Origin of the sequence: Hymenobacter sp. CRA2 (assembly GCF_002007105.1) — a bacterium.
Classification (GTDB): domain Bacteria; phylum Bacteroidota; class Bacteroidia; order Cytophagales; family Hymenobacteraceae; genus Solirubrum.
The window spans coordinates 1-461,373 of sequence record NZ_MVBC01000001.1 but is presented as its reverse complement, the minus strand read 5'-3'; the positions used below and the strand labels follow the sequence as shown (position 1 = coordinate 461,373).

Below are 461,373 nucleotides of genomic sequence, written 5' to 3'. Positions count from 1 at the left end.
CAGGCCACCGGTAAGGCTTCGGCGGTGGGCAGGGCCAGCAGCCGCTCGGCCACGCGGTACTGCTGCAGCCGGGGCAAAAACTCAGTCGGCGTCTCCAGCAGCAAACCAGTACTATCCTCCAGCTCAGGGAAATGCCGGTCGAGCTGCCGGGCCACGCGCGCGTCGTCGAGGCGCCGCAGCGGCCAGAGGGCCAGGACAAGCAGGGACACGCCCGCCGCGCCGACACCGGCAAGCAACGCCCCGGCGGCCGGCCACCGAAGCCACGCGCCGGCTAGGCCCAGCGCCAGGCCGGCGGCCACCGCCAGCCACGAGAGCAGCGTGCGCCGCTGGTAGCGTTGGCGGGCGGCGCGCAACTGCTGCCGCGCCTGAAGCATCGTCGGGGAATCCTGAACCAACGGCGTCATACGGAAGCGGGAGCTAAGGCTGGGCGCCGACGGGCAAGCAGGCGTTCGAGAGCAAACAGCAGCCCGGCGGCCAACGCGGCCCACGGGCGCAAATCGGTGTAGGCCGTGCGGGGGCGTAGCTGGGGCTCCGTTAGGCGGCTGGCCGGCCCTGTAAGTTGATCGGCTGACAGGGTTCGGAATTCCGCCACCGGCGCGGGCGCAGGCGCCAGCAATTCAAGTAGTAGGGCCGGCAGCTCACCCGCATCGGGCAGGCTGCTCCACTGCGGGTGCAGGCGGGTGTATAGCTGATACGTGCCGCCCTGCCCGTTCGGAGTAAGCGTAAGCACTGGCTGGCTGGTGGCGTCGTTCCACAGCACGGCTGCGGGCGCCGCCGAGGCCGCTGCGCGACGGTGTAGTTGCAGTGGGGCCGTGGTGCCCGGTGGCTGGAAGGTAGTCGTGAGAACCTGGCCCGGGCCGACAGCATCGCGCCATAGCTGCAGGCCTTGTGGTATGCGAGCGGCTACGGCGCTGGGCACCGGCGCATCGCTCAACCAAAACAGCCAATCCAGCGAGTCGACGGCGGGTGTGGCGGGCAGCGGCCGTTCCTGGAGCTGCAAGCCCGCAGGTAAGGCCGAGGCGGCCGCGCGCAGGGCGGCCCGCAGATAGCGCGCATCCTCGCGGCGCGTGGTGGCGTCGTAGTACAAGCCGACGCGCAGCGGAAGTTGCACCTTTACATTTGGTTGCGGCGCCGTGGTACTGTCAATGACTGCCGGTTTGATGACTTGGGAACCGCCCTGTTGCTGGAGGTCCAGCGCCGGTAAGCCCGGCAGCGTCACACGGGCAGTGGGCTCAGCCGGCCAGGGTTGCTGCACAGTGCGGAAGGTGGTGCGCAGGTTGTTGCCACGCCCGACGGTCAGGCGTAGCATATTCGGGGTCGGGCGGCTGGCAGCCTGCAGCCAAGCCCCGCTGTCGGGTGCTGTGGGCACTAGTTGCCAGTGCACCCGCGGCGGCAGCGCCGGGCGCGTCCCGCGGAAGTGGGCCCGGTTGGCGGAGGTGTACAGGTAAATCGGCTGCCCCAGAAAACTATCCACGGCTTCGGCGGCGCGGGGCCAGTACCAATCGGTAGCAGTGCGGGTGGCGTGCCGGGCCGCCGCGCGAATGGCCTGCGTATCGGCCAGCAGCGGAAAGCCCGGGGCAAACGCCCGCAGCTCCGCCCCGCGGCGGCGCAGCGAATCCACCGCCGGGCGCAACACCGCCCAGGCCGGAGCGGCCAATACCTCGGGGCTAACCAGAACCTGCGGCCGGGCCGGGCGCGGCGGCTGCGCCCAGCGCGGGCCGGCCAGCAGCGCCGCCACCAGCCCCACAATCAGCAGGCGTAGCAGCAATAGGGGCCATTGCGTGAGGTACAGGCGCCGCATCCGCCGGCTGGCCCCGGCCGTCAGCCAGCGCAGCGCCCCCACCGGCACCACACGCCCCGGCTGCCGGTTCCACAGGTGGATGGCCAGCGGCAACAGCAGCCCCGCAAGGGCTAGCAGCGCAGCAGGGGAGGCGAAGTAGAGCACGAGTGGGGTAAAACTAAGCGAGTGGACTGATGGTAAGGATGCTTGGCGCAGGAGGGCTAGGCCGGCTGGCCCTGGCGGCGGCGCAACACGGTCCGCAGAGCCTGCCCCGGTGGCTCGTCTGTGAGGAGCCGGTGGTAATCGAGGCCGTGGCCGCGCACGGCCTGCTCGGTGCGCCGCAGCCAGGCCTGCAGCTGCTCCTGGTAGAGCGGGCGCTGGGCCGGGTCGAGTTGCAGGCGCTGGCCGGTTTCGAGGTCTTCGAGGGTGGCCGCGGCCGGATAATCCAGCGTTATTTCGTTGGGCGCCAGCAGGTGCAGCGCTACTACGTCGCCGCCGGCGGCGCGCAGCTGGGTGAGCAGGCGTTCCAGCGGCGAGGCCTCGTCCAGGTCATACAGGTCCGACACCACCACGGTAAGCGTGGAGCCCTGCCGACGCAGCAGCGGTCCGATGGTGGCCGCATCGGTAGGCAGCGTGCCCGTGCCGGTAGCGGCCGTGAGGGCGTGGTACAGGCGGGGCAGCTGGCTGGTATCGGCGCGCGGGGCAATGCTGTGCAGGCCCGCGCCGTGCAGAATAAATAACCCGACCGCGTCGCCCTGCTGCTGCGCTACGTAGGCCAGGCCCGCCAACAGCAGCCGGGCGTAAGCCAGCTTGCTCACGCCTTGCGCGTCGAGGTGGTTCATGGAGGCGCTGGCATCGAGCACGAGGCGCACGGTCAGGCGCGTATCTACGTCCGACTCGCGCAGGTAGTAGCGGTCGGAGCGGGCGGCCAGGCGCCAGTCGAGGCGGCGCAGGTCGTCGCCGGGCTGGTAGGGGCGGTACTGGCTGAACTCCAGCCCCGCGCCGCGCTGCCGGCTGGGGTGCAGCCCGGCCTGGGCACCATCGGCAATCAGCCGGGCGACCAAGGGCAGGTTGCGCAGGGCAAGCAGGCTAGCGGCGTCGAGCATAAACCGCAGAGGAAACGGGGAAAGGAAACGAATGAAAACAGGTGGCCGGGTGGGCGGCCTCGCGGCACGAATCGTGGGGCCATGCCGACAGCGCCGCGCACCGATTAGGGGGCTGGGAAGTGCTTGAGCAGGGCCGCCACGGCGTCGTCGGGCGTGAGGCGGTCGGCTTCGGCCTGGAAGTTCAGCAGCAGGCGGTGGCGCAGCACCGGCGCGGCCAGCTGGCGCACATCCTCCAGCGTGGCGGCGAAGCGGCCGTGGAGCAGGGCGCGGGCTTTGGCGCAGAGCACCAGCGCCTGCCCGGCGCGCGGACCGGCGCCCCAGCGGCCGTAGTCTTGGATGAACTTCACCGGCGAGCCATCGGGGCGGGTGGCGCGCACCACCTGCGTCACGTAGCGCAGCAGCTCAGGGCTGATGCTCACCTCGCGCACCAGTTGGCGCAGCTGCCGCAGCTCCTCGGCCCCGATGGCCGGGGTGGGCTGCTGCCCCTTGGTACCCGTGGTGCCCTGCAGAATGGCCAGCTCCTCCTGCTCCGACGGGTAACCGATGCGGATGTAGAGCAGAAAACGGTCGAGCTGGGCTTCAGGCAGCGGGTAGGTGCCGGCCTGCTCGATGGGGTTCTGGGTGGCCAGCAGGAAGAACGGGTCGGGCAGCGGGTGCGTCTGGCCGGCGTAGGTTACCTCAAATTCCTGCATCACCTCCAGCAGGGCGGCCTGCGTTTTGGGCGGCGTGCGGTTGATTTCGTCAGCCAGTACGAGGTTGGCAAAGATGGGCCCGCGCATGAACTGAAAGGTGCGGTGCCCGGTGGCGTGGTCTTCTTCCAGCACCTCGGTGCCGAGAATGTCGGTGGGCATCAGGTCGGGGGTGAACTGAATGCGGCGGAACGACAAATCGGTGGCGGCGGCCAGGGTGCGCACCAGCAGCGTCTTGGCCAGGCCGGGCACGCCTTCGAGCAGGGCGTGCCCACCGGCCAGCAGGGCCACCAGCACTTCGTCGAGTACTTCGGTCTGGCCCACGATGACCTTGCCGATTTCCTGGCGCAGGCGCGGTAGCTTATCGAGAAGGCGGTGGAGTTCGGGTTCGGTCATGGCGGAGGGGCGCGTGGCGGGCACCCGGGCGTCGGGTCAAAAAAGATTACCGAGCAGCTGGTTGGCCGCTCGTGTCGCCGCTGGGGTCAGCGGCGCGGAATGTCGTGAATGTACTGCCGGATGGTTTGCTAAAGCCGGGAAGCTGCCGATGCCCGGTTCGTAGCCGCTGCACGGCCACCCCAGAACAGCGGTGCGCAGGCAAGGACGAGCCGGGCGCGCGGCCGTTGCGTGGCAGTGGGGCAAACAGAGCATAGAAGATGAGCTGGGCACGCATAGCACGGGCGCGCTCCTACGCCGTGAGGGCGTATAGGAGGATGTTCACGCCAAACTTGGTGTTGTCTTCGGCCAGGAAACGTTTGTTGCGAAAGTCGTAGTCCCACTCGCAGCCGTAATCCTTGTTGGAGTACAGCACCCCGATGCGGCCCTTCATTTCCACGGCTTTGAGGTAATCGTGGATCAAATCGTCGCCCCAGCCGTTCAGCTCGAAAGTAGTAGCCGGCGGCCCTTCCTTGAACTTAAAGAACTGCGAGTAGAGCGGGTGCGTGTTGGGCAGTTTCTTCAGCGCCCCCGTGCCAAAGCACTGGCGCATCTGCTCCTCGAAGGAGCGGGCAAACAGCCCGTCGATGTCGTGGTTGCAGTCGTCGACGAACACGAAGCCGCCGCCGCGCACGTACTGTTCGAAGTTCTTTTTCTCGGCGGCCGTAAACTGCACCAGCCGGTGGCCCGAAAGGTAGCAGAAGGGGTAGCTGAACAGCTCGGGGCTGTCGAGGGCCACCACTTTTTCCTTGAGGTTGACCTTCACGGTGGTGTACTCGATAAGCGAATGCAGCAGGTTGGCTGGCATGCGTTCATCTACCGCGTCCCAGTCGCCGGAACGGTAGCTGAGGCGCACGAAGGTGAAGGGCGTAGGCATGAGAAAAACAGGATGCTGAACGTAATTGGCCAACGGACGCAAAGCAGCTGGTCAGGGACGTACGCCGGTTATCGACAATTTTGCGTCCCTAAGCTACGTTCGGGGAGAGTACTGCTGGTGGTGCCGCCCCAAAATTGCCTCGTTCGGCCGGCCAGGGAGGGGGCGCAGGCCAGTCGCCTGCCAGCTTCGAGCCACTGCGCCTGCCAGATGCGTACTGTCGACCGCTCAATTATGTGATTGCGCCGTACACAACGCCCGCGGACCTTCGCAGCTTCATTTCTTCTGCTATGCTCATGAAACGGTTTCGGACCTTACTGACCTTGGGTGGCCTGCTGGCGGGGCTGCCCGCGGCTCAGGCCCAGTATTTTGGCATCAAAGGCGGCCTGAACGCGGCCGTGCTCGATGGCCAGCAAATCAGCCAGAACACCAAGTACAAGACGTCCTTCCACGGCGGGGTGTTCTACAACTACAACCTCATCGGGCCGCTGTCGTTGCGCCCGGAGCTGCAGTACTCCATGCAGGGCTCGGAGTTTAAGTCGGCGCAGGAAGACTTCACCACCAAGCTGCACTACCTGGCCATTCCGGTGCTGCTCGACCTGAAAATCGGGCCCGTGCACGTGCAGGGCGGGCCGCAGTTTGGCGTGCTGCTACGCGCTGAACAGGACGGCAAACGGTTCTTGGGCTACTCCGTGAGCGGGGACGAGGAATACGGTAGCGTCGGCGGGCAGATTACCAATCAGTTTAAGCGGCAGGACTTTAGCCTCTGCGCCGGGGCCGAAATCGACCTGGGCCGGACCTTTACCGTGGGCGGCCGCTTCAACGCGGGCCTCAACGACATTGCCGATTACAAGGACATCCGCTCGGCCAACGACCCGCGCCTCAAGAACCGCGTAATCCAGGGCTACCTCGCCCTCCGCTTCGGCGGCGACCGATAATCAGCGCGCGGCCGGGGATTGGGCCGCGAGCTGGTTGTAGCGGCGCATCACCTGGTACAGGTTCGCGAAGCGGTAGCCCTTCAGGTCGCGCTGCACGCTGTCGGCCAGGGCGGGCTGCCCGGCCAGCAGCGGTACCACCTGCACCCGGTACGTATCGGCCTTCACCTGCACCAGGTCACCGGTGGCGTCGCGCACGTACCAGCGGTTCGGCACCACGGCACCGTTGCGCACCCAGATGAACACCGGCACGGCCCCGTCGAGCACGCGGCGGGCCATGCGCGGGCTGGGCTGCCCGGCTTCCAGCACGGTTTCGTAGTAGGCCTGCCGCGCCGCCACGGAGTGGATATGGCTGACCGACATAAACTTCTGCAGCTGGTCTTTGTGGCGTAGGGGCTGCTGGTCGAAGTACGGCATCAGCCCCGTGAAGGACAGGCCGTCGTAGGGTAGGTACAACTGCTGTGTTTCGCCGTCGGCTGTGGTCAGCGTGCCCAGGCTGAAGTGGTAAAACCGGTACGGGTAGCTGGCCGTGTCGGGCGCCTGGGCGGCCGCCGCACCGCCGAGCGTCAGCAGGGGAAGTAAAAACGATAAACGAAGCATCCGGCAACAAAAAAGCTTCCGCCGCGCCCGGTACAGGCGCGGCGGAAGCCGAAGATAGGGCCCAGCCGACCTTAGATGGCGTCGGACAGGCTGGTGAAGGTGAAGTCCCGAATCTTGAGCGGGGGCACCAGGTTGCCGCCCAGGCGCTGGGCGCGGCCCACGGCCTCCACGTTGTTGAGCATAATCACCGGCGACTCGTTGAAGCGCATGTTCTTGATCGGGTGCTTGATCTTGCCGTTTTCGATGTAGAACGTCCCGTCGCGCGTCAGGCCCGTCACTAGCAAGGACTGCGGGTCCACGTCGCGGATGTACCACAGGCGCGTCACCAGAATGCCCTTCTGCGTGCTCTTGATCAGCTCCTCAATGCTTTGCGTACCGCCTTCCATCACGAAGTTGCCGGTGAAGCCCGTGGGCTGCGCCTTGCTTTTCTGGGCCCAGTAGCGCGAGTAGTACAGGTTTTTGACCACGCCCTTCTCGATGATGGGCAGCTTTTTCACCGGCAGGCCCTCGTTGTCGAAGGTGCCGCCGGGGGCCTGCGGATTGGTGGGGTCGATGTAAATGCTCACGCGCGGGTCGAACATCTTCTCGCCCGTGCGGGTGCCGCCGCCTTTCTTGCTTAGGAACGAGCGGCCTTCATCGGCTTCGCGCGCGTCAAAGGCCCACACCAGTCGGTTGATCAGGCCTTCATCCGACACCAGCGCGGCGGGCTCCAGAATCACGGTGTACTTGCCCGGCTCGATGGCCTTGGCCGCTACCGAAGCCGCCGCTTTGGTGGCAGCGCGCTGCGTCAGGGCCTGGGCGTCGAACTTGCCGATGTCGGTATAGTCGGCTACGGCGTAGCCCGAACCGGTGCCGTCGGGCGTGCGCACCGTCACCGAGAAGTCCAGGTTGGTAAACTGCTGGTAGGCTTCCAAGCCCTTGGAGTTGCGGATGGCGGCGAAGCTGCTGCCGTCTTCCAGGTAGCCGGCGGCCGTGAGCTTCTTCTCCTGGCACAGGGCAATACTGTCGCCGGCGGCCTTGGCGCGGAAGTCGGGCGTAATGCCGGCCGTGCTCTGGGCAAACGACGGCGCCGTGAGGTACTGCTGCGGCCCGAGGCGCGGCATGTACTCGGGGTCTTCGGGGGCGAGGCGGGCAATTTCCTCGGCGCGCTGCACGCAGCGGCGCAGCGTCGCGTCGTCGAACTGGTTGCACGTAGCCACGCCCGAGCGTTTGCCAAACCAGCACTGCACGGCCAGCGACACGTTATCGGTGTTGCCGGCGGTGCTCACCGTGTTGCGGGCGTAGCGCACGTTGCCGCGAGTGGTGCCGTTGAGGTTGGCCTCGCACTCATCGGCCGTGGTGAAGCTCATGACCTTCTTCAGAATGGTCTGCGCTTCGTCTTTGGACAGCATCATGGCGGATCAGATTTTGCGGGCGGTATTGATGACGTTCACGCCGTTGAAGCGCGTGGTGGCCGAGCCGTGGCTCACGGCCGAGCTCTGCGAGGGTTGGCCCTTGCCGTCGTTGAAGAAGCCCGCGAAACGGTAGTCCGATTCGTCGCAGGTGGCGGCGCAGCTGTTCCAGAATTCCTGGGTGTTGGCCTGGTAGGCCACGTCTTCCAGCATCCCCGTGATTTTGCCCTTCTCGATGGCGTAGAACACCTGCCCGCCGAACTGGAAGTTGTAGCGCTGCTGGTCGATGGAGAACGAGCCGTTGCCGGCGATGTAAATGCCCTTGTCCACGTTCTTCACCAGTTCGTCCACCGAGAGCTTCTGCTTGCCCGGTTGCAGGCTCACGTTGGGCATGCGCTGGAACTGCACGTCCTGCCACGACTGGGAGTAGCAGCACCCGTCCGACTCGTTCTGGCCCACAATGTGCGCCTGGTCCCGGATTTTCTCGTAGTCCACCAGCTGGCCCTCTTTGATGAGCATCCACTGCTTGGTCTTCACGCCTTCGTCGTCGTAGCCCACGGCACCCAGGGAGCCCTGTTGTAGCTTGTCGGCCTGAATGTTAACGACTTTGGAGCCGTAGGGCTTGCCCTGCTTTTTCCACTCCAGCGTGGCAAACGAAGTACCGGCGTAGTTGGCCTCGTAGCCCAGCACGCGGTCCAGCTCCAGCGGGTGCCCCACCGATTCGTGAATGGTCAGCCCAAGGTGATGCGGGTCGAGCACGAGGTCGTACTTGCCCGGCGTCACTGAGGTAGCCGTGATTTTTTGCTTGGCCTGACGGGCGGCAGCGGCAGCATCCTCCAGCATGTCGTAGCTGTTTTTGTAGCCCACTACATCGGAGCCCTGCGGACCGGCCACCTTGTCCTGCGCCTTGGGCGTGAGGTACTCGTAGCCCAGGCCCATCGGGGCGCTCAGGGCCTGGCGCTGCCGGAACTTGCCCGAGGCACGGTCGACTACGGTTACGCCGAAGGTCGGCCAGATGCGGTGCACATCCTGGTCGATGTAAGACCCGTCGGTGGAGGCGAAGTACTTCTGCTCATTCACCTGAAACAGCGCCGAGTTGACGAAGCTCGCGCCATTCTCCAGCGCTTTGGCGTTGGCCGCGAGCAGCAAGTCCACTTTGTCTTTGATGGGCACCTCGAAGGCGTTCTGCTGAATAGGCGCTTTCCACGACACCTCGCCGTAGCCCTTCTGCGGGGCCAGCTTCACCGGCTCCTTTTGCACCTTGGAGTTAGCCTTGGCAATCTGCACAGCTTGCTGTGCCGCCTTCGCCAACCCCGCTTCCGATACGTTGTTGGTGGCTGCGAAGCCCCAGGTGCCGTTGGCAATGACGCGCACGCCCGCCCCGAAGCTTTCCGTGCTGGCAATGTTCTGCACCTGCTTCTCGCGGGTGAAAAGTCCCTGGTTCAGGTAGCGGCCGATGCGCACGTCGGCGTAGCTGGCGCCGGCCGATTTGGCCGCATTCAGCGCCGCGTCGGCCAGGCGCTTGTTTACGGCCGCGTCCATCACGGGCTCCAGCAACCGGGCCGGGTCCACCAGGGTTTCGCCGAAGCTGGGCATGCCAGGCAGCAAAAAGGCACCGGCTGCTGCGAGGCCCGTCAGGCCCACAAAATCACGTCTGTTCACAGTTTTAGGGGAGAAGGGTTGAGAGAAGTCGTATTGGAAAGGCGCAGGCGCTGCGGCCAGGGCTGCACAGCGCCCCCACAGCGAGGTGAAAAGTATAGGCGTTAAGTTATATAAGTTGGGTAAGAAATGTCCCGCCTGGCCGGGCCAAACGGAACATTCAGTGAGTAAAGTTGCCGAATACTCTAAAGTCAAAGGCTAAAGCCAGTTCCCCTCCTCAGCTGAGTAGGGGCTGGGGGTGGTTGGCCAGTCATCAGAACGTCCGACAAAGCCCGTCGTCGTCATGTCGAGCGCAGCCGAGACATCTCGCGGGCTGATGGCGGATAGTAACCTTACCACCCCCAGCCCCTTCTCAGCTGAGGAGGGGAGCTAGCTCTAGTCTTGCTCCGTAACTAAACCACTGCTGACCTCTTACGGCCAAATAAAAAGCCCCCGGACCAGCGGCCCGGGGACTCTTCGGTTTGGAACAAGGAGCAAGCAAACTTACACCGCGTCGGACAGACTGGTGAAGGTGAAGTCGCGGATCTTGAGCGGGGGCACGAAGTTGCCACCCAGGCGCTGCGGCCGCCCAATGGCTTCCAGGTTGTTGAGCATGATGATGGGCGACTCGTTGAAGCGAAAGTTTTTCACCGGGTGCTTGATCTTGCCGTTCTCGATGTAGAACGTTCCGTCGCGCGTCAGCCCGGTATAGAGCAGCGTCTGCGGGTCCACGGGGCGGATGTACCACAGGCGCGTCACCAGAATGCCTTTCTGGGTGCTCTTGATTAGGTCTTCGGTGCTAGCCGTGCCGCCCATCATGATGAAGCCGCTGGGCGGGGCAATGTCCGGAATACCCTGTTTCTGGGCCCAGAAGCGCGAGGAGTACATGTTTTTCACCACCCCCTTCTCAATCCACGTCACCTTCTGGCGCGGGCGACCGTCGCCGGCAAACGCGAGGCCGGGAATGTCGGGGCTGGCCGGGTCGGAGTAGATGGTCACGCGCTCATCGAAGAGCTTTTCGCCCTTCTTGTTGCCGCCGCCTTTCTTACTCAGGAACGAGCGGCCTTCGTCGGCCGAGCGGGCGTCGAAGGCCTGCATCAGCGCGCCCAGCAGCGAGGCGTCGGTGTTGGCGACCAGCGCCGCTGGCTCCAGAATTACGGTGTACTTGCCCGGCTCGATGGCCTTGGCCGTTACCGAAGCCGCGGCTTTGCCGGCGGCAATTTGGGTAAGGCGGCCCGCATCGAATTTGCTGATGTCGGTGTAGTCGGCCGCGGCGTAGCCCGAGCCCAGGCCGTCGGGGGTGCGCACCGTCACCGAGAAGTCCAGGTTGGTAAACTGCTGGTAGGCTTCCAGGCCTTTCTTGTTGCGCTTGGCCACGAAGCCGGCTTCGTCCTCGAGGAAGGCGGCTGAGCTGAGCTTTTTCTGGTCGCAGTAGCTGATGCTCTTGCCGGCCTGCTGGGCGCGGAAGTCGGGGTTGATGCCGGCCGTGTTCTGGGCAAAGGCCGGCGTGCTCACGTACTGCTGGGCTCCCAGCATGGGCACGTACTCGGGGCTTTCGGGGGCGAGGCGGGCAATTTCCTCGGCGCGCTGCACGCAGCGGCGCAGCGTCGCGTCGTCGAACTGGTTGCAGGTAGCCACGCCCGAGCGTTTGCCGAAGCGGGCCTCCACGGCCAGCGACACGTTGTCGACGGCGCCAGCGGTGCTCACCGTGTTGCGGGCGGTACGGATGTTGCCGCCGGTGGTGCCGGTGAGGGTCGCCTCGCACTCATCGGCGGTGCTGAAGCCCAGTACCTTGGTCAGGATAGCCTGGGCTTCGTCTTTAGAGATTATAGCCATTGATAGACTGTCGGAAGAAGAGAGAAGGGGAATGCGCCTGCTTACACCTTGCGGGCGGTGTTGATGACGTTCACGCCGTTGAAGCGCGTGGTGGCCGAGCCGTGGCTCACGGCCGATACCTGCGAGGGCTGGCCCTTGCCGTCGAAGAACGAGCCGAACAGGCGGTAATCCGACTGGTCGCAGGTGGCGGCGCAGCTGTTCCAGAATTCCTGCGTGTTGGCCTGATAGGCCACGTCCTCGATCTGGCCGGCAATTTTGCCCTTCTCAATGGCGTAGAACACCGTGCCGCCGAACTGAAAGTTGTAGCGCTGCTGGTCGATGGAGAACGAGCCGCGACCGGCGATGTAGATGCCCTTGTCCACGCCCTTGATCATGTCGTCCACGCTCAGTTTCTGGGCATTGGGCTTCAGGCTTACGTTGGCCATGCGCTGGAACTGCACGTCCTGCCACGACTGTGCGTAGCAGCACCCGTCCGATTCGTTCTGGCCCACGATGTGCGCCTGGTCCCGAATCTTCTGGTAATCCACCAGCTGGCCATCCTTGATGATGTCCCACTGCTTGGTTTTCACGCCCTCGTCGTCGTAGCCCACGGCGCCGAGCGAGCCTACCTGCGTCTTGTCGGCAATGATGTTGACGACTTTGGAGCCGTAGGGCTTGTTCTGCTTTTTCCAGTCGAGCGTGGCGAAGCTCGTGCCGGCGTAGTTAGCCTCGTAGCCCAGCACGCGGTCCAGCTCCGTGGCGTGGCCGATGCTTTCGTGGATGGTCAGGCCCAGGTGGTTGGGGTCGAGCACGAGGTCGTACTTGCCCGGCGTCACGGAGGTAGCCGTCAGCTTCCCTTTAGCCTGCTGAGCCGCCAGGGCAGCATCTTCCAGGATATCGTAGCTGTATTTGTAGCCGACGAGGCCGGTACCGGCCGGGCCGGCAATCTTGTCCTGCGCCTTGGGCACCATGTACTCGTAGCCCATACCCATGGGCGAGCTGAGCGCCTCGCGGGTGCGGAACTTGCCCGAAGCGCGGTCGATGGCCGTCACGCCGAAGGTCGGCCAGATGCGGTGCACATCCTGGTCGATGTAGGAGCCGTCGGTCGAGGCGAAGTACTTCTGCTCATTTACTTGAAACAGCGCCGAGTTGACGAAGCTGGCGCCGCCGTCTAGGGCCTTGGCGTTGGCGGCCAGTAGCAGGTCTACCTTATCTTTTACCGGCACCTCGAAGGCGTTCTGCTGGATCGGGGTCTTCCACGACACCTCGCCGTAGCCCTTCTGCGGAGCCAGCTTCACCGGCTCCTTCTGCACCTTGGCGTTGGCTTTGGCAATCTGCACGGCCGTTTGGGCGGCTTTGGCCAGGCCGGCTTCCGACACGTTGTTGGTGGCCGCAAAGCCCCAGGTACCGTTGGCAATGACGCGCACGCCCGCCCCAAAACTCTCGCCGTTGGCAATGTTCTGCACCTGCTTTTCGCGGGTGAAGATGCTCTGGTTCAGGTAGCGGCCGATGCGCACGTCGGCGTAGCTGGCGCCGGCCGATTTGGCCGCGTTCAGCGCCGCGTCGGCCAGGCGCTTGTTCACGGCCGCATCCATGGTGGATTCGAGCAGGCGCGCCGCGTCGACGGGCGTGCCCCCGAAGCCGGGAAAGCTCGGCAGGAACAGGGCGCCGACCCCAAGGCCGGTCAGCCCGACAAAATCACGTCTTTTCAAGAGGGTAGAAGATTTGGGATAAGCGGAAGGGTGTGGGAAATGTAAGAAAAAGGACGGGGCCAGAATACCAGGGCTGCACTAATTGCAAGGGCAGGCTGCAGATATATGACAATCGATAATCTTTTCTGGTGGAGTTTATTTGTTCAATCTCCACACTTTAAGAAATGCTATTGCGTGCCCATCCGCTTGCCAGCCGCGGCAACGCCCGCCGAACCAACCTAGCTTACTGCACCAGCGCCAGCAGCGCCGCCGAAATAGCGGGCCACGGCTGGTCCAAATCGATGGTAACGACGCGCACCGGAAAGCCGCCGAGGGTATAGCGCAGATCCACCTCCTGCGTGGCGGCGGGGTACAGCAGCATGCCTTCCAGTGCCTGGCCCGGCCGGGGCGGCTGGTTTTGCAGATAGGCGTACAGTTGGTACAGGTGCGGCGAAATCAGCCGCTGCCGGTCATAGTGCGGCTTTAGAGCGGCGGCGTAGTACTTCGTGTCGAGAATGATTTTGCGGTCGGGCGCTTCCAGCGAGGTATCGGTAATCATGCTCGGCAGCAGGGCCAGGTCTTCGGGCCGCTCGGCCTCAGCCTGCCAGCCAATGGTTTCGGAGCTGACGCGGTAGCGGCGCTGCTCCAGGCGGTAGAAGTTGCGCACGAACCGCTCGAACAGCCCCGCCATCAGCGCCTCGTCGCGGCGGAAATCGTGGAAGCGGGTACGGCCCTCGGCGTCGGTATCCGGTAGGGCCGTGCGGTAAATCAGCGTGCAGATGTTCAGCAGAAAGCCTTCAGTGCCCGGTAAATGCAGGCGGCGCACGGCGCGCAGCTCGTTGCGGGTGAGGGGGGAAGGTTGAATGCCGGCCGGAAAGCGGCTGCGTACCCGGCGCGCTTCCTGGCGCAGCGCAGTGGGCAAGTGCCGGGTGCGGCCCAGCACTTCCAGCGTGCCCGCGAGCAGGCGGTTCAGGGGTGTGTTCGGGCCAAGTTCGTCGTAGGCGCACACGGCGCGGCCGTGGCGCAGCAGGTCGCGCGTGAGGGTGGGCGTGAGCAGCACCCGCCCGCGCAACTCCGTTAGCTCTTCCTCGCGCTCGGCGTAGCCCAGCGGCAGGCCTTTCTGCAGCAGGCGCCGCGTGCCCACGAGCAACATCTGGGTGAGCAACTCCAGCGGGCGGTGGAAGCTGGCCGTGTCTACGTGCTGCCACTCGCCGGGCTCCGGCAGGCGGTTCCAGGCGTAGCAAAGCAGGTAGTACAGGTTCTGAATTGGGACCACGGCTTACTGCGGCTTAATCCGGCTGACAGGGATTTGGTAGATAATCAGGACTTCAGCCACAGTGGAATAACGCTCGGACATCATCCTGAACAGGGCGAAGGGCCTTGGCACATCAGGTCGTTACCGTTCCAGGGTGAGAAGGTCCTTCGGCTAGCGCCTCAGGATGACCTTTTACTTCGTTTACTGCTGTTCTGAAAAGTTTCGGCGGCCCAAAACCAGCAGAACGATTTAGACCGACAGCAGCCGCTGCTTGTGCTGGATGGCGAGGCTGGGCTGGTCAAACCAGTAGTCATCCAGCAGCGGCGCTATTTCCTGCTCCAGAATCAGGTTCAGCCACGCCGGGGCCTGCGCCGGGTGCGCGGGTGGCTGGCAGAAGTAGCTGTGACCCAACTGAAAATCGGGGCCCAGCTCCGGGTCGTCGGCAATGACTTGATTCAATTCGTTCAGGCGCAGCAACAGCCGGGCCGTCACTACTTTGGGCACGCCGCGCTCGGTGAGCAGCTGGCGCAGCGGCTGGCCAAACTCCGGCTGCATCCCCACGAAGGCGAAGCGGCGGCGCAGGGCGTAGTCAAGTGGGGCCAGTGAGCGGTCCGCCGTGTTCATCGTACCGATGAGGTACAGGTTGGTCGGCACGAAGAAGCGCGGGGCGTCGGCTGGGGCGTAGGGCAGGCGCACGGCGTGCTGGGGGCCGCGCTTATCGGGCTCCAGCAGCACCAGCAGTTCGCCGAAGATGCGGTTGAGGTGGCCGCGGTTGATTTCGTCGATGAGCAGCACGAAGGGGCGCTCCGGTTCTTGGGCGGCGCGGCGGCATACGTCGGGCAGCACGCCGTCGGTGAGGCGGAAGCCGCCGTGGCCGTCGGGCCGGAAGCCCTGCACGAAGTCCTCGTAGCTGTAGCTCGGGTGAAACTGTACCAGCTCAATGCGGGCATCGTCCTGGGCCTCCAGCAGTAGCCAGGCCAGGCGGCGGGCCAGGAAGGTCTTGCCGGTGCCGGGTGGGCCCTGCAGAATCAGGTTTTGCTTGCGCTCCAGGCCCGCCAGCGCGTCGTCGAGCTTGGTTTCGGAAATGAACAGCTCGCGCCGGGCCATAGCGCGGGTATACGGGTCGGCGGGGGCTGGCTCGTACGTGCTGACGGGCTCGGCCACCAGCGGCTCGGGGCTGGGCTGCGCAACGGGGCGGGTGGCCGGCAAGGGCACTTCGCCATCGGCCAGACCGGTGTAGAGCTGCTGCATGTCGGCCTGCGCGGCCATGTCGCCGTCGTGAGGCGAGTTGGCCAGCACCGGGCGCTTGGTCGTCACGGTGAAGCTGAGCTGCTCCAGAAACTGGTTGGTGGGCGCGCCAGCGGGCAGGGGCCACGCGGCCTCGGGCTGCTTCAGGGCCAGGCGCAGCGCCAGCTCGGCCACCGGGCGCGGGGGGTAGCGCCGACCCTTAAACACCAGGTCGTACACCGTGCTCGGCGTCAGCTCCAGCCCGGCACGGTCGATGTGGCGCAGGGCGCGCAGGACGTGGTCACGAGTAAGGGCAGAAAGGTCGGGAGGGGCGGCGGACATGCAGGCGGTAAGGTAGGAGCAAAACGCCAACGGCGCGCCGGTAGTTCGGTTTTGGAACCATCGGAGCAGGGCAAAAAAGCATTTTCCCGAGCGGCTTTGACAGAGCTCCGAGGGCAGCCTCCTACACGCAAACTGCCCCGCCACCTGGCGTCGGGCCAAGTAGCGGGGCAGGGCAAGCAAAAGCTGGTTTACTTCGCGTGGCGTTCGGGGCTGTGCGCCTTGTCGGGCGTCACTTTCTTGGCCTGCGGGCTTTCTTCGGTGGTATTTACGCGTTTGTCTTCCTGCTTTTTGCGGGTCGGATCATCGTGTTGCGGGGTCGAAGGCACGTTGTTCTTAGACATGGCTGTGGTTGGTTTAGGAATGAAACCATGCCTGGGTGTACGCGGTGTGGGGGCAGTTGTTTTGTGCAGCGGCTGACTTTCAGCAGGAATGGTCGGGCTGGTTGGAATGGTCGCGGCTTTGACTATAGGCCCCGGATGCGCAGCAGGCGGTGCAGCGGGCTGTTCGGGCGCAGCAGGGGGCGCAGCGCGGCCCAAGTAAGGTACTGGTCGTAAATGAACAGCTTCTCCTCCGATTCATGCTCGTGGTAAAGGGCCCTGATGCCGGTGGGTTCGATGGTCAGGCGGGCGGAGGCTAAGGGGAGTTGTCCGCCGCTCCACCATCGGGTCCGGTGCTGAGTCAAGGCCGTATCGGCCAGAGCCTGTCGGGTGAGCAGGCGTTGCAGACTGCCGGGCCGGAACTGCTGCACCAATAACAGCTCGCGGCCGGTGCGCAGGTCGAGCAGGTGGCAGCGGGTGGTTTCCTCGTAGTAGCGCGTGCCTTCGGGTTCGACCCGGTCGTCGTGCGTATAGGCCAGCAGGCCGGCCTCGTTGAGCGTCACATCAATGAAGTCGCGGTAGAGTGTATGGCCGTATGACTTAGGCAGCCGGGCCAGGCGGGCGCGGCGCCGGGCGGCTGGCACGGGGCATTGCAGCCGGGCCAGCGCGGGCCGGAGCGTATCCGGGCCGAGCAGGTGCAGGTAGGTCCGCTGTATGGTGGAAGAGTCGCCGGTGCCATCGGCCCGCCAAACCCTGGCGGCTCCCCAGCTTTCTTCTTCCAGCAACTCGTAGCGTACGCCGTCGGTGTAATCTTCGCGTAGCTGCACCCGTACGGGCTGCGTCTGGCCTTCCGGGTAGTACCAGCCGGTAAGCAGCGGCCGGCCCGGCGGCTGCTCGGCGCACAGCCTTGGCACCCAGCGGCGGTTATACTGGTCCTGGTAGTCCCAGCCATAGGTTTCCAGCCACTGCTCCGGGTGAAACTGCTCCGCGTTACCTAAATAGCCGCCTCGCGCTGTAGCGCGGTAGTAGAAGCTGCCCTTCAGCTTGGCTTCCCACACGGTATCCGGGTACGCGGCTACACTCAACTCCGTCCATAGCCTGACTTCAGCCAGCACCGGGCGGCCGTCTACCGTGCCCACGTAGCGGTGGTAGCCCAACTGCGCTGCCGAGGGCAGAGGAGGGGGCGGCGTGAGTTTCGGCCGCAGGGCCGGTTGGGTGGCAGCGGGCGGCGCGGCAACTGGTGCCTTGCGGGTAGACGGGGCCTCGCAGCCGGTAGCAGCGACCAGCCCGAGCAGCAAGGGTGCCTGCCGCCAGCTAGGGCGGCCGGTAAGTATGTAGAGCATACGTAACACTTTCATTGGGAAAAGATAAATAGAACGTCAGGCCAAAGTTTGGCAAGAATTCCAGCCGGACACTCCGAATTCCTGCCAAGCCTTGGTAAGTATTTCGGCCGGGTGCTCTGAATTCTTTCCACCCGAACGCCGCCCACCTGCGGTCAATCGGCCCGGTGCTCCCGGCGGATGCCCAGCTTCTTCATGCGGGCTTCCAACGTCTTGGCGTTGATGTCGAGCAACACAGCGGCGCCCTGCGGGCCGCTGACGCGGCCGCCGGTGTGCTGCAGCGCCGCCAGGATATGGTCGCGCTCCTGGTCGCGCAGGGTCTTGATGGCGCCGGCCGCAAACGGGGCCGCCGCCGCCGGGGTGGCCGGGGCGGCCGTAAAGCCGGCAAACTCCAGAAACGGCCCGCTGCTGGCAATGACGGCGCGCTCCACCACGTGCTCCAGCTCGCGGATGTTGCCCGGCCAGGGGTAGCGCTGCAGGGCTTTCAGGTCGCGGGCGCGCAGGCCGCGTACGGGCTTGCCGAGCTTCTTGGTGAAGCGCTCCAGGAAGTGGCGCACCAGGGGCTCCACGTCTTCGGGCCGCTCGCGCAGGGCGGGCAGGTGAATGGGAAACACGTCGAGGCGGTAGTAGAGGTCGGCGCGGAAGCGGCCGGCGGCTACCTCGTCCTCCAGCACGCGGTTGGTGGCCGCAATGACGCGCACATCGGTGCGGATGACGCGGCGCCCGCCGATGCGCTCGAACTCTTTTTCCTGGAGCACGCGCAGCAGCTTGGCCTGCAAATCCAGCGGCAGCTCCCCGATTTCATCCAGGAATATGGTACCGCCGTCGGCCAGCTCAAACTTACCGATGCGCCTATCGTGGGCCCCGGTGAAGGCGCCCTTCTCGTGCCCGAACAGCTCCGACTCGATGAGCTGGGCCGGCAAGGCCGCGCAGTTGATTTTGATGAGGGCGCGCTCCTTGCGCGGAGAGAAGTTGTGCAAGGCGCGGGCTACCAGTTCTTTGCCGGTGCCCGTTTCGCCGGTGATGAGCACGGTGGTATCGGTAGGAGCCACCTGCTCCACGCGCCTGAATACCTGCTGCATCACCTGGCTGCCGCCCACGAAGTCGCCGAAGCGGGCCGCCGCGGTGGTGTTGATTTCGTCGATGAGGTAGGTTCGTTCCCGCTCCAGCTGGGCACGCAGGGCCTCGATCTGCTCGAAGGCAAACACGTTCTGAATGGCCAGCCGAATCTGCGGGGCCAAGCTCATAATCAGTTCCAGGGACTCCTCGTTGAAGGCAAAGGGCTGCTGGCTCGACATGATGAGGGCTGCCAGTTGGTCGTGGCCCAGGTCCAGGGGCGTGCAGAGAATGGAGCGGGTGCCGCGCTGCTCCTTGGCGTAGCGCAGCATGGCGTAGCGCTCGGTCAGCTCGTCGAATTCTTCGCCCACGTAGAGGCCGGGACGGGTAACTAGCTCCACGGCCTCTTCCCGAGCCTGCTCCGCCCCGGGCTGCTCGTCCCAGCGGCCTTCGTCGAGCAAGCCAAACTGCCCGTCGGGGCCCTTGGCAAACTCGGCCAGGGCCCGCACCGGCGAGTTGGGTACGCGGATGCGCACGCCGAAAAAGTCGCAGGGCACCACGCGGTTGATTTCGGTGGCAATAGCGCGGAACAGCTCCTCGCGCTCCTTGATGCTGAGCAGGGCGTTGTTGAGGGCCAGCTGCATGGTCTTTTCCTGCTCGCGCCGGGCTATATCCTCGAATGCCAGCGTGTTGGTGACGGCCACGGCCACCAGGCTGCCAATTTTTTCCAGCAGGTCGGTGTCCATAGGGCCGAACTGCGGGCGCCGCCGCGCCACCAGGGACAGCAGCCCGATCAACTGCCCGCTGGTACGCAGGGGCACCACCACGAAGTAGCGCATACCCTTGTCCATGAGGGCGCAGAAGGGCAGATACTGCGGGTATTGCTGCAGTAGTTCTTCCAGGTCATACTGGTGCAGGTGGGGCTGACGTACGAATTGCTCGATGGGCGTGCCCTCGATGGGGGCCCGAGTGGGTTTGCCCGTGCCGGGCAGGTTGGTGAGGGATTGGTTGGGCAGCAGAATCTCGCCGAGGTAGTCGCGCATGAACACGCGGCGGTACTGGTGTTCGGCGTCGAGGGTAATGATGGTAATGGCGTCGAAAGGGAAAATCAGCCGCAGCTTTTCCGTGACGGTGCGAAACAACGCCTCCTTGTTGCGGGTCGTCGCAATGGCGTCGTTGAGGTAGAGCAGCAGGGAGTCGTCTTGATCGGGCATCGGCTTCTTTCCTTAAATATCAGGAGCAATAAACGAGGAAATTCTGAAATATGAGGAAAATATACATGGTCGAGTTAGGTGCTCGGTAACTCGTCATTAAAATAAAATGCGTGTTTTTGAGGTGTTTAAGGCGGTTTTTAAAGAAAGTTTTAATCCGCGTAACCCCTTGGCACAAGCTTGGGTAATACCGGGTCGACCTTCATCAGTCATCCGCTATGTTCTTTCGACCTAAACATGCCGCGCCGTTCCTGCTGACCCTCGGGTTGCTGTCGGCTGGTGCTGCTCACGCGCAAACCCCGCTCACTGCGGCCACCGTCGGGGATTCGCTGACGCTGGAGTCTACCATCCGCACGGTGCTGGATGCCAACCCCAGTATCAACGCCCTGCAAGAGGAAGTAAACCAGGCCCAGGCCCGCCTGGCCGAAACGCGCACTTACCTGCGGCCGGTGGTAAACGGTACCGGCACGTACACCCGCATCGACCCGGTGGTGAAGCTGCCCTTCAACGGAGAGGTGCTGCAGTTTGCCCCCAACAATAACTACGACCTGCACGTGGCCGCGCAGTACACGCTGCTGGACCTGGGCCGCACCCGCGCCAACATCGACCTGTCGCAGAGCCGCATCGTGTCGGCCACGGACCAGATCAACGTGACCCGCCGCGACCTGGCCTTTGCCGCGGCGCAGAGCTACTACAGCATCCTGTTTGCCCGCGAAGCCATCCGGGTGCAGGACGCGCAGATTGCCTCCCTGCAGCAGCACCAGCGGGAAATGGAGAAGCGTGTGCAGGGCGGCGTCAGCACCAATTTCGACGTGACTACGACGAAGGTGCGCATCGCGCAGGCGCAGAACACCAAGATTGACCTGCAGAACCAGTTGCGCAACCAGGAGGTACAGCTGGCCCGCCTGCTGCACCGCCCCGAAAACGAGGTGACGCCCATTCGCGGCCGCTTCGAGTACAACCCGCAGGCCGTGGACGTCAACGCCGCCCTGGCCCGGGGCGCCGAAAACCGCCCCGAGGTGAAGCTGGCCAAGGACGCCGAGCAGACGGCCATTGCCCAGCAGCGCGTGGTGGAAACCAATAACCGCCCCTCGCTCAATGTGCTGGGCCAGGCCGGCGCCAAAAACGGCTACATCCTGCCCAACATCGAGCGGATGCGCTTCAACACGGTGCTCGGCGCACAGCTGAACGTGCCCATTTACGACGGCAACCGCAACAAAGTGCAGCGCGTGGGGGCTGAGTCGGCCGTGAAAGGCGCGCAAGCCCGCATCCAGGACACGCAGGAGCAAGTGCGCGCCGACGTGCAGCAGGCCGTGAACAACATGCAGTCGAGCACGGCCCGCTACGACAACTCGCAGGTGCAGATCGAGCAGGCCACCGACGCGCTGACCCGCGCCAAGGCCCGTTACCGCTACGGCGTGGGCAACAACCTCGACGTGCTCGACGCCGAAACGCAGCTGGCCCAGGCCCGCCTGGCCCGCCTGCAGGCCATCTACAACTACACACTGGGTCAGTACCAACTCCGCCGCGCCACCGGCGAGCAAATCTGGTAACATGCACCTGTCTAAGATTCTCTGCCCGCTGGATTTTTCGGCCGCCTCGGGGCCCCTGGTGGCCTATGCCGCCGCCCTGGCCGGTGCTACCGGTGCCGAGCTGTGCCTGCTGCACGTGCAGGAGCCGCAGCCCGTACTCAGCGACGCCGACCTGCCTGAGGCCGCGCTGGAATTGGCTCGTTATCAGCTCATCACCGAACAAGCCGGCGCCCCGCGCGTAACTACCCGGTTGCGGCAGGGAGAGGCCTCCTGCGAAATCACGCGCGAGGCGCGGGACGGGGGCTTTGACCTCATCGTCATCGGGTCGCACGGCCAGACGGGCCTCACACGCTTCCTGATGGGCAACACCGCTGAGCACGTCGTGCGCACCGCCCTGTGTGCCACGCTGCTCGTCAAACCGCAGGGCGACGCCGCGTACCGGCAGTCGGCCTGACGGCCGTAGCCAAGCCGGTCGGCGATTCACAAGACGCACCACCCGGCTTGCTGCTCAACCCCCTTATTACTCGACAAGACTTTTCACTCAACGCTCCGCATAGATAATGGCAACGCAAGAACCGGTGGTAGAACGCCAAATTTCGCAGCCTGGCGGCCCGGCCCAGCCCGCCGTTGACACCGCTTACGACGAGCCCGAAGGCCGCTCGAAGCGCCCGATTATTCTGATCATCCTGGCGCTGGTGCTCCTGGTAGGCGGCTACTTCGGCTACCAGCGCTACCAGTTTGGCCAAACCCACGAAGAAACCGACGACGCCCAGGTAGAAGGCGACGTGTACCCGGTACTGCCCCGCGTGGGCGGCCCCGTGCTGGAGGTAAAAGTGGACGACAACATGCCGGTGAAGAAGGGTGACGTGCTCGTGACCATCGACCCTGCTGACTACCAGCAGCGCGTAAATGCGGCTCAGGCCGCCCTGCTGGCTGCCCAGGCCAACGTGACGGCCGCCCGCGCCGCCGTAGGTACGGCTTCGGCCAACGTACGCACCGCTCAGGCCACCATTGGGGTGAGCGACGCCGCCCGCGCCCGCCTGCAGAAAGACCTGCAGCGCAGCGAGTTCCTGCGCAAGGAGGACATCATCCCGCAGAGCGAGTACGACGCGGTGCAGGCTAACCTGAAGTCGACCAGCGCCCAGCGTGCCACGGCCCAGGAGCAAGTATCGGTAGCCCGCCAGCAAGTGGCCGCCGCTCAGCAGCAGGTAGCCGTGGCCGAGGCCGTGGTGAAGCAGCGTCAGGCCGACCTCGACAACGCGCAGCTGCAGCTCAGCTACACTGCCATCAAGGCGCCGGCCGACGGCACGGTGAGCCGCAAGGGCGTGCAGCCCGGCCAGGTAGTATCGCCCGGTCAGCAGCTGTTCGGCATCGTGGCCAGCAGCCGCACCTGGGTTATTGCCAACTTCAAGGAAACCCAGCTGGAAAACATGCGCGTGGGCCAGAAGGTCAACGTGGAGGTGGACGCTTACCCGAACGAGGAGTTTGAGGGCCACATCGAGTCGCTCTCGCCCGCCACGGGTGCCCGCTTCGCCCTGCTGCCCCCCGACAACGCCTCCGGCAACTTCGTGAAAGTAACCCAGCGCGTGCCCGTGAAAATCGTGCTCGACAAAGTGGACGCTGAGCACCCGCTGCGCGCCGGCATGAGCGTGACGGCGACGGTGGCGACAAAGTAGTGAGTTTGTGAAATGGTGAAATAGTGAGTTTGACGTTCGAATGCGGCGCTTGCTATTTCACCACTTCCCTTATTTCCTCGCTCTTTTGCGGGCGGTTGCCAGTACGGAAACTAGCTCAACATATTCTTGTTGAAGGCTGTGCAGGCGCAGAGGTGATAAAATTCCAGCGTCACTGAGTAGCTCTAGCCAAAACAGAGTCTCATCGGCTTCTTCCACGCAAATGCAAAGCTTGGCGTACCACTCGGCACTAGAGCGGCCCCGACAGGCGGCTCGGAAATTGGCTGCTACTGAAGTGGAAGATCTGAGTAGTTGCTTGCCCAGTATGGTGGCTTCGCCAGTGCGCGGCAGTTGTTGATACAAACGAATTACACGTAGGGCGGCTTGTTTCGTGCGCGCTCGGTACGCTTCGTTGAACGATACGTTGGGGATAATATCCTCTTCCATAAGGTGAATAGCGTGTTTCTCTTACTCAAGTAAGAACATAAACTCACCATCTCACCATCTCTCCATTTCACCACATGGAAACCGGATTTACCAAGTGGATCATCGTCATTACGGTGGTGATGTGCTGCTTGCTGGAGCTCATTGATACCAGCATCGTGAACGTGGCCCTGACCCAGATGATGGGTAACCTCTCGGCCACGCAGCAGGAAGTCAGCTGGGTAGTAGCGTCCTACGCCATTGCCAACGTTATCGTGATTCCGATGACGGGCTTCCTGGCCGAGCAGTTCGGCCGCAAAAATTACTACCTGTTCTCGGTGATTCTGTTCACGCTGGCCTCCATGGCCTGCGGGCAGAGCACCAACATCTGGGAGCTGGTAGCCTTCCGCTTCATCCAGGGCGTGGGCGGCGGCGCGCTGATGGCCACTTCGCAGGCCATCCTCATCGACACTTTCCCGCCTCACCAATTGCCGTTGGGGCAGGCCTTGTTCGGCATGGGCGTTATTATCGGCCCCACCATCGGTCCCACGCTCGGCGGCTTCATCGTGGATAACTACGACTGGCCCTGGATTTTCTACGTGAACGTGCCGGTGGGCGTCATGGCCAGCATTTTTACGGCCACGTTTATCCGCGACCCGGAGCGCATCAAGAATGCCATCCGGCGGCCCATTGGCGAAATCGACTGGCTGGGCATTTTCCTGCTGGTACTGGGCGTGGGCTCCTTGCAATACGTGCTGGAGCAGGGCGAATCCAACGACTGGTTTGAGGATGAAATCATCCTGCTGTTCACGGCCCTGACCATCATCGGCATGGCGGGTTTCATCTGGCGCGAGCTGACGGCCAAAGCCCCCATCGTGGACCTGCGGGTCCTCGGCAAGAGCCGCAACTTGGCCGTGGGTGCCTTCCTCTCGTTTATCCTCGGGTTTGGTCTGTTCGCCTCGGTGTTCGTCTTCCCGATTTTCTGCCAGCGCATCCTCGGCTTCACGGCTGCCCAAACGGGCTACCTGCTGCTGCCTGGCGCCCTACTTACCGGCTTCATGATGCCCATGGTCGGCAAAATGATCCAAGGCGGGGTGTCGCAAAAGTTTATGCTGCCGGTGGGTTTCGTGGTGTTCTTCATCTTCTCGTACTGGATGAGCACGCAGATTTCGCCTACCGCCGGCGAGAGTGACTTTTTCTGGCCGCTGATGCTGCGCGGTTTTGGTCTGGCGCTGCTCTTCCTGCCCATCACCACCATGTCGTTGGCCGGCCTCAGCGGCAAGGATGCGGGCCAGGCCGCTGGTCTGACCGGCATGATTCGCCAGCTCGGCGGCTCGTTCGGGGTGGCCCTCATCGGTACCTTCCTGGAGCGCAAAACCATGCAGAACCGCGTGGGCCTGCTGCCCAACATCTCGATGTACGACCCCGAAACGCAGCAGCGCGTGCAGGGCCTGATTGCCAACTTCATGTCCAAAGGCGCCGATATGTTCCAGGCCCAGCGTCAGGCCTACGCCGCGCTGGAAGGCATGCTGATGAAGCAGACGGCCCTCATCACCTACTCGCAGACTTTCCTGATGATCGGGGCCTTCTTTATCCTCTGCATCCCGCTCATCTTCCTCATCAAGCGTCCCAAGCCCGGTGAGAAAGTCGACCTAAATGCGGCGCACTAAAGCCAGTTTGCGAGTTAATGAGTTAGGAAGTTTGTGAGTTGATGCGTTTGACCAACAAAAAGCCCCGGCCGTTTTCGGCCGGGGCTTTTTGTTGGTAGCTAGGCGAAGCTAGAGCGTCAGAACGACATAACTCTTAAACTCAATAGCTTCTCAAGTCTTAAGCTATTGATACTGAATATAGAGCGGCTTGGGCGTCAGCTCGGTCAGTACCTCGGTGGGCGTCATGATGTGGTGGGGCTTGGGGCGGCCGTCGTACTCGTAGAAGAGCTTGAAGCCCGTGTACTGCACCGGCTCGGCCTGGATGTAGTCGCGGTACGAATCCTTTTTCAGGACGGGGTTGCCGTGGCCGTCCATGTGCATGACCACCTGCACGCGCGGGTCCAGCTTGATGTTCTTGTAGTTGGTAATCATCTTCCGGGTGAAGCGGTGCACCGTCAGGACTTTCGGCGGCAGCTTGTTCTCGCTCACGAGGCGCGACAGGTAATTGATGGTCCAGTTCACGTCCTTGGCGTCGAGGGTGCCGATGCGCTGGTTGGGACGCACGCCCGGCATGGTAGCCAGCGAGAATTCCGGGTCGATGCCGAGGTGGACGTCGGGCTGCTTGAGGTACTGCTCCAGCTTGGGCACCTCCACTTGCAGGGTGCTGTGGCCGGGCTGCACGTCCAGGAACAGGATGCACTTATGCTCCCGGGCCCAGGAAATGACTTCTTCGATGGTGGCCTTGGAGTTCATCAGGCGCCACTTGCCGTCCTTGCCGGGCGTGCCCTGGGCCGTGATGGTTACGTTGTGCAGAGCGGCCTGCACGGGGATGCTCGGGTCGGCGGCCTGCCACTCCTTCAGCACGCCCGCAAACTTGCGGAACATCTGCTCCTTCGGCTCGCGGCCCAGGATGCCCATGCCCTTCGAGCGGATGTTGCCATAAAAGGCTACGATGCGGTGACCCGGCAGGAGGGCGCCCGGCAGCTGCCCGTTGACCTTGGCAATGGAGTCGGCCTTGAGCGAGTCGCGGCGCATGGCTTCCATTTTCAGCTTCACCGTGTCCACGACGGCGGCCTTGGCGGAGTCTGCCGAGGCAGTGGCGGTGCCCGACGCTTCATTGTCGGAGCGGCTGCCGCAGCCGGGCAGCAGCAAAGGGGCAAGAAGTAAGCCCAGGGCGGGCAGCAGTGGCGCGGCAACGCGCGAAAGAAGCGGAAAACGGGTCACTCGAAAGGGCTGAGAAGGCAGTAAACACCGTAAAGTTAGGGCATTTCGCCCGATTGCCGAGGTGCAATATTTCCAGAGGAGTAGACCAGCGTTGTTGGCATAAGCTTCTAAAACAGGCTGTTAAAGAGTTTTAATGCTGCTGCCGGCTATACCTGCTGCGGCTACGCCAGCGCTGTGAGCGGAAATCAAAACGGCCTGCCGGCATCAAGCCAACGGGCCGCTAAATGGCAGTCATAGAGGGTATTGTATAGGGTCAGGGGGTAAAACAAGCATCTGCCTGTAGACCTCAGTCGACAGGCAGATGCTTTAGAGTAATTACTTCGTAGCGAAGGAAATAGGCAGCGTATACGCTACCGCTACTGGGCGCCCGTTCTGCGTGCCCGGCTGCCAGCGACCGGATAGACTTTGTACGGCCTGCAAGGCGGCGGTATCCATCTGCTTGGCCAGAGCCTGCTGTTTTGCCGGTGCCTCGACGCCCTTATTCACCCGCAGGTCGCGCAGGGTGCCATCGGGCATTATCGTGAAGCCAATAAACACCTTGCCTTGGAGCCCGGCGGCCTTGGCCGCTTCCGGATACACCACCCGGCTGCCCAGGTCGCGCATGAGCTGCATCATGCCGCCCGGGTACTCAGGCATGCGTTCTACATAGGTGTACACGCGGTCGGCCGGGTCGTTGGCTGATTTGATCGGGGCGGGCGGGGGCGGCGGCGTAGCGGGTGCAGGAGGCGGCGGAGGGGGCGGGGGCGGCCCGAAGGCATTCATCTGCTCGCAGGCTACCAGGCCCAATAGGGCGCTGGCTACGGGCACAATGGCCCATTTGCGCCAAGCCCGGGTAAGCGGGAGGTGATGTAGCATGGCAATACGGTTAAGGGTTTGGGAAGTGGTAAAAGCATGGGCCAGAGTAGGCGCCGCCCACTGCTGCGTGGCCCGCCGGGCCAGCAGTCGGGCGTACCCGCTGGCTTGGCTGCCCGAGTGACGCAGGGCTGCAGCGTCGGCCAGATACTCGTGGGTGAGGAGCAGGGCCCGCAGGTAGAGGTACAGCAGCGGGTTAAACCACAGCGCTACCTGCCAGAGCTGCAGCCAAAGACGGTCGGCGGTGTGCCCCTGGCGGACGTGGGCCAGCTCGTGCTGTAACACCTGGGCAGCTTCGTCGGGCTGCAGGGCGGCGGTATCGTCCCAGAAGATGGTGCGGCCGAAGGAACTGGTGGGCAACTGCCCACCGGTGAGCCGCAGCGTGTACCCAGAGTGCGCGGTAGCGGGCAGTTGGCGCGCCTGCCACCACAGCCGGGCCAGCCGGCCGAGCACCACGGCCGCGCAGCCACCGGCGCCGCCCACGTAGGCCACCCATGCCCAGCTCAGCACCGCCGATTCGGGCAGCGCGGTGGCGCCCACGTGCAGTACCGGCAGTACTGCCGTGGGCACGCCTACCACCCGAACGGCCGCGGCTACCGGCCACCACTGCGCCCAGGGCAGCAAAGGCGACAGCGCGGCCAGCATGGGCGTGAGCAGCAGGAAGGCGCGGTTGTAGCCAAAGCAGGCTTCGCGCCGCAGCACCACGTAGTAGAACACCCAGCACGCGCCCAGGCACAGCGTGCTCTGCCACATCCAGTTAAGCAGGTTTGGCGTCGTCATCGGCAGGTTTGTCTAGGTCTTGCTGGGCGTAGCGCAGCAGTTCGTCGAGCTGCTGGGCATCGAGGTTTTCTTCCTTGGCGAAAAAGGACACCAAGCGGCTGAACGAGCCGCCGAAGTAGCCGCCGAGTAGCTTGCGCAGTGAGAAGCGGCGGTACTCATCCTGCCCCACCAGGGCGTGGTAGCGGTGGGTTCGGCCGAAGGCTTCGTGGCCCACGTAGCCTTTCTGCTCCAGGATGCGCACGATGGTCGACACGGTATTGTAAGCCGGCGTCGGCGCGGGCATATCCGGAAGCATGTCCTTCACGAAGGAGGGCCCCCGGCGCCAGAGCACCTGCATCACCTGCTCTTCGGCCCGGGTAAGTTCGGGGAGTTGTTGCATAGTCGATTGTTTGTCGGCTAAACGTATAACTAATTATTTAGTTAATCAACTAAAGATTTAATTTTAGCTACAGATGGGTTTGGCTTCTCGAAACCGGTGCCAAACCTCGACGTGTCAGGGCACGAGAGGTAGCAGCTGTCTTATAGGATTTTAGGGCTTGGGATGGAAATTTTTTGCGCTGGCCGGTGTTGAGGGAAGACCAATCCACCAAACCACTGCCCTGTGCTATTTCATAATTTTCCGCGCTCTGTTAAGCGCCTGACGTGGCTGCTCAGCACCATCCTGCTGGTGGCGCCCGGCGTGGGCTGCCAGAAAGAAGCCGCTACGCCCGCGGCATCGGCTGTCGAGCCTACCGCTGAGCCGCAGGCTTCGCGCCTGCTAAGCAGCACGCTCATCGGCGAGTACAATCAGCAGGCACTGGCGTCGCACGTAAGCACGGTGCCGCTGGCAGCGGTACTGGTGCGCTACCCCATTAAGGTGTACAAGCTCACCTACGCCACCAAAAACACCGACGGGCAAACCATTACCGCCTCCGGGGCGCTGCTGGTGCCGCAGGTACCGGCCGGGCAGCGCCTGCCGCTGCTGAGCTACCAGCACGGCACCATCAGCCCCAGCGCCGAAAACCGCGCGCCTTCCTACTACAGCTCCAGCAGCGAGGTGTACTCGGCCGTGTCGGTGCTGGCTTCCACGGGCTACATCGTGTCGGCGCCCGACTACATCGGTTATGGCGCGGCCAAGAACCACCCACACCCCTACGAGCACGCCGAGTCGCTGGCGTCGGCGTCGTTGGATATGCTGCGGGCGGCCCGCGAGTTTTGCCAGCAGCAGCAACTGGGGCTGAGTGGCAAAAACTTTCTGCTTGGTTACTCCGAGGGCGGCTACGCCACTATGGCCCTGCATCGCCTGATTGAGAAGGCGGCTACCAATGAGTTTACGGTGACGGCCAGCGCGCCCGGCGCCGGGGCCTACCACAAGTCGGCTTTTGCCAACTACATCCTGACCTCGACTCAGCCGCTGAGCTTCCTGAGCAGCTACGTGTGGGTGCTCGATACCTACAACCACGTCTATGGGCTGAACCGCCCCACGTCGTTCTACTTCAACGAGCCTTACGCCAGTCAGCTGCAGGCCAATCCGTTCAGCGACGTGCCGACCCAGGCGGCCCAGCTGTTTACCAGCGGCCTGCGCACGGGCGTCACCAGCGGCTCCGACTCGGCCCTGATCAAGACCTTCCTGGCCAACGACATCTACGACTGGAAGCCCACAGCCCCGGTCGCGCTGTTCCACGGCACCGCCGACGATTACGTGCCGTTCTTCAACTCGCAGGATGCCTACAACGCCATGCGGGCTCGCGGAGCCACGCAGGTAGAGCTGCACCCGATTCAGGGCGGCAACCACTTTACCTCGGCGGCCAACTACACGCTGGAGGCCTTTGCCTTCATCTCGCAGTACAATCAGTAAGCGGCTGCCCGTTGCTGACAAATGAAGCGCCCCGGTCGAGTTTTCGGCCGGGGCGCTTCGTTTGTCAGGCGGCTTGGTGGGTGGCGTTCGGAAGCAAGGCCTGCCGCAGCCAGTAGCCCGTCAGCTCGGCCAGGCCACCCACCAGGCCGCCGATGATGGCCGTCACCAGCACCAACAGCCAGCCGTGGCCGCCCAACGGCAGCAGCTCGGCTACCTGGTGGCTCAGGCGGCCATCGGCGCGCAGGTGCAGCCAGCCGGCCAGCAGCAGCCACGGTAACCCGACCCCCAGGAAACCGGCCAGAAAAGCCCGCCCGCCGGTGCGGGCCAGCACAAAGGCCAGTGCTCCGGCTATTACCGCGGCACTCCACCACGGCAAAAAGAGCTGCGCCAGCGCGGTCAGCAGGAGAGTGGCGAAGAAAAGCATCCAGGAACTGCGCATGACTTATTGGACAGTAAAAGTGATGGGCACCGTGTAGGAAACGCTGACCACGCGCCCGTTTTGCTTGCCGGGCTGCCAGGGCGGCATCTGGCTCACCACGCGCAGCGCCTCTTCGTCGCAGCCCGCGCCGATGCCTTTGGTGACCTGTACATCGGAAATATGCCCGTCGGGGCGGACGATGAAGTTCACGAACACCTTGCCTTCCACCTGCTCGCGCAAGGCGGCAGCCGGGTATTTCACGTGGCGGGTAAAGTATTGGAGCAGGCCTTCCATACCACCTGGCGGCTGAGGCATCTGCTCCACGTAGGTGTACACTTTGTCGTCCAGGGGCTGCTCGGCCGCCGCATTGGGCATGTTGTCCGGCGGCAAACCCGCCAGATCGGTAGGCTGTTGCGGGGGCTCGGCCGGCGGCGGTGGGGCGGCGGGCTGCTCGATGGGCTTGGGCGCTACCGGAGCCGGCTTAGGGTCCTGAAACAGCAGCTTATATCCGGCCAGCAGGGCAATGGCGCCCGCAAACAGCCAGATAAACAGCGTATCGGTGCGACGTGGGGCCTGGGGAGCGGAGTTCATGGCGGCTATTTGGTCTTGGCCGGCGCAAAATTGATGGGCAGGGAGTAGGCTACGCTGGCCACGGCACCGTTCTGCTTGGCCGGGCTCCAGCGCGGCATATCCCGCAGCACGCGCAGCGCCTCGGCGTCGGCGGCCGGCGACAAGCTGCGCGTTACGCGCAGGTCGGCGAGGCGGCCGCTGGGCATCACCACGAAGCGGACGAATACCTTGCCCGTGACGGCACCGGATTGGACCTCGGCCGGTAAGCGCAGGTGCTGGGCCAGGTAAGCTTCGAATGCTGCCAATCCACCGGGCGGCAGGGGCATCTGCTCCGCAAAGTCGTACACGCGGGTAGAGTCGTGCGGGCCGTTGCCCGTGGGTACGGGCGTATCGGCGGGGCGAAGCTGGACAGCTGCCGGCGCTTTTTTAGCCGGAGTGGGTTTCGTTTGGGCGCCGGCAAGGAAAGGCAGCAGGCCCAAGGCGGCAGTGAGCAGCCACGCGGATGGATAACGACGCATTGAAAAAGATAGAAACAGAAAAAAGTTACTTCGCTTGGTGGAGCTGCCAGGTAGCCTGAACCCGTGGGTGCGCCTGCGCGGCCGAAGTCAGGTAAATCAGCTCGTTAAGCTGACCCACGCGCCAGGTTTCCAGCAGGTCGTCATAATAGGCCGAGCCGGGGTTGCCGCTCTGCCCGCCCGGGAAGACGCCGTAGGCTTTGGGCTGCGGCCCCAGGGCCACCACCATGCGCCAGCTCGGCCCGTTGCGCTCCGTGGTAGCGTTGACGATGGCCGCCCCGCCGCCGCAGTCCACGTCCATGCGCCCGAAGCCGGGCAGGCGGGCCAAGTGCATGATGTCGGTGCTCTTCTGGTTGGCCCAATTCCAGTTGGAGCCCAGCGGACCGAATTTGCGCGTGAGTGAGTCGGTGGCAAACTGAAAAGCCTGCAGGGCCAGCTGCGGTAGCGTCTCGCGCTGCGGCGTGCGGCGGTCATCGATCCAGCGCGAGGTGTCCTCTTTGAGAATCAGGTTGTTGGTCCGGTCGCGGGGTGGGTAGCGCATTTCCAGCTGGGTGACTTTCGAGTTGAAGTCGTCTTCCCAGAGCCGCTCCACCAGTTGGTTGTACCACAGATCAAAGATGCTTGGGGCCGCCACGTGCGCGTCGTAGAAGTAGTTCCAGCGGCGCAGCTCGTCGTAGGCTTGGCGCTGGGCGGGCGTGAGCTGCGCGGGCTGCACCAGGGCCAGCAGGCGTGGCAGCATGAGCTGGGCGTTCAGGTTCAGGTTGTCGGTCTGCAGCCGGCGCAGGGAGTCGGGCGTGGCGCGCTGCATCTGCCCGAGGCGGGTATTGATGCGGTGGCCCCGCTCGTAGCTGGCGAAGTTCCAGCCGAGGTAGTAGGGGTAGTCGGGCCCGGCCGGAAACTGGTTGGCCGACGACACGAAGCCGCGCTCGGGGTTCTTCACGTGCGGGTTCTGCGTCTGCGGAATCCAGCCCTGCCAGTCGTGTGCGGGGTTGGAACCGTCCAGAATGAACTTGCCCTGGTCCGGCCACTTCAGCGGAAACTTGCCGTTGGGCCAGATGGCCACGTCGTTCTGGTTGGAGGCGAAGATGAAGTTCTGGGCCGGCGCGGCGTAAGTGCTCAGAGCCGCGGCGTAGTCTTGGTAATTCTGCGCCCGGTTGAGGCGGTAGAAGGTCAGCACCTCGTTGCCGCCCTCGTGGGCCGTCCAGCGCATGGCGTGCCGCACGGGCGTCTGGGCGTTGAAGGGCTTTTCGTCGTGGTCGTACACGATGGGGCCGTGGTGGGTGTAGAGTACCGTATCAAGGCGGTCGGGCAGCCCGCGCACTTTGATGCGCTCCACCACCCGGCGCACCGGCTTCCACTGGCCGGCGTGCCAATATTCGCGCTTGGTGTTGTCCTTGAATTTCAGCTGGTACCAGTCGAGCACGTCGCCGCCCACGTTGGTCACGCCCCAGGCCACGCTTTGGTTGAAGCCAATGATGATGGTGGGCGCACCGGGGATGGTGACGCCGTACACGTTCACACCCGGCGCTACCAGCTGCAGCTGATACCAGATGCTGGGCAGGTTCAGCTGCAGGTGCGGGTCGTTGGCCAGGATGGGCAGGCCCGAAGCCGTGCGGCTGCCACCCAACGCAAAGTTGTTGGAGCCCAGATCGGCGTCGGGTTCGTTCTGGGGTACCTTATCCGAGGCGCCCGCCGCAAATGCCGCCGGCACGGGCGGCACCGCCAGCGGCGTGTAGTCCAGCTTCGTCCCGACGGGCACAATGGGGTCTTCACGGGTGGGGTAATCCGGAAACAGGTCGCGCATCACGGCCGGGCCGTACTTGCCCAGGGCGTTCGATAGGCGCAAATCGTCGGAGCGGCCGCTCAGGTCCCAGGCCATCAGCTGCAGCAGCAGGGCGCATTTCAGCGGCTTCCACGGCTCGGGAGCGTAGTTCAGCAGCTTGTACTCCAGTGGGTAGTCGCGCGGGCTCAGCGCACCGATGTAGGCGTTGACGCCGGCCGTGTAGGCCTCCAGCACCGTGCGCGTGGTCGGTTCGCTCATCATCACGGCCAAGGACTTCTCGGCCCCGTGCGGCAAACCCATGCGGCGCTGAAACCGGTCGTACTCCAGGGCCCGCGCCCCCACGATTTCGGAGATGCGCCCGGCCGCCACGTGGGTCTGAAACTCCATCTGCCAGAGTCGGTCGCGGGCCGTGAAGTAGCCCTGCGCAAAGTACAGGTCGTGGTCGTTCTGGGCGAAGATGTGCGGCACGCGGTGGTCGTCGAAGCGCACCGTCACGGCTTGCTGCAGGCCGGGGAGCTTCAGCGTCTGCTCGCTGGCCAAGTCATCGGGCGCTTCGCCGTTGCGCCAGAAGCCTTCGAAGGGACTCAAAAACTTGCCGAAGGCCGGGATTTCGCCGTGGTTGGTGTTGAGCAACCACACCAGGGCGCTGGTAATCAGGAGGGCCAACACGGCCCGGAGGTAACGCAGCATAGCGGAAGGCGAGGAAATAGGGGCTCAACATCCGACAAAAAAACGCGCCGCGCAAACCGGGGACGGCGGGCGCGGCGCGTAAGGGCTGCTCGGGGCAGCGGCGTTATTGAGCGGCAGCTTTGCCTGAGGGCAGAAACACGCTCAGGCCTAGGCGCACGTCGAGGCTGCCCTTGGGCCGGTACACCGGGCCTGCTTCGCCGGAGCGCCGGTAGCCGGCCGTTACCTCCAGCGCCGCCGTCGGGGCTAGGAAGTAGTTGTAACCCAGGCCCACGTTGTAGCTGCCCACGTTGTCGTGGGTGGTGTAAGGGGTGCCTTCTTGGCCGTTGCTGCTTGTCACGTCGCGGTAGGAATACCAGGTAGTGGACGCCCCCGCATGGGCAAATACGCGGTGCTTGTTCTGCCCGAGGAAGTAGTAGCGCACAAACGGCGAAATGCCAGCGCCAAACGTGCGGCTCCGGAAGCTCGTCGGAAACATGGTGCCGATCCGCTCGCTACGCTCGCGGTTGTAGAACAGCTCTACGCCCGTGCCCAGAACGAAGTTATCAGCCACAAACCAGCCCACCGAGGGGTATGCTGCGGCCGCGAGCGAGGTATTTTTGGCGTCTTGGCGCTGGTAGTTCAGGTCGCCTACAGAAATGCCGATGAGCTTGGCCCCGCGTTCGGTTTGCGCCAGGGCGGGCACCGTCAGGCCGATGGCCAGCAAAGAGAGAAGATAACGTTTCATGCAGCAGCGTCGCACTTAGAATAGCGGGGGAGGGTCGGCCGTACCCGGACCTTACACCCCGGGAATGAATTATTGAGCCGTGGTACCCGAAGGCAAGAAAACGGTGAAGCCGACGCGCACTTTGAGGGCGTTGTCGCTGCGCTGCTCCCAGTAATAGGGGTAGGGCCCACCGGCGTTGTACTCGCTGCGGCCGCGGTAGTACCCCACCGAGGCTTCCAGGGCAGCGTTGGGCGTCAGGAAATAGTTGTAGCCGAGGGCGCCGTGCCAGCCGATACTGTTCTGGCTACCTTTCTGGCCGTAATCCGGCTGGCCCGGCGAAGACGTGTTGTAGCGCATTTGGCGGCGGGAGAAGTCGACCCCAGCCTCGGCAAACAGCCGGTGCTTGCCCTGCCCGATAAAGTAGTAACGCGCAAACGGGGCAATGCCGTACTCTACTTCCCGCTGCGTAGCGGACGAGAGTCTGTACTGCGAGCTGGTGCGGTCGTACCCCAGGTTAAGGGTGGCGCCCAGCGCCAGGTTGTCGACCACGAACCGGCCCACCGACGGGTAAAGCGCGGCGGAAAAGTAGTTATTGCCCTTGCTCTCGTGGCTGTAGTTAAGGTTGCCCGTCGACAGGCCAATCATCGTCGTGCCGCGCTCCGTCTGGGCCAGCGCCGGTAGGGCAAGGGCCGTAGCGGTCAGTAAGAGAAAGAGTTTTTTCATAGGGGAGGACGGTAAAAATAGGTGCCCGGCCAGGTAAGCGGCGGGTGCCCCCGTCACTGAGTAAGAGAAGCTGGCCGTAGCAAAGGTTGCAACCGGCCCGGAGCCGCAGACCAGGGGTGAGTCATCGGAAAGGAGTGACTGCGCAGCAAAGCAACTGCGCACCGCTCATCGGTATTGTGCCGCGGCCATTCAGCGCACAAAAAAGCCGCTCCGGATGGGTACCCGAAGCGGCTCAGAAAGTTCGTTGGGAGCTTAGGCTACAGGTTTTCGGCCTGACGCACCAGGCCGTTGATGCCCCGGTTCTGCAGGCGCTGCCATACGTCGTCGGCTTCGGCGCGCGGCAGGCGCTGGCCCACAATCACGCGGTTCAGCGCACGGCCATTGACGTTGTCCTGGCGTACGGCCACGGCCAGCTGGGCATCCAGGGCTTTGATCTGCGCGGCCAGAGCCTCGGCGTTGCGCAGCTCGCCAAAGGTGCCGGCCTGCACCACGTAGGTGGCTTCGGGCTCGGGCGTGGTGTCGGTTACGGCAATATCGGTGGGTTCGGGTTCCGGTACTTGTACCGTGCCCGCGACGGGACCCAGGGGCGTGTCGTCGGATACTACTTCGGCCACTACCCCGACGGCGCCCATGCGCACGATGTCCAGCGGACGGGCGGCCACTTCGGCCAGGTCCAGGATGCGCTGGTGGCGGTACGGGCCGCGGTCGGTGACCTGCACCACCACGGCTTTGCCGGTTTCGGGGTTGGAAACGCGCAGCTTGGTGCCGAAGGGCAGGGTCTTGTGCGCGCAGGTGTATTTGTTGCGGTCGAAGCGGGAGCCGTTGCTGGTGCGGTGGCCCTGGTGCTCCCGGCCGTACCAGGAGGCGCGGCCGCGCATGACAGTGCTTTTGGCAGCGGTGGCGTTGGGCGTATCGTCGGCGAAGGAGGACAACGAAGTGGCGACCAGCAGCAGGGCCGTCAGCCACGTCATCAGCAAGCCCGAGAGGTTCTGTCGTTGGTTAAACTTCATTCAGTCTCTGCTATGGTGAACAAGCCAAAACTATTGGCCTCTCCGAAATACAATCCAAATACAGTCGGGCTGTAAGCTAGGGAAAATTCTGAAAATTGTGCTTTGTCTGGAAAATTTGCATTAGGCCTTAGTGTGAGTGGGCTCCGAAATCACCTATTGTGTTTACTTTATGGTGATTTTGGATTCTAAATAGAGAAAAAGCGCTAAACCACGGAAATAAGATTATCCGCCGTCGAAAAAAAGCTCGGCCGGTGCTCCGCCTTTTGTCCAAATGCTGGTTGCGCAGGTTGAAAATTTTGCGTATGGGACTAGCAGCCGCCCCGGCGGGGTTTGCGTAGGTTTGCCCTATGGACTTCGGCCGACTTCCGGACGTGCGCGGCATCAGCTTCACGCTGCCGCCCGACCACCCCGACACTACCACCCTGCTAGTCCGCTCCGGTCCGGCCCCGGCGCCCGCCGGTATCTGGGTGGGCTGCCCCACCTGGATCAACAAAGCCTGGCTGGGCTCATGGTACCCGCTGGGCCTGCGCGAAGACCAGCAGCTGAATTACTACGGACGGCAGTTCAACTCCCTGGAAGTCAATGTGACGCACTATCGCATTCCCGATGCGGAGATGGTGCGGCGCTGGCGGGCGGCCGTGCCCGCGCACTTCCGTTTCTGCCCTAAAGTGCCGCAGAGCATCAGCCACGACCGGGAGCTGTACAACGCCGATGACCTGACCAACAGCTTCTGCCGCGCCCTCGAAAACTTGGGCGAGCAGCTTGGTATGGCTTTCCTGCAGATGGGCCCCAACTTCGCTCCGCCGCAACTGACGCGCCTGGAGCGCTACCTGCTCGACTGGCCAGCCCACCTGCCCTTGGCCGTGGAGCTGCGCCACCCCGCTTGGTACCACGACCCGGTGCTGCTGGCCGAAACCGGTGCTCTGCTCGAAGCCCTCGGCAAAACCTGGGTTATCAGCGACGTGGCCGGCCGCCGCGACGTGCTGCACCAGCGCCTGACCACGCCCGTGGCCTTTATCCGCTTCAACGGCCACGCCCTGCATCGCTCCGATTACCTGCGTGCCGATGCCTGGGCCGAGCGGCTGGCGGCTTGGCTGAATGAAGGCTTGCGCGAGGTATACTTCTTTGTCCATCAGCGCGATGTGAACGACGCGCCCACCTGGGCTCAGTACTTTCTGCAGCGGCTCAGCAAGCTCACCAGCCGCGAGCTGCCCGCCCCGCAACTGGTGGTGCAGCCGGTGCAGGGCAAGCTCTTCTGAGCCGCTGAACCGGCAGCAATAATAGCCCAGCCGCCCGGGCAGCAAAACGCGTATGTTGCTAGTCCGTTTTGCCCTGCCGCTTATGCCCTCGTTTGTTACACTCGCGCTGCGCCGCTGGTCCGCTATGTTATTGTTGGGCGCTGCGCTGCCGCAGGCGCGGGCCCAGGCACCCGTAGCCGCCGACCAAGCCCACTGCCTGCTGCTGCCACTCGACCCCGTCGTGCGCGCCCGCGCCGCCGCGCTGGTGGTGGAGGGCGAGGTGCTCAGCCAGCAGGGCTTCTGGGACGCGGCGCACCGGCGCATCTACACCGCCAGCACGGTGCAAGTTTACAAGCTGCTGAAGGGCCAGTGGCGCGCCGGGCAGCAGCTGACGGTCATCACCGAGGGCGGCACAGTGGGTGAGGAGCGGCAAACGCTGACCAATACCCTTACGCTGGCGCCCGGGGCGCAGGGCTTGTTCTTTCTGATGCCGTCGGCTTTCCAGGACCTGGGCCAAGTCGGCTGGACGCCCTACGCCAGCGAGCAGGGCTTCGTGCGCTACGACTTGAGCGTGGGCACTGCCGCCGAGCCTTTCCGCCAGTACCCGCGCCTCGACAACACGTTTTACCAGGCTCAGGCCGGGCTCACGGGGCAGGCGCTGCAGGAACTGGCACCGAACTCCCGCTTGCTCAGCGCCGTGGCGCGGCAACAGGGCACGGCTGCGCGTGGCAATGCTCCCCTCATTAGCAGCCTGGCGCCGACGCAGGTAACGGCCGGCACCAACACGGTGCTGACCATCTCGGGCTCCGGGTTTGGGGCCGCGCCGGGCAGCGTAGCCTTTCGCAACGCCGATGACGGCGGCAGCACTTTCACTACCGCCCTGGGCAGCGACATCGTGAGCTGGAGCGACACCCGCGTGCAGGTGCGGGTGCCCTCGTACACCGCCGACGGCCACCCGGCCGGCACTGGCAACGTGCGCGTGACCACGGCCGACCAGCTGATTGCTACCAGCCTGCAAAGCATTGCGGTGCTCTTTGCCGTTACCAACGTGCAGGAGACCAACTCCGGGCAGGTGTACCAGCCCGTGCACATCAACCAAGACGGCCGCGGTGGCTACACCTTCCGGCCCGACCCCGGCATTGCCCAGAACGCGGCGGCGTTGGCTGCGTTTGGACGGGCCCTGAACAGCTGGCGCTGCCAGACCTTTATGAACTGGCGGTTGGGCAGCACCCGCACCGCCCGCGGCATTGCCTCCGACGACGTCAACGCCCTGGAATTCGACCAGGCGGGCGAGCTGCCCGTGAACGTGCTGGGGCGCACCACCAGCTACTACGTGGGCTGCCGCGCCGCCGATGGTACCGTTCGCTTCTGGGCCAAGGAAATCGACATGCAGTTCGACGACGGCGTGAACTGGCAATTCGGGCCGGGGCTGCCCTCCGCGACGCAGTTTGACTTCGAAACCGTGGTGCTGCACGAGTTGGGCCACGCGCAGCAACTCTCCCACGTCATTGCACCGGGGCTGGCCGTGATGCACTACGCCATCGGGCGGGCGCAGGTCAACCGGACGCTGGACAGCGGCCGCGACATTCAGGGCGGGCACTTGGTGCTGGAACGCAGCGTGCAGCCCGGTACCTGTGGCCCGGCCCCGTTGCAGCCGGCTCCGCTCGATGCCGCCGCCGTGGCCCGCGGAGGCAGCGGTAACGTGGTAATCAGTTGGAACACTATCAGCGAATGCAACCTGGCCGGCTTTGGGGTGGAGCGCAGCACTGACCAGGTAACCTGGACCACTTTAGGCCAGCTACCCAGCCAAAATTCCACGGGCTCGGGTTATTCTTACCAGGATCCGCAGCCCCCGGTGGGGTTGGTGTATTACCGCTTGCGCGTGCGCCACAGCTTGAGCACCGCGGCGCAGAACAGGGACCTGGTTACGGCGCCTATTGCAGCGCGGGCGCAGGCCGGCGCCGTTTTTTCCTTGTTCCCGAACCCTGTGCGCGACAACCTGGTGCAAGTGGAGTTCGACGCTCCTACGCAGGGTAATATGGTCGTGCGCGTGTTCGACGCCATCGGGCGCTACTACGGCGGGCAGCAGATAACGGTGCCGCAGGCCGGCATTAATACGCTGAGTATTCCACTGCCCACGTTGCGCGCCGGTTGGTATCTGCTGCGCTGGACGGCGGGCACTCAGCAGGGTTCGGTGCCCTTCCTGGTAGTGGAGTAGAGGCTGCGGAAGGTCACGATGGGAGGGCCAAAGCCGGATGAGCCGTCACCATTCGGCGGCTCGACGCGTACTTTGACCGCGGCTGCTTCGTTTGGGGTGTGCCTCCTTTTCCCGTTTGCATGAGTAGCCTTCGTCTGCATCTGTGGCCTTTGCTGGCCCTGGTTCTGTTGTGTTCCTTGCCTGCCGCCGCGCAGAAATACCGCACAGCCCTTGGGGTGCGGCTGGGCAGCGACAACTACGGCGTCACGGTCCAGCAGCGCATTTTTGAGAAAACCACCCTGGAGGGCATTGCCATCATCCGCTCGCGCGAAGTGACAGGCACGGTGCTGGCCGAGCGGCACTTCGGCCTGCTCGGGCCCAGCCTGAACTACTACTTCGGCCTCGGCGGCCACGTGGGCGGCCACAAGGACTACGGCACCGTCGGCGGCTTCGACGGGCTGGTGGGGTTGGAGTGGAAACTGCCCATCACGCGCCTCGTCGTGGCGGCCGACTTCAAGCCCAGCGTGGAGTTCAACAACGACGACTGGTTCCGCTTCCCCACGGCGGTATCCTTGCGCTACGTGCTGATCAAGGAAAAAGAAAAGCCCTTCATGGGCGGCCTCTTCGGCGGCGACAAGGACAAGGAACGCAGCAAAAAGAAGTCGAAAACCAAAACCGACAACAGCCGCAAACCGCGGCTGCTGGACAGCATCTTCGGTTCCTAAGCTGTCGGTCAGCAGGGCGTCGTGGCGATGAATGCCTGACTGACTAGCTGTTCAGCGTTAGCCTTAGGCGGTACACGTAGCCTGGTTCCATTCCTCTTAAACACGCAGCCCCGCACCGGCAGAGACCGGTGCGGGGCTGATACAATGAGAAAGCGCAGGCGCCTAGCTCTTGCTGACGCGGCCGCTGCCGGCCACGTGCGAGGTCACGCGCGGCGAACCGGCGTAGTACACGTTGCCCGAGCCGCTGATGCGCGCGTCGAGGGTCTGGGCCACGTTCACGCGGCAGTTGCCCGAGCCGCTGAGCCGGGCCTCGCAGGTTTTGGCCGCCAGCTCGCCGGCCTCGATGCGGCCCGAGCCGCTGATGCCCGCGTTCAGGCTGGTGGTGCTACCGCTGAGCTTCAGGCTGCCCGAGCCGGAGACGTTGGCCTCGATGCTTTCGGCCGTAAGCGGGGCCCGCAGCTGCCCGGAACCACTCACCGCCACTTGCACGCTGCCGCCGCGCAGCATCTGGTCGGCGTGCAGCTGGCCCGAGCCGCTCACGGCCAGCGCCTCAATGCTGGGCATGGTCACGTACACCTTTACCGAGCCCTTAAAGCCGCGCCAGTTGTTCCAGTTCTTTTGCACCGTGCCTACGGTCAGGCGGCCGTTTTCCACCGTGGTTGTCAGCTCTTTCAGGTCCTCGGCGCTTCCACTCACCTCCACTTTCTGGGTGCTGCCCTGCACCAGGATTACCTCGGCCGAGGTAGCCAGGGTCAGTTTGCTGAAAGCTGCTACTTGCCGCACCTCGCGCCCATCGGCGGCTACGGCCTTGGTGGGCATCCCGGCCGGGCGGAAAGCGGGGAGGGTGGCTAGCAGAACCAGCGGCAGGGCAAGGTGGGGGAGGAAACGAGCTTTCATGGCATTGAACGTTTGTGGGTTGTAGTATTCAATATAGCAGATGTATATCACTTGCCGGCCGTTGCCCGTCACCGCCAATATTCTTCAGCAAGCGGGCCAGCCGCAGCTGCCCAGCGGCGGCCGTTTACTGCCGTAGTTCCGCTCTCGTATAGCCGTCGTTATGCCCGCTCCGCTGCTGCTACTGCTCAATTTTGCGCTCAGCGCTTACCTCACCGGGGTTATCTGGACGGTGCAGCTCGTGCATTACCCCGGTTTCGCGCTGGTGCCCGCGGCCGAATTCGGGGCTTATCACCGGGCGCATACTGCCCGCATCAGCTGGGTGGTGATGGCGCCGATGGTGCTGGAGTTGCTGCTGGCCGGCTGGTGGGCCTGGGTGGCGCCGTCGGCCGCCGCGTGGTGGGCGCTGGGGCTGGTGCTGGTTATCTGGGCCGTGACGTTCTTTGTGTCGGTGCCGCTGCACAACCGGCTGGCCTCTGACGGTGCTGCCTACGCTACCGTATACGGGCTGGTGCGCACCAACTGGCTTCGTACCCTGGCCTGGACTGCTCGCTGCGGGCTTCTGGGCTGGGTGTTGGCGCAGCACCTGCTTGCCCGCTGATTCACTTACCTGATCCTTCGCTCATGCTTCCGCCCCTCAATGCTTTTCTGCCCGAACTTCAGTTTCAGACCGCGCGCAGCAGCGGACCGGGCGGGCAGAACGTGAACAAAGTGGAGAGCAAGGTGGAGGTGCGCTTTCGCGTAGCGGATTCGGCCCTGCTCACCGACGAGCAGAAGCAGCGGCTGCAGGAAAAGCTGGCCTCGCGCCTCACCACCGAGGGCGACCTGATTGTGACCTCGCAGGAAGACCGCAGCCAAAGCCGTAACAAGGAGCTGGCCCTGCAGAAATTCTACGAGGTGCTAACCAAAGCCCTGCACCGACCCAAAGCCCGTCGGGCCACCAAGCCCAGCGCCGGGGCCGTGCGCAAACGCCTCGAAAGCAAAAAGAAGAACAGCGAGAAGAAAGCCAACCGCCGCTTCGATGGCTAAATAGTCAACTGACTGATTGCTCAACCAACAGACCACCACAAAAGAAAAAAGACCCTTCCCTTACAGAGAAAGCCTTTTTTGTATAGCCTGCCCAAAACAGGTCAGTATGCTTTAGTCATTCCTTACAGAAGCGTGCCCGACAGCACCGCCGTAGCCACGGAAAAGTAGATGATCAGCCCGGTCACGTCCACCAGCGTGGCCACGAAGGGCGCCGAGGCCGTGGCCGGGTCCAGGCCGAGGCGCTTGAGCAGCATCGGCAGCATGGCCCCCGAGAGGGCGCCCCACAGCACGATGCCCAGCAACGAAATGCCCACCGTCACGGCAATCAGCTGCCAGTACTGCCCGAAGTAGCCCGGGTCGATGACCGTGGCCCAGAGCACGATGCGTAGCGAACCTACTACGCCCAGGATGGTACCTAGCAGAAGCCCGGACATGATTTCGCGCCGCATCACCATCCACCAGTCGCCCAGGGTGAACTCGCCCAGCGACATGGCGCGGATGATCAGCGAAGTGGCCTGCGAACCAGCGTTGCCACCCGCCGAGATGATCAGCGGGATGAACAGCCCGAGCACGGCCGCGCGCTGCAGGTCGTCCTCGAAGTGGTGCATGGCCGAGGTGGTGAGCATCTCGCCCAGCAGCAGAATCACCAGCCAGCCGGCGCGCTTGCGCACCATCTGCCAGATGCTGGTGGCCAGGTACGGCTCATCGAGGGCCTCCGAGCCGCCCAGCTTTTGGATATCCTCGGTGTCTTCTTCCTCGCGGATGGCCAAGATGTCGTCGATGGTCACGATGCCGAAGAGCACGCCTTCCTCGTTGACCACCGGCAAGGCCGTGCGGTCGTTGCGGCGAAACACGTCGATGACTTCTTCCTGGTCCTGCATGGCCCGCAGGCGCACGAAGCGGCGGTCCATCAGGTCGTGCACGTGCTGGGTGGGCTGAGCGAAGAGGAACTCGCGGATGCGGATGTCGTCGATGAGCACGCCGCGGTCGTCGATGACGTACACCACGCTCACCGTCTCGGAGCCGCGGCCGTGCTCCCGGATGTAGTCGAATACCTGCTGCACCGTCCACTCCTCGCGCACGGCGATGTAGTCGGGCGTCATCAGGCGGCCCACCGAGTATTCGGGGTAGCCCAGCAGCTCCAGCGTCACGCGCCGCTCCTTCTCCGACAAAGTCTGAATCAGCTCCCGCACCAGGTCGTCGGGCAGAAACTCCAGCAGGGCCGTGCGGTCGTCCGGCGACATCTCGTTCAGGATGTCGGCAATCTTCTCCTGCGAGAGGCTTTCGAGGAAGTGCCGCTGCACCTCCAAGTCCAGAAACTCGAATACCTCGGTGGCGCGCTTGAGCGGCAGCAGCCGGAAAATAATCAGCTGCTCGTGCTCCTCCCGCTCCTCGATTAGCTCCACCAGCTCCGGCGTGTCAAGACTTCGCAATAGCTTCTTGAGGCGAAACAAGTCGCGCTGTTCGAGCAGGTCCGGAATTTGGGCCAGGGCCAGTTGCTGTTGCGTTGTCATAACTGCGGCAAGAAGGTGTTTCGCTAGGCAAAACGGAGTTTGGTGAAACGGCGCGCAAAAGTACCCGAAGCGCCGAAAATTTCCGACCCTGAAACCATCATTTTCCCCAGAAAATTTCCCTCTGAGCGGTTCCGCTGTTGTTGAGCTGTAAGTAAGCAGTAAGTGCTTGTTTGCAAGCCGGTTGGTGCTGTCGCGGCCGGCGGGCTTCGTGTCCGCTTATGCGTCCCAGCGCGGCCAGGAATAGGGCCCATCTTTGTGCTGCGCCGCCTGCCATCGGGCTTTGCTCACCCGGCCCACCCTTCGCAGCGGTGGTGCGGGCTGCGGGCCGCGCGTGCCACAAGGCCCGGCTCAACCATAGCCTTATTGGGCGAGTACACGTAGTTTTGGCCGTCGCGGGGCCTTTCTGCTCCCTGGCGCTAACGCCTGTTGCCTATGCCTTCAGCCCGTACGTTGCCCAAAGGAACCGCCATGCTTCTCGGCGGCGGCGACGACGACCCGCTGCTCTCGTTGCTGGGCGAAACGCTGCCCGCCGGCGCCCGCGTGGAAATCGTGACCACGGCCGCGCCCAAGCACCCGGTGAAAACCGGGCAAGCCTACGTGGCCGCCGTGGCCGAATTTGGTGACCTGCAGGGCCACCATCTGCGCGTCGACGAGCGGTTTCCCGGCCACCTGCCCGCCACCCTGCGCCGGCTCGAAGAAGCCGATGCCGTAATCTTCACCGGCGGCGACCAGGAGCGCATCACCGAGCACTGGCTGAACACGCCTGCCCTGGAGGTGCTGCGCCGACGCTTTTACCAGGATCCGCACTTCATCGTGGCGGGCACCTCGGCCGGGGCGTCCATGGTGTCAAGCTGCATGATTGTGGCCGGCTACGGGGCCCGTTCGCTCACCAAGGGCGGCATGCACACGGCGCCCGGCTTGAGCCTGCTGCCGCGCGTCATCATCGACCAGCACTTTGCCGAGCGCGGCCGCTTCAATCGGCTGGCCCACGCCGTGTTTCAGCACCCGGCTTCCCTAGGCTTGGGGCTGGGGCAGGAAACGGGCGTCGTCATCCGGGCCGGGCGCGAGGCCGAGGTATTCGGCGACGGGGTGGTGATGGTGGTCGACGGCCGGCAGTTGCGCAACGATAACCTCGGGCGCATCGGACGGGGCGAGCCAGTGGCGGGCGAAAACCTGCGCGTGCACCTGCTGGTAGCCGGCCAGCGGCTGGATATGCGCACGCGGCGGGTGCTGGCCGCGGAATCCATCGGAAACCCCGACATTCGCCGGTGAACGGCTTTTCGGCATCAGTTTCTGCGCGCAATCTGTCAGCTTGTTCCACGTTATTTGCGCCAAGTAGTAATTACTCACTCCCACGAGCAAAATACTCGGCATGCCGCATTGTTAGTTCGTGGTTTCCCCCCTACATTTAGCTCACACAACCCCTTTTCCCTTTTTTTCTCGGGTATGAACCTAAAACATCTACTTCTCGCCGGGGGTGCTCTGCTGGGCGCCACGGCCGCACAGGCCGGCGGTTTCCAGGTCACGCTGGCTGGGCAGAAGAACAACGGCATGGGTGGCGTAGGCACGGGCCTGGCGCTGGACCAAGCTTCCATGTTCTACAACCCCGGTGCGCTGGCTATGGTGCGCGAGCGAGGCGTGCAGATCGGCGTGAATGCCACGATGGCTCGCCAGGCATTCCGTTCGCAGTACGGCGGCGCAGAGCGCCAACTCGACAATACCACCACCACCCCGTTTAACCTGTACGCAGGCTTTGGGCCGGCCGAGGGCAAGTGGAAGGCGGGTATTGCGGTATACACGCCCTTCGGCTCGAAGCTCGACTACGCCGACGGATGGGAAGGCCGTACGTCGCTGACCAGCATCGACCTGACATCCGTTTTCGTGCAGCCCACGGTGAGCTACGCCATTACCGACAACCTGAGCATCGGTGGCGGCTTGGTCGCTCTGGCGTACGGGGCCGTCAACCTGCAGCGCGACATTCAGGACCCGGCCGGTGGCCACATCGAGCTAGATGGCACCACCGACGTGAAATACGGCTGGAATGCCGGTATCTTCTTTAAGCCCAGCGACAAGCTGAGCTTTGGCATCAGCCACCGCTCCAAGGTAGACGCCACCGTGAAAGGCGGCGACGCAACCATCACGGGCGTCACTCCATCGCTGCAGAGCCGCTTTCAGGCCACCAAGTTTGACGTGACGCTGCCGCTGCCCGCCACCACGACCATTGGTATTGGTCTCATGCCCACGGAAAAGCTGACCCTCGGCCTGGACGTGAACTTCGCTACCTGGAGCCGCTACCAGAACCTGACCTTCAACTTCAACGCGCCCATCAACGGCTCGACGGTAAGCTCTTCGCGCCGCGAGTACCAGGACGCACTGACCTTCCGCCTCGGCGGCCAGTACAAGGTGACTGATGCCCTGACCGTACGTGCCGGCGGTAGCTACGACCAGTCGCCGGTGAAAGACGGCTTCCTGACTCCCGAGACGCCGGACAATGACCGCTACGGCGCTACGGCCGGGGTGAGCTACAAGATTGGTGAGCATTTTGGCGTCGACGTTTCGGCCCAATTCCTCACCGTTAAGAAGCGCACGCAGACCTACGAAGAATTGGTGAACAACGGCACGGCCAACGACCGCATTGCCGGGACCTACAAAACCAACATCGTCATCCCCGGCATCGGGCTGAACTATACCTTCTAATTCCTCGCTTCGCACTCTTCTGATCATGTATACTTTTCTGAAAAAAGGTGCGCCGGCGCTGGCTTTGCTGGGCTTGGCGCTGGGCAGCTGCCAGCCGGAGCTCGATGCGCCCAAGGCAGACCGGGGCTCAGCCGATTTCTCGCGCTACATCGCGGTCGGCAACTCCCTGACGGCGGGCTACGGCGACAACGGCTTGTACCGCGAAGGGCAGTTGAGTTCCTACCCGAGCATCCTGGCGCAGCAGTTCAAACTAGTGGGGGGGGGAGAATTCAACCAACCGCTGTTTACCGAGACACAGGCCAACGGCACCGGCTACCTCCGCCTTGCAGGCTTCACGCCGCAGGGGACGCCTATCACCGCTCCTGTAACCACGAACCTGGCCCTGCGCGCCGGCAGCACGGCTGCTCGGCCGCTGTACACCAAGTATACCGACCCGATCAACAACCTCGGCGTGCCGGGCATTCGCATGTCCGACATCGAAACGCCGGGCTACGGCAGCGTGCAGGGCAACCCCTTGTTTGAGCGCATTACCCCGGACGCTACGCCCACGCAAACGTACCGTCAGCGTGTAGCGGCTTCGAACCCCACGTTTTTCTCGTTCTGGCTGGGCAACAACGACGTGCTGGGCTATGCCACCGCCGGCGGAAGCTCCAGCTCCGTTACGCCCCTCAACGACTTTACTGCCAAGGCCAACGCCATTCTGGATGATTTGACGGCAAACGGAGCCAAAGGGATTGTAGGCCTGATTCCGGACGTAACCAATGTGCCGTTCTTTACCACGGTAGGTCCGACCCTGAAAGCTACGCTGGCAGGCAATAGCATTCCTGCAGTAGTGGTCACTACAGGACTCATTGCCCCGCCTGCTCCGGTAACGCGCTTGACCGTGCCGGTGGCTAATATCCGGGACGCCAGTGGAGGCAGTGTGCTGTTTACGCTCACTTTCTCGCCTTATGCAGGGCTGATTGGTCAGCGTACCGGTCGGGTATGGCGCGACCTGTACCGGCAAACCGGCCAACCTGCTGCTGGCCTGTCTCTGTTTTTGCTGGCTGCGCAAGTAGATACTACCCAGCTGTTTGGCTTATCCGCTGGCAACCCTATTCCCAGTACTTTTGTACTGGATGCCACCGAGCAGACGACGGTATCCAATGCCACGAACGGGTTCAACACGGCGCTCCGAAACAAAGCTGCCGCAAAAGGCCTAGCCGTATTTGACGCCAACGCCTTCTTTGCCAGCATCGCTGCCAATGGCTTCGGTATCAACGCCACGACCAATTCGGCCAGCTTCCTGTCGGGCAACCTCTTCTCCCTTGATGGGGTGCACCCCACGCCGCGTGGCTATGCAATTATTGCCAACGAAATGGTTCGGACCATCAACTCGACCTACGGAGCATCTATTCCGTTCGTCAATCCGAACGACTACCGCGGCGTAATCTTCCCGCAGTAATACGTTTTAGATCAGCTAAAAAGCCGCCCCTGCCAACGAGCAGGGGCGGCTTTTTTTGTGCTTTTACCCGGTGCGGCTAGCATGTAGATGTGATGCCTCGCGCTGATAATTTCTTACCGAGGGAGTTATGTGTTGATTGATATAACCCAATCGTGTCTGGTAAAAATTATGAATAAGGTAGTTGGGGCGGCTAGGTTTGCATCACAATCAAACGCCACTCAAACCCAGCCTACCGCTATGAAAACCCTGCGCTTCCCCCTGTACCTGGCCCTGGCGGCCGCCACCGTTCTTTCGGCCTGCGATAAGAAGGATAAGGACAAAGGCGGTGACCCGTCGCCGAAAACCAAGACCGATATGCTGACCGGCAAGGACTGGATCATGACGGCCGAAACAGTCAGCCCGGCCCTCCGGCGGCAAGACGGTACCCTTGTCACCGATGTGTTTGCCACCATGGACGACTGCGACAAGGATGACCTGCTGCGCTTTGAAAAGCCCAGCGCCTATACCCTGAGCGAGGGCGCGAGCAAGTGTGACCCGACCCACCCGCAGAGCTACACCGGCACGTGGTCGTTCAACAGCACCGAAACCATCCTGAGCACCACCCTGCAAGGACAGCCCAACAGCAGCTACAACATCGTGGAGATGAACGACAACACAATGAAGCTGAGTGGGGTGCAGACCTACAACAACGTGGATTACACGTTCACCTTCGTCTTCAGCAAGCACTAGCGTTGCTGCGGTCGCAGTCGGCTACGGCCGCCGGTGCGCTTTGCGTGCGCCGGCGGCCGTAGTTTATTGGGCCGGTACCGCCGCCAGGTGCTCGGCGATGATGCGGGCGTGGTGGCGGCCGTTTTCGATAAACCAGCGGCTGGTGTTCAGCCCGCCGCACACCGTGCCGGCCAGGTACACGCCGGGGCGGTTGGTTTCGAAGGTATCGGGGTGGTAGGTGGGGGTGCAGGCCGTATCGGGCTCGGTGCTGATGCCCAAGGCCTGCAAAAAGCGGTAGTCGGGGCGGTAGCCGGTGAGGGCGTACACGTAGTCGGCGGGCACGGTGAGCGGGCCTTCGGGCGTGAGCAAGTCTACTTCGCCGAGGCGGATGGCCTGCACGGTGGTCTGAAAATGCGCCGCAATGCGGCCTTCGGCAATGCGGTTCAGCAAGTCGGGTCGAATCCAGTACTTCACGGAGGGGCTGACGTCGGCGCCGCGCACCACGAGCGTGGCCTGGGCGCCGGAGCGCGTAAGGGCGAGGGCGGCTTTGGCGGCGGAATTCTTGGCCCCGACGACCACGACGCGTTGGCCGGCGTGCGCGTAGGGCTCCTTGTAGTAGTGGCTCACGTGAGGCAGGTCTTCGCCGGGCACGTTCAGCAGCACGGGCACGTCGTAGAAACCGGTGGCTACCACCACGTAGCGCGTCGTGATTTCGCCTTTTTCGGTCAGCACGCGGTAGGCGCCGGGCTCCCCGACTAGGCCGGTCACGCGCTCGTACAGGCGCAGGGCAAGGCCTTCGGCGCGGGCCACGCGCTGGTAGTAGTCCAGGCCTTCTTCGCGGTGGGGCTTGTAGTTGGCCGTTACGAACGGGTGCCCGCCGATTTCGAGCAGCTCGGGCGTGGAGAAAAACTCCATGTTGGTGGGGTACCCGATAATGGAGTTGACCAGGGCCCCCTTATCGATGACCATGACCGAGAGGCCGCGGCGTTGAATTTCGATGGCGCAGGCCAGGCCCACGGGACCGGCGCCGATAACCACGGCGTCGAAAGCAGATGAAGTCATAAAGCAGGCGTAAGCGCGGCGCAGTCTTGTTAACAGGTGGGTAGGAGCTCGGGTTCAGGCGAAGTGCCCTCAATCTAACATCAGATGCAACGCAACGAGCCGACGGGTGGTCATGCCCGTACCGCAGACCAGATGGCATAGGAAGAACCATTCGGAGTCTGGGTATCTGCCGCGACATCATTTCCTCCTTCTCTTTTACCTCTACCCGTATGAACAGAGTTTTTATGGCAGCCGGCCTCATCATGGCTTTGGTCGGCCTCGGTGCCTGTGATAAGAAAACGGACCCACAACCCACCCGCACCGAGCTATTGACCAGCAAAAACTGGCGCCTTACAGCGTATTCACACACCGTCAACGGTGGCAGTAGCAGATACGACGACTACGCCAGTATCCAGAGCTGCCTCAAGGATGATTCGTACCGCTTCGTGGCCGATAAAAGCCTGATATACTATACCGGTACCAACAACTGCCGGGCCGGCGAGCCGCAGGAGTACAGCGGCGACTGGCGGTTCACCACGGCCGACGAGTCCAAACTTCTGTTTGGCCTGACCAACGATGTAGCCTACGAATACACCATTGCCGAGCTGACGGACACCCGTATGGTGCTCACCTACGACTCCCAGTATAATCTGCCGAATGGCACTACCGTAAACGAAGCCTACCGCATGACTTACTCCGGGCAGTAATGCCCTTGAAAAACACTGAGGAGTGAAGTGGGTATCCAATACCGTCTTGTAGCTTTGGCGAGTCGAATTGTGTTCTGGCACGATACCAAGTGCCATGGTCAAATAAGGTGCCTATCGGGGCTGGCCACTATTGCATAACTTTCTTTCTCATGAAACAAGTAATACTACTCTCTACCTTGGCGGTTGCCGGCCTGCTGGTTTCGTGCGGCAAAAACAACCCCAAGCCCAAGACCGACTCGCAATTGCTGATGGGCCAAACCTGGACGCTGACGGACGAGACCGAGCAGCTAGGCACGGCCGCTCCCGTAAGCACCTTCAACGCTTACGCCGCCTGCAAAAAGGACAACACCCTGAAATTTCAGGCCAGCAGCGTTATGAGTATGGACGAGGGAACTGTGCGGTGCACCCCCACGGCCGCGCAAGGTCTGGAGGGCGTCTGGTCGGTAGCTGGGCAGTACCTGACCTACATGATACTGGGCTACGACGGTGGCTCGTGGGAAATTGAAGAGCTGAACGACGCCCAATTCGTGCTGTCGGCCACTGCTACCACGAACGGCGTGAAGCTTGTTGTCCGCCGAACCTACACGGCTATCTGATCCAGCACTGATCAATAAAAAGAGCGGCCCGTGCCAACGAGCCGCTCTTTTTTGCTTTTAGGTAGCTAAGCACTTAGTGCGCCTCCAGCCAGTTGGTGCCCGTCCCGATTTCCACTTCCAGCGGCACCTGCATGGGCAGCGCGTCGGCCATCAGGCGCTTGATGTGGGGCTGAATGAACTCCACTTCCTCCTTGGGCGCGTCGAACACCAATTCGTCGTGCACCTGCAGAATCATGCGCGTGGCCAGCTTTTCCTGCTGCAGCCAGTCGTGGATGTGAATCATGGCCACCTTGATGATGTCGGCCGCAGTGCCCTGGATGGGAGCGTTGATGGCGTTGCGCTCGGTGTAGCCGCGCAGCGTGGCGTTGCGCGAGTTGATGTCGCGCAGGTAGCGGCGGCGGCCCAGTAGCGTCTCGGCGTATTCCAGGTCGCGGGCCCGGCGGATGCTCTCGTCCATGTACTGCTTCACGGCCGGGAATTCCTGGAAGTAGGCGTCGATCAGGTCGGTGGCTTCCTTGCGGCCGATGCTCAGGCGCTGGGCCAGTCCGAAGGCCGAAATGCCGTAGATGATGCCGAAGTTGGCCGTTTTGGCCTTGCGGCGCATATCCCCATCTACTTGCGCCAGCGGCACGTTGAAGATTTTGCTGGCCGTACTCTGGTGAATGTCGATGCCCTGGCGGAACGACTCAATCATCGTCGGGTCCTGCGAGAAGGAAGCCATGATGCGCAGCTCGATCTGCGAGTAATCGGCCGCCACGAGCAGGTGGTCAGCGTCGCGCGGCACGAAGGCCCGGCGGATTTCCCGGCCCTTCTCCGTGCGAATCGGAATGTTCTGCAGGTTGGGGTTGGTGCTGGAGAGGCGCCCGGTGGCCGTCACGGCTTGGTTGAAGCTGGTGTGGATGCGGCCGTCCGTTTCGCATACCAGCTGCGGCAGGGCATCCACGTAGGTGCTCTTGAGCTTGGTGAGCTGGCGCTGCTCCAGCACCAGGGCGGCAATGGGGTGCTCGGCGGCCAGCACGCTCAGGATTTCCTCGCCGGTGGCGTACTGCCCGGTTTTGGTCTTTTTGGGCTTGCCGCCGAGCTGCAGCTTATCGAAAAGCACTTCGCCGAGCTGCTTGGGCGAGCCGATGTTGAACGGCTCCCCGCTGATCTTGAAAATCTGCTCCTCTACCTCCGTGATGTAGCCCTGCAAGGTGCCGGAGTACTCCGACAAGGCCGAGGCATCGATGCGCACGCCTTCGTACTCGATGTCGGCCAGCACCGGTACCAAGGGGTTTTCCACGTCGTTGAGCAGCGGGAGCAGGCCTTGCTCTTCGAGGCGCGGCTCAAACACGTGCTTGAGCTGCAGGGTCACGTCGGCGTCTTCGCAGGCGTAGTCCTTCACCTCGGCGGGCGGAATGTCGCCCATCGTCTTCTGGTTTTTGCCCTTGGGCCCGATCAGCTCCAGAATGCTGATGGGGGAGTAGTGCAGGTAGGTTTCGGCCAGCACGTCCATGTTGTGGCGCATGTCGGGCTCCAGCAGGTAGTGGGCCAGCATGGTGTCGAATAGCGGCCCGCGCACCGTCACGCCGTAGTGCTTGAGGATGCTCAGGTCGTACTTGATGTTCTGCCCGATCTTGGTCACGTTTTCCGCGTCGAAGAAGGGCCGGAACTCATCGACGATGGCCTGGGCGGCCTCCATGTCGTCGGGGCCCCAAGGCACGGGCACGTAGTAGGCTTCGCCCACGTGCCAGCAGAAGGAGAGGCCCACCAGCCGGGCCGTCATGGTGTCGAGGCCGGTGGTTTCGGTGTCGAAGCTGACTTCCTTCTGCTTGAGCAGGAACTGCACCAGGCTCTTGCGGGCGCCGGGCGAGTCGACGAGGTGGTACTGGTGGGGCACGTCGCCGAGGGTGCGGCGCGAGCCCACAAACTCCGGCTCGTCCAGCTCGATTTCGTCGGCGTCGGCGCCTTCGGCCGAGCGTTTCACGGCGTCGTCGGCCGAGTCGAACAGACCGGGGCCGCCGCTGGCCACTTTGGGGCGGCGGGCACCGCGGGTGCCGCCGGCGCCCGGGGCCGCGCCGGGGCGGCCGGCGTCTTCGAGGATGCGGGCCGCCAGCTGGCGGAATTCCAGCTCCTCAAACAAGGTCTTGAGCGTGTGGCCGTCGGGCTTTTCCAGCGACAGTTCGTCGGGCCGGAAGTCGATGGGTACGGAGGTGTGGATGGTGGCCAGCTCCTTGGACATGAGGCCCTGCTGGGCGTACTGCTCCACGTTTTCGCGCTGCTTGCCCTTGAGTTGGTCGGTATTGGCAATCAGGTTTTCCACCGAGCCAAACTTCTCGATGAGCGTCTTGGCCGTCTTCTCGCCGATGCCCGGAATGCCCGGGATGTTGTCGGAGGCGTCGCCCATCAGCCCGAGGATGTCGATAACTTGCTCCACGCGCTCCACGCCGAACTTTTCCCGCACGCGCTCCACGTCGATGACCTCGGCTGCGTTGCCCATGAAAGCGGGACGGTACTGCTTGATGTTCTCGGTTACGAGCTGGCAGTAGTCCTTATCGGGTGTCATCATGTACACCTCGAAGCCCTGCTTCTCGGCCTGCTGGGCCAGGGTGCCGATGACGTCGTCGGCCTCAAAGCCATCCACCTTGAGAATGGGGATGCGGAAGGCCGTGATGATCTGCTTGATGTAGGGAATGGCCACGCCAATGTCCTCGGGCATGGCCTGGCGGTGAGCTTTGTAATCGGCGTACTGCTCGTGGCGGAAGGTTTTCTTGGCCGCGTCGAAAGCCACGCCGATGTGGGTGGGCTTTTCCTTCTGCAGCACTTCCACCAGCGTGTTGGTGAAGCCCAGGATGGCGCCGGTATTGAGGCCCTTGGAGTTGATGCGCGGGTTTTTGCTGAACGCGAAGTGCGAGCGGTAAATCAGCGCGAAGGCGTCGAGCAGGAAGAGTTTTTTGGGAGCAGCAGCGTCGTCGGTCATAGGAAGGCGAAAGTACGGGACGGCAGCCCGGGATGCACCATCGGCCGAGGCGAAGATGCACCGGCCGGCCACGGTAGGAAACAGCTAATCAGGTACGAATAGAGGCGCATACACCCGGGAAGATTCAGGGCCTCTACCGCGTACGAAAAAGGTGTACTCCTTTTTGGGATGGTTGGGTTCATTCTCCGGATAGCACGGGGCGAAGCAGCGGCCCGCACTGCACCTGACCAACCCAGGGCAGCCGGTAAAGGCGTCCTTAACTATTCAGCGAGCAAGTGCCGGGCACGTAGTAACCAGCAGCAGGCGGCTGCCTACGTGCTGATTGCCCCGTGGGCCGTGCCGCCGCGGCCTGCCGTTATTGCTTCAGTAAACGGCTGGTGGCGCGGTAATTAGGGCCAGTGACTTCCGTCAGGTACACGCCGGCCGGCAAGCTGGTCAGGTCCAGCGTTATGGCCTGACGGGTGGCCGCCGTATGCACCAACACCAATTGCCCTTGCAAGTTGTACAGACGCACCTCTACCGGGCCGGCCACATTCACGGGCACCGACACGTAGTCCGTGGCCGGATTGGGGTGCAGACGCAGGACCGTGCCCGGGGTAGTAGCAGCCGTAGGCGAAGCCGTAACGGTGATGGTGCGCCGCACGCTGGGGGCCGCGTCGTAGGCGGCGCTGCCGTATTGATAGGCTTCTACCTCTACCGTGCCTGCGGCGGGTACGGTGAGGCGGTTTCCGGCCAGCGTGGCCGTGCCCCTTACCACCCGAAAGCGCACCGGTAGCCCGGCCAAAGCGCTGGCTTGCAGGGTGTAGGGTGCGCCGGCTACAAGAGCAGGCGGCGCCGTGAAATTGATGGCGTTGGCCGCGCTGGCTGCGGCGCTCAGGCAGGCCAGCCCGTAGCGGGCTTGCCCGTTGATGTTGCGGAACGAGCCGCCGACGTAGACTTTGCCGTCCTTAACCAGCAAGGCCTTCACCTCCATGTCCAGCGACGATTGGTAGTCGTGCCAGCTGGTGAAGTAGGCCTTCCAGGGGGCGCAGTATCCCGCCACGAGCGAGTCGACGGCCAGCAGGGAGTAGGCGTAGGTGTTGGTGCCCGGCGAGGAGCTGGGAACCGAGGAGGTAGTGGGTCCCATGTACTGCCCGCCGATGTACACCTTGTTGCCTTCCGTGGCTATAGCGTTTGCACGGGGGCTGGCATAAGGGTTGGCCGAGCCCCAGTTGCGCAGGCCAGGGTCCCAGTTGATCAGGGCCGCGGTGCGTCGGTCGAAGGCCACCACGCAGGGTTGGCCTGGAAAGTTGCCCGTGGGGTAGTAAGCGCCGTAGCCGCCCGCGTACACCCGGTTGCCCACCACGGCCACGGCGTTCATCTCGGCAAAGCCATTGACGAAGTAAGCCGTGGACAGCAGGTTGCGGCTGCTGCCCGAGCTCAGCACGACTTCGTACAAGCCAGAGGTGTTGGTGTTGTCGCCGGCGGCGTAGAGCGTATCGCCCGACAGCGCCAGGCCATATACGCGGTAAGTAAGCTGACCGGCGGGCAGCAGCGGCCGCAGCTGGCCCGTACGCGCGTGCACGGCGCCGTAGCCCCAGCGCGGCTGCTGAGCCAGCGACGTGAACGTGCCACCCACGTGCAAGATGCTGTCGGCATCCACAACCAGCGCCCGCACACCTTCCGAAGCCGGCTCGGCGCTGACCTGCCACGCCGTGGGCTGGCCCGTCAGGGTGTCGACTTGCGCTAGGTTGCTGCGCACAGAGGCGCCCAGCCGCGAGAATTTGCCCCCCAGGAACATATTGCGGCCGTACCGGCGTAGTGCCTGCACGGGCCCATTGGGAGCCGGGTTCCAGGCCGTGGGCTGGCCGGTGGCAGCGTTGAAGGCGGCCGCGTAGGAGCGCGGTAGCCCCCCGACAGAGCTGAGCGTGCCGCCGACGTAAAGCGTGTTGTTGCCGACGGTCAGGGTCTGAACGGTACTGTTCGTGTGGGCCGCCCAGGTTTGTAGCGCACCCGTAGCCGCGTCGAAGGCGGCCAGGCGGCGGTGGGGCATTCCCCCGCATTCTTCAAACGTACCCCCCGCGTAGAGAATGCCGTTGCGCAGCGCCAGCGCGTACACGGCGCCCTCCATGGCAATGGGCGTCGCCACAGCGGCACCCGTGGCCGGCTCCAGAATTTGAATGCCAGTGGTATTGCTGGCAAATTGGCCGCCGGCATACAGGCGGTTGTTGTCGATCAGCAAGGCGCGGGTGGGGCCGGGCAGCGCGGCCCGCCACTGCGCAACGGGTTGGGCTGTAGCAGCATCGAGGGCCAGCAGACCGGTGTCCCAGTTGCTGCCCGAGCCCAGCTCTTGGCCGCCCAGGTATACCACCGAGCCCAGCACTGCTGCCGTGTAAAACCGTGAGGACCCTTGGCTATAGGTGATGGTGGGGTTCCACGGGAGCAGGGCGCCGGTGGTCAGGCTGACGGCCGCCGCGTGCGGCCGCGCCGTGTTTTGCACCGTCGTAAAGTCGCCGCAGAGGTAAAGCGCGTTGGCACCCGCCGCAATGGCGTTGACGACGTAGTTGGTGCTGTTCGTCCAGCTCGTGACGGTATTCGTGGTCAGGTCTACGGCACCCAGATTCTGGCGGAAATTGCGCCCGAGGTACTGAAAGCCTCCTGCTACGTAAAGTGTGGAACCCACGCGCGCCAAGCTCTTGACGGAAATGCTGTAGGTGCCGATGCCCGTATAGCCACCCGTGGGGTTGAAGGCCGGGTCGACGGTAAAGTCGGAGAGAACGTGGACGAGGCTGTTGCGCGTATAGGTGCCCACCTGGTCAAACGCGCCGCCGAGGTACCACCCGCCGTTGCCATCGGGGATGCTGGTGTACACCGGGCCATTGATAACGGGAAAACCCGCTTGTAGTGCGCCCGTGGTAGCCTCTACCGGCGCAGCGCCACCCGTGCGGGGGCCTACGTAGTGGAATTGGCCGCCAACGTAGAGCGTAGAGCCGGTATGCTCCAGCGCCGTTACCTCGCCGTCCGTGGTCCAGAGGCTTTCCTGTAGTTGCTGCGCCCGGGTGAAATGCAGTCTGCCAAGCAGCAAGGCAATAAAAATAAGCCACGTACGGGCTGAAGCGAGGTAGATATTTGGCATAGATTGGTGGGTAAGACGGACCAAGATTACAGGTTATGGCAGTCTTAGACAAGTCTGCCGCTGCTCCTCCACCCGAATGCAGTGCTGCCTTCGGGCAGCACTGCATTCGGGTGGTGTCTAAAATGTGGCTTGGTTCCTCCGGAACATCACGCTGAGCCCAGCCGAAGCATTTCTACCGCTCTGCCTGGCTCCCCCTCTCCTTTTTCGGAGAGAGGGCCGGGGGAGGCGCAACGAAGCGCTAGAGATGTTTCGACAGGGCTCAGTATGACCGTTCTCGGTTTTTCAGGCACAACTCCAATAGCTGCTGTCCCGAAATCATTGCCGGAGCGGCATGCTCACGGGTGCGGCAGGAGGCCCTAAATTGGTGCGCTGAAGCAGCCACCAAGCTTGAATCCAGTAAGTAAACTTTGCTACTATTTTGCTTCGCAGTCGTCTTGGTAAAACAGGTTACTATGCTTAGAGCCTGTTGGGGATTTGGCAGGTTAAGCTGCTGCTGAATAGTTCGCTATTGCTCGATTAAGGTGTTGTTCTCTGCACTAAACGTCTTCTCCTTCCCATAGGCACCAATCGATATCTGGTCTACCCGCCGCCCATCCATGCGGCACTTCACGATCTGGTAAGCGAGCAAGCCGGCAATATCCGGTTCGTGGCTGTCGTAGAACTCTCGGCTAGCGGGCCGCAAGAAGGTCACGTACAGCACGGGCGTGTTGCGGCGAACCGTATCCGCATAGGCACGCGCCAGTTTTGTGAATGCCACGCGCGAAAAGCAGGCGTCTTCGTACCCGTTCAGCACCACGAAATGCTCGTACTGGTTTTCGCCGATGGCATTGGTATCGAGTAGGGAGAACGAAGAGGAACATGTAGGGGTATCTGGCGGCGTTTGCTGGCACCCCACATTCAGCAGCAGCAAAGCTGCGAGGAAATATTTCATAGCGACGAACCAGCCCTAGCGGAGAAGTAAATAGCAACGAGCCAGGAAGTTGCGGACTGAGTTCCTGGGCTCCATCCCGCATGATGGTTGGCGGCTATCAACCCCTTACTGACTCGCAGTGGCAAGGTATAGCCTGGCTGCTGCCGGTGCAACGCCAACGGCGCCTGTGCCTGCGGCGCGTGGTGGAAGCGTTGCGCTACATATGCTGCACGGGTTGCCAATGGCGGTGCCTGCCGGCGGCGTTTCCGAAATGGACAGCCGTGTATTACTACTTCCGGCGCTGGCAGCAAGACGGCACGCTGCAGCGCTTGAACCAAGCACTGAACCAGGCGGACCGCCAAGCGCACGGGCAGGCGACTACGCCCGATGTGCTGTGCCTGGACAGCCAAAGCGTCCAGCTCGCCCCGCGCATTGCCGAGCACCGGGGCACGGACGGCGGCAAGTGCATCAACGGGCGTAGGCGGCAGTTGCTGGTCGATGACGGGCGGGTCTGGGCTGGCCGCAGCCGCGCGGCCAACCAGCACGACAGCCGTGGAGCCGCCCCGTTACTCCTGGAGCGCCGGCATTGGGGGCCGCGCCTGACCCCTATGGTCACGGATAGCGCTTACCGCGGCCACTTCGCCGAAGGCTTACGGGCGCGGGGGCTCCGCCATGAGGAGGTGTCTGGCCGGTCCCCTACTGCTCAGGGGGTTGTGCCAATGGGGCCCCGTTGGGTCGTTGAGCGTACGTTTGCATGGCTTAACTTCTTCCGGCGTCTCGTCATGGACTACGAGTACACACCCGAAAGCCACGCCGCCTGGATGCTCTGGGCCAATGTCAGTCTCTGCCTCAACCGGCTACAGTAATTCCCCAACAGGCTCTTAATCGGCCTGAGCACAACTAACACCCAGGCTTCCCATTCGTAAGCACAGCCTATGCGCTACGTTTCCCTCGACCTCGAAATGACCGGCAATCAGCCCGAACGCCACCAGATTATCGAGCTGGCGGCCGTAGTGGAGGATACCAAGCATCCGCGGCCGCTGGCCGAACTGCCGACCTTCCGGCGGGCGGTGCGGCACAGCGAGTACATCGGCACGGCCGGGGCGCTGGCGCTGAACGCGGGCCTGCTGCAGGAGCTGGCCGATGCGCCCGCCGACCAGCCCGACGTGTGCACCGCCGCGGAACTGTTGCCGCAGCTGCGGGAGTGGCTGCTGGCGCAGGGCTTCAAGCCGGATAAAAAAGGCTGCGTAACCGTGACGATGGCCGGCAAAAACATAGCTTCCTTCGACTTGCTCTTTCTGCGGCAGCTACCCGGTTGGGGCGCGCTGGTGCGGGCCGAGCCGGCCATGCTCGACCCGGCGGCATTTTACCTGAACTGGCGCAAGGACTCGCGCCTGCCCACCATGGTCATTTGCAAGGCGCGGGCGAAGTTTGAGGACCAGACCGTGGCTCACCAGGCCGTAGCCGATGCCCTCGATGTCATCCGGTTGCTGCGGCCCTTCTACGAGCTGCCCTTCTACAAACAGGTAGCGCCGGATGACCCTGCTTCCGGGCAGGAGTAAAGGCAGCTATTTTTGGGTATGAAAACCATCATCTGCCGGCTGGCGCTGGGCACGGTATGCAGCCTGGCCTCGGCTGCGGCCGCAGTAGCCCAAACGCCGGCTGCCCGACTCACAGCCGCGGAACACCACGAGGCCATTGCCGCTTTTCAGCGCGAACTGGACGCTGAGTACCGCGACCCGGCTCGGTCGCCGCTGTCGGCGGAGGCGCAGCGCACGTTCACGGGGCTACCGTATTTCCCCGTCGACTACGGCTACTACGTGGAAGCCCACTTGGTGCGCGACTCCATTTCGGCGCCGTTTCTGATGAAAACCAGTACCCTGCGCCAGCCGCTCTACCGCAAGTTTGGCACGCTGCACTTCCGCCTGCAGGGGCAGGAGCTGGCCCTGAATGTGTACGAAAGCCTGGAGCTGAAGCAGAAGCCGGGCTTCGAGGATTACCTGTTTCTGCCCTTTACCGACCCCACCAACGGCCACGGTAGCTACGGTGGCGGCCGCTACCTCGACCTGCGTGCACCCCGCGGCAACACCATCTGGCTGGACTTCAACCGCGCCTACAACCCGTACTGTGCCTATGGCGGCAACTACTCCTGCCCGGTGCCACCCGCCGAGAACCGCCTGCCCGTGCCCATCAAAGCAGGCGTACGCAGCGACCATTAGGTGAAATGGTGAGGTGGCGTTTCAGCTGCCCGAAATGCGCAAACGGCCCCGGTAACCAATGGTACCGGGGCCGTTTGCGCATTCTTGATTTGGGTGTGGCAGATGTCGGTGCAAATGGTACCGCGTGGACGGTAAACTCACCATTTCACTCTTACCAGTTGCCAGAAGCACCGCCGCCGCCGGAGGAGCCGCCCCCGAAGCCGCCGAAGCCGCCTCCTCCGCCGCCACCACCCCAGCCGCCTCCACCGCCGAAGCCTCCGCCCCCGCCAAAGCCGCCACCGGGCAGGAAAATGGGGAAGAAGCCGCCCCCGAAGCCACCGCTACGGCGGCCGCCTCGGCCGCCCCCGCCGCCGCGGCTGCGCAGGATGAGGAAGAGCACCAGCAAGCCGATGACAACCCAGAACGTCCAGCTGCTGCCGCCACCGTCCTGGGCGTAGTCCGCCGAAGGACGCGCATCGGCTTTGTACTCGCCGGCCGCCAGGGCAAAGAGCCGGTCCACGGCGCCGTCGAGGCCCTCGTAGTACTGCTCGGCCTTGAATGCCGGCACAATGACGTTGGTGATGATGCGCTTGGCCAAGGCATCTGGAATAGCGCCTTCCAGCCCGTAGCCGGTGTGGATGTTCACTTTGTGCTCCTGCTGAGCCACGAGGATCAGCAGGCCGTTGTTCTTCTCTTTCTGCCCGATGCCCCAGCTTTCGAACAGCTGCTGGGCGTAGTTGGCAATTTCATCGTTGCCGATGGTGGGCACCGTCACAATGGCCAGCTGCGAGGAAGTGCTGTCGTTGTAAGCCACGAGCTTCTGCTCCAGCGCCTGCTCCTGCGCGGGTGTGAGCAGACCCGCCAAGTCGTTGACGAGGCGGGGCGGCGAGGGACGTGGCGGAATATCCTGGGCCGCTCCGGCACGCATTAGCAGCAGGCACAGGGCCAGCAGCAGCGTGAGCGGCGCCAGGCGGAGGGGGAGAAAGGGCTGGTTCATGGGCGCGGCGGCTTGGGGGCGCCGTAGGAAATGGAGTCGTCCAGCTCGTTCTGGTCGGTGGCGGCGTTATAGGGGAAGTAGCGGCGCAGCTGTTCGCCGGCCAGCTGAATGCCCTGCTGCAGACCCTGCACGTACTGCTGGCGCCGAAACGAGTCGAGCACCAGCTCCTTGGTCCGCTCCCAGAAGTCGTCGGGCACGGCCGAGTTGATGCCCGCGTCGCCGATGACGGCAAACTGCCGCGTGGCCCAGGCCACGTAGAACAGCACGCCGTTGCGCTGCGCCGTCTTGTGCATGCCCAGCTGGCTGAACACCTGCGCGGCCCGGTCCATGGGCTCCGGCGTGGGGCATTCTTCCTCCAGGTGCACCCGTATTTCGCCCGAGGTAGCCAGTTCGGCCTGCCGGATGGCTTCGACGAGGGCGGCTTCCTGCTGGGGCGTGAGGGGGGAAATCATAGACTTGACTGAAGAATGAGGAAACAAGAGGGAAGAAGGAAGCAGGCCGGAACGACCAATTCTTCCTCCTTCATTCTTCCTCATCGAGGTTACTCAAAGTTGACTGTGGGAGCTTTCTGGGCGTTGGCGTCGGCTTCGAAGTAGGGCTTCTGCTGGAAGCCGAACATGCCGGCAAACAGGTTGTTGGGGAAGGAGCGGATGTAGGTATTATACTCGTTGGTAGCGTCGTTGAAGTTCTTGCGCTCCACGTTGATGCGGTTTTCAGTGCCCTCGATCTGGGCCTGCAGCTCCTGGAAGTTGGCGTTGGCTTTCAGGTCGGGGTAGTTTTCCGACACGGCCAGCAGGCGGCCCAGTCCGGCCGATACCTGGCTCTGGGCTTCCTGGAATTTCTTGATGTTTTCGGGCGTGAGCTGGTCGGCCGACAGCTGCACGCTGGTAGCCTTGGCGCGGGCTTCCACCACCTGCGTCAGCGTCGATTTCTCGAAGTTGGCGGCGCCCTTTACGGTGTTTACCAGGTTCGGAATCAGGTCGGAGCGGCGCTGGTAGCTGTTCTGCACGTTGGCCCACTGGCTTTTGACTTTCTGGTCCAGCTCGACCATGCTATTGTAGCCGCACGAGGACTGCGAGAGCAGAATAACCAAGCCCGCGAAGTAGAGAAGGAAACGTTTCATGGAGGTGTAAGTAGGGGATGAGGAGAGAAGGGGTGAGACGTAGAACAAAGGCCGCGTCGGCGGTTATACAGAGCCGAAGCTGCGCTGCAAAGTACGGATTCATCGCAGCGCGGTTATATAGTGCCGGCTCCGGCCGTGAATCCGTATTTTGCAGCGCAGGTCCTACGATGAGGCCGGCAGCGGCCGAATAGATGAGCAGCCCGTGGCCTCATCTGCTCAGCGGCTCTGCCCCCTCATCTACTCATCCCCCTCATCCACCGTCCATGAAAGCCATCATCCCCGTCGCGGGTATCGGGTCGCGCCTGCGGCCGCACACCCACACCCAGCCCAAGTCGCTGGTGCCGGTGGCGGGCACGCCCATCCTGGGCCACATCATCGACCGCCTCGTGGCGGCGGGTATTCAGGATTTTGTGTTCATCGTCGGCTACCTCGGCGAGAAAATCGAGCGGTACGTGCGGCGCTGCTACCCAAAGCTGCGCACCGAGTTTGTGGTGCAGGAGCCGCGCGAGGGCATCGGGCACGCGCTCTGGCTGGCCCGCGACAAGTTTCAGCACGAGCAGGAGCCCGTCCTGATCCAGCTCGGCGACACCATCGTCGATATGGATCTGCGCCAGATCATCAACCAGCCGGGCACGGTGCTGGCCGTGAAGGAAGTGAAGACGCCTTCGGCCTTTGGGGTGGTAGAAACCGGGGCCGGCGGCCGCGTGACCAAGGCCGTGGAGAAGCCGCGCATCCCCAAGTCGAACTACGCCCTCGTGGGCCTGTACCGCATCGACAACCCCGCCTGGCTGGCCTCGGCGCTGGAGCGCATCATCGAGGAAGACCGCCGCACCCAGCACGAGTTCTACCTCACCGACGCGCTGATGGTGATGATTGAGCAGGGCGCCGAAATGACCACTTGGGTGGTGGACAGCTGGTTTGACTGCGGCCGCAAGGACACCCTGCTCGAGGCCAACGCCCGCCTGCTGAACCGCCCCGAGAACCTGGAGCCCACGGAGGAATACAGTTTCCCGAACACGGTCATCATTCCGCCGGTGAGCATCGCGCGCGACTGCCACATTGCCAACAGCATCATCGGCCCGAACGTGGCCATCGGCGAGCGGACCATCATTCAGGACAGCATCCTGCGCAACAGCATCATCGGCTCGTACTCCGAGCTGCGCTCCGCCGTGATGCACGACTGCATCGTGGGCTCCGATGCCTCGTTCCGCGGGCTGAACCACAGTCTGAACATCGGCGACAACACCGAAATCGACTACACCGTGACGGGTAGCTAACGGCTGCCCCGCTGGCAGGGCGAGCAAAGCGAAGCACCCGCCGGAAGGCTTAAGCCCAGCATTTTGCTCGCAGCACCAAGCTAAACACAGCCCCGCCCGAAGAACCTGTAGTTACAGGCACTTCGGGCGGGGCTGTGTTTTCTATACCGCTTTGGGACGGTAGAAATTGCGGCAGCTGGAGTTATGGCGTCAGCATACCCGGCTCGACGTTGACTTCCCACTCGTGCTGCAGCTCCCCGGCGGCGGCATCGGAGCCGGTGAGCCACTCCAGGGCCGTGGTAGGGTCGGCAAAGAACTGCAGCATGCGCTGCAGGCCCGCCTGCCCGACGGGCAACAGGCCTTCCAGAGCCATGAGGTTGTAGGCGTCGTCGGCTACTACGGCCAGGCGCCGCACCGCCGAGCGGGTCAGGGACGGAATCCACGTTTGTTCCAGCCACAGCTGGTCTTCCACCGTGAGCGGGGCCGCGCTCAGCTCCACCAGCCAGCTCGTGGCGCAGTGCTCCAGAGCCAGGTCCAGCAGCGACTCGTGCACGCTCTGAAACAAGCTCAGGCCCGCAAACCGCTCTACCCCATTCCACCGGTGCCGCAGCAGGCCACGGTCCCAGTCGTACTGCACGCACACAAAATCACTGACGGTATAAATCATGTCGAAGGCTGGCGGGGTCCGTTCCTGCTGCTTTACGCAGGCCGCAGAACAGCGGATTGCCAGATAAAAGGGTGTTTTATGACTTTTTGAAGCAAATGCTTAAAGCAAGACGCGGTAGAGACCAGTAAAACGGCCTTCTGTCAGTAGGGGTTCACCAACGAAATAAAATTTTCCTGTGATTTGAGCGTTCCATTCGGCAACCCCACAAGCCCCTTACCAGTACGCTGCATTGCGCCGCCGCGTGGCGGTGCGTATGTTCGGACCGATGCGCATTTCTTTCTTCGTCCGCCACACGCTGCCTGCCGCTGCCCTGCTGCTGGCCGGCTGCTATTCCCGCTCCGATATAGACGCGGGCCAGTCCGACAAACCTAGTTCTCCCGAAGCCCCGGCCACCCAGTCGCCGGCCCAACCGGCGCCGTCGAAGGCAGCTGCTAAACCCGCTACGCCCAGCACCGGAGAAGCCCGCTTCCCCCGGGTCAATGTATTTCTGGAGGTATCCGGTTCCATGCAGGGCTTCATGCCCGCCAGCGGCGCCGATGCCCGCACCACGCAGTTTCAGCAGCAAGTGTCGGAGTGGCTCTCGGGCCTGGAGCGCGACCAGCGCGTGGCGCAACGCGGCTACTTCCGCATTGCCGACCGCCCCCTGACCGACTCCTACAAGGCTCTGAGCGAAACGGTGCGCCGCGGCATCAGCCAGCCGGCCAAAAGCACCAGCATTCCGGCCATCCTCGATACAGTCGCCAACCGCTACCTCGGCGAGGGCACGGTCAGCGTCATCATCTCCGACTTCATCTACTCGCCCGAGCGCGCCGGCGACGTGCCCTACATCAACACCGATATTGCCGATGCGCTGGCCCACAGCCGCCAGGACCTGGCCGTGTCGGTGTACGGCTTCACCTCCGACTTCAAGGGTACGTACTACCCGGCCATGAAAGGTCGCGTGGGTAAGGTGCCGAACTGCTGCGCCGAGCCCATTCCGTATTACATGTGGGTGCTGGGCCCGGCCGAGCTGGTCGGCCGCTTCGACGCCACGCTGATGAAAGGCCTGCAGGGCGAGCAAGCTCACTTTGGATTGCCGGCCCTGGAAGTGCCTAATTCCGTGCTCAGCCGCTTCCAGCGCAAAGGCAGTTGGTTTGTGGCCGATGCGGGCAAGCAGGCTGGGGCGGGTGGCCACGCCGTCGCCATTGAGGAAGCTTCGGCGCAGGAGCCGGCTGAGTTTGTCGTTGGCCTCGACCTGGCGCAGCTGCCGGAGCTGTTTCAGGCCCCGGCGTACCTGCAGAAGAACCTGGCCCTGCGCGGCAATACCACCGAAGCCAAAGTGGTGAAAGTGGAAGCCGCCACTGAGGCAGCCAAGCGCAGCGGCGGCCCCGAAGCCGCCTACACGCACTTCGTAACGGTGCGCGTGACCGGCAAGCCCCGCAGCAAGCAGGACCTGACGCTGGCCTTGCCCGCGGCGCGCCCCACCTGGGTAGAAAAATGGACCACCACCGACGACAGCCGGCCTGGTTCTCAAACCTTTGCCCTCAGCCGGCAGCTCGACGGCCTGCAGAAGCTGCTGGCGGGCCGCCAAGCTGGCACGAATGCTGCCGATGTGCTGCGCGTGCCACTTTCCGTACAACCCGACTGAAGATGTGAGTATAGAGACATGAGAAGTGAGACAACCAAGCCCCATCAGGTTTCTCTGTACTTACTCATGCTTAACATCTGCTTCTCACTTCTCATGTCACATAGTCTCACCTCCATAAAATGAAAGGCTTTTTTCGCGCCCTATACGAAGTCATCGGCTCGCCGCAGCCCTCCTCCGAAGTTCCGGTGTACCGCGAGGTCATCTTCCCCAATATCGGCCTGCTGAACATCGGCATCACGCTGGCGCTGCTGGTGCTCTTCTACCTAGTCATCAACCGCTGGATGCGTGTGGCCACCTTCAGCCGCCCCAGCCACTGGTCGATTATGCTGTTGGTGAATGTCATCATCGCCTTCATCATCGTTATAGCGCAGGTGAAGGGGCAGAACGTGGTGGAGCACTCCTATATGTATTGGCTCGCGCTGCTCAACGCCATCTACGCGGCGCTGTTCTTCTTCCTCTTCTCCCTGGTGTTCCGCAAGCTGTCGGTCAACGCCAGCACCACTCCGTTTTAGACCTGAGTATGGAGACATGAGAGGTGAGACAAAGTCGGTTCGGTTGTGAACGACTCTCACTTCTCACTTCTCGCTTCTCACTTCTCCCTGACATGGCTAAACTCTTTCTTTTCGGCATCGGCGGCACCGGCTCCCGGGTGGTCCGCTCCCTGACGATGCTGCTGGCCGCGGGCGTGGATCTGCCCAACTGCCAGCAGGTGGTGCCTATCATCATCGACCCGGACGCGCAGAACGCGGACATGAACCGCACCGTGCAGCTGCTGCAAACCTATCAGCAGATTCACAAGCGCCTCGGGCCGCGCGAAGAGGGCTTCTTCAAGACCGATATCAGCACGCTCTCCTCCATCAGCCAGGACGTGAACGGCTCGGTGAAGGACACTTTCGTGTTCGATTTCGGCGGCATCAACCGTAGCTTCCGCGACTACCTGGGCTACAACAACCTGCCGGTGGAATCGAAGGCGCTGGTGGAAGCCTTGTTCACCCAGGACAACCTGGAAAGCCCGCTGACCATCGGTTTCCGCGGCTCGCCCAACGTGGGCTCGGTGGTCTTGAACCGCATCGTGGAGTCGCCGGAAATGCGTTTTTTCGCCGACAACTTCCAGCAGGACGACCGGGTATTCTTCATCAGCAGCATCTTCGGCGGCACCGGCGCCTCGGGCTTCCCGCTGCTGCTCAAGAACCTCAAGGACCCGAACACCCGCCTGAGCAACTCCCGCTACCTGCGCGACGCGCTGACCGGGGCCGTGACGGTGATGCCCTACTTCGCCCTGCAGAGCGAGGACAACCAGGTCATCGACTCGAACAACTTCCTCACGAAGACCAAGGCCGCGCTCGGCTACTACGAAAACCACCTGCCGGGCCTCGACGCCCTGTATTACCTGGCCGACACGCCCGACACACCCTACGACAACCAGCCGGGCGGCACCGGGCAGCGCAACAAGGCCCACATCATCGAGCTGCTGGCCGCGCTGAGCATCGTGGACTTCATGAGCTACTCGGCCGGCGACATCCGCTCGAACAACGGCCCGTTGTTCCACGAATTCGGCCTGGAGACGGATACGCCCGACGTGCAGTTCCAGCACCTGCCCACCGAAACCAAGGAGCAGGTGGCCCAAAATCTGACGCAGCTGCTGTACTTCTCGCGCTACCACAAGCAGCACATGGGCTCCGACGAGGCGCCCTACGCGAAGAACCTCAACCTGCAGTACGCGCAGAAAAACGAGCCCATCTTCCGTCAGCTCGAGCAGTTCCTGCACAGCCCCGACTTCGGCGTGGACGCCTGGTTGACTGAGCTGAGCCAGAACCGCCGCTCGTTCCGTCCCTTCAACCTCACCACCGACGACTTCAACCTGATGATTCAGGGCAAGCCGGTGGAAACGGGCTTCTTCAGCAAAGGCATTAGCCGCAACTACCTGCTCGACGCGCTGAACACCCGCGAAAAGAAGGTGCAGGACGCCGACAACTTCCGCAAGCTCATTACGCTGATGTATGACGTCACGGATGAGGCCTTCCGGGACAAGGTGAAGGTGGTGTAGCGCCTCACCCCCCGGCCCCCTCTCCGAAAAGGAGAGGGGGAGCCTGAAGTCAGCAATGATTTTGTTCTGATAGGCTGCGGGGAGACGTCAGCGCACTGCACTTGAAAACAAACAGTAACCTCTAAAACAAAATCCCTCCCGAACACACTCCCTCTCCTTTTCGGAGAGGGGGCCGGGGGGTGAGGCGCATATGCCCAAAGTCCTTCGCCTGCACAACAGCGGCTCGCAGCAAATCCAGGGCTGGCAACAGACCGGTCCGCTCACGAGCACCGAAATCAATACCATCACCGACCCCACGGGCGGCCGTACGCGCAACCTGGCGGTGTCCATCCCGACGCCCTTCGCGCGGATGCACCTCTTTGAAACCGCGTTTGACTTCGTGGCCCGGGAAGGCTCGCGCAACCCCAATTCGGTCTACCACGAGCTGGTGTCGCACTACTGGGACTTGCTGGAGCTGCTCTACAACTACCACCTCTACTCCCAGGCCGGCCGCCGCATCACGTTGCGCCGCTGGAACGCCGAGGCCGAGCTGGGCCGCATGCAGCAGGACCCCAACACCCGCCTGCTGGGCGAAACCCTGCGCCTGTTCTGGCAGGACGAGCGGTTCCGCGAAACGCCCGACCTGTACCTGATTTTCTACGAGTCGCCGGGGCTGCCGGGCGGGCCGCGCCTGCTGGGCGGCACCTCGCCGCTGACCATGCTCTTCACCGCGCCCGCCGTGCCGGTGCTCGACATGGAGCGCCCCCGCGCCGGTGGCCGCTACTTTGATCAGCAGTACGTGGCCCTGGAGCAGCGCGACCCGCAGTTTCAGGACTTCGTGTATGAGCTGTTTTTGACCTTCCCGCGCCTGCAGGACCGCAACTTTGCCCACCGCGTGTTCGGTACGCTCGACCGCAACCGCATCAGCCAGATGCAGCTGACGGGCGACCGGAACGCCCAGCAGTTTGCCACCCGCTACCCCGGCCTCACCGACGCCCAGGGCAACCCGGCCTACGTGCGCAACATCCCGCTGCCCGGCCGCGCCGACCAGACGGCCGTGGTGTCGTCGGACCTGTTCATCCAGCCCACCCGCGACCTGGCACCCGGCGTGGTGAAGCCGCTGGTGCTGCGCCCCAACCTGGCTATGGGCGGCGTGAACTACCTGAACGGCCAGCCCTGGGACGACCGCACCGCCGTGCCCTACGTCGACGAGCAGCCCATGAGCAGCCGCGTACTGCCCGGCAAAGGCTTCAAGTACCCGTACCTGACGGTGGGTGATTTGCTGGCCGACTCCTTGGTGGAGCTGCCCTACGAGCTGAACTCGGAGCGCTACCACACCGGCCGCGTGACCTTCCAGTACGGGGCCGATTCGCAGGGCCGGGCGCGCTTTCCGTACCTGCTGCCGCTGCAGCCGGCCTTCTTCGAGTACTTCACCGAGCACGACTTGGCCGAGCTGCTGCACTTCACCATCGACCTGAACCACGTGCGCGTGTCGCTGAAGGTGCCGGTGCAGCAGGGGCGCTTCATCACCCTGGAGCGCAGCTACTACACCAACCCGCAGAACCCCAAGGACGAGCTGGGGCGCGAGATTCCCGAGAAGGGTCGCATCGTGCGGGCCAACGTGGGGCTGGGCGTGTTCCCGTTCTACAAATTCCGCCAGCAGCCTGAGTACAACGACCTGTACAAGGTGATGCTGGTGGACGCCGACAACGGCCCGGCGCAGCTGCAGAAGCAGTACGCGGTGGAGTTCTTCGTGGGCGGGGAGCGGATAACGGACCAGGGCGCCGCCCGCCGCGCCACCCGCTACGAGCGCACGCGCAAGAGCATCAGCACCGCCGGCAGCACCTACTACGAAGTCACCGGCACGCACTTCGACGTGGCCGAGCTGGTGTGCCCGGCCGGTCCCGGCCTGCCGCCGGCCCGCGGGCTGATGGTGCCGCGCTGGAAGGAGCTGGACCGCGGCACCCGCCGCTTCACTTTCGCCGTTGACTTCGGCACCACCAACACCCACATTGCCTACTCCGACGGCCCGAGCAGCCACCCGCGCCCGCTCAGCATTGGCGAGCTGGACCAGCAGGTCATTTGGCTGCACGCGCCGCTGCCCGACCTGGGCCTCTCGCCCTACCAGCGCTACCGGCAGGGCGCGCAGCAGCTGTGGGCGCAGATTGCCGAGCTGCAGAACCGCGAGTTCGTGCCCTCCTTCGTGGGCGACGGCGGCGCGGCCTACGCCTTCCCGGTGCGCACGGCGGTGTGCGAGACGAGCACCTTCCCCAACGAGCCGGCACGGGTGCTGGGCAACATCAACATCGGCTTCAGCATCAACACCGAAAACACCGCCGAGCTGCCCCAGAACCGCTTCGTGACCAACCTGAAGTGGTCGGCCGAGCTGGACCCGAGCGGCGTGACGCGCATTGAGGCCTTCTTCCGCGAGGTGATGCTGCTGCTCAAGCACAAAGCAGCCCTGAACGGCGGCATCATGGAGGACACCCGCGTGGTGTGGTTTGCCCCGCTGAGCTTCGATGCCTTCCTGCGCAACCAGTTCAAGGACAAGTGGGACCAGGCCTTCCAGCAGGTGTTCCGCACCCGCCGCGACACCCTCACCCTCACCGAATCGGTGGCGCCGTACTACTACCTCACGGCCACGAACCAAGTGGTGCCGAGCCGGGATGAAAACGTGGTCAACATCGACATCGGTGGCGGTACCACCGACCTGCTCGTGTTTGCCGACTCGCGCCCAGCCTACAGCTCCTCGTTCCGCTTCGCCGGCAACGACCTGTGGGGCGACGGGTACGCCCGCGTGCAGGGTGCACCCAAGCAGAACGGCCTGCTGCGCCTCGGCGTGGGCCACGTGGAAAGCCTGCCTGACTCGGAGCAAAACCAGGAGTTCAAGGGCTACCTGCGGGCCGCGCTGAAAAACAACGACTTCGGCTCGGCCGACGTGACTTCCCTGCTTTTCCTCTACGACGACGCCCTGCGCTTCTCGCAGAGCCTGGCGCTGGGCAAGGGCCGGCAGCTGCGGGTGCTGTTTTACCTGCACTACACCAGCATCATCTACCACGTGGGGCAGCTCACCCAGCATCTGGGCCTGAAGCTGCCGCGCTACCTTTGCTTCTCGGGCAAGGGCAGCCTGTACCTGCGCCTGCTGGCCGGGGGCAGCAGCATGGGCGCCATCGAGCGGATTTCCAAGGCCGTGCTCAAGGCCGTGACGGGCGTGGAGCCGCCGCAGAATTTCCGCGTCATCCTGGCCGATAACCCCAAGGAAGCCACCACCAACGGCGGCGTGCTGTTCGAGGAAAGCCAGTCGGCGCCGGACGTGGACAGCATCCAGAACGTGCGCCTGCTGGGGGCCGAAGCCGGGCCGGAAATCGGGGCGCTGCGCCTGAAGCCGCGCGGCGTGGACGCCGACATGCGCACGGCCGTGCTCGACAACATGCGCAAGTTCCTGGAGCTGGTGCTCGTCAACGATGACGTGGCCCCGCTCATGCGCGAAGTCGGCGTGGACATCGACCGGGCCCGCGTGCTGGAGTTCATGCAGCGCGAGGTGGAGGACAGCCTGAACCTGGGCCTGCACCAGCTGGAGCGCACCCTCGGCTCGGAGGAAACCCTGCCTGAAACGCTGTTTTTCCTGCCGCTGAAGCAGTCGTTGTTCAACCTCGGGCGGGATTTGCTGCAAGGCTAACAGAACGTCAAGCTCCCCTCCTCAGATGAGGAGGGGACGCTTTGACGCCAGCCAAAGCCGGGGTGGTTGACGGGCGTCCGCACCGCCAGAACGAAAGCAGCAACCTAAAGCAGAATGAAGTTCAAGACCGGCGCTTTTTTGTGGTTGCTTACGCTCGTTCAGCCTACGCTGCTGCTGGCCGATTCGTGGGCGCCCCCGACTACGCACGACTATTACAGTGCGGATAGCAGCCATTTTGTTCGAGTTGTCCCATTACTTGTTCCTGACAAGTATTACCAATGGCGCAAGGCAAAGCCGAACCGCCAAAAGCGGTTCAGCTCGCGGGACACAACCGTTGTACCGTGTCATGCCATGCTGTATCGGCGCACTGCGAACGGTCCGCAACTGCTGTGGCAGGAAAGCCTGATCAACCGAATAGCCCCGGTAACTGCATTGGTATCGAACGACGGCCGCTACGTGGTAACGTTCGACAATTGGTCTTCAATGGGCTACGGTGTTGATGTAATGGTTGTCTACGATGGTCAAGGCCACCTGCTCAGACGCTACAATCTGGAGCAACTCTCGCCCTTCCCGATCAATCAATACATGCGAAGCATATCATCTATGTGGTGGCGCTGTGATGCAAGCATTGTGTCACCTGAGCGAGTTGCTATTTGCTTCCAGACCCAGGATAAGCAGGTTCAGAATCGCACCTACTCTTTAGCGAAACTTGATTTTGAATAAACTTATCGGGTATGACACACCTAAACGCCTTCTCCAAACTTTGACTTCATGAGGATTCCCCGCCGCCTCACCGCCCTGCTGACGGGCCTGCTACTAACAGCTTCCGCTGCCACCCAAGCTCAGACCGTGCCCGGCCAGGCTACGCTGGAAGAGAAAAAGGTACAGATCTGGTGCGCCACGGCCCGCTTCGTGTACAACGACAACGGCCGCTCCAACCTGAACAATACCCTGCGCTGCGACGGCACGCTCAAGGACTTTGAAAGCAGCATCCGGCCCGACAGCCAGCGGGTGTACTCGCTGGTGTATCAGCCGCTGGAAGGCAAAGGCGTGATGTACAAAGGCCTGGGCTCGGATCAGTCGCGGCTGCAGCGGCTGGCCAAGGAGATTATTACCCGGCTCGGCGGCTCGCCGCAGCGGCGCAAAGACCCCGCCCGCATGGAGCAGCTAAACCGCCTGCAGGCCGCCCTGACGGCCTACGTGGAGCAAGGCACCCCGGTGCCCGGCGACATCGGGCAGGTAGACGCTTCTTCCGCCGGTGGTGCTACTTTCGATTCCACGGCTACCGAGACGCCTGAAAGCCTCTCCGCCGCCGACACCGGCCAGGCCGAAGCGCCAGCCGCCGCATCTTCGCAGTCATCGGCCGGTGAAAGCCCCATGACTAAGCTGTTCGGCCCCATTGCCCTGATCCTGTCCTTGCTGAGCCTGGTGCTCTGGTGGCTGGAGCGGCGGGTGCTGCGCAACCACATCAGCGAGCTGCGCTCCAGCAACCGCCGTCACCGCACCGAGCTGGACTCGATGAAGGGCTTTGGCGGTGGGCAGGAAGCTCCCGCTGACCTGACCTTCAGCCAGCGTAAGCAGGTGGAAGAGCTGGTGGAGCGGCTGGTGCAGCAGCGCCTGGCCGATGTGCAGCCGCACGGCCGGCCCACCGCGGCTCCCGAGCCTGCCATGCCGACAGTAGCTCCTGCCGCGCCGCCGGTCAACCTGCGCAAAAGTCCGCCCGCCACGCCGACACCAGTTCCGCCGCTGGCCCCAACGCCCGCGCCACTCGTGGCACCCGCGCCAGTGCAGCGGCTAGAGGAGGTGCCGCCGTTTGCTGGTCCGGCACCGGTGGCTGCTCCGCCCACACCTTCGCCGCGGGAAGACTTCGACAGCCTCATTGCGCCGGTGCAGCTGCCAGCTCCCGAACCGGCAGCGCCGCCGCAGCCCGAGCCGGTGCCCTTGGGCAAGTTCTACGTGAAGGTGCCCGTCAACGGGGGCTTCTCCGACTACGACCTGCACACCGTGGCCCAGCACGACAGCATCTACGAAATCACGCCCGACCCGCAGCGGCCGGATGTGGCCTCGTTCCGCATCAATCCCGACCAGGCGGTGCACGCCTATGCTATCCAAAGCGCGCAGTACTCCCTGCGCGAGGCTTGCCGCTACCAGCCGCCGACGGGGCCGGCCGCGCGCATCATCACCGACGAGCCGGGGCAGCTGCGCAAAGTGGGCGGCGCGTGGCAGATCGAGCAGAAGGCGGCTATTCGGTTTGAGTAAGCCGGTCGGATGGCTCAGCGGCGGCTGGTCGCCTGAGCGCGACAGAGGGGCCGCGAGCCGGCTCGCGGGCTGAAACGGGCTCCGAACGATTGCGGCCGGGCTTTGGACGCCTGGGACCAGGCTCCGGACGGTTGTGGCCGGGCTATGAATGGCTGCGTCTGGACTTTGGACAATCGGAGCCGGGCTTTGGGCGATTGTGACCAGGCTTTAGACAATCGGGGCCGAGCTTTGGGTAATCGTGACCGGGCTTTGGTCGATTGAGGCTGGGCTTTGGCTTTCGGGCGAAAATCGGGTAAGGGTGTTGAAGAAGAAGTGCGGGCGCCAGCCGGTTGTGCTTCGCCTTAGTTTCGTTGTTCTTAGCTTCGCTTCATGCTTGAAATAATCCTTGAAGTCGCCGTGGTGGCCATCATCGTGGGCCTGCAGATTCTCACGTTTCTGCGGACGCGCACCCAGGTAGCCCGGCTGGCTGAGCTCTACCCGCCCAAGGACACGCTGCGCGTGGAGCGCCGCCTCGTCACGCCCGACGGCACCGTGGACCTGCCCGACTACGCCGCCGACGCCCCGGCCGATGCTTACGCCGTGGACATCATCCGTGCGGATGATACCTCGACCGACTTCCGCGAAATCGTGCAGGACACCAACGCCTACCTGCGCCACAACAAGGGCGCCGCGGCCGATTTCAACATCCTCAAGGATATTGCCACCCGCCAGGGCCAAGGGCCCGACAATGCCGTGCAGGCCAACGTGGCTACGCCGCTGTATCTGGGCTTGCTCGGTACCTTCTTGGGCGTAATTCTGGGTCTGGTCAGCATAGCCCGCCGCGGCGTAACGGATGACACCTCGCTCACGCCCTTCCTCACCGGCGTGCTCATTGCCATGACGGGCTCGTTTATGGGCCTGCTGCTCACCCTCATCGGCAATAACCTGCTGCGTAACGCCCGCCAGCAGCGCGACCAGCGGCAGAACCAATACTTCACCTTCCTGCAGGCCCGGCTGCTGCCCATTCTGCACAACGACATGTCGGCCAGCCTGAGTACCCTGAAGGGCGTGCTCGACGCGTTCAACCAGGACTTTGTGGGCAAGGTGACGCTGTTTGAGCCCATCCTGAACACCATCACTGAGAATATTCGGGTGCAGCGCGACTTCCTGGTGAAGCTGGAGGAAGTTGGCTTCGACAAGATGGCGCAGGCCAATCTGGCCGTGTTCGACAAGGTGCGCGAGTCGGCCGAGCTGTTCGGGCAGTTCACCGCCTACCAGCAGCAGCTCAACCAGATGCTCGACAAGGGCGCCGAGTCGGGCAGGGTAGTAGGTGGCATCCTCGACCGTCTCACCGGCTTCGAGCGCGGCATCAACAACCTGGGCCAGTACATCGGCCAGCACGATAACCTCATTCAGCAGCAGCTCGACTTCTTCCAGCGCCACCAGGTGGAGATGGGCAACCTCGCGGCCCGCTCCGAGCAGTACTTCGACCAAGCCTCCCAGCACCTCACCGAACTGATGCGCCGCCGCCTGGAGCACCACGAACGCGACGCCCAGCGCGCCTACGAGAAGTGGGGCGAGTACTTCGACCGCATCAACCAGGACAATGCCTTCGAGCGCATCATGCGCCAGCTCGACCCGCTCAAGGACGTGAAAGTCAACCAGGAAGTACTGGCCCGCGACGTAACGGCCACCCAGCGCGAATTGCTGCGCAAAATCGACTCCGATACGCAAGTGGATACCAAGCTGCTGGAGCAACTGTCGGTGATGAACCAGATTCTGCGCAGAGCCACGGCCAAAAACCGCTGGCAGCGCGGGATGGACAAGCTCTTCGGCGGGGTGCGCGAGGAGTAGAGGTTGTTTCCCGTGTCAGTTGTTTACTATGTCATCCTGAGCAACGCGAAGGACTTTGCCACGCGTGAACGATCAGCGTTAGGTTCACTATCGGACGTGAGAAGGTCCTTCGGCTAGCGCCGTACGCCAGATGAAGGATGACAGCCGTTTTTTGATTACACCCGATGCCCGGTTCCGACGACCAACAACGCTCCGACTTCTTCTGGCCCAGCTACGTGGACCTGATGACCTCCCTATTTGTGGTCATGCTGGTCTTGTTTGTCTACAGCTTCAAGCTGTTCCGCGACCGGGAAGCCAGTCAGCGCCGGCTGCTGGGCGAGCTGAAGGTGAAAGCCCAGGAGCTGGAGCAGATTCAGCGCATCCGCGAGTCCTTGCGGCGTTTGGAGGGTGACTATTTCCGCTACGACCCGCAAAACGAGCGGTACGAGCTGCGCGTGGACGTGCAGTTCAAGGCTGGCCGCGACGAAATCCAGGAGCAGTACAAGCCCGCCCTGCTGCGCGCCGGCCGCCTGCTGCAGGAGCGCCTGCGCGCCATCCGCACCGATCTGCCGGTGCGCTACCTCGTCATCGTGGAAGGCATGGCAGCCCGCTACCCGCAGGGCGACCCGCGCAACCAGCGCGAGGAGCAGAGTACCTACCAGCTCAGCTACCGCCGGGCCCTGAACCTCTCGAACTTCTGGCAGCAGAACGGCCTGCGCTTCGGGCAGGACCGCACCGTGGAGCTGATCATCGGCGGTAGCGGCTTCTTCGGTACCGGGCGCTACGCCGGCCGCCGCGAGGGCGACAACAAGCGCTTCCTCATTCAGATCATCCCCAAGATTGGGAAGGTGACCACGGCCACGGTGCGGTAAGAACGGCGCGCAGGATTTGGGCCAGGGTGCGCACCACGGCGGCTTGCCTGTTCTTACTACTGCCCGCCGCCGTGTATTTTGCACCGACTCACTACCTCATTCCCTCCGTACTATGCATTCATCCCGACCCCTTCTGGGCGCTACGCTGGCCGTGCTGACGGCCTGCGGTTCGGCCAAGCAGCTGAACCCCTCCCAGAACCTGATAACCGAACGACCCGTGATAGAAAACTCCAATCCGGCCAAAACGCAGGCGCTGGAATACCCCAAAGCCCGCAAGGGCGACCAGGTAGACGACTACTTCGGCACCAAGGTGGCCGACCCGTTCCGCTGGCTGGAAGACGCCGACTCGCCCGAAACCAAAGCCTGGGTGACGGCCGAAAACAAGGTGACCTTCGATTACCTGAGCCGCATCCCGTTCCGTGACCGGATTCGCGAGCGGCTTACCCAGATCTGGAACTACGAGCGGTACGGCGTGCCCCAGCAGGAGGGCGAGTACCTCTACTACCAGAAAAACGACGGCCTGCAAAACCAAGCCGTGCTCTACGTGAAGCGCCCGGGCGAGCAGGGCGACGGCAACGTACTGCTCGATCCGAACAAGTTTTCGGCCGACGGCACCACGGCCTTATCAGGTACGTATTTCTCCAACGACCACAAGTACCTGGCCTACACCACCTCGGGCGGCGGCTCCGACTGGCAGACCATTCACCTGCTCGACCTCAAAACCCGGCAGCCGCTCAAGGACGAGCTGAACTGGGTGAAGGTGTCGGGCGTGGCCTGGGTGAAGGATGGCTTCTATTATAGCGGCTACGACGCGCCCAAAGCCGGCGAAAGTAAGCTGGCCGGCAAAAACGAGTACCACAAGGTGTACTTCCACAAAATCGGCACGCCGCAGTCGGCCGATAAGCTGGTGTACGAGAACAAGCAGATGCCGCTGGGCTTCCGCATTGCCTCGGTAACGGAGGACGAACGGTTCCTGGCGGTGTACCTCACCGACGGCAATGCCGACGGCAACAAGCTGGCCGTGCGCGACCTGACCGACCCGAAACAAGCCGCGAAGTGGACCATTCTGGGCTCTGACTACGAGTCGGATATGAGCGTGGTGGGCAACCTCGGCGGCAAGCTGCTGGTGTACACTAACTACAAGGCTCCGCGCTACCGGGTGCTGGCCGTCGACCCGAGGCAGCCGCAGGAAGCCAGCTGGAAAGACCTGCTGCCGGAATCGGAGCATAAGCTGGAAGGCATCGACCAGGTGGGCGGCAAGCTGGTGGCCAGCTACCTGAAGGACGCCAGCTCGCTGATTAAGGTGTTTGACGAGGAAGGCAAGCTGCTGCGCGACGTGGAGCTGCCCGCCCTGGGCACCGCCAGCGGCTTCGGCGGCCGCCGCACCGACAAGCAGGTGTACTACGCCTTCACCTCATTTACCTACCCGACCACCATCTATCAGTACGACCTGGCCAGCGGCCAGAGCACCGTATGGCGGGCGCCGAAGGTGGACGTGAAGCCCGACGATTACGTCACCACGCAGGTCTTCTACAAGAGCAAGGACGGCACCAAGGTGCCCATGTTCATCACCCACAAGAAGGGCCTGAAGCTCAACGGTCAAAACCCCACTTACCTGTACGCTTACGGCGGCTTCAACGTGAGCCTGACGCCGAGCTTCTCGGTGGCGCGCATGCTGTGGCTGGAAAACGGTGGCATCCTGGCCGTGCCCAACCTGCGCGGCGGCGGCGAGTACGGCGAAGCCTGGCACAAAGCCGGCATGACGCCGAACAAGCAGAACGTGTTCGACGACTTCATCGGCGCGGCCGAGTACCTGAAGGCCCTGAACTACACTTCGGCGGAGAAGCTGGCCATTGCCGGCGGCTCCAACGGCGGCCTGCTGGTGGGCGCCACCATGACGCAGCGCCCCGACCTCTGCCGCGTGGCTTTCCCGGCCGTGGGCGTAATGGACATGTTGCGCTACCAGAAGTTTACCATCGGCTGGAACTGGGCCCCGGAGTACGGCACCTCCGACAACTACCAACAGTTTCAGAACCTGTACCGCTTCTCGCCGCTGCACACGCTGAAGCCCGGCACTGCCTACCCCGCCACCATGATTACCACCGCCGACCACGACGACCGCGTGGTGCCGGCGCACTCGTTTAAGTTCGCGGCTACCCTGCAGGAAGCCAATACCGGCACTTGGCCCCAGCTCATCCGTATCGATGTGAATGCGGGCCATGGCGCGGGCAAGAGCACCAAGCTGCTCATCGACGAGTGGGCCGACGTGTGGTCGTTTGCCTACCAGAACATGGGCGTGAATCCGTACCAGAACGTGAAGTAGGCCGCCAATCCACCGTGGCCGCGGAGAACTGGCGCCGCGCGTACGGCTGGCTCGCGTCACAAAACGAGGGAAGCAGCGTAATCAGTTAACGCCGTGGTTGTATCTTGCGCCGCGAAATTCGCCTGCCTTGACCTTTTCCGCTCCAGATATGAAAAAAATGCTGATGCTCGGCCTCGTGGCCGGCGCTATGCTGTCGGTTTCGGCCTGCAGCAACCCTGACTACGAGAAGAAAGACGACATGACCTCGGCCCCGCTGCCCACGCTGCCTCCGGCCGCCGCCGGCAAAGACTCGGCCGCCGTGGCCCAGCAGCAAGCCGATCAGGAGCTGAGCGCCGTCAACGCCACCAAAGTCATCAAGAAGATGCAGCCGGTGATGTAAGCCGGTTGACCTTGGTCAATACCAATGATGAGCAATGGCCCCAGCGGGTTGTTGCTCATTGTTTTTTGTGGCTACGGTTAGGCCCGTGAAGCGCGGGTAGCCGCGCCGCCCGCTGTCCAGTACTCATTATTAATCGTTAATTCAGCCCATGCTTACCATCCGCCGCGGCACCGAAGCCGATTTGTCCCGTGTCCACGAGCTCATCGTGGAGCTGGCCGTGTACGAGCGCGCCCCCGAGGAAGTCACCAATACGCTCGACGACATGCGCCGCGACGGGTTCGGGCCCGCGCCCATCTTCAGCTTCTTCGTGGCCGAAACCGAGGAACAGGGCGTTCTGGGTATTGCGCTGTTTTACACGGCCTATTCCACCTGGAAGGGCCGCATGCTTTACCTCGAAGACCTGGTGGTGACCGAAGCCGCCCGCGGCACCGGCATCGGGCGCAAGCTGTTTGACGCAGTGGTGGCCGAAGCCCGGCGCACCGGCGCGCACCGCCTGAAGTGGCAGGTGCTGGAGTGGAACGAGCCAGCCATCGGCTTCTACAAGCGCATCGGCGCCAACCTCGACCCGGAGTGGTACAACGGCAACCTGACCGCCGAGCAGTTGCGCGCCTACAGCTGCGACCCGCAGGTAGAAGCGGCCGTCCGAGGCTAACGGAACGCTGCTGCGACGGCTCTGGAGAGGAGCAGTGCGGTCCATGGCCTGTTGCTTACGGATACGCGAAGAACAACAAAGCTGCAGCGCAACGGCATCGGTCTCTCCCTAGAGCCGTACCGCTGCGCTGCAGCTTTGTTATTTCCAATACCAGGAGCGGCCGCTCCGGGCTGGCTTAGTCCAGTACCTCCAGCACCGTGCGGAACGATACGTACTGGCCCGGAAACCGCGTTTCAAGGTTGGCGCTCAGGCCGGGAGCGGCCATGCGCTGGTACTCATCGAGCTGGTCGGTGTTGATGCAGTAGTACTGAGCGGCGTAGGTGTAGCCGTCGTTTTCTTCGTTGAGCAGGCGCAGCAGCTGGCTTTTCACGAAGTAGCCGGTGGCCATCACGTCGGGCATGTGCTCGTCGCGCATGTAGCTCACCCATTCTTCGGCTACTTCCGGGTCGACGCTGCTGGTTACGTTGTAAAGAATCATGAGAAAGGGAAAAGAGTAGACGAGTAGCTGAGTCAATAGGCCGATGAAAGAACGGTCATGCGTTCATCTTTGGCCTAGCTCAGTCACGCGTCGAAAAAATCAGACCCGCATGGGGTCGGCTTGAAAATCTTGAATCCGCTCCCGGATGGCAGCCGGTTTCAGCTGCTCGGTTGCGGCGGCCGTGGCCAGGGCGGGCAGCTCAGCGTCGCCAGCGAAGCGCAGCGACAGAACCTGGCCGAGGGTGAGCCGGGCCTCCAACGGCTGAAAGCGTTGCCCGGTCAGCTCGAAGTAGCGCTGGCGTACTTCCAGTCGGGCCAAGCGGTCCTGCAGCTTCAGGGCGTAGTGCTGGCGCAGCATCACCACGGTCAGCAGGAGCAGCACGGCCAGGGCAACCAAGCAAAACCAGATCCGGGAATCGTCGGAATCGGTGCCGGCCACGGCGGCATAGCGGCGGCCAGTGTATATCGCCAGCACCAGGCTCAGCGGCGTGACGACGAAGTGGTGCAGCCAATAATAGCGGCGGGTGAATTGAGCTGCGGCCATGCGCAAGGGGAAGAAGGGGAGCGTAAAAGTAGGAGCAGAGGCAGTTAGTTTTGACCGCGTTGCCGGGCTTTTTGTTCGTCGCGGGCGGCTTTTTCCCGCTCTTTAGCCAGGTTTTCCTGTGCTTTTTCCCGCTCCTTGTTGGCCTGCATAGGCTTCTGCGTAGGGGCGCTTATCTGGGGCATGGCCGTGGGCTGATTGGGCTGCGAAGGGGCCTGCGCGGTGCCGGGGCGGTTATCCGATGTGGGCGGCGGCACCTGGGCGCGGGCCGGGCTGGTCAGCAGCAGTGCGCCGAGCAGGCCGAGGTATGGTAAGGCTTTCATTGTCAGAGGAAGTAGGTGGTTACCGGTGAATACGCACCGTGCACATCGTCAGTTCCGCATATTACGGAAGCTTTGCCGGAGCTGCTCTTGAGGGACAGCCGCCCGGTAAATAAACCACCCCGACCGTGGGGCCGGGGTGGAAAGACGCAGAAAGCGCCAAAAGGTTAGCTGACTTCCACGTAGTCCAGGTCTTTGCCGTGCGTTTCGGGCAGCGTACTCACGGCCCAGAAGGCCAGCAGCAGCGACACCGCGCCCACAATAGCTCCGCTGCCAATCAGATTGGGCGTGGAGCCGGTGCCGAGGCTGGCCGCCAAGCCGTTGAAAATGGGCACGAGTGCTACCACCGAGCCGCGGGCAAAATTGGGCGCCGTGGTAGCCACGGTGGCCCGCAGGTTGGTGCCGAACTGCTCGGCCGCCACCGTCACAAACAAGGCCCAGAAGCCCACTGAAATGCCCATCACGAAGCACAGGCGGTAAAAGGCCGTGGTGGATGCGCCGTGCAGCAGGTACAGGTACGCCGCCATAACGATGCCGCACAGCAGCAGGAATAGTTGCAGGGCGCGCTTGCGGCTGCGCAGCAGCTGACTCAGGGCGCCGCTGGCAAAGTCGCCGAACACCAGCCCGAAGTAACACCAGAACACGGCCAGCCCGGCCGATACCTCGCCCTGCACGCCCAGCGCGCGGCCAAACTCGGGCGCCAACGTAATCAGGATGCCTACCACGAACCACAGCGGCACGCCAATGAGCAAGCACTTGAGGTACTTCAGCAGCCGCGGACCGTTGGTGAACAGGGCGAAGAAGTTGCCGCGCGAGACATCCTGGTGCTTGGCTTGCTCAAACATGCCCGACTCGAACACGCCCACGCGCAGCAGCAGCAGCGCCAGCCCCAGTGCACCGCCCACGAAGTAGGCGTTGCGCCAGCCCAACTCAGCGCCCACCCAGTAGGCCAGCATGGCGCCCGACACGCCCACGGTGGCCACTATCATGGTGCCGTAGCCACGCTTTTCCTTGGGCAACGTCTCGGATACCAGCGTGATGCCCGCACCCAGCTCCCCGGCCAGCCCGATGCCGGCAATCAGCCGCAGCCAGGCGTACTGCTCGATGCTCTGCACGAAACCGTTGGCAATGTTGGCCAGCGAGTACATGAGGATGGAGCCGAAGAGCACCGAGAGGCGCCCACGCTTATCCCCAAGGATGCCCCAGAGGATGCCGCCGAGCAGCATGCCGCCCATCTGCATGGAAATCAGGTGGGTGCCCTGGCTGGTCAGCTCAGCCGGTGCCGTAATGCCTAACGACTTGAGGCTTTCGACGCGCACGATGCTGAACAGGATCAGGTCGTAGATATCGACGAAGTAGCCGAGGGCAGCTACCACAACCACGGCGCTGAGCAGGCCGGCGGTTTTGGGTGGGGTGGAAACGGGTGGGGGAGAGGTCTGGGCCATGTAAAAAGCGTAGTCGAAACGCAGATTACGAAGATTTACCCACCGGTGCTATCGGAACGCAGCCAACTACAGGGCAAGGTTATTTCCAGGTGAAAGAAGAAATGGCCTGCCTGAATATGGACTGGTTTTTAAGATTCTGCGTTTGCGGCCCGCGTACAGCGGTGCCAATCACCGTCACCAGTTGCGTGCGATGCTCAGTGAAGGCAATAGTGCTAATCAGCTCTGTTTTCCCCTCTTTCAGCTTGAAAGAACACTGCATCAATTGAATAGGCTGACCTTTGACAATTGTGTCTTTGATGCTGTTTAGCTGAAAATCATTGAATGTTTCCCGCAAATAGACAGCGTAAGCAGGGCCCATCTTAGTCAAAGCGCCTTGTCCTTTTAGAGGAATAAAATTCACGACAAGCATATCGTGGTAGTCAGCACGACGCGAATGGGGGTTTCGTAAAATATACTCACGTCCCTTGTGCGGTGATACATGAGCTTGCGCCGTGTCCAAAAGCCGCCAAGTAACAGGTAGTTGTACAGTAGCCATGCCCAAATCAAAGGTTTGCAAGCGCGAGGTTTCGTATGCAGAATTCTGGGTAGAACAACTGCCGAAAAGACACGAGCTGCAGAGTAAGCAACCGAGGAAATAGAGATTCATATTCACAAGCTACGGATGCTCCGCGTCGCAATTGCCGTGGGTGCAGCCGCGGGGCTCAATCTGCACGGTGATGTGGCCGATGTTGAACTCGTCCTGAATCTGGTGCTGCAAGTCGTGCAGGAAGCCGCTGTCGGTGCCGCTGGGGCGCACCAGGTGGGCGGTGAGGGCCGTGTCGCGGGTGCTTAGGGGCCAGATGTGCAGGTCGTGTACGTCCGTGACGCCAGGCTGAGCCAACAGGAAGCTTCGCACGGCGGCCGGGTCGATTTCGGCGGGTACGGCCTGCAGGCTCAGCTGCACCGTTTGGCGCAACAGCCCCCAGGAGCTGACGCCCACAATGGCCAGAATGACGAAGCTGATGGCCGGATCGAGCCATAGCCAGCCAGTGAAGTAGACCAGCGCCCCGCCTACCACCACGCCCACCGACACCAAGGCATCGGTGAGCATGTGCAGGTAGGCGCCGCGCACGTTCACGTCGCCCTTTTGCCCGCGGCTGAACAGCCAGGCCGTGAAGCCGTTGACCACTATGCCCGCGCCGGCCAGCAGCATCACCAGCTGCCCGTTCACGGGCTCGGGGTGGCGCAGGTGGCTGATGGTTTCCCACAGGATAATGCCCAACGCCAGGTAGAGCAGGGCCGCGTTCAGCAGCGCCGCCTGAATGCTGATGCCCTTGAAGCCGTAGGTATAGCGCGCCGAAGTAGGCCGCTTGCCGATGAGCATCGCGCCCCAGGCCAACGCCAGACTCAGCACGTCGGAGAGGTTGTGGCCTGCGTCAGAAAGCAGCGCCGTTGAATTGGCCCACCAGCCGCCGCCGGCTTCGGCAGCCACAAACACGAGGTTCAGCGCAATGCCCCAGCCGAAGGAGCGGCCGACGTTTTCTAAGTCAGCCGGGCCGTGGTGCCCGTGGCTATGGTCGTGGCCGGCGTGGGAGTGATTGTGGTCGTGCGGCATGATAGCAGGAAAAGCTTACTGAATTATTACGCGGCGGGTAGCCTGGCCGGTCGCGTATTCAGCGCGCAGCAGGTACACGCCTGCCGGCAGCGCCGTGGTGGGCAACGTCGTTTCGGCCTGAAAAACGAGCTGCGTCAGGACGATGCGGCCCACTGCATCCACGAGCTGTACGCGGTACGGGCGGGCGGCGTCGAGCCGCACATGCAGCCCGGCGGCCCCGGCCGGATTGGGCCATACGCTTAGCCCGGCGCGGACGGTAGCCGCAGACTGGGCGGCGGTAGTACTAGCAGCAGGCAGCAGCCGAATGAGTGCAGGTTGTAAGATGCCGGCCACTGACAGGAAGCTACCGCCTACCAGCACCACGCCGTCGGGCTGGCGCAGCAAAGTCAGCACCTCGCCGTCGGGCCCGGGCGTGGCCGCGCCGAAGTAAGCGGCATCGAGCGGGCCGGCAGCAAGCACCCGCTGCATAAACGGGGCTTGGGTAGCTGCCTGGTTGCCCAACGAGCCACCGAGCAGCACAGCCCCCGTCGGCTCCAGCGCCAGGGCATTGACGCGGCCAAGGTTGATAGGATTGCTCGGCGTCGGCAGCCCCGAAACGAAGCCGCCATCGGTGCTTCCATTGGCGTTAAAGCGGGCCACATTGATGCTGACCAGGTTATTGGCGCGCACGAAAGACCCCGCGGCTACCAGCCCGCCACCCGCGGTAGGCGCCAGCGCACGTACTATGCCCCCCATTACCGGGTCGGCCAGCACGGTCTGGAAGGTTGGGTCCAGGGTGCCATCGGCGCGCAGGCGGCGGATCAGCTCCAGACGGTTGTTGTAGAAGTTGCCGCCTACTACTACCTCGCCGGTGGGCTGCAGGAGCAGCGCCCCCACCTGCCCTGACCTGGGCACGGCCGCCGTGAAACCAGCATCGAGGGCACCGGTATCGTGCAAGCGTATCAGGTGAAAGCGCGTAGTGCTGGGGCCAGTGAGGGCGAACGAGCCGCCCAGCAGGACCTCGCCATCGGGCTGTAGCCCCAGAGTCTGCACCTCGGCGGCGCTGCTCAGGCCACTGAGCGCGGGCGGCAGAAAGGCGGCGTCTAATTGGCCAGTGGAGCTTAGGCGGGCTACCCCAACACGAGGCTGGCCGCCCACCGTCTGGAAGCGGCCTCCGAGCAACACCCGGCCGCTGGCGTCGAGGGCCAGCGTGTTCAGCACGCCGGTGCCCAGCCCGTCAGCCGGGGCCTGAAAAGTCGTGTCCACCTCGCCTGAGGGCCATAGCCGGGCTACTTGCGGGCTAAACCAGCCGTTGACCTCCGTAAAATTGCCCCCGATGAGCAGGCGGCCATCAGTTTGGCGGGCCAAGGCGCGTACCGTTCCGGTCAGGCCTAGTCCGAAGCGCCAAGCCGCCACGGGCCGACCAGCTGGGCCTCGCAAGGCCACCAAGCATCCGGCCCTACCGGCTAAGCTGCGAAAGTTGCCCCCTAATGCCACCAGTCCCGAAGGCAGGGCCGCAACGGAGTTTATTTGTCCGCCCGCGGCGGGTTGAGCAGCGTCCCAGGTGGTATCGGGTTGGCCGGCAGCGGTATAATGCTGCACCAAGGATTCATTGCCCGTTAGCGAGGGAGCGTACGCAACCAATACCGAGCCGTCGGTCAGGGCGGCAAAGTGCTGGTCGAAGTAGTTCCAGTATTGATTGCCGTTGAGCGCAAGCTCGCGGCCGGGGTAACTCAGCGGATCAAAGGTGGCGTCGGCCGCACCGGATGGTAACAGGCGCACCACACTGCCCGCGCGGCCCGCCGCAACCTGGTTGGTAGCGGCCGCCCCTATCAGGACGTTCCCGCTGCGCTGCAGCACCAATTCCCACACATGCAGGCCCGCCGGCGGGGTAAAGCTCGTATCCAACGAGCCATCGGGCAACAGGCGGAGCAAGCCGCTGGGGGCAAGCGTATTGTTGTAGCTGAGCTGACTGCCGCCCACCAGTATTTTGCCATCGGGCTGCACGGCCAGGGCCCGCACGTTGCTGATGCCGTTGCCCGGCGGTGTGAAGCCGGGGTCGATCTGCCCGTTGGCCAGCAGGCGCACCAAGCCCGCAGGCCCCGTGCCGTTGTAGGGGCCAAATCTGCCGCCCACCAGCACCTTGCTATCGGGCTGCACGGCGGCCGTTGCGGCCAGCGGGTCGCCGGGGGCGGTGAAGTAATCGGGCGGCGCAAACGACGGGTCCGGTTGCCCGGTGGGACCGAGCACCATCAGATTGAAGCCAATGACGGCACCGATGGTCAGCGTTCCGTCGCCGAGCACCAGCACCCGGCCGTTGGGCAGCGCACGCAACGCACGCAGCTGGCGCTGCATAGCCGCCGGAATAGCCGGTGGTTGAAAAGCCGGGTCGCGCTGCCCCGTTGCGTCGTAGTGCGCCAGGCCCGGTACCAGTGAGCCGGCGGCGTAGTCAAAATTGCCGAGCACCCATAAGCCGCCCACGCCGTCGGGCACTGCCGATTTTATCTGCCCGGTGGTGAATATTTCGCTGGGCCGGAAGCTTGGGTCGCGTTGCTGAGCCCGAACCAAGCCCACTGATATGCCAAGCAGTAGAATAGCTGCGCCAAGTCGCCGCGCACTCACCAGAAATAACTGCGGATAATTCATGGCTCAAGATACATATGGCGGGCGGCCACAGGCGCGGCCGCCCGCCAGAGCCGGTATCCTCCGCTTAATTAAAGCTCAGCGGTACCATCAGTTTCACGCTCACGTTGCGGCCCATGTTGAATACGCCCGCGCGGCCGGTCACGTAGTTTACATCGGTGTATTTCAGCCGGCTCAGGTGGTTCTGGTAAGCCACATCGAAAAGGTTGTTGACCGATACCAGCAGCGAAGCCGTCGTGCGGCCTTTGCGGGTGGTGAAGTCGGTGCCAGCGCCCAGGTTCACCAGCGTGTAAGCGGAGGTGGGCGTTTCGGTGTCGAAGGCGCCGAAGATGCGGCGCTGGGCAAAGTTGTGCTCCACCCCGAAGCGCGCGTAGACATTGGCCACGGCCGTCAGGCCCGCCACCTTGCGCAAGTTCACCCGCAGCTCCGATTGCAGCCGGTCGGCCGGCGTGAAGGGCAACCACTTTTCACCTTCGGCCTGATTCAGCCGGCGCGAGCGGACCATGGAGAACGAGTTTTCGAAGTGCAGCCAGTCGAGCGGGTGCGGGTGCAGGTCCACTGTCACCTCACCGCCGTAGAGGTTGGCTGGGCTCTGCCCGTACACAAACACGCGGTACTCCTCACCGTCTTCGGGGTTGGTGCGGGTGGAGTCGCCGGCGGCGGCGTTGCTGATGCGCCGCGGGAAGATGAAGTTCCGGATGCGGTTGTCGAAGGCATCGACGCTGAAGGTGACGTGCTCCGTGTTCAGGCTCAGGCCCAGGTCCGACTGAAAGCTGGTTTCGGCCTTCAATGCTGGGTCGCCCACCTCGTAGCGGGTGGTGCCCTCGTGCACGCCGTTGGAGCCCAGCTCGGCAATGTTCGGCGCCCGGAAGCCGCGCGACACGTTGGCCTTCACCACTAAGTTGTCGGTGAGGCTGAAGGCCCCGCCCAGGCTCCCCGACCAGTTGCGGTAGGTGTTCTTGAACGCGCCAAATTTCTGCTCCGCGCCCGGCGTGCCTGCTGCTACGGGCTGCTCGTCGGCGCCCAGCCACAGGGCATCGGCCGTGATGCCGCGCTGGTCAAAGCGCAGGCCGCCGCTCACGTCCAGCCGGCCGAAGGTGCGCTTGGTCACCCCGAACACGCCGCCGTCGAACAGGCGGTAGGCCGGAATCAGAAATTCCTCGCCCAGGTTCTGGTTTTCCTGCCGCATGCCGCTCACGCCCACGGTGGTCGTCCAGCCGCTGAGCTCAGGCAGGAAGTAGCGCGCCGCGTAGTCAAGGGTGCGCAGCTGAAAGTACAGCGACGGGTCGTCGGGGCGGAGCACGTCGCCGAACTCACGGCGCAGGTTCTGCTGCCAGCCCACGTTCACGGTCAGCCGCGAAGAGCCCAGGATGAAGTTGTTGTCGGTGCCGATGCGCAGGTGGTTGATCTGCTGCCGCGGCACGTCGAGGCCGTAGCCGCGCACGTCGTCCCGGGTCACGATGCGCGAGGCCACCACGTCGTCGCCCACGGCGAAGTCCTTGGTAAACTGCCCGGTGGCCGAGTCGCGCACGCCCTCAATCAGGCCCAGTTCCTGGTTGAAGGAGCTGACGGTGAGGTGCGAGTAGCCCCAGCTTTTGTTCAGGCCCACGTAGCCGCTGCCGTTCAGCTCCCGAAAGCCGGAGTTGTACACGCGGCCGTCGTAGCGGTTGCGGTAGTCGCCGGCCACCTTGCCCGAGCCGCGCACCAGCCAGTTGAAGCCGTTCAGGTTGCCGGCGTTCATCACCGAGTAGCCTTGCTGGTGATTATTGGTCTGGTAGTTGGCCGTGACGGAGCCGAGCACGCGGCCATTGTCCACCGGGTCGGGCGCCACGAAGTTGACCACCCCAGCCATACCATCGGAGCCATATAATAAGGAGCCGGGCCCCTTGATGATTTCGGCCCGGTCGATGCTGTACTCGTCGATTTCGATGCCGTGCTCATCGCCCCACTGCTGGCCTTCCTGCTTGGCGCCGTTGTTCAGGGTGATGACACGGTTGGAGCTCAGCCCGCGGATGACGGGCTTGCTGATGGCCGCGCCGGTGGTAATCTGGTTGACGCCCGGCGTGCGCGCAATGGCGTCGATAATATTGGTGGAGGCGTGCTGATTCAGCTCCTCGCGGTCTACCACCGTGGTGGGCACCGGCGAGCGGCGCAGCTCCGTGGAGGCCGAGACGCCCGTCACCACTACCTGGCCCAGCTCGGTCACGGCCGGGGTCAGGCCGAAGTCCAGCGGCTGGCCGCTGCCCGTGTCCACGGTGCGCACCACGGTGCCATACCCGATGGAGCGCACCTGCACCAGGAAGCGGCCGCGCGGCAGATTAGCAAAGCTGAAGCGGCCGTCGGCGTCGGTAGCGGTGCCTTGTTTCAGGTCGGGAAAGAGCAGCGTCACGCCGGGCAGCGGTTGCTGCGTGGCCTGATCGATGATACGGCCAGTAACTGAGAGGCCGGTAGTGGCCCGGGAAGTGGGCAAGACCGTTTGGGCCCGTGAAAAAGACGAAGTCAGAAGAAAAGCAACGGGCAACAGTAACGAGCGGGACATAACAGTCGGAAAGTCAGCGGAAGGGAAACGGGATGCACCCCGAAGAATGCGCCGCGAAAGGCGGGCAGCGCCCAACGCCTTCCGTGATACTCTATAAGCAGTACCAAATGGCGGAGCCGGGTGCTCGTTGCAGCGCAACCAACAACAGCAGGGGCCGCAGCCCGAAATGGGTGCGTTGGGGGCCGCCAGAGCGGGGTCAATAAAAAAGGAGGGACGGCTCAGGTGCCGTCGGGAAGGGCGCGGACCGGCGTACGCTGTGCCAGGTCGGGGCCCAAAAGCCAATAACTAGCCTCGCAGCGCGGGTGGACCGCGCAGGAAAGTGGCAGCAGGCAGCGTGTTGGTCCACACCGACGCCTGCATGTCGCCCTCGGGCTGCGCATACTGGTATACTACCGGCGTAAGCGTCAGTTCGGCCGCGGGCTGAAACGGCACGTCGTACAGATGGTCGACGGCGCAGTGCTGGTGCTTGGTGGTCAGCACGGCTTTGTCGCCGCGGTGCCGGGGCAGGTGCGCCTCTTCCTTCTCGGTGTGCGCGTGGCGGTGCAGGGCCAATATTGCCGACTCCGGCAGCAGCACCCGCACGAAGCAGAGCAGCAGGAAGGTGGCGATATGGTGGCGGAAGGCGCGCATCAGCAGGACAAAGGTGGCGACAAGTACGGATAAAGTCGGAACTCGGCCAACAGGGAGGCTACATACACGGCGCGGATACCGGGCGTTGCACGCCGCAACTCGGTGCCCCCTGCTTTGCGTATCCGGATTACTGTTCGGTTCACCTTCACCCATTCCCGCCCATGAAACGTCTGCTACTCCGCACCCTGCACCAACTCGCCCAGCACCTGCGCCCCAAAAAGTCCGGCGTCCGGCCCGAGCCCAGCCCCGATGCTCTGTTCGTTTAGCCTGGCCCGAACCCGCTGTTCGCACAGGCGCGGCCCGCGTTGAGCCATAAAGCAGTAGCATCGGACAAGACTCCCAGATTGGGACTTTGCAGCGAGTGTACTTGGAGCCGTTAACTCTTCAGTGACGTGCCGATGGAAGCCCTGCAGTTCGATTCGCTCAACTTGTTTTACGACCCCGCCTTTGGCCTGCTTTACCACCGCTGGCGCGGGCAGCACAACATGCACCGTTTTCGTCCGGCGGTCGAATACCTGCAGCGCTTGGTCCAGCAGTGCGCCGTCGAGTCGTGGGTAGCCGATCTGAACGGCTTGCCCAACATCGGCTTCGATGAACAGGCTTGGCTGAGCGACGAGGTGCTGCCCAGCATTGGTGCTTTGCCGCACCTGCGTCAGATGGCTTTGATACTCAATACCGATACCTACAACCAACTGGCGGTAGAGAGCATTCTGCACGTGGCGGAACAGCACCTGAATTTCGACGTGCAGTTCTTTGCCGATTCGGTGGGCGCCATGGACTGGGTGCTGAATCCCACCTCGCAGCCGGCGGCGCAGGTGAGCCCGCGCATGGTGGCTTGAAGGGTAAGGCAGCGGATTTGACGGCTGTTTTGGCCGGCACTTCGCTCTATCCTCGCCGTACTCTGTCAGGCTGACAGCTTCAGGGCCCGAAAGGGACAAGTGGAACACGATTTGAAACCGGCCCCGCGGCCCGGCTGCTCCCCGCGGGCAGCCGGGCCGCTTTCGTTTGTTCTACTCCAGTCCTTCATACTCACTTCTACCCGCCATGCAGGAAACCGGCAGCATCTCGATTCACACCGAGAATATCTTCCCCATCATTAAGAAATTCCTGTACTCCGACCACGAAATCTTCCTCCGGGAGCTGGTTTCGAACGCCGTCGATGCCACGCAGAAGCTGAAAAGCCTGGCGCAGCTCGGCGAGTACCAGGGCGAAGCCGGGGAGCTGAAAGTGACGGTCAGCGTCGACAAGGACAAGCGTACCATCACCGTGTCGGACCGCGGCATCGGCATGACCGCGGAGGAAATCAAGAAGTACATCAACCAGATTGCCTTCTCCGGCGCCACCGAGTTTGTGGAGAAGTACAAGGAGAAGGACGCCGCGGCCAAGGACCAAATCATTGGTCAGTTTGGCTTGGGCTTCTACTCCGCCTTCATGGTGGCCAAGGAGGTCGAAATCTTCTCCAAGAGCTACAAGGAAAGTACCGAAGCTGCTCGCTGGATCTGCGACGGCTCGACCGAGTTCAGCCTCGAAACCACCGACAAGGCCGAACGCGGCACCGATGTGGTGCTGCAAGTAGCCGAGGACAGCGACGAGTTCCTGGAGCCCCAGCGCCTGCGCGGCATTCTGGAGAAGTACTGCAAGTTTCTGCCCATCGACATCGAGTTCGAAGGCCAGATTATCAACCAGACGCAGCCGCTCTGGACCAAGCAGCCCGCCGACCTCACCGACGAGGACTACACGAGCTTCTACCAGACGCTGTATCCCTTCTCGGAGCCGCCGCTGTTCTGGATTCACCTCAACGTGGATTACCCCTTCAACCTGACGGGCATTCTGTACTTCCCCAAGGTGAAGGACGAGCTGCAGCTGCAGCGCAACAAGATTCAGCTCTACTCGCGCCAGGTGTTCATCACCGACGAGGTGAAGGACGTGGTGCCCGAGTTCCTGATGCTGCTCCACGGCGTGCTCGACTCGCCCGATATTCCGCTGAACGTGTCGCGCAGCTTCCTGCAGGCCGACGCCAACGTGCGGAAAATCAACCAGTACGTGACCAAGAAGGTGGCCGATAAGCTGGCCGAAATCTACCGCAAGGACCGTGCGGGCTTCGAGGAAAAATGGTCGGATATCGGCCTGTTCATCAAGTACGGCATGTTGTCGGACGAGAAGTTCTACGACCGCGCCAAGGACTTCGCCCTGGTGCAGAACGTGGACAAGAAGTTCTTCACGCTCAACGAGTACAAGGAGCACGTACAGGCCAACCAGGTAGACAAGAATGGCCAGACGGTGCTGCTCTACGCCACCGACGCCGAGGCCCAGCACGCCTACGTGGTGGCGGCCCAGGAGCGCGGCTACGACGTGCTTAACCTGAACGGCCCGCTCGATTCACACTTCATCGGCCAGCTGGAGCAGAAACTGGACAAAACCACCTTTAAGCGCGTCGACTCCGAAACCGCGAGCAAACTCATCGAGAAGGACGAAACGACCGAGAGCGTGCTGTCGGACGACGAGAAGACCCGGCTGCAGGAGCTGTTCTCGAAAGCCATCAACAACCCTACCATGCACGTGCAGGTCGATGCTATGTCGCCGCAGGACGCGCCCGTTATCATCACCCTGCCCGAGTTTATGCGCCGCATGAAGGACATGCAGCGTGTGGGTGGCGGGGGCGGCATGGCCATGTTCGGCTCCCTGCCCGATAGCTACACCGTAAGCGTCAACGCCAACAGCGCCGTGGCCCAGCGCGTGCTCAAGGCCGACGAGGAAGCCGCTGGCAAGTTGGCCAAGCAAGCCTTCGACCTCGCGCTTTTGGCACAAGGTATGCTTAAGGGCGAAGCGCTGACCCAGTTTGTGAAGCGGAGCGCTGAGCTGCTGGCAGCTGAGTAATCTTTCTTCCTGTTCCGGAGCGAAGCCGGTCCTGCAACTGCTGCGGTTGTGGGGCCGGCTTCAGTCGTTGGTAAGCCGCGGAGCCGACGTACGGAATGCCCGGAGCACACCTGCCCAGCTACGCTGCTTCACTGGCTCACCGCCGGGCACTATCCGCCCCTATATTTACGTTTCGCTCCCCAGAACCCCCCGCTTGTCTTTGCTAATGCATTTGTTCCGTCTGTCGCCCACGTTGCTGGTGTTGCCATTTGTGCTGCTCAGCGCCTGCGCCAAAAAAACGGTTTCCTTTAACAGCAAGCCCGAGAATACGACCACCGCCAGTCTCACTGGCGTGCGCGATACCCTGGCTACGGCTCGTGACACCACCAACGCGCCGTCGCTGGTTACCGGTAAGAAGCTGACGAAGGAGGAGCAGCGTAAGGCGCTGGAAAAGGAAAAAGCCGCGCAGCGCAAAGCCACGACCAAGAAGAAAAAGACCATCTTCCTGGGTGAGCGGATCAAAAAGGGCTACACCAAATCGGGGCCGAAGGGACGCAACCAGGTAGTGGAAATCTTCTATTACCTGAGGACGCCCAAGCAGCCCAACCCCTACGCGCCGCTGAAGTGGTACTTCAACCCGGCTAAGCGGCGCCTGGAGAAAACCGCTGCCATCGGCGAAATCGACCTGAATAAGTACAAGGTGCTGCACGGCCCCTACAAGAAGATGCAGGGCGGCAAAGTGGTGGAGACGGGGTACTATTCCGTGGGCACCCGCCACTTACGCTGGGAGAGATACGGCCGTGACAACACCCTGGTGAGCAAAGTGCACTACGAGCAGGGGTTCCCCCGCGACGCCAACATCAGCTACTACGACGGGGGCCGAACCATGGTGAAAGAAGTAGTACCCTACATCGACGGCAAGCTGGAGGGCGACTACATCAGCTTCAAAAACGACGGGCAGCCCGACTGGGCCGGGCAGTTCGAGAACGGCAAGAAGGTCGGCACTTGGACCAAGTACTGGGGCTTCCGTAGCCGCCGTCACTATGAGTATCAGTACGGCGACTCCGGCTACGAGCCCGAAGCCGAGCCCGTACTAATCAAAGAGTATAACCGCAACGGCGTGCTCATCTACGAAAAGGGTAAGCTCGACAAGCGCGAAGCCGACGCAAGAAACCCCGCCCTACCGCGCCGCAACTAAGGGCAACGCGCTGAGGCACGGATGACAAACGCCCATTATGACCTTACCTAGAAGGCATCCTCAAAGGCTTCCACCCGGAAGCCATTGGAGTTTGGCGTCAGGCTGAGGATGTCGAAGCGGATGTCGTCGCGCCAGTCGTGGCTGAGGATAAATTGCTCGGCGGCCCGACGGATGCGCTGCCGCTGTGCGGGCGTCACAAACTCTTCCGGGTAGCCGAAGCGCAGATCGGTGCGCACTTTCACTTCCACGAACACCAGCCGCCGTGGTGCGGCTTGTTCCACGATGATGTCTATTTCGGCCCGGCCGTGGCGGTAGTTGCGGGCCCTAAGCTGGTAGCCCCGGGCCAGATAGAAGTCTACAGCGGCTTGCTCACCGGCACTGCCGAGGGTAGGGGAGGGCATACAGCGGATATATTGAGCGGAACGGATACGTCTCCCGTGGAAGCCTGGGCTTCGACGCCGGTGAAGGTAAGTGCCCCGGTCGAACCTGGGACGCCGCCGGATGGTTTCGTAACTTTACTGTGCCTATGGAACCCGACTTCTTTTCCGCCTGCGCTGCCCCCATCGTTGCTCCGGCAGCTCCTGCTTCTGCTGCCCCCGCCGCGGGCACCGCTAACCGGTGCATCACCGTGCAGCGGCTCGGGCGCGTGCCCTACGTACCTACCTGGGACCGACAGGAAGAGTTGCTGGCCGCCACGCTGGCCATCAAGACGCGCAACCGACAAGCCGAAGGCACTGATGCCCAGCCCGAAGCCACGCCTAATTATCTGCTGCTCTGTGAGCACCCGCCGGTATATACCCTGGGCAAAAGCGGCAAGCCCGAGCACCTGTTGCTCGACGAAGCGGGGCTGCAGCACTACGGCGCCACTTTCCACCGCATCAACCGCGGTGGCGACATCACCTACCACGGTCCCGGCCAGCTGGTAGGGTACCCCATTCTCGACTTAGAAAACTTCAAGCCCGACATCCACTTCTACCTGCGCACGCTCGAAGAAGCCGTCATCCGGTTGCTGGCCGACTATGGCCTAGCTGCCGGGCGCATAGCGGGCCTCACGGGCGTATGGCTGGATTTCGAGGAAGGCGCCCCCAATCCGCGGAAAATCTGTGCCATGGGCGTGAAGTGCAGCCGCTGGGTGACCATGCACGGCTTTGCGCTGAACGTCAACACCGATTTGTCGTACTTCGGCCATATCGTGCCCTGCGGCATCGTCGATAAAGCCGTGACCTCGCTGGCCCAAGAGCTTGGTCGTACCGTACCCCTGCGCGAAGTGGAGGACCGGCTGCTACCGCACCTGGCCGAACTCCTCGGCGCTGCCATCGTTGAATAAAAAAAGTAACGGCTCGGCCTCGACCCGTTTCGGGCATTAGTCGCCTGACCTAGCGTTTCAATGAAAGAAGACATCAATTTCGACCCCGTCGAAGGGGTTTCCGTGGCCATCGTTCCCGATGAAGCAGCTGCCGTAGAAATAGGCAAGCCCGGCTGGCTGGTGTACCTGCTGAACCACAACAAGTTCGCCCTGGAGAATGTCATTGTCAGCTCCAATGGCTACGGCATAGATGCGGAGGGCCATACCGTGCGCACCTCTACCCTGCGGCATCATTTCCCCGAAATCGAGGCGCAGTCGGCCGTACCCCTGGAGCCCATCGACCCGGCGCTGTTCCACCTGAACAACCAGTACTGGGTGAGCTACTACCGCGGCACCCAGATTTTCGATAAGAAATTCATCTTCGTTCCCGACTCCATTGTGCCCGATAACTTCATTGCTATTGGGTTGTTGGGCCGGGAAGGCGTCCTGCATAGCTAGCATCACCGGCCTTCGCCGGCAGTTGCGTACCTTTACCCGTCTCACTACCGACCTATGAATCCAACCGGCGTGACACTGGGGCTGGCCTTCCTGTGGGCTTTTTTAGTGGCCCTGTTCGCAGTGCCCTCCGTCATCTACGTGGCGCACCTCAAAAACATGCTCGATCTGCCCAACAAGCGGACCGTGCATGCCGTGCTGACGCCCCGCCTTGGTGGGGTGGCTATTTTCGCGGGCTTTATGTCGGCCCTCACCATTTTCGCCGATTTGGGCAATGGCATTCAGCAACTGCTGGCAGGCTGCATTGTGCTGTTTTTCGTGGGTCTGAAGGATGACTTGGTGTCGATTTCGCCGGCCAAGAAGCTCGTCGGGCAGCTGCTGGCCACGGGCATCGTCATGTTCATGGCCGATGTGCGCATCACCAGCTTTCAGGGCATCTTCGGTATTCACGAGCTGCCGCCGGGCATCAGCTACGCCTTCACGTTCCTGGTTATTGCCGGCATCACCAACGCCATCAATCTGATCGACGGGCTCGACGGTCTGGCTGGTTCCATCGTCATTATTATCGTCAGCACTTACGGCTACTACTTCTACCAGTACGGCGGTTCGGCTTTCGGCAACTACGTGTTCGTTTCGGTCTGCGTAATCGGCGGCATGCTGGGCTTCTTGCGGTACAACTTCCACAAAGCCACCATCTTCATGGGCGATACGGGGTCGTTGCTGTGCGGCTTTATCGTGTCGGTGCTTACCATTCAGTTCATCGAGCTGGGCGTACACACCGAGTTGCCCTTCGGTTCGGCTAACCCGTCCGTAGCCGCTGGCATCCTGTTCGTTCCGCTCTTCGATACCATCCGGGTGTTTACCGTGCGTATCCTGAGTGGTACGTCGCCTTTCACCCCCGATAAAAACCACATCCACCACCGGATCCTCGCTATGGGCTTTCAGCAGATCAGCACTGTGCTGTTGCTGGCCCTGCTCAATACCGTGGTTATCCTGTTCGTTATCAATTTTGCCTACCACGGCAACACCCTGCTGATTGCGGTACTGCTGGGCTTTTCGCTGGTGCTGAGTGTGTTCCTGGGTACTTACCGTAGCCGCAGTGCACAACAAAGAGTGGCTTCGTAAAGCGGGCTTTATCTGCTGCCTGTGGCTGCAATTCCTCTTTGCTGCCACCGTTCAGGCTGCCGAATACCGCCCCCTGCCGCCATCGGCCCCCACCGGTATCAGCAATGAATGGCTGATTTATGAGCCTGCTGACAACAAGCTGGTGCTCTATCTGCCAGGGTATCACGCGCCGGCGCGGGCTTATTATCAATGGGTTACCATCCGGCCCGCCAAGCCCTTTCGGGTCACCTTCGCTGCCCGCCAGAACTTATCCATCTTTCTGGATAACCGGCTGGTATTCCGTGCCCCGCGTACCGCTAACTACACCCTTGACTTAGCGGACCTGCTCCCTGCCGGCAGTAAAAGTGCTGCGCACCTATTGTGTATCTGGCACCCAGAGCAAGCACCCAACTATACCTCTTTCGCCAATGCTGCCCCTGCTGAAGCGAAAGTCGGCCATAGCAGTGCTCGTACTTCTTGGCAGCCGCAGCTTCGGGTTGGAGGGCATCAGGGCGAGGATATATTCCTGTGCTTTTTGCTGCTGATCGGTTTGATGTATGGCGGCATTCGAACTGTTTACCGCCCCGGCTTTGCGCGGATTTACGAGTTGTGGAGTAATACCCCCGGCGAGCAAAGCTTCCTGTCACGCCCTACCATTACGTGGCTCAACGTGCTGCTCGTGCTGGTTTTCTCCCTGTCGCTGGGCCTGTTGATTGTCGCCATTCATACCAATGTTCAAAGCTTAGTGATTCTGCGCCAGCTATTTGCCGTGCAGGAGTCCGGGCTGGTATTGCGGGTCGTAACTTACGCACTGCTCGTGGCGGCCTTCGTTTTATTGAAGGTGATGTACTTGTCAGTTATGGGCTATATCTTTGATGTATCCTCTTTGGTATTAATTCAATACCGGGAGTTTGTTCGCAGCTTGCTGTTCATGGGGCTTTTCCTGCCCGTCGTCATGCTTCTGTACTTGGTCCTGAACCAGACTTGGCCCGAAGGCGTTTTGTGGGTGTCCAACGGTGTGGTTTCGTTGATGTTACTGGCCACCGTGTTTCGGGTGGCCCGTACAGTGCACCGGCGTAGCTCCCTGCTGAATCTGCATTTGTTTTCGTACCTTTGCGCCACCGAAATCATACCCTTGACGGTGCTTCTAAAGTTGCTGATCATCGCTTTCTAAAGCTTCAGCCGATTTCGCCTCCAACGCCTTTCGTATAGCTTAGCTTTACTTTTCTTTCTTCCCTTATGGCCGAGAGTACAGACAAGCCGGGTACGGGTCGGCATGCCAAGCGCATTCGTAGCATCTTGGTGACGCAGCCCAAGCCGGCCAACGACGTGTCGCCCTATTTCGCCATTGCCGAAAAGTACGGCATCAAGGTCGATTTTCGCGAGTTCATCCAGGTTGAGCCGGTTTCCTACAAGGATTTTCGCAAGGAAAAGGTTAACATTCTGGAGCACACGGCGGTAATCTTTACCAGCCGTAACGCCGTTGACCATTTCTTCCGCATTTGCCAGGAAGCCAAGCTGGAAATGCCCGCCGAAATGAAGTACTTCTGTATTTCGGAGCAAACGGCGAATTACCTGCAGAAGTACATCGTTTTGCGCAAGCGCAAGCTGTTCATCGGCCAGCGCACTGCGGCCGATTTATTTGACGTCATCAAGAAGCACAAGAGCGAGAAGTTCCTGTATCCTTGCTCCGATATTCGCAAAGACGACATTCCTGAGTTTATGCGCGCTAACGGCTTCAAGTTCACCGAAGCTGTCATCTACCGCACTGTCGCCAGCGACCTGTCCGATCTGTCGGATGTGAAATACGACTGCTTAGCGTTTTTCAGTCCGTCGGGTATTAGCTCGCTGTTCATCAACTTCCCTGACTTCGTGCAGGACGGTACCCGCATCGCTGCTTTCGGCCCCACCACGGCTAAAGCCGTACGCGACGCCGGTCTGGAATTGGATATTGAAGCTCCGCAACCCAATGCTCCGTCCATGACTGGTGCTATCGAAGCGTACATCCGTTACCACCACGGAGCGGAAATTGCAAAGGAGCAAGCACGCAACAATAAGCAGAAGGCATAGGGCTTTCTAACGTAGTGAGTAACAGGCGGACGGCATAGGAATATGCCGTCCGCCTGTTTTTTTGCGTGGATTTGTTGCGGGGTGATTTTTCTATACATTTGAAAAACTTACGCTGACCCACCCATCAACCGTAACCACCCACCTCTCAATTGTTTCCTATGAAGGGACGTTTACTTGCCACCCTCCTGCTTACCGCAGTGGCAGGCTCGGCCGTTGCCCAGCAACAGCCGCAGTTTAGCCACTATGCCTTCAATGGCATGTACTTAAATCCTGCCTATGCCGGTATCAAAGGGCAAGGGGAGTTTACGGCCATCGGGCGCTACCAGTACTACAACTACAAGGCTACGCTGGACCGCGGCGGGGAACCCAAAACCTATATGCTGTCCGGTTCGCTGCCGGTACGAGCTATTGGAGGTGGTGTAGGGTTCAATGTGTACCGCGACGAAATTGCGCAGTCCGATATTACTTCGGCTTCTCTTTCCTACTCCAAGCACTTTAAAGTCGGCGACGAAGGCCTCTTGGGAGTAGGCGTTCAAGGTATTTACAACAACTGGCACCGTGGGAACTACCGCGCTGTCGACGAAAACGACCCTAACGTACCTGCCAACGGCTCCGACAACAAGTTCGACGCCGGTATCGGGGTGTGGTATGAATCGCCGAGCTGGTACGCCGGCCTGAGCGTGAACAACCTGTTGCGTTCAGAATACAAGTTTCAGAGCGTTACGGGCGGTGAAACGATGCCCGTTAATGCTGAAAACCACGCATACCTAACGGTTGGCTACAATTTCCAGGTAACGGACAACATCGTTTTGACGCCTACTGCAGTAGCTAAAATGGTGTTTGTCGGCAAATTCGGCGACAGCAAAAAATTCTCGTTTGACAATAACTCGCTCGATGCTGGTCTGCGCGCCACCTTCAGCGAAAAGTACTGGGGAGGAGTCGGCTACCGCTACGGGGAATCATTGACCGGTATGATAGGCGGCTCGGTGCTGAAGGATAATGCCTTGCGCATTGGTTATGCATTTGATTGGATAGCATTTAACCAAGATGCTCGTGCCTTTAGCTCGCACGAGATTATGTTGTCGTACCGCCTGCCCAAGCCTGGCTTGGCCGTACGCCCTGCAATTCGCACCCCCCGCTACAGCTTCTAAGCAGCGGAATTCGGCGGTACTTTAAGGTTTCGACGTCCTAGTGCACGGTATTTTTCATACCGTGCACTAAGTCGCTGCCTTATGTCGTTAGTCGGGTTGGCTAACGAATTCGTAGACAAACGAATGACGTTTGGCTAAATGCTTGCTTGCGAAAAGCTTTGTCGCTAAATTTGCCAAGCGCAAAATTGTAATCTTTGGGTATCGCCGCCTGAACAGTCACTTTCACCCTCACATGAACAAGTTTCTTGGTTTGCCCCTCATCGCCTCTGTGGCCTTGATGTTGGGGGCTTGCAGCTTCGGCAAAGGCCCCCAGGGTGACCTGGTAGGAGCTCAGGACCGACCGGAGTTTAACCCGCAGGAGGTGCCCTTCGGGATGGTCCCTTGCCCCGGTGGAACGTTCCACATGGGCCAGACTGACGAAGACATTGCCGCTTCGATGGTCAACATGAATAAGCAGGTAACTATCGCCGGCTTCTACATGGACGAGACGGAGATTACCAACAACGAATACCGTCAGTTCATGAATGCTGTGCTGCAGGACTCGGTTGACGTGTTGGGGCAGGAGTACATCATGACGGAGCTGTACCCCGACACCACGGTGTGGGTACGCGACTTCACCTACCACATGGGTGACCCGCTGATGGAGTACTACTACAGCCACCCAGCCTTCGACGACTACCCGGTGGTGGGCGTAGACTGGTTTGCTGCTAAGTATTTCTGCAACTGGCGTACGAAGAATAAGAATGCCGCTGCTGCCGAAGAAGGTGTAGCTGGTGTGCCTGGCTTCCGCCTACCCTCGGAGGCTGAATGGGAATATGCTGCTCGCGGCGGCCGTGAACTGGCTACCTTCCCGTGGGGCGGTCCTTACCTGCGCAACTCAAAAGGCTGCATGCTGGCGAACTTTAAGCCGGGTCGTGGCGATTATGCGTCTGACGGCTATGCATATACCTCGCCGGTCGGCTCTTACTTCCCGAATGATTTCGGCCTGTACGACATGTCGGGCAACGTAGCCGAATGGTGCGACGACGCTTACATGGAGTCCTCGATGCCGGTAGTATGGGACATGAACCCGACGAACCCGGACGATAACGAACCGCGCAAAGTAGTACGTGGTGGCTCGTGGAAAGACATTGCTTATTTCCTCGAAACCGGCACGCGCAACTTTGAATACCAAGATTCAGCTCGCTCTTACATCGGTTTCCGTTGCGCGCTGATCCAGATTGGTATGGGTACCAACAACAGTTTGTAACCACCTAGGGTTTTCCCTCTTTTTTAAGTCAACCTCCAACACCCACTTTTTTTCAACACTTTAACTAATGGCACAAAAAGGGAACTTCCTGTTCGACGTGGTGATGCCGAAAATCTACGGTATCGGTGCTGCAGTCGTAATCATCGGGGCTCTTTTCAAGATCGAACACTGGCCCGGGGCTGACGTGGCGATTATTGCAGGTCTGGGCACGGAAGCTCTTATCTTCTTCCTGAGTGCATTCCAGCCGCAGCACAAAGAGCCCGATTGGGCGCTGGTATACCCGCAACTGTCGGAAGGCTATGACCCCTCGACGGATAGCGCTTCGTTCGCTGCTACGGACAACTCGAGCAAGGGCCTGACCCGCAAGCTCGACGATATGCTGAAGGATGCCAACGTAACGCCGGACGCTATCAAGTCGCTGGGTGAAGGTCTGAACCGCCTGAGCACCACCACTTCGCAGCTCTCGACGCTGGGTGACGCTACCAACGCTACGGAGGAATACACGCAGCGCGTACGTTCGGCCGCTCAGTCGCTGGACAATATCAACGTGGCCTACAAGCAAACGGCTGAAGCTATGACGGCTATGTCGAGCGCTACGTCTGATGCCAAGGAGTACCACCTGCAAGTGCAGAATGTAACCAAGAACCTCGGTGCCCTGAACGCAGTGTACGAAATGGAACTGCAGGATGCCAACACGCACCTGAAGTCTATGAACAAGTTCTACGGTACGCTGAGCCAAGCCATGGAAAACCTGGTAAGCGCTGGCAAAGACACTGAGCAGTTCAAAGATGAGGTTGCCAAACTGACGGTTAACCTGAACTCGCTGAACCGCGTGTACGGCAACATGCTGAACGCTATGCGCGCTACCAGCTAATTGCTGGCAGCTCTACGACAAGCACGGTTCACACATCCACTTTGGTCTCTTTTTATAGGAATCCATAACAATGGCGGGAGGTAAAGAAACACCGCGGCAAAAGATGATCGGCATGATGTACTTGGTACTGACTGCCCTTCTCGCGCTGCAAGTAAACTCCGCAATTCTGCTCAAGTTCAAGTTTCTTGATGACAGCTTGTCGAACATCAACCAAAAGGTTGATAAAGCTAACGACAGCGCTGTAAAAGGCATTCAAGCCCAAGTCGAGAAGAACCATAACCTGCCCAAAGACGTGGCAGTGTTGAAGCAGGGCGAAGAAGTACGCGAAAAAACCAAACAGGTAGTTTCCTACCTGCAGGGTGTACGCGATAAGCTGCTGGCTGCCACGGAAAATACCAAAGGCGGTAGCGCGTACAAGAACATGAGCATGGAGGACAAAGTCGCCATTACCATGCTTGGTCCCAGCCGCAATGGCTTGGGTTACGAAATGAAGGACAAGCTGAACGGCTACTCGACCTTTATCAAAGGGGTAGTTCCTGGCGCACAAGCTCTGGCTTTGGACGCGAAAGAGGACCCCGGTGTTACGGAGCCTTCGCAGAAAAGCAAAAACTTTGCGGAGCTGAACTTCGAGAATACGCCGCTGGTAGCTGCGCTGGCCGTACTGTCGCAGAAGGAAGCTGAGGTGCTGAAGTACGAGTCGGATGCTCTAGCTGAGCTTTCCAGCCGGGTCGGTGGTCAAATCATCGTATTCGACAAAATCGGTGCTTTTGCTAGCGCGGAGTCGAACACGGTAGCCGCCGGTACCAAGTACAAAGCTGAGCTGTTCCTGACGGCTTCGGCTTCGGGTATGAAGCCTTCGATGACCCTGAACGGTTCGCCGCTGCAGGTTGGTCCCGATGGCAAAGGCAAAATTGAATTCACGGCTACGCCGGGTGCATTCAATGCCGAGGGCATTGCTAAGAAGGAATGGAAGGGTACGGTTCGTATCCGCAATAACGGCCGCGACACGACGTTTAACGTGACGGTACCTTACATGGTAACCAAGCCCGTTATGCAAATCCAGTCGGCTTCGGTGCAGGCGCTGTACTTCAAGTGCGGCAACAAGCTGACGGTGACCGTACCGGCGCTGGGTGCCAACTACAAGCCGGGCTTCTCGGCCTCGGGTGCCCAGGTTATCGCGGGTGCTAAAACGGGTGAGGTAACGCTGGTTCCGAACTCGGGCGAAGTAACCCTGAACGTAAGCAGCAACGGCAACGCTATCGGTTCGCAGACCTTCAAGGTTCGCGCGATTCCTAAGCCGGACATCAAGTGCATGGTTGGTGGCCGTGAGGCTAATGAAAAGCAAGGCACTCCGATTGTTGCAGTACGTAACCTCAGCCTGCGTGCTGTGCCGGATCAAGGCTTTGCCAACTTCCTGCCCGAAGACGCTCGCTACCGCGTAACGCGCTACGAAGTGACTCTGGTACGTGGTCGTCGTCCGGCTATGCAAACCATGACTTTCGACAGCCCGGATGCTAACCTGACCGCCGTCGTTAACTCGGCCCGTGAAGGTGACCGTCTGTTCATCGAAGTGAAAGAAGTGCGTCGCATGAACTTCCGCGGTGAGCAAGAGGAGGTTCGCATGACCAAGACCTTCAACGTTCCGCTGCTCTAATCTTTAGTTGTTGAACCAACTAGCTGCCTTTTTCTTTCTTCTCACATGAACAAGTACACTTCCTTAGCCGCGCTGGCGGTGGGTCTGACGTTGTCGGTATCGGCGTCGGCTCAGGAACAGGCTACTACGGCTAGCAGCAACGGCTCGTATCGTCCTATTCCGAATTCCGATATTATGTTCCGCAAAACCGTGTGGCGTCAGATTGACCTGCGCGAGAAGCAGAACAAACCGATGTTTTCGGAGGGTAAGGAAATCACCCGGGTTATCCTTGACGCGGTAAAGCGTGGTGAGCTACAAGCCTACAAAGGCGACTCGCTGACTTCTACCTTCACCTCGGAAGAAATCAAGAGCAACTCTTCCTTCGCCGAGCAAAACCAAGGCTTGTCGGATGAAGAAAAGGCTGCTGGTCTGAAAGAGGATGACAGCTGGGGCGGCGGTGGCGGCGACGCTTGGGGTGCACCGGCTAAAAGCTCGGGTGCAACTACCAAGAAGCAGCCGAAGCTGGACAAAAACGGCAAGCCGTTGAAGGACAAGAAGGGCAAAATCATCTACGAAACCGTAGCTGTTGCTCCTCCCAAACCGGCTGCGCCGCCCAGCTACGAGTACCGTCCGAAGGATCTGTACCAGCTGGAACTGAAGGAAGATATGATTTTCGACAAGAAGCGGTCGAGAATGTATCACGACATCAAGAGCATCACGCTGGTAGTACCGGCCACGGCTCCTGGTAACGTAGCCGGTATCGATAAGCCGATTGGCACCTTCAAGTACAGCGACCTGGTACGCGTATTCCGCGCCAACCCGGACAAGGCTATCTGGTTCAATCCGCAGAACGACGCTCAGCACAAGAACCTAGCCGACGCTTTTGAGCTCTGGCTGTTCAACTCGTACATCACCAAAGTTTCGAACCCGAGCGATGCTCGTCTGGACGAAATCTACGGTGGCCAGCGGGAAGGTATCCTAGCGGCTTCGCAAGCTGCTTCGGACCTGATCGAGTACGAATACAGCCTCTGGAGCTTCTAAGCTTTGAGCTGAACGCAAAAGCAAAAGGCCCTTACCTGTTTGGTAAGGGCCTTTTGCTTTTTTGGTAGTTATTGGGCTGCCTCGGAGCTTTCCTGCTGAGTGAAGTAATCGAGCAGGACCTTGGTTTTGGCTTTACCGATTTCCGCTATTAGCTCGGCTTCGCTGAGCTCTTTGATTTTCTTTACGGACTTGAATTTGTTGAGCAGCTTATCAGCAGTAACCGGGCCCAGCCCTTTCACATCCGTAAGCTCGGTTTTAAGCGTAGCCGCGTCGCGTCGCGAGCGGTGAAAAGTGATACCGAAACGGTGGGCTTCGTCGCGCATGCGTTGGATCAGGCGCAACGTCTCGCTCTTCTTATCGATGTATAGAGGAAGCGGGTCGTTGGGCACGTAGATTTCCTCAAGGCGCTTGGCAATACCGATGATGGGTATCTGCCCCCAGAGCCCCAGATCCTTCAATGCTTTGACCCCCATACCGAGCTGCCCTTTGCCGCCATCGACAATGATGAGTTGGGGAAGGCTGGCGCCCTCGTCGAGCAGACGGCGGTAGCGGCGGGTCACGATTTCGTACATGGAGTCGAAGTCGTTCGGGCCTACCACGGTCTTGATGTGGAAGTGGCGGTAATCCTTCTTGCTGGGCTTGGCGTTGCGAAAGCACACCATGGCCGCCACGGGGTTGTCGCCCTGGAAGTTGGAGTTATCGAAGCACTCGATGTGCCGCGGCAGGTCTTTGAGGTGCAGGTCTTTCTTAGCCGTTTCCAGAATCCTTACCTCGTTTACGTCCTTGGACTTCTCGTTCATGGACTCCTTCTCCTTGCGCAGGTACAGCACGTTCTTGATGGAGAGGTTGAGCAGCTTGCGCTTATCCCCGATTTCGGGCACGGCTACCTTTACGCCCGGAAGGGGCAGATCCGGCAGCTCGACGTTAACCAGTATTTCTCGGGACTCGCTTTCGAACTCTTGCCGCAGCTGCATTACCATCGGGGCCAAGATTTCGGGGTCGGTTTCATCGAGCTTCTTCTGGACCTCCAGGGACTGGGTCTGGATGATGGAGCCGTTCATCACCTTGAGGTAGTTGATGAAAGCCGACTTTTCGTTGGAGGCAATGCTGAACACGTCGATGTTGGACAGCGACGCGTTGACGACGGTACTCTTAGCCTGGAAATCATCGAGCTTGTCAAGCTTCACCTTGAACTGGTGCGCTAGCTCGTACTGCTGCTCCATAGCCGCCTGCATCATGCGGTCCTTGAAGTAATTTTTGGCTACGGTCAGGTTGCCGGAGAGGATGTTGCGGATCTGCTGAATGTGATGGTTGTAGCTTTCCTCGTCGATGAGGTCCTGGCAAGGACCTTTGCAATTGCCAATGTGATACTCCAGGCACACCTTGTATTTGCCGGCAGCCACGTTTTCGGGGCTCAGGTTGTACGTGCAGGTGCGGAGAGGGTACAAGGCTCGGATAAGCTCCAGGATGACGTTCAGGCCGGTGCCAGTAGCATAGGGGCCGTAGTAGCGCGAACCGTCGTTGATTTTCTGGCGCGTAGGCAGCACCCGCGGAAACCGGTCGTTGGTCACGCAGATGTAGGGGTAGGTCTTACCGTCCTTAAGTAAGATGTTGTACTTGGGCTGGTGCTGCTTGATGAGGTTGTTCTCCAGCAGAAAGGCATCCGACTCCGAATCCACGATGGTGAATTCGATGCGGTGAATGTTCTTGACCAGCTGCTGGGTTTTCTTATTGTGGTCGTTCTTGGTGAAGTAGCTGCTGACGCGCTTGCGCAGGTCGACGGCCTTGCCCACATAAATGATGTGGTCTTCCTCGTCGAAGTACTTGTATATGCCGGGCCGGTGCGGCAGCAGGCGAATTTGCTCTTGCAAGTGGGCTTTGGCAGCCATACAGCGGGAAACGAAAGTCTACAGGAGGATTAAACTACCAAAACAACGGTGGGGTTGGCAGAATTCAACGGCTCATCAGTTCTAGCCAACTAGTAACACCGAAGCGGGTGGGCAACAAAAAGCCCGGCTTCGGGCATAGGGACCGAAGCCGGGCAAAAGATAGGGAGCCTAAAAAAGCGACTTAGATATCTTCCTTATCGATATCCTGCAGATCGGCCTGGTTCAGCTTCTGCTCGTACGGGATGGTGTCGCGCTGCCCGCCGTAGTAGCGCGAGCAGTCGATTTCGAGGCTCAGGGGCTGAGCCGGCTTGGGGAACTCGCCGGTGCTGATGCCAATCTCCTTATTGTTCTTGTACACCTGCTTCATGAAGATGCCGTAGATCGGCAGCGCGAGGCGCGAACCTTGGCCATAGGCACCGGTGCGGAAGTGGATGCTGCGGTCTTCACCACCTACCCACATGCCGCACACCAGGTCGGGCGTCATGCCCATAAACCAGGCGTCGGAGTAGTTCGAGGTAGTGCCCGTCTTGGCGGCCATCTGATAGGGGAACTTGAAGCCGCCGCGCAGGATAATGGACGTGCCACCCTGTTCTTCCACGGCACCGCGCATCATGTAGGTCATCAAGTAGGCCGTTTCTTCGCTCAGGGCTTCCTTGGTCTGCGGTACGAATTCACGCAGTACGTTGCCGTTTTTGTCCTCGATACGCGTCACCATCATTGGGGCTGTCCACACACCTTTGTTGACGAAGGTGCTGTAAGCGCCGGCCAGTTCGTAAATGCTCACGTCGGAGGAGCCGAAGCCCACGGCCGGCACGGCTTCGATGGGGGAGGTGATGCCGAGGCGCTTGGCGTAGGCTACCACGGTTTCAGGACCGAGCTTCTGCACCAGCCAAGCCGTAATGGAGTTCATGGAGCGGGCCAGCGCCTGGCGCAGGGTGAAGGTGCGGCCGGAGAAGCTGCCCTCGAAGTTCTTGGGGGTGTAAGCCGGGCGGCCGGCCACGGCCGGGAAGGTGGTAGCTACGTCGGGGCGCTGGTAGCAGGGCGAGTAGCCCTGGTCGATGGCCGCTACGTACACGAAGGGCTTAAAGGTGGAGCCCGGCTGGCGTTTGCCCTGCTTCACGTGGTCGTACTTGACGTACTTGAAGTTGATGCCGCCTACCCAGGCTTTCACTTGCCCGTTGAGTGGGTTCATGGCCATGAAGCCGGCGTGCAGCAGGCGCTTGTAGTACGCCAGGGAGTCCATCGGCGACATCAGTACTTCCTTTTCGCCACCTTTCCAGGTAAACACCTTCATCCGGTACTTCTTGTTTAGGTAGTACTTGACGGAATCCGGGTTGTCGGGAAAGCGGGCCTGCAGGCTGCGGTACCGTTCCGTGCGCTTGATGGAAGTGCTCAGGAAGTTCGGGATGAGGCGGCCGTTTTCGTCGCGCCAGGGCTGCTGGCCTTTCCAGTGCGCATCAAACCACTTCTGCTGCAGACTCATGTGGTCGGCCACGGCCGTTTCGGCATACTTCTGCATGCGCGAATCGATGGTGGTGTAGATTTTCAGGCCGTCGGCGTACAGATCGTGGTCAGTTTCCTTGGCCCAGGAGCGCAGCATTTTGCTCACTTCCACCCGGAAGTACGGGGCAATGCCTTCGTTCTGGTTTTCGACCTTGTAATCAAGCTTGATAGGTTTGGCCACCGCCGCTGTGTACGTCGCGTCGTCGATGTACTGGTACTTGCGCATCTGGCTGAGCACCCAGTCGCGGCGCTTGCGGCTGCGGGCGGGGTTGCGCACGGGGTTAAACCACGTGGGCCCGTTGACGAGGCCTACCAGCAGGGCCGATTCCTCCAGCTTCAGTTGCTGGGGCTTCTTGTTGAAGAAGGTCTTGGACGCCGTGAAAATGCCGAAGGCATTCGAGCCGTACTCCGCCTGGTTGAGGTACATGCGCAGGATTTCGCGCTTGGTGTAGTTGCGTTCCAGCCGCACCGACAGAATCCATTCCTTGGTCTTGGTGATGAGCATGCGCAGCCCCGGCACGTCGTTGAGCTTGCCGTCGTTGAGGTCTTCGCGGGTGCGGAAGAGCAGCTTGGCCAGCTGTTGCGTGATGGTGGAGCCGCCGCCGCTTTTGCCCAGCGCCCCGCCCGTCAGCACACCACCGGCTACGCGCACCATGGCTTTGGCGTCGATGCCGGAGTGCTCTTCGAAGCGGGAATCCTCGGTAGCGACCAGCGCATCGATCAGGTTCTGCGGCAAGTCCTCGTAACCTACCGGAGTGCGGTTTTCGCGGAAGTACTTGCCCATCAGTACCCCATCGGATGAGTAGACCTCGGAGGCCAGCTCGCTCTTGGGGTTTTCGAGCGTTTTCAGGTTGGGCATGCTGCCGAACAGGTTGAACAAGTTCACGCTGACGGCAAACACGTAGAAAATAGCGCCCACCACGCCGGCGCCGAAGAGTACCCACAGCGTGCGGGTAAGGGCGGCGAAGCGTTCGGGACGGTTGGGCTTGGCCCGGAAACTGGGTTTGGACCGCGAAACGGTAGGGGACATGCCGAAAAATTACGGACGGTAAACGGGCTGGGCGAAGCGCAAATACTCCTCCAGATTGCCGCGCGAAAGCAGCACGGGTAGGTTATCAATACCAATAAGGAAGGATTGGTAACCCGCGTTGCGCAGCTTCATGAGCGGGCCTTGCGGCCCGCGCAGCTTCAGAGCGTAGTTCTGAGCCACTTTGCTAGTGGGCAAGGACTGCACAATCAGCACCTGCTGCGTGGCACCCAGCGCCTGAGACTGAATCTGCAGGTTATTGGCCTTGAAAAAGCGGTTGTTGTAGGCAGTAAGCTGAGCTTGCAGGTCGCTGAACGCGGCGGCATCCTTCGGGTAGGCAATAATTACTGCGTGCGGAGCATTCAGGTTTGCCGTGTAAGGCGAAGGTTCTACGGCCGGAGTAGCCGGCTGCGGAGCTGCGGAATTGGGCGTAGGAGGTGTGCTGGCAGCCGGAGTAGTGCCAGGCTGCGTAGGCGGCTCTGCTGTCGGGGTAGTCGGCTTGGCGTCGGCTTTGGTTGGTTGCCCTTTCGTGGTCGGAGCGGGCTGCGAACCATTCTTGGTAGGTGCAGCGGCGTTCGGGGCCGGCGCCGTGCCGGTAGCAGCCGGCGTAGCGGGGGCGGGCTTGGTGGTCGGTAGCTCGTCGGCGCCGTAGGCAATGCGCATGCGGTTATCCACTTCACCGGGGCGGAAGAAGGACACGGCCGGCTTTTCGGTCGAGGCCAGCGCGCCGGGCAGCATACCCGCTTCGTAGTGGTTGTAGGTCAGCAGCATGCTCTCCACTCGTGGCGCCAGCGGGCTTTCGGGGTACTTCTTCAGAAAAGCCGACAGCACCGGCTTGTGCGCTACCGGCGGTTGCGTCCGGATAACGAGTAGGGCCTGCAGGTACTCGGCCCGGTCATTCAGGTCGGTTTCCGGGTACTGCTTACGAGCCCGCACCAGAGCGGCGGAGGCTTTCTTGAATTCCTGCTGCTTGTAGAGGGCAAAGGCCGAATCCAGGCGCACGGCCATGTGTTCGTTGGCCACCGAGGTACGCCGCAGATACTCGGGGTCGGCCACGAGGCGGGCGTAGGAGGAATTCGGGTATTCCTGCCGCAACCGCTGGGCGTAAGCTTCGGCTTTGGGGTCATTCAGCTCCCTGTAAATCAGGTAGAGCGTATAGTACGTCTCCACCGTGTGCGGGCCCTTGGGGTAGCGCTGCAGCAGCTGCTCGTACGCCTGCGCGGCATTGCCGGGCTCCTTTAGCTGCTGGTTGTAGATAGCCCCTAGCGCGAACAACGCCTCTTCAATCTTGGCCTCGGCCTGCTGCTTTTGTTCCGGGGTAAAGGGTATGGCCCGGCGCAGTTGATTAGCCAGGAAGTTGCGCTCATCCTGGGGCGTGGCTTGCTGGGCCGAAGCCTCACCAGCTGGGTTAATGGCCGAGTTGTTGGCGCCGCCCACAGCTACCGGCGCGCCCCCCGGCGACGGAGCACCGGTAGTAGCCAGGCTGCTCAGACGCCAGTTGTCGGTGAGCGGGCGGTTGCCCCAGCGCCGCTCAAAATCGCCGCGGGCGGTGCTGAGCGAGGTTGGGTTGTCGAAGTACCACTGTCGGCCCGTGGAGCCGGAGGCAAAGGCCAGCGGATCGGCTTCAGGGTTACCCGTACGGCTCAAGTCCTGGCCCGTACCGGTCTGGTTAGTGCCACGGTTGGCTAAGGCAGCCTGCTTTTCCGCATCCTTCTGCATCCGCAGAATCTGGGCGTCGGCATAAGTCAGCAGGCGGCTGCGCAGGGTGGCCGTATCCAGCTTGGCGAGGGTAAGCAGGCTATCCTGGGTTTCCACGATGGTCAGCTGCTGGGCAAAGTCCCGCAGGATGTCGCTGCGCTCCTTGGTAGCCGCGTATTCGGGAGCCGTTTTCGGCAGCATCTGCGTAGTGCTGTCGTAGTAGGCCGCTGCCAGCCGGTACTTCTGCAGGTTCTCGTAATAGATGCGGCCGGTCAGCAGGTAGGCGTAGCCCTTCTGCGCCCGGTTGGTGGTGCTGGCCCGTACCGATTGGTTCAGCAGGTTCAGTGCCTGGTCGTAGTGCTGCTGGCGGTAGTCCAGCCGGGCCATCTCGTAATAGATCTTATCGCGGTACTCCTTGTTCTTGGGGTCCTTCAGCAGCTTGGCGAAGTACCTCTCCAGTCGGGCGCGGTCGGCCAGGTTCAGGTCCGATACCTGCCCCAGCATCAGCTTGGAGAAGAAGTCCAGCTCGTAGGGCGGGTTGCGCTTCAGGATTTTGTTCAGCTCAGCGTAGGCTTCCTTATCCTGCCCGTTGTTCTGGTAAAGCTGGGCCAGTACGTAGCGCGTACGGCTGCGCTCATCCTTCTTGGGAATGTACGGAATGGCCTTTTGCAGATTCTCGATGGCCAGCTTGTCGTTGCCCTGGTGCAGGTAGTACTGGGCGCGGGTCAGAAACAGTTCGCGTGCGTTGGCCTCGGTGCCTTGTTCCTTATCGAGCAGGTCCGATACCGACGAGGCGTTGTCCCATTCGTTGGTGGCCATATAAGTCCGCATGAGCCAGATCAGCGCCTCGTGCCGGGCGTTGGCGTCGGTGCTGACGGTGTTGACGTACTTAAAAGTCTTAGCCGCATCCTCAAACTCCCGCTTGTAATAGCGGGTCTTGCCGATGAGGATGTACGAGTCGTCGGTCCAGTCGCTGCTGCCGCGGCGCTGAATGGGCAATGAAGCCTTTTTCACTACCTCGTCCATGGCGGCCGTCAGCTGCAAGGCCTTCACCGAATCGACTACCGGTAGCAAGGGCAGCACCCGGTTGTAGTCGTTCTGGCGCTCCTTATAGAGCTTGGCTTCCTCAGCGCGCATTTTTTCCCGCGCCAGGAAGTAACCGTTGTCGCGGGCGGTAATGTTCTGGTAAGTACGGGCAATGATGTTGTGGTTCTCAGCGGCGCAGCCGCTAAGCCACGCGGCCGCGCTGGCCACTAGCAGACCATAAACAGTGGGTAAGGCAAAGCGCGCGGAATTCAGCACGGGCAACAGGGCGGTGGATGAACGGATGAGTCGCGGGGAAAACGCTGGTCGGCAGCTGTTTCGTTCGGATTGGCCCCGAGCTTCTACAACGCCGCAAAGCAGCTAAAAGTACGCGAATTTCAACGGCCTACGGGTTTGCTCTACTGATTAGGGCTCATTTAGTGCAGGTTGGCAACGCATATGAACTTCGTGGCGTACCTTTGCAGCCCTTCATTGAAAATTCATGCCCGAGCCGACCTCTCCCGAAGACAAACGCAGCAGCAGCCAGATCGGCCGCTACTCGGGCGTGGGCTTTCAGATGCTGGTAACTATCGGGCTCTGTACCTGGCTCGGCGTCTGGCTCGATGGGCGGTACGGCTGGCGGCCCTGGGCTACCATCGCACTGTCCTTATTCGGCGTCTTTGTCGCCATGTACCAGATCATCAAGGCGGTTTCCAGCGACAAATAGACCTTCTCGCGGCCACTACGGCTGCTCCTTAACCAAGACTACTCGTTCCCGGCCTGCGCCGCTTGCTCCTGATGAACCGCTTCCTTCGCAATCTGCTGATCTTTTCCCTGCTGCTCGGCGCCGGCATTTATGCCTTGCGTGTGCAGTTCGGCGCGGCAGTGGTGCACCCCAGCGCTGGGTGGTTGTTGCTGTTCTTCGCGGTGCTCACCGGCATCACGTTCTGGCTGACCTGGCGCGCTTACCAGCGCAACCCTGAGTCGTTGATGACGGCCTGGTTCAGCACCACGGCCCTGCGCTTGGTACTGGCTTTGGGCACCATTGTAACTTACTTAGTTCGCGGCGGCGCCAAGGCTGGCAACAGCACTTGGACTTTTTTGGGCCTCTTCTTCCTCCTGTATTTTCTCTACACCGGGTTTGAAGTCTGGAACGTCGTGACTAACTTGCGCCCGTTTTCAAAACCGGGCTCCGAGGAGGTATAGTTTTGGATACGTTTTCCCCTAAAGTGTTCTTAATGAAGCGGTTTCTGCTCCTATTCTTCTGGATTCTGACGTTGCCCGTTTTTGCGCAAGAGCATCACGGCGACGTGCCTTCTACCTCGGCCACCCAGGTGGAAGCCACGGAAGAAGGTGAGTTCAAGCCCGGTGAGATGATTCTGCACCACGTGGCTGATGCTCACGAATGGCACTTCGCCACGATTGGCCACTCGCACATCACCCTGCCGCTGCCGGTTATTGCCTACCAGTCCGGCAAAGGCCTGTCGGTATTTTCCTCCAGCAAGCTCGCCCACGGCCAGACCTACGACGGCCTGAAGCTGGAGCACGAGAAGCTGGAAGCTGAAGATGGCAGCAAAGTCTACGACTTCTCCATCACCAAGAACGTGGCTTCCATGCTGCTGAGCGCGGTGATTCTGATTGTGGTATTCTTCGCCGTAGCCAGCGGTTACCAAAAGAACCGCGGCAAAGCTCCGAGCGGCATACAGTCGTTCTTCGAGCCCATCATCGCCTTCATCCGCGACGACGTGGCCAAGATCAACATCGGTCCCAAGTACGAGCGTTACCTGCCGTACCTGCTCACGCTGTTCTTCTTTATCTGGTTCAACAACCTGCTGGGCCTGCTGCCCGGCGCGGCTAACCTGACCGGCAACATCAGCATCACGTTCCTGCTGGCGCTGTTCACGCTGCTCATCACCATCTTCAGCGGCAATAAGAACTACTGGGGCCACATCTTCGCCACGCCCGGCGTGCCGACCTGGCTGCTGCCCATCATGATTCCGGTCGAGCTGATCGGCATCATCACCAAGCCGTTCTCGCTGATGGTGCGTCTGTTCGCCAACATCACGGCTGGTCACATCATCGTGCTGAGCTTCATCTCGCTCATCTTCATCTTCAAGAGCGTGGCCGTGTCGCCGCTGGGCGTGGGCTTCGCGCTCTTCATCAACGTGCTGGAAATGCTGGTGGCCCTGCTGCAGGCTTACCTCTTCACCCTGCTCTCGGCCATGTACATCGGCGGGGCGGTGGAGGAGCACCACCACGACAACGACTTGGGCTTCGGTGGTGACCATACCCATAACCCCGAGTCGGCTGCCGCGCCTCACTAAGACTGACTTTCCCCTTTTTGCTTTTCTGACTTTTTTTCACTCTCCTAACTCCCTCTGTTATGCTGCTCACTCTGTTGCTGCAGGTTGTTAATGCTGTTGGTCTGGCCGTAATGGGCGCCGGCCTGGGTGCTGGTCTGGCTATCCTCGGTGCTGGTCTCGGCATTGGCCGCATCGGCGGCAGCGCCATGGAAGCTATCGGCCGTCAGCCGGAAGCTTCGGGCCGGATCCAAACGGCGATGATCATCGCGGCCGCCCTTATCGAAGGCGCCACCCTGTTCGCCGTCGTAGTCTGCCTGCTGGTAGCCCTGCGTCTGCAATAACAGTCACCCATAAGCGGCCGCCTGTCGCCTTGCTTTGGCAGGGCAGCAGGCGGCCGTGTTGGTGTAACTGACCGGAGCGGCTCCGGTACCTGGCGGGCCTTGGCCTGCCGCTGGCCGCAGCCTATTTCCCACACGCATTGCTCCTAAGGCCATGAATCTGATTACCCCCGATCTGGGTCTGCTGTTCTGGCAGTTTGTCGTGTTCCTGCTGCTGGTGTTCCTGCTGGCAAAGTTTGCGTGGAAGCCCATCCTGGGCGGCCTGCGCGAGCGGGAAGAATCCATCGAAAGCGCCCTGCGCCAGGCCGACCAAGCCAAGCTGGAAATGCAGGCCCTGAAAGCCGGCAACGAAAAGCTGCTGGCCGAAGCCCGGCAGGAGCGTGACCGTATTCTGCACGAAGCCACCTCGATCAGCAACCAGCTCATCGAAACGGCTAAGCAAAAGGCTACGGACGAAGGCGCCCGCCTCATCATGCAGGCCCGCGAAGCCATCCAGAACGAGAAGAACGCTGCCCTGGCCGAAGTGAAAAACACGGCCGCGCAACTGTCTATCGACATTGCCGAGCGCATCCTGCGCCGCGAACTGACGGACTCGGCTGCCCAAAAGCAGCTGGTGACCGACTACCTGCAAGAGGTAAAACTCAACTAGTAGTGAGTATAGAGTATTGAGTAGTTAGGTTTCTCTTTCGGGACGCTCTACTCAGTACTCAATACCAAATACTCAATACCATTCCCCAATGTCTGAACTACGAGTCGCCGCCCGCTACGCCAAGTCCCTGCTGGACCTGGCGAACGAGCAGGGTACGCTGGATGCGGTGAAACAGGACATGGACCTGTTCGGCAACACCTTGGAAGGCAGCCGCGACCTGCGCCTGCTGCTGCGCAACCCCATCGTGCAGCACGACAAGAAGCTGGCCATCCTGCGGCGGCTGTTTGACGGCAAGGTGTCGGACCTCACCATGCGGTTCTTCACCATCATTACCCAAAAAAACCGCGAAAACGCGCTGGAATTTGTGGCCCCGGAGTTCCTGGCCCAGTTCAACAAGCTGCGCGGTATTCAATCGGCGGACGTGACCACGGCCACGCCGCTTACCCCGGAACTCCGCGCCCATGTGGAGCGTCTGGTAAAAGATCAGACCGGCGGCCAGGTGCTGCTCAAGGAGCACGTGGACCCCTCGCTTATCGGCGGGTTTGTGCTGCGCCTCGGCGACCGGCAGATCGATGACTCGGTACGCACGCGCCTCAACCGCCTGCGCGCCACCTTTAAAGAGAACCCCTTCCACGCCCAACTATAAGTCAGCATCATGGCAGAAGTACGTCCGGATGAAGTATCCGCCATTCTGCGGGAGCAGTTGTCCAATTTCAAGACCGAAGCCGAACTCGAAGAAGTCGGTACGGTGCTGCAGGTTGGCGACGGGGTAGCCCGCATCTACGGCCTCTCGAAAGCCCAATCGGGCGAACTGATTGAGTTCGAGAACGGCCTGCAGGCTCTGGTTCTGAACCTCGAAGAAGACAACGTAGGTGCCGTAATGCTCGGCGACTACTCGGGAATCCGCGAGGGCGCAACCGTACGCCGCACCAACAAGATTGCCTCGATCAAAGTAGGTGAGGGCATCGTGGGCCGCGTGGTAAACACGCTGGGCCAGCCCATCGACGGCCGTGGCCCCATTGCCGGCGAGCTGTACGACATGCCGCTGGAGCGCAAGGCTCCGGGCGTAATCTTCCGTCAGCCCGTAAACGAGCCCCTGCAAACCGGTATCAAGGCTATCGACGCCATGATTCCGATTGGCCGTGGCCAGCGCGAGCTGATCATCGGTGACCGTCAGACCGGCAAATCGACCGTAGCCCTCGACGCCATCCTGAACCAGCGCGAGTTCTTCGAGCGCGGTGAGCCCGTGTTCTGCATCTACGTAGCCATCGGCCAGAAGGCCTCGACGGTTGCCCAGATCGTAAACTCGCTGCAGCGCGGCGGCGCTATGGACTACACCGTGGTGGTTTCCGCTTCGGCTTCCGATCCGGCTCCGATGCAGTTCTTTGCTCCGTTCACGGGCGCTGCTATCGGTGAGTTCTTCCGCGACTCGGGCCGTCCGGCTCTGGTGGTGTACGATGACCTCTCCAAGCAGGCTGTCGCTTACCGCGAAGTGTCGCTGCTGCTGCGCCGCCCCCCGGGCCGCGAAGCTTACCCCGGCGACGTATTCTATCTGCACAGCCGCCTGCTGGAGCGCGCCGCTAAGATCAACGCTTCGGACGACATCGCCCGGAACATGAACGACCTGCCCGAGAGCCTGAAAGGCATCGTGAAGGGCGGTGGTTCGCTGACGGCACTGCCCATCATCGAGACCCAGGCGGGTGACGTATCGGCTTACATCCCGACGAACGTAATTTCGATTACGGACGGTCAGATCTTCCTCGAGACGAACCTGTTCAACTCGGGTATCCGTCCGGCCATCAACGTGGGTATCTCGGTATCACGCGTGGGTGGTTCGGCCCAGATCAAGTCGATGAAGAAGGTAGCCGGTACGCTGAAGCTGGACCAAGCTCAGTTCCGCGAACTGGAAGCCTTCGCTAAGTTCGGCTCGGACCTGGACGCTTCGACCAAGCTCACCATCGAACGCGGCCGTCGCAACCTCGAAATCCTGAAGCAGCCGCAGTTCTCGCCGGTGAAGGTGGAAGATCAGGTGGCTATCATCTACGCCGCTACGAACGGCCTCCTGGACCGCATCCCGGTGAACCGCGTGCGCGAGTTCGAGAAGGAGTTCACGCAGGTGATGAACACCCGTCACGCCGACGTGCTGGCTGGCCTGAAAGCCGGTAAGCTCGACGACACCATCACGGGCACCATCCGTCAGGTAATCAACGACCTGGCGTCTTCGTACGCTGCGAAATAGATTGTTAAATGGTTGAATGGCTAAATGGTTGGTCGTTCTGGCAACGCGAGAACAATCAACCATTTAGCCATTTAACAATTCAACCATTCAATGGCTAACCTAAAGGAAATCCGCGGACGCATTCAGTCGGTCAGCTCGACGCAGCAAATCACCAAAGCCATGAAAATGGTGGCGGCGGCTAAGCTGCGCCGCGCGCAGGACAACATCATGCGCATGCGTCCCTACGCCCAGCGGCTCAACGGCATCCTGAGCAACCTCTCGCAGGGAGCTGATGCCGACGTGACCGGCGGCTACGGCGAGCAGCGCGACGTGCGCCGGGTACTCGTCATTGCCATTACTTCCGACCGTGGCCTGGCCGGCGCCTTCAACAGCAACATCATCAAAACGGTGAATCAGCTGATGCAGGAGCGCTACGCTGCGCAGGCGGCCAATGGCGGCGTGAGCATCATGGCCATCGGCCGCAAGGCGCACGACTACTTCGGGCGCCGCGGCGAGCTGGTGGGCAACTACACCCACGTGTTCCAGCAGCTGTCGTTCGACACGGTGCGCGCGGCGGCTGAGGAAGCCATGGCCGGTTTCCGCGCCGGGCAGTTCGACGAGGTGGTGATGGTGTACAACGAGTTCAAGAACGTGGCTACCCAGATTGTGCGCACCGAACAGCTGCTGCCCATTCTGCCGCCCGCCGAGCCCGCGACGACCACTGCCGCCAACGCGAACATGGACTACATCTTCGAGCCGAGCAAGGAGGAAATCGTGCAGACGCTGATTCCGACCTCGCTGAAGATCCAACTCTACAAGGCGGTGCTGGAAAGCAACGCCTCGGAGCACGGCGCCCGCATGACGGCCATGGACAAAGCCACCGAAAACGCCGGTGAGCTGCTTAAGGCCCTCAAGCTGACCTACAACCGGGGCCGTCAGGCCGCCATTACGAACGAGATTCTCGAAATCGTGGGTGGCGCTGAGGCACTGGCGGCCAGCCGCTAGGACCGCATCCGCACTACTCGAGCCGGCCCGCTTCCCATCAGGGAGGGGGGCCGGTTTTGTGTTGAGGCATTGGCTAGGCGGGTTGCGTACCTTGCGGGTCTATGCTGTTACCTAAGCTTCTATCCCGCCGTGGCCGAGCTGTACGGGGTAATCGTGCCCACCGCGGCGGAGGCGGCTCCGGCCGCGGCTTGCTAACCCAAACGGCCCGCTTCCTGCGCAGGAAGCGGGCCGTTTGGCGTTGCAATAGGGGCTAATCTAAGGGCTGCGCTTAGGCCGGCAGGCCGGCGCGGTGCGCGGTCAGCTCGGCAATGGCCTGCTGCAGCTCGGGCACTTGCACCTGCACCTGGCGCACGTCCACGGCTTGCAGGAAGGCATCCACCGGCGTCTGGGTGCTGCCGGCGGCGGTGGCACTCAGGTCTTCGGCGCGGCGGCTGGCCTGGGTGAGCATGCGCTGCAAGGCGCGGTGCTCCTTGGTACCGGGCGTGAGGGCCGATACCAGCGGGGTGAGGCGCGTGACTTCTTCGGTGGCCTGCTGCAGGGCGCTGGCCCGCTCGGTGGCCCGGTCAGCCGATTTGTCGGCGCGCAGGTCGAGCTGCTGGTCGCGCACGGTGAACTCGCGCAGCTCGAGTTGGAGGGCGGCCAGTGCGGCGTCGCACTCGGCCTGGGTACGGAGTAAGCTTACTGGAAAGGACATAAAAGGGGATAGATAAGGTGGCGGAGTTGCCGGCAATAAGGTAGAGCTTGCCCTTGGATTGGCTTCATCCTATTTTAGGAATAGCAGCCACCGGGGCTATACATTTTGGGAAGGCAATGGGCGCGAAGACGAATCACGACTTCGGGTCGACAGCGCCCAGAGCTTCCAACCAGGCTGCTTCGGCCCGGAGCCCAGCTACGCGGGCCGCCAGCAGGTGCCGCGCCGCCGCGGCCCCAGCCGGATCGGAGTCGTCGTTGGCTAGGTCGGTAGCCAGCTCGCCGAGCCAGCGGGCGTAGTGAGCAGCTTCTTTGGGTTCGGCGGGCGTGGGTGCGGCTTGCAATTGGACCAGGCCCCAATGCCGGTGAGCCAGCGCCGCCGCGCGGGCCTGCTGCTGGGCTAGGCGCTGACCCTGCTCCAGCAGCCGCAGGCGGCAGTCGCGCAGGCGCCGGTGCAGCGGTTCCGGGGCGGGCAGCGCCGTGCCGATCGGGGCCGTGCCCAGCGCTTCCGGTGGCGGCAGCGGCTGTAGCGGGGCGTAGATGACCGGCTCGGGCGGGGTGGCTGCTCCTTGGCCCAGCGGCGGGGGTAGGAGGTGGCTGAGCCCGAGCAGGCGCGGCGCCAGCGCTGGGGGCAGGCCTTTGCGTCCGGTCTCCACGTGTGACACGAAGCCAGCGGATACGCCCAGGTAGCGGCCCAGCTGCCGCAGCGACAGTCCAAAATGGGCCCGCACCACGGCCGTGGTGCTCAGCAGAAGGGGAATCGAAGCAGTAGTGGTCATGGTGGGAAGCAATGCAGGCAAAGGGACCGAGCGCCTTGGCTGCATACGATGACAAACGCAACAGGTATAACGTCTATTAAGAACAGAGTGGTCCTTATACGCATTTAGGTATAAACACTCATAATAATATAGCACTTGCTATACCTACATGGGTATAGCAAGTTAGCTAAATATGGCTTTGTTATACCTGTAGCACATAATAGCGTGGCGAACAACCAGCTGACAAGAAAATGTCCTCCTGTTTCCTGGGAATAATGCTCGTTGAGGGGCGTACCTTTGCTGGAATGCCTGTGTGAGATGCCGCTGCACAGCTGGTATGATCTGTTCTTTTACCTGTACCTGCCTTACCTCTGGAAGTGGCGCTCCAACCTGTTGCATGAAACACAACTACTCGCTTACCCGGCGCGGGCTGCGTGCCGTGTGCTTGCTAGTGGCCTATTGGGGCCTATGGCTGTTGCCACGCCAGACCATGGGCCAGGCGCCGACCTGGACCGCCGCCACCAGCGGCAACAACTTTCAGTCGGCCACCAGCGGTACATCCATCATCCAGGCCACGGCCGTCAATGCCGACGGCGACGTATTGGTGACCGGCTATTTTTCGGGCGCCATAACCTTCGGCAACACGGCGCTGACCAGTACTGGCTCCGACGACATGTTCGTAGCCAAGTGGAACGCTGCCACCAGCCGTTGGGCCTGGGCGGCGGCTGGGGGCGGCACGGGCACTGACCGGGGGTACGGGGTTGCCGTGAGCGGCACGAACGTGTACGTAACCGGGTACTTTGGAAGCTCCAGCGCCAGCTTTGCCGGTACGAGCCTGACCAATGCCGGGGGCACCAGCGGCAGCACCGATGTATTCGTGGCCAAGTTCGTGGACAACGGCACCAGCGCAACGGGCACCTGGGCCCGCGGCGGCGGCGGTACCTCCTTTGATCAGAGCAACAGCATTGCGGTGAACGGTACGAGTGTGTACGTGACGGGCCAGTTTACCAGTGGTACCGGTGCCAACTTCGCCAGCACGGCACTGGCTGGCGCGGGCAGCTCCGATGCCTTTGTGGCCAAGTACACCGACAACGGCAGTACGGTGACGGACGGCTGGGCCATCAGCGCCGGCGGCACGGGCAGCGACAATGGGTATGGCATTGCGGCCACCAGTAGCGGCGTATACGTGGCGGGGCAGTTTACCAGCGCCACCAATGCCCGCATCGCCGGCACCACGCTGGCCGGAGCGGGCGGCACCGATCTGTTTGTGGCCAAATACGTGGACAGCGGCAGCAGTGCGGCCGGTACCTGGGCCCGCAGCGGGGGCGGTGCCGGCACCGAAGCCGCGTACGGCATCGCCGTAAACGGTAGCAACGTGTACCTGACGGGGTATTTCAACAGCGCCGCGGGGGCCAGCATTGCTGGCGCCGCCCTCGCGTCTAGTGGCAGTGAGGACCTTTTTGTGGCCAAGTACACCGATAACGGCACGAGCGTGAGCAACGGCTGGGCCCGCAGCGGCGGTGGTCTCGGCACCGACATCGGCCGGAGCGTGGCCGCAAGTGGCACGGGCGTGTACGTGACGGGCCAGTTTGCCAGCGGCAACAGCGCCAGCATCGCCGGTACGACCCTGACCGGCAACGGCACCAGCAACGACGCGTTTGTGGCCAAGTACGTGGACGGCGGCACGAGCGCAACCAACGGCTGGGCCAACAGCGGCGGCGGCATCTTCGGCGACCAGGGCAACGCCATTGCCGCCAACAGCACCGGGGTGTATGCCGGTATCATCACCGGGGCAACGCCCGCCAGCTTTGGCACGGCCCCGCTGCGCCTGGCGCCGGCCAATGCCGGGGTATTGGCCCCGCTCGACCCCGCCACCGGGGCCTGGCGCGACCTGGGCCTGCCCCTGCAGGGCGGCACCTCCGTCACCACCGCCACCGCTACCGACGCGGCCGGCAACGTGTTTGTGACCGGCAACTTCTCGGGTACGGTAGGCTTCGGCAACACCGTGCTGGCCAGTGCGGGCGCCAACGACATGTTTGTGGCCAAATGGAGCGCGGCCAGCAGCACCTGGGCCTGGGCTCAGAGCGGCGGCGGCAGCTCCAACGACCAAGGCCTGGGCATTGCCGTAAACGGCACTAGCGTGTACGTGACCGGCTATTTCACCAGTGCTAGCGGCGCCGTCATTGCCGGTGCCTCACTCGCTGGGGCGGGCAGCAACGATGTGTTCATAGCCAAGTACACGGATAACGGCAGCAGTGCGACCGGCACCTGGGCCTGCAGCGCCGGTGGTACGGGCAACGAACAGGGTAACGCCATTGCGGCTACCAGCGCCGGCGTATACGTGACCGGGCAATTTGCCAGCGGCACCAGTGCCAGTTTTGCCGGCACTACGTTGGCGGGGGCGGGCAGCACCGACCTGTTCGTGGCCAAGTACACCGACAACGGCACGAGCGTGGCCAACGGCTGGGCCCGCAGTGGTGGCGGCGCCAGCGGTGACGTTGGCCTCGGCATTGCCGTGAACGGTACCGCGGTGTACGTAACCGGCTACTACAGCTACACCAGCGCGAGCAGCAACGTGAACATCGCCGGCACCACCCTGACCGGGGCCGGCGGCGCCGACGTGTACGTGGCCAAGTACACCGACAACGGCACGAGCGTGGCCAACGGCTGGGCCACCAGCGGGGGCGGCGGCGGCACCGACCAGGGCAACGGCATTGCCGTGAATGGCACCAATGTGTACGTGACCGGGACCTTCGGCAGCAACAATAGCTTCAGCATCGCCGGCACCTCGCTGCCCGGCGCGGGCTCGAACAATACCGATCTGTTCGTGGTCAAGTACACCGACAACGGTACGAGCGCGGCCAGCGGCTGGGCCACCAGCGGGGGCGGGGCCAATACCCCCGACCTGGGCAACGCCATTGCCGTGAGTGGCACGAGCGTGTACGTAACCGGTAGCTTTTTCCTGCAATCCTTCGGCACCAACATCGCCGGCAGCAGCCTAACCAGTGCCGGCGGCACCGACGTGTACGTAGCCAAGTACGTGGACAACGGCACGAGCTTCAGCAACGGCTGGGTGCAGCGCGGCGGCGGTACCGGCAGCGACGCCGGCTACGGCATTGCCCTGAGCGGCACCCAGCTGTACGTGGCGGGCAGCGTTACGCCGGCGGCTACGTTTGGCGGCACCACGCTAACCCAGCCGGCCGGCGCCCAGATCAACTTCCTGGCGCAGCTGCCCACCGTCGTCGTGCCCACCGTAACGACGGATGCCGCGGCCAACATCACCGCCACCGGCGCCACGCTGGGCGGCAACGTAACGGCCGACGGCGGGGCCAGCGTGACGGAGCGCGGCGTGGTGTACAGCACCACCAGCACCACCCCCACGACGGCCGACACCAAGCTGGCCCTCGGCAACGGCCTGGGCAGCTTCTCGCAGGCCGTAACGGGCCTGGCCGCCAACACCACCTACTACGTGCGGGCCTACGCCCTCAACGCGGCGGGCACCGGCTACGGCAGCGTGCAACCCTTCACCACCCCGGCGGCCCCGCCGGCGGCGCCCGTGGTCCTGACGCCCGCCAACGGCTCGACCCTGAGCACCGACACACCGACTTACAGCGGCACGGCTCCGGTCAACAGCACGGTGGCAGTGTGGGTAGACGGCAACAGCCTCGGCACGACCACGGCCGACGCCAGCGGTAACTGGTCGCTGACCTCGGGCACCACCCTGAGCCCCGGCAGTCACACGGTGTTTGCCACGGCCACCGTGAACGGCGTTAGCAGCGCCAACAGCACCACCAACACGTTTACGGTAGCGCTGCTGCCCACCATCAGCAGCTTCTCGCCGGACCGGGCCGGGGCGGGTATGCCCATCACCCTGACCGGCACCAACCTGGACGGCGCCACGGCCCTGACCATCAACGGTGAGGTGGCTGTTATCGAGTCGAACACGGCTACCACCATTACCTTCCGGGTGCCGGCCCGCGCCACGAGCACCGGCACGAGCAGCGTCATCACGGCTGCGGGCACGGCTTTGAGCACGGCCTTCACCGTGATTATGCCGCCCGGCAACGCGCTGGACCTCGACGGCGACAACGACTACGTGCGCGTGCCGGACAGCGGCGCGCTGGATTTCGGGGCGGGCAACTTCACGGTGGAAGCCTGGGTGCTGAAAAAAGCAGCCTCCACCGGCTACGACAACGGCGCCGCGGCGGGCAAGTGGAACACCGGCGCCGCGCCGGGTACCAACGAGTGGCTGCTGAACCTGACGACCTCGGGCAACGATGACATTCCCTCGTTTTGGTTTGAGAGCGGCACGACGCTCTACACCTGCTCGGCCACGAATACGCCGCTGGCCTTGAACCGCTGGTACCACGTAGCGGGCGTGCGGGAAGGCTCGACCCTCTACATCTACGTCAACGGCGAGCTGAAAAACAGCGTGACCATCGGCTCCGGGCCGGTCAACAACGTCGGGCGCGACCTGCTCATCGGCGCCCTCGAAGCCGGGTACCACTCCAGCTTGCGCATCGACGAAGTGCGGGTGTGGAACGTGGCCCGCACGGCCGCCGAGCTGCAGGCCGGTATGAAGAACATTGTGGCTTTGGGCTCTGCCGGCCTGGTGGCCTACTACAGCTTCGACGAAGGCACGCCCAACGTTAGCAACCCCTTCGGCTTGCCGCTCTACAACGTCAGCGGCAACGCCAACCACGGCAACCTAAACGGCTTTGCCCTGACGGGTACCACCTCCAACTGGGTGAACAGCTACGCCATGGTGGTGCCCACGGCCACGGGCGCCACCAGCGTCACCAGCTCGGGCGCCACGGGCATCGGCTTCACGGCCAACTGGACGGAGCCGGCCCTGGGCACGGTCACCGGCTACGCGGTGGAGGTATCGACGACCAGCACGTTTGCCACGGCCGTCGGTGGTTCGCCTTTCACCGTGGCTGCGCCGGCCACGAGCCTGGCCATCACGGGGCTGCCCAACACGGCTAGCACCTATTACTACCGCGTGCGGGCCCTCAACAGCAACCTGGCCCAGCCCGACCAAGGCGCCCTGTCGAACGCCGTGAGTACGGCCACCCCGCTGCCGGTGACGCTGGTGCAGTTTACGGCTGAGCCCGCTGGTCCCGGCACCGTACGCCTGGCCTGGGCCACTGCCCAGGAGCAACGCAGCGCTTACTTCGACGTGGAACGCAGCCTGAACGGGCAGCACTTCGTGGCCATCGGGCGCGTGGCGGCCGCCGGCACCAGCACGAACCGCCGCACCTACGCGCTGCACGACGAGCAACTGCCGGCCGGCGCATCCTTGTTCTACTACCGCCTGCGCCAGGTCGATACCGATGGTACAGCGGCCTACTCGCCCCTGAAAGCGGTACGCGTGGCCGCCGCTGGCCTAACCCTGGCTCCAAACCCGGCTCACTGCGCCACCATGGTGCGCGGCGCGGCCCCCGGCGCCCCGGTTCAGCTGCTTGACGCCCTGGGCCGCCCGGTGCTGATAACCCACGCCGACGCAGCCGGCACCGCCGCCTGGCAGTTGCCGGCCGGATTACCGGGCGGTGTGTACCTGGTGCGCAGCGGCAGCCAGACTGCACGACTGGTCGTGGAGTAAGCTTCCCTGCGTCCTAAACACAACGCCCCGGCAGATTTCTGTCGGGGCGTTGTGTTTGGTAGCGAGTGGCCGGGCTCAGAGGTGCATGTACTGCCGCTGGGCCAGCTCCTTGCTCGGCTTGGGTGCTTTGGGGTGGGCCTCCAGCAGCGTGAGCACCATGTCGGGGGTGAGCTGGGTGAAGTCCTTGATAACAGCCATGGGAGCCTGGAACTGCTCTGGCTTCAGGCCACTGGCCACGGCAATGCAGCGCATCCCGGCTTTGTAAGCGGCCTGCTCACCCAGAATGGCGTCTTCGAACACCACGCAACGCTCGGGCGGCACGCCCAACTGCCGGGCCGCCACCGTGAACGTATCGGCGTGGGGCTTGCCGCGGTCCACGTCGTCCTTGCCCACCACCACGTCGAAGTGGCGGCGCAGGTCGAGCTGGTCGATGATGTAGCCGATGGTTTCGGAGGCCGAGCCGGTACCCAAGGCCAGCTTGAAGCCGGCAGCACGGGCCGCCTGGAGAAACCCGGTGAGGCCGGGCGTCTCCTTGCGCTTTTCCCAGTAGAGCACGCGGTAGAGAAATTCGCGGCGGTCGGCGTACTGCTTCAGCTCCTTTTCCGGTACCGGGTGGCGAAATACGGTCTTGAGAATGTTGGTGGCCGGCATGCCGTTGAGGCGGCGGAGCAGGGGCAGGGCTTTCGTCTCCAGGCCCAGCTCGCGGAAGAGCAGCTGGAAGGCGCGGGCCTGGTAAGCGGTATTGTCGATGAGGACGCCGTCCATGTCGAAGAGCAGGGCGTGGTCGGAGGCTTGTAAGGGCATGCCAGAAGGAAGAAAGGGCGGACGTAACCAAAGCGTAATGGCTAGCGTGTACGCGGGCAAGGGCACATTGGCTATTGTTGGGCGGGCATTGCGGGTTTGGGCCGTAACTTTGGCGCCCTCATTGGCCCGCGGGCCACGGACCCCTGCTGACCCCTGTGTTACCCATGCGAAATACCTTCCTGACAGGTCTGCTGGCCGCCACGGCGCTGCTGAGCGGCCCGGCGGCTTCGGCCCAGAAAACCAAGCCCCTGCCGCGCCCCAAGCTGGTGGTGGGCATTGTGGTGGACCAGATGCGCTACGACTACCTGTACCGCTACTGGAACAAGTACGGCTCGGACGGCTTCCGGCGCCTGCTCGGCGAGGGCTTCAGCTTCGAGAACTGCCACTACAACTACGTGCCTACCTACACCGGCCCGGGCCACGCCAGCATCTACACGGGCACCACGCCGGCGGTGCACGGCATCATCGGCAACAATTGGCTGGTGCGCGAAGACGGCAAGGCGACCTACGTGACCGAGGACAAGAGCGTGCAGGCGGTGGGCGGCACGGCGGCGGCCGGGCAGATGTCGCCGCGGCACATGCTCACCACCACCATCACCGACGAGCTGCGCCTAGCCACGAACTTTCAGGCCAAGACCATCGGCGTGTGCATCAAGGACCGGGGCTCCATCCTGCCGGCCGGGCACTCGGCCTCGGCGGCGTACTGGTTCGACAACGCCAACGGGGCTTTTATCACCAGCACGTTCTACACCCAGCAGCTGCCCGAGTGGGTGCAGCAGTTCAACAGCCGTAAGCTGGCCCAGCAGTACCTGAGCAAGGCCTGGGAGCCGCTGCTGCCGCTGGCCGCCTACACCGAAAGCACCGCCGACGACGTGGCCTGGGAAGCGGCCTTCCGCGGCGAAGCCAAACCGGTGTTTCCGCACAACCTGCCGGTACTCAGCGGCGTGGCCCCGGCCCAGGCGCCCGCCCCCGCGCCCACGGGTGGCGAGGCCCCGGCCACGGCTGCCGCGGCCAACCTCGACGTAATTCGCTCCACGCCCTTCGGCAACACGCTCACCCTGGACTTCGCCCTCGAAGCCATTCGGGCCGAGCAGCTGGGCCAGCGCGGGCAGACCGATTTTCTGGCCCTGAGCTTTTCCTCGACCGACTACGTGGGTCACCAGTTCGGCCCGAATGCCATCGAGACGGAGGATACGTACCTGCGCCTCGACCGCGACCTGGCCCGCCTGCTGAACTACCTGGACAAGACCGTGGGCAAAGGGCAGGCGCTGGTGTTTCTCTCCGCCGACCACGGCGCGGCGCACTCGCCCGAGTTTCTCAAGAGCCAGCGCATCCCGGCCGGCTCGGTGGGGCCGCGGCTGTGGCGCGACTCGCTGCAGGCCCGCATGGTGCGGCGCTACGGCCCCGGCCAATGGGTGCTCAGCTACGAAAACCAGCAGGTGTACCTGAACCGCCCGCTCATTGCTCAGAAGAAGCTGGAACTGGCTCAGGTGCAGCAGGCCGTCGTCGATATGGCCGTGCAGTTTACGGGCGTGACGCGCGCCGTGGCCGGCGTGGACTTGCAGAAGTCGCACTGGGAAAGCGGCCTGCTGATGTACCTGGAAAACGGCTACCTGCCCAGCCGCTCCGGCGACGTGATGGTGGTGATGGAGCCCGGCTGGCTGGAGTCTTATTCTTACCCGGTGAACAAAGGCACCACCCACGGCTCGTCCGGTGCGTATGATACCCATGTGCCGCTGCTGTTCTGGGGCTGGCGCGTGCCGCAGGGCGAATCGGCATATCCGGCGCGGATTACCGATATTGCACCGACGGTGGCCCGGTTTCTCCATATTCAGGAGCCCGACGGCTGCACCGGTCAACCCTTGCAAGACGTGCTGACCAAGAAAAAATAGCCGCGGCCGCGCTGGCTGGTCGTTTTTTGCCCTCAGCAGACTTTAATTCATCCCTCCTCCCTTACCTAGCTGCCCGCTTTGCACCGCGGCAGCCCGCAGTTACCACAATGGCTCACTTCAACCCCTGGCACGACGTAAACTACGGTTCCAAGGCTCCTGGCATTGTCAACGCCATCATCGAAATTCCCAAAGGCTCCAAGGGCAAGTACGAGCTCGATAAAGACAGCGGCCTGCTCAAGCTGGACCGCGTGCTGTTCTCGGCCGTGCACTACCCCGCCGCCTACGGCTTCATTCCGCAGACCTACTGCGACGACAAAGACCCGCTGGACGTGTTGGTGCTCTGCTCGGTAGATGTGGTACCCATGTGCCTGATCGAAGCCAAGGTCATCGGCGTGATGCAGATGATTGACAACAACGAGGAAGACGACAAAATCATCGCCGTGGCCGCCAACGACGTGTCGATGAACCACTATAACGACATCTCCGAGCTGCCCCCGCACACGCTGCTGGAAATGCGCAAGTTCTTTGAGGACTACAAAGCCCTCGAAAACAAGCAGGTAGTGGTGGAGAAATTCATGGGCCGCGAGGAAGCTTACAAAATCGTGCAGGCCAGCCTCACCCTCTACGACGAGACCTTCCGCCACAAAAACAACCATCAGGCGCAGCTGTCCGTGTTGTAAGCCCTTGGCTGAAGAACTGCCTACCCACGGCCCGCCGGATACGTTCCGGCGGGCCGTGATGCTTTAAAGCAATCAGGCTCCCTGCCGGCCGCTGTCAGGGTGAATATGGCGGGGGAAGTACGTAGCGCGGGGCTGTGGTTTATACCGAAAAACTCATCGGGTAGTCCTCCCAGGCGGTTATTTGCCGAGGTTGCTTGGCTGAGTGCAACACATTTTGGGCAGTGTGGGCGTACACGCGTGTACATCCTTCCCATTGTCCAACCATGACTCAACATACGCCGAAGTCGCCCCTGCGGCGGTTTCTCTACGAAAACGGGTTGTCCCTGGTCATCACGACCATGGTGCTGCTCACGCTGGGCGGGCAGACGCTCACCGGCTGGCACGACTACAACGACGAGCTGAAGCAAATGCACCTGCCCGAGCTGGGCCTGGGCAAATACGTGCGCTCCGGCCACTGGGTGGAGGCCACTTTCGAGAACTGGGAAAGTGAGTTTCTGCAAATGGCCCTGTACGTGGTGCTCACCGTGAAGCTGCGTCAGAAAGGCTCCGCCGAATCCAAGAAGCTCGACGAGGCCGAGGAAGTAGACCGGGAGCCCGACCCCAGCAAACCCGACGCGCCCGGCCCCGTGAAGCAGGGTGGGATAGTGCTATGGCTGTACCAGTACTCGCTCAGTATTGCGTTTTTTGTGCTGTTCCTGTGCGCCTTCGCCCTGCATGCGCAGGGCGGAATGGAGGTGTACAACATCGAGCAGCAGGCCAATGGGGAGCCGACGGTGAGCTACTGGGGCTACCTGGGCACTTCGCGCTTCTGGTTCGAGTCGCTGCAGAACTGGCAGAGCGAGTTTTTGAGCATCGTATCCATTGTGGTGCTCTCCATCTGGCTGCGGCAGAAAGGCTCCCCTGAGTCGAAGCCGGTGGATGCGAGCTACAGCGAAACGGGCAAGTAGCGAGTCAATGAAGCACGAGGAGCGAAGAATCGAGCGGGGCTTCCGATAGTGAATTCCTCATTCCTAGCATCTGCGTCGCAGCGGGCCGTATTTTGCGGTGCTGAACCGCGCCCGTCCGGGCCACTTGCCTGCATGTCCGAGCCCATTGTAGTGCCATCCGCTGAAAACCGCCTTGTGCGGTGGGCCCGGGGCCTGTTTGATGCCGTGCTCTACGGCAACGGCCTCGTGGCCGGAGCCGCGGCGGCGCTGGCGGCGTCTTCGGCGCATTACTGGCAGCGGCCCCTGGCCTGGACAGTACCGGCGCTGGTGCTGGCCGCTACGCTCTTCGTGTACAACCTCAACGGGGCGCGCCGCCACAGCCTGCGCCTGCCGCCCAACGTGCCGCCGCGTCGCCGCTGGATTGTGCTGCACCGGCCGCTGCTGGTGGGGGTGGTAACTGTGTCGGCTCTGGCCCTGCTGCTGCTGTACCTGAGCAGCCCCTACATCGAGCGGCTGACGTGGTTTCTGGGGCACCTGGCGCTGCTCTCGTTGGCGTACTCGTGGCCCGTACTGCCCGCGCGCGAACCGGGCGGCCGCCGCCGCGGCCTGCGCGACTGGCCGGGGCTGAAGTCGCTGCTGATTGCCTATGTGTGGTCGGCCGTGACGGTGTGGCTGCCCGCGCTGTGCCTGGATTTATCCTTGCGTACGCCCGAGGTGGGGCTGCTGTTTGCCCGCCGCTTCGTCTTCATTCTGGCCATTGCCCTGGTGTTCGACCTGCGCGATTTTTCCCGCGACCAGCGCGGGGGTACGCGTACTCTGCCGGTGCTGCTGGGCCGGCAGCCGGGCCGGCTATTGGCCTTGTTGTGCACCCTGGGTTCGGTGGCGCTGATGTTGCCGGGTCTGGGCCTGGCCGGGCAAGCTGTACTGGTAGTACCCGGTTTGCTCACGGCGCTGGTAGTCTGGTTTGCCGACGAAACCCGCTCCGACTACTACTTCGCCGTGCTGGCCGATGGCCTGCTGCTGGTGCAAGCCGCGGCCTTTTTCATGGCCCGCTGAGACGGTTTAAAACGGCTCCGTACGCGTCAGCTCCTGCAGGGCCTGCCCAATGTAGCGGGGCAGGTCGCCAGCGACGAGCCCGGCCTGCCCGGTGTCAGCGGTTGCCAGGTCGCCGGCGCGGCCGTGGGCGTAGATGGCCAGCAGCGCGGCATCGAGGGGCGAGAGGCGCTGATCGGCACGCAGGGCGGTGCACAGGCCGGTGAGGATGTCGCCGCTGCCGCCGGTGGCCATGCCGGGGTTGCCGGTGGTATTGAAGTACAGCTGACCATCGGGTGCGGCCAAACAGGAATAGGCACCTTTGAGCAGCACGTAGCACTGGTACTGCCGGGCAAAGCCGCGCAGCAGCTCCAGGCGGTGGTAATCGTCGCGGGCCTTTTCGGTGAGGCGCTCAAACTCCTTGGGGTGCGGGGTGAGCAGCGTACCGGGCGGCATGAGGTCGAGCAGGCTGCGGTTGGCGCCGAGCAGGTTCAGCGCGTCGGCGTCGAGCACCAGCGGCGCGCGGGCGGTGCACAGCAGCTCTTCCAGGGCCGCGCGGGTCATGTCGTCCTGCCCGATGCCGGGGCCCATGCCCACGGCGTTATAGGGCTTGAGGTCGGGTAGCTCGCTCAGGTGGGTTTTGCAGGTATCCGTCAGGCACATGGCTTCGGGCACGGCCGTCTGTAGCACCGGGTATCCCACGCCTGGCACCTGCACGGTGAGCAGGCCCACGCCGCCGCGCAGGCAGGCATGCGCAGCTAGCACGGCCGCCCCGATTTTGCCCTTACTGCCGGCCAGCAGCAGCGCGTGACCGAAGGTGCCCTTATGGGCAAAAGTGGGCCGGGCAGGCAGCTTGTCAGCCAGCAGCGCGGCATCCACCAGATGCATGTCGGCGGACACCTCAGCCAGAAACTGCGGGCTCAGGCCGATGGGTACCGCGTGCCACTGGCCTACATAGGAAGCGTTCTGCGGCAGCAGCAGCGCCAGCTTCGGCAGCTCAAACGTGACGGTGTGCCGGGCCCGCACCACGGGGCTGTCAGCAGGCTGCGGGGCATTGGTAAACAGGCCCGAGGGCAAATCGATGCTCACGACGCGGGCCTGGGCCGCGTTCAGGTGCTGCACCAGGGCTGCCGCGGCGCCTTCCAGGGGCCGGCTCAGGCCCGTGCCGAACAAGGCATCGATAACCACGGTGCCCGGCTGAATGGGCGGCAGCTCTTGCGGCGGCCAGTCCGCCACCGATACTGCGGCGGGCAACTGGCGACGGTTGGCCTCAAAATCGGCGGAGTGCTTGTCGGCGGGCAGCAGGCCTACCTGTACCTGGTAGCCGCGCTGATGCAGCAGCCGCGCCGCCGCCAGCCCGTCGCCGCCGTTGTTGCCAGGGCCGCAGAGCACCAGTACCGCGCCGGCTTCGGCAGGGGCGAGGCGGGCCGTGAGCCAGTCAACGAAGGCCGTGGCGGCGCGCTCCATCAAGGCCAGGGAGCTAATGCCTTCGTGCTCGATGGTGGCCGCGTCGGCCTGGCGGGTTTGGGCAGCGGTGAGAAGTTTCATGGATCACGGATTTAGACGGATTTTTCGAATTACACGGATTTTGTGGACGATTGATAGCTGAGGGAGCATTTGGCGCGGTGAGGAGGGCTTGGCGGCAGTACCGGGGAACGACGCGGCCTGCGGGGCGGAAGTGGGTGGGCAGGGGCGAAAGTGCGTACGTTTGCCCGCATGCAACGAGGATTCCACGTTTGGCTGGGGCTGCTGGCTGGCCTGGCCGCCTGCCAGTCGGACCCCAACACCACTCAGCCGCCAGCGGCGGCAGCAGCTCCCGCCGCTACTACTGCCTCTGCTTCGGCGGGCTGGGCCGGCAAGGTCGATTCGCTCACGGCCGCGCAGCTGCCACGGCTGGAGAAGCTGCCGGGCCAATTGCTGCAGGCTTGGCGCTGGACCGATGCCCTAGGCGAAAACGTGCTGGTGGTGTACCGCACCAAGCCGGTGTACCGGACCACGCCCGACACCGACATGGAGGGCGCGACGGTGCAGCTGTTTGCCCGCCAGTACGTGCTGGCGGCGGGTGGCCAGTACCAAGAGCTGTGGCGCCTGCGCGACGGAATAGAGGACTGTCCGTTTGACCTGGACCTGGGGCCGCTGCCGGGCTCCACCCGCATTACCGACCTCGATGCGGACGGCCAGACGGAAACCACGCTGGTCTACAAGCTGGCCTGCCGCAGCGACGTGAGCCCCTCCGACCTCAAGCTCATCATGCACGAAGGCAAGGCCAAATACGCCCTGCGCGGCTTCACCGTGGTGCAATACGATTCCGTACCGGTGGCCCAACGCATGCCCGCCAACCCTTGCTGCCTCGATACCATCAGCGCGGCCGAGCTCGACGAGCACTACGAGCTGAACGCCGGCCGCTACGAGAATGAAAAGGACTTCCGCGGAGCGCCCCGGGCCTTTCTGGGGTTTGCCCGCGCCCACTGGCGCCACTGGGCACCCCGCGACCTGGATACCAGCACCGAAGTTGAGTAAACGCCCCGGCGCGACGCCCTACCAGGGCATATGCAATCAAAAAGACTTCGGTAGGCGTCCTACTACCGCATATTAGGTTGTATACGCGCCGTTAGGTGTCCTACCGAGGCATATTCAGTTGTATACGCGCCGGTAGGATGCCTACTAGGACATACTCAACCCGAAACGGGGCGGTAGGCAGCCCACCGTACCAGCTACCGTCAGCGCAGGTTGGGCCGAGAGCTTCCTCGCCCACCACGCGCTTGGCTGCCCGGCGCAGGTGCTGCTGAACCAGCCGGCCCCCGAAACCGTTGCTAACTATTCTGTCATCACTCCGAACCAAACCACACCCCATATGCTGACCTGGGCCGACGTCATCCGCGAAGCCAACAACGGCACTCCTGCCCCCGACCACCGCGTCGAGAAAACCGACGCTGAGTGGCGCCAGCAGCTCACCGACGAGCAATACCACATCACGCGCCAGCACGGCACCGAGCGCCCCGGCACCGGCGAGTACTGCGAAGCCCACGACCCGGGCCTCTACGCCTGCGTGTGCTGCGGCACGCCCGCTTACGACTCGCGCACCAAGTTCGAATCGGGCACGGGCTGGCCGAGCTTCACCGAGCCGGTGAAGGACAACGTAGTGAAATACAAGAAGGACACCAGCTACGGCATGGTGCGCGTGGAAGTGCTATGCAACGTGTGTGACGCCCACCAGGGCCACGTTTTCCCCGATGGGCCGCGCCCCTCGGGCCTGCGCTTCTGCATCAACTCGGCTTCCCTGAAGCTGGTGAGCGAAACCACGCCAGTACAGGGCTAACGGCCACTGCCAGTGCTTGCCGCCCGCCGAATGCGCCCGATGCGCGTTCGGCGGGCGGTATTTTTTTGCGCGGCTGCCGCGGCGCTGCCGAGCTTCCCTGATATTTGCCGACCGGGCCGTTGTCAAGGCCCGGGCAGTATTCCACTCTTATTCGCTTAGCATGCACAAATCTTTACGCTTATGGGGCCTCGCCGCGGCGCTGCTGACGGCCGCTGCCACCCAGGCCCAATCGTTGGACGCCTCCTTGCAAGCCCCGGGCTGGGCCCCGACGGCCAGCCGCCCGGCCGCTACGGTGTCGCAGCTGCAGCAGGTGCTCATTCAGAATGCCTCGGGCACGTCGTGGCTGGATTACTCGCGCGAAGTGTACTCGCGCTACACCGGCGCCAACGCCAACCTGCCCGGCACCGTGCGCAGCGACCGGTGGAGCGGCGGCAACTGGGTGCCGCTGGCGGCCACGCGCCGGCAGTTCACGGCCTCGGGGCAGGTGCTGAACGATACCATCATTTCCTACCAGCTCAGCCCTCAGGGCCAGCCGTATTTCGCCGACGTCAACACCTACAACGCCGCCGACCAGCTCGTCGAAGAAAAGCGCTTTGCCAACGTAGGCATGGGCTGGGAGCAGCTCAAGCGCAACACGCACTCCTACGGCACCAACAACCTGGTGGCGCAGGTGCTGGAAGAAAACTACGCGGGCGGCGCCTACTCACCGGCGGCCCGGCGCCTCTACACCTACGATGCCCAGGGCCGACGCATTGGCTACGAGGCCCAAACGCCCGACTTCGGCGGAAGCGGCTGGGGCAAGCTGCAGCGCATCACCACCACCTACAGCACCAATGCCACGGGGCCCGTGGAGGTAGCCATTGCCGAGCAGGCCACCGTCGACGGCTCGGCTTACGTCAACAGTAGCCGGCAAACTTACCAGTACAACGCGCAGAGCCAGATTGTGCTGCTGACCAGCGAGTCCTGGCAAAACAGCGCCTGGCGGAACAGCTCGCAAACCACCTACACCTACGACGCGCTGGGCAACCCGGCCGTGGCCACCGTGCAAGCCTGGAACGGCACGGGCTACCAGAACTACCAGCGCGCCATCTACACCTACGCGCAGGTAACGGCAGCGCAATCGGCCCGCGCCCTGGTGGCGCAGCTGAGCGTGGCGCCCAACCCCGCGGCTGGTGCGGCCACGGTGCGCTACGTGCTGCCCGCCGCCGGTCAGGCTTCGGTGGAAGTAACGGACATGGTAGGCCGCCGCGTGACCCTGGCGCTGCCCACTACGGCGCAAGCCGCAGGCAGCCATGCCATCGAGCTGCCCGCGCTGCGCGCCGGGCTGTACACGGTGCGGCTGCGCGTAGGCCAGCAGACGCAGCAAACCAAGCTGGTGGTGCAGTAAGCACTCGGCTTAGCCATACATACAAGCCGACAGCGGCCCCGCCCGGTACCGGGCGGGGCCGCTGTGTGTCAGGCCGGCCGGTACGGATCGAGCTTGGCGTTTTCCATGAAGCGCGGCGGCGAGGCCAGCGGCGTAAAGCCAAACTGTGCGTAAAGCGAGTGGGCGTCGCGGGTGCCGAGCAGCCAGCGGCGCAAGCCCTGCAGCTCGGGGTGCTCGGTGATGTGGCGCATGAGCAGCTTGCTCAGGCCTTGGCCGCGGTAGGCATCGAGCACGAACACGTCGCAGAGGTAGGCGAAGGTGGCCCGGTCGCTGATGACGCGGGCGAAGCCGACCTGCTGCCCGTCGAGGGCATACACCCCAAAGCAGAGGGAGTGGCGAATGGAGCGCTCCACCAGCTCGCGGCTGATGCCGGGCGCCCAGTACGAGTGGTTGCTCAGGAAATCGTGAATCAGGTCGACGTCGAGGCGGGCCGCGTCGGTGCTCACGACGAAGGAAGCAGCGGACATAACAAGGAAAAACAGTGCGCCGCAAAGTACGCGCCGCGGCCGAATTAGCGGCCGGCGGTGCGCTACGGCGGAATTGCCGAAATTCGCCGGCCTTTGCGGCACCCCGGCCGGCCCGGCTGCGTTTCAGCCTAAGGCCCAGGCCTTGATTTCCCCATTCCCGTTTCTTTCCCCACCCGACCATGTCCTTGTTATTTAATGATTTTGCCAGCTGGCAGGAGCACTGCTCCCGCACCGGCGAGCCGCTCTGGCAGCCCGTGCTGGCCTACGAAATGGAGCAGAAAGGCCGCGCCGAGGCCGACATCTGGGACGGCCTGCAGCGCGCCTACGACGTGATGTGCGACGCCGTGCGCACCGGCCTGAGCGAGGACATGACCTCGCGCTCGGGTATGATTAAGAACGGCGCGAAGAAAGTGGCCGCCTCGCCCGTGACGGTGCTCTCGCCCGAGTTCAAGATGCTGGTGACCCGCGCGCTGGGCGCCAAGGAGGTCAATTCCTGCATGGGCCGTGTGGTGGCCGCCCCCACGGCCGGCGCCTCGGGTATCTTGCCCGGCATCCTGACCACCGTGCAGGAGCTGCACCGGCTCGACGACCGCCGCATTCTGGAAGGCCTGCTGGTGGCAGCCGGCATTGCCCTGATCATCGAGCAGAACGCCTCGCTGGCCGGCGCCGTGGGCGGCTGCCAGGCCGAAACGGGCAGCGCCGCCGCCATGGGCGCGGGCGCCGTGGTGTATTGCCTGGGCGGCTCGGTGGAGCAGGCTTTTGCCGCCGTGGCCATTACCATTCAGTGCATGCTCGGCCTCGTGTGCGACCCGGTAGCCGGCCTGGTGGAAGTGCCCTGCGTAGTGCGCAACGCCTCGGCTTCTGCCATTGCGTTTTCCTCGGCTCAGATTGCCATTGCCGGCGTCGACCCGGTCATCCCCGTCGACCAGTGCGTGGCGGCCCTGGGCGAAGTGGGGGAGAGCATGGAAACGCGCTACAAGGAAACCGCCCTCGGCGGCCTGGCCAACACGCCCCGCGCCCGGCAAATTGAGCAGAAAGTGCTGGTGCAGGACATTCAGATCCTGCCCGATCAGGGCGAATAGCCGGTAGGAAGGCAGGCACCTCGCTCAGAGAAGCTTGCTGACCATCTTCAATACAAAAAGCCCGCTTCCATAACGGAAGCGGGCTTTTTCGTGGCTGCTAGCAAGAGCAGAAAGTTACGGCTTGACCAGCTTCACCCGCTGCGGCACGCCGCCGAGCGTGAGCTGCAACGAATACACGCCGCCGGGCAAGGCGCCCAAATCATCGAGCAGCAGCTCCGACGAGCCCGCCGGCACCGATACGGTGCGGGTGAGGACGAGGCGGCCGTTAAGGTCGTAGAAGCGTACCAGCGTGGCCGGCTGCGCTACGGGCGAGGCCAGGCGCAACCAGAGCTGCTGCCCAAACGGGTTCGGGTGGGCACTCAAACTGCTGCTGGGCGCCGCGCCGAACTGCACCGTCCGCGGGCCGAAGAAGGCTTCCTCGCCGGTCAGATCGAGCTGGCGCAGGCGGTAGTAGCGCAGGCCCTGCTTGCCGGCTTCGCGGTCCACGAAGTGGTAGCTGCGCGCGGTGCTGGCGTTGGGCGTCGTGCTGGCCACGAAGTCCAGCGGGCGGTAGGCGCGGCCATCAGCCGATACCTGCACCTCAAAGCCGCGGCTGTTCTTTTCCTGGGCCGTGGTCCAGGTCAGCAGCGTCTCCGCACCCTGGCGCTGCGCTTCGAAAGCCACCAGGCTGACGGGCAGCGGGGCGGCAATATCCGAGCCGGTAAACTCGCCGAAGGCCGTCAGGCCGGTTTGCGTCAGCGTGTTGGCGGTAGCGTCGAGCGTGGCCTCCTCAAAGAAGTAGTACAGACCCGTGGCCGGGTCGCGGCGCGACAGGCGCAGGCTGCTCTCCGGGCTGACCGTACCCAGCAGCGCGTCGTCGTAGTACAGGGTCAGGTCGTAGGTAAAGTCCGCGCCGTCGTTGGCGGCGGCCAGCTCCAGGTAGCTGTTGAGGTAGCGCGTGCCCGCACGCGGGCCGCGCGGGTTGGTGCCGGGGTAGTAGCGCGCCGTCAGCGTGGTGGGTAGCGTGCCGGCTGTGCCGTAGGTGATGCTGGCAATCAGGCGGTTGTTGAAGAAGAACTGCTGCGTGGCGCCCGGCGCGTAGCTGCCAGTGGTGGTCAGGGCGTTGGGCTGAACGGTGGGCGTAAACTCGTACGCGCCCAGATCCGGCGCGCCGGCGGCCACCGTGGTGGGGCGGGCCGTACCGCTCAGGTCCTGGCTCACGGCGGGCAGCTGCACGCCGGTGCCGTTCAAGTTGTAGCTGTCCGAGCTGGCCGGGTTGGGCCGTAGGTCGGTGGCCGAGGTGAAGCCCGGTGCCCCCGTCATGGAGCTGGCGTCCTGGCCCGACGCGGTGCGCAGCGCCGTCAGCGTGGCCACGTTGGTGCCGCTGGTGGAGCTGGTGCCCGTGCCGCCGAAGTTGCCTAGCTGGCCCTGCGTACCGCTTACGAAGTAGTCGTTGTAGTTCAGAAGCGTAAAAGCCGCTGCCGGCGCCGTGCTGTAGAAAGCGTAAGCCTTCGACGTGGCCCCGGCCGTTGGGGAGGCCAGCGTATTGACCAGCACGTTGTTGCGCACATCCAGCCCGGTGGCGCCGCTGCCCACGTAGAGCGCCGCCGACAGTGCGTTGCTCGTGCTGCTGAAGCTGCCGCTCAGGTTCACCGAGTTGTGGTACAGGCTGATGCCCCCCGGCGTGGTGCCCAGCAGCCGGATGCCGGTGATGCCCGCGTTGCTGGTGCTCAGCAGCGAGGTCCAGCCCGCTCCGCCGATGCCCGCCACCACGTTGTTGCTCAGGCGCAGGTTGCTGCTGGCCGAGCCGGGGCTCACGTCGATGCCATGGCCGCTGTAGCCGTTGGCGCCACCGGTTACGTTGAGCACCCGGTTGCCGTCCACCACGGCGTCGGTCACGCCGCTGCCCAGGTTCAGGCCGTAGGCGTCGGTGCCGTTGCCGGTCTGCGCCACGCCGTTGATGACGTTGCGCTGCACCGTGGCGAAGGGCACGTTGCTGGCCAGGTTGATGCCGTAGGGCACAGTGCCAGTGGTCGTGGCCACGTTCTGCACGGTGTTGCCGCTTACCTGCGCCCCGTTGGTCAGCGTGCTGCCGAAGGCATTGGTCAGGTAAATGCCCGCCACCGCAATGTTGCCGCTGCCGCTCGTGGCCGGGCCCACGGTGTTGTCGCGCACCACCAGGTTGTCGAGGCCGCCGGCCGAAGCATTGGCCGTGCCCCCAGCGAAGATGCCGTAGCCCACCGACTGAATGGCGTTGTTCTGCATGGTCAGCGCGTCGTTATCGGCGCCGGTATTGGCCGTGCCGATGCCGGCCGTGCTGCCGGCAAATACCCCGAATGTGCCGGTGAAAGTGGTGGCACCGCTCAGGTTCAGGTTCTTCAGGGTGTTGTTGGTGGCGCCGGCTCCCACGCCTTGGCTGGCCACCCATACCACGGCCGTGCCGGTGCTGACGCTGGTGTTGGTCAGCGTCAGGTCGCGCGTGGTGCCGTCGGTGGTATTGGCCCCGTCGAAGGTGACGTAGTCGGCCCCGCTGAGCACCAGTAAGGCCGAATTGGAACTGCCGCTGCTGCCCGAAATAATGGGCTGCACGCCGGCGGCCGGCTTAAACGTCACGGTGTTAGCCGCGCTGGCTCCGGCGACAGGCGCAATGGTTAGCGGGAAGGTTTCGCCGTTGGCGGCGGAGTAGGGCGTCGAGGCCGGATTGGTCAGCGAAAACGTTACCGGGCCACCGACGCCGCGGTAGGCCAGATCGGCCAGTGCTGCCGTGATGGTAGCGTAGCCCGGCGCCGCGTTGCCTTGCCCCACCAGGTAAGTGCCGTTGAGCGGCCCCAGAATCAAGCGCGCGGCCGCCGCACCCGAGAGCGTGGCGTTGTAAGCGGTGCCGGATACGCTCACCTGCGTCAGGGCCGAGGCTACGGTGTTGCCCGGTGTGGCCGTGCCGGGGATGTCGTAGGTCAGAAAGTAGTAGTTGTTGCCCGAGGTCAGTGTGGCGGGCGTGCTCAGCGTCAGCGTGTAGCCGGGCGCACCGATGCTGCCCGAAGTGGGTACCAGCGTAGCCGAGGCCACGCTGAACGTGGCGCTGGTGCTGGCGTACAGGCGGGCGTTGCTGACGTCGGCCGGCTGGGTGCTGCCCAGGTCAATGGAGAGGCTGTTGAGCGTCAGCGCATTCAGGCTGCCCGTAGTCTGTACGTTCAGGCTGGTTACCAGCTGGTTGGTGGTATTCAGCGTGGTGTTGTCGCCGCTTTGGGTGTACGTCACGGCGCTGATGCTCATTCCTGCGGCCGGCGTGAAGGCCCCTTCATCGGCGCCAATATCCGGGGTAGTGGCGTTGCGCGCGTTACCATCGAAGTCCACCGCTACGGTCCCGATGGGTATGCCGCCACTCTCCACCTGCGTGGGCACGGCCGGGTTGATGTGCAGGAAGCCGGCATCGGCGCCCGTGGTGCTCAGGAAGGGTGGGTTTTCCGTCACCGCCGCCGATTCGCGTGCGGGAGTGCTGCCCAATGTGGCCATGCGCGCCTGGTAGCTGGCCAGCGTCTGATCGGCGTTGGTGCCGTCGTAGTAAACCAGGTTAGTGGCCGCGGGCGTACCGGCGTAGTACAGGTTGTTGTTGGTGCTGCCCACCAAGTTGGCGGACGTGGCAGCCCCCGCGCGGCGCAGCGCTACGGCCAAGCCCGTGCCTTTGGGCGTCGTGAGATTTACCAGCACGTTGTTGCGCAAATCAAGCGGGCTTGTAGCAGCGAATAGCGCGCTGCTGCCAAAATTGGCGCCGCTGCTTGTGCCATTCAAATATACCGTGTTGTGATATACGTTCAGCGCCGTACCTGCCGTCAGGTTGATGCCAATCAGCCCATTGAGCGCAGTGCTGGCCGGTGCGCGCAGGGCGCCCACCAGGTTGTTGCTGAAGTTGCAGGTGCTGCTGGTGCCCAGCGCATACATGCCGTACACCGTAGCCGAAGCCGCGGCCGAGGCCACATCATATACCTTGTTGCGCGTCACGTTCAGCGTCGTTCCGCCGGCAAACGCCAGGCCGTAGGCCGTGCCGGTGGCGGTGTGGGTATGGTTCAGGCCACTTACCGTATTCTGCGTCACGTTCACGGTGGTGCCGCCCAAAACCCGGATGCCGTAGATGTTACTGCTGGCGTTGGCCGCGCTGATGCCGCTGATCTGGTTCTGACCAATGGTAGCTGACGTGGCGCCCGCGAGGTAAATGCCGTGCACGAAAGCCGTGCTGGCCGCGCCCACGCTCAGGCCGCTGATAACGTTGGAAGAGGCCGTCACCTGCGTTGGGCTGCCCAGAATGTTGATGGCGGCCAGCGTAGCCGTGCCCGTATTGCTGAGCGTGCTGATGTTGTTGCCACTGATGGTCACGTGCGTAACGTTAGAGGCGGTGCTGCCCTGCGTACCCGCGTAAATGCCGAACACACCCAGCCCCGTGCCGCTGGCCACGCCGCTGCTCAGCCCCGAAATCGTGTTGTTGCTGATGGTCGACACGTTGGTGCCGCCGTTGTCGCCGAAGTCGAAGTTGATGCCGTACACCGAGCCCGTAGCGCTGCTCAGGTTGCTGATGACGTTGCCGTTGATGAGCGCCTGCGGGCGGATAGCGGCACCCGCCGTCTGCCGGATGCCGTAGCCGATGGAGCTGCCGGCCAGCGTAATGTTGCTGATGGTGTTGCCGGTGATGGTGTGCACCGCCGGGCTGGCCGCGGGCGCGCCGCTGTTGTTGTAATAGCCGTAGAACGTACCGCTGGTGCCCGTACGGTTCACGTTGGTCACCGTGTTGTTGGTGAAGGTGATGATGGGCGTCGTCGCGGCGGTGGCCGCGTTGTTCACGAAGTACGTGGTGCCGGTGGTGCTCAAGGCAATGCCGTTGTTGTCCCACACGTTGCCGTCGGCGGCCCACGAAGCCAGGGCGTTGGTAAACAGAAAGCACTGAACCGTTGCCGACGAGCTGGCGGCAATGGTAAAGACGTTGTTGTCCGTGGTCAGAGCCAGCCCCGTGGCAGCCGCCTCGATGCCGCGAATTTCCGTGGTGGAGCCTGTGTTGTTGAGCGTAAATGCGTTGTCGCTGAGCGTGATGGTGCCCGCCGCGCCCGCCCCCAGGCGGATGCCGCGCAGGGAGCGAATGGCCGCGCTGCCGCCCGTACCGCCGGCGTTGTCCACTCGGTTATAGCGCACGCTCAGGTCGTTCTGGTTGCTGGCCTGAATGCCGTAGATGTCGTTGCTGCCCGACGCAATGCCGTTCAGGTTGCGCAGCAGGTTGCCCGAGCCGCTACCGCCCGCGCCGGGCGTCCCGGCTACGGTACCACCCACGTTGTTGCCTTGGTCGTAGTAGGTGTAAGGCGCGGCGTCCACGATGCCCAGCAGCGAAATGCCCTGGTTGGGGCCTTCGATGGTGTTGTTGGTAAAGACATTGCCGGAGTTTGTCGCCGCGGGCGTGAGCCCCGCCGCGCCGAGGGCCGTCAGGTTGGCGCTGGTGGAGTTGGCGCCGTAGATGCCGGTGATGTTGGCATTGGTGCCCAGCGGCCGCTGCATGGTCACCACGCAGTTTTTGATGATGTTGTTCTGGCAGCCGTCGGCTGTGGCCCCCGCGCCGGTACGCCACAGCGCGTAGCCCATTTCCATCTGCAGGGCCGTGGAGTTGTTGCTGCCCGGGTCCAGCAGGTCGATGCCGTCGAAAGTCACGTAGTCAGTCCCGTTCAGGCTCACGATGGCGTCGACGGTGCTGGAGGAGCCGCCCGGCGCCGTAATACGGGGATTGGCGCCGCTACCCGCCCGCTGAAACGTGATGGTGCTGCTAGCCGATGCCCCGCTGATGGCGCCGAGCACTACTTTTTCGGTGTAAGCAGTGCCCGCAGCCACGTTGAAAGTCGTCGCGCACGACACGCCGTTGGTATTCAGTGCCGCCGCCGCGCTGCCAAACGAAGCGAAGTTGGTAGCCGAAGCCGCCGCGCCCGCGTCGATGGTGTAGGTGCCGCACAGGCTGCCGCTGGTGTAGTCGAAAGTGGCCTTGAAGTTGTTGCCGAAGTTGCTGTCGAACCGGTCGCCCAGGTTGGTGGTGATGCGCCAGTACACCTCCAGCACGTAGCGGCCGCGCACGTTCAGCCCGTTGAGCAGGTTTACCGGCCCGGGGTTGTTGTTGCCCTGCGCATTATTGACGTTGGTCCATTTCTGGTCACCGGAGCCGTTCAGGTTTTCGCTGAAGGGCAAGTCCAGCTCCGTGAAAGCCGGCAAACTGCCCGGCGCTACATCCTGCCGGTACACGCGGTAGTTCAGCTTGGCGCCGGTCACGTCGCCGCCGCTGTTTTTGTAGGTTTTGATTTCGCCGCCGCTGAGTAGCAAGCTGCTGCCTGCCGCGAAGGAGCCGAAATTGCTGCCGGCCAGCAGCGCAGCGTTATCGGCGTTTTTGCTGCCGGCCAGGTAGCTGTTGCCCCCGCCGTTGGCGTTGACGACGGCGTAAGACTGAAACATTTCCGCCGTCTGGGCCCAGGCCGAGTGGCTGGTAAGCAGCAGTAACAGCAGCCACCCCGCCCAAGCGCCGGGCCGCTGGCCAAACAGATGACGTGGTAAAGGGAGTAAAGGTGTACGCATGAAGTAGAATGTGGTGAAGTAAAAGCGTTGCCAGCGGCCAGCCTCGCGGTTAGCCGAGCCGCCGGTCGGTCAAGGGGAAGGCCGCCGGCCGCGGGGTAGCCGCATCGGCGAGCCTAATGCCCGGAAAGTGTAGGAGAGAGGAGCCCGCGCCGCGGCGTAGGAAGGCCCGAAAACCTGCCCGAATAGGTGAGGGTGGGTGGAGCGAAGCAGGAAATTCAAGCGTAGCCGCAGTTGTGCAAGCTATTGATTCGCCTGAATATTCGGGAGAAATTCGGTTGGGTTTTTTACATCAATTCCTCGCTGAATGCAACGCGGCCTGGCCAGCGGGGAAGTACAGGTGCCGAGGTTAACTCTGCTTGATACTCCGCAACTCCGGCGACACGGTGAGGCGCGCCAGAAACAGCAGGGCCTCCTGGTAGCGGCTGCGTAGCTCGCAGTACTGTTGCCAGGCTGCGTTCTGATCGGGGCGCAGGGCCAGGCCTGCTTTGGCCAGCTGCTCCACGGCGGCCTCAAACTCCGCCCGGCTCGCTTCTTCCTGGCCGGTGCCGCCGCTGTTCACCACGTTCACCAGGTCGGTGGGCTTGCTGCCGGCGCGGGCTTCGAAAAACCGCTGCACGCGGTTCAGGGCAATGCAGCCGGCCTTGAAGCACACTTCCATCTGGGGGCTGCGGGCGTGCTCCACCGCGCTGAACACCAACGCGGCCGTGTCCAGGATGACGCCGGCGGTGGTCACCCACGAGCGGCCGGGCTGGGGTGAGCGGAAAAACGAGAGAATCGGCAGTGAGGTGTGGCTTTCCTCAATCTCAACAAACCACTCTTCCCAGCGCATCCACGGCTCGTCGTCGTGCAGGTGGCCCGAGCGGTGCAGCCACGTGGTCAGGGCCGTGGCCGAGCTGGGCGAACCGGCCCGCAGCTCCAGACGCGCTACCACCAGTTCGCGCCGCGAAAAGGACTGGTAAATGGTGGGTAGGTAGGAAATCAGCAAGGTGAGCAGCAGCAGGCCCAGGCCAGCTTCGGAATAGGAGAAGGCCGTGGCGGCCACGCCGTGCGTGGGTTCTTCCGAGCCCAACGTAAGCAACGAGCTGTTGCTGATACGGTAGCAACGGAACACGTGGCCCTCATCAAGACCCCAGAAGATGCCGGTGTAGGCTACCGAGAGCAGCCACAGCCAGAAGATGGGCAGCGCCACCAGGGCCACCGGCGCGTAAAGGGCCAGTACCCGGTCGCGCTGCCCGTAAGTGGAAGCCCGGGCCGCTATGGCATCGAACACCCAGCGGATGGCGCGGAACAGCCAGTTGTTGATCAGCACCGATTCGTTGCGCGGCAGCACAAACGAGCGGATGGCCGCAGACATTACGATAACCACAATGAATAAGCCGGCCAGGATTACTACGCCGTGCAAAAGCAATTCCCAGGACATCAGGCAGAAGCGTAGGCCATATACAGTAAGTACAACCTTGTACGCGCCGGCTGGCACACTGTTGGCAGAGGCCCCGGACCCACCCGAATGTGTGATGCGCGCGAGGCGTGGGCCATCTACTTTTGCCTAGTCATCTTTTTACGCCTTGTGTTATGTTCTTCTCCTCGTATCGTTTGCTCCACCAAGGGGCCTGGCTGGGCGGCACCGCGCTGATGCTGGCCGGCTGTTCCGCCTCGCGCGTATCCATGCAGGTACCCGCGCAACTATCGGCCGCCGCGCCCTTGTCCGTCACCGGCAAGCAGGGCTTCAAGCGCAGCTACCAGTTCGGCGATTTTGCCACCACCCAGGTCAAGCCCGGCTGGACGTCGACCAGTAGCTGGAACATCGGGCGGGGCTGGCTGCCGGCGCCGGTCTGGTACGAGCAAAGCCGGGCCAAACGCAAGTTTTCTTTTACCCTGCAACCCACCGGCGCGGCTGCCCCGCTGCAGGTGCAGGGCGCTTACTACGCCCGTAGTCAGGACTTAGTGCTGGCGCCGGCTGCTTCCCGCGTGGGCGTGACGCTGCACCACGAGGAGGTGTACAGCAGCATTATTCAGGCCCCCGGCCAGCAGGTGTGGCAGCTGGTGATGGAAAGCCGGCACGACGCGGGCTCCCGGCCGCAGTTTGCGCAGGGCACGCTCAGCAACGGCGACTCCCTGCTACAGGTGCGGCCCATTGCCCGGCTGATGCGCCGCGACGGGAAACCCATGACTTTGCCCCTGGGCGTGCCCATCGGCTACGAGTTCGTGCGGCCCAACGGCTCGGTAGTGGCCGCTGTGGAGCTGATCGGCCGCGGCCGGGTATGGCTAGCGCCCACCCTGGCACCCGAACTCAAAGGGCCCGTGGCAGCGGCGGTTACCTCCATGCTGCTGCAACAGGAGTAAATGCCAACGGCCGGGCTGCAGCCCGGCCGTTTCTCCTGGTTGTTACTTCTGCCGCTCCTTCCACAGCTGCCGGAACGACTTCGGTGCCAGCTGAATGGCTTCGCGGCGCTTGCTCCAGCCAATCTGGCCCAGCAGGCGGTCCAGCACCCAGTTTTTGGCTGAAGTGGGAGCCACGCCCCACATCCAGCGGTGCTTCATGCCGTACATCCACAGCTTAATGCCGCGCGCTTCCTCCTTGTCGTTAAGGTGCTCTTTTACGGCCTGTTGGCGGTTGAGCAGCAGGATGTTGTGAATCGGAATGCGCACCGGGCACACCGAGGAGCACGCTCCGCAAAGCGAGGAGGCGTAGCTCAGATGCTTGTTGTCAGGCATGCCGGCCAGGTGCGGGGTGATAACCGCGCCGATGGGCCCCGAGTACGTGGTTTCGTAGGTGTGGCCGCCGATGTTCTTGTACACCGGGCACACGTTCAGGCAGGCGCCGCAGCGGATGCACTGCAGGGCCTCGCGCTTGTCGGGCTGGGCCAGCAGGTTGGTGCGGCCGTTGTCGAGCAGCACCACGTACATTTCGTCGGGGCCGTCCTTTTCCAGCGGCTGGCGCGGACCCAGGTACACCGTGTTGTACACCGTCACTTGCTGGCCGGTGCCGCTGGTGCTCAGCAGGGGCCAGAACAGGTCCAGGTCCTGCAAGGTCGGAATCAGCTTTTCAATGCCCACCACCGCAATGTGGGTGCGCGGGAAGGTGGCCGAGAGGCGGGCGTTGCCCTCGTTTTCGGTCACGGCCACGCCGCCTACGTCGGCAATGAGGAAGTTGCCGCCGGTCACGCCCACTTCGGCAGAGGTGTACTTGCTGCGCAGCAGCTTGCGGGCCGTGTACACCAGCTTCTGCGCGTCGTCGGTGGGCTCGATGTGCAGGTGCTTGACGAAGATGTCGGCAATGTCCTTCTTGCTCAGGTGCATGGCCGGCGTCACGATGTGGTAGGGCCGCTCGCCGTTGAGCTGCACGATGTACTCGCCCAGGTCCGTCTCCACCGATTCCACCCCGTGTTTCTCCAGGAAGTGGTTCAGGTGGATTTCCTCGGTGGTCATGCTCTTGGCCTTCACCACCGTGCGAGCACGCTTGCGGGCCACGATTTTGCCGATTTCGCGCAGGGCTTCCTCCGCGTTCTGCGCCCAGATGACCTTGCCGCCGCGCCGGGTGAAGTTCTCCTCCCACTGCAGCAGGTACTGATCGAGGTTATTGATGATCTGTGACTTGCGGTAGGCGGCGCGGGAGCGGGCCAGCTCATGGTCGCGGTACCAGCCCAGGCCCGTCTGCACCGCGGCGTTGTACTTGCCGATGTTGAAGCGGATTTTGCGCCGGTGCTCCAGGTCGAAGGCCTTCTTATCGGAGTCGAGCAGAAACTGGGCAGATTTGGTCGCGGTACTAGGCATGGCAGCACAAGGTCAAACGGTCGGACAACTACTAAGTACAACATAAAAGTGCGGAAGTCCGCGGAGGGTTTGTGCTCCGTGGGCTTCCGCACGCATCTAAGTAAGCTGGTTGGCTAGGCCGAAACGCGCTTAGGGTCTGTTGGAATCTACCACCGGGCGCTGCTCGCGGTTGGCCAGCTCCCAGGCGGTGTAGAACACCAGCCGCGCGCGTTCGGCCAGCTTGTCGAACTCAATCTTGTCCACGTCGTCGGTGGCTTTGTGGTAGTCCTGGTGCAGGCCGCTGGTGTAGAAGATGACCGGCACGCCGTTGCGGGCGAAGTTGTAGTGGTCGGAGCGGTAGTAGAGCTTCTCCTGGTCGTTCGGGTCGTTGTAGAAGTAGTCGAGCTTGAGCTTGGCGTAGGTGGCGTTGGCCGCTTCGCTGAGCGCGTGCAGCTGCGAGCTGAGCTTGTCCGAGCCGATGAGGTAGAGGTAGCGGTCGGCGGGCTTGTGGCGCGGGTCGGTGCGGCCCACCATGTCGATGTTCAGATCGGCCACGGTCTGGGCGAGCGGAAACACCGGGTGGCCGGTGTAGTACTCCGAGCCGAGCAGGCCACGCTCTTCGCCGGCATTGAGCAGAAACAAAATGCTGCGCCGCGGCCCGCGGCCTTCGGCTTTGGCCTGAGCAAAAGCCTGCGCCATTTCCAGCACCGACACCGTGCCCGAGCCGTCGTCGTCGGCCCCGTTGTAAATGGTGTCGTGCTGAATGCCCACGTGGTCGTAGTGCGCCGATACCACCAGCACTTCGTCCTTTTTGTCGGAGCCTTCGAGGTAGCCCAGCACGTCTTCGGAGGCCAGCTCGGTGCGCTCCTGCGGGTGATACAAGCTGAACGACTGCGCCCGGAAAGCGGCCGACGGGGGCGTTTGGCCGCTGAAGCTGCCGAAGATGTACTTGCCCAGTGCGTCGTAGGTGGTATTCAGTAGTGCCAGCCCTACATCCACCGAGGTGAGGTACAGATCAATGCCGCTTGGGGGTGCATCGGTGAGCATGAAGCCCGTCATGGGCTGGGGTACGCGCTCGGTTAGCTCGTAGGTCGGTTCGGCCAGCTGCGCGGCCATTTCGGCGGCCATGGGCTGGAAGCTGCTACCACCCGCGAAGGTGATGACCACTACGCTGCGGGCACCCTTGTCGCGGGCCAGAGCCGCTTTGCGGAAAGCCGAACTCCACTCTGTTTCCTGCTTCGAGCCCGAGAGCAGGTAGTGGCCCCGCTCGTCTACCGGTTCGCCCTGCAGCAGCACCACGTCCTTGCCTTTCACGTCGAGGCCGGCGTAGTCGTTGTAGCGCTCCGTCTCGATGCCGAAGCCCAGAAAGACCGGGTCGGCCTTGGCTTCCGTCAGAAACGCGGAGGGGCCGAAGGCCACGTAGTCGCGGCCGTCGGTGTAGGTGCGGGCGCCCACGCGCAGGGCGCCCGCACCGGTCGGCGCAAATTTTACCACGCCGAAGGGCAGCAGGTAAGGGTTGGCGCCGTTGCTCGTCGGGCCGCGCAGGCCCAGCGCAGCGAACTGCTTGGATAAGTACTCAGCGGCCATTTTCTGGCCTTTTTCGCCCGTAGCCCGGCCCTCGTAGGCATCGGAGGCCAGCACGCTCAGGTGCTGGCGCAGGTCGGCGGCGGTGATGGTGGCCGCGTAGGTAGTGGGGGCACCGCCGGTGGCCGGCGCGGCAGTGCCGGCCGGTGCAGCCTTGGGCGCGGCAGTTTTGGTCTTGGTTTTCACCTTGCGCTGCGCCGCCGCCGGCGAGGCGGCCAGCACAGCGCCAGCTAACAAAAGCGGAAGAAAGAAGCGGTGGAGCATTAGCAGCACGCGAGTAGGATAGGGGGCAGTAAAAACGGAATGGCCGATTGCTGGAGGGCATCCGGCAATCGGCCATTGCACGCGTAATCACCAATTACGGCTTATTCGAGTCCACGACAATGCGGTTGTCGCGGTTGACCAGCTCCCAGGCGGTGTGAAACACCAACTGCCCGCGCTTGGCCATGAGCGGAAACTCAATCTTGTCCACGTCGTCGGTGGCCTGGTGGTAGTCGGCGTGGTCCCCGGTGGTGTAGAAGATGACCGGCACCTTGTGCTTGGCGAAGTTGTAGTGGTCGGAGCGGTAGTACACGCGCTCCGGGTCGTTGGGGTCGTTGTAGCGGTAGCCCAGGTCCAGCTGCGTGTACTGCTTGTTCATCTGCTCGTTGATGGTGTGCAGCTCCGAGCTGAGCTTATCCGAGCCCACCAGCTCCACGTACTGGTCGCCGGCTTTGTGCTTGTCGTCGATGCGGCCGATCATGTCCATGTTCAGGTCGGCAACGGTCTGGGCAAGCGGAAACACGGGGTTGTCCGTGTAGTACTCCGAGCCGAACAGGCCTTCTTCCTCACCGGTCACCGTCAGGAACAGAATGCTGCGGCGCGGACCGTGCCCGTCCTTTTTGGCCTGAACGAAGGCCTGGGCCAGCTCTATCACCGATACCGTACCCGAGCCGTCGTCGTCGGCCCCGTTGTACACCTTGCCGTCCTTGATGCCCAGGTGGTCGTAGTGCGCTGATACCACCAGCAGCTCGTCTTTCTTGTCCGAGCCCTCGAGGTAGCCCATCACGTTTTCGGTGGAGAAGGTTTCCACCTTGCGTGGGGCGCGTACCGTCACTTTCGTGGGCTTGAAGGGTGACTTTACTGGCTGCCCGGCGGCGCCCGTGGCGGCCTGGTACTTGGCCACAGCTTCGGCGTTGGTGCGCAGCAGCTCGTAGCCCACGGCCGGCGACACCGAGAACGACGCGGCGCGGGCCGGGGCCTGCTTGCCCACGAAGTTCATGCGCGGCTGGCTCAGGTAGGGCTTGATGCGGCCCAGAAACTGCGTAAACTTCTCCGCGTCGGGGTTGATGACGAAGATGGAGCGCGGGTTCTTGCGCATGGCCAGCGACTCCTTGGCCCGGCCATCGGCCCACTTGCTGGGCTTACCGTCCTTGCCGAGCAGCGGCTTGCCGTCTTTCATCGGCTCCCCGCCCAGCATGATAATGTCCTTGCCCGTCACATCGAGGCCGGCGTAGTCGTTGTAGCTGCCTTCTTCGATTCCGTAGCCCACGAATACCGGCTCCAGCGTGGCGGCCTGGGTGAAGACGGGGCTGCCGCCCACATAGTAGTCTTCCAGCGGCTTGAAGCTTTTCTTGCCGATCTGCAGCTGCATCTGGTCGTAGGCCCAGCTGCTGCGCTCCATGGTAAAGTGCTGGATGTAGGCGTTGTCCGAGTTCTGCACCGGGCCCGTCAGGCCGAGGTCGGCAAACTGCTTGGCAATATATTCGGCGGCCATCTTCTGGCCTTTCTGCCCTGTTTCGCGGCCCTCGTAGGCGTCGGAGGCCAGGATGGTGAGGTGCTGGCGCAGGTCCTCGGGCGTGATGGTGCTGGCGTAGGTCACCGACCAGTCGGTGGGCGCCGGAGCGGCGGTTGGAGCAGGCGCGGACGCTTTTTCCGTCTTGGTCTTAACCTTGGTTTTGACTTTGGCCTGGGCAAACGCCCCGGGGGGCGTCGTGGCCACGACGCCGGCCAGCGCCAGCGCGGATAGTAAGGATTTGTGCATCTAAAAGAATGACTAGATAGCTAAACGGCTAAATGGCTGGTGGTTTTGGTTTCAGAACCACCAGCCATCTAACCATTCGGCCGTTCAATTAGGGTTTGTTCGAGTCCACCACGATGCGGTTGTCGCGGTTGGCCAGCTCCCAGGCCGAGTAGAATACCAGGCGGGCGCGCTTCTCCATCTTCGCAAACTCAATCTTGTCCACCTCGTCGCCGGCACCGTGGTAGTCGGGGTGCACCCCGTTGAAGAAGAAAGCCACCGGGATTTTGTGCTTGGCGAAGTTGTAGTGGTCGGAGCGGTAGTAGAAGCGGTTCGGGTCGCCGGGGTCGTTGAAGCGGTAGTCCAGGTCAATGGGACCGTACTGCTTGTTGGCGTTTTCCACGATGGTGTGCAGCTCCGAGGAGAGCTTGTCCGAGCCGATGACGTACACGTAGTCGCCTTTGCCCTCGTGCTCCTTATCGGTGCGGCCCACCATGTCGATGTTCAGGTCGGCGATGGTGCGCTCCAGCGGGAAGATGGGGTGGTCGGTGTAGTACTCCGAGCCCAGCAGGCCCTTTTCCTCGCCGGTCACCGTCAGGAACAAGATGCTGCGGCGCGGGCCGTGCCCGTCCTTCTTGGCCTGGGTGAAGGCTTCGGCCATTTCCAGCACCGATACCGTGCCCGAGCCGTCGTCGTCGGCGCCGTTGTGCACCTCGCCGCCGATGATGCCGATGTGGTCGTAGTGGGCCGACACCACCAGGATTTCATCCTTTTTGTCCGAGCCTTCCAGGAAGCCCAGCACGTTTTCGGTGGTGAAGTTCTCGCGCTTTTTCGGAGCCGTTACCGTGAAGGAGGCCGGCTTAAAGGAGCTGGCCGGTTTGCCCGTGGTGGTCTGACCGGCGGCCGTTTCGTACTTGCGCAGGGCAGCCTCGGTGGTGCCCAGCAGCTTGTAGCCCACCGCCGGCGACACGAAGAACGTGGCGGCGCGGGCGTCCTTCTTGTCCATGAAGCTGATGCTCGGCCGGCTCAGGTAAGGCGCCATGCGCGCCGTCGTCTTGCCGAAGTCATCCTTGGGGTTGAAGTTGACGAAGAACACCGAGCGGGCACCTTTCTGGTTAGCCAGGGCCGACTTAGCGCGGTAGTCGTTGCCCCATTTGGTGGGGTTGCCGTCCTTGCTGAGCACGGGTTTGCCGTCCTTTTGCGGCTCGCCCATCAGCACCACCAGGTCCTTGCCTTTCACGTCGAGGCCGGCGTAGTCGTTGTAGCCGCCTTCTTCGATGCCGTAGCCCACAAATACCGGCTGCACGGTAGTGGCCTGCTCGAAGGGCGAGTTGCCGTAGGCGTAGAAGTCTTTCAGCCACTGGTAGCTCTGGCTGCCCACTTTCAGGGTAGCGGTGCCGGGCCAGGTGCTGCGCTCCATGGTGAAGTGCTGCAGGTAGGGGTTGTCCGAGTTCTGCACCGGGCCCACCAAGCCCAATTCCTTGAAGCGGTTGGCAATGTAGTCGGCGGCCATCTTCTGGCCTTTCTCGCCGGTTTCGCGGCCTTCATAGGCATCCGAGGCCAGCACGGTGAGGTGCTTGGTCAGGTCTGCCTGATTGATGCCGGAAGCATAGGTCATGGCGTGGTCCACCGGCACGGGGGCCTGGCGGCCCGGGCCGGGCGCGGCGGTAGCCGGGGCCTCGGTTTTGTCCTTGTCCTTGCGCTTGACCTTGATTTTGCCCTTGCTGGGCGCGTCCTGAGCCACGGCCGGGCCGGCCACCAGGGCCGCCGCGAGCAGCAGCGCGGGCATGAGTTTGTGCGACATACTAATGGAGAAGCTGCCCACCCAGGCAGCCGGGTTGTGGTGAGGAATGGGAGTGAAGTAGCGCCAAAGACTACGCTTGAGCCGTCAGGGTTGCGGCGCTTGGAGGCCCGCTGGCAAAGTTGGGGCCACGCCGCGTTTGCCCCGCGCCATTAAAGCCGGTAGCGGCGCTTCGGCTCCTTATATATAGAAGCGTAGTGCCGGACCATCGGGGCCGGGGTAGCGCTGGTCAGGGCTGCACGATGAGTACGGTGGCGTAAGCGGCTACGCCTTCCTGCCGGCCTACGAAGCCCAGCTTTTCCGTGGTGGTGGCCTTGATGCTGATATCGTCTTCCGGGATGCCCATCACCTCGGCCAGCACCCGCTGCATCTCCGGGATGTGCGGGTTCACCTTGGGCCGCTCCAGGCAGATGGTGGAGTCGATGTTGCCGACCTGGTAGCCACGCTCGCGCAGCAGCTGCATCACGCCCGCCAGCAGGCGCTTGGAGTCGATGCCTTTGTACTGCGGGTCGGTGTCGGGGAAGTGAAAACCAATGTCACGCAGGTTGGCGGCGCCCAGCAAAGCGTCGCAGATGACGTGGATGAGCACGTCGGCGTCGGAGTGGCCGAGCGCGCCGTGGGTGTGCGGAACCTGAATGCCGCCGAGCCAGAACGGCAGCCCTTCTTGCAACTGGTGAACGTCGTAGCCGAAGCCGGTACGGATGCGCATGGGGGAGGGGAGTTGAAGCAGATGGTGGGCACAAGGTACAACGCCCGGCTGTAGTGCCGGGCGCGGCTTGGCGGGCTGCCGCGGCGGTGATAAAAATTAACAATAGACGATAAAGTATTCAGCTGCCCTCTGCGTCTGCCCGCGCAAAGCCGCTTCTGGAACCTTGTCGCACGGATTTATGTCCACGAAAAAACTAATGGAAACTTTGGGTTCACTGAAAGTTTCCGTTGTACCTTTGTGGCGTGAGTATGGAAATCAAGGACCGGATACTGCTGACTGCCGTCGAGTTGTTCATGCGCAACGGCATCCGCAGCGTTTCGATGGACGACATCGCCGCCCAACTCGGCATGTCGAAAAAGACCCTCTACAAGTGGTTCGACAACAAAGACCAGATTGTGCTGGCTACCATGCAGCAGCACCTGGGCAAAGAAGAGTCGGACTGCGAAGTGGCCTTCGCTACCGGCGCCAACGCGCTGGAGGAGAGCTACAACCTGATGCAGTGGCACAAGAGCATGCTCAGCAGCATTAACCCGAGCATCTTTCACGAGCTGCAGAAATACTACCCGGAGGCCTGGGCCCTGTTTGAGCAGCACAAGAACACGTTCATTCTGCGCAAAATCACTGAGAACCTCCACCGTGGCATTGAGGAAGGCCTCTTCCGCCCCGACCTCGACGTGGACGTGCTGGCCCGCCTGCGCCTGGCCGAAATTGAGCTGATGTTCGACGCGCGCATTTTCCCGCCCCGGCAATTTGAAGTGCAGCGCCTGCACACGGCCACCGTCGAGCACTTTCTCTACGGCATTTGCACGCTCAAGGGCCACCGCCTTGTCAATCAGTACCGCCAGCTGACCGAAGCTGAAGTCGGTTAACCCTCACGCTCTCTACACCCATTTCGTTTCGCTATGAACAAAGCGTTTCGCCTACTGCTGCTCCTGGCTGCTTTAGGTTACCTGGGGCTGCACCAGCTACTGGCCCAGACGCCCGCTCCGGGCCAAGCGCCCGTGGCCTCGGGTGTGCCCATGTCGCTGAGCCTGCAACAGGCCGTTGACTTCGCCCTGAAAAACAAATCCTCGCTGATGGCCACGCGCCTGGGCGAGCAGACGGCCCACGCCCGCGTCGGCGAAATCCGCTCGGCGGGCCTGCCGCAGGTCAACGTAACGGCCAACCTGGCCGACAACTTCAAGCTGCAGAAGTCGCTGGTGGATGTGGGCGCCTTCGGGGGCTCTACCGCTACCCAGCTCACCCCCAACGACGTTACCAAAGCCCAGAGCGGGCAGAGCGTCAACCTGCAGCAGGTGCAGGTAGAGCGGGCACCGCTGCCGCCCCAGGCCCTGGCCTTTGGCCTGCAGTGGGCCGGCAACACCAGCGCCTCGGTGTCGCAGCTGCTGTTCGACGGCTCCTACCTGATCGGCCTGAAAGCGGCTAAGGTGTACGAAGACCTGGCCAAGAAGCAAACCCAGCAAGCCGAAATCGACGTGGTGGAGCAGGTGCAGAAAGCCTACTACAGCACGCTGGTGGCCCGCGCCCGGCTGGAGCTGCTGGCCCGCAACGTGCAGCGCCTCGATACCCTGCTGTACCAGACGCAAGCTACTTTTAAGGAGGGCTTCGTGGAGAAGCTCGACGTGGACCGCCTGCGCGTGCAGCGCAACAACTTGGTGGTAGAGCAGCAGAAAGCCCAGCGCCTGACCGAGCTGAGCGTGGCCCTGCTCAAGTTCCAGATGGGGCTGCCCCAGGAACAACCGGTAACGCTGACCGACCAGCTTGACGGTGCCGTGGTCGACGCTTCGGCCCTGCGCCAGCGCCTGGGCGTGGCCAACTTCAACACCGGCAGCGGCGACCGTAGCCTCGGCGGTGTGCCCTCGGCTCCGGCCCCCACCGGCGGCAACGCCGCCGACCAGGCCCGCCAGGACCAGCAGTCGGCCCTCACGGGTGCCCGGCCGTCCCAGGCCGCTGCGGCCTTCAACTACAACAACCGCATCGAGTTCAGCACGCTGGAAACCCAGCAGGCCCTGGCTGGCCTCGACCTGGCCAACCGCCGCGCCGGCGCTTACCCGCGCCTCGTGGCCACGGCCGCTTACGGTTTCAACGGCTCGGCTATCAACCCCAGCAACCTGTTTGCCTTCCGCGGGCCCAACTCGGTGGATGGCAACGGCTTCCCCAACCAGAACTGGTTCGGCTTCGGCAACATCGGCCTGAGCCTGCAAATCCCGGTGTTCGACGGCTTCCGGCGCAAGTATCAGGTGCAGCAGGCCCGCATTCAGCAGCAGACCATTGAGCGCGGCTTCGAGACGCTGCGCCAGAGCATCGACCTGCAGGACGCGCAGAGCCGCACCACGCTGGTCAACGCCTTGGACGTGCTCGACAACCAGCGCGCCAACCTGGACCTGGCCACCGACGTGGCCCGCGTGTCGCGCATCAAGTTTCAGGAGGGCGTAGGCTCGAACCTGGAAGTCATCACCGCCGAAACCGACCTGCGCTCGGCCCAGACCAACTACTACGCCGCCCTCTACGACGTGCTGGTAGCCAAGGTGGACCGCGACAAAGCCACCGGCGAGCTGTTCACTCAGACCAAGAAATAAGGAGCTAGCCACCGGCGCCCCGAGCTAGAGGCGCCGGCCTAGCCAGTTGATTGCCCCGATTCTAGCTCTTACCCCCCAGCTACTAGCTCCTTCTCCAATGAAATACGCATCTTCTTCGGCGCTGCTGTTCCTGGCTTTCCTGGCTTCGTGCGGCGGTGGGAAAGACCCCCAGGCCGAACTGGCCAAGCTCAAGCAGGAACAGGCCACCAACGCTGCCAAAATTGCTGAGCTGGAAGCCAAAGCCGGTCCGGCCGCTGCCACTGAGCTGGCCGCCACGCCCGTATCGGTGATTAGCGTGCAGCCCGAAAACTTTACCAGCTACCTCGAAGTGCAGGGCCGCGCCGACTTCGACCAGAATGCCAATGTCTCGCCCCGCGTGCCGGGCGTGCTCACCAGCATCCGCGTGCAGCGCGGCGACCGGGTGGGCAAAGGCCAGGTTATTGCCACCCAGGATGCGGCCGTGCTCGAATCGGGTATTGCTGAGCTGCGCACCCGCCTGGATCTGGCCCGCACCGTGTACGAAAAGCAGGACCGCCTCTGGAAACAGCAGATCGGTACCGAAATTCAGTACCTGCAGGCCAAGAACAACTACGAGGCCCTGCAGCGTAGCCTGGCTACTCAGCAGCAGCAGCGCGCCATGTACAACGTGGTAGCGCCCTTCAGCGGCACCGTGGACGAGGTGCCGGCCAAAGTAGGCGAAATGGGCAACCCCGGCGTGCCGGTAGTGCGCCTGCTCAGCGGCTCGGGCGGCAAGCTGGTGGCCGATGTGTCGGAAAACTACGCCAACACCATCAAGGCCGGCGACAAAGCCCAGGTGGACATTCCGGACCTGGGCCTGACCAACCTGCCGACGACGGTGCGCACCGTCAGCCGCATCATCAACCCGGCCAGCCGCACCTTCTCGGTGGAGCTGCGCCTCGACGGCTCGGCCGCTCAGCAGCTGCGCCCCAACATGGTGGCTACCGTGCGCATCCAGAACTACAGCAAAAACAGCGCGACCGTTGTGCCGGTTGACCTCGTGCAGCGCGACGACGAGAACAGCTACGTGTTTGTGGTAGAAGACAAAGGCGGCAAGAAAATAGCCGCTAAGCGCGTGGTGAAAACGGGCGCTACCTACAACGGCAAAACCGAAATTACCGGCGGGCTGAACGCCAACGACCAAGTGATTTCGGCCGGTTACCAGAACCTCAACGAGGGCCAGACGGTGTCCCTCGCCGGCACCACGGCCGGGCAAGCGGGCGCCTAGCGCAAGGACCAGCGCCGCCCGGGCAGCTACGGCTGCCGGGCGGCGCGGCCTGACACGACTCACATCCTAGCTTCCGACTTTCCATGCAGGATATCGAAAAAGAGTTTGGACCCACCAGTTGGTCCATTGATAACAAGACCAGCATTTACATCATCACGCTCCTGTTGTGCGTGGCGGGTATCTTCTCCTACATCAAGCTGGGTAAGGAGAAATTCCCGGATATCGTCATTCCGCGCATCATCGTGGCCACGGTGTACCCCGGCACTTCGCCTACGGACATCGAAAACCTGGTGACGCGCCAGCTTGAGAAGGAAATCAAGTCGGTGAACGGGGTGAAGAAAATCAACTCCACCTCGAACCAGGACTACTGCATCGTGGACGTGGAGTTTAACTCCGGCGTGGACGTGCAATACGCCAAGCAGCTCATCAAGGACGCCGTCGACAAAGCCGGCAACGAGCTGCCCAACGACCTGCCCACCCCGCCCACCGTGCAGGAGGTGAACCTCTCGGAGCTGCCCATCATGCAGATCAACCTGGCCGGCAACCTGCCGGCGTCGCAGCTGAAGAAGCTGGCCGACGACTTTCAGGACAGGATTGAGGCTCTGCCCGAAATTACCCGCGTCGACATCATCGGCGCCCTGGAGCAGCAGGTGAACGTGGACGTGGACCTCTACAAGCTCCGCGCTGCCCGCCTGGGCTTCTCGGATATTGAAGGCGCCATTGCCCGCGAGAACATCACCATCTCCGGCGGCACGGTGGACGTGGGCGACCAGAAGCGCGCCGTGCGCGTGGCCGGTCAGTACGTCAACGCCGCTGACATTGCCAACATCCAGGTGAAGAACCTGAGCGGCGCGGCCGTGCGCCTCGGCGACATTGCCACCGTGGAGGATGCCTTCAAGGACCGCGAATCGTACGCCCGCCTCGACGGCAAGCCCTCGATTACGCTGAACGTGATTAAGCGTCAGGGTGAAAACCTCATCGATGCCTCCGACAAAATCAAGCAGATTGTCGAAGACTCGAAGAAGAGCCTCTCCAACGAGCTGCGCGTGACCATCACCGGCGACACGTCGAACGACACCCGCGTGACGCTGCACGACCTGATCAACACCATCGTCATCGGCTTCATCCTGGTAACGGTGATTCTGATGTTCTTCATGGGCACCACCAACGCCCTGTTCGTGGGCTTGTCGGTGCCGCTGTCCATGTTCCTGGCCTTCGTGGTGCTGCCCATGTTCGGCTTTGCGCTGAACATGATTGTGCTCTTCGCCTTCCTGCTGGCGCTGGGTATCGTGGTGGACGACGCCATCGTGGTAATCGAAAACACCCACCGCCTGCTGCACGAGCACCCCAAGCTGACCACGGCCCAGGCCGCCAAGTTTGCCGCCGGCGAGGTATTCGTGCCGGTTCTGGCTGGTACGCTGACCACCGTGGCCCCGTTCGTGCCGCTGATGTTCTGGCCCGGCATCGTGGGTAGCTTCATGTTCTACCTCCCGGTGACGCTGATTCTGACCCTGATGTCCTCGCTCATCGTGGCCTTCATCATGAACCCGGTGTTTGCCGTGTCGTTCATGGAGCGCGAAGACCACCATGCCGAGGATGCCCACAAGCCCAAGCTCACCAAGCCCTTCCTCATCGGGCTGGGCGTGGTGCTGCTGATTGCCCTGATTGGCTACGCAGCCGGTTCGCCTTTCGTCGGCAATCTGTTCATCTTCCTGATCATCTTCGCCTTGCTCGACAAGTTCGTGTTTGTGCACATGATTGCCTGGTTCCAGACCAAGGCGCTGCCGCGCTTCATGAACGGTTACGCCAGCCTAGTGCGCTGGGCCATCGGCCACCCGGCTCTGGTCATGGCAGGCGTGCTCGTGCTGTTCATCGGCTCTTTTGTGGCCGTGGGCATGCGCAGCCCCAAGGTAGACTTCTTCCCGAAGGGCGACCCGAAATTCGTGTACACCTACCTGAAAATGCCGGTAGGTACCCGCGTGGAGGTTACCGACTCGGTGGCCCACGAGCTGGAGCGCCGCATCTACGCCGTCATCGGCACGAAAAACCCCGACGTGGAATCGGTCATCACCAACGTGGCCATTGGCGCCGGCGACCCGAGCGAAGCTACGGCCACGGGCGTGTCGCAGTCGCACCTGGCCAAGGTAGCCGTGGCCTTCAAGGAGCTGAGCGAGCGGGAAGGCCCGAGCACCCGCACCTACATGGACAAAATCCGCGAAGCCGTGAAGGGTATTCCCGGCACCGAAATTTCGGTGGACCAGGAATCGAGCGGCCCGCCCACGGGTAAGGAAATTGCCATCGAGGTAGCCGGCGACGACTATCCGAAATTGGCGGCGCTGTCGAAAGACGTTATTCGCTACGTCAACTCGAAGAACATCGGCGGTATCGAGCAGCTGCGCTCCAACCTGGAGGACCGCAACCCCGAAATTGCCGTGAACATCGACCGCACCCGTGCTAACCGCGAGGGCATCAGCACGGCCCAGATCGGTGTGGAAGTACGCACGGCCATCTACGGTTACGAGGCCAGCAAATTCAAGACCGCCGACGACGAGTATCCCATCCAGGTGCGCTACGCCAAGCCGTACCGCGAAGACGTGGACGCCATCCTGAACTCGCCGCTGACCTTCCGCGACGCTACCGGGCAGATGCGCCAAGTGCCGATTTCGTCCGTGGCTGACGTGAAATACAGCACCACCTACGGCGGCATCAAGCGCAAGGACGTGAAGCGCGTCATCACCATCTCCTCGAACGTGCTGTCGGGCTTTACCGGCCCCGACGTGGTGCGCAACATCGAGACGGCCCTGAAAGCCTACCCGACGCCTCCTGGCTACACCATCAAGATGGGTGGCGCGCAGGAAGACCAGAAGGAAACCTCTGACTTCCTGCCCGTGGCCGGCCTGGGCGCCCTGGCCCTGATCTTCCTGATTCTGGTGGTGCAGTTCAACTCGTTCAGCAAGCCGGTTATCATCCTCTCCGAGGTACTGTTCTCGATTGCGGGCGTGTTCTGGGGCCTGGCCATTACGGGCATGAACATCAGCATCGTGATGACGGGCGTGGGCATCATCGCCCTGGCCGGTATCGTGGTGAAGAACGGGATTCTGCTGGTCGAATTCACCGACATCCTGCGTGCCCAGGGCATGCCGCTGCGCGAAGCCATTGTACTGGCCGGCCGCACCCGCCTGAACCCGGTAATCCTGACAGCTACGGCCGCTACGCTGGGCCTGATTCCGCTGGCCATCGGCCTGAACGTAGACTTCTACGAGCTGTTCAACTCCTTCCACCCCAACTTCTTTATCGGCGGTGAATCGGTAGTATTCTGGGGCCCGCTGGCCTGGACCATCATCTTCGGTCTGGTGTTTGCCACGGTCATTACGCTGGTGGTAGTGCCGGTAATGTACCTGCTGAGCGAAACGCTCAAGGGCAAGGTGACGGGCAAGCACCCGGATGCCAATGTCAAGCAAGTCGTCGACGAAGAAGAGGTGTCTGCCGCCCGTCCGCCGGTGCTGGCCGAATACTAAGCTGCGCTTTACAAGCCCGGCGGTAGCTTGCCGTTGCATTATTGCACGCGGCGCTACTGCCGGGCCGGCAGCCGCCAGCCGGGCGCTGCTACATGCACGTTACTCGTCATGCAACCTTTTCCGCTCAAGCAGACTCCGACCTACGGCCGCCGGCCGTGCGCCGGGGTTCTTGGGCAATTTTTCCCTCTTTTTTCCGTTCACCCGTCGTTTCAACAGCCATGTTAACCCGAACGACTACCACTCCTGGCAGCACAAACATCGAACAGCAAGTGCTCCGCATCATCAGCAAGCGCAAGGCCATCAAGCCCCAGCGCCTGCGTGTTTCCAGTAACCTGAGCCGCGAACTGGGCTTCGATACCGTCGACGTGGTCGATATCATTCTGGAGCTTGAGCGCCGGTTCAAAATCACCATTCCCGACGAGGTGCCCCTGAACACCGTACGCGACTTCGTGCGCTACGTGGCCTCGCACCTGGGTGGCTCCAAAGCCCGCTAAGCCGCGTAACAGCTAACCCTATCGTCTGAAAAACGCTAACGGCCCGCTTCTCTGCACGGAGAGAAGCGGGCCGTTGTCGTATCGGGGCTGTGCTTAGCGGACGTTGCCGCCGGTGTCGCCACCGCGGCCGTCGCTCAGGCGCGGGTCGCGGCTACCCGAAATGCTGGCTGCCGTCACGTTGGGGTTGGGCGTATTGCCTACTTCCGGGTCGTGCGGGGCGTGGATAACCGGGCTGTCGGCGTCGGGTGCCTGGTTGGCGGGGTCGGGGTTGGTACCACCGGGCAGGTCGGCCATACCGGCGCGTTTAGCCGATTCGCTGGCTTCCACGAAAGAGCCGCTGCCGACGCTGTGCTCGGCCTTTTCGAGCGGGGAGTTAGTCGACGAGAGCTGCCGCACGACCGGAGCTTGCGAACCTGAGGTGGACGACTCCGAGGCCGCAACAAAGCTAGCGCCAGCACTTGCGGATTGGGCGCGCGCCTGTTCCCATTCCTCAAACTTGTCCATTTCGGTTTTGAGGGTGCTGGTAAACCAGGCCATCAGGGCCACATCATCCAGCAGGCCGACTACGGGAATAAAGTCGGGCACCAGATCGATGGGGCTCAGGAAATAGATGAGCACAGCCACGGCCGCGAGTACGGTGGGCGTCGGGATGCCGGTGTATTCGCCCGAGGCGGCAAACTTGACGAGGCGGAACAGCGTCTGCAGGCTTTCCCAGGCTTCGTGGGCAATGTGGCCGACGTCCTTCTTGGCACTGGCTTTCTGGTAAGCATCGTTCAGCAGCTGCTTGATGCGCAGGGGCTGACGCAGGTAGCCTTCTGCCTTGCGCAGAAAGCCCTTAAAAAGCGGCGAGGAAGCAATTTGTTCGCCGTCGGCAGGGGAAGTAGCCATGAGTATAATGAGTGAAGAGAGAACAACGCAACAACGGCTGACCACAGAAGCGGCAGCCGGCTGCCGTGCTATACTGTTTCGCGGCAAAATAGTTATCGGACGCTATACTCAGCTGCCGACCCAATGGGCAAAGAAAAAGCCCCTGCCGGGAAGGGCAGGGGCTCGAAGAAGCTGTTGAGAGAAGCTTAATCGTTGAGTACGCGGCCGGCGGCGTAGAAATTGCGGTGGTAGTAAGGCTGCTCCAGCGAGCTGACCATCACGCCGCCGTTGGTGGCCGAGTGGGCAAACTTGCCGTCGCGCAGGTAGATGCCTACATGGTAGATGGGCTGGCCCGGGCCGCGGCGGAAAAATACCAGGTCGCCGGTTTTCATCTCGTCCTTGGCTACGCGCTTGGCGTTGGAGAACATCGAGCGGGAGCTGTGCACCAGGTTGATGCCGTATACCTCCTTAAATACGCGGGTCACGAAGCCGGAGCAATCGGTGCCGCTTTTGCTATTGGAGCCGAAGCGGTACGGCGTGCCGAGCCATTCGGAAATCGTGCGCAGCAGGGATGCATTTTCGGTGTAGTCCACCTTGATGCCGAGGGCTTGCGAGTACTGCCCGAGGTTAAGCGAGTCGCGGGAACTCGGCTCGGAGCCTTCGGGGAAAGAGAAGAGCGAAGCTTCCGCTACGGCTGAGGCGCCGTGTGCCGGGGAAGCTTGCCCTTGGGGGGCATAATCAAAGAAAAAGGAAAGAGCCAGTGAAACAGCGGCGAGGCAACACAAAAAGGTATTCTTCATTGTCCGTCGTGTGGGTGGTGGATTCCGCTCCCGAGCGGCGGCCCCGAGGGACCATAGGCGTACTTTTCTTCTCTAAGTCAGACCGTTTGAGAAGGTGAGAAAAGGAGTTTTTTTCAACTGCCGCGGATAGATTCTATTCGGGCTAGTAGGGTAAAGCTAGCCGCCATCTGGTACGGGTCCAAACTTTTGGGCCGAAAAAGGCTTAAATTCTTATTTTAGTGCTATGCAATGGTTGAAAAGTATTGCTGGGGTTGCCAACCTTTGTCCCTCGGTTTCGTATCCTGTTGTCTTTCAAAGCACTCCTTACGGTGGAGCTTCCCCGCATCGTCGAACACTCGCCCTGGGCCCGCATTGCGCGCTGGAATCTGAAGCAGCCCAACGTGGCCATGGTCCTGGGCAAAACCATTCATCTGAGCGGCGTCACGCGCGAGCAGTTTCTGCGCGAACCGTCGTGGGTGGCGCACGAGATGTGCCACATCCGGCAGGTGCAGGAGCGCGGCCTGTTGCGGTTCCTGTGGGAGTATCTAGTAGAGTCGGCGCGCGTGGGGTACTACGCAAACCGTTTCGAGGTAGAAGCCCGCGAAGCCGGCGCCCGGGATGCGGCGCACTACGCGGCTCTGCTGGCAGTGCCCTTGCCCGACGGCCCGGGCCGCGGCGGTTCTGAGCAGGCCTCGGCTGGCCACAACCGGCCTGACGTGGTAGTATAGGAGAGGAGAAGCCCGGTGGCAGAGCGCGCAAACCCGCAATTTGCTGTAACCCCGCCGCTTGGTTTTACGAATAGTTCTGCAGCAGCTGGCACAACGCCGGCTCATGGTAGAACCCTTCACACTCCGAATATCATGGCTATCCAAGACACCCCCGACTTCAAAGGCAACGGCAGCAGCAACATCCAAGGCCAGCAGCAATCGGCTCCGCAGGGCCAAGGCGGCCTGCTGAGCGGCCTGAACGGCCAGCTGAAAAACTTTGGCGACTCGGCCGCCGGCCAGCTGGGCAAGCTCAGCACCACGCAAAAAGTAGTAGGCGGCCTGGCCCTGGCAGCTGGCATCAGCTGGCTGAGCAAGGCGATGAACAAGCGCAACGCCTAAGCCGGGCTTCGCTCCCGGGTCTGAAAACGCAAATCGGCCCGTTTCCGAAAGGAAACGGGCCGATTTGTTTGGAGCCTGCTATTGGACTCGAACCAACGACCTGCTCATTACGAATGAGCTGCTCTACCAACTGAGCTAAGCAGGCTTCTGACCAGCTGAGCCGATGTGCTCAACGGGAGTGCAAATATAATGCGGCGAGGGAAATGCCGCGCAAGTGCTTTTGAAAATTTTCGCGTAAAAATAGAGAGCCGGCCCTTGTTGCCGGTGTAACCATCTCTGTCTCTTTATGAAACACTCTGCTTCCAATGATGCCATGCAGGCCCTGGTGAGCGGCCTGAGCGGGTCTGTCGTGCTGACGCTGGTGCACCAGGCGGCGCGTGAAGCCACGCCCGATGCGCCCCGCATGGATATTCTGGGTATGCGCGGGCTGCGCAAGCTGCTGTCGGCGGCTGAGCTGCCGCAGCCCAAGCGCCAGACGGCCTACAACATCACCATGGCCGGCGACCTGCTTGTCAACGGGCTGTACTACAGTCTGGTCGGGACGGGACGGGATGCCTGGCTGCGCGGAGCGGCGCTGGGCGTAACGGCCGGAGTAGGAGGCGTGGTGCTGCCGGGCCCCATGGGCCTAGGCAATGGCCCGAGCAACCGTACCACCCAAACCAAGCTGATGACGGTGGCCTGGTATACCATTGGGGGGCTGGTAGCGGCGGGCGTGTCGCGCTGGTGGGCGCGGGCCGGGCGGCGCTGAGTCGCTCGAACGGCCACCGGCCCATATCTTGCGGGCTATGAAAGTGCTTCGTATGCCCCAAAGACAATCCTGGCTCCTGCTGGCTTTGTTATGTGCTTTGCCGCAGTTGGCCTGGGCCGATCCGGATTACGGCGACCTGTATGCGTTGCTTGGCATTTTGGCCGGGGTCGTTTTGCTGCTCGTTATCGTGGGCGTCTGGATGGCCGTGGCGCATTACCGTTCGGGGCGTCCCGGCGTGGGTGTCGGCAACGGCATCCTGATGGTGCTGGCGGCCCTAGCGCTGCTTAGTGGTGACTCGTGGGTGAGTGTAATAGCCGCCGGCTATCTGGGGCTTAGTGCCTGGTTGCTGGCCCGTAAGCAATTGCGCTCAGATGAGCCGGTGTCGGAGTGGTGGGCGGCAGTTGGCCTGATAGGGTTCAGCTGGCTGGTGAGCTACGCATTGGTATTGGTGCCGGGTTATATGCAGCACCGGGCAACAGGCGGGCTCGGCGCTAAAGCAGCGGTACACCTATTGATCTTCGCATTGCAGCTGTTGGGTTGGGTGCCACTGATCAGGCAATTCTACGCGCGGCAGCCTGTACTCTGGGCCTCCGAAGCCGTAGCCACGAGCCTGCGGGTAGCCGGCAAGGCCACTGCGGTATCGGCCGCCGTATCGCTGCTTATGGCACGCACCGTTCTGGTTCATCCCGAATACTGGCGCGAGTTCCTGTTGCCCTTGCTCGGCAACGAGCTGCTGTTGGGCCTGAGCGTGGGAGCGACTATGCTCGGCGTAGCGTGGTGGCGGCAGCGACGAGCTGCCGTGCGCTAAGCAGCCGGGGCCTGTTACCTTTGCCGGCACATGAAGGCATTGCGCAAACTCCTGGTCGGCACCCTAGGCTTCGAGCGGTACATCCGCCTCGCCAGCCGCGTATACCTGCGCCTCGTTGGGCTGGGCTGGGGCAAGACCAAGTACCCCGAGTTGTTTTTTCTGGAGCAGCTGGTAAAGCCCGGTTACGTGTGCCTCGACATCGGCGCCAACCTCGGCTACTATTCCGTGGCCTTGTCGCGGCTGGTAGGGCCCGCGGGCAAGGTGCTGGCCGTGGAGCCGGTGCCGCTGTTTCAGCGCATCTGGGAAGACAACGTGCAGGTAAGTGGGCACGACAACCTCATGCTGTTGCCCTACGCCCTCGGCGGCAAAAATGACGTCGTGCGCATGGGTACGCCTGCCCGCAACGGCCTGCTGCACCACGGCATGACCAAGGTGGCCGACAGCAGCCCCACTGAGCAGTATGGGCAGTACTACGACGTGCAGATGCGCGTGCCCGATGAATTACTGGCCGACTTTGACCGCCTCGACTTCATCAAGTGCGACGTGGAAGGCTTTGAGTACGAAGTGTTCCGGCACATGCAAGGCACGTTGCGCCGCCACCGTCCCCTTATCCAGACCGAACTGAACGGCCTCGACAACCGCCGCCGCGTGGCCGAGCTGCTGGCCGAGCTGGGCTACCGGCCGTACGTGCTGGAAACCCAGAGCGGCTCGCCGCGGTTAGTACCTTGTCCGCCGGCTGTGCTTATGGGCCCTGCCGACCGCGACTTTTACTTCCAACCCGACGCTGAACCCGCGCGCTGATGAGTTTCCTGACCTTCCTGTTTGTTTCTTTTCTCCTGTTCTGGGTGCTGCGCCTGGTGCTGCCGTACCTGCTGCGCTACGCCCTCACCTCGCTGGTAAAAAAGCAAATGGGGGCCGGCGGCATGCCATTCGGCGCGCCCTTCGAAGGGCAGGCACCGCCCCGCTACGAGCAAGCGGCCGAGTCCGCGGACCATGTGCGCGTGGATTACGTGCCGCCCAAGACCAAACGTCAGCCCAAAGCGGATTTCCGCGGCGGCGACTACGTAGACTTCGAGGAAGTAAAATAATCGGACTACCTTCGGGCTTCAGCCCGGCTGGCCTGTGCCGGCCGGGCTTTTTCATGACCGCCGATGGCCCGCAGCTTGGCTATGAACGGCCGTGAATAACCCCGACGGGGGGCTCTGATTGCCGCAAGGCCTGGCGTCCCAAGGTGGTTGTTCAGCCGTCAGCATAGCTACTCTGGGGCGTCCGCGGTCAGCCTACTGACTACCAACTACCGACTACCCTACATGCCCTCAGCTGTTTCGCCGACGCCGGCTACCGCGGCGCCCGCGCCCCTGTGGCGTCGTTTGCTGCCGCACGTGCTGGCCGTAGCCTTCCTGCTCCTGCTGGCCGTTTTGTATTTCTCGCCCATCGTGTTCGGCGGCAAAACCCTCAGCCAGCACGACATCGTGCAGTTCAACGGCGGGGCGCGCGAAGCGCTGCTCTACCGCGAGCAAACCGGGCAGGAAGCCCTGTGGACCAACTCCATGTTCTCGGGCATGCCCACCTACCTGATCAGCACCCGCTTCCCGGGTGATATGTCGGTGTATCTGAGCCATTTGTTTACGGTGGGGCTGCCGCCGGTGGTGGCCAACCTGTTTGCGGCCCTGTTCTGCGGTTACCTGCTGTTCGCGGCCTTGGGCATGCGTCCCTTGGTGTCGCTGATCGGAGCCGTGGCGGTGGGTTTCACCAGCTACAACCTCATCATCCTGGCCGCCGGGCACAACTCCAAGTCTTACGCCCTGGCCTACGCGCCGCTGGTGCTGGCGGGGCTGCTGGTCACGTTCCGGCGCCACCGGCTCATCGGGGCGGTGCTGTTTGCCCTGGGCCTGACGATGAACATCCGGGCCAATCACCTGCAGATTACTTACTACCTGCTGCTGCTGGTGCTGGTGTTCGGCATCGTGGAGCTGGTGTTTGCCGTGCGCGAAAAACGCATGGCCGACTTTCTGAAAAACACGGCTCTGCTGGCTGTAGGTGCCCTGCTGGCGGTAGGCGTGAGCTTTGGCCGCCTATATACTACAGCCTCGTACGGCAAGTATAGCATCCGGGGCAAGTCGGAGCTGAAGACGCCGGCTCCCACGGCACCAGGCCAGCCGGCCGCCGCGCCCGCGGAGGAAGGTGGCTCGGGCCTCGACCACGACTACGCCTTCTCCTACAGCTACGGCATCGGGGAAACCATCACGCTGCTGGTGCCGAACTACTACGGGGGCGCTTCATCGGGTAAGCTCGACGAGGACTCCAATACGGGCAAGGCGCTGAGCGGCCTGGGCGTGCCGCCGGTGCAGCTGGAGCAATACCTACAGAACATCCCGACCTACTGGGGCGACCAGCCCATCACCAGCGGCCCGGTATACGTGGGCGCGGTGGTGTGCCTGTTGTTCGTGCTCGGCGTGATGGTGGCCGACCGCCGCACGCGTACCTGGCTGCTGGCGGCCACCATCCTGTCCATCGTGCTGGCCTGGGGCAAGAACTTCGCCTCCTTCAACGACTTGATGTTCGACTTCTTCCCGGGCTACAACAAGTTCCGGGCCGTGTCGATGGCGCTGACCATTGCCCAGCTGGCCATGCCGCTGCTGGCCGTGCTGGCCCTGGCCCGCGTGCTGCGCGCCCAGGTTCCGGCCGCCGCGCCGCTGGTGGCCGGCCTACCCGCCGCCCGGAAGGATACGCCCGAAACAGCCGAGCTGCGACGCAAGCTGCTGCTGGCCACGGGCATCACGGCGGGCCTCTGCCTGCTGGCGCTGGTGCTCGGCCTCGGCAGCGACTTTGCCGCGCCCATCGACTCGCAGCTGCAGCAGAGCGGCTTCCCGGTGGATGCCATTCGCCTGGACCGTGCTGCTCTGATGCGCACCGACGTGTTCCGCTCCATCTTCTTCACCGTGGCCACGGCCGGCGTGCTGTGGTTCTACCTCAGCCGCAAGCTCACCCTGACGGCGGCTGCCTCGCTGGTAGGCCTGCTCACCCTGGCCGACCTGTGGATGGTGGACAAACGCTACTTGGGCGAGTCGAACTTCACTACTGAAACGGTGACCCAGCAGTTTGTGCCCTCCAAGGCCGACGAGCAGATTCTGGCCGACAAGACCCTGCACTTCCGGGTGCTGAACCTGAACAACCCCTTCAACGAGGCTCAGACTTCGTACTTCCACAAGAGCATCGGCGGTTACCATGGGGCCAAGCTGCGCCGCTACCAGGAGCTGATCGAGCGGCAGATTTCGCAGAATAACCCGCGCGTGCTCAACATGCTCAACACGCGCTACGTCATCACCCCGCCCGACCAGCAGACCGGCCAGACGCAGGCCCAGCTGAACCCTGGTGCCCTAGGCAACGCGTGGTTTGTGACGACCATTCAGCCGGTGCAGAACCCCGACCAGGAAATTGCCGCGCTCAGCAACTTCGATCCGGTGACGACGGCCGTGGTGGACGTGAGCAAGTTCCCGCAGGCCAAGACCAGCTACGACGCCGTGGGCTCCGGCATCAAGCTGACCAGCTACTCGCCCAACGAGCTGAAGTACCAGGCCAACGCGGTGCAGGACGGCTTCGCGGTGTTTTCGGAAATCTACTACGCCGACGGCTGGAACGCTTACATCGACGGCAAGCTGGTGCCGCACCTGCGCGCCAACTACGTGCTGCGCGCCCTGCCCATTCCGGCCGGCCAGCACACTATCGATTTCAAGTTCGAGCCGAAGGAGTACAGCATCGGCAACACGGTGTCGCTGGTGTCGTCCATTCTGCTGTTCGTGGTGCTGATTGGTGGTGTGGTGTACGCCCTGCGCCAGCGCTCCACGCCCGGTAACACGCCGGCTGCTGAAGACGAGCTGCTGGCCGCGTAAAGCCGCTCCCCCAGCTGAGCCCGATTCCGTTTTCGTATCAGCAGCGCAGGGCTCCGGTCCTGCGCTGTTGCTTTTAAGATGAGCCTCGTTCCACCGCCCGTTTTGCTCGAGCTGCCCGAACCCGTGGCTGAGCGCCGCGGCGTGCGGCTGCGGCTGCTGCGCGACGATCTGCGGCATCCCGAGCTGCCCGGGAACAAGTGGCGCAAGCTCAAGTACAACCTGCTGGAGGCGCAACGGCAAGGTGCCGATACGCTGCTCACCTTTGGCGGAGCGTATTCCAACCACCTGGCGGCCGTAGCGGCGGCGGGGCGGTTGCAAGGCTTCCGCACCATCGGGGTAGTGCGGGGCGAAGCGACGACTACGCTCAGCCCAACGCTGCAGCAATGCCGGGCCAATGGTATGCAGCTGCATTTTGTGAGTCGGGAAGAGTACCGGCAGCGTGCCGAAGCGGACTACGTGGCGGCGTTACTAGCTGAACTCGGGCCGGCCTACGTGGTGCCCGAGGGCGGCTCCAATGCGCTGGCCCTGCGTGGGTGCGCCGAGCTGGTGCAGGAGCTGGACGCGGCTGGCGAAGCCTACGACGCGCTGGCTGTGGCCTGCGGCACGGGCGGCACGCTGTCCGGGCTGCTCACCGGCCTGGATGGTCGCCGGGCGGCGGTGGGCGTAGCCGCGCTCAAAGGCGCGGAATTCCTGCGCGCCGATGTGGACGCCTTGACCGAGCAGGCGGTGGGGAAACGCTATACCAACTACCACTTGCACCTCAATGCGCATTTCGGCGGCTACGCCAAGTATTCGGCCGAGCTGCTAGTCTTCATCGGGGCGTTTTACCAGCGTCACCATGTCGTATTGGACCCCGTGTACACTGGTAAGCTGCTGGCCGGCACGCTGCAAGTAATCGAAGCCGGGTACTTTGCGCGGGGTAGCACGGTAGTTGCCATTCACACCGGCGGGCTGCAGGGCTGGGCCGGCTTTCAGCAGCGCTTCGGCGCCGCGCCGCCCGGGCCCGTATAGCTCCGCAGTTGTTGCCTGATTTCCCTGACTTCATGCCCCTCGTTCGTTTGCTGCGGCGTCTGGTGCCGCTCCTGTTCCTGCTGGCCCTGGGCTGGTTTCTGTGGCGCAAAGTCTCGTCTTCGCTCAGCGACCTGAACCCGCTGAACCCCACGCCCCGCGTAACGGTCAGCCACAACACGGTGCTCGAAAAAATCGAAGGCCTGGGCAAAATGGAGCTGGTGCGCTACCAGTTCAAGGACATCGTGGAGTACAAGAAAAGCACTTACCGCTTTCTGCCCGATGCCAAGGTGGCGCTGATTGTGGCCGGCGAGGCCGTGGGCTGCCTGGATCTGCGCCAGGTAAAGGCTACGGATGTGGTGTTCGAAGGCGACTCGCTGGTGCGCGTGGCACTGCCCAAGCCCGAACTCTGCACTTGGCGCGTCGACCACGGCCGCAGCAAGGTATACAGCGTGGAAAACGGCTTCTGGCAGGACGCCGAGCTGGTGGATGAGAGCTACAAGTACGCCGAAGCTAACGTACGCCGGGCGGCGTTGCAGTCGGGTATTCTGGCCCAGACGCAGCGCAACGCCGAGCAGATTCTGCGGCCCATGCTGGAAACCATGACCGGCCGCCGGGTCGTCCTCACGCAGCAGCTTGAGGCACCGGCTGCCGGGCCGCGGCAGTAGCTCCGCCGACACTCACATATTTATGCGGGTCCGCAGCTGCATGTAGGCGCCGAAAGCCATATTTGCTTCTTTGTTGGTTGATTTGTAGTATTTTATGTGATGCTTATGCGTTGGCCATAGGCTGGCTGTAGCGGTATTTTCGGGAATGTTCCGTTCCAACCTACCCGCTATGAAAACCAATGCAGCAACCGAACCGGCAGTAGAAATTGTCGAAACGACCCTGATGCCCCGTAGCCAACCGGCCCACCGCTGCCGCCGGGCCGCGGATTCCTGGTGGTACCAGGGCGCGCTGGTCATGCCGCTACTTACCGGCGCGGATACCGGCGGGGCCTTTTCCTTGCTCGATATGTGCCTGCAGCGCGGCATGGAACCGCCGCTGCATACCCACCGGCACGAAGACGAAACCTGCTACGTGCTGGAAGGCCGCATCTGCTACCAGGTGGAAGACGCCACCTTCGTGGCCGGGCCCGGCGACGTGGTGCACCTGCCCCGCGGCCGGCAGCACGGCTTCCGGCTGGAATCCGACTACGCCCGGGTGCTGCTCTACATCACGCCGGCGGGCTTCGAGAATTTCTTCCGGGCCCAAGCGGAGCCGGCTGGCGCGCTGGTAGTGCCGCCCTTGCCCAGCGGCCCGCCCGACATGCTGCGGCTTGTGGCGCTGTCCCGGCAATTTGGCCTCACGGTAGGCTAAACCGGCCCGAGCGGCAGTCAGCAGCTTTAGCGTTCTGTTCCTAGTACTTCGCCGAGGGCGTCCTGAATTAAGTCGCCCTCGTAGCCTTTCTGCGTGGCGTAGGCCGTGAGTTTTTGCCGCCGTTTTTGCGGGTGGCTTTCTTTCTCCAGCGCGTTTTTCTTCTCCAGCAGCTCCTTCAGGTTCTGGTAGTACTCGTCGCCGTCGATTTCGCTCATGCCGGCCTTGATGCAGTACTCCGAGAGGCCGCGCTGCTTCAGCTCCAGCCGGATGCGGCGGCGGCCCCACTTCTTGAGCCGGTACTTGCCCCGCACAAAGGAACGGGCGTACCGCTCGTCGTCGAGCAGCTTTTCGCGCACCAGCCGGATCATGATTTCTCCAGCTTCGTCTTCGTCGAGCCCGTAGCTGCGCAGCTTGTCTTCTACCTCGCGGTGGCTGCGCTCCTGATAGGCGCAGAACGCCGCTATTTTCTGCAGCGCTTCGGCGGGCGTATAGAATTTGCGCTTGGGACCAGACTCGTTGTAAGGCATGGCGGGCGGGGTAAGCAGGACGGGAAAACGCCGGGGCGGCGGGCTTATTTACGGATAGGGGTAAAAAACAGCCGCCGGCCAGGGGCCGGCGGCTGTTCGCTCACATAAACAAGTTGAATCCAAAAAACAAAACCATCAGAAACAGCAGAGGTTCTTGGGTTCAGCTGCGGCAAGGTAATACGCCGCAGCCACATTTCACACAATATTAATGAATTAATATCCATCGGGGCCCAATCAGGAATGGAATAGGAGCTTCACTGCGAGGTTCTTGGAGAAGGGGTGGGTAGAATGAAAAAATGATATTACTCCCCGACGAGGTTAGGGGTTGTTTTTTGAATTTTTATTGGCGTTAATAAACGGGCATACAGCGTCGGCAGGCAAGCCGCTGGGCATGGGAAATGTCCTGTTCAGCTTGCTGACAGCAGCGGGGCAAATGACTCGGTGCCCATGACCTCGGCTGCCGAAACGCCAGCCCCTGCCCGGTGGCTCGGTGGCCGCGCGGCCGCCCTGCAAGACCACCAGCTGCTGTAACGAAAAGGTAGCCAGAGCTGCACCCGACAGAAAAAAGTAGGAAGCAGGACAACGCCAGCGCGGCCTAGTGCCTCTAGTCCATAACTTGCTGGCATTGTTTATCCTGCTTATGCGCCGCCGATTACCTTTTCTGTTTGGCTTTTTTCTGTATCTGCTCCCGCTGTTGGGTACCGCCGGCGTAGTGCGCGGCCGCATCACCGACCCCAAAGGCCAGCCCCTGGGCTTCGCCAACGTGGCGGTGAAAGGCACCACCACCAACACCGCCTCCAACGAGCAGGGTAACTATCAGCTCAGCCTTGCCGCCGGCCGTTACGACCTCGTGTTTCAGTTTGTGGGCTACAAGCCGCTGATTGAAAACGTGCGCGTCATGGGCGGCGACACGGCCACGGTGCTGAACGTGACGCTGACGCCCGAGAACTACCAGCTGCGCGAAGTGGTGGTGCGCGCCAAGGACCGCGACCCGGCCTTCGCCATCGTGCAGCACGCCATGGACTGGCGCGCTTACCACAAGCGCGAGGTGGCAGCCTTCACGGCCCGGGCCTACATCAAAGCCCTGGCCCGCCTGAAGGACGTGCCCAACCGTGTGCTGGGTATGTTCAAAGTGGGCCCCGACCTGAAGCCCGGTATCATTTACTTGTCGGAGTCGGTGTCGGAGGTGTCGTTTCAGCAGCCAAATCTGGTGAAGGAGCGCATGATATCCTCGCGGGTCAGCGGCGACGCCAAGTCCTTCAGCCTGAACCGGGCGGGCGCGGGCCGCGGCTTGAGCTTCTACAACCCGGTGCTGAAGGTGTTTTCGGAGCGCGGGTTTGTGTCGCCCATTGCCCCCAACGCGTTTCTGTTCTACCAATTTGTGCTGGAAGGCACCACGCAGCAGGACGGGCTGATGCTGCACAAAATCCGGGTGATTCCGCGCCGCCGCACCGACCCGGTATTCGCCGGCCACATCTTCATCGTCGATGGCACCTGGCGCCTGCATTCCGTGTCGCTGACGCTGAACGAGGACGCCCAGCTGGACTACGTCGACAACGTGCGCATCGACCAGCAGTACGCCCCCGCGCCCGGTGCCCCGCACGTGTGGGTGATGCAGTCCCAGACGCTGACGGCCGCTATTTCGGCCTTTGGCTTCAAGGGCAACGCCTTCCTGACGGCCGTGTTTTCGCAGTACCGCGTGACCCCTACTTACCCCAGCCGCCCCGTGCCCGCCGCGCCGGCGCCGGCCGCCGACCCGAACGAAGCCGTGCACGCCGAAACCGTGGCCGAAGCCAAGCAGCAGCGGCCGGCCCTGCGCGCCGCTACCCGCCGCGTGAAGCGCGAAAGCCGCAAAACCGCCGTGGCCGCGCTGGACTCGGCGGCTCGCCGCGGCACCTTGCTGGAAGTGGATAAGCTGGCGCCGGGCGAGGTGATGCGCGTGGAAAAAGGGGCCAACGAGCGGGACAGCGCCTACTGGGCCCAGATCCGGCCCGTGCCGCTTACCGACGAAGAAATCAAGGACTACCACGTCAAGGACAGCACCGAGGTCATCCGCAACTCCAAGCCCTACCAGGATTCGCTGGACCGCCTGCGCAACAAGTTCAACCCGCAGCAATTCCTGCTGGTGGGTTACACCTACAACAACACCCACCGGAAGCAGTCCTACTTTGTGGCGCCGGTGTTTCAGATTGTGCAGTACAGCACGGTGGAGGGCACCATCATCAACCCGCAGCTGACGTACTCGCGCTACACCGACGACGAGCGGCGCTTTTGGCTGACGCCGTCGTTGCGCTACGGCACGGCCGCCAAGCTCTTCAGCCCTTCCGTCGAAATCAACTGGCAGCACTCGGCCACGCACCTGGCCCGCTGGCGGGTGGAGGTGGGCCGTACCGTCGAGAACTTCGACCCCAACTCGCAGCTCACGCCGCTGATCAACACCACGGCCACGCTGTTTCGCAACCACAACTACGCCAAGTACTACCAGCGCCGCGGGGCCGAAATCAGCTACCTCACGGAGCTGGTAAACGGGCTGCAGGTGCGCGGGGCCGTGAGCTACTTCGACCGCCGCGAGCTGGAAAACACCACCATCGACCTCATCCGCGACATTCCGGGCCGCGCCTTCACGCCCAACGACCCGGTGTCGGCGGAAATGCCGGGCGGCACCAGTTTCGGGCGCAGCCGGGCCCTGGGTTCGGAGCTGTGGGTGAGCTACCGCCCCGGGCAGCGCTACATCACGCGCCCCGACGGCAAAGTCAACCTCGGGTCGCGCTACCCCACCTTCCGCCTGACGTGGCGGCAGGGCTGGCACGCGCCCGGCTCCGATGTGCGCTACACCTTGCTGGAAGCGGGCATTCGGCAGTCGGTGCAGTTCGGACTGTTGGGCACCAGCAGCTACCGCCTGAGCGCGGGCGGCTTCCTGGGCAAGCCCAAGCTAGCCTTCATGGATTACCGGCAGTTCTCCGGCAACCGCTTCGTAGCCGCCGCCGACTTCTCCCGCTTCCAGCTGCTCGATTACTACCGCTATGCCACCCGGGAGCGGTTCGTGGAAGGCCATTTCGACCACCATTTCAACGGATTCTTCTTCAACAAAGTCCCGCTGCTTCGCCGCCTGAAGTGGCAGGAGGTGGGCTCCGTCAATTACCTGTACACGCCCACGGCCGGGCAGTACGTGGAGCTGGGCGTGGGCGTGGAGCACATCATGAAGCTGCTGCGCTTCGACTACTACACCGGTTTCCAGTCGGGCAATAAGTTGAATCACGGCTTCCGCCTGGGCATCGGGTTCTAGTAGTACAGGCGAAGGCGCTGAATGAGCCACGGCGTCAACCCGGGCCATGCAGCCGCTTTAGGCCATGGGGAAGCCGCCAGAGTACATTCTTTACTATTGCCTGCGAGTCCCAGGCCAACTGAGTACCCAAAAAGGCGAACGAGTTCGGGTCCGACCCGAACTCGTTCGCCTTTTTGGACAACTATTTCGCCGGTGTGGCCACTCAGTTCGGCGCAGTGGCTACTTGGTTCGGCACTGAAGTCAGTGCACCGGCCCCGGTGCCGAACTGGGGGGCCACTTTAGCTACCGCACCGGCTTCGGTAGCTACTGACACTGCCGAAGCCGGCGCACTTTTCGGCTGGTACGGCCGTCGGACCAGTAGCAACTGGTCGGCTGGGCGCGACTGGCCAGGTCGAATCGGTCAGGCCACACGAAGGCCTGCTTGGCCGCTTCGCCGTTGGGGCTGCCTACCTTTGCGGGGCCATGCTGACCTTCTCCGACCTGCCGGCCCTGACCGGCGGAACCCTGCTCCAGGCCCCCACCGAAGCCGCCGCGCCCGTGCTGCACCTGCTGCTCGATAGCCGCCGCATGGCCCAGGCCGCCGGCACGCTGTTCGTGGCCCTGCGCGGCCCCCACCACGACGGCCACCAGTACCTGCCCGAGCTATACCAGCGCGGCGGGAGGCTGTTTCTGGTAGATAGCGCGGAGCTAATTCCGGGCGGCGTAGCGGCGTTTCCCGAAGCAGGGTTCGTGCTGGTGCCAGACAGCCTGGCGGCGCTGCAGACCATAGCGGCGCAGCATCGGGCGCAGTTTGCCCAGGTGCCGGTGCTGGCCGTAACGGGTTCCAACGGCAAGACCATTGTGAAGGAGTGGCTGGCTCAGCTGTTGAGCCCCGACGAGTTGATTTGCCGCTCGCCGCGCTCCTACAACTCGCAGGTGGGCGTGCCGTTGAGCGTGTGGGAACTGCGGCCCGCTCACACCTTCGGTTTATTTGAAGCCGGCATTTCCGAGCCGGGCGAAATGGCGCGGCTGGCCGCCGTGATTCAGCCCACGTTGGGCTTGTTCACCAACCTCGGGCCGGCCCACGACGCGGGATTTGCCTCCCGGGCGCAGAAAGCCGCCGAGAAGATGCAGCTGTTTCGGGGCGTCGAGACGCTGTTTTACTGCCACGACCACGCCGAAGTGCATGCCGCCGCCACCGAGCTGCCCGCGGCCGTGGCGCGCGTCACCTGGTCGCGCCACGGAGCGGCGGAGGCCGTCGTGCAGGTGCAGCTGGAGCCCGGCGCCGACCCCGAGCAGACCCTGGCCCACGTACGCTACCAAGCCGCCGAACACCCGTTTACGCTGCCATTTGCCGACGAGCCCTCGGTGGAAAATGCGCTGCACTGCCTCGCCGTGTTGCTCTGGCGCGGCCTGCCCGCCGCCGAGGTGCAGCGCCGCCTGCTGCGCCTGCAGCCCGTGGCTATGCGCCTGGAAATGAAGGAGGCCATTCACGACTGCTACGTGCTCGACGACACGTACAACAACGACCTCACCGGCCTCGACCTGGCACTGGACGCGCTGCGGCGCCAGCCCCGCCGCGGCCGCCACACCCTCATTCTTTCCGACGTGCTCGAATCGGGCCTGCCCGCGGCCGAGCTGTACCAACGCGTGGCCGAGCTAGCCCAGCGCCACGGCGTGCAGCGGCTGCTGGCGGTGGGCGAGGAAATCGGCCAGCACGCGGCTACCTTGCAGGCCGCCGTGCCCGAGTGCCAGTTTTTTCCCGATACCGCCGCGCTCTTGCGCTGGTTCCGGCCCGATTACTTCCGCAGCGAAACTATCCTCGTCAAAGGCGCCCGCCGCTTCGGTTTTGAGCGCGTGGTAGCGGCCTTCCAGCGGCAGATCCACGGCACCGTGCTCGAAGTCAACCTCGACGCCCTGGTGCACAACCTGAACTACTACCGCGCCCGCCTGCAGCCCGGCACCCGGCTGATGGTGATGGTGAAGGCTTTTGCCTACGGCAGCGGCTCGTATGAGGTGGCCGGCCTGTTGGAGTTTCACCGCGTTGACTACTTAGCTGTGGCCTACACCGACGAAGGCGTGCAGCTGCGTGAGCACGGCATTTCGCTGCCCATCATGGTGATGAACCCCTCGCCGGATTCCTTTGCCCTGCTGCGGCAGTACCACCTCGAGCCCGAAATCTACTCCTTCGCCCGCCTGCGCGACTACCTGCAGGCCGCCGCCGACGGTCCGCTGCCGGCCATTCACCTGAAGCTCGACACGGGCATGCGCCGCCTGGGCTTCGCCGAAAGCGACCTGGCCGAGCTGCTGCCCCTGCTCCAGCAGCACGCGGGCACGCTGCGCGTGGCCAGCGCCCTCACCCACCTGGCCGGCGCCGACGAAGAACAGCACAACGACTTTTCGCAGCGGCAGCTGGCGGCTTTCCGGCGCATGACGGCCCGCGTGGAGGAAGCACTGGGCTACCCCGTCATCAAGCACGCACTGAACTCGCCGGGCATCATGCGTTTCCCCGAGGCGCAGTTCGACATGGTGCGGCTGGGCATCGGACTCTACGGCGTAGAAGCCGCTGGGCTCAATCCCTCGGCCCTGCAGCCCGTTAGCACCTTGCGCACCACCGTGTCGCAGCTCAAGCGGCTGCCGGCCGGCGAAACGGTAGGCTACGGCCGCCGCGGCGAAGCGGCCGACTACGACCGGCGCATTGCTACCCTGGCCATCGGTTACGCCGATGGGTACGACCGGCGCTTTTCGCGTGGGGTGGGGGAGGTGCTCGTTCGGGGCCGACGGGCGCCCATCATCGGCAACGTGTGCATGGATATGTGCATGGCCGATGTCACCGGCATCCCCGACGTGCAGGAAGGCGACGTGGCTGTGTTGTTTGGGGAAGGCTTGCCGCTGACGGAGCTGGCCAGCCGCATCGGCACCATTGCCTACGAGTTGCTGACCAACGTGAGCGAGCGGGTAAAGCGTGTGTTCGTGGCCGAGTAAAGCGGGGTGGGCAACATCCGAAGGGCCTGTTACATCAACTCGGTGGCAACAGCAAGCGTGCGGCCGCATACAGCAGGGGTAAACGCCCGGCGGACTGGCTTCTTTATAAAAATCAGCAAAAAAGACTCAATACAACTTCCAGGCGGCGTTAGAGAATGTAGACCCCCAAGACAGTATGTTTTCCTACCACGGCTATTGCAATCATTATAAAAAAGATGTCATATCATAGTTAGGAACATAGTTTTTATGTGATGAAATCGGTATAATTGCCATGAGTTGGTAATAAAACAAGATTTAATTCACATAATTTCTCCCCTATGAGGCATAATTCTACCCTAAAACACTTGCTGGCAATGGGGTATGCAACGGTTGTAACGGTAAGCGCTCTGGCACAAAGTCAAAGCACCAACCTCAGTGGGACCATCAAGTCGGAAAAAGACGAAATGGTGGTTGGGGCCAGCGTGGTGGCTATCCACATGCCCACGGGCATTCGTCGCAGCAGTACCTCCGACGCGTCTGGCAAGTTTGCTATTCCCGATATGCTGACGGGCGGGCCGTTCACCGTCCAGATTTCGCAGCCGGGCTTCCGCCCGCAGGTGGTGACCAACGTTTTTCTCACCGTTGACAAACCTGTGCAGCTCGACTTCACGCTCATGCCGGATGTGGTAGCCGTAGGTACCCGCCGGGCCGACCGTACCCTGCTGGAGTCGGCCGTGCCGGTCGACGTCATCGACATGCGGGAGCTGGCTACTACGGTTCCGCAGACTGATCTGACGCAGGTGCTGCACTACGCGGTGCCTTCGTTCAACTCCACCCGGCAAACCTCGGCCGACGGCGCCGACCACGTCGACCCCATCAGCCTGCGCGGCCTCGCGCCCGACCAGGCCTTGGTGCTCGTCAACGGCAAGCGCTACCACACCACCGGGCTGATCAACCTGCTCGGCAGCCGGGGCGTGGGCTCGGTCAACTACGACCTGAATGCTTTCAGCTCCAACGCATTGGATCGGGTGGAAATCCTGCGCGACGGCGCTGCCGCCCAGTACGGCTCCGACGCCATTGCGGGGGTAATCAACCTGAACCTCAAATCGGATAACCACGGCGGTAACGCACTACTCAACACCGGCGTCACGGGCAAGGGCGACGGCTTTACCAGCCTGCTAAGCCTGAACCGCGGCATGCACCTGGGCAAGCGCGGATTTCTGAACGTAACAGCCGAGGGCGACTACCGCGGCGCCACCACCCGCGGGGCGGGGCAGCGCGACATCCGCTCCTGGCCCGTATTTTCTTACGATCCGCAGGAGGAAGCCGACCGCCTGAAGGCCAGCGGCAAAACTTACGAGGACTTCCGGCAGGTCAACGGCGATGCCAAAATTCACAACCTGCGCGGCAGCTACAACCTAAGCCTGCCGCTCTCCAAGACTTCCGACAAGAGCCGGTTTTACTCTTTCGGTGGTTACAACTGGCGGCGGGGCCAGGCCGTGGCGCCCTGGGTGCTGCCCGCTTCGGCCGAGGTGGACATCGAGGAAGGCATCTACCCCAATGGCTACCAGCCCCACATCAACTCCCACGTGCAGGACGGCACGGCCGTGGCCGGGCTTGCCTTTGGGCTTGGGCAGTGGAGCCTCGACGTAAGCCACGTGCTGGGGGCCAACCGCATGCGCTACGACTTGAGCAACTCGCTCAACAGCTCGCTCGGTGCGGCTTCGCCCCGGGAGTTCAAAGCCGGGGGCTTCCAGTTCATGCAGAACGTGAGCAACGTAACCGTGAGCCGGTTGTTTCCGAAGGTGCTGGCCGGTACCAACGTGGCTTTCGGCAGCGAATTCCGCGCCGACCACTACGAAATCGTAGCGGGCGAAGAGGCTTCGTGGAAAGACTACGGCCGCGGTAAAGTCGGGGCCTCGGCCGGTTCGCAGGGCTTTATTGGCTTCGACCCCACCTCGGCCGTGGCAGGCACGCGCACCAACACCAGCGCCTTTGTGGATGCGGAAGCTGACGTGACCAAGGCTTGGACCGTAGGCACCGCGCTGCGCTACGAAAACTACTCGGACTTCGGCTCGGCCTTCATCTATAAAGTGTCGTCGCGTCTGCAGCTGGGCAAGAAGATAGCCGTGCGGGCGGCCTACAACACCGGCTTCCGGGCGCCGGCCCTGCAGCAGGTATTCTACCGCCAGCTGACGTTGCTGCCGACCTCGAACGGCAACGTGTACAGCGGCATCTTCAACAACCAAAGCGACGTGGCCCAGGCCGCTGGCATCGGGCGGCTGCGTCCCGAAAAATCGCGGAACGTCAGCGCGGGCATCATCTTCACGCCCTCGCCGAAGTTCACCTTTACGGCCGATGCCTACCAGATTGCCATTGATGACCGCATCATTCTTTCGGGCATCTTCGGCTACGATAGCACCGGCACCCGCGCTGCCTTCAACCAAGCCCTGGTACGCGCCAACGCCGATAATGCACAGTTCTTCACCAATGCCGTGGACAGCCGCACCCGTGGCCTCGACCTGGTAGCTACCTACCGCAACAGCCTCGGCCGGGGCATGCTGAACGTGAGCCTGGCGGCTAACTTCAACCAGACCAGCATCCGCCGCCTGAAGGTACCCGTGGCTTTCCAACCCCTGCAGACGGACAACCTGCCTGGCAACGACTACATCGACCAGCGCCAACTTTCGCTGATCGAAACCGGCAACCCCAATAGCAAGATCATCCTGAACACGGGCTACGAAGTCGGTAAGTTCAATGTGCTACTGCGCAACGTGTACTTCGGGCAGGTCAAAACCTACGACTTCAACTTTGACCCGTTGGAAGAGGGCAGCGTGTACATGGTGTTCCGCCCTAAGACGTCGACCGACCTGCTGGTGACCTTCAAGCCGGCCAAAGCCGTTATGCTGACGGCCGGGGTCAACAACTTGCTCGACGTGTACCCCGACGACACTTACACGGCCGCGTACAAGAACGGCCGGCCGCCAGTGGGCTTCAAGTCGTTTGCTGACTTCAACAGCTACTTCGAAAACAAATACGGTCGGCCCTCCAACCTGCCTTACGACTTCGATATTCTGCCTTACCAGTCGCAGCAGATGAGCTTCAACGGTCGCTTCTTCTACTTAAAAGCTGCTTACACCATCGGGTTATAGACGAATATTAACAAGCCAGCGAATTTGATATTTACTGACTTTTTTCACTAAAAAATTTGATTATGTTCGTAATCCGGAGTGGTCCCCGCCGTTTCGGATTACGATTTTGTCCCGCTTTCTGCTTCCCCCTCGCCATGAAACAAGTCCGTTTTTGGTTGACCAGTTTTGGTTGCCTGTTGCTCACCCTACTATCAGGCAACGTACAGGCTGCTCCCGCTCTCGACGGCTTCTGGAAAGGCCCGCTCAAGGTGCCTGGAGGACAATGGGAAATTATTTTCCGAGTCGTCACCCTCACCGGCGGCAAGTACTTCGCCACCCTCGACGTGCCCATGCAGAAGGTGACGCACATGAGCGTGGACGTACAAATTCACGGCGACACGGTCATGTTCGTGGCCGAAGAAGCCGCCAGCCAGTTTGTGGGCCGGCTCTCGGCCGACGGTAAGCAGGTGGAAGGCACCTGGCAGCAGCCGGGCCTGAAAGCGCCCATAACCTTGGTGTACAGCACGCCGCCCGCCAGCACCGGCACCAAGGTGCGCCTGACTCCGCCCTACCGCGAGGAGGAAGTGGCCTTCACGAATATCCCGGTGAATCTGCGCATGGCTGGTATGCTCAGCGTGCCGCCCGGCAAAGGCCCGTTTCCGGCCGTGGTGCTGGTATCTGATGCCGGCGCGCAGGACCGCGACGCTACCATCGGCGACTACCGGCCCATGGGCGCGCTGGCCGATTTTCTGACGCGTCGCGGCATCGCCGTGCTCCGCGTTGATGACCGGGGCGTGGGGCAGTCGGGCGGTACGCCGGCTACGGCTACCACGGCCGAGTTGGTGGCCGACGTGCAGGCGGCGCTCAATTTCCTGCGTACCCGCCCGGAAGTAGATCTGGCGCACCTGGGCATAATTGGGCACGGCGAGGGAGGCAATGTAGCCCTGCTGACCGCGGCGCAACCCTTGCCGCCGGCTTTTGTGGTGACGCTGGGGGCCCACGGGCTTCCGGGCCGCGACATCGTGGTGCAGCAGCAGGCCAATACGCTCCGCTCTCTCGGCACCGAAGCCGCCCAAATTGAGGCGGCCACCAAGCGTCAGCAGGCCATGCTCGATATCATCCAGCAGACGCCGGACCACGCCCAGGCGCAGGCCATTGTGGCCAACATGCTGCGTCAGAACAACGAAGCCATCGACGAGGCCACCGCCCAGGCCAGTGCCGCCGAGCTTACCTCGGTCCGCTACCGGCACTTCCTGAACTTCAATCCCACGGAGAAGTTGGCCGGCGTTAGCTGCCCCGTGCTGCTGCTACACGGCACGGCCGATACTTACGCTGCCCTGGATGCCAACCTGCCGCTGCTGGCGAAAGGCTTGCGCAGCAACAAGAACGTCGAAAGCAGGAAGCTGCCCGGCGTTAATCACCTGTTTCAGTCAGATCCAGCCAGCTGGCCCATCGTGGCCGGACAGCAGCGCGAAACCTTCTCCCCTCAGGCCCAGGAAATGATTCGGGAGTGGATTATTGCGCAGGCGAAAAAGCAGTAAGCCCAGACGAGCTCAACGGAAGGGGGGAGTGCTGCGTATGCCGCGGTATTCCTCCCTTCTTTTCTTTCCCCAACCATGCAAAAGCACCTACTGCTGCCCCTGGCAGCCCTCACCATTGCCCTTGGCGCCTGCGACGGGCTGAACAAGCCCCAGGCCAAAGACGAACCCCAGGAAGCTACCCAGGATACCGCCGTGGTGTACCGCGACGGTAAGTCGGCGGCCGATGCTGCCGGATCTGCCGCCGGTTCCGTCGCCAATGCCGCGGACCGCTGGGACCTGAGCCCCGACCTGCCCTCCGTGCGCTACGACGAGGTGACGTCCAAGGACGTGACCGTGCGCGGCAACGAGCAGTACAGCATCTATTCCGTTGACGAAGCCGTCTTCTTCGATACCGACAAGAGCGAGCTGAAATCTACCGCCAAAGCGACGCTGGAAGAAATTACCGGCTCCATCGGCAAGCGCTTTGCCGGTAAGCAAGTGCGCGTTATGGGCTTCGCCGATGCCCGTGGCAGCAAAGATTACAACGAAGAGCTAAGCGCCAAGCGCGCCGAGTCAGTCAAAAACTGGCTGGTGCAGAACGGCAAGATTGACGCCGGCCAGGTAAGCGTCGAGCCCATGGGCGAAGAAGCACCCGCGGCTTCGAACGCTACGGCTGCCGGGCGTCAGCAAAACCGCCGCGTTGAGATTGTGGTCAAGAACAGCTAACCCATGGCTCTGCCAAAGAAAAAGGCCCGCAGCAATGCGGGCCTTTTTCTTTGGACGGGTAAGCAGGGACGATTACTTGTAAACGTCGACCTCGGCCTTGATCATCGCGTTGTAGCGCAGGCCCGTGCCGTTGGACATCGTAATCAGGCTCCAGCCCTTGCCCATGGTGTAGGTCCAGGTGCGGCTTTCCTTGAATTCGAACGTCGGCTTCATGATCTGCCCGTAAGGCGTGTAGTTGTCCATGAAGTTGGCGGTGTAGAACTTGTCGCCCGACACAATCCATTCCATGGCCACGAAGAATCCTTCGTCCGGCGCCACGATGTTGTAGGGCGTCATGTCGATGGTGAACCACGAGCCGCCGCCCGGCGCCGACACGACCACGTTTTCGGTCAGCAGGTCGGTGTTGGGCGCGTTGTAGTCGCCGTCGTTCTTGTAGATGCGCACGCGGAACGGCTCCTTCGGGAAGCCGTGCTCGCCGATGTAGAACGACACGGTGCGGATCATGCCCAGCTTTTTGCCTTTCTCGTTTTTCACGAAGAAGGCGTACTGGCTGCCGGGCATGCCCTGAATCATGCCCTCGCCGGGGTTGTTGGAGTTGGAGCCCATGTCTTTGGAGCCGACCTTCTTGGCCGTGATGTCCACAGACTTCAGCACGATGTTGATTTTCTCAACCTCCACAATCATGTCCTCCAGCTTGGTCCCGCGCTTGACGAGCACCGCTTTGCGGCGGTAGCCCAGCGCTTGGACAATGAGGGAGTCTTGGGCGTTTTTCTCGGGCGAGGCCATCTGGAAGAAGCCGTACTCGTTGGTGAGAGCACCGGTTTGTTCTTCTTTCAGACCAATGGAGGAGAAGGGGATGGGCTCTTTGGTTTTGCTGTCAACCACGCGGCCCGTCATGCGATTATCCTGCGCACTTGCCAACTGCGGAAGCAACCAACCTAGCGCAACGAAGAAAAGTAGGCGTTTGAGCATAAGCGGTGGATTATACCCTCAAAAATACAAGCACTCAGGCTGGTAATTGCAAGTCCTCTCAGAATATTTATAAGAATGCAATTCGGAGGGGGCTAAGTGCCAATACGCCGAACCGCCAAATCACAGTTTTGGCGGAAACCTTTGTGGGTAGTACCTTTGTTTATAGCTTGTCTAAATAACCTGCCCGTGCCCGCCTCCCCCGTTGCCTCTGCCTCTACGACGCCCCGCAGTGTCAAGGACCTGCGCCTCGGCGAAACCGGCACCATTTGCTGCCTGAAAGATCCGGAAATGGCCTTGAAGCTGTTGGAAATGGGGTGCATTCCGGGCACGCGGGTTACGCTGAACGGCCGTGCGCCGCTGGGCTGCCCTATCACCTTGCATGTCGACGGGGAATATACCCTCTCGCTGCGCGTGAGCGAGGCGGCCACAATCATGCTCAAAGAGTAAAGTATAGCGGATGGCGCGTGCGGCAGTAGCAGAACCAACGCCCCTGGTGGGGCCGGCAGCATCATTGACCCCGGGCGGGGCCGAGCGCCACACGCGTATTGCCCTGATCGGCAACCCCAACTCGGGTAAATCGTCGCTGTTTAACCAGCTGACGGGCCTTAACCAGAAGGTGGGCAACTTCCCCGGCGTGACGGTGGACCGCAAGACCGGCAGCGCGCAGCTGACGGCTCAGCACCGCGCCGACATCCTCGACCTGCCCGGCACTTACTCGCTCTACCCCAAGAGCCTGGACGAGAAGGTTATCACCGACCTGCTCTACGACCGGGGCGCCAGCGAGTACCCTGACTTCGTGGTCGTGACCGTCGACGCTTCCAACCTGAAGCGCAACCTGCTGCTGTTCACGCAGCTGGCGGATTTGCAGCTGCCCATGGTGCTGGCCCTGAACATGATGGATACGGCCGAGCAACACGGCATCCACGTGGACGTGGCCGAGCTGCAGCAGCAACTCGGTGTGCCCATCATCCCGATGAATGCCCGCAAGGGCGTGGGCGTGACGGCGCTCAAGATTGTGATGGCGCAGGAGCTGGGCCCGCCCACGCAGACGTTCTACGAACCCTCGGAGGAGCTGCTGCCGATGATCCGGCAGATTCGCTACTACTTCAACCTGCACAACGACTACCTGGCGCTGCACTACGCCCACCAGTCGGAGCGGCTGCGCTTTCTGTCGGCCGACGACCGCGCCTACCTGGCGGAGCTGAAGCAGCAGTACCACTTCGACTCCATCGGCCTGCAGGCGCAGGAAACCATCGACCGGTACGCCCGCATTTCGGAGTTGCTGCTGGACGTGGTGCGCGTGACGCGGGCCGAACAAAACGAGTCGTACAGCAACAAAATCGACCGGGTGCTCACGCACAAAGTGTGGGGCTACCTGATTTTTCTGGCGGTGCTGTTTTTGCTGTTTCAGGCCATTTTTGCTTGGGCGCAGTACCCCATGGATTTGCTCGACCAAAGCGTGGCCTGGCTCAGCAGCCAGATCAAAGACGCCGCCTCGGGCCCGCTCATCGACCTGCTTACCGACGGTATTCTGGCCGGCCTGGGCGGGGTGCTGATGTTCATTCCGCAGATTGCGCTGCTCTTCGCCTTCATTGCCGTGCTCGAAGAATCGGGCTATATGGCGCGGGTCACGTTCATGATGGATAAGATCATGCGCAAGTTCGGGCTGAACGGCAAGAGCGTGGTGCCGCTGATTTCGGGCTGGGCCTGCGCCGTGCCAGCCATCATGAGCACGCGCACCATCGAGAACTGGAAGGACCGCATCATCACCATTTTCGTTACGCCGCTCATGTCGTGCTCGGCGCGCATTCCGGTGTACACGGTGCTGGTGGCCCTGGTAGTACCCGACGAGAAGGTGCTCGGCATTTTTAACCTGCAGGGCGTAGCGCTGATGGGCCTTTACCTGCTGGGCTTCGTGTCGGCGGTGCTGTCGGCGTGGGTGCTGAAGACGATGCTGCGGGCCAAGGAGCGGAGCTTCTTCATCATGGAGTTTCCGGTGTACCGCTGGCCACGCTGGAAGAATGTGGGTCTGACCATCATCGAGAAGGTGAAAGCCTTCGTGTTTCAAGCCGGCAAAATCATCGTGGCCATTTCGGTGCTGCTGTGGGTGCTGGCCTCGTACGGCCCCGGCAATGCGCTGCAGCAAGCCGAGCAGCACGCCCGCACCGCAGCTACGCAACAGCAGCTGACGGCCGAGCAAACCGAAAACCTAGTAGCCGCCGAGAAGCTGGAAAGCTCCTACGCTGGCGTGTTCGGCCGCAGCATCGAGCCGGCCGTGCGGCCCCTGGGCTTCGACTGGAAAGTGAGCATTGCCCTGCTGACTTCGTTTGCCGCCCGTGAAGTATTTGTGGGTACCATCTCCACCATCTATAGCGTGGGGCAGGACGCCGACATGAGTACGGTGCAGGAAAAGCTGCGCGCTGAAAAGGACGACAACGGGCAGCCGTTCTTCACCCCGGCCCGCGCCGCTTCGCTGCTGGTATTCTATGTGTTTGCCATGCAGTGCGTGAGTACTCTGGCTACCACCTACCGCGAAACCAAAGGCTGGACCTGGCCAGTGCTGCAGCTGGTGTACATGACGGGCCTTGCCTACGTAATGTCGCTGCTGGTGTATCAACTGATGAAGTAAAACACTGAGCCCAGAACGACAACGGCGCCCGCACAAGCTTGCTTGTGCGGGCGCCGTTGCTTTGGCCCGTATGCTATGCCGCGCTTATAGGCCGATCAAAAACACGGCGGGCTGCTTGTGGATGTCGGGTAGCTTGCCTTTCCAGCCGGCCACGGTGTCGGTGCGCAGGTACTCGTTCGGGGCCGTGAGGTTGGCCGCAATGCACAGGCGCATGGTGGGTTGCAGCGTAGCCAGCAGGTCCTCCAGCAGCTGCCCGTTGCGGTACGGCGTTTCGATGAACAGCTGCGTCTGGTGCTGCGCCTGGGCGTTGCGTTCCAGCTGCTTGATAGCCGCCACGCGCTTGGCCCGCTCAATGGGCAGGTAACCGTGGAAGGCAAAGCTCTGCCCATTCATGCCCGAGCCCATCAGGGCCAGCAGCAGCGAAGAAGGACCAACCAGCGGTACCACCCGGATGCCGAGGCGGTGGGCTTCACGGGCTAGTAAGGCACCAGGATCGGCAATGCCGGGGCAGCCAGCTTCGGACATCACGCCTACGTCCAGGCCTTCTTTAAGCACCGGCTGCAAAGCGGCGCGCACCTGCGCGTCGGTCGAGTCCTTATCGATAACGCTGATGCGCAGATCCTCAATAACCTGGGCCGGGGCAACCTGCTTGATGAAGCGGCGGGCCGTGCGCGCGTTTTCGACCAGAAAATACCGCAACGCCGCTACGTGTTCCGGTACTTGCGTGGGCAGCACCTGCACAGCCGTGTCCTCGGCCAGCACGGTGGGAATCAGATACAGGGTGCCTGCAGCGGGAGTAGCCATACGCAATTAGCTGGCGGTGAAGGCCGACACCAACCCGAATACTTCCTCCGGTTTTTCGGCGTGCACCCAGTGGCCGGCGTCGACCACGGTTTCTACCTGCGAGTTGGGGAACAGCGCCGGGATGCCGTAGAGCTTGTCTTCGGCCGTCACGTAATTCGACTTGCCGCCGCGGACGAACAAAGTGGACTTCAGGAAAGGCTGGGTGCCGGTAATTTCCTGCCCGATGGCGGCCAGCTGGGCCGTGAGCACCGGCAGGTTGATGCGCCAGGCAAAGGTGTTGTCTTCGCGGCGGTACAGGTTCTTGAGCAGGAACTGCCGCACATCGGGCTGGCGTACGTAGTGGGCCAGCGCATCGTCGGCCTGCTGACGGTTCTGCAGCTGGCTGAAGTCCACCGAGTTCAGCGCCGCTACGATGTCGTCCTGGTGCTCCATGTCGGAGTAGCGCGGGGCAATGTCCACCACGATGAGCTTGGCGAGGCGCGTGGGGTGGTCGAGGGCAAAGCGCATGGCTACTTTGCCGCCCATACTGTGGCCCATCAGGGTAGTGTCGGGCCCGAGCTGCAGCTGATCGAACAGCCCCAGTAAGTCCTGGCTCATCAGCGCGTAGGTGTGTTCTTCGGCGTGCGGCGAGCGGCCGTGGTTGCGCAAATCCACCATGACGACGCGGAACTGCTCGGCCCAGCGGCGGGCCAGCGTCTGCCAGTTGTCGAGTGTGCCAAAAAGGCCGTGGAGAATGACCAGCGGGCGGCCCTGGCCCATTTCGCGGTAGTGCAACGGAAGCATCATGCCGGCAAAGGTCGGAAGCCGGGCGCAAACTGTCGGCTAGCTCCGCCCAGCCGGCAGCGTGAAGCGCACCGTGGTGCCGATGCCGGGCGTGCTGTCGAGGTGCAACTGACCGCCCTGGCGCTGCACAAACGATAAGCACAGCGGCAGGCCCAGCCCGGTGCCCGAGCGGGCCTGCCCGGCGGCCGGGCGGGGCGGCGAGGTCAGGGGGCGGAGTAGGGCGTCGACCTGCTCCTGTGCAATACCGGCGCCGGTATCAGCCACGCTTACCTGCACCTCGTCGAGAGCAAGCTGCCGGGCTGAAAGGTGCACGCTGCCGCCGCGGGGCGTAAACTTCAGCGCGTTGCTGATAAGGTTGCGCAGCACCGTACGCGTCATGTGCGCATCGGCCCACACCAGCAACTCAGTCGGGGCATCGGCGGTGAGGCTTACCTGGCGGGCTTCGGCCGTGCTGCGGTATAGCCCGATGGTGTCGCTCAGCAAATCGGCAATGGGCTGGTTGTGCGGTTGGTAAGCCAGTTCCCCGGTCTGGCTGACGGCCCAGTTGAGCAGGTTGTCCAGCAGCCCATTCAGGTGCTGCGCCGATTGCCGAACCTGCTCGGGCAGGCGGCGCAGGCCTTCCTGGTCGCCCGTGCGCAGGTAGAAGTCGATCAGCTCCGTCACGCCCACGAAGGAAGTCACCGGGCCGCGCAGGTCGTGCGCCACAATGGAGTAGAGGCGGTCCTTGCTGGCGGCCAGCTGGCGGGTAGCATTGTTGGCTTGCTCCAGGGCCGCGTGATTGGCGGCCAGGGCCTGCTGGCTGCGCCGCAGCTTCCACGTCAGGCCTCCCACGCCTACCAGGCCTAGCAGCAGGGTGCCCACAATAGCCCACAGCTCCCGGTTGCGGACTTGCTGCAGCTCGGTGCGCTGGGTGAGTAGCCGGATCTGGTTTTCCTTCACTCGCGTTTCGTAGCGCGTCTGCATGGCCGAGAGCGTGTTCAGCCGCGAACGGTTGTTGAGCGTATCATTCAAGCCCACAAACGACTGCCGCCAGCGGTAGGCCTGCTCGTAGTCGCGGCGGCCTACGTTGATGTTGGCCATCAGGTCGTAGGCATCGAGCACACGCTCCGGAAAGTCGATCTGCCGGGCCCGCTGCAGGGCGCGTTGGGTAAGCTCCTCGGCTTCATCCAGCTGGCCTTGCACGAGCAGCAACGTGGCAAGCAGCGTTAGCTGGCTGGTTTCGACGCGCAGACTACGGGAAGCTTCGCTAAGCGTGAGAGCTTTGCGTAGCAGGCCCTCGGCAATTTCGTAGCGGCCCAGACGCAGGTAATGGGTGCCCAGGTTACCGACGTACATCGACTCGCCGGCCCGGTCGCCGTGGCGGCGGGCCAGCAGCACGGCCTGGCGCGTGTAGTTCAGGCCCTCCGTGGCGCGGCCCATGTAGGAGCAGAGGCCGCCCAGGTTGCCGTAGAGCATGAGCTGGGTGCGCACGCTCACGCCCGGTTCGCGCACGTGCTGCAGCGCCAGGTGGTAGTTACGCAGGGCGCTGGTGGTGTCGTCGCGCTCGTGGTGAATGCCGCCCATGGCCGTGTAGCCGCGCACGATGCCGTCGGTGTGGCGCAGGCGCTGGGCAATGGTCAAGGCCTCCTGCTGCAGGCGCAGGGCGTGCGGGCCTTCGGAAATATTAGCGTAGCAACTGCCTAGGTACAGCAGCGCGTACATCAGGTCGGGGTCGTCGTGGAGCTGCCGGGCCAGCGTAACGGCCTGCTCGCCGTATATCAGGGCCTGCGAAGGGGCCAGGTCATGCAGGGCGTAGCACAGCCGGTTGAGGGTGCGCACACGGCTGGTGTCGGCCGGAAGCTGGCGCAGGCGCTGCCGCAGCTGACCGACGGCCAGCGTGTCTTGGGCGCGCGCCGGGAAGGCGGCCCCGAGCAGGAACAACCAGAACGGGAACCACCGCATGAAGCGCAACAGGTGTGGGAATAAGCGGAGCAGGAGGACGCAAAAGCTGGGTTAAGATAACCATCGAAGCGTAGCTTTCGATTTATCCCGGCTAAAGCCAGCAAAACCAGCGTTTTCGAGCAGACAGGTGGGTATGGCGCAAAAACTCGGCGAGCGGCTCTAGGCCCGTGAGCAGCGAGGTTAAGGTGATGCGGCGGCCGTCGCGCAAGTGCAGGCGCAGGTACTCATAGTTACTCCAGAACACCCGCCTGGTGCGGCACACGGCATACTCCACCCGCTCGATGTCGGCGCGGCTGAAGGGTACTGGCACCGCGCCTTCGTACACTTCGAAATGGTTCTGCTTGGCGTCGAACAGCAGCGTGGTGTGACGGTTGTGGCGGTAATACTGCGCGTGCAGCAGAAAGCTGGGCACGGCGAAGCTCAGCACCACTGCTGCCAGCACACCGAAGAAGACCATTTCGAGCCCGGTGGTCGGGCCCGCCAGCAGCGGCCGCAGCAGGGGCAGAGCCACGGCCAATGTGGCCAGGGGCCAAATCAGCAGGTAGACCCCGCGCCAGTACGTGACCTGAAACACCGTGCGCCGCCGGCCAAAGAGCCGCATGACCCACTGCAGCAGCAGGCTCGCGGCCCCTACCACTACGGCCAGCTCCAGCAGCGGCCCCAGCAGGCGCCGCATCAGCCCCGCACCACGATGCTGGGCTCGGCGGCCGAAGCCCGGGCGCGCAGGCGGCCGAAGGGTTCGGCGGGTACGCCGGCCTCGCGCAGCAGCGCTTCCACCTCAGCGCGGCCCTCGGGCGTTACGCACACGAGCAGGCCGCCGGAGGTTTGCGGGTCGCAGAGCCAGTGCTGCTGCTCGTCGGTGACGGGGGCAATCTTGTGGCCGTAGGAGGCCCAGTTGCGGTGCGTACCGCCCGGAATGGCTTTTTGCTGCCGGTAGCTTTCGGCGGCGGCAATGCGCGGCACGGCGGCAAAATCGACTTCGGCGGTGAGGCCGCTGCCCTCGGCTACTTCGGCCAGGTGACCCAGCAGGCCGAAGCCCGTCACGTCGGTCATGGCTTTTACCTGCGGCAGGCGGCCCAGTGGCTCGCCCAGCTTGTTGAGCTGCATCATCTGTTGCGGCGCCAGGTGGGCGTCTTCGTCGCGCAGCAGGCCTTTTTTCTGGGCCGTGGTGAGCATGCCTACGCCCAGCGGCTTAGTCAGGTACAGCAGACAACCTTCGGTGGCCGTGTCGTTGCGCTTCAAATGCTGAATGTCGACCAGTCCGTTGACGGCCAGGCCGAAAATCGGCTCCGGTGAGTCGATGCTGTGGCCGCCGGCCAGGGCAATGCCGGCCTCGGCGCAGATGCTGCGGCCGCCTTCGATGACGCGGCGGGCCACTTCGGGCGCCAGCTTATCGACGGGCCAGCCCAGCACGGCAATGGCCAGCACGGGCCGCCCGCCCATGGCGTACACGTCTGAAATGGAGTTGGCCGCCGCAATGCGCCCGAAGTCGTACGCGTCGTCGACGATGGGCATGAAAAAGTCGGTGGTGCTGATGAGCGCCTGCCCGTTGCCGAGGTCGTACACGGCCGCGTCGTCGCGCGAGCTGTTGCCGACCAGCAGCCGCTCGTCGTGGGCCTGTGGCACGGTGGTGTGCAGGATCTGGTCGAGCACGGCCGGCGCGATTTTGCAGCCGCAACCGGCACCGTGGCTGTATTGCGTCAGGCGGATGGCCTCGGGGGCCGCAGGAGCGTGGGATTCGGAGTTCATCAGACGTAAAGGTATGGGGCGGGCCGTTGGCCTGCGTTATTCGGTCCAGGCCGCGTGTTGCAGCACTACGCGGTAGCCGTCGGGGTCCTGGAATGTGCAGCCGTGTTGGTCCCAGTACGGGTTATGGGCCGGTACGGCTGCAAAGCCGGCGCGGTGCATCCGCTCGACAGCCGCCCGCCATTCGGCCGCATCAGGCAAGTAAAACACCAGCAGGTGCTCGGGCGAGGGCGCGCCGCCGGCCACGGTGTTTTGTTCGTGGGTAAATTCCAAGTGGTACGGCGCCTTCGGGTGGCCCAGCATCACCCCGTCGAAGCCGGCGTGGTCCACAAACCGGCCGATAACCTCGAAACCCAAGCCATCTTGGTAGAAAGGCAGAAGAGCCGCCAAGCTATTGGTTGGTCGGGCCACGCGCAGTACGGGGTAGGGCATCGACGCAGCAGCTCAAGGTTTGGGCAAGGCGGCCAGCACCAGCTCGGCGTTGGTTTCCGGGTCGCAGGTGTCGGTGGGCACGCGCACCACGTCGGGGCGGCCTTCGAGGCCGTGGGTGTAGGTTCGGTCGTAGTAGTCGAGCACCAGCGTCACCATCTTTTCCATGTCGCCCTCGCCGATGGCACCCATGGCATCTTTGGTGACCAGGCCGCCCAGGCGCTTGCGCAGGCGCAGAATGGCGGCGGCCAGCGCGGCGGGGTCGTGGCGGCCGTACTCGTCGGCCAGCTTCTGCACCCGCACCGCGCGCGGCACTTCCAGCACCACCAGCGGCGCCTGCCGCAGCTGCTGGTACAGTGGGCCGGGCACAGCCACCGAGCCGATGGTGCGGCTTTCGTCTTCCACCCACAGCCGCGGCGCGTCGGCCGGTACTTGGTGCAGCGCCCAGGCCAGTTCGTTCTCAAACTGCTCGGTGGTCGGCTGGGGGGCCTGCCCGATGGCCCCAAACGAGGAGCCCTTATGATGAGCCAGCCCTTCGAGGTCGAGTACCGGCTGCTGGCGGCGGGTCAGTGCGTGCAGCACGTCGGTTTTGCCCGAGCCGGTAAGCCCGCCGAGCACGACCAGGGGCCGCGGCCGGTCAAACTCGGCCAGGGCCCAGCGGCGGTAGTCTTTATAGCCCTTATCGAGCAGGTGCACCTTGAAGCCGGCCAGCTCCAGCAGCCACTGCATGGCTCCGGAGCGCATGCCGCCGCGCCAGCAGTGCAGGCGCACTTCCTTGTTGGGCGCCAGCTTCTGGGCCTGCTTCACCATCTGGCTCATCTTGGGCCCGAAGAAGTCCAGCCCCAGCAGCACGGCCTTGTCCTGACTTACCCGCTTGTAGGTAGTGCCGATCTGCGCCCGCTCGTCATCGGAGAAAATAGGGAAGCTGACCGCTCCCGGAATATGGCCCTGGGCATACTCCAGCGGCGCCCGCGCATCAAAAATGGGCGCCTCAGCGGAAGCGGTGAGAAAGTCGGAGAGGGGAAGGCGAGGCACGGAGGGGGAAGGAAGAGGGATGAATGATGAAGGAAGAACAACCAGGGAAGGGAAGCATTCAGTTCATCCTTCTTCCTTCCTCATTCTTCATTAAACAAGCTGCCGCAGATACTGCTGAATGGTGTTTTCCAGGCCCAGGTACAGCGCGTCGCAGATCAGGGCGTGGCCGATGCTGACCTCGTCCAGACCGGGCAGCTGCTGGTGCAGGTAGGCGAGGTTGTCGAGGTCCAGGTCGTGGCCGGCATTGATGCCCAGGCCCAGCTGCCGGGCCAGGGCCGCGGCGGTGCGGTAGGGCGCTACGGCGGCTTCGCGGTCTTGGTGGTAGCCGGTGGCGTAGGCTTCGGTGTACAGCTCGATGCGGTCGGTGCCGGTGCCCACAGCGGCTTTCACCATCTCCAGATCCGGGTCGAGGAAGATGCTCACGCGGCAGCCCATTGCCTTGAATTCCTGCACGATGCCGCGCAGGTACTCCTGGTGACGCACGGTGTCCCAACCCGCGTTGGAGGTAATGGCATCCGGCGCGTCGGGCACCAGCGTCACCTGCTCGGGCCGCACGGTGCGCACCAGCTCTATAAAATCGGGGGTGGGGTTGCCCTCAATGTTAAACTCCGTGGTAACAATGCTTTTCAGGTCACGGGCATCCTGGTAGCGGATGTGTCGCTCGTCGGGGCGCGGGTGCACCGTGATGCCCTGGGCGCCGAACCGCTCACAGTCGCGGGCGGCCTGCAGCACGTCGGGGCGGTTGTGGCCGCGGGCGTTCCGCAGGGTGGCAATTTTGTTGATGTTTACGCTTAGCTTCGTCATGAATCCCGGATTTAGCGGATTTTTGCCGTTTACGCGGCCGCCGCTCCAAATATCGGGCGCGGGCCGCGGTGGTGAGTGCGTGAGCTGGTGAAATGGTGAGTTGCCGGGCAGCTTGCTTCGCCAGAACACGAAACTCGCTGTTTCACTATTTCACCACATCTCCTTTTCCAAATGACCCTGAAAGAACGCATCGACGCCGATATCAAGAAGGCCATGCTGGCCAAAGACAAAGTACGTCTGACGGCCCTGCGCAGCATCAAGTCGCAGATTCTGCTGGCCGAAACTGCCGAAGGTGCTAACGGCAGCATCACGCCCGACGCCGAGCTGAAGCTGCTCAACAAAGCCGCCAAGCAGCGCCGCGAAGCTGCCGAAACCTACCAGCAGCAATTCCGCTCTGACCTGGAGGAAGTCGAGCTGGCCGAGCTGGCCATCATCGAGGAGTACCTGCCCGCCCAGCTTTCCGGCGCCGACCTCACCGAGCGCCTCGTGGCCATCATTCAGCGCGTGGGCGCCACCGGCCCTTCTGATCTGGGCAAGGTGATGGGCGTAGCGGCCAAGGAACTGGCTGGCCAGGCCGATGGCCGCGCCATTTCGCAGGAAGTCAACCGCCTGCTGAACAACACCAACTTCTAATGCGCAGAATGTGGGAGAGTGTGGAAAATGTGAAAAATGGCTTTCCAATAAGTGAGTCATACCAACACATTTTCCACACTCTCTCACATTCAACCTGATTTCCCACATTAACCAAACATGTCCGGCTTCGATTTGCTCTTGCTCATGCCCCTGGCCGTGGGGGCGGTGAAAGGTTTCCGGCGCGGCATCGTGCTGGAAATAGCCTCGTTGCTGGCCTTTATCATCGGTGTGGTAGGCGGACTGAAGCTGCTGAGCACGGCCATTCCGCTGGTTCGGCACTACGTCGGCGAGGCCTTCGGGATGCTGCCGCTGGTGTCGTTCCTGTTGGTTTTTGCCCTCATTGCCTGGGGCGTGCACCTGGCCGGCGGCGTGCTCAAAAGCATGGTGCACCTCACCCCGCTCGGCATGCTCGACAACCTGCTGGGTGGTGCCGCGGGCGTGGTTAAGTGGGTGTTGGGCCTGAGCCTGTTGCTCTACGCCACTGGCCTGGCGGGCTTGCCCATCGGCCAGCAGCTCACGCACGACTCCCTGGTGCTGCCCATCGTGAAAGATGCTACGCCTGTGGCCCTGAACGTAGTAGGGGTAGTGATGCCTTTCGCTTCGGAGCTATTGAGCGCCGTGCGGAACGTTTTCTAGCTGTGAAATGGTGATATGGTGAATTGGGAAGTTGATGCCCGAGCGACACTCTCCGTTTCACCATATCACCACCTCGCCATCCATGCGTCTGCTGCTGCTCGATAACTTCGACTCCTTCACCTACAACCTGCTGGATTACTTCCAGCAGTTGGGGACGGACGTTGTAGTGCGGCGCAACGACACGCCGCTGCCCGAGCTGCTGGCCCTGGACTTCGATGCCGTAGTCCTCTCACCTGGCCCTGGCGCCCCGCAAGGAGCCGGCGTGATGATGGAGCTGTTGGCCGCCGTGCACCAGCAGGTGCCGGTGCTGGGCGTATGCCTGGGCCATCAGGCGTTGGGCGAGTTTTTTGGCGCCGAGCTGTGCCGGGCCGCCCGCCCCATGCACGGCAAGGTGTCAGACATCACGCTGACGGCCGCGGCCAATGAGCTATTCGCCGGCTTGCCCAGTCGTATACCAGTGACCCGCTACCATTCGTTGGTGCTGAGCTGCTTGCCCGACTGCCTGCTGCCGCTGGCCCATACAGCCGACGCGCACCAGGAGCTGATGGCGCTGCGCCACGCCGTATGGCCGCTCTACGGCGTGCAGTTTCACCCCGAAGCTTTACTAACTACCCACGGCCTGCAGCTCCTGCACAATTGGGTGCGGATTGCGTATCATTGCACGAATAGGGCCGCGGCAGCGGCTCCCGCTCAGGCGCATAGTGACCACGATGGAATTGCAGATCAAGCAGCACAACGGATTTAAGTACGTCGACGAAGGCCAGGGCGAAGTCCTGCTGTTGTTGCACGGCCTGTTCGGCGCGCTCAGCAACTGGCAAGGCGTCGTCGAAGAGTTTGCACGCACCCACCGCGTGGTCATTCCCATGCTGCCCGTCTACGATATGCCCCTCACGCGGGCCGGCATTTCGGGCCTGGTCGAGTTCGTAGAAGACTTCACCAAAGCCATGGGCCTGATGCAGGCCGCCACCGTACTCGGCAACTCCCTTGGCGGCCACGTAGCCTTGGTGTATACCCTGCGCAACCCCGGCCGCGTGCAGCGCCTGGTGCTGACCGGCAGCAGCGGTCTGTTCGAGGATGGTATGGGCGGCTCTTTCCCCCGCCGCGGCGACTACCAGTACGTGCAGGAGCGCGTGGCCTACACCTTCTACGACCCAAAAGTGGCCACTAAGGAACTGGTGGACGAGGTATTCAACGTCACCAACTCCAATGCCAAGTGCCTGCGCATCATTACCATCGCGCGCTCGGCTCAGCGGCACAACCTGACCAAGGACCTCGGCAAAATTCAGGCCCCGACGCTGCTCATCTGGGGGCTGAACGATACCATTACCCCGCCGGTGGTAGCGCACGAGTTCAATCGCCTGCTGCCCCGCGCCGAGCTGCATTTCCTGGACCACTGCGGCCACGCCCCCATGATGGAGCGGCCCCAGGCCTTTAATCGTTTGCTACGTAAGTTCCTGGCTCCTGGCCCGGTAACTCAGCCCGCGTAGCAAAATTGCCGCTTGCCTCGTAGTTTCGGACGGAACCGGTAGCCGCCCCGCACAAGTTGTGCTCGGGCTATGCAACCCGCGCCGCCCTTTGTCGCTTCTATAGCTGCGACTTCTTTCCACCGCTTACCCCGAGCCGCCATGCATTCGATGCTCGCCGAAGACTTGCTCAACCAGATGATTCCGCCGCTGAAGGTATCCGACTCGGCCGGCAAGGCTGCGCGCTGGCTGGAGGAATTTCACGTGGATCAGCTGCCGGTGGTTCAGAACCGGCAGTACCGCGGCATGATTACCGAGGCTGACCTCATCGACGTAGCCGCCGACCCGGAGCAACTGCTCGCCAGCGTGCCCTTCGGCTTTTCGGACGTGCACGTGCAGCGCGACCAGCACTTCTACACCGTCATGGAGCTGGCCATCCGCAACAAGGTGCAGCTGGTGCCCGTGCTCGATGACCAGCGCGAGTACCTCGGCGTAGTCACCGTCGGCGATACGCTGGCTGCCTTTGGCCAGACGCCTGGCAGCGCCGGCGAAAACGGCATCATCGTGCTGGCCATGAACGAGCGGGATTACTCGCTCAGCCAGATCAGCCGCTACATCGAGGAAAACAACGCCAAAGTGCTCAGCGCCCACGTGTCGGAGGATACCGACGAGGCAAGCCGCATCCGGTTGACCTTGAGAATCAACACCAGCAACCTGAACCGCATCGTGGCTACGCTGGAGCGTTTTGGCTACGTGATTACGGCGCAGTTCAGCGGGGCCGGCGAAGTAACTGAAGCCGATCAGGACCGACTCGATTCGTTGCTGCGCTACTTGAGTCTGTAACTGGTGCGTCTAGGTTTTCTCGTTGCCGTGCTCTGGCTGGCAACGGCCGTTTCCGGGTTTGGGCTGGCGCCGATCGGGCGTCCCCATGCTGCTTTCCTGCCCGATTCCGCCCGGCGCGCCAACGTCGACAGCCTGATGCTGGTTCAGTGCCCGGGCTATCAAACCGTGCGTGTAGCCCAAATTCTATTTGTGGGCAACGACGTGACCAAGGAGCGGGTACTGCGCGCCGAGCTGGATATCCACGAAGGCGACTCGCTGGCTGCGAGCAGCCTGGCCCGGCGGCTGGAGCAAAACCGGCGGCGCCTGTTCAATCTACAGCTGTTTAATCAGGTCAATCTGCAGCTGACCTGCCGCGCGGGCGAGCTGATTATCCTCTTTAGCTTGCAGGAGCGGTGGTACACTTTTCCGGTGCCCATCTTCTCCCTGGCCGACCGCAACTTCCGCTCGTGGCTCAACCGGCCCGACCGGTGGCGCCGCATCGACTACGGTATCCACCTGAGTCGCTACAACTTTCGGGGCCGCAACGAGCAGCTGATGGCCAACCTGCAGCTGGGTTTCAACCGCAAGTACGAACTGTTCTACGTCACGCCTGGGCTCGGGCATCGGCGGCGCCTGGGCTTATCCGCGGGGGCTTCGCTGTTTCAGAGCCACACCATCGATTACCGCACCAGCGAAGACCGGCTGCTGGCCTACCGCGCCGACAATACCTTTCCCATTCAGCGCTGGTACGTTACCGGCGGGCTGCGTTGGCGGCGCACCGTGCAGCGGCTTACTACCCTGGAAGCCATCTACACCGAGGAGCGTATCACCGATTCGGTGCGGCAGCGCAACCCCGAGTATTTCCTGGGCGCCACCCGCCGCAACTACCTCGATGTGGTGCTGACGCGCACGTTGAACCGGCGCAACACCTTTGCTTACCCGCTCACCGGCTCGTACCTGCAGGCCAGTCTGGGGCAGCGCTTCTTCCTGTCCTCGTCCAGCGCCCCCCTGACCACGGCTTCCCTGACGTACGCCCGGTATTTCGACCTCGGCCACGGTTTCTACTACAGCGCCGGCGGGGAAGGACGCCTGCGCCTGAGCCGCCGTCTGGCCTACGCCGACAGCCACGCGCTGGGGTTCCGCCAGGCCCTTGTGCGCGGCTACGATGCCTTCGTCATCGACGGGCGGCACTATGGCGTGCTGCGTCAGGGCTTCTCGCTGCGCTTGTTCGATGCCGGGCGCCTGAACGTGCCCGTGCTCAACGACGCCCGCCTCGACCGTATCCCGCTGGTGCTCTATTTAAATACCTTTGCCGATGCTGGCTTCGTCGCCGAGCGTTCGGTGCCTGCCTCCAACCATTTGCCCAACGAGCTGTTAGCCAGCGCCGGCATGGGGCTACACCTGGTTACTTACTACGACCGGGTGTTCACCTTCGAATATGCTCGCACGGTTCACGGCACCGGCGGCTTCTTTCTTCGTACTGAGTTTCCCCTCTAACGCGGCCGTCGCGGCCTGTAGCGTATGCGCATCGCCATTCTGGGTAAACCCTTCGAGGCCGACATGGCCCCTCATCTGCAAGTCCTCTTCGACGAGCTGGCGGCGCGCGGCATCCAGATGGCCGTGGCCGAGTCGTTCTACGCCTGCCTGCAGCAGCAGCTGCGCATGCCCGATAACATCACCCTATTCAAGCGGGGCGACGCCCTGGCCGGCACCGATTATGCCCTCAGCATCGGCGGCGACGGTACCTTGCTCGACACCGTTACGTACGTCGGGGCCCTGCAAATCCCCATCTTGGGCATCAACACCGGCCGGCTCGGCTTTCTCTCCACCGTGTCGCCCGACCAGATTCCGCACGCCTTGGATGCCCTGTTCCGGGGGCACTTCACCCTGGAAAGCCGCAGCCTCATTCACGCCGATACCGATCCGGACGTGTTCGGCGGGCTGGACTTTGGCCTCAACGAGTTTTCCATCCTGAAGCGCGACTCCTCGTCCATGATCGTAGTGCACACCTACATCGATGGCGAGTATTTAAATTCGTATTGGGCCGACGGGCTAGTGGTTTCTACTCCAACTGGTTCCACGGGCTACTCGTTGAGCTGCGGCGGGCCGGTAATGCTCCCGCAAACCAACAATTTTATCATCGCTCCCGTATGTCCCCACAATCTTAACGTGCGGCCTCTCATTGTGCCCGACCGCAGCGTCATCTCCTTCGAAATCGAAGGGCGTAGCAACAACTACCTGTTGTCGCTGGATTCCCGCTCCGTTACCGTGGATGCGGGTATCCAGGTCGCGGTGCGTCGGGAAAAGTTTGATGCCAAACTCATTAAGTTGAACCACGTAAATTTCCTCAGCACGTTGCGAAGCAAATTAAATTGGGGGCTTGATAGACGTAATCCAGCTGGATTTTCGGTGTAAAGCATCGGATTTTTTCTATGGATTGTTTTTAAAACCCAGAGCTCCTACTACTTTTGTCTTGGCTGCAACCGTGCCTGCAAGGGATTCTTGCCTTTCTGAACTTCGATATAACAACCTCGCTCCACTAGTAGTATGAAGAAACTCTTGACCCTCACCCTGACGCTGGTACTGGCGGTGGCGCTGGTTGCCTCCCAGGCGAGTGCGCAGCAGTTCAGCAAGCGGAAGCAGTACAACTCCGTTGGCCTGAGCCTGAACGCCATGAACTATTTTGGCGACATCGTACCGAAACCCAGCATTGCCAGCTTGCGTTTCGCTGCTACGCGTCCCAACTTGGGCCTGAGCTTCACCCGTCGCTTTGCCCCGCGTATCTCGGCCCGTGCCGCCCTCTCGTACGGCCGCATCACCGGTGACGACGCCAAAGCCGCCGACGCTACCGATCCGGATGCCAAGTTCCGCTACAACCGGAACATGAACTTCCGCAACGACATCGTCGAACTGTCGGGCGTTGGTATCTTCGACCTGATTGAAAACCGCAACAACTACCTGAAGCGCCCGGATTTCGTTCCGTACGTATTTGCTGGTGTATCCGTGTACCACCACAACCCCAAAGGAGCTGACGCTGATGGCAACTACGTTGCTCTGCAACCCCTTGGCACCGAAGGCCAGCGCGTAAACGGCGACGGTACCTACAGCCTGTGGCAGGTGTCTATTCCCTTCGGCGGTGGCGTACGCTACAAGCTGAACAAGAGCTTCGACCTGGGCCTGGAAATCGGCTGGCGCAAGACCTTCACCGACTACCTGGATGACGTAAGCGGCAACTACGCCGACCCGAGCCAGCTCCAATCGGCCGCTGCGCAGTACTTTGGCCGTGGCGTGACCCGCAGCCGCACCGGCGAGTTTGCTGGCTTTGACCAGCCGGGCAGCATGCGTGGCAAGAGCAATGAAAAAGACTGGTACATCGTTACGGGTCTTACGCTGAACTACATCTTGGCCCCGGCCATCCGCAGCCCCAAATTCCGTTAATCAGTCGTTGGCTGCTCCGCCAACGCAGCTTTCACCTGATGACCAAGCAACTCCTCTTCAAAACGCTCCTTGTTTGCTCCGTGCAAGCAGGGAGCGTTTTTTTTGCCCATGCGGCCAGCGCGCAAAACACCAGCGAAATTGGCGTTGGCCTCGGCGCCCTCAATTACAAGGGTGATTTGGCCCCGGAATACCGGCTGCTGAACAACCGCCCGGCAGTATCAGCCTTCTACCGCAAGGATATTTCGGTGCCGATAACTCTACGCGGCACGGCGACTTACGGTCTGATCCGCGCCAATGATGCCGATGTGATTGGCGAAAACGGTAACACGGTGCCGCTGTCAGCTTACCGGCAAGCCAGCATGAAGGGCTCGTTGCTCGACGTCGCAGGCACGGTGGAATATAACTTCTTCAAATACCACAACCGTCGCGACAAGGTCCACCTCACCCCGTATGTGTACGTAGGCCTTGCGGGCTTTATAGCCTTTACCAAAACTACCGGGCCGCTGCCGGGCTTTGAGCAGTCGAGCAATACCTTGGGAGTAGCAGTGCCTGCCGGCGTGGGCCTCAAATTAGCGTTGTCGCGTCACTGGAACCTGGGCCTGGAAACCGGCGCCCGCAAAGCCATTACCGACCTCATCGACCACGTGAAAGATCAGAGCCCGGCCGTAGCCAACCGCTTCGATCAGGACTGGTACTACTACACGGGCGTCAGCGTGTCCTATACCTTTTACAAAATCCGTTGCCCCGAATCTTATCAGTCTGAGTAGGAGCATCTGCGCCAAGGGAATCAGCCGGGCGTGTGCAACCATTTGCGTAACTTGCGGCCTCTTTTACGCAAACAGTACGCATGTCGGCCCTTACCGCTATTGACCCTGCTCGCATACCCGCTCACGTTGCCGTGATAATGGACGGCAATGGCCGTTGGGCAAAGAAGCGCGGCGGGCTTCGCATCTTCGGGCACCAAAGCGCCATCACCGCTGTTCGCGACACGGTGGAGGCTGCTGCCGAGCTTGGCGTTTCGTACCTGACGCTCTACGCTTTCTCGACGGAAAACTGGGGCCGGCCTACGCACGAGGTAATGGCCTTGATGCAACTGCTGGTACACACGATCCGCCAGGAAACGCCTACGCTGCTGAAGAACAACATCCGGTTGCAGGCCATTGGCGACGTCAGCCAACTGCCGGCATCCTGCCAGCGCGAACTGGCCGAGGCCATGGAGCTGACGGCGACGGGCAGCCGCACCACGCTGGTGTTGGCCCTGAGCTACAGCGGCCGCTGGGACTTGGCGCAGGCCGCGCGGCGGTTAGCCGGAGATGTAGCGGCCGGTAGGGTAACTCCGGCGCAGGTAGGGGAGGACATGCTGGCTGGCTATTTGTCGACGGCGGGCATTCCCGATCCGGAGCTGCTGATCCGAACCAGCGGCGAACAGCGCATCAGCAACTTTTTGCTTTGGCAGCTGGCCTACACCGAATTATACATCACCGAGTTGCTGTGGCCGGATTTTCGGCGTGAGCATTTCTACGAAGCGATACTGGCCTACCAGCGCCGGGAACGTCGCTTTGGCAAGACCAGTGAGCAACTGACCGTTTCGTAAGTTTTTTCCTTCGATGAGTTCTTTCTTCCCGCGGCTCCGCGGCACATTGCTGACGGGGCTGCTGCTGGGGCTGACAGCCGGTAGCCTGCAGGCGCAGACCACGCCAGCAGCTGGTACGGCCAGCCAGGAACCCCAGCGTTACGAAATCGGTGGTATTACCATCAGCGGTGTTCGTTACCTCGACCCCAATACGATGATTGGCCTGACCGGGTTGAAGGTCGGGGACCCTGTCTCTATTCCGGGCGAAGAACTTGGCCGCGCCATTCGCCGCCTCTGGGACCAAGGCATTCTGGGCGACGTGAAGGTGGTCGTTGACCACATCGAAGGCAACCGGGTGTTTCTGGACTTTCAGCTGAAAGAGCGGGCGCGTTTGTCCAAGATCTTCTTCACGAGCATCAACAAGACCCAGGCCGACGAGCTGCGCAACAAGATCAAAATTGTGCGGGGCAAAGTGGTGACCGATGCCTTGCTGAGCAATACCCGTCAGGCAGTACGCAAGTTCTATACTGACAAGGGGTTCATGAACGTGAAGGTGGACATCACGCAAGAACCCGACTCGACGCTGCCCAACAGCGTCGAGCTGGTAATCGACGTGCAGCGCGGCGAGAAAGTACGCTTGTCCGACATCAGCTTTATCGGCAACGAGGCCATCAAGGATGGCAAGCTGAAGGGCAAGATGAAGAAGACCAAGGAAAAGAAGTCGTACAAATTCCTGAACGCGGGCAAGTTCCAGAAAACGGAGTTTGAGGCCGACAAGCAAAAGGTCCTCGACTTCTACAATTCCCAGGGCTACCGCGACGCCATCATCACGGGCGATTCGCTGGTGCCGGTGCAGGCGCAGTACAGTTACTATTGGCTGGGCCGCGAAAACGGCAAGTTTGGCATTCACAAAGCCACCGTGCGCGAAGCTGACCGGCTGACGCTGCGTATCTACGTGGACGAAGGCCCGAAGTACTACTTCCGCAATGTCGCCTGGAGCGGGAATTATCTGTATGATGACCGCACCCTGTCTTCGGTACTGGGTATCAAGAAGGGCGACATTTACAGCAAAGAGTCGCTCGATAAGCGCCTAAACTACAACCCCACGGGGCAGGACGTGACGTCGCTGTACATGAATGACGGCTACCTGTTCTTCCAGCTCGACCCGGTGGAAACCCGGGTGGAAGGCGACTCGATTGATATCGAGATGCGCATTTCGGAAGGGGTACAGGCACGCATTAAAGAGGTCAACATTGCCGGTAATACCAAGACGTCGGACCACGTAATCCGGCGCGAACTGCGCACGCTGCCGGGCGACAAGTTCAACCGCGAGCTGCTGATCCGCTCGCAGCGGGAAATTTCCTCGCTCGGCTACTTTGACCCGGAGAAGGTGGGCTTGAACCCGGTGCCGAACCCGGCCGACGGTACCGTGGACATCAACTACACGGTATCGGAAAAGCCCTCCGACCAGATTACGCTTTCGGGCGGCTGGGGCGGTTACGCCGGCTTCATCGGTACGGTGGGTCTGGTGTTCAACAACTTCTCGCTGCGCAAAGCCACTGACCTGCGCAACTGGCGCCCCGTGCCGGGCGGCGACGGGCAGCGCCTGGCGCTGAACATGCAGGCCAACGGCTTGCAGTACCAGTCTTACTCGCTTTCATTTACGGAGCCCTGGCTCGGCGGGCGCAAGCCCAACTCGCTGACTGTGAGCTTGAACAAAAGCATTCAGCGCTACGCCAACGGCAGCAGCTTCGATATCAAATCGGGCAGCTACATCAAGGTGAACAGCGCTTCGGTGGGCCTTGGTCGCCGCCTGCGCTGGCCTGATGACTACTTCACGCTCAGCAACAGCTTGTCGTTTAGCCAGTACAAGCTGAAGGATTACCCGTATTTCACGGGCTTCAGTACGGGTAACGCCAACAACATCACGTTCAACACGACCCTGTCGCGCAACAGCACCGACAACCCGACCTTTACCCGTCGCGGTTCGGCTCTGTCGCTGTCGTTGAACCTGACGCCGCCGTACTCCATCTTCAAAGGCTCGCACCCGAACGTGAACGAGTGGGTGGAATTCCACAAGTGGATGTTCGACGCCTCGTGGTTTACGCCGTTGGGCGGCAAGCTGGTGCTCAACACCCGGGCGCACTTTGGCTTTATCGGCCGTTACAACAAGAACCGCGCCTTCGGGCCGTTTGAACGCTTCAAGCTGGGCGGCGCGGGCCTGGGCTTCGGCGGGGCATCCAACTTCCTGGTGGGTACCGAATACGTGGGCCTGCGCGGGTACGACGACCCGAACGACAACTTCGCCATTCCGACGGCCCGGCAGAACGAAAGCGGCGGCATTGCCTTCAACAAGTACGTGATGGAGCTGCGCTACCCCGTGTCGCTCAACCCCGCGGCTACGGTGTTCGTGCTCGGCTTTGCTGAGGCCGGCAACTCGTTTGACAAATACAGCCAGTACAACCCCTTCAAGCTGTACCGCTCGGCCGGCGTAGGGGCCCGCATCTTCATGTCGGCATTTGGTTTGCTTGGCTTCGACTACGGCTACGGCTTCGACAACGTGCCGATACCTGTGGGCATCTCGGGCAAGCAGGACAAAGGCAAGTTCCACTTCATCATCGGTCAGCAAATCCGCTAAGGCACCAAACTGCCGGTGGCCGGCGTTCAGTAGCATATGAAACGACTATTGTGTGCACTACCCCTGTTGTGGCTGGCGCTTATGCCTAGCCTGACGCGGGCCCAGAAGTTCGGCTACGTTGACTCGGAGTTCATCATGAGCAAGATGCCGGCTTATGCGCAGGCGCAGCAGGAGCTAAACACCGCCTCGCAGAACTGGCAAAAGGAAGTCGAAGCGCAGAAGAAGGATATTGACCGGCTTTACCGCACTTACCAGGCGGAAGAGGTGCTGCTGACCGAGCCGATGAAGAAGAAGCGGCAGGACGAGATTCTGAAGAAGGAACAGGACGCCAAAGCCTACCAGAATAAGATTTTTGGCTACGAAGGCATGCTGTTCAAGAAGCGGCAGGAGCTGACCAAGCCCATCCAGGATCAGGTGTTCGAGGCGGTGGAAAAAGTGGCCAAGAAGAAGCAATTGGCTATTTTGTTCGACAAAGCCGGCGACCTGACCATGCTTTATACCAACCCCGCCCACGACTACACGGAATTTGTCTTGGAGGAATTGGGTTTAGCATCTGAAGACCGCAACCAACCTGGCCCGAAAGGTGCAGTACGCACCGTAACGCCGCCGACAACTCCTTCCGACCCCGAATTTGGTGATGATCAGCCCGCTCAAAAAGCGGCGCCGGCCAGCCGAGGAAAAGTGAATGCGAAGTCGGCTCCGCGGAATAATTAACTTTGTGCATCAACCCCCTGACCTTTTTCGCTCAATGACCCTGACCCGCAAGTTTCGCCTCGTGCTGGCCGCCGCGGCCCTGACGCTGACCGCCGCCCCCGCCGCCCTGGCCCAAACTGCTCCGGCTACTGCCGCCGCTGGCCCGCTCAAGATTGGTTACACCAACGTGGACTACGTCATCACCCAGATGCCGGAGAGCAAGCAGATTGAGTCGCAGCTGAAAGACTACAGCACGCAGCTCAAGAACCAGCTCGACGCGAAGGTGGCTAACTATCGTAAAATGGGCGAAGATTACTCGAAGAACGCCCAAGGGTGGTCGGAAGTAATCCGCGCCGATAAAGAGAAGGAGCTGACCAACCTGCAGCAATCCATCCAGGAGTTTCAGCAGAACGCCGAGCAGTCGGTGCAGCAGCGCCAGCAGACCCTGCTGAAGCCGGTGTACGACAAGCTGCAGAAAACCATCGACGCGGTAGCTGAGAAGAACGGCTACACCTACGTGTTCAACTCGGACGCTGGCTTCGGCACCACGCCGATCCTGCTGCACGGCCCGAAAGATGGCGACATCTCCGACCTCGTGCTGAAGGAAATGGGCGTGACCCCGGGCCAGAACAACGCGGCTCCGGCCGTATCGGCTCCCAAGCCGGCTGGCACTACGCCGGCTGCTCCGGCCGCTCAGGCTGGCAAAACCAAGGTGAAGAAGAAGTAAGCAGCTTCTGCCGTATTCCGAAAGCCGGAGCCCGTGCGGGTTCCGGCTTTCGTATTTTTGCCGCCTACCATGATGCACGAACTAGACCCCGACCTGCTGCCCGAAGGTCCCGGCCACCTTGCCGAAGAAGACGAGCTGTACGAGCATCACCGCATTCAGGCAGACGGCCGGCAGGAGCCCATGCGGCTGGATAAATTCCTGCTGAACCGCCTGCCCAACGTGTCGCGCACCAAAGTGCAGGCAGGCATTGAGGCAGATGCCGTGCAGGTGAACGGCAAGCCCGCCAAATCGAGCTACAAAGTGAAGCCGGGCGACGTGGTGACGGTGATTCTGCCGGAGCCGCCCCGCGAGGATAAGGTGGTGCCGGAGCAGATGGCTCTGGACATCCGCTACGAGGACGACCAGTTGCTGATGGTGAACAAGCCTGCTGGCATGGTAGTACACCCGGCCTACGGCAACTGGAATGGCACGCTGGTCAACGGGCTGGCCTGGCACCTGCAAAACCTGCCTACGGGCCGCAACGGTGACATCCGCCCTGGCTTAATTCACCGCATCGATAAGGACACCTCGGGGCTGCTGGTCATTGGCAAGACGGAGTGGGCCATGACGCACCTGTCCAACCAGTTTTTCTACCACACCATCGAGCGCACATACCTGGCACTGGTGTGGGGCACGCCGAAGGAAGAGGTCGGGACTATCCGCGGCAATATCGGCCGGCACCCCAAAGACCGTAAGCTGATGACGGTATTTCCGGAAGGTAGCGCCGAGGGCAAGCATGCGGTGACGCACTACCGCGTGTTGCAGAGCTTCGGGCCCGTAGCGTTGGTGCAGTGTAACCTGGAAACCGGCCGCACGCACCAGATTCGCGCGCATATGAAGCACATCGGTCACCCGCTGTTCGCTGATGCTGCCTACGGTGGCGACCGTATCCTGTACGGGCAGCGCACAGGCTCCTACAAGAGCTTCGTGGAGAATTCCTTCGAGGTGATGCCACGCCAAGCGTTGCATGCTAAGTCACTGGGGTTTGTACACCCTACCACCGGTGCCCAGATGCACTTCGAAGTAGAGTTACCAGAGGATTTTGAGACCGTGCTGAAGCGCTGGGAGAAGTACGCTACCCAGAGTTAGCACTATGCCCTTCGGAAAGACCACAAAAAAGCCCGCTACGATGTTCGTAGCGGGCTTTCTTATTGGGAGCTACCGAAGCTTACTTCTTCTTCTGCGGAGCAGCTTTAGCGGCCGTTTTCGTTTTGTTGATTTCGGCCAGGGCCTTGGTAGCTTGCTCGTCGCCGGGGTTCACGGCCAGCGCCTGCTGGAAGTTGCTTACCGACGTAGCCTTGTCGCCCTTGGTGTAGTAGTAAGCACCCAGGTAGCGGTAAGCTTCAGCGAGGCCGTCCTTGTTCTTGGCCGGGTCAGCCTTGGCTACCTCGATGTACTTCTCGTAGTGCGGGCGGGCCAGGCCTTGCTTGGCTTCCGGGTCCAGGTTCGAGTTGGCCTGAGCGCGCAGCAGGTAGCCGGGAGCGTAGGTCGGACGAGCCGTTACCACAATGTTCAGCAGGCTGTCGGCTTGCGTGTACTGCTTGTTCAGGCTGTAGATGGCCGCCAGACGCACCTGATCCGTCAGCTGAGCCTTACCACCGGCCATTTTGGTTTTGTATACCCCAATGGCTTTGGGGTAGTCCTTCTTGATGATGTACGCCTGGGCTAGGTCGTTCTGCAGGTCAGCAGCCTTGGTCGGGTCGTTCTTGATGGCCCGCTCGATAACGGCAATGCCCTCATCCGAACGGCCGGCTTTGGTCAGCATCTTGCCGTAGTACACGTAGTCGTCGGTGATGAGCTTATCGGCCGACACCATCTTCATGTACTTATCCATGGCGGCCAGTGCCTGGTCGTTCTGGTTGGTTTCGTACAGCGAGTAAGCCAGCAGGCGGTTCATCGTCACGTTCGACGGGTCCTTAGCCAGCACTTCCTGAATCTGCGTCAGTGCTTCCGGATACTTCTTGTTCAGGTACAGGAAAGCCGCATAAGTCGCCTGCGTGTTCGGCGTCTTCTCCGACATGTCCGTGTACTTCTTCATGGTCTGCGACGCCTGGTCGTACTGACCAGCGTAGTAGTACATTTCAGCCATGTCGCGGTACACCGGCGCGTAGTTCGCGTTCTGGCTTACCACTTTCTCGAAGTTGGTCAGAGCTTCCTTACCGTTGCGGGCACGCACGTTCAGCTGGCCCTTGCGGTAGTAGGCGAGGGTGTAGCTCGGGTCAGCCAGCAGCGCCCGGTCATAGGCGTTCATGGCATCACCGCCGCCGTTGTCGCGCTTCTCGTAGATGTCACCGAGGTACACCAGCCAAGCAGCATCATCCTTCTTGTTCAGCTTGATGGCTTGGTTGATGGCATCTACACCTTTCTGGTTATCCTTGATGTCCGACTCGGCATAGGCCTGACCAATGGCCGCCAGCACTTTGGCGTCCTTGTTCTTGGTGGCTTTGGCGGCGGCGTCAAATTGGATGTCGGCTTCTGCTTTCTTGCCTTGCGCCAGCAGTGCCCGGCCCGAGGCTACGTTAGCCAGCGGGAAACGCACATCTTTCGAGGCGATGTTGAAGAAGTAAGCAGCCGAGTCGGCTTTCTCTTGCTTGGCGTACAAACGCCCCAACTCATAAGCCGCTTCGGGGTTCGATTGGCTGGCCAGCAGCTGACGCTTGGCTTCGCTGTAGCGTTCCAGTTCGATGGCTTGACGGGCGGCTGGCAGGTTTTGGGCAAACACGGCCGAACCGGCGAGCGAAAAAGCAGCGAGGAGCGAGAGCTTCCAGGGCTTATTGGTCATGAGGTAAGGGGTAAATGAAAAAGTGTGAGAGACAATTTCAGCAAGCCGGCCGCCATTATTCGCGGTTGGCCTGCACCAGGCGAACCTGGCCAATGGCAGGCATCAGGCCTGATTTCAGGAAAATCAACTGACCTTGGTTGCCTGCCACGAAGGATGCAAACCCGGTGCCAAGTCCGGCGCGCGCCTCGCGGCTGATGACGTACAGGTCGCGGCGCAGCGGGTATTCCTTGGTAGCTAAGTAAGCCTGGTACGGCTTCACATAGTCACTGGGCTTCATGGGAGTGGCTTTTTGGCTGATAGCCGCTACCCGGACCTTGCTTAAAAAGCTTTGCACCTTGGCGTCATCCATGTCGCTAATCCAATTAACGCCGATTACGCCGATTGCGTTCGGATGCGTAGCAACGTAATCAATGAGCTTCGGGTTCGACTCGCTGGCGAAGACGCCCGGCGCCAACGCCGCGCCGCGGGTGACGGAGTCCTGCACGTAGCGCGCCGTGCTGGAGTTGTTCTGGTCGAAAACGGCCGTAATGGCGCCCAGCTTGGAGGCCTTGCCGCTTACCTGATTCCACTGCTTGGTCTGGCCCGTGAAGATGCCGCGCAGCTGCGCCATCGTCAGCAGCGAGTCCGCGTTGGAGGGATGTACGATGATGGCAATGCCATCGGTGGCCACATGGGTAATACGCGGCACGATCTTAAGGCTGTCGAAGACGGCTTGCTCACCGGGCCGCAGGCCCCGCGCAATAACTATAGCCCGCACTTTATCAGTGAGCAGGTCACGCACTGCCGTTTGCTCCGGCTTGTACTCGGCAATGACGTGGGCATACTGGTACAGCTTCTGAAACGTGTCGACGTGCGACTTCAGAATGGGCTCGAACGTGTTGTCGATGCTAACGTGAATGGTCCCGCTGGTGGGCGTATCATTCTCGGCGTCCTCGGCATCGATGGGCTTGTTGCGGTTGCAACTGCCGAGTAAGCCCAGGACCAATGCCAGCGACACCCCCAGGGTGGACCAGCGTGCGCTAAAAGGAGTCATGACGTTTGCGGAAATGCTGGCGGAACGTGCGAACAAATCTAATTAATCCGTACAGGATGAACAGGGCGCCAACTATACGCTTGGATTGCTGCGAGAGGACAATCATGCCCGCCGGGGCAGCAATGACGAAGGCTCCCAGAGCCATGTACACCAGTGACATCAGCAGCATGAAGTAGGGCATCGTTTTCAGGCGTTGGCGGCCCGCGATGCGCTCATCGGCATTGGTATCGAGCATGGAGCAAAATTTAAGGAGCAGAAAGGCCTGCTCTTGCTTAACGCGTAAAAGTAGGAGGATTGTTCGCTGCATCGCGCCGCTCTAATACAGCACATGTGGGTAAAAAGGCAAAAGCCTGTTTGAGTGTTCACCTCAAACAGGCTTTTGAGCCTTAAGAATACAATAGGGCGCAGCCTTAACGTGCACTACCCTAGTTTGAGTATTTGAAGGTAATCGGCAGGGTGTAGCGTACCGATACAGCCCGGCCGTTCTGCTGGCCAGCCTGCCAGCGCGGCATCTGCCGAATCACCCGCAGGGCTTCTTCATCGGTGCCGTAGCCCAGGCCTTTCACCACTTCCACGTCCACGATTTCGCCGGTGGAGTTAACGGTGAAAGCCACGAATACTTTACCCTCCACGCCTTCGCGCAACGCCCGGGCCGGGTAGTGCATGTTCTTCTGCAGGTATTTGGCCAATGCCTCCTGCCCACCGGCAAATTCGGGCATCTTCTCTACGTAGTTGAAGACTGGCTCCGGTTTAGCAACGGTGTTAGTCGTGCCGCTGTCGATGGAGCCGGTAGTAGTCGTAGATACCGTCCCGTCGTTGGGTACTACGCCTTCGCCCACACTGCTGGTTGAGCTAATCAAAGCATCCGCCGGCGGCGCAACAATGGGCTCTGGCTGAGTCCGCGCCTGATCATCAGGCTTGATGCGCGTAGGTACGGCTATCGTTGCTACCGGTTTCGCAGCCATTGGCTGAGCTATAGGCTTTGCAGGCTCTATGGGCTTAGGCGGAAGAACCGGATCAATTATTGGCGCAATGTCAATGATTCTGCCAGAGGTATGAGCCGCCTTCTCAGGCCATATAGCGTGCACAATTATGGGCGACGCAGCCAGCAGCGCAAACAGAGCCAGGGAAATACCAAGGGCACGGCGCAGGTGGTCAGGATACGAACGGCGTAAATCAAAGGCACCGTAGGCCTTGTTACGGCCTTCGAAGACGATTTCGTCCAGGGTGCTAGGGCGGAGTTGCAGCGGAGTCATGGCAGTGGGTAAGTGAAGTGAACGATGGTACAATAGATTAATTGGTCGACTGCCCACACTTCCTCAGTACCTGCCCGTTGGCCCGACCTTTAGCAGCAAAACGTGGAGGTATTACTGCGCAGTATGTATTCGAGTAGAAAAATTTCGAATAATCTATAAAAGCAAGAACCCCGAACCGAGCCAAGCTCAATTCGGGGTTCTTTGTTGACTAAGCGAAGTAGTCGGGAAGCTTACTTGATGGTGAAGGTTACCGGTACCGTGTAAGATACGCTAACCGAGCGACCGTTCTGCTTGCCCGGCGACCAGGCCGGCATGCCTTTGATAACGCGAACTGCTTCTTCGTCGCAGCCGGCACCAATGCCTTTGGTCACTTTCACATCTGAGATTTGGCCGTTCGGGCCAACCACGAAGTTCACGAATACCTTGCCTTCTACCTGGTTGCGGAGAGCTAGTGCGGGGTACTTGATGTTTTTACCCAAGTACTGCATCAGGCCTTCCATGCCGCCCGGAGGCTGAGGCATCTGCTCCACGTAGGTGTAGACCTTTTCTTCTACCACCTCGGCTACAGCTTCGTTTTTCTCGTCGCCCAGACCCGACAGGTCGATGGGGTTGTCGGTGTTGCCTTTTACCGTTTCGGTGGCAACAACCTTGTCCTCCAGTTCTTCCTGATCCGGAATCTCTTCCACCTTGCGTACCTCCTCGTCTTTCTTCACGACGGGCGGGGTAAACTTAATGGTAGAGAGCTTGGGGGGAGGGGGCGGCGGGGCCGTGGGGGGCGGAGGAGGGGGTGGCGGCTCGGTCTTGTCCAGAGGCGGCGCTTCCAGCACCACTTCAGTATCCATCTTGACTTTCGTCGTATCCTCTTTCGGCGTGAGCATGCGAGCCAGAAGCGGCCCGCCGATCATCAGGGCGAAGAAGATGATGGCGACCAGGAATGCGCGCGTTACGTGCTTGCCGTACAGCTTGCGCAGTACGTAGGCGCCGTAGGCTTTATTCCGGCCTTCAAAGACGATGTCGTTGAAGGATGCCCGAGCCAGTTGGGCGTTGTCCATCATAAGCCAGATTTTTGAATAAGGTTTTCGTCTTCCTTCGAGATATCAACCAGGGCGTATTTCTTCTGCCCGGTGATGGTCATCTCATCCAGGATGTCCACCATGTTCTTGTAGTTTGCCTTATCGGCGGCCTTGATCATCACCACCGTGGAAGGGCGGCTGGCGCGGCGCTGCAAGAGGATTTGGCGGATGCCAGTGGCCGTGTAGTCGGTCGGCTGCAGTTTCGTGTTGGGGTCCATCAAACCTTCGTAGTAGAAGATCTTGTTGTTTTCACCCAGCAGCACGGTGAAGGCGTCCGAAGCTTTCAGCTCGTTCTGCTCTTCCTCCCTGTCAGGCTTAACCGGCATCGAAATCTGCATCACCTTCGGCTTGGCAAACGTCGTGGTAAGCATGAAGAAGGTCAGGAGCAAGAAGGCCAAGTCCACCATCGGGGTCATGTCGATTTTGGTCGACATTTTCTTGGCCCGCTTCTTCCCGCCTTTTCCGCCGGAGTCGGCGGACTGTTGAATTTCTGCCATGGCGATTAGTTGCTAGCCACCGGCTTGTTTTCCAAGTCGGTGATGAGGTAGAAACGGTTAAGGTTCTTCTCCTGCAGAATCTTGATGACGTTCTTCACCGTCGGTACGTCAGCAGTACCGTCGCCTTTGATGGCGATATAGGGCGCGCTGCCCAGCACGTTGATATTCGCGTTCCGCGAAGTCATCACCCACTCAGCCAGCTGGTTGTTCAGCGAGTCGACGGGGATGCCGGGCTGGTTGACCTGCTTGCGCTGATCACCGGGCAGGTTGAGGAAAGCCCCCAACTGCTGAACCGGCAAGCCGAAATCGGGCAGCAGCGCAAATTGCTTTTTCTGCTTTTCCGAGAAGCTCTGACCGTACTTAGCACCTACTTTCTCCAGGGCCTGCATTTTGACCTGCTGGGATTCGGTGCTGAAGAAGACGCGCTTGTTCTTATCGATGGTAATCGTAAGCACGCCCTTGTCCGGCAATTGCCTGTCCGAAGTGGATGACGGGGTGTCCACCACCACGGCCGTGTCTTCGGTCGGCGTTGCGGTGAGCATGAAGAAGGTCACCAGCAAGAAGGCCAAGTCTACCATCGGAGTCATGTCCAACGATGGCGACACTCGGTGAGGTTTTACTTTAGGCATTTCTGGCTAGTCAAAGGGTTCGTTGATTCAGTAACGTACAAGGTGGCGCGTTTAGTTTACGCTACCGTGTTTTGTACGCGCTCTTCACCGTGCTGCGAGGCGAAGGTCTGAATGATCGAGAAACCGGCTTCGTCAATGCTGTAGGTCAGTTCGTCGATGCGGCTCGTGAAGAAGTTGTACATGATGATGGCAATAGCCGACGTCAAGATACCGAGAGCCGTGTTGATCAGTGCTTCCGAGATACCGTTAGCGAGACCTACTGCATCCGGAGCACCGGCGTTAGCCAGAGCGGCGAAGGCGTTGATCATACCGAATACGGTACCGAGCAGACCTACCAGGGTAGCAACCGAAGCCAGGGTCGAGATGATAACCAGGTTCTTTTCCAGCATGGGCAGTTCCAGAGCGGTCGATTCCTCGATTTCTTTCTGGATAGCCAAGATCTTCTGGTCTTTGTCGATGCCCCGCTCGCGGGCCATTTCCTGGTACTTCAGCAGGCCAGCCTTCACCACGTTGGCCACCGAGCCCTTCTGCTGGTCGCAGGTAGCAATGGCACCGGTGATGTCGTTCACATTCAGCTTCTGACGCACGGTGCGTACGAACGACTCAATGCTCTTCGAGCCTTTGGCGCGGCTGATGGTGAGGAAGCGCTCAATCGAGAACGTCACCACGATCAGGAACATGGACATCAGGATCGGTACGATAACACCACCTTTGTACACAATGCCGAGGTAATCACCGGGCAGGGGGTTGTTGTGGTTGTTGCCGCCTTGGAAGTGGCTGTTGTCGCCCATGACGAATTTCCACACGAGGTAGCTGATGACGAGGGCCAGCGGAATAACGATAGCGGCTAATGCCGAACCGCCTTTGGCTTCGCCAGTCTTCGGCGCTGCAGGAGCGGCAGGCCGGGGAGCCGTAGCCGGCTTGTTCGTGGCATTCTTTTGTTCCATTGTTCCGGAGATTAAGAAAAGGGTTGGTTGGTGAAAAAGGTTGACTGTGGTTGAGCGAGTTGCGCAAACAACTCTAGGCCTAAGACGGCGGAGCCCCGCTCACCCTCACAACTGGCTCTGGGAAAAGAAGCCAAAACCGTGGGTCTGCTCGTGTGCGGGGCCGTCTTCCGTAGTAGGTCTATCCTTGGCAAACCTAAACAAAACGCTTGGCGCCGCCAAATTAAAAACCTGTTTAAACCGTTTAAAACGGTATTAGACCCGAAAAAAGGCTATTTCGTAGATTCTGCTTTGGAAGTGTCGTTCGGCAGCTGTTTGGCCGCATTCCAGTATTGGTCCATCTCGGCCAGCGAGAGGTCGGTTAGGCGCCGGCCGGTGCGGGAAACTTCGGTTTCGAGGTAGCGAAAACGGTGAATGAACTTGCGGTTGGTGTGCTCCAGGGCTTCTTCGGGATTGATGCCGGCGAAGCGGGCAAAGTTGACGAGCGAAAACAGCAGGTCGCCAAATTCAGCGGCGGCACGAGCTTGGTCGACGACGTCGCCGTCGCGAAACTCAGCGCCGAATTCGGCTAATTCTTCCTGCACTTTCGCCCAAACTTGTGCTTTTTCTTCCCAATCGAAGCCGGCGCCCCGCGCTTTTTCCTGAATGCGCATGGCCTTTACCAGCGCCGGCAGCGAAACTGGTACGCCGCCGAGTACGGATTCGTTGCCCTTCTCTTTGAGTTTCAGCTGTTCCCAATTGCGCTTGACGTCGTCCTCGTTTTCCACCTGCACGTCGCCATAAATATGGGGGTGGCGGTGAATGAGTTTGTCGCATTGGGCGTTGAGCACGTCGGCAATGTCGAAGCGGCCCTGTTCGCTGGCAATTTTGGCGTAAAACGTGAGGTGCAACATCACGTCGCCCAGTTCCTTCTGCACATCGGACAGGTCGTCGCGCAGGATGGCATCGGCCAGCTCGTAGGTTTCTTCGATGGTCAGGTGCCGCAGACTCTGCATGGTCTGCTTCCGGTCCCAGGGGCATTCGGCCCGGAGCCGGTCGAGCACATCGAGTAAGCGGCTGAAAGCGGCAAGCTGCTCGGGCCGGCGGGCGGGGGTGTTGTACTGCATTGATTCAAATATACGGCACAAGTTAAAAACCGGTGGAGTGAGTACCCACCAAGTAGGCTGGCCCGTGGGTATTCGTTACTTTTGCCGCCTGAAAAATCAACATTGCTTGTGGCACTGATCAAATCCATTTCGGGCATTCGGGGTACCATTGGTGGCGCGGCGGGAGATGCTCTCACCCCCATCGATGTGGTAAAGTTCACGGCTGCCTTTGGCACCTGGGTGCTGGCCCAAACGCAAAACCGCACCATCGTGGTCGGGCGCGACGCGCGCATTTCCGGCGACATGGTTAACAAGCTGGTTATCGGCACCCTGCAGGGGCTCGGTATCGACGTCATCGACCTCGGCCTGTCGACCACGCCCACCGTGGAAATGGCCGTGCCGGCCCGCCAAGCTGGCGGCGGCATCATTCTCACGGCTTCGCACAACCCCAAGCAGTGGAACGCGCTGAAGCTGCTCAACGACAAAGGCGAGTTCATCTCCGATGCCGACGGCAAGCTGGTGCTGGAACTGGCCGAGCAGGAAGCCTTCGATTTCGCGCAGGTAACTGCTTTGGGTAAGGTGAGCAGCGACGATGAAGCGCTGCAGAAGCACATCGACGCTATTCTGGCGCTGCCGCTGGTGGATGCGGCATCCATCAAGGCCAAAAACTTCCGGGTGGTGGTAGACGCCGTCAATTCCTCGGGCGGCATTGCCGTGCCAATGCTGCTGGAGGCCCTGGGCGTGGAGAAAGTGGAAAAGCTATTCTGCGAGCCCACGGGCGACTTCGCCCATAACCCCGAGCCGCTGCCGGAGAACCTGCGCGACATTGCCAAGGTGCTCGAAAAGGGCTCGTTTGACCTCGGCATCGTGGTGGACCCGGATGTGGACCGCCTGGCCCTGATCAACGAGGACGGCACCATGTTCGGTGAGGAATACACGCTGGTGGCCGTGGCCGACTACGTACTTGGGCAGCTGGGCGGCGGCAACACCGTGAGCAACCTGAGCAGCACCCGCGCCCTGCGCGACGTGACCGAAAAGCACGGCGGAAGCTACGCCGCCGCCGCGGTGGGCGAGGTGAACGTGGTAACCATGATGAAGCAAACCAACACCGTTATCGGCGGGGAGGGCAACGGCGGCATCATCTACCCCGAGCTGCACTACGGCCGCGACGCGCTGGCTGGTATTGCGCTGTTCCTGACGCACCTCGCAAAGTCGGGTAAGACGATGACCCAGCTGCGTGCTTCGTACCCGAACTACTACATCTCCAAGAACAAGATCGAGCTGACGCCCGACATCGATACCGACCTGGTGCTGGCGCAGATGGAAAAGCGCTACGCCAAGCAACCAGTGAATACCATCGACGGGGTAAAGATTGAGTTCGACAAGGAGTGGGTGCACCTGCGCAAGTCGAACACCGAGCCCATTATCCGCATCTATGCTGAATCGGACTCGAATGCTACGGCTGACCACTTGGCGCAGAAAATCATCGGCGACATCAAGGAAATCATTTCGGCCAAGAGCTAACGGCTGAGTTAAGCTGCGCTTTATCGGATTGCGCAGATTACGTGAACCGTTGCGGAATTTTATACAATAGCCCGGCTTAATAGTCGGGCTATTGTTGTTTTTGTAGCAATAAGACTGGTTACTTAGAGGTATGACAACCGTCGCTGGAAGCACAAATGGATGCGGCCGGGGTTGGATAGGGTGAATCCGTTATTTTTGCAGCCCACCCCAACGTGTTGCGCATGATGCCGAACTCCACTACGCCTTCGGTTTACTTCGATAACGCCGCTACCACTCCCCTGGACCCGGAAGTGCTGGATGCCATGCTGCCCTTTATGCGGGAGTTTTTCGGCAACCCCAGCTCCATCCACGGCCACGGCCGTAAGGTGCGCGCCGCCATCGAAAATGCCCGCAAGACCATTGCCCACCTGATTGGGGCCGCACCGGCCGAAATCAGCTTTACCTCGGGGGGCACCGAAGCCGACAACTACGCCGCGTTCGGCTCGATCCGGACGCTGGGGCTGAAGCACGCCGTGACCTCGAAGCTGGAGCACCACGCGGTGCTGCACACGCTGGAGGCGCTGGAGAAGTCGGGCGAGATAGAGCTGAGCTACGTGCGCTTCGACGAGCAGGGCAAGCTGGACCTGGAGCACCTCGATGAGCTGCTGGGCTCGCACACGCGCTCCTTCGTGAGCCTGATGCACGGCAACAACGAAATCGGTAACCTGAACGACATCGAAGCCATTGGGCAGCTGTGCCGGACGCACGGGGCCATTTTCCACACCGATACGGTGCAGACGATGGGCCACTACCGCCACAACGTACAGCAATTGCAAAACCATTTCCTGGTGGGCTCGGCGCACAAGTTTCACGGACCTAAGGGCGTGGGCTTCCTCTACACCAACTCGGCGGTGCAGGTGCAGCCGCTCATCTACGGCGGCTCGCAGGAGCGCAACGTGCGCGCCGGCACCGAAAACGTGTACGGCATCATCGGGCTGGCCAAAGCGCTGGAAATTGCCTACCGTGACATGGACGCGCACCGGCAGCACATTCAGGGGCTGAAGGACCGGTTCATTGAGCGGCTGCGGACTGAAATAGAGGACGTGCAGTTCAACGGGCTGTCGGCTGAGGCCGACCAGAGCCTGTACACGGTGCTGAACGTGAGCCTGCCGCCCTCGGATATGAACGAGATGCTGCTCTTCAATCTTGACATCAACCACGTGTCGGCTTCGGGTGGCTCGGCATGTACTAGCGGCTCCAACATCGGCTCGCACGTGCTGACGGCACTGGGCTGCGACCCGGCTCGCGGCGCTATTCGCTTCTCGATGAGCAAGTACAACACTGCTGAAGAAGTCGACTATGCTGTAGCGCAGCTCGCCAAAATGTACCGCAAGGTGCCGGCCTAGCTGGCAGTATAAAGACTAATGCAGCCAAATGGCCCGCCGAGCAATGACGCGGCGGGCCATTTGTTTTTAGGACTGGGCCAAGCGGCAGGCTGCTTGCCGCTCAAAGGGCCGGCAGCAGTAACGGGACTTAGTACGCGCCCGTAGCGCCGCCTCCGCCGGAGTGGCCGCCACCGAACTGCACTCCAGCCGCCTCAGTGGCAGTGGGGGCACTGTGGGCCGTCTGGGCTACTATCAGCGACTCCAGGTTGAGCTGTGGGTCTTCGGCTTCATCAGCAGCGGCGGTTAGGCCGTGGTGGGGCCGGCGTAGGTAGCGTGTGGCCCACACGGCTACGCCCGTGAGCAGGGCGCCGGCCAGCGTGGCCGCCCAGGGGGCCGGCAATACGCTGCGGTAATAACGCAGGGTGAAGACGGAAAAGGCCGCCGTCAGCAGGCCGAGCCACAGCCAGGTACGGTCGGGGCGGCGCAGGCCCTGAAGCAGGTAGACCAACGGAATACCGGCCGTGAACAAGTAGAACAGCGGCGCCAGCGGAATCTGCGGCGACTGGTACACATAGCCGGGTAGCAGCGCGGCGTTGCCTTCCCGCACCGCCCAATAGTTGACGGACAGGTAGGCCGTACCCAGCGCGACGCCGCGCAGCAGCCTCAGGCAGCGGTGGTAATACTGCCGCTCAGGCTGCCGGAGCTGCCGCGTAAACCAAACGTAAGCACCCGCCGACGCGGCGCCCAAGGCAAAAGGCAGCAGCAGCGTGCCGTGAGGCAACATCAGCAGCAGGTTGCCCAGAAGCAGGAGCGCGTTTAGGTAGGTGGCAATGGCTACGAGACGGTCGGCGTAGCGCAGGGTAGCCAGCAACAGTACCACCAGGGTGAACAGTAGCGCCACGGAGAGGAGGACAGTGCCGGGCACCGGGTCCTGGACGTCCTCGTAGCCGTATTGGTTTAGCTGGCGGTAGACGAGGTAAAATATCAGTGTCACGAGTCCTGCCAGCTCCAGGTATAGCAGAGCATTGTCGGCACCGGAGTGGTAGAGATGCTTGCCCCGCACTACCAATTCCAGCACCACCGCGCCGATAGCCAGGCTGAGCAGGAGCATGCCGAGAAAGTGGAACTGACACATCATGCCCACGAAACCGACGCCGGCCAGCGCACCCAGCGTGGTGAAGAGGAACAGCCCGATGCGCAGGAACAGGTGCGGGCGGTAGAAGGTGAGCGGAAAAGCGGCCTGCACGGCTGTGAGCTGCTCCGCCGAGAGCAAGCCGCGCTTGTGCCAGCGCGTGGCCTGCTCCTGGATTGCTTCGTGACGCGGCCAGATAGGGTCGTAGGCGTACAGGCTCATTTCAGGCGCAGGATTTTCTTGATGTTTACGAACAGCAGCACCACGCCCGCGGCCGACAGCGGCACATAGAACAGCAGCAAGGTAAAGCCGGCTTCCCCGGACTCGGTGGCCGCAATAAGGCGGACCAGCACATAAGTCACGGCCACGTAGGCGTAGCCGATGCCCATCAGCAGCAACAGATAGGAATGGCTGCGGCGGGCGTACCACACCAGCGCCGCGCATACCAGCAGAATCAGCGGCACCAGCACCACCGGCGGAAAGCTACCGTAGCCGGGCGTGAAGTCGAGCAGGGAAGCGGTAGCGGCCAGCAGTAACAGATTGCTGCCCAGGGAGAGGTAGGTGAAGGCAAAGTGCGCCTTGCGGCCGTAGCGCTCCGCCAGCAGCCCGGCCAGCATCAGCCCGAGCCCCAGCACGATGGCGGCCGTGCTCAGGCGGGAATGCCAGAAGTCATTGGTGACGAAGGCTGACAGGGGCTGAATGGTGACGCCGATCCAAGTCGCCAACGCAGTGATGCCCATGGCCAGCACGCCCCGGTGGTCGAACCGGTAAGCCAGGGCGAAAAATACCACTGCCGGCAGCACCGTGGCCAGCCCGTAGCGGCTGCCGAACAGGCCGTATTGTACCTGCAGGTAGGTTTCGAGGGTGACAAATAGCAGGCAGCCCAGTAGCAGAGCATAGTCGGGCAGAAAGCCGGCGCGCGGAGCCTCGCCCCAGGTAAAGGGCTGTAGGCGCCGGGCTGCATAGGCGAAACAGGCCAGCATAAGCCCGGTAATGGCGGCCACTATCACACCGTGCCCAATGTCATCGATGTGCTGGTAGATAAGCACGCCCAGCCCGCCGCTGAGCAGCACGATGCCCAGGTACAAGAGCAGCCGCAACTCCCGGTGCAGGGAAAAGGGGCGGCGGGCTTCGTCGGTGCGGATGAGCTCGGCCTGCGCGGGTGGCAGTAGCTGCCGGGTCTGCAGTTCGGCAAGGATGGACTCGGGCGACATGGATAACGGGAAGATTGACGCGGTAAGTAATGCGTTCGGCGCCACATTCCGGCGTGGCGTTGATGGGGCAGAGGTGAGGCAGCGCAGGCACTGTCTTGCTGTACGTAGTTTTGTAAAGAACTTTGTAATTCAAAGCATAACTACTTCCTTGCTGGCGTCATCTACCCATTACTGCTATGCACGCCAAGTTCATTTTGCCTGCCCTGACCGAAGCCAAGAACCCCTATTGGCGCCCTATCAAGTATTCGTTGTTTCCGCCGCTGGGCCTGGCCACGCTGGCCGCCTACGTGCCCGCCGATTGGGAAGTAGAGCTGCAGGATGAGCACGTGGAGGAGCTCCGGACCGATGACGCGCCCGACCTGGTCGTCATTCAGGTGTACATCACCAATGCCTTTCGGGCCTACGCGCTGGCCGATATGTACCGGGCCCGGGGCAGCTACGTGTGCCTCGGCGGCCTGCACGTAACCAGCCTGCCCGACGAAGCAGCTCCACACGCGCACAGCATTTTCCTGGGACCCGGCGAAGATACTTTCCCGCAGTTTCTGCGCGACTGGCAGCAGGGCCGGGCCCTGTCGCGCTACAGCTCGGCGGTGCGCACGCTGGTGGGCGCCCCGCCCATTCGCCGCGACCTGATTCGGCGGGAGCTGTACTTGGTGCCCAACTCCATTGTGGTGACGCGCGGCTGCCCGCACCACTGCGACTTCTGCTACAAGGATGCCTTTTTCGAGGGCGGCAAAACCTTCTACACCCAGCCCGTAGACGATGCCCTGGCCGAAATCGACCGGCTACCCGGGCGGCATCTGTATTTCCTCGACGACCACCTGCTCGGGCACCAACGGTTTGCTGGAGTGCTGTTCGAGGGCATGCGCGGCATGGGGCGGCTGTTTCAGGGCGCCGCCACCGTCGACAGCATCCTGCGCGACAACGGCTTACTGGAAAAAGCAGCTGCGGCCGGGCTGCGCAGCTTGTTCGTTGGCTTCGAGACGCTGAGCACCGAGAACCTACGGGCCAGCAACAAGCACCAGAACCTGGGCCGCGACTACGCCCTGGCCATCCGGAAGCTGCACGATCTGGGCATTATGATCAACGGCAGCTTCGTGTTCGGGCTCGACGATGACGACCCGGACGTATTCCGGCGCACCGTGGACTGGGGTGTGCAGCAGGGCATCACCACGGCCACCTACCACATTCTCACGCCCTATCCTAGCACGGCGCTCTACAAGCAGATGGAAGCCGCCGGCCGCTTGTTGCACCAGCGCTGGGATGAGTACGACACGCGCACAGTCGTCTACAAAACCGGGCCGCGCCTGACGGCCGAGCAGCTGAAGGCTGGCTACGACTGGGCGTACGAGGAGTTTTATTCCTGGCGCAACATCCTGGCCGGCAGCCTCACCCACGATGACTTGAAGCACAAGCTCAAGCATTTGGCCTACGCCGGCGGCTGGAAGCGCTTCGAGCCGCTGTGGAATTTCATGATCAAGACGCGGCAGCTGCACAGCATGCGGCCGCTGCTGGAAGCCATTCTGGCGCGGGTGCGCGGTACTGCCAACGTTGACACGCTCAGTCCGGCGGAATTTATTCCATTGCCGGTCGTCTCCTGAGAAACGACAATGAAACGACTGCGGACCAGCAGGCGGACCAGTTGGCAGCCGGGCTGAAAAGCTATTTACAGTTTATTGAGCGTCCTGCTAAGCGACGCCGAAGTATTTCTACCGCTTCGTCTAGCTCCCTTCTCCTTTTTCGGAGAGGGGGGCGGGGAGTGAGGCGCAATGTCAGCACACACCGGCGCCGGCTCCTTACGCCTGAACAGGCGCTGGTAAGGGAATTGTACCTTATTTGGGGCGCAGCGCGTATGGATTGCCCGTACCCGCGCCTCCCAAACCCCTATGGCCGAAATCAACATTCAGCGCAAAAAACGAACGATTAGCCCGTGGCCCCTGCTCGTAGCAGTGCTGGTGCTGCTGGGGCTGGGCATCTGGTACCTCGTCAGCCGCGACCAGGAACAACCCGCTACGCCCGAGGCCGCCCCGGCTGCTACCAGCAGCGCCGCGGCGCTGCCCGGTGCCCCCACCGATACCACCGGCCAAGCCGCCGACCCTGCCGCACCCACCGGTGACCCATCGGTAGGGGCCCTGGCTACCGAAGAGCAGCCCGGCGACGAGAGCAACGCTACCCCAGCTGACTTCTACGCCTTCGTGGCGGATGATCCGGCCGGCACCGACTACGCCCGGCACGGGCTGCTGATGCTCAGCAGTGTACTAAGCACCATGGCCGACCGCAACGACCTGCGCAACCCCGCCGTGGACGAAAAGCGCAACGACCTGACCAGCGCCACTAGCCGCGTGGCCGACGGCGGCTCTTTGCGGCCCGGCTTTGTGGCAGCGGCCGAACTAATGCAGGAAATGCAGCGCCGTGGCTACGGCACCCTGGAGCGCGACGTAACCAGCCTGGTAAATAAAGCTGGCCAACTCAGCGGCCGCACCGCTACGCCCGCCGAGCAGCAAGCCACGCAGGAGTTTTTTCAGCAAGCCGCCAACGTGCTGCGCGTGCTGGAAAAGCCGGCTGCGGTGTAACTCCCAACCCCTGAACCTTCGCTTGCAACATGGAAACGACCCCGGTGCCCAGCGCCGCCGGCATGCACTTGGTGCGGCTGCGCGACCTGCACGATTTTGAAGTAGCCGACGGCAGCCCCGACGTACGCGGCTGGGCCGTGCGCGGCGCCGATGGCAAGCGCTTCGGCGACGTGTACGAGCTGATTGTGGAGCCCGACGCCATGAAAGTCCGCTACCTCGACGTGGAGCTGGACGGCGGCCTGCACATCAACAAAAACGAGCGGCACATCCTGATTCCCATCGGCGCCGCGGCGCTGGATGACGACGGCGACAACGTGTTCGTGCCGGCGCTGACGAGCGAATCGGTGCTGAACTACCCGCCTTATCTCGAAATCAACATCAGCCGCGACTACGAGGAGGCCATGCTGCGGGCCCTGAATCTGCCCGTACCTGTGCGCGACGGCAGCCCCTTCTACGAGCAGCCTGGCTACAACGAAGATGCCTTCTACAATCGTCGCCGGCCAGCCGAACTGCCCAGCAGCTTCCGCCGTCGTGAAGAAGGCCGCGAGCCGCTGGCCTGAGGCTTTAGCTTAAAGGAACCAGCCCGTCATTCTGAGGCTGCGCTCGGAATGACGGGCTGGCTGTTGTTTGCCGGGCCTAGAACAGCAGAAACACTTTCCGCAGTGCCCACAGGCTCCAGACGATAACCATGGTGCCGACGCCCAGGAACATAACCCGGGTGGAGACGCGCCCCGCTAAGCGGGCCGCAAATGGCGCGGCCGCCACACCGCCCACAATCAGCCCTAGTACCACCTGCCAGTGCGAAATGCCAATGGTAGCGAAGAACGTGAGGGCGCTGGCGAAGGTGACGAAGAACTCTGTCAGGCTCACGGAGCCGATAACGTACTGCGGCGTGCGGCCCTGCGAGATAAGTGTGCTGGTCACTAGAGGCCCCCAGCCGCCGCCACCGAACGAGTCAAGGAAGCCGCCGGCGCCGGCCAGCCAGCCCACGTGCTTCACCTTGCGCTTGCGCAGGTCGGGCTTGCGGAAGGCCTTGCTGATGATGCGCACGCCCAGCAGCAGCAGGTAAGCGGCCAGTACGGGTTTCACGTAACCCGCGTACTCTTCGCCGAGCTTGGAGAGCAAAAATGCTCCACTCACCGCACCCAGGATGCCCGGAATCAGCAGGGCGCGGAACAGGCGGCGGTTCACGTTGCCGAAGCGGTAATGGTTATAGCCCGAGGCACCGCTGGCAAACATTTCGGCCGTGTGGATGCTGGCGCTGACCGCCGCCGGGTTCAGGCCCAGGGACATCAGGCTGATGGCCGTGACTACGCCGTAGCCCATGCCCAGTAGTCCGTCGACGAGCTGGGCGGCGAAGCCTACGGCCACGAAGATGTAGAATGTCTGCGCGGAGCTGACCACGCCCCAGACTTCCGGCCAGGTGTAGTAAATCGTCAGCACGTTGATGCCCAGCATGAGGGCAAACGCGAACAGCGAGAGAGTAGCAATGCGCCGCCACATCGTCGTTTCGGGCGACTCGGCCAGCTCGGCCGTTACCTCGTTCAGCGCCTTTACTTTCTGGGCGAAGTCGCCTTTGAGGCGGCTGCGGATGACGCCCATGTGCTGCAGCACGTCGTTCAGCTCGTCGGGCAGCACTTCGCCGAGCACGTCGCGCAGGCGCTTGGCCACGGTCGGCGACTTGCCGTTGGTGCTGATGGCCACCTTCAAGTCGCCTTTCTGCACCACCGAGCCTAGGTAGAAGTCGCACTCCTCGGGCGTGTCGGCTACGTTGGCCAGCAGGCCGTGGCCGGTAGCTTCCTGCTTGATGCGGCTGTTCAGGGCCCGGTCGTTGGTGGCGATGAGCACCAGGTCGTGGCCGATGAGGTCGGTGAGCTGGTAGGGACGTTCGTGCAGCTGCACCTTGGGGTACTGCGCAGCCAGCGTGCGGATTTCGCTGGAAATGCTGCCGGCCACGACCGTAATGGCCGTGGCCGGGCTGTTGCGCAGCAAGGCGGTGAGCTTTTCCAGGCCCACCGCGCCGCCGCCGACGAGCAGCACGCGCAGCTGTTCGAGCTTCAGGAAAACCGGGAACAGGGCATTGCCAGCGGCCGGGGTGGGGTCGTCGGCCGGCGGGCCGGTGGCCGCCAGCTGGAGGGGCAAAGCAGACGAGTTCATTAGGCGTGAAAGTTTTGGCCGTGGGTGGTAGCGGCGACGTAACCCTGACGGATGACGAAGTCGCCGAAGCGTTCGGACGGGAGGCGGTGCTGGGCGTAGGCCGCCAGCAGGGGCGTAAGCTCCTGCACGATGCCTTCTTCGTCCAGCATTTCGCGGTACAGCTTGTTGAGCCGCTCCCCGGCGTGGTTGGCGCCGAGGTACAGGTTGTAGCGGCCGACCGATTTGCCCACCAGCCCGATTTCGCCCAGGTAGGGGCGGGCGCAGCCGGTCATGCGGATCAGGATGCCTTCGTTGGCCAAGCCATGGGCCCGGATAACAGCATCCAGTCGGTCAAGGAGTTGGGGAAGATAACGTTCGGCTTCCGCAAATGCTAATGAGCACGTGTTAAGTGCCACACAGGCCAACGCGCCCAGGCGCAAAGCCGTGCGCTCCGCGGTGCCGGCCAGCACGCCGTACTGCGTCAGCACCTGCTCCACGCGGCCGCGGTCGGCGGCGCTGATGTTGGCAACGACCAGGTTTTGGTTGCCTATCAGGCGAAAATCGTCGGAGTGGAAGCCGGGCGAAAGGGACGGTTCGCTTTTCAGACCGTCATGTAGTAGGTCGTCATTCCGGACGAAGTCGAGGAATCTTGCGTACTGACGTCCGGGGGTAATTTCCTCGTGGGTTACTCCCTGAAGTCAGCACGCGAGATGTCTCGCGGGGCTCAGCATGACGTTCTGTGGTAGACCGTCAGCGGTTAAATTTCAAATTCAGGTTCGGCCAGTACCGTTTGCTCAATCAGGCCGGCGGCCAGCGTGGCCCCGGTTTGCTCATCGAGCAGGATGAAGGCGCCGGTGGTGCGGTTCTGCTGGTAGGTGTCGGCAGCCAGGGGCTGGGCCGTTTTCAGCCGCACCCGCACGATGTCGTTGAGCTTGGCTTCGGTGGCTTCCTGCTGGGCGAAGGACTGGATGTCGGTTTTGCCCACGATGGCCTGCACCACGGCGCGGGTTTTGGCCGTGTGGTGCTGCACCAGCAGCTTGTGGCCCGCGCGCAGGGGCTGCTCCACCATCCAGCACAGCGTGGCTTCCAGCTCGCGGGTGGGCTCCGGGGCCAGCGCCAGCGGCACGATGGTGTCGCCGCGGCTCACGTCCACGTCGTCGGTGAGGCGGAGTACCACCGCCTGCGGGGCCACGGCCACGTCTGCTTCCTGCTGGTTGATTTCAATGGCTTCCAGCGTCGTCTCGATGCCGGCGGGCAGCACCAGCACTTGGTCGCCACGGCGGTACACTCCGCTTTGAATGCGGCCGGCGTAGCCGCGGTAATCGGGCAGCTCCACGCTTTGCGGGCGGATGACGTACTGTACCTGGAAGCGCGCCGCGTCGGTGTTGGCTTCGGTGGCTACCGGCACCGTTTCGAGGTATTCCAGCAGGCTCGGCCCCTTGTACCAGGGCAAGTTGGCCGAAGGCTTTACCACGTTGTCGCCGTGCAGGGCGCTGATGGGAATATTGGCCACCTGCTTGATGCCGAGCTGAGCGGCCACGGCGGCGTAATCGGCTACGATGTCGTGGAAGACGGCCTCGGAGTAGCCCATCAGGTCGATTTTGTTCACGGCCAGCACGAAGCGCTTGATGCCGAGCAGGACCGACACGATGGTGTGCCGCCGCGTCTGCTCTACGATGCCCTGCCGGGCGTCGACCAGCACGATGGCCAGATCGGCGTTGGAAGCACCCGTCACCATGTTGCGGGTGTACTGCACGTGGCCGGGCGTATCGGTGATGATGAACTTGCGGCGCGGCGTGGTGAAGTACTTATGCGCCACGTCGATGGTGATGCCCTGTTCCCGCTCGGCGCGCAGTCCGTCCGTCAGCAAAGCCAGGTCCACGGTACCGGCGGCGGAAGTGCGGTTCTGCTCTTCCAGGGCGGCCAGCACGTCCAAGGACACGGCGTCGGAATCGTAGAGCAAACGGCCAATCAGGGTGCTTTTGCCGTCGTCGACGCTGCCGCAGGTGATGAATCGGAGAAGGTCCATGTGGTGAGATTGTGAAGTGGTGAGTTTGGTGTTCTGGGAGATGATGAATGCGCTGACGTCGGCAGGCGTTGTGCCTCGGAGCTGACACTCACTGGTTCACCACCTCATCATTTCACCACTTAGAAGTAGCCGTTGCGCTTCCGGTCTTCCATGCCGGTTTCCGAAATCTTGTCGTCGAGGCGGGTGGCGCCCCGTTCGCTGACTTTGGCCTGCAGGATGTCCTCGATGATGGCCTCTAGCGTGTGGGCGTCGCTTTCCACGGCGGCGGTGCAGGTGGCGTCGCCCACGGTGCGGAAGCGCACTTGCCGGGTCGTCAGCTCGTCGGAGGCGTCCAGCGTCAGGTGCTCGGTCACGGCCAGCAGCTGGCCCGAGGGCAGCACCACGCAGCGGCGCTCGTGGGCGAAATAGATGCTGGGCAGCAGGATGTTCTCGCGCTGGATGTAGTTCCACACGTCCAGCTCGGTCCAGTTGGAAATGGGGAACACGCGCACGTTTTCGCCGGGCTGAATCTGCCCGTTGTAGATGTTCCACAGCTCCGGGCGCTGCCGGCGCGGGTCCCACTGGCCAAATTCGTCGCGCACCGAGAAGATGCGCTCCTTGGCCCGGGCCTTTTCCTCGTCGCGGCGCGCCCCGCCGATGCAGGCGTCGAAGCCGAACTCCTCGATGGTATCCAGTAGGGTGTAGGTCTGAAGGGCGTTGCGGCTCGGAAACTTGCCGCCCGGCTCGCGCAGGCCGCGCTGCTTGATGGTATCTTCTACCCGGCGCACAATCAGCTGCTCGCCCAGCTCGGCGGCCAGCTGGTCGCGGAACTGCAGCACCTCGGGGAAGTTGTGGCCGGTGTCGATGTGCACCAGCGGGAAGGGAAACTTACCGGGGCGAAAGGCCTTCTGGGCGAGGCGCACCAAGGCAATGGAGTCTTTGCCGCCCGAGAACAGCAGCGCAGGGCGCTGAAACTGCCCGGCCACTTCGCGCAGGATGTGGATGGCTTCGGCTTCGAGCCGGTCGAGGTAGTCGATGCGAGGCAGCGTAGGCATAAGGCAAGGGGGTGCCTGTCCGGCCTTTTTGGGCCGATTGTGAAGAAGTCAGGAAAGGCGGGGAATGCGGTGAGGCAGGGACGGTAGTCGTCAAGACGACTAGCTCAAGCCCTCATTTTAGGCCTAGTGCGTTAATGGCCTTCGAGCGTGGCAGTAGGAACGACAGCGGCGGTGGCGTGCAAGCCACACTCCTTGGCCGACTGGTCTTCCCACCACCAGCGACCGGCCCGGAAGTCTTCACCGGGCTTAACGGCCCGCGTGCACGGCGCGCAACCAATGCTCACGAAGCCCTGCATATGCAGCGGGTTGTGCGGAATGCTGTATTCCCGAACGAAGGCCCAGGTTTGCTCCCAGGTCCAGTCCAGCAGCGGGTTTACTTTGAAGAGCTGGTAGTTGGCGTCCCACTCCACGGCGTGCATGCCGGTGCGGTTGGCCGACTGTTCGGCCCGGATGCCGGTTACCCAGGCGGCTTTGCCGGTGAGGGCACGGCTCAGCGGTTCCACCTTGCGCACGTGGCAGCAGGCCTTGCGCGTGTCCACGCTTTCGTAGAAGCCGTTGGGCCCCTGGCGCTCCACCAGCGCCGCTACTTCGTCCTGATGGGGGTAGTAAGCGCGGATGGTTTTACCGTATTTGAGTACGGTTTTGCTCCAGGTCGAATACGTCTCCTGGAAATTACGCCCCGTGTCGAGCGTAAATACTTCGATGGGTAAATTGTGGGCAAAAATTAGGTGGGTAATTACCTGATCCTCGAGCCCGAAAGAGGTAGAAAAAGCGGCTTTGCCGGCAAATTCTGCGGCAATAAAACGGAGAATATCCAGCGGGTCGGCGCCGGTTAATTGCTGCCGGATTTCGGCTACTTGTGCATCGATAAGAGTCGACATGCGCAGTAAAATCTAGGACGCGCAGCTCTGGGGCAAACGGCGTCGGGGAAGCAAAAAAGGAAGGGGGCTGATGGCCGGGCGGCGAGGCAGGCTCAAGCGGCGGGGCCGACGGATACGGCTAAGCGGCGCTCGAAGAAGCCGTGCGCTTTAGTTGTCAGTCGTTTCCAGCGAGTAGGAAAGAGGTCGTAAAAGCCTCAACAACAGGCGCGGCCCATGGGCATGCAACAGCAACAGCAGCTGTTGAAACCCAAAAAGCTCGGCTGCGGGGCAGCGGAGCTAGCATTCATGGCGCGGAGGTTGAGGTCGAAGTTCACGACGTCGGCGTTTTTATATGGTCAGGAATTGGCACCGTTCGGGCTGGTCCCGAGGTTGCCGGCGCTTCACGGAGCCTGTCTCTCCACGCCTCTGTATAAAAACAATCCTTGGCAGAATTGATGCAGCAAAGGTAGGTACACAAAATTTGGAATTGCAAATCCTTTTTACTGGGGCAATTTCCTTATCAGTTGTGTCGCGCTTCGGCTGATGTGGGTTCTACAAATATTGCGCCTGAAATGTTTTGGCCCCGCTGGAAAATACATTCCAGCGGGGCCAAAAAAGGGTTTTAAACAGCAGTCCAGCGCGTAATTAATTTTGCTGGATCATGTCAACTACGGCGTCCACCCACATGGGGTGCGAGTTCAGCGAGGGCACCAGCTGCCAGTGCGCGCCGCCGGCTTGCTCAAACATCTCTTTGAATTCTGCACCTACCTCGATGGTGGTTTCGAGACAGTCGGCGACGAAAGCGGGGCTGAAGGCCAGCACGTTTTTGATGCCCTTGGCTGGCATATCCTTCAGCACCTCGTCGGTGTAGGGTTGCAGCCACGGGTCGCGCAGGCGGCTTTGCAGGCGGCTCTGGAACGAGACGGTGTACTGCTCCGGCGTGAGGCCCATGGCTTCGGCCAGCAGACGCGAAGTGGCAAAGCACTGCGCGCGGTAGCAGTAGCGGTTGTTCTTGTTGTAGTGGTTGCAGCAGTTGCCCAGCTTGCAGTGGCCCTTGTGGCTACCCTTCAGCACGTGGCGCTCCGGGATGCCGTGGTAGCTGAACACCACGTGGTCGTAGTCGTGCTTTTTCATCTCCTCCAGCCCGAGGTGGGCGAAGGTTTGGATGAAGCCTGGGTCGTCGGCGAAGGTGCCGATGAAGTTGATACTGGGCACCACCCACCACTTGCCCACGATGTCCATCACCTTTTCCTGCACCGAGCCGGTGCTGGCTGCTGCGTACTGCGGAAACAGCGGCAGCACGATGATGCGCTCCACGGCCGCGTCGCGCAACTCCTGTAGCGCCGATTCGATGCTGGGATTCTGGTAGCGCATGCCGAAGGCCACGAGGTAGTCCTTGCCGAGCTTTTCCTGCACCAGTTTCTGCAAATCCAGGCCGTGGTAGAGCAGGGGAGAGCCGCGCTCATCCCAGAGCTGCTGGTAGATCTTGGCCGATTTCGGAGCGCGCAGCGGTACTACCAAACCCTGAAACAGCGGGTAACGCACGGCGGCGGGCATGTCGATGACGCGCGCGTCGGTCAGAAACTCGTTGAGGTAGCGGCGTACGTCGGGCGTTTTGGGCGAGTCGGGCGTGCCCAGGTTGACGAGCAGCACGCCGATGCGGCCGCGCGTGGAAGCTGATGCCGAGGAAGTAGTAGGAACAGGTGCGGAAGCAGGTGAAATCATGCCGAATAGAATCGTCCGAATGGCATACAAAGGTACGGCCCCCAAAGTTTGCGGCGGCGCCAACAAGCTGGGCTGCCGACTGATTTCCGTCAGGTTTCAGGACGAGCCCCGCGCCTTATGCCTCGTTCCCGACGATTGTTTGCAGCACCTCGGCAGGGGCATGATGGAGCAGAAGTACGAGTTGGCCGTGCACCTCAGCCGCCACGCTGATGGCTGTGCGCGGCCGGTGTGCGCCAAAAGCAGATCCTATTCTAATTTGAGTGCCTAAACAAGACGCCGTTGAGGTTTTAATATCCCAAGCAAGACTAGCTATCCACCGATGCGTTCCGGTCGGACGGATTCCAGAGGATTGGTTGCGAGGCTATTAACCCGATTACGAAGCAGATGCTCCAAACGATGATTTGCTTCAGTAGAAACGGGCCCGGGCTGCCCCGCATTTCCGCGACCCTAAACAGCAGCAGGAAGGTATTGTAGAGCACTGCTAGCGTAGAAGCAAACAGCGGAATTTGCCATGCGTCCAGGTTCGTCTCTTTCGGGGTAATGATGTGCTTGTTGAACTTCGCAAAGTAGCCCCACCACAACCCCAGCAGGGGCAACGTCAGCAGGACGTAGGCGCTGGCGTGCTGTAGCAAACCGTTCAGGCTCAGCGCCGGCACCAGCAGGCACGCGGCAGCCAGGATCAGCCAACGACTCGCCGTGGGCCGACTCGAATCGTGACGCAGCTTTTTCACGGCGATAAGCAGGAAAGCCAACGGGACGTACAGCTCGGAAAACACGTTGGGCAGAGCGATGTTTCCGTCCTCATTGCGCCGTAGCCACGTAATAAAGAAGCCCACCAGCCACGCCACCACGATGAAAAATACGGTAACCGGTCGGGGATTATCCCGTGGCGAGCGAAAATCGACGAGCGTGGCCCAGATGCCGCCGACCAGCAGCGCTAGGAGCAATGCCAGGGATGCCATAATCAACGGCATCATTTCTCCCAGGGCAATGGCTTCCATCTGATTGGAGCCGAAGACGAGGTTGGGCAGAAGCAAGTAAACCGCGCAGAGCGACAGAACACGGACCATGCGATAAAGAATAAGCAGCCGGAGGACAAACCGGCAGCAATTTATCGTAAGCGCAGTCAGGACCAGTGCCGTATCAGTACCATGGCTCATTCGGCAGATTGGACGCCAAGCGTGTGCGCCTCGCCGTAAAGCCGTACCTTTGTGCCCCTTAATCGATTACCTGCTGTGACTACCGACCCCAAACCGCACCGCGCCGGCTTTGTAAGCATCATTGGCAAGCCCAACGTGGGCAAGTCCACGCTGATGAACGTGCTGGTCGGCGAGCGGCTCAGCATCATCACCAGCAAGGCCCAGACCACGCGCCACCGTATTCTGGGCATCCTGAACGGCCCTGATTTTCAGCTCGTCTACTCCGATACGCCCGGCATCATTCAGCCCAAATACGAGCTGCAATCGGCCATGATGTCGTTTGTGTACTCGTCGCTCGAAGATGCCGACGTCATTCTGTTCGTGACGGATATCTACGAGAAGCACGATGAGGAGCCCGTAGTGGAGCGTCTGCGGCGCTCCGAGGTGCCGATTTTGCTGCTCATCAACAAAATCGACCAGGCCACGCAGGAAGAAGTAGAGGCCAAAATGGCCTACTGGCGGGAGCACATGCCCAACGCCGCCGAAATCATCCCGATTTCGGCCCTAAACGCCTTCAACACCGAGCAGGTGTTCAACCACATCCTCGACCGCCTGCCCGAGCACGAAGCCTTTTATCCCAAGGACGAGCTGACCGACAAGCCGGAACGCTTCTTCGCCTCGGAGATGATCCGCGAGAAAATCTTCAAGCTCTATAAAAAAGAGGTGCCCTACAGCACGGAAGTGGTCATCGAGGAGTTCAAGGAAGATGAAACCATTATCCGCATCCGCGGCATCATCTACACCGAGCGGGCCTCGCAGAAAGGCATCATCATCGGCCAGGGCGGCGCCGCTTTGAAGAAAGTGGGCACCTGGGCGCGGGAGGAAATGGAGAAGTTTTTCCTGAAAAAGGTGTTCCTGGAGCTGCACGTCAAAGTCAACGAAAACTGGCGCGCCGACCCGAAAATGCTCAACCGCTTCGGCTACAAGCCGGAGTAACAATTATCTGTCATCCTGAGGCGCAGCCGAAGGACCTTGTCACATCAGATAGTCACTACCTGACGTCTGCCGTGGCAGCGTGATAAGGTCCTTCGCTTTGCGGACGCCAGATGAAGCATGACAGACGAATAGAATCCGACCCTTCAAACTCACTTAACTACCCCGGGCACTGCCGCACATGGTCGGAGCGGCGGCTGGGGTCAGCAACATGCAAAATACCATTGCCATTGTGGGCCGCCCGAACGTGGGCAAGTCCACCCTGTTCAACCGCCTCGTCGGCGAGCGAAAAGCCATCATGGACAACCAGTCGGGTGTCACGCGCGACCGGCACTACGGCTACGGCGAGTGGACGGGCAAGTACTTCACCGTCATCGACACGGGCGGCTACGTGGTGGGCTCGGATGACGTATTCGAGGAAAGCATCCGCAGGCAGGTGAAGCTGGCCATCGACGAGGCTGACGTGGTCCTGTTCATGGTCGACGTGGACGCCGGGCTGCACCCGCTGGACGAGGAATTCGCCAACGTGCTACGCCGCTACGAGGATAAAAAGCCGATCTACTTGGTGGCCAACAAGGCTGACAGCACGGCCCGCTACCAGGCCGCCGGCGAGTTCTACGCCCTGGGCCTGGGCACCGGCGACATTTTCCCCATCAGCTCCCAATCGGGCTCCGGTACCGGTGAGCTGCTTGACGCCGTTATCAGCCACTTCGAGGAAGAAGGCGTGGAAGACCCCGACGCGGGCATCCCGCGCATCACCGTGATGGGCCGCCCCAACGTGGGCAAGTCCTCGCTGGTGAATGTGCTGCTGGGCGAGGAGCGCAGCATCGTGACGGACATTGCCGGCACCACGCGCGACGCCATCCACACCCGCTACAACGCCTTCGGCAACGAGTTTATCCTCATCGACACGGCCGGCCTGCGCCGCAAAGCCCGCGTGGATGAAGACATCGAATTCTACTCCAACCTTCGCTCCCTGCGGGCCATGGAGGAGTCCGACGTGGTCATCGTCATGCTCGACGCCACCCGCGGCATCGAGGCCCAGGACGTGAGCATCATCGGCCTGGCCGACCGCAACCGCAAAGGCATCGTTATCTTGGTGAACAAGTGGGATTTGATCGAGAATAAAGAGTCGAACACCGCCAAGGAGTTCGAGGACCAGATTTACGAGAAGATCAAGCCGATCAGCTATCCGCCCATCGTCTTCACCTCGGCCATCACCAAGCAGCGTGTGCACAAGGCTATCGAAACGGTGATGCAGGTGTATGAGAACAAGCGCAAAAAAGTGCCGACCTCGGAGCTGAACGAGGTGATGCTGCGCGAAATCGAAGCCTACCCGCCGCCCTCCACCAAGGGCAAGATGGTGCGCATCAAGTACGTGACGCAACTGCCCACGCACAACCCGGTGTTTGCCTTCTTCTGCAACCTGCCGCAGTACGTGAAGGAGTCGTACACCCGCTACCTCGAAAATCGCCTGCGCGAGAATTTCGACTTTACGGGTGTGCCTATCGGCATCGTGTACCGCAAAAAATAAACGTCCCTGGAAATGTCGGGCGGGCCTTTTTCAGGGCCCGCCCGATTTTTTTTAAGCTCGTCGGGTTACCTGAACGGTAGCGGGGTATAAAGCTGCAGATTTCGCCGCCGCAAGGTGGTGAAGCCTGCCAAAGAAAACTCACCTCCATTTTCTCCACACCCATTACCATGAAAAAGGTTCTGTTCCTCGCTCTGGCTGCTGCTTCGTTCACCTTCGCTTCGTGCGACAGCAAGACCGAAAACACGCAGGAAAACGCTGCTGACAACGTAGAAGCTGCTGGCGAGCAGAAGGCTGATGCTATGGAGCAGCAGGCTGACGCCGTACGTGACTCGGCCGACGCTAAGGCTGACGCTATGGAAGACGCTGCCGACGCTGGTGCTAGCCAGGCTACCCCGGCTCCCGCTGAAGGCGCTACCACGACCCAGCAGTAATTATACCGGCAACGGCCCCTCGGCCGCTTGCTGAATAAAAAGGCGCTCCGCTTCGTGCGGGGCGCCTTTTTTGTTGTGTCTGAACGGGTGGGCTACATGCCCAGGCGGCGCTGCAAGAGGCCGTCCACCACGTGCACCAGTTTTTTGGGCGGATAGGTGCGCCACGGCAGTTCGTCGAGCTGCCCGCCGAAGTTCACGTAGGAGTCAATGTTGTACTGGCGCATTTCGCGTTCCACGTGCTCCTGAAAGTTCACGGCCGCAATCCAGCCGTCTTCCACGTCCTCAAACCACTCTTCGTAGTACGAGTCGTCGGAGCCGTGGAAGTTGAACACGTTTTCGCCGATGAGGATGAACTTGCGGATGCCCTCGTGCACCATCGGGTCGATGATCTGGCGCTTGAGCTGCATGATGTCGTTTTCGATGGCGTCGTTCCACTCCCCGATAAACTCAATCACGCCCACCTTCTCCTCGTAATCCACGAACAGGATTTTCAGGAACAGGGTGTCCGACTCCATGCCGTCCCACTGCGGGTGGATGTAGTAGCCGTAAATGGTATTGACGTAGTTATCGAGGCTGTTTTCAGCGCCGTAGAGCGGGGAACGTTCGTCCTCGGAGGCCTGGTATTGCTCCAGCCAGGCGTAGTGGGGTTCGATGGTGTGCATAGCTTACTAGGAAAGGGGGGAGTCAGGCAAGCCCACCACGCGGCGCAGCCTTGCTCCAGTAAAAACGCACACTCGCCCGGAGTGTTCCTGTGCCCGACGGAAAAATGCGGGCAAAAAAATAGCGCACCGAAGCGCGCTATTGATGCGTTGTGTCAGGTGTTGATTATCAGGCTAGTGTCCGTGGTGCGCCGCCAGCGCAGCCCGCACCGAGCCGTGCAGCTCCAGCAGCTCGGCGGCCTTATCCTGGTCGATGCCCAGCTCGTCCATCAGCATGCGCTGCCCGCGGTCCACCAGTTTGGCGTTGGTGAGCTGCATGTCCACCATCTTGTTGCCCTTCACCCGGCCTAGCCGGATCATGGTGGCCGTAGTGAGCATGTTCAGCACCAGCTTCTGGGCGGTGCCGGCCTTCATGCGGGTGCTGCCGGTCACAAACTCCGGCCCCGTCACCACTTCCACCGGAAACTCAGCCGCTGCGGCCACCTTCGAGCCCGCGTTGCACACGATGCAGCCCGTAGCCAGGCCGTGTGCCCGAGCCTGCTCCAGCCCGCCGATAACGTAAGGCGTGCGGCCCGAGGCGGCAATGCCCACCACGATGTCCTTGGCGTTGATGTCGTGCGCCGACAGGTCACGCCACGCTTGCTCGGCATCGTCCTCGGCGTTTTCCACGGCTTTGCGAATGGCGGTGTCGCCCCCGGCAATCAGCCCGATTACCAGCCCATGCGGTACCCCAAACGTGGGTGGGCACTCCGAGGCGTCCAAGATGCCCAGTCGGCCGCTGGTACCCGCCCCGATGTAGAACAACCGACCACCTTCGCGCAGCCGGGCGACGGTGGCTTCTACCAACGCCTCAATCTGCGGCAGAGCCTTTTCCACGGCCAGCGGCACGGTGTGATCCAGCTGGTTGATGCTGGCCAGCAGCTGGGCGGTGGGCAGGGTTTCGAGGTGGTCGAAGTGCGAGGCGCTTTCGGTAGTGCTCATAATGAGGATGGGTGAGGAATTGAGGTTAGGAGCCGGTGTACAGCGCAAACTTCCCGTTCGCGTATTCCAGAACGATTACCGTACACATGTCAGCTGGGATACGCAAACGGAAAGTTCGCGCTACAACGCTGACTAGCTCGTTTTCAGCCGGCCGACGACGTAGAACTTATCGAGCACATTTACGGTGTGCGGCGCATCACGGTCCAGTTCGGCCGTGAGGTCCTGGCCGGCCCAATGCTCGTAGTGGTTGCCGCGGCGCCACAGCCGTGAATGCGTGACGTCGTAAATCAAGCCTTGGTAGGCAAACCAGATTTCGTCACGGTCCTGTCCGTTGCGCAGGGCCAGCTGGTGCTTGGAGTACTCCGGCAGCTCGGCAATGGGCTGGCCGCTGGCCGTGCTCGGAGTGTGCGGAATGCTCGCTTCCTCAGCCATTCTTGCTTCTTAATTCCTGCGTCTTCATCAGCCCAGCAGCGCCTGCGTCAGAATCCAGCGGTTGGGTAAGTCGCCCTGAGCGGCGCGCAGGTAATCCTGGTAGCTGCACGGCACGATGCGGCGCACGGAGTGGTCGGCCAGACTCTCCACTTCCATCCACCACTTTTCGGTGCGCTTGGCTTTGTAAAAAACCAGCTTGGCCGGATTACCCGGCAGCCCCACGGCGTAGCGGATGAAGCGGCGGCTGGTAAAGTCGGTTTCGTAGCGGCGGTGGTAGTAGCCTTCCACGAAGTACCAGAGCATGGTGGCGGCCGTAGCGGCGCCCAGGCCCAGCAGGTCGTGGTCGGGGCGGTAGCCGTAGAGGCCGATGCTGGTGAGCTGGTCGTTGTGGCCGGCGTACCAGCACAACTGCGCCGCTTCCTCGGCCGTCAGGCCGAAAGGAGAGGCCGGCAAGTAGCCCGGAAACTCCGGCCAGCGCAGGGCCGTCAGATCGAAGCTGATCAGGTCGGCTTGGCGCAGCAGCGGCTCGGCCTGGCGTACGTCGTCGCGAATCTGGCCTAGGCGCAGCGTTTCGAAGTGCAGCTTTTCCAGCGCCGCCAGCACGCTGGTGGGTACCAGGTACTGCTGGTGGGCGAGCTGCCCGAAGTTGAACAGGAAGTTCGGCTCGTGCATCAGGATGCGGCGCAGGTGGCTGTCCTCGGCCGGCGCGCCGGCTTCCTCCACCATGTCCACGCGCGCGTCGATGCAGGTCAAACTCACGGCGCGCTCCAGCGTTTCATAAGCCAGAAATTGGCCGATGTCGAGGTCGTGGGAGCCGCCGAGCAGAATGGGCACCGTTTTTTCCTCCAGCAGCGCCGCCACGATTTCGCGCAGGCGCAGGTAAGTATCTTCCAGCGTCAGGCCGTTGCGCAGGTTGCCCAGGTCCACGAGCCGGCAGGGGCCAGCGCCGCGCTGCAGCTGGTAAAAACGCGGCCGGATGGCGTCGGGGGCCGAGGCGGCGGGCGTGCCGGCGGCGCTGCCGCGCCACTCGTTCAGGCCGATAATGGCCAGATCGGCGCCGCGCCAATCCGGGAAAGTGTCCACGAAGCGCGCGACGTGGGCGCCCAGCGTAGTGCCAGGGGCAGTGGGGGCATCGTCGGTGAGCGGGTCGAAGAACAGGGCCAGATTCATAGCACAGGTGGCTGCCGCGGTGCAGGTGCCCGCGGAGGCATAGGCCAAAACTACTCAAAAACCCCACCTTGCGTATGAGCCTTAAAGCGTCTTAATAGGCTTTGCGCCGAAAAATCCATTTATTTCACCTGCTTTTCCCTCCCGAATTCCGCACCCATGCAAGCTCCCAGCCGCGCTTTTGATATTCTGCCCTACCAGTTGGCTACGGCGCCCAAGTCCGATTGCCTCGCCGCCAAGCGCGACGGCACCTGGCAGCCGTTCAGCACCCAGCAGGTGTCCGACACGGCCAACCTCGTCAGCCTCGGCCTGCGCCAGCTCGGCATCGGCAAAGACGACAAAGTGGCCATCATCTCGATGAACCGCCCCGAGTGGCTGTACGCCGACTTCGGCATCTCCCAGATCGGGGGTGTGACGGTGCCGATGTACCCCACCATCACCATCGAAGATTACAAGTACATCTTCGCCGATGCGGGCGTCAAGGCCATCTTCGTTTCGACCCAGGACCTGTACGATAAGGTGAAGGAAGCTACCGCCGGACTGAACATCGCCGACGACCACATCTTTACCTTCGAAAAGCTGACCGGTGGCCGCCCCTTCGCGGAGCTGCTGGAGCTAGGCCGCCGCGGCAACGTGGCCGAGCTGGAGCCCCTGCGCGCCGCGGTGCAGCCCGACGACCTGCTGACGCTGATCTATACCTCCGGCACCACCGGCTCGCCCAAGGGCGTGATGCTCTCGCACAACAACATCCTGAGCAACTGCCGCAGCGCCCAGGCCTTCGTGCCCGTTACCAAGGACGACTCGGCCCTGAGCTTCCTGCCGCTCTGCCACATCTTCGAGCGGATGGTGACCTACCTGTACATGATCAACGGCGTGAGCATCTACTACGCCGAGAGCATGGACACCATTGCCGACAACCTGCGCGAGGTGAAGCCCAGCATCTTCACCACCGTGCCGCGCCTGCTCGAAAAAGTCTACGACAAGATTGTAGCGAAGGGGCACACACTCGGCGGCGTGCAAAAAAGCCTGTTCTTCTGGGCCCTGAACTTAGGCCTGGAGTACGATACGCAGGAGGACAAAGGCTTCTTTTACAACACCCAACTGAAGCTGGCCCGCAAGCTCATCTTCGCGAAGTGGCGCGAGGCGCTGGGTGGCAACATCCGCGTGATTGTGTCGGGCGGCGGAGCGCTGCAGCCGCGCCTGGCCCGCGTGTTCTGGGCCGCCGAAATCCGGGTAATGGAAGGCTACGGCCTGACGGAAACCTCGCCCGTTATTGCCGTGGGTGGCTTCGAGCCGGAGAATAACCTCATCGGCACGGTGGGCCCGCTCATCGATAAGGTGGAAGTGAAGATTGCCCCGGACGGCGAAATCCTCACCCGCTCGGCCTCGGTGATGAAGGGCTACTACAACAAGCCGGACCTGACCAAAGAAGCCATCGACTCGGAAGGCTGGTTTCACACCGGCGACATCGGCGAGTTCGTGAAGGGTCGCTTCCTCAAAATCACCGACCGCAAAAAGGAAATGTTCAAGACCTCGGGCGGCAAGTACGTGGCCCCGCAGGTTATCGAAGGCAAGCTGAAGGAGTCGCCGCTCATCGAGCAGGCCATGGTGGTGGGCGACGGCCAGAAGTTCCCCGCCGTGCTGCTGGTGCCCGCCTTCGATGAGCTGAAAGGCTGGTGCAAGCGCAACAACGTGCCCGTCAACGGCTCCAACGAGGAACTCATCAAGAACGAGCAGGTGCAGAAGATGTACCACGAGCTGGTAACGAAGTACAACCAGAGCTTCGCGCAGTGGGAGCAGGTGAAGAAAGAGGTACTGCTGCCTCAGCAATGGACCGTGGAATCGGGCGAAATGACGCCGACGATGAAGGTCAAGCGCAAAATCATCAGCGAGAACAACAAGCAGATCATCGATAGCCTGTACAACGCCGACGGGCACCGGTAGGCTTTTGTAACGACGCCTGATAGACAAATAATAGAACGTCATTCCGAGCGCAGCCGAGGAATCTCGCGTGCTGACGTCTGGTAGTAATTTCCTCGTTGTAGGAGTTTGGTATCGGGTATCAGCACGCGAGATTCCTCGGCTGCGCTCGGAATGACGTTCTTATTTCAACCCCTGCATGGCCGGTGAGTGGTTCATCACCCCCTTCGAAACGTTGTCGAATATTTTTTCGTAAACTAGTATGCAAGCATAACAAATTTGCGTACGTTTACCGGACATCGACCCCGAGATGAAACCCGAAGAAACCGTCGACTATAACATCAAGGTAGCGTGGCACGCCATTTCGCGCATGTACAATGTGCAGGCAGCCAAGCACGACATCACCACGAGCATCGGCTTCGTGTTGCTGAACATCGACCAGGAAAACGGTACGCCTGCGACTAAAATCGCGCCGCTGCTGGGCCTGGAGACCCGCTCCCTGACCCGCATTCTGCGCTCGATGGAAGAAAAAGGGCTCATCTACAAACAGGCCGACCAGCAGGACAAGCGCTCCGTGCGCATTTTCCTGACCGAGGAAGGCCTGAAGAAAAAAGAAGTGTCGCGCCAGACGGTGCGCCAGTTCAACCAGAAAATCCGCGAGAAAGTCCCGGCCGATCAGCTGGAGGTTTTCTTCCGCGTCGTTGGGCAAATCAACGGCCTGATCGATAGCAAGAGCATTTTCGAAGGCTTCAAAGTGAAGCCCCTGCGCGCTGAGAAGAAGGCCTGACGGGCTGGCTTCGCGGCGCTTGTGCGTTCCTCGCATCCATTCACCCTTTCATACGCTTCGGACTCCCAACCTACCCGACCGAACTCCCTATGAATCGTACCATCAAGAAAGTAGCCGTGCTGGGCTCGGGCGTGATGGGCTCGCGCATCGCGGCTCACTTCGCCAACATCGGCGTGCAGGTACTGCTGCTCGACATCGCGCCGAAAGAATTGACGCCCGACGAGGAAAAGAAGGGCCTCAAGCTCGACTCGCCGCTGGTGAAGAACCGCATCGTCAACGCTTCGCTACAGGCCGCTATTGCCGCCAATCCCTCGCCCCTGTACCGCAAGGCCGATGCTTCACGCATCAAGACCGGCAACTTCGACGACAACCTCAAGGACATTGCCTCGTGCGACTGGACCATTGAGGTAGTGGTGGAGCGCCTCGACATCAAAAAGAGTCTGTTTGAGCGCGTGGAGCAGTACCGCAAGCCCGGTACGCTCATCACCTCGAACACCTCCGGCATTCCGATTCACCTGATGACGGAAGGCCGCTCCGAAGACTTCAAGAAGCACTTCTGCGGCACGCACTTCTTCAACCCGCCGCGCTACCTGAAGCTGCTGGAAATCATCCCGACGCCGGACACGGACCAGTCGGTGGTGGACTTCCTGATGCACTACGGCGACCTGTACCTGGGCAAGACCACCGTGCTGGCCAAGGACACGCCGGCATTTATTGCCAACCGCGTGGGCGTGTTTGCCATCATGGACGTGCTGCAGGTAATGCAGAAAATCGGCCTGACGGTGGAAGAAGTCGACAAGCTCACCGGTCCAGTTATCGGCCACGCCAAGTCGGCCACCTTCCGCACCTCCGACGTGGTGGGCCTGGACACGATGATCAACGTGGCCAACGGCCTGGCGCAGAACCTGCCCAACGACGAAGCCAAGGACGTGTTCCAACTGCCCGACTTCCTCAAGAAGATGGCCGAGAACAAGTGGCTAGGCGACAAAACCGGCCAGGGCTTCTACAAAAAGGTGAAAGGGGAGGGCGGCAAGTCCGAAATCCTGGCCCTGGACCTGGCTACGCTGGAATACAAGCCCGGCGCCAAGGTGAAGTTCACCACGCTGGAAACCACCAAGCCCATCGAAAAGCTGGCCGACCGCTTCAAGGTGCTGGCCGCGGGCAAGGACAAAGCGGGGGAGTTTTACCGGCAGATGTTTGCCGGGCTGTTTGCCTACGTGTCGAACCGCATTCCGGAAATCACCGATTCCCTCTACAAAATCGACGACGCCCTGCGCGCCGGCTTCGGCTGGGAGCTGGGCCCGTTTGAGACCTGGGACGCGCTGGGCGTGCAAGCTGGCGTGGAGCTGGTAAAGGCCAATGGCAAGCAGCTGGCCCCGTGGGTAGAAGAAATGCTGGCTGCCGGCAACACCACCTTCTACAAGGTGGAAGGCGGCGTGAAGAAGTACTACGACGCCGAATCGAAGAGCTACCAGCCGATTCCGGGCGTGGAGAACTTCGTGGTGCTCGACAACCTGCGTGCTTCGGGCAAGGTGGTGTGGAAAAACGCCGGTGCCTCGGTTATCGACCTGGGCGACGGTATCCTGAACGTGGAGTTCCACAGCAAGATGAACGCGCTGGGCTCCGACGTCATCCAGGGCCTGCTGAAGGGCGTGGAAATTGCCGAAAAGGACTTCCGCGGCCTCGTGGTGGGCAACGACGCGCCCAACTTCTCGGCCGGCGCCAACCTGGGCCTGGTCTACATGTTCGCCCTCGAACAGGACTACGACGAGCTGAACATGATGATTGCGCAGTTCCAGCAGGCCATGATGCGCATGCGCTACAGCTCCATTCCGGTAGTGGGTGCCCCGCACGGCCTCACCCTGGGTGGCGGCTGTGAGCTGAACCTGCACTGCGACCGGGTGGTGGCAGCCGCGGAAAGCTACATCGGCCTCGTGGAATTCGGCGTGGGCCTGATTCCGGGTGGCGGCGGCTCCAAGGAAATGACCTTGCGCACCGCGGCCAAGTACGAGGAAGGCGAGCCGGAGTACAACCTGCTGCGTAACTCGTTCATGACCATTGCCATGGCCAAGGTATCCACGTCGGCTCACGAAGCCTTCGACCTGGGCTTCCTGCGTCGCGGCGACGAAGTGGTGGTGAACAGCAACCGCGTCATTGCCCAAGCCAAAGCGGCCGCCATCGAGCTGGCCGAGGATGGCTACACCATGCCGGTGCAGAAAACCAACATCAAGGTGCACGGCAAAGGCGCCTTAGGCATGTTCATGACCGGCGTGCACGCCATGAAGGAGGGCCGCTACATCTCCGACCACGACCTGAAAATTGCCAACAAGCTGGCCTATATCATGTGCGGCGGCGACCTGTCGGCCCCCACGGAAGTATCGGAGCAGTACCTGCTGGATCTGGAGCGCGAAGCCTTCCTCAGCCTTTGCGGCGAGCGGAAAACGCTGGAGCGTATTCAGTCGATTCTGACCACTGGCAAGCCGCTGCGCAACTAAGCTCCCAGCTGTCATCCTGAGCCAAGCGAACCAAAGGTCGACGTAGTCAAGGAGCTTATTACGGTCAAAAGACTGTTCTACAAGACTCCACGCGTGATAAGGTTCTTCGGCTTGCGCCTCAGAATGACAACGATTGGTGACGTTTGGACAACCCCTAAAAGAAGAAACTCCTCATGGAAGCATATATCGTAGCTGGTTACCGCACGGCCGTGGGCAAGGCGCCCCGCGGTGGTTTCCGCTTCACCCGCCCCGACGACCTGGCCGCCGAGGTAATCAAGCACCTGATGAAAGAGGTGCCGCAGCTGGACCCGACGCGCGTCGACGACGTTATCGTCGGCAACGCCGTGCCGGAAGCTGAGCAAGGCCTGCAGATGGGCCGCCTGATTTCTTTGCTGGCCCTGCCGCTGAACGTGTCGGGCCTCATCGTGAACCGTTACTGCGGCTCGGGCGTGGAAACCATTGCCATGGCCGTGGGCAAGATCATGGCCGGCATGGCTGACTGCATCATCGCCGGCGGCACCGAAAGCATGAGCCTGGTGCCGACCGTCGGCTGGAAGACCGTGCCGAACTACAAGCTCGCCCAGCAGCACCCGGACTACTACCTGGGCATGGGCCTGACGGCCGAAGCCGTAGCGCAGGACTACAAAATCTCGCGCCAGGACCAGGACGAGTTTAGCTACCAGTCGCACCAGAAAGCCATTAAGGCTATTGCCGAAGGCAAGTTCAAGGAGCAGATTGTGCCGATTACCGTTGAGGAAACCTACCTCGATCAGGCTTCGGGTAAAAAGAAAACCCGCTCGTACGTGGTCGATACCGACGAAGGCCCCCGCGCCGACACCTCGGTAGAAGCCCTGGGCAAGCTGCGCCCGGTATTCGCCCAAGGCGGCTCCGTAACGGCCGGCAACTCCTCGCAGACCTCCGACGGGGCGGCTTTCGTCATCGTCATGTCGGAGCGCCTGGTGAAGGAGCTGAACCTGGAGCCCATTGCCCGCATGGTGAACTACGCCACCGAAGGCGTCGACCCGCGCATCATGGGCATGGGCCCGATCAAGGCCGTGCCGAAAGTGCTCAAGCAAGCCGGTATGAAGCTCGACGACATCGACCTCTTCGAGCTGAACGAAGCCTTTGCCTCGCAGTCCATTGCCGTGGTGCGCGAGCTGGGCATCGACCCGGACAAGCTCAACGTGAACGGCGGCGCCATTGCCCTCGGTCACCCGCTGGGCTGCTCGGGCGCCAAGCTGAGCATTCAGCTATTCCACGAGCTGCGCGCCCGCAACAAGAAGTACGGCATGGTCACGGCCTGCGTAGGCGGTGGTCAGGGCGTAGCCGGCATCTACGAATTGCTAAAGTAAAACGGGCTGGTAAGCGTCTGCCTGCTCAAATCCTTTTCATCAGAATCATGAGCAAGCGCGCTTACCACTACCGCCTGCGCCTGGAGCAGGTAGCTGGCATCTCACCCGGCAGCCCCGAGCACGAGCCACTAGAGTTGGAGTTCGACAACCACGACGACATCTTCAGCATCGTGGAGCGCCTGCAGCAGCGTAATCTGTTTCAGGAGCCCGGCCAGTCCACCGAGTTTGCCATCGGGCTGAAGCTGTTCAGCGAGGTAATGCTCAAGAACCGGCAGCACCCACTGTTCGAGGAGCTGGCCCCGGCGTTTCGCTCGTTTATGCAGCGGTTGAAGTCGTCGGGATAGCCTCCGGATAGCAACGGCGCTGGCGCTGCGGCTCCTGAGGCAAAAACCCATTGACAATCAGAACCGGAGCGCATATCTTGGCGTTCTGATATTGGTAACAAACAGAGACCCCGGCGTTTTCGGGGTTTCTTTTACCAGAAATAGTCGGCACGCCTAACATTTTTTATTACCTTTCGGTACAACAGTCAGGCGGCCCTTGTCGGCCTTAATTAGTCGGCAAGCCTAACAGTTTCGACACTTCAACATTCCCACCACGGCCATGGAAGTAGGCAACAAGCTTGTAAAAGGCGGCGAGTTCATCATCAAACCGACCGACGCCCAGGATGTATTCACGCCCGCCGATTTTTCGGAGGAGCAAAACATGATGCACCAGACCGCACTGGACTTCGTGGAAAAAGAGGTGCAGCCCCTGCTGGAGCGCCTCGACAACCACGAAGAAGGCCTGATGCGCAGCCTGATGGAAAAGGCCGGCGAGCTGGGTCTGTTCGGCGTGAGCATCCCCGAGGAGTACGGCGGACTGAACATGGACTTCCCCACGTCGCTGCGCGTGACCGAAGGCGTGGGCGGCGGCCACTCGTTCCCGGTCGCCTTCGCGGCCCACACCGGCATTGCCATGCTGCCGATTCTGTACTTCGGCAACGAGGAGCAGAAAGCCAAGTACCTGCCCGGCCTGACCTCCGGCGAACTGATGGGTGCTTACTGCCTGACCGAGCCCGGCTCGGGCTCCGACGCGCTGGGCGCCAAAACCAAGGCCGTGCTGACCGAGGACGGCGAGCATTACGTGCTCAACGGCCAGAAAATGTGGATTACCAACGGCGGCTTCGCCGACGTGTTCGTAGTGTTTGCCAAGATTGACGGCGAGCAGTTCACGGGCTTCATCGTGGAGAAAAACACGCCCGGCCTGAGCCTCGGCAACGAGGAGCACAAGATGGGCATTAAGGGCTCCTCCACGCGCCAGGTGTTCCTGTCGGACTGCAAAGTGCCGAAATCGGCCGTGCTGGGCGAAATCGGCAAGGGCCACCTGATTGCCTTCAACATCCTCAACATCGGCCGCATCAAGCTGGCTGCCGCTTGCCTGGGTGCTTCTAAAATGGCTGCTTCGCTGAGCGTGAAGTACGCCAACGAGCGGGTGCAGTTCAAGCTGCCCATCTCGAAGTTCGGTGCCATCAAGTACAAGCTGGCCGAGCAGGCCGTGCGCATCTACGCCGTGGAGTCGGCCATTTACCGCGCCGGGATGGACATTGCCCGCATGGAGCAGGAGCTGCTCGGCAAGGGCATGAGCCACAACGAAGCCCTACTGGGCGCCGCCCGCGAATTCGCCGTGGAGTGCGCCGTGCTGAAGGTGGAAGGCTCCGAGGTGCTCGACTATGTGGTGGACGAAGGTGTACAGGTGTACGGTGGCTACGGCTTCTCGGCCGACTACCCGATGGACCGCGCCTACCGGGACTCGCGCATCAACCGCATCTTCGAGGGCACGAACGAAATCAACCGCATGCTGGCCGTCGACATGATCCTGAAGAAGGGGCTGAAGGGCGAGCTGGATTTGATGGGCCCGGCCCAAGCCGTGCAGCAGGAGCTGATGGCCATTCCGGACTTCAACACGGATGAGGACAACAGCCTGTTCGCCGCCGAGCTGCGCACCATTGCCAAGCTGAAAAAGGCCATCCTGATGGTAGCCGGTACGGCCGTGCAGAAGTACATGAACTCGCTCGCCAAGGAGCAGGAAGTACTGATGAACATCGCCGACATGGCCATCAAGGTGTACACCGCCGAAAGCACCATCCTGCGCGTGCAGAAGGAAGCCGGCGTACGCGGCGAAGAAGCACTGAGCGCCCAAATTGACATTGCCCGCGTGTACCTCAACGACACGGTGGACAACGTGAACAAGTTCGGCAAAGAGGCCATTGCCTCGATGACCGAAGGCGACGAGCAGCGCCTGCTGGCCCTGGGCCTGAAGCGCTTCACCAAAGCTGACCTCTTCAACGCCAAGGACGCCCGTCGCCGCATCGCTGACGTGCTTATCCAGGCCAACGAATACGCGTTCTAAGCCGAGCGCACCAGCAGCAACTGGCCGCGGGGAAACGGCCGGTTGTTATTTCCCGATGGGGGAAAACTTGAAAGGGCCGCTCCGGTATTGGAGCGGCCCTTTCAAGTTTTAGTCTTGGCAAGAATTAATCAGCAATGGCCAGCAAACCAGAGTCGGCGGCCGAGGCATTGAGCAGCAGCACGAAAAAGCGCTGTTCCGGCGTGCTGGCATTGTTGGGACGGAGCTGCGGGTGGCGGTGCAATAGCAGTTGCAGCTTCATCTGCGCCACGCCGCTGCTCCAGCGGAAGTCCTGCTCCGCATCCAGGCGGCTTTCCAGAATACGTTGCGCCTGCAGCTGCACGAAGTCCTCGGCCGACAGCTCCCCGGCTTTGGGCAGCTCATCGAGCTTGGTGCGGCCGGGGCGGGGCGCATCGTCTGCCAGCAGGTAAAAGGTGAGCATGGTCTATTTAAAAACGAGCTTGTTCAGCTGCAGCGCCGCTGACTTCTTGCTGGGCCGTGTCACCACAATCATCGTCTTGCCGTCGAGCCAGGTGGTGAAGTCCTTCACGTAGGCCACCTGCTGGTCGTTGGCTACGTTTAGGCCGAGGGCTTTGGGCTCGGTTACGGTGCCGGGTAGGGCCGCAATCTTGCGCAGGTACAGGTCGGTTTTGTCCTTGAGCTTTTCCAGCGTTACCACCTGCACGTCGTTGCCGATAGGGGCGGCGCGGTAGCCGATGCCGGTGAAGCTTTCGGTGATGGGCGCCGATTGGTTTTTGGCAATAATCTGTTGCCAGGTTGGCGACTGAAACTCGTTGTACCCGAATACGTGCAGTTCCCGGGCCCGCACCGGTGCATCGGGGCCTTCCTCGGCTTTGTGCTCGGCAAGGACTACCACATTCTGGTCCTCCGTGCGAATCACGTCGGAGAGGTACACGTCGTCGAGGCGCTTGTAGCTGGCGCCGGTAAGCTTGTTGGTCTCAGCCAGGTATTCGGGCGTGAACTTGAACTCCGGCGCAAACTTCATGTCGGCCGTGCCGAAATCGAATTTGACCAGCTTCAGGCTGTAGTACTCGCCCGAGGCGTAATCAGCACAGAGGGCAGCCGCGTAAAGGGTTTGCCCATCGAGCAAACGCCACTGCGAGTCGCGCACCGTTACTTTTTTGCCCCCGAAGGTGCCGCCGACTGCTACGGACATCACCTTTATATCCGCGTCTTGGTCGCGGTAGCGGCGCACGGTCAGCTTCTGGTTGTTGTCGCCGATGAGGGCCACGTACTGCGTACCGTCGTTGGCTACGTGCACGCTGGGCGAGAAGAAGGAGCCCAGGTCGCGGAAGTCGTAAGAGCGGTCCTTGACCTTGTTCAGCTGCCGGTCGTAGTGCGCCGCCGTCAGCGCCTTGATTTGCGCGTCGCGGGTGACATAGCGCCACGCTATCAGGTGGGTGCCGTCGGGGGAGATGCTCACGCCAGGGCGGCGTTCCTGCGCGTTGCCTTCCGCCATTTTCTTGGCCGGCAGCTTCTGGCCGGTCTTAAGGTCGACGGGCTGCACGAGCAGGTGCTGGCCGGTTTCGTCGCCGTGATGGAGTACCACCAGTGCCTGCTGGTCGTTGCGGGCAAAAGCTTCCATGCTCTCCCCGGGCGCAATGGGTACAGTGGCCGTCCAGACCTTCTTGAGGTCAGCGTCGTAGCGCTCCACGGCGTACTCGCTGGCCGAACGGTGACTCAGGATGATGAAGTCGGTGCTGCCGGGCAAAGCCAGCGTCTTTACGTGTACGCGCTGGTTGTACGGGTCCTCCGTGTGCTCGGGCACGTAGGCAAAAGGAGTGGACTTCACCCGCTGGGCCTGAGCCAGCGGGGTATGCAGCAAAAAGCCTGACAATAGCCCGGCTACGGAAAATTTCAGAAGGGTAAAACGCACGTCGTTAAGAAGTTAACGGGGCCAAAAACGCTCAGTCAAAAAAATGTACTTCCCAAAGGTATCATTCAAACAGCCATTCGCGTAAAGGCCCCGCTGGGTGAGTTCAGCAAACGAAAGTTCACGCTTTCATAACGCCAAAATTCATCCGTTGCGCATCCACCTGCGTTTTCTTTGTCAGGCAAAAGCATACAGGTCAGTAGTCGAAAAACTTGCTGATTTGTATATAATTGATAATTTTGTGCACAGATATTGCCTTTCCAGCCCCCTCTAGCTGATTTCTGTGCGCAAAGCCCACGCCACTGGGCTTAGCTAGCTGCGCCAGCCGGGCCCAGCAGAAATCCTGGCTTGTTGTTTGATACGGCAGGCCGCTTCTCCACCGAATGTTCTTTCACCATGAAGTCTTTATTACAATTCATCCTCCTGACCGCTCTGGTCGTAGTCGGCAAGCAAGTAAAAGATCAAGCCCGCATTTCGGTTGTTGGCAGCACGCAGCAGCCAGTGCAGCGCCACGTAGAGTCTATGCAGTCGTTCTTCGTGCAGCACGTGAACTACAAGCAGGCACCTGCTTCTTCCACCGTTGCCGACGAGTACGCTCGAAAGACGAACCCAGTCTCGCTCAACTAGACTGCTGAACGGCTTATACAGCCGTTTTTTTATGCCCTATTGTTAGCTAATTCGGCTCCAGTTAACCGCCGATGCCGGCAACGACTCGATGTGTCGGCGGATATTTTGATTTTCCGGCTTGCTCAAATCCGGATCCTCGTTGAGTATTTCCTGCGCCGCTGCCCGCGACTCGGCCAGGATCTTGCCATCCTTGGCCAGATCGGCCACCAGCAGGTCCAGCACCCCGCTTTGCTGGGTGCCCATTAAGTCGCCCGGCCCGCGCAGTTTCAGGTCGATGTCGGCAATTTCGAAGCCGTTGTTGGTGCGCACCATCGTTTCCAGACGCGTGCGCGTGTCCTTGCTCAGCTTGTAGCCCGACATCAGGATGCAGTAGCTCTGGTCGGCGCCGCGGCCCACCCGGCCCCGCAACTGATGCAGCTGCGAAAGGCCGAACCGTTCCGACGACTCAATGACCATTACCGAGGCATTGGGTACATTCACACCCACCTCAATCACGGTAGTAGCCACCATAATCTGCGACTCATTTTTGACGAAGCGCTGCATCTCGGCATCCTTTTCTCCGCCCGTCATGCGCCCGTGCACGATACTGACGTGGTATTCGGGAAACGCCCGCGACACGCTCTCGAAGCCGTCCATCAAGTCCTTGTAGTCGGCCATGGCCTCGCTTTCCTCGATGAGCGGGTACACCACGTAGCACTGCCGGCCCTTGCGGATTTCCTGCCGCATGAACTCGAACACCTTCAGGCGGTTGGCATCGAAGCGGTGTACCGTCACGATAGGCTTGCGGCCGGCCGGCAGCTCGTCGATGACCGACACGTCCAGGTCGCCGTAGAGCGTCATGGCCAAGGTGCGCGGGATGGGCGTAGCCGTCATCACCAGCACGTGCGGAATCACGTTGGGATTCTTCTGCCAGAGCTTGGAGCGCTGAGCCACCCCGAAGCGGTGCTGCTCGTCCATAATAGTCAGGCCCAGGTTCTTGAACTGCACCACGTCTTCCAGCAGCGCGTGCGTGCCCACCAGCATGTGCAGCTCGCCTGAGCGCAACTGCTCGTGCAGCACCCGCCGAGCGGCCGTGCGCGTCGAGCCGGTCAGCAACCCGATCTTGAGGCCGAGCATGTCGGCGAACTTCTTCAGACCCTCGTAATGCTGGTCGGCGAGGATTTCCGTCGGGGCCATCAGGCAGGACTGCGCGCCGTTGTCAGCGGCAATGAGCATGGCAATAAAGGCCACGATGGTCTTGCCGGAGCCCACGTCGCCCTGCAGCAGACGGTTCATCTGCTTGCCCGCGCAGAAGTCCTTGTAGATTTCGTGGATAACCCGCTTCTGCGCCATCGTCAGGTCGAAGGGCAGCACGTTCTTATAGAAGTGCGTGAGCGTGGGCACCTTATCGAAGATCTGCCCGGCCAGCTCCACCTTACGCACGGTGCGCTGCCGCAGCAGCTTGAGCTGCACGTAGAACAGCTCCTCAAACTTCAGCCGGAAGCGCGCTGCCTGCAGCAGATCGGTACTCTGCGGGAAGTGAATCTGCTGCATGGCCTCCGCCTTGGGCATGAGGGCGTAGCGCTGAATCAATTCCGGCGACAACGTCTCGTGGAAGTGCGGAGCGCACAGTTTGAGCACCTGCGCCGTGAGCCGGGCTATGCCTTTGCTGTCGAGGTTGAAGTTGCGCAGCTTGTCGGTGCTGGAATACACCGGCTGCAGAAACGAAGTGCCCGGTTTCTGCTCCGATACTTCTTCCAGCTCCGGGTGCGCAATCTGCGGCTTGCCGTTGAACAGCGTCGGCTTGCCGAAGATGATGTACTCCTGGTGGTTCTTCACCCACTTCTCGAACCACTTCACGCCCTTAAACCACACCAGCTCCACGTGTCCGCTCTCGTCCTGCGCTTGGGCCACCAGGCGTTGCTTGCGGCCTTCGCCCAGCAGCTCCTTGGTGCGCACCGTTGCCTTTACCTGCACCATCGGCAGGTCGTCGTGCAGGTCCACCACGTTGTAAAACTGCGTGCGGTCGAGGTAGCGGAACGGATAAAACTGCACCAGGTCGCCGTAGGTGAACAGGTTCAGCTCCTTAGCCAGCACGTCGGCCCGCCGCGTGTCCATGCCGCGGAGCAGGGCAATCTTGGTGTTGAAAAAGCTACTCAAGGGTTAGATTGTTAAATGGTTAAATTGCTGAATTGATGATTGTTCGGTTAGGATTTGAACGACCAGCCATTGAACAGTTTAGCCATTTGACCATCAAGGCCTACTGATACTTAAGCGTGTTGACCAGGTGCACGATGTCCTCTTTCACGTAGTCGATAACCGGCGCCAGGGAGTCGTTGGCTACGGCCGTGCGGAAGTACAGCGCCCCGCGAAAAAAGTGCTTGGTCGAGTCCGTGGTGTAGAACTGAAACTGGCTGGGTACGTCGCCGCTCAGCTCAAACACGGCCACCTTCCTCCCATCCGGCGTCTTTAGCGTGTTTTCTTCGATGGCCGTGGCTTTGATCTGGTGCTTGCCCGTGAGCTTGCGCGCGTCCTCCAGCATTTTGTTGAAGAGCTTGGGGTTGCCGGCAATGTTCGTGTAGGTAATCTGCACGTTGGCGTGCAGCTTGGGGTAGTTCACGTTGATCCAGTGCGGCTGCGCCAGGTACGAAGAGTCGCGCAGGATGCGGGCGTACTTCGAGTACTCAAACCGATAAGGGTGCCCCGGCGCCAGCTGCTGGTAGACGTGCGGCGGCAGGTCGATGCGGTTGTAGCCTTTGGGTTTGGGCGTGTAGTCGGGCGCCGAGTTGCAGCCCGAAAGCAGCAAACCAGCTACCAGCAGCGCACAGCAGGAGCGAAGCACAGGCAAGCGGGGGTGAGGTGATAAGCCAAAATTAGCCGGAAATCGGCACCAAGCCGTTCCGCGCGGCGCGAGGCAAACAAAACCGCCCCGGCCAACACGTGACCGGGGCGGCACTGGCCCATGAACAGCTAAATTAGAACGGCAGTTCGTTCAGCTCGGCTTCCTGGCGGAAGGTCTTTTGCTCGGCCGGCGCAGTTTGGGCGCCGCTCTGCTGAGTACCGGACTGGTCGCCCTGGGCGCGGCCGCCACCCAGCATCGTGATTTCATCAGCCACGATTTCGGTGACGTAGCGCGTCTGCTGGTCCTTGTCCTGGTACTGGCGCGTGCGAATCTTGCCTTCCACGTAAATGGATTGGCCTTTCTTCACGTACTTCTCGACCATTTCGGCCAGGCCGCGCCAAGCTACGATGTTGTGCCACTCCGTACGCTCAACGCGGTTACCTTGCTTGTCTTTATAGAATTCATTGGTAGCCAGGCGGAACTGCGCCACGGCCGCGCCGCTTTCCAGGTGACGTACTTCTGGATCAGTGCCCAGGTTGCCAATGAGAATGACTTTGTTTACGCTCGACATGGTGTCTTCGTTTGTGGTTAAGAATGGAGGAATAAGGCTTGAATTGCTATACAATAACTAAATAAAGACGCACAATTCCAAATTATTTAGCATTAAAGTATTCCTTTGTCTGACAAGTAGTTGGTGATAATAACGGGCTTGGGCAGTTCATCGAGCTGATCAGCGGTATAGGGCTCTAAACCAGCGGTTTCACGTGACGAGGCCGCTAGTGGCGCAGCGAGCCAAAGCTCGTGAAACAAAGCCTCAACTTTCTGATGACTCAGGGTGTGACGCATAGCCGCCGCAGGTTCGCTTACCCTGCTCGTGTCCAGTTGAGCGCCAAGCTGCTCCAGTTCCGTAGCCATGGCTTTAGCTGGCAGCACCGCTTCCGGTGTTTCCAGCAGGTGAAAGTCGTACAGGCTCTGCCAGATGTCCTTGCCCGCCCGCTGGCGCAGATATACCTGCTCCCCGTGCCGCAGCACGAAGTAGTGGAAGTAGCGGGTGCGGGCCGCCTTGGCTTTGGACTTCACCGGCAACTGCTGTACCATGCCGTGCTGAAACGCGAAGCACTGCTCCCGCACCGGGCAAAACAGGCAATCCGGGTTCACCGGCGTGCACTGAATGGCTCCGAACTCCATGATGGCCTGGTTGTAGTCGGCCGGGTTATCGGGCGAAATCAGCTGATCGGCCAAGCTCTGAAACTCCTTGCGGGCCGAAGGCTGGGCAATGTCCGTGGTGATGCCGAACACGCGGCTCAGCACCCGGTACACGTTGCCGTCGAGGACGGCTACCCGCTCCCCAAAAGCAAAGGAAGCAATGGCGGCCGCCGTATACGGCCCAATACCGCGCAGCTTCACCAGCTCGGCATACCGCTGCGGAAACTGCCCGCCGTGCTCATCCACGATCTGCTGGGCAGTATGGCGCATGTTGCGGGCCCGGGAGTAGTAGCCCAGGCCCTGCCAGAGGCGCAATACCTCTTGTTCGGGCGCAGCGGCGAGGTCCTGTACGGTGGGGTAGGCCGCCAGAAAACGCTGGTAGTAGGGCAGACCCTGCTGCACCCGCGTTTGCTGTAAAATGATTTCTGACAGCCAGATAGCGTACGGGTCCTGGGTATGGCGCCAAGGCAGGTCGCGGCGGTGCCTCGGGTACCAGTCCAATAAGGACTGGGCAAAGAAAGGATGAGCGGATTGCGGCGAAGAGTTGGTCAACTTGTTGATTGTGAATATATTGCTTTGTAATTGCTCCCTTCACGGTATTTGGCAATTACATTTGTAAAACCAAAAATCGGGGCTACCTTTGTGCCCCGAAATGCCTACCGGGCAAGGGCTTACGGGATTTTGAAAGCTTTTTGCCCATACTTTTTTTCACTTTTCAGGTTCCTAATACAGTGACCAAAGCAGAAGTAATTGCCGAGATTGCCGAGAAGACCGGCATTGAGAAAACCGACGTGTCTGCAACCGTTGAGGCTTTTTTCAAAGTGGTGAAGGATTCGATGGCCAACGGCAGCAACATCTACGTGCGTGGCTTCGGTAGCTTCGTAAACAAGAAGCGGGCCCGGAAAGTAGCCCGTAACATTTCGAAAAACACGTCGATTATCATCGACGAGCACTTCATCCCGAGCTTCAAACCCTCGAAAACCTTCATCAGCAAGATCAAAAACAGCAAGAAGGTAAAAGAGCAGCCGGTACAAGCCTAAGCTTGAAACCGCTCGGTTCTTCGTAAACTTGCCGGCCGCCGCCGTGCTGGTCTGCCCCGAAAGCAGCAGCCCGGCGGCCGCCTTTTTCTTCCGCGTATGGCTACCAGCCGCTCTTTTGCTTCCCCCCAGCTCCTGATTCTCATCCTCGCCGCCGCTGTGGTGGCTGGGCTGTTTTTGCTGCCGAAAGGGGTGATGAAGCCAAAGGAAGGTAAGGGCGAAGCCGCCCGTGATGCTGCCGCTACCGCCACGCGTGACGGCGGCGGACCGCAGACCAACGGCTCCAAGGCCGAGGCTTCGTCGGGCCCGGTACCGGCCAGCACCGGCACTACGCCGGAGCAGCCCCACACCATGGCCTCGCCCGAGCAACGACAGGAGCTTAACAAGCTCGTGGCCCGGTATCAGACCGCCGAAGGGCCTGCCAAGCTCTCCTTAGCCAACGACCTGGCGAAGCAGTACCAGAAGGTGCAGCGCTTCGACAGCGCCGGCTATTACTTTGAGCAGGTGGCCCTGGTACGGCCGGGCGAACAGACCTGGAAGCGCGCTGCCGACCAGTACTTCGAAGCTTACAGCTTCGCGGCTACGGAGGCGCGTGCCAAGCTGCTGAGCGCCAAAACGCGCGAGCTGTACGAGAAGGTGCTCAAGCAGAACCCGCAAAACCTCGACGCCAAAACCAACATGGGCATGGCCTTGATGGCCAGCGACAACCCCGTCTCCGGCATCATGATGCTGCGCGAGGTGCTGGCCGCCGACCCCAAAAACGAAAAGGCCATCTACAACCTGGGCATTCTGGCGCTGCAGAGCAACCAGCCCGACAAGGCAGTAGAACGTTTCGAAGAATTGGTGAAGGTAAATCCCAAGAATGTGAACGGACAGTTCTACTTGGGCGTATCCTTGGCACAAAGCGGGAAAAAAGAGCAAGCCAAGCAAGCGTTTCTCAAGACCAAAAGCCTGAGTGCGGACCCTGGCCTGCTGACTTCGGTCAACGAAGAACTTCAAAAGCTTCAGTGAGGAACCTCAGTCCGTCATGCCAAGCCCGGTGGGCTTAGCATGACGGGCGGGTTTCTAAGAAATCAATCAACCCAACCCTTAACCACTCTAACTCATGCCCTGCGGTAAAAAGAGAAAGCGCCACAAGATTGCCACCCACAAGCGGAAGAAGCGTCTGCGCAAGAACCGTCACAAGAAGAAGTAAGCCCGCGGGGGTTTGCTGGGCGCTAACGCCTTGGCTGTGAGCCATCGTACGCCCTATGTTTCACCCCGCCGACTCCCGGGCGTGGCTTTGTGGTTACGTTCTCCCCGTGGAACTGAATAGGGGGAAGCTAGTGCCTCGGCGCTGGCTTCCCTTCTTGGCTTATGCGAGGGTTAACTTATTGACTACTAGTTTTACACGTTCGGACAGCCGGCTAACCCCGAACTCCATTGAGTAACGAGTTAATCATTAATTCGACTCAGGAAGGCGAGCGGATTGCCCTGCTTCAGGACAAGCGGCTGATCGAGTATCACTTCGACCGCAACGACACCAACTACGCGGTGGGCGACATCTTTCTGGGCACCGTCAAGAAGGTGATGCCCGGCCTGAACGCCGCGTTTATTGATATCGGGTATCAGAAGGACGCCTTCCTGCATTACGGCGACCTGGGCGAGCAATTCCAGACCCTGGCCAAGTGGACCCGGCTGGTGCACGGCGGCAAAGCGCCCGTAGCGCACCTGAAGGGTTTTCCGCGCGATGCGGCCCTTGAGAAAGTCGGCAAGATGGCCGACATCGTCAAAAAAGGCCAGCAGCTGCTCGTGCAGATTGTCAAGGAGCCGATTTCGACCAAGGGGCCGCGCCTGTCTTCCGACCTGTCGATGGCCGGCCGCTACCTCGTGCTCATCCCGTTTTCCGACACTATCTCGGTGTCGAAGAAAATCGTGAGCCGGACGGAGCGTGACCGGCTCAAGCGCCTGATTGCGTCGATTAAGCCCGACGGCTTCGGCGTGATTATCCGCACCGTGGCCGAGGGCCGCGACGTGGCCGAGCTGGACCGCGACATGACCAACATGGTGGCCATGTGGGAGCAGCTCTACCAGAATCTGCGCACGGCCAAGCCGAACGACAAGGTGCTGGGCGAGCTGGGCCGCACCTCCTCCATGCTGCGCGACATGCTCAGCGACTCGTTCGACGCTATTCACGTCGACTCGCAGCCCATGTACGAGGAGCTGCGCAGCTACCTGCAGCAGATTGCGCCCGACCGGCTGGATCTGCTGAAACTGTACACCGGCAAGACGAAGATTTTTGAGCAGTTCGACATCGAAAAGCAGCTCAAAACACTCTTCGGCAAGACGGTGACTGTGCCCGGCGGCGGCTACCTCGTCATCGAGCATACCGAGGCCCTGCACGTCATCGACGTAAACTCGGGCAACAAGAGCAACCAGCAGAGCGACCAGGAAGCCACTGCGCTGATGGTCAATCTGGCGGCGGCGAAGGAAGTAGCCCGGCAGCTGCGCCTGCGCGACATGGGCGGCATCGTGGTGGTCGACTTCATCGACATGCGCTCGGCCGACAGCCGCAAGAAGGTGGAGGACACGGTGCAGCAGATCATGGCCCGCGACCGGGCCAAGTTCACCATCCTGCCCATCACCAAGTTCGGCCTGCTGCAAATCACGCGGCAGCGCGTGCGGCCCGAGCAGAACATTACCACCACGGAGGTGTGCCCCACCTGCGGCGGCACGGGCAAGATTACCGCTTCGATTCTGGTTACCGACGAAATCGACTTCAGCATCGACGAGCTGCTGGTAAACCAGAACCACTCCGGCCTGACCTTGTACGTGCACCCCTTCCTGCACGCGTACTACACCAAAGGCTTGGTAAGCAAGCAGATGAAGTGGTACATGAAGTATTACAAGTGGGTGAAAGTGGTGAAGGATACCTCCTTGGGCCTCACCGACTACCGCATCCACGACGAGCGGGGCGAGGAAATCGAGCTGCACAGCCGCGCAGCCGAAATCAACAGCCTGCAGGACCGCGACGACGAATCGGACGACTAGCTGCCGCCCGCTTCGTGAGCTGAATAAAAACCACGGCGCCCCCACTGTTCACGCTTCTGGAACGGTGGGGGCGCCGTGTCGGTATTGAGCAACAGGTAAATGGTGGTAAGGCCAAGAACCTGTACTGCTACTGCTAGAACTTCAAGCCCAGGTCCAGGGCAACTTCCCGGTTCTTGATGCTCACGTCCTTGTACTTGCGCGTGTTGTCGAAAAACCGGTCGACGTTGAGCAGGCCGTGGTGGTACGATATGCCGGCAAATACCTTGGTGCTTTGGCCGAGCTGGTATTCGACACCGGTGCCGCCGAGCAGGCCCGCATCGGCGAACAGGAAGTGGCTGCGGGAGCGTTTCTGCTCGTTGTTGAAGTCGGTGAAATACTTTTCGCCGTTGATGCGGCCGCCGGTCAGGCCGCTGAGTACCCCACCGACCTGGAAGTACACCTTTACGTCGGTCGCCACCTCGTTGGTGAAGAGCTTCACCGTCACGGGTACCTCCACGTACTGAAGGCGGACTTTCTGCTTGAGCAGCGGGTTACCCGCAATAGCCGGCTCGTTGTACGTAATGGTACCACCTTTGCCGGTCAGCTGCAGCCCGGTGCTGAAGGCGTAGTTTTGGCCGAAAAAGTAGTCGACTACCAGGCCGCCGCCGATGTTGGCCAAGCCGCCGTCTTTGTCGAAGTTGTACTGAGAGGGTGAGGAAGCTGCCAGGCTGCTGATGCTAGGCGAGACTTTCAGACCGATTTCTACCTGGGCCGAGGCCGTGGTGACGGCGCCGCCCGTAACGAGGGCCAGCGCGAGTAAGGCTTTTTTCATAGGAGATGACACGCTTGGGCGGCGCCGTGCGTTGCTGATGCCAAGCCGGATACGGGCGCGCCCGTGTTTTGGCTAATTTCGCCCTAAATATAGAAGCCCCCCGCCACCTACCATGCCCTTTCCGCGTTTGCGCCCTTGGCTGAGCACTGCGGTGCTGGCTACTTTGCTGCTGGGCCAGTCGGCCTGCAACCGTGACCAGAAGTGCGAAATGTCGCCGGAAGTAGCCGCCGTGAAAGCGCCGGTGACGCTGCAGCGGCTGGAAAATCCCTTCTTCCAGATCAAGACGCCCGCTGATGCGCAGCGCTTTCTGGATGCGCAGCCGGTATTTGCGCGCTACTTCCTGCAGCGCGGCAAATACCCCTCCGACGCCATGCTCCAGCAAACGCTGCTGAAGCTGTCTACCAACCCCGGCCTGCAGCAGCTCGGGCGGCAAGCCGACAGCACCTTTCAGAACACCGAGCAGTGGCAGGGTGAACTGCAGCGCTTCTTTCAGCACGTGCGCTACTACTTTCCTGACTTCAAGGTGCCCCAAACCGCCACCTTCGTCAGCGGCCTGAGTCAGGACATCTTCGCCAACGACAGCCTGCTGGTCATCAGCACCGACTTCTTCGTGGGGCCCAAGGCCGTGTACCGGCCCAACGCCCCTAATTACCTGCTGCGCCGCTACCAGCCGGAGTACGTGATGCCGCGCGTAGCCGAAGCCGTATCGAGCAAGTACAACCAGAAGAAGCTGACCAATACCACGATGCTGGCGGAGATGATTCAGAACGGTAAGGCCCTTTACTTCGCCGAGAAGACCTTGCCCTGCACCGATGATTCGTTGCTGATCGGCTTTCCGGCCAAGGACCTGCAGAACGTCAACTACAACGAGGCCAAAATCTGGGGGCATTTTCTGCAGCGCAATCTGCTGTACACCACCAATCCTTTTCAGATTCAGAAGTACGTGGGCGAGCGGCCCAACGTGCCCGAAATCGACAAAACCTGCCCGGGCCGGGTGGGCAACTGGATTGGCTGGCAGATTGTGCGCAAGTACATGGCCGAGCACCCCAACGTGACGCTGGCCCAGCTCATGGCGAACAAAGACCCGCAGCGCATCCTCAGCGACTCGCGCTACCGCCCCCGGCCCAAGTAGTGAGGTAGTGACATAGTGAAATGGTGAGTTTGATGTTCTGAGTTCTAGAGCCAAACTCACCATTTCACTATGTCACCATTTCACCAATTCACCTGCCCATGCACATTGCCGTTTTCAGTCAGTACCACACCAACCCGGACTGCCCCGCGACCAGCCGGCATTATTCGCTGCTGGCGCACATGGCCCGGCGGCACCGGGTTACGCTGATTACGACCAATACCTGGGAGCGGCAACGGCTGACGCACGAGTACCCGTGGTTGCCGGCGGGCGTGGAAATGCTGGCAGCTGATATCCCTTACCACAACCGCATGGGCGTGGCCGCGCGCGGCTGGGCCTTTTCCAAGTACGTAGCGTACGCCGTGCGGCAAGGCCTACGCATCGCCCGGCCCGACGTGGTGTGGGGTATCAGCACGCCGCTGACGGCAGCCTGGGCCGCTGCACAGGTCGCCCGATTGCGGCGGGTGCCGTGGGTGTTCGAAGTGCAGGATCTGTGGCCGTCGTTTCCCATTGCCATGGGCGCCGTGCCCAACCCGCTGGCCCAGCGTAGCCTCTACGCCCTGGAGCATGGCCTGTACCGCTCGGCCCGGCACATCCTGCCTTTGTCGCCGGATATGACGGCCTACGTGCGCCAACTCGGTATTGCCGGCGAGAAGCTGACCACTGTGCTCAACGGTACCGACTTCGACTTAGCCGCCCAGGCTACCGAGCAGCAAGTAGAAGCGCTGCGTACCGGCCAAGGCCTGCGCGGCCGGCGCGTGGTGCTGTACGCCGGCACCTTCGGCCGCGCCAACAGCATTCCGATGCTGGTAGCCGCCGCCGTGCGCCTGGCCGAGCAGTATCCCGACGTGGTCTGGTGCTTTATGGGTCACGGCTTTTACGACGAGTTGCTGCAGCAGGCGGCGGCCGCTCACCCGTTCATCCGTCTCATCGAGCCGCAGCCGCGCCACCGGGTATTCGCCTGGTTCCGGCTGGCCGATGTATCCGTGGCGCCCTTTATGGGCCTGCCCGTACTCGACGCCAACTCGCCGGCCAAGTTCTACGACAGCCTGGCCGTAGGCACGCCGGTCATCGTCACGAACCAAGGGTGGACCAAGACCTGGGTGGAGCAGCACCGCTGCGGCTGGTACGTGCCCGCCGACGATGCCGATGCCCTGGCCCGGAAGCTGGGCGAAGTACTCGCTGAGCCCGCGATACTACGCGAGGCCGGCGCCCGGGGCCAACAGGTAGCCGCGGCCGAATTCGACCGCCGGCAGATAGCGGCCGTGGTGGAACGAGTGCTGGAGCAGGCGGCCGGCTAAACCGGCGCCACCACAGGCTCCAGGCTCGGGCGTACTTTGTCGTTGTAGTACTTGCAGAAGTCCGTCAGCGGGCACTCCATGCATTTGGGGTTGCGCGCCACGCAGATGTAGCGCCCGTGCAGAATCAGCCAGTGATGCGCCTTCGGAATGAGCTCCTCGGGCGTGTATTTCACCAGGGCCTTTTCCACCGCCAGCGGCGTGGTGGCCGTGCGCGGCACCAGCCCCAGGCGGTGCGATACGCGGAAGACGTGCGTGTCCACGGCCATAGCGGGTTGGTTATAGATGACCGACACGATAACGTTGGCCGTCTTGCGGCCCACGCCGGGCAGCAGCTGCAGGTCTTCCAGCCGGTCGGGTACTTCGCCGTTGAAGCGTTCCACCAGCATCTTACCCAGCCCCGCCAAGTGCTTGGCTTTGTTGTTGGGGTAGGAGACGCTACGGATAAACGGGAATACCTCCTCGGCCGAAGCAGCGGCTAGGTGCTGCGGCGTGGGAAACTGCTCGAACAGCTTCGGGGTAATCATATTGACCCGCTTGTCGGTGCACTGGGCGCTGAGCACCACGGCCACGAGCAGCTCGTACGGGCTGCCGTAGTGCAGCTCGGTTTCGGGCGCGGGAAAGTTGTCGGTGAAGTAGGCCAGAAAGCGGCGAAACCGTTCGGCGAGGCGCATAACAGCGGAGCTTATGGAAACAAGCGAGCGAATGACAGCCCGCAACCAGCCGACAAATATCCGGCTGGGCGGGCAATCATTCGCTCTGAAGGTGCGGCGGCTTTTTAGGCCGGGCGCAGGAAAGTGCGGGAGTACTGCAGAATGTTCTGTACGGCGCGGTCCGAGGGGCCGGGCTGCAGCGCATCAAGGTAGCGCTGGGCCTCCAGCAGGTCGGCGCAGCGGGCCGCCAAATCGGCGTCGTGCAGCAGGGCCTGCTCTATGTTCTGTTGCTCCTTAGCTGGCAGCTCGTTGTACACATACCGGAGCAGGGTCTCGTGGGTAAAGGTTTTGATCATAGAAAACAGGTTGGGCGGCCATTTTCTTCCGCAAGTTGATGAGCGCGTAGCGCATGCGGCCCAGCGCCGTGTTGATGCTCACCCCCGTTGCGTCGGCAATTTCCTGGAAGCTCATGTCGCCGTAGTGACGCATGATGAGCACTTCCTTTTGCGCGGCCGGCAACTCCTGTATTAACTCCCGAAGGCGGCTGTAGGTTTCCTCCCGCGAGAGAGTCATGTCTACACTTTCCTCCGACAACGACAACGAGTTGAACGCGTGACCCGTGGCGTCGAGGTTAAACTGGGGGTTGCGCTTCTGGCGCCGGAAAAAGTCGATGGCTAAGTTGTGGGCAATACGGCAGATCCACGACGAAAATTTCCCCTCTTCATTATACCGTCCGCTCTTCATCGTGTGCACCGCTTTGATGAACGCATCCTGCAGCAGGTCTTCGGCCACGATGGGGTCTTTCACAATCAGCATGATCGTGGTGAAGACCCGGCGCTTGTGGCGGGTGAGCAACAGGGCGAAGGCTTCTTCCTTGCCGGCAATGTAGAGCGATATCAACGCGGAGTCGCTCGGCTGCATGGTTTCCATAAAGGCTACGGTTAGGGGAACGTAGAGCTTTAGGCCATATTGTGCAGGTTGCCGTGAAAAAGATCAGGAAGTGAAGAGCGGATGAATTATCGCAGTGACCAAATGTAGAATTCTGCTACGTCCAATGCAACGGGTACCGCCCAGTTAACGACAATATTTTTTTAGGCCTTGAAGCTCGGCCATAAAAAAGCCCGCCAAAGGGCGGGCAAAGCAGGAACAATAATCGTGCTGGCAACCTCAGCGTTGAGCTTCCAACGCTCGTAATTGCTCGTCTAAACCGCTAGTGCCGGGCGCGTTGCCCACCGCCTGCGAGGTGCGGTCGGCGAGGCGGTCGGTGAGCTTCTGCAGCAGGGCCACGCGCCGCTCTAGTTGCCGCAGCTGCTCGGCCGTAGCGGTGGAGACGGTGCTGCCGCCGGTGGTAATGCTGATTTCGCCGCGTCCGCCCGCTACTTGCCGGTTGCGCTGCTCAATAGCCTGGGCCGATTGCATGTCGTCGCGCAGATTCACGACCACGCCCTGCATGTTTACGGCCTGGCCATTGGGCAGCAGCTGGCGGGTGCCGTCTTTGCGCACCAGGATGCCGGTGGGGTTCATCACGGAGCCGTCGTTCAGCGTCAGGGGGCCCTCCAGGCGCCGTGCCTGGCCCGCTTGCAGGCGCATCACCACGCCGCTTTCCCGAAAGGCGCCGTCTTTCAGGCTGTAGGCCGTCGATTGGGCGTACGTGAGCAGGGCAGAAGCGAGCAGGATCAGGGTGAGCAGGAAACGGCGCATGGCAGCAGAGCACCGCGGCGGAAGGTAGGCGCCGCGGCGTCAGCCGGAATACGCAGCCGTGCCGGTAGCCGTTGCTCGGCCCAGCCGGCGCAGGCACTAGGAGCGGTGGGACGATACTACAGTAGCTGCGTTTTCCTGTTGGTGACACGCGGTGAGCCATTGTAGGGCCGAGAATTCGTCGGAAAACATACGAATGTCGCAGTGAGCCAGCGGCGTGGCGGGGGCGTAAGCGGGTGGTGTCATGGCACTTAGGTGCGAGGGGGAGAGCAGATAAGCTAGGTAGATGCGCGCGTGCAGGCAGCCAACCAGACGCGGCAGAAATGCATCGATAACCCAGCGCATGGCCGTGTTGCTGGCCGGGCCGCGGCGGCGCATGTCCAGCAGCCAGTAGCGGGCCTGGCGCGTCACGGCCACCGACAGCGCGGCCTCGTAGCCTTGGCGTACTTCGGCGTCGTCCGTGCCACGGAGCCAGCGCCCAAAGAGCAGGCCGAGGTCGTCGCGAAACGATAAATCGAGGAATTCGGGTAGAACAGTGCTCATGCAAAGGCAGCAAGCGGTAGCACGGCGCTGGCGAAACGAAGCGCGACCTGGTAAGACCAATAACCCGGTGAAGAAGCCGAACGACCGTGGCGGGCGGTTTGGCAGGCTGACCAAATTCAACGAAGAACCCGGAAACAGCTGATGCGGAAGCGGGAAGGTGAGCAGGCCGCTGCGGCTGGCAAAGAGCAGCGGAGAAGCAGAAACGCCGGCGGGGAACGTAACGACCCGGCGGAAGCAGAGGCGGTAATGGGCTCTTAACAATGATACGAAAACATAGCATGCCTGGCAAGCCCGACTGGAGCCGGACACCCAAGAAATAACACCGGGGTAAAGCACGCAGGAGCGGGCCCGGGGTGCGGGTTACCTTTGCGCCCGACTTTCGTTAGAGGCTTCCTATGAGTACTGCCGAATCCGCCGCGCCCACGCCCCGCCACGACCCCTATGCCGCGCTACGCCTACCCGAGTTCCGCCGCCTGATATCAGCCCGCGTGTGCTTTGTGGTAGCCACCCGCATTCAGGGGCTGGTAGTGAGCTGGCAGATTCTGCACCTGACCAACGACCCGTTGGCGCTGGGGCTGATCGGGCTGGCCGAGGCCGTGCCGAGCATCGGGGTGTCGCTGTACGCGGGGCACGTGGCCGATTCGGTGCGGCGCAAGAATATTATCGTGGCCGCGGTGGCGGTGCTGCTGCTGTGCGCGGTGGCGTTGTGGGTACTCGCTTCGCCGGTGGGGCTGCCGCTGCTGGCCAAGTCGTCGCTGTACACGTGGCCGCTGTACGCGGTGATTTTTGTGAGCGGCATTGCGCGTGGGTTCCTGGGGCCGGCGCTGTTTTCCTTTATGCCGCAACTGCTGCCCGACCGGGAGCGGCTGCCCAACGCCATTACCTGGAACAGCACCACATACCAGGCCTCGGCAGTGCTCGGGCCGGCCATCGGCGGCTACCTGGTGGCGGCCATCGACGTGGCCAACTCCTACACCGTGGCCTCGGGGCTGTTGCTGATAGCTCTGCTACAGTTTGTGAGCATCAAGGGACGCCCGCTGCCACCCATAGAAGGCCAGAAGCTGGGGCTGAAAGAAAGCGTGCTCAGCGGCTTGCGCTTCATCTTTAGCAACCAACTGGTGCTGGCGGCGCTGTCGCTGGATATGTTCGCGGTGCTCTTTGGTGGGGCGGTGGCCCTGCTGCCGATTTTCGCGGTGAAGATCCTGAAAGTAGGGGCCGAAGGCCTGGGGCACCTGGAAGCCGCGCCGGCCGTGGGTTCGGTGCTGATGGCTGTGGCGCTGACGTACTTTCCGCTGCGCCACCGCGTCGGGCGGAAGCTGCTGTGGGCGGTAGCCGGCTTCGGCTTGGCCACAGTGCTCTTTGCCTTGTCCACCAACTTCTACCTGTCGCTGTTCTTGCTGTTTATGACCGGCGTGTTCGACTCCGTGTCGGTAATCGTGCGCTCGACGCTGATTCACACCTTCACGCCCGAGTACATGAAGGGCCGCGTGTCGGCGGTGAATAACATCTTTATCGGCTCCTCAAACGAGCTGGGCGCGTTTGAATCGGGTGCCATGGCCCGGTTGCTGGGCACGGTGCCCTCGGTGGTATTTGGCGGCGTGATGACCATGGTGGTGGTCGGGGCCACGGCCTTGCTGGCGCCCCACCTGCGCCGCCTGCACGACGTGAAGGAGGAAGTGCCCGCCGGGTAAAACCGGTTCGGGCAACTGATGCTGGGCAAGCTGATAAGATGGGGAAGGAGCCAGTGCGCTCAATAAAACCGGCGGCTGGCCTATGCAATTCTGCCTTCGATAAAGCATAGCCGAAACGGTATCTTCCGTAGCTTTACGCCGCGCCAAACTACCTATTGGGGTGTTGCTGTGGTGCTTGCTGCCGTCGTTATGCCCGAAGTCGATACCCTGGATGCCCTTGAAGTCCGCCTGGCGGAGCTGCAGCGCGGCGGGGACGGTGAGGCTTTTATGCAGGCTTTATTCAAGCACTACTACCGGCCGCTGGCGGGCGTGATTTTTCGGGTGGTGCAGGACCGCGCTGTGGCCGAGGACCTGCTGCAGGACGTGTTCATGCGCATCTGGAACCACCGCGAAACGCTCGTCATCAGCACCACCTACAAAGCCTACCTCTACCGCGCGGCCATGAATGCTGCGCTGCGCCACGCCGAGCGCCGCAAGCGGCAGGTAAGCTGGGACGAGGCTGCCGTGCCCGAGCCCGCGCGCGACACCACCGCCGAGCACCTCGACGGGCAGGAAGCGGAACAGCTGGTGGCTGAGGCCTTGGAAGCGTTGCCGCCGCAGTGCCGGGCCGTGTTTTTGATGAGCCGGCAGGAGGGCTTGAGCTACCAGCAGATTGCCGAGGCCCTGGAAGTAGCGCCCAAAACCGTGGAGAACCAGATGGGCAAGGCGCTACGTATCATGCGCGACAAGCTGAGCGGTCTGCTGTCGGGGCTGCATTCGTGGTTGCTGTAGGGAGAGGGAAAAAGCGCCGCCGCGCCCAGCATTGAGTTGTAGCAGATCGGCGTAAGAGACAATTCTAATGCTTACTAAGCACCCGCGGCGGCCGTCAGATCTGCCCAAAACGGTCTAGCGCCCGGCGTTCCATGAAGCAGAACGCCGGGCGCTAGATCTATGAACTGCCGGAGCAGCGGTTTACTGGCCGCTGCCTACGCGGCGCTTTTCCTCTTCGGCGGTATCGGTGCGTGACCGGGACGACGTCTGGCTGCCGCCGAAGCGGTAGCTGAACGAGACCGTGCCGACCCGCGAATCGCGGCGCTGGGTAAAGTTTTCCACGTAGTTGTCGTAGGTAGACGTGGCAATATTGCGGTTGGTGTAAAAGATGTCGGTCACGTTGAGCTTGAGGGTACCCAGTCCTTTCCACAGGCTTTTCTGCAAGCCGGCGGTGACGTCGCCGTTGGCGCGGGAGGTAATGAAGCCGTAGACTTCCGGCGACTGGTAGGTCGCGCTCAGGTCGAAGCTCCAGCCCTCACCCAGCGCCACGGTGTGCGTGCTGCTCAGGTTGACAGACGGCTTGGCACGGTCCAGAGCGGTGCCCGCCAGCTCACCAGTGAAGCGGCTGTAGTAGAACACGACGTTGTTGTAGATCGACCACCCCTTGCACGGCTCGATGGGCGCAGTCAGCGTGAGGGCGGCGTAGTGCTGGGTGGTGAGATTGACGGGGCGGGCCAGGATGAGGCGGCTCGTGGCCGTGGCGGGCTGCACCACGATGATAATCGGGTGGTGCATATTGCTGTAGCTCAGCCCGACGGTGTATTTCTGCAGGTACGTGTGCGTCAGCTCGGCATTGTAGCTCGTCTGCGGGAGCAGGGCCGAGTTGCCCGAGCGGTAAGTGGTGGCGTTGAGGTACACCCGGAACGGGTTGAGTTGGTCGTAGCCGGGCCGGTCGAGACGGCGGCTCAGGGCCAGCGTCAGCTCGTGCTTGGTGCTGAAGGCATACTTGAGCGAAGCACTCGGGAAGAGCTGAAAGTACTTGCGGTCGAAGCGCTGATTGCCGACATCCTGCACGCCGCGCGCGGTGGTATGCTCGCCGCGCAGGCCTGCCTGCCAGGTGGCGCGGGTGCCCGTCTGCTGAAAACTGACGTACGCGGCCTGAATCGTCTCGTTGTAGCGGAACCGGTTGGTCTGGTCGGTATCCACCACCGTCACGCCGTCGGCCGTCTGCAGAAACAGGGCATCGTTGTCGGACTCCACGTGGCTGGTTTTGACCCCACCCGAGAGCAGCCGGCGATGCAGCAGTGGATGCGCATAATCTACCTGGCCAGTAAACAAGGTCAGGTGCCCGGTCTGGTCGCTGAGAAGCTGGCGTGGCGCCGAGCCGGTATCGAGCAGCGAGGCCAGGCCTTGCTGCCGGCTGAGGCGGTAGCTCGCGTAGTTGGCATCCGCCGTCAGGGCGCGGCTGTTGCTGGAGTCGGCAAACGCGTGTCGCAGGTTGAGGTTGGCCGTCAGGTTGGGCGTTTTGGCGTTGCGGTACGCATCCGATACCAGCGTGCGAATGGCGCCGCCATCGGCGTCCAGCAAAGTCACCGCGTTGGTGCCCTTGCCCTTGCTCAACGCAGCCTGGCCGGTGAGTTCGGCGCCGAGCGTCGTCCGGTCCGTGAAGTTATAGTCCACACCGGCCTTCCAGTTCTGGGTCCAGGAGCTAATGGCGGTGTAGTCTTCCTGCGTGCTGCCACCGGCCCGGCGGCCTTGCTCGTAGAATGCGCGGTTGTTGTTCAGACGCAGGTAGTTGCCGCGGTCGGCGTACGTATAGGAGCCAAACGCGTTAAGCTTGTCCCGGCGGTAGTTAAGCGTAGTGCCAGCCGTCAGGCGACCAAACTTACCGCGCCCGTAACCCAGGTTTACGCTACCATTGGCGCCCCGGCGCTGGTCCTGCTTCAGGTTGATGGCAATGATGCCGGCCGTGCCTTGCGCGTCGTAGCTGGCGGGCGGGTTGGTTATCAGTTCGATGCTTTTCAGCTGCTCGGCCGGCAGGGTGCGCAGGTAATCGGCCAGCTCGGTGCCCGTCATGGGCTGGCGTTTGCCGTCGATGATGACCAGCAGGCCCTGCTTGCCCCGCAGGGCCAGGTTGTCGCTGCCGTCGACGGTGACGCCTGGCGAGCGGGACAGCACATCCAGCGCCGTGTTGCCAGCGGCCAGCGGCGAGCTTTCCACGTTTACCACCGTGCGGTCGGCCTGGCGCTCAAACAGCGGTTTCTGGCCCAGCACGGTTACTTCTTTCAGCACCGTGGCTGCGCTGGTGCGCAGCGTTACGGAGGGCAGCGCCAGACCCGCCGCGGGCAGGTCAAACGGGGCACTCCAGTAGCGTACGAACCCTACTTGCGCCGCCGACACCAGGTAGGGGCCGCCCGACGGGGCTTGCAGTTCGAAAGCACCTTTTTCGTTGCTAAATTCGGACTTGACGACGGATGAGTCCTTTACGTGGTGAAGGGTAACCGTCGCAAATTCGACCGGAGCGCCATCGGCGTTCAGCAAGACACCGGTGACACGCGCCGGGCCTTGGGCCCAAGCGGTCAGGGTGCAGCCCAGCCAGCAACAAACCAGTAGCAAACGAGCTAACGGCTGCATTCGGGGGGAGAAGGTTAAGCTATTCATAGCGGGAAAGATGGAGTAGGCAGTGCGGAGCCAGGCGACCGGTAAATCCGGGCGCAGCAAGCGTGGCGAAGAGGGGAATTCTGCCTACTGGGTGAGAGAAGAACTGAGCAGAAACTGGCCTAATGGGCGTCGGTAATGATTATTTGCGCTACCCCGCTGACTTTGCCGGTGGCTGGGTTGTGCGGGACGTGGAGCAGTCGGCGGTAGCGGGCTGCTACTGCTGCCGGCTGCGGATGGCCGTTGATAGCCAAGCTTTTGCCCTGAAAGACCAGGGTGGCTTGGCCGGTGCTGGCGCGGAGCTTGGGGTCGGCTTGTATTTCTTTCAGAAGAGCAAGCTGCTGCTGGCGTATGGCCCATGGGTCCGGGGATGTTGCACTGGTACCGGCTGCAGCCGGTTTGGCGGCAACTGCGCTGCGCGCGGCGGCCTGTGCCACTTGGTCTGTACTATCCCGTGCTCCTTGGGAGGTACGCGGAGCGCCCGCCGGCCATTCCTTGCCAAACGACTGGCCCGCGGCTAAGGCCGGTGTGTGTGTAGCAGGCTCCTGCGCCGGTTGGCTGGGCTCCCCGAAGCAAAAAACGGCGCTGCCCACCACCAGGCCGGCCCCGACTATCAGCACCACGGCCGCGGCAAAGCCTTCCGCGAAGGTGGGCATGGCGGGCGCGTGCTGCACCAGCCGGCGCACCCGGCCCAATAGCGAGCCATCGGGACCCAGGGCTGCCATGGCCAGGCGCGGCGTGCGGGTGCGGGCATGCTGAGTGGTGTACTGCAGTTCGGCCACGGCCGATAGGGCCTGTGCCAGGAGTCGGGCGTCGCCGTAGAGGTGCGTGGCAATGTCGTCGCAGCAGTTTTCGCGCTCGGTGCGCAGGGCTGCGGCTAGGTACCACACGGCCGGGTGGTAAAAGAAAATGGTTTCGGTCACCGACTGCAGAAGATTGAACAGGTAGTCACGCCGCAGCACGTGGGCAATTTCATGGGCCAGAATCATTTCCAGCTGGGGGCGGGGCAGCCCCGTGGCCAGCCCCAGGGGCAGCAGGATAATGGGACGAAACAGGCCAACCACCATGGGCGAGGGCACCAGTGCCGAGGCCAGCAACTGCACCCGGTGTTGGAGGCCGGCCCGCTCGGTCAGTGTCTCAAGGCGCTCTTGCCAGGGGGCCGGCAACGCGGCCACGCGGTAATGGCGCAGGCGCTGCACGTAGGCCAAGCTCGCCAGCAAGCGGAGCAGCATAGCCAGCATCCCCAGCAGCCAGGCTGTTACCAGCAGGGGCAGATGTTGCTCGGCGTAAATGGCCCCCACCTGCAACAGGTTAGAAAACGGGTTTTTCGTAGGCTGAGAGGTTACCTCGGCAAGTACCGGCGCGGCGTGGGGCGCGGCCTGCGCCTCAGTCTGAGCCGGGTGCGGGGCCGTCAGAGTCGGCGCCGTTGTGTAGTACCAGGCACCCGTTGCGGTAGTCAGGGCCAGCAGGCAGGTCAGGGCGCCCGCCGCTACCCAGTACCGAACGGCCGCCGTGTGGCGCTGCAGCACCATCAGGAGCAGAGCCGCTGCCAGTCCTATCAGTGCGCCTTGCCAGAGCGAGTGCAGCAGGGTGTAGCCCAGGGCTCGGAGCAGAGCGGGGGGGAGTACATCTTCAAGCACGTTCATCGGAGTTGGGGGTAGGGGGGATAGGAGTAGCTTGATTGAGCAGCGCCTGAATCTGGTCCAGTTCCTCGCGGGTATTCTGATTGCGGCCCAGGGCCCGCAGTACCAGCTTGAAAGCCGAGCCGCCAAACGCCGATTCGGCTAGCCGATCGAGCAGCTGGGCCTGGGTATCTTCCTCGCGCACCGCGGCTCGGTAGATGTGGGGCCAAACGCTTTCGTCGCGCAGCACTAGTCCCTTGTCCAGCATGAGCTGCAGCCACTTCAGGGTGGTGGTGTAGCCCACCTCGCGCTGCTGGCTGAGCTGCTCGTTGATCAGCCGGACGTTGGCCGGACCGCGCTGCCAGAGTACCTGTAGGATAGCCAGTTCGGCCTCGGTCGGTTTGGGGATATTGGTCACGGCGGTAGCTGATTATGCTTACGAATATCTTCGTAGGGTAAATATATACGAAGTGATTCGTAATTGATTCGAAGCTTACGAACTTTTTCGTAAATTTTTTAAAAGCCTTCGTTCGTAGCCCGGCGCTTAAGGCTGAAAGGTAATGAATAGGCAAGCAGAAAAATGCGTTTAGGTTATCGTCGATGAATATTTTGGTTATATAAGTAAGATGGCCGAAGCCAGCGCCAGGCGTTTGGTGTGGCGGCAAGCATGGCCCTTCGGAGAATACAGCTGGGGACGAGTGCACTGGCCTGATCATAGGGTGAATTTTTTGGCTACCTGCGTGGTAAAGCTGCTGTAGCCGGGAGCCGGAATCAGGCTGGCGGGTAAGGGCGGAGTGCCAGCCACGGCGGGTAGCTGCAGGCTACGGTCGGTGACGAGCAGCGGCAGTGGGCGGCCGTCGGCGGCGTCCAGTTCAAGCAGCACGCCTTCCGGACCGGGCGCGAAGAAGGTGAGGGTGACATAGCCGTTACTGGTGGCTAAGCTGGCCGGCTCGACGGGATGCCCTGCCACGCGCAAGCCGCGGAGGCGGCCACGCTCCCAGCTAAGCCGCAGGCTGACGACCCCGGCGCGGCGCGGCCGTACCTGCACGCGGCAGTGACGACCGTTGGGAACTATACTATCCGCCAGCACCTCAATAGTAGGGGCTGCCAGTGCCAGCACTGGGGCCACTTGGTGTAGCAGTGGTTGGGCCGAGCCGGGAAACAGGTTCGGCAGCGGGCTGAACGTGGGGGCCGGGAGTAGCTGGCGGGTCCAGGCATTGGGTTGAGGATTGGCGCTCAGCCAGTGCGCCTGGGCCTGGTCAGCATCAAGCAGGTAGTACAAGTGCGTCTGCTGCGGGTGCTCGGCCGTGGGCTGGCTGCTGGCATGGCCGGCGGCCAAAGCGCCCATGCCGACGAGGCTCGTAAGCACCGGCAGCCCCCAGCCCATTCGCGCCGGGGTGAAAGCCACGCGGTCCAGCAGGGGCAGAAGCGTGGGCAGCAGCAGCCCCAGCAACACGGTAAGCAGGAACATAGCCACCAGTACCAACGCCCCCAAGCCTGCCAGCGTCAGTACCGCCGAAAGGAGGGGCGCTAACAGTGCCACGGCCGGCAACGCACCCAGCAGCAGAGGCAGCAGGCCGAACGGCTGGCTGCTTGAGGAAGCTTCTGCCTCCAGCGAGTACGCGTCTTGCCGCTGGGTCCAGAGCCAGCTCAGGCCGCCAAACAGCAGCGGTAAGCCCAGCAGAAAGCCCAGCGTCGGGGCCTGCACTTGTATGGCTAGCTGCAGAACCGCCATGAGTAGTAGCGCGCCGCCGTACAACGACTCCGGGCGTAGCCATCGGCGCAGCATCCGGTAGTAGGCGCCGAATACCGCCCCGCCCAAGGCTATCAGGGCCAGGTGGTAGCAGCGGACGTTGTAAAAAGCCTGGTCGTAAAAAACCGCGTACTGCGGATACGCCTCGGCTACCAGACGGGTAAGGGCCCAGCCGGTGGCCAGCACCAGCACCAGGCCGCCAAGCCAGGCCAGCGCCCCGCCCAGCAGCCCGCCGACGCGTAGCTGGCCCCGCTGGCGGGCCCGACCGGCGGCGGCCAGCAGCGCCGTCCCGGCCAGCACGCTCAGGGCGTAATTCCAGCGGGCGTCGTACAGAACCAGCCACTTGCCCAGGGGATTAAAGAACGTGCGAGCGGGCGTAGCCTGGGCTATCAGCGGAATGTTGGCGAAGTGCCGCACCAGGGGCAGCATGTACTCGCCCTGGTGCTGCAGCGAGCCTAGGTCCAGATGCTCGGGCGTATCAGCCAGGCTGTGGTAGTACGAATACCCCTCGCTGAAGGCAAAATTGAGCCCGGGCAGCCCCGCCGCGCGAAACGCGGTGAAATCGGTATTGTTCGGTAGGTACCGGTAGATTTCGTAGGCCAGCGACGAGCCCACGGGCACCGGCGCGGCTTGGGCAAATTCGCCCAGCGCCCAGCCGCTGTTCACCTCAAAAAGCGAACTGGCGCCCGCGTTGCCCCGCGCTTCAAAATTGAGCACCACACCCACCTTCCGCCGCAGCCGGGCCGTATCGGCCGCATAAGCCCGGGCGCCGAGCAGGCCGGCTTCTTCGCCGTCGGTAAATACCCAAATCACGTCGTGCGTCAGCGGCGGCCCGGCCCGCAAGGCGCGCATCGTTTCGAGGGCTGCTGCTACGCCCGCGCCATCGTCGCTGGCGCCGAGGGTATGGGGTTGGGAATCGTAATGCGTGAGCACCAGTACGGCCCGCCCGCCCGGCTGGCGGCCAGGCAGGCGGGCAATGACGTTTTGTACCCGGGCAGCCGTCAGTACACCTTCGCTACCGGTTACGATGGTGGTATCTTGCACGCGGGTGAGCAGGCCCAATGACTGGCAGCGCTGAACCAGAAAAGCACGTACCGCGGCGTGGGCTGGCGTACCAATGCTGTGGGGCGCGCGCGCTATGGTGCTGAGGGCCTCCACCGCCCGAACCGCCGAAAAGGCCGAGGCCGGAGAATCGGCCGGTACCGGCTCGGGCGGCCGTACTAGGTAGATAGTCAGCCACGCAAACGACACGAGCAGGCCGAATGGCAGCCAGCGGCTGATGATCGAAGCTGGCGTGTTCGGGCGTGGGCGCGCACCACCTGCCAGGCCGGTGAGGAAGGAAGCTGCCGCAGACGGCTTGGAAGCGCTGGAAGTGGGGATTGGCTTGGTAGGCGTAGGCATAAGGGCAGGCGCGGTAAGCTGGCCGAACGGCTTCTAAACTGATTGCGGGTGCCGCTGAAACCCTGGATCAGGGCCGCGGTAGGTAATGGAGACTGGTGAGCTGACCGAGCCTGCCGCCCATAGCGGCAGGCTCGTGTCTCAGACCGCGGCCTAGGCAGTGGGCGGGGTAGCCGCTCAGATATGCGAGACCAGGGCGGGGTCTTGTAGCCAGACCTGTTTCAGCTTGCCGTAGTCCATCTCGAATACCCGGTCGGCGCAGTTGTAGTACTTGTCGTCGTGCGTAATGGCGAGGATGGTAAAGCCCTCGTCCCGCAGCTGGGGCAGGATTTCGGTGTAGAACTTCTTCCGGAAGTAGGGGTCCTGGTCGGCGGCCCACTCATCAAGCACCAATACCGGTTTTTTCTCCAGCAGCACCGAAATGAGGGCCAAGCGCTTGCGTTGCCCCGTCGAGAGGTCCCGCGAAGAGAAAGCGCGGTCCTGGTAAGTCACTTTGTGCTCCAGCTCGAATAGCTTGAGGTAGCGCACGACGAGGTCTTCGTCGACGTGCGTCAGGCCAAACAGCTTGTTGAACAGGTAGAAGTCGTTGAATACGACCCCAAACAGCGCTTGGTAGCTGCTGTAGCTGGTCCCCTGAATGGCGTGCCCATCGCAGAAGATGCCGCCCTGGGTGGGCTTAAACAGGCCCAGCAGCAGCGTGATGAAAGTCGTCTTGCCGCTGCCGTTGCCGCCATAAATGAATACCACCTCGCCCTTGCGCAGCTCCAGGTCCACGGGGCCGACGGAAAAGCCCGCCCCATCTTTCTCCGTGCGGTAGGTGTGCGTAACGCCGGACAGCACAATCTCCTGGAAATCCGTCAGCGGCTGCGGGCGCAGGGCCTGGGGGCTGTGCGTACCCTCGCCCTGCAGCTCGTTCTTCAGCGTCACTACGCGGTCCAGCGACACCTTGGCCTCAATCAGGCTGGGCAGGATGACCATGGCGCTTTCGGTGGCGCTGAGCAGAAACAGCAGGATAAACAGGAAGTTGACTACCACCGAGGCGCTGAGGTTGAGCCAGTAGGTCAGCCCCAGCAGCAGGGCGCCGATGAGGCAGTTGAAGAGTACCTGCCCGATAATCTGATTGTTCAGAAAGCCCACGTAGGCTTTGCGGTTGTTGGCCACCGACTTGTCTTCGAGCACCTGTAGTTCCGACTGCACGATGTCGTCGCCCTTGGCCGGTGCCAAATGGATTTCCTTGAAGCCGTGGAGCAGAGAGTTGAAGTTCAGGATGAACACGTCCTCCAGGTTTCGGGCCGTGGTGAGGTGCCGCTCGTTGCGCTTCATGCTCTGGCTGTACACCAGCACCCCCAGGCCCAGCACCACGAAGGAGCAGGCAAAGAGCGGCAGCGAAATCAGGGCCATGTAGACGAACGAGGCCAGGATGATGATGACCGACGACGAGAACTGGATGATGTTCATGCTGGCCGCCGTGAGGATGTTCACGTCGCGCACCAGGGAGGCGTGCAGGGCCGTCTTGTACCGCACAAACCGCTCGTAGCTGGTTTGCAGCATCAGGTCGATGATGTCGCGGCGCGTGCGCCAGAACACCCGCTGGGAAAAGTCGATGATGACGGACGCCAGCAGCCGGCGCGACGAGACGAAAAAGAAGACGATGAAGGCGAAGGCAACGGCGTGTTGCAGGTTCACCGTCTTGGCCTTGCCCGCCAGCAGCTCGTTAATCAGGAAGTTAACGAAGGCCATGAAGGCAAAGCTGAGCAGGCCCGAGACGATGCTTAAGAAGATATAATAGACGAGCCGGGCAGGTTTGCCCGCTATCAGAAAGATGTTCTTCATGCGCGGATACGGAGGGAATACAGAAAAATCAGGCTTGGATGGCGCGCAGGGTGGCACTGGCCAGCACGTCCATGGTATCGAGGTACACGGCCGCGTCCAGTACGCAGTGCCGCATGCCGATCTGCACCTCGGAGCACCCCCCGACGATGATATCGGCGCCGCGGCCGCAGAGCTCCTGCACTGCAGCGTTCAGCAGGCGGTAGGCTTCCGGCGAAATGACGGCCGATTTCAGGCCGTTGTCCATGTACACCGAGCGCATGAACAAGTCCTCCTGCTGGTCGGCGTCGAGGGTGAGTAGCTCGTGCCCGGTGCCGGCAAAAGCCGTGTGAAACAGCTGCGAGCGAAGCGTACCGGAGGTGCACAGCAGGCCGATTTTGCGGCCCGGCGCGTACTCCTGCTGTACTTTGTCGCGCAGGAGCTCCACCGGGTTAAGCACCGTGGCGCGGGTGCGGGTCTTGATTTTGTTGATGAAGTAGTACGACGTCACACAGGTGGAGACGATGACCTCGGCCTTGCACTGGTCCAGGGCCGAGAACGAGCGGAGCAGCTCCGCTTCCGGCGACGTTTCGTTGCCGACGATGGCACGGGTGCGGTCCGGAATCCGGCTGTTGTTGTGCAAATAGAACTCGGGGAAGTCCTGGTCCCGTTTTGCATCCAGGCCCGCAATGAGCTTGTCGACGAAGTACAAGCCCGCCCGCGTGCCCATGCCCGAGATGATACCTAGCGTTTTCATAGAGGCGCTGCTTGCGTATGCTGTCTGCCGGCTTCAGAGTAAAATGCCCTGCCCCGCCGCTTGCGGTTCGGCCACCCACAGGGCCACTTCGATGGTGGCCACCAGGCCCCCCACGGTATTGGCGGTGAACACCCAGGTGGGCTCCAGGCTGATGCGCAGGTCCTGGTTGAGCGTGTTCACCAGCTCCATGGCCCGCACCGAATCAATGCCCAGCGTTGCCAGCTCATCATCCGGCTGCAGCTCCAGCGCCGGCTGATGCAGGCGCGTCCGGAAGAGCTCCTGCAGGTACTGCCGAACCAGATCCGGGTCTTTGGTGGTCTTCAGCTCGGCCAGCAAGGCGGTCCGAGCACTCCACTGCGCTGTCACCGGCAGGGGCTTTTTATCCAGCCGTTCCTGATCGAAGGCGCCTTCCTGGTACAGCTGCGCGCATTTGGTGCGTTGCAGCTTGCCGCTCGAGGTGCGCGGAATGCGCAGCGGCCCGACGAGCACCACGTCGAATGGGGCCAGGCCCACGGCTTCCACCACGCGGTTGGCCAGGCTGTGCTTGATGGCGGCCACGTCGAGGTTACGCATGAAAGCGCGTTTGACCTCGGCCACCACTACCAGCTGCTCCTGCTCCTCTACCTCGACGGCCACGGCCGCGGCGGCGTTGCGCTGCAGGGCTGGGTGGGCCGTAGCGCAGGCACTTTCGATGTCGTAGGGATAATAGTTCTTGCCCCGGATGATGAGCAACTCCTTTTTGCGGCCCGTCACGTACAGGTGCCCGTCGTGCACGAAGCCCAGGTCGCCGGTGGGCAGGTAAGCCTCTGTCGTAGCGGACGTAAGCGCATCCTCGGACCGCAGCGGCCAGTAGCCGCGGCTCACGCTAGCCCCGGCCAGCACAATTTCGCCGATGGCAGTGCCCTCCGCCGTCGGGGGCGCCAGGATGCGGACGTCCATGCCGGCGGGCACCCGCCCCGACGACACCAGGTACGTCCCGTGGTCGTCGGCAGCTGCTTCCTCCGGCAGCAGCGTTACTCGCCCCTGGTTCAGCGCGGCCCGCTCCACTAGCACCGACCGGAAGGCCGCGCCCGGGGCTTTGACACCGGCTACCAGCAGCGTGGCCTCGGCCAGGCCGTAGCAGGGGAAAAAGGCGTTTCGGTGGAAGCCGCGACCGGCAAAGTGAGCCGCAAACCGCTCCATGGTAGCGCGCTTCACCGGCTCGGCGCCGTTGTAGGCCACCTGCCAGCTGGACAAGTCCAGCGCCGCCACCTCCGGGTCGCTGTCGACGCAAAGGTCGTAGCAGAAGTTGGGGCCGCCGCTGTGCGTCACCCGGTACCGGTCGATGGCCTTGAGCCAACGCATCGGTTGCTGCATAAAGTGCAGCGGCGACATGAGCAGGCAGGTAGCGCCCAGGTACACGGCGTGCAGGATATTGCCGATGAGCCCCATATCGTGGTAGAAGGGCAGCCAGGAAAAGATGATGCTCTCGGCATTGCCCGCGAAGGTTTCGGCGAGCAAGGCCTGGTTGTGCAGCAAGTTCTCGTGGCTGATGACCACGCCCTTGGGGTTACCGGTGGAGCCGGAGGTGTATTGAACAAAGGCCAACCCGCGGCTGGCAACGGGCGTCAGCAGCTGCGGCACGCCCCCCGCCAGCTGATCGGCATCCGTCGGCAGGATGTGCAGCTGCTCGAAGCCGGAGTAGTCCCGCAAGCCGGTTTGGATCTTGTTAACGAGGCCCGATGTGGTCAGGATAACGCGGGCGTCCACATCGGCAATGATGTGGCCCAGGCGGGCCATGTGCCGCGTACTGCGGGGCAGGAACATGGGTACCGCCACCACTTCCGCTTCCTGGCAGGCCAGAAAAGCCGTGACGAACTCCAGGCCTTCCGGATAAAGCAGCAGCACGGGGTGCCCGCTCAGGCCACTGGCGCGCAGATAATCGGCCAGCGCCAAGACGCGCGTCAGCAGGGAGGCATACGTGCACTCGGGGCCAATCGTGCTGCCGTCCTCCAGGTAGCCAAAGGCTCGCTTGTGGGGGAAAGCAGCGGCGCCGGCCCGAAGATAAGACGCTATAGTACGGGGTGTCTGCACGGGCTTAGCAGGTGAGGTGAGCAGCGTGAGCGGCAGCAGTGCGGCGGCGCTGGTAGCAGCCCCGGATGATGTCGGCCAGCCGCTCGGCGTGCTGATGAATAAAGAAGTGCCCGCCCGGCAGTAGGGCCGCTTTCAGCTCTGCCGCGGTGAAGCGTGCCCAGTTGCCTATCTCCGGGCTGGTGGCTTCCTCGTCGCCCATCAGGGCAAAGAGCGGCGCCTGCAGGGGCGCAAACGAGGCGTGGCTGCCTAGCTCCGCCAGCTGGAAGTCGGCGCGCAGGATGGGCTCGTAGAAGTCAAAAAGCTCCTCGTGCTCCAAAAACTCGGCCGGCACCCCACCCATCTGCTGCAGCTCGGCCTTTAGGGCCGTACGGGGCAGCTGGTAGCGCTTCAGACCCCGGCTGCTGCCCGGGCCCGCGTTGCCGCTTACCACCACGTGCGCGGGCGGGTAGCCGGCCGCTTCGAGCCGGGCCCCAACTTTCAGGGCCAGCAAGGCGCCCATGCTATGCCCGTAGAGCACGTAATCGGTAGGACCCAGCGCGATAATCTGGCGGCAGAGGTCATCGGCGGCGGCGTCTATATCTAGCAGCAGCGCCTCGGCGTGGCGGCGGCCCCGGCCGGGCAGCTCCAGCGGGATAAATTCTACCTCCGGCAGGTAGGGCTCCAGGAACTGGAAGGAATAGCGGTTGCCGCCGGCGAAATGCAAGAGAAACAGCTGAACTTTTTTCATAAAAACAGAGCGGACGTTAATTCTTGGAATGGACACGGCCGTCAGCCGGAGCCGGCGGCCGCTCCACCGGTTTGGAGTCGGTGGAGCGGGTTATGGCATTGGCTGTGAGCTGGCTATAAGCTGACGGCCTCCAGGCGTTCGGCCAGCTTGGTTTCGTAGTCGTAGAGCAGCTCCTTCTCGCCGAACAGGCGCTCGGCCACGATGTCGCGCTTGATGCACTCCGCCACCAGCATGTTGGACTGCACGATGGGCTTGGACTCCTCGGTGTACTTCAGGCTGCTGATAAACTCCAGCCACGGCTCCTGGCCCATGGCGTACACGTAAGCCTCCTTGGGGCGGAAGATGTCCACGAGGTGCATGCCCTTCTCGAAGTCGGAGCCGGCGAGGCGGCGCGACTGGTCATGCTCGCGCGCGAGTTCCTCGGTGAGCAGCGGGCCGTACAGCCACGAGAGCGGGGCGCCTTCGCACTCCATCCCCACGAAGAGCACGTCCACGTCGCCCAGGTCGCGGTGCACGTGCTGGTAGAGCTTGGGCTCCATCACCCGCGAGTCGGCCACGAACAGGAAGCTGAACTTGTTCAGCGCCACGTGGAAGCACATCTTGGCGTGAATGTTCAGGTCACTGTGCTCACCCGTGAAGGGCAGCCCCGTAATCGTGCAGTCCCCGAATTTAATCTCCTCCATCTCGTCGATTTCCCGCACCTGATCGAAGCCAATGCTCTTGAAGGCCAGCTTAAGGCTGGGGTCCTGCAGGGCGCCGCTGGTGGTGGTGGGCACGATGATGTTCTTGATCTTGTGGCGCAGCGGCAGCAGCGTCTCCAGCACGATGTGGTCCTGGTGGTTGTGCGTGATGAGCACGTAGTCGATTTCGTCCGGCAGGTCGATGTCGGAGAAGTGGTCGACGCTGGACTCGTAGCCGTAGTAGCTGATGAGCGGGTCGACCAGGATGGTGACGTCCTTCGTCTCGATCAGAATACAGGCGTGGCCGAAGTAGCGCATGCGGGCTTTGTCGCCGGTGTACTTCTGGTAAGTAGGGTGGGCCTGCTGGGTAAAGAAGGTGTCGAACAAGGGGCGGTCGGCGGCCTCAATGCCCATGATTTCGGCAATCTCGTCGATGGGCCGGGGCGTGCGCTTCATGCGGCTCAGCGCATCGATGCCGGCGTGGTCGAAGGGCATGTCCAGGTGCAGGATGTGCGGGGCATCCAGCTGCGGGGTGCTCAGGCAGAAAGGCCGCTCGTCGTTGTTGGTTTCCCACAGCGCGATGCTCTGCGAAGCCTTCGAGTAGTACTCGCTCTTGTAGAGCAGAGACTCAAACACGCGGAACGAGAGGTTGTTGTTCAAGTCGTATACCAGCTCCACGTAGCCTTTCAGCGGCTCGGGCACCTGCGCGTACAGGCCCTCCAGCGAATAGCCTTTGGGGTGCGCCTTGAGCAGCTTGTCCAACTCGCTGATGGCTTCGCCCAGCTCAATGGCCTTGGCCTGCCGGGCCATGGTTTCGCTGCGCAGCTGCTTCACCTCGTCCACGCGCTTGCCGCCGTAGTCCATGAACGGCCCGCCCAGCATTTTGGGGTTTTTGACCGCCGCCGCGTGAATGTGCGGCGCCTGGATGTAGGAGTTCATGATTTTCAGGTGGCGCCCCAGCAGGTTCATCGCCCCCGTGGCGGGCGAGATGAGGTGCGTCCAGGCATACCAGCGGTCCACCAGCGGCTCGATGATAACGTTAGGCTTGAGGTAGTACAGTTCGTTTTTCATGGTTGGTGAAAGAATTCGGGTAGTGGTGGGGAGAGGTAAAAGCTTACTGGTTGAGCAGATCGGCGGAAGCGGCCGCGCGCTGCCGGAGCTCGTCGAGGCGACGTAGCGGATGATGGATGACCTGCCGAAGCAGAGCTAGGAAGTTGTCCACCGTGACCTGGCTGCTGACCGCCGGGAAGGCGGCGGGGTTGAACTTGAATTGCAGCTGCAGGCAGTTGGCGTATTCCGTCACGGTCAGGCCGAAGGCGCGCTGCATGGGCGCTATCAGCTCGAGGGTGCTCGGCGCGTCCAGTAGCGCCGCCTCGTAGACGGAGGTGCTGACGTGCTGGTAGTTGTGGTAATTCAGGAAGCCCGTGGCCGGCAGCAGCTCGGGGCCTACGCCGGGCAGCTCGTCTACCAGCCGCAGGAAGGGGTAGGAGTCGTAGCTGAGGTCTTCGAGGAAGCTGTCCTGCACGCGCTGCAGGTAATCGGCTACCGGTTCCTCGGGCTGGACGGTGTTGCGCAGCAGCAGCACGTTGGCAAAGAAGCCGATCAGCCCGCTCACGTCCAGGTCGCGGTAGAAGCGGGAGTTCCGGCTCGACACGGTGGCCGACAGCGTGACATCGGTATGCCCTTGCAGCTGGTGCACAAACAGCGCCAGCGTGGCCAGCAGCAGGGCCGGTTGGGTAAGGCCCTGCTCCCGCACGAAGCGTTGCAGCTCGGCGTACAGCTCCCCGCTCACGGCGGTGGTCATCAGCACAGCTGGGGTGCTGCGGCGGGCCGCCAGTTCAGCCGGCGAAAGCAGCGGAATGCTCGCCTCGATGCCGCGCAGCTTGTTCAGCCAGTAGGTGCGGTGTGCCTGCCCTTCGGCCGAGCGCACAAACTCGTGCTGCCAGCGCGCAAAATCCTGGTACTGGTTGGGCAGCGGCGGCAGGGCCGGGGCATCCGGGCCGTGCTGCAGGTACGCCGCGTACAGTTGCTGCAGCTCGGCCTGCAGCACGCCGGCCGAATACCCATCGGTGAGGATGTGGTGCAGCGTGGCTACCACCCGGAAGCCGGCCGCGCCAGCAAGCTGGTAAATGCTCACCCCGAACAGCGGAGCCCTGCTCAGGTCAAAAGTGCGCCGGCTTTCCTGCGTCAGCAGCTCTTGCAGCTGCTCGTCCGAGGCCAGTATCACCGGAGCCGCTACGGCGCTGGGCACCGCCGCTGGCGGCAGCACCTGCTGCCGCACCGTGCCGGCTTCCTCCACGAATACCGTGCGCAGGATTTCGTGCCGGTGCACCAGCTGCGTGACGGCCCACTGGAAAGCGGGCAGATCCAGCTGTTCGTACTCGTAGCTTTCCACCACCACGTCGGTGCCCATGTTCCAGGCGGAGAAGTAGTTCCGCTGGTTGTAGGAAACGGGGATGTGCAGCGCCGGCTCGGCGGGCAGCGGGGCCAAGGAAGTTGTCGGCGCTGGCTCCTGGCTGAGCAGGTACTGCGCCACGCCCTCCACGCTCTTTTCGGCAAACAGCACCTTGATGGGCAGGCTGTAGCCCAGCTCGTCGGTAATCTGCTTGATGATGAGCATGGCCTTGAGCGAGCTGCCGCCCAAAGCGAAGAAGTCGTCGGTGACGCCCACGTCGGTGCGGCCCAGGTACTTCTCCCAGATGGCCGTGAGCTGGTGCTCCAGCTCGGTGCGCGGGGCCACGTGCGTGGCTTCGTCGGCCTGGGCCAGGCCGGCGGGCTCGGGCAGCTTCTTCCGGTCGATTTTGCCGCTGGCCGTTACCGGAATCTGATCCACTGGTACGAAGTAGCCAGGCACCATATAGCCCGGGAGCTGCTCGGTGAGGGCTGCGCGCAGGCTTTCCAGCTGCGGCGCGTCCGGATGGGTAGGCACGTAGTACGCCACAAGGCTGCGGTTGCCGTCCCGGTCTTCCCGCACCAGCGCCGCCGCTTCCTTCACGGTGGGCTGGCGCAGCAGGACTTGCTCTATCTCGCCTAGCTCGATGCGGTAGCCGTTGATTTTTACCTGGTTGTCCTTGCGGCCTACGAACTCTACGTTGCCGTCGGGCAGCCAGCGGCCCAGGTCGCCGGTGAGGTACATGCGCTGGCCTGGCACGAAGGGGTTTGGCACAAACTTCTCCGCCGTCAGCTCCGGGTTGTGCCAGTAGCCCCGGGCCAAGCCCGCGCCGCCGATGGTAATCTGACCAACCACCCCGACCGGCGTGAGGGCCAGCGCGTCGTCAACGATGTAGATGGTCGCGTTGGCAATGGGTGCGCCAATGGGCACGCTCGGCGCTTCGATGGGCTGGCCCATGGCCGCCGGGTAAATGGTGCCGCAGATGCTCACCTCGGTGGGGCCGTAGGCGTTGTAATACTGACCGTGCCGCGCATACTCGCTGACCTTGTGGCGGATGGCGGCTTCCCCGGCCGTAATCAGCTTACGCATAGGGCGCAGGCCCTCGGGGCTCAGCAGCTGCAGGTAGGCCGGCGGCAGCGTCGCAATGTCAATCTGGTGGGTAGCGAGGTAGCGCTCCAGCTGCGCGGGGTTCTTCTTGGTGCCTTCGCCGATGACGTGCAGGGTGCCGCCGGCGGCCAGGATGATGAAGATTTCCGATACGGAGGCGTCAAACGACGAAGACGCAAACTGCAGCCCCCGCTCACCGGGCCGAATGTCGAAGGCGGCGCACTGGGCCTGAATAGTGTTGGCAATGCCCGCGTGCTCAATCATTACGCCCTTGGGCATGCCCGTCGAGCCCGAGGTGTAGATGACGTAGGCCAGGTGCTCGGGGCGGATACCGGCGTTGGGCGCCGTGATGGGCGTGTCGAGCCCGTCCAGCTGCACGTCCACCGCAAACAGCTCGCCCGTGAACTGCGTCAGGTCAAACAGGTAGTCGAGCTGGGTGAGCAGCAGCTTCAGGCCGGTGTCCTGCAGAATGTAATCCTTGCGGGCCGCTGGATACTCCGGGTCGATCGGCACGTAGGCGGCCCCGGCCTTGAGCACCGCCAAGATGCTGATGATCATCTTCTCGGAGCGGTCCAGCATGATGCCAACCAGCTCATCGGGACCCACGCCATAAGCCCCCTGCAGGTGATGGGCCAGGCGGTTGGCTTGCTCGTCCAGCTCGCGGTAGGTCAGCGTAGTGCCCTCAAAAACGACGGCCGGCTGCTCGGGGTACGTGCGTACCTGCTGCTCGAACAGCGCCACAATGGTCTGCTGCGGGTAGGGTACGGCCACGCCGTTGAAGCCCGTCACCAACTGGGCCTGCTCCTGTGCATTGAGGTAGTTGATGTCCCGAATCGGTGCTGCCGGATTGGCTGTGAGCCCCTGGATGAGCTGCTCCAGGTGCGTGAGCAGCCGCTCGGCGGTAGCCTGCTCAAACAGGTCGCGGTTGTATTCCAGCACCACATGAAGGGCGTCGCCATCTTCGGTGACGACGAACAGCAGGTCGGAGCGGCAAATCAACCGCTCGCTGCTCTCGTAGGGCAGGATGCTGACCTGCTCCATGTGCTGCGGCCCGTCGTCGCGGCGGCTGGTGTTCTGCAGCGTCAGGGCCACGTCGTACAAGGCGTTGCGGCTGCGGTCCTGCTTCAGGCGCAGGTCATCCACCAGGGTGTCGAAGGGATAAGCTTGGTGCTCGAAAGCATCGAGGCACACCTGCCGCACCTGGCCGAGCAACTCCTGGAAGCTCTGCTGGCCGCTGAAACGGTTGCGGAGCACCAGCGTGCTGATGTAGAAGCCAATCTGGTTTTCCAGGTCCAGGTGCTCCCGGCCGGCCGTGGGGCTACCCAGGATGATGTCTTCCTGGCCGGTGTAGCGGTAAAGCAGCGCGTTGATGGCCGCTACCAAGCCCATAAACAAGGTGCCGTCCTGCTCCTGGCAGCGGGCGCGCAGCGCACCACCCGTAGCGGTATCCCAGCGCCGGGAAAGGCTCGCGCCATTGAACGTCTGCTGGGTCGGACGCTTTTTGTCCAGCGGCAGCTCGAGCACGGGCAGTTCCCCGCCCAGCTGCGTGAGCCAGAACTGACGGTGGGCTACCAGCAACTCGCCGCTGAGCTGCGCCTGCTGCCAGGCCGCGTAGTCTTTGTACTGAATGCGCAGCGGCGCCGGCGCGTACGGCTGCTGCCGTACCAGGGCATTGTAAGCCGCCAGCAGCTCGCTGACGAGGATACCCATGGACCACCCGTCGCTGATGATGTGGTGCATCACGTAGGCAAACACCCACCGGTCATCCGCCGTCTGAAACAGGCTGACGCGCAACAGGGGGCCGTGGGCCAGGTCGAAAGGCTGCATAGCCGCCGCTTGCACGGCCGCTTGCACCGCCGTCAGCTGCTCGGCCACGCCCCGGAAGTCGATGTAATTCAGTGGGAATTCATTGTCGGCCGGTTGCACGAACTGGCGCACTTCGCCGCGCTCATCTTCGCGGAACACCGTGCGCAGAATTTCGTGGCGGGCCACCAGCCCGGCCAGCGCTGTCTGGAGGGCATCGAGCTGAAGCTGCCCTTCCAGCACAAACGCGCTGGGCATGTGGTAGGCCACGGCGCTTTCCTCAAACTGACTCAGGATCCAGAGGCGGCGCTGGGCCGGCGACAGCGGATAGTGGGCGCTGGCCGGTACGGGCTGAATCTGCTCGTACGTGGTTTGCAGGCTGCCGCCGATCAGCGCGGCCTGGGCCGCCAGGGTAGGGCGGGTAAACACGTCGGCCACCCGCAGCTGCACGCCAAAAGCCTTGCTGATGCGCGACACCAGCTGGATGGCGCGCAGGGAGTGCCCGCCCACGCCAAAGAAGGAATCGAGCCGGCCGAATGCCTCGTGGCCCAGCACATCCTGCCAGCAGGCGGCCAGCGTGGTTTCGACCTCGCCCACGGGCGGCTGAAAGCGGGTTTCGCCTGCCACCTGCTGCGGCTGCGGCAGGGCATGCTTGTCCACCTTGCCATTCAGGTTCAGCGGAAACGCCGGCAGCCACACAAACCAGGACGGAATTACCTGCGCGTTCAGCTCTTGCAGCAGCGCCTCGCGCAGCTGGGCCGGGTCTTGCTGCGTGCCGGTGTAGTAGGCGGCCAGGCTTGTGCCGCGCTCGGAGTGGTGGGGCTTTACCACCGCGCCCGTTACGCCGGCCACGGTGCGCAGGGCCCGCTCCACGTCGGGTAGCTCTACCCGAATGCCGTTTACTTTCACCTGCCCATCGAGGCGGCCCTGCAGTTCCAGGTTGCCGTCGGGCAGCCAGCAGCCCAGGTCGCCGGTTTTGTAGACGATGTCCTTATCCTGCGTCTGCAGCGGGTTTTGCACGAAGCACTGCTGGGTCAGGGCCTCGTTGCGGAAGTAGCCTTTGGTGGCAAACGGCGTTTTGATGTACAGCTCACCGACTTCGCCGGGCTTGCACATCCGCCCGTCCTTCACCACTGCCACGCTGGTATTGCTGATGGGCACGCCGATGGGAATGGGCTGGGCGGGGTTGGGGCCCACTTCCCCGATGCGGTAAAAGGTTTTGATCAGCGTGGTTTCGGTGGCGCCGTAGAGGTTAACAAGCTGGGTGCCAAAGCCCGCTACACTGCGCCAGTTCACCACGTCGCGGGCAAACAGAGCCTCGCCCGACATGAGCACGTGAGCGAGTTGGCTGAGGTCGAAGTAGGCATCCGGGTTCTTCTGCCACTCCGCCGTGAGCACCCGAAACAACGAGGGCACGCAGTGTACCAGGGTGATGCCGGTGCGCGCCAGCCAGTCCAGCAGTTGCAGCGGGTTTTCCTTGACGGCAGCGGGCGGGATGCAGAGCGTGCCGCCCGAGAGCAGCGCCACGAACATGTCGCGCAGTGAGGCATCGAACGTCACTTGGATGAGCTGGCTGACCCGCGTGTCGGGTCCGAGCCCGAACTCGCGCACCTCCCAGTGAATGAAGTGGCTCAGGCTGGCGTGCGCCCCCACAATGGCCTTGGCCGCGCCCGTGGAGCCGGAGGTATAGAAGATGTAGTTGCTGTCGGTACCGGTGACTACCTGGGTCAGGTTGTCCTGCCACGCGGGCGTTTCGGCGTAGGCCACGGCCTGCAAGCCCGCGGCCGTCTGGCTGAGCAGGCGCGGCGCCTGGGCTGTCTCAAGCACGATGAGGTGCTGGATAACGACGCCCAGCCGCTCGGTGAGCTGCCGCAGCTCGGCCTCCCACTCGGCGGCCACCACCACGATGCCCTCGTAAGTGTCGGTGAAGACCTGCGTGAGGAGCCGTTCGGAGAAGGCTAAGTCGACGGGCAGGTAAACGCCGCCGCTCTTGAACACGGCCAGCATGGCACCCACCAGCTCGATGGAGGCCGGGGCCACCACGGGCACGATGGTTTCGCGGCCGCAGCCGGTGGTCTGCAGCAAGTGGGCCAGCCGGTTGGCCTGCCCGTTGAGCTCCTGGTAGGTAATGCGGCGGCTGCCCGATTCTATGGCAACAGCGTCGGCGAAGGTGCCGACCTGCGCCTCGAATACACGGTGGATTACTTTCTTGTCCATGGTACTGGTTAACTCTTGAAGACGACGGGCCACCGGCGGCGGAGCCGGGGCCGTCGGCCGGCATTAGAATTCGTCACTCAGGGCGGCGTTGAACTCGCCTTGCAGCACCGCCAGCTGCTGCTGCTCGGCCGGGCTGAGGTATTGCAGCTGCCGCAGCGGAGCGTGGGGCTGGGCCACAATGGCTTGCAGCAGGCGCTCCAGGTACTCGACGAGCTGCTCGGCCGTGCTGCGCGGCAGCAGGTCGCGGTTGAAGACGAGCTTGAGGTGTATCTCGTCGCCGGCCTCCACGAAGTCGAAAGTGAGGTCGAACTTGCTGGTGAGCGTCTGGCGGCCCTGGTAGTGGCGAATGCGCAGGCGTCCGTCCTCCGGGGGCGGCAAGGGGTTGCTGCCCTGCGTGTTCTGCAGGATGATCATCACATCAAACAGCGGGTTGCGGCTGATGTCGCGCGGCAGTTGCAGCTCGTCCAGCAGCTGGTCGAAGGGAAAGAGCTGGTGCTCGAAGGCCCCGAGCGTGACGTTGCGCGCCTGATCAAGCACCGAGCGGAAGCTGTCCTGGGGCGTGAGGCGGGTGCGCAGCGCCAGGGTGTTCAGGTAGAAACCCACCTGGTCTTCCAGGTCCAGGTGTTCCCGGCCCATAATCGGCGTGCCCAGAATCAGGTCATCCTGCTCGGCGTGCTTGTGCAGCAGCACGTTCACGGCGGCCAGCAGGCCCATAAACAGGGTACTGCCGTAGCCCTGCACCAGGCTCTGGAAGTCGCGGCTCAGCTCGGCCCCGAATACCTTAGCCACGGCGTCGCCGCGGTAGGTTTTCATGGCCGGGCGCGGCCGGCTGCCGGGAATATCGAGCACCGGCAGCGGTGCGGTCAGCTGCTGCTGCCAGTAGGCGTGGTACTTTTCCAGGTTGGCCCCGCTGAGCTGGGTTTGCTGCCAGGCGGCGTAGTCCTTGTACTGAATGCGCAGCGGCACCAGCGGCGAGGGCTGCCCGGCGCAGTAGGCGTGGTAGAGCAGCATCAGCTCCTTCATCACGATGCCCATCGACCACCCGTCGCCGGCAATGTGGTGCATCACGTAGGCAAACACCCACTGGTCGTCGGCCACCTGGTAGAGGCTGGCGCGCAGCAGCGGGCCCTGGGCCAGATCGAAGGGCTGCACAAACAGGGCCTGAACCTGCTGCTGCAACCAGTCGGCCTGGTTGGCTACCGTCCGCGCATCGTGGTGGGCGATGCGGAAGCCCACGGCGGCCGGCTCCAGAATGTACTGGCGGACTTCGCCTTCGGCTTCTTCCCGGAACACCGTGCGCAGGCTTTCGTGGCGCTCAATCAGCGTGTGAAAAGCCTGCGCCAGGGCTGTCTGGTCCAGTTCGCCCTCGAACTCGTACATGCCCGGCATGTTGTAGGCCACGTTGCTTTCGGGCATCTGGCTCAGCAGCCACATCCGGAACTGCGAGGTCGACAGGGCGTAGGAGCTTTGCGGGCTCACCGGCTCGATGCTCACTTCCGCCTTGTGCTCCTCGGCGGGCGCAGCCGCCAGCTCGTCTAGCTTTTCGGCGATAAAGCGGATGGTGGCGTTGAGCAGGAAGTCGCGCAGAGGCAGCTGCACGTTGAAGCCCTGCTTGATGCGCTTGAGCAGCATCATACCCTTGAGCGAGTCGCCGCCCAAATCGAAGAACAGGTCTTCGACCCCGATGCCGGCAATGCCGAAGAAGTCCTCGAAAATGCCCTGGAGCTTGTGCTCGGTGGCCGTGGCGGGCGCTACGTAGCTATTGAGCAGATGCGGCCGTTCCAGCTTGTGGGCGCCAGTCGTCGTGGTGGGCTCGGGCTGAGCTGCCAGGGCCTCGTCGGGCTTGCGGAGGGAGAGGCGTTTCAGGGCCCAGATATCCTGCGTCGATTGCAGCACCAGCGGCTGGGCTGGGCCGCCCACGTGCCACTCGAACAGCTCCACGACTTCCTGCGGCCGCAGGGCGGAGCGCGTAGCGTCGTTGGCTGCCGGGGAGTCGGCGTCGAAGGCAATACCGCCCACCACCATGCATTTCCAGCCCGGCAGCTCGGCTGCCCGCGCCGTCATGAAGTGGTTCATGTAGGCGTTGGCCGCCACGTAAGAGGCAAAGCTCAAGCCCCCGAGAACGGTCGACATGCTGGACGTGAGCCAAACGAAATCAGGGTTGCGGTACTTGAAAACGGCATAGAGGCTTTCCAGGCCCATCACCTTCGGGCTGAGCATGGTCAAGGCCCTGGCCGGGGTGAGGTCGTCGATGAGCTCGAAGTACCGCTCGTCGGTGACGCCCGCGGCGTGAATAACCCCATCGATGGGCTGGCCTGCGGCTTCTTCGGCGGCCACCAGACGCTCCAGCGCCGCGGCATCGGCCACGTCGAAGCTGTGGTAGCTGACCCGGGTGCTAAGGCTGCGCAGGTGCTGCCACTTCTGCTGGGCTGCGGCTGGCAGCTGCGCCAGGTCGCGGCGGCCCAGCAGGATGATGGTGGCATCGTAGCGCGTGAGTAGGTGCTGGGCCAGGGTATAGCCCACGTTGCCCAGCCCGCCCGTCAGCAGGTATTTGCCACCCTGTCGGCCGCCGGGCAGCAGGGGCTGCTCGTCGGCGACGTGGTGCTCGAAATCCTCCACCCAGCGTTTGCCGTGGCGCAGCGCCACCACGCGGTCTTTGCCGCTGCTGTGCTGCCCGATTTCCTGTACCAGGGCCGTCAGGCTGCCCGGGTTCTGCGGGTCCAGGTCGATGTTGGAGCAGGGAATGCCGTATTCCTGCGGAATAACGCGAACCAGGCCCAGCGCCAACGACTGTACGTAGGCCAGTTGCTCCGAGCCCAGCACCTGATGCAAGCCGCTGGTGAGGACGGCCACGCTTTTGAGCGTGAACTCCGGGGCCAGGGCCTGCATGGCGTGAGCCAGCCCCAGGTACGCCAGCCCGAACGCCGGGGCCTCGGCCGACAGCGACGTAAGGGGCTCGGTGGCGGCCAGGGGCCAGGCGTAGAGTACGGTGGTGGCGCCGAGGCCCTCAGCCTGCAAGGCCCGCACCAACTGCGTGAAATCGGTGGGCTGCGTCGGGTTCAGCGCGTAGCGTCCGTCCTCCAATGACTGGTAGGCTTCGCCGGCTACTACCTCCACTACCGTGTGGCCGGCCTCACGCAGGGCAATGGCGAGGGATTGGGCAAACTCACCGCCCGGAGAGAAGTAAACAAAGCTTTCCCGCGGGCCGAGTACGGCGGTGCCCAGGCGCTCCGCGCGCTTCCAGGTCGGGTAATACAGCCAGTCGCGCAGGCTCTGCTGAGCGCCCGGCTGCGGAAGGCCCGGAGCAGCCATTAAGCCCGAGGCAAAGGGCTCAACCTCTGCGGGGAACCGAAGGGGCTCGAAGGCGTAGGTCGGCAGTGATACCCGCCGCCGGGCTTCGTGGCGGTGCAGCGCCGACCAGTCAAGGTCCAGACCCCGCACCCAGAGCTGGCCCAGCCGGCTTAGCAGGTAGGGAGCGTCGTGCTCGGCTTCTTTCGGGTGCTTCACCAGGTTCACGGCTGCCAAGGGGCCGTCTTTGCGCTGGCGCAGCAGGCTGGTCAGGGCGTTGCTGGCGCCCAGCTCCACAAATACCGCCGAGCTGTGGGCCGCCGCCAGGGTGGCCACGCCGTCGGAGAAGCGCACCGTTTCGCGCATGTGCCGCACCCAGTAGTCGGCCGACTGGCATTCGTCGGCCGTTACCAGCTGACCCGTCAGGCACGAGACGAAGGGGATGGTTGGGGCATGGCGCGTCACGCTTTGCACATCGGCGCGGTAAGCCGCCAGAATGGGGTCGAGCATGAACGAGTGCCCGGCGTGGGTGGCGTGCAGCAGGGTGCTGGGAATGTCGTCGGCCTCCAGGCGGGCCATCAGCACATGAATGGCTGGAATGGTGCCCGACAGCACAACTTGCTCCGGGCCGTTGACGGCGGCCAGCGACACCTGCGAATTCAGGTACTGCTGGGCCTCGGCTTCCGGTAGCGGCACGCTGAGCATGGCGCCCTCGGGCAGGCTGTGCATCAGCTGCCCGCGGCGCACTACCAGCTTAAGGGCGTCTTCAAACGAAAACACGCCGCTCAGGCAGGCCGCCGCATACTCGCCCACGCTGTGGCCCATCATGTAATCCGGCGTCACGCCGTACGACATGAGCAGCTTGGCCAGCGCGTACCCGAACAAGAAAATGGCCGGCTGCGCGTGTAGCATGTGGTTGATGCGGTACTCGCCCGGTTCGGCCGGGTAGAACAAGGTGCGGTAATCTTCGCCGGTCAGCTGCCGCAATTGCTCAAAGCCCTGGTCCATGGCCTGACGGAAAACTTCTTCCGTTTCGTACAGGCCCTGGCCCATGGTCACGTACTGCGAGCCGGCCCCCGAAAACATGAACACCACCTTGCTGCGCTGCTCGTTGGCCTTCGGAAACTGGGCTTCTGCCTTAGCGGCCTGCAGCTGCTCGAGCAGCCCGGCGCGGTCCTGGAACACCAGCGTCTTGCGGTAGGGGAAGTGCTTGCGACCGGCCTGCAGGGTGTAGGCCATATCGGCCAGGTTCAGGGGCTCATCGGAGTGCAGAAACTGCTCCAGCGCACCCAGGTAGCGGCCCACGGCACCCGGCGTTTTGGCCGATACGGTCAGCAGCTGGTGAGGCCGCCCCGGGCCGGTAGCCGGCTGCTCGGGCGCTTCTTCCAGCACCAGGTGGGCATTGGTACCGCCGATGCCCAGCGAGCTAAGCCCGGCCCGTAGGGGGAAATTGTCGCGCGGCTCCCAAGGGCGCAGCTCAGTATTGACGTGGAAAGGTCCGCTGGCAAAGTCAATTTCCGGGTTCGGGCTCTTGAAGTGCAGGCTTGCCGGCAGCAGGCGGTGCTTCAGGCTCAGGGCTACTTTGAGCAGGCCCGCAATGCCCGCGGCCGCGTCGAGGTGACCCATGTTGGACTTCACCGAGCCGATGGCACAGTATTTTCCCTGGCCGCCGACCCCAAACGCTTCGTTGAGGGCGCGGATTTCCACCGGGTCGCCGAGGCGGGTGGCCGTGCCGTGGGCCTCCACGTAGCTGATGCTCTGGGGCGGCACACCCGCCAGGCGCTGCGCCGTTCGGATGCAGTCGGCCTGGCCTTTCACGCTGGGCGCGGTGTAGCCCACCTTCTGGCTGCCGTCGTTGTTGAGCACGGCCGCCCGGATGACGGCGTAGATATGGTCCCCGTCCTTGATGGCCTCACTCAGGCGCTTGAGCAGCACCACGCCGGCGCCTTCGCCGGAAGCCGTGCCGGAGGCCGAGGCGTCAAACGTGCGGCAGTGGCCGTCGGCCGAGGACACCATGCCTTCCTCGTAGAAGTAGCCCTTGCTCTTCAGCGTTTTCAGCGACACGCCCCCGGCCAGCGCCAGGCTGCAGTCGCGCATGAGCAGGCTGCGGCAGGCCAGCTGCACGGCCGTCAGCGAGGTAGAGCAGGCCGTATCGGTGAATACCGAGGGGCCGCGCAGGTTCAGCTTGTACGACACCAGGGTGGTGATGAACCGGTGCGCCGAAATCATGTTCAGGTAGAACGGATCGACGCCCGAGGTAGCCGCGTGCTCATAAGCGTGCAGCTTCCAGTTGTCGTTCACCGAGGCGCCGGCGTACAGGCCGATGCGCTGCTTGTCCAGCTGGCCGGTGTAGCCGCCGTCTTCCAGGGCGGTCCAGCACTGCTCGTGGAACAGCCGGATCTGCGGGTCCATAAACGTGGCTTCGGGCACGCTGTAGCCGAAGAAGCTGGCGTCGAAGCAGTCCTTGTCGTCGACCACGCCCACGGTCTTCACGTAGCGTCTGTCCTGCAGGCTGCTTTCGGGCACGCCTGCCTGCCGCAGCTCCTCGTCGCTAAAGGTGTGCAGCAACTCGTGGCCCTGCTTGAGGTGCTGCCAGAACTGCCGGTGGTCGGCGCTGTGCGGGAAGCGCCCGGACATGCCGATAATGGCTATTTCCAAGCCGTCGTACTTCCTAGCTGAAGTCATCTGCGCTAAAGTTGAATTTGTCGAGGTCGGCCAGCAGTTCGTCCCGTTCGAAGACGTCCTCCTCCACGGGGGCCGGCTCGCTGGTGAGGTAATCGACCAGCTCCTGAATGCTGGCGTACTGGAAGAGCACGGTCACGCTCAGGTCCTGGCCCAGCACCCGGCTGATGGCCTGTGCCAACCGAATGATTTTGATAGAGTTGCCGCCTATTTCGAAGAAGTTGTCCTGGATGCCGACTTGCTTGCGGCCCAGAATCTGCTGCCAGATTTCTACCAGCTGCGTTTCCAGCTCGGTGCGCGGCGGAGCGTAGGCGCGGCCGGCTGCGCCCTCGCCCGTAGCCGGGTCGGGCAGCTGGCGGCGGTCCACCTTGCCGTGCTGGGTGAGCGGCAGCTCCGGCAGCTGCACGTAATGCGCCGGCAGCATGTAGCCGGGCAGCGTGCGCGCCAGGAAGCCGCGCAGTTCGGAGGCCGGCAGCTCGGCGCTGCCCGCCACGTAGGCCACCAGGTACCGCTCGCCTTCGGCATCGGTGCGGGCCGTTACCACGGCGGCCGTCACGGCGGGGTGCAGCAGCAGGGCGGCTTCTATTTCGCCCAGTTCCACGCGGTGGCCCCGAATCTTCACCTGGTCGTCCTTGCGGCCGACGAACACCAGATTGCCGTCGGGCAGCCAGCGGCCCAGGTCGCCGGTGCGGTACATCCGCTCGCCGGCCCGGAAGGGGTTGGGCACGAACTTCTCGGCCGTCAGCTCGGGCCGGCGCAGGTAGCCCCGCGCCAGGCCCGCGCCGCCGATGCAGATTTCCCCGACCGCACCCAGCGGCAGCAGGTTCAGGTGCTCATCGGTGACATAGAGCTGCACGTTGGGCAGCGGCACCCCGATGGGCACTTCGCGCATCGCCTCGGGCACTGGCGCGTCGAGGCGGTACACCGAGCCGCAAATGCTGACTTCGGTGGGGCCGTAAGCGTTGAAGTAAGCGCCCGTGCGGGTGAAAGCGGCCGCGGTTTCGGCTACGGCCGGCTCGCCCGCCGTTACCAGCTTGCGCAGCGTCGGCAGCTGCTCGATATCCAGCAGCTTGAGGTATGCCGGCGGAATGGTGGCCAGGTCAAGCGCGTTGGCCGTGAGGTACTCCTGGAAGAGCGAGGGGTTGCGTTTCAGGGTTTCGCTGACCACGTAGAGTGTGCTGCCGGAAAGCAGCGCCACGAAGATTTCCGACACTGAGGCGTCGAAAGCCGGGGACGCAAACTGCAGGTGCCGCTCGCCGGGCACCACGGCGAAAGCCTCCTGTTGGGCCCAGATCGTGTTGATGATAGCCGCGTGCGGAATGAGCACGCCCTTGGGCTGACCCGTGGAGCCGGAAGTGTAGATGACGTAAGCCAGGTCGTCGGGCCTGGCCGTCGCTGCGGGGTTGGTGACGGGGTATTGCGCCGCTACCTCGCGGAAGGTTGCCAGGGCCGCCGCGTCGAGCACGGTGGTGCACTGGCTGTCCCGCATGATGTACTCGATGCGCTGCTGCGGGTATTCCGGATCGACCGGTACGTACGCGGCGCCGGTTTTGAGCACGGCCAGGATGCTGACAATGAGCCATTCGCTGCGCTCCAGCTGCAGGCCCACCAGTTCGTCGGGGCGCAGCTGGTGCCGGGCTTGCAGGTAATGGGCCAGGCGGTTGGCCTGCTCGTTCAGCTCGCGGTACGTCAGGTTACTCTCGGCGCAGACCAGGGCCGGGCGCTCGGGCGTGGCCGCGGCCTGCTGCTCAAACAAGGCCGTCAGCGTTTGCTCAATGGGGTAAGCCGCCGTCCGGCCGTTGAAGCCGGCCAGCTGCTGGTGCCGCTCAGCAACCGAGAGGTAAGCCAAGTCCTGCACCCGCGTCTCGGGGTCGTTCACCATGGCTTCGATCAGGTGACCGAGGTGGTCCTGCATGCGGCGCATCTGCGCGGCCGAGAACTTGGCGGCGTTGTAGCGGAACTGGAAGGTCAGCTGCTCGCCCGGTGCTACCAAGACCGAGAAGTCGTAGTTGCCCTGCTCGAATACATCGACCGACACCAGGCTCAGCCCGTTGGCTTCGCCCGGCGCGAGGCTGTTTTCCACCAGCTGCTGCACGGGGTAATTCTCGAACACGAGTACGTGGTCGAACAGATGCTGGCCCAGGCCCGAAGCACTCTGGATGTCAGCCAGCTGGGCGTAATGATGCTCCACGCCGGCAATAGCGGCCTGCTGACCTTGCTGCAATAACTCAGCTACCGTCACCGCGCCGGGGGCGTGCACGCGCACCGGTACCGTGTTGATGAACAGGCCAATCATGTCCTCGACCCCGGCCAGCTCGGCCGGCCGGCCCGAAACGACGGCGCCGAACACCACGTCTTCGGCGTTGGTGTACTTGCTGAGCAGCAGCCCCCACGCCGTTTGCACGAAGGTGTTTTCGGTCAGGCCTGCGCTGGCGCAGTACGTCCGCAGGCGCTGGCGCAGCGGCTCGGCCAGGGCAAATTCGTGCTGGCGGTGGGCCGGGCCGGTGAGCTGCTCGTCGGGCTGCTGGGGCAGCGCCCGAACCGTATCGTAACCAGCCAGATAACGGGACCAGTACTGCGTGGCCGTGGCTTGGTCGCGCTGCATCAGCCACGCGATGTAAGTGGCGTAAGACGGCGCCGGCGGCAAGGCGGGCGCTTGGCCGGTGAGCAGGCCGTAGTACAGCTGGAAGAACTCCTTAATCAGGATGCTGCCGCACCAGCCGTCCATCAGGATGTGGTGGTGGCTCCAGATAAACTCGTATTCCTGCGCCGCGACTTCCAGCACTGTCAGGCGAATCGGGGCCTCGGCGCGCAAGTCAAAGCCCTCGGCCCGGTCGGCTTGCTTGCTGGCCACCACCGCCATTTCCGGCTGCGGCTCGCCAGCCAGCGAGCAGAAACGAAAGGTGGGCGCAGCATCTTTCAGCACCACTTGCAGGGGCTGGTCGCCGAATTCCTGCGTGAACACGGTGCGCAGGGCGGCGTGGCGGCTCACCAGCTGCTGGTAGCTCTGCTGCAGCAGGGCTACGTCCAGGCTGCCCTTCACGCGGTAATTGGTCTGCTCGAAGTAAACCGGGCCGTCGGGCTGGCTCAGCCAGTGAAAGAAGAAACCTTCCTGCAAGGGGCTGAGCGGGTACACATCCTCCAGACGATGGTGGGGCTGCCAGCTCAGCAGCTGTTCCACCGGAAGGTGCTTCCAAGTGAAGTCCACGGGCGTAGCCTGCGGCTCGGCAGTCGCGGCCAGCACGTCGATCAGGGCCAGCAAGTGCTGCTGGTAAGCCTGCGTAAGCCGCTGAATGGTAGCCGCCTCGTACTGCTCGGTGCTGTAGGCGACGGACAGGCGCAGCTGCCCCGCTACTACCATGGCGCCCACATCCAGTACCGATTCGCGCCGACGGTCATCGGCCGTTTCGCGGCCGCGTTCTTCACCGGAGAAGGTGAACAGCGGGGTGCCCTCGGCCGAGGCTACGCCCGCCCCAAAGTCGCCGAGGTAGTTGAAGGTGATTTCTGGGCTGATAGCCAGCTCTTTGCCAGCCAGGTAACGCAGCACGCCAAAGCCGATGCCTTTGTTGGGGATGCGGTGCAGGTGCTCCTTGACGGCAATCAGCTGCCGCACCCGGTCGTGGCGGTGCTGCAGGTCCAGCACGGCGGGATACACCGTTGTGAACCAGCCTACCGTGCGGGTCACGTCCGCATCGGAGCCCAGCGGCTCGCGGCCGTGACCTTCCAGGTTTACGCCGACGCGGCTCAGGCCGAACGTTTCCTGCATGGCCAGGCCGAGCGCCGTCAGCAGCACGTCGTTTATCTCGGTCCGGTAGGCCGCGTGGCACTTGGTCAGCAGGCGGGTCGTCGTGGCTTCTTCGAGCACGAAGGCCTCGGCCGCTGCATCCTGCACGGTGTTGCGCCCGGCCGGCTTGTCGAGGGGCAAGGCTGCTAGCGGCGTGGCGGCCAGCTCGGTCCAGTAAGCCTCTTCCTGTTGCAACTGCGTGCTCTGAGCGTAGGCCACCTGCTGCTGTTGCCAGTACAGGAAGGAATCCGTCTTTTGCGGCAGTTGCAGCGGTGCCTGCGCCTGATGCTGTTGGTAGAGCGTGGCCATATCTTCCAGCAGGATGCGCCAGGAGACGCCATCAACCACCAAGTGGTGCGCCACCAGCAGCAGCTCATCGCCCTGCGGGGTGTGGAAGAGCCCGGCCCGCAGCAGGGGGCCGTCTTCCAGGCTGAGGGCAGCTTGCAGACGCTCGCAGTGCGCCACCAGCTCGGCCTCGTCGGCCACGGTCAGCACTTCCAGTGCGGCGTGCTCGCCGGGAGCTAGGTTTTCCTGCGCCCAGCCCTGCGGCGTTGGCCGGAAGCGCATGCGCAGCGCATCGTGGTGAACCAGCAGCGCATCAAGGGCTGCCTGCACACTCGCCGTGGCCAGCGGTTCCCGGCTCTGCAGCCGCACCGATTGGTTGTAGTGGTGCGGGGCTGGGGCGGCGCGTTCGAAGAATGCTGCCTGTACGGGGCTCAGCGGAATCAGGCCTGTTACCGGGCCTTGCTCGCTGACGCGTTGCACCGGCTGCAGGTAGGTGGCCAGTTCTTCCACCACCGGATGCAGCAGGATGTCGCGGATGGAGAGGGCGAGGCCCCGCTGCCGGAGACGTGCGACGATTTGGATGGACTTGATAGAGTCGCCGCCCAGGGCAAAGAAGTCGTCCTGGCGGCCAATGGATCCGTGTTTGAGCACGTCTTCCAGTACCTGCACGAGCTGTTGCTCATTCTCCGTACGCGGCGCCAGGAACGGAGTACCCGCGCCGAGGGAGTGGTGGTCGGGTTCTGGCAGGGCGTTGCGGTCGAGTTTTCCGTGGGGGGTGCGGGGCAGGGCCGGGAGCTGGACGAAGTGGTGGGGCAGCAGGTGGTGGGGGAGCAGGCGGGCCAGGAAGGCGCGCAGCTCGGGGGCGCTGAGCGGGTCGGGGGCCACCAGGTAGGCGGCCAGCAGCTTGTCGGCGCCGTGGGGGCGGGCCAGCACGGCGGCGGCCGTGACCCGGGGGTGGCGCAGCAGGGCGGCCTCGATTTCGCCCAGCTCGACGCGGAAGCCGCGCACCTTGACCTGCTGGTCCAGGCGGCCGAGGAACTCGAGCGTGCCGCCGGGCAGCCAGCGGGCCCGGTCGCCGGTGCGGTAGAGGCGGGCCGGGGCGGGGCGGAAGGGGTGGGGGACGAACTTGTCGGCCGTGAGTTCGGGCCGCTGCCAGTAGCCGCGGGCCAGGCCCGCCCCGCCCACGTACAGCTCGCCGGGCACCCCGAGCGGCTGCAGCTGGCCCAGCGGGCCGAGCACGTAGGCCTCGGCGTTGGGCACGGGGGCGCCGATGCTGACGCGGGCCGGGGCGGCGGGCACGGGCCAGTTGGTGGAGTCGATCGTGTTTTCCGTCGGCCCGTAGGAGTTGTAGAGGCGCGCGGCGAAGCGCTGCTGGAAGGCCCGCACCACCGCCAGCGTCAGCTGGTCACCCCCCGACACCACGTGCCGAAGCGTCGAGAGTTGAGCTTGCGTCGTATGATCAGCCGTCAGGGCTAGTTCACCCAGCAGCAGAGGCGGCGCATTCATTTTCGTGATGCGGTGCTCTCCAATAAGGTTTACCAGGTTGTTTACCAGATCCTGCTTGATGTCGGAGGGGGCAATGACGCAGGTGGCGCCAGACAGCAGCGGCAGCAGGTACTCCTCGACGGACGCATCGAAGCTGTACGAATGGTAGAACAGGGCACGGTCGTCGGGGCCCAGCTGGTAGAGGTGCTGGAAGTAATGCATGCGGGCCAGCAGGCTGCCGCGCTCGATCATCACGCCCTTGGGTTGGCCCGTGGTGCCGGAGGTGTAGATGATGTAAGCCAGGTTCTCGGGCCCAGCCGTAGCCGTGGGGTTGTGGATCGGATACTCGGCAGCCACGGTCCGGTAGGCGCGCAGCGCGGCCACGTTCACCACGGCCTTGCACTGGCTGTCCTGCACCAGGAAGTCAATGCGCTCCTGCGGGTACTCCGGGTCGATGGGCACGTAGGCGGCACCCGCTTTCAGAATGGCGAGGATGCTGATGAGCAGCCACTCGTTACGCTCCAGCTGCAGGCCCACCAGGTCGTCGGGCTGTAGTTGATACTGAGCTTGCAGGTAGTGCGCCAGGCGGTTGGCGTGCGCGTTGAGCTGCCGGTAAGTGAGCGTGCGCTGCTGGCAGATCAGCGCCACGTGGTCGGGGTTATCGAGGGCTTGCTGCTCGAACAGGTCCACGACGGAGTGGTGGCGGGGATAGGGCTGGTCGGTGTCGTTGAAGGCGTGCAGCAACTGCTCGCGCTCGGGGGCGGAGAGGAAGTCGAGCGCGTGCACGGGCGTGGCGGGGGCGTGCACCAGGGCCTGCAGCAGCTGGGCGAAGTGCGCCGCCAGCCGCGCGGCCGTCGCCCGCTCGAACAGGTCCCGGTTGTACTCCACCTGCATCTGCAGGGTGCCTTCCTTTTCCGTGAAATGAAAGATGAGGTCGAGCTTGCTGACTACCTGCTCTTCGGGCAGGGGGCTGATGGTGATGCCTTCCAGCTGCTGCGTGGAGGCACTTTTGCCTTCGGCGTTCTGGAGCACCACCATTACATCGAACAGCGGGTTGCGGCTGGTATCGCGCGGCAACTGCAAGTCCTCTACCAAGCGCTCAAACGGGTAGACTTGATGCTTGGTGGCATCCAGTACCGTTTGCTTGGTCTTGAGCAGCAAGTCGGTGAAGCTGTCCGTGTCGGTCAGGCGGGTCCGCAGCGCCAGCGTATTGACGTAGAAGCCGATCTGGTTGTGCAGGTCCACATGCTCCCGCCCAGCCACCGGGCTGCCAATAATCAGGTCTTCCTGCTGCGTGTAGCGGTAGAGCAGGGCATTGGCCGCGGCCAGCAAGCCCATGAATAAGGTGCCGCCATGCGCCTGGGTTAGCGTCCGCAGAGCCTCGCACAACGAAGCCTCAATCAGGTGATGAACTACGTCGCCGTTGTAGGTTCTGGTGGTCGGCCGGGGCATATCCGTCGGCAGCGCCAGCACCGGCAATTCGCCCGCCAGCTGCTGCTGCCAGTAGATCTGGTGCTCGTGCAGGAATGCTCCGCTTAGCTGCCGCGCCTGCCAGGCCGTGTAGTCCTTGTATTGAATGCGCAGCGGCGCCAGCGGTGAGGGTTCCTGTCGGACTTTGGCGTTGTAGAGCAGCAGCAGCTCCTGCATGAGCACCTGCATCGACCACGCGTCGCTGATGATGTGGTGCAGCGTGCACGCAAACACCCAGCGCGTGGGGCGCACCTGCAGCAGCTGTGCCCGCAGCAGTGGGCCCTGCCGCAGATCGAAGGCTGTATTCGTGGCGCGGTTTACCAAGGCGCGCGCCGCCTGTTCGGGCTGGGCTTCTAGTTGCAGGTCCTGGCACTCGAGCCGAAAGCGGCTGGCCGCCGGCTCCAGCACGTACTGCCGCGCTTCTCCATGCTCGTCTTCCTGGAACACGGTGCGTAGAATCTCGTGCCGGGCAATCATTTCCTGCAGCGTGGCCTCAAACAACGGCACGTCCAAGGCGCCGTCGAACTGGTAGGCGACGGGCACGTTGTAGGCAATGCTGGCGGCTTCGAACTGGCTTAGCGCCCACAGCCGCATCTGGGAGGAGGAGAGGGCATAGTTCGCCTGCTGCGCAACGGGCGCAATGGAGTCGAAAGAAGAGGTGCTATTGTCCCGCAGCAGGGCTAGGATGGCCGCCTTGTGAAAGGCCAGGTCTTCTTTGTCCTGGGCGGAAAGGCTCGCCAGGTTGCCCTTCAGCTTTAGGTGCGAGCCGGATTGATCGATGGAAAGATGAATGCCTTTTTCTCGGAAGCCTCCCAGAAACTCTAGTACTTTTTTCATCTTAAAAAATCAGTTCGTCTTGATCCTCTTGCAGAATTGCTTCTTGATTATCCATCCAGCGCACCGTCTCGATGTAGTTGGCCAGGTGCTCCACCGTGGGGTCCAGGAAGAGGTTGCGCAGGTCCACCTTCACCCCGTACTCGGCATGAATGCGCGAAAGCACGCGGGTGGCTTTCAGGCTGTGGCCGCCGAGCTCGAAGAAATTGTCCCGGATGCCGATGTTTTCCTTTTCCAGAATCTCCTCCCAGATGGCGGCAATCTGCCGGTCCAGTGCGTGGCGGTAGTCCACGAAAGCGGACTGGGTTCCTCCGCTCGTGGGCTGGGGCAGAGCGGTTTTGTCGAGCTTGCCGTTGCTGTTAATGGGGAAGGCCGCGAGGGCAAATAGGTGCGAAGGCACCATGTAAGCCGGCAGGGCTTTGATCAGCGCTTGGCGCAACTCTTGCCAGGTCAGGCTCTCGGGCGTGATGTAGTAGGCGCTGAGCTCGTACTCGCCCTCTTTGTTTTTGTAGGGCAGTACCACCGCGTCTTTCACGCCCTCCTGGCGCATGATGGCCGCCTCGACTTCGGCGGTTTCGATGCGGTGGCCGCGGATTTTCACCTGGTCATCCTTGCGGCCGATGTACTCCAGGTCGCCGTTGGCCAGAATGCGGGCGTAGTCGCCGGAGCGGTACAGCCGGCCGGGTTTGCGCACCGGGTCGGCCACAAACCGCTCCGCCGTCAGGGCGGGCTTGTTGAGGTAGCCGCGGGCTACGCCGGCGCCGCCCACGCACAGCTCCCCGATGACGCCGACGGGAACCTGTTGCAGGTCGGCGTCGAGTACGTAGCAGCTCAGCGTGGGAATGGGCAGGCCGATGTTGCTCTTGTTGGCCTCAATCTCCGCCGCGGTCAGTTCCTTAAAGGTGACGTGGACGGTGGTTTCGGTGATGCCGTACATGTTGATGTTGCGGCACTGTGGCATGGCGGCGGCCCAGGTGCGCAGCACTTCGGGCATCAGTGCTTCCCCGCCAAAGACGAGGTAGCGAACGGCCAGCGGTGCGTCGGCAAACCGCTCCTGGTTGCTTTGCACCAAGCTGCGGAAGGCGGTGGGCGTCTGGTTGAGCACAGTTATCTGCTCTTCCAGCAGGAAGTCGTAGAACGCCACGCTGTCCTGGGCCACCTCCTTCGGGACCATCACCAGCGTACCCCCGTAGAGCAGGGCGCCGTACATCTCCCACACCGAAAAATCGAAGCAGTAGGAGTGGAACAACGACCAGTTATCGGTTTCGCGGAAGGCGAAATGGTTGCCCTCGTGGAACAGCAGGCGCGTGACGTTGCGGTGCTCGATGAGCACGCCCTTGGGGTTGCCGGTGGTGCCGGAGGTGTAGATGACGTAGGCCAGGTGCTCGGGCTCCACGCTGACCTGTGCGCCCGGCCCGGTGTAGGCCACTTCAGCCACATTTAAGAAGGCTACGCTGGCCCACTGCTCGCGGGTAGCAGCGGAGGGCGCCGCGTCGTACAGCAGGAGCCGGGTGCCGCTGTCTTCCAGCAGGTAGTTGATGCGGGCGGTGGGGTAAGTGGGGTCGATGGGGACGTAGGCCGCTCCAGCCTTGAGCACGGCCAGAATGGCTACCAGCATCCATTCGCTGCGGCCGAAGTGCAGCGCTACCAGGTCTTCCGGCTGCACGTGGTGCTCCTGGATGAGCACGCGGGCCAGCTGGCCGCTACGCAGGTCCAGCTCGCGGTACGTGAGCTGCCGGGCGCCCACCACCAGGGCTATGCGGTCCGGGAAGCGCACGGCGGCTTGTTGGAAAAGGCTGACCAGCGTGGCCGTTTCGTCGTAAGCGGCAGCGGTCTGGTCGGCTTTGGAGAGCAGCACTTCGTAAGCAGCCTCGTCGAGCAGGGTAATGTTCTTGACGGGCAGCTCCGGATTCTGCGTTACCTGCTCGAACACCTTGGCCAGGTGCTGGCCCAGCCGCGCGGCGGTATCAGCCGCAAACAGGTCCGTGTTGTACTCCAACTCCAGGAGCAGCCCGTGCTGGTTTTCGGCGAAGGTGAAAGTCAGGTCGTACTTGGCCGTGCCGCTGGGCAGCTTCAGATGTTGCAGGGGCAGGCCCGATTCGGTTTCCGACAGGCCGCCCTCCAGGTTCTGCAGTACCACCATCACGTCGAAAAGGGGCGAGCGGGCCAAATCCCGCTTGAGGCCGAGGCTCTCAACCAGCGTTTCGAACGGAAACGCCTGGTGCTCGAAGGCTTGCAGCAGCGTGTCGCGCTCCTGCCACAGCAAGGCCTGGAACGACGCGAGCGAGTCAATCTGGGTGCGTACCGCCAGCGTGTTCACGTAGAACCCGATCTGATCCTGCAACTGCTGGTGGTTGCGCCCAGCCACGGGCGTGCCCACCACAATGTCCTGCTGGTTGGAATACTTCTTCAGCAGCACCTTCACCCCCGCCATCAAGGCCATGAACAGGCTCACGCCCGAGCTGGTGGCCAGCTGGGTAAGCCGGGCCGTAGCGGCCTGATCGAACTGGTGCAGGTGCGTAGTGCCGCGGTAGGTTTTGACTTCGGGCCGGTGAAAATCGGTGGGCAGTTCCAGCACCGGAATGTCACCCGCGAACATGGTCGCCCAGAACTCCCGCGAGGGCTGCAGGGCGTCTTCCCTCTGCTGTTCGCGCTGCCAGGTGGCGTAGTCCTTAAACTGCAGCCCCAGCGTCGGCAGCTGCCCCGACTGCCCGTGCAGCAAGTCCTGGTAGGCCCGCATCACGTCGGCGTGCAATACGCCTACCGACCACCCGTCGCTGATGATGTGGTGCATGCACACGGACAGCAGGCTGCCGCCGGGCATGTGCAGCAGGAAGCAGCGCAGCAGCGGCCCGGTTTCCAGGTCAAAGGGCTTGTTCCACTCCTGTTGCAGGAAGGCCGTTTCCTCTTCCGGCGTCAGCGTTTGGTCCAGCGTGATTTCGTCGATGCTGAATTCCAGGTCCGCCGGTTCCAGCACGCGTTGCACCGGTTGACCGGCAGCTTCCGTGAACACAGTCCGTAGCACTTCGTGCCGCGCTATTACGTGGCGGAAGGCGGCTTCCAGCAGCGACACGTTCAGGGCCTGCTTTACGCGGAAAGCCGCGGGCATGTGGTAGGCCGTGGACGCCTCCGCAAACTTGGTGAGCACCCACAGCCGCTCCTGGGCGTAGGAAATCGGGTAGAAGGGGCGCTCAGCCGCGGGCTGAATAACGGCGGCCGTCGCTACGCCGCGGGCTTCCAGCAGGGTAGCTTGCTGCGCAATGGTCGGGTACTGAAACAGCTCGTTCAGGCTCAGGTTGCGCTGCAGCTGGCTGAGCACCAGGTAGCGCAGGCGGGCGGCCTTCAGGCTATGTCCGCCCAGCTCGAAGAAGTTGTCGGTGACGCCGAAGGACTCGGTACGCAGCACTTCCTGCCACAGGGCCCACAGCTTGGTTTGCCAGAAGTCGGTCGGCGGCACGGCATCCTGCGTGCCGGTTGCCTGCACTTCGGGCAGCGGCAGCTGGCGCTTGTCTACTTTGCCGTTGCTGTTCAGCGGAATTTCGGCCAGGCGCACGAAGTAATCCGGCACCATGTACGAGGGCAGCTGGGCCGCCAGGGTCGCCTTTAGCTCGGCGGCGCTTACGGCATCGGTGCCCTTCCAGTAGACCACCACGCACGGTTCGCCCGCTACGGAGGGCACGTTGACCACGGCGCGCTCTACTTCCGGGTGCTGCTCCAGCAGGTACTGGATTTCGCCCGGCTCGATGCGGTAGCCGCGTACCTTCACCTGGTCGTCCAGGCGCCCGCAGAACGCCACGTTTCCGTCGGGCAGCCACTTGCCGGCGTCCCCGGTTTTGTACATCGTCAGCCCTTCCACGAAGGGGTTGGGCAGGAACCGTTCCTGGGTCAGCTCGGGCTTGTTGACGTAACCTTTGGCCACCGACTGCCCGCTCAGGTAGATTTCACCTTCCACGCCCACCGGCACCAGCCGCTGCTGCTTGTCCAGGATATACAGCTGGGTGTAGCCCACCGGCTTGCCGATGGGTACACCTGCGTGGCCATCGGCCGCGAAGCGGTAGACCGTGCTGTAAGTGGTGTCTTCCGAAGGCCCATACAGGTTCCGGATTTCGATGCGGGCAAAGTCCAGCTCCTGTTTTAGCAGGTAAGGCACCTGCTCGCCGGCCATGTTCAGGGCAGTGACATTGGCCCAGGAGAAGCGTTCCTCCAGCAAGCCCTTCACTACGGCCGGTACCGTGTTCAGCAGGACATTGCGGTCCTGGCCCGCGTACGTGGGTATTTCCAAGGCCGACGCCAGCACGCGAATGGCCTTGCCCGCCATGAGCGGGTAAAGGAACTCAAATACCGACAGGTCGAAGCAGTAGGAGGTAGCGGCGTAGAGTACGTCGAAGGGCGTGGCGGCAAACTCTTCGCGGCACCAGTCCAGGAAGGCAATGGTATTGCGGTGGCAGATGTTGACGGCCTTCGGCTGACCGGTCGAGCCGGAGGTGTAGATCAGGTAAGCCGTTTGCTCGCGCAAATCCGCCGTGGGGAGCGGTGCCAGGTTGGCCGTGGCGGCCCGGGCCTTGAGCTCGTTGAGGTGTAGCACGGTGCCCGCATAATCGGCCGGCACCAGCGCCTGCCCCTCGTCGTCTACCAGCAGCCAGGCCGGGCGGGCATCCGCCAGAATGTACTCGATGCGGGCACTTGGGTAACGAATGTCGATGGGCACGTAGGCGGCCCCGGCTTTCAGGATGGCCAGCACGCTCATAACCGTCCACTCCGAGCGGCCCAGCAACAGCCCCACGAAAGGCGCCGGGCTAGTGGCCGTCAGCTGCGCGAGGTACCGGGCTGCCGCGTCCACTTGGGCCTCCACCTCGGCGTAGGTAAGCACCTGCTCTCCGTGCAGGAGGGCAGGGCGCTGCGCGTAGCGGTGAAACGGCTCCCGAAGCAACTCGTTGATGCTAAGCGTATCCACGGTTTCAACGGGCACGTTGAATTCTTCCAGTAGCTGCCGCCGCTCCTCGGCATCCACGATTTCCAATCCCGCAATAGTCTGAGCGGGGTTGGCCAGAATCTGCGTGAGCAGGAACTGGTATACGCGCCAGAACTTGCCCACCCGCTCGCGGCTGAACAGCCGGGTAGCGTATTCAATTTCAGCGAAGAATGCGCCGTCAGGATCTTGGCTAAAGTTGAAGGTCAGGTCGAACTTGGCCGCCCGCCCGGCTGCCTGTTCGTTGCCTGCCTCGCGCAGGTAACGATCCAGAAAGCTAAGGGCAAAGCCCCCTTGGGCCTGGGTATCCATTGCCCCGTCGCCCATGCTTGTGTTTTGCAACACAAGCATGACGTCAAACAAGGGGTTACGGCTGGGGTCGCGCTTGACGCCCAAATCCTCAATGACTTTGTCCAGCGGGTAGTCCTGAAACTCGAATGCGCGCAGCGAATGGTCGGAGGTCTGCTTGAGGAAATCCACGAACCGCTCTTGGGCATTCACGTGGCTTTTCAGCGCCACGGTATTGGTATACAGCCCTACCTGGTTTTCCAGCTCAATATGATTTCTGCCTGATACCGGCGTGCCCAGTACAACGGCTTCCTGGCCGCTCAGCTTGTGCAGCAGGAGCGTGAGCGTTGCGCGCAGGAAACTGAACAGCGTTACTTGCTGCTGCTTGCAAAGCTTCTCGATTGCGTCGTGCAACTCGCCCGAGAAATAGTACTTGGCCATGGCGCCCTCAAAGGAGCGTACCGGCGGCCGGGCAAAGTCGGCAGGCAGTTCAAGCGGCTCAACGGCCTGGGGCTGCTCCGCTAGCCAGAAGGTGCGGGCTTGCTCGCCCCGCGCACCGGCCATGCGTTCGTCCAGCCAGTGCACGTAATCCTTGTACTGTATGCTTAGGGGGCTCAGCAGAGGTTCCTGCCCTTGGCCCAGCGCCACATACGAGTGCATTACCTCCTGAATCAGCACGCCCACCGACCATCCGTCGCTGATGATGTGGTGCATGCCAAAGAGCATGGCGTGCGCCTCGTCCGCCATGCGGAGCAGCTTTACCTTCAGCAGCGGCCCGTTTTCCAGATCAAATGCCCAGGAAGTGGCCTGCTCCAGTTCGGCCTGCAACACTGCCTGCTGCTCGGTACCGGCCGGGGCCTCGCCGTAGCCTATGGTAAAGGGCATGTGGGGGCGAATGATCTGCCGCGGCTCACCTTCCACCTCCTGGAATACCGTGCGCAGGCTTTCGTGGCGCTGAATGGCCAGTTGAAACGCCCGCTCCAACCGTTTCCGGTCCACCTGCCCCTTCAGGTATAAGCCGGTGACGATATTATAAGCGGTTGCGCCACCTTCGAACTGGCTAAGCACCCAAAGCCGGTTCTGCGCATTCGACGTGGGGTAATGGTCCTGAAGGGCAACCGGGCTAATAGGCGCAGCGGCGGCTTGGCCTGCCGATGCCCGCAGGAAGGCCAGCAATTCCTGTTTGCTGGCTTTGACTTGTTCCAGCAAGGCGCTTGGCAGCTTCTGAACATCCCCGGTTAGTTTTAGCTGGCTACCGTCAGTTCCAGGGGTGATGCCCAGTTTTTTTAACTCGATTAAAATCTCTAAAGGATTCATACTGTCTACGTTGAAGCTGTTTTGGAGAGAAGGGGCTACACGGGAGCTGCTGATGCGGACTTTTCCTAAAAACCGGCCGTCTTCGACCTGCGTATAGTCGAGTGAATCTGAGAGGTAATTGACCGCGTGACAGGACTAGCGGAGAAGAAGTAATTGCACAACTTATCTGCTTAGGTGTGACATCTTCTTTTGCATGGTCTTAAGCGTAGCTAAATGTATTGCCCCCCTTTTCGGTGGCTCAAGGAAGAATGCCGCTTTTTTGACGTGAGGCGTATATTGATTATTTATTGTTATAGTCAAATTTGTACTTGTTAATATTTAATAAAAGCCGTGTTCAGGCTCGACAGTATTCGGTTACATCAATTGCGGGCTTGAAAAAAAGCCATCATTTGTGACATCGTAGCAATTGCATATTCGGTCAGCCAGTTGCCAATAGGCTGGCACCATCTATAGCTGCAACATCCCCTTCGTCTCTCCCGAAGAACTCTGGGAGCATGCTACAAGGAACATTGAGAGGTTGGCAGTGACGGCCCGAAGTCAGAGGGGCACCTCTAGGCGTAGCAGAGGTAGGGAGTGTATGTGCCCGACAGGCTATAGTCAGCCGGCTCTCAGCCCAAGTCGCGCCGCGTTGTGCACTGCGCCAAGCAAGCTGACGCGCCATGTACCAACCGAAGGTTTCAGCGCTTCCGGAATAGGGAGGGTAGCCAGCCGCGCAGTTTCGCAGCTTGCTTACTTATATACAATACGATAGTTATGACGCGACGTGGACTAGTCAGCTACGCAGCCATGCTATGCGCACGTCGGCGCTAGCACGTTCACTTTCCAGCCGGCACCATAGCATTACCCCAGGCCTTTTTGTAGCGCTTTATTGGGGTGCATTGAAAGATGATGTGCTGCTGCTGCCTAACGCCAGGAACAGCGCTATGCTATTCTGCCAAGGCCCGGCTGTGCGCCACCCCAATTCTGTAGAGGCGCGGGCCGCAGGCGAAGCTGTGACCCGAAGGCTGCAGCAACGCTAGGTGCGTCTTGGCGGAAAGCCGGGGAGATGCTCGGCTAGCAGGCAGGCAAGGTGAATTTCTCTACTGCTAAAGCATGGCCCCGGGTAGGGCTGCACACATAGCAGGTATAGGCCGGGTCTATAGTGAGAGGGGAGAAAAACCACGTTTTACCCTCGAAGTCTATGCTTTCGGATAGGCAGCTGAATTCCTGCAAGCCAGAAACCAAGCCCGTGCCAAGGGCCTTAAGCATAGCCTCTTTTTTTGTCCAGATTGTATAAAAATCAAGCTGTTGATTGGCTGAGTTTTCAATAAAGTGCTTTTCAGCCAGATGGAAATAATCACTCATGCTGGTATAGTCCAGAGGCACATGCTCTTCAATGTCGATGCCGATTGCCGCCTCGTCGTACCCCAGCACTACATAATTACCGGCATGCGATATATTGAATGGATACCAGTTACTGATGTATGGCTTGTTCTTATTGTCTGTTCGCCAGGCGTTGAGCAGCTCATCCGTGCCCGTTGTCTGAATCAGGCATTGCCGGAGAAGAAGCCTGGCTAGTAGCCTTTGTTTTTGGTCATTTGGGTTCCTGTAACGTTCTATATAGCTCCTCATTCCCGGCGGTAACAGGCGCAGACAATCATAAAAAGCATCTTCGTTCAGGTCCTGGGTGCTGGAGTATATCACTCGCATAGGTATAAGGTTAGGTAGCAGGCGCAGCGTGTGTAAGCAGATAAGTTTGGTACAAGCGGAACTCAGTATAATCAGAGCTTCCATTTTCAAACCCGTGCCGAAGTGGGTACACAGGCGTGGATAGTCTCGGCGAGCTTAGGAGAAAGGCAAGTACGTGCTGTTAGCTAAGCTCAGCGCTCAAAAGTATCAGCAACTACAGGAATGAGAAATTGGGGCCAAGGTTAGGGCGCGCAAAAAAGTTTGAATTTTTTCAGCGGGGGCGTAGGGGTAGGTGCGGGGTTGTGGGTCTTAGTACCAGAAAGCTTTAAACCAGACCACACAAACCCACTACCGCTATGAAAAACGCACACTGGCTGCCGACCCTCCTGTTCCCCGCTTTGCTACTTACTGCCGGTTGCTCGCACGAGGGCGACGCCTTCGGCCCCCGGGTCCGGGGCGTCGGCCCGACGGAAACGGAAACGCGCACGGTCAGCAACTTCAGCCGCGTGGAGCTGAAGATTGACGCCGAGGTGATTCTGACCCAGGGCAGCCGGCAGGAAGTACGTGTGGAAGGCCAGCGCAACATCCTCGATGTGCTGGAAACCGAGCTCAACGGCGACGAGCTGCAAATCGAGTATGGCCACGCCCGCGTGGTCGGCCACGACCCGGTGAAAGTCTACATCACGGTGCCTTCGCTGTCGGAGGTGGAGGTATCGGGCTCGGGGGCGCTGCGCAGTGCTTCGCCCTGGACGGCCGGTTCCTTCCGCGTGCAGGTGTCGGGCTCGGGCGAAGCCGAAATGAACCTGGCCCAGGTGGACGGGCTGCGCACCAGCGTTTCGGGCTCGGGTGAGGTGAAGCTGCGCGGCAATGCGGCCACCAACAACATCAATATTTCGGGCTCGGGCAAGGTCTCGGCCTACGACTTGAGCACGCAGGACACCTACGCCTCCATCAGCGGCTCGGGCAAAGCCTACGTGCGGGCCGCCCGCACGCTCTCGGCCGAAATCAGCGGCTCGGGCACCATCTACTACCGCGGCAACCCCACCGTGTCCTCGCGCATCAGCGGCTCAGGCAAAGTGCTGTCGAGTAACTGATTGGAGTTTAAGAGTTATTGAGTTTAGGAGTTTAAGAGTTCGGTGAGCCGACTTGCCTTGACCCATAAGGCAAAGGTTCGGTAACGGCGTCGGATACAACGAAACGGTCCGTTGCCGCCACTCCCTACCGCACGCTAATGGCCTGCTCAACTCACAAACTCTCTAACTCGACAACTCCTAAACGTCACCGCCTCTCCTTATTCCAACCACTGCCCTGCGCCCGGCCGACGAACAGAGGCCGGGCGCAGGGCAGCTCTGAAAACAAACATGAAAAACACCATCCAATGGGGGCTGGCCGCCGGGCTCTTGCTCACGGCCACGCCCTCCTGGAGTCAAACCGTGCCGGCCGGGCAGGTGACGCTGAGCGGCACCCTGCGCGACGCGGTTACCAACGAACCGCTCGTCGGAGCCAGCGTCTTCGTCAAGGCGCTGGGCCTGGGTACCAACACCGACGAAACCGGCGCTTACAGCCTGCCTTTGCCCAAGGGCACCCACACCATCACCTACCAGATTATCGGCTACGAGCCGCAGCAGGTCACGCTCACGCTCAGCGGCGACGCGACGCGCTCGGTCAAGCTCGGCGCGCAGACGCAGCAAACCCAGGAAGTCGTCATTGCCGGGGTGCGGGCCGAAGACAACGTGAAAAAGGCCGAAATGGGCGTCAACCGCCTCGACATGAAGACCGTGAAGCTGATGCCCGCGCTGCTGGGCGAGGTGGACGTGGTGCGCAGCATTCAGCTGTTGCCCGGCGTCACGACGGTGGGGGAGGGCGCTTCGGGCTTCAACGTGCGCGGCGGGGCCGTGGACCAGAACCTGATCCTGATGGATGAAATTCCGGTCTATAACGTCTCGCACCTGTTCGGCTTCTTCTCGGCCTTCAACCCCGATGCGGTACAGGACATGACGCTGTACAAGGGCGGCATTCCGGCCCGCTACGGCGGCCGCCTCGCCTCTTTGCTCGACGTGAAGATGCGCGACGGGCGGCAGGCCGAGCGGCTGACGGTCAACGGCGGCATCGGCCTGATTTCCAGTCGGCTGTCGGTGGAAGCCCCGCTGATCAAGGACCGCACGTCGGTGGCCTTGTCGGCGCGGCGCTCCTACGGCGACCTGTTCCTGAAGCTCATTCCCGAGCAGCGGAAAAACCAGGCTTACTTCTACGACCTGAACCTGAAGGTAAACCACCGCTTCAGCGCCCGCGACCAGCTGACGCTGACCGGCTACCGCGGCCGCGACGTGTTCAACTTCGCCGACGTGTTCCAGAACGACTGGGGCAACATGGGTGCTTCGGCCCGCTGGACGCACCAGTTTACCCCCCGGCTGGTAGGCTCGGCCACGGCCGTGGTGGGCCAATACGACTACGGCCTGGGCGTACCCAAGGGCACGCAGGCCTTCGAGTGGACCTCCAACATCCGCAACTACACCGGCAAGGCCGACTTCAGCTACCAGCTCAACGCCCAGAACACGCTCAGCGCCGGCGTGAGCAGCACGCGCTACCAGTTTGAGCCGGCCACGGTGAAGCCGCTGAACGCCGAATCCATCTTCGTGGCCCTGAAGGTGGACAACCAGCAGGCCGGCGAGTACGCCGCCTATATCGATAACGAGCAGACCCTCTCGCCCCGCCTGCAGGTGCAGTACGGCTTGCGCGTATCGGCCTTCGACTTCCTGGGTCGTGGCACGGCCATTTCGGATTACGTAGGCGCCGAAGGCCAGCGCAAGGACCCGACGAACACGCGCATTGCCAAGGACGGCGCGGTGGTGAAGCGCTACGCCAACCTGGAGCCGCGGGCCTCGCTGCGCTTCACCCTGACGGAAACCAGCTCCCTGAAAGCCAGCTACAACCGCACGGCGCAGTACATCCACCTGATTTCGAACACCACGGCTGCCTCACCGCTGGACGTGTGGAGCCCGAGCACCAACAACATCCGCCCCGAGCGCGGCGACCAGGTGGCCGTGGGCTACTTCCGCAACTTCCAGGACAACGCCTACGAAGCCTCGGTGGAGGTATTCGGCAAGCGCATGGACAACCAGATCGACTACGTGAACGGGGCCAACACCCTGCTCAACAAAGACCTGGAAGGCGAGTTGCTCTACGGCCGGGGCCGGGCCTACGGCGCCGAGTTCTTCGTGAAGAAGAATCAGGGCGCGCTGACCGGCTGGGTAAGCTACACCCTGTCGCGCTCGGAGCGGCAGATCAACGGCATCAATGCCGATGCCTGGTACCCGAATAAGTACGACAAGACGCACAACCTCAACGTGGTGGCCATGTATGCACTGAGCCCGCGGCTGACTTTGTCGGGCAACTTCGCCTACGGCACCGGCGTGGCCACCACCTTCCCCAACGCCCGCTTCGTGTACGAAGGCTTGGTGGTGCCCGTGGTGAGCGGCGACCGGCGCAACAACTACCGCGTGCCAGCCTACCACCGCCTCGACTTCGGCGCCACGCTCAAGAACCGCGTGCGGCCCGACCGGCGCTGGCGCAGCGAGTGGGTCTTCTCGGTGTACAACGTGTACAGCCGCCGCAACGCCTACGGCATTTACTTCCGCCAAAACGAGGACGACCCGCGCAAAACCGAGGCCGTGCGCCTGTCGGTGTTTGGCTCGGTCATCCCGTCGGTGTCCTACAACTTCAACTTCTGATGGTCTGCTTCGCCACCACTCGCCCCGCCGCCGAGCCCGGAGCCCTGGGGCTGCCCGCCTGCGAGCCGGAAACCTACTACCCTACGGTGGGGACGCGGCTGTACGTGGCCGCCACCACGGTGGGCCTCTCGCTCTTCTACGAGGCTGGCTGCCAGGTACAGCCCGAGCACCTGCGCTTCGCCTTCGCGGATAGTGTTACCCCCGGCCGCCGCGTGCTAACCATCGAAATCGAATACTCCCCCGAACCGCCGTGCCCTTCTGAGCTATGAACTGCTTCCCCTTATTCCTGACCTTGCTGGCGGCCGGCCTCGGCCTGCTCAGCAGCTGCACCGACGTGGTGCCCGTGGATCTGCCCGAGCCCGAGCCGCAGCTGGCCGTGGAGGGCAACATCACCGACCAGCCCGGGCCCTACACCATCCGCCTGACCAAGACCGGCGCCTACTTCACCGAGCAGGAACTGCCCGCCGTGCGCGGCGCCGAGTTGACGCTAACCGACAACGAAGGCACTACCGAAACCCTGCGCGAAACCGCCCCCGGCGTGTACCAGACCAGCCGTATCCAGGGCAAAATTGGTAACCAGTACACGCTCACCATCAAGACCGAGGGTGAGGAATACCGCGCGGCCACCGAAATCAAGCGCGTGCCCCGCATCGACGGCCTGGCCCAGCAGGTGAAAACCAACGAGCCGGGCTGGGACGATGGTTACTACGCCCTCTACAACGGCCCCGAACTGCCCGGCGTGGGCGACTACTACCGCTTCAAGGTCTTCATCAACGGGCAGCTGCAAAACGACCCCGACGACCTCATCGTGCGCGACGACGCCTTGGTGGACGGCAACTACATCGGCAGCATCGAGCTGAACGGCGACCCGCTGCAGGTGGGCGACAGCGTGCGGGTGCAGCTGCTGTCCTTGCCGCGGGATTACTACTACTTCCTCAACGAGATGTACACCCAGATCAACAACGTAGGCTTGTTCTCCGCGCCTCCGGCCAACGTGCGCAGCAACATCGTCAACGTCAACGCCAAGGGGCCGAAAGCCGTGGGCTACTTTGCCGGCACGGCCATGCGCTCGGCCCACCTGACCATTCAGCCGTAGGAAGTATGAGCAGCGCCGCCTGCCCGAAAGCTTAAGCGCGAAATGACGATTTCGGCTTAACTTAAAACCCGATTCTCCCCCATGCCTCACCTGTACCCCGAACCGGAAGCCCCCTGGGATTTGCTGGCCAAGCACTTGGCGGGCGAGGCTTCTGCGTCGGAACAGGAAGAGCTGCACCGCTGGCTGACGGCCGTACCCCAGCGCCTGCGCCTGCTCACCGATGCCACCCGGGCCTGGGAGCGGGGCGGCCACGTAGCCGAGGTGTTCACCGAAGCCGACGCGGACCGCGCCTGGCAGCGCTTCAGCGCGGCGGCGGGCCTGAAAACAACTCCAGCTGATGCACCTAAGCCCGTGGTGGCCGGAAGCGAAGCCCGTGTGGTGCCGCTGTGGAGCCATGCCCAATCGTGGATGCGCGTGGCGGCGGCTGTGCTGCTGCTCGTCGGCTTCTGGGCCGTAGCGCGAAACTTCCTCGGTGCCCGTCAAGCGGCGCCGGTGACGGTGGCCGCCGGTAACCAGCGCCAGCTCACCAGCTTGCCCGACGGCAGCCGTGTGTGGCTCAACCGTAACTCCACGCTCAGCTACGCCGCCGACTTCAACGACGCCCGGCGCGTGGTGCAGCTGAAAGGGGAGGCTTTCTTCGAGGTGAAAAAAGACCACGGCCGGCCCTTCACGGTGCTGGCCAACGATACCCGCACCCAGGTGCTCGGCACGTCCTTCAACGTGCGCGCCTACGCCGCCGAAGACTCGGTGGAAGTGGCCGTGGTAACTGGACGCGTGGCCTTCAGCCCCGACCGCCACAAAGTGGCCGTGCAGGATTCCGTGCTGCTGACCCCGGGCCTGCGGGGAGTGATTCGCCGCTCGGCGCCGGCCGTGGCGGTGCAGCGCAAGATTACCGACCCGAACTTCCGCGCCTGGCAGCAGGACGAACTGGTGTTTGACAACCAGTCGCTGAGCCAGGTAACGCAGACCCTGACGCGCTACTACGGCACCTCGGTAGCCCTGAGCCGACCCGAGCTGGCCAACTGCCGCTTCACCGGCACCTTCCACCAGGCCGAACTGCCGCAGGTGCTGCGCGTCGTGAGCCTGTCGGCCAACCTGTCGGTGACGCAGTCGGCCCAGGGCGGCTATACCCTTGACGGACCAGGCTGCCCCAGCCTGTAGCATTCTTCTCCCGCTTTTTGCCCCTTGCCCGCTATGCGAAACCGCGTATGCCTGGCTGCGGCCGTGCTCTGCGCACTGGCCGGCGCGCCGGCCGCTTCCGCCCAAGTACGCACCGGCTCGGTGCTCGACCGCCGCGTGACGGTGTCGTTTCAACAAGCGCCGCTGGAATCGGTGCTGAGGACGCTACGGCGCCAGTACGGCGTGCGCATCTCCTACAGCAACACAGCCCTGAACCTGCGCCAGCCGGTCACGCTCAGTGCTCAGAACCAGCCGCTGCGTACGGTACTGAGTGAGGTACTGGAGGGTAAAAACATCGGCTACGAGCTGGTGGGCGACCAGCTGGTGCTGCACCCGGCGGCGCCCCGGGCCGCTGCTAAGCCTGCCGACGCCGCGCCGGCCGCGTCTACCACAACCACCATCAGCAAGGCGGCGGAACGCCCCGCGGAAACACCGCCGACGCCGAAACCGCTCCCAGCATCGGAACCCACCAAACCGGCAAGCTTGCCAAACCCCGCACCGACCAGAAAGAAGCCGACTTCGACGAGCAGCAAGCCGACCGGTGCCACGTCGGTGCCTTCGGCCACGGCAAGTACCACCAGCGGCGGCAAGGCCGGTAGCTCCAAGGCTCCCAGGTCGAAGGCAGTAAGCAAACCTGACGCTCCGGCGAATCAAACGGCTAATGCTGCGCCAGTTGGAACCGTAGCGGCTACCGCAGCGCCCACGCCAGCTGCTGATTCGGCGCGGGCCGCGCAGCCGGCACCCGCACCGGCCGACGCCGAGGAGTCGGCGCGGCCCACGTACACCCAGCCCGCCCAGATTTCTCTGCTCGGGCCGCTTGGCTCCAACGGTTTGCGCAGCGGGCAAACAGTCAACCACCTCTCGGTAAACATACTGGGCGGCTACGCAGCGGGCGTGGAAGGCGTGGAAGTCGGCGGCTTGTTCAATATTGACCGCGACACCGTGGACGGAGCGCAGCTGGCTGGCCTCGGCAACTACGTGGGGCGCCACCTCGATGGGTTCCAGGCCGCCGGCCTGCTGAACGTGCTCGGTGGCGGCGGCAAGGGCTGGCAGGCGGCAGGTTTGCTGAACATTGCCACCCGGCCCATTGCCGGCGCCCAGACGGCGGGGCTGTTCAACTACGTCGGGCCCCGGAAGAAGCCCGGCAACGAAGCCCCCGTGCTGGAGGCCAATGCGGCGCCTGCCATCAGTGCCGAAACGGCCCCGGCGCCCAGCAGCCGGGCCTCGGTACAGGCCGCCGGCTTGTTCAATGTGGCGCTGACCGACGTGCGCGGTGGGCAGGCGGCCGGCTTGTTTAACGTAGCCAAAACCACCCACGGCCTGCAGGCAGCCGGGCTGCTAAACGTGGCCCACACCTCGCACGGCGTGCAGTTGGCGGGCCTGCTGAACATTGCCGATTCGGTGCAGGGCGTGAGCATCGCTCCGCTGAACTTCGTGCGCCGCGGCTACCACCGGCTCGAAGTCACCTATTCCGAGACGTGGCCCATCACGGCCAGCCTGAAGCTCGGCGGCTCGGCGGCCTTCTACACCTTTTTCACCGGCGCTTACGCTGGATTCGGTTCCGGCCCCCGGCGCTGGGCGCTGGGCTACGGCGCGGGCACCGATATGTGGGCCCAGCGGCGCTTCAGCCTCAGCCTCGATGCGGTGACCATGCACGTCAACGAGGAACAGCGCCACTGGACCGACGCGCTGAACCTGCACAACCAGCTGCGCCTGCTCGTGGGCATCACCCCCTTCAAGGCCAGCAGCCACGTGCGCATTGTGGCCGGCCCCACCGTGAGCGTGCTTGTGACCCAGCGCTACGACACGGCCGAAGGCGGCGTGTATTCCAACCTCAGCGCCGGCCGCAAGCTATGGCTGAACGAAGGCAACGCGCGCACGCGGGTACTGGGGTGGTTTGGCTACAGCGTGGGCGTGCGTCTCTGATTGGATAGTGAAGCAGGCGAGGCGCCGCAGGCACCGCTTTCCGAGCCGGAAAGCGGTGCCTGCGGCGCCTCGCCGCTATGGATACAATGGCGTCTTACTTCTTGACGTGTCGTGCCAGCCAGTCGCCGATGACGGCCAAGGCAGAAGGGGCAAAAGTCTCCTCGATTTGTCCGTACTCCTGGCTCAGGCCCGTGTTGGCCGTTTGAAACAGGTGGTTCAGGCCGGGCAATTCCTGCGCCGTCACGTCCTGGTTGCCGCCGGCGCGCACGCCCTTTTCCCAAGCCGGAATGTTTACACTGGCCGCCACCTGCAGGTCTTTGCTGCCGTTGAGCGCCAGCACCGGGCACTTCACTTTAGTCAGCAAGGGTTGTGGGTCGAAGCTCAGCAGCTGCCGGTAGCCGGGGCCGACCATCAGCGCGGCTTGTTGCTGGGCCTGCGCGGCGCTCAGGCCGGCCTGTTGCAGCAAGGCCACCACGTGCGTTTGGGCCTGCGCGTTGTCGGGCGTCGACAGCACCGTCATGTACACCTGCTGATTCACCGCTTTGTTGGCGGCCAGTTGCTCGGCGGGTATGCCGGCGGCACGGCCCAGGTCCTCGGCCTGGCGCAGTATGCTTTCCAACCCGCGCACGGCCGGGCCGGCCAGCGAAATCAGGAACGCGGGCGACGTGGCCGACGCGGCGGCAGTCAGGCCGATCATGGCCCCTTCGCTGTGGCCCAGCAGCCCAATCTGCGAGCCTTTTACATCGGAGCGGCTACGCAGGTAGGCCATGGCAGCCTGCGCATCGGTGACGCCGTCGGTGATGGTAAAGGTGGCCGCCGTGCCGCCCGAATGGCCCACACCCCGGTCGTCGTAGCGCAGCACCACGAAGCCGCGGCGGGTGAGGTAATCGGCCAGCAGGCGGAAGGGGCGGTGCCCAAAGATGGTTTCGTCGCGGTCCTGGGCGCCGGAGCCGGTGAGCAGCACCACGGCGGGGAAGGGGCCTTTACCGGCCGGCACCGTCACCGTGCCGCCCAGCTTGATGCCCGCCGCGGCGTTGGCGAAGCTCACGTCCTCGGCGCGGTAGGGGAAGGGCGGCTGCGGATCCTGGGGCCGCCGCACGGCCGGGCTGGCCGTGCCCGCGGCCTGGTGCGTGAGCGTGAGCGGCACGGAGCGTCCCGCCTGCTGCCAGGCGCCGCTGAGTTGCTTGCCATCGGCGGAGAGCCGGCCCGCAAACTGCGCGGCGGGCTGGCTGAGCCGGAGCACCACGCTGTCGACGCGCACCGTCACGGCCGCCAGCGGCAGCCCGAAGGCCTGCTGCTTGGGGCTGTCCATGGTGCCGGTGTATTGGTTATCGGGCTGCTGGCGCAGGTGAAATACCAGCGGTATTTCGGTGCCCATGACCTGCAGCGCGCCCTGCCAGTCGCCCGTCAGCGTGGGGGCTGGGGCAGCGTGGGCCAGGGCCACGAGCCACCAGCAGAGCAGCAAGGTGCCGCCGCGGCGGAGGCTGAAAAGTAATTTCATGCGTTGGGAAAGGATGCGTGGTAAGATTAGCCGAAGCCGCATTCTAAGGCATGGCCGAAGAATGAGCACCGACGGCTGGCCGCCTGGCCGTTAAAGCAAACAATTTCTTTCAGGATATTTTCCCAGTCCCGGCAGGTTGCAGCCGGGCCGGATAATAAAAAACGAGCCGCCTAGCGGGCGGCTCGTTTGGTTTGGGCGGTGCTACCGCCGGGGGCTTTGCTGGCCGATTTTACTTGCTTGGCCAGCGGCGGAGCCGACTTGGCCACCGAGGTCGGCGGGGCGCTGTTCTGGGCTACCCAGCCGTGAATCAGCACCAGTGCCCGGGGCGAAAACGTGGGTTGCAGCTGCCCGTTGACCACCGGCCACTCGGCGCGCTCCGACTGAAACCAGTGGTTGACACCGGCCAGCTTATAGGTTTCCACTTGCTTGTTGCCGCCTGCTTTGAGCTCCTTTTGCAGCACTGGCAGGTTACGGTTAGCCGCTACCAGCAGGTCGGCGCCGCCGTTGAGGGCCAGCACCGGGCACTTCACGGCGCGCAGCTGCTTTTGCGGGTCGAAGTCGATGAAGAAGCGGTACCACGGCGAGGTGAGCTGCGTGGCCCGGGCCTGCACCATGGTAAAGTCGATGTCGGCGTTGGAGATGCGCAGCATGGCGGCCACCTTAGCGCGGGCCAGGTCGTTGTTGGGCGTCTGCCGGATGATGTCGAGCATCTGCTCGTGCAGCTGCAGAGCGGAGTTGACCTGCTGGGTATTGGCCCCGATCAGGCGCATGATTTCCACCTGCTGGCGGCGCAGCACCTCGGCGCCCGGCAGGCCGTAGCCCGCCAGCGAAATCACGAAGTTGGGCGCACTCTTGTCGGCGGCGGCCAGCAGCGCCACGTTGGCGCCTTCGCCGTGGCCCACCATGCCCACGTGGGTTTTGTCTACCTTGTAGTGGGCCCGCAAAAAGCCCATGGCCGCCTGCGCGTCCGATACCAGGTCGGTGGTGGTGGCTTTCTGGTAGCTGCCGGTGGATTTGCCCACGCCGCGGTCGTCGTAGCGGAGCACGGCCACGCCGCGGCGGGTGAGGTAGTCGGCCAGGATATTGAACATGCGGTAGTTGTCCACCACCACGTTGCGGTCCTGGGGGCCCGAGTCGGAAATCAGCACCACGGCCGGGAACGGGCCTTTGCCCTGCGGCATGGTGAGGGTGCCGGTGAGGCGCAGCTTGGCTACTTTGTTGGGCACCACCACTTCTTCCTCGCGGTAGGGCAGGGCGGGCTTAAAGGTAGCCGCGTTGATTACCGCGCCCGTGGTGCGCTCCAGCACCAGGGCCGAAGTCAGGCTGGGCTGCGACCAGGTGCCGTTGATTTTCTTGCCGTCGCCGGCGAGCTTGCCCGTGAACTTGCTGGCCGCCTCCTCGATGCGCATGGTCACGTCGGTGCCCTTCACCTCCATCTTTACCGGCATGCGGCTGATTTTCTGCTTGGGCACGTCGAGGGTGGCGTACAGCGTGCCGTTGCTCAACGGAATGACCGTAATGACCAATTCCCAGCTGCCGCCGGGCACTTTCAGCTCGCCGCGCCACTGTCCGCCCAGCGGCGAATCGGCCGGGCCGGGCTTGGCCACGCCGGCAAAAGTCAGCAGCAGCAGAAGCCAGAGCAGCGGGGAAGTTTGTAAAACTTTCCTCATAAAATTCTATAAAGAATCCTTATTGAAGGAGTGAAGCGCGTTTGCTTTTGGAAGAATACCAAAATTAAGCAATCTGCGCGAAGCGCTTACGGCGGGGACACAATTAAAGTTGAGACACCAGCACCCTCATACCGTTGCATTTCCTTGGTAAGACTGGCAAGCCGGCCGGCAGCAGGCCGCGGCAAGAAGGCTGGGTACAATAGAAAACGTCGGTGCTGCCCGGCCTACGCTGCGCTTTGGCTAGCTGCACAACTAAGCTTTGGTTTGGATCAACCTTCGGCAAACAGACCCCAGGCGAAGCATAACCTTGTAGGAGCCGGTTCGGCTTCGTTTAACCCCGCGCTACAGCGAAAATTTGATTACTGCCAGGAGTTGCATGGGGCGCAAGCGGTAAGTACTTTGGATAAAGGTGTAGCTGTTTACCGTATTCGAGGTGTACTCCTTGATATTGAAGATGTTACTCCATTGTATTTCCAGGTCTATCTTCTTTTCGCCAATGGTATAGCGGTAAAGCAAGTCGCCGAATACGGCTCTGTTTTGATTGGCTAAATACCTGTTTTCGTAATAATCACTGCTCAGCTTCACGTAATGATTGGGCGCGGGGTACAGGTTCAGGTTCAACACATGTTCGTGGCCGAAAGAGGACGTGGCAGCCCCTGCGTCAACTGCCGTTCGCAGGAATACACCCTTGGCCTGATAGTCCAGCCCAAACCACTGCCGCAGCTGCGTATTTAGTTTGAAGGTGGCGGTGGCCCCCTGGTTGCGCACCTGGGTCAGCACCTCGTTCAGAAGCTGGGGCTGTTTGCCGCTGTGCAACGTCGCGCCGAGGCTGACGGTCGTCTTAAGTTCGCCAACGAATTTGCTTAGCTGCCCCGACAGGTTGTGCCGGCTCGAATAGTTATATCGGTTTCGGTACGTCAGCTCAGTGGTGCCGTCTTCCTGCACCTGGCTGCGGTACAGTAGGTTATTGCCCGTTTCAGCGTACGAATAAGCCAGGTGGGCAAAGCGCGCCCGGAGCGCATTCTTGTGGTACACGCTTAGCGTGTAGCTCTGCACCGTGCGCTGCGAAAGCGGAACCGCGTTGCGCTGCAGATTGCGGTAGTCGCGCAAAATGTAGCCGTAGTTGAGCTGCGTCGCGTCGCCGAAATGCCGGGAAAGCTGGTAGGTGGCCGAGGTGTACCACTGCGGGGTGAAGTCGTAGCGGGCATACACCTGCGGCTCTGCCGTCACCACGCGCAGCTGCTGGCCTTGGTCCAGGTTGGCGTCGGTTACTGCAAAGTGCCATAGCCGGATGGGCAGTGCGATGCTGGCATTCCAGGAACGGGCTTTGTAGGCTGCCTCCACCTGCCCGTTGCCTTGGTAGCTGGTCAAGGACAGCGCATTCTCAAAGCTCTTGCCCAGCGGCGTCTCACCGGCCGGCTCCTGGCGATACAGCGCGGAAGCGAGGCGTTGCTGCCGGGCTTCGAACCCGGCACCCGCCGTGGCCGTCCAGCGCCGCCACGTTCTGGTGCTGCTCAGCGAGTTGGTGGTGGTCCACTCGGCCAGAGTGACCTGCTGCCGCGCGCCCGGGTAAGCCTGCCCGCCCCCGAGCACCGCCGCAAACGGACCCGGGGCGACGGTTAACTGCTGCGGTGCCCGGTCGAACGAGACGTAAGACGCCAGCGTTAGTAACTGCCCGCCCAGCGGCTGCACCAGGCGCAAGGTGTTGGACAAGGCGGCGTAAGGCACTCGTAGTACCTGGCTGACCGGCGAAGGGCCCTGACTGCGCTGTACTTCGCCCTGCTGCCTGTTGCAGTAGCCCGTCAGCGAAAGCGTGTTTTTGAAATACTGGCGCTTGGTGTTTTTCAGCAGCGTCAGGTTGGTTTGCGCCGATTGGTAAGTCAGGCGGTTGATTTTGGCTTCGGTGAGCTGCACGGTGTCATCCGGCAGGTAGAAGAAAGTAGCCGTGGCGCCCCGCTGCTTCTGGTGGTCCTGCAGGTAGTAGGCATTGACGCGCAGTTGCAACTCATCCGATACCTTCCGGAGGTAGTTTAAGGTCAGCAGGTGAGCGTTGTTGAACAAATAGCGCTTACTGTCCACGGCAGGCGTAGCAAGCCGCTGGATGCCTACGAGTTCGGGCTTGTTTAGGTCCCGGGCCGAAGAAGTTCGCAGGTCTTCCAGGCTCAGCTGCTTCAGGTTCACGCCCAGATCGTGGCCCACGTTGTCGGCCTGGTAGGAAGCCAGAAGCTGCTGCCCGCTGCCCAGAACGATGGGCGTTACGTTGGCTTGCCAGCGCACCGGCGGCAGCCCCAGGCCCAGCGTAGCGGTACCAGTGGTCGTTATGGCTTTTTTGAGCTTGATATTGAGCGAAGCCCGCGTGGAGGCCGCCACGCCGCTAAGCACTTGCACGGGCTGGTGATTTTCCAGGATCTGCACCGCTTCCACGGTTTCGGCCGGCAGGTTTTTGGTAGCCAGGTTGTACTGGCCCTCCAGCAGGTCCAGTCCTTCGATGTAGAACTTCTGAATGGGCTTGCCCTCGTACAGCACCCGGCCGTCGCTTTCTACCTCCACCCCCGGCAGCTTGCGCAGCACATCCACGATGGCCCGGTCTTTTTGGTCGGCAAAAGCCGCCACCGAATAGCTAAGCGTGTCGCCGCGTCGGCGGATGGGCATGTTGCCCTGAATGACCACTTCCTTGAGCTGCTGTTCTCCGGGGCGCAGCAGGAAATTAACCTGCTGGTTGCGGTTGGCCACGGCAAAAGACTGGACTACATAATTTAGGGAGCGGGCCCGCACCACGAGCGTATCAGCCGCTGAAGTTATTGTAATGGAAAAATTGCCTGCCGCATTCGTAATGGCGAAGCCCAGGGTGGTGCTATCCCGCGATTCTACCGTAACGCTGATATCGGCCAGCGGGCGGCGCTCGGGGCTGCTTACCTGCCCGGTAATTAGCGTTTGGGCACTAGCCAGCGAAGCATATAGCCATAATACACATATGCGGAGATACACAGACATAACGGGCAGGGAGCAGGCCTTCGCTACTTCATAAGTTCGATGGGGTTATTGCGCTTCTTCATTTTCTCCTGGTGCCGGCGCTTCATTTCCTCCGGCTCGCCATAAACCGACCCGCGCTGTGCCATTATGTCCACGGCGTTTAGGTCGTAGTTGCGCTTGGCTTTGGTGTATTCTGCTTTGGTGATGGTCGTGGCTTTACGAGCTGGCAACTCCAATACGGCTGGGCTAGCCAGTTTTTGCAGCGAGCTAAGCGTAAACGTGTAGTAGTTTTTGGTATCGTTGGCTTTTATAATCAGGCCCGGCAAGCCGTGAAACTTGTACGGGCCGTCGCTGCTGGGAACCTCGTTGGTAAACCACGCCTCCCAACGCCGCCCCCCAAATGCCGAAGTTGCTTTCTGGCACTTGTAACCGGAAATTACGGCTTTCTCGGGCGTAATCTGCCAGGCAAATGAAGACTCCGGCTCTTGGTAGCGGTACTGGTCGATGTACACCTCATCGTAAACCACGACTTCCTTCTTGCGCAGGTCCTTAAAAATAATCGAGCTGAAATAGGTCTTAGGCAGCTTGGAAGCGTCGAAGGACATTTGGAAGGCCATGGCGTCCTTGGGTACATTCAAGACCACAGAGTCCAGAAGCGCCTTGTTGATAGTCTGGTATTTGGATATATTATTTCCTAGTAGCAATACCCCGTATTCAGTTCTTAAGTTATTGATATTGGTCGAATCAGGCCGGAACATTATTTTATAAATGCACTTTATGTTGGCCTGATTTTGGGCCTGTGCGTAGGTAGCGCCAGCCAGCCCGGCTAACAGCAGAAGGTGGGGTAGATTTTTCATATTCGGGGAGCGGCATCAAGAAAAGTGGGCGCCAAACAAGTTGACGCCCACATATTGTGCGTACGACAATTATTAGTCGCCGCAATAAGCTTCTTCAGCAGCAATTACTTTGGTTATAATTTCGGAGGTCGTTTCGCCGCACTCCTGGCCGTGCAGGCCACAGGATAGGGTTACATCCACGCAGTTGTAGTCAAAAACGGCGGCCGACAATTGGGCGTTTTCGGTAGGGACAGTTTTGTCTTCTTTGGTTACAACGGGGCTGGTCGTTGCAAATACTGAGAAAGACGAAAACAACAGGGCGGCAAATACTAAGCTTTTTTTCATGGGAAGTAGGTGTTATTGCACTATGTATTAATGGTACTCAGACAGCTGAATTTCAAGTAGGAGTAGCTGCTGCATAAAGCTGGGTGGTCAGCCCGTCAGAACCGCGCTGTGTGTAAGTATGCCTCAAAGTAGGAGAACATGCAGCCACATAGCAGGCATAAGCTGACTCGCTGAGGACTTGTACTATAGTTGGCTAATTTATGAAATAGGGGATATTGTCTGCTGTCATATTCAAGCGTTCGTTGTTGTAAGACAAGGCTTGGCGTCTCAGGTAACGTATTGTGTGACATGTGATTTATGCGATATTCCAGATCTAGGTTCACCAAGCCCCGGTTGGAGCGCCCGGCTCAGCGCCTTCAGATAAGGTTTGGTCGGTGTAACAGGCAGAACGGGTACATACTAAGCCTGATGCGGCGGGAGGCGCTACCAACGGTAGCAGCTATACCTTGCGCCGACAAGCCCAGAGGCCCGGGCCAGCCGTAGGAAGCCTTTTACCTGACTTACCGCCGTATGAGCTTACGCGTTCCTTACCAACAACTGCAGCAGGAATTCAAGCGCGTGCTGCTAACGCTGCAGTTCTCCGAAGCCAAAGCCGAGCACTGTGCCACCATTTTCGCCCAAAACAGCCGCGACGGGGTGTACACCCACGGCCTGAACCGCTTTCCGGCCTTTGTGCAGGCTGTGCGCCAGGGCCGCGTCGACCCGGCCGCCGAGCCGGAATGCGTGGAGCGCATGGGGGCCTTGGAGCGCTGGGACGGGCATTTGGCGCCGGGAGTGTACAGCGCGTGGCAGGGCATGGCACGGGCCATCGATCTGGCCAAAGAGCACGGCATCGGTTGCGTGGCCCTAGGCAACACCAACCACTGGATGCGCGGCGGCACCTACGGCTGGCAGGCCGCCGATGCGGGCTGCATTGGCATCTGCTTTACCAATACCATTGCCAACGTTACGCCCTGGGGCGGCCAGGATGCCCGGCTGGGCAACAACCCACTCGTCATAGCCGTGCCGCGCAGTCCCGAGCCACCCGTAGTGCTCGACATGGCCCTATCGCAGTATTCCTACGGCAAGCTCAGCACCTACGCGGCGCGAGGCGAAGCGCTGCCCGTGCCCGGCGGCTACGACCAGCAGGGCCAACTAACCACCGACCCCAAGCAGATTCTGGCCTCGCAGCGCGGCTTGCCCATCGGCTTCTGGAAAGGCTCCGGCCTCTCCCTGGTGCTCGATGTATTACTCACTGCCCTGACCGGCGGCCGCTCCACTGCCGCCATCAGCCAAAGCGGCGAGGAGTACGGCGTGTCTCAGTGCTTCATTGCCCTACACCGGCCCGAGATGCACGCGTCGCTCATCGACGACATCATCCGCTATACCAAAAGCAGCAGCCCCGACGGCGCGGTGCGCTACTCCGGTGAGCAGTCCTGGGCCACGCGGCAGCAGAACCTGGCGCAGTGTATTCCGGTGCAGGAAGATATCTGGCAGCAGGTGCTGGGAATGTAAAAAAGGAGCGAAAAGGGCTGCCTACCCGCCATGCTGAGGCACAAGCGGACGACTTTCAGCGCCGGGAATGGATGCGGCTGATTGGGCCTGCATGCAAAAGACAGCGCCGCCTCGGTAGAACCAGGCGGCGCGGTGCGTGCTGTTGGTTATCTATTGCCCAGCTGTGGCAGCGTCCGCGGGCTCCCATAGCTCGATCTTGTTGCCTTCGGCATCCATGATATGGACGAATTTTCCGTAGTCGTAAGTCGCAATATCGTCGAGAATGGTTACGCCGTTGTCCTTGAGCTTACTTACCAGTCCTTCAATATTCTGCACCCGGTAGTTAATCATGAATTCTTTTTCTGAAGGCGCGAAATAGTCACTGCCTTTTTTAAAAGGGCTCCATTGGAGTTGGTTTACCTCGTCAGGGCGGTCAATATTCCTGGATTCAAAAGTTGAACCCCACTCATTGACTTCAATCCCTAAATTGTTGGTGTACCAGTCCCTTGCTGCCTGGGGGTTGTCAGAGAAAAAGAAAATACCACCGATGCCAGTCACCTTAGGAATAGCCTCAGTAGCTGCGGCGGCGCTTCCAGCCTTATTTTCTTGTGCTTCCATATCTTGACTGCATTATTGCTTTTAAAATCTGCTAGAGTTGAAAAGGCCTTGTTGTTAATATGGCCTTTCGTTATAGCGGATGAGTGGATGTAGGCTTTGGGTTTATAAAAGATAAAAGCATAAGGCCTATGCCAACTCCCGTTAATGATCCTGCGGCGAAGTCGGATACATGGGCGAAGTGCAGGGTTATTTGAGCTGCGGTGCTAACCATTAGCCCCGCAAACAGGAAGGCGCTTCTGTGATTTTTCATTTGTTTTCAGGCTGATAGTGGAATTCTGGGGCTTCTTTCGCATCTGTATAAGCCGTTTTTCATTCGCGACAAATCTGCAAATGCAATCGGCGTAGGACAGATGCTTGAAGATATAGAAGCTTTGACGGGCAAGCAAGTCTGCTCACTTACCAACCACACCCCGCCCCGTCGTACCTTCGCCGGCCTTTCCGTCGCTAATCACGTTAGCCGAAACCTTAGCGGTAGGAAACGCTGTTAGAGGAACCTATGGCCCAGGAGAACCTGCAAGTCGCCGCCGCCCCGGCGGACGACCCGATTGATCAGCTCGATCCGCGCGAGTACATAATCATCAAGAACGCGCGGGTGCACAACCTCAAGAACCTGAGCGTGGCTTTTCCGCGCAACAAGTTCATCGTCGTCACGGGCCTCTCGGGCTCGGGCAAATCTTCCCTGGCGTTTGACACGCTTTACGCCGAGGGGCAGCGCATGTACGTGGAGAGCCTAAGCTCCTACGCCCGCCAGTTTTTGGGGCGCATGGACAAGCCCGATGTGGACTACATCCGCGGCATTTCGCCGGCCATTGCCATCGAGCAGAAAGTGACGGTGCGCAACAACCGCTCGACGGTGGGCACCAGCACCGAGATATACGACTACCTCAAGCTCTTCTTCGCCCGCGTGGGCCGCACCTACTCGCCCGTATCAGGGCAGGAAGTGCGCAAGGACCAGGTGTCGGACGTGGTGGACTACCTGTTCTCGCTGCCCGCCGATACCCGCGTAATGGTGCTGGCCCCGCTGCTGCCCGCTGAGGACGGCCGCCCGCTGCGCAAGGAGCTGGACCTGCTGCTGCAGAAAGGCTACGCCCGCGTCATCATCAACGGCGAAATGGCCTTCATCGAGGACCTGCTGGCCGAGGGGCAGCCGGAACCGACAGGGGAGTTGCAGATCATGATTGACCGCGCCGTGATTCAGCCCGGCGACGAAGACCTGCAGTTTCGCCTCTCCGATTCGGTGCAGACCGCCTTTTTCGAGGGCCACGGCACTTGCTTCATCAAGCTGGCCGAGGAGACGCGCACCTTCTCCGACCGTTTTGAGCTGGACGGCATTACCTTCGAGGAGCCCAACGTCAACTTCTTCACCTTCAACAACCCGTACGGCGCCTGCCCGCGCTGCGAAGGGTTCGGCTCGGTGCTCGGCATCGACCCGGAACTGGTGATTCCCGACAAGACGCTGACCGTGTTTGAGGGCGCCGTGGCGCCCTGGCGCACCGAAAAGCAGAGCGAGTGGCTGAAGCCGCTGCTCAAGAATGGCATCCGCTTCGACTTCCCCATTCACCGGCCCTACAACGAGCTGAGTGAGGCCGAGCAGCGCCTGCTGTGGGAAGGCAACAAGTACTTCCAGGGCCTGAACGACTACTTCGACTGGGTGCAGGAGCAGACGCACAAGATTCAGTACCGCGTGCTGCTCTCGCGCTACCGCGGCCGCACCGTGTGCCCCGACTGCCGCGGCACCCGCCTGCGCAAAGACGCGCAGTACGTCAAAATCAACGGCAAGAGCATTAGCGACATCGTGCTGATGCCGATTTCGGATGCGCTCGGCTTTTTCGACAACCTCTCGCTCACCGAGCATGAGAAGGGCGTGTCGGACCGGCTGGTGACGGAGGTGCACAACCGCCTGAGCTATCTGGTGCGCGTGGGTCTGGGCTACCTCACGCTCAACCGCCTCTCCAACACGCTCTCGGGTGGCGAGTCGCAGCGCATTCAGCTGGCTACTTCGCTGGGCTCGGCGCTGGTGGGCTCCATGTACGTGCTCGACGAACCGAGCATCGGCCTGCACCCCAAGGACGCGGAGCAGCTCATCGGCGTGCTGCGCAGCCTGCAGCAGCTGGGCAATACCGTGGTGGTGGTGGAGCACGAGGAGAAGATGATGGAAGAGGCCGACCAGATCATCGACATCGGGCCGGAAGCCGGCTCGGGCGGCGGCAACCTCATGTTTCAGGGCACTTACCAGGAAATCCTCGAAGACGACAAAACCTACACCGGCCAGTACCTCAGCGGCAAAATGGAGGTGCCGGTGCCGGCCGTGCGCCGGCCCTGGCGCAACGCGCTGGAGGTCGTCGGGGCCCGCGAAAACAACCTGAAGAACCTGACGGTGAAGTTTCCGCTGGGCGTGATGACGGTGGTGACGGGCGTGTCGGGCTCGGGCAAATCGACCCTAGTGAAGCGCATTCTGTACCCGGGGCTGGCCCGGCACCTGGGCGGCACGGCCTCGGAGAGCATCGGCAAGTTCGACAAGCTGGGCGGCGACCTGTCGGCCGTGTCGCACGTGGAATTTGTGGACCAGAACCCTATCGGCAAGAGCAGCCGCTCGAACCCGGTGACCTACGTGAAGGCCTACGACGCCATCCGCACCTTGTTTGCCGACCAGCAGTTGGCCAAGGCCCGCGGGCTCAAACCCTCGCACTTCAGCTTCAACATCGAGGGCGGCCGCTGCGAGGTGTGCCAGGGCGAAGGCCAGGTGAAGATCGAGATGCAGTTCATGGCCGACATCTACCTGACCTGCGAAGCCTGCGGCGGGCGCAAGTTCAAGCAGGACATCCTCGACGTGAAGTACAAGGAAAAGAGCATCGACGAGGTGCTGGAGCTGACGGTGGAGGATTCCCTGGACTTCTTCGCCGATCAGCCGAAGGTGGCCGAGCGTCTGAAGCCGCTCAACGACGTGGGCCTGGGCTACATCCGCCTGGGGCAGTCGGCCAATACGCTGTCGGGCGGCGAGGCCCAGCGCGTGAAGCTGGCGTCGTTCCTCACGAAGGGCAATACCTTGCAGTCCGACAAAATCCTGTTCGTGTTCGACGAGCCGAGCACCGGCCTGCACTTCCACGACATCAACAAGCTGCTCACGGCGCTGAACGCGCTGGTGGAGCAGGGCAACTCGGTGCTCATCATCGAGCACAACATGGACATCGTGAAGGCCGCCGACTGGCTCATCGACCTCGGGCCCGAAGGCGGCATCAACGGCGGGCACCTCTTGTTTGAGGGCACGCCGGAAGAGTTTGTCAAGCACAAGGACTCGAACCACACGGCGCGGTTCCTGGCCGAAAAGCTGTAATTGTCCCACCGAAGCAATTCAGCGTAGAATAAAGGAGCCGCGCTGGTGCGGCTCCTTTTCATTTGCCCCGTTACCCATGCCTTCCGGAGTCGAAGAAAAATTAATGATTGGCCAGCCCGAGCCGGGCGACGAAAGCCGGCTGATGAACAGCCAGGCCACCGGCGGCGTCTACGAAGTCATGTTCGAGGACGACGGCACTACGGGCTATTTCTACGCCATCCGCAACAAGCCGGAGACGGAAATTGCCGATGCCCTGCACGTCTACAACGTGGACGATATTGCCGACCGGCACAAGCCCGTCACGGCCCAGATCATCTGGAACGAAGCCGAGGACGCGGCGGCCTTCATCATCAACGGCTACTGCCACGCCCTCTACGACTTTCGGCAGCAGGCGGGCTTCTGCCGCAACGCCTTCCCGCCGCCCCGCCACGAGCAGGCCGCCCCGCGCGAGCTGACCGACGAGCTGGTGGACCAGTACTTCGCCGCCTGATCGGAAAGTCGACCGTAGCCGTAGAACAATGCTTCGATGCCGTGTTGTACTACGTATGGAAACTTCCGCTAACTCCGCTTCTTACCCCGCTTCCGGGGCTTCCGTGCAGCTGTGGCGCTGGCTGAGCAGCGCGGCCATCTTTGGGTGCATCGTCCTGAACTATTGGTGGAACGCGCGCCCTGCCAACGGACAGAGCATGGGCACCGTGTCGGCGCAGTATCCCATGCTGCTCACGCCGGCGGGCTGGGCCTTTAGCATCTGGGGCGTGATATTTCTGGCGCTGGCCGTGTACGCGGTGTGGCAGCTGCTGCCCGCGCAGCGCCGCAACCCGCTGCCCGACGCCGTGGCCCGCCCCCTGACGGTGGCCAGCGTGGCCGCCGCGCTGTGGGTGGTGTGCTTCAGTTACGAGGCCATCGGAATCTGCACTGTGCTCATGCTGCTCACGCTGTCCATGCTGATTCTGGCGTATGGCCGGGCCCGCCGCCTGGTGCTGGAGCGTGCTTCGCCGCGGCCGTCGAGTTGGCCCTTGTCCTTGTTTATGGGCTGGATAACGGTGGCTACGGCGGTCAACGTAACCCTGGGCCTGCGCGACCTGGGCTGGACCGCGCCGCTCAACCTGAGCGTGCTACTGAGCGTGGTGCTGCTGGCCGTGGTGGTGGCGCTGGGCTTGCTGCTCAGTTCTTTCTTCCGCGACGCGGTATATCCCGTGGTGCTGGCCTGGGGCCTGCTGGGCATCTGGTACGTGCGCCGCTTCGATGTGCCCGAGCTGGGGTGGCTGGCCCTGGCCGGAGCCCTGCTGGTGGCCGTGGGCGGAATAACCCTGGCTTGGCGCCGCCACCGGGCCTAAGCGCGTGACGCGGGCTGATTGGGTGCTAACTTAGCCGCCCCAACCCCAACTCCCCGCTATGCGCAAGAACATCGTCGCCGGCAACTGGAAGATGAACACCACGCTCCAGGATGCCCAGGCACTCGTATCGGAAATCGTGAACATGGTGCAGGACGAAGCTACCGGCTCGGCCGTAGAAGTCGTTATCTGCCCGCCCTTCCCGCTGCTGCCGGTGGTAGGCCGGCTGCTGCCTGAAGGCGGCCAGCTGCACCTCGGCGCCCAGAACTGCCACCAGAAAGAAAGCGGCGCCTTCACCGGCGAGGTATCGGCCCGGCTGCTGGCCTCCATCGGCACCGAGTATGTCATCCTGGGCCACTCCGAGCGCCGCCAGTACTTCCGCGAAGACGACGAGCTGCTGAGTCAGAAGCTAAAAGCGGCCCTGGCAGCCGGCCTGAAGCCCATCTTTTGCGTGGGCGAGTCGCTGGAAACCCGCGAGGCCGACGATACTTTCGCTTACATCGGGAAGCAGCTGAAAGAGGGCCTGTTTCACCTCTCCAACGAGGAGTTTGCGCAGGTCGTGGTGGCCTACGAGCCCATCTGGGCCATCGGCACGGGCAAGACGGCTACCAGCCAGCAAGCCCAGGAGGTGCACGCCTTCATCCGCGAGCAGATTGCCCGCGCCTACGACGCCAAGCAGGCCCTGAACACCACCATCCTGTACGGCGGCTCGGCCAATGCCCAGAACGCCCGCGAGCTGTTCAGCCAGCCCGACGTGGACGGCGGCCTGATCGGCGGCGCTTCCCTGAAGTCGCGCGACTTCGTCGAAATCATCAAGTCGTTCTAATGCCTGTGGTGCCATGACTCCAGAGTCGTGGCACCACGCTTTTGAGCGGCATACTTCAGGCATTGAAGCCGCTATCCGCCGCGCTAACGCTGTTTTTAGGTTTTGTAAACGAGTTTACGGGCTAAAGGAATTAGTTTAGTAAACCTGCTTACAGAGCTCGGGCGCGTAGCCTTGCGGCCGCAGACGAACCAAAGCGGCGCGGTCCTTGTCATCGGCGCTGAAAGCTTTCCGTTTCCATCATGTTCCTGACTACCCTCGTTTCGGCGCTGCTCTGGTGGCAGCCTGCCGCCCCGGCCGTAAGCGCCCCCCTGGCGCCGCGTGTGCAGCAAGGCGGGGGCTACGCCGACCCGTGCAAAATCTACGGCTCCATCTACCTGGAGCGTGACCCGCGCCGCCGCGGCTTTTGCTCGGCCACTGTGTATGTAGAGCAGCAGGAGGCTTTTGCCAGCTTGGTCGTGTACCAGGAGGCCAATAAGCTCTTCGCCGACAAAGCCGGCCTGTGGTACATCACCGAGGCCCGCGACTTCGCTGACTACACCGTGCTGGTCACCAACAACCGCAGCTTCGCCGATTTCGGCATCTACTACACCAAGGTGCGCGCCTTTGCCGGCTGCAAGCAGGATTAAGCTAGAAACCAGCCGCCGGCCGATTATCTGCCGCCCCGCGCTACCAGCCGGGGCGGCTTTTTTGTGCCCGCACCCAAAAAGCGCCGCATCTTTGTAGTCCCGATGTGCCGAATCCGCTGCCTGAGCACATCAGCACATTCAAGCACAAGCACATTCAAGACATGGACTTCATCGAACTGCGCGTCACCTGCCCGGCCGACCTCGCCGACATCCTCATTGCCGAACTCGGCCAGCTCAGCTTCGACACCTTCGAGGAAAACGAACAGGGCTTCTGCGCCTATACCACCGAGGACGCCTTCGATAAAGACGGCACCCAGGCCATCATCGGCAAGTACCAGGACTGGCCCGAAGGCATGCCCGCCGCGGAAAGCCGCGTGATTACGCGCCAGAACTGGAACACGGAGTGGGAAAAGAACTTCGAGCCGCTGGTCATCGGGGATAAAGTCTCGGTGCGCGCGCCCTTCCACGACGCCCGGCCCGACCTGCCCTACGACATCGTGATTATGCCGCGCATGTCCTTCGGCACCGGCCACCACAACACCACGGCGCTGATGATTGAAAACCAGCTGACCGTGGACCACCAAGGCAAGCGCGTGCTCGACATGGGCTGCGGCACCGGCATTCTGGCCATCATGGCCGTGCACCTCGGCGCCGATTACGTGCTGGCTGTGGACGTAGAGCCCTGGACGGCTGAAAACGCGGCCGACAACGCACTGGAAAACAACGTGCAGGACAAGGTGGAAGCTCGCCTCGGCGACATCACGGCCCTGGAAGGGGAGAAGCCTTTCGACCTCATTCTGGCCAACATCAACCGCAACGTGCTGCTTGACGACATGGCCGCGTATCACCAGTACCTGCAGCCCGGCGGCCCCATCATTTTCTCCGGCTTCTACGAAGAAGACCTGCACCTGATCCGCGAGGCGGCCGAGCGTGAAGGCTTCCGCTACGAGTCGCACCGGGTGCGCAACCACTGGGTATCGGCCATCTTCTACAAGTAACAAGCCCTGAACCCCCTAAGGCAAACGCCCGGAGCTGTATAGGTTCCGGGCGTTTTCTTTTGAAGCAAAGGGAATGGTGGCCGGTATTTTGGATAAGTTATTTTATAATAAAAATTGTTAAAGTTTTATATTAGGCAGCTTTCGGAGCAGAGCCAAAGCTGGTGAGCTGCTGCGCGGTGTCGTCCACGGGCATCCATGGGATGAACAGAGAACATGAGTCTGGTTCAATTGATGGGTTATCTGATGAAACGAGTACTGAGTATCCTCTTGTTGGTGCTGCTCGCCGCGCTGGCGCAGCCGGGATGGGCGCAGGCGCCGCGCTGGCAATGGGCAGATGCGCAGCCCTTCACGGTGCGCGCCGTGGCAGCCGATGCGGCCGGCAATGCCTACGTGACCGGAAGCTTTACCGGCACCATCCGGGTGGGGCGGTTTCAACTGACGAGTACCAGCACCATAGCCGACCTGATTGTAGTCAAATTCAGCCCGCAAGGGCAGCCGGAGTGGGCCACTACCCTGGGGGCGCTGGCGCCCTCGCCCGTCGTAAGCAACCGCACGTACGCGGCAGGCGTCGACATCAGCGTGGATGCGCAGAATGGAGGCGTAGCGGTAGTAGGCGGCATGAGCGGATTATTCGGGCCCAACGTGCCGGGCATCAGCCTGGACCCGACCCGCTACCAGGGCGACAACATGCTGGTGCTCCGGCTGTCGGCCAGCGGGCAAATACAGTGGGCGGTGCAAGCCGGCAGCAGTGCCGGGTTCCCGACGCGCGGCAACGCCATTGCCACGGATGCGCAAGGCAATAGCTACATCACCGGCAACGGCTACGGCTTCGCACTCAGCAACGGCCCCCTTATCTCGACGGGCGCCCGGCAGATGTTCGTGATATCCCTGAACCGGGCCGGCAGCTTCCGCTGGAATACGCCCACGTTTGCCAACCTGGGCGCGTCCGGGCTCGATATTGCGGCCGATGAGGTCGGCAGCGTGTACGTCTTGGGCTCGTATGTCGGGCCGTTTAGCATCGGCGGGGTAGAGCTAGCCCGACAGACCGGCTCCGCGCTGGCTCGCCTCAACAGCAGCACCGGCACGGTGGTCTGGGCCCGCGGCGACCAGGAAGGGGCTACTTCGCTGGCCGTGGAGCCACAGGGCGGGGCCTACGTAGCGGGCAGCTTCAGCGGCACCTACCAGCTTGACGCCGCCAGTATCAGCGCCAGCGCGGCCCGCGAAGCCTTTCTGGCCCGGTTTACGGCCGGCGGCGCCGTGACCTGGCTAAAAGCCCTGGGCACCATTACCACGGCCGGCGTCCGCGTCGCCCGCGCCGATACCGGGCCCGTGGTGCTGCTCAAGCGTTCGGCCACGGTAGCGGCGGTGCTCGGCCTGAGCAATGCCGGCGCCATAAGCTGGGAAGAGCAGGCTACCGGCGTCGAGTCGGCGGAAGGGCTGGCCGTGGCGCCCGGTGCCGGGCCGCGGCAGCGGCGGGTGCTGGTAGGGGGGCAGTTTGCGGGCCGGGCCAGCTTCCCGCCCCATACGCTCCAAGCCAATGGCAGCAGCAGTTACCTAGCCTCGTTGCTGTACACGGTGCCGGCCGCTCCGCCGGCTAGCCTCTCGGCTACCGTCTTCCCCAACCCCGCGCGGGGCCGGTTTTCCGTGCTCCTGCCGCCGCTGTCCGGCATCAGCGCGTCCCTCATCAACTCGCAGGGCCGGGTGATGCGCACCGAGGCCGACTTCCTGCCGGGCAAACTCGATGACAAGCAACTGGACGTGGTGGACCTGCCGCGGGGACTTTACATTTTGCGCGTCAGCTGGAACGGCGAAGTCACCACGGTACAAGTACAGCTGATCTAAGAATACGGCCTGCCGCTTATAAATCTGCCGCTGCCGAAGCGCCTGCTTACTCAGGGCCCATGAGCTGGCTCAGTAAGGCGGGGCTTTGGCAGCGGCGTGTCGTATATAGAGATTTTAATATGAAGCTCGGCGAAGGCAGTAATGCCTTCGCCGTAACGGCCCAAGGGCGGCCGCCTTGCCGTAGTAAGCGAGTAGCACCCTTTCGGCCGGTTTTGCCTTAGCAGACTACGCCCGGAGCAGGCAACTGAATATGCCCTGTAAGTGCCGTCGCTCGGTGAATTTTCCACCGATGAACTTCCTGGTTCTATTGGCGTTTGGGGGTACGGCCGAGCTACTGATTACAGCACCCGACCGGGGCCAAATGGGATGCAACCAAGTTGGCAAACCATTGACAATCATAGCGACGGAAAGTCCGCCAACTTTTTCGGAAATTGTAGGCGGATAATTCCGCCTGAAGGCATCTGTATGAAGCAATTTGCTGCGTGGGGGCTTTGTGCGTTGCTGGCCTGGGGGTCGACCACAGTGGGTCGGGCCCAGACGGCCAAGCCACAAGCGCCGGCCGCCACCACCACTCCACCCGCCCCCACGGCTGCCGTTCGCCCCGGCACCACCCCGTTTAGTACCGATCCCGCAACCTTTATCGGCGAGGTAGTGGCCTGGATGGCCACCACCAAGAACCCTGCGGCCATTGCCACCACCGAGCAGCTGCGGCAACTCTGGGGCTCGAACAAGCTCACGACGTCGCAGCAGGCCAAGATCATCGAGCTGGCGCGCAAGATGCAGGAGCGCCGTCTCAAGCCCCGACCGCACTTCGAGTCGTTCTGGGGTATGCTGATAGCTGCCAAGCAAGGTGCGCAGCCGCTCACCGATCCGCAAACCGATCAGCTGCTGGACGTGACCGGCAAGGCTCTGGTGCCGCAGGATTTGAAGGAGCTGCAGCAGTTTATCGGCACCACCACGCAGTTCCTGAAGACGCGTCAGCTCTACAGCTCGCGCTACAACCGGCTGCGGCTGACCAACAGCTCGGCCATCACCTTCGCCTACAACGAAACCGACCAGCCCGGTGGCATTCCGGCTACCGGCGGCTCGGGCTGGGACGCGGCCAAACCTGCACCCAAGCCAGAGTCGGCGAAACCCGCCGCTCCCGCTCCGAAACTGGCCGCTAAGCCGGCGGCACCGGCGGCCAAACCGAAGCCCAAACCCGCCCCGGCCAAGAAGAAAAGCAGCGGCTGGGACGATTGGGACTCGGGCAGCTGGGACACCGGCGGCTGGGGCTCCAGCTCCGACGACGGCTGGGGCGCTCCGGTAAAGAAGAAAACCACCGCGCCGGCCAAGAAAGCCACTGCCACGGCCAAGCCCGCCGCCAAACCGGCCACCACCCCCAAAGCTGCTGAGCCCGCCAAGCCCGCCGCCGACGAGTGGAAGGACGAGCCGGCTTCGGCCTCGGCCACCCCAGCCTACGTGGACAGCTACATGCCCCCGAGCACCAAAGGCCCGGTTATCGAGCTGAAGGACGCCGACCTGGTTATTGCCACGGCCCATGATTCGGTGGTGATTCAGAAAACCAGCGGCTCATTGGTGACGACTACCGGCAAGTTTGCCGGCAAGGGCGGCACCTTCGGCTGGCAGATCAATGGGAACCCGCTCACCGCCGAGCTGGGCCCGTTCGACATGGACGTGACCAAGGCCGAGTTCAAGGCCGAGCCCGTCACGCTGACCTACCCGGCCGTGCTGGAGGCACCCATCAAGGGCGCCCTGGCCTACAAGAGCGTGCAGAAGAAGAACGGGGCCGATTCGGGCTACCCGCGCTTTGTGTCGCTGACGAACGACGCCCGCGTCAAAAATATCGGCGACAACATCACCTACCAAGGCGGCTTCTCGCTGAACGGCAAGCAGATGTACTCGTCTTCACTGGACGGAGCGCTGTCGCGCATCACGGTGAGCTACGAGGGCAAGCCGCGCTTCCGCGCCGCCTCGCGCAGCTACCAGCTCGGCGACACGCTGATTGCCTCCAACCGCGCGGCCATTACCATTTTCGAAGACAAGTCCGACTCGGTGACGCACCCGGGCGTGAAGCTTAAGTTCTCCAAGCCGCGGCAGGTACTGCTGCTGGCCCGCGAGGAAGGTCTCTACAAGACCACGCCGTACTACGACTCTTACCACCAGATGGAACTGTCGGCCGAGCAGCTGACGTGGAACCTGAAAACGCCGAACATCGACTTCCAGACGCTGACGGCCAAAAACCAGGTAACCTCGGCGTTTGAGTCCAAGGAGTTCTACACCAATACGCGCTTTCAGCAGATTCACGCCATCAACCGCCTGCACCCCTTGCAGATGGTGGTGGGCTACAGCCAGACGCACAACAACGTGAAGCGCTTCACGGTGCAGGACCTGGTGGAGGCCCTGAACCTGAAGGAACCCAACGTGCGCTCGGCCATTTCGGGCCTGGCCCGCGACGGGTACGTGTCCATCGACCAAACCAACGGCGACGTGACGCTGCTGCCCAAGGCCCTGCACTACGTCAACTCGGCCCGCGGCAAGAAGGACTACGACCACATTGCCATCAAGTCCTTGGCTCCGAACGGCAAAAACGCCTCGCTGAACCTGAACAGCAACGTGCTGCTGGTGCGCGGCGTGGACCGCTTCAACTTCTCCGACGACTCGGTGACGGTGTTCGTGAAGCCGGATTCCAGCATCGTGCGCATTCAGAAAAACCGCAACATCGACTTCAACGGTACGGTGGTGGCCTCGGCCTTTATCTTCAAGGGCAAGGAGTTCAAGTTTGATTACGATGGGTTCTTCATCGACATGTTCAAGATTGACTCCATCATCGTGAAGGGCAAGGGCTCAAAGGGCTCGGCCCTGAAGGCGCGCAAGGACAACGACTTTGCCCTCACCAACAAGGGCCGTCACGCGGCGGGTCGTCTGTACATCAACGCGCCGAACAACAAGTCGGGCCGCAAGAAACTGGGCGCCTTCCCCTCGTTCGACGCCACCACCGGCGCCTACGTGTTTTTCAACAAGCCCGAAGTGCTCGGCGGCGCCTACGACACGACAGTGTACTTCGACATTCCGCCCTTCAAGCTCGACTCGCTCTACAACAACAAGACCGCCGCGGTGGGCTTCAAGGGCACGTTCGTGTCGGGCGGCATCCTGCCGGACTTCAAAACGAAGCTGACCATGCAGGAAGACGGCTCTTTGGGCTTTAATTACGCCGTGCCCAAGGAAGGCTTCCCGGTGTACGGCGGCAAAGCCCGCCTGTACAACCAGGTGAGGATGAGCAACCGCGGCATTCAGGGCGACGGCACGATGGATTACCTCTCGGCCAACCTGCACAGCGACCAGTTCATCTTCTACAAGGACTCCGTGGTGACGGTGGGCAAAACGGCGACCATCAAGGAAGGCACGCTGAACGGGGCCGAGTACCCGAAAGTGGCCCTGCTGCCCGGCTACCAGATGAAGTGGGTGGTAAAGGCCGACACCATGTACCTTTCCACGGCGCCGAAAGGGGAGGCCATGCGCTTCTACGACGGCACCTACCTCTACAAGGGCACAGCGGCCCTCACGCCCAAAGGCTTGGGCGGTATCGGGCGCATGGAAAACGCGCAGTCCGTTATCCGCTCGAACTCGTTTACCTTCCTGCCCACCCAGTACAAGGGCCAGAACGGTACCGTCAGCGTAAAATCGGCGGAGCCCAACAAGCCGGCCCTGACCGCGCCCGATGTGGCGTTTACCTACGACATCAAGCGCAGCTACGCCGACTTTGCCCGCGCCGAGGGCGTGACCAAGTCCAACATCGAGCTGCCGTACTCGCAGTACCGCACCTCGCTGAGCGGCGGCCGCTGGGACTTCAAGAAGAAGACCGTGCAGCTGCGCGTAGCCGCTGGCCAGGACTCCACGCGGGCTTACTTCTACTCCATGAAGCCGGAGCAGAAGGGCCTGAAGTTCCGCGCTGCCGCCGGTAAGTACGACCTGAACAAGTACCGCCTGGTGGCCGACGGCGTGCCTTACGTGGCCGCCGCCGACGCCTGGATCGAGCCCGACTCGAACCGCGTGTACGTGCTGCCCAACGCCGAAATGCGCGCCTTCCAGAACGCGGGCATCACCATGGACACACTGGGCAAGTTTCACCACCTGTACAAGGGCGAAGTCAAGGTGCTGAGCCGCGCGGCCTTCACCGGCAACGCCCTCTACAACTACAAGACGCCCACTGACTCCTTCGCCATTAAGTTTGCCAACTTCACCGTCGACTCTGCCTCGGTGGGACTGGTGAAGGGCGAGGGCAAGAAGAAGAGCAGCGGCCTGCTCAAGCGCGGCAACAGCAACGACGATACGCCGCCTGCGCCGCCCACCCTGGCCGTGGCCGAAATCAAGGCTACCGACAAGTTCCGCATCGCGCCGCGCATTCAGTACCGCGGCGGCGTGACGATGAACTCGCAGCGCAAGGGCTTTGCCTTCGACGGGCAGGCGCGCCTGGAGTTCAGCAAAGTGGCCACTTCGGCCGACTGGTTCCCGGTGCAGGATAGTATTGATCCGCAGTTCGTCAAGATCAGGATGAAGGAGGTGAAGGCCGAAGACGGCACGCCGATGATGACGGGCATTTACCAGAACGAAGGCACCGGCAAGCCCTACCCGCTCTTTGTGGCGGCCAAGTCCAACGTGACGGACGGCAACCTGTTCCAGACCGACGGCATGCTGACCTACGACCCGAAAAAGCGCATCTACACCATCAGCCAGCACGATCCGCTGGAGCAGGAAATCTACGAGGGCTCGGTGCTGACGGTGAACGACTCGACGGGCGTGCTGAACTTCCGCGGCAAGCTGGGCCTGATCGGTACCAACAAGGACTACAACGTCACTGCCTCGGGCGTGGGCCGGGCCAATACGGACTCCAGCCGCTACCAGGTAGACGCCATGATGGCCTTCGACCTGAACTTCCCCGACAAGGCCTTCGAAGCCATGGCGGAGGATATGGCCAAGTACTCGAAAGGGCTGCCCGAGGCGCTGAGCGGCTCGCAGAGCGAGCTGTACAAGCTGGGCGAGTTTGCCGGTTCCAAAACCATCAGCGACTACGCCAACCGCAAGACCGGCAACTACGTGCCGCTGCAGAAGGTGTCGGGCAAGTTCCTGCACGACATCATGCTGAGCCAGGTGAACCTGAAGTGGTCCAACAAGTACAACGCGTGGTACTCGGTGGGCAAAATCGGCCTGGTAAGCATCGGTAAGAAGGACATCAACGCCCTGATTGACGGCTACATTGAAATCAAGAAGGAAAGCACCGGCGACGCTGTGGAGCTGTACCTGGAGGCCGACCCCGAAACCTGGTACTACTTCAAGTACTCCGAGAACAAGCTGCTGGCCAAGGCCCAGCACGGTGAGTTCGACGAAATCCTGGGCCGCGCTGCCAAGGGCGACTACAACACGGCCACCAACTACGGCTTCTTCCTCGGCGACGAGCAGGAGCGTAATCTGTTCGTGAACCACTTCCGCAAGGACTACCTCGGCGAGGCCAAGCCGCAGAAAGTGGTGTCGCGCCCGCAGCCTACCGGCAACTTCGACAACATGGAGTCGGACTCGGGCAAGAAGAATAAGAAGAAGAAAGGCGACGCTCAGGACGACCAGTTCGGCAACGAGCAGGGCGCTACCGCCGATGCCCCGGCCGAGCCGACCAAGAAGGAGAAGAAAAAGAAGAAGGATGCCGAGGCCGACGCCAACGACCCCTTCGCTACCGGTGGCAACGAACCGGCTGCCGAGCCGGCTAAGAAGGACAAGAAGAAAAAGGATGAAGTAGCCGCCGATGCTCCGGCCGAACCGGCTGCCGAACCCGCCAAGAAGGACAAGAAGAAGAAAGACGAAGCCGTAGCCGATGCGCCGGCCGAGCCCGCCGCGGAGCCCTCGAAGAAGGACAAAAAGAAGAAGGACGAGGTAGCCGCCGAGCCGACGGAGGAGAAGGCCGCCGAGCCGAAGAAAGAAAAGGAGAAGAAGCCCTCGAAGAAGAAAAACGAGGACGACCCCTTCGGCGACTAACCCATTGGTCCTGCCTGTGAACCGCGCCCCGGCCCTTGGTCGGGGCGCGGTTGTTTTTAGCGCTTGGCTGTTCTGTGGGTGCCGTCCATGGTCGCGCTGCCTATATTTGATGACCCCTACGCCTTCCCCATGACTATTGCTTTTATCCTGCTGGCCCTTGTGCTGGCCTACCTGCTCGGCTCCATTCCCACGGCCCTCTGGGTAGGCCGCCGCTTCTACGGCCTCGATGTGCGGGAGCACGGCTCGGGCAACGCGGGCGCCACCAATACCTTCCGCGTGCTCGGCAAGAAGCCCGGCTCCTTCGTGCTGCTGGTCGATGCGCTGAAGGGCTTCGTAGCGGCCTATTTCCTGCCGATGTGGCTGGTGCAGCAGGGCGCCGTTCCGGCCGAGCACGAGGTGTACTACCGCCTGGCCTGCGGCGTGCTGGCCGTGGTGGGGCACATTTACCCGGTCTTCGCGCAGTTTCGCGGCGGCAAGGGTGTGGCTACCATCCTGGGCATGATGCTGGGCGTGGCCCCCGCCACCGTGGGCGTGTGCCTATTGGTGTTCCTGGCCGTGCTGCTGGTGTCGCGCTACGTCTCGCTCAGCTCCATGACGGCGGGCGTGGCCTTTGCCCTATTGCAGCTCACGCCCTGGTTTGCGCCGCCGCAGCCTTTCCTGATTGGGGTAGGCTTCGTGCTGGCCGCGCTGCTGATCTACACCCACCGCGCCAACATCGGCCGGCTGCGCGCCGGCACCGAAAGCCGCGTGCCACTCTTTGGGCGGAAGTAAAAGCTAATCCTTATGATAAGGGCAATCAGTAGCATAGTAATTATTGGCTTGGGCGCATTATTGGGCGCAACGGGCTTGTTGTTCCGCCTCATGCACTGGCCCGATGCCTTTCAGGGCATTTATACCGGGCCGGCACTAATTGTGGGGGGCTTGGTATGGGTTGTGGTGTGCACGATGCGTCCGGCTGCTTCGCCAGCACCGCCGCGGCTACGGCTGCATTCCGCTCTGACGTATTGGGTGAAGTATGGGCACCCCGGCCTGATGCTGGTGGTCTTGTTAGCCGCTGCATGGCTCACCGCTTCCGGCGGGCTGCCAGCCGATGCTGCCGGACCCGTGCTGGCATTTCTGGCGGTGCTGTTGGCGGCTAGCATTGGCCTCGGAGCGCAGTTGCAGCTGGCTTACAGTATCGGTGATAAACTGTATCTGGGCCGCTACCTGGCTGACCAGGCTTACCCAGTTGATGTCTTGCAGCAACAGGAGCCATTGCTGGCCAATTTGTACCGGCTACGTACCACTGACGGCCGCTCACGCTTCGTGTTGATGCGGCTAACCAAGAGCCGGCCCTGGGCGGTAGGCTAACCAATAGCCTGCCGCCCAGGGCCGGTAGTCTGGCCTCAACGGGTAAAGTTGGTGCGGGTGATGGTGTAGTTGCCGGTGTTCGGGTTTGGGGCGTCGCCTTGGTCCAGCACCAGGGTGGAAGCCGTCAGCTCGATGATGCGGAAGTTAGGGCCGGTGCCCGTGCCGAACACGTCGTCGCGGCGCGTGTAGGTGTACAGGACGGATTGCGGGTGCGAAGTGGCCGCGTCAAAGTATTGAAACGTGGTGGGGGTGATGCGCAGTAGAAACCGCGGCAGCGTGTAAGGCGCCGTGGACACCACCTGGCCGCTGCGGGTGTACTCCGTCTTGGTGCCGCCCGTGGAATACCAGTTGCCTTCCAGCGTGGGCTCGGGTTCGGGCTCTTTCTTTTTGGAGCAGGCTGCGGCCGCCAGTATTAAGAGGCCAAATAGGGCGGTGAGAAAAGGGTGGAGCTAAAAATAGAGGAATGAAAGAAATAGAGTGATGTAGTTTGTTGCCTTGCTTCAAAGATAGGGAGAAGCTCCCGCCAGGAGCTTTCTGCTGCGGTGGCAGCGAACAAAATCGGCTGAGTAGCGGGAATAGCGCTCCAACTTTGTAACTCGCAACTCTTTTTCCTGAAAGCCTAACCGGACCCGGCGCTAATGCTGGCCGCGTCGTATACCCAAGCAGCCGCCCTCCCTGCGCCGCGGGGCTTCTCTTTCCACACCATGAAGCACATCGTTTACCTGAGCCGGGCCGTGCATCCGCTGTCCGACCAGGATTTGCAGGAACTGCTCGACCAGTGCCGCCGCGACAATATTCAGCACCACGTCACGGGCATCCTGCTCTACAGTCACGGCAACATTGCCCAGCTCTTCGAGGCCGAGCCGGAAGTGGCCGATGCCTTATTTGAGCGCATTGCCCGCGACGGCCGCCACTCCCACGTGCAAAAGCTCATCGACCGGCCTATCAGCGCCCGCAGCTTCGCCCAGTGGTCCATGGCCTTTCACCCGCTGGAGCCCGCCGGCTTCGAGGCGCTGGAGGGCTTTCTGCTGCCGCACCGCGTGCCGGCGCCCCCCACTTCGCTTAGCATTGCCGACGCTACGCTGGTGGAGTTGGTATGCCTGGCCGTGTTCGGGCCCGATACCTCCGCGCCCTACGCGCAGGCCCTGCCCGGCGCAGCGCAGTAGCCCCGCCCCGCGGCTAACACCGGAAGCATGCGGTTAATACTGATTACCTTGCGGTGAGTATCAACTCACGGCTGCTGCTATTTGCTCGTTATTATATGCGTGAACAACACCTTCAGGACATTCTCCGGCGCCTGCCGGCCGGGGTAGCTACCTTAGAAGGAGAGGAGTTGCGCTACACGTTCATCAACGAAGCCATGGCAGGGCTGCTGGGCCCGGCCGATGCTACCGGCCAGCCCGTAGCCGTGCACGCGGGGCCGTGGCCCGCCGATCTGCTCGATGTGATGCAGCAGGTGTACCGCACCGGCAAGGCCTACGTGGCCAAGGCCTGCCAGCTGCAGACGGGAGCCGCGGGACCCATTTACTGCGACGTGGCGCTGGAGCCGGTGCTCGACGACAACCGCATCAGCGGCCTGCTGCTATTTGCCGTCGACGTGACCGTGCAGGAGCAGGCCCGGCAGCGCACCCACGAGCTGGCCATCGAAACGCGCCGCCTCGATGCCCGCCTGCGCGTGCTCACCGAAACGGCCCCCCAAATTACCTTCACGGTGGATGGCGCCGGCCGCTACGAGTACGTGAGTCCGCAGTGGTATTTGTTTACCGGTCAGCCGCCTACCTGCGACCTGAACGCCATCTGGCCGCTGCTCATTCATCCCGACGACCGGCTGCGCGTGCTCTACCAGTCCGAAGCCGCCCGCAAGGCCGGCGTGGGCTGGAGCTACGAGTACCGCCTGCGCCGCTACGACGGCCACTACCGCTGGATGCTCAGCCGCGCCCTGCCCGAGCTGCACGCCCCCGGCCAGCCCGTGTACTGGCACGGCGCCCTCACCGAAGTGCACGACCAGCGCGAGCTGTCCGAAGCCCGCCGCCGCGGCGAGGCCGAGCTGCGCTTCCTGGCCGACAGCATTCCGGAGCTGATCTGGACGGCGACGCCGGAAGGCTTTGTCGAGTACTACAACCGCTTTACGGAGGACTACTCCGGCCTGAGCACCGACGAGCTGGGCCCCACGGGCTGGATCAACCTGCTGCACCCGAGCGAGCAGGCCGCCGCTGGCCGGCAGTGGGTGCATTGCATTGCCACCGGCGAGCCGTACGAAAACGTGTTTCGCATGCGCCGCCACGACGGCCGCTACCGCTGGCACATCATCCGGGCCCGGCAGCTCACCGACGAGCAGGGCCCCCGCTGGTTCGGGGCCTGCACCGATGTGGACGACCAGCACCGCCTGCGCCAGGTGCTCCAAACCCAGTACGACGAGCTGGCCCAGGCCAACCGCGACCTGGATACCTTCGTGTACACCGCCTCGCACGATCTGAAGCAGCCGGTGCTCAACCTGCGCGGCCTCTTCGACGAGCTGCGGCAGGGGGCCACCTTCGCCGATCCGCAGGCCGAGCAAATGCTGGGCATGCTCGACGAGGCCCTCACCCAGCTCGACCTCACCCTACAGGAGTTGGCCGCCACCGTGCGCGACCAGCGCGGCCTCTCGGCCCCAGCTGAAGAGCTGGACGTGCGCAACGTGGCCGAGGAAGTACTGCTAGGCCTGCGGGCGCAGGTGCAGGAAACCGAGGCCGTGGTGGAGCTGGACGCGGAAGCAGCGCCCACGTTGGTATACGGCCGGGCCAATCTGCGCTCGGTGCTACACAACCTGGTGAGCAACGCGCTCAAATTCGTGCACCCCGACCGGCCGCCTCACGTGCGTGTGCGCAGCTACCTTTCCGCCGCGGGCCAGCCCGTACTGGAAGTGCGCGACAATGGCTCGGGCATGGTGCTGCCCAGCCAGCCCGCACCGGTGTTTCAGCCGTTTGCGCGGCAGCACCCCCACATCGGCGGGTCCGGCGTGGGTCTGTACTTGGTGCAGCGCATCATTACCAGCCGCGGCGGCCACTTGGAGGTGTCCAGCGAAGTAGGCGAGGGCACTGCGTTTACCGTGTACTGGCAGGAGCGGGGCCTGAACGGTCACGCGTAAGCGCTGTCGGGCGTGCCCGGCCCAGCCGATACCCTGGATCTTTGCTGAAGCTAGTCTTGGCGCTAAGCTTAGCCAATTCCCTTTGTCGGGCCATGCACCACGCCAGGCAACAGCTAGGACCCACCTGGCTGCAACGGAGCGAAAGCCCTACGCCGCTGTTGGCGCGGGAATACCCACTAAGCTGCGCGGATAGCAACTCACTGATGGCATTACGATGCTCAGTCATGCGGAGCAGAGCCGAAGCATGACGGTCTTTGGCCTACTGGCCATGCCCTGGTTGAGTTTTTATGTTTCGGATGGCTTAACAATCCAAGCAGATAACTTAAAATAGAACCCTTACTTCTTTACCACTGCATTACATGCAAACTGAACCGAATTACTGGCTCGTAGGAGCCAACTGGGAGGGTGCCGATCAAGCTGCGGCCTTTTACCGCCGCGGTTACTGGGAAATGGGCTACGACGATGAGGACAAGCCGAACCTGGCGGAAAAGCGCGACCAGATGAAGCCTAATGACCGCATTGCCGTGAAGTCACGCTTGGGCCAGGGTGCCAGCAACATTGCCATTCGAGCCCTGGGCATAGTCAAGGAAGTGCATCAGGGGAAGGTGTACGTAGATTGGGTATTGACGGGCATGAACCGTGAGGTAAACAGCGCGGGCTGTTTTGGCACCCTACACGGACCTTACAACATGCAGCGCCAAGCCGATTGGTTGCGCCAAGTGTTTCAGCTGTAGCCGGATCGGGGCTTCTGCAATTAGCAGCCTCTTCCGGATGGGCGGTAAGGCAATGAACCAGCCGTTCGTTGCCTTACCGCCCATCCGCTTACCTTTACGCTCCGCGTCAAACCCGACCATATTTCCCCTCAACGCTGATGACTTCGACCTTCCTGACCGAAAACCAGGACCGCTTCCTGGGCGAACTGCTGGAGTGGCTGCGCATTCCCTCGGTATCCGCCGACCCCAAGTTCCACGGCGACGTGCTGCGTGCGGCCGAGTACCTCAAGACCCGCCTCGAAGAAGTGGGCCTCGACAACGTGGAGCTGTGCCCCACCGCCGGCAACCCCATCGTGTACGGCGAAAAGCTCATCGACCCCGCCCTGCCCACCGTGCTGGTGTACGGCCACTACGACGTGCAGCCCGCCGACCCCTACGAGCTGTGGACCTCCGGCCCCTTCGATCCGGTTATCAAGGACGGCAACATCTACGCCCGCGGCGCCTGCGACGACAAAGGCCAGGTGTACATGCACGTGAAGGCCTTCGAGGTGCTCAACCAGCAGGGCGGCGTGCCCTGCAACGTGAAGGTGATGATTGAGGGCGAAGAGGAAGTCGGTTCCAACAACCTCGGCATCTTCGTCAACGCCAACCGCGACAAGCTCAAGGCCGACGTGGTGCTGCTCTCTGACACTGGCATCATTGCCAACGACACGCCCAGCATCGAGGTGGGCCTGCGCGGGCTGAGCTACCACGAAGTGGAGGTGACCGGCCCCAACCGCGACCTGCACTCCGGCCTCTACGGCGGCGCCGTGCACAACCCCATCAACGCGCTGTGCAAGATGATTGCCTCCCTGCACGACGAGAACGGGCACATCACCATCCCCGGCTTCTACGACAACGTGGACGTGCTCAGCGAAGAGGAGCGCACCGAGTTGAACAAGGCGCCCTACAGCGAAGAGGAGTACAAGCAGAGCATCGGCCTGCCCGCCACCTACGGCGAGAAGGGCTACACCACCATTGAGCGCACCAGCATCCGGCCAACGCTCGACGTGAACGGTATCTGGGGCGGCTACACCGGCGAGGGCGCCAAGACGGTTATTGCCTCCAAGGCCTACGCCAAAATCTCCATGCGCCTGGTGCCGCACCAGACCTCGGAGGAAATCAGTCAGCTGTTTCAGCAGCACTTCACCAGCATCGCCCCCGAAGGCGTTACGGTGGTAGTGAAGCCCCACCACGGCGGCGAGCCCGTCGTCACGCCCACCGACTCGGTGGCCTACAAAGCTGCGGCCCAGGCCCTGGAAGACACCTTTGGCAAGAAGCCCATCCCGACGCGCGGCGGCGGTTCCATTCCCATTGTGGCCATGTTCAAGTCGGAGCTGGGCGTGGATTCGGTGCTGCTCGGCTTCGGCCTCGATTCAGACGCCATTCACTCGCCCAACGAGAAGTACGGCGTGTTCAACTTCATGAAGGGCATCGAAACCATTCCGCTCTTCTACCAGCACTACGCCCGCCTGATGCGCGAGCATGCCTAGCGCCACCCGAGCAACCCGGGCATAAAAAAACGCCTGGCTCAACTGCTGAGCCAGGCGTTTTTTGTGCTTCCGAACGAGCGGACTACTTCTTGAAAGTGTAGCCGACGTAGAACTGGAACACGGAGTTGTGCACCTTCAGCGATTCGCCGTCTACTTTCTCAAAAACGCCGCTGATGCCCCCGTTGTAGCGGATGCCCAGGTTCGGGCCGCTGGAGAATTGGTAGCCCACACCAGCCACGTAGCCGAAGTCCAGCTTGTTGTAGCCATCGGTGTCGCTGTCCTTCGCCTCACCCAGCGAGCCTTCGTACTTGGTGGTAGCACCGGCCAGGAAACCGATCTGCGGACCAGCTTCGAAAATAAAGCCATCGGCGTTGATGCGCGCCAGGATCGGCAGGTCGATGTTGTGGACGCGCGAGGTGAATTTCTCGCCGTCTTCTTCGAGGCGCCAGCCTTTCTGGCTGTACAGCAGCTCGGGTTGGATGGAGAAGAAGCCGTCTGAAGTGATAGGTGCATTCAGCGTCACGCCGCCGTGGAAGCCCACCAGGCCTTTCGAATCCATGTCTTTCCAGTCATCGCCGTTGTAGTTAGCCAAGCTAGCGCCTGCCTTGATACCGAGCGTAACCTGCGCTTGAGCGGCCGAGCTAACACCGATTGCAATTGCTAGCGCGAAAAAAACTTTTTTCATGGGTGATAAGGAGTAGAATATGCCGTTGTGGCGGCGCGAAGATAAATACAGTTTTGACAGTATTCAGCTTGAATAGTACATACTTGATGCAAATAGTCAATTGCAGTTGGGCAGAGTGCAAGCTGAAGCATTAACCATCGGGCTGAGTATGGCAGGGGCAAGGCGCCTGGCCAGGCCTATTGCTGGGAGGACCAAGGCGTCTCTGGCCGCTCCCGATCAGCGCGGCTTGCCCCACGCCCACGGTAGGAGGTATGCGAAGGAAAGCTGAATGCTGCTGTTGCGCAGCCGCACGTGTTCGAGGGCGTCGGCAAAGGCCACGGGGCGGTAGATATTGCGCAGCCCCGTGACGTAGCGCCAGCCCACGCTAAGGCCCTGCGGGTCTTGGTAGCCGAACCCAAAGACCAAGCCGTAATCGGCCTGCTGGTAGGGAGAGATGCCGGAAAGCTGCACGTCGTTATCGTTGTAGCTGGTGCGCAGCCGGTACGCCGCGTACGGACCAGCCTCGATAAAAGCATCGTCGCGCAGGTAGCGCAGCAGCACCGGTGCTTCCAGGTAAGTCAGGCCTGCGTTGATGGCCGGTCCGTAGGCCTCCGCTGCGTCGCCCTTCAGGGTGTACAGCACTTCGGGCTGCAGCGACCACCGCTCCGTGGCGCGCAGCTGTACTACTGCGCCGCCGTGGTAGCCAAAGCGAAACGAGCTGCCGTTGGCGTCGGCCCCAATGCCATTGGTGAGGCTGCCGCCGCCCCGCACGCCCACGCGCAGCTGCTGAGCGCAGGCAGCGAAAGCGCAGAATAACAGAACTGCCAGCGGTATTCCGGCCGCTGGCAGTGCACGATAGGGTAAAAAGAACAACGGATAAGGAATTGGAAAAGTGGATTACCGGCTAAAAAACTAATGTTAGAACGTGCTATATAGCTGAGCTAAAATGAAGCCAAATCAAACTGAAAACGGTCCTAAAAAGTTCATTGCTTAACCAAGTGGTTGAGCGTAAGCGCAATAAATTTTCTTGAAAAACAACAAGCCCGATCTGCAAGCAGACCGGGCTCGAAGTGCTCTATGATGAGGAGGCTTACTTATCGCCGAAGCGGTAACCCAGCTGGAACTGAATGGCCGAGTTATACACCTTGATTTCGCGGCCGGCCGGGTCGTTCACAGCCACCCGCGTAAAGCTGGGGTTGTAGCGCCCGCCGATGCTCAGGCCGTTGTCGAGCTGGTAGCCGATGCCCAGCACCACGCCCGCATCCCAGTCGTTGACGTTCGACTTGTTGTCGAAGCTATTGGAGGTGCCGTTCACCTCGTCGGTCGACGTCACGGAGAGGGCGTACCCCACGTGCGGCCCGATTTCGAAGAAGGGCCCGTCCACGTCGATGCGCAGCAGCAGCGGCACGTCCAGGTAGTTGAGGCGCGTGGTCGACTTCACCGCACCGTTGGTGAATTCGTTGCCCTTCTGCGAGTACAGCAGTTCGGGCTGGAAGGAGAGCAGGTCCGTTAGGCCGATGTTGGCTGACACGCCGCCGTTCAGCCCGAGCATGTATTTGCTGTTGTTGGGTCGGGCTTCGCCGTAGTAGGAGGAGAGCGTAGGACCGATTTTCAGCCCGAACTTCACATCCTGGGCCATGGCGGTGTTGGCAGCGGCCCCGAGAGCCAGCGCCAGAAGTAGTTTTTTCATGGGGAAGAGAGAGCAGAAGCCAGGTGGCGGCTACTGCCGGAGAAGTGAATCCCGCCGCGCAAAAGCGGGGCGGCGGGCAGATGATGGCGGCTTACTTGCCGCCGAACAGGTAGCCCACGTACAGCTGAAACACCGAGTTGCGGGCGTTGCGGAAGTCGTCGTTTTGGTAGCCGTCGTCGGCAAAGTCCGTGAAGGAGCCGTTGTAGCGTAGCCCGATCATGGGGCCGCTATCGGCTTGAAAGCCCACGCCGGCGGCGTAGCCTATTTCCGTACGCTTCACGTTGTCCAGGTCGCTGTATTTCTGAGTGGTGCTCACCGGGTTGCCGTTGCGCGTAAACTTCACGTCGTCCTTTACGCTGAGCAGGTAGCCTACCTGCGGTCCCAGCTCGAAGAACAGGCCGTCAGCGTTGATCTTGAAGAGCACCGGCACGTCTATGTAGTTGTAGTTGACCTTGCCGGTGTACTTGTACCGGTCGCCGAGCAGGGTAAACTCCGTATCGGCGTACTTGAAGCCTTTCTGCGAAAACAGCACTTCGGGCTGCAAGGACAAAAAGCCGTCGTCGAGCAGGCCGATGTTGAGCACCAGGCCGCCGTGCGGGCCAAACTTGCTCTTGTACCGGTCTTCATCGGTGACGTCGCCGGCCAGGTTGGAGTAATTAGCGCCGGCTTTCAGGCCGAGGCGAATTCCCTGGGCGTGCGCGCCGGGCGCCGCTGCCAGGGTGGCTCCCACCAGGAGAGCCGCGGCTAGGAAAGCGTGTTTCATTGCCGTGGGTAAGAGTTGGATGAAAGATGCACCGGGCGGCAACGCGCCGATGTCGGTCCTACAACGCGAAATTGCCTTGCGGGTTGGCCCGGCGGCCGGGCCCGACAAATACGCCTGGCTTCCGCAGTGGAAGCCAGGCGTATGGAGTTTGTAGCCTGCTTATTTGCCGGGGAAGAGGTAGCTCAGCGAGAGCTGAAAGGCCGAGTGGCGGGCGTTTTTCAGGTCGCCGCCGAAGTACGTATCGCCGTTGTCGGCCTTCACGAAGTCGCTGAAGGCGCCGGTGTAGCGCAGCCCGATGCCGAGCCCGTTATCGGCCTGGTACCCCACGCCGGCCACGTAGCCCAACTCGCTGCGCTTCAGGTTGCTCACGTCTTTGCGGTCGGTGCTTTCGAAGGTCTGCGGCGTGCCGTTGGGCTGCGGGGTGCGCGTCAGCTTGGTTTCGTCGTTGGCCGAAAGCAGGTAGGAGTACTGCGGTCCAGCTTCCAGGACGAGGCCGCCGGCTTTGATGCGCGCCAGCACGGGCACGTCGAGGTAGTTGAAGTTGACTTTGCCCTCGCGCTTTTCGGTGTAGCCCACGCCCAGCAGGGTGTTGGTGTACTCCGTCGGCTTGTTCTCGAAGCCCTTTTGCGAGTAAAGCACCTCGGGCTGAATGGAGAAGAACCCGTCGCCGGTGAGGTCGGCATTCAGGACCACGCCGCCCATGAAGCCCAGCTTATTGTTGTAGGTATTTTCGTTGCGGATGTTGCCGGCGAGGTTGGTGTAGGCACCCCCGGCGCGCAGCCCCAGACGGATGCCCTGGGCGTGGGCCGAAGGGGCCGTGGCCAGAGCGGCCAGGGCCAGCGCAGAGTAAGCTAAAACAGCCTTTTTCATGGTCAAAAGCCAGTTTTGTGAAAGTGTGAGGTAAGATGCTGTGCGGGGCGTAATACTATAAACGTGCCAAGGCCGGTTGGATAATCTCACTACGGCCCGCCGGATTAGCTTAGGGCGCAGGTACTGTGCGACAAAAAAATGGGCCGCCCCGTGAGGAGCGGCCCATTGGCAAAAGGCTGGAAACGGGGCTTAGCGGCTGCCCAGGGGCAGTAGGTAGCCTACTTGCAGGGTGAAAGCGTTGTTGAAGGCCTTCGGCTCGTTGTCGGAGTCTTTCGTATCGATCAGCGAGTTGAAGCCGCGGGCGTAGCGCAGGTTCAGGCTCAGGCCGCCTTCGGTCATGTAGCCCACGCCGGCCACGCCGCTGATGTCGAACTGCGCGAGGTCAGATTTGTAGGCCTCGTCGCGGCTAACACCAGTATAGTCCAGGAAGTTGGAACGCGACTCGTCCTTCACCTTGGTGCCGTCTGCACGCTTCTCGGTGTATTGGGTCTTGGTGCGCGAACCAAACAGGTAGCTCACTTGCGGGCCCAGCTCAAAGAACAGGCCGCCGGCGTTGATGCGCGCCAGCACCGGAACGTCCAGGTAATGAAGTACCCGCTGCTGCTCCTGTTCTATTTTGGCCACGCCGGTGGGCAAGCCCGTAGTGGTTTGCGACTGAATCTCGTAGCCCTTGCGGTTGTAGAGGATTTCCGGCGCGATGGAGAAGAATCCATCGTCGCTGATGGGGACCTGGAAGGCCACGCCAGCGTTGTAGCCGAACTTGTAGTCCCCGAGGTCGGAGCTATAGTTCGCGCCGGTAATCTGCTGGACGTCGTCGCCCGAGATGTTGGAATAAGTCGCGCCTGCTTTCAGACCGATGCGGAAGCCGCCGGGGGACTGAGCGTGCGCAATGGAGGCGGTAGCCAGCGCCAAGGCGCAAAGGGCTAGTTTTTTCATGACGAAACGGGGGTTGGGGTGGGTGGATTTCGCGTGAGCCAGCTCCTCAATTGCACTCTTCGAATGCGAAACCAGTGCTTTTTACTGCTAAACCCTATCCAGTGTTACAACAAGCCCTAAAAAATAACCTTCCGCCCGCCTTGTGCCCTGCGCCGGAGCCGCTTAGCGCTTACCCACCGGCAGCGAGTATCCGGCCTGCAAACTCAGCGTGCTGTTGTAGACTTTGATCTGCTCTAGGTCGTCGCCGCTGCTATCGAGGAAGCTGCGGAAGCCGCGGCTGTAGCGTAGGGTTACGCTCAGGCCGCTGCGGGACTGCAGGCCCAGGCCGACGACGCCGCTGTAATCCAGCTGGCGCAGGTCGCTCTTGTAGGATTCGCCCTGCAGCGTGTTGGTGAAGTCGGGGAACTGGTTGCTGCCAGTGGTGGTGACGTCGCCGTTGGCAGTGGCCGTCAGGGCCACGTCGGAGCTGGCCTTGGCGCCTTGCAGCCAGCTGATCTGCGGCCCGAGTTCGAAGAAGAAATTCCCGGTTTTCAGGTGCGCCAGGATGGGCAGGTCGAAGTAGTGGAGGTAACGCTTGGTCTGGTACTCGATGCCCCGGCTACCGCTCGGCAGGGTGGTAATGGTCGAGTTCGAGGGCGAATTGACGTGGTAGCCGCGGCGGGTGTACAGTACTTCCGGTGCCACCGCAAACCAGCCGCCGCCGCCCACCGGGATGCTGAAGGTGAGGCCAGCCGAATAGCCGACCACGCCGCGGGCCCGGGAGCTGGTGTACTGCGAGCTGGCAATATTTTTCACACCGCCGCCCACGGCGTTGGCGTAGGTGGCCCCGGCCTTCAGGCCAAGGCGGAAACCATTCGGGTCCTGGGCCTGCGCCAGCGGGGCCGCCATCAGCAACAGGGCAAGAGGGGTAAGGTATTTCATAGAAGCAAGTACAAGCAGCCGTAACTGCCCCAAGGAGTGGGGGCGGCCGCTAAACGGTTGCAAGTTAGGGCTCCGGGCCGGCCTACCCGATACCGGGCAGTTTCTTTCGGCCAGACAACGGCCCAACGGCGCGGGCTAGCTACTTTTGCGGGAGTTTGCCCGCCTGTCTATGTCGCTCAGTACCCGCTTGTTTGTGTTGTTGTGCGGGCTCGGTGCCGCCGCTCCGCTGCGTGCGCAGCAGGCCGATGCGCCGGCCGGGCCGGCCGAGCCTTTCGTGGTAGGCGTGTACGCACAGGGCGGTTTCATCATTGCCCACTCGCCGCGCGTCAAGCACCTCGTCACGGCTCACCCCACGGGGCTGGAGTTGAACCTGCAGCGCCAGCTCACGGGCCGCGCGCCCTGGCACGCGTGGTACCGCTACCCCAAGGTGGGCCTGGCCGCGGTGTATTATGATTACCACAATGCCACGCTGCGCCGCTCCTTTGCCGCCAGCGTGTACCTGAGCAAGACCTTCTGGCGCACTGCGCGTCAGGACCTAAGCTTCCGGCTGGGCACGGGCGTGGCGTACTTTCCCTTTCCCTTCGATCAGCGCACCAACCACAAGAACACCTTCGTCAGCTCGCACCTGAACGCCACCATTCAGGCCCGGGCCGAGTACGACGTGGCCCTGACGCCCAAACTGGGCCTGCTGCTGGGCATGGGCCTGAACCACTACTCCAACGGGGCCACGGCCAAGCCCAACCTCGGCATCAATGTGCCGACGATGCTCGTGGGGCTGAACTACCACCAGCAGCGCCACTTCACGCCGCTGCCGCGCCCAGCCGACGACCTGCCCGCCGACGTGGGCCGCAACTTCCTCAACTTGAGCACCAGCGTGGGCGTGAAGCAGCGCAACGAATCCGACCACCGGCTGTACTGGGTAAACTCCGTAACGATGGCCGGCGGGCGGCGCCTCAACCGCAAAAGCAACCTGCTGCTGGGCGCGGAGGGCTTCTACGACCGCAGCCTGCTGGCCGAGCAGCGCGACACTGCCCGCAGCGGCGACAAGCTGCCCGACGTGAAAAAGGCGGGCGTCTTCATCGGCCACGAGCTGCTGCTGGGCCGCCTGGCTTTCGATACGCACCTGGGCTTCTACCTCTACAATCCCTACAAGTCCAACAAGTTCTACTACGAGCGGGTGGGGCTGAAATACCACTTCACCGAGCACCTGTTCGGCGCCGTGGACCTGAAGGTGCACCGCGGCGCGGCCGACGTGCTGGAGTGGAAAGTAGGCGTGAAGCTGTAGCCGCGCGGGGCGGTTCGGTAGCGGCCCGCCACGGTTCATCCGCGGCATTCGACGGTTGGGTAACGGCCTGTTGCCGGGCGGTAGGAGGGCGGCGTATGTTGCCGCCACTTACCGCTTAGCGCCTACCGCCATGGATATCGAAACCTTCCTGCACCTCAACCGCTGGCTGCACATCGGCTGCGGCATGATTGGCTTTTTTGTGGCGCCGGCAGCGCTGGCCACCCGCAAGGGCGGCCCCGCGCACCGGTTCTGGGGCCGGGTGTTCTTCTGGGCTATGCTCACGGCCGGCCTTACGGCCATCGTTGCGGCCACCTTCAAGGGGCTTACCTTCCTGATGCTGACGGGTATTTTCTCGCTCTACCTCTCGTACCTCGGCTACCGCGCCCTGTACCAGAAGCGGCTCAGCCGTGGCCAGGCCCCGGCCCTGTACGATTGGGTGGGCTCGGGCCTAGCCCTGCTTGTGTTCATTGCCACGGTATGCTATGCGGTAGTTACCCGGCAGATTGTGCCGGGCGTGTTTGGCCTGATTGGTACCCGACTGGCCCTAACTGAATTGCACAAGCTGCGCCACCCCGAGCAACTAGCGCCCAACCGCTGGTTTTTCGACCACATGCGCGGCTTCATCGTTTCGTACATCGCCGCCGTTTCGGCTTTCTCGGCTACTTCATTTACGTTTCTGCCCATGGAAGTCCGCTTCCTGTGGCCCACCGTGGTAGGCGTGCCGCTGATGGTGTACTGGGTCCGGCAGTACCGGCAGCGCTTTGCCCAGGGCCGTCAGCCTGCTGACGTGGTGCCGGTGCGCATTCAGGCCGAGCCGGCATAATAAGTAGCTGATCCTGACCACGGCGCAACAACGGCTGCCGCCCGGTACACAAACGGCGCGGCCGCTCCGGATGGAGCAGCCGCGCCGTTAAGAGAGTAACCTTTCGGGGGTTACGAAGCGGCTGCGGCCGCAGCTGGCTTGGCCGTGGTGTTCTTCTTCGCGTCGGGTTTGTGCGGCCGGCGTTTCCCGAAGGAGCCCTTTCTCAGTTTGCCGCGGCGCGACTTTTTATCTCCTTTGCCCATAGCTGCAAATTGGTTAAAACGTGATGAGAAGAGAGACACGAAGCCGCGCAGCCAGCCGGTCAGGGCCAAGCGCTTAGCTTCCGCTCAGCTGTACGCAGCCCGCTGCCGCAAGTTCGCGGCACATGCGGCTGACTACTGCCAGCCCCTCGTAGATAAAGCCGGTGTAGAGCTGCACCGCAAAGAATCCGCTGCGCAAAGCTCTCAACTAATTCCGGGAGTCCCGGCGGCCGTCAGCGGGCTAAGGGCGGCTTTGGGTAAAAAATATTGAGCTGATAATAAGAGCAATACTTTTCGGACGGGGCTGAATCAGCTGGTATTTGTAACGGAGGGTTGCAATATCTCGTCTCGCCTACTACTTTTGCCGTCCCTTTCAACGAAATCAACGCTTCGCGGAAAGGCCCTGATTCTGTAGCTCAGCTGGTAGAGCAATACACTTTTAATGTATGGGTCCTGGGTTCGAATCCCAGCGGAATCACTGAAAGCCTCGTTTGCAAGCCGCAAACGGGGCTTTTTGCTTTTGCCCTGTTGGGCGCGGTGCCTATTTTGGGCAGTGCCGTTGAGGTAGTGGCTGGCAGCAAGACGCTGGAATGGGGGTACGCACTTGATTGACAGCTTCGTTCGGTTAAGGCGTTTTCCGCTTGGCGCGGGTGCCGAATGCACGCACTGAATTTTATCTTTGGGGAAGCCCTTAAGCCTGTCCGGCTTCGCTCACCCGATGCTACCGTCTCGCAAGGGCGACGCGGTTTCGGCTTCGGGCTGCGGTCATACGTATTTTCGTATAGTAAATTCCGCCCTGACGCATTCCCACTATCCCGTTTCGCAGTTCATCCATGCCCGCACCTGCTGTCCAGGCTACCCATACCAGAGATTTGCCCACCTGGCTGCCCTTCGACGAGATGCTGTGCGAGGTCCTCGACGTCTCGATAACCGGGTTGATTTTCTACGCTCCCATCTACGATCCGGCCGGTTCCGGCAGCATCGTGGACTTCCGTTTCGTGTACCTGAACCCGGCGGCGCAGCGCATGATGCGCATGCCCGCCCGCCCCACGCTGACGCACCTGCAGCAGTGGCCCCACAGCAAGGAGCACCGCGCGTTTGAGTTTCACGTGGAGGCGTACGTTACCGGTGAGCCACGCAGCTACGACGTCAATTACCAGGCCGATGGTTACGACAATTACTACCGCCTCACGGCCCGGCGGGCGGGCGAGGGTCTGCTGGTAAGCTTTACCGATACGGCCGACCAGCCCCGCACCCCCGTGGAAGTGGCCCTGCGCGAAAGCCAGGCGCGGGAGAAGGCCGCCCGGGCCGAGGTGGAAGCCCAGCGCCAACAGCTACAGAGCATCTTTCACCAAGCCCCGGTCGCCATTGCCCTGCTTGATGGCCCCGACTACCGCATTGCGCTGGCCAATCCCCCGGTGTGCGAAATCTGGGCCCGCACGCAGGCGCAAGTAGTGGATCTGCCCCTGTTCGAAGCCCTGCCGGAGGTGCGCGGCCAGGGCCTGGAAGAGTTACTGGAAGGCGTTTTGCGCACGGGCCAGCCTTACGTGGGTACGGAACTGCCCATCCAGCTGCTGCGCCACGGCCGTTTCGAGACGGTGTACTTCAACTTCGTGTACCACCCCCAGCAAAACGAGCAGGGTGATACCGTGGGCATTCTGGTGGTGGCCAGCGACGTGACCGATATGGTGCTGGCCCGGCGGCGCGTCGAGGAACAGGAGTACCAAACGTCCCAGCTCAACGAGGAGCTGGCCGCCGCCAACGAAGAAATCCGGGCCAACAACGACGAGCTGGCCCACAGTCAGTTTGACCTGCAACGCCTGAATCAGGAGCTGGAAGCCCGGGTGCAGGAGCGCACCCGGGCCGCGCTGGCCCTGCAGGCCGAGGTGCTGCAGGCAGCGCAGCGCCAGGCGCAGGAGCGCGAAACCTTCTTTCAGATCTTCGCGCAAACGCCCGCCAGCATTGCCCTGCTGCACGGGCCCCAGCACCACTTCGCGTACGTCAATGCGGCCTATCAGGCGCTGTTTCCGGGGCGCGAATTGGTGGGCCGGCCGCTGGCCGAAGCGCTGCCCGACGCGGCTGCGCAGGGCTTTCTGGACTTGCTCGACGGCGTGTACCGCAGCGGGGAAACCTTCTTCGGCACGGAGCTGCCGCTGGCCATTGCCCAGCCCGGCGGCAGGCAGGCGAAGCAGACGTACTTCACGTTTACGTACCAGGCATATCACGAAGAGGGAGAGGTCGTGGGCGTGTCCATCTTTGCGTATGACGTGACCGAGCAGGTACGGGCGCGGCAGCAGCGCGAATCCCTGCAGCAGCAGCTCCACGACTTGTTTATGCAGGCCCCGGCCCCCATTGTCATCCTCGACGGGCCCGAATTGGTGTATCAGCTGGTCAACCCGGCCTACCAACGCATTTTCCCGGGCCGCGAGTTGCTGCACCATGCCTTGCTGGAGGCTTTGCCGGAGCTGGCCGACTCGCCCATCCCCGAGATGTTGCGGCAGGTGTACGAAACGGGCCAAACCTGCATCGTGCAGGAGCTGCCGCTGATGCTGGCCCGCCACGAAGGCGCGCCCCTGGAGGAAGTCATTTGCACCTTCACTTACCAAGCCCGCCACAACGCGCAGGGAGCGGTGGATGGCGTATTCGTGTTTGCCCAGGACATTACGGCCCAGGTGCTGGCGCGGCGCGCAGTGGAAACGCGCGAAGCCTCGTTCCGGCTGCTGGCCGATAACGTACCCGGTACGCTATGGGTCACCGACGCCGACGGACAGTGCACTTACCTAAACCAGCGCTGGTACGCTACCACCGGCCAGACCGAAGCCGAAGCCCTCGGCCTGGGCTGGGCCAATGCCGTGCACCCGGAGGACGCGCCGGCCGCACGGGCCGAGTTTATCCGGGCCAATGCCCAGCGTCAGCCTTACCGCGTACTCTTTCGCCTCCGCCAGCACAGCGGGCAGTACCGGTGGGTGACGGATCATGGCCTGCCGCGCTTCAACGAATCAGGCCTGTACGAAGGCATGGTGGGCACCGTCATCGACGTGCACGAGCAGAAGCTGGCCGAACTGGCCATGCAGCGCCTGACCCGGAAGCTGCGCACCTCCCGCGACGAAGCCCAGGCCCTGAACACCGAGCTGCAGGACAAAAACCAGCAGCTCACGCGCACGAACGTGGATCTGGACAACTTCATTTACACGGCCTCGCACGACCTGAAAGCGCCCATCAGCAACATCGAGGGCCTGCTCTACCTGCTGCGCGGCGAGCTGCCGGAGGCGGTAGCGCAGGACGAGTACGTGGACGCCACGCTCACGCGCATGCTCGATTCGGTGGAGCGCTTTAAGCGTACCATTGAGCACCTGACGGAGGTATCCAAGCTGCAAAAGGAACATTCCCCGCCCTCCACGGCCGTGGAGCTGGCCCCCATGGTGGAGGAAGTGCGCCTGGACCTGGCCTCGCTGCTGCAGCAGGCCAATGCCCGCCTGCACGTGGACGTAGCAGGCTTGCCGGCCGTGCTGATTTCGGAGAAGAATCTGCGCTCGGTGGTGTATAACCTGCTCAGCAACGCCGTGAAGTTCCACGCCCCCGGGCGGCAGCCCGTTATTCGGGTGCAGGGCCAAGTCGATGCGGGCTACACGGTGCTGGAGGTGCAAGACAATGGGCTGGGCATCGACGACGTGTATCTGCCCAAGCTCTTCACCATGTTTCAGCGCTTTCACGACCACGTGCAGGGCACCGGCGTGGGCCTATTCATGGTCAAGCGTATCGTCGAAAATGCGGGGGGGCGCATCGAGGTCCGCAGCGAGGCAGGCGTGGGTAGCACGTTTTCCGTTGCGCTGCCGCACGTGGTAGGGGCTAAGGCCTAGGCTGGAGCGTATTATTCCCGGGCCCGGCCGCCAGTCAAGTGCCGATTGGCGGCCGGGCCCGGGGCTATAGATGGAATGCCGGAGTTGGTCGAGAAAACGGCCGGGCTAAGCGAAACGAATTCCGGCCGCCGGGTGGCCCCGCCAACTTTGCGGGCACAAAACGGCGGTACTGTCGCTGCCCGAAAGCTACCAAACCTCTTCTGAGCATGAACACGACGTGGTTGCGCAGCGCCTTGGGCGCCGCATTGATTGCCGCCTTGCAAGTAGGTACGGCCAGTGCTACGCCGGCTGCCGGCCACGGCTGCCGGCCAGCAGGCACCCGTGGCCGGGCGGCGGCAGGGCCCGCCGCCCGGCCGTGGCCCCGAGCAGCGCCTTGACGAGTTGGCGACGTCCCTGAAGCTGAGCACGCAGCAGAAAATCGAGGTGAAAGCCATCCTCCAAAATCAGCGCCAGCAGATGGAGGCCCTGCGCAGCACCGGCGACCGGGACAAAACCCGGGACGGCCTGCGCGGCTTGGAAAGCGACACCGATGCCAAGTTGAAAGCGGTGCTTTCGGCGGAGCAGTACAGCAAGTATCTGGCCCAGAAGCCGCAGCACGGCCCCGGCGGCAAAGCGCCGAAAGGCGGCAAACCCGGTAAAGACCCCAGGACGAGCAAAGCCAGCAGCTAAGCGCGGCGCGTAACTGGTTCGGTCGGGCACAGGTTAGGGAGAGTGAATGTGCCCGGCCGGGCCAGTCGACGCCGCCACGGCGCTGCGGCTTGCGTATGCTTACCAACGTGATTTGAACCGGCGGCGCTTCGGGCCGCCGGTTTTGCTTGCTTATGGCTCGATTCTTCACCCGGCAGCGGCTGCTGCACTTACTGGTCCACTTGGTGTTCTGGGCGGCGCTGCCGTTTTTGCCCTGGGTACTGCTGCAGCAGCAACCGCCGCACTTCAGCTTCTGGCGCACCGTCGCGCCCATTGTCCGGCTGGCCGTGCTGTTTTACCTGAACTACTGGGTGCTGATTCCGCAGCTGCTGGCCCGGCGGCGCGTGGTGGCCTACCTGGGCGTGGTGCTGGTGCTGATTATCGGGCTGCACCTGCCCATGAGTCTGCACTGGCTGGGCATCGGTACGCTGCCGCCGCTGCGGCCCGGCACGACCCTGGCCGACCGCCAGCAGTTTCAGGCCGTGATTGTGCTGGTGACGGTGTTTGTGTGGATGGTGAGCAGCGGGCTGCGTATTACCAGTGAGTGGTTTGAGAACGAGCGGGCCCGCCGGCAGATGCACAGCGACAAGCTCGCGGCCGAGCTGGCGTTTCTAAAGTCGCAGGTCAGCCCGCACTTTCTCTTCAACACCCTGAACAACATCTACTCCCTGGCCCAGCTGCGCTCCGAGGATACGCCTGAGGCCATTCTCAAGCTGGCCCAGCTGATGCGCTACATGCTCTACGAGGCCAACGACCCGCGCGTGCCCTTGGAACAGGAAGTGGAGTACCTGCACAACTACGTGGACCTGCAGCGCCTGCGCCTAGCCGACGACGTGGAAATTGAGTTTGTGGAGGAAGGCCCGCTCGCCGGCAAGCTCATCGAGCCCATGCTGCTGATTCCCTTCGTGGAAAACGCCTTCAAGCACGGCGTGAGCTACCAGCACCCCTCCGCCATTCGGATGCTGCTGCGCGTGACGGGCAACGAGCTGCTGTTCCGGGTGCAAAACCGCCGCTTCCCCGTGGCCCCGCCCGCCACGGCCGCCCGGGACTCGGGCATCGGCGTGCAAAACGTGACGCAGCGGCTGCACCTGCTCTACCCCGAGCGGCATCGGCTGCACATCGAGCAAACCGACGACGAATACCTTGTAACCCTTACTCTAGCCCTGCACCATGCTGCGCTGCCTGTTAGTTGACGACGAACCCCTGGCCCTGCGCCTGCTGGCCGGCTACGTCGAGCGAATTCCTTTTTTGGAGCTGGTAGGCACCTGCCGCAGCGCCCTCGAAGCCATGGAAGTGCTGCAGCGCGAGCCGGTGGACGTGCTGTTTCTGGACGTGCAGATGCCCGACCTGACGGGCGTGGACTTCGTGCGCACCATCCGGCCCAACGCCGCCGTGGTTTTCACCACGGCTTATAAGCAGTACGCCGTGGATGGCTTCGACCTCGACGCGGTGGACTACCTGATCAAGCCCATTCCCTTCGACCGGTTTCTGAAGGCGGCCACCAAAGTGCAGGAGCGGCTGCAACCGCTGCCGGCACCTGCCCCACCGCCCGCTCCGGCCCCGGCGCCTGCGCCGGCCGAGGAGTACATCTTCGTGAAGGCCGACTACCACACCCAGCGCGTGACGCTGCGCGACATTCGCTACCTGGAGGGCCTGAAGGACTACGTGAAGATTCACACCGGGGCAGGCAAGCCGCTGCTCACGCTCAATTCCCTGCGCGCTTTCGAGGAACGACTGCCGGCCACGGAATTCGTGCGCGTGCACCGCTCCTATATCGTGGCGCTGAGCTGGATCGACTCCATCCGCAAAAACCGCATCTACATGGGCGACGTGGTCATTCCCATCGGCGACGCCTACGCCGAGCCGTTTCACCAGCTCATCGAGCAGCGCAACATGCACTGAGCGAACGAATGCCCTTAGGGGTGAACCCAGCGGAGGCCCAAGCTCGGAAACGGCGGGCGTGAACAAAAAGCAGGAATTCACCCGGTTTTCCGGGGCGTTGGTAGAAAGTTTTTCCGCTCGTTCGGCTGCCCGTCTACTTTCGATAGCGCCTGTCCCCGAGCCGGCCGCCTGATTCGCCACCGTGCCCGCCGCGCCAACCACCGCGGGGGCTCCCAACCACTCCGCCCCATGCACGCCACCTTGCAACTCTCCGTGCAGCAACAACTCCAGGAACTGCTGCCCGAGCTTCGCGCCGATGCCTCGCCCACGCTGCATCTGCACAACGATTTGGGCCTGGACTCGCTCGACGTGGTAGACTTGGTTATCAGGCTGGAGCGGCACTTCGGCGTGGAGCTCCCCGACGTGGAAATCGGCAGCTGGCGCACCCTGGGCGACGTGTACGAAACCATGGCGCGGCACGTAATCGGCAGCGCCGCCGCGTGGTGGCGCCTGAGCCTGGGCTTCTTTCAGTAACCAGGCATAAGCCCTGGTAACTTGTTGGGGCGCGGCTCCGGGCCGATATTGCCGGGCCGTTGCCGTCTTTCTCACCGATGAACCATTGCGCCCTGCGCTGCCTGCGGGCAGCTGCGCCGGCCGGCTTGCCCATGCCCCAGACTTCCCTTACCCGACTTGCCGGCCGCACCCGGCAGCCCCGTGCCGCGCGCATGTGGAGTGATTACCCTGATTTTCTTTGCCGCTTAGCACCGCCCGGCTGGCTGTTGGCCCTGCTGCTCAGCGGTTTGCTGATGTCTCTCGGCGCTCAGGCGCAGGATTCTACCAAGGTCCAGCCCGCGGCGCCCGTCGTCACGGAAGAGGATGCGGCTCAGCGCGTGGAGCAGGCCTACCTCGTGCTGGGCCGCATCAGCGGGGGCGCCCGGCGCGGCGCCGATACCGAGGACCTGGCCGAAGAGCTGCCCGAGGTGGAAGCCAACCTCAAAACCATCCGGCAGAACCTCACCCAGTACAGCAGCGTCATCAATCTGAAGCAGGTGCGCATGTTTCAGGTGTTGCTCGCCGATATGCAGGCCGAGTTGGGCGCGTGGCGCGCCGATCTGGCCGACCAGGGCAAGCGCCTCGCCCGCATGCAGACGCAACTGGACTCGCTGCGCCAGCACGCCATTCTGCCCCAGTCCGATACCACCACGTCCTTGGGCCGCAGCACCGCCCGGCTGGAGCGCAAGCAGCAGCGGGCTAGTCAATTGCTGGCCCGCAACCAGCGCAGCGTCACGCAGCTCCAGACGCGCGTGTCCGATGCCTACATTCAGGCCCTAGAGCTGCAGGACGAGGTGCGCGAACAGACGCGCCGCTTCAGCCGCCGCAGCTGGGCCCCCGTCAATGCCCCGCTGTGGCGCGCGGCCGGCGCCGACGCCCGCAAGCAGGCCGCCGCGGGCCAGTTGGTGCGCGAGTCCTACGCCAGCCAGCGCCGGCTGCTGCGCTATTACTTCGGCGAAAACTGGCATTTCGGGGTGTGGATGCTGCTGCTGGGCGCGGGCTTTTTTACCTGGGTATTCCGCAATTTTCGGGCAGTGAACCGCGCCAAGGAGGCCCCTGCACCCGAGGAGCAGCCTTTCCGCTACCTGCGCCCCCTGCCCATAGCCGCTACGCTGGTGGTGGTGTTCAGCGTGGCGCCGTTCTTCGATTTGAACCCGCCCGCGGCCTACACCGATTTGCTGGAGCTGCTGCTCGTCGTGTCGCTGAGCGTGCTGTTTGGGCGCACCTGGCCGCGCCGGCAGTTCTGGTATTGGCTGGCCATCGTGGGCTTGTTTTTCGGTCTCACCTTCGTGTACGCCAGCAGCGAGCCGGGCCGCGGCCTGCGCTGGGCCATGCTGGTGCTGAATCTGGCGGCCGTGGGCATAGGGCTGGAGCTGCTGCGCGAGCTGAAGCGGGGCCCCAAGCTGGCGGCCTTCGTGCCGCCGGTTATCTGGCTGTTCGTGGGGCTGAATGTGCTGGCCGCCCTCTGCAATTTCACCGGGCGCTTGAGCCTGGCCAAAGTCTTCAGCAGCAGCGGCATTCTGGGCCTGACGCAGATTATTTCCCTCTCGGCCTTCGTGCGCCTGCTCACCGAGGCCTTTCACCTGCAGATGCAGCGCAGCCGCCTGGCCGGTGGGGTGGCCGTGCGCTTCCACTTCCAGAAAATCGGGCAGGGGCTGCGCCTGGTGCTGTCGGTGCTGGTGTGCGGGCTGTGGCTGATGAACTTCCTGACCAACCTGAACATCTTCCGCCCGATTTACCGCTTCTTCGACGAGTTGCTGACTGCCCCGCACTACATCGGCAGCATCACCTTCACCTGGGCCAACATCCTGCTCTTCTTCCTCATTATCTACGTTTCCATCCTGCTGCAGCGCTACGTGGGCTACTTTTTCGGTGAGACGGACGAGGAGTTCAACGCCGACCCCGAAGACCGGCGCGGCTCCTGGCTGGTGGCCATCCGGCTAGTGCTGCTGGCCGTGGGCTTCCTGCTCGCCACCATGGCCTCGGGCCTGCCGCTGGATAAGATTACCATCGTGGTCGGTGCGCTGGGTGTGGGCGTAGGCCTGGGCCTACAAAACATCATCAACAACCTCGTCTCGGGCATCATCCTCATCTTCGAGCGGCCCTTCCAGGTGGGCGACTACATCGAGGTGACCGGCAAAACCGGCCGCGTGAAGGACATCGGTATCCGCGCCAGTAAGCTCATTTCGCAGTCGGGCTCCGAAATTATCGTGCCCAACGGCGACCTACTTTCGGGCCACGTCATCAACTGGACGCTGAGTAACAACCACATCCGCACGGAGCTGAACCTGAAGCTGGCCCCCGGCACTGACCTGGACACGGCCAAGCAGCTCATCACCGACGAAATCCTCGCCAACCCCAACACCTTGCAGAAAGTGGCGCCCGAAATCCTGCTCAGCAGCGTCACCGGGCAGGTCTACGAGCTGAAGGTGCTCTTCTGGATCAACAACATCCGGCAGGAACAGGTGCTCAAAAGCGAAATCCTGGCCGGCATCAGCCGCCGCTTCACCCAGGCCGGCATCAAGCTGAACTAAGCAGCTGCAACGCCGCACACCCCAAAATAGAACGTCATTCCGAGCTTGTCGAGGAATCTCGCTTTTAGTCAGATGGTCAACTCCTCGTTGAACGAGAGAAATGCTATCAGACGTCAGCACGCGAAATTCCTCGGCTACGCTCGGAATGACGTTCTGCTTTATCGGCAATGTGAGCTTACCCGGCCCAGCCTTCGCGGTCGAGGGAGCGGTACTGAATGGCTTCGGCCAGGTGCTCGATGCGGATTTCCTCGGCGCCAGCGAGGTCGGCGATGGTGCGGGCTACTTTCAGAATCCGGTCGTAGGCGCGGGCCGAAAGGCCGAGGCGCTCCATGGCCGTCTTGAGCAGGGTGCGCCCCGCGGGGTTGATCTGGCAGATGTCCTTCACCATCTGCGAGGGCATCATGGCGTTGGAGTGGATGTCGGGGAAATCTTTGAAGCGCTCGGCCTGCACCTGCCGCGCCTTGTCCACGCGCTCCTGAATGTTGCCGCTGGTCTCGGCCCGGCGCGTTTCGGTCATCTGGTCGAAGGTCACGGGCGTTACTTCCACGTGCAGGTCGATGCGGTCCAGCAGCGGTCCGCTGACCTTGTTCAGGTACTTCTGCACCACGCCCGGGCCGCACACACAATCCTTTTCGGGGTGGTTGTAGTAGCCGCACGGGCACGGGTTCATGCTGGCAATGAGCATAAAGTTGGCCGGAAAATCGATGCTGACCTTGGCCCGCGAAATCGTTACGCGGCGCTCTTCCAGCGGCTGGCGCATTACCTCCAGCACCGTGCGCTTGAACTCCGGCAGCTCGTCGAGAAAAAGCACGCCGTTGTGAGCCAGTGATATTTCGCCGGGCTGCGGATTGCCCCCGCCGCCGACCAGGGCCACGTCGCTGATGGTGTGGTGCGGAGCGCGGAAGGGGCGCGTGTTCAGCAGCGAGGAGTTGGTGCCCAGCTTGCCGGCTACGGAGTGAATTTTGGTGGTTTCCAGCGCCTCGTGCATGCTCAGCGGCGGCAGGATGCTCGGCAGGCGCTTGGCCAGCATGGTCTTGCCCGCGCCGGGCGGCCCGATCATGATGACGTTGTGCCCACCGGCCGCGGCTATTTCCAGGGCCCGCTTGATGTTTTCCTGGCCCTGCACGTCGGCGAAGTCGGCGGCGTACTGGTTGGCCGAGTGCTGAAACAAGTCGCGGGTATCCACCTGTAGCGGCGGGATTTCCAGGCGGCCCTCCACGAAGTCGATGGCCTCCTGCATGGTGCTCACCGGGATGACGTCGAGATTGTTGACGATGGCCGCTTCCTGCGCGTTTTCCTTCGGCAGAATAAAGCCCTTGAAGCCCTCCTTGCGGGCCTGAATGGCAATGGGCAGCACCCCTTTGACGGGCCGCAACTCGCCGTCGAGGGCTAGCTCGCCCATGATGATGTACTCACCCAGGCGCTCGGTGCTGATTTGCTGGGAGGCGTGCAAAATGCCTAAGGCAATGGCCAGGTCGTAGGCCGAGCCTTCCTTGCGGATGTCGGCCGGGGCCATGTTCACCACCACCTTGGTGCGCGGCATGTGGTAGCCCCGCACCCGCATGGCGGCTTCGATGCGCTGCTGGCTTTCCTTGATGGCGTTGTCGGGCAGCCCGACGACGAAGAACCCCATGCCCTGTGATACCACCACTTCAATAGTAATAGTGAAGGCATTGACGCCCTGCACGGCCGAGCCGTAAGTCTTGGTAACCATTGGGATAGATAAGCGAGAAAAGAAGGGGACGAAGATAAGCAAGAAGCGGCGCGCTGACGCAAGAAAGGCCGGCACGCTTTCCTGGTAAAAGCAAAGGACCTTGCCACTGCAGAACGAGTCGTTTTGACGATGCTCGTTCACGCGTGAGAAGGTCCTTCGCCGTTGGCTCAGGATGACAATGGAGGAAGCTACGCAGCCACCAACTGCTCGATGAGCATAATCATGATGTGAATGGCCTTGATGTGGATTTCCTGGATGCGGTCGGCGTAGCCGGCGTGCGGCGCCCGGATTTCCACGTCGGCCAGGGCAGCAAGCTTGCCGCCGTCTTTACCGGTCAGGGCGACTACCTGCATTCCAGCCTCCTTAGCGGCTTCGGCGGCGCGCAGGATGTTGGGCGAGTTGCCGCTGGTGCTGATGGCCAGCAGCACGTCGCCGGGGCGGCCGAGGGCCTGCACGAAGCGGCTGAACACGTAGTCGTAGCCGTAGTCGTTGGCCACGCAGCTCATATGCGAGGCTTCGGTGAGGGCAATGGCCGCGAGGGCAGGACGGTCCTGGCGGTAGCGGCCGCTCAGCTCTTCGGCGAAGTGCTGAGCGTCGCACAAGGAACCGCCGTTGCCGCAGGTCAGGATTTTGCCGCCTTGCTGCAGGCTATGGGCCATGAGCCGGGCGGCCTGTTCGATGGACTGGACGTGCTGCGGATCGGAAAGGAAACGCTCCAGCACGCTGCGGGCTTCGGTGAGTTCAGCCCGGATGAGGTCGGTGAGGGTATCTGCCACGCGGCAAAGTTACACCAGCGGGCGGTCAGTGGGATGGGGGCCGGAGTCGGTGGGCCGGTCGTCGGCGGTGTAGGAGGCGGGCGGGGGCGTCATGGCGCCGCGCGGAATGGCGCCCGGCGCCGGCTCGGGGCGAGGCACGGTGGTAGCTGTGGTACGGATGTCCCGGTCGCGTTGCTCCAGCTGCTGGTCGTAAAGCTTGGCTTTGAGCTCGTTGACTTTGGCCTCGTGGCGGGTAATATCGCGGCGCAGGCCCATACCGTGGGCGTTTTCGGTGAGCAGCTGTAGCAGTAGCAGGCCAGCCCCGATCAGCATCATGACATACCAGAAATCAGCGGGGTTGTTGTTGCCGGTTATGCTCATCATCGCGTCGCGGGCGCCAGTCGTGATGGCGAAGAGCAGGGCGAGCAGCAGGTAAATCATCACCAGCACGGTGACTATTCGGCGGAGGGCTAGCATGGGGAAGGTAAGAGTGGGTGTGGAGGCGGCCGGCAATGGGTACCGGCCGCGAAATATACCCCTTTACGGATGTAAGCGCCTTGTGGTACGTGGAGCCGTGTGCTGCGACGACATTTGCGCTGTGTGCGGCGGGCCATGCAGAAGCGCAACGAAGTGCGAAGCACTGCCCCTTAAAAACAGCGGTGCCCCGACTTTGAAATTGGGGCACCGCTGTTTTTAAGCCAGGGCCGGGTTGTTCTGCATCCGACTCAGGCGGGCGTACAGGCCGTCGGGGTGGAGCAAGAGTTCCTCGTGGGTGCCGCGCTCCACGATGCGGCCGTGCTGCAGCACCACGATTTCGTCGGCGTGCTGCACGGTGCTCAGGCGGTGGGCAATAACCAGCGAGGTGCGGCTCGTCATCAGGCGCGTGAGGGCTTCCTGCACCAGCTTTTCGCTTTCGGTGTCGAGGGCGGAGGTAGCCTCGTCGAGGATGAGAATGGGCGGGTTGCGCAGGATGGCGCGGGCGATACTCAGGCGTTGCCGCTGCCCGCCCGACAGGCGCGCGCCCCGGTCGCCGATCATGGTCTGGTAGCCTTCGGGCGAAGCCATGATGAACTCGTGGGCATTGGCAATTTTGGCCGCTTCGATGACATCAGCCTCCGTCGCATCCTGCTTGTTGAAGCGGATGTTGTTGAAAATGGTGTCGTTGAACAGGATGCTCTCCTGCGTGACGATGCCCATCTGCTCACGCACCGAGTGCACAGTGCAGTCGCGCAGGTCGTGGCCATCGATGAGGATCCGGCCTTCGGTCACGTCGTAGAAGCGCGGCACCAGATCGGCCAGGGTGCTCTTGCCGCCGCCCGAGGGGCCCACCAGCGCCACCGTCTTGCCCCGGGGCACGGTCAGGTTGATGTCGGCCAGCACCTGGCGCGCGTCGTCGCCGCCGTAGCTGAAGCCCACCTGGCGAAACTCGATCTGGCCCTGGAAAGCGGGCAGCGTTTCGGCGCCCGGCTTGTCCTGAATGCGCGGCTCGGTGTCGATGATGCTCAGCGTCCGCTCGCCGGCCACCAGGCCCCGCTGGATGTTGCTGAACGCGGACGACAGCGCCTTGGCCGGCACCAGCACCTGCGAAAACAGCACGATGTAAGTGATGAAGTTGGCCGCCGTCAGGTCCGATTCGCCGCCGAGCACGAGCGTACCACCAAAGTACAGCAGCGCCGCCACCACCGATACGCCGGCAAATTCCGAGAAGGGCGAGGCCAGGTCGCGGGTGTTGTCGATGCCGCGCTGGGCGCGGGCGTACTGCTCGTTTTGCTGGTGAAACTTATCCGTGATGTACGCCTCGGCATTGAAGGCCTTGATGACGCGCACCCCGCCCAGCGTCTCGTCAATCACCGAAAGCATGGTGCCCAGGGTGCTCTGGCTCTGCTTGGCCTGGTTGCGCAGGCGCTTGGAAATGCCCGCAATCAGCCCGCCCGAAATGGGTAGCAGGATAAGCGTGAACAGCGTCAGCTTCAAGGACATGAAGAACAACACCGCGAAGAAGCTGATGATACTCAGCGGCTCGCGGATGACGGCCGTGAGGGTGTTCACCACGGAGGTTTCCACTTCCTGCACGTCGTTGGTGAAGCGCGACATCAGGTCGCCCTTCTTGGTGGCGGAGAAGTAGCCCAGCTCCAACTGGGTCACGCGCTGGTACAAGGCCGCGCGCAGGTTACGGATGACGCGGGCGCGCACTTTGGCCAGCAGGCGCAGGCTCAGGTAGCGGAACACGTTGCTCAAAAACACCGAGCCAATGAGCAGCATGCACACCCAGGCCAGAGCGCTGAGGCGGCCCTGCGTCTCGATGACGCGCAGGAAGTGGTAGTTGAACGTGTCGGTGATGTACGACAGCGACAGGCTGAACGACGGCAACGCGCGCGGGGCCTCGGCCAGCATCTTGCCGGTCGTGTCGAAGAGGATGTTGAGCAGCGGAATCAGCATGCCGAAGTTGGCAATGCCAAAGAAGATGCCCAGTACGGTATACAGCAGGTACAGGGGCAAAAAGTCGGCGTAGGGCCGGGCAAACTGCAGAATGCGGAGGTAGATCTTCATCGGAACTGCAAAGGTAACCCCTGACGGGGCTACGCCGGCCGACGCAGCGCGGGGCAAAATACCTTAGCGAGCTGGCCCAGGAACCCATTGCTAAGAAACCGCCGCGCCCGACATCAACCACGGTTGATGTCGGGCGCGGCGGTTTTGTGCGCGGCAGGTATCGTTGCGTCGGCGCTACTTAGAGAAGCCGTTTGGGAAGTCTGCTTATTGGAAGTGGGCTGTCATCCTGAGCACAGCGAAGGATGACAGCTCTTAAACAGCTTTAAAGGCTGATGAGGAATAATCGGCCAGCTACTCGCGCCGGAATTCCTGCGCGACCTGAATCAGGCCGATGATGTGCTGGTTGAATTCGGCCAGGTCTTCGGCGGGCACCCACAGCTCGTCGTGCTCGGGGCCGCCCACGTTTTGCACCGGAAAGCGGCTGGCATAGGCCGCATCGACGGCGAAACGCAGCACGTAGCCTACGCCGTAGTAGGGCACGTTCCAGTCGCGGGCTATCTGGGCGGCGTAGGCTTCGTTGGTGACGGGGTAAAAAATCGGTTGCTCGGGCAGGCGCGGCGGGAAGGCCCGCCAGTCGGCGGCGGCAATCAGGTCAAGCTCGGCTTGGTTGACGGGGCGGTAGAGCGTAACGGTGGCGAGGGTATCGGTCATGTAATGAGCGAATGGAATAGCAGTGAAACAATGCAAGTCGGAGCCGGGCTTCAGTAGCAACTGCGGCCCAAAAATAGTGGTGCCGCGACTTGGGAGTCGCAGCACCACATCAGACGGCCCGAAATGCGCAGGGCGTTAGAATTCGTAGAGGCGCTGGGCCGCGTTCCAGCGCAGCGAAATGGACGGATAAACGTTGGTGCCAACGCCGCCCGATTGGTGACGGGCAATGACTTTGCCGTCGATCCACAGGTTGGGGCGCAACTGCCAGGTGGCGGTAAAGTCGGCGTGCACCAGCTGCACGGCATCTCCCTGGCCGACGGTGTTGCCGTAGTCCTGCACGCGGATGGTGTAGGGCAGCAGCGGGTTGTTGCCGTAGTTCAGGAGGCGGCCAAAGGTCGCGTCGCGGCCGTAGTCGGCGTAAAAGGCCTTGCCCACCAGCGTTAGGCGGGGCAGGGGCTGGTAAGCCAGCTGCCCGAACAGCTCCCACAGATTGGCCCCGATGGGATGGGCCAGCGGCTGCCCGTAGTGCTCGTAAGCGCGGTACAGGTCCTCGTGCTGGTAGGTGTAGGGGCGGATGTAGTTATATTCCACCTGCAGGTCCAGGTTGCGTACGCCGAACACGTCGATGTACTTGCCGCCGAGCTGGAAGGCCTGCTTGTTGGCCCACCAGCCCTTGCCGGCCCGCACTTCGCTCACTTTCAGCTCATCGAGCACCAGCTGGCCGTAAATCTGCGCGCGCTGCTTGATGTTCCAGCGGAAATCGGCCCCCAGAATGGCGTTGTCCTCCGAGCCGATGGCCTGCTCTACGCTGCGGTAAAAGATGATGGGGTTGAGGTACTGCAGCTCGAAGCGGCCCTTGCGGCGCCCGAACATGGTCGTCTCGAACAGCCCCACGTTCAGCCCCGGCGTGATGTCGACGCTGAGGTGGTGGAAGGCCATGTACTTCTTCTGGAAGACAGTGTCGGTGTTGATGCCGCCGCGGCGCGTACGCTCCGTGGTCAGCTCGGCAAAGATGTTCTGGTAGTTCAGCTTCCAGACGCGCGTGTTCAGCTTCAGGAAGAAGTACGGCGCCGAAAAATCCGACAGAATCAGCGAGCGGTAGCCGTTGCCGATGAAGTTCCGGTCGTGGCCCAGCTGCACGTTGATATGCTTGGTGGCTGCGTAGGTGATGTAGCCGCGGGCCGTGAGGAAGTCCAGCTGGTTGGTCTGGTTTTTAAAGTATTTCCAGTAGCCCTCGTGGGGCACGGCGTTGTCGCGGGCCACGCGGTCCTGTACGTACCCCGGTACCCGCTGCTGGGTGTCGGTGAAGTAGGTAAAGAAGCCCAGCCGCTGGTCGATGGTGCCCTCGATTTGCGCGCCGCGGGTGTTGGTGTAGAGCATGCCACCGTCGCCGCTGCCCACCTGGAAGTTCACCACCGGGTTCACGCGCAGCTGAAAGTCGGGCGTGTTGACGCTGTACAGGTCCGTCGGGGTGCGGTAGAAGTGCTTCAGCACCGGCCGCCGGCTCACGCTCAAGGCCTGCCCGGTGGGGTCGGTGACGTACTGCCAGTTGTCCTGCTGCAGGTAGCGCAGGTTGAAGCGGTCGGCCCGCGAAAGGCTGGGCTGCACCGAGACGGAGTCGCGGCCGGCGCGCTCGGCCAGCCGGGCCACGGCGGCGCGGTTGTAGGGCCGGTTCGAGGTGTGAATGTCGCCCAGCGAGTCGGGCCCGTACTTGATGGCGTACCGGTCGATGACGCGGTACACATCCGCATCGAGTGGGACGTACACCGGCGCCTGCAGCCGGGTTTTGGGCTCCGTGACGTCGATGCGGGCGGGAGCGGGCGTGGAAGTAATGACCAAAGGCGCGGCCGGAACGGCCACGGCCGGCCCCTCTACCGGGGCGGGGGCGGCCACGGGAGCCGGCGCGGCGGTGGTGCGGGCGGTATCGGTGGGCGTCTGGGCCAGCAGGGGCGTGGCCGCAGTGGCGAACAGCAGGCCGAGGCCCAGGCGGGGAAGAAGTTGAGGCATAAACGGGAGGTAAGCGGCCTGCATACGTACGCCGCCCGGGCGAAGCTACGCGGCCCCAAGGAAATATAGCCCGACAACGCCGCAGCCAGTTCCTTGGTATGCCGGGGCGCGGCGGCAACCCGCCGCAACGCGTAGCTTTGCTATCCTGTTACCTGCCCCCGTTACGCCGCCATGAGCACCGCCCAACCCACCATCGTGCTGCTGCACGGTTTTGCCGAAAGCCGCGAAGTCTGGACCGCCTTTACCCGCGACTTCCCCGACGAGTACCGCCTCGTGACACCCAATCTGCTCGGCTTCGGCACCAACGTGCACGACATCCGCGACTACTCCATGGAAGCCCAGGCACGCTACCTGGCCGATTACCTGCGCCAGCGCGGCGTGGAGCGGGCCGTGTTCGTGTGCCACAGCATGGGCGGCTACGTGGCCCTGGCTTTTGCCGAACGCTACCCCAACATGGTGGCCGGCCTGAGCCTGTTTCACTCCACGGCCCTGCCCGATACGGAGGAGCGCAAAGCCAACCGCGACAAAAACATCGACTTCGTGCAGCGCCACGGCGTGGAGAAGTTCATGGATTCCTTCGTGCGGCCGCTGTTTGCGCCCTCTAACCGCGAAAACCTCATCGATGAGCGGTGCTTTCTGGAAGAGCTGGGCAAGGCCACGCCGCAGGACAGCATCATCGGTGGCCTGAAAGCCATGAAGGCCCGCCCCGACCGTACCGAGGTGCTGCGTCACGCCCGCTTCCCGGTGCAGTTCATTATCGGCAAGGAAGATGTGGCCGTGACGGTGGACAGCCTGCTGCCGCAGATCAGCCTGCCGGCCGAAAGCCACGTGCTCATTCTGGAGAATGTGGGCCACGTGGGCTTCTTCGAAAAACCGGAAGTCACGCGCCGCGCCGTGCTGGACTTCGCCGGGCGTGTGTTCGGCCAGGAATAAAAGCACCCTGCCGGGAGCAGAAAGCATAAAAATCGGCTGTCATCCTGACGAAGAAAGGACCTTGCCACGCGTGAACGAGTCGTAACAACGACGGTCGTTCAGCAGTGATAAGGTCCTTTCTTCGTCAGGATGACAGACGGAAAAGAAACGGCTCAGTCAGCAGCTACAGTTGCTTCAGGTACTGCCGCCACAATGGGAGTTGCCGTAGCCGCGTGCTCTGCGGCGGCTTCTTCCTGCAGTCGCAGCACCACGCCCAGGTTCTTGTAGTACAGGCGGCGGTAGCGGTCCAGCGTCACTTCGAGCACGTGGCCGAAGCCGTTGAGCCAGTCGCCTGAGAGCACAGCGGCGGTGGGAAAGTGCAGGTCGCGCATCACGAAATCGGCGACGGTGGCCAGGTCTTCCAGGTGGCGCAGCGGCAGCAGCGTGGTGCTGCGGGCCGTGGTGATAAGCCCGAGCAGGCGCTGGCGCAGCTGCTCAAACTGCGTGACGTAGTGATTCACCTGGTTGGGCTGCACCTGCCCGGCCGCCATGATGCCATCTACCAATTGCTGCAGCTGCTGCAGCGCCTCACTCGTGAGCAGGATGCCCAGGCGCAGGTGCAGTTGCAGCGCGTAGCGGGCCTGCCAGGCGGCGCGGCGCTCCGGTTGCCCGGCCAGCAGGCGCCAGTGCAGCCCGGCGCAACGCTCGTCAAACTCGCTGAGCCACAGCTTGTGCGCCGATTCTTCGGCCTCCAGTTTCTTGGCTACTTCCCGGGCCTGGGCAGCCGGGTAGCTTACCCCGTCGACGGTGAAAGTGGCCTCGCGGGCCTCGCCGCTGATGAACAGCGCCAGCTTGGCCAAATCGTTTTTGCGGCTTTGGTGGGCTTCCATGCGCTGGCGCAACTCGGGGCCGTAGAGCTCCTGGCGCAGGGCCAGCAGGTCGCAGTCGGCGGGTAGTTTGGCTGCCAGCGCGTCCAGCTGTTCCGGTTCAATAAGGCTGATTACGCGCACGTCGTAGGTCTCGGCGTAGGCCTCGTCGTAAGTCAGCTCGGCGGTTTCGGCGGCCAGGAACTCTTCTACCTCGGCGGCGGGCCGTACGGGATGCTTGGCGGCGCTGTCTGGGTACAGCTTGCGGGTGACGAGCTGGCGCACTTCCTCAGGCCGCTGAAACAGCAGCCACGGCGACCGGTCATCGGCCGGAGCGGCCACGTAGGGCTGCTTGGCTGATTGCTCACGTAGGTAATCGGCCGGGTGGCTGGCGTACATTTCAGCCTTGGTTGTCACCTCCTCGGCGGTGAAGAGCTGGGCGGGCTGGGCTAAGGCCTCCGCGGCCGCGTGGCGGAAGGCCGGCGGCGCGGGCGGGCAGTCGGCCAGGCGCAGCTGCTGGTGGTAGTACACATCGTCCGACACCAGATTGTGCTCCAGCGCGGTGCCCAGCTGCCCCAGCGAGGTCTGGTAAGCCCAGCTGGCGCGGTTGATCTGGTACAGGGCATTCACGATGGCATCGGAGCCGGCCACCTGCACAGCCACGCGGTCGGCCTGGAACTCCATTTCGCGCGAGAGCGACGCGTGCACCAGGTTCACGCCGCGGTAGGCCAGCGCCAGCGCCTGGCGCACCAGCCACACCATGCCCGTGAGGCCCCAGGCCACGGCCGACACGCGCAAATCGAGCCGGCGCCACTCGGCCAGCAGCTCGTCCCACTTGTCGCGTCCGAATACCATATCGTGCAACAGGCGGTTGGCCGTGTACACGTAGCTGCCCAGGCGCATGCTGCGCTGGGCGAAGTGCCCGAACTCGTGGGCCAGCACGGCCTTAAACTCCGACAGCGTCAGTGCATTGACCAGCCCGGCGCCGATGAGCAGGCTTTTGCGCGCGGGCCACACCAGGCTCAGCAGCGGGTGCTGGTAAAACACGGCCGCGTTGACGTCGGGCGTGAGGTAGATGTGCTTGGGCCGCGGCGCGCCGGTTTCGGTGCACAGCTGCTCGATAAAGGCCACCAGCTCGGGGTGCGACTCCGGCACTAAGCGCAGGCGCTTGTCGTCCTCGTCCTTGTTCCACTTGAATGCGAACTTCAGCAGGAAGGCCGTGAGCATCAGCGCCGCTATGGCCAGCGCCAGGTGAAAAATCAGGCCCCAGAAGCTGTAGCTCTCGAAGCGGAACGTGGCCACCCAAACGAACAGCTTGATGCTGCCGGCCACCATGGCCACGTACACAGCCAGAAACAGCACGATGCTGAGCAACGTGGCCGTCACCAACAGACGGTAGCGGCCGGACGGTTTGGCCAGATCGGCCGGAACGTGGGCGGGGCCAGCGGGATAGAGCGCAGCCGACATGATAAACAGCGGATAAAGTGGGAAATCAACTTAAATGCGGCACCTAGAATAGCCGAAAAACCTCTCACAACCAAACGACCAGCTAGGCGGGGCTTAGCGCGAAGGTTTGAGGGAGAAGGTAATGGGCGCCACGAAGAAGCTGCGTACCGGGCGGCCCTGCTCCAGAGCCGGGTGCATGGGCGGCAGCTGCGCGGCCACGCGCAGGGCTTCGGCATCGATGGACGGATACACCGACTGAATAATCAGCGGGTTTTCCACTCGCCCGGTCTCGCTGACTTCGAACAGCATCAGTACTTTGCCCTGCATGCGCGCCCGTAGCGCGTCGGCCGGGTAGCGGATGTTCTGAGCCAGGAACTGCGCGAACGATGCGTTGCCGCCTTCCACAGCGGGCAGCTCATCGGGAAACAGCCGCAGCTGGGGTAGCAGGCCCACCGTGCCGGCTTTGCCGTCGAAGAGCACCGGCACCAGTGCGTTGCTGCGCACCGGCTGGCTGTTGCGCTGGCCGGGTTGCCAGGTGAGGCCCGTGCGCAGGCCGGCGAGGGCCGCGTCGGTGAGTTCCTGCTGTAGCTGCTTGGCTTGCGCAGCCTGGCCTTTAGGCGTCTGCTTGTCGTGCATCAGCGTCATAAGGCGCGTGCCGGTGACCTGCCCCAGCGAATCCACGTCGACGCGCACGAAGACCAGGGCCGAGGCCTGGGCCTGCCGGGCCGCTTCGGGGTAGGGGAGTTTGGTTTTTACATGCTGCTCCAACGCCGCCTGCCCACCCACGGGGCGGGGCATATGCACCTGCGTGGCCGGGCGCGGGCTGGTGAGCAAGGGCTGTACGGTCGGCAAGCGGAAGAGAATGGGCAATGTCTGCACCACGCTTACGGGCCGCCCGTTTTGGCGGCCCGGCTCCCAGGCGGGCATGGCCTGCACGGCCCGCAGCGCTTCCGCGTCGAGCAAGGGCTGGCTGCCTTTCACCACCTGCGCCTGCTCCACGGCGCCGGCAGCATTGACGATGAAGCTCACGAATACCCGCCCTTCGAGGCGCTGGGCCACGGCTTCGGCCGGGTACTCCATGTGCCGGCGCAGGTAGGCCAGCGCCGAATCGGCCCCGCCGCCGTGGAATTTCGGCATTTGCTCCGCGAAGGTGTAGGCGGCGGTAGCGGTTTTGGGCGCCGTAGCCGGGCTAGGGGATTGACCAAGGGCAGTGGCTGCGAGTAATAAGCTGGCACCGCTGAATAAGAACCGGGGGAATAGCATAGCCACAAAAATAAAGCCCGGGTCGCCGTATATCGGCGGGCCCGGGCCTTTTTTGGCGCGAAGCCGGGGCGTTACTTGATCAGCCCCTGCTTCAGCAGGTATTCGGCAATCTGCACGGCGTTGGTAGCGGCGCCCTTGCGCAGGTTGTCGGCTACTACCCACATGTTCAGGGTGTTCGGCTGCGATTCGTCGCGGCGCAGGCGGCCCACCAGCACGGCGTCCTTGCCGTGGGCGTCCTTGGGCATGGGGTACTTGTTGTTGGCCGGGTCGTCGACCACCTCCACGCCCTCGGTGCTTTCCAGCAGCCGGCGCACCTCGGCCAGGTCGAAGTCCTTGGCAAATTCCACGTTTACCGCCTCCGAGTGGCCGCCCATCACCGGGATGCGCACGGTGGTGGCCGTCACGCGGATGGTGTCGTCGCCCATGATTTTCTTGGTCTCCTTCACCATTTTCATCTCCTCCTTGGTGTAGCCGTTGTCCTCGAACACGTCGATGTGCGGCAGCACGTTCAGGTCGATGCGGTGGGGGTAGGCCTGCGAGGTGACTTCGCCGCCGGCACGCTCCTGCATAAGCTGGTCCACGGCTTTCTTGCCGGTGCCCGTCACGCTCTGGTAGGTACTCACCACCACGCGCTCCACCTTGTAGGCTTCGTGCAGTTTGCTGAGGGCCACCACCATCTGAATGGTCGAGCAGTTGGGATTGGCAATGATTTTATCCTCCGCCGTGAGCACCTGAGCGTTGACTTCGGGCACCACCAGCTTCTTCGAGGGGTCCATGCGCCAGGCCGAGGAGTTGTCGATAACCACCGTGCCCACTTCGGCGAAACGCGGCGCCTGCTCCTTGCTCACCGAGCCGCCAGCCGAGAAAATAGCAATGGCCGGCTGCGCCCGGATGGCGTCGTCCATGCTCACCACGGGGTACTGTTTGCCCTTAAAAGTGATGAGCTGGCCCACTGATTTCTCGGAGGCTACGGGCAGGAGTTCGGTTACGGGGAAGTTGCGCTCCTCGAGCACTTTCAGCATCTCGCCACCTACGAGACCGGTGGCGCCAACAACGGCTACTTTCATCTTCAGTATCAGCGAAAAACCGCTTCGGGTGAAGCGGCCCGCAAAATTGGTTAAAAGTGCGCGGAATTGCAGCCAATGGTTTAGCTTGCGTACCGGTGCGAAGTGGCCGCTGCTGAGTTGCGGGCCTTGGCATCAGGCTTTTATATCTATCCCGCGCTGCCTATGCTGCACCGTTTACTCTGCATTCTGACGCTAGCCCTGTGCGCCCTGCCCGCCGCCGCCCAGCTTACCGACAACTTCACTGACGGTGACTTTACCCAGAACCCCGCCTGGACGGGCGACGCCACGTCGTTTCAGGTGAGCAGCCAGCAGCTGCAAAGCAATGGCCCGGCTGTGACCGGCACCCAGATTCAGCTGGTGACGCCGGTGCAGGCTGCAGTAGGCACCACCTGGGAGTTCTGGGCCAATCTGCGCCTGGCCACCTCCAGCGGCAACCTCGCCGACGTGTGGCTCATCTCCGAGCAGGCCGACCTCAAGGCCAGCGGCAACCGCGGCTACTTCGTGCGCCTCGGCGGCACGCCCGACGAAGTGGCCCTGTTTCGCAAAGACGCCACCGGTAGCACCGTCTATGTCATCAACGGGCAGGACGGCACCATCGGCTCGAGTACCAACAACCTGGTGCGCATACGCGTGACGCGCAGCACTGCCGGCGCCTGGACGCTGGAGCGCGACCTAACCGGGGGCACTACCTTCGCCAGTGAAGGCTCGGCTACCGACGATACCTACCAGCGCAGCCAGTACGTGGGCGTGCTGCTGACTTACTCCTCGGCCAACAACCGCGCCTTTTCCTTCGACGACTTTCGCGTGACGGACACCGGCGCCCCGCTGCTGACGCGGGCCGCGGCCGTGAGTAGCACCGTCGTCGATGCGCTGTTCAACGAGCCCGTAGCAGCCAATACCGCGGCCAGCGCCTTCCGCCTCACCAACGGTGCAGTGCCCACTGGCATCATCCGCGACCCGCAGGACCCCGGGCTGGTGCACCTGACCTTCGCCGGCTCGCTGCCACTGGGTACCAGCACCGTGGAAGCGCGTAGCGTGGCGGACCTGTACGGCAACGTGGTGGCCGGGCCGCTCACGGCCAGCTTTACCTACAACGGCACGCCCGTCGTGCCCGGCTTCAACCAGCTGCTCATCACCGAAATCTTCGCTGATGAAAGCCCGCAGATAGGCTTGCCCGCGTCAGAGTTCATCGAGATTTACAATCCTTCGGCCACCAATCCGCTGGACCTTGGCGGCGTGCGCCTGCAAAAGCCCGGCGGCACGGCGGCCGTGTTCGGCAGCGGCACGCTGCTGCCGGGCGAGTACGCGTTGGTGTGCGCCAGCACCCGCGTCACGCAGTTTGCCAGCTACGGCAAAGTGTTCGGGCTGACGAACTTTCCGGCCCTGACCAACAGCGGCGACCAGCTGCTGCTGCGCGGCCGAGACGGGCGCACCATCTTCGAAGTGCGCTACGCCGACACCTGGTACCGCGACAACCGCAAAAAAGACGGCGGCTGGAGCCTGGAAATGGTGGATACCGGCAACCCCTGCGGCGGCATGGAAAACTGGACGGCCAGCAACGACGTGAGCGGGGGCACGCCCGGCCGCCAGAATTCGGTGCGGGCAGCCAACCCTGACCAAACGCCTCCCGCGCTGCTGCGCGCCTTGGCCTCTACACCCACGCTGCTGCGGCTGACCTTCGCCGAAAAGCTAGATAGCGCCCTCACCGCCAACGCCGCGTTGTACAGCCTGCCTAACGGCGGCCCCACCGTGTTGCGCGTAGCCCCCGTGCCGTCCGACTTCCGTACCGTGGAACTGACTCTGGCGGCCCCGCTGGCGGTAAATCAGCCCTACACCGTGACCGTGCAGCGCGCCACCGACTGCGCTGGCAACGCCGCTGGTCCGCTCACTTCGGGCACCATCGCCCTGCCCTCGGTAGCCGTAGCCGGCGACGTAGTGATCAATGAAATCCTGTTCAATCCGCGCACCGGGGCTTACGACTTCGTGGAGCTGCTGAACCGCTCCAGTAAGTACGTGGATCTGCAGGGCTGGACCATAGCCCGCGAAAAGCCCGACGGTACCATCGAGCAGCAACCCATCACCAACGACCCCTACGTGCTGGCGCCCGGCCAGCTGGTAGTGCTGACGGAGCGCCCCGACGTGGTGCAGGCCCAGTACCCCACCAGCAACGACCCAGCGACTTTCCTGCCGGCCATCGATCTGCCCACCTACCCTGACGACGCAGGTGTAGTGCTGGTGTACAACGCTCAAAACGTGCTCATCGACCGGCTGGCCTACTCGGAAAGCATGCACTTGGCCCTGCTCGATACCCGCGACGGAGTTTCGTTGGAGCGTATCCGCACCGATGGGCCGAGCACAGCCACCAACTTCCACTCCGCCGCCGGCAGCGCAGGCTACGCCTCGCCCGGCCGCCGCAACTCGCAGTACCAGCAGGACCCCACCAGCAGTCAGCAATTCGCCGTGGAGCCCGAGGTATTCACCCCCGACGAGGACGGCCAGCAGGACTTCACCACGCTCACCTACCGCCTCGACGGCACCGGCTACGCCGCCAGCGTGACCGTGTACGACGCCCAGGGCCGCCTCATGCGCCGCCTCGTGCGCAACGAGACGCTGGCCACCACCGGCTTTTTCCAGTGGGACGGCCTCACCGACAGCAACCGCAAGGCGCCCATCGGCTACTACGTGCTGCACATTGAACTGTACAAGCCCGGCGGTAGCCAGAAAAAGGAGTACAAGAAGACGGTAGTGCTCGGCGCGCGGCTGTAACTAATTACAACAGATTCACAAACGATTTATCGGACATTTAGAGAGGAGACGCATATTTGCGTCTCCTCGTTGAACAGTAACGCCCCAACGGCCCGGACGATTAGACGCAAGCAGGCGTCTCTATACCGTTCTTGAAACTGCTGTAATCATCCTAATTAGGCTACTGTGCTTTAATACCCTTTTAATTGCTTCTTGCTCAAAGGTGATAAAAAATAGCGCACAGTTTTGTGGTCTAATTTGTACACTTTATTATTCCATAATAGCTTTTGTCCAGCGTCTATAAATGCCTTGTTTTCTGTGTTGTCGTCGAAACTAATGACGTAAACTAGTTTTATGTGTCTGTGATAAAAAACCTCACTCGTTGACAAGCTTAAAACTTGTATGCTTTTTGAAAATTTTTCAAAAAACGATGAGGGATTTTTTAAATAAAAGCTCGTGTCATGGTGAATTAGGATGGAGGAAGAATCTATATGAGCTCTTGTTGATTTATTGAAGGGTATGTAGTAAATGCGTATTGCCTTGACATTTTTTATCTCTTGTCTATGATGGGCGGTTGACGTGTCCTGTTGGATGCTTGTAGGGATAATAGCTGGCATTTGGGGTAATAGCATCTGTTGATAGATCTATGTTGTGCTAAGCTTCTGTTGAGGCAAAGTGAGGTATTTGCTTTGGTCAACTATTAGGAAAGCCTGCTTCAGCAAGCTTGGCACAACATAAATCTAAATTCAACAATATTTTTTAAACTGGCTTACCCACCGACGCCAGAATCTCATAAGACCGCAGCCGAGCTGCCGGCTCGTAAATATGCCCTACGGCCAATAATTCATCAATCTGCGTGGCGTCGGCGAAGCGCTGCACCTGCTGGCGCAGCTTCTCCGGCCCACCGATAAAGGAATAGCTCATCATCATGCGCACCGATTCCTCCTCGATGTCGCTCCACAGGCCGTCCATGCTGTCGACGGGCGGCTGCAAGGGGCGCGAAGTGCCGCGCACGATGTTGGTAGCCAGCTGGTAGAACGAGGTGGCCAGGCGTTCGGCTTCGGCGTCAGTGTCAGCAGCAATGACGTTGACGCAGGCCGCGGCGCAGGGCTTGTCCAGGTACTGCGAAGGGCGGAAGTTTTCGCGGTACAGCATCATGGCGGCCTGCAACTGGGCTGGCGCAAAGTGGCTGGCAAAGGCGAAAGGCAGGCCCAGGTACGCGGCCAACTGGGCGCTGTAGGTGCTGGAGCCCAGCAGCCAGACCGGCACATTCGACCCCTCGCCGGGAATGGCGCGCACGCGGGCGCCGCGGTTGTCAGCCGAGAGGTAGGTCAGCAGCTCCTGCACGTTCTGCGGAAAGTCGTTGACGGAGCCCTGCAGGTCGCGGCGCAGGGCATGGGCGGTGAGCTGGTCGGTGCCGGGGGCGCGGCCCAGGCCCAGGTCGATGCGGCCGGGGTAAAGCGCGGCCAGCGTGCCGAACTGCTCGGCCACGATGAGCGGGGCATGGTTGGGCAGCATGATGCCGCCCGAGCCTACGCGAATGGTGGACGTGCCGCCGGCAATGTGGCCGATCAGTACCGCCGTGGCCGAACTGGCAATGCTGGCCATATTGTGGTGCTCGGCCAGCCAGAAGCGTTTGTAGCCCCATTGCTCGGCGTGCTGAGCCAGGGCGAGGCTGTCGCGGAAAGTATCAGAAGGCGTGTGGCCTTCGCGAATGGCTGCCAGATCCAGAATGGACAAGGGCAGCTCGGAAAGGTTCTTGGGCATCGGTATCAGAAGTAGCTGCCAGAACAGCCGGCGCGGACGGCTTGTTTCTGCCCGTCGTTTTTACGTGGTTACTGATTGGTTACCCATACCGGCGAATTGCCGCGCTCATTTACGGCTCACCACTTAAACCTATGACGCCGCGGCGCGTCCAAACACTATGACGACGCAGCAACAGGTGCAACACTTGCTCTGGCGCGCGGCCTTCGGACCGCGTCCGCAGGACGTAGCCGCCGGCCTCACACCGCGCAAGATGCTCCGGCAGCTGTTGCGCGACTCCGAGGCCTACACCCCGCTCGATAGCCCATCGATGCGCTACCAAGAGCAACTGGCTATGGCACCCGTGCCCACCATGGACCTGCGCCAGGACCCGCCGGCGCCCGCCCTGAAAAAAGGCGAGCTGACACCCGAGCAGCGCAAGGCGCAGAATCAGCAGATCCGCGACGCCTTTTATGCCATGAACACCGGCTGGATGGCGCGCATGGCCACCTCGCCGGCCCAGCTACGCGAGAAGCTGACCTTCTTCTGGCACGGGCACTTTGCCACCAACATCCGCCGCCGCGGTGCGGCCCTGCAGCTGAACAACACTCTGCGGCGGCTGGCCCTGGGCAAGTTTTCGGATTTGCTGCTGGCCGTGAGCCGGGAGCCGGCCATGTTACAGTTTCTCAACAACCAGCAAAACCGCAAGCAGCGCCCCAACGAAAACTTCGCCCGCGAGGTGATGGAGCTGTTCACCATCGGCCGCGGGCACTACACCGAGCAGGACATCAAGGAAGCCGCCCGCGCCTTCACCGGTTGGGGCTACGACGCGCAGGGGCAGTTTCAGTTCCGGCCCCGGCAGCACGATGAAGGCCTGAAAACCTTCATGGGCCAGACCGGCAACTTCGGCGGCGAGGACGTGCTGCGCATCATCCTGGAGCGGCGCGAAACGGCCACGTTTCTGACCACCAAGCTCTACCGCTTCTTCGTCAGCGACCAGCCCAACGCCGCGCACATCCAGCCGCTGGCTGAAGCCTTTTACCGCTCCGGCTACGACATCCGGGACCTGATGGAGCGCATGTTTTCCGCCGATTGGTTTTACGCGCCGCCGAATGTGGGCACGCGCATCAAGTCGCCAGTGGAGCTGCTGGTGGGCCTGCAGCGGCAGGCCGGACTCGCCCCAGCCGACGCGCAGAAGCTCATATTCTGGCAGAAAGCCCTCGGCCAGACCTTATTTCGGCCGCCGAACGTGGCCGGCTGGCCCGGCGGCCGCAGCTGGATTGATTCCTCGTCGCTGCTGCTGCGTCTGCAACTGCCGCAGGTCATGCTGAAGCAGGCCGAAATCAACATCGCGCTGAAGGACGACGAAAACGACCTGACGCCCCAGTTGCCGCGCGCCGCGCGCCTGCTGCGCAGCCGCGGCAAAACGGCCGATGAGGCGCCCGTGAGCCTGACCACCGTAGCGTCGCTGCTTACCAAAGTGCCGCCGGAGCGGCAGGCTGCCACGCTGTCGAGCTTCCTGCTGCAAACGCCGTTGCGCCCCGAAAATCAGGCCCTGCTGGCGCAGGCGACACCAGCCGGGGGCAGCCTGCGCCAGCAGTTGGGCACGTTGCTTTCCCTGCCCGAGTACCAATTGATGTAATGCTGCGCTGCGTCGAGTAAAATCAGGCCGTCATGTCGAGCTGGGCGAGACATCTCGCTCGACATGACGGCCTGATTTTACTTCCTTGTCTTCCGCTTCACGCCTAACCCTCCGCCATGACTTCCCGCCGCGACTTCCTGAAAACTTCCGCGCTGGCCAGCACGCTGCTGTTTGTGCCGCGCTTTCTGCACCGGCTCGATGCTCAGGCGCTGCCCTCGCTGCAGGACGCTGGTGGCCGGCGCCTCGTGGTGGTGCAGCTCAGCGGCGGCAACGACGGCCTGAATACCATCGTGCCTTACCGCAACGATTTGTACTACCGGGCCCGGCCCACACTGGCGCTGCGCGAGCAAAGCGGACTGCTGGCGTTGGAAAAGGACCTCGCACTGAACCCCCACATGACCGCGCTCAAGGGCCTTTACGACCAGGGCCGCCTCACCGTGCTCAACAGCGTGGGCTACCCCAACCCCGACCGTTCGCACTTCCGCTCCATGGACATCTGGCAGACCGGCTCGGCCGCCGACGAGTACCTGAGCACCGGCTGGCTCGGCCGCTACCTCGACGCGGCCTGCACGGGCTGCGCCACCGGCCACACCGGCATCGAAGTGGACGACACGCTGAGCCTGGCCATGAAGGGCCACACGCGCAAAGGGCTGGCGCTGAAGAACCCCAAGAAGCTGCACGAAGTGACGAAAAGCCGCCTGCTGACTGCCGCCAGCCGCGAAACGGCGCCCACCGGGATAGGGGAGTTGGACTACCTATACAAGACTTTGGCCGAAACGGCTTCGTCGGCTGATTACCTCTACGAGAAGAGCAAGATCTACCAGTCTAGGACCAGCTACCCGAATACGGAGTTTGCCAAGAGCCTCAAAACCACCGCCGAGCTGATCAACTCCGGCCTGGATACGCGGGTGTACTACACCTCGCTCACCGGCTTCGATACGCACGTGCGCCAGCAGGAGCAGCAGGGCAAGCTGCTCAAGGACCTTTCCGACGGGCTCGGTGCTTTCGTGGAGGATCTGCAGCAGGCCGGCAACCTCGACAGCACGCTGATTCTGGTGTTTTCGGAATTTGGCCGCCGCGTGAGCCAAAACGCCAGCAACGGCACCGACCACGGCACGGCCAACAACGTGCTGCTGCTCGGGGGCCAGCTGCGCCAGCCCGGCGTGGCCAACAACGCCCCCAATTTAGCCGACCTCGACGCCGGCGACCTGCGCTACCAAGTCGACTTCCGCAGCGTGTACGCCGCCGTGCTGCGTGACTGGCTAGGGACTGATAATCAGGCAATCATGAGCTCGTCGGTTGCACCCTTGGCGGGGTTAGTATAAATACGTAAAAATCAGACTCGGCAATATCCTGTTGATAGCCAGGGCGTAATAAAGCGTGTTCACCAACTACACACTGAACACCATGAAAATCCTGTCTCCATCCGCCCACGGCGTGCTCGATTACATCACTGTAGCTTTTTTCGCCCTCGCGCCGACGCTTTTCGACCTTCAACACCCGTACTCGACCGCCTTCTACGTGCTGGCTGCGGGTTACCTGCTCATTGCCCTGATGACGGACTATCCGCTGGGCTTTATGCGCATGATTCCGTTTCCGCTGCACGGCGGCTTCGAACTGGTTAGCGGCTTGGTATTTATCGTACTGCCCTTCCTGTTTGGCTTCTCCGATGAGGAGCCCGTTGCTCGTAACCTGTTCGTGGGTTCGGGTATCTTCTTCCTGCTCTCGTGGCTGATGACCGACTGGAAAGGCGTGGGCTCCCACGCCAACGAGCGTCCGCGCACTGGCTCGCTCATGACCGATATGGGCCGTCACTAAGGTGGTAGCTCCATTAATAAAGAAAGGCGGCCGAACCAACTGGTTCGGCCGCCTTTTTTGCGCCCCAGCGGTTAGCGCCGGTACGTAAATCCAACGAAGAATTCCCGGTCGGTTTCGCGGTTCAGCGCCAGGTGGGCGCCCAGGTCGAATTGCAGGTTGTCGGTGACGTTGATGATGGGCGCCACGTTTACCGAGCTGCGCCAACCCCAATGCTGCGCGTCCCAGCGCGTAACGCCTTCCACCATCAACGAAAACGTGTCGTTGAAATCGTGTTCCAGGGCGGCAGAGGGCACCACGCCCAAGTAGTGGCTGCTCGACTCCCGGTCGTAGTTCAGCTTGCCCTCCAGCTGCGCCTCGAAGTCCCAGTGGTGGCCCAGGTTCACGTCGACGGGTACGATCAGCCCGCCTTCCACGCCGCCGTCGCCGGCCTGGCCGCCGGTGGGCAGCCGCACCCAGCCCACCGTGCCAAGGGCCACGGGGCATTCTTCGTCGTCGCCGATGAAGTTGTGCTTCAGGCGCACGGCTACGTCGCCGAAGCCGCGGTGCCGCTCCCAGTTCGGGTCATCGGCCTGGCGCTGCTTCTGCGCCGAGAAAAAGGGCACTTCCAACTGTATGTCGGTGCGCCGGCTTAGGCCCAGCTTGGCCATGGCGTAGGCCGCGTGCCACTCCCGTTCGCGCTGGTCGGCGTCGCGGCGGTTGACGAGGCGGATGCCATCGGTTTCGAGCTGAAAGTGGCCGGCATCCACCGTAAACGGGCTTTCGGTGACGCCGGGGCGGTCGGGCCGCAGCTCGCGCAATTGATTGCGCGGTACGGGCTTGAATAGGGAGAAATGCGCCGAGTCGTAGGGCGAGGAGCCGCCTGACTGCGCTTGCCCGGCGGCACCCCAGAGCAGGAGCGCGGCGAGGCTAAGAAAACGGTACATGGGGGAGGGGGAATGGGATTCTTCCCCGCATACGCACGGCCGGGCTTACGGATGTGTCAGGGGCTGGTCGGCTGCCCAAATCCGTATTTATAGCACGTAGCGGACGCCTAGAAAGCCGCGCCGTCCTTGTACTGGTGCGTAGTTATACTCGGTGTCAAAGCTGTAGCCGTTGGGATTATCCTGGTTTATGCGCTTGTCGAAGGGGTCGAAGGGGCGCATCAGTACGTGGCGCGGCAGGAAGTTGAGCAGATTTTTTACGCCGCCGTACGCTTCGAGGTGCTTGCTCAACTGCTTGGTCAGCTGTAGGTTTTGCAGCGAGTACCACGGCGAGCGGGCCGGTCGGTAATCATTGGGCTGCACGGGCAGGTGCATGGGGCCGGTGACGAGGCCGGTGTAGTCCACGGAAAGGCCCCAGCGCGGCCAGGAATAAGAAGCCGCGAAGGTGCCCGAGAAACCCGGCGTTTGCACCTGCCGAAGGCGCTCCGGACGCGCGGGCTCACGGCGGAATACGTCCAGCAGCGTCACGCCCCCGATGAGCTTCAGGGCCGAAGTCAGCGTCCAATCCACATTCAGCGTCAGTCCGCGCGACACGGCGTAGCCGCGCAGGTTGCGGTAGATTATCTGGTTAGGGTCGGTGTCGTAGTCCGGTGTGATTTTGTTGGTGAAATAGGTCCAGAACAGGCTGGCATCCAGCACCAGCGGCCGGGCGTCGGGCCCTAGTTGCTGCGTAAAGTTCAGGGTACCGTTCCAGGAGCGTTCGGGACGTAGCTGCTCGGCCACTATCACCCTGCGGGCGCCGGTCAGGGCGGCGTGGTCCTCGGTAAACAGGTTCACCACCCGAAAGCCGTTGCCTACGCCCAGGCGCACCACACGGCGGTTGTCGTCGGTGCCCCACTTGTAATTGGCGCGGCCCGAGGGCACCAGCCCGTGGCGCGGGTCGTGGTCGAGGCGCAGGCCGGTGAGCAGCGTCGTGTGCTCAGTCAGGCGCCACTCGTCCTGCCCGAACACGCCCGGCAGGCGTACCTGGTCGGGGCGGTTGCGGAGGGTTTCGCCGGCGCCTTCGGCCGTAGCGGGGCTGTTGTCGTCGTACCAGGTGTAGCGGTAGGCCGTGCCCAGCAACAGCTGGTGCCGGATGCTAAGCGGTTTGTTCCACGTGAGCTGCCCGAAGCCCACGTGCTGGGTGGCTTGGTAGCGGGTGAGGCCGTAGGCCGAATTCTGCTGGTGGCGGTTGTAGGAGCCGCTGAGCAGCAGCTTTTCCCGCTTCACCGGCAGCTGATATTGGCCCAGCAGCTCGTAGCGGTTGGTGTAAATACTCTCCCCGTACACGCTGTCGGTGCCCCGAAACTCGGGCCGCCAGCCCAGCTGCCCGCCAAACCGGTCCTCGTAATAGTAGCGGGCCGCCAGCGTCGCAGGCCGGTTGTCGGGCCGCTCCAGGCTCCACTTGTTAAACACCGACACGCGCTGCTGCGTGGGCACGTCGGTAAAGCCGTCGAGATTTACATCGCGGTGCCGGTCGTAGCCGAAGACGTTGGTAGTCAACAGGGTGGTGGCTTTGCCGAATCGGGCCCGGGTACCGGCGTCCAGGTTCAGCTCGCCAAAGGAGGTGCCGAACACATCCACGCTCAGCGGCGGCGCTTTCTGCGGGCTTTTGGTAATGACGTTGATCAGCCCGCCCACCGCTTCCGAGCCGTACAACGTGGAGGCCGGCCCCTTTACTACCTCGATGCGCTCTACCATGCTATTGGGGATGCCGCTTAGCCCGTACACTGTGCTCAGCGCCGACACAATGGGCATGCCGTCGATCAGCACCATGGTGTAGGGCCCTTCCAGCCCGTTGATGTGGATGTCGCCGGTGTTGCACACGCTGCAGTTCAGCTGCGGGCGTACTCCGTTCACCAGCGCTAGGTTCTCAAACAGGCTGGGAGCAGGGTTCTTCTGGAAATACTTCGGCGTGTACAGCTCCACTGGTACCGGCGACTCGCTTTTCACCACTTCCCCGAGCGTGCCGCTCACGACCACGTCGGCTAGCTCACTGCTGGCCGGCACCAGCAGCACCAGCTGGTGCGTGGCCTGGTCAGCTCTGATTTCCACCGTTTGCTCGGCCGGGCGGTACCCCAGCGCCGTAACGACCAGTTGATGCGTACCCGCTGGAATCTTCGCCAGGGCAAAGCTGCCGTGTTCATTCGCCGTGGTGCCTATGGTGGTGCCTTTCAGCCCAACGCTGGCAAAAGGCACGGGCTGCCCGCCGGCGCGCACCGAGCCGTGCAAGCTGCCGGTCGGCGTTTGGGCGGCGGCACGTATCATCCACAGGAAGAGAAACAAGAGTAAGCTTAGGCGCATGGTTTAGTCGGATTAGGTATTTTTATTTAGACGGGTCTAAATCTGAAAATGGCCACAAAAAAGCGGCGTACGACCAGCGCACACCGCTTCTGAGTTAGAGCCCGAACGTTTGGAGCAGTAGGTAGCCGTTCAGGGCAACGATAATGACCGTTACGGCCCACGCAGTGATTTTCACCCACGGGCGGTTGACGAAAATGCCCATTTTGCGGCGGTCCGACGTGAAGAGGACCAGGGGCACCACGGCAAAACTGAGCTGCAGCGACAGGATAACCTGGCTCAGCACCAGCAGCTCGCCGGTGCCCTTCTCTCCGTAGATGAGCGTCACCACAAATGCCGGCACCACCGCAATCAGGCGCGTAATCAGCCGGCGCACCCAGGGTTTGAGCTTCAGGTTCAGAAAACCCTCCATCACGATTTGGCCCGCCAGCGTACCCGTCAGGGTAGAGTTCTGGCCCGATGCTAGTAGTGCTACGGCAAACAGCATGCTGGCGGCTCCGGCCCCGAGTACCGGCGTCAGCAGCTCGTGGGCTTGGTTGATGTCGGCTACGTCGTGGCGGCCGATGCGGTGAAAGGCCGCCGCCGACAGCACCAGAATGGCCGCATTGACGAAGAAGGCCAAAAACAGCGCCACCGTCGAGTCGATGGTAGCAAACTTCACGGCCATGCGTTTGCCCGGTTCGTCGCGGTCGAAAGCACGTGTCTGCACCACGCTGGAGTGCAGATACAGGTTGTGCGGCATCACGGTGGCGCCCAGAATCCCGATGGCAACGTAGAGCATGCCGGGGTTGGTCACAATTTCCGTGTGCGGCACCAGCCCTTTCGCCAGCGCCGCCCAGTCGGGCCGCGACACGATTACTTCGTAGGCGAAGCAGGCGAAAATAACGGCAATCAGCCCAGCCACAAGGCCTTCGATCAGCCGGAAGCCCCGGTTCTGGAAGTATAGCACCACCAGCACATCCAGGATGGTGAGTAGCACCCCCACGGCCAGCGGAATGCCGAACAGCAGGTTTAGGGCAATGGCCGAGCCGATGACTTCGGCCAAGTCGCAGGCGGCAATGGCTATTTCGCACAGTACCCACAAGGCCAAGGCCACCGGGCGGGAGTAATGGTCGCGGCAGGCCTGAGCCAGGTCGCGCCCCGTAACTATGCCCAGCTTGGCCGCCAAATGCTGCAGCAGCATGGCAAACAGGTTGGACAGCAGCACCACCGAGAGCAGCGTGTAGCCGTAGCGGGCCCCACCAGCCAGATCGGTGGCCCAGTTGCCGGGGTCCATATAGCCCACGGCTACCATCAGGCCCGGCCCCCAAAACGCTAGCAACTTCCGCCAAAACGAAGCGCCGTGACCCGGCACGCGGATAGATGCGTATACATCCCCCAGGGAAGGCGCAATGCGGCGCTGACGCCATCCGGGTTCGTCGGGCGCTTCCACAACCGCGGGCGGAACCGGAGAGCTGGTATTGGTAGGTATCATTAAGTCAGAGTCTTCGCGCAAAGGAACGTAATTTAGCCTGGTCTAAAAAAAAATTTAAACCTACTTAATTACTGATTCCGCCCCAAAAGGTTTTGACGGAAAGCTCTCTTTACAGACGTGGCTGACCAGGTTAGCCGGAAGAGCATAAAAAAGGCGCTGCATCGAGCAGCGCCTTTTTCAGTAGCGAGGGAAGCGAGACTAGCGAACCAGCTCCACCCAGCCTTTGGTCACTTTGCCGTCCTGGGCCGTGATTTGGTAGTAGTACACACCGGCGGGCTGACCTTCGCCGTCCCAATCGTTCTTGTAGTTGGCGTACTCCTTGATCTTGCGGCCCCAACGGTTGAAGATTTCCATCTTGTTGCCTTCCTGACCGGCCTGCACGATAAACGTATCGTTCATGCCGTCTTTGTTGGGCGTAAAGATGTTGGGCACCGTCAGATCGGGCACGGACACTTTGTAGGCTGCCACCGAAGCGGGGCAGGTCACGCCCGGGGTAGTGTTGGCTACGCTGAGGCGGATGATGTAAGTGCCCGACTGGCTCAGGGTGAGGGCATTCGGCGTGAAGCGGCCCGAGAAGCGAACCGGACTTTCGGTTACCGGCTGGCCTTTGCCATCGGTTACGCGCTGGTAGGTCCAGCGCACGGAGTCAATACCCTGCGCCGTCTGCACGTTGTTCACGCGCGACTGGTTCACGAAGGTGAACACGCGCGGGGGGCGGTTGAAGCGGCCGTTGGCAACAGCAGCCGAGTCGGTGCGGAAAGCAGCCAGCACTTGCGGAGCCACGCGCACGCGGATCGAGGTGGTGTCGCCGCACAGGCCGGGCGAGTAACCCGTGGTGGGCGCGATGCGCAGGCGGTAGCGCGTGGTCTGCGTCGGCGATACAGTTATGTTCTGACGGTTCGCGTCGCTGGGGTTCAGGCCGTTGGCGGCGGCCCAGGTGTAGCTGTAGGTCTGCAGGCCGTTGCGTACCGAGTCCGGACGAACTACCGAGCCGCGCAGCTGAATGGAGGTGCCGTAGCAGATGATGGGGTCCGTGCTGGCGTTGTTGGCGGCGGCTACTGCCGTGGCAAAGTTGCCGCGCAGCACTTTAACGACGATGATACGGTTCTGCACGCCTTTGATCGGGCAGGCGTTGTCTTCGATGCGCACCGGGATGCGGATGGTGGTACCCACCAGCTGCGGCGAGGGCTGGAAGTAGAAGGCTGCTACGGGGCTGGTGGTGCCATTGCCCGACAGCACGTAGCCGTTCGGTACTACGATGTCAGCCAGCGAGTTCAGCGACGTTTGGGGTATGGATACCGTCAGCTGCTGCTGGGGGTTCGGGTCGGTGAAGCGCACGCGTACCTGCGAGTAGTTGCAGGAGTACACGCTGATAACCGTCGAGTCGGCCGTGTTGACGATGGTGGGGTTGGCGCCGGGGGTTACGCCGGTAGCTACCGGGGCGTTCGGCACGCCGTTGCCGCTGCAGTTGATGATGATGACGAGCATGTCGCGGCGCACCGAGCCTACTTTGTAGTAGCGGCCGTTGATGAGGCGGTACTCGGTTACTTTGCCTACTACCGAGTACTTGTTTTTGCCATCTTCCGACGGCGTATTCGGGAAGTACTGCGAAGGCGTGAAAGTGATGCTGCCCAGCTGCGGGTTGAAGGCGAAGTACGGCGTGCCCTGCTTGATGGGGCAGCTGCCGGTGGTGGCGTACGACGGGATGGGGTAAGTGGGCGAATAGTTCGTGGTGCCCGAGGGCAGACGAATGGCGCAGGGGTTGGTCGGCGAATCTTCCGGGGCGGGCACGTAGCCACCCTGGCTGGAGATGCTGCCGTAAGTCGAGAAAACGTTGCAGCCTTCCAGGGGGCGCTCCAGCGAGTACACCAGCGAGTCACCATCGGGCTCGAAGGTCGAGAAGGTCAGCGTGGTGGTCTGGCTTACGCAGACGAACGGTATCGGAATATCCTGATCCTGGTACTGCGGCGAGGTGTTGGTGACGGTGCGCTGCTGGCCGTTGGCCAGTGCCAACTGGTTGTTCAGCGTGGCTTCAAAGCGCAGGGTGGTGTTGCCCCCGATGTTTTCGATGTACGGGCGGGCGCTGATTTGCACGCTCAGCGTCCATTCCGGCGCCAGCGGCAGGTCTACGTCGGCGGTGTACTTGGCCGTTTCGTAGTTGGGGAAGGTGCTGGAGGAATTGCACTGGTTGGCACCGGCCTCGGCTGAGCAGTAAGGCGTGCCTGACACAAGCTGGCCGCGCACCAGCGTGGCAGTAAGGTTGCGCGAATCATTGCTGTTGCACGAGGTGGTGGGTGAGCCTACCCGGCAAACTAGGGGCAGCGACGATTCGGCCGAAATGCCCGAACAGTCACGGAAATAGCGCGCCGTAATGCGGTACGTCTGCGTACCATTGGCGTTGGTGCGCAGGTACTCATACGTCAGCTGCCCGCCCTGGGCGTGCGACGCGTAAGCCTGCTGAGCCCCAAAGAGGGCCAGACACCAGACAGCCAGTAAGAGAAGGGAAGCGCGTAACGTGTGCTTCATAGAGGATGGGTTTGGAGGGAAACAATGGACCTGGGTGGGTGACACATATTTGCCGCGGTAAGATAAAGACAATTGTTAGTTGTCGAGCAAAATCTGTGACTAATCCTGTATTGCATTAAGCAAATGTTCTATCATCTTTTAATTATCGGGAGTCAGTCAGAAAAAAAACATTCATTCATCAAAATCCTTTTAAATGTGCAATAAACAAGATTAGTTTTAAGGCCCTGCCTTGCTTTATAGGCAGAAAAATTCCTTTCATCCACCCTCCAACCCCCATTGCATGGGAACAACTTTACGCATGTGGCCCGCGCCTTCACCCAGGTCGTGCCTACGTTTTTGCTGGCTAATCATCCTGATGTGGATGGCCGCTGCCAGCGCCTGGGCTCAAACCGTGGCCATCGGCTCGGCGGTAGTGCCGGTCGTGTCGCCGGCCACGAGCTCGTACTACTATGGCCCGCTTTACCGCTCGTCGGCCACGTCGACCTTCAATTTTTCGCGTTACGCGCACCTGTACACGCCGGCCGATCTGGGCTTGGCGCCGGGGTCGGTGATTACGCAGCTGGCCTGGCTGAAATCCGACGCGGGCGAGGTGACGGGCAGCAATACTTTTACCGTATGGCTGGAAAACTCCACGGTATCCTCGCTCGGCACCACCCAGACGTGGTCGGCCGTTAGCGCCACGGCCACGCAGGTGTATACCTCCGCCGCTCAAACGGTAACGGGGGCAGCCGGTACGTATTTCTCTGTCACGCTGAGCCAGCCGTTCGTGTACACCGGCGGCAACCTGCTGCTGCTCACCGACTGGGTGCAGACGGGCACAGCCACGGGCGCAGTAAACTTCGTGACCAATGAAGCCACCGGCTATGCCGTTGGGTATGCCAACAGCACTGCCCTGACACCGACCACCAGCCTAACCGCTAGCAGCTACGGCAACCGCCGGCCCACCCTACGCGTTACCTACACGCCGGGCGCTGCTTGCACGGCGCCACCCACGGCTGGCACAGTGCGGGCCTCGAGCACCAGCGTCTGCAGCGGCACGCCCGTCTCATTTACCTTGCCGGGCGCCTCGTACGGCGCGGGCATGAGCTACCAGTGGCAGAGCTCCACCAACGGCACCACGTTTACGGATATTACGGGCGCTACCGGCCCGGTGTACAACGCGGCCACGCTGATGGCTACGACTTGGGTCCGCGCCGTGCTTACGTGTTCGGGCCAGTCGGCTACCACGCCGGCCGTGCAGGTAACAGTGAGTGCACCGACCTACGCCACGCTACCCGTGGCAACGAGCTTCGAAACCGCCTGGGTAGATGGCTGCGGCACGCACGACATACCATCGGGCAACTGGCGTAATGCCCCCGGGACCGGCAATAACTCCTGGCGCCGCGACGATGAAGGCGCCACGGCTAACTGGACGTCGGCTACTTCTTATATGTACACGCCGGCGGCCAGCCAGGGCGCCCGGTCGGCCCGCTTTCACAGCGGATACGCGTCGTCGGGTACCATCGGCACCTTGGACCTGTTCGTGAACCTGAGCGCGGCCGGCAACAAGATTCTGAGCTTCGACTACATCAACACGACCGGAGCCGACTCGCTGACGATTCAGCTGTCGACCGATGGCGGGCAAACCTTCGGCCCGGCGTTGCTGCGCCTCAACCAAGCCGCCACGTGGACGCCGAAGTACGTATCCATCAGCTCGAGCTCGGCCACGGCCGTGATTCGCTTCCGGGCCCGCTCCGACTTCGGTACCACCGACATCGGGCTGGATAACCTCAACCTTGAGGTGCTGACCGGGGTACCCAACTGCGCTACCAATTTCTCGCCGGCCAACAACGCTACCGGCGTCATTCGGCCGGTGACACTGACCTGGGCCAACGGTGGCGGTGTAGCCACTGGCTACGACGTATACTTCGGCACTGCAGCCACGCCGCCCCTGGTGAGCAGCAACCAGACCGGGACTTCGTACACGCCCGCCGGCACGCTCCTCCCCAACACGACTTACTACTACCAGATCGTGCCGCGCAACCCCAACGGGGCCGCTACGGGCTGCGTGGTGAACCAGTTCACGACGAGCTCGATGCCGATCTACTGCACTGCGAGCCTGGGTGGGTTCTGCGGCTCGGGCAACGCCAACATTTCGGCCGTTGCCATTGCCAATACCACGCTGAACAACCCCAACACGACCTGTAACACCGTTAATGGCAATAGCTACGTACAGTGGCCGGCCAGCGGTAGCACCACGGCCGTGCTAAACCCCGGCGTAACGTATCAGCTGAGCGTGACGACCCCTGAGTCCGGCATCATCTCCGTATGGGTTGACTTCAACCAGAACGGGACGTTCGAAGCCTCGGAGTGGACGCAGGTAGCTACGGCTTCCACGGGCGGCCAACCCGCTACGGTTGCCATTGTAGTGCCGACGGGTGCGGTAGCGGGACAGACGGCCATGCGCGTGCGTAGCCGCAGCTACAACAACCCCAACGGCGCGGCCGATGCCTGCACCAACTTTGGCTCGGGCGAAACCGAAGACTACATAGTGACTATTGCGCCAGCGGCGCCCTGCACCGCGCCGCCCACGGCCGGCACCGCTACTGCCAGCACTACGAGCATATGCGCACCCTTGCCCGTAACGCTGGGGCTGCAGGGAGCTTCATTCGGTAGCGGGATGAGCTATCAATGGCAGAGCTCTATCAACGGCACGACGTACACCGACATTGCCGGGGCTACCAGCTCTACGTACACCACGGCGCCGGTAACGGCTACCACCTGGTTCCGCGCCGTGCTCACGTGCTCGGGCCAATCGGCTACTGCTACGGCCGTGCAGGTAGTGGTGAACGGGCCTAGCTATGCCACGCTGCCCGTTATTGAGAACTTCGAAGCGGCGTGGGTGAATGCCTGCGCAACGCGCGACGCGCCGAGCAACAGCTGGCGCATGACGCCCTCGGCCACCGACGCCGACGCCTCCTGGCGCCGCGACGACGACGGTGCTGGCGGGGGCTGGGCTAGTCCGGCGTCGGGGGCTTACACGCCCATCAGCAGCCAAGGCTCCCGCTCGGCTCGTTTCCACACCTACAATGCTTCGTCGGGCACCGTCGGCACGCTGGACCTGTTTGCGGACCTGAGTGCGGCCGGCAACAAGCGACTAACGTTCGACTTCATCAATACGAGCGGCCTCGACTCGCTGACGATTCAGCTGTCGACTAACGGCGGCCAGACCTTCAGCACCCTGCTGCGCCTCAATCAAGCGGCTACCTGGACGAATCAGGCCTTGCCCATCACGAGCACTTCGGCTACGACGGTAATCCGCTTCCGCGGCCGCAGTGACTTCGGCGTCACCGACATCGGCCTGGATAACGTGCGCCTGGAGTCGGCTACCGGCTGCCTGTCGCCGGCCGGCCTGACTGTAAGCGCCACCACCTCGACCACGGCTACGCTGAGCTGGGTGAGCGGCGGCACGGGCACCCACACCGTAGAATACGGCCCCATCGGCTTCACGCTGGGCCAGGGCACGCAGGTAACCGGTATTACCGGCTCCTCTACCACGCTGACGGGCCTCACGCCCGGCACCCCGTACCAGTTCTACGTAACGCAGAACTGCGGCAGCACGGCTTCGCCGGCCGGTGGCCCGTTGGTGTTCAACACGCAGATTACCAACGATGATCCGGCCGGCGCCATTGCGCTGACCGTGAACAACACCTGCACGCCGGTAAGCGGTACCAACGTGGGCGCTACCACCACCACCGCCAACGGCTACACCAACGCCGGGGGCTGCGGCTCGGGCACGTCGCCCAAAGACGTGTGGTACAAGTTCACGACGGCAGCTACGGGCCCGACCAGCACGGCTGTGCGCATCACCGTAACGGGCACGCCGGCCAGCCAGCTGCGCGCCTTCTCGGCTGCCAGCGCGGCCGGGCCGTTCACCAGCATTGGGTGCGCGGCTACCAGCAGCACCGTGGCCGCCCCCAACCTGGACCTGAACAACCTGACGCCTTCCACGACCTACTACGTGCGCGTGTCGGGGTACGCCAGTGCCGATGCGCAGGGGGCATTTGCCATTTGTGCCCAGCTGCTGCCGAACTGCCAGGCGCCGGTGCTGCCGGCCGCCGCGTCGGTGAGCGGCTCGACGGCCACCCTGACGTGGGGTGGGGTGCAGGGTACCGGTGCTACGTACATTGTTGAATACGGCGTGCAGGGCTTTACCCAAGGCCAAGGCACCATCATCAGCGGCATCAGCAGCCAGACGGCTACGCTGACCGGCCTGACCGCCAGCACGAACTACTGCTTCTACGTGCGGCAGAACTGCGGCGGGGTGAACGGCCAAAGCGCATGGAGCAGCTCGGCCTGCTTCAGCACCGGCGTGGCAGCGGCTTCCAACGACGAGCCGTGCACCGCCATTCCGGCGCTGGTTACGGCCCAGGGCCAACAAGGGCAGCTGCTGAACATTGCGGGTACGACGCTGGGAGCTACCACCAGCACCGGCGGTGGCCTGGCGGCCCTGCTGCCGGCCTGCTCGCCCTCCCTCTCGCCGAAAGACGTGTGGTTCACCGTGACCCTGCCGCCCAACGTGACGAGCCTCAGCGCGGTGATACCCAGCCCCACTGTGGGCATGGTACGCCTGTTCACGGCCGACAACTGCTCAACGGCGTTTACGCAGGTGGACTGCCGCGCTTCGGCCGGTGCCAACCAAGCAGTGGGCGGCTTCTCGTTCACGGGCCTGACGGCTGGCCGGACGTACTACCTGGCCATGTCGGGCTACGGCACCAACGACACGCAGGGCCCCTTCAGCGCCCAGGTACTCGCCATGCGCAACGAGCTGGCGGGTGGCCGTGTGGACATCTTCCCGAACCCGGTGGCCGGTGGCTCTGAGCTGAACGTGCGCATCAGCGGGGCCAAGCCGGGCGCCGTGCAGTGCGAAGTGCTGAATGCACTGGGCCAAGTGGTGTTGACGCGCCACGCAACCATGCGTAACGGCGCTCTGGAGCAGCGCCTGACTACTACGGGCTTAGCCCGGGGGCTGTACCAGGTGCGCCTCACCTTGGGCACTGAAACGCTGGTGCGGAAAGTGGTAGTTGAATAATTAAAACGGCCTAATATTGAAAAGACAGCAACGGCCTCCGTTGCTGTCTTTTTTTTATGTTTCTTGGCAAACCCATCCGTTCTTACCCTTTTTTCCTCTTCACCTTCAATCCTTTCACCCTTTTTACTCTATGGTAAAAACTTTACGCAGTTGGTGGTCCGGGAAGCTCTGGCGCCGCGCGGCAGCAATAGCCGTGGCGTCTATCCTGGGCTCTTCGGCAGCCATGGCGCAGGTCGACACCTACACGTTGACCCCCAGCCAGGGCACTTACGTTCCCCTGAGCGGTGGCACGCCGCTCGCCGACATTCAGGACGACGATGAGGTGTCCGCTCCCATTCAGCTAGGCTTCACGTTTGTGTTCGATGGCACGCCCTACACCCAGGCGAGCATATCGTCCAACGGCTGGCTGTCCTTTGCCACGGCTCCGAGCTCCAGCTACCTCGGCAATGACCTCGACAACGTAGACGCCGATGCCCGTCCGCTGGTAGCGCCCTTGTGGGACGACATGGATGGGGACAGCGGTACAGCCAGCTACACCACCACCGGTACGGCGCCAAACCGCGTCTTCACCATGGAGTGGAAGAACTGGAAGTGGCGCTACACTGCCGCGGCTCCGGTTATCAGCTTCCAGGTAAAGCTCTACGAGACGTCAAACCGCGTGGAGTTCATCTACCAGCAGGAAGCCGGTGCGCCGGCTACGCCTTCGGCCTCCATCGGCCTGACGGGTACCGGCTCGGGCGTCGGCTCGTTCTTGTCGCTGAGCAACGCGTCGAGCGCCCCCACCACGAGCTCGACGACCGAAACCACGACCATTGCCACCAAGCCGGCTACGGGTCAGGTGTACGCTTTCGTGCCGGCCCCGCCCGCGGCGTGCCCGGCGCCGCGTAACCTTACGGTTTCGGGTATCAGCAGCAACACGGCCACCATCAACTGGACGGTTGTTGGTGGCGGTGGTACTTTCTCAGTGGAATACGGTCCTACCGGCTTCCAGCCTGGTCAGGGCACCGTGGTTACGGCTACGGCCGGCAGCACGAGCCGCGCCCTCACCGGCCTGACGCCCAGCACGGCTTACCAAGCCTACGTAACGCAGGTGTGCGGCAGCGCAGCCGGCAACAGCACCCGCACGGGGCCCGTCGCCTTTACCACCATGGTGGCGCCGCCCGCCAACGACAATTGTGCCGGCGCAATCAACGTGCCGGTGACGACGGCATGCACGTCGCCTACCACGGGCACGGTGCTGGGCGCCACGCAGACCTTGGCCCCGACGGGCAGCTGCGGCTCAACCAGCACGACCATTGCCAACGACGTATGGTTTAGGTTCACGGCCAGCGCTACGTCGCACGACATTACCGTTACTGGCCAGTTCAGCGGGGTGGTTGACGTGCGCTCGGGGGGCTGCACTGCTACTACCAGCCTCATCTGCAACACGTTCACCTCGGGTACTGCCGGGCGCACCCTACGCGTAGGCGGCCTGGTAGCCAACCAGGAGTACTTCGTGCGCGTGTACGCCAACAGCAACACGGCCCCCAGCGCGACGAGCAGTGGCGTAACGGTGTGCGTGGTGCCCTCGCCCCCGCCGCCCGCCAACGATGACTGCGCCTCGGCACAGGTGCTGCAGGTTTCCAACGGCAACACCTGCACCACGCGTACGCGCTTCACCATTTCGGGGGCCAGCTCGTCCTTGGGAGTGCCGGCGCCTTCCTGCGCCAACTACCAGGGCGGCGACGTATGGTTCAGCGTAGTGGTGCCGGCCAACGGCGCGTTGACGTTTGAAACCGACTCGGTAGGGGGCTCGTCCATCACCGATACCGGCATGGAAATCTACTCCGGCACCTGCGGGAACCTGACGTCCATTGAGTGCGACGACGACGACTCGCCCAACGGTACCTTCTCCTACATCGACCGCACGGGCCTGACGCCCGGCAGCACGATTTACGTGCGCGTGTGGGTGTACAACAACGCGCAGCCTTCGGGACGCATTGCCATTTGCGTGCGCTCGGTGTCGCCGCCGCCGCCGCCCACCAACGATGAGTGCGCCACCGCTATAACGGTGCAAAGCGCCCTGACCTGCAGCCCCACCAGCGGCTACATCACGGGCGCTACGCAGTCGCAGGCTGCCAACTGCGGCTCGAGCAGCGCCCCGGTCAATGACGTGTGGTACAAGTTTACGGCCGTTTCTTCCGCTCAGGACATCCTGCTCACGCCGCAGTTCAGCGCCGTAATGGAAGTATTCAGCGGCGCTTGCGGCTCGCTGACCAGCATTTCCTGCGCCACGGTGTCGTCGGGTAACGGCACTGCTCGCACCGTGACCAACCTCACTGCCGGCCAGCAGTACTACATCCGGGTGTACGCCAATACCAGCACCACTATTCCAGTGGCGCAGGCTGTATTCACGCTGTGCGTGAAGCCGGGAGCGGGCAGCTGCGCTACCCCCACCTTGCCGGCCACGACCACCATCACCGCTAACTCGGCGACGCTCACCTGGGCCGGGGCCCTGGGGGCAGGTGAAACCTTCTCGGTGGTGTACCGCGTGCGCAATGGCTCGGGCAGCACCACCGTGAGCGGTCTGACGGCGGCCACGACCACGCTGAGCAACCTGCAGCCCAACACGGAGTACTGCTTCACCGTGACGAAAAACTGCGGCGCCGCGCTGGGCAACAGCACGGCCACGGCCGAAACCTGCTTCCAGACCATGATGGGTGCTCCGGCCAACGACGACCCCTGCGGCGCGGTGACGCTAACCGTCAACAGCAACGGTCAGCTCCCCGTAACGCAGAGCACCAACGCTGGCTCGCTGACGTCAACGGTGGGTGGCCTGGCCAACCTGCTGCCGGCCTGCTCGCCCTCCCTCTCGCCGAAAGACGTGTGGTTCCGCGTAGCGCTGCCGGCCGGTCAGACTTCCCTGAACGTTAGCTTGTCGGGTGCTCCGGCAGGCATGATCCGCCTGTTCACGGCGGCTAGCTGCTCGACGTCGTTCGTGCAGGTGGATTGCCGCACCGGCGGCGCGGCCAACACCTCTGCGGGTCCGCAGGTCTTCACGGGCCTTACCGGTGGTCAGACGTACTACATTGCGGTGTCGGGCTACGGTACCAACGACACGCAAGGTGCCTTCGTTATCGGCTCGGCCAGCACGGCTGCGCACAACGCCCTGGCGGGCAGCGAGCTGTCGGTATTCCCGAACCCGGCCCACGGTGGTACGCTGACGCTGCGCCTGAACGGCGCGGGCGCAGCCCAAAACGGCCAGGCACAGCTGATCAACTCGCTGGGCCAGGTGGTGCGCAAGCAACCGGTGACCATCCGCAACGGTGCTGCCGAACAGCAGCTCGTTATCGAGGGCTTGAGCCGCGGTCTGTACACCCTGCGCCTGGAAGTAGCCGGTTCGGCTATGACCCGGACGATAGTGGTGGAATAACCCTACCTGCTTCGGCTAAAAAAGCCGGAAGTGCCCGTGGCGCTTCCGGCTTTTTTATTGGGTCGCTGATGATTCAAGCAGTTAAACACTGCTTGGGGCGGATACGCGCTACTGCCGTACCAGGCGTCCCTGCAACTCCTCACCCGCGGCGGTGCGTAGGCGCAGCAGGTACAGGCCGGGTGCCGTGGCGGGCAGCTGCAGCCGCGCTTGTTGAGCAGCTACCGTGGTACTCCATACCTGTCGGCCCAGTGCGTCGGTGAGCAGCAGCGTCGCGGCGCCGGCTGTCTGCGGCAGCTCCAGCGTCACAGCCGCGCCGGCGGGGGCAGGGTTGGGGTAGAGGCCCAGCAAGGTAGTGCGGGTGGTTTGGGTGGCATTGGGAATGTACGAGGGGTTTTCGAGCACCAGAATGCGGTCATCCGCCGCGGCAGGGTTGCCGCGGCCGTCGCGGTTGGAGGTAGCCAGGTACACCCGGCCCTGGGGCGACACGCAGATGGCGCGCAACCGGCCGTAGGTACCGCGCCACAAGTCGGCCTGGCGGGTAACCTGCTCCCCGGTAGCCGACAGCGGCAGGTAAGTAAAAGCGCCGTCCTTGAGGCTGTTCAGCAGCAAAGTGTTGCGCCATTCTGGAATGGCCGGATGGTCGTAGTAGGTCAGGCCCGATACGGCGCGGGTAGGCGTCCAGGCCACCAGCGGCTCGCGCACGTTGTTTTGCTGGCAGAAGGTCTGCTCGGTGGCCAGGTTGCAGAAGCCTTCCACGTTGGGCCAGCCGTAGTTGCGGCCCGGCTCGATCAGGTTCAGCTCGTCGTCGTTGTTGGGGCCGTGCTCCGAGCTGTAAATGCGGCCGGTAGCAGCCACTCGCACCAGGCCCTGCGGATTGCGGTGGCCCAGGGTGTACACCAGGCTGCCGGCCGTGGGGTTGCTGGCGGGCACGGAGCCGTCCAGGTTCAGGCGCAGAATCTTGCCGTTTAGAGCCTGCGCGCTCTGGGCCAGGCTGGTGTTCTGCGCGTCGCCGGTGGTCATCAGCAGGGTGTTGTCGGGCAGTAGCAGCAGGCGGGAGCCGCTGTGGGTGCTCTGGGCCGGCAGGTCGTTGAGCAGCGTCAACGGGGCGCTCAGGCCCTGGCCGGGCAGGTAGCGGTAGCGCACCAATTTTTCGCGCAGGCTGCCCGCGTTGGTGTAGTTGTACACCACGTACACCCACAGTTCACCGGGCAGGGCGTTGGGCGCGAAGGACTGCCCCACGGCCATGCCGAGCAGGCCACTTTCGCCGTTCTCCGTCACGTCGGCAATGGTGAGCAACGGCAGCACCTGGCCCGTAGTCGGATTCACGCGGCTGACGCGGCCGCCCCGTTCCGTCATCCACAGAAAGTTATCGGGACCCCAGACCAGCTCCCACGGGGTAGTCAGGTTGGGCGTAAGCGTGGAGAGCGTGAGGGTAGTCGTGCCTACTTGGTAGGTAGTGGGCTGAGCGAGGCAGCACGGGGCCATCAGCCAGGTAAGCAGCAGAAACAATGCGGCGAAAGATTTCATAAGCTGGGTTTTAGGGTCTGACAAACAACGTGATAAAGTACGTACGCAAGTAACCATTGGGTGAGCCGCGCGGAATGCGGATATTTCTGGCAGCTGCGGCTGCGTTGGCCGGCGGCGAGTTCTGCGCTGATGAAACCACTGTTTTCTTACCTGATAGGCGGCTCGGCCTGCTTTGCCCTGGGCGCTCTGACCATGCGCGTGGCCGATGCGCCCGCGCCCATTACCGTGAGTGTGCTGCGCGCCGCGCAGGAAGTCATGGGCCTGCACTTCACCGATGCCCAACTGGACTCGGCCCGCCGCGAAGTCACCGACTCGCGCGGCAGCTACGAGGCCCTGCGCAAGCTGCCGCTGCCCAACAGCGTGGCCCCGACCATGATTTTCGACCCGCGCCCGCTGCGTCTGCGCTACGGACCGTCGGACAAGTACCAGGCCACCGATAAGCTGCCCAAAATCGATAAGGTGACCCTGCCGGCCAACCGCGACGATTTGGCTTTCTACTCGGTGCGGCAGCTCGGCGAGTTGCTTCGCACCAAGCAAATCAGCTCCGAAGAGCTGACCCGGTTCTTCCTGGCCCGCCTGAAAAAGTACGACCCCAAGCTGCTGTGCGTGACCACCCTCACCGAGGACCTGGCCCTGCAGCAAGCCCGGCAGGCCGATAGCGAAATCAAGGCCGGCAAGTACAAAGGCCCGCTCCACGGCGTGCCCTTCGGGGTGAAGGACCTGCTGAGCACCAAAGGATATAAGACCACCTGGGGCTCGGTGCCCTACAAGGACCAAACGCTGGATGAGGATGCCACAGTGGTGAAGAAGCTGCGCGAGGCCGGTGGGGTGCTGGTGGCCAAGTTCACCCTGGGCGAGCTGGCTATGGGCGACGTGTGGTACGGCGGCATGACGCGCAGCCCCTGGGACCTGAAGCAGGGCAGCAGCGGCTCGTCGGCCGGTTCGGCCTCGGCGGTGGCGGCGGGGCTGGTGCCCTTCGCCATCGGCACCGAGACGCTGGGCTCCATCGTCAGCCCGAGCACGGCCTGCGGCACCACCGGCCTGCGCCCGAGCTTCGGGCGGGTCAGTCGGGCCGGCGCCATGGCCCTGAGCTGGTCGATGGACAAAATCGGGCCCATTACGCGCTCCGCCGAGGATTGCGCCATCGTGTTCGACGCCATCGAAGGCCGCGACGCCCGCGACGCGGCCACGCAGCTGGCTGATTACGGCTTCGCCTACGCCTTCAACCTCGACGTAAAAAAGCTGCGTATCGGCTACGTGAAGGCCGACTTCGACCGCAGCTACCCCACCAAGGCCAACGACCAGGCCGTGCTGGAAACCCTGCGCAAGCTGGGCGTGCAGCTGGTGGAGCTGGAGCTGCCCAAGCTGCCAGCTGGCGACATGACTTTCCTGCTCACGGCCGAGGGCGCCGCCGCTTTCGACGACCTCACCCGCTCGGGCCGCGACGCGCAAATGGTGAAGCAGGACCGCAACGCCTGGCCCAACCTGTTCCGCGCCTCGCGCTTCGTGCCGGCCGTGGAGTACCTGCAGGCGCAGCGGGCCCGGGCCTTGCTCATTGAGGATATGGACGCCCGTATTAAGGACCTCGACGCGTACGTGGCGCCTTCGTTCAGCAACAACCTGGTCATCACCAACCTTACCGGGCACCCGGCCGTGGTGATGCCCAACGGCATGCGCCCCAATGGGCTGCCGAGCACCATCACCTTCACCGGGCAGCTCTACCAAGAAGCCAAGCTGATGGCCCTGGCCAAGGCTTATCAGGATGCTACCGACTTCGACGAAAAGCACCCGCCGCTGAATTTCTAGCGGCCGTGGCGGTTGTGCTTCCGTATAGCCGGTACTACCCCCGATTGTTCTCGCCCAATGTCGTTAACCCTCGAAGCCCGTTGGCACCAACTGCTGACGCCGCTGGCACCGGACGCCGAAGTCCGGCGCCGCGGCTTCCGGCAGCTCTCCGATGCCTACAGCCAAAGCGGCCGCCACTACCACTCCCTCGCCCACATCCGGCACATGCTCGAAACGGCCGAGGCCTACCACGCCCGGCTGCAGGATGCCGTGGCCGTGCAGCTGGCCATCTGGTTTCACGACGCCGTCTACAGCCCCATGCGCTCCGATAACGAAGCGCGCAGCGCCGAGCTGGCCCGGCAGTTTCTGGCCCAAACCAGCCTTGCTGCCCCGCGCCGCGAGCGGGTAGCCTTCCTCATCGAGCGCACCCAGGACCACACCCAGCGCCCGCCCGCCGCCGACCCGGACCTGCACCTGCTGCTCGACATCGACCTGCAGATCCTGGGGGCGCCCGAGGCCGACTACTGGCGCTACGCCCGGCAGGTGCGGCAGGAATACTCCCTGGTGCCCGACGTGCTCTACCGCCGCGGCCGCCAGCAGGTGCTCAGCAAGTTTCTGGACACGCCGCGCATTTACCAGACTGAAGCCTTCCGCCAGAAGCTGGAAACGGCCGCCCGCCGCAACCTGCGCGCCGAGCTGGAGGCCTGGCAACAGGACAAATTCTAGGGGCCCGCGACGGGGCTGCAACATCGGCGGGCCGGGCAGTGTCGTTGCGGCCCCGGCGGCGTATTTTGCGCCGATTCACTGCCGATGTTGTCTATGCGTTTTTCTCTAGCTCTGCGCGTGCTGCCGTGGTGCCTGCCGGTATCGGTGGCCGCCGTGGCCCAAACCGCGCCTCCGGCCGGGCCCCTGGCCCCGCTCACCGTCGATAAAATCATGCGCGAGCCGGCCCAGTGGCTGGGCGGCCTGCCGGTCAATCCTTATTGGAGCGAAGACGGCAAGCGCATCTATTTCCAGTGGAACCCCGAGGGCGCCCGCCGCGACTCGCTCTACGTGACCACGTCCGCCGGCACGACCCCGCGCAAGGTGAGCCTCGCGGAGCAGCGCAGCCTGCCCAGCCCCCGCGGCGAGTATGACTACGCCCGCACCCGCAAGGTGTATGAGAAGGACGGCGACATTTACCTGCTCGACCTGAAATCGGGCAAGACGCGGCGCGTGACCAACACGGCCGAGCGCGAAACCGAGCCGGCATTCACCTTGCAGGAGCGGCTGATCAGCTACACCCGTGCGGGCAACCTCTTTACCTGGGACCCGGCCACCGGCGAAACAGTGCAGCGCACCGACTTCCGCCGCGGCCAGCGCCCGCCCGGCCCCAGCACCGATAAAGCCGATAAGTACCTGCGCGCCCAGCAGCTGGCGCTGTTTCAGGTAATTCGCGGGCGCGAGCAGGACCGCCTGGCGCGCGAGCGGCAGCAGAAGGCGCTGGCCAAGCTGCGCCCCAAGGCCATTTACCTCGGCACGCAGACGGTGGAGAACCTGCAGCTCTCGCCCGACGGCCGCTACGTGACCTACACGCTGGGGCAGGCGCCCAGCGCCGAGAAGCCGACCATCGTACCCAGCTTCGTGACGGCCTCGGGCTTCACCGAAGACCTGAACACGCGCAACAAAGTCGGCTCGCCGCAGACGGCCTACGAGCTGGGCATCTACGACATCGGCCGCGACACCACCTTCACGCTCGGCTACAAGGAGCTGAAGGGCCTCGACGAGCAGCCTGCCTACCGCAAGGAGTACCCACTGAAGGCCAAAGCGCCCGTGCCCGCCGCTGGGGATAAAACCGCCGCTAAGGACAAGCCGGCCAACGAGCTGCGCCGGGTGATGCCGTTCGGACCGTTCTGGAACCGTACCGGCGAGCGAGCCTTCCTCGTCATCCGTTCGGCCGACAACAAGGACCGGTGGATTGTGGGCCTCGACCCCGCCACGCAGAAAATCAACCTGCTCGACCGACAGCGCGACGAGGCCTGGATCAACGGCCCCGGCATCGGCTACGAAGCCGGCAACGTGGGCTGGCTGCCCGATGACAAGCGCATCTGGTTCCAGAGCGAAGAAACCGGCTACTCCCACCTCTACACCGCCGACGCTACCAGCGGCCAGAAAAGAGCCCTGACCAGCGGCAACTTCGAAGTGCAGCAGGCCCAGCTCTCGAAGGACCGCAAAACCTGGTTTATCACCGCCAACAAGCCCCATCCCGGCGAGCAGCACTTCTACCGCCTGCCCGTGGAGGGCGGCCAGCTCACCCAGATTACCTCGCGCCCCGGAGCCCACGAAGTAGTAGTGTCGCCCGACGAGAAAACGCTGCTGGTGCGCTACAGCTACTCCAACAAGCCCTGGGAGCTGTTTGTGCTCGACAACAAGCCCGGCGCCAAGTACCGGCAGCTCACGCACTCGACCACCAAGGAATTTGAAAGCTACCCCTGGCGCGACCCGGAAGTGGTGACCTTCAAGGCCCAGGACGGGGCCTCGGTGTACGCCCGCCTGTACCGCCCGGCCCAGCAAGACCCTACGCGTCCGGCCGTCATCTTCGTGCACGGCGCCGGCTACCTGCAGAACGCGCACAAGTGGTGGAGCACCTACTTCCGCGAGTACATGTTCCACAACCTGCTCGTCGACCGTGGCTACACTGTGCTTGACGTGGACTACCGCGGCTCGGCCGGCTACGGCCGCGACTGGCGCACCGGCATCTACCGCTACATGGGCGGCAAGGACCTGCAGGACCAGGTCGATGGCGCCAAAATGCTGGTCGACAAGTACAACGTCGACCCGCAGCGCATCGGCATCTACGGCGGCTCCTACGGCGGCTTTATCACGCTGATGGCCATGTTCACCCAGCCCGACGTGTTCCGCGCCGGCGCCGGCCTGCGCTCCGTCACCGACTGGGCCCACTACAACCACGGCTACACCGACAACATCCTCAACGAGCCCTACAACGACTCCATTGCCTACGCCCGGTCGTCGCCCATCAACTACGCCGAGGGGCTGAAAGGCGCGCTACTGATGTGCCACGGCATGGTCGATACCAACGTGCACTTCCAGGATATCGTGCGCCTCTCGCAGCGCCTTATCGAGCTGAAAAAGGAGAACTGGGAGCTGGCCGTATATCCGGTGGAAGACCACGGCTTCGTTGAGCCTTCGTCGTGGACCGACGAGTACAAGCGCATCCTCAAGCTGTTCGAAACCAACCTGCGTGGGCAAAATGCCCCGGCCGGCGCGGGTGGGGGAGGAGGTAGCACGGGTAGCCGCTAGCACGCCGCACACCATAGTACTCCGCCCCGGGCAACGCGGGCCGCTCCGACACGTGCGGAGCGGCCCGCGTTGCCCGGGGCGGAGGCGTTATGAGGTTAAGCGCAGGTTATGTCTGCGCATATTTAGGGGAAGACGGATTGCTTGGTAAAGAACAAATAGCCTATTTACAGTGCCAATTCAATCATCTAAATAGTCTATGACCCAATTCTACCAGCCTTCCAATCGTTTTTCTGCCGGCGGTGTAGCCTTGTACCTGCTGGGCGGCATTGCGGCCGCGGCCGTGCTGGCGCTGGCGTACGTGTACGCCGTGTGGTACATCCCGCTGATTTACGTCAACTTCCTCGCCACCATTGGTTTCGGGTTGGTGCTGGGCGTGGTGCTGAGCCGGCTGGTGAAGGCCGGCAAGCTGCGCAACCCGCGCCTGGCCGGTGGGCTGGGCTTACTGGTGGGCCTGATGGCCGAGTACATCCAGTGGGCCGTGTACCTGACGCTCATCATCAACACCACCGACGTCAACGAATTCGGCAGCGGAGCCCGGCAGATGTCCATTGCCAGCACCTCGTTCAGCCCCGACGTCTTCCTGACCATCCTGGCGCACCCCGGCGGCATGTTCTCCGTGATGAGTGAGCTGGCCGGCACCGGCTCCTGGTCCATTTTCGGTATTCAGGTCAGCGGTATCTTCCTAGTGGCTGTGTGGCTGATTGAAGCCGCCATCATCGTGGCCATGCCGGCCCTGAGCGCCCACACGGCCGCCCAGGCTCCTTTCTCGGAGCAGTGCGGCGAATGGGCCCAGGAAGAAGCCATGACGCGCCGCGCGCCGATGCTGACCAATGCCGACGAAGCCGCCACTGCGCTGCTCGGCGCCGAGCTATACCCGCTGCCCCACAACGCCGACCCGGTGTTCTGCCGCCTCAAGCTGTACGCTACCCCCAACGACACCAATTGCCGCTTCGCCTCGCTGGAGCAGGTGCGCATCGAAGTCGACAACAAAGGCAAGGAGTCCGAAAAAACGTCGGACCTGCTTTCCTATCTGGCGCTGAGCCCGGAGGCTTACGAAACCCTGCGCGAGCGGTTCAGCGCCCCGCTGCCCGACATGGCAGAAGCAGTGACGGCCGAGGAGCAGGAACTGCCGCAGGAAGGGCAGTCCACAGAACCATCCGTGGCCGCGCAGCCACAAACGGCGTAATTCTAGCCCAACCAAAAACGCAAGACGCCCGCTCCAATTCACTTGGGGCGGGCGTCTTGCTTAAGCCAGTTTGGTAAGGTGTCAACCACAGCTTTGACCATCTGCTACTTACGCTTGGCATCCGTATCAGCATTCAGCTGATAGCCCACCGACAGCGTAGTACTGAACGTGCGGCCGCTGTAATCATAGCCCACCCCGTATGCGTCCGAGGCAGACGCGCGCTCGATGCGCGATATGGCCGTATTATCAAAGAACAGCTCCTTGCCGTAGCGGCGGGCGCTCAGCGTCAGTGTAAAGCGCTGATGCCGCACGCCCGCTTCCAGATAGGGCAGCTTGGTGCTGGCAAAGCCTAGAGGAAGGAGCTCGGTGCTCCGGGCTGCCACTTGGTTAGTCAGGTAGCGCGCTTGGTTAAGAGCATTGCCAAACTGCACCACGTAGCTTTCCTCCCAGTAAGCCGGAAACTCGATACCAGTGCCGGCCAGCAGCTGCCACGACGTGCCCAAGGGCCGCATAAAGCGCATGCCCACTTGTAGCGTGGCCATTCCACCGCGCCAGTCCACGGTGCCCCGCCACTGCGCCGAGCCGTTGGGGCTGGCAATGCTGCGCTGCGGCCCCCCGAAGCGGGAGTAGAATACGGCAGCGTGCAGCGCCATGCGGCGGCCACCGTGTACCAAGTCAAGAAAGATGCCCCCTTGCCCGTGCACGCGGCCATCCAGGTTGTAGCCGTCGAGGGTCGGCGTTTCCAAGCCCGGGGGAGTATCAGTGTGCAGCCGAAACGAATTGTAGCGTGCCCCCAGCAGCGGCCCGAACACCACTTTTGCCTGATCCCGGACGGCGGCGCTGATACGCCGACCTGCCTCACGCTGGCTGCTGCATTCGCGGTTATAGAGCTGCACCACGTCGGCCAGAGCGTCCGCTGTAAAGGCTGCTTTGTTTGTCGCCGCGGCGGCCGCGGCGCAGTCGCCGAAGTATTGAAACAGCTGCGCCCGGTAGTTATTGCCGTCCGCCACCTGCAGCGCCCCGTTCACCTCGCGCAGGTAGCGGCGCTCCGTCATTTCCAGATACGGGGTGTTTTCGCGCTTCACGAAGAAGTGGTGCACATCGTGTACCTGCACGCTCAGCAGCGAGGCAGGACCATCCAACAGCACATCGGCCAGCACTGAATCCGGAGTTTGCAATACCGACAAGCCCCGTTGCATCCGATTGATGTCCTTGGTCGCCCGGTAATCGATGGGCAGCAATTCCCGGCGCAGCTGCCGCCCGCTAGTCAGACCCAGGGCCCGTAGGTGGTTGTCGTGATAGGTGACGATGGGCGCCGTGGCCGAGCTGCGAAAGCGTACCACCGTGGGTGGGTCCTGCCAAAAGGCGTTTTCCACTTCCCCGCGCAGGGTGTCGCCGCGGCTGTTGATGAGGTATCCGGGTTCAAATACCTGGGCCGAAGCTCCTTGCTCGGTTGCTATTCCCAACGCGGCAATTAGCAGGCCGCGCGTCCAGATCCGCATAATAACGAAGTAGCTATTGCTGAATGAGAGCCGCAAGCTATCAATTTCGGCCTGTGCTGTAATTAGCTCGCTGTTTTTTCACGCCTGGTCTAAGTATCAGCGGTAGCCTGCCCGAGCTGCCGCTCCCGCCGCGGCTCTGTGCCGGCGCGTGCCTGCCTACCGGTTCCGCTTGGGCCAGGCTACGAACCGACAACTAAAATCGTAGCTTTGCGCCTCACTCGCCGCCGCTCTGCCGGGGCGCCCGGCGGGTGTCAGGTTTCCGTGAAGCCGGCACTAATTCAGCGCAATGCCCTATCTGTTTACTTCCGAATCGGTTTCGGAAGGCCACCCCGACAAAGTCGCCGACCAGATTTCTGACGCCATCCTCGACGAGTACCTGCGTCAGGACCCCACGGCCAAGGTCGCGTGCGAAACCCTCGTTACCACCGACTTTGCGCTGGTAGCGGGCGAAATCAAATCGACGGCCCACGTGGAGCCCGAGCCCATCATCCGCGACGTGATTCGCCGCATCGGCTACAACAAGCCCGAGTACCTCTTCAACGCCGATACCTGCGAGGTGATGAACCGCCTGCACGAGCAATCGGCGGATATCAACCAGGGCGTGGAGCGCGCCAAGCCCGAAGAACAGGGCGCCGGCGACCAAGGCATGATGTTCGGCTACGCCACCCGCGAAACCGACAACTACATGCCCCTGGCCCTCGACCTGTCGCACCGCTTGCTGCAGGAGCTGGCTAAGATCCGCCGCGAAGGCCAGGAAATGACCTACCTGCGCCCCGACGCCAAAAGCCAGGTAACCATCCGCTACGCCGACGACAACACGCCCGAGGCCATCGAAACCATCGTGGTGAGCACCCAGCACGACGACTTCAACTCGGACGAGCAGGTGATGCTGAAGCAGATCGAGCAGGACATCAAGTCCATCCTGATTCCGCGCGTGAAGGCCCAACTCGGCGCCGAGGTGCAGCAGCTCTTCACCGACGACATCAAGTACCACATCAACCCCACCGGTAAGTTCGTTATCGGCGGCCCCCACGGCGACTCCGGCCTTACCGGCCGTAAAATCATCGTGGATACCTACGGCGGCAAAGGCGCCCACGGCGGCGGTGCTTTCTCGGGCAAAGACTCCTCGAAAGTAGACCGCTCGGCCGCGTACGCTGCCCGCCACATTGCCAAAAACCTCGTGGCCGCCGGCGTAGCCGACCAGGTGCTGGTGCAGGTAGCCTACGCCATCGGCGTAGCCGAGCCGGTAGGCGTGTTCGTAACGACCTACGGCACCACGCACGTGAGCAATGGCAACGGCCAGAAGCTCACCGACGGGCAAATTGCCGAGAAAGTACAGGGCATCTTCGACCTGCGCCCGTACGCCATCGTGAAGCGTCTGGGTCTGCAGAACCCCATCTTCGCCGAATCGGCTGCCTACGGGCACATGGGCCGTCAGCCCGGGACCAAGGAGGTGAAAGCCGCCGACGGCAGCACCCGCACCGTCGAGACGTTCACCTGGGAAAAGCTCGACTACGTAGACCAGATCAAGCAGACGTTCGGCCTGAACTAGCTAAACCAAGTCTACGCGCCGCATACAACTCAAACGGCGCCCGTTCCAACTGGAACGGGCGCCGTTTGAGTTTATTCATCAGAGACGCCTCAGTGCGCTACCTGCTTCTCTTTGTAGCGAATCAATTGCTTCTTCAGCTGCTCGGCGGCCGCGTCGGCGGCGGCTTCGAAGCTGCTGGAACTCTCCTGGCTGAACAGGGTGCTGCCCGGCACGAAGATCTTGACTTCTACGGTTTTATTGTTGACACCGTCGTTGTTGTTCAGGCGCATAATCACTTCGCCTTCCACAATGCGGTCATAAAAGGTTTCCAGCTTATCAAGGCGCTTCTGGATGAAGTCGAGCAACTTTTGATCGGCGGTGAAGTGCACCGATTGCATCTGTACTTTCATCGGGTGTGGGGTTTGGAGTAAGAAAAAGGAAACTCAGGCCTTTGGGTGGGCCTTTTCAAACACTGATTTCAATTTGTCGATACTCAGGTGGGTGTACACCTGAGTAGCCGCCAGATTCGCGTGGCCCAGCAATTCCTTGATGGCGTTCAGATCGGCGCCTTTGCCCAGCAGGTGCGTGGCAAAGGAGTGGCGCAGCACGTGGGGGTGCTGCTGCCCGGGCGCCGAGGTGATTTGCCCGAGGTAGTGCTTGACGGTGCGGTACACCAGCTGCGGATAGAGCGGCTTTCCCTTGTCCGTAACGAGCAAGGGACCGGCGGCGTTGTCAGCCGTGCCGAACTCCTTGGCTTTCCGCGTGATATAATTGCTGAGCACGTTAATCAGCGACGGATTCAGCGGCACTATCCGCTGCTTGTTGCCCTTACCCGTTACCCGCACCGTGCGCCCGGGCAGGCTCACGTCCTGGTGCCCGATGCCGATAAGCTCGGCCAGGCGGATGCCCGTACCGTAGAGCAACTCCAGCACCAGTTGGTCGCGGGCACCCACAAAGCTGTCCTCAAACTGGAACGAGTCGAGCAGGTGGTTTAGCGGCTCCTCCGGCACGAAGTCCGGCAGCTTCTTGCTGGTTTTGGGCGCCGTGATGCGCAGCATAGGGTTGCGCTCGACCACGCCGGTGCGCTGCAGGAACTTGAAGTAGGAGCGCAGACAGGCAATCTTACGGTTGACTGTGCGCGGGTCGCGCTGCTGCTCCATCAGGGTCACTATCCACGAGCGGATAAGCGTATGATCCGCCGTGGCGGGGTCGCTCATCTCGTAGGTGGCCAGCAGGTAGTCGCTAAATTGCCGTAGATCAGTCTCATACGACAGGATGGTGTGCGGGGAGTAGCGGCGCTCGAAGCGCAGGTAATCGATGAATGCTTCCATGCAGGAAAGCCGCGGTGGCGGATGGCCAATGTAGGCAACCGGCCGGAATATAAAAACATAAAAAACGGCCAGCCAGCCCATGCGGAATGGGCTGGCTGGCCGTGAATCTGGTAGCACGCTGAGCCTTAGCCTGCTTGCTTATAGACGGTGCAGAACTAGTCCTGCTGGCCGTACATCGCCTGCTTGTAGGCAGCCTTGATCTTCTGCTTGCGCTTCGTAATCGAAGGCTTCTGGAAGAACGTGCGGCGGCGCAGCTCTTTCAGCACGCCCGTGCGCTCGAATTTCTTTTTGAAACGTTTCAGCGCGCGGTCAACCGACTCGTTTTCCTTGATTTGGACGATGAGCATAAAAAAGAAAGCGTGGAGTTTCTGAGTTTAAGGGCCGCAAAGATAGCCAGAGATTTTGACGAATGCACGGCTTGCGCCGATTTTTTTGCCGCAACCGCTTGGCAGACTGTTCCAAATGGCTTACGCGGCCGGGCAGCCAAATTTTTCGGCGATACCCAGCCGCGTAGGCTAGCGGCCAAAGCGAAGAAGCAGCGGACGTTTACTTCAGAATTGTGCGGGCAATAACCAGCTTCTGAATCTCAGAAGTGCCTTCGCCGATGGTGCACAGCTTGGAGTCGCGGTAGAACTTCTCGGCCGGGTAGTCCTTGGTATAGCCGTAGCCGCCGAAAATCTGCACGCCTTCGTTGGCCACGCGCACGCACACTTCGGAAGCGTAAAGCTTGGCCATGGCCGATTCACGGTTGATGCTCAGGCCCTGGTCCTTCATGTCGGCGGCGCGGTAGGTCAGCAGCGAGGCTGCCTCGATTTCGGTGGCCATATCGGCCAGCTTAAACGAAATGCCCTGGAAGTTGCTGATGGGCTGGTTGAACTGCTGGCGCTCCTTGGAGTACTGCAGTGCCGCCTCGAAGGCGCCCTGCGCGATGCCCAGCGAGAGGGCGGCAATGCTGATGCGGCCGCCGTCGAGCACTTTCAGCGCCTGCACGAATCCGTCGCCTACCTTGCCGATGACGTTTTCCACGGGCACGCGGCAGTCGGTGAAGATCAGCTCAGTGGTTTCCGAAGCACGCATGCCCAGCTTGTCTTCCTTGCGGCCGGCAGCGAAGCCCGGAGTGCCGCGCTCAATAATGAAAGCCGTCATACCGTGCGAGTCGCCCATCTCGCCGGTGCGGGCAATAACCACGGCCACGTTGCCCGACTTGCCGTGGGTGATGAAGTTCTTGGCGCCGTTGAGCACGTAATGGTCGCCGTCGAGCACGGCGGTGGTGCGCATGTTGCCTGCGTCGGAGCCAGTGTTGGGCTCGGTCAGGCCCCAGGCGCCAATCCACTCGCCCGAAGCCAGCTTGGGCAGGTACTTGCGCTTCTGCTCCTCGGAGGCATGCTGCAGGATGTGCCCGGTGCACAGCGAGTTATGGGCCGCCATGGAAAGGCCGATGCTCGGATCAATCTTCGACAGCTCGGCAATGGCCGTCACGTATTCGGTGTAGCCAAAGCCGGCCCCGCCGTACTCCGTCGGCACCAGCACGCCCATCAGGCCCAGTTCGCCCAGCTTATGAAACACCTCCACGGGAAATTCCTGGGTGTCGTCCCATTCCCGCATGTGGGGTTTGATGTGGGTAGCGCCAAAATCGCGCACCATCTGGGCAATCATCGTTTGGTTTTCGGTGGCTACCAGTTCCATGGCAGTAGAGAATAGTGGGAATGATGGGAGAAGTAGAACGAGAAAAACAAACGCTCGTTTGGGTTGGGCTAAGGTACGGTTTTTTACTACCCGCCGCCACTGGCTGTTCGGCCCCAATTTTGATGCGGCCCGGTAATTCGGTTTCTTTGAAGGTTTTTTGGGATAAACCACAAGGATTGGTGCACGTTCCGCGTTGCCCCTGCCTTAAATTTCTTTTAGCTTCTGCCTGCATGCGCTGTTTGAAATTAGGCCGTGAGTGGCTTCGCCATTTGTGGTTGCTTGCCCCGTTGGTGCTGGGCCTGTCGTCGTGCGCGACGTCGAATCTGTACCGCCAGAACACCATGTTCCGCCTGCCCGAAGGGACCGATACGCTGAAGCTGCGCAAAGCCGTAAACCGCGCCGAGCAGCAATACCGCATCCGGCCCAACGATTACCTGGAGGTGCGGGTGTACACCAATAAGGGTGAGCGAATTCTGGATCCTAACGGAGAATTACAATTCGGGAACCCGGGCGGGCTCAATTCGGGTTCAGGGGCAACCAGCATTCCGCGGATTACGCCGAGTACGGGTGGTGGTGGCGGCATCAGTACCGGCAGCACGCAGCAGGCTCCTGGCAACAGCGAGTTTCTGGTGCAGGCTGATGGGCAGGTGAAACTTCCCATGGTGGATATGGTAAAAGTGGCGGGCCTGACCTTGCTGGAGGCGGATAGCCTGCTGCAAGTGCGCTACACCAAGTACTACAAGGACGTGTACGTAGCCACGCGGGTAACCAACAACCGCGTTATCGTGCTCGGCAGTCCGGGCGGGCGCATTGTCCCGTTGCTCAACGAAAACATGAACCTCTTGGAAGTATTGGCGGCAGTAGGAGGCATCGGCGGTGGCGGCCAGACGGGGGGCAGCAATGTCACGAACATGTCTATCGGCCGGGCCGACAACATCCGCTTGATTCGGGGCGACCTGAAAAATCCGCAGGTGCAGGTAATTGACCTGACGACCATTGAGGGGATGCGCCGGGCCAACCTGCAAGTGGAGCCCAACGATGTAATCTACATCGATCCGGTCCGCCAGCCGTTTACGGAGGGGTTCCGGGATGTACTGCCCTACGTGACCACCGCGTTGACTTTGTTCACGACGTACCTTCTGATTATTAGAACTTTCTAATAAACACCTTCCGGGACGGAACCCCGTTCCTACTTGAATAAGCTACTGCGCCTAGTATGGCTGTAAACGAAAATGCTGAGTTGGAGGAATTGATTCGGAACGCTACGAGCGGCGGCGTCAACACGCCGGCGCCGCCCGCTTCCGAGTCGGATGATGACAACGTCGGCGGGGGATTGGACCTGCCGCTGTTGCTGTCCGTGACGCGGCGGAGCCTGCCGTGGATGATCCTGCTGATTCTGCTCGGGCTGGGTGCAAGCTGGACCTACCTGCGCTACACGAAGCCCATTTATCAGTCGAGCTCGACCATCAAGATCGACGAGAAGACCGAAGCCGGGCAGCTGGGTTTGCTGCCGCCCGGCGCGGCCGATCCGCGCCAGAGCATGAGCCAGCTGGCCGGCGAAGTGGAGTTGATCAAGTCGGACCTGATTTACACCCGGCTGCGCGATTCGCTGCCGCTGGACGTGAACTACTACGCCGAGGGTACGGTGCTGGAAACCGAACTCTACGGAGTTTCGCCCTTCCACGTCACGTACACGGTGCGGGAGCCCAGCCAGTTTAACCTCAAATTCAGCGTGAAACTGCTGGATGCGCAGCGCTTTAAGCTGTCTTATCCGGCCGGAGCGGGAGAAACGGAAGGCGAGTACCGCTTTGGGCAGCCCATTACCACGCCCGGCTTTACGCTGGAGCTGCAGCCGACCAAGCACTTCAACCCGCAGGATACGGAAGGCGCTTACTACTTTATCATCAAAGACCCGGGCTCCATCAACGGCTACCTCGGCTCGAACCTGGGCGTTAGCGTCATCAATCCCGACGCCAGCACCATTGGCATTTCCTTTACCGATAACAACCCGGCCAAGGCCCGCGACATCGTCAACAAAATTGATTCGGTGTACCTGCAGGTAAAGCTAGCCCGCACCAACCAGGCCACGCAGCAAACGCTGACCTTCCTGGACGGGCAGCTGGTGGAAAACCGCGACAAACTGCAGAACGCCGAAGAAGCGTTGCAGAACTTTGTCAAGCAGAACAAGACCTACGACGCCAAATCCGACCTCGGCGCCATTACCCAGGAGCTGTCGGAGCTGCAGAAGGAGCGGGAGAAGCTGCTGCGCAAGGCTACCGTCCTGACGGAAATCACCCGCTTGGTGGAGCAGGAGCGCCTCACCAAGGACGACGAAACGGTGGAGCAGAGCATTCCAGGCCTAGCCGCGCTGGAAGACCCCGTGCTAAGTCAGCAAATCGGCTTCCTCAACGAGCAGCAGCGCGAAATGCGCAAAGTGCTGCAATCGTACCAGCCGAATGCTACCACGGCCGTCCGCATCAAGGAAGACCAGCTGCAAAAAACCAAGTCGAACATTCAGAAGCTGCTGCAGCAGGATGTGAAGCTGGTGCGGGAAGAAATCAGCGCGTTGGACCGCCGCAACGGGGAGTTCAACAGCCAGCTGCTGGCACTGCCGCAGAAGGAAACTGAGCTGGCGCGCCTGCGCCGCCCGTTGGAACTCTACGAGAAGTCCTACCTCATGCTGATGGACAAGAAGGTAGAGTTCAACATCCAGAAAGCCGGTACCACGGCCGACTTCCAGATCTTGTCGCCGGCCAGCACGCCGGGGTCACCCATTTATCCGGTTAAGCTCATGGTGTACGCCATCGGGCTGGCGCTGGGCACGGTGCTGGGCCTGGGCCTGGTGGCAGGGCGCTACCTGCTGCACAACACCGTGACCAACATCCGGGAGCTGGAGCGCAACTCCTCGGCGCCGGTGCTGGGCGTGGTGCCCTCGTACGAAAAGGAGAAGCTGGCCGTGTCGAAGCTCATCGTCGACAAGAACCCGAAGTCGGCTATTTCGGAGGCCATCCGCTCGATTCGTACCAACCTGGAGTTCATGGCCAACTCCAAGCAGAAGCGCCTGATTTCCATTACCTCGACGATTTCGGGGGAAGGCAAGACCTTCGTGGCCGTAAACCTGGGCGGCATCATTGCCCTGTCGGATCAGCGCGTAGTTATCATCGACCTGGACATGCGCAAGCCGAAGGTAAACCTGGCCTTCGACGCGGAAAACACCCGCGGCGTCAGCACCATTCTGATTGACCGCCACTCAGTGCAGGAGTGCATTCAGCACACCAACATTCCGACGCTGGACTTCATTTCGGCCGGCCCGACGCCGCCCAACCCCTCGGAGCTGATTCTGCACCCGCAGTTCGACCGCATGCTGGAAGAGCTCAAGCGCACCTACGACGTAATCATCATCGATACGCCGCCGGTGGGTCTGGTAACCGACGGTATTCTGATCATGCGCAAAGTAGACGTACCCATCTATATTGTGCGCGCCGGCTACTCCAAAAAGGCCTTCCTCAAGAACATTAACAAGCTGGTGCGCGGCGGCAGCTTCACTAAGCTGACCACCGTGCTGAACGATGCCAAGGCTGGCGGCATGTACGGCTACGGGTACGGCTACGGGTATGGGTACGGGTACGGCTACGGTACCGGCTACGGGTACTACGAGGAAGCGCAGGCACCCAAAGGCCTGCTGGCGCGCCTGCGCCGCCGCTTTTCGTAAGTTGCCGCCTCTATGGCCTCTTTTTTTCAAAAGCTTTTCGGACGCGGTCCGGCCAATGGCGTTTCGGCGTCGTTAGCCGGACTTGGCGTTGATATGCACTCCCATTTGCTGCCCGGGCTCGACGACGGCGCCGAAACCGTGGAGCAATCGGTGGAGCTGCTGCGCAAGCTGCAAAGCTTCGGGTACCGCAAGCTGATCATGACGCCCCACATCATGGGCGACTTTTACCGCAATACGCCCGCAGGCATCCGCGGGGCGCTGGCGCAGGTACAGGCCGCGGCTACCGCAGCGGGTATTGAGGTAGAGCTAGCCTGCGCCGCCGAGTACTACCTGGACGAAGCCTTGGTGCGCCGCCTGGAAACCGGAGAGGAGCTGCTCAGCTTTGGGGAGAAGCGCTACGTGCTGTTCGAGACATCCTACATCAACGAGCCCTTCAACTTGCAGGAGGTGGTGTTCGGGCTGCAATCGGCGGGCTACCAGCCGGTGCTGGCCCACCCGGAACGCTACACGTACCTGTACGGCCGTTTTCCCGACCTGGAAAAAATCAAGGCGAATGGCGCGCTGCTGCAGCTGAACCTGAACTCCCTGGTGGGCTACTACTCGTCGGGAGCCAAGCGCGTGGCCGAAAAGCTTATCGACTCGGGTATGGTGGACTTCGTCGGGACCGACACCCACAACCTCAAGCACACGGCGGCGCTGGAGCGCGTGCTGCAGAGCGACTACCTCACCAAGCTGCTGCGTCTGCCCTTGCGGAACACGGAGCTTTAAATTGTCAAATGGCTGAATGGCCCGGCGGTTGATTGTTCCATGTTAGCACAACGGCCAGCCGCCTCCAGTCAGCAAGCCAGTTTCCCCATGATCTTTGTTACCGGCGGCAGTGGACTTATCGGCTCCTACCTGATTCCGGCCTTGCAGGCGCGCGGGCTGGCCGTGCGGGCGCTGTACCGGGAGCAAGTGCCCAGGCAGGTGCCGGGCGCCGACAAGGTAGAGTGGGTGCAGGGCGAGCTGCGCGACTCCGGAGTGCTGCGCGACGCGCTGGCCGGCGTAACGCACGTATTTCACTGCGCCGGGCTGGTATCGTACGCGCCGCAGGATGCCGAGCTGCTGCAACAGGTAAACGTGGAAGGTACCGCCGCTGTGGTAGATGCCTGCCTGAGTCGCCCCGGCGTGCGGCTGTGCTACGTGTCGTCGGTGGCGGCGCTGGGCGGGCTGCCCGAAACGGCTACCGGCCCCGAGCTGGACGAAACGGCCAAGTGGGACCTGGGCGCCGCGCACGGGCACTACGCTACCAGCAAGTACCTGGGCGAGACGGAAGTGTGGCGGGGCGTGGCCGAAGGCTTATCCGCTGTCATCGTGAACCCCTCGGTAATCCTAGGTGCTACGGACTGGACGCGCAGCAGCACGCGCTTATTTCGCTATGCCCACGACGAGCATTCGTTTTACACGCCGGGAAGCGTTAATTTTGTAGATGTGCGCGACGTGGTCGAGGCCATGCTGCGGCTGACTTTGGACCGATCGGACGTGTCGGGCGAGCGGTACATTCTGAGTGCCGGCGCTCTGCCGCTGATCGAGTTTTTTCGGCAGGCCGCAGCGTATTTCGGTAAGAAAGCCCCGACGGTGGAAGTGCCCGACTGGGCCGCCGAAGCCATTTGGCGCCTGGAGCACCTGCGCAGTCTGGTTACCGGCTCGCGGCCGCTCATCACCAAGGATACCGCCCGGGCCGGGCGCCGCCCCGTGGTGTACCGCGCCGAGAAGGTGCAGCGGGCCGTGGGGCTGGAGTTTCGGCCCCTGGCCGAAACTATTCGGTGGGCCTGCGCCGGGTTGCAGCAGGTGTCGAACTCCGCGCCCGCGCAAGGGGTTGTACTACCCTAGGGGCTGTCCGTCGGAAGGCGGGAGCCGTACAGAGGAGGGAGGCTCAGGCCGCGTTGGCCGGGGCGTCCGTTGCTGATTACATGAGAATGAACGAACAGTCTGAGGAACGGGATGAGGTATTGGCAACGGTGCGCCGCTTTGAGCGCATGCTGGCTGATGGCGAACCGATGTTTTTTGATCTGGCCGATTTTGAAAGCATCATCGACCACTATACCCAGAACACCCAATTTGATAAAGCGCTACAAGCCTGCGAAGCTGCGGTAGCTCAGTACCCCTTTAGCATCGAGCTGCTCATTGATCGGGCGCAGGTGCTGGCCATGCGCGGCCAGTACCAGGAAGCCCTGAAGCAGATCGACGAGGTAGCTGAGCGCGACCCGGACAACGCCGACGTGGCCGTGACCCGCGGCATCGTAGCCACGCAGCAGGGCGACTTTCCGGCGGCGGTGGCCTACTTCCAGCAGGGCGCCGAGCGTGCCCCCGAGCGCGACGATATCTACTTCAACCTCGGCCTGGCTTACCAGCAGTGGCAGAAGTTTAAGAGCGCCGCGCGCAGCTACAAGCAGAGCCTGAAGCTGAACCCCGACAACGACGCGGCGGTACAGGAGTTACTGTATTGCCTGGAGGTGTCGGGCCGGCTGGAAACCAACCTGGAGTTTTTCCGCCGCTTCACCGACGAGGACCCGTACTCGGCCCTGGCCTGGTACAACCTCGGGCAGGCCTATTACAAAGCCCAGCAGTACGGCAACTCCGCGCAGGCCTTCGACTACGCCATCGTCATCGACCCGAAGTTCTACGAGGCGCACGCTTTCCTGGCGAGCTGCTTCGTGAGCATGGAGGAGTACCAGCGCGCCATCGAGGAGTTTCAGCTCAGCTACGAGGAAGGCCAGCCGACGGCCGAGGCCCTGTGCAACATCGGGGAGTGCTACGAGAAGCTGCGCAAGTGGGACGAGTCACGCCGCCATTACCAGAAAGCCATCGACCTGGATCCGGAAATGGACGAGGCGTGGTTTGGTATCGGGGTGATACTGGACGCGCAGGAGCACTGGTTTCAGGCCCTGCACTACTACCGCAAGGCCGTGAGCCTGTACGACGGCAGCGGGGAGTACTGGGTGGCCCTGGCCGGGGCTGAGTACCAGGTGGGCAACATCGTCTCGGCGCTGGAAGCCTACGAAAAGGCCACCGAGGTAGCGCCCGAGATGCCCGAAGGCTGGATTAACTGGAGCGCCATCCTCTACGAGCAGGGCAACTACGACGCGGCCATCGACCTGATGAAGACGGCCACCGAGCTGCTGCCCGAAGACGCGGAGCTGCTCTACCGCCTGTGCGCCTACCAGTTAGCGGCCGGCCGCTACCGCCAGGCGTACGACGTACTCGAAAATGCCCTACTTTTGGACTTCGACAAGCACCGCCTGCTGTTCGAGTTCTTTCCGGAACTGGAGCAGCAACGCGCCCTCACCCGCTTGATCGAGCAATACCGGAAGTAAACTTGGGTATTTGGTATCAGCTAGCTGGTAATCGGATAATGAAGGCTTGGGGAAGGTAGCACCTTCTCCAAGCCTTTTTGTCTGCCTGCCGTCATCCATATACCAAATATCTAATACCTCGTACCACCCAATGAACTACACCCTCTCGCAAATCCCCGAACGCACTCAGAAACCGCGCGAACAAGGCTTTACCATGGTCATGGACAAGGGCCTGAGCGTGCGCGAAGTCGAGGACTTCCTGGAAGTCGGGGCCGACTACACCGACATCGTGAAGCTGGGCTGGGCCACCTCCTACGTGACCAGCAACCTGCAGCGCAAGCTCGACGTCTACAAGGCCGCCGGCATTCCGGTGTACTTCGGCGGCACGCTGTTCGAAGCCTTCATCATCCGCAACCAGTTCGAGGACTACCGCCGCCTGCTCGACCAGTACGGCATGGAGTACGCCGAGGTATCGGACGGCTCTATCGAGCTGGACCACGACCGGAAGCTGGAGTTTATCCGCACGCTGGCCAAGGACGTGAAGGTGCTGTCGGAAGTGGGCTCCAAGGACGCGGAGAAGATCATTCCGCCCTACAAGTGGATTGCCCAGATGCGCACCGAACTCGAAGCCGGCGCCATCAAGGTTATCGGTGAGGCCCGCGAGGCCGGCAACGTGGGCTTGTTCCGTTCCACGGGCGAAGTACGCTCGGGCCTGGTGGAAGAAATCCTGACGCAGATTCCCTTCGAGAAAATTCTCTGGGAAGCGCCGCAGAAGGCGCAGCAGGTGTGGTTTATCAAAATGCTCGGCGCCAACGTGAACCTGGGCAACATCGCCCCGAACGAGGTCATTTCGCTGGAAACCATTCGCCTGGGCCTGCGCGGCGACACGTTCTCGCACTTCCTGGACATGGACGGCGTCGACCCGATGTTCAAGCCCGTGGAAAAGCCGGGCGCTAAGCCGGGCACCTCCATGCCGCGCGGGTAAGCCGTCAACTCGGCTGTGTTAGGAAAGCTCTTGCTGCGCATTGCAGCAAGAGCTTTCCTGTTTTTAGGCCGTAAATTCTTATTCCTGCTGATTTTTTAATTGTTGTGAAAAGACAAACCTGGTATTGGACCTGCTTAATGGGCGCCGGGCTGTTACCAGGGAGTTATTCGGCTTACCCGCAGGCTATTACCAAGCCGGTAACTCGCGAAAATTGTTATCCGGCCTTCACGGAGGAGTACAGCGTGCTAATTGCCGATAAGCAAATTCGGCATGGGCAGTACGTGAAGTACCACGCCAGCGCGTTGGCCGGCGTAACGCTGTTGGAGCTTGGCCGCTACGACCAAGGGCAGAAAGACGGGGAATGGCGGCAGTACTACGAGGGTTTCGCCCGCAACCAAATAGCCAGCTTGGCGCATTACGAGCAAGGCAAACTGGCCGGGGGTGGGAGGCTTTTTTTCCGGATACTGTTCGGAGCCGAGTTGCCATAACAGCCACGGGAAAGTCATCGAGCTTTTGTATAGACGTGCCCGATACGTACGGCGCTTTGCGGCAGCAAGGCAGCTATGCCGCCGGCCAGAAGCAGGGCGAATGGGTCTACTACAGCACGCCGGGAGTACTGGCTCAGCGCTACGACCACAGTACCGGGCAGCTGTTGTACTGGCGTAGCCCGGACGGGCGGGAACAGGCTGGCCCCGAAGCTGCCCGCAATCATCCGGCCTTGTACTTGGGCGGCAGCGGCGGCTTGCTGCACAACATGCTGACGGCGGAACTCATCGAGAAAATACCGCCGCAACTGGGTACTGATAGTATCGATGTTACCGTGGCCATCAGCGGAGCCGGCGCCGTGGACTCGGTTTTTTTGCCCCAACGACCAACCGGTAAGCCCAGCACTTTACAACGCGCGGCGGTGCAGGCCATACGCAACGCTCCGGCGGACTGGGCATCAGCGCGCAAGACCGACCAAGCAGTACCGGGGCTGTATAGATTGCGGCTGGTGACTACCTTCACGCGCATTGGCAATAGTTCGCGCAGGAGCGCGGAGCTGCGGCAGCTGGACTAATACCCGCCCTGATGGGGCAGGGGGCCAGCGGCAGTTCTGATCCAGCATGTGGACTTTGCCTGTCGACCTAATCAACAACCATATGCCCCACCGCCATTACCCTACTTACCCGCCGGCCCGCGGCAACGTGTTGCTGCTGAGCTGCATGGACCTGCGCCTGCTCGACGACATCGTGCACTTCATGGAGCACGACAACCTCACCAACCGCTACGACCAGTTCATTCTGGCCGGGGCTGCCCTGGGCGCCGCGCATAACGAGCATTGGGACCAGGCTTTTTTCGAGCACCTGGAGGTGGCCTGCCAGCTGCACGACGTGCGCGACGTGTACATCTTGGAGCACCGCAACTGCGGCGCCTATCGGGTATTCCTGGGCGAAAAAGGCGCTTTTGGCGACGCGGCGCACGACCACGATGCCGAATACGCGCTGCACAAGCAGTACGCCCAGCAGCTGGCCGACAAGATTCGCGCCTGGAGCCAAGAGCATTCGCAGTATCCGCTGCAGGTCCGTTGCTTCCTGATGGACCTGCGCGGCGGGGTAGAGCTGCTCGACACGGCGAGCTAATCGCGCCCGACGGCGCGGATACCGTGCCTTACTGCGTGCGGCGGCTGCCTATCTTCGTGGCGGCAGGGAAGTCGGCGCCTGTAAGTCGCCTTGTTCCACACGGCTTTGCCGCTGCGCTGATTTCCTTTGAACAGGCCGCCGGGCCGCTCCGCATGATCAAACGACGCTGGCCCGCGCTGCTGCTTCTGCTGCTGGTGCTCGACCTCGCCTATTCCTTCTGGCAGCACTTTCACGTAGCCCTGGGCGGCGACCTGTCCGGCATCGTGGTGCCCGACCCGTGGTACGAGCAGGTGCTCATCGATCCGCTGGGGCTGCGGGCCTTGCGCGGCGAGGTATACGCGGCGCCGAACCGCTTTTTTCAGCACCAGACCATTGCGCAGTACTTCCGGGCCGTGCCGCTGTGGCTGCAGGCCTGGGCAGCACCCATCGATAGCGTGTACCTGGCGTGTGCCGTAGCCAAAACGGCCATTCAGGCCTTGCTGATATATCTGCTGGGCGTGTACATCAGCGGGCGGCGCGCGGTGCTGAATCGGGGCTGGGTGCTGGCGGCGGCCCTGGTCACGCCGCTGTTTCAAACCAACGGCTGGAACGGGCAAATCGGCATCATTGATAAATCGGTGGTGTACACGTTTTGCTACGCGCTGCCGGTAGCCCTGCTGCTGCTTTTCCTGCTGCCATATTTCCGGGCCGCCGCGGCGGGGCAGCCCGTGCGCCTGTCGGTGCTGGGTTGGGTGGGCGTACTGGGGCTGGTGGTGTTTTTGTCGCTGAACAGCCCCATCATCACCGGCGTCATTGCCTTGCTCGGGCCCGGCGTGCTGGCATACAGCTGGTGGCAGCGCTGGCGGACCAGCACCGCGCCGGCGGGGCTAGGGCGCGCTTGGGTAGCCCTGCGCACAATGCCCGTTGCGCTGCTCGTGCCATTCGGCTTGTTCTTGCTGCTGAGCCTGTACTCACTTTACCTGGGGCGCTTCAACGCGGAAAATTTCACGCACACGCTGCCGCTGGCTGAGCGGTACGCGCGCCTGCCGCTGGGCATCTATTATCAGTTCAAGCAAAAGCTGGGCTGGCCCCTGATGCTGCTTTTGCTGGGCGTGAACCGCTGGCTGCTGGGCCGCGAAGCCGACACGCCCACGCGCCGCCGCCTGCTGCTGACGCTGCGATGGCTGGGCGTGTTTGCTGCCATTTACATCGTGCTGCTGCCCCTGGGCGGCTACCGCGAATACCGCCCCTACATCCTGCGGCGCGACACGCTGCTGCCCGTCATCATCGGAGTGGTGTACTGGTACGGCGCCAGCAGCTACTACCTGCTGCGCCTCCCCAACTGGGCCCCGCGGCGCTGGTACCTGCCCGTGCTCGGCGCGTTTTCGCTGCTGTTTCTGCTCACCGATACGCCCGTGCGGCACGACAGCAACACCTGCGAGCGGGAAGCTATGGCCACCTTGGCCGCCGCTCCGCAAGACGTAGTGGTGCTCGATAATGACTGCCCGGTTATGGCCTGGACCAAGTTTGCTTCGCCCCAGGACTCGGAAACCAACGCCAAACTGCTTCTGCACTGGGGCGTGACGAAAAAGAAAACCCTATACTATCACCGCTAAGAGCGCTGCCCGGTACAAGCCCGGCGCGCGACCGACGCCCGCGAAGACGCTGCTATGCTGCACCTGCAACTGACCCCGTTTACCGAACTGCGCACCGAGCGCCTGCTGCTGCGCCGCATTGTGCTGGCCGATGCGCCCACCATTTTCTTTCTGCGCTCCGACGAGCAGGTAATGCGCTACCTCGACCGGGAGCCCACCGCCACGCTGGCCGAGGCGGAAGACTTTGTGCGGATGATAGATTCTTCGTTGGTCGAAAACCGCGGCATTACCTGGGGGCTGGCGCGCGTAGGGGAGGAGGACCAGCTGCTCGGCACCTGCGGCCTGTGGCGCATGGATGCCGAAAACCACCGCGGCGAAATCGGCTACGCTCTGCACCCCGCCGCGTGGGGGCAGGGGCTGATGAGCGAAGCGCTGGCCGCCGTGTGCCGTTACGGTTTCGAAACCTTGCACCTGCACAGCATCGAGGGCAATGTGAACCCGGCCAACGCCGCTTCTATCAAGCTGCTGGAGCGCCAAGGCTTCGTGCGCGAGGCCTACTTCCGCGAGAATTACCACTTCCGCGGGCAGTTTCTGGACTCGGCCATTTACTCGCTGCTGGCGCCGCGCTAAGGTCGCGGTAGGCAGCCGTGTAACTTCAGCCGATCATCTTCCACGCCCATGACCATCCGCCGCCGTTTCCTGCCTATCCGCCTGCTGTCCCTGGCGCTGCTACTGGCCGCTTTCCGGGCCGACGACCCGCGGGACCCCGGCCGGGTAGAGCACCTGGCCGACTTTGCGTCGAAGTTCGTGAAGGCCCGGCACGTGGATGTGTGGCTGCCCGCCGGGTACCCGCAGCCCGGGCGCAAGTACGCCGTGCTCTACCTGCACGACGGGCAAAACCTCTATCATCCAGCCACCTCCTACGGCGGCACCGCCTGGGAGGTGGATAGCACCCTGGCCGCGCTGGGGCAGCGCCAGCAGGTGCGCGACGTTATCGTGGTGGGCATCTGGAACACCGACCAGCGCTTCGCCGAATACGCGCCCGCCAAGCCTTACCAGCTGCTGAGCCCGGCGCGGCGGACGCAGCTAGCTCAGCAGCACATCGGCGCGCCGCTATCCGATGCCTACCTGCGCTTTATCGTGCAGGAGCTCAAGCCGTACGTAGACCAGCACTACCGCACCGACCCACGGCGGGCCAGCACGTTCATCGGCGGCAGCAGCATGGGCGGGCTGATTGCGCTCTATGCAGCCTTGGAATATCCGCGCGTGTTCGGCGGGGCGGCCTGCCTTTCGACGCACTGGCCGCTGAGCCTGCAGGACAATACGGCCGACTTCACCAATGCCTGCCTGCGTTACCTCGACGCGCAGCTGTCCCGCCCCAGCCGTGGCCCCAGGCTCTACTTCGACTACGGCACCGCTACGCTCGATGTCCGCTACGAAGTGCATCAATTGCGCATCGACAGCCTGCTGCGGGCCAAGGGCTACTCCGCGCAGCAGTGGCAGACGCGCAGGTACGAAGGCGCGGCGCACAATGAAGCCTCGTGGAAAAAGCGGTTCGACGTGCCGGCGCGCTTCCTGCTAGGTACTGCCCCGGCCAGGCACTGACCGGCTGACGCCTGCCGCGAGGGCAACCCTGACGCATCTGGGCAGTAATAGACGGATGTATCTATTGCCCAGACCATGAAAAAGTTGCCGCTGTACCTGCCTGCTGCCCTGTTGCTGCTGGCTGCCTGTAACCAAAACACCAAATCCACCGATACCGCGGCCGCGCCGCCCGAAACGCCCGTCACCGCCGACACCGCGGCCGCTACGGCCCAGCAACTGGAGCTGCCTCCGCCCAACGCTACCAAATCTGTCACCAAGCGGGTCGACATCATTGATTGGCCGTCCGGCAAAACGCCGGTGGCGCCGGCCGGCTTCACCGTGACCAAGTACGCCGACGGCTTCGACGGGCCGCGCTGGCTCTACGTGCTGCCCAACGGCGACGTGCTGGTAGCTGAGGCCAGCACCGTGCCCACGACCACCAAAAAGAAGGTGGCCGCCGAGCTGAACCTCGACAAGTCGCGGGCCCTGCGCGAGCATAGTGCCAACCGCATTACTCTGCTGCGCGACGCCGACAAGGATGGCCGGCCCGAAGTGCGCGAAACGTTCCTGACCGCTGCCAACGGCCTAAGCCAGCCCTTCGGCATGCTGGTGCTCGACGGGTACTTCTATGTGGCCAATACCGACGGCGTGCTGCGCTTCCCGTACCAAACCGGGCAAACCAAAATCAGCGGTACGGGGCAGAAAATCATGGCCTTGCCCAAAGGCGGCTACAACAACCACTGGACGCGCAACCTGCTGGCCGCGCCCGACGGCAAGAAGATTTACGTGTCGGTGGGCTCCGGCTCCAATGTGCAGGAGCACGGCCCCGCCAACGAGCTGCGCCGGGCCAACATCCTGCAAATTAACCCCGACGGTTCGGGCGAAAGAGTATACGCTGCCGGCCTGCGCAACCCCGTCGGCATGGGCTGGAACCCCGAAACCAAAGCCCTGTGGACGGCCGTGAACGAGCGCGACGAGCTGGGTGACGACCTCGTGCCCGATTACCTGACCAGTGTGCAGGAAGGCGGTTTTTACGGCTGGCCCTACGCTTACTTCGGCCAGCACGAAGACCCGCGCCGCAAGGGCGAACGGCCCGACCTGGTGCAGAAAACCCTGGTGCCGGAAGTGCCGCTCGGGCCCCACACGGCTTCGCTCGGCCTGGCTTTTTACGATGCCAAAGCCTTTCCCGCCAAGTACCAGAACGGGGCCTTCATCGGGCAGCACGGCTCCTGGAACCGCTCGGCCTACTCGGGCTACAAAGTCGTGTTTGTGCCCTTTAAGAGCGGCAAGCCCAGCGGCCCGCCCGAGGATTTCCTGACGGGCTTTCTGGCCGGCGGCGAAAAAGCCTACGGTCGTCCCGTAGGCACCTTCGTAGCCCCGGACGGTGCCTTGCTCGTGACCGACGACGCGGCCAACACCATCTGGCGCGTGGCAGCCGTTGGAGCAGGTAGCGGTACGGCTGCGGGCAGCAGGTAAGAAGCAAAACAGCACGTCATTCCGAGCGCAGCCGAGGAATCTCGCGTGGTGACGTCCGGTAGTATTCTTCTCGTTCAACGAAGATTTTACTGCCTGACTAAACACGCGAGATTCCTCGGCTGCGCTCGGAATGACGTTCCATTATGGCTCGGGGTGCTACCTTGCGCGCAGTTCTTTGCCATCCGCAATTGCCGTAGCAGGGTTTCGGGCACGCAAAAGTGTCCGGATGAAAAAGGAACCGTGTGCAACTCACGGGCTGACGCGCAACTGTAAGTAACTGCCGCTGGGCTACCCACACCACGCCATTACGGCCCTCGCGGCCGTGAGAAGGCGGGTAGTCTCGTTACAAGCCAGGAGACTTGCCGTGCTACGACGTGACATGTGCTTTCGCGACTTGAAGCAGCCGTCGGATCAATTGGGAATACTTGCCGCCAGTGCCGGCCCCGCCGGGGCCCGGGCAGCGTATTGCCGTGCCCCCGACTGCCCCTCCGGAAAACGAAAGACCGCTCCGCAGGCGCGACTTTTCTTCTTTTCTCCTGATGACGGACCTCGACGTACGCATTGCCCAAGCCGAAACGCGCCTGTTTAAGGCCGTATTCCCCAACACCACCAACCACTACGACACGCTCTTTGGCGGCACGGCCATGCAGCTCATGGACGAAGTGGCCTTTATTGCCGCCACGCGCTTCAGCCGCAAGCGCATGGTCACCGTGTCCTCCGACCGCATCAACTTCCGCATACCCATTCCGGCCGGCACCATCGTGGAACTGATCGGGCGTGTGTCGCGCCTCGGCACCAAGAGCGTGGACGTAACGGTGGACATCCACATCGAGGAAATGTACTCCGACGTGCGCCAGCACGCCGTGTCGGGCACGTTCACCTTCGTGGCCATCGACGAGCACAAAGTGCCGGTATCGGTGCTCTAATCCCGGAGTACTTTGGCGGCATGAACGAGCCTTCCCGCTGGCAATGCCTCCTGAGCTACCTGTTTCCGCTCACGCGGCGGGTAGCTTCAGCCATCAATGGCCCGCTGGAAATTACCCTGAGCAACGGCCGCAAGGTGCTGGACAGCCGCAGCGCCAATTACTCCTACGGCTCCTTGCAGCGCGTGCTGCGCTACGGCCTGCGCCAAATTCGGCTGCAGCCGGTGCAACAGGCGCTGCTGCTGGGTCTGGGCGGCGGCTCGGTCATTGGCACGCTACGCGGGGAGCTGGGCTACCAGGGGCGCATCACCGCCGTGGAGCTGGACCCCGTAGTCGTACAGCTGGCTGCCGAGGAATTCGGCATTCGGCCCGACGCGCAGTTGCGCATCATCGAGGCCGATGCTTTTGCCTACCTGTCACAGCTCACCGAGCAGTTCGGGCTCATCATCATCGATCTGTTCATCGACCTGGCCATGCCGCCGCAGGTGCTGAGCCGTGCCTTCTGGCAGCAGGTGCGGCGGGGCTTGCGGCCCGGCGGCTACGTCATCTTCAACGCCATTGCCGAGGGCGAGCTGACCGTGGACGAACAGCCCCTGCTCGATGTGCTGGCGCAGCTAGGCCTGGAAGCTGCCGAGCACCGGGTGGAGCAGCTTAACCGGCTGGTCGTCGGGCAGCTGCTGCGGCCGGGGCCGGCGCAATAAGCAATGGCCCGGCGGCGCGTGGTCTTTGCGACCGAGGGCGTAGCTTTGCGGGCTAACTTCTCGCCCGCATGGAAATCATCAAGCACTTCATCGACTTCGTTCTACACCTCGATAAGCACCTGCTGGATCTGGTCAATCAGTACGACACCTGGACGTACGCCATCTTGTTCCTGATCATCTTCGTGGAAACCGGGGTGGTAGTGCTGCCCTTCCTGCCCGGCGACTCGCTGCTGTTCGCGGCCGGCTCGCTGGCCGCCCTGAATGGCAGCCCGCTCAACGTGGTGCTGCTCATCCTGCTGCTCATCGTGGCGGCCGTGCTCGGCGACGCGCTCAATTACCACATCGGCGACTGGATCGGGCCACGGGTGTTTGCCCGGGATTACCGCTTTCTGAAACGGGAGCACCTGCTGCGCACCCAGGAGTTCTACGAAAAGCACGGCGCCAAAACCATTATTATCGCCCGCTTCATTCCCATCATTCGCACGTTTGCGCCCTTCATTGCCGGGGTGGGCACCATGAGCTACGTGCGCTTCCTGTCCTATAACCTGGTGGGGGCGGTGCTCTGGGTGACGTTGCTGACCGGGGCCGGATACTTTCTGGGCAGCATCCCGTGGATTCAGCAAAATTTCGGCCTGCTCACCATCGGCATCATCGTTGTGTCGGTGCTGCCAGTAATATTCGAATTTATCAAGCAGCGCCGCACCCCGGCCGCTCGCTAACTGCACTTGTACAATAGAAAGTTGGAAACCGTCCCGAGCCGCTTTGGCCGGGGCGGTTTTTTTTGTTTGTTGAGGACTGAAATCAATCAGGAGCACGCATGAGCCGGGAGTTTGGACTAATTGGGCGGACGTTGACGCACTCGTTTTCGCCGACGTATTTCCAGCGCAAATTTGACCACCTGGGCCTGGACAACTGCTCCTACGAAGCCTTTGAGCTGGCCGACATCGGCGAGCTGCCCGCCCTGCTGGCCCGCCACCCCGACCTGCAGGGCCTGAACGTGACCATTCCCTACAAGGAGCAGATCATGCCCTACCTCGACGGGCTCGACGCTTCGGCCGCGCGCGTGGGGGCCGTCAATACGGTGCAGTTCGACGCCGAGCGCGGGCTGATCGGACACAACACCGACTACGTCGGCTTCCGCGAGTCGCTGCGCCGCTTCTACCCGCCGCGGGGGGCGCAGGCCGCCGCGCTGGTGCTGGGCACGGGCGGCGCCGCCAAGGCCGTGGAGGTGGCCCTGCGCGAGCTGGACATCCGCTACTGGCTCGTTTCGCGCGACCCGATGAGCCGCGGCCTCACCTACGGCGAACTGAGCCCCGCCCTGATGGCCGAGCACACGCTCATCATCAACACCACGCCGCTGGGCACCTACCCGCAGGTCGATACCTATCCGGCCATTCCCTACGAGCTGCTTACGCCCCGGCACTACCTCTTCGATCTGGTATATAACCCGCAGGAAACCGAGTTTTTGCGCCGGGGCCGCGAGCAGGGTACCCAAACGCAGAACGGCTTCGAGATGCTGTGCCTGCAGGCCGAGGCCGCCTGGGCCATCTGGAACCGCTAGGGCGCCAAACACAACGCCCGCTGCGGTGTGGTGCAGCGGGCGTCGATAGAATGAGCCGGGTAGGAGATGCCTAGCGCTTCTGGAAAATCCAGCGGTGGCCGGGTTTATACTTCTTGTACACCGGGCGGTGTACACCGGCCTTGTTATAGCGCGCCCGCTTCGGCGCATCAGCCGCTACGGCGTTGAGCGTGGGCAGCAGCAGGGCCACTACGAGGAAAAACGAAGCGAGGCGGGCGAGGAGAGAAGCTTTCATATGAGGCGGCAAAAGGCGGTGTCGGAAGAGTAGAGCGGGGCGTTGGGCCCGTCGAACACCACAAAGGAATACCGCCTAAGTCGCCGCTATTGGCCGATTTGGCCCAGCCCTGGGCGCCACTGTGCAAACAACAGCTTTTGCTCGGCGAACAGGACCACGCCCAGCAGATCAGCCGCCCTGACCACCGTTGCCGGCGGCTTTCTGGTCGTCGTTGCGGATTGAGCGCCGCTGCCGCTGCGGGGCGTTCGGGTCCGTTTTGCCGAAGCGGTAGCTCAGCGAAAGCCGCACGGAGCGCTGCGGGTAGTAGTTGGTGGCAGCGGTTTCAAACTGCGGCGTGCGGGTGCGGAAGCGAAACACGCGGTACCGCTGGGCGAAGTTGGACACGTTCAGCGTCAGGTCGAGCTTGTCCTTCAGCAGGGTGCGCTTCAGGCCCAGGGTGTAGTAGCCCCCGCCCGAGTAGCGCGCCTGCAGCAGCACCCCGCCCGAGGCGTAGCCCGCGTACGCCTGCGCGGTGTAGCCCTTACCGAAGCGCAGGGAGGTGTTCAGATTGCCGCTGATCTGCAGCCGAGTGGCCGTGCGGTTCAGGGTCGGGCTGCGCAGCTGCGTGTACGAGCCGTCGGTGCTGAGGCCGATTTGCCACTTCGGCGTGGGTTTCAGCGAGCCGTACAGGCTCAGGCCGTAGCTTTGGTTTCGGGCAATGTTGCGGTAGGTGCTTTCCGTGCGCGCCAGCGCTCCGTTGTAGAAGCTGACCTGCTCAATGGCCGTGTTGGTGCGCCGGGTATACGCCGTGGCGTTCAGCGTGCTGCTTTTGCCGAAGGTGCTGTAGGTTAGCTCGTAGTTGTCGGTGACTTCAGGTGAGAGCTGCGGGTTGCCGTAGGTGATGTTGCGCGGGTCGAGCTGCCGGATAAACGGGTTCAGGTAGTAGATATCCGGGCGCTGAATGCGGCGCGAATAGCTTAGACGCAACGTTTCGCCCGGCTTCTTCAGGTTGCGCGTGGTGCTGAGGCTGGGCAGCAGGTTGGTATAGTAGTTGGCGAAGCGGCCGTTTTCGCCCCGAAATTCCCCCGTGATGTCGGTGTACTCCAAGCGCGTGCCCAGGCTGAAGCGGTACTGCTTGCCCACGGCGAAGTTGTAGGTGCCGTAAGCCGCTCCTACGTTCTGCTGGTAATGGAAGCCGTTGGAGCGCAGTACGCTGCGGGCAAAGGCAGTCTGACGGCTTTTCAACAGGGTATCGATGGTGTAGTCGCTGCTGACGCGGCGCCAGATAACCTTGCCGCCCGCTTCCCACGACACGTTTTCTTTCACGGGACGGGTATAGTCCGTTTGCAGCGTCGTTTCCAGGTTTTGAGAGAGGTTGCGGCTCTGTTCTTGGTATTCGATGGACTCCAGAGACAGGGCGCCGCCGGGGTACTGCTCCAGCTGGTAGCCTTGGGTGTTGCGGTTGCGCGAGTGCCGCGCCAGCACCGCCCACTCGCGGCCCGGCTTGCCGGCGAAGGTGCGGGTATAGCCGCTGCTGAGGTCGAAGCTCCGCCGCTGCCAGCGCTGGCGCGTCGAGCGGGCGTAGAGCGTGTCGAGCAGCGGTCCGCCGCCGCTGTACTGGTTGGTGAACTGCTGCGGCTGCCGGGTAAGGAAGGAACTGCCATCGAAGGTGAGTGTGAAGCCGTGCTGCTCCGAAGGGTCGTAGCTCAGGCCGGCTTCGGCAAAGCCGCCGGCGCCGTTGGTGCGGGAAGTCGTCTGCTGATCGAGCCGCCCGATTTCTCCGTCTGGCAGATAGTCCAGGCGGGTGGAGTTGCTCCTGGCGGGGTATTGGTTGGCAAACAGGCTGGCGCTGGCATTGCCACCCACCTGGCCCCGGCGCGCGCTGATGGAGCCGTTGAGGTTCTGGTTGCGGTTGCCGACACCCGCACCCACGTTCCCGTTGACGCCCTGCAGGCTGCTTTTCTTCAGCACGATGTTGACCACGCCCGCCGAACCTTCGCCGTCGTACTTGGCCGAGGGAGCCGTCAGCACCTCCACGGCTTTGATCTGGTCGGCCGGAATCTGCTTCAGGGCTTCGGCCAGATTGCCGGCCAGCAGGGCCGAGGGTTTGTTGTTGAGCAGGATGCGCAGGTTGGAGGAGCCGCGCAGCTGCACGTTGCCGTCGGCGTCCACGCTCAGCAGCGGGGTTTTGCGCAGCACGTCGGCAGCCGTGCCGCCGGTGTTGGTTACGTCGCGGTCGGCGTTGTACACGAGGCGGTCGGGCCGGGTTTCCACTACTTCCCGCTCACCGGTGATGTTCACCTCGCCCAACTGCTCGGCGGCGGCCGTTAGCGGCAGAGGGCCGAGGTCGGTACCCTGCTCCGCCAGGGTGATGGGTACGGTGCGGCCCGCGTAGCCCACGAAGCTCAGCGCCAGGCGGTACGAGCCCGGCGCGAGGTCCTTAAACACAAACTGGCCCTGGGCGTCGGCCGCGGTGCCGGCAAGCGGCTGCTCGCCCGCAGCCGGTAGCAGGGCCACGGTGGCGTACTCGACGGGCTTTTGGGTGGTAGCGTCTACCACGGTGCCGCTGAGGTGGGCGGTGCCACGCCGAGCGGTAGATTGGGCCTGGGCCCACAGCGGCGCGCATGCCAGACTCACAAGCGCCGTACTGCGCAGAAAAAGGGATAAGGGCAGCATCAATAAGCTGGGAAAGACCCGCAAAGGGGTGGGCGAAAACCTACGTTTGCCTGCGCTACAGCAGAGCTGGCAGGCAGGGCAAACGTAGGCGCCCCGGGAGCCGCAGGGCGGAATATTCTACCAACCCAATGCCCGCTTTCAACGAACGCCCGGCCCGGTTCAACTACTGCCACTGCCGCCGGGCGGGAGTTGGCGAAGTGGCGGCTTTTGTTGGTAGGGCGCAGGCACACGCTGGTTGAAAAGCCGCCGGCTGACGTCTGATGCTTATGTACATTCGTAGCCACTGAGGGCCCTGGGCCACCGCTGCATGCTCACTGCTTCCCGTTTCGTTCGCGCCCGTGCGCCGCGGCCCTGGTTGCCCGCCGGGGTGGCGCGGTGGCCCTGGCCGCACCTGATCTGGCTTAGCCTACTGGTCTTTGCCGACCTGCAGCTGTGGCTGACCGGCGGCCTTTTCTACGCCTCGTCCACCACCGACGTGTGGCTGAAAGCACTTGTCACCGACGCCGTTGACTCCGGGCTATTCTACCTGAACTGGTTTTGGCTGATGCCCTACCTGCTCACGCGGCGCGGCCTGGCGTGGTACAGCCTCGGGGCCCTGGGCGGGCTGCTGCTCTTCGTGGCCTTGCGCAGCGGCGTCGGGGTTTTTCTGGACGAAGCCGCCCAACTCGGGGCCTCGCCGGTGCCGCTGGCCGTGCGCCTGAAAGTGCTGGGCACAACGCACTTGCTGCTGGGTATGCTGATTCTTGGCCTCAGCTTCGGACTGCGCTTGAGCGGCGACTACCTGCGCGAGCGACGCAGCCGGCAGGAGCTGGAACAGCGCCAATTGGCCACCGAGCTAAGCTTGCTCAAGGCCCAGCTCAACCCGCATTTTCTCTTCAACACCCTGAACAACATTTATTCGCTCACGCTGCAACGCTCGGCCCTGGCCTCCGAAGCCGTGCTGCGCCTCTCGGAGTTGATGCGCTACCAGCTCTACGAAAGCAGCGACGACGCCGTGCCGCTGGTGCAAGAGCTGCGGCAGCTGCGCAGCTTCGTGGCCCTGCAGGCACTGCGTCTGCCGCCCGAGGTAGCCGACGAAGCCATTCCCGTTACCCTGATGCTGCCGCCGGGCGCGGAGTACGTGTACCACATTCCGCCCATGCTGCTGCTGCCGCTGGTGGAAAACGCCTTCAAGCACGGCGACCTGGCCGCTCGCCCGCACGTGGCCTGGCTTACCCTGCAGCTCGATGCCGACGGCCGCCTACAGTTCTCGGTGCGCAACTTTGTGAGCCTCAACGGCGCGGCTCTCGCGCAGCCCGGCGGCCTGGGAATGGTCAATCTGCAGCGGCGCCTGGAGCTGCTTTACCCCGGCCGCCACCAGCTGACGGTGCAGGCCGGCGCCGAGGAGTACCTCGTTTCGCTTATCCTGGAGCCCGCCCCGCGGCCGTATTAGCCCATTCAGTATGGAAACCCTGCCCGGCCGCCGGCCGCTTACCTGCATCATCATCGACGATGAACACCTGGCCCTGGGCGTGCTAGCCGAGTACTGCGCGCAGCTGCCCTTTCTGGAGCTGCGCGGGCAGTTCACCGACGCCGTAGCGGCCGTGGCCTTCCTGCAGGAGCATCCCGTCGACGTGGTATTCCTCGATATTCACATGCCGCGCCTCACCGGCCTGCAGCTGGTGCAGCTGCTGCCCGCGCCGGCCCCGCGCATCATCTTCACCACCGCGTATGCCGAGTACGCCGTGCAGAGCTACGAGCTTAATGCTCTGGATTATCTGCTCAAACCCGTGGCGTTCGAGCGGTTTGTGCAGGCCGTGGGCAAGGCCCGCGTGGCTCTCGACGGCGGCTCTGCCACTGCCATCGAAAGCCAGCAGCCCGCCGAGGCCATGCTGGTGCGTCAGGATAGCCGCCTGCGCCGCGTCGTGTTCGACGACATCTTTTACATCGAGGGCATGAAGGAGTACCTGATGCTCTACACCGCCGCCGGCAAGATTCTCACGCTGCAGTCCTTCCGGCGCATGGAGGAGTTGCTGCCCGCCGGCCGCTTTGCCCGCATCCACAAATCGTACCTCGTGAGCCTGCGCTACCTCGACTTTGTGGAGCGCAACAAGGTGCAGATTGCAGGCACGCTGCTGCCCATCGGCGACACCTACCGCGAGGCGTTTCTGGCGCTGCTGCGCTACCATCACTACATCCAGTAATGAAGCCGCCAGCAACGAGAACGGGCGCCTCCCAGCTGGGAGGCGCCCGTTCTCGTTGCCGTAAGTCAGTCGGTTAGTTGCCGCCCTGACCACCACCGTCGCCGGCTTTCTGGTCGTCGTTGCGGATGGAGCGGGCCGGGCGCTTGGGCTTGTTTTCCAGCTTGCCGAAGCGGTAGTTGAAGGCCAGACGCACGCCGCGGTTGTAAATGCGGGTGGTGTTCGTCTGTTCCGACTGCTTCCGGCCAACTTCCGCACCATCCAGGAAGCGGGTGGTGAAGTCATTATCGAGGCGGCGGTAGGGGCTGAAGATGTTGTCGGCGTTCAGCGTCAGGTCAGCCTTGTCCTTGAGGAAGCTCTTGCGCACCCCCACGGAGTACATCTGCCAGGCCGAGGACTTGCCTTGCAGCTGCACGCGCGGCGTGTTGATCATGCCGAAGAACTGCGCGCTCCAGCCCTTGTCGAACTTGTAGCTGGAGTTTAGGTTGGCCGATACCACCACGCCGCTGTTGCTGGTCTGAAGCGCGGCGCTCTTCAGGTACACGTAGTAGGCGTTTACGTTGCCGCTGATGTCCCATTTCGGCAGCGGCTTCACCGAGCCGAACAGGTTCAGGCCGAAGCTCTGGTTGCGGGCCACGTTGCCGTAGCTGGTGAAGGTAATCTGCCGCGTCTGGTTTTCCACCAGAGTGTCGCGCGTCGAGCGGATGCCCTCGATGGCGTTGTTGGTGATGCGGGCGTAGGCCGTGAGGTTGATGACCGAGCCCTTCACGAAGGTGTTCATGTTCAGCTCGTAGTTGTCCGAAAACTCGGCGTCCAGGCGCGGGTTACCCTGCTGAATGTTGTAGGGGTCGATGCGGTTCTGGTAGGGGTTCAGGTAGAAGATGCTCGGGCGCTGGATGCGGCGCGAATAGCTGGCGCGCACCGTGGAGCCGGGCTGCTTCAGGCTGTAGGTCAGCGAGACGTTGGGCAACAGGTTGGTGTAGTCGGTGGTGAAGCGCGAGGCCTCGCCCTGCTGGAAGTTGCCACCCAGGTCAGTGCGCTCCACGCGGCCCCCGATGCGGGTGCTGAACTTCTTGCTCAGCGGCGTGGCGTAAGTGAGGTAGCCGGCCGTTACGTTCTGGTCGTAGTTGAATACGTTCGTCAGCTGCGCGTTGCGGCCGAAGCTGTTCGAGGCGTAGGCCGTGTCCACGAAGTACTGGCTGCGCACGTTGCGCAGGATCATCTTGGCGCCTACTTCCACCGTCTGCTTGTCCGACAGCGGGTGTACGTAGTCGGTTTGCAGCGTGGTTTCGAGGTTGCGGGCCTTGTTGCGGCTGTCTTCCTGGTAGAAGGGGATGTCCAGCGGTACCTTTTCATCCGAGGCCGAGTTCAGGTTGAACTGGTCGATGGCGTAGGTATTGCGGTTGTTGTTGCGCGAGTGTTGGGCCAGCACCACCCATTCGCGGCGGCTTTGCTGCCCGAAGCTGCGGGTATACGAGCCCGTCAGGTCCACGTTCTTGTTGCCGAAATCCTGGTCAAGGTCGCGGAAGTAGGTGCTGAAGGGATTGGTCTGCAGCGCCAGGCCCGGGCCCTGAAACAGCTTTTGCCGCACGGTAGCCTCCTGGCCGCGCGCAAACAGGTTGCCGTTGACCGACAGGTTCAGCGCGTGGTTAGGAGCCGGCTCGTAGTCGAGGCCCAGGCGCAGGTTGCCGCCGCCGCCGAGGCCGTTGCCCTCGTTGCGCTGCTCCAGCTTGCTAAGCACGTTGCCGCTGCGGTCGTAGTTGGTGCGGTCCAGCTCCTGCAAGGCCGGCGAGTAAAACAACCAGCTATTGAGCGCCGACGAGAGGCCGAACTTGCCTTTGCGGGCGTTCAGGGCGAAGTTGGCGTTGGAGTTGCGCGTGCCCACGGCCAGGCCCACGTTGCCGTTGACGCCCTGCAGGTTATTCTCCTTCAGGACAATGTTGATGATACCAGCCGAACCTTCCGCGTCGTACTTAGCCGAGGGCGAGGTAATGACCTCCACGTTCTTGATCTGGTCGGCGGGCAGCTGCTTCAGGGCCTGGGCCACGTCGCCGGCTACCACGGCCGAGGGCTTGCCGTTGATGAGCACGCGCACGTTGCCGGAGCCGCGCAGCTGCAGGTTGCCGTCGGGGTCCACGCTCACCATCGGGGCCTTGCGCAGCACGTCGGCCGCCGAGCCGCCGGAGTTGGTGGCGTCCTGGGCGGCGTTGTACACGAGGCGGTCGGGCTTGCTTTCCACCACGGGCCGCTCGCCGGTGATTTTCACCTCGCCCAGTTGCTTGGCCTGCGAGGTCAGCGCCACCGTGTTCAGGTCCACGCTCATCTTGCCTTCTTCCAGCGTGATGGGCTGGAGGGAGGTGCCGTAGCCGATAAAGCTGATGGAGAGGCGGTACGAGCCCGGCGCGAGGCCCTTGATGGTGAAGCGGCCCTTGTCGTCGGCCACGGCCCCGTCGATGGGCTGCTCGCCGGTGGCGGGCAGCAGCGCTACGGTGGCGTACTCTACCGGCTGCTTGGTGCCCGCGTCGATAACGGTGCCGGTGATGCGGCCGCTGCCCTGCGGGGCGGCGGGCAGCACCGCGGCGCGGGGGCTGGCGCCACCCGGGGCACCCGTGGGGGCGCCGCTGCCGGGTACGGCCGGCCGGCCCGTAGCCGGCGCTTGTGCAAACGCATTGGTAGCCAGCAGCCCGGAGGAGGCCAGCAGCAGGAGTAACTTGTTTTTCATGGTCGGAACGATGGGTGAGCCTGAAATGGGCAACAGGCAGCGGGGCAATCAGCAGATGGCCCGGGCGGAGGTCCGGCGAGGCAGCGCCGTTGGCTGTAAGTAAAGGGTGGAAAGCGCGGAGGCGCAGTAGGGGAACTGGCGGATCAGCGGCGGGTGGGGCGGCTGACACGGGCACAAAGGACCGGCGGTAACTTCAGCTAGACAATCACTTGATCATGTGATGAGCGGGCGGCACAGCGCATCGTTTTTGCATTCGGGACAAGTGTCGCAGGGCCTGTGGGTGAGGTTGCATTCGGGGCAGACAAAATTGTTTGCTATTCCGGGAGGAGCGAGCAGGCCAGTAGGAGGCTGACTTACTGGCGTTGCTGGCGCCAGCGCAGCAGCGGGTAGGCCACCGTCAGCACCACCACCCACCAGCCGACAGCTAGCTGTTCGGTTTGGTTGAAAACCTGGGCCACGGTCAGCGTATTCGCCTTGCCCTTCACCATGGCCTTGCTCGTTGCCAGCAGCGGTTCGGCGTAGGGCACCCAATCAATATATTCCCAGCGCAGCAAAGCTAGGCCCACTACCGTGCAACCCATCCCAATGGCTACCGGCGTCACAAAGTTACGCCACCAGAGCGCTGCCACGAACTGCAAGGCCAATATGCCCAGCGTGGCCAAGTAAGTATGGCCCAGCAGCGTGAGCATGGCGGCCACAGGAGGTGCGTAATCCGAGAAAAGCAGGCCCGGCCGTAGCAGCCCCAGCAAAGCGCCGGAGGCCAGCAGGAGCACCACGAACACGACTTGCGCCAGCAGATTCAGTCCCAGCAGTACCAGCAGCTTGCTGACGTAGGTGGCCAAGTGGCCCACCGGCTGGGCGTCGAGGTGCTTCCACGCACTGGCTTTGGTTTCTACGTGCAGCACCAGGCTGCACAGCAGCACCACAAACAGGGGAAGCAGCAGGCCGGCCGTGGTTTGCCAGCTGTGGCTGATGTAGCTGGGCCAGGGGTTCTGCCCGGCCTTCACCAGATACTGCCCTTTGAAGTAGAAAATCAGCAGGTACAGCACCACTGGCAGGGCGCCGCTGCCCAGCGCCAGCCACAGCGCGGCGGTGTGCTTCAGCTTGAGCGTATCGGCGGCTAGGCTGCGGCGCAGTTGCGTCAGCGGGCCCGGGGTAGGGGCGAGGAGGGCAGTGTTCATCCGGCCAGAGCGGTTTCGGTGAGGTGCAGAAAGCTTTGTTCGAGGCTGGGCTGCTCGCAGCGCAGGCCGTAGAGCGGCTGCCCGGCGGCTATCAGCTGCTGGGCCAGGTAGGCCATTTGCTCCTGCGAGTGGTAGGGCAGGCCCAGCGTGCCGGGGCTCAGCACCGTGGCCGCCCCAAACTCGGCCGGCAGCAGGTTGCGGCAGCGCAGCGCGTCGTCGGTTTCGATAACCACCTGCGCCGCCGAGTGCCGCCGCCGCTGCAGGGCCGACAGGCTGCCCTGAAACAGCAAGCGCCCCTGCTGAATCACGCCCACGTGCGTGGCCACCCGCTCCACCTCGCTGATCAGGTGGCTGCAGAGCAGAATGGTCTTGCCGTGTTCCTGCTGCAGCTTGCGCAGCAGCTCGCGCATCTCGATGATGCCCTGCGGGTCCAGCCCGTTGGTGGGCTCGTCGAGGATGAGCAGCTCTGGGTCGGGCAGCAGCGTGAGGGCCAGGCCCAGCCGCTGCCGCATGCCCAGCGAGTATTGCCGCACGGGGCGGTGCGCATCGGCTGCCAGGCCCACGGTGGCCAGCACCTCGGCAGTGCGGCCAGTAGGCAGGCCGCGCAGGCGCCGCGTTACTTCTAGGTTGTCGTGGCCGCTGAGGTGGTCGTAGAGCGAGGGCGTTTCGATGAGGGCCCCCACGCGGGCCAGGATGCCGAGGCGGTGCCGGGCCAGGTCGTGGCCGAAGAGCTGCACTGCGCCGGCCGGGGCGGGCAGCAAGCCCAGCAGCAAGCGCATGGTGGTGCTTTTGCCGGCGCCGTTGGGGCCCAGAAAGCCGTAAATGCTGCCACGAGGCACCCGCAGGTCCACATCGTGCAGTACCTGCCGCCCGCCGAAGCGGAAGGTCAGGTGCTGGGTTTCGATCAAGAGTTCGTCTGGTTTCATAGCGTCAGAAGGGCGAGCAGTGAAACAAACGTAGGCGGGCACCCCAACACGCTGCCCGGAAAATCCACCAACAGCCCAAAAACTTCCGCGAATAGCTCAATAAGTGGTGTCTAATCCTCCGGTCCGTTACCCACAACTACCCAGCAGGCGTTGGCGGCCGGTTTTGGCCAGTTGATGACGGGCCGCAGCCAGTTCGTTGAGAAGCCCGGCGGATTGCACCCCGGCGGCGCTACTTTGCTGTATGGAAAGTGTTGCCAATCTCAACCCGGCGCTAGAACCCGTTGGCTGGCTTAATCGACTGCGGGTCTGGTTCCGGCAGGAGCGTACCGCGGATAGCGCCGCCGTGCCGGGCTGGGCCCACGCCGTGCTCTGGCTGTACCTGCTCGGCGTCGATGCGTTTGTGCTGTACGCGCAGAGCCTCAACCCCAAAATGCCAGCTCCCCATTGGGCGCCCTGGCTGGGGCGCACGGTGGTCATCGACGTGCTGGGCGCGGGCCTGTTCTACCTCAATTGGCGAATACTCATCCCGCGCACGCTCGGGCAGGGCCGCGTAGGGCGCTACAGCCTGGGGGCGCTGCTGCTGGTAAGCCTCTACGAGCTGCTGCGCTTCTTTTCCAACCGCCTGCTGCCCCTGCAAGCCACCTCGCCGATGCGCGGCGAAGAGTTGCCACGCCTGCTGCTGCAATATACCTTGGCGGCGCTGTTTCTGCTGTTTCTCAGCTCGGCCCTGTGCGTGACGCGTGACTACCTACGGGCCCAGCGCCACCGCCGTGAGCTGGAGCGCCAGCAGTTGCTTACCGAGCTGACGGCCCTGAAAATGCAGGTCAACCCGCACTTCCTATTCAATACGCTCAACAACATCTACTCCCTGGCCAGCCAGAAATCGGACCGCGCGCCGGAGGCCGTGCTGCGCCTCTCCGAAATCATGCGCTACATGCTCTACGAGAGCAGCGCCGATACCGTGCCGCTGGCCAAAGAGCTGCAACACCTGCGCAGCTTTCTGGAGCTGCAGCGCCTGCGCCTGCCCGCCACCGGCCCGGCCGCTATTGTATTCGATACCGTCGGCCTCGGCGAGTCTCCCAGCTGGCCTATTGCGCCCATGCTGCTGCAGCCGCTGGTAGAAAACGCCTTCAAGCACGGCGACCTGACAGCTCGCCCCGTGGTCAGGATGCGCCTGGAGCAGCCCGAGAGCGGCGCCCTGCATTTCGTGGTCGATAACGCGGTGGCGCCGGCCGGCAGCCGGCCACCTGCCGGGTTAGAACCATCCGGTGGAGTGGGCCTGGTCAATCTGCGACGCCGGCTGGAGCTGCTCTACCCGGGGCGCCACCAGCTGGTCATCAGCGCCACGCCCGAGCATTACCGCGCCGTGCTTACTTTGTGGCCGGGGTAAACGCCGCGGCGCTTTTCGGTTATCGTTCTCTCTATCTTGTACTCATGGAGCCTACCACGCCCAGCCGCAAGCTTTCCTGCGTCATCATCGACGACGAACCGCTGGCCCTCGATCTGCTGGCCGGCTACTGCGCGCAGGTGCCTTTTCTGGAGTTGCGCGGGCAGTTTCACGATGCCCTGCAGGGCTTGGCCTTCGTGCAGGACAACCCCGTCGACCTCGTACTGCTCGATATTCACATGCCGCGTATTACGGGCTTGCAGTTCGTGCAGCTGTTGCCCGCGCCGACGCCGCGCATCATTTTCACCACTGCCTACGACCAATACGCGGTGCAGAGCTACGAGCTAAGCGCGCTGGACTACCTGCTCAAGCCCATTGCCTTCGAGCGGTTTGTACAGGCCATCAGCAAAGCACGCCAGCACGCCGCACCTGCCCCGTTGGCGTCAGCACCGGCGCCCGAGCCTGCCGCCGTAGCCACCAGCCCCGATGCCATGTTCGTCAAGAACGAGCACCGGCTGCAGCGCGTCGCCTTCGACGATATCCTTTATATAGAAGGCATGAAGGAGTACCTGCTGATCTGCACCGCCGGCGGCAAGATTCTTACCCTGCAGTCCTTCCGCCGCGTGGAGGAAGTGCTGCCCCCCGAACGCTTTGCCCGCATTCACAAATCCTACATCGTGGCCCTGAACCGTATCGAGCACGTGGAGCGCGGCCGCGTGCAGGTAGCCGGCCGCCTGCTACCCATCGGCGACACCTACCGCGACGCGTTTGCCGCGCTTATCCGGGCCCACAACCAACTCTAACATCGGCCCGGTGGCCGATACTATGTGCCGGCAAGTCGATAAAACCCAGCCGCAAGGTCATTCTAGCAGTAGTATTCGATTTCGTTTCAAAAAAATAATCACCCATTGCAACCGCCAGACCGGGCCCCGACTCCTAGCAATACCGGAGCCCACACGCCGGTGCCATTCAGCTACCGTGAACCGTTAGCCCATGAAAAATTTGTTACCTGCTACCCTGGCCTGCCGCACCCCGCGGCGCAATGGCGCCCCCGGCCGCACCTGCCGGGCCCGCGTATGAGCGCCCTCGCCGCATTCGGCAGCAGCAGCCTCGGCCGCTTGGTCGGGGGGCTGACCGCCACCCCCGCTGAAGCTAGCGAAGTGCCCCCACCGCCCGCCGCCACGCGCCCGCTCACGCCCTCCAGCCGCTGGAGCGAAGCCGAGCTAATCGACGCCTGCCTCGACGGCAGCCGCGTGGCGCAGAAGGAACTCTACGTTCGCTACGCCGGCCGCATGCTGGCCGTGTGCTCGCGCTACTCCCAAACGACCTTCGAGGCCGAAGACGTGCTGCAGGAAGGTTTCGTGACGGTGTTCAGCAACCTGCGCCATTTCCGCCGCGAGTGTCCGCTGGAATTCTGGATTCGGCGTATCATGATCAACGCCGCCCTGCGCCAGCACCGCCGCAACGCCCCCATGCTGGCCGTCACGGAAAACGAATACCCCGAAGCCGTAGCCGACGAGGAACTGATCCTGTCGAACTATAACTTCGAAGAATTACTCAAGATGGTGCAGGAACTGGCCCCGCGTTACCGCATGGTGTTCAACCTGTTTGCCATCGAAGGCTACGGCCATAAAGAAATTGGCGAGATGCTGGGCATCTCGGAGGGTACCAGCAAGTCGCAGTACTCCCGGGCCCGCGTTATTCTGAAAGCCAAGCTGGAGAAACTCGACCAACGCTGCAATGACACCCGTTTCCGATAATAACAACCATCAGCAGCCCACGGGCAACCTGGAGGAGCTCTTCCGCCAGAAGTTCGCTGAGGCCGAGCTTACACCCCGCGCCGACGTGTGGGAGCGGCTCGACCACGAGCTGCTGCTGCGCGAAAACCAGGGCTACCGCCGCCGGCTGGTGGGCTACCGCCGCCTCGCCGCGGCTGCCTGCGCCGTGGCTACGCTCGGCTTCGGTGGCTGGCTGGCGCAGCGCAACCTCACGCCCACCGGCACCAATAGTACCGCTTCGGTCATCAACGTAGAAGCCCTGCGCCAGGCTAGCGGAGCTGCTGGCACGGTGGCCGCTCACCAGCGCACGGCGACTAACAGCCGGGGCGGCCAGCTGCCGACGGCTACCGACGCCGCTGCGGCCAATGCCGCTACTAACTCCGGTGCTACTCAGGCTACCAACGATGCCTCGGGTATGGCCAGCAGCGTAGCCGCCGCAAGCCGGGCCCACGCTGCTACCCAGCAGGAGGCCGCCGAAGGCAGCCTGGCTGGCCGGGCCCTCGCTGCTATTCGCCAAGCCTTCGGCGGGCACGCGCCGGCTGGGGTACCTCAGCCGCGGACTATGCCCGCCGGGATGCCGCGCAGTATTGATAATGGTGCCACCGGTATTGCCAGCCGAGGTGCTATCAGCCCGAACGGACAAAATACCGAAGCAGCTTCGCCGCTGGTAGTGGCCGCTACGGCTGCCTCAGCAGCCAACTGGACGGAAGCCGGACTGGAGCCCGTAGCCGCCCGGCTGCGCGGCGCGGCCCTCGGTGGTCGGCGGCCCGATTCGTTGAAGGCCGCGTTGGTAAGCGCACCCGCTTTGCTGGCCAGCCAGGACGTAGAGAAAGAGCAGGAATCGGAAAAATCGGCCGTGCCCAGCCGCTGGCGGTGGCGTGGCGGTTACTCCGCCCAGCGCTTCGCGCCGAACGTCAGCAGCTCTCTGGGCGGCGGCATTGCGCTGCGCTCGGCTCCGCTAACCTTCAACTCCTATGCTCCGACCACCCCTGAGCCCACGCAGCTGCAACCAGGGCTGGCACACCGCGCCCAGTTTGGCGCCGCCATACCGCTGGGCCGCAAGCACTGGACGCTGCTGACGGGCGCAGAACTGACGTCGATTTCCGGCAACACCGCCTTTGAGGTGGCGCCAAGAAACACTGCCGGCCTCGCCAATATGCCCGCCGACCGCAACGGCAAAACCCTGACGGGCCGCTACCACCTGACCACGGTGGGTATGCCGGTGCAGGTGCGCTACGAAGGACGCAAGCAGGGCTGGGGCGTGTACGCCGCCGTGGGCGCTGCCGTCAACGTGCTGATGCGCAACCGCACTGCTGTTGGCACCCAGAGCGCTACCGACGACGGCTCGTACCGCCGCGTGCTGGGCTCGGCCCGCGGCAGCGCCGGGGTGCGCTACGCTGCCGGCAACTGGCAGCTGAACGTAGGGCCCGAAGCCGAAGCCGGTCTGACCACGCTCAACGCCAACCCCACCGAAACCTGGGGCAAGCGCACCCGGCCCTACGCCGTGGGCCTGTCGGCCAGCGTGGAGTTTGGCGGCGGCAAAGCGGAACTGGCCCCCTGAGTACTGATGTAACCCGCATTACCCATTCACTCACCTGGGTCGAACCCTGCGGCTGGCTTCCAGCCGTGGGGTTTTTCTTTGCCTGAGCGGAAACCCCGCGGGCAGCGGCGTAGTTAAGAAGGGTTATCTTCCCGCTCCCCGAAACCTCCCCGCATGGAGTATCAACTGACCTCTGAATTCAAGCCTACCGGCGACCAGCCCAAAGCCATTGCCCAGCTCGTGGCGGGTGTCGAATCGGGCGAACCGGCACAGGTGCTGCTGGGCGCTACCGGTACCGGTAAGACGTTTACCATGGCCAACGTCATTGCTCAAACGGGCAAGCCGGCGCTGATTCTGGCCCATAACAAGACTTTGGCCGCGCAGCTCTACGGCGAGTTCAAGCAATTCTTCCCGCATAACGCCGTCGAGTACTACATCAGCTACTACGACTACTACCAGCCCGAGGCCTACATTGCCTCCACCGACGTATTCATCGAGAAGGATCTGGCTATCAACCAGGAAATCGAGAAGCTGCGGCTGCACACCACTTCCTCGCTGCTCAGCGGGCGCCGCGACGTCATCGTCATTGCCTCGGTGTCGTGCATCTACGGCATCGGCAACCCGGAAGAGTTCGGCAAGAACATGATGCTGCTCAAGCCGGGGCTGAAGTTTTCGCGCAACGCCCTGCTCTACCAGTTCGTGCAGATCCTGTACTCGCGCACCGAGCAGGAGTTTACCCGCGGCACTTTCCGCGTGAAGGGCGACACGGTGGACATCTTCCCGGCTTACCTAGACTACGCCTACCGCATCTACTTTTTCGGCGACGAAATCGAGGCCATTCACCGCATCGACCCGGAAAGCGGCAAGAAGCTGAGCGAGGAAAAGGACGTGGCGCTGTTTCCGGCCAACCTGTTCGTGACCGGCAAGGACACCTTGCAGCAGGCCATCAAGGAAATTCAGTACGACATGGTGCAGCAGCACGCCTACTTCGAGAAGGAGGGGCGCGATGCCGAGGCCAAGCGCATCGTGGAGCGCACCGAGTTCGACCTAGAGATGATTCGGGAGCTGGGCTACTGCTCGGGCATTGAGAACTACTCGCGCTACTTCGACGGCCGCTCGCCCGGCTCGCGGCCCTTCTGCCTGCTCGACTACTTCCCCGACGACTACCTGCTGGTGGTGGACGAGAGCCACGCCACCATGCCCCAGATTCGGGCCATGTGGGGCGGTGACCGAAGCCGCAAAACCGCGCTGGTGGAGTACGGTTTCCGCCTGCCCTCGGCCATGGACAACCGTCCGTTGACCTTCAACGAGTTCGAGAGTATGTTCCGGCAAGCTGTGTACGTATCGGCTACCCCCGCCGACTACGAGCTGGAGCGCGCCGGCGGCGTGGTGGTGGAGCAGATCATCCGCCCGACGGGTCTGCTCGACCCCGAAATCGAAGTGCGGCCGAGTGTGAACCAAATCGACGACCTGCTCGACGAGGTGGACAACCGCGTGAAGCAGGGCGACCGGGTGCTCGTTACCACGCTGACCAAGCGCATGGCGGAGGAACTGACCAAGTACATGGAGCGCCTGAACATCAAGGTCAGCTACGTGCACTCGGACGTGAAGACCCTGGACCGCGTGGAAATCCTGCGGCAACTGCGCTTGGGCGAAATCGACGTGCTAATCGGCGTAAACCTGCTGCGCGAAGGTCTTGACCTGCCGGAAGTGTCGCTGGTAGCTATCCTCGACGCCGACAAGGAAGGCTTCCTACGCGACCAGCGCAGCCTGATTCAGACCATGGGACGCGCCGCCCGTAATGATCGGGGCAAGGTCATCATGTACGCCGACCGCATCACCGGCTCGATGCAGCGGGCCATGGACGAAACCAACCGCCGCCGGGCCACGCAGATGGCCTACAACGAGGAGCACGGCATCACGCCGCGCACCGTGCGTAAGTCGCGCGAGGCCATCATGGAACAGACTTCGCTTTCCGATTACCGCATTCCGGAGCAGCCCCAGGCCTATGCCGGCCCCGACGAGGATGGTGGCGGGCTGGCTATTGCGGCCGAGCCGGTGGTGGCCATGATGAGCAAAACAGACCTGGAGAAACTCATCAAGCAAACCGAGAAGCAGATGGAAGGTGCGGCCAAGGAGCTGGACTTCCTGCAGGCGGCCAAGTTCCGCGACGAGCTGGCTTCGCTGCGGCTGCTGCTCAAGAACAAGCGGGAGTAACCCTTGAAAAACGTAAAACGCTGATTGCAAACGCCAGTTCGGTAAAACCGGGCTGGCGTTTGCGTTAAGGCTTAGTTTTTGTCTTGGCAGGTGACGAACCAAGCTCGCTAAGCAGCGGGCATTACTCTTAAGCCTATGCGTTTACTAATTACTGGCTTGCTGCTGTATATCGGCAGCTTCTTTGCTCCGGCCCAGGCTCAACAACCGGCGCCCCGTTACCAATTTATGCACGTCAGCTACCAAGGCCGGCGGATCTACTTCTCGCCGGCTTACCAGGGAAAGGAATGGGTAAAAGTCACGGACCTGCTGGGCGAACGGTATACCCTGACTGATAATAAGGAGCTAGGCTGGGAAGCCATGAGCAAGCTGCTCAACGAGTTTTCCGCTGCGCAATGGGAGCTGATGAACGTGTTGCCCAACAATTCCAAGGACGGCAACGACGGTGCTATTTACCTGTTGCGCCGGCCTGCCCCGTAGCAGTAGAATTGCCCCAACGCGGCTTCTTTAGAACCACACTGATGTCGCCGTCGCGCTCCAGGCGCACGGTTTCTACATCGGCCAGGCTATCGGTCAGGGCATTGCCGCGTGCGCCTTCCATCAGGTCCCACTCGGTGATGTTGTTGTGCTGCATGTTGCCACGGTGCAGCTCCACGTGTTCGGCCAGCACGTAGGAGCTGCCCTTGATGAGCTTGCCCACGGCGTGGCTGCGGTAAGCGGCCATAGCCCGCAGGTGGTGCAGAGCTCTACCATCACTGCCGACGCTACCAGCGTGCCCACAAAAGGAGAGGCAGCCACAATAGCCCGACTCAGCACGGCGCCAAGGATGATTCTCAGCACCACGTCGAAGGGGCTGTTGCTGCCGAAGGTGCGCTTGCCCGACAGGCGCAGCAACAGCCGCGCCGTGAAAAGACCACCACGGCCCGCACCGACATTTGCAGTGCGCTGATGTTATGGGAATTGGCGTGCAGGCCCACCACTTCGTTCAGGAAATGCTTCACAATGGGCAGGCAAGAGGGTTAGGTGCCGGTGCGCTGCGTGGCTTGGTGCACCAGCTCCTCGGCGCGCTTTTTCCCGCTGCGGTGCAGAATGCGGAAGGGTTGGCCCTTGGCCTGGTTGTAGGAGCTGAAAAAGTGCTCGATTTCGTGCAGCAACTGGGGCGTCAGGTCGTGGATGTCGCGCACGTGCTTGTGCTGGCGCGATTCAGCGGCCACGGCGAGCAACCGGTCGTTGCGCTGGGGCTGGCCGTCTTCGGGCTGTTCGGCTTCAAGCACCCCGATCAGGCGTGCCTCGATGATTACGCCCGGGTAGGTCGGAGCATCCATGAGGAGCAGCACGTCCAACGGGTCGCCGTCGTCGCCCAGGGTAGAGGGCACAAAGCCGAAGTCGTAGGGGAAGACGCTGCCTTCGGGTAGCACGCCCATGAGCTTGTACAAGCCCAATTCGGGGTCGTACGCCAGCTTATTGCGGCTGCCCTTAGGCGTTTCGATGACCACGTGCAGGCGCCGCGACCCGGGCGCATAGGTGGGAAGCTGATAGGGAGAAGTAGACATGTCAGTCAGGGGCTTGCCGCTGTATACCGTGCGGGTGGAGCTGGTGTTACCAAATTGGTACGGGCCGCTGGGCCTCACATCATTATGCCATTGCCGCGGGTGAGCGGGGCGGCTACTTTTGGCGCTGACGTTACTCCTTACTCCGTTCCGCGTTATGCACTTTCCCCGTTTGCTTCGTTCGCTTCCTGTTTTGATACTGCTGCTGTTGCCATTGCTACCCCAGCGCAGTATGGCCCAGGTGTCAAAAGCCGGCTCTTACCAATTCATGCAGATGACCACCATCGAGTCCATCGTGGCCGGTGGGCTGGGCCGGTCGCGGGTGATATTTACCCCCGAGTTCAAGGGTACCAAGGAAGCCCAGATGGAAAACCTCTTCAGCCTGACGGGCATCAATCTGCAGAACGTGCGCGCCAACGAAGAAACCCTTCTGCGCTACCTGCAGGAGTTGCAGGCCGATGGCTGGGACTTGGTGCAGTTGACACCGCTTACCCAGACGCTCCAAAGCGCCGGCTCCACGGGGCAGGGCATTTTTATGACGCGTTATCTGCTACGCAAGCCCAAATAACTTCTACACCTGGATTTGAACCGCTGCTATGCATCCGCGCCGCCCTACGGAAAGCTGGGCAGCGCGGATGTTTTACTTGCGTCCTATTTTGAGACTATCGTGTTTCAACCTGGTACTTTAGTATCTTTGTAGGATTCAAAGGTCTTCATTCAGAAGCCATTGGATGTTTTGGGCTTGTTTTTCCATCCTACAATATTTTCCTGCATGAAAAAACTCGTACGTATTTGGCCTGCGAGTCGGGCTGCCAGTTTGGGGGCAGCCAAGAGCACAACGGGCAGACTGCTCACCTTGCTAGTATTGCTGCTGAGCGCATTTGGCGCGCATGCCGCCAACGTTGATGTGAGAACAACGACGAGCAGCACGCCAGCCAATGGTAGCAACGCTAAAGTTGGTACTGCTGTGGTTTTTACAGCCACTACCACCAATCCCGGTGGCTCTGGCCTCAATAGCACCGCTACCGGCGTAATCCAGAGAATCGTGCTTACCAACGTGCCCAGCACGGTACTGCAAGGCGATTTTACGGTTAGCGGCTCCGGCAGCGGTGGCGCTACCCATGCCCGTAATGGCACCACCGTTACGTGGACCTTTGGACCAGTGGATCTGGGAGTAAACGCTACGGCATTGTCAGCTTCGGTTACGTTCGATGCGCCAGATGTGGCATCAGTAAGCGGCCAGGCATCGAGCACCCTGCGAACTGGCGTTACAGGCGCCGACACGGATACCAATACTGGTAATAACACGGGCGCTACTTCAACTATCAACGTTGTTAAACCCGACGTAACTACCACTACTGGCGCTTCCCAGCCAAACAATGGGTCCGTCGTAGCCGGCTATGCGCTGGCCTTTTCGGTAACCAGCAAGACTTCTGCCACCGCAGGGGCCGACGCGGTAGTACAAAAAATTACTATTACCAGCGCGCCGGCGTCGCAGGCCGAGTTCACGGTATTTCCGGCAGGTGCTTCGTATAGCTACAATGCAGGCACTGGCACGGGCGTAGTTACGTTCGCAGCCGTTAACCTGCCCGCTAGTGGGCAGGATGTAAAAGTGGTAGAGTTCAACCCGCAGGAGCCGGGTACTGTTACGGCCCAAGCCTCCAGTACATCCACGGACCCGGAGTCGAGCACTGCCAACAACACCGGCGCAGTCATTACGGTATTCATAGCCCCGGCCCCGGCTCCTTCTATTGCCGGCATCTCCCCCACGTCCGGCCCGGTAGGCCAGACGGTAACCATCACGGGTAACAACCTGGCCAATGCCACCGCGGTAATATTCAATGGCCAGACCGGTTCCGACGACGACGTAACCGTAACGCCGAATGCAGGCGGCACCAACACCTCGGTATCGGTGACGGTACCGGTGGGCGTAACGTTTGGGCCCATTTCGGTGAAGACGCCCGGTGGTGTGGCTACGTCCACGCAAACGTTTACCCCGCCGTTTGCGCTAACTAGCTTCAAGCCCGCCAATAACGAAATGACCGTGGCCCGTAACGCTTCGGTGGTGCTGAGCTTCAGCCAAAACGTGCCTACTGCTTCGGCCGCCAGAATCCGCGTTTTCAGCAGCCAGGTAGGCTCGCTGAGCCAGGCGCAAGTGGTTGTCAATAACAACGTAGTAACCATCACCCCGGCTCCCTTCTACTTCAAGCCCGGTGAAACGGTGAACGTAGTAGTGCCCAACACGGTGGTGAACGGCAGCGGCCAAGCCATCAGTAACCCGCAGACGTTTGATTTCGTGGTGGCCACTGAGAATGGCACAGCCTCGTTCGGCGGTGCGATAGAGAAAACCACCAATGCTAACCCGGCTAACGAAGTACTGGGCGACGTGGACGGCGACGGTAAGCTCGACCTGATCGTGACCAACTATGGCAACGGCAGCGGCACGACGATTAGCATCTTGCGCAATACCGGTACCAACGGTGTTCCGAACTTTGCCAACAAGCAGGACTTCTCAGTGGGTACCGGCGCTACCGGCCCGTACAACATTGCTATCGGTGACCTGGACGGCGACGGGAAACTGGACGTGGTAACCAGCAACGACGCCACGAACAACGTGAGCGTGTTCCGCAACACCAGCACTGGCGTAGGAAACATTGCCTTTGCCGCCGCTCAACTGATTACGGTAGGCGCTACCCCCTACGGCCTGTTTATCGGCGACGTTGACGGCGACGCGAAGCAGGATATTGCTACGGCCAACGAAGGCGGCAACAGCGTTTCTATCCTGCGTAATACCAGCACCGGTACCGGTAACATTAGTTTTGCCGCCAAGGTCGATTACACGGTGGGGGGCGGCCCTTACGGGGTTGCTATTGCCGATATCGATCAAGACGGCAAACAGGATATTATTTCCGCCAACTCTACGGGCAATTCCATTAGCGTACTGCGCAACCTTATTACCGCACCGGGGGCTTTTGTTGCTGCCAGTTTCGCTACCAAGGTTGACTTTACCACCGCCGGTTTCCCGGTGACTCTTGGCGTGGGTGACCTCGACAGTGACGGCCGGCCGGACGTAGTATCTTCCAACAACAGGGGCAACAACGTCTCCGTGCTGCGCAATATCAGCACCGGCGTGGGCAACATTGCTTTTGCTACGAAGGTGGACTTCACCGTAGGCACCGGTCCCGCCGGCATTGCCCTGGGTGACCTCAACAGTGACGGTAAGCTTGACATTGCCACTTCTGACTACGGCAGCGGCGGCACCACGGGCGGTGGCAACACCGTCAGCATCCGGCTAAACCAGATTTCGGCTCCTGGCACTATTACCGCCGCCAGCTTCGGCGCCCGCGCCACCGTAACGGTGGGCAGCGGTCCGAACAACGTGCTGCTCGGCGACCTGGACGGCGACGGTGACCTTGACATCGTAACAGCAAACCAAGGCGGCACCGGCAACACCACCAGCGTGCGTATCAACGCTACCAGCTTGCCGCCCCAGCCGCTGCCCGTTGAACTGATCAACTTTGTGGCGCAGGCCGAAGGTCGCAACAGCGTCAGCCTGACTTGGGCCACGGCCCAGGAAAAGCACAACGCTGGCTTCGTGGTGGAGCGCAGCACCGACGGCAAGCAGTTCGCCGATCTGGGCTACGTCGCCGGCAACGGCACGGCTACGGTGCGCCACGACTACGCTTGGCTGGACGATAAGCTGCCTGCCGGCGTGAGCACGCTGTACTACCGCCTGCGTCAGCTCGACAGCGACGGCACGGCTACCACTTCGGTAATCCGCACGGTAAGCTTGGGGGCTGCCACTGCTGGTTTCCAGGTGTTCCCGACCAGCTCGGTGGATGGCAAGCTGCACTACCGCTTCACGGGTGCGGCCTCGGAAGATGCCTACCTCGACATCTACACGCTGACGGGTCAGTACCTGGGCCGCCGCGTCGTGGGTACGCTCAGCAACGGCGCCGTGTCGGTTTCGGACCTGGCTGCCGGCGGTTATATCGTGCGCTATACGTCAGGCGACAAGTCGTACGCCAGCCGTTTCTTCGTGCGCTAACCACTTTCTGCTTATCCAAAAACCGGGAGCTTGCCATTGGCAGGCTCCCGGTTTTTTTGTGGGCCAGTGGCTCCGATGCAAAAGATGAATTAGGCGGACGTTAGCGAAGAGCAATTATGTATCAGCAGAAGCGAAGTGCGTCGGCCAGCACACTTGTGGTGACTATTGTAGAGTAAGCTAGCTGACCAGCCAATCGGCCAGCTCACTTTACTCATTCTTTCCTCTTCATTGAATAGGCCGCAATCATAATGTACCGCTCTCGCCTGGCACGACTCATTAGTGCCATCATCCTCCTCGTTTAACACTTTGGAAGTAGCCATCCTTGCGCAGCGCAAGCGCCATCTACTTCCCTGCTCGAGCGTGTCGGCAGCGCGCCGGACGACGTAATAAAGAAGTTCCAGGAAGCTGGCATGGCGCCGCGGCTGCACGTACTCACCGCTACCGAACACCGCCTCGTTGTTGATGCCCTCTCAGCCTTGCCTCCACTGCACCAACGTGTGTTGAAAGACCATTTGCGCCGCCTGAGCTTTCTGGACGACATGCCGAATACGGCCCTCACTTCCACCGTTAGCTCTGCGGCACATCCGCTTTTCGACATCACCATCAGAGCCGCTATTCTGCCGCAAACGGCAAGTGAGTGGCTTACCGAAAAGAAGCGCACGTGTTTTGCTGCCAATAATTCCTCATTGCAGGTGGCCATAGAAGCTGGCCTGCGCCCTGCCATCGATTACATACTGCTGCACGAAGCCACGCACGTAGTCGATGCCAAGCTGAAGCTAACGCCAGCTTACTATGCAGCAGGGCAACTGCTCGACAGTGCTACCGCCAAGTCCTTTACCGCCGGAGTTTGGCAGAAATCGGACCGTTCCTGTCCCCGCTTTACGGCATACCCTGCTAATGCATATTCAATTTCGCCGCGGGGGTAAAATGTTGACCACGGCCGAAGCCACTCAAGTATATTCCTTATTACACTGGACTCCCTTCGTCTCGCTGTACGGCAGCACCACCGGGACGGAAGACTGGGCGGAATACGTGACAGTATACCATTTCACGCGAAAGCTGAAACAGCTGTTTCGCATAGTGGTACGCCAGAATGCCCAGGATGTCTTCGTGTACGAACCCGTGAAGTCGGCACTCGTTCAACGTCGTGTCAGGCTAATGAAACGTTTCTATTCTTAACTCATCACTCGCCTGCTTGCTTCTACTCCGAGGCACTAACGGAAAAGCGTTCGAGAATCTAATGTAGAAGTAAGGCCTACGGCAAGGCTTTTCGGCTACAGCGGCTGGAGTAGGGGAGGGGACTTACGTCCTACCAGTTACCGACAATCCCTTTCCTGTGCACAGCTTCCCAATCAAACATCAGGGGTAAGGCCATAATCAGTGCCGGCGCTATTAATGACATCGAACAACCACAAACCACCACCTAGCTCCTAGCCTGGCTAGAAGCATTTGATAAGCTGTTTAAGTGTACAGGGACTGATGAATCTGCGGAAAGCCATAATAACATAGCGTTTAGGCTCTCATTTTCAAGGTTTTCGTTCCTATAGAAGCTCCATAATTGATGAGACGTGCCAATATCTCTTCAGCACAAGTATCGGACTTCCTGTTTGCTGCTATCTATATATAAGAACAAGAATGCCGAATTGACGCCAATTATCACTTCCTGCTATATCAATAGTCCCGCTGATTACACTAGAATAGAGATAAGCAGGCATCTGCTCACAAATACAACCCAGTCGGTTTCCCGCGAAACTACTCTCATCGAAAACTGATTAGACTCTTGAGCTTACCACATAAGGAATGGGTTAAGCAGAATTGTGTATTGGTTATTAAGCAGTTGCAAGCCAATAGCCCTTTGCTGCGAAGAAAAAAACGTCCATTTATGTGCTAAAGGGTTGCGTAGTTCAAACTGGTCTACTACTTTTGCACTCCCAATCAGACGGAATGGGGCGAGCGGCAGCGAAAAACGGCTTCTAAAAAAAGTAGCGCACTGCTTGCGGAAGGCAAAAAGGTTCTTACCTTTGCACCCCGCTTCAGCAGGAGGCGGCCGGCAACGGAAAGCGAAGAAAAAAGGTTAGAAAATTTTTCTTCGACTTGCTTGCCAACTAAAAGAAGTTGCTTACCTTTGCAACCCCGAACGGAAACGCTGAGCGGGCTGCAAAAAAAGCAGGGGAGTCGGGAACGAACGGCAGCCGCTAAGTAGTTAAGATCCTGCGCCCCGCGGGGCGAAGAGAAGAGGTGGCCACGGCAACCGCACGGCGGGTTCAACAGGAACCGGCACACGTTCTTTGAAAGACTGGAAAGACAAATAGGTAAGACTTGCTTTGCTTCGGCAGAGCAACGAGCAGCGTACAAGAAATAAGCTCGTCAATACGGGTCGGATCAGCACTCGACATCGGCCTTGCTTCGGCAAGTGCTCAGCATTTTTTACAATGGAGAGTTTGATCCTGGCTCAGGATGAACGCTAGCGGCAGGCCTAATACATGCAAGTCGAACGGGCGGTAGCAATACCGCTAGTGGCGCACGGGTGCGTAACGCGTAGGCAATCTGCC

At 62.3% G+C, this 461,373-nt stretch carries 351 protein-coding genes, 2 tRNA genes, 1 rRNA gene, 2 pseudogenes and 2 riboswitches (1 of these 358 only partly in view); of the genes and pseudogenes, 191 read left to right on the top strand and 165 right to left on the bottom strand.

The features are described from left to right. The 5 genes from B0919_RS01780 to B0919_RS01760 all read right to left on the bottom strand — a co-directional run. Positions 1–404, bottom strand: partial view of a hypothetical protein gene (locus tag B0919_RS01780; RefSeq protein ID WP_139361836.1) — the 5' end (the start) only. The gene continues 1,801 nt to the left of window position 1, outside the view; only the first 404 of its 2,205 coding nucleotides appear in the window; the start codon lies at positions 402–404; its stop codon lies beyond the left edge, outside the window. Then, entirely contained in the window at positions 401–1,945 is a 1,545-nt protein-coding gene (locus tag B0919_RS01775; protein WP_139361835.1) for a BatA domain-containing protein, read from the bottom strand. Before B0919_RS01775 ends, B0919_RS01780 begins: the two co-directional genes overlap by 4 nt. Before the next feature lie 56 nt (positions 1,946–2,001). Next, positions 2,002–2,886, bottom strand: coding sequence for a DUF58 domain-containing protein (locus B0919_RS01770; RefSeq protein WP_078010469.1), 885 nt, complete (start codon positions 2,884–2,886; stop codon positions 2,002–2,004). Positions 2,887–2,990: 104 nt separating this feature from the next. After that, positions 2,991–3,971 carry an AAA family ATPase gene (locus B0919_RS01765; protein ID WP_078010875.1) on the bottom strand — a complete coding sequence of 327 codons (981 nt, stop codon included), beginning with the start codon at positions 3,969–3,971 and terminating at the stop codon, positions 2,991–2,993. A 289-nt stretch (positions 3,972–4,260) separates the two neighbouring features. After that, entirely contained in the window at positions 4,261–4,884 is a 624-nt protein-coding gene (locus B0919_RS01760) for a DUF4159 domain-containing protein (RefSeq protein ID WP_078010468.1), read from the bottom strand. 293 nt (positions 4,885–5,177) lie between these two features. Here B0919_RS01760 and B0919_RS01755 point away from each other — a divergent pair, with 293 nt between their 5' ends. Further along, positions 5,178–5,819 (top strand): porin family protein, encoded by a 642-nt coding sequence (locus B0919_RS01755; RefSeq protein ID WP_176132805.1) that lies wholly within the window; start codon positions 5,178–5,180, stop codon positions 5,817–5,819. On the opposite strand, the gene B0919_RS01750 is transcribed toward B0919_RS01755, so the two are convergent. The 10 genes from B0919_RS01750 to B0919_RS01710 form a co-directional block, all read right to left on the bottom strand. Continuing rightward, entirely contained in the window at positions 5,820–6,416 is a 597-nt protein-coding gene (locus B0919_RS01750; RefSeq protein ID WP_078010466.1) for a hypothetical protein, read from the bottom strand. It abuts the gene before it with no gap. Positions 6,417–6,487: 71 nt separating this feature from the next. Beyond that, positions 6,488–7,807 (bottom strand): TldD/PmbA family protein, encoded by a 1,320-nt coding sequence (locus tag B0919_RS01745; protein WP_078010874.1) that lies wholly within the window; start codon positions 7,805–7,807, stop codon positions 6,488–6,490. Between the two features lie 9 nt (positions 7,808–7,816). Then, the gene (locus B0919_RS01740; protein ID WP_078010465.1) at positions 7,817–9,469 is read right to left on the bottom strand and encodes a TldD/PmbA family protein; all 1,653 of its coding nucleotides are present in this window, start codon (positions 9,467–9,469) and stop codon (positions 7,817–7,819) included. Between the two features lie 480 nt (positions 9,470–9,949). Beyond that, positions 9,950–11,281, bottom strand: a complete 1,332-nt coding sequence (locus B0919_RS01735) for a TldD/PmbA family protein (protein ID WP_078010464.1) — start codon at positions 11,279–11,281, stop codon at positions 9,950–9,952. Between the two features lie 41 nt (positions 11,282–11,322). Beyond that, the gene (locus B0919_RS01730) at positions 11,323–12,972 is read right to left on the bottom strand and encodes a TldD/PmbA family protein (protein WP_078010463.1); all 1,650 of its coding nucleotides are present in this window, start codon (positions 12,970–12,972) and stop codon (positions 11,323–11,325) included. Between the two features lie 223 nt (positions 12,973–13,195). Next, a complete protein-coding gene (locus B0919_RS01725) occupies positions 13,196–14,227 on the bottom strand; it encodes a 5-methylcytosine restriction system specificity protein McrC (RefSeq protein WP_078010462.1) in 1,032 nt (343 codons plus the stop codon). A gap of 228 nt (positions 14,228–14,455) precedes the next feature. Continuing rightward, the gene (locus B0919_RS25090; RefSeq protein ID WP_176132804.1) at positions 14,456–15,775 is read right to left on the bottom strand and encodes an AAA family ATPase; all 1,320 of its coding nucleotides are present in this window, start codon (positions 15,773–15,775) and stop codon (positions 14,456–14,458) included. Positions 15,776–15,963: 188 nt separating this feature from the next. Beyond that, positions 15,964–16,116: a hypothetical protein gene (locus B0919_RS25085; RefSeq protein ID WP_176132803.1), complete on the bottom strand. Its 153-nt coding sequence runs from the start codon at positions 16,114–16,116 to the stop codon at positions 15,964–15,966. Positions 16,117–16,238: 122 nt separating this feature from the next. Further along, positions 16,239–17,450, bottom strand: a complete 1,212-nt coding sequence (locus tag B0919_RS01715; protein WP_139361834.1) for a hypothetical protein — start codon at positions 17,448–17,450, stop codon at positions 16,239–16,241. Between the two features lie 137 nt (positions 17,451–17,587). Continuing rightward, positions 17,588–19,702: a sigma 54-interacting transcriptional regulator gene (locus tag B0919_RS01710; RefSeq protein ID WP_078010460.1), complete on the bottom strand. Its 2,115-nt coding sequence runs from the start codon at positions 19,700–19,702 to the stop codon at positions 17,588–17,590. 215 nt (positions 19,703–19,917) lie between these two features. Between B0919_RS01710 and B0919_RS01705 the strand changes: the two genes are divergently transcribed. The 3 genes from B0919_RS01705 (at position 19,918) to B0919_RS01695 (ending at position 22,907) form a co-directional block, all read left to right on the top strand. Continuing rightward, a complete protein-coding gene (locus tag B0919_RS01705; protein ID WP_078010459.1) occupies positions 19,918–21,252 on the top strand; it encodes a TolC family protein in 1,335 nt (444 codons plus the stop codon). Position 21,253: 1 nt separating this feature from the next. Beyond that, positions 21,254–21,685 carry a universal stress protein gene (locus tag B0919_RS01700; protein WP_078010458.1) on the top strand — a complete coding sequence of 144 codons (432 nt, stop codon included), beginning with the start codon at positions 21,254–21,256 and terminating at the stop codon, positions 21,683–21,685. Positions 21,686–21,791: 106 nt separating this feature from the next. Beyond that, positions 21,792–22,907: an HlyD family secretion protein gene (locus tag B0919_RS01695; RefSeq protein WP_078010457.1), complete on the top strand. Its 1,116-nt coding sequence runs from the start codon at positions 21,792–21,794 to the stop codon at positions 22,905–22,907. 69 nt (positions 22,908–22,976) lie between these two features. Here the strand turns inward: B0919_RS01695 and B0919_RS01690 are convergent, their stop codons facing one another. After that, complete coding sequence (locus B0919_RS01690) at positions 22,977–23,351, bottom strand: four helix bundle protein (RefSeq protein WP_078010456.1); 375 nt, start codon at positions 23,349–23,351, stop codon at positions 22,977–22,979. 74 nt (positions 23,352–23,425) lie between these two features. Between B0919_RS01690 and B0919_RS01685 the strand changes: the two genes are divergently transcribed. Continuing rightward, positions 23,426–24,997 (top strand): DHA2 family efflux MFS transporter permease subunit, encoded by a 1,572-nt coding sequence (locus B0919_RS01685; RefSeq protein ID WP_078010455.1) that lies wholly within the window; start codon positions 23,426–23,428, stop codon positions 24,995–24,997. 162 nt (positions 24,998–25,159) lie between these two features. On the opposite strand, the gene B0919_RS01680 is transcribed toward B0919_RS01685, so the two are convergent. The 3 genes from B0919_RS01680 to B0919_RS01670 form a co-directional block, all read right to left on the bottom strand. Next, a complete protein-coding gene (locus B0919_RS01680; RefSeq protein WP_078010454.1) occupies positions 25,160–26,200 on the bottom strand; it encodes a hypothetical protein in 1,041 nt (346 codons plus the stop codon). 315 nt (positions 26,201–26,515) lie between these two features. After that, a complete protein-coding gene (locus B0919_RS01675; protein WP_078010453.1) occupies positions 26,516–27,832 on the bottom strand; it encodes a M56 family metallopeptidase in 1,317 nt (438 codons plus the stop codon). Then, positions 27,810–28,211: a BlaI/MecI/CopY family transcriptional regulator gene (locus B0919_RS01670; protein WP_078010452.1), complete on the bottom strand. Its 402-nt coding sequence runs from the start codon at positions 28,209–28,211 to the stop codon at positions 27,810–27,812. Before B0919_RS01670 ends, B0919_RS01675 begins: the two co-directional genes overlap by 23 nt. Positions 28,212–28,433: 222 nt before the next feature. Between B0919_RS01670 and B0919_RS01665 the strand changes: the two genes are divergently transcribed. Next, positions 28,434–29,669: an alpha/beta hydrolase family protein gene (locus tag B0919_RS01665; protein WP_078010451.1), complete on the top strand. Its 1,236-nt coding sequence runs from the start codon at positions 28,434–28,436 to the stop codon at positions 29,667–29,669. Between the two features lie 64 nt (positions 29,670–29,733). On the opposite strand, the gene B0919_RS01660 is transcribed toward B0919_RS01665, so the two are convergent. From B0919_RS01660 to B0919_RS01630, 7 genes are all read right to left on the bottom strand, one after another. Next, entirely contained in the window at positions 29,734–30,108 is a 375-nt protein-coding gene (locus B0919_RS01660) for a hypothetical protein (protein WP_078010450.1), read from the bottom strand. A gap of 3 nt (positions 30,109–30,111) precedes the next feature. Continuing rightward, positions 30,112–30,678, bottom strand: coding sequence for an energy transducer TonB (locus B0919_RS01655; protein WP_078010449.1), 567 nt, complete (start codon positions 30,676–30,678; stop codon positions 30,112–30,114). 5 nt (positions 30,679–30,683) lie between these two features. Next, a complete protein-coding gene (locus B0919_RS01650) occupies positions 30,684–31,175 on the bottom strand; it encodes an energy transducer TonB (protein ID WP_078010448.1) in 492 nt (163 codons plus the stop codon). A gap of 25 nt (positions 31,176–31,200) precedes the next feature. Beyond that, positions 31,201–33,645 (bottom strand): penicillin acylase family protein, encoded by a 2,445-nt coding sequence (locus tag B0919_RS01645; protein ID WP_078010447.1) that lies wholly within the window; start codon positions 33,643–33,645, stop codon positions 31,201–31,203. A gap of 103 nt (positions 33,646–33,748) precedes the next feature. Continuing rightward, a complete protein-coding gene (locus tag B0919_RS01640) occupies positions 33,749–34,369 on the bottom strand; it encodes an outer membrane beta-barrel protein (protein ID WP_078010446.1) in 621 nt (206 codons plus the stop codon). Between the two features lie 69 nt (positions 34,370–34,438). Continuing rightward, positions 34,439–35,071, bottom strand: coding sequence for an outer membrane beta-barrel protein (locus B0919_RS01635; protein ID WP_078010445.1), 633 nt, complete (start codon positions 35,069–35,071; stop codon positions 34,439–34,441). A 257-nt stretch (positions 35,072–35,328) separates the two neighbouring features. After that, entirely contained in the window at positions 35,329–36,081 is a 753-nt protein-coding gene (locus B0919_RS01630; protein WP_078010444.1) for a septal ring lytic transglycosylase RlpA family protein, read from the bottom strand. A gap of 347 nt (positions 36,082–36,428) precedes the next feature. Between B0919_RS01630 and B0919_RS01625 the strand changes: the two genes are divergently transcribed. The 3 genes from B0919_RS01625 to B0919_RS01615 all read left to right on the top strand — a co-directional run bounded on the left by B0919_RS01625 (position 36,429) and on the right by B0919_RS01615 (position 40,241). Further along, positions 36,429–37,340, top strand: coding sequence for a DUF72 domain-containing protein (locus tag B0919_RS01625; protein WP_078010443.1), 912 nt, complete (start codon positions 36,429–36,431; stop codon positions 37,338–37,340). An 82-nt stretch (positions 37,341–37,422) separates the two neighbouring features. Next, positions 37,423–39,537, top strand: a complete 2,115-nt coding sequence (locus B0919_RS01620) for an IPT/TIG domain-containing protein (RefSeq protein WP_176132802.1) — start codon at positions 37,423–37,425, stop codon at positions 39,535–39,537. Between the two features lie 119 nt (positions 39,538–39,656). Then, on the top strand, positions 39,657–40,241 hold the full coding sequence (locus B0919_RS01615; RefSeq protein WP_139361832.1) for a hypothetical protein: 585 nt from the start codon (positions 39,657–39,659) through the stop codon (positions 40,239–40,241). A gap of 162 nt (positions 40,242–40,403) precedes the next feature. On the opposite strand, the gene B0919_RS01610 is transcribed toward B0919_RS01615, so the two are convergent. Continuing rightward, the gene (locus B0919_RS01610; protein WP_139361831.1) at positions 40,404–41,138 is read right to left on the bottom strand and encodes a head GIN domain-containing protein; all 735 of its coding nucleotides are present in this window, start codon (positions 41,136–41,138) and stop codon (positions 40,404–40,406) included. 160 nt (positions 41,139–41,298) lie between these two features. On the opposite strand from B0919_RS01610, the gene B0919_RS01605 reads away from it, so the two are divergent. Both B0919_RS01605 and arfB read left to right on the top strand, forming a co-directional pair. Next, the gene (locus B0919_RS01605) at positions 41,299–41,736 is read left to right on the top strand and encodes a hypothetical protein (RefSeq protein ID WP_078010439.1); all 438 of its coding nucleotides are present in this window, start codon (positions 41,299–41,301) and stop codon (positions 41,734–41,736) included. 23 nt (positions 41,737–41,759) lie between these two features. Beyond that, complete coding sequence (gene arfB / locus B0919_RS01600) at positions 41,760–42,164, top strand: alternative ribosome rescue aminoacyl-tRNA hydrolase ArfB (RefSeq protein WP_078010438.1); 405 nt, start codon at positions 41,760–41,762, stop codon at positions 42,162–42,164. Positions 42,165–42,286: 122 nt separating this feature from the next. Here arfB and mgtE read toward each other — a convergent pair whose 3' ends face one another. Continuing rightward, positions 42,287–43,678: a magnesium transporter gene (mgtE, locus tag B0919_RS01595; RefSeq protein WP_078010437.1), complete on the bottom strand. Its 1,392-nt coding sequence runs from the start codon at positions 43,676–43,678 to the stop codon at positions 42,287–42,289. A 432-nt stretch (positions 43,679–44,110) separates the two neighbouring features. Between mgtE and B0919_RS01590 the strand changes: the two genes are divergently transcribed. From B0919_RS01590 to B0919_RS01575, 4 genes are all read left to right on the top strand, one after another. Next, on the top strand, positions 44,111–44,950 hold the full coding sequence (locus tag B0919_RS01590; protein ID WP_078010436.1) for a cyanophycinase: 840 nt from the start codon (positions 44,111–44,113) through the stop codon (positions 44,948–44,950). A gap of 174 nt (positions 44,951–45,124) precedes the next feature. After that, positions 45,125–46,375 carry an OmpP1/FadL family transporter gene (locus tag B0919_RS01585; RefSeq protein ID WP_078010435.1) on the top strand — a complete coding sequence of 417 codons (1,251 nt, stop codon included), beginning with the start codon at positions 45,125–45,127 and terminating at the stop codon, positions 46,373–46,375. A 25-nt stretch (positions 46,376–46,400) separates the two neighbouring features. Then, positions 46,401–47,819, top strand: a complete 1,419-nt coding sequence (locus tag B0919_RS01580) for an SGNH/GDSL hydrolase family protein (RefSeq protein WP_078010434.1) — start codon at positions 46,401–46,403, stop codon at positions 47,817–47,819. A 237-nt stretch (positions 47,820–48,056) separates the two neighbouring features. Continuing rightward, on the top strand, positions 48,057–48,548 hold the full coding sequence (locus B0919_RS01575; RefSeq protein WP_176132801.1) for a lipocalin family protein: 492 nt from the start codon (positions 48,057–48,059) through the stop codon (positions 48,546–48,548). A 63-nt stretch (positions 48,549–48,611) separates the two neighbouring features. Here B0919_RS01575 and B0919_RS01570 read toward each other — a convergent pair whose 3' ends face one another. Then, a complete protein-coding gene (locus B0919_RS01570; RefSeq protein WP_078010432.1) occupies positions 48,612–49,589 on the bottom strand; it encodes a YpdA family putative bacillithiol disulfide reductase in 978 nt (325 codons plus the stop codon). Between the two features lie 209 nt (positions 49,590–49,798). Between B0919_RS01570 and B0919_RS01565 the strand changes: the two genes are divergently transcribed. Together B0919_RS01565 and B0919_RS01560 are read left to right on the top strand one after the other, a co-directional pair. Continuing rightward, complete coding sequence (locus B0919_RS01565; protein WP_139361830.1) at positions 49,799–50,275, top strand: lipocalin family protein; 477 nt, start codon at positions 49,799–49,801, stop codon at positions 50,273–50,275. 149 nt (positions 50,276–50,424) lie between these two features. Next, entirely contained in the window at positions 50,425–50,871 is a 447-nt protein-coding gene (locus tag B0919_RS01560; protein WP_139361829.1) for a hypothetical protein, read from the top strand. A 73-nt stretch (positions 50,872–50,944) separates the two neighbouring features. Here B0919_RS01560 and polA read toward each other — a convergent pair whose 3' ends face one another. The 3 genes from polA to B0919_RS01545 form a co-directional block, all read right to left on the bottom strand. Beyond that, positions 50,945–53,830: a DNA polymerase I gene (gene polA / locus B0919_RS01555; protein ID WP_078010429.1), complete on the bottom strand. Its 2,886-nt coding sequence runs from the start codon at positions 53,828–53,830 to the stop codon at positions 50,945–50,947. A 355-nt stretch (positions 53,831–54,185) separates the two neighbouring features. Beyond that, a complete protein-coding gene (locus B0919_RS01550; protein WP_078010428.1) occupies positions 54,186–56,945 on the bottom strand; it encodes a T9SS type A sorting domain-containing protein in 2,760 nt (919 codons plus the stop codon). Positions 56,946–57,450: 505 nt separating this feature from the next. Beyond that, positions 57,451–57,876: a hypothetical protein gene (locus tag B0919_RS01545; RefSeq protein WP_078010427.1), complete on the bottom strand. Its 426-nt coding sequence runs from the start codon at positions 57,874–57,876 to the stop codon at positions 57,451–57,453. A gap of 80 nt (positions 57,877–57,956) precedes the next feature. On the opposite strand from B0919_RS01545, the gene B0919_RS01540 reads away from it, so the two are divergent. The 3 genes from B0919_RS01540 to B0919_RS01530 all read left to right on the top strand — a co-directional run bounded on the left by B0919_RS01540 (position 57,957) and on the right by B0919_RS01530 (position 60,074). Continuing rightward, positions 57,957–58,721, top strand: coding sequence for an IS5 family transposase (locus B0919_RS01540; RefSeq protein ID WP_078010426.1), 765 nt, complete (start codon positions 57,957–57,959; stop codon positions 58,719–58,721). A gap of 69 nt (positions 58,722–58,790) precedes the next feature. After that, positions 58,791–59,417: an exonuclease domain-containing protein gene (locus tag B0919_RS01535; RefSeq protein ID WP_078010425.1), complete on the top strand. Its 627-nt coding sequence runs from the start codon at positions 58,791–58,793 to the stop codon at positions 59,415–59,417. Between the two features lie 18 nt (positions 59,418–59,435). Then, entirely contained in the window at positions 59,436–60,074 is a 639-nt protein-coding gene (locus B0919_RS01530) for a DUF1684 domain-containing protein (RefSeq protein WP_078010424.1), read from the top strand. A gap of 151 nt (positions 60,075–60,225) precedes the next feature. On the opposite strand, the gene B0919_RS01525 is transcribed toward B0919_RS01530, so the two are convergent. From B0919_RS01525 to B0919_RS01515, 3 genes are all read right to left on the bottom strand, one after another. Continuing rightward, positions 60,226–61,050, bottom strand: coding sequence for a TPM domain-containing protein (locus B0919_RS01525; protein WP_078010423.1), 825 nt, complete (start codon positions 61,048–61,050; stop codon positions 60,226–60,228). Beyond that, the gene (locus B0919_RS01520; protein ID WP_176132799.1) at positions 61,047–61,502 is read right to left on the bottom strand and encodes a TPM domain-containing protein; all 456 of its coding nucleotides are present in this window, start codon (positions 61,500–61,502) and stop codon (positions 61,047–61,049) included. The genes B0919_RS01525 and B0919_RS01520 overlap by 4 nt, the downstream gene beginning before the upstream one ends. A gap of 89 nt (positions 61,503–61,591) precedes the next feature. Continuing rightward, positions 61,592–62,173: a LemA family protein gene (locus B0919_RS01515; RefSeq protein WP_078010422.1), complete on the bottom strand. Its 582-nt coding sequence runs from the start codon at positions 62,171–62,173 to the stop codon at positions 61,592–61,594. A 263-nt stretch (positions 62,174–62,436) separates the two neighbouring features. Between B0919_RS01515 and B0919_RS01510 the strand changes: the two genes are divergently transcribed. Then, a complete protein-coding gene (locus B0919_RS01510) occupies positions 62,437–63,450 on the top strand; it encodes a sugar phosphate nucleotidyltransferase (RefSeq protein WP_078010421.1) in 1,014 nt (337 codons plus the stop codon). 181 nt (positions 63,451–63,631) lie between these two features. Here B0919_RS01510 and B0919_RS01505 read toward each other — a convergent pair whose 3' ends face one another. After that, a complete protein-coding gene (locus B0919_RS01505; RefSeq protein WP_078010420.1) occupies positions 63,632–64,096 on the bottom strand; it encodes a hypothetical protein in 465 nt (154 codons plus the stop codon). Positions 64,097–64,361: 265 nt separating this feature from the next. On the opposite strand from B0919_RS01505, the gene B0919_RS01500 reads away from it, so the two are divergent. The 11 genes from B0919_RS01500 to B0919_RS01450 all read left to right on the top strand — a co-directional run bounded on the left by B0919_RS01500 (position 64,362) and on the right by B0919_RS01450 (position 79,725). Beyond that, complete coding sequence (locus B0919_RS01500; RefSeq protein WP_139361828.1) at positions 64,362–65,723, top strand: hypothetical protein; 1,362 nt, start codon at positions 64,362–64,364, stop codon at positions 65,721–65,723. A gap of 119 nt (positions 65,724–65,842) precedes the next feature. Beyond that, entirely contained in the window at positions 65,843–66,235 is a 393-nt protein-coding gene (locus B0919_RS01495; RefSeq protein WP_078010418.1) for a hypothetical protein, read from the top strand. 92 nt (positions 66,236–66,327) lie between these two features. Continuing rightward, the gene (locus tag B0919_RS01490) at positions 66,328–67,770 is read left to right on the top strand and encodes a hypothetical protein (protein WP_078010417.1); all 1,443 of its coding nucleotides are present in this window, start codon (positions 66,328–66,330) and stop codon (positions 67,768–67,770) included. 190 nt (positions 67,771–67,960) lie between these two features. Continuing rightward, complete coding sequence (locus tag B0919_RS01485; RefSeq protein WP_078010416.1) at positions 67,961–71,428, top strand: hypothetical protein; 3,468 nt, start codon at positions 67,961–67,963, stop codon at positions 71,426–71,428. 114 nt (positions 71,429–71,542) lie between these two features. Next, positions 71,543–72,151, top strand: coding sequence for a hypothetical protein (locus B0919_RS01480; RefSeq protein WP_078010415.1), 609 nt, complete (start codon positions 71,543–71,545; stop codon positions 72,149–72,151). Between the two features lie 48 nt (positions 72,152–72,199). Then, positions 72,200–73,687 carry a hypothetical protein gene (locus B0919_RS01475; protein ID WP_078010414.1) on the top strand — a complete coding sequence of 496 codons (1,488 nt, stop codon included), beginning with the start codon at positions 72,200–72,202 and terminating at the stop codon, positions 73,685–73,687. Between the two features lie 369 nt (positions 73,688–74,056). Further along, positions 74,057–75,520: a hypothetical protein gene (locus B0919_RS01470; RefSeq protein ID WP_078010413.1), complete on the top strand. Its 1,464-nt coding sequence runs from the start codon at positions 74,057–74,059 to the stop codon at positions 75,518–75,520. A 164-nt stretch (positions 75,521–75,684) separates the two neighbouring features. Further along, positions 75,685–76,371 carry a hypothetical protein gene (locus tag B0919_RS01465; RefSeq protein WP_078010412.1) on the top strand — a complete coding sequence of 229 codons (687 nt, stop codon included), beginning with the start codon at positions 75,685–75,687 and terminating at the stop codon, positions 76,369–76,371. 112 nt (positions 76,372–76,483) lie between these two features. Continuing rightward, entirely contained in the window at positions 76,484–78,694 is a 2,211-nt protein-coding gene (locus tag B0919_RS01460) for a prolyl oligopeptidase family serine peptidase (protein ID WP_078010411.1), read from the top strand. Between the two features lie 148 nt (positions 78,695–78,842). Next, positions 78,843–79,073, top strand: a complete 231-nt coding sequence (locus B0919_RS01455; protein WP_078010410.1) for a hypothetical protein — start codon at positions 78,843–78,845, stop codon at positions 79,071–79,073. A 148-nt stretch (positions 79,074–79,221) separates the two neighbouring features. Further along, positions 79,222–79,725, top strand: coding sequence for a GNAT family N-acetyltransferase (locus tag B0919_RS01450; RefSeq protein ID WP_078010409.1), 504 nt, complete (start codon positions 79,222–79,224; stop codon positions 79,723–79,725). Positions 79,726–79,900: 175 nt separating this feature from the next. Here B0919_RS01450 and B0919_RS01445 read toward each other — a convergent pair whose 3' ends face one another. The 9 genes from B0919_RS01445 to B0919_RS01405 all read right to left on the bottom strand — a co-directional run bounded on the left by B0919_RS01445 (position 79,901) and on the right by B0919_RS01405 (position 89,893). Next, positions 79,901–80,203 carry a DUF4286 family protein gene (locus B0919_RS01445; protein WP_078010408.1) on the bottom strand — a complete coding sequence of 101 codons (303 nt, stop codon included), beginning with the start codon at positions 80,201–80,203 and terminating at the stop codon, positions 79,901–79,903. A gap of 99 nt (positions 80,204–80,302) precedes the next feature. Next, positions 80,303–80,746, bottom strand: a complete 444-nt coding sequence (locus tag B0919_RS01440; protein ID WP_078010407.1) for a DUF6526 family protein — start codon at positions 80,744–80,746, stop codon at positions 80,303–80,305. A gap of 44 nt (positions 80,747–80,790) precedes the next feature. Beyond that, entirely contained in the window at positions 80,791–81,066 is a 276-nt protein-coding gene (locus B0919_RS01435; RefSeq protein WP_078010406.1) for a hypothetical protein, read from the bottom strand. A 164-nt stretch (positions 81,067–81,230) separates the two neighbouring features. Continuing rightward, positions 81,231–82,508: an MFS transporter gene (locus B0919_RS01430; protein ID WP_078010405.1), complete on the bottom strand. Its 1,278-nt coding sequence runs from the start codon at positions 82,506–82,508 to the stop codon at positions 81,231–81,233. Between the two features lie 79 nt (positions 82,509–82,587). Next, complete coding sequence (locus tag B0919_RS24520; protein WP_176132798.1) at positions 82,588–83,154, bottom strand: hypothetical protein; 567 nt, start codon at positions 83,152–83,154, stop codon at positions 82,588–82,590. Between the two features lie 9 nt (positions 83,155–83,163). Further along, complete coding sequence (locus tag B0919_RS01420) at positions 83,164–84,102, bottom strand: cation diffusion facilitator family transporter (RefSeq protein ID WP_078010403.1); 939 nt, start codon at positions 84,100–84,102, stop codon at positions 83,164–83,166. A gap of 15 nt (positions 84,103–84,117) precedes the next feature. Next, on the bottom strand, positions 84,118–86,727 hold the full coding sequence (locus B0919_RS01415) for a T9SS type A sorting domain-containing protein (RefSeq protein ID WP_078010402.1): 2,610 nt from the start codon (positions 86,725–86,727) through the stop codon (positions 84,118–84,120). Positions 86,728–86,791: 64 nt separating this feature from the next. Further along, positions 86,792–89,263, bottom strand: a complete 2,472-nt coding sequence (locus B0919_RS01410; protein WP_078010401.1) for a TonB-dependent receptor — start codon at positions 89,261–89,263, stop codon at positions 86,792–86,794. Positions 89,264–89,548: 285 nt separating this feature from the next. Continuing rightward, complete coding sequence (locus B0919_RS01405) at positions 89,549–89,893, bottom strand: hypothetical protein (protein WP_078010400.1); 345 nt, start codon at positions 89,891–89,893, stop codon at positions 89,549–89,551. A gap of 398 nt (positions 89,894–90,291) precedes the next feature. Between B0919_RS01405 and B0919_RS01400 the strand changes: the two genes are divergently transcribed. The 3 genes from B0919_RS01400 (at position 90,292) to B0919_RS01390 (ending at position 93,947) form a co-directional block, all read left to right on the top strand. Then, on the top strand, positions 90,292–90,732 hold the full coding sequence (locus B0919_RS01400; protein WP_078010399.1) for a hypothetical protein: 441 nt from the start codon (positions 90,292–90,294) through the stop codon (positions 90,730–90,732). A gap of 205 nt (positions 90,733–90,937) precedes the next feature. After that, positions 90,938–92,770, top strand: a complete 1,833-nt coding sequence (htpG, locus tag B0919_RS01395; protein ID WP_078010398.1) for a molecular chaperone HtpG — start codon at positions 90,938–90,940, stop codon at positions 92,768–92,770. Between the two features lie 205 nt (positions 92,771–92,975). After that, positions 92,976–93,947, top strand: a complete 972-nt coding sequence (locus B0919_RS01390) for a toxin-antitoxin system YwqK family antitoxin (RefSeq protein ID WP_078010397.1) — start codon at positions 92,976–92,978, stop codon at positions 93,945–93,947. 47 nt (positions 93,948–93,994) lie between these two features. Here B0919_RS01390 and B0919_RS01385 read toward each other — a convergent pair whose 3' ends face one another. After that, positions 93,995–94,348 (bottom strand): YraN family protein, encoded by a 354-nt coding sequence (locus B0919_RS01385; protein ID WP_078010396.1) that lies wholly within the window; start codon positions 94,346–94,348, stop codon positions 93,995–93,997. Positions 94,349–94,473: 125 nt separating this feature from the next. On the opposite strand from B0919_RS01385, the gene lipB reads away from it, so the two are divergent. The 10 genes from lipB to gldN all read left to right on the top strand — a co-directional run bounded on the left by lipB (position 94,474) and on the right by gldN (position 104,870). Next, positions 94,474–95,274 (top strand): lipoyl(octanoyl) transferase LipB, encoded by an 801-nt coding sequence (gene lipB / locus B0919_RS01380; RefSeq protein ID WP_078010395.1) that lies wholly within the window; start codon positions 94,474–94,476, stop codon positions 95,272–95,274. Positions 95,275–95,334: 60 nt separating this feature from the next. After that, entirely contained in the window at positions 95,335–95,751 is a 417-nt protein-coding gene (locus tag B0919_RS01375; protein WP_078010394.1) for a hypothetical protein, read from the top strand. 54 nt (positions 95,752–95,805) lie between these two features. Beyond that, positions 95,806–96,873, top strand: a complete 1,068-nt coding sequence (locus tag B0919_RS01370) for an MraY family glycosyltransferase (protein ID WP_254846446.1) — start codon at positions 95,806–95,808, stop codon at positions 96,871–96,873. Further along, entirely contained in the window at positions 96,848–98,026 is a 1,179-nt protein-coding gene (locus B0919_RS01365) for a DUF4271 domain-containing protein (RefSeq protein WP_078010393.1), read from the top strand. Before B0919_RS01370 ends, B0919_RS01365 begins: the two co-directional genes overlap by 26 nt. Before the next feature lie 65 nt (positions 98,027–98,091). Next, on the top strand, positions 98,092–98,922 hold the full coding sequence (locus B0919_RS01360) for a uroporphyrinogen-III synthase (RefSeq protein ID WP_078010392.1): 831 nt from the start codon (positions 98,092–98,094) through the stop codon (positions 98,920–98,922). A 158-nt stretch (positions 98,923–99,080) separates the two neighbouring features. Beyond that, a complete protein-coding gene (locus B0919_RS01355; RefSeq protein WP_078010391.1) occupies positions 99,081–100,073 on the top strand; it encodes a PorP/SprF family type IX secretion system membrane protein in 993 nt (330 codons plus the stop codon). Positions 100,074–100,305: 232 nt separating this feature from the next. Then, on the top strand, positions 100,306–101,322 hold the full coding sequence (locus B0919_RS01350) for an SUMF1/EgtB/PvdO family nonheme iron enzyme (RefSeq protein WP_078010390.1): 1,017 nt from the start codon (positions 100,306–100,308) through the stop codon (positions 101,320–101,322). A 67-nt stretch (positions 101,323–101,389) separates the two neighbouring features. Beyond that, positions 101,390–102,196 (top strand): gliding motility protein GldL, encoded by an 807-nt coding sequence (gene gldL / locus B0919_RS01345; RefSeq protein ID WP_078010389.1) that lies wholly within the window; start codon positions 101,390–101,392, stop codon positions 102,194–102,196. A 70-nt stretch (positions 102,197–102,266) separates the two neighbouring features. Next, entirely contained in the window at positions 102,267–103,850 is a 1,584-nt protein-coding gene (gene gldM / locus B0919_RS01340) for a gliding motility protein GldM (protein WP_078010388.1), read from the top strand. Positions 103,851–103,895: 45 nt separating this feature from the next. After that, entirely contained in the window at positions 103,896–104,870 is a 975-nt protein-coding gene (gene gldN, locus B0919_RS01335) for a gliding motility protein GldN (protein WP_078010387.1), read from the top strand. A 68-nt stretch (positions 104,871–104,938) separates the two neighbouring features. On the opposite strand, the gene uvrC is transcribed toward gldN, so the two are convergent. From uvrC to B0919_RS01320, 3 genes are all read right to left on the bottom strand, one after another. Further along, positions 104,939–106,759, bottom strand: coding sequence for an excinuclease ABC subunit UvrC (gene uvrC / locus B0919_RS01330; RefSeq protein ID WP_078010386.1), 1,821 nt, complete (start codon positions 106,757–106,759; stop codon positions 104,939–104,941). Between the two features lie 181 nt (positions 106,760–106,940). After that, the gene (locus tag B0919_RS01325) at positions 106,941–109,292 is read right to left on the bottom strand and encodes a penicillin-binding protein 1A (RefSeq protein ID WP_078010385.1); all 2,352 of its coding nucleotides are present in this window, start codon (positions 109,290–109,292) and stop codon (positions 106,941–106,943) included. Between the two features lie 9 nt (positions 109,293–109,301). Then, positions 109,302–112,289 (bottom strand): tetratricopeptide repeat protein, encoded by a 2,988-nt coding sequence (locus B0919_RS01320; RefSeq protein WP_139361826.1) that lies wholly within the window; start codon positions 112,287–112,289, stop codon positions 109,302–109,304. A 223-nt stretch (positions 112,290–112,512) separates the two neighbouring features. On the opposite strand from B0919_RS01320, the gene B0919_RS01315 reads away from it, so the two are divergent. The 8 genes from B0919_RS01315 (at position 112,513) to atpG (ending at position 118,523) form a co-directional block, all read left to right on the top strand. Continuing rightward, on the top strand, positions 112,513–112,737 hold the full coding sequence (locus B0919_RS01315; protein ID WP_078010383.1) for an AtpZ/AtpI family protein: 225 nt from the start codon (positions 112,513–112,515) through the stop codon (positions 112,735–112,737). Between the two features lie 62 nt (positions 112,738–112,799). Next, complete coding sequence (locus B0919_RS01310) at positions 112,800–113,216, top strand: hypothetical protein (protein ID WP_139361825.1); 417 nt, start codon at positions 112,800–112,802, stop codon at positions 113,214–113,216. 32 nt (positions 113,217–113,248) lie between these two features. Then, complete coding sequence (atpB, locus tag B0919_RS01305) at positions 113,249–114,334, top strand: F0F1 ATP synthase subunit A (RefSeq protein WP_078010381.1); 1,086 nt, start codon at positions 113,249–113,251, stop codon at positions 114,332–114,334. A 59-nt stretch (positions 114,335–114,393) separates the two neighbouring features. Continuing rightward, a complete protein-coding gene (gene atpE, locus B0919_RS01300) occupies positions 114,394–114,654 on the top strand; it encodes an ATP synthase F0 subunit C (RefSeq protein WP_059071914.1) in 261 nt (86 codons plus the stop codon). 151 nt (positions 114,655–114,805) lie between these two features. Further along, positions 114,806–115,300: a F0F1 ATP synthase subunit B gene (locus tag B0919_RS01295; RefSeq protein WP_078010380.1), complete on the top strand. Its 495-nt coding sequence runs from the start codon at positions 114,806–114,808 to the stop codon at positions 115,298–115,300. 88 nt (positions 115,301–115,388) lie between these two features. Then, positions 115,389–115,946, top strand: coding sequence for an ATP synthase F1 subunit delta (gene atpH / locus B0919_RS01290; RefSeq protein ID WP_078010379.1), 558 nt, complete (start codon positions 115,389–115,391; stop codon positions 115,944–115,946). Positions 115,947–115,955: 9 nt separating this feature from the next. Further along, positions 115,956–117,539, top strand: coding sequence for a F0F1 ATP synthase subunit alpha (gene atpA / locus B0919_RS01285; protein WP_078010378.1), 1,584 nt, complete (start codon positions 115,956–115,958; stop codon positions 117,537–117,539). Positions 117,540–117,629: 90 nt separating this feature from the next. After that, entirely contained in the window at positions 117,630–118,523 is an 894-nt protein-coding gene (gene atpG / locus B0919_RS01280; protein WP_078010377.1) for an ATP synthase F1 subunit gamma, read from the top strand. Positions 118,524–118,791: 268 nt separating this feature from the next. Here the strand turns inward: atpG and B0919_RS01275 are convergent, their stop codons facing one another. After that, positions 118,792–119,217 (bottom strand): hypothetical protein, encoded by a 426-nt coding sequence (locus B0919_RS01275; protein WP_078010376.1) that lies wholly within the window; start codon positions 119,215–119,217, stop codon positions 118,792–118,794. 133 nt (positions 119,218–119,350) lie between these two features. Next, the gene (locus tag B0919_RS01270; RefSeq protein ID WP_078010375.1) at positions 119,351–119,992 is read right to left on the bottom strand and encodes a helix-turn-helix domain-containing protein; all 642 of its coding nucleotides are present in this window, start codon (positions 119,990–119,992) and stop codon (positions 119,351–119,353) included. 376 nt (positions 119,993–120,368) lie between these two features. On the opposite strand from B0919_RS01270, the gene B0919_RS01265 reads away from it, so the two are divergent. After that, a complete protein-coding gene (locus B0919_RS01265; protein WP_139361824.1) occupies positions 120,369–125,573 on the top strand; it encodes a beta strand repeat-containing protein in 5,205 nt (1,734 codons plus the stop codon). Positions 125,574–125,648: 75 nt separating this feature from the next. Here the strand turns inward: B0919_RS01265 and B0919_RS01260 are convergent, their stop codons facing one another. Continuing rightward, on the bottom strand, positions 125,649–126,377 hold the full coding sequence (locus tag B0919_RS01260) for an HAD family hydrolase (RefSeq protein ID WP_078010373.1): 729 nt from the start codon (positions 126,375–126,377) through the stop codon (positions 125,649–125,651). Positions 126,378–126,541: 164 nt separating this feature from the next. Between B0919_RS01260 and pafA the strand changes: the two genes are divergently transcribed. From pafA to B0919_RS01240, 4 genes are all read left to right on the top strand, one after another. Beyond that, on the top strand, positions 126,542–128,269 hold the full coding sequence (pafA, locus tag B0919_RS01255) for an alkaline phosphatase PafA (RefSeq protein WP_078010372.1): 1,728 nt from the start codon (positions 126,542–126,544) through the stop codon (positions 128,267–128,269). A gap of 107 nt (positions 128,270–128,376) precedes the next feature. Continuing rightward, entirely contained in the window at positions 128,377–128,949 is a 573-nt protein-coding gene (locus B0919_RS01250) for an inorganic diphosphatase (RefSeq protein WP_078010371.1), read from the top strand. A gap of 263 nt (positions 128,950–129,212) precedes the next feature. Then, complete coding sequence (locus B0919_RS01245) at positions 129,213–129,896, top strand: DUF6766 family protein (protein WP_254846444.1); 684 nt, start codon at positions 129,213–129,215, stop codon at positions 129,894–129,896. Between the two features lie 132 nt (positions 129,897–130,028). Further along, complete coding sequence (locus tag B0919_RS01240; RefSeq protein ID WP_078010370.1) at positions 130,029–130,931, top strand: UbiA family prenyltransferase; 903 nt, start codon at positions 130,029–130,031, stop codon at positions 130,929–130,931. A gap of 6 nt (positions 130,932–130,937) precedes the next feature. Here the strand turns inward: B0919_RS01240 and B0919_RS01235 are convergent, their stop codons facing one another. Then, positions 130,938–132,455, bottom strand: coding sequence for an NAD(P)H-hydrate dehydratase (locus B0919_RS01235; protein WP_078010369.1), 1,518 nt, complete (start codon positions 132,453–132,455; stop codon positions 130,938–130,940). A gap of 168 nt (positions 132,456–132,623) precedes the next feature. Here B0919_RS01235 and B0919_RS01230 point away from each other — a divergent pair, with 168 nt between their 5' ends. The 3 genes from B0919_RS01230 to B0919_RS01220 all read left to right on the top strand — a co-directional run bounded on the left by B0919_RS01230 (position 132,624) and on the right by B0919_RS01220 (position 135,613). Beyond that, positions 132,624–133,427 (top strand): M949_RS01915 family surface polysaccharide biosynthesis protein, encoded by an 804-nt coding sequence (locus tag B0919_RS01230; RefSeq protein ID WP_078010368.1) that lies wholly within the window; start codon positions 132,624–132,626, stop codon positions 133,425–133,427. A 334-nt stretch (positions 133,428–133,761) separates the two neighbouring features. Continuing rightward, the gene (gene msrB / locus B0919_RS01225; protein WP_078010868.1) at positions 133,762–134,226 is read left to right on the top strand and encodes a peptide-methionine (R)-S-oxide reductase MsrB; all 465 of its coding nucleotides are present in this window, start codon (positions 133,762–133,764) and stop codon (positions 134,224–134,226) included. A 160-nt stretch (positions 134,227–134,386) separates the two neighbouring features. Beyond that, complete coding sequence (locus B0919_RS01220) at positions 134,387–135,613, top strand: T9SS type A sorting domain-containing protein (RefSeq protein ID WP_078010367.1); 1,227 nt, start codon at positions 134,387–134,389, stop codon at positions 135,611–135,613. A gap of 68 nt (positions 135,614–135,681) precedes the next feature. On the opposite strand, the gene B0919_RS01215 is transcribed toward B0919_RS01220, so the two are convergent. Then, a complete protein-coding gene (locus B0919_RS01215; RefSeq protein WP_078010366.1) occupies positions 135,682–136,119 on the bottom strand; it encodes a GNAT family N-acetyltransferase in 438 nt (145 codons plus the stop codon). A 179-nt stretch (positions 136,120–136,298) separates the two neighbouring features. Between B0919_RS01215 and sdaAA the strand changes: the two genes are divergently transcribed. Beyond that, entirely contained in the window at positions 136,299–137,201 is a 903-nt protein-coding gene (gene sdaAA, locus B0919_RS01210; RefSeq protein WP_078010365.1) for an L-serine ammonia-lyase, iron-sulfur-dependent, subunit alpha, read from the top strand. 114 nt (positions 137,202–137,315) lie between these two features. Here the strand turns inward: sdaAA and B0919_RS01205 are convergent, their stop codons facing one another. Together B0919_RS01205 and B0919_RS01200 are read right to left on the bottom strand one after the other, a co-directional pair. Further along, the gene (locus tag B0919_RS01205; RefSeq protein ID WP_139361823.1) at positions 137,316–143,771 is read right to left on the bottom strand and encodes a BNR-repeat neuraminidase N-terminal domain-containing protein; all 6,456 of its coding nucleotides are present in this window, start codon (positions 143,769–143,771) and stop codon (positions 137,316–137,318) included. 346 nt (positions 143,772–144,117) lie between these two features. Beyond that, a complete protein-coding gene (locus B0919_RS01200; protein ID WP_078010363.1) occupies positions 144,118–145,191 on the bottom strand; it encodes a hypothetical protein in 1,074 nt (357 codons plus the stop codon). A gap of 152 nt (positions 145,192–145,343) precedes the next feature. Here B0919_RS01200 and B0919_RS01195 point away from each other — a divergent pair, with 152 nt between their 5' ends. Then, positions 145,344–146,114, top strand: a complete 771-nt coding sequence (locus B0919_RS01195; RefSeq protein ID WP_139361822.1) for a hypothetical protein — start codon at positions 145,344–145,346, stop codon at positions 146,112–146,114. Positions 146,115–146,156: 42 nt separating this feature from the next. Here B0919_RS01195 and B0919_RS01190 read toward each other — a convergent pair whose 3' ends face one another. The 5 genes from B0919_RS01190 to ispF form a co-directional block, all read right to left on the bottom strand. Continuing rightward, entirely contained in the window at positions 146,157–147,545 is a 1,389-nt protein-coding gene (locus B0919_RS01190) for a LutB/LldF family L-lactate oxidation iron-sulfur protein (RefSeq protein WP_078010361.1), read from the bottom strand. 129 nt (positions 147,546–147,674) lie between these two features. Further along, complete coding sequence (locus B0919_RS01185) at positions 147,675–149,345, bottom strand: M28 family peptidase (RefSeq protein WP_217700983.1); 1,671 nt, start codon at positions 149,343–149,345, stop codon at positions 147,675–147,677. Positions 149,346–149,466: 121 nt separating this feature from the next. Next, a complete protein-coding gene (locus B0919_RS01180; RefSeq protein ID WP_078010359.1) occupies positions 149,467–151,131 on the bottom strand; it encodes a M28 family peptidase in 1,665 nt (554 codons plus the stop codon). 88 nt (positions 151,132–151,219) lie between these two features. Further along, a complete protein-coding gene (locus B0919_RS01175) occupies positions 151,220–152,911 on the bottom strand; it encodes a M28 family peptidase (RefSeq protein ID WP_078010358.1) in 1,692 nt (563 codons plus the stop codon). Positions 152,912–153,137: 226 nt separating this feature from the next. Further along, positions 153,138–153,617 carry a 2-C-methyl-D-erythritol 2,4-cyclodiphosphate synthase gene (ispF, locus tag B0919_RS01170; protein WP_078010357.1) on the bottom strand — a complete coding sequence of 160 codons (480 nt, stop codon included), beginning with the start codon at positions 153,615–153,617 and terminating at the stop codon, positions 153,138–153,140. Between the two features lie 248 nt (positions 153,618–153,865). On the opposite strand from ispF, the gene B0919_RS01165 reads away from it, so the two are divergent. The 5 genes from B0919_RS01165 to B0919_RS01145 all read left to right on the top strand — a co-directional run bounded on the left by B0919_RS01165 (position 153,866) and on the right by B0919_RS01145 (position 161,454). Beyond that, positions 153,866–154,486 (top strand): TetR/AcrR family transcriptional regulator, encoded by a 621-nt coding sequence (locus B0919_RS01165; protein WP_078010356.1) that lies wholly within the window; start codon positions 153,866–153,868, stop codon positions 154,484–154,486. Positions 154,487–154,519: 33 nt separating this feature from the next. Continuing rightward, complete coding sequence (locus tag B0919_RS01160) at positions 154,520–156,196, top strand: TolC family protein (protein WP_078010355.1); 1,677 nt, start codon at positions 154,520–154,522, stop codon at positions 156,194–156,196. Positions 156,197–156,293: 97 nt separating this feature from the next. Continuing rightward, positions 156,294–157,442, top strand: coding sequence for an efflux RND transporter periplasmic adaptor subunit (locus B0919_RS01155; RefSeq protein ID WP_078010354.1), 1,149 nt, complete (start codon positions 156,294–156,296; stop codon positions 157,440–157,442). Positions 157,443–157,525: 83 nt separating this feature from the next. Further along, positions 157,526–160,960 (top strand): efflux RND transporter permease subunit, encoded by a 3,435-nt coding sequence (locus tag B0919_RS01150; RefSeq protein ID WP_078010353.1) that lies wholly within the window; start codon positions 157,526–157,528, stop codon positions 160,958–160,960. A 218-nt stretch (positions 160,961–161,178) separates the two neighbouring features. After that, positions 161,179–161,454 carry an acyl carrier protein gene (locus tag B0919_RS01145; RefSeq protein WP_078010352.1) on the top strand — a complete coding sequence of 92 codons (276 nt, stop codon included), beginning with the start codon at positions 161,179–161,181 and terminating at the stop codon, positions 161,452–161,454. Between the two features lie 534 nt (positions 161,455–161,988). Here B0919_RS01145 and B0919_RS26015 read toward each other — a convergent pair. Both B0919_RS26015 and B0919_RS01135 read right to left on the bottom strand, forming a co-directional pair. Then, positions 161,989–162,090, bottom strand: a pseudogene (locus B0919_RS26015) (YkvA family protein); the annotation flags it as partial. Between the two features lie 437 nt (positions 162,091–162,527). Then, positions 162,528–163,121 (bottom strand): C40 family peptidase, encoded by a 594-nt coding sequence (locus B0919_RS01135; RefSeq protein ID WP_078010350.1) that lies wholly within the window; start codon positions 163,119–163,121, stop codon positions 162,528–162,530. Positions 163,122–163,429: 308 nt separating this feature from the next. Here B0919_RS01135 and B0919_RS01130 point away from each other — a divergent pair, with 308 nt between their 5' ends. Both B0919_RS01130 and B0919_RS01125 read left to right on the top strand, forming a co-directional pair. After that, positions 163,430–163,828 carry a hypothetical protein gene (locus B0919_RS01130; RefSeq protein WP_217700982.1) on the top strand — a complete coding sequence of 133 codons (399 nt, stop codon included), beginning with the start codon at positions 163,430–163,432 and terminating at the stop codon, positions 163,826–163,828. Between the two features lie 132 nt (positions 163,829–163,960). Next, a complete protein-coding gene (locus B0919_RS01125) occupies positions 163,961–164,206 on the top strand; it encodes a hypothetical protein (RefSeq protein ID WP_078010349.1) in 246 nt (81 codons plus the stop codon). 69 nt (positions 164,207–164,275) lie between these two features. Here the strand turns inward: B0919_RS01125 and B0919_RS01120 are convergent. After that, positions 164,276–164,351 (bottom strand) — tRNA-Thr (locus B0919_RS01120). Between the two features lie 141 nt (positions 164,352–164,492). Here B0919_RS01120 and B0919_RS01115 point away from each other — a divergent pair. The 8 genes from B0919_RS01115 (at position 164,493) to B0919_RS01080 (ending at position 172,022) form a co-directional block, all read left to right on the top strand. Continuing rightward, positions 164,493–164,954, top strand: a complete 462-nt coding sequence (locus B0919_RS01115; protein ID WP_078010348.1) for a hypothetical protein — start codon at positions 164,493–164,495, stop codon at positions 164,952–164,954. 37 nt (positions 164,955–164,991) lie between these two features. Then, the gene (locus B0919_RS01110; RefSeq protein WP_139361821.1) at positions 164,992–165,762 is read left to right on the top strand and encodes a hypothetical protein; all 771 of its coding nucleotides are present in this window, start codon (positions 164,992–164,994) and stop codon (positions 165,760–165,762) included. 30 nt (positions 165,763–165,792) lie between these two features. Then, positions 165,793–166,563, top strand: a complete 771-nt coding sequence (locus tag B0919_RS01105; RefSeq protein ID WP_078010346.1) for an FkbM family methyltransferase — start codon at positions 165,793–165,795, stop codon at positions 166,561–166,563. Further along, positions 166,563–166,850: a DUF4834 family protein gene (locus tag B0919_RS01100; RefSeq protein ID WP_078010345.1), complete on the top strand. Its 288-nt coding sequence runs from the start codon at positions 166,563–166,565 to the stop codon at positions 166,848–166,850. The genes B0919_RS01105 and B0919_RS01100 overlap by 1 nt, the downstream gene beginning before the upstream one ends. A gap of 222 nt (positions 166,851–167,072) precedes the next feature. Then, on the top strand, positions 167,073–169,655 hold the full coding sequence (locus B0919_RS01095; RefSeq protein WP_078010344.1) for a YfhO family protein: 2,583 nt from the start codon (positions 167,073–167,075) through the stop codon (positions 169,653–169,655). Positions 169,656–169,733: 78 nt separating this feature from the next. Continuing rightward, positions 169,734–170,666, top strand: coding sequence for a 1-aminocyclopropane-1-carboxylate deaminase/D-cysteine desulfhydrase (locus B0919_RS01090; RefSeq protein WP_078010343.1), 933 nt, complete (start codon positions 169,734–169,736; stop codon positions 170,664–170,666). 32 nt (positions 170,667–170,698) lie between these two features. Further along, positions 170,699–171,331, top strand: coding sequence for a DUF4230 domain-containing protein (locus tag B0919_RS01085; protein ID WP_078010342.1), 633 nt, complete (start codon positions 170,699–170,701; stop codon positions 171,329–171,331). A gap of 169 nt (positions 171,332–171,500) precedes the next feature. Further along, entirely contained in the window at positions 171,501–172,022 is a 522-nt protein-coding gene (locus B0919_RS01080) for a quercetin 2,3-dioxygenase (protein WP_176132797.1), read from the top strand. A gap of 26 nt (positions 172,023–172,048) precedes the next feature. On the opposite strand, the gene B0919_RS01075 is transcribed toward B0919_RS01080, so the two are convergent. Continuing rightward, positions 172,049–172,549 (bottom strand): regulatory protein RecX, encoded by a 501-nt coding sequence (locus B0919_RS01075; RefSeq protein WP_078010340.1) that lies wholly within the window; start codon positions 172,547–172,549, stop codon positions 172,049–172,051. 640 nt (positions 172,550–173,189) lie between these two features. Between B0919_RS01075 and B0919_RS01070 the strand changes: the two genes are divergently transcribed. The 5 genes from B0919_RS01070 to B0919_RS01050 all read left to right on the top strand — a co-directional run bounded on the left by B0919_RS01070 (position 173,190) and on the right by B0919_RS01050 (position 184,155). Further along, positions 173,190–175,835: a DUF5686 and carboxypeptidase regulatory-like domain-containing protein gene (locus B0919_RS01070; RefSeq protein ID WP_139361820.1), complete on the top strand. Its 2,646-nt coding sequence runs from the start codon at positions 173,190–173,192 to the stop codon at positions 175,833–175,835. 462 nt (positions 175,836–176,297) lie between these two features. Then, positions 176,298–178,799 carry a bifunctional UDP-N-acetylmuramoyl-tripeptide:D-alanyl-D-alanine ligase/alanine racemase gene (locus B0919_RS01065; protein ID WP_078010338.1) on the top strand — a complete coding sequence of 834 codons (2,502 nt, stop codon included), beginning with the start codon at positions 176,298–176,300 and terminating at the stop codon, positions 178,797–178,799. 317 nt (positions 178,800–179,116) lie between these two features. Then, positions 179,117–181,930 (top strand): TonB-dependent receptor, encoded by a 2,814-nt coding sequence (locus tag B0919_RS01060; protein ID WP_078010337.1) that lies wholly within the window; start codon positions 179,117–179,119, stop codon positions 181,928–181,930. A gap of 134 nt (positions 181,931–182,064) precedes the next feature. Next, positions 182,065–183,450, top strand: coding sequence for an alpha/beta hydrolase family protein (locus B0919_RS01055; RefSeq protein WP_176132796.1), 1,386 nt, complete (start codon positions 182,065–182,067; stop codon positions 183,448–183,450). A 75-nt stretch (positions 183,451–183,525) separates the two neighbouring features. After that, complete coding sequence (locus B0919_RS01050) at positions 183,526–184,155, top strand: OmpA family protein (RefSeq protein WP_078010335.1); 630 nt, start codon at positions 183,526–183,528, stop codon at positions 184,153–184,155. Between the two features lie 72 nt (positions 184,156–184,227). Here B0919_RS01050 and B0919_RS01045 read toward each other — a convergent pair whose 3' ends face one another. Next, positions 184,228–185,127: a carboxypeptidase-like regulatory domain-containing protein gene (locus B0919_RS01045; protein ID WP_078010334.1), complete on the bottom strand. Its 900-nt coding sequence runs from the start codon at positions 185,125–185,127 to the stop codon at positions 184,228–184,230. A 186-nt stretch (positions 185,128–185,313) separates the two neighbouring features. Between B0919_RS01045 and B0919_RS01040 the strand changes: the two genes are divergently transcribed. After that, positions 185,314–185,574, top strand: a complete 261-nt coding sequence (locus B0919_RS01040) for a ferrous iron transport protein A (protein ID WP_078010333.1) — start codon at positions 185,314–185,316, stop codon at positions 185,572–185,574. A 10-nt stretch (positions 185,575–185,584) separates the two neighbouring features. Further along, positions 185,585–187,756: a ferrous iron transport protein B gene (feoB, locus tag B0919_RS01035; RefSeq protein WP_078010332.1), complete on the top strand. Its 2,172-nt coding sequence runs from the start codon at positions 185,585–185,587 to the stop codon at positions 187,754–187,756. 84 nt (positions 187,757–187,840) lie between these two features. Here the strand turns inward: feoB and B0919_RS01030 are convergent, their stop codons facing one another. The 8 genes from B0919_RS01030 to B0919_RS00995 form a co-directional block, all read right to left on the bottom strand. Continuing rightward, positions 187,841–188,560 (bottom strand): SAM-dependent methyltransferase, encoded by a 720-nt coding sequence (locus B0919_RS01030; protein ID WP_078010331.1) that lies wholly within the window; start codon positions 188,558–188,560, stop codon positions 187,841–187,843. Positions 188,561–188,566: 6 nt separating this feature from the next. Beyond that, positions 188,567–189,346: an alpha/beta fold hydrolase gene (locus B0919_RS01025; RefSeq protein WP_254846443.1), complete on the bottom strand. Its 780-nt coding sequence runs from the start codon at positions 189,344–189,346 to the stop codon at positions 188,567–188,569. Positions 189,347–189,382: 36 nt separating this feature from the next. Continuing rightward, positions 189,383–191,284, bottom strand: coding sequence for an ATP-binding protein (locus tag B0919_RS01020; RefSeq protein ID WP_139361819.1), 1,902 nt, complete (start codon positions 191,282–191,284; stop codon positions 189,383–189,385). Positions 191,285–191,375: 91 nt separating this feature from the next. Next, a complete protein-coding gene (locus B0919_RS01015; protein WP_078010329.1) occupies positions 191,376–191,960 on the bottom strand; it encodes a hypothetical protein in 585 nt (194 codons plus the stop codon). Further along, positions 191,960–193,033 carry a selenide, water dikinase SelD gene (selD, locus tag B0919_RS01010; RefSeq protein WP_078010328.1) on the bottom strand — a complete coding sequence of 358 codons (1,074 nt, stop codon included), beginning with the start codon at positions 193,031–193,033 and terminating at the stop codon, positions 191,960–191,962. The genes B0919_RS01015 and selD overlap by 1 nt, the downstream gene beginning before the upstream one ends. Positions 193,034–193,069: 36 nt before the next feature. Continuing rightward, complete coding sequence (locus B0919_RS01005) at positions 193,070–193,462, bottom strand: VOC family protein (protein WP_078010327.1); 393 nt, start codon at positions 193,460–193,462, stop codon at positions 193,070–193,072. A gap of 12 nt (positions 193,463–193,474) precedes the next feature. Then, positions 193,475–194,494, bottom strand: coding sequence for a tRNA 2-selenouridine(34) synthase MnmH (mnmH, locus tag B0919_RS01000; protein WP_078010326.1), 1,020 nt, complete (start codon positions 194,492–194,494; stop codon positions 193,475–193,477). 90 nt (positions 194,495–194,584) lie between these two features. Next, positions 194,585–195,298 (bottom strand): pyridoxine 5'-phosphate synthase, encoded by a 714-nt coding sequence (locus B0919_RS00995; RefSeq protein WP_078010325.1) that lies wholly within the window; start codon positions 195,296–195,298, stop codon positions 194,585–194,587. A 171-nt stretch (positions 195,299–195,469) separates the two neighbouring features. Between B0919_RS00995 and B0919_RS00990 the strand changes: the two genes are divergently transcribed. The 14 genes from B0919_RS00990 (at position 195,470) to B0919_RS00925 (ending at position 209,049) form a co-directional block, all read left to right on the top strand. Next, positions 195,470–195,931, top strand: coding sequence for a GatB/YqeY domain-containing protein (locus tag B0919_RS00990; RefSeq protein WP_078010324.1), 462 nt, complete (start codon positions 195,470–195,472; stop codon positions 195,929–195,931). 117 nt (positions 195,932–196,048) lie between these two features. Next, complete coding sequence (locus B0919_RS00985) at positions 196,049–196,567, top strand: CvpA family protein (protein ID WP_078010323.1); 519 nt, start codon at positions 196,049–196,051, stop codon at positions 196,565–196,567. Positions 196,568–196,649: 82 nt separating this feature from the next. Further along, entirely contained in the window at positions 196,650–197,312 is a 663-nt protein-coding gene (locus B0919_RS00980) for an anthranilate synthase component II (protein ID WP_078010322.1), read from the top strand. Then, positions 197,278–198,054 carry an alpha/beta fold hydrolase gene (locus B0919_RS00975; protein WP_078010321.1) on the top strand — a complete coding sequence of 259 codons (777 nt, stop codon included), beginning with the start codon at positions 197,278–197,280 and terminating at the stop codon, positions 198,052–198,054. Before B0919_RS00980 ends, B0919_RS00975 begins: the two co-directional genes overlap by 35 nt. Positions 198,055–198,192: 138 nt before the next feature. Then, complete coding sequence (locus B0919_RS00970; protein WP_078010320.1) at positions 198,193–198,873, top strand: CBS domain-containing protein; 681 nt, start codon at positions 198,193–198,195, stop codon at positions 198,871–198,873. Between the two features lie 3 nt (positions 198,874–198,876). Continuing rightward, positions 198,877–200,349, top strand: a complete 1,473-nt coding sequence (locus tag B0919_RS00965; protein WP_139361818.1) for a POTRA domain-containing protein — start codon at positions 198,877–198,879, stop codon at positions 200,347–200,349. A gap of 24 nt (positions 200,350–200,373) precedes the next feature. Then, positions 200,374–201,267: an NAD kinase gene (locus B0919_RS00960; protein WP_078010318.1), complete on the top strand. Its 894-nt coding sequence runs from the start codon at positions 200,374–200,376 to the stop codon at positions 201,265–201,267. Between the two features lie 132 nt (positions 201,268–201,399). Next, the gene (locus tag B0919_RS00955) at positions 201,400–202,290 is read left to right on the top strand and encodes a DUF6089 family protein (protein WP_078010317.1); all 891 of its coding nucleotides are present in this window, start codon (positions 201,400–201,402) and stop codon (positions 202,288–202,290) included. A gap of 38 nt (positions 202,291–202,328) precedes the next feature. Further along, positions 202,329–203,057 (top strand): DUF6089 family protein, encoded by a 729-nt coding sequence (locus B0919_RS00950; RefSeq protein WP_078010316.1) that lies wholly within the window; start codon positions 202,329–202,331, stop codon positions 203,055–203,057. Between the two features lie 80 nt (positions 203,058–203,137). After that, positions 203,138–203,884: an isoprenyl transferase gene (locus B0919_RS00945; RefSeq protein ID WP_078010315.1), complete on the top strand. Its 747-nt coding sequence runs from the start codon at positions 203,138–203,140 to the stop codon at positions 203,882–203,884. A gap of 13 nt (positions 203,885–203,897) precedes the next feature. Continuing rightward, positions 203,898–206,501, top strand: coding sequence for an outer membrane protein assembly factor BamA (gene bamA / locus B0919_RS00940; RefSeq protein WP_078010314.1), 2,604 nt, complete (start codon positions 203,898–203,900; stop codon positions 206,499–206,501). Positions 206,502–206,537: 36 nt separating this feature from the next. Further along, positions 206,538–207,215 carry an OmpH family outer membrane protein gene (locus tag B0919_RS00935; protein ID WP_078010313.1) on the top strand — a complete coding sequence of 226 codons (678 nt, stop codon included), beginning with the start codon at positions 206,538–206,540 and terminating at the stop codon, positions 207,213–207,215. Positions 207,216–207,249: 34 nt separating this feature from the next. Further along, positions 207,250–207,921, top strand: a complete 672-nt coding sequence (locus tag B0919_RS00930; protein WP_078010312.1) for an OmpH family outer membrane protein — start codon at positions 207,250–207,252, stop codon at positions 207,919–207,921. Positions 207,922–207,990: 69 nt separating this feature from the next. Then, positions 207,991–209,049: an RluA family pseudouridine synthase gene (locus B0919_RS00925; RefSeq protein WP_176132795.1), complete on the top strand. Its 1,059-nt coding sequence runs from the start codon at positions 207,991–207,993 to the stop codon at positions 209,047–209,049. 79 nt (positions 209,050–209,128) lie between these two features. On the opposite strand, the gene B0919_RS00920 is transcribed toward B0919_RS00925, so the two are convergent. From B0919_RS00920 to mazG, 9 genes are all read right to left on the bottom strand, one after another. Beyond that, positions 209,129–210,742, bottom strand: a complete 1,614-nt coding sequence (locus B0919_RS00920) for a tetratricopeptide repeat protein (protein ID WP_078010311.1) — start codon at positions 210,740–210,742, stop codon at positions 209,129–209,131. A 55-nt stretch (positions 210,743–210,797) separates the two neighbouring features. Continuing rightward, entirely contained in the window at positions 210,798–211,775 is a 978-nt protein-coding gene (locus tag B0919_RS00915; protein ID WP_078010310.1) for a PstS family phosphate ABC transporter substrate-binding protein, read from the bottom strand. Further along, positions 211,762–212,010, bottom strand: coding sequence for a hypothetical protein (locus B0919_RS00910; protein ID WP_139361817.1), 249 nt, complete (start codon positions 212,008–212,010; stop codon positions 211,762–211,764). Before B0919_RS00910 ends, B0919_RS00915 begins: the two co-directional genes overlap by 14 nt. Before the next feature lie 190 nt (positions 212,011–212,200). Then, on the bottom strand, positions 212,201–212,635 hold the full coding sequence (locus B0919_RS25080; protein ID WP_176132794.1) for an energy transducer TonB: 435 nt from the start codon (positions 212,633–212,635) through the stop codon (positions 212,201–212,203). Between the two features lie 626 nt (positions 212,636–213,261). Next, on the bottom strand, positions 213,262–214,086 hold the full coding sequence (locus tag B0919_RS00900) for an energy transducer TonB (protein ID WP_254846440.1): 825 nt from the start codon (positions 214,084–214,086) through the stop codon (positions 213,262–213,264). Then, positions 214,083–214,601: an ExbD/TolR family protein gene (locus B0919_RS00895; RefSeq protein ID WP_078010306.1), complete on the bottom strand. Its 519-nt coding sequence runs from the start codon at positions 214,599–214,601 to the stop codon at positions 214,083–214,085. The genes B0919_RS00900 and B0919_RS00895 overlap by 4 nt, the downstream gene beginning before the upstream one ends. 5 nt (positions 214,602–214,606) lie before the next feature. Next, complete coding sequence (locus B0919_RS00890; protein ID WP_078010305.1) at positions 214,607–215,230, bottom strand: ExbD/TolR family protein; 624 nt, start codon at positions 215,228–215,230, stop codon at positions 214,607–214,609. A 56-nt stretch (positions 215,231–215,286) separates the two neighbouring features. After that, positions 215,287–216,177, bottom strand: a complete 891-nt coding sequence (locus tag B0919_RS00885; RefSeq protein ID WP_078010304.1) for a MotA/TolQ/ExbB proton channel family protein — start codon at positions 216,175–216,177, stop codon at positions 215,287–215,289. Between the two features lie 269 nt (positions 216,178–216,446). Next, positions 216,447–217,280, bottom strand: coding sequence for a nucleoside triphosphate pyrophosphohydrolase (gene mazG / locus B0919_RS00880; RefSeq protein ID WP_078010303.1), 834 nt, complete (start codon positions 217,278–217,280; stop codon positions 216,447–216,449). 108 nt (positions 217,281–217,388) lie between these two features. On the opposite strand from mazG, the gene glmM reads away from it, so the two are divergent. Together glmM and B0919_RS00870 are read left to right on the top strand one after the other, a co-directional pair. Further along, positions 217,389–218,783, top strand: a complete 1,395-nt coding sequence (gene glmM, locus B0919_RS00875; RefSeq protein WP_078010865.1) for a phosphoglucosamine mutase — start codon at positions 217,389–217,391, stop codon at positions 218,781–218,783. Between the two features lie 224 nt (positions 218,784–219,007). After that, a complete protein-coding gene (locus B0919_RS00870) occupies positions 219,008–220,168 on the top strand; it encodes a cysteine desulfurase family protein (RefSeq protein WP_410503612.1) in 1,161 nt (386 codons plus the stop codon). 127 nt (positions 220,169–220,295) lie between these two features. On the opposite strand, the gene B0919_RS00865 is transcribed toward B0919_RS00870, so the two are convergent. Both B0919_RS00865 and B0919_RS00860 read right to left on the bottom strand, forming a co-directional pair. Beyond that, entirely contained in the window at positions 220,296–221,501 is a 1,206-nt protein-coding gene (locus B0919_RS00865; protein ID WP_078010301.1) for a hypothetical protein, read from the bottom strand. Then, on the bottom strand, positions 221,498–222,493 hold the full coding sequence (locus tag B0919_RS00860; protein WP_078010300.1) for a DUF2157 domain-containing protein: 996 nt from the start codon (positions 222,491–222,493) through the stop codon (positions 221,498–221,500). The genes B0919_RS00865 and B0919_RS00860 overlap by 4 nt, the downstream gene beginning before the upstream one ends. 176 nt (positions 222,494–222,669) lie before the next feature. Here B0919_RS00860 and B0919_RS00855 point away from each other — a divergent pair, with 176 nt between their 5' ends. From B0919_RS00855 to B0919_RS00845, 3 genes are all read left to right on the top strand, one after another. Next, positions 222,670–224,094, top strand: coding sequence for a B12-binding domain-containing radical SAM protein (locus B0919_RS00855; protein ID WP_078010299.1), 1,425 nt, complete (start codon positions 222,670–222,672; stop codon positions 224,092–224,094). Positions 224,095–224,379: 285 nt separating this feature from the next. Continuing rightward, the gene (locus B0919_RS00850) at positions 224,380–225,066 is read left to right on the top strand and encodes a hypothetical protein (RefSeq protein ID WP_078010298.1); all 687 of its coding nucleotides are present in this window, start codon (positions 224,380–224,382) and stop codon (positions 225,064–225,066) included. 29 nt (positions 225,067–225,095) lie between these two features. Next, positions 225,096–225,626 carry a PRC-barrel domain-containing protein gene (locus B0919_RS00845; protein ID WP_078010297.1) on the top strand — a complete coding sequence of 177 codons (531 nt, stop codon included), beginning with the start codon at positions 225,096–225,098 and terminating at the stop codon, positions 225,624–225,626. 76 nt (positions 225,627–225,702) lie between these two features. Here B0919_RS00845 and B0919_RS25910 read toward each other — a convergent pair whose 3' ends face one another. The 7 genes from B0919_RS25910 to B0919_RS00810 form a co-directional block, all read right to left on the bottom strand. Next, a complete protein-coding gene (locus B0919_RS25910; RefSeq protein ID WP_078010296.1) occupies positions 225,703–227,223 on the bottom strand; it encodes a TSUP family transporter in 1,521 nt (506 codons plus the stop codon). Then, a complete protein-coding gene (locus B0919_RS24515) occupies positions 227,223–227,699 on the bottom strand; it encodes a hypothetical protein (RefSeq protein WP_139361816.1) in 477 nt (158 codons plus the stop codon). Before B0919_RS24515 ends, B0919_RS25910 begins: the two co-directional genes overlap by 1 nt. A 260-nt stretch (positions 227,700–227,959) precedes the next feature. Next, positions 227,960–229,231, bottom strand: coding sequence for a sulfate adenylyltransferase subunit 1 (locus B0919_RS00830; protein WP_078010294.1), 1,272 nt, complete (start codon positions 229,229–229,231; stop codon positions 227,960–227,962). A gap of 119 nt (positions 229,232–229,350) precedes the next feature. Continuing rightward, positions 229,351–230,265 (bottom strand): sulfate adenylyltransferase subunit CysD, encoded by a 915-nt coding sequence (gene cysD / locus B0919_RS00825; RefSeq protein ID WP_078010293.1) that lies wholly within the window; start codon positions 230,263–230,265, stop codon positions 229,351–229,353. A 131-nt stretch (positions 230,266–230,396) separates the two neighbouring features. Beyond that, positions 230,397–231,146, bottom strand: coding sequence for a phosphoadenylyl-sulfate reductase (locus tag B0919_RS00820; RefSeq protein ID WP_078010292.1), 750 nt, complete (start codon positions 231,144–231,146; stop codon positions 230,397–230,399). Between the two features lie 324 nt (positions 231,147–231,470). Further along, a riboswitch (SAM riboswitch) is annotated at positions 231,471–231,562 on the bottom strand. Between the two features lie 208 nt (positions 231,563–231,770). Further along, positions 231,771–232,850: a ferrochelatase gene (hemH, locus tag B0919_RS00815; RefSeq protein ID WP_078010291.1), complete on the bottom strand. Its 1,080-nt coding sequence runs from the start codon at positions 232,848–232,850 to the stop codon at positions 231,771–231,773. Between the two features lie 305 nt (positions 232,851–233,155). After that, positions 233,156–233,920 (bottom strand): hypothetical protein, encoded by a 765-nt coding sequence (locus B0919_RS00810; RefSeq protein WP_139361815.1) that lies wholly within the window; start codon positions 233,918–233,920, stop codon positions 233,156–233,158. 165 nt (positions 233,921–234,085) lie between these two features. Here B0919_RS00810 and era point away from each other — a divergent pair, with 165 nt between their 5' ends. The 3 genes from era (at position 234,086) to B0919_RS00795 (ending at position 236,947) form a co-directional block, all read left to right on the top strand. Next, the gene (gene era, locus B0919_RS00805) at positions 234,086–234,985 is read left to right on the top strand and encodes a GTPase Era (protein ID WP_078010289.1); all 900 of its coding nucleotides are present in this window, start codon (positions 234,086–234,088) and stop codon (positions 234,983–234,985) included. A 208-nt stretch (positions 234,986–235,193) separates the two neighbouring features. Continuing rightward, complete coding sequence (der, locus tag B0919_RS00800; RefSeq protein WP_078010288.1) at positions 235,194–236,516, top strand: ribosome biogenesis GTPase Der; 1,323 nt, start codon at positions 235,194–235,196, stop codon at positions 236,514–236,516. Between the two features lie 167 nt (positions 236,517–236,683). Then, complete coding sequence (locus tag B0919_RS00795; RefSeq protein WP_078010287.1) at positions 236,684–236,947, top strand: hypothetical protein; 264 nt, start codon at positions 236,684–236,686, stop codon at positions 236,945–236,947. A gap of 92 nt (positions 236,948–237,039) precedes the next feature. On the opposite strand, the gene B0919_RS00790 is transcribed toward B0919_RS00795, so the two are convergent. The 4 genes from B0919_RS00790 to B0919_RS00775 form a co-directional block, all read right to left on the bottom strand. Next, positions 237,040–237,609: a hypothetical protein gene (locus tag B0919_RS00790; protein WP_078010286.1), complete on the bottom strand. Its 570-nt coding sequence runs from the start codon at positions 237,607–237,609 to the stop codon at positions 237,040–237,042. Between the two features lie 171 nt (positions 237,610–237,780). After that, positions 237,781–238,587, bottom strand: coding sequence for an N-acetylmuramic acid 6-phosphate etherase (gene murQ / locus B0919_RS00785; RefSeq protein ID WP_078010285.1), 807 nt, complete (start codon positions 238,585–238,587; stop codon positions 237,781–237,783). Positions 238,588–238,719: 132 nt separating this feature from the next. Further along, positions 238,720–239,019, bottom strand: coding sequence for a cytochrome b5 domain-containing protein (locus B0919_RS00780; RefSeq protein ID WP_078010284.1), 300 nt, complete (start codon positions 239,017–239,019; stop codon positions 238,720–238,722). Between the two features lie 27 nt (positions 239,020–239,046). Next, positions 239,047–240,189, bottom strand: coding sequence for a formimidoylglutamase (locus tag B0919_RS00775; protein ID WP_078010864.1), 1,143 nt, complete (start codon positions 240,187–240,189; stop codon positions 239,047–239,049). 156 nt (positions 240,190–240,345) lie between these two features. Between B0919_RS00775 and B0919_RS00770 the strand changes: the two genes are divergently transcribed. The 6 genes from B0919_RS00770 (at position 240,346) to B0919_RS00745 (ending at position 249,131) form a co-directional block, all read left to right on the top strand. Further along, positions 240,346–242,130 (top strand): AMP-dependent synthetase/ligase, encoded by a 1,785-nt coding sequence (locus B0919_RS00770; RefSeq protein ID WP_078010283.1) that lies wholly within the window; start codon positions 240,346–240,348, stop codon positions 242,128–242,130. Positions 242,131–242,416: 286 nt separating this feature from the next. Next, the gene (locus tag B0919_RS00765; RefSeq protein WP_078010282.1) at positions 242,417–242,893 is read left to right on the top strand and encodes a MarR family winged helix-turn-helix transcriptional regulator; all 477 of its coding nucleotides are present in this window, start codon (positions 242,417–242,419) and stop codon (positions 242,891–242,893) included. Between the two features lie 89 nt (positions 242,894–242,982). Then, positions 242,983–245,388: a 3-hydroxyacyl-CoA dehydrogenase/enoyl-CoA hydratase family protein gene (locus tag B0919_RS00760; protein ID WP_078010281.1), complete on the top strand. Its 2,406-nt coding sequence runs from the start codon at positions 242,983–242,985 to the stop codon at positions 245,386–245,388. A 173-nt stretch (positions 245,389–245,561) separates the two neighbouring features. Next, the gene (locus B0919_RS00755; RefSeq protein ID WP_078010280.1) at positions 245,562–246,740 is read left to right on the top strand and encodes a thiolase family protein; all 1,179 of its coding nucleotides are present in this window, start codon (positions 245,562–245,564) and stop codon (positions 246,738–246,740) included. A 47-nt stretch (positions 246,741–246,787) separates the two neighbouring features. Continuing rightward, the gene (locus B0919_RS00750; RefSeq protein WP_078010279.1) at positions 246,788–247,084 is read left to right on the top strand and encodes a DUF3861 domain-containing protein; all 297 of its coding nucleotides are present in this window, start codon (positions 246,788–246,790) and stop codon (positions 247,082–247,084) included. Positions 247,085–247,343: 259 nt separating this feature from the next. Further along, positions 247,344–249,131 carry an acyl-CoA dehydrogenase family protein gene (locus B0919_RS00745; RefSeq protein ID WP_078010278.1) on the top strand — a complete coding sequence of 596 codons (1,788 nt, stop codon included), beginning with the start codon at positions 247,344–247,346 and terminating at the stop codon, positions 249,129–249,131. A gap of 124 nt (positions 249,132–249,255) precedes the next feature. Here B0919_RS00745 and B0919_RS00740 read toward each other — a convergent pair whose 3' ends face one another. Beyond that, positions 249,256–249,570 carry a hypothetical protein gene (locus tag B0919_RS00740; protein ID WP_078010277.1) on the bottom strand — a complete coding sequence of 105 codons (315 nt, stop codon included), beginning with the start codon at positions 249,568–249,570 and terminating at the stop codon, positions 249,256–249,258. Between the two features lie 3 nt (positions 249,571–249,573). Beyond that, complete coding sequence (locus B0919_RS00735; protein ID WP_139361814.1) at positions 249,574–251,025, bottom strand: hypothetical protein; 1,452 nt, start codon at positions 251,023–251,025, stop codon at positions 249,574–249,576. 393 nt (positions 251,026–251,418) lie between these two features. Between B0919_RS00735 and B0919_RS00730 the strand changes: the two genes are divergently transcribed. Then, positions 251,419–251,649 carry a hypothetical protein gene (locus tag B0919_RS00730; protein ID WP_078010275.1) on the top strand — a complete coding sequence of 77 codons (231 nt, stop codon included), beginning with the start codon at positions 251,419–251,421 and terminating at the stop codon, positions 251,647–251,649. 42 nt (positions 251,650–251,691) lie between these two features. Here B0919_RS00730 and recG read toward each other — a convergent pair whose 3' ends face one another. The 4 genes from recG to mutY all read right to left on the bottom strand — a co-directional run bounded on the left by recG (position 251,692) and on the right by mutY (position 256,228). Further along, complete coding sequence (recG, locus tag B0919_RS00725; RefSeq protein WP_078010274.1) at positions 251,692–253,788, bottom strand: ATP-dependent DNA helicase RecG; 2,097 nt, start codon at positions 253,786–253,788, stop codon at positions 251,692–251,694. Between the two features lie 100 nt (positions 253,789–253,888). Further along, a complete protein-coding gene (gene gldD / locus B0919_RS00720) occupies positions 253,889–254,470 on the bottom strand; it encodes a gliding motility lipoprotein GldD (protein WP_139361813.1) in 582 nt (193 codons plus the stop codon). Between the two features lie 133 nt (positions 254,471–254,603). Further along, a complete protein-coding gene (locus B0919_RS00715; RefSeq protein WP_078010273.1) occupies positions 254,604–255,041 on the bottom strand; it encodes a single-stranded DNA-binding protein in 438 nt (145 codons plus the stop codon). Between the two features lie 92 nt (positions 255,042–255,133). Then, complete coding sequence (gene mutY, locus B0919_RS00710) at positions 255,134–256,228, bottom strand: A/G-specific adenine glycosylase (RefSeq protein ID WP_254846438.1); 1,095 nt, start codon at positions 256,226–256,228, stop codon at positions 255,134–255,136. A 146-nt stretch (positions 256,229–256,374) separates the two neighbouring features. Here mutY and B0919_RS00705 point away from each other — a divergent pair, with 146 nt between their 5' ends. From B0919_RS00705 to B0919_RS00695, 3 genes are all read left to right on the top strand, one after another. Next, on the top strand, positions 256,375–256,716 hold the full coding sequence (locus tag B0919_RS00705) for an HU family DNA-binding protein (RefSeq protein WP_227762932.1): 342 nt from the start codon (positions 256,375–256,377) through the stop codon (positions 256,714–256,716). Between the two features lie 96 nt (positions 256,717–256,812). Then, entirely contained in the window at positions 256,813–257,724 is a 912-nt protein-coding gene (locus B0919_RS00700; protein WP_254846437.1) for a tetratricopeptide repeat protein, read from the top strand. A gap of 411 nt (positions 257,725–258,135) precedes the next feature. Beyond that, complete coding sequence (locus B0919_RS00695) at positions 258,136–259,743, top strand: ribonuclease E/G (RefSeq protein ID WP_078010270.1); 1,608 nt, start codon at positions 258,136–258,138, stop codon at positions 259,741–259,743. Between the two features lie 133 nt (positions 259,744–259,876). Here the strand turns inward: B0919_RS00695 and B0919_RS00690 are convergent, their stop codons facing one another. Next, positions 259,877–260,554 carry a porin family protein gene (locus B0919_RS00690; protein ID WP_078010269.1) on the bottom strand — a complete coding sequence of 226 codons (678 nt, stop codon included), beginning with the start codon at positions 260,552–260,554 and terminating at the stop codon, positions 259,877–259,879. A gap of 112 nt (positions 260,555–260,666) precedes the next feature. Between B0919_RS00690 and B0919_RS00685 the strand changes: the two genes are divergently transcribed. Together B0919_RS00685 and B0919_RS00680 are read left to right on the top strand one after the other, a co-directional pair. Then, on the top strand, positions 260,667–261,686 hold the full coding sequence (locus B0919_RS00685; protein ID WP_139361812.1) for a gliding motility lipoprotein GldB: 1,020 nt from the start codon (positions 260,667–260,669) through the stop codon (positions 261,684–261,686). 98 nt (positions 261,687–261,784) lie between these two features. Continuing rightward, positions 261,785–262,984: a glycosyltransferase family 4 protein gene (locus tag B0919_RS00680; protein ID WP_078010267.1), complete on the top strand. Its 1,200-nt coding sequence runs from the start codon at positions 261,785–261,787 to the stop codon at positions 262,982–262,984. On the opposite strand, the gene nth is transcribed toward B0919_RS00680, so the two are convergent. From nth to B0919_RS00655, 5 genes are all read right to left on the bottom strand, one after another. After that, positions 262,981–263,655: an endonuclease III gene (gene nth, locus B0919_RS00675; RefSeq protein WP_078010266.1), complete on the bottom strand. Its 675-nt coding sequence runs from the start codon at positions 263,653–263,655 to the stop codon at positions 262,981–262,983. The two genes, B0919_RS00680 and nth, sit on opposite strands and share 4 nt — an antisense overlap. 104 nt (positions 263,656–263,759) lie before the next feature. Beyond that, the gene (locus B0919_RS00670) at positions 263,760–263,990 is read right to left on the bottom strand and encodes a hypothetical protein (protein WP_254846436.1); all 231 of its coding nucleotides are present in this window, start codon (positions 263,988–263,990) and stop codon (positions 263,760–263,762) included. Then, positions 263,929–264,564 (bottom strand): RNA polymerase sigma factor, encoded by a 636-nt coding sequence (locus tag B0919_RS00665; protein ID WP_078010264.1) that lies wholly within the window; start codon positions 264,562–264,564, stop codon positions 263,929–263,931. The genes B0919_RS00670 and B0919_RS00665 overlap by 62 nt, the downstream gene beginning before the upstream one ends. 237 nt (positions 264,565–264,801) lie before the next feature. Further along, the gene (locus tag B0919_RS00660; RefSeq protein WP_078010263.1) at positions 264,802–265,335 is read right to left on the bottom strand and encodes a DUF6799 domain-containing protein; all 534 of its coding nucleotides are present in this window, start codon (positions 265,333–265,335) and stop codon (positions 264,802–264,804) included. 96 nt (positions 265,336–265,431) lie between these two features. Next, positions 265,432–265,875 (bottom strand): hypothetical protein, encoded by a 444-nt coding sequence (locus B0919_RS00655; protein ID WP_078010262.1) that lies wholly within the window; start codon positions 265,873–265,875, stop codon positions 265,432–265,434. Between the two features lie 395 nt (positions 265,876–266,270). On the opposite strand from B0919_RS00655, the gene B0919_RS00650 reads away from it, so the two are divergent. Both B0919_RS00650 and B0919_RS00645 read left to right on the top strand, forming a co-directional pair. After that, positions 266,271–267,566, top strand: coding sequence for an MFS transporter (locus B0919_RS00650; protein WP_078010261.1), 1,296 nt, complete (start codon positions 266,271–266,273; stop codon positions 267,564–267,566). A 189-nt stretch (positions 267,567–267,755) separates the two neighbouring features. Next, complete coding sequence (locus B0919_RS00645) at positions 267,756–268,337, top strand: RNA polymerase sigma-70 factor (RefSeq protein ID WP_078010260.1); 582 nt, start codon at positions 267,756–267,758, stop codon at positions 268,335–268,337. Between the two features lie 180 nt (positions 268,338–268,517). Here the strand turns inward: B0919_RS00645 and B0919_RS00640 are convergent, their stop codons facing one another. The 15 genes and pseudogenes from B0919_RS00640 to B0919_RS00575 form a co-directional block, all read right to left on the bottom strand. Beyond that, positions 268,518–270,857, bottom strand: a complete 2,340-nt coding sequence (locus B0919_RS00640) for a TonB-dependent receptor domain-containing protein (protein WP_254846435.1) — start codon at positions 270,855–270,857, stop codon at positions 268,518–268,520. A gap of 239 nt (positions 270,858–271,096) precedes the next feature. Then, positions 271,097–272,620, bottom strand: a complete 1,524-nt coding sequence (locus tag B0919_RS00635) for a M56 family metallopeptidase (protein WP_078010259.1) — start codon at positions 272,618–272,620, stop codon at positions 271,097–271,099. Beyond that, entirely contained in the window at positions 272,607–273,014 is a 408-nt protein-coding gene (locus tag B0919_RS00630; protein ID WP_317043874.1) for a BlaI/MecI/CopY family transcriptional regulator, read from the bottom strand. Before B0919_RS00630 ends, B0919_RS00635 begins: the two co-directional genes overlap by 14 nt. A 294-nt stretch (positions 273,015–273,308) precedes the next feature. Next, positions 273,309–275,750: a M20/M25/M40 family metallo-hydrolase gene (locus tag B0919_RS00625; protein ID WP_078010258.1), complete on the bottom strand. Its 2,442-nt coding sequence runs from the start codon at positions 275,748–275,750 to the stop codon at positions 273,309–273,311. Positions 275,751–275,924: 174 nt separating this feature from the next. After that, positions 275,925–277,580 (bottom strand): cyclic peptide export ABC transporter, encoded by a 1,656-nt coding sequence (locus B0919_RS00620; RefSeq protein WP_078010257.1) that lies wholly within the window; start codon positions 277,578–277,580, stop codon positions 275,925–275,927. Positions 277,581–277,608: 28 nt separating this feature from the next. Beyond that, the gene (locus B0919_RS00615; RefSeq protein ID WP_078010256.1) at positions 277,609–278,313 is read right to left on the bottom strand and encodes an aspartate/glutamate racemase family protein; all 705 of its coding nucleotides are present in this window, start codon (positions 278,311–278,313) and stop codon (positions 277,609–277,611) included. A gap of 33 nt (positions 278,314–278,346) precedes the next feature. Beyond that, positions 278,347–278,886 (bottom strand): phosphopantetheine-binding protein, encoded by a 540-nt coding sequence (locus B0919_RS26010; protein WP_410503611.1) that lies wholly within the window; start codon positions 278,884–278,886, stop codon positions 278,347–278,349. Positions 278,887–279,219: 333 nt separating this feature from the next. Beyond that, a pseudogene (locus B0919_RS26005) lies at positions 279,220–280,386 on the bottom strand (AMP-binding protein); the annotation flags it as partial. A 4-nt stretch (positions 280,387–280,390) separates the two neighbouring features. Then, complete coding sequence (locus B0919_RS00605) at positions 280,391–281,113, bottom strand: thioesterase II family protein (RefSeq protein WP_078010254.1); 723 nt, start codon at positions 281,111–281,113, stop codon at positions 280,391–280,393. Positions 281,114–281,226: 113 nt separating this feature from the next. After that, a complete protein-coding gene (locus B0919_RS00600) occupies positions 281,227–282,864 on the bottom strand; it encodes an MBL fold metallo-hydrolase (RefSeq protein WP_078010253.1) in 1,638 nt (545 codons plus the stop codon). A gap of 43 nt (positions 282,865–282,907) precedes the next feature. After that, on the bottom strand, positions 282,908–289,312 hold the full coding sequence (locus B0919_RS00595; RefSeq protein WP_078010252.1) for a non-ribosomal peptide synthetase: 6,405 nt from the start codon (positions 289,310–289,312) through the stop codon (positions 282,908–282,910). Positions 289,313–289,375: 63 nt separating this feature from the next. Further along, positions 289,376–295,285: a type I polyketide synthase gene (locus tag B0919_RS00590; protein ID WP_078010251.1), complete on the bottom strand. Its 5,910-nt coding sequence runs from the start codon at positions 295,283–295,285 to the stop codon at positions 289,376–289,378. Then, positions 295,272–303,143 carry a non-ribosomal peptide synthetase gene (locus B0919_RS00585; protein ID WP_078010250.1) on the bottom strand — a complete coding sequence of 2,624 codons (7,872 nt, stop codon included), beginning with the start codon at positions 303,141–303,143 and terminating at the stop codon, positions 295,272–295,274. Before B0919_RS00585 ends, B0919_RS00590 begins: the two co-directional genes overlap by 14 nt. Before the next feature lies 1 nt (position 303,144). Beyond that, the gene (locus tag B0919_RS00580) at positions 303,145–309,606 is read right to left on the bottom strand and encodes a non-ribosomal peptide synthetase (RefSeq protein WP_176132793.1); all 6,462 of its coding nucleotides are present in this window, start codon (positions 309,604–309,606) and stop codon (positions 303,145–303,147) included. A gap of 1,161 nt (positions 309,607–310,767) precedes the next feature. Next, a complete protein-coding gene (locus B0919_RS00575; protein ID WP_176132792.1) occupies positions 310,768–311,403 on the bottom strand; it encodes a 4'-phosphopantetheinyl transferase family protein in 636 nt (211 codons plus the stop codon). A 335-nt stretch (positions 311,404–311,738) separates the two neighbouring features. Here B0919_RS00575 and B0919_RS00570 point away from each other — a divergent pair, with 335 nt between their 5' ends. The 6 genes from B0919_RS00570 (at position 311,739) to B0919_RS00545 (ending at position 319,314) form a co-directional block, all read left to right on the top strand. Then, on the top strand, positions 311,739–312,476 hold the full coding sequence (locus B0919_RS00570; protein ID WP_078010247.1) for a head GIN domain-containing protein: 738 nt from the start codon (positions 311,739–311,741) through the stop codon (positions 312,474–312,476). A 267-nt stretch (positions 312,477–312,743) separates the two neighbouring features. After that, positions 312,744–315,113, top strand: coding sequence for a TonB-dependent receptor (locus tag B0919_RS00565; RefSeq protein ID WP_078010246.1), 2,370 nt, complete (start codon positions 312,744–312,746; stop codon positions 315,111–315,113). Continuing rightward, on the top strand, positions 315,113–315,382 hold the full coding sequence (locus tag B0919_RS00560) for a hypothetical protein (RefSeq protein ID WP_078010245.1): 270 nt from the start codon (positions 315,113–315,115) through the stop codon (positions 315,380–315,382). Before B0919_RS00565 ends, B0919_RS00560 begins: the two co-directional genes overlap by 1 nt. Then, positions 315,379–316,209, top strand: coding sequence for a DUF4249 domain-containing protein (locus tag B0919_RS00555; RefSeq protein WP_078010244.1), 831 nt, complete (start codon positions 315,379–315,381; stop codon positions 316,207–316,209). The genes B0919_RS00560 and B0919_RS00555 overlap by 4 nt, the downstream gene beginning before the upstream one ends. Positions 316,210–316,290: 81 nt before the next feature. Next, positions 316,291–317,370 (top strand): FecR family protein, encoded by a 1,080-nt coding sequence (locus tag B0919_RS00550; protein WP_078010243.1) that lies wholly within the window; start codon positions 316,291–316,293, stop codon positions 317,368–317,370. A 33-nt stretch (positions 317,371–317,403) separates the two neighbouring features. Continuing rightward, positions 317,404–319,314, top strand: coding sequence for a DUF4974 domain-containing protein (locus B0919_RS00545; protein ID WP_078010242.1), 1,911 nt, complete (start codon positions 317,404–317,406; stop codon positions 319,312–319,314). A gap of 94 nt (positions 319,315–319,408) precedes the next feature. Here B0919_RS00545 and B0919_RS00540 read toward each other — a convergent pair whose 3' ends face one another. The 5 genes from B0919_RS00540 to B0919_RS00520 form a co-directional block, all read right to left on the bottom strand. Continuing rightward, entirely contained in the window at positions 319,409–320,815 is a 1,407-nt protein-coding gene (locus B0919_RS00540) for an alpha/beta hydrolase family protein (RefSeq protein WP_176132791.1), read from the bottom strand. 170 nt (positions 320,816–320,985) lie between these two features. After that, a complete protein-coding gene (locus B0919_RS00535; RefSeq protein WP_078010240.1) occupies positions 320,986–322,485 on the bottom strand; it encodes an alpha/beta hydrolase family protein in 1,500 nt (499 codons plus the stop codon). 342 nt (positions 322,486–322,827) lie between these two features. Further along, positions 322,828–325,479, bottom strand: coding sequence for a carboxypeptidase-like regulatory domain-containing protein (locus tag B0919_RS00530; RefSeq protein WP_078010239.1), 2,652 nt, complete (start codon positions 325,477–325,479; stop codon positions 322,828–322,830). Between the two features lie 23 nt (positions 325,480–325,502). Beyond that, complete coding sequence (locus B0919_RS00525; protein WP_078010238.1) at positions 325,503–326,315, bottom strand: GLPGLI family protein; 813 nt, start codon at positions 326,313–326,315, stop codon at positions 325,503–325,505. 72 nt (positions 326,316–326,387) lie between these two features. After that, a complete protein-coding gene (locus tag B0919_RS00520) occupies positions 326,388–326,639 on the bottom strand; it encodes a hypothetical protein (protein WP_078010237.1) in 252 nt (83 codons plus the stop codon). A gap of 510 nt (positions 326,640–327,149) precedes the next feature. On the opposite strand from B0919_RS00520, the gene yiaK reads away from it, so the two are divergent. Then, positions 327,150–328,133, top strand: a complete 984-nt coding sequence (gene yiaK / locus B0919_RS00515) for a 3-dehydro-L-gulonate 2-dehydrogenase (protein WP_078010236.1) — start codon at positions 327,150–327,152, stop codon at positions 328,131–328,133. A gap of 150 nt (positions 328,134–328,283) precedes the next feature. Here yiaK and B0919_RS00510 read toward each other — a convergent pair whose 3' ends face one another. Further along, entirely contained in the window at positions 328,284–328,730 is a 447-nt protein-coding gene (locus B0919_RS00510; RefSeq protein WP_078010235.1) for a VOC family protein, read from the bottom strand. 496 nt (positions 328,731–329,226) lie between these two features. Here B0919_RS00510 and uvrA point away from each other — a divergent pair, with 496 nt between their 5' ends. From uvrA to B0919_RS00460, 10 genes are all read left to right on the top strand, one after another. Then, positions 329,227–332,064: an excinuclease ABC subunit UvrA gene (uvrA, locus tag B0919_RS00505; protein WP_078010234.1), complete on the top strand. Its 2,838-nt coding sequence runs from the start codon at positions 329,227–329,229 to the stop codon at positions 332,062–332,064. Between the two features lie 76 nt (positions 332,065–332,140). Further along, positions 332,141–332,554, top strand: coding sequence for a DUF2251 domain-containing protein (locus tag B0919_RS00500; RefSeq protein WP_078010233.1), 414 nt, complete (start codon positions 332,141–332,143; stop codon positions 332,552–332,554). Positions 332,555–332,609: 55 nt separating this feature from the next. After that, positions 332,610–333,401 carry a hypothetical protein gene (locus tag B0919_RS00495; RefSeq protein ID WP_078010232.1) on the top strand — a complete coding sequence of 264 codons (792 nt, stop codon included), beginning with the start codon at positions 332,610–332,612 and terminating at the stop codon, positions 333,399–333,401. A 58-nt stretch (positions 333,402–333,459) separates the two neighbouring features. Further along, a complete protein-coding gene (tpiA, locus tag B0919_RS00490; RefSeq protein WP_078010231.1) occupies positions 333,460–334,224 on the top strand; it encodes a triose-phosphate isomerase in 765 nt (254 codons plus the stop codon). A 239-nt stretch (positions 334,225–334,463) separates the two neighbouring features. Further along, positions 334,464–334,850: a DUF6150 family protein gene (locus B0919_RS00485; RefSeq protein WP_254846433.1), complete on the top strand. Its 387-nt coding sequence runs from the start codon at positions 334,464–334,466 to the stop codon at positions 334,848–334,850. Positions 334,851–334,954: 104 nt separating this feature from the next. Further along, a complete protein-coding gene (gene prmA / locus B0919_RS00480; RefSeq protein ID WP_254846432.1) occupies positions 334,955–335,848 on the top strand; it encodes a 50S ribosomal protein L11 methyltransferase in 894 nt (297 codons plus the stop codon). 243 nt (positions 335,849–336,091) lie between these two features. Beyond that, positions 336,092–337,690, top strand: coding sequence for a T9SS type A sorting domain-containing protein (locus B0919_RS00475; protein WP_176132790.1), 1,599 nt, complete (start codon positions 336,092–336,094; stop codon positions 337,688–337,690). Positions 337,691–338,155: 465 nt separating this feature from the next. Beyond that, a complete protein-coding gene (locus tag B0919_RS25075; protein WP_176132789.1) occupies positions 338,156–343,717 on the top strand; it encodes a hypothetical protein in 5,562 nt (1,853 codons plus the stop codon). A gap of 129 nt (positions 343,718–343,846) precedes the next feature. Then, the gene (plsY, locus tag B0919_RS00465) at positions 343,847–344,488 is read left to right on the top strand and encodes a glycerol-3-phosphate 1-O-acyltransferase PlsY (protein ID WP_078010857.1); all 642 of its coding nucleotides are present in this window, start codon (positions 343,847–343,849) and stop codon (positions 344,486–344,488) included. A 90-nt stretch (positions 344,489–344,578) separates the two neighbouring features. Next, entirely contained in the window at positions 344,579–345,067 is a 489-nt protein-coding gene (locus B0919_RS00460) for a hypothetical protein (protein ID WP_139361810.1), read from the top strand. Positions 345,068–345,102: 35 nt separating this feature from the next. Here B0919_RS00460 and B0919_RS00455 read toward each other — a convergent pair whose 3' ends face one another. Next, a complete protein-coding gene (locus B0919_RS00455) occupies positions 345,103–345,363 on the bottom strand; it encodes a hypothetical protein (RefSeq protein ID WP_139361809.1) in 261 nt (86 codons plus the stop codon). 408 nt (positions 345,364–345,771) lie between these two features. Between B0919_RS00455 and B0919_RS00450 the strand changes: the two genes are divergently transcribed. The 4 genes from B0919_RS00450 (at position 345,772) to B0919_RS00435 (ending at position 350,439) form a co-directional block, all read left to right on the top strand. Then, positions 345,772–346,233 carry a BLUF domain-containing protein gene (locus B0919_RS00450; protein ID WP_176132787.1) on the top strand — a complete coding sequence of 154 codons (462 nt, stop codon included), beginning with the start codon at positions 345,772–345,774 and terminating at the stop codon, positions 346,231–346,233. 95 nt (positions 346,234–346,328) lie between these two features. After that, positions 346,329–348,194, top strand: a complete 1,866-nt coding sequence (locus B0919_RS00445) for a PAS domain-containing sensor histidine kinase (protein ID WP_078010225.1) — start codon at positions 346,329–346,331, stop codon at positions 348,192–348,194. A gap of 359 nt (positions 348,195–348,553) precedes the next feature. After that, positions 348,554–348,928: a hypothetical protein gene (locus B0919_RS00440; RefSeq protein ID WP_078010224.1), complete on the top strand. Its 375-nt coding sequence runs from the start codon at positions 348,554–348,556 to the stop codon at positions 348,926–348,928. A 137-nt stretch (positions 348,929–349,065) separates the two neighbouring features. After that, positions 349,066–350,439, top strand: coding sequence for a dipeptidase (locus B0919_RS00435; protein ID WP_078010223.1), 1,374 nt, complete (start codon positions 349,066–349,068; stop codon positions 350,437–350,439). 82 nt (positions 350,440–350,521) lie between these two features. Here B0919_RS00435 and B0919_RS00430 read toward each other — a convergent pair whose 3' ends face one another. The 7 genes from B0919_RS00430 to B0919_RS00400 all read right to left on the bottom strand — a co-directional run bounded on the left by B0919_RS00430 (position 350,522) and on the right by B0919_RS00400 (position 356,283). Next, positions 350,522–351,124 (bottom strand): porin family protein, encoded by a 603-nt coding sequence (locus B0919_RS00430; RefSeq protein WP_078010222.1) that lies wholly within the window; start codon positions 351,122–351,124, stop codon positions 350,522–350,524. Between the two features lie 216 nt (positions 351,125–351,340). Next, on the bottom strand, positions 351,341–351,976 hold the full coding sequence (locus B0919_RS00425; protein WP_176132786.1) for a porin family protein: 636 nt from the start codon (positions 351,974–351,976) through the stop codon (positions 351,341–351,343). Between the two features lie 217 nt (positions 351,977–352,193). Further along, complete coding sequence (locus tag B0919_RS00420) at positions 352,194–352,793, bottom strand: porin family protein (protein ID WP_078010220.1); 600 nt, start codon at positions 352,791–352,793, stop codon at positions 352,194–352,196. 91 nt (positions 352,794–352,884) lie between these two features. Then, positions 352,885–353,556, bottom strand: coding sequence for a porin family protein (locus B0919_RS00415; RefSeq protein ID WP_078010219.1), 672 nt, complete (start codon positions 353,554–353,556; stop codon positions 352,885–352,887). A gap of 159 nt (positions 353,557–353,715) precedes the next feature. Continuing rightward, positions 353,716–354,426, bottom strand: coding sequence for a porin family protein (locus tag B0919_RS00410; protein WP_254846431.1), 711 nt, complete (start codon positions 354,424–354,426; stop codon positions 353,716–353,718). 189 nt (positions 354,427–354,615) lie between these two features. After that, positions 354,616–355,362: a porin family protein gene (locus B0919_RS00405; protein WP_078010218.1), complete on the bottom strand. Its 747-nt coding sequence runs from the start codon at positions 355,360–355,362 to the stop codon at positions 354,616–354,618. Positions 355,363–355,524: 162 nt separating this feature from the next. After that, positions 355,525–356,283: a porin family protein gene (locus B0919_RS00400; protein WP_078010217.1), complete on the bottom strand. Its 759-nt coding sequence runs from the start codon at positions 356,281–356,283 to the stop codon at positions 355,525–355,527. 169 nt (positions 356,284–356,452) lie between these two features. Between B0919_RS00400 and B0919_RS00395 the strand changes: the two genes are divergently transcribed. Both B0919_RS00395 and B0919_RS00390 read left to right on the top strand, forming a co-directional pair. Beyond that, the gene (locus B0919_RS00395; RefSeq protein WP_078010216.1) at positions 356,453–357,568 is read left to right on the top strand and encodes an acyloxyacyl hydrolase; all 1,116 of its coding nucleotides are present in this window, start codon (positions 356,453–356,455) and stop codon (positions 357,566–357,568) included. 130 nt (positions 357,569–357,698) lie between these two features. Beyond that, positions 357,699–358,391, top strand: coding sequence for a hypothetical protein (locus B0919_RS00390; protein WP_078010215.1), 693 nt, complete (start codon positions 357,699–357,701; stop codon positions 358,389–358,391). 110 nt (positions 358,392–358,501) lie between these two features. Here B0919_RS00390 and B0919_RS00385 read toward each other — a convergent pair whose 3' ends face one another. Beyond that, positions 358,502–358,702 carry a 30S ribosomal protein THX gene (locus B0919_RS00385; protein ID WP_254846430.1) on the bottom strand — a complete coding sequence of 67 codons (201 nt, stop codon included), beginning with the start codon at positions 358,700–358,702 and terminating at the stop codon, positions 358,502–358,504. 333 nt (positions 358,703–359,035) lie between these two features. Between B0919_RS00385 and B0919_RS00380 the strand changes: the two genes are divergently transcribed. The 7 genes from B0919_RS00380 (at position 359,036) to B0919_RS00350 (ending at position 368,144) form a co-directional block, all read left to right on the top strand. After that, a tRNA-Lys gene (locus B0919_RS00380) sits at positions 359,036–359,108 on the top strand. Between the two features lie 355 nt (positions 359,109–359,463). Beyond that, positions 359,464–362,490 (top strand): PAS domain-containing protein, encoded by a 3,027-nt coding sequence (locus tag B0919_RS00375; protein ID WP_078010213.1) that lies wholly within the window; start codon positions 359,464–359,466, stop codon positions 362,488–362,490. Positions 362,491–362,766: 276 nt separating this feature from the next. Then, positions 362,767–363,159: a hypothetical protein gene (locus tag B0919_RS00370; RefSeq protein ID WP_078010212.1), complete on the top strand. Its 393-nt coding sequence runs from the start codon at positions 362,767–362,769 to the stop codon at positions 363,157–363,159. 152 nt (positions 363,160–363,311) lie between these two features. Further along, entirely contained in the window at positions 363,312–364,370 is a 1,059-nt protein-coding gene (locus B0919_RS00365) for a sensor histidine kinase (protein WP_078010211.1), read from the top strand. Continuing rightward, the gene (locus B0919_RS00360; RefSeq protein ID WP_078010210.1) at positions 364,348–365,079 is read left to right on the top strand and encodes a LytR/AlgR family response regulator transcription factor; all 732 of its coding nucleotides are present in this window, start codon (positions 364,348–364,350) and stop codon (positions 365,077–365,079) included. Before B0919_RS00365 ends, B0919_RS00360 begins: the two co-directional genes overlap by 23 nt. A gap of 228 nt (positions 365,080–365,307) precedes the next feature. Next, positions 365,308–365,592, top strand: a complete 285-nt coding sequence (locus tag B0919_RS00355) for an acyl carrier protein (protein ID WP_078010209.1) — start codon at positions 365,308–365,310, stop codon at positions 365,590–365,592. A 131-nt stretch (positions 365,593–365,723) separates the two neighbouring features. After that, positions 365,724–368,144, top strand: a complete 2,421-nt coding sequence (locus B0919_RS00350; RefSeq protein WP_176132785.1) for a mechanosensitive ion channel domain-containing protein — start codon at positions 365,724–365,726, stop codon at positions 368,142–368,144. A 175-nt stretch (positions 368,145–368,319) separates the two neighbouring features. On the opposite strand, the gene B0919_RS00345 is transcribed toward B0919_RS00350, so the two are convergent. From B0919_RS00345 to B0919_RS00320, 6 genes are all read right to left on the bottom strand, one after another. Continuing rightward, positions 368,320–369,858 carry a YifB family Mg chelatase-like AAA ATPase gene (locus B0919_RS00345; RefSeq protein ID WP_078010207.1) on the bottom strand — a complete coding sequence of 513 codons (1,539 nt, stop codon included), beginning with the start codon at positions 369,856–369,858 and terminating at the stop codon, positions 368,320–368,322. Between the two features lie 188 nt (positions 369,859–370,046). Continuing rightward, complete coding sequence (gene lpcA / locus B0919_RS00340) at positions 370,047–370,634, bottom strand: D-sedoheptulose 7-phosphate isomerase (RefSeq protein WP_078010206.1); 588 nt, start codon at positions 370,632–370,634, stop codon at positions 370,047–370,049. Positions 370,635–370,643: 9 nt separating this feature from the next. Then, positions 370,644–371,090, bottom strand: coding sequence for a hypothetical protein (locus tag B0919_RS00335; protein ID WP_078010205.1), 447 nt, complete (start codon positions 371,088–371,090; stop codon positions 370,644–370,646). Between the two features lie 216 nt (positions 371,091–371,306). Further along, entirely contained in the window at positions 371,307–373,163 is a 1,857-nt protein-coding gene (locus tag B0919_RS00330; protein ID WP_078010204.1) for an ABC transporter ATP-binding protein, read from the bottom strand. Between the two features lie 291 nt (positions 373,164–373,454). Further along, positions 373,455–373,814: an ADP-ribosylation/crystallin J1 gene (locus B0919_RS00325; RefSeq protein WP_078010203.1), complete on the bottom strand. Its 360-nt coding sequence runs from the start codon at positions 373,812–373,814 to the stop codon at positions 373,455–373,457. Positions 373,815–373,949: 135 nt separating this feature from the next. Next, a complete protein-coding gene (locus tag B0919_RS00320) occupies positions 373,950–375,821 on the bottom strand; it encodes a capsule assembly Wzi family protein (RefSeq protein WP_139361808.1) in 1,872 nt (623 codons plus the stop codon). A gap of 171 nt (positions 375,822–375,992) precedes the next feature. On the opposite strand from B0919_RS00320, the gene B0919_RS00315 reads away from it, so the two are divergent. Then, positions 375,993–376,754 carry an alpha/beta fold hydrolase gene (locus B0919_RS00315; RefSeq protein WP_078010202.1) on the top strand — a complete coding sequence of 254 codons (762 nt, stop codon included), beginning with the start codon at positions 375,993–375,995 and terminating at the stop codon, positions 376,752–376,754. Positions 376,755–376,906: 152 nt separating this feature from the next. Here the strand turns inward: B0919_RS00315 and B0919_RS00310 are convergent, their stop codons facing one another. The 3 genes from B0919_RS00310 to B0919_RS00300 form a co-directional block, all read right to left on the bottom strand. After that, positions 376,907–379,066 carry a M48 family metallopeptidase gene (locus B0919_RS00310; RefSeq protein WP_078010201.1) on the bottom strand — a complete coding sequence of 720 codons (2,160 nt, stop codon included), beginning with the start codon at positions 379,064–379,066 and terminating at the stop codon, positions 376,907–376,909. A 93-nt stretch (positions 379,067–379,159) separates the two neighbouring features. Continuing rightward, complete coding sequence (locus B0919_RS00305) at positions 379,160–380,182, bottom strand: TonB family protein (protein WP_176132784.1); 1,023 nt, start codon at positions 380,180–380,182, stop codon at positions 379,160–379,162. A 197-nt stretch (positions 380,183–380,379) separates the two neighbouring features. After that, positions 380,380–381,375 carry an aspartate-semialdehyde dehydrogenase gene (locus B0919_RS00300; RefSeq protein WP_078010199.1) on the bottom strand — a complete coding sequence of 332 codons (996 nt, stop codon included), beginning with the start codon at positions 381,373–381,375 and terminating at the stop codon, positions 380,380–380,382. 162 nt (positions 381,376–381,537) lie between these two features. On the opposite strand from B0919_RS00300, the gene B0919_RS00295 reads away from it, so the two are divergent. Next, positions 381,538–384,141, top strand: coding sequence for a lamin tail domain-containing protein (locus tag B0919_RS00295; RefSeq protein ID WP_078010198.1), 2,604 nt, complete (start codon positions 381,538–381,540; stop codon positions 384,139–384,141). Between the two features lie 738 nt (positions 384,142–384,879). Here the strand turns inward: B0919_RS00295 and B0919_RS00290 are convergent. Further along, positions 384,880–385,887: an LLM class flavin-dependent oxidoreductase gene (locus tag B0919_RS00290; protein WP_078010197.1), complete on the bottom strand. Its 1,008-nt coding sequence runs from the start codon at positions 385,885–385,887 to the stop codon at positions 384,880–384,882. A gap of 157 nt (positions 385,888–386,044) precedes the next feature. Here B0919_RS00290 and B0919_RS00285 point away from each other — a divergent pair, with 157 nt between their 5' ends. The 3 genes from B0919_RS00285 to B0919_RS00275 all read left to right on the top strand — a co-directional run bounded on the left by B0919_RS00285 (position 386,045) and on the right by B0919_RS00275 (position 389,323). Continuing rightward, complete coding sequence (locus B0919_RS00285; protein ID WP_078010196.1) at positions 386,045–387,505, top strand: DUF1800 family protein; 1,461 nt, start codon at positions 386,045–386,047, stop codon at positions 387,503–387,505. 116 nt (positions 387,506–387,621) lie between these two features. After that, positions 387,622–388,830: a DUF1501 domain-containing protein gene (locus B0919_RS00280; RefSeq protein ID WP_078010195.1), complete on the top strand. Its 1,209-nt coding sequence runs from the start codon at positions 387,622–387,624 to the stop codon at positions 388,828–388,830. Positions 388,831–388,912: 82 nt separating this feature from the next. Further along, complete coding sequence (locus B0919_RS00275; RefSeq protein WP_139361807.1) at positions 388,913–389,323, top strand: hypothetical protein; 411 nt, start codon at positions 388,913–388,915, stop codon at positions 389,321–389,323. 71 nt (positions 389,324–389,394) lie between these two features. On the opposite strand, the gene B0919_RS00270 is transcribed toward B0919_RS00275, so the two are convergent. From B0919_RS00270 to B0919_RS00255, 4 genes are all read right to left on the bottom strand, one after another. Then, positions 389,395–390,246, bottom strand: a complete 852-nt coding sequence (locus tag B0919_RS00270) for a transporter (RefSeq protein ID WP_078010193.1) — start codon at positions 390,244–390,246, stop codon at positions 389,395–389,397. A gap of 87 nt (positions 390,247–390,333) precedes the next feature. After that, positions 390,334–392,586, bottom strand: coding sequence for a TonB-dependent receptor (locus B0919_RS00265; protein WP_078010192.1), 2,253 nt, complete (start codon positions 392,584–392,586; stop codon positions 390,334–390,336). A gap of 94 nt (positions 392,587–392,680) precedes the next feature. Beyond that, entirely contained in the window at positions 392,681–394,057 is a 1,377-nt protein-coding gene (locus B0919_RS00260; RefSeq protein ID WP_078010191.1) for an Nramp family divalent metal transporter, read from the bottom strand. A gap of 198 nt (positions 394,058–394,255) precedes the next feature. Further along, positions 394,256–396,583: a gliding motility-associated C-terminal domain-containing protein gene (locus tag B0919_RS00255; protein WP_078010190.1), complete on the bottom strand. Its 2,328-nt coding sequence runs from the start codon at positions 396,581–396,583 to the stop codon at positions 394,256–394,258. A gap of 361 nt (positions 396,584–396,944) precedes the next feature. Here B0919_RS00255 and B0919_RS00250 point away from each other — a divergent pair, with 361 nt between their 5' ends. Beyond that, positions 396,945–401,654 carry a GEVED domain-containing protein gene (locus B0919_RS00250; RefSeq protein WP_176132783.1) on the top strand — a complete coding sequence of 1,570 codons (4,710 nt, stop codon included), beginning with the start codon at positions 396,945–396,947 and terminating at the stop codon, positions 401,652–401,654. A 130-nt stretch (positions 401,655–401,784) separates the two neighbouring features. After that, positions 401,785–405,066 (top strand): fibronectin type III domain-containing protein, encoded by a 3,282-nt coding sequence (locus tag B0919_RS00245; RefSeq protein WP_078010188.1) that lies wholly within the window; start codon positions 401,785–401,787, stop codon positions 405,064–405,066. Between the two features lie 108 nt (positions 405,067–405,174). Here the strand turns inward: B0919_RS00245 and B0919_RS00240 are convergent, their stop codons facing one another. Continuing rightward, complete coding sequence (locus tag B0919_RS00240; RefSeq protein WP_176132782.1) at positions 405,175–406,593, bottom strand: PQQ-dependent sugar dehydrogenase; 1,419 nt, start codon at positions 406,591–406,593, stop codon at positions 405,175–405,177. Positions 406,594–406,722: 129 nt separating this feature from the next. Between B0919_RS00240 and B0919_RS00235 the strand changes: the two genes are divergently transcribed. The 4 genes from B0919_RS00235 (at position 406,723) to B0919_RS00220 (ending at position 412,864) form a co-directional block, all read left to right on the top strand. Continuing rightward, positions 406,723–408,399 carry an amidase gene (locus B0919_RS00235; RefSeq protein ID WP_078010187.1) on the top strand — a complete coding sequence of 559 codons (1,677 nt, stop codon included), beginning with the start codon at positions 406,723–406,725 and terminating at the stop codon, positions 408,397–408,399. A gap of 57 nt (positions 408,400–408,456) precedes the next feature. Beyond that, on the top strand, positions 408,457–409,104 hold the full coding sequence (locus B0919_RS00230; protein WP_078010186.1) for a hypothetical protein: 648 nt from the start codon (positions 408,457–408,459) through the stop codon (positions 409,102–409,104). Positions 409,105–409,197: 93 nt separating this feature from the next. Then, positions 409,198–411,678 carry a prolyl oligopeptidase family serine peptidase gene (locus tag B0919_RS00225; RefSeq protein ID WP_078010185.1) on the top strand — a complete coding sequence of 827 codons (2,481 nt, stop codon included), beginning with the start codon at positions 409,198–409,200 and terminating at the stop codon, positions 411,676–411,678. 196 nt (positions 411,679–411,874) lie between these two features. Further along, positions 411,875–412,864 carry a hypothetical protein gene (locus B0919_RS00220; RefSeq protein ID WP_139361806.1) on the top strand — a complete coding sequence of 330 codons (990 nt, stop codon included), beginning with the start codon at positions 411,875–411,877 and terminating at the stop codon, positions 412,862–412,864. A gap of 104 nt (positions 412,865–412,968) precedes the next feature. Here the strand turns inward: B0919_RS00220 and B0919_RS00215 are convergent, their stop codons facing one another. Continuing rightward, positions 412,969–414,366, bottom strand: coding sequence for a hypothetical protein (locus B0919_RS00215; RefSeq protein ID WP_078010183.1), 1,398 nt, complete (start codon positions 414,364–414,366; stop codon positions 412,969–412,971). A gap of 286 nt (positions 414,367–414,652) precedes the next feature. Here B0919_RS00215 and metK point away from each other — a divergent pair, with 286 nt between their 5' ends. Next, positions 414,653–415,918, top strand: a complete 1,266-nt coding sequence (gene metK / locus B0919_RS00210; protein WP_078010182.1) for a methionine adenosyltransferase — start codon at positions 414,653–414,655, stop codon at positions 415,916–415,918. 89 nt (positions 415,919–416,007) lie between these two features. Here metK and hpf read toward each other — a convergent pair whose 3' ends face one another. From hpf to B0919_RS00190, 4 genes are all read right to left on the bottom strand, one after another. Next, entirely contained in the window at positions 416,008–416,307 is a 300-nt protein-coding gene (hpf, locus tag B0919_RS00205) for a ribosome hibernation-promoting factor, HPF/YfiA family (RefSeq protein ID WP_078010181.1), read from the bottom strand. Between the two features lie 33 nt (positions 416,308–416,340). After that, positions 416,341–417,228 (bottom strand): tyrosine-type recombinase/integrase, encoded by an 888-nt coding sequence (locus B0919_RS00200; RefSeq protein ID WP_078010180.1) that lies wholly within the window; start codon positions 417,226–417,228, stop codon positions 416,341–416,343. Between the two features lie 155 nt (positions 417,229–417,383). Then, complete coding sequence (gene rpsU / locus B0919_RS00195) at positions 417,384–417,575, bottom strand: 30S ribosomal protein S21 (protein WP_078010179.1); 192 nt, start codon at positions 417,573–417,575, stop codon at positions 417,384–417,386. 199 nt (positions 417,576–417,774) lie between these two features. Further along, positions 417,775–418,914 carry an acyl-CoA dehydrogenase gene (locus B0919_RS00190; RefSeq protein WP_078010178.1) on the bottom strand — a complete coding sequence of 380 codons (1,140 nt, stop codon included), beginning with the start codon at positions 418,912–418,914 and terminating at the stop codon, positions 417,775–417,777. 269 nt (positions 418,915–419,183) lie between these two features. Here B0919_RS00190 and B0919_RS00185 point away from each other — a divergent pair, with 269 nt between their 5' ends. The 16 genes from B0919_RS00185 (at position 419,184) to B0919_RS00105 (ending at position 436,387) form a co-directional block, all read left to right on the top strand. Further along, a complete protein-coding gene (locus tag B0919_RS00185; protein WP_254846429.1) occupies positions 419,184–420,074 on the top strand; it encodes a polysaccharide biosynthesis/export family protein in 891 nt (296 codons plus the stop codon). A 56-nt stretch (positions 420,075–420,130) separates the two neighbouring features. Continuing rightward, a complete protein-coding gene (locus B0919_RS00180) occupies positions 420,131–422,626 on the top strand; it encodes a GumC family protein (protein ID WP_078010176.1) in 2,496 nt (831 codons plus the stop codon). 93 nt (positions 422,627–422,719) lie between these two features. Further along, the gene (locus tag B0919_RS00175) at positions 422,720–423,394 is read left to right on the top strand and encodes a tyrosine-protein phosphatase (RefSeq protein WP_254846428.1); all 675 of its coding nucleotides are present in this window, start codon (positions 422,720–422,722) and stop codon (positions 423,392–423,394) included. Between the two features lie 87 nt (positions 423,395–423,481). Continuing rightward, positions 423,482–424,498, top strand: coding sequence for an NAD-dependent epimerase/dehydratase family protein (locus B0919_RS00170; RefSeq protein ID WP_078010174.1), 1,017 nt, complete (start codon positions 423,482–423,484; stop codon positions 424,496–424,498). Between the two features lie 86 nt (positions 424,499–424,584). After that, complete coding sequence (locus B0919_RS00165; RefSeq protein ID WP_078010173.1) at positions 424,585–425,982, top strand: tetratricopeptide repeat protein; 1,398 nt, start codon at positions 424,585–424,587, stop codon at positions 425,980–425,982. Positions 425,983–426,112: 130 nt separating this feature from the next. Further along, the gene (locus tag B0919_RS00160) at positions 426,113–426,946 is read left to right on the top strand and encodes a phosphosulfolactate synthase (RefSeq protein WP_078010172.1); all 834 of its coding nucleotides are present in this window, start codon (positions 426,113–426,115) and stop codon (positions 426,944–426,946) included. A gap of 523 nt (positions 426,947–427,469) precedes the next feature. Beyond that, a complete protein-coding gene (locus tag B0919_RS00150) occupies positions 427,470–428,006 on the top strand; it encodes a hypothetical protein (RefSeq protein ID WP_078010170.1) in 537 nt (178 codons plus the stop codon). 82 nt (positions 428,007–428,088) lie between these two features. Next, positions 428,089–428,568, top strand: a complete 480-nt coding sequence (locus B0919_RS00145; protein ID WP_078010169.1) for a hypothetical protein — start codon at positions 428,089–428,091, stop codon at positions 428,566–428,568. 152 nt (positions 428,569–428,720) lie between these two features. After that, entirely contained in the window at positions 428,721–430,163 is a 1,443-nt protein-coding gene (locus B0919_RS00140; protein ID WP_078010168.1) for a hypothetical protein, read from the top strand. Positions 430,164–430,217: 54 nt separating this feature from the next. Continuing rightward, complete coding sequence (locus B0919_RS00135; RefSeq protein WP_078010167.1) at positions 430,218–430,772, top strand: GNAT family N-acetyltransferase; 555 nt, start codon at positions 430,218–430,220, stop codon at positions 430,770–430,772. Positions 430,773–430,820: 48 nt separating this feature from the next. Then, positions 430,821–431,747: an alpha/beta hydrolase gene (locus B0919_RS00130; RefSeq protein ID WP_078010166.1), complete on the top strand. Its 927-nt coding sequence runs from the start codon at positions 430,821–430,823 to the stop codon at positions 431,745–431,747. 75 nt (positions 431,748–431,822) lie between these two features. Continuing rightward, complete coding sequence (locus B0919_RS00125; protein WP_078010165.1) at positions 431,823–433,202, top strand: PQQ-dependent sugar dehydrogenase; 1,380 nt, start codon at positions 431,823–431,825, stop codon at positions 433,200–433,202. Positions 433,203–433,384: 182 nt separating this feature from the next. Continuing rightward, positions 433,385–433,584: riboswitch (cobalamin riboswitch) on the top strand. Positions 433,585–433,741: 157 nt separating this feature from the next. Next, a complete protein-coding gene (locus B0919_RS00120; protein WP_078010164.1) occupies positions 433,742–434,128 on the top strand; it encodes an acyl-CoA thioesterase in 387 nt (128 codons plus the stop codon). A gap of 20 nt (positions 434,129–434,148) precedes the next feature. Continuing rightward, complete coding sequence (locus B0919_RS00115) at positions 434,149–434,826, top strand: spermidine synthase (RefSeq protein WP_078010163.1); 678 nt, start codon at positions 434,149–434,151, stop codon at positions 434,824–434,826. A 68-nt stretch (positions 434,827–434,894) separates the two neighbouring features. Beyond that, positions 434,895–435,545 carry a DedA family protein gene (locus tag B0919_RS00110; RefSeq protein WP_078010162.1) on the top strand — a complete coding sequence of 217 codons (651 nt, stop codon included), beginning with the start codon at positions 434,895–434,897 and terminating at the stop codon, positions 435,543–435,545. A gap of 98 nt (positions 435,546–435,643) precedes the next feature. Beyond that, entirely contained in the window at positions 435,644–436,387 is a 744-nt protein-coding gene (locus tag B0919_RS00105; RefSeq protein ID WP_078010161.1) for a shikimate dehydrogenase family protein, read from the top strand. Positions 436,388–436,457: 70 nt separating this feature from the next. Here the strand turns inward: B0919_RS00105 and B0919_RS00100 are convergent, their stop codons facing one another. Then, positions 436,458–436,640: a hypothetical protein gene (locus tag B0919_RS00100; RefSeq protein ID WP_078010160.1), complete on the bottom strand. Its 183-nt coding sequence runs from the start codon at positions 436,638–436,640 to the stop codon at positions 436,458–436,460. 168 nt (positions 436,641–436,808) lie between these two features. Beyond that, positions 436,809–439,256, bottom strand: coding sequence for an outer membrane beta-barrel family protein (locus tag B0919_RS00095; RefSeq protein WP_176132781.1), 2,448 nt, complete (start codon positions 439,254–439,256; stop codon positions 436,809–436,811). Positions 439,257–439,602: 346 nt separating this feature from the next. On the opposite strand from B0919_RS00095, the gene B0919_RS00090 reads away from it, so the two are divergent. Together B0919_RS00090 and B0919_RS00085 are read left to right on the top strand one after the other, a co-directional pair. Beyond that, positions 439,603–440,727 carry a sensor histidine kinase gene (locus B0919_RS00090; protein WP_078010158.1) on the top strand — a complete coding sequence of 375 codons (1,125 nt, stop codon included), beginning with the start codon at positions 439,603–439,605 and terminating at the stop codon, positions 440,725–440,727. A gap of 10 nt (positions 440,728–440,737) precedes the next feature. Beyond that, on the top strand, positions 440,738–441,478 hold the full coding sequence (locus tag B0919_RS00085) for a LytR/AlgR family response regulator transcription factor (RefSeq protein ID WP_078010157.1): 741 nt from the start codon (positions 440,738–440,740) through the stop codon (positions 441,476–441,478). 73 nt (positions 441,479–441,551) lie between these two features. On the opposite strand, the gene B0919_RS00080 is transcribed toward B0919_RS00085, so the two are convergent. The 3 genes from B0919_RS00080 to B0919_RS00070 all read right to left on the bottom strand — a co-directional run bounded on the left by B0919_RS00080 (position 441,552) and on the right by B0919_RS00070 (position 446,304). Continuing rightward, on the bottom strand, positions 441,552–444,197 hold the full coding sequence (locus tag B0919_RS00080; RefSeq protein ID WP_078010156.1) for an outer membrane beta-barrel family protein: 2,646 nt from the start codon (positions 444,195–444,197) through the stop codon (positions 441,552–441,554). Between the two features lie 353 nt (positions 444,198–444,550). Then, positions 444,551–445,378: an ABC transporter permease gene (locus B0919_RS00075; protein ID WP_078010155.1), complete on the bottom strand. Its 828-nt coding sequence runs from the start codon at positions 445,376–445,378 to the stop codon at positions 444,551–444,553. Further along, positions 445,375–446,304 (bottom strand): ABC transporter ATP-binding protein, encoded by a 930-nt coding sequence (locus tag B0919_RS00070; RefSeq protein ID WP_254846427.1) that lies wholly within the window; start codon positions 446,302–446,304, stop codon positions 445,375–445,377. The genes B0919_RS00075 and B0919_RS00070 overlap by 4 nt, the downstream gene beginning before the upstream one ends. Before the next feature lie 241 nt (positions 446,305–446,545). On the opposite strand from B0919_RS00070, the gene B0919_RS00065 reads away from it, so the two are divergent. From B0919_RS00065 to B0919_RS00040, 6 genes are all read left to right on the top strand, one after another. After that, positions 446,546–447,694, top strand: a complete 1,149-nt coding sequence (locus B0919_RS00065) for a sensor histidine kinase (protein ID WP_078010154.1) — start codon at positions 446,546–446,548, stop codon at positions 447,692–447,694. 44 nt (positions 447,695–447,738) lie between these two features. Further along, positions 447,739–448,494: a LytR/AlgR family response regulator transcription factor gene (locus B0919_RS00060; protein WP_078010153.1), complete on the top strand. Its 756-nt coding sequence runs from the start codon at positions 447,739–447,741 to the stop codon at positions 448,492–448,494. Between the two features lie 273 nt (positions 448,495–448,767). Next, positions 448,768–449,451: an RNA polymerase sigma factor gene (locus tag B0919_RS00055; protein ID WP_078010152.1), complete on the top strand. Its 684-nt coding sequence runs from the start codon at positions 448,768–448,770 to the stop codon at positions 449,449–449,451. Continuing rightward, the gene (locus B0919_RS00050) at positions 449,432–451,030 is read left to right on the top strand and encodes an outer membrane beta-barrel protein (protein ID WP_078010151.1); all 1,599 of its coding nucleotides are present in this window, start codon (positions 449,432–449,434) and stop codon (positions 451,028–451,030) included. Before B0919_RS00055 ends, B0919_RS00050 begins: the two co-directional genes overlap by 20 nt. 153 nt (positions 451,031–451,183) lie before the next feature. Then, entirely contained in the window at positions 451,184–453,226 is a 2,043-nt protein-coding gene (gene uvrB / locus B0919_RS00045) for an excinuclease ABC subunit UvrB (RefSeq protein ID WP_078010150.1), read from the top strand. Between the two features lie 135 nt (positions 453,227–453,361). Continuing rightward, positions 453,362–453,703, top strand: coding sequence for a hypothetical protein (locus tag B0919_RS00040; protein WP_139361804.1), 342 nt, complete (start codon positions 453,362–453,364; stop codon positions 453,701–453,703). Here the strand turns inward: B0919_RS00040 and B0919_RS00035 are convergent. Beyond that, positions 453,672–453,947, bottom strand: coding sequence for a YetF domain-containing protein (locus B0919_RS00035; protein WP_078010148.1), 276 nt, complete (start codon positions 453,945–453,947; stop codon positions 453,672–453,674). The two genes, B0919_RS00040 and B0919_RS00035, sit on opposite strands and share 32 nt — an antisense overlap. A gap of 295 nt (positions 453,948–454,242) precedes the next feature. Then, complete coding sequence (locus B0919_RS00030) at positions 454,243–454,776, bottom strand: inorganic diphosphatase (RefSeq protein WP_078010853.1); 534 nt, start codon at positions 454,774–454,776, stop codon at positions 454,243–454,245. A gap of 229 nt (positions 454,777–455,005) precedes the next feature. Here B0919_RS00030 and B0919_RS00025 point away from each other — a divergent pair, with 229 nt between their 5' ends. The 4 genes from B0919_RS00025 to B0919_RS00005 all read left to right on the top strand — a co-directional run. After that, entirely contained in the window at positions 455,006–455,341 is a 336-nt protein-coding gene (locus tag B0919_RS00025; protein ID WP_078010147.1) for a hypothetical protein, read from the top strand. Between the two features lie 399 nt (positions 455,342–455,740). Beyond that, complete coding sequence (locus tag B0919_RS00020) at positions 455,741–458,821, top strand: beta strand repeat-containing protein (RefSeq protein ID WP_176132780.1); 3,081 nt, start codon at positions 455,741–455,743, stop codon at positions 458,819–458,821. A gap of 497 nt (positions 458,822–459,318) precedes the next feature. Continuing rightward, on the top strand, positions 459,319–459,747 hold the full coding sequence (locus B0919_RS00015) for a hypothetical protein (protein WP_139361803.1): 429 nt from the start codon (positions 459,319–459,321) through the stop codon (positions 459,745–459,747). A gap of 1,503 nt (positions 459,748–461,250) precedes the next feature. Then, positions 461,251–461,373: ribosomal RNA gene (locus tag B0919_RS00005) — 16S ribosomal RNA — on the top strand; the annotation flags it as partial.

Coding starts and splice junctions, on each gene's coding strand:
- B0919_RS01770 (WP_078010469.1), bottom strand. CDS start 2,886: ATGCTCGACGCCGCTAGCCTGCTTGCCCTGCGCAACCTGCCCTTGGTC.
- B0919_RS01765 (WP_078010875.1), bottom strand. CDS start 3,971: ATGACCGAACCCGAACTCCACCGCCTTCTCGATAAGCTACCGCGCCTG.
- B0919_RS01760 (WP_078010468.1), bottom strand. CDS start 4,884: ATGCCTACGCCCTTCACCTTCGTGCGCCTCAGCTACCGTTCCGGCGAC.
- B0919_RS01755 (WP_176132805.1), top strand. CDS start 5,178: ATGAAACGGTTTCGGACCTTACTGACCTTGGGTGGCCTGCTGGCGGGG.
- B0919_RS01750 (WP_078010466.1), bottom strand. CDS start 6,416: ATGCTTCGTTTATCGTTTTTACTTCCCCTGCTGACGCTCGGCGGTGCG.
- B0919_RS01745 (WP_078010874.1), bottom strand. CDS start 7,807: ATGCTGTCCAAAGACGAAGCGCAGACCATTCTGAAGAAGGTCATGAGC.
- B0919_RS01735 (WP_078010464.1), bottom strand. CDS start 11,281: ATGGCTATAATCTCTAAAGACGAAGCCCAGGCTATCCTGACCAAGGTA.
- B0919_RS25090 (WP_176132804.1), bottom strand. CDS start 15,775: ATGTCCGCCGCCCCTCCCGACCTTTCTGCCCTTACTCGTGACCACGTC.
- B0919_RS25085 (WP_176132803.1), bottom strand. CDS start 16,116: ATGTCTAAGAACAACGTGCCTTCGACCCCGCAACACGATGATCCGACC.
- B0919_RS01715 (WP_139361834.1), bottom strand. CDS start 17,450: ATGAAAGTGTTACGTATGCTCTACATACTTACCGGCCGCCCTAGCTGG.
- B0919_RS01710 (WP_078010460.1), bottom strand. CDS start 19,702: ATGCCCGATCAAGACGACTCCCTGCTGCTCTACCTCAACGACGCCATT.
- B0919_RS01705 (WP_078010459.1), top strand. CDS start 19,918: ATGTTCTTTCGACCTAAACATGCCGCGCCGTTCCTGCTGACCCTCGGG.
- B0919_RS01700 (WP_078010458.1), top strand. CDS start 21,254: ATGCACCTGTCTAAGATTCTCTGCCCGCTGGATTTTTCGGCCGCCTCG.
- B0919_RS01695 (WP_078010457.1), top strand. CDS start 21,792: ATGGCAACGCAAGAACCGGTGGTAGAACGCCAAATTTCGCAGCCTGGC.
- B0919_RS01690 (WP_078010456.1), bottom strand. CDS start 23,351: ATGGAAGAGGATATTATCCCCAACGTATCGTTCAACGAAGCGTACCGA.
- B0919_RS01685 (WP_078010455.1), top strand. CDS start 23,426: ATGGAAACCGGATTTACCAAGTGGATCATCGTCATTACGGTGGTGATG.
- B0919_RS01675 (WP_078010453.1), bottom strand. CDS start 27,832: ATGACGACGCCAAACCTGCTTAACTGGATGTGGCAGAGCACGCTGTGC.
- B0919_RS01670 (WP_078010452.1), bottom strand. CDS start 28,211: ATGCAACAACTCCCCGAACTTACCCGGGCCGAAGAGCAGGTGATGCAG.
- B0919_RS01660 (WP_078010450.1), bottom strand. CDS start 30,108: ATGCGCAGTTCCTGGATGCTTTTCTTCGCCACTCTCCTGCTGACCGCG.
- B0919_RS01655 (WP_078010449.1), bottom strand. CDS start 30,678: ATGAACTCCGCTCCCCAGGCCCCACGTCGCACCGATACGCTGTTTATC.
- B0919_RS01650 (WP_078010448.1), bottom strand. CDS start 31,175: ATGCGTCGTTATCCATCCGCGTGGCTGCTCACTGCCGCCTTGGGCCTG.
- B0919_RS01645 (WP_078010447.1), bottom strand. CDS start 33,645: ATGCTGCGTTACCTCCGGGCCGTGTTGGCCCTCCTGATTACCAGCGCC.
- B0919_RS01640 (WP_078010446.1), bottom strand. CDS start 34,369: ATGAAACGTTATCTTCTCTCTTTGCTGGCCATCGGCCTGACGGTGCCC.
- B0919_RS01635 (WP_078010445.1), bottom strand. CDS start 35,071: ATGAAAAAACTCTTTCTCTTACTGACCGCTACGGCCCTTGCCCTACCG.
- B0919_RS01630 (WP_078010444.1), bottom strand. CDS start 36,081: ATGAAGTTTAACCAACGACAGAACCTCTCGGGCTTGCTGATGACGTGG.
- B0919_RS01625 (WP_078010443.1), top strand. CDS start 36,429: ATGGACTTCGGCCGACTTCCGGACGTGCGCGGCATCAGCTTCACGCTG.
- B0919_RS01620 (WP_176132802.1), top strand. CDS start 37,423: ATGCCCTCGTTTGTTACACTCGCGCTGCGCCGCTGGTCCGCTATGTTA.
- B0919_RS01615 (WP_139361832.1), top strand. CDS start 39,657: ATGAGTAGCCTTCGTCTGCATCTGTGGCCTTTGCTGGCCCTGGTTCTG.
- B0919_RS01610 (WP_139361831.1), bottom strand. CDS start 41,138: ATGAAAGCTCGTTTCCTCCCCCACCTTGCCCTGCCGCTGGTTCTGCTA.
- B0919_RS01605 (WP_078010439.1), top strand. CDS start 41,299: ATGCCCGCTCCGCTGCTGCTACTGCTCAATTTTGCGCTCAGCGCTTAC.
- arfB (WP_078010438.1), top strand. CDS start 41,760: ATGCTTCCGCCCCTCAATGCTTTTCTGCCCGAACTTCAGTTTCAGACC.
- mgtE (WP_078010437.1), bottom strand. CDS start 43,678: ATGACAACGCAACAGCAACTGGCCCTGGCCCAAATTCCGGACCTGCTC.
- B0919_RS01590 (WP_078010436.1), top strand. CDS start 44,111: ATGCCTTCAGCCCGTACGTTGCCCAAAGGAACCGCCATGCTTCTCGGC.
- B0919_RS01585 (WP_078010435.1), top strand. CDS start 45,125: ATGAACCTAAAACATCTACTTCTCGCCGGGGGTGCTCTGCTGGGCGCC.
- B0919_RS01580 (WP_078010434.1), top strand. CDS start 46,401: ATGTATACTTTTCTGAAAAAAGGTGCGCCGGCGCTGGCTTTGCTGGGC.
- B0919_RS01575 (WP_176132801.1), top strand. CDS start 48,057: ATGAAAACCCTGCGCTTCCCCCTGTACCTGGCCCTGGCGGCCGCCACC.
- B0919_RS01570 (WP_078010432.1), bottom strand. CDS start 49,589: ATGACTTCATCTGCTTTCGACGCCGTGGTTATCGGCGCCGGTCCCGTG.
- B0919_RS01565 (WP_139361830.1), top strand. CDS start 49,799: ATGAACAGAGTTTTTATGGCAGCCGGCCTCATCATGGCTTTGGTCGGC.
- B0919_RS01560 (WP_139361829.1), top strand. CDS start 50,425: ATGAAACAAGTAATACTACTCTCTACCTTGGCGGTTGCCGGCCTGCTG.
- polA (WP_078010429.1), bottom strand. CDS start 53,830: ATGACCGACGACGCTGCTGCTCCCAAAAAACTCTTCCTGCTCGACGCC.
- B0919_RS01550 (WP_078010428.1), bottom strand. CDS start 56,945: ATGCCAAATATCTACCTCGCTTCAGCCCGTACGTGGCTTATTTTTATT.
- B0919_RS01545 (WP_078010427.1), bottom strand. CDS start 57,876: ATGAAATATTTCCTCGCAGCTTTGCTGCTGCTGAATGTGGGGTGCCAG.
- B0919_RS01540 (WP_078010426.1), top strand. CDS start 57,957: ATGATGGTTGGCGGCTATCAACCCCTTACTGACTCGCAGTGGCAAGGT.
- B0919_RS01535 (WP_078010425.1), top strand. CDS start 58,791: ATGCGCTACGTTTCCCTCGACCTCGAAATGACCGGCAATCAGCCCGAA.
- B0919_RS01530 (WP_078010424.1), top strand. CDS start 59,436: ATGAAAACCATCATCTGCCGGCTGGCGCTGGGCACGGTATGCAGCCTG.
- B0919_RS01525 (WP_078010423.1), bottom strand. CDS start 61,050: ATGAACCAGCCCTTTCTCCCCCTCCGCCTGGCGCCGCTCACGCTGCTG.
- B0919_RS01520 (WP_176132799.1), bottom strand. CDS start 61,502: ATGATTTCCCCCCTCACGCCCCAGCAGGAAGCCGCCCTCGTCGAAGCC.
- B0919_RS01515 (WP_078010422.1), bottom strand. CDS start 62,173: ATGAAACGTTTCCTTCTCTACTTCGCGGGCTTGGTTATTCTGCTCTCG.
- B0919_RS01510 (WP_078010421.1), top strand. CDS start 62,437: ATGAAAGCCATCATCCCCGTCGCGGGTATCGGGTCGCGCCTGCGGCCG.
- B0919_RS01505 (WP_078010420.1), bottom strand. CDS start 64,096: ATGATTTATACCGTCAGTGATTTTGTGTGCGTGCAGTACGACTGGGAC.
- B0919_RS01500 (WP_139361828.1), top strand. CDS start 64,362: ATGCGCATTTCTTTCTTCGTCCGCCACACGCTGCCTGCCGCTGCCCTG.
- B0919_RS01495 (WP_078010418.1), top strand. CDS start 65,843: ATGAAAGGCTTTTTTCGCGCCCTATACGAAGTCATCGGCTCGCCGCAG.
- B0919_RS01490 (WP_078010417.1), top strand. CDS start 66,328: ATGGCTAAACTCTTTCTTTTCGGCATCGGCGGCACCGGCTCCCGGGTG.
- B0919_RS01485 (WP_078010416.1), top strand. CDS start 67,961: ATGCCCAAAGTCCTTCGCCTGCACAACAGCGGCTCGCAGCAAATCCAG.
- B0919_RS01480 (WP_078010415.1), top strand. CDS start 71,543: ATGAAGTTCAAGACCGGCGCTTTTTTGTGGTTGCTTACGCTCGTTCAG.
- B0919_RS01475 (WP_078010414.1), top strand. CDS start 72,200: ATGAGGATTCCCCGCCGCCTCACCGCCCTGCTGACGGGCCTGCTACTA.
- B0919_RS01470 (WP_078010413.1), top strand. CDS start 74,057: ATGCTTGAAATAATCCTTGAAGTCGCCGTGGTGGCCATCATCGTGGGC.
- B0919_RS01465 (WP_078010412.1), top strand. CDS start 75,685: ATGCCCGGTTCCGACGACCAACAACGCTCCGACTTCTTCTGGCCCAGC.
- B0919_RS01460 (WP_078010411.1), top strand. CDS start 76,484: ATGCATTCATCCCGACCCCTTCTGGGCGCTACGCTGGCCGTGCTGACG.
- B0919_RS01455 (WP_078010410.1), top strand. CDS start 78,843: ATGAAAAAAATGCTGATGCTCGGCCTCGTGGCCGGCGCTATGCTGTCG.
- B0919_RS01450 (WP_078010409.1), top strand. CDS start 79,222: ATGCTTACCATCCGCCGCGGCACCGAAGCCGATTTGTCCCGTGTCCAC.
- B0919_RS01445 (WP_078010408.1), bottom strand. CDS start 80,203: ATGATTCTTTACAACGTAACCAGCAGCGTCGACCCGGAAGTAGCCGAA.
- B0919_RS01440 (WP_078010407.1), bottom strand. CDS start 80,746: ATGGCCGCAGCTCAATTCACCCGCCGCTATTATTGGCTGCACCACTTC.
- B0919_RS01435 (WP_078010406.1), bottom strand. CDS start 81,066: ATGAAAGCCTTACCATACCTCGGCCTGCTCGGCGCACTGCTGCTGACC.
- B0919_RS01430 (WP_078010405.1), bottom strand. CDS start 82,508: ATGGCCCAGACCTCTCCCCCACCCGTTTCCACCCCACCCAAAACCGCC.
- B0919_RS24520 (WP_176132798.1), bottom strand. CDS start 83,154: ATGAATCTCTATTTCCTCGGTTGCTTACTCTGCAGCTCGTGTCTTTTC.
- B0919_RS01420 (WP_078010403.1), bottom strand. CDS start 84,102: ATGCCGCACGACCACAATCACTCCCACGCCGGCCACGACCATAGCCAC.
- B0919_RS01415 (WP_078010402.1), bottom strand. CDS start 86,727: ATGAATTATCCGCAGTTATTTCTGGTGAGTGCGCGGCGACTTGGCGCA.
- B0919_RS01410 (WP_078010401.1), bottom strand. CDS start 89,263: ATGTCCCGCTCGTTACTGTTGCCCGTTGCTTTTCTTCTGACTTCGTCT.
- B0919_RS01405 (WP_078010400.1), bottom strand. CDS start 89,893: ATGCGCGCCTTCCGCCACCATATCGCCACCTTCCTGCTGCTCTGCTTC.
- B0919_RS01400 (WP_078010399.1), top strand. CDS start 90,292: ATGGAAGCCCTGCAGTTCGATTCGCTCAACTTGTTTTACGACCCCGCC.
- htpG (WP_078010398.1), top strand. CDS start 90,938: ATGCAGGAAACCGGCAGCATCTCGATTCACACCGAGAATATCTTCCCC.
- B0919_RS01390 (WP_078010397.1), top strand. CDS start 92,976: ATGCATTTGTTCCGTCTGTCGCCCACGTTGCTGGTGTTGCCATTTGTG.
- B0919_RS01385 (WP_078010396.1), bottom strand. CDS start 94,348: ATGCCCTCCCCTACCCTCGGCAGTGCCGGTGAGCAAGCCGCTGTAGAC.
- lipB (WP_078010395.1), top strand. CDS start 94,474: ATGGAACCCGACTTCTTTTCCGCCTGCGCTGCCCCCATCGTTGCTCCG.
- B0919_RS01375 (WP_078010394.1), top strand. CDS start 95,335: ATGAAAGAAGACATCAATTTCGACCCCGTCGAAGGGGTTTCCGTGGCC.
- B0919_RS01370 (WP_254846446.1), top strand. CDS start 95,806: ATGAATCCAACCGGCGTGACACTGGGGCTGGCCTTCCTGTGGGCTTTT.
- B0919_RS01360 (WP_078010392.1), top strand. CDS start 98,092: ATGGCCGAGAGTACAGACAAGCCGGGTACGGGTCGGCATGCCAAGCGC.
- B0919_RS01355 (WP_078010391.1), top strand. CDS start 99,081: ATGAAGGGACGTTTACTTGCCACCCTCCTGCTTACCGCAGTGGCAGGC.
- B0919_RS01350 (WP_078010390.1), top strand. CDS start 100,306: ATGAACAAGTTTCTTGGTTTGCCCCTCATCGCCTCTGTGGCCTTGATG.
- gldL (WP_078010389.1), top strand. CDS start 101,390: ATGGCACAAAAAGGGAACTTCCTGTTCGACGTGGTGATGCCGAAAATC.
- gldM (WP_078010388.1), top strand. CDS start 102,267: ATGGCGGGAGGTAAAGAAACACCGCGGCAAAAGATGATCGGCATGATG.
- gldN (WP_078010387.1), top strand. CDS start 103,896: ATGAACAAGTACACTTCCTTAGCCGCGCTGGCGGTGGGTCTGACGTTG.
- uvrC (WP_078010386.1), bottom strand. CDS start 106,759: ATGGCTGCCAAAGCCCACTTGCAAGAGCAAATTCGCCTGCTGCCGCAC.
- B0919_RS01325 (WP_078010385.1), bottom strand. CDS start 109,292: ATGTCCCCTACCGTTTCGCGGTCCAAACCCAGTTTCCGGGCCAAGCCC.
- B0919_RS01315 (WP_078010383.1), top strand. CDS start 112,513: ATGCCCGAGCCGACCTCTCCCGAAGACAAACGCAGCAGCAGCCAGATC.
- atpB (WP_078010381.1), top strand. CDS start 113,249: ATGAAGCGGTTTCTGCTCCTATTCTTCTGGATTCTGACGTTGCCCGTT.
- atpE (WP_059071914.1), top strand. CDS start 114,394: ATGCTGCTCACTCTGTTGCTGCAGGTTGTTAATGCTGTTGGTCTGGCC.
- B0919_RS01295 (WP_078010380.1), top strand. CDS start 114,806: ATGAATCTGATTACCCCCGATCTGGGTCTGCTGTTCTGGCAGTTTGTC.
- atpH (WP_078010379.1), top strand. CDS start 115,389: ATGTCTGAACTACGAGTCGCCGCCCGCTACGCCAAGTCCCTGCTGGAC.
- atpA (WP_078010378.1), top strand. CDS start 115,956: ATGGCAGAAGTACGTCCGGATGAAGTATCCGCCATTCTGCGGGAGCAG.
- atpG (WP_078010377.1), top strand. CDS start 117,630: ATGGCTAACCTAAAGGAAATCCGCGGACGCATTCAGTCGGTCAGCTCG.
- B0919_RS01275 (WP_078010376.1), bottom strand. CDS start 119,217: ATGTCCTTTCCAGTAAGCTTACTCCGTACCCAGGCCGAGTGCGACGCC.
- B0919_RS01270 (WP_078010375.1), bottom strand. CDS start 119,992: ATGACCACTACTGCTTCGATTCCCCTTCTGCTGAGCACCACGGCCGTG.
- B0919_RS01265 (WP_139361824.1), top strand. CDS start 120,369: ATGAAACACAACTACTCGCTTACCCGGCGCGGGCTGCGTGCCGTGTGC.
- B0919_RS01260 (WP_078010373.1), bottom strand. CDS start 126,377: ATGCCCTTACAAGCCTCCGACCACGCCCTGCTCTTCGACATGGACGGC.
- pafA (WP_078010372.1), top strand. CDS start 126,542: ATGCGAAATACCTTCCTGACAGGTCTGCTGGCCGCCACGGCGCTGCTG.
- B0919_RS01250 (WP_078010371.1), top strand. CDS start 128,377: ATGGCTCACTTCAACCCCTGGCACGACGTAAACTACGGTTCCAAGGCT.
- B0919_RS01245 (WP_254846444.1), top strand. CDS start 129,213: ATGACTCAACATACGCCGAAGTCGCCCCTGCGGCGGTTTCTCTACGAA.
- B0919_RS01240 (WP_078010370.1), top strand. CDS start 130,029: ATGTCCGAGCCCATTGTAGTGCCATCCGCTGAAAACCGCCTTGTGCGG.
- B0919_RS01235 (WP_078010369.1), bottom strand. CDS start 132,455: ATGAAACTTCTCACCGCTGCCCAAACCCGCCAGGCCGACGCGGCCACC.
- B0919_RS01230 (WP_078010368.1), top strand. CDS start 132,624: ATGCAACGAGGATTCCACGTTTGGCTGGGGCTGCTGGCTGGCCTGGCC.
- msrB (WP_078010868.1), top strand. CDS start 133,762: ATGCTGACCTGGGCCGACGTCATCCGCGAAGCCAACAACGGCACTCCT.
- B0919_RS01220 (WP_078010367.1), top strand. CDS start 134,387: ATGCACAAATCTTTACGCTTATGGGGCCTCGCCGCGGCGCTGCTGACG.
- B0919_RS01215 (WP_078010366.1), bottom strand. CDS start 136,119: ATGTCCGCTGCTTCCTTCGTCGTGAGCACCGACGCGGCCCGCCTCGAC.
- sdaAA (WP_078010365.1), top strand. CDS start 136,299: ATGTCCTTGTTATTTAATGATTTTGCCAGCTGGCAGGAGCACTGCTCC.
- B0919_RS01205 (WP_139361823.1), bottom strand. CDS start 143,771: ATGCGTACACCTTTACTCCCTTTACCACGTCATCTGTTTGGCCAGCGG.
- B0919_RS01200 (WP_078010363.1), bottom strand. CDS start 145,191: ATGTCCTGGGAATTGCTTTTGCACGGCGTAGTAATCCTGGCCGGCTTA.
- B0919_RS01195 (WP_139361822.1), top strand. CDS start 145,344: ATGTTCTTCTCCTCGTATCGTTTGCTCCACCAAGGGGCCTGGCTGGGC.
- B0919_RS01190 (WP_078010361.1), bottom strand. CDS start 147,545: ATGCCTAGTACCGCGACCAAATCTGCCCAGTTTCTGCTCGACTCCGAT.
- B0919_RS01180 (WP_078010359.1), bottom strand. CDS start 151,131: ATGCACAAATCCTTACTATCCGCGCTGGCGCTGGCCGGCGTCGTGGCC.
- B0919_RS01175 (WP_078010358.1), bottom strand. CDS start 152,911: ATGTCGCACAAACTCATGCCCGCGCTGCTGCTCGCGGCGGCCCTGGTG.
- ispF (WP_078010357.1), bottom strand. CDS start 153,617: ATGCGCATCCGTACCGGCTTCGGCTACGACGTTCACCAGTTGCAAGAA.
- B0919_RS01165 (WP_078010356.1), top strand. CDS start 153,866: ATGGAAATCAAGGACCGGATACTGCTGACTGCCGTCGAGTTGTTCATG.
- B0919_RS01160 (WP_078010355.1), top strand. CDS start 154,520: ATGAACAAAGCGTTTCGCCTACTGCTGCTCCTGGCTGCTTTAGGTTAC.
- B0919_RS01155 (WP_078010354.1), top strand. CDS start 156,294: ATGAAATACGCATCTTCTTCGGCGCTGCTGTTCCTGGCTTTCCTGGCT.
- B0919_RS01150 (WP_078010353.1), top strand. CDS start 157,526: ATGCAGGATATCGAAAAAGAGTTTGGACCCACCAGTTGGTCCATTGAT.
- B0919_RS01145 (WP_078010352.1), top strand. CDS start 161,179: ATGTTAACCCGAACGACTACCACTCCTGGCAGCACAAACATCGAACAG.
- B0919_RS01135 (WP_078010350.1), bottom strand. CDS start 163,121: ATGAAGAATACCTTTTTGTGTTGCCTCGCCGCTGTTTCACTGGCTCTT.
- B0919_RS01125 (WP_078010349.1), top strand. CDS start 163,961: ATGGCTATCCAAGACACCCCCGACTTCAAAGGCAACGGCAGCAGCAAC.
- B0919_RS01115 (WP_078010348.1), top strand. CDS start 164,493: ATGAAACACTCTGCTTCCAATGATGCCATGCAGGCCCTGGTGAGCGGC.
- B0919_RS01110 (WP_139361821.1), top strand. CDS start 164,992: ATGAAAGTGCTTCGTATGCCCCAAAGACAATCCTGGCTCCTGCTGGCT.
- B0919_RS01105 (WP_078010346.1), top strand. CDS start 165,793: ATGAAGGCATTGCGCAAACTCCTGGTCGGCACCCTAGGCTTCGAGCGG.
- B0919_RS01100 (WP_078010345.1), top strand. CDS start 166,563: ATGAGTTTCCTGACCTTCCTGTTTGTTTCTTTTCTCCTGTTCTGGGTG.
- B0919_RS01095 (WP_078010344.1), top strand. CDS start 167,073: ATGCCCTCAGCTGTTTCGCCGACGCCGGCTACCGCGGCGCCCGCGCCC.
- B0919_RS01090 (WP_078010343.1), top strand. CDS start 169,734: ATGAGCCTCGTTCCACCGCCCGTTTTGCTCGAGCTGCCCGAACCCGTG.
- B0919_RS01085 (WP_078010342.1), top strand. CDS start 170,699: ATGCCCCTCGTTCGTTTGCTGCGGCGTCTGGTGCCGCTCCTGTTCCTG.
- B0919_RS01080 (WP_176132797.1), top strand. CDS start 171,501: ATGAAAACCAATGCAGCAACCGAACCGGCAGTAGAAATTGTCGAAACG.
- B0919_RS01075 (WP_078010340.1), bottom strand. CDS start 172,549: ATGCCTTACAACGAGTCTGGTCCCAAGCGCAAATTCTATACGCCCGCC.
- B0919_RS01070 (WP_139361820.1), top strand. CDS start 173,190: ATGCGCCGCCGATTACCTTTTCTGTTTGGCTTTTTTCTGTATCTGCTC.
- B0919_RS01065 (WP_078010338.1), top strand. CDS start 176,298: ATGCTGACCTTCTCCGACCTGCCGGCCCTGACCGGCGGAACCCTGCTC.
- B0919_RS01060 (WP_078010337.1), top strand. CDS start 179,117: ATGAGGCATAATTCTACCCTAAAACACTTGCTGGCAATGGGGTATGCA.
- B0919_RS01055 (WP_176132796.1), top strand. CDS start 182,065: ATGAAACAAGTCCGTTTTTGGTTGACCAGTTTTGGTTGCCTGTTGCTC.
- B0919_RS01050 (WP_078010335.1), top strand. CDS start 183,526: ATGCAAAAGCACCTACTGCTGCCCCTGGCAGCCCTCACCATTGCCCTT.
- B0919_RS01045 (WP_078010334.1), bottom strand. CDS start 185,127: ATGCTCAAACGCCTACTTTTCTTCGTTGCGCTAGGTTGGTTGCTTCCG.
- feoB (WP_078010332.1), top strand. CDS start 185,585: ATGGCGCGTGCGGCAGTAGCAGAACCAACGCCCCTGGTGGGGCCGGCA.
- B0919_RS01030 (WP_078010331.1), bottom strand. CDS start 188,560: ATGGCTACTCCCGCTGCAGGCACCCTGTATCTGATTCCCACCGTGCTG.
- B0919_RS01025 (WP_254846443.1), bottom strand. CDS start 189,346: ATGATGCTTCCGTTGCACTACCGCGAAATGGGCCAGGGCCGCCCGCTG.
- B0919_RS01020 (WP_139361819.1), bottom strand. CDS start 191,284: ATGCGGTGGTTCCCGTTCTGGTTGTTCCTGCTCGGGGCCGCCTTCCCG.
- B0919_RS01015 (WP_078010329.1), bottom strand. CDS start 191,960: ATGCGGCGCCTGCTGGGGCCGCTGCTGGAGCTGGCCGTAGTGGTAGGG.
- selD (WP_078010328.1), bottom strand. CDS start 193,033: ATGAACTCCGAATCCCACGCTCCTGCGGCCCCCGAGGCCATCCGCCTG.
- B0919_RS01005 (WP_078010327.1), bottom strand. CDS start 193,462: ATGCCCTACCCCGTACTGCGCGTGGCCCGACCAACCAATAGCTTGGCG.
- B0919_RS00995 (WP_078010325.1), bottom strand. CDS start 195,298: ATGACGAAGCTAAGCGTAAACATCAACAAAATTGCCACCCTGCGGAAC.
- B0919_RS00990 (WP_078010324.1), top strand. CDS start 195,470: ATGACCCTGAAAGAACGCATCGACGCCGATATCAAGAAGGCCATGCTG.
- B0919_RS00985 (WP_078010323.1), top strand. CDS start 196,049: ATGTCCGGCTTCGATTTGCTCTTGCTCATGCCCCTGGCCGTGGGGGCG.
- B0919_RS00980 (WP_078010322.1), top strand. CDS start 196,650: ATGCGTCTGCTGCTGCTCGATAACTTCGACTCCTTCACCTACAACCTG.
- B0919_RS00975 (WP_078010321.1), top strand. CDS start 197,278: ATGGAATTGCAGATCAAGCAGCACAACGGATTTAAGTACGTCGACGAA.
- B0919_RS00970 (WP_078010320.1), top strand. CDS start 198,193: ATGCATTCGATGCTCGCCGAAGACTTGCTCAACCAGATGATTCCGCCG.
- B0919_RS00960 (WP_078010318.1), top strand. CDS start 200,374: ATGCGCATCGCCATTCTGGGTAAACCCTTCGAGGCCGACATGGCCCCT.
- B0919_RS00955 (WP_078010317.1), top strand. CDS start 201,400: ATGAAGAAACTCTTGACCCTCACCCTGACGCTGGTACTGGCGGTGGCG.
- B0919_RS00950 (WP_078010316.1), top strand. CDS start 202,329: ATGACCAAGCAACTCCTCTTCAAAACGCTCCTTGTTTGCTCCGTGCAA.
- B0919_RS00945 (WP_078010315.1), top strand. CDS start 203,138: ATGTCGGCCCTTACCGCTATTGACCCTGCTCGCATACCCGCTCACGTT.
- bamA (WP_078010314.1), top strand. CDS start 203,898: ATGAGTTCTTTCTTCCCGCGGCTCCGCGGCACATTGCTGACGGGGCTG.
- B0919_RS00935 (WP_078010313.1), top strand. CDS start 206,538: ATGAAACGACTATTGTGTGCACTACCCCTGTTGTGGCTGGCGCTTATG.
- B0919_RS00930 (WP_078010312.1), top strand. CDS start 207,250: ATGACCCTGACCCGCAAGTTTCGCCTCGTGCTGGCCGCCGCGGCCCTG.
- B0919_RS00925 (WP_176132795.1), top strand. CDS start 207,991: ATGATGCACGAACTAGACCCCGACCTGCTGCCCGAAGGTCCCGGCCAC.
- B0919_RS00920 (WP_078010311.1), bottom strand. CDS start 210,742: ATGACCAATAAGCCCTGGAAGCTCTCGCTCCTCGCTGCTTTTTCGCTC.
- B0919_RS00915 (WP_078010310.1), bottom strand. CDS start 211,775: ATGACTCCTTTTAGCGCACGCTGGTCCACCCTGGGGGTGTCGCTGGCA.
- B0919_RS00910 (WP_139361817.1), bottom strand. CDS start 212,010: ATGCTCGATACCAATGCCGATGAGCGCATCGCGGGCCGCCAACGCCTG.
- B0919_RS00900 (WP_254846440.1), bottom strand. CDS start 214,086: ATGATGGACAACGCCCAACTGGCTCGGGCATCCTTCAACGACATCGTC.
- B0919_RS00895 (WP_078010306.1), bottom strand. CDS start 214,601: ATGGCAGAAATTCAACAGTCCGCCGACTCCGGCGGAAAAGGCGGGAAG.
- B0919_RS00890 (WP_078010305.1), bottom strand. CDS start 215,230: ATGCCTAAAGTAAAACCTCACCGAGTGTCGCCATCGTTGGACATGACT.
- B0919_RS00885 (WP_078010304.1), bottom strand. CDS start 216,177: ATGGAACAAAAGAATGCCACGAACAAGCCGGCTACGGCTCCCCGGCCT.
- mazG (WP_078010303.1), bottom strand. CDS start 217,280: ATGCAGTACAACACCCCCGCCCGCCGGCCCGAGCAGCTTGCCGCTTTC.
- B0919_RS00870 (WP_410503612.1), top strand. CDS start 219,008: ATGCCGAACTCCACTACGCCTTCGGTTTACTTCGATAACGCCGCTACC.
- B0919_RS00865 (WP_078010301.1), bottom strand. CDS start 221,501: ATGAGCCTGTACGCCTACGACCCTATCTGGCCGCGTCACGAAGCAATC.
- B0919_RS00860 (WP_078010300.1), bottom strand. CDS start 222,493: ATGTCGCCCGAGTCCATCCTTGCCGAACTGCAGACCCGGCAGCTACTG.
- B0919_RS00855 (WP_078010299.1), top strand. CDS start 222,670: ATGCACGCCAAGTTCATTTTGCCTGCCCTGACCGAAGCCAAGAACCCC.
- B0919_RS00850 (WP_078010298.1), top strand. CDS start 224,380: ATGGCCGAAATCAACATTCAGCGCAAAAAACGAACGATTAGCCCGTGG.
- B0919_RS00845 (WP_078010297.1), top strand. CDS start 225,096: ATGGAAACGACCCCGGTGCCCAGCGCCGCCGGCATGCACTTGGTGCGG.
- B0919_RS25910 (WP_078010296.1), bottom strand. CDS start 227,223: ATGAACTCGTCTGCTTTGCCCCTCCAGCTGGCGGCCACCGGCCCGCCG.
- B0919_RS00830 (WP_078010294.1), bottom strand. CDS start 229,231: ATGGACCTTCTCCGATTCATCACCTGCGGCAGCGTCGACGACGGCAAA.
- cysD (WP_078010293.1), bottom strand. CDS start 230,265: ATGCCTACGCTGCCTCGCATCGACTACCTCGACCGGCTCGAAGCCGAA.
- B0919_RS00820 (WP_078010292.1), bottom strand. CDS start 231,146: ATGTCGACTCTTATCGATGCACAAGTAGCCGAAATCCGGCAGCAATTA.
- hemH (WP_078010291.1), bottom strand. CDS start 232,850: ATGATTTCACCTGCTTCCGCACCTGTTCCTACTACTTCCTCGGCATCA.
- B0919_RS00810 (WP_139361815.1), bottom strand. CDS start 233,920: ATGGTCCGTGTTCTGTCGCTCTGCGCGGTTTACTTGCTTCTGCCCAAC.
- der (WP_078010288.1), top strand. CDS start 235,194: ATGCAAAATACCATTGCCATTGTGGGCCGCCCGAACGTGGGCAAGTCC.
- B0919_RS00795 (WP_078010287.1), top strand. CDS start 236,684: ATGAAAAAGGTTCTGTTCCTCGCTCTGGCTGCTGCTTCGTTCACCTTC.
- B0919_RS00790 (WP_078010286.1), bottom strand. CDS start 237,609: ATGCACACCATCGAACCCCACTACGCCTGGCTGGAGCAATACCAGGCC.
- murQ (WP_078010285.1), bottom strand. CDS start 238,587: ATGAGCACTACCGAAAGCGCCTCGCACTTCGACCACCTCGAAACCCTG.
- B0919_RS00780 (WP_078010284.1), bottom strand. CDS start 239,019: ATGGCTGAGGAAGCGAGCATTCCGCACACTCCGAGCACGGCCAGCGGC.
- B0919_RS00775 (WP_078010864.1), bottom strand. CDS start 240,189: ATGAATCTGGCCCTGTTCTTCGACCCGCTCACCGACGATGCCCCCACT.
- B0919_RS00770 (WP_078010283.1), top strand. CDS start 240,346: ATGCAAGCTCCCAGCCGCGCTTTTGATATTCTGCCCTACCAGTTGGCT.
- B0919_RS00765 (WP_078010282.1), top strand. CDS start 242,417: ATGAAACCCGAAGAAACCGTCGACTATAACATCAAGGTAGCGTGGCAC.
- B0919_RS00760 (WP_078010281.1), top strand. CDS start 242,983: ATGAATCGTACCATCAAGAAAGTAGCCGTGCTGGGCTCGGGCGTGATG.
- B0919_RS00755 (WP_078010280.1), top strand. CDS start 245,562: ATGGAAGCATATATCGTAGCTGGTTACCGCACGGCCGTGGGCAAGGCG.
- B0919_RS00750 (WP_078010279.1), top strand. CDS start 246,788: ATGAGCAAGCGCGCTTACCACTACCGCCTGCGCCTGGAGCAGGTAGCT.
- B0919_RS00745 (WP_078010278.1), top strand. CDS start 247,344: ATGGAAGTAGGCAACAAGCTTGTAAAAGGCGGCGAGTTCATCATCAAA.
- B0919_RS00740 (WP_078010277.1), bottom strand. CDS start 249,570: ATGCTCACCTTTTACCTGCTGGCAGACGATGCGCCCCGCCCCGGCCGC.
- B0919_RS00730 (WP_078010275.1), top strand. CDS start 251,419: ATGAAGTCTTTATTACAATTCATCCTCCTGACCGCTCTGGTCGTAGTC.
- B0919_RS00715 (WP_078010273.1), bottom strand. CDS start 255,041: ATGTCGAGCGTAAACAAAGTCATTCTCATTGGCAACCTGGGCACTGAT.
- B0919_RS00700 (WP_254846437.1), top strand. CDS start 256,813: ATGGCTACCAGCCGCTCTTTTGCTTCCCCCCAGCTCCTGATTCTCATC.
- B0919_RS00690 (WP_078010269.1), bottom strand. CDS start 260,554: ATGAAAAAAGCCTTACTCGCGCTGGCCCTCGTTACGGGCGGCGCCGTC.
- B0919_RS00685 (WP_139361812.1), top strand. CDS start 260,667: ATGCCCTTTCCGCGTTTGCGCCCTTGGCTGAGCACTGCGGTGCTGGCT.
- B0919_RS00680 (WP_078010267.1), top strand. CDS start 261,785: ATGCACATTGCCGTTTTCAGTCAGTACCACACCAACCCGGACTGCCCC.
- nth (WP_078010266.1), bottom strand. CDS start 263,655: ATGCGCCTCGCCGAACGGTTTCGCCGCTTTCTGGCCTACTTCACCGAC.
- B0919_RS00670 (WP_254846436.1), bottom strand. CDS start 263,990: ATGATCAAAACCTTTACCCACGAGACCCTGCTCCGGTATGTGTACAAC.
- B0919_RS00665 (WP_078010264.1), bottom strand. CDS start 264,564: ATGGAAACCATGCAGCCGAGCGACTCCGCGTTGATATCGCTCTACATT.
- B0919_RS00660 (WP_078010263.1), bottom strand. CDS start 265,335: ATGCGCCGTTTCCTGCTCACCCTGATCCTGCTCGCTTCTGCCCTGCTC.
- B0919_RS00655 (WP_078010262.1), bottom strand. CDS start 265,875: ATGAGCACTGTTCTACCCGAATTCCTCGATTTATCGTTTCGCGACGAC.
- B0919_RS00650 (WP_078010261.1), top strand. CDS start 266,271: ATGAGTACTGCCGAATCCGCCGCGCCCACGCCCCGCCACGACCCCTAT.
- B0919_RS00645 (WP_078010260.1), top strand. CDS start 267,756: ATGCCCGAAGTCGATACCCTGGATGCCCTTGAAGTCCGCCTGGCGGAG.
- B0919_RS00635 (WP_078010259.1), bottom strand. CDS start 272,620: ATGAACGTGCTTGAAGATGTACTCCCCCCCGCTCTGCTCCGAGCCCTG.
- B0919_RS00625 (WP_078010258.1), bottom strand. CDS start 275,750: ATGCCTACGCCTACCAAGCCAATCCCCACTTCCAGCGCTTCCAAGCCG.
- B0919_RS00620 (WP_078010257.1), bottom strand. CDS start 277,580: ATGAAGAACATCTTTCTGATAGCGGGCAAACCTGCCCGGCTCGTCTAT.
- B0919_RS00615 (WP_078010256.1), bottom strand. CDS start 278,313: ATGAAAACGCTAGGTATCATCTCGGGCATGGGCACGCGGGCGGGCTTG.
- B0919_RS26010 (WP_410503611.1), bottom strand. CDS start 278,886: ATGCGTAACCTCGACGTGGCCGCCATCAAGCACAGCCTGGCCAACCGC.
- B0919_RS00605 (WP_078010254.1), bottom strand. CDS start 281,113: ATGAAAAAAGTTCAGCTGTTTCTCTTGCATTTCGCCGGCGGCAACCGC.
- B0919_RS00600 (WP_078010253.1), bottom strand. CDS start 282,864: ATGAAAAACGAACTGTACTACCTCAAGCCTAACGTTATCATCGAGCCG.
- B0919_RS00595 (WP_078010252.1), bottom strand. CDS start 289,312: ATGGACAAGAAAGTAATCCACCGTGTATTCGAGGCGCAGGTCGGCACC.
- B0919_RS00590 (WP_078010251.1), bottom strand. CDS start 295,285: ATGACTTCAGCTAGGAAGTACGACGGCTTGGAAATAGCCATTATCGGC.
- B0919_RS00585 (WP_078010250.1), bottom strand. CDS start 303,143: ATGAAAAAAGTACTAGAGTTTCTGGGAGGCTTCCGAGAAAAAGGCATT.
- B0919_RS00575 (WP_176132792.1), bottom strand. CDS start 311,403: ATGCGAGTGATATACTCCAGCACCCAGGACCTGAACGAAGATGCTTTT.
- B0919_RS00570 (WP_078010247.1), top strand. CDS start 311,739: ATGAAAAACGCACACTGGCTGCCGACCCTCCTGTTCCCCGCTTTGCTA.
- B0919_RS00565 (WP_078010246.1), top strand. CDS start 312,744: ATGAAAAACACCATCCAATGGGGGCTGGCCGCCGGGCTCTTGCTCACG.
- B0919_RS00560 (WP_078010245.1), top strand. CDS start 315,113: ATGGTCTGCTTCGCCACCACTCGCCCCGCCGCCGAGCCCGGAGCCCTG.
- B0919_RS00555 (WP_078010244.1), top strand. CDS start 315,379: ATGAACTGCTTCCCCTTATTCCTGACCTTGCTGGCGGCCGGCCTCGGC.
- B0919_RS00550 (WP_078010243.1), top strand. CDS start 316,291: ATGCCTCACCTGTACCCCGAACCGGAAGCCCCCTGGGATTTGCTGGCC.
- B0919_RS00545 (WP_078010242.1), top strand. CDS start 317,404: ATGCGAAACCGCGTATGCCTGGCTGCGGCCGTGCTCTGCGCACTGGCC.
- B0919_RS00540 (WP_176132791.1), bottom strand. CDS start 320,815: ATGAAATTACTTTTCAGCCTCCGCCGCGGCGGCACCTTGCTGCTCTGC.
- B0919_RS00535 (WP_078010240.1), bottom strand. CDS start 322,485: ATGAGGAAAGTTTTACAAACTTCCCCGCTGCTCTGGCTTCTGCTGCTG.
- B0919_RS00530 (WP_078010239.1), bottom strand. CDS start 325,479: ATGTCTGTGTATCTCCGCATATGTGTATTATGGCTATATGCTTCGCTG.
- B0919_RS00525 (WP_078010238.1), bottom strand. CDS start 326,315: ATGAAAAATCTACCCCACCTTCTGCTGTTAGCCGGGCTGGCTGGCGCT.
- B0919_RS00520 (WP_078010237.1), bottom strand. CDS start 326,639: ATGAAAAAAAGCTTAGTATTTGCCGCCCTGTTGTTTTCGTCTTTCTCA.
- yiaK (WP_078010236.1), top strand. CDS start 327,150: ATGAGCTTACGCGTTCCTTACCAACAACTGCAGCAGGAATTCAAGCGC.
- B0919_RS00510 (WP_078010235.1), bottom strand. CDS start 328,730: ATGGAAGCACAAGAAAATAAGGCTGGAAGCGCCGCCGCAGCTACTGAG.
- uvrA (WP_078010234.1), top strand. CDS start 329,227: ATGGCCCAGGAGAACCTGCAAGTCGCCGCCGCCCCGGCGGACGACCCG.
- B0919_RS00500 (WP_078010233.1), top strand. CDS start 332,141: ATGCCTTCCGGAGTCGAAGAAAAATTAATGATTGGCCAGCCCGAGCCG.
- B0919_RS00495 (WP_078010232.1), top strand. CDS start 332,610: ATGGAAACTTCCGCTAACTCCGCTTCTTACCCCGCTTCCGGGGCTTCC.
- tpiA (WP_078010231.1), top strand. CDS start 333,460: ATGCGCAAGAACATCGTCGCCGGCAACTGGAAGATGAACACCACGCTC.
- B0919_RS00485 (WP_254846433.1), top strand. CDS start 334,464: ATGTTCCTGACTACCCTCGTTTCGGCGCTGCTCTGGTGGCAGCCTGCC.
- B0919_RS00475 (WP_176132790.1), top strand. CDS start 336,092: ATGAAACGAGTACTGAGTATCCTCTTGTTGGTGCTGCTCGCCGCGCTG.
- B0919_RS25075 (WP_176132789.1), top strand. CDS start 338,156: ATGAAGCAATTTGCTGCGTGGGGGCTTTGTGCGTTGCTGGCCTGGGGG.
- plsY (WP_078010857.1), top strand. CDS start 343,847: ATGACTATTGCTTTTATCCTGCTGGCCCTTGTGCTGGCCTACCTGCTC.
- B0919_RS00460 (WP_139361810.1), top strand. CDS start 344,579: ATGCACTGGCCCGATGCCTTTCAGGGCATTTATACCGGGCCGGCACTA.
- B0919_RS00450 (WP_176132787.1), top strand. CDS start 345,772: ATGAAGCACATCGTTTACCTGAGCCGGGCCGTGCATCCGCTGTCCGAC.
- B0919_RS00445 (WP_078010225.1), top strand. CDS start 346,329: ATGCGTGAACAACACCTTCAGGACATTCTCCGGCGCCTGCCGGCCGGG.
- B0919_RS00440 (WP_078010224.1), top strand. CDS start 348,554: ATGCAAACTGAACCGAATTACTGGCTCGTAGGAGCCAACTGGGAGGGT.
- B0919_RS00435 (WP_078010223.1), top strand. CDS start 349,066: ATGACTTCGACCTTCCTGACCGAAAACCAGGACCGCTTCCTGGGCGAA.
- B0919_RS00430 (WP_078010222.1), bottom strand. CDS start 351,124: ATGAAAAAAGTTTTTTTCGCGCTAGCAATTGCAATCGGTGTTAGCTCG.
- B0919_RS00420 (WP_078010220.1), bottom strand. CDS start 352,793: ATGAAAAAACTACTTCTGGCGCTGGCTCTCGGGGCCGCTGCCAACACC.
- B0919_RS00415 (WP_078010219.1), bottom strand. CDS start 353,556: ATGAAACACGCTTTCCTAGCCGCGGCTCTCCTGGTGGGAGCCACCCTG.
- B0919_RS00410 (WP_254846431.1), bottom strand. CDS start 354,426: ATGAAAAAGGCTGTTTTAGCTTACTCTGCGCTGGCCCTGGCCGCTCTG.
- B0919_RS00405 (WP_078010218.1), bottom strand. CDS start 355,362: ATGAAAAAACTAGCCCTTTGCGCCTTGGCGCTGGCTACCGCCTCCATT.
- B0919_RS00400 (WP_078010217.1), bottom strand. CDS start 356,283: ATGAAATACCTTACCCCTCTTGCCCTGTTGCTGATGGCGGCCCCGCTG.
- B0919_RS00395 (WP_078010216.1), top strand. CDS start 356,453: ATGTCGCTCAGTACCCGCTTGTTTGTGTTGTTGTGCGGGCTCGGTGCC.
- B0919_RS00390 (WP_078010215.1), top strand. CDS start 357,699: ATGGATATCGAAACCTTCCTGCACCTCAACCGCTGGCTGCACATCGGC.
- B0919_RS00375 (WP_078010213.1), top strand. CDS start 359,464: ATGCCCGCACCTGCTGTCCAGGCTACCCATACCAGAGATTTGCCCACC.
- B0919_RS00365 (WP_078010211.1), top strand. CDS start 363,312: ATGGCTCGATTCTTCACCCGGCAGCGGCTGCTGCACTTACTGGTCCAC.
- B0919_RS00360 (WP_078010210.1), top strand. CDS start 364,348: ATGCTGCGCTGCCTGTTAGTTGACGACGAACCCCTGGCCCTGCGCCTG.
- B0919_RS00355 (WP_078010209.1), top strand. CDS start 365,308: ATGCACGCCACCTTGCAACTCTCCGTGCAGCAACAACTCCAGGAACTG.
- B0919_RS00350 (WP_176132785.1), top strand. CDS start 365,724: ATGCCCCAGACTTCCCTTACCCGACTTGCCGGCCGCACCCGGCAGCCC.
- B0919_RS00345 (WP_078010207.1), bottom strand. CDS start 369,858: ATGGTTACCAAGACTTACGGCTCGGCCGTGCAGGGCGTCAATGCCTTC.
- B0919_RS00335 (WP_078010205.1), bottom strand. CDS start 371,090: ATGCTAGCCCTCCGCCGAATAGTCACCGTGCTGGTGATGATTTACCTG.
- B0919_RS00330 (WP_078010204.1), bottom strand. CDS start 373,163: ATGAAGATCTACCTCCGCATTCTGCAGTTTGCCCGGCCCTACGCCGAC.
- B0919_RS00325 (WP_078010203.1), bottom strand. CDS start 373,814: ATGACCGATACCCTCGCCACCGTTACGCTCTACCGCCCCGTCAACCAA.
- B0919_RS00320 (WP_139361808.1), bottom strand. CDS start 375,821: ATGCCTCAACTTCTTCCCCGCCTGGGCCTCGGCCTGCTGTTCGCCACT.
- B0919_RS00315 (WP_078010202.1), top strand. CDS start 375,993: ATGAGCACCGCCCAACCCACCATCGTGCTGCTGCACGGTTTTGCCGAA.
- B0919_RS00310 (WP_078010201.1), bottom strand. CDS start 379,066: ATGTCGGCTGCGCTCTATCCCGCTGGCCCCGCCCACGTTCCGGCCGAT.
- B0919_RS00305 (WP_176132784.1), bottom strand. CDS start 380,182: ATGCCGAAATTCCACGGCGGCGGGGCCGATTCGGCGCTGGCCTACCTG.
- B0919_RS00300 (WP_078010199.1), bottom strand. CDS start 381,375: ATGAAAGTAGCCGTTGTTGGCGCCACCGGTCTCGTAGGTGGCGAGATG.
- B0919_RS00295 (WP_078010198.1), top strand. CDS start 381,538: ATGCTGCACCGTTTACTCTGCATTCTGACGCTAGCCCTGTGCGCCCTG.
- B0919_RS00290 (WP_078010197.1), bottom strand. CDS start 385,887: ATGCCCAAGAACCTTTCCGAGCTGCCCTTGTCCATTCTGGATCTGGCA.
- B0919_RS00285 (WP_078010196.1), top strand. CDS start 386,045: ATGACGACGCAGCAACAGGTGCAACACTTGCTCTGGCGCGCGGCCTTC.
- B0919_RS00280 (WP_078010195.1), top strand. CDS start 387,622: ATGACTTCCCGCCGCGACTTCCTGAAAACTTCCGCGCTGGCCAGCACG.
- B0919_RS00275 (WP_139361807.1), top strand. CDS start 388,913: ATGAAAATCCTGTCTCCATCCGCCCACGGCGTGCTCGATTACATCACT.
- B0919_RS00270 (WP_078010193.1), bottom strand. CDS start 390,246: ATGTACCGTTTTCTTAGCCTCGCCGCGCTCCTGCTCTGGGGTGCCGCC.
- B0919_RS00265 (WP_078010192.1), bottom strand. CDS start 392,586: ATGCGCCTAAGCTTACTCTTGTTTCTCTTCCTGTGGATGATACGTGCC.
- B0919_RS00260 (WP_078010191.1), bottom strand. CDS start 394,057: ATGATACCTACCAATACCAGCTCTCCGGTTCCGCCCGCGGTTGTGGAA.
- B0919_RS00255 (WP_078010190.1), bottom strand. CDS start 396,583: ATGAAGCACACGTTACGCGCTTCCCTTCTCTTACTGGCTGTCTGGTGT.
- B0919_RS00250 (WP_176132783.1), top strand. CDS start 396,945: ATGGCCGCTGCCAGCGCCTGGGCTCAAACCGTGGCCATCGGCTCGGCG.
- B0919_RS00245 (WP_078010188.1), top strand. CDS start 401,785: ATGGTAAAAACTTTACGCAGTTGGTGGTCCGGGAAGCTCTGGCGCCGC.
- B0919_RS00240 (WP_176132782.1), bottom strand. CDS start 406,593: ATGAAATCTTTCGCCGCATTGTTTCTGCTGCTTACCTGGCTGATGGCC.
- B0919_RS00235 (WP_078010187.1), top strand. CDS start 406,723: ATGAAACCACTGTTTTCTTACCTGATAGGCGGCTCGGCCTGCTTTGCC.
- B0919_RS00230 (WP_078010186.1), top strand. CDS start 408,457: ATGTCGTTAACCCTCGAAGCCCGTTGGCACCAACTGCTGACGCCGCTG.
- B0919_RS00225 (WP_078010185.1), top strand. CDS start 409,198: ATGCGTTTTTCTCTAGCTCTGCGCGTGCTGCCGTGGTGCCTGCCGGTA.
- B0919_RS00220 (WP_139361806.1), top strand. CDS start 411,875: ATGACCCAATTCTACCAGCCTTCCAATCGTTTTTCTGCCGGCGGTGTA.
- B0919_RS00215 (WP_078010183.1), bottom strand. CDS start 414,366: ATGCGGATCTGGACGCGCGGCCTGCTAATTGCCGCGTTGGGAATAGCA.
- metK (WP_078010182.1), top strand. CDS start 414,653: ATGCCCTATCTGTTTACTTCCGAATCGGTTTCGGAAGGCCACCCCGAC.
- hpf (WP_078010181.1), bottom strand. CDS start 416,307: ATGAAAGTACAGATGCAATCGGTGCACTTCACCGCCGATCAAAAGTTG.
- B0919_RS00200 (WP_078010180.1), bottom strand. CDS start 417,228: ATGGAAGCATTCATCGATTACCTGCGCTTCGAGCGCCGCTACTCCCCG.
- rpsU (WP_078010179.1), bottom strand. CDS start 417,575: ATGCTCATCGTCCAAATCAAGGAAAACGAGTCGGTTGACCGCGCGCTG.
- B0919_RS00190 (WP_078010178.1), bottom strand. CDS start 418,914: ATGGAACTGGTAGCCACCGAAAACCAAACGATGATTGCCCAGATGGTG.
- B0919_RS00180 (WP_078010176.1), top strand. CDS start 420,131: ATGGCTGTAAACGAAAATGCTGAGTTGGAGGAATTGATTCGGAACGCT.
- B0919_RS00175 (WP_254846428.1), top strand. CDS start 422,720: ATGCACTCCCATTTGCTGCCCGGGCTCGACGACGGCGCCGAAACCGTG.
- B0919_RS00170 (WP_078010174.1), top strand. CDS start 423,482: ATGATCTTTGTTACCGGCGGCAGTGGACTTATCGGCTCCTACCTGATT.
- B0919_RS00165 (WP_078010173.1), top strand. CDS start 424,585: ATGAACGAACAGTCTGAGGAACGGGATGAGGTATTGGCAACGGTGCGC.
- B0919_RS00160 (WP_078010172.1), top strand. CDS start 426,113: ATGAACTACACCCTCTCGCAAATCCCCGAACGCACTCAGAAACCGCGC.
- B0919_RS00145 (WP_078010169.1), top strand. CDS start 428,089: ATGCCCCACCGCCATTACCCTACTTACCCGCCGGCCCGCGGCAACGTG.
- B0919_RS00140 (WP_078010168.1), top strand. CDS start 428,721: ATGATCAAACGACGCTGGCCCGCGCTGCTGCTTCTGCTGCTGGTGCTC.
- B0919_RS00135 (WP_078010167.1), top strand. CDS start 430,218: ATGCTGCACCTGCAACTGACCCCGTTTACCGAACTGCGCACCGAGCGC.
- B0919_RS00130 (WP_078010166.1), top strand. CDS start 430,821: ATGACCATCCGCCGCCGTTTCCTGCCTATCCGCCTGCTGTCCCTGGCG.
- B0919_RS00125 (WP_078010165.1), top strand. CDS start 431,823: ATGAAAAAGTTGCCGCTGTACCTGCCTGCTGCCCTGTTGCTGCTGGCT.
- B0919_RS00120 (WP_078010164.1), top strand. CDS start 433,742: ATGACGGACCTCGACGTACGCATTGCCCAAGCCGAAACGCGCCTGTTT.
- B0919_RS00115 (WP_078010163.1), top strand. CDS start 434,149: ATGAACGAGCCTTCCCGCTGGCAATGCCTCCTGAGCTACCTGTTTCCG.
- B0919_RS00110 (WP_078010162.1), top strand. CDS start 434,895: ATGGAAATCATCAAGCACTTCATCGACTTCGTTCTACACCTCGATAAG.
- B0919_RS00105 (WP_078010161.1), top strand. CDS start 435,644: ATGAGCCGGGAGTTTGGACTAATTGGGCGGACGTTGACGCACTCGTTT.
- B0919_RS00100 (WP_078010160.1), bottom strand. CDS start 436,640: ATGAAAGCTTCTCTCCTCGCCCGCCTCGCTTCGTTTTTCCTCGTAGTG.
- B0919_RS00090 (WP_078010158.1), top strand. CDS start 439,603: ATGCTCACTGCTTCCCGTTTCGTTCGCGCCCGTGCGCCGCGGCCCTGG.
- B0919_RS00085 (WP_078010157.1), top strand. CDS start 440,738: ATGGAAACCCTGCCCGGCCGCCGGCCGCTTACCTGCATCATCATCGAC.
- B0919_RS00080 (WP_078010156.1), bottom strand. CDS start 444,197: ATGAAAAACAAGTTACTCCTGCTGCTGGCCTCCTCCGGGCTGCTGGCT.
- B0919_RS00075 (WP_078010155.1), bottom strand. CDS start 445,378: ATGAACACTGCCCTCCTCGCCCCTACCCCGGGCCCGCTGACGCAACTG.
- B0919_RS00070 (WP_254846427.1), bottom strand. CDS start 446,304: ATGAAACCAGACGAACTCTTGATCGAAACCCAGCACCTGACCTTCCGC.
- B0919_RS00065 (WP_078010154.1), top strand. CDS start 446,546: ATGGAAAGTGTTGCCAATCTCAACCCGGCGCTAGAACCCGTTGGCTGG.
- B0919_RS00060 (WP_078010153.1), top strand. CDS start 447,739: ATGGAGCCTACCACGCCCAGCCGCAAGCTTTCCTGCGTCATCATCGAC.
- B0919_RS00055 (WP_078010152.1), top strand. CDS start 448,768: ATGAGCGCCCTCGCCGCATTCGGCAGCAGCAGCCTCGGCCGCTTGGTC.
- B0919_RS00050 (WP_078010151.1), top strand. CDS start 449,432: ATGACACCCGTTTCCGATAATAACAACCATCAGCAGCCCACGGGCAAC.
- uvrB (WP_078010150.1), top strand. CDS start 451,184: ATGGAGTATCAACTGACCTCTGAATTCAAGCCTACCGGCGACCAGCCC.
- B0919_RS00040 (WP_139361804.1), top strand. CDS start 453,362: ATGCGTTTACTAATTACTGGCTTGCTGCTGTATATCGGCAGCTTCTTT.
- B0919_RS00035 (WP_078010148.1), bottom strand. CDS start 453,947: ATGGCCGCTTACCGCAGCCACGCCGTGGGCAAGCTCATCAAGGGCAGC.
- B0919_RS00030 (WP_078010853.1), bottom strand. CDS start 454,776: ATGTCTACTTCTCCCTATCAGCTTCCCACCTATGCGCCCGGGTCGCGG.
- B0919_RS00025 (WP_078010147.1), top strand. CDS start 455,006: ATGGCCCAGGTGTCAAAAGCCGGCTCTTACCAATTCATGCAGATGACC.